Source organism: Holzapfeliella sp. JNUCC 80 (genome assembly GCF_053667655.1).
The window spans coordinates 576,714-1,038,086 of sequence record NZ_CM132205.1 but is presented as its reverse complement, the minus strand read 5'-3'; the positions used below and the strand labels follow the sequence as shown (position 1 = coordinate 1,038,086).

The following is a 461,373-nucleotide window of genomic DNA, read 5'->3' as shown; positions in this document are numbered from 1 at the left end:
CAGCATAGGTATCAATCACTTTACGCATATCGGTATCATAAGCTGAGGTGTAGTAGTTAATTGTTTCATTATCCAAGTGAGGTGCAGGGAAGTATAGTTTACCGTTTTTCTTCTCTGTACGTTCTTCAATCAGACGTGTGATTGGGTGAAGACTAGCGCTAGTATCGTTAATGTAAGAAATTGAACCAGTAGGTGCAATCGCTAAACGATAAGCATTGTAAAGACCGTCTTGTTGAACAGCTTCTTTTAAATCTTGCCAATCTTGTTGTGAGGGAATCATAATGCCATCAAATAATTGTTTAACACGGTCTGATTTTGGTGCAAAGCTTTGGGTAAGATATTTATCAAAGTATTCACCAGTTGCATAAGTTGATTTTTCAAAATCGTGGAAAGTTTGTTTTCTTTCGCGAGCAATTTGATTACTTTCAGCTAAAGTCCAGTAGTTTAGTAGCATGAAGTAAGTATCCACAAATTCTAACGCTTCTTTTGAACCATAGTGAATGTGCTCTTTAGCTAAGAATGAGTGTAGTCCCATTGCGCCAAGTCCAATAGAATGACTTAGTTTGTTACCTTTTGCGACTGTTGGAACAGCTTCAATATTTGAAGTATCTGAAATGAAAGTCAACGCACGTGTCATAGTCTTAACAGATTTACCAAAGTCAGGACTAGTCATTAAGTTACCAATGTTTGTTGAGCCCAGGTTACAGCTGATATCTGTTCCCATTTGTTCAAATTCTTGCTTGTCATTTAGAATAGCAGGTGTTTGAACTTGTTGGATTTCAGAACACAAGTTACTCATGATGATTTTACCATCAACAGGATTTTCACGGTTAGCAGTATCAACATTTAAGATGTACGGATAACCTGATTCTTGTTGAAGTTTTGAAATTTCATTTTCAAGTTCACGAGCTTTAATTTTATATTTGCGAATTTCATCATTTTGAACCATATTGTCATATTCTTTTGTAATGTCAACGTATGAGAAAGGTTCACCATAAATACGTTCAACATCGTAAGGACTGAATAAGTACATATCTTGGTTAGTGCGCACAAGTTCGTAATATTTGTCGGGTACGACAACACCTAGTGAAAGTGTTTTAACACGGATTTTTTCGTCAGCATTTTCTTTTTTAGCTGATAAAAATTGAATAATGTCTGGGTGGAAAACATTTAAGTAAACTGCACCAGCACCTTGACGTTGGCCTAATTGGTTTGAGTAAGAGAATGAATCTTCAAGTAACTTCATAACGGGAATAACACCACTAGAAGCGCCTTCGATTCCTTTGATTGGGGCACCAGATTCACGCAAGTTTGATAGTGCGATTCCAACCCCACCACCAATTCGTGATAGTTGAAGTGCTGAATTAATTCCACGGCCAATACTGTTCATGTCGTCAGTCATTTGGATTAAGAAACAAGAAACGAATTCACCACGACGTTTTTTACCAGCATTTAGAAAACTAGGTGTTGCAGGTTGGTAACGTTGGCTAACCATTTCATCAGCAAGTGCTTCAGCTAATTGTTCATCACCATTTGCATAATAAAGGGCATTAAAAAAGACCCTATCGATGAAGGTCTCAAGATAATAAGCACCATCGTTAGTTTTTAAAGCGTATTGGTTATAAAACTTGTAAGCTGCCATAAAAGATTTGAAACGGAAATGAGCATCTTCCATTCTTTTATGTAGTTTTTCTAGAAAATCTTGAGAATAGTTTTCTAGAAATTCAGCTTCAATGTAGTCATGTTTGATTAGAAAATCTAGTTTTTCTTTTAAGTTATTAAATTGTTTAACGTTAGGGATAACGTTTTCGTGGAAGAAAGCCTTAAGGGCTTCTTGATCTTTGTTAAGTGGGATTTGATTATCAACAGGACGGTTTACTTCGTTGTTCAAAACAAAATAAGAAATGTCACTGATGTTTAAATCTTTAAGACTCATATTCTTTCACAACTTTCTTGAATTCTTCAACATCTTTATTGGTGCCATTAAATTCAAAATCAAAAATAATTGGGACATCATAGTGTTCAGAGATTTTCTTAGCCGTATGTAAGTAAAGGTGGTTAAAGTTTTTGTTACCGCCACCCGCAACACCGACTAGATTTTCAGCATTTGAGCCGTAATCTAAAAACTCTAGAATACTTTCGACAAGTTCTAGTTCGTATGACGGCACAATTAAAATAAAAGGTTCATTCATTTCATGAAAAGGATCTTCATCGCTAATTTCGTAAGAAGGGAGATCTAGTTTTTTCATGAATCGTCTAGTTTGTCCAGTTAATGTATAAAAAACTAATTTCATGATAATACCAAATCCTTCACTTTGTCAGGTGCAAAACCAACAATAGGGTCTTGATCAGGTGAAAAGAAAACAGGTACGCTACGGTAACCTTGTGCTTTAAGTTCTTCTAAAGCTACTGCATCTTCGTCGACATTAATTTCTTTAAATTCGATACCTTTTTGAGCAAGCAAACGTTTCATCATTTTGCATTGCATGCAGTTGTTTTTTGTGTACATGATTGATTCTGTCATGATAAAAATCCCCCTAGAAATTATTAAATGCCCATTAAATGCGACAATAATGGCCATTTGAAAGTGTATTTTGAAAATTAAATACCCCACAATATATTGTGGGGAACAAGGTAACTCAATACCTCATGATGCAGATTGTGCGATGATTACCGTCTAAAGTCAAGCAATAATTTGAATAAAAAAAGGTTGACAGACATCAAAAGGTAATCCCAATATCTTTACAGAGTTTAGATAAAAATTTTAATTAATTGCATCTGTAAAATAATGACTTTTGTGCTGAGCCACAATAGTAAATTTAAGTAAAATTTTTGGTAAATGTCAACCTGTTTATACGGATATCAAAAGATACCATAAATAAATGAGACAAAAGTAGATAATAGCTAGACTTTAGTTTGTTATCTATTTTATAATTTTATGTGAGTGCTAAATTGAGGGAGTTTATAATATATGAAAAAGTTTTTAGTATCAGTTTTAAAGGCGACATCTTTACTAGTGATTGTATTAGTTGTGATGTTTGGTGCCTACAAAGGTTCTCGATTTGTGGCTGCTCATCAAAAGAAAAGTGTCGTTAGTGATATGTACACAAAAGCTAGAACTAATGACAGTTTGAAATCAGGAGAGAACTTAACCTATCATCTAACTAAATTAGGGCAAGAGTCATTGCAACCTGATTTATATTTTGATAAGACTAAAAATCACACAGATCAAATGGCCTATACCTCGCAAGAAGGTGGTATGCTATATCAACATAGTGCTGGACAGATACAAATCCCATCAGACATTTCTGCAGGACATATTTTAGAAATCAAAACACCATTTTATATTGATTCTTTTTCAGATGATGCAACATTAATATTTGAAGATTCAGAAGGACAAACGTTGACCTATAACGGGACAAATTTTAACAGCGATTGGAATTATCGTAATCAAGGGTTAGTACGCGTGCTAACAGGGACTAACTTTGACAAGGATCGTTTAATTAATGATTCTGAGTTCATGAAGAAAAATGCAGGAAAAACGATTAGTTACCGTTTTGATAACCCTCAATATATGATGGCTTCAAAAAAAGCGCTACAAGATAGTCAATTAACTAAACATAAAAATGTTGAATTAACTCGTTCTGAAATTTCAAAAGAAAAGCCGTTTACTTATCACTTTAATACATCTAGTGAAAATATCGAAGCTTTAGATTTTAAAGTTTACAATCAAGATAATGATGACATTACAAATAAATTTAAAGTTGCGATTGACTCTAAAAAGATAGAAAATCATACAGATTATAGTCAAACGCTAACTATCACACAAGTTGGCGATTTAGCAGAAAAAGACCAAAAAATTAAAGTTGTGATGCCCTTATATGGTCATTTCATTACGTCAGTCTTTTATGCAGGAGACAAGTTACCAATCATTCAATAAAATTCTTAGAGGTAAAAAAATGAATACAAAAAAAGTAACAATTCAGCAAGCTTTGCTGATTGGTTTAATGACTTTTGGTCTTTTTTTTGGAGCAGGGAATTTAATATTCCCTGTTTTTTTAGGTCAACAAGCACAGTCTAATTATCTGCCAGCCTTTTTAGGCTTTATTTTATCTGATTGTGGTTTTATTTTAATCGGAATTGCAAGCTTATGTTTAAGTCAAACATACCATTTCAAAAAATTAATGACCAAATTAGCGCCCATTCCTGGAAAATTATTTGGGACGCTACTTTATTTGGTGATTGGACCGCTGATTTTATTACCTAGGTTAGCTAGCGTATCGTTTGAAATGGGATTAGGTAGCTTTATACCTGAACAATATTATTTGCTCGTAATGGCAATATACACAGCAGGGTATTTTGTGATTGTGTATCGATTAAGTCAACAATCACGTAATATTGTCAACATTGTTGGAAAGATTTTCACACCATTATTATTGATAACATTAGCCATTGTTTTTGGATTAGTATTTATTCTTAAAATGGGTGATCCAATCCAGCCGCTTAACGTAACTTATCAGACTAACCCGATGCTTCAAGGATTTTTAGATGGATACAACACGATGGATGCATTGGTTTCGGTCATTTTTGGATTTATTATTGTTAAAGCTTATCAAAATCTTGGAATAAGTGATGCTAAACAGTTGGCCATAGAAAGTCTAAAAAGTAGTCTAGTAGCAGTAGTTTTGATTACATTTGTTTATTTTGGATTAGTTTATTTGGGTGCAACTAGCTTGGCTATTATGAATCCGATGACAAACGGTAGTCAAATTTTAGTTAAAGTTGTTCATCACTACTTAGGGGATGCAGGTGGACTATTGTTGATGGTTATTGTAATTTCTGCAACTTTAAAAACCGCGATTGGCTTGATGTCTTCCTTTGAACAGGGATTGAGCGAGATTTATCCTAGAATAAATTCGGGTTACTTCAATAAAGCGAGTGCAATCTCATCATTTGTGATTGCCATGTTTGGCTTGAATTTCATCTTGATGTATTCCAACTATTTATTGAACTTTGTTTATCCCATCGTTTTTATTTTGATTCTCATTATGTTTATTTCACCAAAATTTGGAAATCAAGCAGCCTGTTATCGATTTTCTGTTGCGTTTGCGATATTGCCAATTATTTGCAATGTGTTGGCATTATCAAATCCTGGTGGTCAATTTGATTTTATTAATCAATATATTCCACTTGGGTCAATGGGTTTTGGATGGTTATTGCCAGCAATTTTAGGTTACGTTATAGCCTTAATTAGGCTACAAAAATCGAAAAGTTAGCGATTGTTACATAATTGTAATTGTTTAAAGGGGGTTTTGTAACCTGTTTGTTACATTCGTTCGTTACAATGGATTCTGTTATTTAAAATAAAAAAACAAAAACATTATTTCGGAGGAATTTCCTTGAAAAATTTAAACAATAAGACAATTAAAACGATTTTTGCGAGTTTGATTGCGGTTTTAATGGTTATTATTGCAAAACCAACACAATCAAACAACGTACAAGCTGCCTCAAAAGGCGAAAATGTAGCAGTTAATTATGTACCTGGATATGGTATTGCCGTTTGGAACGGATACATTGAAGGGTCACTAACTGGACAATATTTAAGTCATGGAACAACATGGAAAGTGACGAATACAGCAACAGATACAAGTGGTAACTTGTGGTATGACCTGGGTGCTAACCAATGGATTAACAGTCGTTATACTCAAAATGCAGCGGCTGTTTCTCAAGCTGCTGAACAAACTTCAAATCAAGGAACATTTAAACTAAGTTTTTATGATCCAAAAGTTTTAGGCTCAAACATGGGTTACAGCGGTGTTGCTGCTAACTTGTCAGTATTTCCAAAAGGAACTAAATTAAAGATTACATTATCTGATGGTACTGTATGGTACCGTACGGTAAATGATACTGGTGGTTTTGCTTACGGTAATCCTCGTCAATTAGATGTTGCGATGCCAAACTATGCTATTCCATCAGCAGGAATCTTATACGCTAATGTTCAAGTTATCTATTAAAAAAAAGACTAGCCACTGGCTAGTCTTTTTTTATTTTAACTTGATGTTTTTAAGGTTTACGATAATTTTCTTGTTTAGTTCCATAACATTGTTGTCGTCTTCTTTATCGTTATCAGTAATTGTTAACATAACTGAATTTTCATAAATCTTTTCAATTGTGCCTGAAAATGGCTTTTTCATATCTTCTTCAACTTTTGCTTTAACATTTTGGCCAACGGCTAGTTTTTCTTTATCCATATTCATCCATCCTTTTTATGAATTTTAACACATACTATATAAGATAATAAACTTGAGTTGTAATTTCAATGATAATAATTGTAATACTATCGGATTATCTCTGTAACATAATTGAAACATTCTTTAGATATAATGAATTCATCAATTAAGAAATCAAACATTAAATTTAAAAACAATTATCGGAGGATTCACTTTTGAAGAACTTTACTAAACGACTATCAACAATTACATCAGCAGCATTTCTTGGAATTGCCGGAGTAGCAGCTGTAAATAGTATGGACAATGACGCTAACCAACAGGTACAAGCTGCTGAAGTTAACCAAACTGTTCAAATCAACTATGTTTCAGGTTACTCTGTAGCCGTTTGGAATGGTTACCAAGGTGGAAGTGTAACAGGCCAAACATTACCACATGGTTCACAATGGAAAGTAACAAACAAAACTTACGACTACCAAGGCAACTTATGGTACGATTTAGGAAACAACCAATGGGTTAAAGGTCAATACGTTGTGGATGCAGGTGCTGTTTCTCAAGCTGCATCAAGTCAAGTACAATCAGTTATTAACATGGCTCAAGCACAAGGTGGAATTCCTTATGTATGGGGTGGAAAAACTCCTGCTGGATTTGACTGTTCAGGTTTAATGCAATATGTATTTGCTCAAGCAACTGGTCGTCAAATTGGTGGTTACACAGTAGCTCAAGAATCAGCTGGACGCAAAGTATCAGTATCACAATTACAAGCTGGAGATTTAGTATTCTGGGGTAGCCAAGGAAACTCATACCACGTTGGTTTATACATTGGAAACGGTAAATACATCCATGCACCTCAACCAGGTGAAGGTGTTAAAACTTCAAGTATTTCATCATACTTCATGCCTTCATTCGGTGTACGTGTACTTTAATATCGCTAATAAATATATATAATTTAAATTTAATGTTGAAAAGTTTTAAAAAGACCGCTGTTGCGGTCTTTTTTTTATAGTCAATTCGAATAATTATGTAAAATTATGTAAACATTAGTATTTTATAGTATAATGATGTGAGTAACATGATAATTTAAGCCAATGTTAATTTGAGCTTTGGTAAGAGATAGAAAGGGATGTAACAAAATGTCATTGATTAGCTTCAAGAACGTTGGGAAATCATATGGAGAGTTTAAAGCATTGAAAAATATCAATTTAGATATTGATCAAGGACAAATTGTTTCTATTATAGGACCTTCTGGATCAGGGAAGAGTACACTACTTAGAACGATGAATGGACTCGAAGAAATTAACGAAGGTCAATTAATTGTTGATGGCCATGATTTATCCAACCCTAAAGTCGATATCAACAAATTAAGAAAAGATGTTGGGATGGTTTTCCAACACTTTAACTTATACGCTAATAAAACAATTTTAGAAAATATTACACTAGCCCCTCGAATCGTACTAAAAGAAGATGCAAAAAAAGCAGAACAAACAGCATTAAAACTACTAGAAATGGTTGGTTTAAAAGACCAAGCAAATAAATATCCTTCACAATTATCTGGTGGACAACAGCAAAGAATTGCTATTGCGCGTTCACTTGCAATGAAACCAAAGGCTATTTTGTTTGATGAACCGACAAGTGCACTGGATCCTGAAATGATTGGTGATGTTTTGAATGTTATGAAAGAAGTAGCAGGTCAAGATATGACAATGATTGTGGTTACGCATGAAATGGGATTTGCAAGAGAAGTTGGCGATCGAATCATTTTTATGGACAGTGGTCAGATTCTTGAAGATTCAAATGATCCAAAAGCCTTTTTCAAAAAACCAAAAGAACCGCGTGCACAGCAATTTTTAAGTAAAGTTATTGGTCATTAGGAGTGTGAAAAGTATGCCAAAAGTACTCAAAAAATTAGGCGCTTTAGGTGTTATTTTAGTCCTAGGATTATTAACGACCGCTTGTGGACAAAGTTTAGCACAGCAAAGCGTTGTTGAAAGAGTTGAAAGAACTAAAACGATAACCTGGGGTGTCAAAGGTGACCAAAAGTTATTTAGTTTAATTAATGTTGAAAATGGTCAGTATGAAGGATTTGAAGATGACTTAGCACAACTGTTATCCAAAAAAGCATTTGGTGATGATGTAAAAGTTGAATTTGCAACTGTAACTAGTTCAAGCCGAGTTCCAATGCTGAAAAATGGAAATGTTGATGCTTTGATTTCAACGATGACAATTACACCTGCTCGACAAAAACAACTCGATTTTACGCAACCTTATTTTAATGCCGGACAATCTCTTTTAGTGAAAAAGGGAAGCCCAGTAAAAAGTGTGAAAGATTTAGACAGTTCTAAGACAGTTTTAGGAATGCAAGGGTCGAACTCTGTTGTGAATGTTAAAAAAGCAGCTCCAGAGGCTAATATCTTAGAATTAAGTGATTTAGCTCAAGCCTTTACGGCACTTAAATCAGGTCAAGGGGATGCGTTGACTTCAGATAACGGTATTTTATATGGATTAGTTGCTAATAACCCTGATTACGAAGTAGTGGGTGGTGCCTTTACAACAGAACCATATGGAATTGCAGCTAACAAAGGCCAAGAAGACTTTGTGGATCGATTGAATAAAGCACTGACACAAGCCAAATCAGACGGTAGTTATGACCAATTGGTCAACAAATGGTTTGGATCAATTCCAGGATTTGAGGTGAGCCAAGTTAAATGATTACGATTATACAAGAACACTTACCACAGTTAATGACAGGACTATTCAATACGATTCTTTCTAGTTTAATTGCGTTAGTTGGTAGTTTGATTTTAGGAACAATATTTGCCCTTTTTGAAATCAGTCCTAATCGATTATTACGTTTTATTGGAAAAGCCTATGTTGAAATTTTCCGTAACATTCCATTATTAGTAATTGTTTTGATTTTTTATATTGTGATTCCAATGTATATTATCAAAATTGATGGATTCATGGCTGGAAGTATCGGGTTAACGATTTATACTTCAGCCTTCATCGCTGAAGTTGTTAAAGCTGGTATTTTGAGTATTGGCAAGGGACAGATGGAAGCCGCTCGCTCTAACGGTATGAGTTATTTGCAAGCGATGTGGTACATTGTATTACCTCAAGCGTTTAAAGTGGTGATTCCGCCTTTAGGTAACCAGTTTATTAACTTAGTTAAAAACTCTAGTATTTTAGCGTTTGTGGCAGGGGCAGACTTGATGTATCAAGCTAACAGTATTGCTTCTACAACGTTCCAAACTAATCAAACCTATTTAATTATTGGTGTACTATATCTTATTTTGACGATGCCATTGAGTTACTACATGCGTCATTTAGAAAAGAAAATAACTAACTAAGTGGAAGGAGTGAGTCAATGAACTGGTCAGGAGCTTATACTTGGATTAATTTAAATTACTTGCTACAAGGATTGTGGATTACAATTCAAGTTTCTGTAATTTCAATTATTTTAAGTTTTATATTTGGTGCAATACTTGGCATTATTCGTTATAGTCGAGTCCCTAAATTATCCGCATTTGTCGGATTCTTAGTTGATATCGTGCGTAATTTGCCATTACTATTAATTATATTTTTCAGTTACTTTGGATTACCACAAATCGGTATTCGATTTAGTACATTTTCAGCAGCAATTTTTGCATTTACAATTTTTGAGTCTGCTATGTTAGCTGAAATTTTTAGATCTGGACTGGAAGCTGTGGATAAAGGGCAGACTGAAGCCGCTCGTTCTAATGGGATGTCTTACTTACAAACGTTGAGATATATCGTTTTTCCACAAGGATTGAAAAAAATGATCTCACCAATTGTGAGTCAGTTTATCTCATTAGTTAAGGATACGTCACTTGCAACGATTATCTTATTGCCAGACCTGATGCAAAGAGCACAGGTGATTTATGGACAAGATACAAATTACATGATTCCAATTTTCATTTTAGTGGCGGTAACTTACTTCGTTGTGAACTATGTATTGTCACTATTTGCAGGATTCATTGATCGTCGGTTAAAAAATTAAAGATTTTTAAATATATTATTAATGTTCCAATCAAAAAACACGTTCTATGGTAAGATGAACGTGTTTTTAATATATCTATAGGAAAGAGAGTTACACAATTATGTTGGAGTTTAAAAATGTAACCAAAGCATTTGGTGACATTACAGCTGTCCAAGACCTATCTTTCAAAATTGAAGAGGGTCAAATTATGGGGTTAATTGGACAAAATGGGGCTGGAAAAACCACGACTTTCCGTTTGCTATTAAAGTTTCTAAAAGCAAGTGAAGGTCAAATTTTCTGGAACGGTCAAGAAATTAGTGCTGACGATTATAATATTATCGGATATTTACCTGAAGAAAGAGGATTATATTCCAAACTATCAATTCGTGATCAATTAATCTTTTTTGCCGAATTAAAAGGAAAAAAACGTAAAGAAATCGAACCTAAAATTGATTACTGGATGGAAAAATTTCAAGTCAAAGGAAATAAAAAAGACAAACTGAAAAAGTTATCTAAAGGAAATCAACAAAAGGTTCAATTGATTGCAACATTATTGCATGATCCAAAACTTGTTATCTTAGATGAACCTTTCAGTGGACTTGATCCTGTCAATGCAGGAATCTTGCAAGATGGTATTTTAGAACTGAAAAAACAAGGGGCATGCGTTATTTTCTCAAGTCATAATATGAATAACGTTGAACAGATTTGTGATCATTTAATTATGCTAAAGAGTGGTCAAACAGTTCTAAAAGGTAAGGTATCTGAAATCCGTCGTTCATTTGGACGTACGAGAATCTTTTTAGAATCTGATTTAACACCGCAGGATGTTTTAGACGTCGAAGGTGTAAAAAATGCATTCGTTCATGAAGATGGTGTGTTAGAAGTTGTTTTAACAGATGAAAAAGCAGGAAAAGCTATTTTTGATTTAGCAACAAAAAATGGTTATATTCCAATGTTTAATCAACAACCACCAACACTTGAAGAAATCTTTAGAATGAAAGCAGGTGCACCAAATGAATAAAACATGGATTATTGCACGTAATGTGTTTATGAAAAATGCCAAAACTATTTCGTTTTGGATTATGATTATTTTACCGATATTAGTATTTGTACTTTCAGCAAGTGTCGGATTTTTTACAGCGGGTTCGATGTCCCAATCAGATTCAAAGCCTAATGAATCCACAAAAATTGCTGTTGTTGCAACAAATGAACAAACAAAAGAAACATTAAAATCCTTTAATCAAGATTTTCAACCAGTTGGTTCGATTGATGAAGCTAAAACAGAATTAAAAGATAAAAAAATACAGGCTTATGTGGATTTTGACCAAGTCAACAATTTAACAATTATGACTGACAATGCTAATAATGAGATTCTACAAAAACTATCGGGAATTGTGACACAAGCTCAAAGTTATTTAACTGCTAAGCAAGCTGGCATTTCAGATCAACAATTAGCGACTTTGAGCCAGCCCGCAACGGTTCAGTTTAAGGATATCAATGATGCTGAAACGCTGGCACAAGCACTATCTAATCCTGAGATTAAGAAATCAGTTTATAATTTTGTTGCTATGGGCTCTGTAATTATCTTGTTTTTTATTGTGATAGCTTTTGCTAATATTGTTGTACAAGAAATTGCTTCGGAAAAAGGCACTCGAATCATGGAAGTACTTGTTTCAAGTGCACCTGCTAAGCAACACTTCTACGGCAAAATCATCGGAGTGATAATGATGGTTGCCGTTTATGTTGGTTTTTATGGCATTCTTGCAGCGATTGGCTTAACCTATTTTAAAGATAATGAAATTGGAAGTTTTATTATTAATGAAGTCATTGCAACACCTTTCTTTATGTCTGTTATCATATTTATGTTAGTGGCTATCATTTATACTATTGTTATCGCAGCTATTTTAGGATCTTTATCATCTAAAGCAGAAGATGGGCCTAAAATGGTAGCACCTCTAAGTTATATTATTTTAATATGTTATTTAGCAGCGATATACTCGATGAGTGGCAATAATATTATTACCCAGTTTTTATCCTATATACCACTAGTTTCATCATTTTTAGCTCCTGCTAAAATCGGAATGGGATTCATGAGTATGGGGCTGGGAATAGCGTCTCTTCTGATTTCAGTCGTATTTTTGATATTAATCACTTACTTCGGTGGAAAATTATATGCGTCAAATGTTCTGATGTATAGCGACCAATCAGTTTGGAAACGCTTAGCGAACTCAATTAAATTCATTAAACGTGAAAATCAAGTTAAATAAAAAACTCACCTTTTAAGGTGAGTTTTTTTATTTGAGATAATCTTTCAACCAAATTTTATCGTTTGGATTAATAACAGCTTTAATATAGAAATCAGCTTCTTTAATTTCTTGTGAAATAATTTCCGTTTTTCCTTGTAAATAAGATAAAGTCTTACCATCTGTAGCAGGAATAATTAAATCAACAGTTTCGTAATCTTTGAAAATTTGTTTTTGGATAAATTCTGAAAATTGCAAAATCGATGGCTTTTCGATTGCTGAGTAGATAATTTCATCGCTGTTAATCTGAGGATAAGGGGTATCTGTTTTATCAGCTTTATTGAAGGCTAAAATCATTGGAATTTTATCAGCGCCAATTTCTTTTAGCACTTCTGCGGTAGTAGCCATCATTTCTCGGTAGTTAGGATCTGAGTAATCGACAACTTGTACGATTAAATCAGCTTCTTTAGCTTCAAGTAGCGTTGCTTTGAACGCTTCAACCAGGTTGTGAGGTAAGCGGCTAACGAATCCAACAGTATCACTCAAAATAAATTCTCGATGATGTGGCAAACGAATATGACGAACACTCGTATCAAGTGTGGCAAACAACATGTCTTTTTCAAAAACAGCCTTATCCTCCTGATTCTTAGTGAATGCTTTAATCAAAGCGTTCATTGTTGAAGATTTGCCCGCGTTAGTATACCCAACTAAAGCAACTTTAGGTAAATCACTTTTTTGACGTTCCTTGCGTTGAGTAAGTGTTGTTTGTTCAATTTCTTCAAGTTGGCGCTTAATTCGGGTGATTTCTTTTTGGATTGTTCGACGGTTAATTTCAAGTTTAGTTTCACCAGCACCACGGTTAGCAAACCCTGAACCACCGCGTTGTTGATCAAGTGTGTTTTCTGAAGGGTGCAAACGAGGTAAAGCGTACTGTAAGCGAGCTAAGTTAACTTGCAAGGTTGCTTGTTTTGTTTTGGCACGTTGAGCAAAAATTTCTAGAATTAACTCAGTTCGGTCAATCACTTTTAGTTCGGTTATCTTTTCGATATTTCGAATTTGAGTGGGCGTTAATTCATCATTTAAAACGACAGTTTGGACATCTTTGTGTTCACATAATTGTTTTAATTCTTCTAGTTTACCTTTACCAAAGTAAGTCCCTGCAACAGGATTATCTAGTTTTTGTGTGATAGTTGAAACTACTGTCATGTTGTTGGCAAAAACCAGTTCTTTCAGTTCTGAAATTGCGTAATCAAAATTGAATTTTTGTGCATCAACACCAGCAACGACAACTTTAGTTTTTTCAATATTATTTGTGAGCATTAAGTCACCTCGTCTATTAATTTTAGTATTCTCATCATAACTAATCTAACGAAAAAAAGCGAATAAAACGCTAAAAAGTCACTATCTTACAATTTTGTAAGTTTTTTTGATTAATTTGTAAGGTAAATAAATGTATTCAAAGTAATGTGAATGGTATGATTATCATGTAAAAAAATTAGGAGGCTAATAAAATGTCAAACGACCAAATTGTAAAAGTACAAAATATAAATAAAATTTACGGCAAACGTAACGAAAAAAAATACCAAGCACTAAAAGATATTAACTTCTCAGTAGATAAAGGTGAATTCATCGGAATTATGGGGGCATCAGGTTCAGGTAAAACAACTTTACTAAACTTATTGTCAACATTAGACAAACCAACAAGTGGTCATATCTACATCAACAATCAAGATATTACGCAACTTCAAAAAAATGGGATGGCAGATTTTCGTGGACGTGAAATTGGATTTATCTTCCAAGACTTCAACTTACTTGAAAACTTATCTTGCCGCGAAAATATTGCATTACCATTATCATTACAAAATGTTTCATCAAGAAAGATTAGACCAAAAGTTGAAAAAATTGCTAAAAAATTAGGTATTTTCCAAATTTTAGATAAATATCCATCAGAAATTTCAGGTGGGCAAAAACAACGTGTGGCAGCTAGCCGTGCGTTAGTTCATGAACCTTCAATCCTATTTGGAGACGAACCAACAGGTGCACTTGATTCAAAAAGTGCAAAAGAACTATTGAATACAATGCAACAACTGAATGAACAAGATGCGGTATCAATTTTGATGGTGACTCACGATGCAGCAGCAGCTAGTTATGCACAGCGTATTTTATTTATTAAAGATGGTGAAATTCACCGTGAATTAAGACGTGGTCGAAACTCACGTTCAGATTTCTATCAAGAAATTATTCAAACACTAGGAACCTACGAACAGTAAGAAGGAGAGTTAAAATGTTATTCAAATTAGCATTATCAGGATTACGAAGTCGATTCAAAGACTATCTCGTCTTATTCTCTGGTCTAATTGTGACAAGTGCTATCTTCTACATGTTCTTGTCACTTTCGACAAATCCAGAGTTCTTGAATCAAAATCCAACAGTTAAAACAATCGGAAGCTTATTTATTATTGGTGATGTGTTGCTTGCCATTATTACCTTAGTCTATGTGATTTATGCCAATGGTTTCTTACTTAGCATGCGGCAACGAGATTATGGCTTATTCATGATGCTAGGGGCTAACAGTTCGAAAATCGGAAACTTGATTTTTGTGGAAACTTTATTTTTAGGTGTTTTAGCAACCGTTGTTGGCTCAATAATCGGTGTTTTTGCGACTCAAACAGTTGCTGGAATATTAGTTAGCAACTTAGGACTATCAATTAACGGCTTTATAGGGCTACACATTCCAGCCGTATTATGGACAATTTTATTCTTCTTTGTGCTCTTCTTCCTAGCAGCCTTATTCAATAGAATTAAATTATCAACTATTCCTATTTTGTCACTATTAAAAGGTGATCAAAAACCTGTCAGCTACCGTCGTAACAAAGCATTGCTATTACTACAAGCAATTATCGGGATTGGCGCATTAGCTGTTGCTTACTATATGATGTTCAATATTACTAAATATTCAACATTTGGTTTTTGGATTGCGTTAATTGGCGTTGTACTGGGGACATTTTTAGTATTCAAATCATTCTTTACAGTCTTAATCGATGCATTGAGACGATGGAAAAGTTTGAATCATCGTGGACTTAACAACTTTACAATTAATCAATTGAAATTTAGAATTACTGATTATACCCGAATTTTATCAGTTGTTTCCATTCTATTTGCGATGGCAGTTGGTGCAATTACAGTGTCATTATCAATGCGTAATATGGCGTTTGATAATACAGAAAACGCCGCCTTTTATGACACAGCAATCTATAGTGACGAAGCCAGCGTAAAAGAAGCAGTGTCAAAATTACCCATTCAAGAACAAAGTACTTTCCACTACAAAGTTGATGGTAAAAATGTTTATGCTTTAGCTAGCGAGTCAAGTAGCCAATCTGTTAAGATGAAAACTTTTGATAATGAAAAATCTATCAATAGTGGACGAGCCGCTTATCGATTAGTTACTCAACAAGGTGAAGAAGCTAAAAACGATATTAATAATTTTATTTCATCAGCTTACAATGTTATTCATCCAGATAATCAGATTTGGGCTGGTGGGTTTGAGATTCCAAGTGATGTTCAATACAATTATGTTGATCAAGCTACCTTTAACAGCATTCCAGCTGAGGAACATGCCGTACAGTTAATTAAAACAACAGGTGGTATGCGTCAAAACTGGCGGACACTAACTGATATTGATAATTTACAATCAAGTCATTTAACAGATGTTGAGTCACGCAGTGGTATGGCCAATAATCAAGTTGGTGGTCAAGGAATTAGTTATTACAAAAATGTGAATTCATTCTTATCAAGTTTCCAATTTATAGGTATTTTCTTGGGTGTTGCGTTCTTGACTATGCTTGCTTCAATTTTGATTTTCAAAATTTTAAGTGGTGCACATCAAGATAAACAACGTTACCAAATGCTTGATAAAATTGGTGCTCGTCGTTCAGTGATGACCAAATCAATTGCTAAGGAATTAGCAGTCTTATTCACACTTCCAGGTTTACTGGGATTAATCCATATGTTATTTGGACTCAAATTATTTGAAACATTAGTTCCTGGAATCTATGGTATGGCTTGGATGCCAATTATTATCTTCCTTGGATTATATTTCTTATACTACTTACTAACATTATCAATTTATCGCTCAATCGTCTTACGAAAAAGACAATAATAAAAAGCCAACGAAAAACGTTGGCTTTTTTATTTTGTGGATATCTTACAGTTTTGTAAGATTAGACCTCAAATTGTAAGGTAAATCGATGTGGCAACTTGTGCATAATTGTTAGCATAAACCTTGTAAAACAATTCAGGGGGGAACTAATATGGCAGAGCAAGTTGTAACTGTACATAACATTAACAAAATCTATGGAAAGCGTAATGAGAAAAAATATCAAGCACTTCAAAATATTGATTTCTCAGTCGAAGCAGGTGAATTTATCGGAATTATGGGGGCATCAGGATCAGGTAAAACAACCTTACTAAACCTGTTGTCTACATTAGACAAACCGACAAGTGGTCATATTGAAATTAATCATCAAGATATTACAAAGTTGAAGAAAAACCAGATGGCAGATTTTCGCGGACGAGAAATTGGTTTTATTTTTCAAGACTTTAACTTACTTGAAAATTTATCTTGTCGTGAAAATATTGCATTACCTTTATCACTACAAAATGTATCATCAAAAGAAATTCGACCAAAAGTTGAAAAGATAGCGGTTAAGTTGGGCATTTCAGAAATTTTAGATAAATATCCATCAGAAATTTCAGGTGGGCAAAAGCAACGTGTGGCAGCTAGTCGGGCGTTAGTTCATGAACCTTCAATCCTATTTGGAGATGAACCAACAGGTGCGCTAGATTCAAAAAGTGCAAAAGAATTACTGAATACAATGCAACAACTGAATGAACAAGATGCGGTATCAATTTTGATGGTGACTCATGATGCAGCAGCGGCTAGCTATGCACAGCGCATTCTATTTATTAAAGATGGTGAAATTCATCGTGAATTGAAGCGTGGACAACAATCACGTTCTGATTTTTATCAACAAATTATTCAAACACTTGGGACATATGAACAGTAGGAATGGGGGATGACAATGTTATTTAAGCTTTCACTATCAGGGATGCGAAATCGATTCAAAGATTATCTAGTCTTGTTTTCAGGGTTAATTGTCACGAGTGCCATCTTCTATATGTTCTTGTCATTATCGACTAACCCAGGATTTTTGGATGATAATCCAACTGTAAAAATCGTTAAGCAATTATTTTTAGTTGGGAATGTTTTGCTTGGAATCATAACATTGGTTTATGTTGTTTATGCTAATAGTTTCTTACTTAGCATGCGACAACGGGACTATGGATTATTCATGATGCTAGGTGCTAAAAGTTCAAAAATCGGAAACTTGATTTTTGTGGAAACTTTATTTTTGGGAACATTAGCTGCTTTAGTCGGATCATTTTTAGGGATTTTTGCGACACAGGGTGTCGGTAGTTTGCTGGTTTCCAATTTAGGATTATCAATAAAAGGATTTATTGGATTTCATTTACCAGCAGTATTATGGACAATCCTATTTTTCTTCGTCCTATTTTTACTAGCTGCTTTATTTAATCGCATTAAAATTTCAGCAACTTCAGTTTTAAGTTTGCTAAAGGGGAATGAAAAACCAGTTAAGTACCGTCGTAATGGCTGGTTAACAGCACTTCAAGCCGTTATTGGTGTTGCTGGATTAGCAATTGCATACTACCAAATGCTTAATATTAGGGAAGTTACTAATGTGATGAACGCTTTCTGGATAGCACTAATTGGTGTTATTCTAGGAACATATTTTGTCTTCAAATCATCATTTCCGGTTGCAATTAATTTGCTAAAAAAATGGTCATGGTTTAATAATCGCAAACTGAATAACTTCACGTTGAATCAATTGAAATTTAGAATCACAAGCTATACACGTATTTTGTCTGTTGTTTCAATTCTATTTGCAATGGCGGTTGGTGCAATCACAATTGCTTTAATGATGAGAGATACCGCCTTTGAACAGTCTGCGCAAGAGTATTACGATGTAGAAATTTATCAAGATACGCCAGAAATTAACAAGCAGGTTTCTGAGTTATCAATATCGGAGCAAGTAAACTATCATTACAAGATTGTTGATGGTGCTTTATATGGTGTTGATTCGGAATTGAATAATCAAAAATTTGTTATTAATGAAGTGCAAAACACAAGTATAAGGTCTGGAGAGAAATTGACTTATGCTTTGAAGTCATATAGTGGAGAACAAATTGAGGAATACATTAGGCAAGCAATGATTGCTGCTTATAATTCAGGTCAAAAAGATGATAGTCAGATGTTGAGTACAGGTATAGTAGCAGATACTCAAGAATTGGTAGTCAAAGCTAACTTTGTTCCGCAACAAACATTTGATCAGTTGCCTGTTTCTGCAGGTGAGATTAAGTTCATCAAGACAACTGGTTTGCGTCAAAATCTATTACCATTGCAAAAAATCAGCAATTTGCAAGGTGAAAGACCCAATCCAGTTAATGGATTTGGATTGCAACAAGGAATCGATGTCTATCAAGGTATTAATAGTGTCTTATCCATTTTCCAATTTATCGGTTTATTCTTAGGAATCTCATTCTTAACGATGTTAGCTTCAATTTTGATTTTCAAAATTCTAAGTAGTGCACATCAAGATAAAAATCGCTATGAAATGCTTGATAAAATTGGTGCAAAATCAAGTACTATGACGAAATCAATTGCACGAGAATTAGCAGTACTATTTATTTTGCCAGGCGCAATTGGCATCATGCATATGTTATTTGGGCTTAAATTATTTGAGGATATGGTCTCGAATATTTATAGTCGAGTACCATTCCCATTAGCTATTTTCTTAGTTCTATACTTCCTATATTATTTACTAACACTATTTATTTATCGCTCAATTGTGTTACGAAAAAGAAAATAACAAAAAGCCAACAGTTGTTGGCTTTTTGTTTTGGATTAATAAAAATTTTAGCTTCTTAACCAAATCTTACAAAATTGTAAGATTGATAGCCAAATTGTAAGTTAAATCGATGTAACAGGCTGTTGGTGATTGTTAGCATAGGGATTGTAAATAAATCAGGGGGGTATCATTATGACAGAGAAGGATATTGATTTGAGCACGATTATAAGGCTGGCGTTTAGCAATTTACGTCAAAGCTATAAAAAATACAGCATTTTATTTTTAGGGGTGTTAGTTTTAAGCACGCTAATTTATACGTTTTCAACACTAACCAAAACACTAAGTGCTAACCAAACACTTATTATGACTCAAGATGCGCCCGTTTTTATCGCGGGGGAAGCGGTATTAATTATCATTACCATGATATATATGGGTTATCTTAATCGATTCTTATTAAATCAGGCACAACAAAATAAACAACTAACTGATCAACTAGGTGACAAACAATCTAAGGTAACTGCGGTAACTTTAGTTCAACTATTAACAATCAGTATTTCAATGTCATGTTTAAGTATCATTGTGGGTATGGCTGTTTCGCAATTAGTTGCATTTTTGATAGCAAGTACACAAGGCGTGGCAGTTAAAGGGTTCTTTGGATTCCATGTACTTAGCTTAATTGACATTACGCTGGTTTTTGTGGGATTACCTATTGTAGGGATGATTGTCAATAAGATTCATGTTAGTGGCATTATGCCAAAGATTTATAAGGAAGAAAGTAGAAAATATCGTAATCCTTGGCTAGTAGTTATTCAATTAGGACTAGGTATTATTGGGTTGTTGGCAGCCTATTATGCAAGCCACGATATTTTAGATTATGGAAAGCAACTTTTAGCATTGACTGTAACCACAATGGGGATTACCTTAGGCGTTTATTTTTTCTTTAATGCGTTGTATCCAGTTGTTATTCAATTATTGTTGAAATGGTCTTGGTTCAGAAATCGAAAACTTCATGACATGAGTTTGACCCAGCTTAACCGAAAGCTTATTCATCATGTTAAAGGATTTAGTTTAGCAACCTTATTGTTTGCTGTAGCAGTAGGTGCTGTGGCAGTAGCTAGCTCTGTGAGAAATGTAAGCGCTGAAAGAACGAATGAAGCGGCTTTTTACGACACAGTTATCTATAATCATCAACCAGAGGTCACTAATGCAGTTAAGCAGTTACCTATTCAAGAAAAAACAACCTACCATTACAAAGTTGATGGAAAAAATGTGTACACTCTAAAGTCTGAAGTAGCTGACCAACAGTTCAAACTTAATGATTTAGACTTTAGTGCACCTCTCATCAACAACAATCGCTTAAGATACAAAACAACAAGTTATCAAGGCGACGATGCCAAAAAAGAATTGAAGCATATGATTGCATCATCTTATGAATTGATTCAACCTAATAATGATATTTGGCTGAACACATTTGAATTACCAGAAGATGTAACTTATCACGATGTTGATCAATCAGAATTTGACCAAGTACAAGCAACGTCAAATGAAATCCAACTTATTAAGACTAAAGGTGGCATTGCGCAAAACTGGCCAGCACTAATGGCTATCGAAAAATTACAGCTTGGAGACAAGATGGGTGACGATCGAGTTGGTGGTATGAGAAATAGTCAAGTTGGTGGTCAAGGTATTACTTACTTTAGAAATTTAAGTACTGAATTTTCTATTCTGAAAACTTTTGCAATTGGAATTAGCATCGCACTACTTGTGGCTATTGTTTCAATTCTAGTATTCAAACAATGGCAACAACTAAAACAAGAAAGATTGACCTACCAAGCCATGCAAGCAAAAGGCTTCCAGCAATCAGTTATCAAAAAGACAGTGTTTAAAGAAGTGCTATCACTATTTATCATGCCAATGATTCCTGGATTAATAACAACAGTTATTGGTCTTGAAGTCTTCAAGTATCTAACACTAGATATTTATCATTTGAGTATTCTACCAATTATAATTTGCGTAGTAGTGTACTTGATAATTGCAATCTTAGTAGCTTGCGTTTACCCAAAGAAAGTGTTGAAAATAGCTGATTAGCGTGGTTATGGGGAAATCAGATTTGTTTTAAAGTTAACAAAAATTTAACTTTTGCTCAATTTGCGGTATCATTATAGATGGAGGAGTCTAATGAAAGGACTAAATTATGCAAAGAAAAACATTAAAACAAAAAGTAACATCAAGATTTGATAACCGTGCTTTTGCGACGCCCTATTTTTCAATTAGAAAGTTAGTTTCCATAACATTTGGATTGATGATTCTGATTGGGCTTGCAACTAGTCTGTTAATTGCGGGAAAACAGATAGCTAAGACAACCGAATCAAATCTGGAAAACATTTATTATGATGGCGTGATTTATAGTTCAAGCCCGCAAGTTGATCAACAACTTAAAAATTTGAACTTGAAAGATTCATCTTATTACGCTTACAAAGTTAAAGACGGTAATTTATTTGTTTCTATTGATGAATTGAATAGTTTTCCGCCTAAATTGGCAGATGGTCAAACAATGCCACAACTAGACGTAGGTCAATTGCCCGCTTCAGTTAAAAATTACCTTGAACAATTATTTCATGGTGTTGTGCCATTTGACCAGATTCAAGCTGTAACGGGTTTGCGTTTTGACCAAATTTCAAGTGATGCTGAAGAACTTAGATTACTGAAGTCAGATAATTTTGCACAAGACTTTGACACCTATCAAGTGATTGATAATCTGCAAAAACAGCAATTAAACTTGCCACAAAATAAGATTATTTCATTTGTGAAGAGTCAAAAATACAATCAGGTTATGACGCAACATCGTCAATTAAAATGGTTGAGTTATAGCTTGAGCTTTACATTTATTATCGTATTGGCATTAGTAGTACTTTACCAAATTCTCAGCTATATCTATCAACGTGTTTACCTGGCTAGAAAAAATCACATTAAGACGCCCTCTATTCGACTTGAAATGTTCACAGGATTCTTACTTCCTGTTGCTTTAGGTGCAGGGTTTGCCTTCTTGAACTTTATCGCACTCGGTGGATCATCAGTTGATATACAATTGTTCTTCACCTCAGTCATAACAATATCGGCTTGTTATTTTGCACTACTTGGATTCAGCACTTTTGTTGCTAAAAAATGGGCTTGGATTTAAGTGAAAATACGTTATAATGTTAGGGAGAAAACGTTTTCATAAAGACAGATTAACGTGAATGATGTTGACGTGATAGCGTTTTCACGATAATCTAGTCGTTGTGATTATTTGAAATACCAGTTCTAATGACTAGAACAACATAATGTCGTAATTAAGTGTAAAAGTTTGACGGAGGGAAAGAGCATGACAGAATTATATGGCGCAATCGAAGCCGGAGGCACTAAATTTGCCGTGGCAGTCGGTCACAAAAACGGTGAAGTCCTAAAACGTGGCACAATCAAGACTACAACACCAGAAGAAACAATGGCACAGGTTTTTGATTTCTTTGATCAATATCAAGATGACATCATTTCTTTCGGTATTGGTTCATTCGGTCCAATTGGTGTAAACGAAAAGCTAGACAACTACGGTTATATTACAGATACACCGAAAGTTGCTTGGCAAAACTATAACTTTATTGGCGATATGAAAGCACACTATGATGTGCCAATGCTTTGGACAACTGATGTGAACGTGGCTGCTTATGGTGAACATATTTTAGGTGCTGGCCAAAACTTTGATAATGTATTCTACACAACTATCGGAACAGGTGTTGGTAGTGGTGTGATTACACGCGGTGAAGTTTATAATGGTCGTGCTCATCCTGAAACAGGTCACTTAATGATGAGAAGACATCCAGAAGATAATTTTGAAGGTATTTGTCCATTCCACAGTGACTGTTTAGAAGGACTAGCTTGTGGACCTGCTATTGAAGCACGTTGGGGCGAAAAAGCTTACAACTTAGATGAAAACCATAAAGCTTGGGAATTTGAAGCTTACTACTTAGCACAAGCTGCTTTAGACTTCACATTGACATTCTCACCAGATATTATGATTTTTGGTGGTGGTGTTTCTAAACAAGAGCACTTAATGGATATGATTCGTGATGAGTTCGCTAAAATGATGAACGGTTACATCACATTACCAGACTTAAAAGATTACATTGTTCCTGTTTCACTAGGTGATGATGCTGGTATTATCGGCTCATTACTATTAGCTGAAAAAGTTGCAAGATAAAGCTAAAAGCACATTGACTAGTTGTCAGTGTGCTTTTTTATTATACCCAATTATAGTAGTATAGTAGGTAAAAGACGTGGAGGATAAGGAGGCGACTTTTGATGGGTCAATACGAATCAGAAGCTCAACTTGAGAATCGATTCATTAAACAACTGGAAAATTTAGGTTACCAATATGTCACCATTAAAGATAATGATGATTTGTTGGCACATTTTCGAGCGCTGTTGAATCAACGAAATGAAACAAATTTGAAAGGTGAACCCTTAACGGATTCAGAATTTCAACGCGCTTATACAGCGATTATAGGGGCGAAGTCACATTACAAAATCAGCTATGACTTACGTGGATCAATTAATTCGCCAATTGGCAAAATTAGTATCAATCGAGATAATGGTGACCCGCTATTCTTGAATATTTTTGATGTCAAAAATGCAGCAGCCAATACATATGAAGTGACCAACCAAATTACGATGATGGGCCGTTATGAAAATCGTTATGATGTGACGGTTTTAATTAATGGGATGCCTTTGTTACAAATTGAGTTGAAACGTCGAGGGGTTGAGTTCAGCCAAGCATTCAATCAGATTATTCGTTATCGTAATGAAACCTTTAAGGATAGTTTGTTTAGAATGGTGCAACTTTTTGTGGTTTCAAATGGTGAAGATACCCGCTATTTTGCTAATGGTGATGGGAACTTGAATTCAAAATTTATGTTTCGTTGGACAGATAAACATAATAAGTGGCTCAATGAAATTACGGAATTTACGGAATCATTCTTCCCACCAGAACGTTTGCATTCTATTTTAGCCAAGTACGTGATTTTTGATGAGAGTCATAATCGCATGATGGTGATGAGACCTTACCAAATCTATGCGGTTGAAGGAATCATCAATCAAGTTGAAAACCATCCTGACAAAAACGGTTATATCTGGCATACAACAGGATCAGGGAAAACAATTACGTCATTCAAAGCAAGTCAGTTATTGAAGCAACGTGAAGATGTGGACAAAGTGATTTTCTTGATTGACCGTAATGACTTGGATGTTCAAACATCTAAGAACTTTAACTCTTATTTGGGTGCCAAGAATGGTGATTTAGCCATTGATCGTACGGATGATACGAAAACTTTGGTTAAACAGTTGCAACAAACAGATGAAAAACTGGTTATTACCACGATTCAAAAGATGAATAATGCCGTTTCAAAAGACTACTATAAGAATCTACTAGCACCTTACCGTGACAAAAAAGTGATTTTTATTGAAGATGAGGCACATCGTAGTCAATTCGGTGATATGCGTAAAAACGTGAATAACTGGTTCAAGAATGCGCAACATATTGGGTTTACAGGAACACCAATTTTTAAAGAAAATATCGGAGCAGATGGTCGTACAACACAAGACTTGTATGATCAAGAACTTCACCATTATTTGATTAAAGACGCAATTCGTGACCAAAATGTTCTGGGATTTAATGTGCAATACTTGCAAACCTTCGATGCAAAAGACGTTGAAGATAATGGTCAAGCAGATGCCAATTCTGTGGATAAACAAGAAGTAATGGAACATTCTGACCGTTTAGAGCAAATTGCTAAACATATTATTTTGAATCACCGCCAATACACCAAAAATGGTGAATTCAATGCAATTTTGACTGTGCCGAACACGCGTGTGGCATTGGCTTATTATGATATTTTCAAAAAGTTACAAGCGCAAAATTCAGAAGGCGAAAAACTCAATATTACCAGCGTGTTCACTTGGGCGGCCAATGAACAAGATAATGAAAAGTACCAAAATCAAGATGATGTGACGTCACGTCATGGGCTTGAACATATTGTGGATGATTACAATAAACTTTATGGTGAGAATTTCTCAGTTGATGACTTCAAAGATTACTTCAACGATATCTCGATGAGAATGAAGCAACATCATGTGAAGACACCTGAACAAAATATTGATGTCCTAATTGTTGTTAATATGTTCTTAACAGGGTTTGATTCACCTAAACTATCAACGTTATATGTGGATAAAAAACTAAAATATCATGGGTTAATTCAAGCCTATTCAAGAACGAACAGAATCGACAACTTGAACAAGCCATTTGGTAACATTATTAGCTATCGCAATCTTAAACCTGAAACGGACGATGCCATTCGCTTGTTCTCAGATGGTTCAAGAGAAGCTTTCCTTGCACCAAGTTATGAAGAAATGGCTGAAAACTTCAGACAAGCCATTGAAAAGTTACATGTAATTATTGATGAGCCAAAAGATGTGGACAACTTATACAATTTGGGTGAAGACCACATTAGTGACTTCATCAAAGCCTTCCGTGATGTGTTGCGTATCTACAATAAGATACGTGTTTATGATGAGTTTGCATGGGATGAATTTGCTTTAGAACTCACACCACAGCAATATGAATCTTTCCAAAGTAAATATCGTGAAGCAGTTGAATATTTAGAACGTGAAGCCAAAAATAATAAAAAAGTGTCGATTGTGGATGATTTAGATTTTGAGTTATCGTTAATTCAACAAGATGATATTGATGTGAGCTACATTATGGGACTAATTCAAAACATTGATTTTATGTCGACTGTGGATGATATTATTGACCATAGTGAAAAAATCAAACAGCAAATTGAACAAGCTGCCCAATCTCAACTTCACACCAAAAAAGAATTGTTGATTAAATTCTTAGAAGACGAAGTACCAGAATTTGCACAACAAGCTAATATTGATATGCTGACAGAATTTAACAAATTCGTTCAGGAGCAAAAAGAAAAAAGATTCAACGAAATGTCGCAAGAAGTTGATGTACCAGTTGAAAGCTTGAAGCATCAACTTAATGAATATAACTTCAGAGGCGAATGCGATTCTCGCAGTATTAATGAAGATTTAAAGGGTATACCGTTTAAAGAAAAACGCCAACGAAGAGAACAAATTATGGTTTTCATTAAAGAAATTGGCGATTACTATAAAGCACTAGATTAATAAGGGAGTAAACTTATGACAGAAGAACATCAAAATGTACAATCTCAGCAACAAGCCGAATTACAAAAACACTTGTGGGCTATTGCTAACGACCTGCGTGGAAATATGGATGCGAGTGAATTCAGAAATTATATTCTAGGACTTATTTTCTACCGCTTCTTATCAGACCGTGTTGAAGATGAAGTCACGATGTTACTTGATGGTGAAGATATCACTTATGAACAAGCCTACAATAATCCTGACTATGAAGGATTATCAGAAGATATTGTGCAAGACTTAGGGTTCACAATTAAGCCACGTTACTTGTTCAGCTCATTAATCAAAGACTGTCAAACTGGTGAATTTGATATTGAAAAATTACAAAATGCTATCAATTCAATTCAAAGTTCAACTATTGGTGAAGACTCACAAGAAGACTTCCAAGGATTGTTCGATGACATGGACTTACAATCACCAAGAATTGGGAACAATGTGGCTGAACGTGGTGAATTAATGCGTAAAGTCTTATTGAACTTGAACAATATTTCATTCCGTTCAAGTGAAATTGAAATTGATGTTCTAGGGGATGCTTATGAATACCTAATCGGTCAATTCGCCGCATCTGCTGGTAAAAAAGCTGGGGAATTCTACACTCCGCAACAAGTTTCAAAAATCATTTCAGGTGTGGTAACCGCAGGTAAAGATGAAATTAAATCAATCTATGACCCAACAATGGGTTCAGGATCATTACTGCTAACTGTTGGAGATAGAGCTCGAATTGGTCATTACTATGGTCAAGAATGGAACTCAACAACTTACAACTTGGCTCGTATGAACTTGTTAATGCACGGGATTAACTATAGTAACTTCAGTGTTAAACAAGGGGATACACTTGAAAACGACCGCTTCCCTGATGAAAAATTTGATGCTGTTGTTGCAAACCCACCATACTCAGCTAACTGGAATAATGCCGATAAGTTAACAGATGAACGTTTCCGTAAATATGGTAAAGTCGCACCAAAATCAAAAGCTGACTTAGCTTTTGTGACTCACATGCTTTACCACTTGAATGACAATGGGATAATGGCTGTTGTTCTACCTCACGGGGTGCTATTCCGAGGGGCAGCAGAGGGCGTTATCAGAAAGTACATGATTGAACAAGATAACGTGCTAGATGCGGTTATTGGTCTGCCTGCTAACTTATTCTTTGGAACTTCAATTCCAACAACTATTCTTGTGTTCAAAAAGAACCGTCCACAAACAGACATCTTCTTTATTGATGCTTCAAAAGAATTTGAAAAAGGTAAAAACCAAAATAGCTTGACCCAAGCTCATATTGATAAAATCTTACAAACGTATGAAGCGCGTGAAGATGTGGATAAATATGCCCATGTTGCTTCACTTGATGAAATTAAAGAAAATGACTTTAACTTAAATATCCCACGTTATGTGGATACCTTTGAACCTGAACCTGAAATCGATATCAACCAAGTAAAAGCTGATATTGAAGAAGTGAACCAACAAATCGCCAAAATTGAATCTGAACTTGCTGAAATGGAAGCCCAATTAGTGGAGACTGATGTTGATGAATAAAGAAAAATTAGTGCCACAACTGAGATTTAAGGGTTTTGAAGGTGAGTGGGAGAAGAAGAAATTTAGAGAATTAGCTGATATTAAAAGAGGAGCTTCACCAAGACCTATAAAAGATCCTAAGTGGTTTGATAAAAATTCTGATATTGGTTGGCTTAGAATATCAGATGTTACAAAACAAAATGGGAAAGTTTCCTATATAGAACAAAGGATATCAAATTTAGGGGCAGAAAAGACGAGAGTACTAACAACATCACACTTGATTTTAAGTATTGCAGCTACCATTGGAGAACCAGCAATTAATTATGTAAAAACAGGTGTTCATGATGGTTTCTTGATTTTTTATAACCCTAAATTTGAATTGATGTTTGGATTCCAATGGTTAAGATACTTTAAGTCTTTTTGGCAACAGTATGGTCAACCAGGAAGTCAGGTAAACTTGAATTCTGATATTGTCAATAATCAAGATGTTATTTTACCTTTAAGAGAAGAACAACAAAAAATTGGCTCTTTCTTTGAAAAAATGGATAAGTTGATTGAGTTGTATCGGAATCAACTTAAGTCAAAAAAACTGTATAAAAAAGGATTGTTACAAAAATCTTTTCCTATAGAGAATCAACTATTACCTCGAATAAGGTTTGAAAATTTCAAAAAAAATTGGAAGTATAGTAAAGTTTCAGAACTTGTTATTGAAAGAAATGATAAAGTAGCTGAATCTTCAAATTATCCACTAATGTCATTTGTTCAAAATATAGGAGTTGTTCCTAAATCAGATAGGTACAATAGAGAATTTTTAGTCAAAAGCAATAGTAAGAAGTATAAGAGAACTTTATTTGGCGACTTTATATACAGTTCTAATAATCTAGATACTGGTTCCATAGGCTTTAATAACTACGGTAATGCAGTTATTTCCCCTGTTTATAGTATTTTTTATTCTAATAATCATTTGGATAGTAAGTTTGTCGGTAGACTATTTCTACGTTCTGATTTTATTGCTAAAATGATACGGTATCGTCAAGGTGTTGTATATGGCCAATGGAGAATACACGAAAAAGATTTTTTAAATATAAAAGTTTCTATTCCTACTGACGATGAAAAAATAAAAATTATAGACTTATTTGATAAACTTGATCAAGAAATCAATCTTTATGAACAAAAAATTGAACAGCTCAAACAACTGAAAAAAGGCTATCTGCAAAAGCTATTCTGCTAGTTAGCCATTGCAAAGTCGTTATTATCGTGGAATAATAATAGTAAAGATATTGAGGGATACAGTATGACAAAGAATAGATGGATATTAGGTATCTGTACATTAGTTGGTTTAATTATTGGGATTTTACTCATGAACCAACACAAGAGTGCTGTACTTGTCTTTACGTTAATGGGAATGGCAGTCGGTTATGTGATTGTCTTTTGGATTCCACAACTGAAGAGACACTTTAAGAATAAACGGTGATGGTGTTCGCCATTAAATGCAAAGATTAGTATTGCTGATGACACCTGTTGAAGCTTATTTCAACAGGTGTCTTTTTTATGTTTATAGGGGGAAGTATTATGATTTTACAAGTTTTATTATTTATTTTTGGGGCGATAGGTGGTATCACGCGCTACTTTATCGGACAAGCATGGGTGATGAATGGGTTTCCAATTGCCACGCTAATTACTAACTTAATTGGGGCTTTTTTGTTACCTATTTGGAATGACCGCCAAAAAGAACGTCCATTATTAAAAGAAGTAATTGGTGCTGGGTTCTTCGGAGCATTCACCACTTTTTCAAGCGCCATGCTTGATATCTTGACGCTAATTATCAAAGGGCAGTTCATTGCGTTGATGATTTATGCAACAATCACCGTCTTAGGTGGGTTCTTATGTGCTTACTTAGGCACGCTATTAACAGGTCTATCAACTGAAGAAACAGATGAAGAAGTCATTGAGCAAGAAGAGGAGGATGATCAATAATGTGGTTTTTGATTGGGATTGCAAGTGGTGTTGGGACATTATGTCGTCGTAATTTGACAACTTTTTTGAATGCAAAGCGTTATTTCAAAAATTCTTTTGTGGCAACACTATTGATTAATGTGTCAGGTAGTTTTTTGCTGGGTCTTTTTGCTAAGAATTATGGGTCATGGTGGGCTTATCCACTTCTTGGAACAGGACTAATGGGTGGTTATACAACGTTTTCGACTTTTAACTCCGAACTCGTTAACTTGATTAAGCAAAAGAAACAAGGGCTATTCTTTGTTCATTTAGTTGTAACTTATACACTCGGATTGATTTTTGTCGCACTAGGGTACTGGTTATAACTAAGAAATGCCTTCTGTGGCCACAACACGGGAGGAGTACAAAATGGATTATCAATTATTAACACAAAAAATGCCAAGCCGAATCAAAAAGGCTTGGTTCATATCAGACATATTAGAGGCAATTGCGATTTTGGTTGTGGTAGGATTAGTGACACGTTTCTTTCCTATTCCATATAAAGAGTGGGTGACACCAATTGCAATGATTGCGGTTGCCGTGTTCTTCGTGGCGAGTTTGGCATTGATTCCTTATCGCTATAATTTCCATCGTTATCAGATTGATGGGGATGCTATTTCATTTCAGCGTGGTGTTTTCTTTAGAAAAACAGTTTATGTGCCATTGAACCGTGTGCAACACATCGAAATTCAACAAGGGCCAATCTTGAAAATTTTTGATTTAGAAGAATTAATCATCCATACAGCGGCAACAAAGCACAGTATTTCTGGACTTAATCCAAGTACGGCTGCGGATCTTCGTGAAGAAGTGACAAAACGAGTAAAGGTGGCTGATTTGAATGTATAATCATAAACGATTTCATCCAATGGCGCTAGTGCTCGAATTCTTTAAATCACTAACCACTGTATTTGGGGCCTTGATTGCGGCAATTATTGGTATTTTTAGCGGTCGTTTTTGGTTATTATTCTTCCCGATTGCTTACGTTGTACTGGAGGTAGTCAGTTATTTAACTACTTATTATACCGTTGATAGTCGACAAGTTAAGATTCAAAAAGGACTCATTAATAAATCAACAACGGTGATTCCTTATGACCGTATTCAGACCGTTCGTCAGAGTCAGTGGTTCTTTCTAGCGCCATTTGACCTAACAACAGTTAATATTGAGACTGCAGGTGGTAGTGACAGCAAGTCAGAAGCCGTGTTAAAGGTTGTCCCAATTGCAGTTTTTGATGCAATTGAAAACTACCGCAATCAAAGTGAATCCCAACAAGAAGTGGCAGACAAGGCAAAAGAATCTAGTGAAGTTGTTGATTCTGTAAAAAAACCAACGTTCAGAAGATTACCTGCTTCACATATTTTAATATTTGCGGTAACCAATCTTAATATTTTAGCTTCATCAGCTGTGATTGCGGGATTAGGTAGTCGAATTTTAAATAATGTAGGGAAAAGATTGAACGATGAAGTGACGCAAGTTGTATTTAGTAGTCTGGTTTATATTATTCTTGGTATCTTAGGTATTATCTTTTTAGGATTTGCCTATTCTCTAGTGCGGACATTATTGAATTATTATGATTTTAGAATTGCCAGAACAGGTAATACGCTAGTGATTAAAAGTGGTTTGCTAAAAGAAAAAACACAGCAAATACCCATTCACAAAATTCAAAACGTGCAAGTTAAGAAACATCCTATTCGTCGTTTATTTGGGTTTTCATCCATTCTAGTTTACGTTTATAGTGGGCAAGATAAGCAAAGCAAAGAAGATAACAGTGATAATCATACCTATTTGTTTCCAATTATTAAGACCGATGAGGTTTATCCCTTCTTAGCAACTTATTTACCTGAATGGCAATTGCATTCACCTCAGATTAAGTTACTAACACAAAATCGTTTGTGGTACTTTATTCGCTGGACGTTATTAACGATTGCCATTTTTATTGGACTTGAAGTTATTTTTTGGCAAGTAGTGCCGGTTTGGGTTGTTGCGTTAGTTATTTTATTCTTCTTGTTTGTGTTACTGGGTGATTACCTAGATGCTAATGGTCAAGGTTATGGCTTTAGCCAAAACCGATTCATCTGCGTCCAACGTTATCATTTCTTCACACAAGAAATTAACTTTTTGGATAAGAATAAAGTTCAAAACATTACGCAAAGAACAACGCCACTGCTTTATCATCGTCAAAAAATAGGTCATATTAAATTACCTGTTAAGATGAGTAGTGGATCTGGTGACCAGATTAAATTACGATTTATTCCAGTTAAAGTTATACAAGAGATTAAGCAATTCTATAAACAATAAAAAAGAGCAACAGCCTATTGAGGTTGTTGCTCTTTTTAAATGTTAACAAAATGTAAAGAATAGCTCGTTTTAATTCAATTGCATAAGCATTATCTTGTAGGAAATATAGTTGCTAGTGTAATATTGTTATGAGGCTATAGTTATACAATTAGTTTGAAACCGATATTAATTTGAACGCAGTAAATAAATTTACGCGCTTTCATTTCACATTGAAGCAAAGGAAGTGTGAATAAAGTGTTTTTAAAATATAGAAATAAGATTGGTAACAAGAGTATGCTTTTTTTGAGCATGCTATTTTTTGCCGCTATGATAGGGTACTATGACTTTAAAATAGTTAATGCCGCAACAACCACAATGTATGGATTCTCAGATGTTGATTATGAGAATGAAGTTGGTGGTAGAGAAAGAAGTGCAACAAATAAACGTAGATATCCTTTTTTGCCTTCTAATATTTCAATTTCAACCCCGCGATTAAGAAAGTTGGGCAATGGTCAATTTCAACTAGTGTATCAATACGGGTATCCCATCACAAAAGGTGGGGCGGAAAGGTATCTAGAATATCGAGTTAAGTTTTCTCAAGAATTAGAAGATTTAGTTTCGGGAATTAGTATTACACCCGTTGGAGCAAAGGCTGATCCTAAACCTTCTAAAGATAAACAAAAATATAATTTTGAAAATAGAATTAGACAAGATTCAGATGGACACAAGGTGTTTTCTTCAGGTGTTTATTTGGGTAGTGGTTATAATGGTGGGGATGCAAATATCTACATCACTTTAAAACGTTCATTTATACCACAAGAAGCTTTTATTGCCAGTTACATGGTCTCTAGTACGGAAGTTAGACGGCCAGTTTATCCTTCATTTGAAGCAGTTAGAATTTTACAATATGAAAATTTTGGCCAGCTATATAATGAAGAGTTACTCAAAACTGAAAAAGAAGAAGATATTACACGATTGAAGCGAGCATCTGAATCACTAATCAATAAAATAAATGGCTCTGGCTTGAGCCAAAATTTTAAAGCTACAGCTAACCATCAGATTGAAAGCATTGTTAATGATACTATTGAGCAAGTTAATAGCCAAACAGCGTTTGAAAATAGCACTTTAGAAGTTATCGAGAACTTAGTTGATACAGCCATCTTTAATATGACTAATTTATTTGATAATTTAAGTGAGGTTACGATTACTAGTTTGCCTCATTTAGACTTTGGGGTGCAGTTCATTCGATCACGAGAAAGTATTTATGAAACGATTGATGATCAAGTGATTGAGGGGTTATTAGTTTTGATGAATGCCAGTGCGACTTCAAGTTTGAGTATTAGTTTGTCAATCTCAGAATTCCAATCTGAAAACCATACATTAAAAACAATGTACATGATGGGAGAACAGGCTTATGCGCCTAATACGACTTTTACATTTGTTTCGGAAAGTCAAAAAAGAAGTGGCAAGTTTGCGATTATAAAAAAACCAAGTGAAGGTGTAAAATTAATTGTCTATCCAGATAGTCTTTATGCAAAGTCATACACAGCAACTGCAACGTGGTCAATTACCAATGGTCCTTAAAATAAAAAACTCCTCAAATATTTGAGGAGTTTTTTTAAAAGATACCATTATTATTAACTGATTCAACATCTTCAACATTGTGTTGTAAGATGTCCCAGTGTTCAGCTAGCTTGCCATCTTCTAGGCGATAAATGTCACAAACTTTGTTGATGTGACCGTTGCCCATTGTACATTTGAAGAAAACATAAACTAAGTCGCCATCTCCAGATAATTGAATGATATCAATTTTAGGGTTGAATGTTAGGAATTTTTCGATGAATTTTTTGAATCCATCGCGTCCATCTTCAACTGTAGGGTTGTGTTGAATATAGTCTTCTTTCATATAGTCATTTAACTTTGAAAGATCACCATTTGAAAATACATCATCATAAAATTGTTTAACTAATTCTTTATTGGTCATGTCACAACGACTCCTTTTTTCAATTTAGATTAGTATACACCTGAGGTTAAATTTTATGTAAGTAGAAAATTTTATTTTTTAATAATTTGGTTAAGGATAATGAATAGTCGTTGCTATTAATGAAAAAATTATGGTATCATATTTAGTAAATTTTTTAGGGAAAATATAGTAAGGTTGTGAGTTTATGACAAGTAACAATACGCAAAGTCGCAGGGATGAACAGACTCGTTTGGACCATGTGATAGGGGAAATTAACAAGCGTCAAAAAAAATTAAATCAGTCAATTAAACGTGCGAAAACAGAAGAAAAAAGTCTGAATGAGCATTTTTATGATGATGTAAAAATTAATTATGTCGGTGATTCAACAACGATTGAAACCGCTTTATCCATTCGTCAGCAGCAACAAATGTTGATGGAAAGAAACAATAGTTGGCAACACGCAAGTGGCCGCTTAGATGTGCTTGAAAAATTAGAAAATAATCCTTATTTTGCTCGTGTCGATTTTAAAGAAAAAGGGGAACCAGGACCTGAAACAATTTATATTGGGTTGAGTTCATTTACTAATGATAAAGATGAATTCCTGGTTTATGATTGGCGAGCACCGATTTCATCAATCTACTATGATGGTAAATTAGGGGATGTGACGTATAATTCGCCTGAAGGTAAGCAAGATGTTAATTTATCCTTGAAGCGTCAATTTATTATTAAAGATGGTCAAATTGAAAACATGTTTGATACACAGGAAACAATTGGCGATCAAATGTTGCTTGAAGTCTTGAATGAAAAGTCATCTTCACAAATGAAGACAATTGTCACAACAATCCAACAAGAACAAAATGCCATTATTCGTGATACTGATTCTGATTTATTATTCGTTCAAGGAGCTGCGGGTTCTGGTAAGACAAGTGCGGTATTGCAACGTATTGCGTATCTGCTTTATCGTTATCGTGGTAACTTGACAAGTGATCAAGTCATTATGTTTTCACCTAACCAACTATTCAATGATTACGTGCAGAATGTGTTGCCTGAATTAGGTGAACAAAATATGGTACAGATGACTTATTGGCAATTTGCATCCCGTCGTGTACCTAATTTTAAAGTTCAAAACCTATTCCAACAATTTGAACAAGCACAATCAGATGCAAGTGAAAAAATTACAAACTTAAAATCTAGTTATGCATTCTTCAACTTATTAACACGTTATGGTAATCGTCTAGCTCGTGGTGGTGTTCAATTCCGCAATATTAAATTCCGCGGTGAATCTTTCATTGATAAGGAAAAAATCAAAGAAATTTACTACGGGTTCAATGAAAACTATAAGTTAATGAACCGTATTGAAGCCACAAAAGAAGAATTAATCAAAATCTTAAACCGCCGTGTTTCTTCTGAAATGAAGAAGAAATGGGTTCAAGAAATGATTGAAGGGTTAAGTGAAGAACAACTACGTATGTTTTATCAACAACCTGATCAAGAATTTGAATCAGGTGATGATGAATACAAATTTATCGCCAAACGTATCGTGACTGAAAGTCTTGAATCAGTGGCAAAATATATTAATAATTTCCGTTTTATCAACTTCTCAGCACAATATAACCACTTTATGCAACAAGTACCACGTATCTTTGATTTAGAAGAGCACGAGGTAACAACTGAAGAATGGCAAGCAGAAGTTAAGCAAACACTAGCCAAAATGAAAGCAAAAGAACTGCCAATTGAAGATGTTTCTTGTTACTTATATCTTTATGATTTGTTAACAGGTAAAACTGGCGAACGTTCAATGAAATTTGTGTTTATTGATGAAATTCAAGATTACACACCTTTCCAAATTGCTTATTTGAAATTCAATTTCCCAAATGCTCGTTTTACTATGCTGGGTGATTTGAACCAAACAATTTTGGCAACAGAACCAAACCAACGTTTATTAGCTGATATTTCACACTTATTTGATCCAGAAAAAACAAGTGTGACACAGTTAACTACTTCTTATCGTTCAACCAAGCAAGTGACTGACTTTACACGTGGTATTTTGCGTAATGGTCAAAAAATCACAGCTTTTGAACGTATCGGGCCAAAACCTGTGATGGTTGCCTGTTCAGATGAAGCAGAAATGGTTGATGAATTAGCTGACCAACTAACTGCACAAGCCGATAAAGGGTTAACAACAGCCGTTATTACCAAGTCACTACAAGAAAGCAAAGACGTCTTTAATCAATTGAAACAAAAAGGTGTCAAAAGTACCTTAATTGGTTCTGAAAACCAACGTTTAGTTGAAGGGACGTTAATTGTGCCAGCTTATTTGGCTAAGGGACTTGAGTTTGATAGTGTTGTCATGTACAATGCTTCAGACGTGGTTTATCAAAAAGAAAGTGAACGCCAACTGGTCTATACAATCGCTTCTCGCGCAATGCATACTTTGGCTATTTTATACACCGGTCAAAAAAGCCGATTATTAGAAGATATAGATGAAAGTCTGTATGAAGTTAAAACAAAAGTAAAATAAAAAAAGACATTATAACTTTTAAAGTTATAATGTCTTTTTTATTTTGCCCTTTTTAGTTTAATCAATTATCTTTTTAATGAAGATACCTAGAGCGGTAGCTAGAGAAATAGCCCCCACTCCTAATATCATTAATAGATTGGATAATACATTTGATTCTCCTGTTTGAGGTAGTTTGGGTTTTTCAGAAGGCTGAGTAGGGTTTGAAGGCTCAGAAGGTTGAGTAGGGTTTGAAGGTGTTTGAGTATCCCATCTGTGGGACTCACCACCTGAAATATTTACTGAATCTGCAATAATATTACCATCTACATTCACGTTAGCATTTATAGTAGCATTCGGTGCTAATATACTTCCCATGAATCGACCGCTTGCTACGTTAATTATTTGGTTGCCGTTACCAAAGTTCCAAATAATATGATTAGGCTTGCTATGTGATTCACTATTAGCTATAGAAGAGCCATCATCATATCGAAGACTAGTTTGTGTTGAAATTGAAGCATAGCTGTTAGGTATATTTGTGACATTAATAATAATAGATGAAGCATTCAGCTTGCTAGGAATGCCTTTGATTGTTATTGGTTGAGGAGCTGAAAGGTAGTCGAATGGAATTGAAACAAATATATTATCATCTGATTGTAGTGATTTGGCATCGGATAAATCAATGCTACGATTATTCATATCTGAAAAATTTTTAACAACTCCCACTGTGTCTGATTGGTTACTATATGTTGTTGATTTATTTTTTAAATTACTGAAAGTATTGTCAAAATTAATATATGTCGAAGAGTCATTTTCTTTGAATGTATTCGTTGTATTAAGGTTGTTGACAGTTGTACCGGTAATTTTTAATTGTCCGTTTTCTGTTGAAGTCGGTACATCTTTTCCCAAAATAACATGATTATAAGTATTATTTCTAAAAGCATTACTCATTAGTGGTTGGTTAATATTTTGAATATAATAGATATCTCCTGCGATTTGGTTAAATGATTCACCGCGGGTTCCAAAGTCGTTGGATCTGATTAAATTACGTGTGGCAAAGTTTCCATTTGTATCGGTTGTTAAACTTATATTATTGGCAAAAATATGAAATAATGAAGCAACTCCTAAAGGATTATTAGCCTGGATGTTTTCGATATTTAGTCCTTTTTGTTTTAAAATACTATCATTTTCAATAGTGTTAGGAGCTAATGTTAAGTCCTGATTATTTTGTTGTGATGTTTGTTCAGCTGCATAGGTTAAATGATTAACCTGAGAAGTAGCGATTTGAGTTAAAATTGTAGCTGAAAATGTTGACAATAACACTAGTTTTAACAGTTTTTTTGATTTATGCATGATATATTCCTCCCTATTATTAGTAAGACATAACTCAAAAGTTATGTCTTTTTGGAAAAGATCATATTTTTTTCAAAAAGAGAGAAATTAAATGTCAAAATTAGAAAAAATAAAGAATAATATGATATACTTCACTTGCATAATATAAAAGGACACAACTGTTAAGTTGTGTCCTTTTTCGTTATCTTATAAAATGATTAAAACAGTTAAATTAGACAAGCTGAGAGAGGATGATCTTTTGAAGTATGGTTATGCTAGAGTCAGCACAGATTCGCAAACAGTAAAGAATCAGGTCAGTATGTTGAAAAATGCTGGAGCGGACAAAATTTATCAAGAAAAGTTCACAGGGACTACAATAAACAGACCGCAACTTGATCATTTGATGAACAACATACAAAAAGAAGATATTCTTATAGTGACTAAATTAGATAGATTAGCTAGAAATACAACCGAAGCATTGCGACTAGTGGAAAGCTTATTCAACAGGGGTGTTAAAATAAATGTCTTAAATATGGGAACCATAGATGACACACCTACAGGAAGACTGACGTTTACTATTTTTAGTGTGTTTGCTCAATTTGAACGTGACATGATAGTTTCTCGAACGCAAGAAGGTAAAGCTTATGCAAAAGAGAACAATCCTAATTTCAAAGAAGGTCGACCACAAAAATATACTGATAAACAAATAAGGATAGCTTACCAATTAAGAAAGCAAGGTTTAACGTATAAAGCTATTGAAGAACAGACAGGTATTGGTCTTAAGACACTTCAAAGACGATTTAGTAAACTAGTTTCTTAATAAAATGGGGTGTTTTACAAATTTAAAAACTGAAAGTTTTTTACATGTTATGCAATAGCATTAACTATAAAAATGTTTATTCAAAGTATGAAGTAATAAGATACAAAAAAGATACTGGATAGTTTTCAGCGAATGCTGTAGCTATTCAGTATCATATAATTGCTTTGATGATTTTATCTTTTAATTAAAAAAGTTAGTTAATTGAAGTAACATAAGTATCTTCAATCCATTGGTTATTATTACCTATACGATAATAAGTGTGTCCATAGAATGATTTTTTGGCAAATACTTTCCATGAAGTGTTAGGTTCAACAACATTAGAAGTTAAATTACCATTACTATCACGCAAGGAGATATTATAAGGCGCGTTACCTGCAGTAAGTGTTGTGTTGAGGACTATTTCAGGTATGTTTTTAGGATCTAAGAGGTATTGAGCTTGCATCAATATTGTCTGGTTTGTACCAGCCAATCTAAGATATTTGATATTATCCGCTACTGTAAAATCACCATAGTACTGAACATAAGTATTAGCAGGTTGGTAATTACTTAAAGGTACCACCCTATTATTCTCATCTAAAGTCCAAAGCTTAACTCCATAATCAGTAAAGTAATGAACTAATCCTGATTGTAAAGAGGTTGGATGAGTGTCATCTTGAGGAGTAGGAGTAGGAGTAGGAGTAGGAGTAGGAGTAGGAGTAGGAGTAGGAGTAGATCTTGTAGGAATATTAACTCTAATACTATTAGATCTTAGAGGATGAACAATAAAAGCATCACCGCTTGTTTCTGTCGTAGGTAAGCTATCATTTGGTAAGCTGAACGAACCGTTTTCATTAACTGTAAAAAGATCAGCGAATCCAGGCAATGAAACAGTTGTACCTGGTTTATAATTTCGACCTTCTGAGTTAATTGGTGTTACTAGATAATCATTATTGTTGTTTTTTTCAAAATTGATACTAGCTAAATCAGCACGATAAACAGAGACAATGAAGTCACTAGTAAATCTATTACCAGCAATGTCTTCATAAGAGTAAGTGATAGGATAATCTCCCTCTACATTTTTGTTAACAGATCCGGAAATAGAATTAATATCAAAAGGAACGGGGTTACCATAAGCGTCACGTATTTCAATTAGATTATCATTTGGATTCCAATTATTTCCAGCTTCTACTCTAGAATTCTTACTGGTTATTTTTGCTTTCGTGGGCAAAACATTAACAGTAACTGTTCCCAAAGGCGCTCCAATAGTATTGTTTTGATAGTCATATTCAGCGAAATAGATTGAATGTATACCGGGTATTCTAGTATCAATAGAAGTTAAATTTTCATCATTGTCTATTTCATAATAAGGCGGATTGAATGCTTTAACGATGTTATCGTTTATATTCCAAGTTGCTTTAGGTCCAGCAATTAAGGTTAAATTTTTAAATTCATAATCGGGATCATTTGCTGGGTTGTACTCTGAAATGGTAACAGCGACGTCTTTAGAAGAACGAATACCGTGGCTATTCGTATAACTATAGTTAAAGTTATATTGTCCAGGTTCTTTTGAATTAAAGTTTGTCACGATATTATTATTTCGAGTAATTGTAGGCAAAACTTTGTCGGTAATATCTCCATCATAGGTATCGGTAATTGTTGCTAATTTGGAAAAATCAAAATTACTGTAGGTATCTAATCTAACATTATTACCATAGTTCAATTGAATATTTGGTTTGAATTTACCATTATCTGGGTTGATAATCGTGTCGTAGATTTCTTTGTTTTTAAATAACGGATTGAAATGGTATAAAGCGTTCATAGATAAATGGTAAGTTTTACTTCTGCCATCAGCAGGTAAGTTATCTCTTGTTTTGGCAACAACCGCGATTTGCAAAGCACGTTCTTGAAGTTCACTTGAATTTAGTTCAATGTATCCCTCACGTTTATCATCACTAGTATAAACGACACGCGAGGTGGTATCCCGTGTGACTAGAATAGGTTTTTTACCATCCATTCTATTCCACATGTAAATTTTTGCTAAATCTAGATTATCATCTAATTTAAACCAAACGGCACCATTATCAGTTTTGGCGTTGCCTAAAATATTATAAATAGCGCTTCCACTAATATAAGGTCCTTCGTTTGTAAAAGTTGCATACTTATTAGTGTCGTCACTTGGATCTTGAGTTAAAAGTGAGTTAATTGTACCATCAGCGAAAACTAGATTATCATTTTGATAGCCTGATCCCACAATCCATGTTCCAGAAGGGCCGATATTCGTTGTATTTGTTATAACAGCAGAGTTTGAAAGGGTATAATCTGTATTTTGATGATTTAAAGTAATACTTACGGGATATTCTCTATCTTGATTTTGTGCGGTGACTTTAAATGTGATATACCAATCAATATTTTGAGTGGCTTGTGAAAGATCTAAATCTCTATTGAAGTTCAGAACAGCTTGATTACCATTTTGTACAATGGTTTCATTACCTGTTCCACCTAAAATGGTTGTTGAGTTTGGAACAACAATTACTGGAAGGTTGATGGTGATAGAGTCAGAAGTTTTTAGACTTTCAACTTGGCCTCTGGGGATAGAAATTTTGATATATTTTGTGTCGGTATTATTAGCCAATGTAGCTTGGTTAAAGTTGTTACTGATATTAAATGCAATTGGACTTTTATTTTGTGCAGCCAATATGGTCGGTCGTGAAATTGTTGATGATGCTAATAAAGTAATAAACAGTGAAATTATGATAAATTTATAATTATTATTTGAAAGTATTTTTTTCATGTCATATCTCCTAATTCTAAATACATTAATAGTAATGTATTTTCTTACATATCTAGTAAACAGTGAATTTAGGAAATCGACAAATTATTACTCTCCATTTTAGAAAAAATTAATAACTAAAAAAATAATTAAAAAATCTGTCATAACAAGTGCTATGACAGATTTTTAATATTTTTAAAATTCAGCATTACCTGGTGTTCTTGGGAATGGGATAACATCACGAATGTTTTCCATACCTGTGACGTACATTAGAAGACGTTCGAAACCAACACCGAATCCTGAGTGCATAGTTTCACCGTATTTTCTAAGTTCTAGGTACCATTCATATTCTTCTGAATCTAGACCAAACTCTTTGATTTTTTCTTCAAGAACGTCATAACGTTCTTCACGTTGACTACCACCGATTAGTTCACCAATACCAGGAACTAACATATCAACAGCAGCAACAGTTTTGCCATCTTCATTAGCGCGCATGTAGAAGGCTTTTAGGTCTTTTGGATAGTCAGTTACAAACACTGGACGGTTAAAGACTTTTTCTGATAAGTAACGTTCATGTTCTGTTTGAAGATCAATTCCCCAGCTTACTGGGTATTTGAAGTCAGCATCTGCTTGTTGAAGAAGGTCGATTGCAGCGGTGTAAGTAACACGAGCAAAAGGTTCTTCACTTGTTGTTTTTAGACGTTCAAGTAAAGTTTCATCAATGTTTTCGTTCAAGAATTCAAGTTCTTCTTTGGCATGGTCAAGTAAGTAGTTCACAACGTATTTCAACATTGCTTCAGCAACTTCGATATTAGCATCTAAGTCAGCAAATGCCATTTCGGGTTCAACCATCCAGAATTCTGAAGCATGACGAGCAGTATGTGAGTTTTCAGCACGGAAAGCGGGACCAAATGTGTAAATGTTTTGGAAAGCCAGTGCAAAAGCTTCACCGTTTAATTGACCACTAACAGTCAAGTTAGCCGGTTTTTTGAAGAAGTCTTCACTATCATCTACTTTTCCTTGATCATCTTTAGGTAAGTTGTTCATATTAAGTGTTGTCACTCTGAACATTTCACCAGCACCTTCAGTATCATTACTTGTGATGATTGGTGTGTTAACATAAACAAAGTTGTGTTCTTGGAAGAATTGGTGGATAGCAAATGAAGCTAGTGAACGAATTTTAAACACTGAGTAGAAAGTATTTGTACGGGGACGCAAGTGAGCAATTGAACGTAAGTATTCAAAAGAGTGGCTTTTCTTTTGAAGTGGGTAATCACTATCTGATTGTCCTTCAACAGTTACTGAAGTGGCTTTCACTTCAAAGGGTTGTTTAGCATCAGGTGTATCCACAACATGACCAGTTACTTTAACAGTTGTGTTAATTGGCATTTTTGTGATTTCGTCATAGTTTTCCAAGTTTTTTAGGGCAATAACTTGCACATTTTTCAAAAATGACCCATCATTAAGTTCTAAGAAACTAATTTTTTTAGATGAACGAAGTGTTTTTAACCAACCTGTTAGGCTGATTTCAACTTCTTGATCGTGTGTTTGACTTTGGTATAAAGATTTTACTGAAACGATTTCCATTGGATAACCTCCATTAAGTTATGAATATTAAGAGCTAAAAAGGCAAAAGAAAAAGCCTTCCATCCATCAAAGGGACGAAAGACTTCGCGGTACCACCCAAATTGTTACAAATAACCACTCTAAGAGTACAAAAATACTCCCTAATGATAACGTATTAGTCACGTCTAGTCCTACTACAATCAAGTGATTAGTTCAGCTAGAAACAAAGAAAGTGTTATTCGTGTTTAAAGAGCCTAGGTTGAGCTTTCACTATCCTCAATTCGCTTTATAGGGTTCAAACAGTACTCGTCTAACTTGTCGTTTTTAACTCTATTCTATAATAAGTTAAATATAACATAGTATTTTTTTTTGTAAAGGTAATTTACATGAACGCTTGACATAACTTTTAAGAAATTTTAAATGCCTTGGTCAAAGGGTTATGATTAAGCTATAATTTTAATGATTGAATTTTAAATTAAGAAAAGGGAGTCCGCATGGTTTTTTCAAAAATACTCGGAGCAACTCACAAAGTTCCAAAAACAATTGTCACAAATGATGACTTAGCGCAAATTATGGAGACGTCAGATGACTGGATTCAGTCTCATATTGGTATTAAAGAACGCCGAATGAGTCTTGAAGGTGAAAACACCAGTCAGCTTGCAACAGATGTTGCACTTGAACTGGTTAAACAAACAAATACTAACCCAGAAGAAATTGATTTAATTATTGTGGCGACTTTTACTCCCGATAGTTTAGCTCCAGCCACAGCGGCTATTATCCAAAAAGAATTGAAAGCAAAAAATGCATGGGCTTTTGATTTGAATACAGCTTGTTCAGGATTCATGTCAGCATTGAGTACAGCGGATAAGTTCATCCAATCAGGTCAATACAAAAAAGTATTAGTTATTGCCTCAGATGTGAACTCAAAAATGCTTGATTTCAAAGACCGAACAAGTAGTGTGTTCTTTGGAGATGGTGCAGGTGGTGTTTTGCTAGGAACTGGCGACCAACCTCAATTTCTTGATGAGAATTTATACACAGTGGATGATCAAGATTTGATTTATTCTGGTCGTGTGAATACAATTGAAGACCTATCTGTGGATAATTATCCTTCAATTGGTGCTTTCCACCAGCATGGGCGAGGTGTTTATCAACAAGTTGTTTCAACAATTCCAAGCTATATTGAAAGCTTCTTGGCTAAAAAAGAATTAACTGTGGATGATATTGATTATTATGTTACTCACCAAGCTAATTTACGTTTAATCGAGAAGTTAGCAGAATTAATCAACCAGCCCATTGATAAATTTGCACGTAATGTCGAATACTATGGGAATACTTCAGCTGCAGGTATGGCAATTGGATTAGCACAGTTAATGAATAGTGAAATTGACTTAACTGGCAAAAAAGTATTATTAGTTGGATTTGGTGCAGGATTTACATATGGCTGTGTGTTGTTACAATTTTAGTTGAATGACTTAAAGAAAGTAGGAAGATAGTGATGAGTAAATTAGATATGACAAAGTATCTGAAATCGGTATCTGTTTATTTTGTACTAACCTTGGTTGTTTTGAGTATCGCAACTTTTATACCGGGAGGTAATGCTTATACATACTTCCTAGTTGTGGGTGCGTGGTTCTTTGGAGTATTTATCTATGATATTAAAAGTTATCGAATGTTTCTAAAGGAGCAATGGCAGATATTCAAACAATCAAAATGGAAAAACATCGCGATTATTATCGCGTCTTATATTATCTTACAAGCAGTTGTGGCTTTGGTAAGTCCAGTATTTAAATCATTTATTTCTGAAACAGAAAACTTTCCAACCTTTTCATTCCCAATTGATAACTGGCTAGGATTATTAATGACATTGATTGTGGGATTCATCAACCTTGGAGTTGCTTTTGTGGAAGAAATTGCATTTAGATATGAAATGTTTTACCGTTTCAAGCACTTGAGTAAAGTGATTTTGATTGTGTTGATGATCCTATCAAGCTTTTTATTTGGCGCTTCACATTTTTATAACTTTAACGGTAGTATTTTAGGAACATTACCCTACGCAGCAGCGGGTATTGTTTTTTCACTTACTTATATAGTTTCAAAGAACGTATGGGTACCCATTATTACACATATGCTGTTTAATTCAATTTCAATATTATCAGCAATTCTGCTAATTGTATTTAAGCTATTTGCAGGTTAGAAATTGATTAACTAATAAAAAACACTTGAAATAAAATTTCAGGTGTTTTTTTAATGCTAATTATTTGAAAAAAAGTTGTATTAGAACTAGATTTGGGTTAGATACACGGTACAAGTAAAGATGAAGTAGAGGTGTTGATATGAGAATTAAAAAATATGACTTTGTAATTTTTATCATTGCAGCTTTTTTTTAGCTAATGCTTTTACATTTCAACATGCTTCAAATGTTGTCAGCGCCAATGAAGATGTAAGTGTAAGTAGCATTGTCAGAGATGATAATTTAAGAAATTATGTTATCAAAGCAACTGCAGATCAATTTGGTATTGAAGAAAATGAGGTCACGGCCGATCAAATCAGGCAGTTACGCACATTAAATGTAGACCCTGGGAATCAAGCAGTTGATATTAATGATTTTCAAGATGTTAAAAATCTAACTAGTTTAACTGAGTTGACTTTGGACAATGTTAATTTACCTGAAGGAGAAATTATAACGGATAGTTTACCTACATCATTATTAAGCATAACTATCAAAGATAGTAATTTAACCAGTAATCAAATTGATAATGGATTTAACTTGCCCAATCTAACCAGTTTGACGTTAGACAGTGGAAGCTTAGTAGATGTGAACTTTTTGAAAAATTCAAATTTAACATCTTTATATAGTTTGTCTGCAGACGTCAACGAAATCAGTGACATTACTGCATTTAAAAGTGCTAACTTACCTAATTTAAGAGAAATATCACTCTCATATAATAAAATTAGAGATTTTACGCCACTCCTCAACTATACATTTGAGAATATTAATAATGAGTATCCTAGTTTTAGTGCAGACGATCAACAAGTTACTATTAATGAAACTATGGTAAAACCAACCGAAGATAACACAAAGTATACAATCGATAATAGTTATGAAAATTCTGGTGCATTGAAAGTTAATAAGTATGACTTTGACCAAAAGAAAATGGTTCCAAATTTAAAAAATGAAGATTTATTTTTCTTAGTTGATGAAGACAGTCGTGATGATTACGGTTTTGTTCCCAGTGAAGTTTATGATGGTGTAGTTCAACAAAAAGATATTGATGAAGACAACGATATCGAGAAGGTACGACAATTTTCTTTTGAAGCTTCACCAGACGACTTGCCTGAAAGGTTATCTTATGCATTTTCTGATAAGTATAGTCAAGTACAAGGAAGGGTAATTTACAATATCAATTGGATTGATAGTCAAGAAAGTTTAACTGTACAAGATACTAGTGTTGATCAATATACTAGTTTTGTTCCAAAAAACCAATTTATTCAAATTACAGATAAATATGGTAAAAGTGTTGATGCAAGTCAAGTGACAGTGCAAGGAAATGTAGATACAACGAAGCCTGGGAAATACGAAGTAACTTATTCCTATGGAGAACAAAGCAAGAAAGCTTTTGTGACAGTTGAACCTGTTTCAGCTGTTGTACCTGAACACTTGGATAAGACTTTATACATTGACAAAATTAAACAGTTGAGTCAAAAAATTAGCGACCAAGTTGAAAGTAACAGTAAGTTGACTAATTTAGAAAAACAACAGGTTATAGCAAAAATTGATGAGATTGAGCAATCTAATTTGTCTAAAATCGATGAAGCAACGTCGACAGACCAACTTGATAGTATTTTAAACGAGACGCTACTTAAAGGGATAGTTAATCACTTAGAAGAATTTATTAACGGTATTTTGGGAACTAGTTCAACTATTTATTACATTCCAGGATACGGTGTACAAAACTGGTTATTTGACGATAATAATCAAGTTGAAGCCATCCCAAATAGCTTTACACCAAGTCAAAGTAGAGTACAAGTATTTGGTAGTAAGTGGTTTGATAATGTAAAATACTCGCGAATTAATGGATATAACAATAATTTTTGGATTCAAACTCAGTACTTATTGCAACCGGTTGAAACCGATTTAACAGCGATTGCGACAGTAGGTAATACGCCCACTGCTAACTACGCTGTTTATTTAAGGGATTCAACAGGTGATATAACAACCCAAACTGTTATGCCAGGAACTTCTTGGTTAGTCTTTGCTCAAAAGAAAATTGGCGGACAATCTTATTACCGAATTGGTAATGAAAATCAATGGATTCAGGCAGAATTTGCTAAATTAAGTTAAAATAAAAAACCAACAAGTTTAAACTTGTTGGTTTTTTATTTGGTTACGGTATTCTTACTGGCAGAATAGTGACGTTTTCTAAAAGTTTTGCGTTTCACTTTAGAAGCAATCAATGGAACTAATTTTTTCACTAGTAAACGGTTACCAGAATCAGAAAAATGGATACCATCTTTTTGAAGATAACGATTAACATGTGTGCTTTTTTGCATTTCTTCAGCTAAATCAAGATAAGGCAAATGATAAGTGTGAGCCACATGCTCTGCCACTAATTCAAATTGAAGAATGCGAGGCCATGATTGGTTTGAAGCGACGCGCCAGTTGGTGTATGGTGGTGAAACTAAGATGACTTTTTTTGGACCGATTTTTTCAATAATCCGATTTAAGTTAGTGTTGAATCGTCCGGGAGTCATCCCAAGCTTAACAGCCGCATCATTAGCACCAAAAGCAAGGACAACAACATGTGGTTTCGCGTTCAGAACGTTAAGAGATAAGTAATCTAAAGCGTCATCAGTTGTGGCACCAGAAATAGAAACGTTAATGACTGTGTCTTTTGGAAAAGCTTGTTGAATAGGTTTGGTGATGGCAGAAGTGTGGCGACCATTCTTGAAACCGCCCATAATGGAATCACCAAAAAGTAAGATTTTGGCCATGAGAACCCTCCTAACTTTTTGAGTTTAAAACTTTCTATCTATTTAATAGTAGATTACAATAGACCTAATGACAAATTTTTTTAAAGAGAGATTAAAAATGTTAATGAAAGAAACTTTGGTTCAATACCAATTTACCGTAGAAGAATCAGATTTGAATAGTGGTGGCATCTTGTTTGGCGGTCGCTTGATGGCGATTTTGGATAATACAATGGCAAGTGCTGCTCAAACTTTAACAACCGCTCGTATGGTGACAGGAAGTGTTGATACGATTCGATTCATGCGTCCAATTGATTTGGGTGAAACTATCACAATTCGTGCGCAAGTTCTCCAAACTAAAAAACGTGTAGCTGAAGTGCTTGCCGCTGTCTATAATAGTCGCAATAAGCTGACTAACTATGCCGTGTTTACTTTTGTGACAGTCGACAAAGATGTCATTTTACCCACAATTGAAGGTCAAACTGATATTGAAGAATTATTGCAAGAAAACTTTGAAAATCGTGTGAATACGCGTGAAAAAACGCATCAACGCGTATTCAAATTACTAAAAAAAGGTGACTTATAATGCCCATTAAAAATTACCATGCTTTCTCAAGAGCAGATTGGCAAGATTTAATTGAGTACCATTTTGAAGAAATTATTAGCGAAGATGAACTACAAGAACTAAAAGCATTAAATGATAGTATTTCATTGCAAGATGTGCGTGAAATTTATTATCCGTTGATTGAACTCTTACAGATTCACTGGAATAATCGCCGTGACTTACATCAAAAACAAAATCAGTTCCTACAAATTAATCAACACAAAAGCCCTTTTATTATTGGAATATCGGGAAGCGTGGCAGTTGGCAAAAGTACGACTGCAAGATTACTAAGAACATTGATTGATCGTTTGTTCCCAAAATTGAGTGTGCAATTGATGACCACGGATGGCTTTTTGTATTCTAATGAAGACTTAAAACGTCAAAACTTAACCGAACAAAAAGGATTCCCTGAAAGCTATGATATGCAGAAGTTCTATGAATTCTTGCTGCAGGTTAGACAAGGGCAATCAAATGTTAAATATCATGTCTACTCTCACAGTATTTATGATATTGTTAAAGATGAGTATGAGGTTGTAAATTGTCCCGATATTTTGATTATTGAGGGAATTAATATTTTACAGTTGCCACCTAACTCAGATATTTTTCTCACAGCATTCTTTGATTTTTCAATTTACCTAGATGCTGATGAAGACTTAATCGAATCTTGGTTCTTGAAGCGATTTAAGACATTATTTGATTATGCCAAAACAGATCCAACAAACTTTTATGCAAAGTTTGTTGAAATGGGTGAAGAAAAAGCCTATCAAGTGGCAAAAGATGTTTGGGAAAATATTAATTTAGTTAATTTACGTGAATATATCGCCCCAACCAAATCACGCGCAAATGTGATTTTGCACAAGAGTGAACATCACGTCATTGACCAGGTTTTACTTCGTAAGTATTAGAAAAAGTTTATTTGAAACGTGGTACAATATCACGTATAATTTTTATTAATTAGTATAAAGGAGTGGCCAATTTGTCAAAAGCAATCGACAGTGTGCAAGCAGATAAAATTATCGTGCTTGATTATGGAAGTCAATATAATCAATTGATTACGCGCAGAATTAGAGATTTAGGTGTTTACTCAGAGTTACTACCTAATACAACCTCTGCCGATGAAATCAGACGTATTAATCCTAAAGGGATTATTCTTTCTGGTGGACCAATGAGTGTCTATGATGAAGGTGCTTTCAGTATTGATCCTGAAATCTTCAATCTAGGTATTCCTATCTTGGGTATTTGTTACGGTCTTCAATTAATGTCTTACAAACTAGGCGGACGTGTTGAAGCTGCAGATAACCGTGAATATGGTCGCGCCCCAATTCAAGTAACAGATGAAACAAGCCGTTTGTTTGCTAATACACCAAAAGAGCAAACAGTATGGATGAGCCACGGTGACTTAGTGATTGAAGCACCTGCCGGCTTTGACATTGTGGCAACAAGTAAAAACGCACCAATTACAGCTATTGAAAACAAAAAATTAAACATGTACGGTATTCAATTCCATACTGAAGTTCGTCATACTGATTATGGTATGGATATCTTACGTAACTTTACATTTGAAATCGCTAAAGCTGAAGCTAACTGGACAATGGGTGACTTTATTGAACAACAAGTTGCTGAAATCCGTGAAAAAGTTGGTGACAAGAAAGTTCTTCTTGGACTTTCAGGTGGGGTTGATTCAAGTGTTGTTGGTGTATTATTGCACAAAGCAATTGGTGACCAACTAACAAGTATTTTCGTTGACCATGGTTTACTACGTAAAGGTGAAGCTGACCAAGTAATGGAAAGTTTAGAAGGAAAATTCGGACTTAACATTATCAAAGTCGATGCTAAAGAACGTTTCATGTCTAAACTTGAAGGTGTTAGCGATCCAGAGAAGAAACGTAAAATTATCGGTAACGAATTTATTCGTGTCTTCGATGATGAAGCAACTAAGCTAAATGGAATTGAATTCCTTGCTCAAGGAACACTTTACACAGATATCATCGAAAGTGGTACAGCTACAGCTGAAACAATCAAGAGTCACCATAACGTTGGTGGATTGCCAGAAGATATGCAATTTAGCTTGATTGAACCACTTAACACATTATTTAAAGATGAAGTTCGTCACCTTGGTGAAGAACTAGGGATGCCTTCAGACCTTGTTTGGAGACAACCATTCCCAGGACCAGGTCTTGGGATTCGTGTTATCGGTGAATTAACTGAAGAAAAATTAAAAGCTGTTCGTGATAGTGACTATATCTTGCGTGAAGAAATCAAAAACGCTGGTCTTGAACGTGAAGTATGGCAATACTTTACTGTATTACCTGGATTCCGTTCAGTTGGTGTTATGGGTGATGGTCGTACTTATGACTACACAATCGGTATTCGTGCCGTTTCTTCAATTGATGGAATGACGGCTGACTTTGCTAAAATTCCATGGGATGTGTTACAACACATTTCAGTTCGTATCGTAAATGAGGTTGAAAACATTAATCGCGTCGTCTACGATATTACATCTAAGCCACCTGCAACTATTGAGTGGGAATAATTAATCTTGTAAAAGCTTTGAGCCTTACGGTTCAAAGCTTTTTGTTTTGATAATATTAATATATAGTTTTGATTTTTCTGATGTAACGATGTAAAATGAGCCCCACAATCATAATTTCATCAGTTAATAATGAAAGTCATCTTCAAAAGGAGTAGTTTATGTACAATAAAAACAAAATACAAAAAACAAATGAAAAGAAAATAATGAAAAAAGTTAAGAAACAATGGGTAGTTGCTTCTTTAGTGACCTTTGCGTTACTTGGTGGCGGTGTTGTTACTTCGGTACAAAGCACGAGTCAGCAAGTTATGGCTGATGATGTAATTTCCGGTAATAACCAACCAGCTTCAAATGGGAATAGTGAGAATCAGCCGGTACAATCTGAAACTGGAACAGCTGATGAAGGACAGCAAGATGGTATTACCGCTGGTCAACAAAATTCTGATACAGCAACTGATGAAAATAACCAACGCAATAAGACTCAAGACTATAAAACAGCGTATAATAATGCTAGAAAAGGTTATCTAGATGGAAATACTTACAGTCAAGATACTGGAAATAATGATACTTACTATATTGCTGGATACAATAGTAACCCTGTAGTTAAAGGTACTAATGCTGGGTTAAGTGCGGCTAAACAAACCCCAATTGGTTCTGAAGTTTCAGATAATGACGAAAGTACATATAAACGAAGCTACGAAAATGCATTTAAGGGATTTGCAGCAGGAAAAAATAATGATACTGTGGCTAATTCTGATATTAATCAAGATAATATTTATCAAAAAGCTTTTCAGTTGGGCAAACAAGCTACCCAAACTGCTGAGGCAACAGATGAACAAAACGGGATTAATGCTGGTACACAAGCAGCACAATCAGATGCTTTAGATGGTGCAAAAAATTATAGTATAGATGACAGAGCACAGACTTCTAGAGTATTACCAACTAGCGGTAGTCCGGTTTACCAAGAAGCTTATCAAAAAGCTTATGACGCTGTTGTTCTTGGAACTAATAATGGATCACAGAATGGTATAGGTGATAAGTATAACGCTGCTTATTCCGTGGGACAAAATATTAGAGTTAATAATCAAACAGTATTAGTATCTAATGGTGCACAGTTAGATGCGGCTATTCAAGACAGAACTAAAACTGCAGATAACAAGGATAGTATAACGACTATTAAAGCTGTCAAAGATATTAGTATGTGGAGTACTAGAGGAAAATCCAATTCTACAACAGTTGCTACTTACAACAATGGTGGTGAAATTGCATTCAGTAAATCTATTACGATAGACGGTGGGGGGCATACTATCGACTTTGCTGGATCAAGGTATGCGCAAAGTACAGCCAGTGATATTACCATGAAAAATATGGTAATGTATGGGACTGAATATTACGGAACAGTTAGAACAAATGCTGCAAGTAATATAACTTATGATAATTTTAGATATTATGGTCCGCAACTAATTGAATCAGGTAGTGCTAAAATTACAGTTAAAAATAAAGTTGAAGCAAGTTCAACTAAGTTACAATATAAGCCATCAGATATTGTGCAAGATGCCGAAGATGAGAATCAACTAAATCCAAGATTGAATGTTTCTCTATCACCGACTGATGGTGGTGGAACTCAAGAAATGATTACAGCTTCAAATGTTACTTTTTCTGCCAATAGCACTTTTGATGGATATACCAATAATGGTCCAGTAATTTCATTGACGGGAACACCGTCTGTTACCGTTCAAACAGAATCCACAGTTAATCTTCATCCAAAAGGAACAAATAGCAACGCTTATGGATTATTTATGTCATCAGGGAATTTCAATGTTGCTAATAACGCTAATTTCAATATTATTCCGGAAAGAAATTCGAATGGAAATCTGGCAGGTGCGTTAGACATGAATGGAGGTACCTTAACCATTGATGGTGGTAAATTCAATGTGAAATTGAATGGTAATACTGGCTCTCAATTGCCTGTTGATGTTGGTGGGAATATTTTAGTTGAAAATGCAGGTCAGTTTATTCTTGAGAACAGACAGAATAATGCAACAGTATCAACCCCAACCTCTTTAATGAATGTTCGAGCAGGACTAACTGTTAAAGACAAGTCTGTTTTAGGAATGTATGCTAGTGGCGATGCAAACGTTACTTTGTTATCAGCAGCTGGGGGAGTAGACATTCAAAATCCAGGTAGTGAAACATATCAACTTGGTGGTAAAAATGCGGTAGGTGTTACTTTTGACCTAAATGACAATCACGGTGCTAAAAGTTCAGCTATAACAGGTTCCAGAATTAATATCAAAAATATCGTCTTAAACGATAAACCATATGCTAATGTTTTAATTCCATCTGATAATGCCACTGGTGGCAACTTGGTTGGTACGGGATTAGGAAGTACACAGTCAAATGATAAAACTGATTTAGGTTACTATGGAAGTACTAATGCAAATGACGATGATTCGAACAATAAAAAAACAAGATATTTAAACTTTCTAGCTGCACCTAATTTTAAATTAGATAATAATAGTTTGAAATTAGAACGAGATACAACAACAGGAAAGCTATTCTTAAAAGGGTCATATCAATTTATGGATTCTAACGATAGTTTTAATCCTAATAATAAAAACCTATATTTAGGTGCATACAAAGGTGACACAGCACTAAATGGCACAGTATCTAATGATGATTTTCCAACAGATACAAATAAATATAGTAGTAAAAATACTAAAAATGATTATCAAGATTTAACATCTGTGCCATTTGCTATTGAACTTCCAAATAATTTAAAACAAGCTGATCTTAAGGCGCTTTCTGTTAAAGGACAGTACATTGTAGGAAGCGATAGCCAAAAACTGCAAATTTCTGATTCTGATGCACAAGCTATTGCTAGTGATACTACAGCGGCAGATAATCAAAGTGGTGTAGAAGCGTTTCTTAATAATCGTAATAACGCTAATTATAATCCTAGAAGTGATAGTCGATATGGTAGCAACGATAATTATACAGCAGGGTATGATAAAGCCAAAGCAGGTTATAATGATGGTATAAGTGGACAAGATAATTCAGGATCAATATCTGAAGGAATTTCCAGAAATGCTTATCTTCAGGGGTATCATCAAGTCCAAACTGATGAAAATTCAGCAAGAACAGGATTATCAGATTATAACGCAGATAGTACAAAATCAATAAATGAAACAAAAGCTCAAGATGATTCATATAAAAATGGATTTAATGGTGCAAAAGATGGTCAACAAGATGGTGCAGCAGGAATTACTAAATCAGAATCTGAGTTGAAGGCAGACAATAAGAATAAAGCTTACAAAGATGCTTACAACGATAGCAACCAACAAGCTAAAGACGCACGTGATGGTGCAATTGATTCAATTAATGCTAAAGGTCAAGGAGCTGTAAGCACCAATAAATCGCCTGAATATCAAGCAGGATTTAATGGTGCAAAAGATGCTCAAACTGGCGATGGTAAAGCAAAAGCAACAGATGCAAATTACCAAACAGGGTATAACTTAGCTAAGGGAACAAAAGATGGCTTAGCTAAGAATCAAGACGCAACAGTGTATGCAAATGATAAAGGATACAAAGCAGGTTATGATGCCGTATCTGCAGGTGCACAAGCTTATCAAGCAGGGAAAGAATCAACTGCAGACAAAGATGATAAACAACAATCACTATATGATACAAATGCATCTTATAGAGTAGGATATGATGAAGCCAAGCAAGCAGCAGATGATTATGCAGGAGGTAAAGTAGCCGATAAGACATCAGGTATTTATAATGATGTTTATCAAGATGCCAAAAATGGTCATGATAAATATAATGAAAATCCAGATGTGTCAGCAGCCGATTTAGCAAAAGAATCAAAAGCTTATCAAGATGCCTACCATAAAACAAAAACTCAAGTCGCTGGATCATCAGACTATAGTGCAGATAGCACAAAATCAATGAATGAAACAAAAGCTCAAGATGATTCATATAAAAATGGATTTAATGGTGCAAAAGATGGTCAACAAGATGGTGCAGCAGGAATTACTAAATCAGAATCTGAGTTGAAGGCAGACAATAAGAATAAAGCTTACAAAGATGCTTACAACGATAGCAACCAACAAGCTAAAGACGCACGTGATGGTGCAATTGATTCAATTAATGCTAAAGGTCAAGGAGCTGTAAGCACCAATAAATCGCCTGAATATCAAGCAGGATTTAATGGTGCAAAAGATGCTCAAACTGGCGATGGTAAAGCAAAAGCAACAGATGCAAATTACCAAACAGGGTATAACTTAGCTAAGGGAACAAAAGATGGCTTAGCTAAGAATCAAGACGCAACAGTGTATGCAAATGATAAAGGATACAAAGCAGGTTATGATGCCGTATCTGCAGGTGCACAAGCTTATCAAGCAGGGAAAGAATCAACTGCAGACAAAGATGATAAACAACAATCACTATATGATACAAATGCATCTTATAGAGTAGGATATGATGAAGCCAAGCAAGCAGCAGATGATTATGCAGGAGGTAAAGTAGCCGATAAGACATCAGGTATTTATAATGATGTTTATCAAGATGCCAAAAATGGTCATGATAAATATAATGAAAATCCAGATGTGTCAGCAGCCGATTTAGCAAAAGAATCAAAAGCTTATCAAGATGCCTACCATAAAACAAAAACTCAAGTCGCTGGATCATCAGACTATAGTGCAGATAGCACAAAATCAATGAATGAAACAAAAGCTCAAGATGATTCATATAAAAATGGATTTAATGGTGCAAAAGATGGTCAACAAGATGGTGCAGCAGGAATTACTAAATCAGAATCTGAGTTGAAGGCAGACAATAAGAATAAAGCTTACAAAGATGCTTACAACGATAGCAACCAACAAGCTAAAGACGCACGTGATGGTGCACAAGATGCCATTAAAGGTGATTCAAGTAAATATAATCAATCGGGGACACCTGCTGCTTATAACAAAGGTTATGAAGGTGCCCAAAAAGGATTAGCAAAAGATACTACTGATGTTTCAAAAGATGCTAATACTCAAACAGGATATAATCTAGGACAAGCAACAACAGATGCTTTAGCAAAAGCTAAAGGACCTGAATATGACTCTGACAAAGGTTATCAATCAGCGTATGATGCCGTAACCGAAGGTGCAAAAGCCTATCAAGCAGGTAGAGCATCAACTGCAGACAAAGATGATAAACAACAATCACTATATGATACAAATGCATCTTATAGAGCAGGATATGATGAAGCCCAACAAGCAGCGAATGATTATTCAGCAGGTAAAGTAGCCGATAAGACATCAGGTATTTATAACGATGTTTATACTGATGCCAAAAACGGTCATGATGATGCTCAAAAATCAAATACAAACGAACAAGCGCCAACTGATGGTTCGAAATCTCAGCAATATCAAGATAGTTACAATGCTGCAATAGCTGCTGTTCAGGGTAAAAAAGACTACTTGAATGATGGTAATAAAACTAAAGAGAGTCAATATTCTGGACCCCAAAAAGAGGCTTACAACAAAGCTTATGAAGGGGCAAAAGATGGACAAGAAAAAGGATTAACCGGAGCAACAGCAATGGCTACCGGTAAACCAGTATCTTATCAAGATGGCTATAGATCAGGATATAGTAAAGGTTATGATACTTACCAAGATGGCTTAACTAGTGCAAACGTTAATGCCGTTCAAGCAATGGTTGAAACTGGCAATCCAATTAAAGATTACACAGGTCCTTATGCTTCTGTTTATAAACAAGCCTATGAGGTTTATCAAAATGGGCAACAAGAAGCTGCTAAAGACTTAGAAAATGGGATTAAACCAGATTTGACGAATAAATCTAAAGCTTATGTAAATGGGTATAACAACTTGATTTCCCACGCTGTTCAAGCAAAAGTGAACTACACACCAAATGCAAATGTCTTAGTTTGGAGTTTAAATCAAAATGGTAAACCTGTTCAAACTGAACAATATAAACAAGGTTATCAAAACATTGTTGTGACGGATGAAACAATGTTAGTTAATGGCGTATCCTATACTAAGTTAGCAACGGACAATAACGCATGGATTCAAACACAATATCTAGATGATTCGAATGCAACTCCTCAAAAAGTTAACTATATCGAAGGATACGGCGTTCTTATTTGGAACTCTGATGGTTCACGAATGGTGGGATCAAATATTACTGAATCAGCATTAGCTAATGTTAAGACATATGATCAAAAAGTAGTTGAAGGTGTGCCTTATACTAGAATTAATGCAAAAGACAGTGATCAATGGATTCAAACACAATATTTACAAAACACTATTCCAGAAACTAGCGGGGTGGTTAGTCTAGGCAATGTACCACAAAATTACGCAATTTACTTGCGTGATGGTAATGGTAAAATGACTAATCAAGCACTTTATGCAGGAACATCATGGAAAGTATTTGAAAGTAAGAAGATTAACGGACAGTTATTCTACCGCTTAGGAAGTGACAATCAATGGGTTGAAGCTAAATATGCTGATGAATTTAAAGTATAGATAGATAACTTCAATTCAACATAAGAACACATTCTCGACTTAGTCGAAAATGTGTTTTTTGTTTTTACTAAAAAGTTAAGTAAACCTAAAAAACATTGTAACAGTACTTAAAAAACGTTAAACTAGTGAGACGAGAAAATAAGAAAAGTGGAGGAACTTATGTTAGAAGTTAAGAACCTCACTGTTTCCTATCATGACACACCAGTATTAGCTGATGTTGCCGTTAGGTTCAACGCTAGTAAAATCACTGGGATTATAGGACCAAACGGTGCAGGAAAATCAACATTAATTAAATCAATTTTAGGCTTAGTCAAAGTACAAAACGGTCATATTTTATATAAAGATGAACCTATTAAGAAATTTCAAAAGAAGATAGCTTATGTCGAACAGAGAAAAGAACTGGATTTAACTTTTCCAATTAGTGTATTTGATCTAGTTTTGTCGGGGACGTATGGTAAATTAGGGTTATTTAAAAACCCAGGCAAAATAGAGCACCAAAAGGCGGCCAAAGCACTAGAACAAGTCGGGTTAAGCGAGTTTTCCTCACGTCAAATAGGGCAATTATCGGGTGGACAATTGCAAAGAGTTTTTATTGCTAGAGCTATTGTTCAAGAAGCAGAAGTAATTATTTTAGATGAGCCATTTGTTGGAATTGATTTGCAAAGTGAACGCAAAATTATGCAGATTCTAAAAACATGGCGAGACGAAGGTAAAGTTATCATCGTTGTTCATCACGATTTAAATAAAGCACCACAGTATTTTGATGATTTAGTTATTTTGAATCACGGAATCGTTGATTTTGGTCCGACAAAATCAGTTTATTCCTCAAAAAATATTCAAAAAGCCTTCAGTGCAGATTTATCACAAGCCTTATTTAGTAGTGGACAGGAGGACGTGTAAAATGGCATCAATCACAGATTTTATCCAAGCTTTAAGTCAATATGATTTCTTACAAAGTGCACTATTAACTGCAATCATGGTAGGGGTTATGTCTGGAATTATCGGTAGTTTTATTATTTTACGGGGGATGTCACTGATGGGAGATGCGATTTCACATGCAGTGCTTCCGGGAGTTGCTGTGGCTTATATGTTAGGCATAAATGTTTTAGTCGGTGCATCTATTTTTGGGATTATCGCAGCTATTTTGATTGGATTTGTTGCTTCAAATAGCAAAATCAAAATGGATACATCGATAGGAATTATATTCAGTGCATTCTATGCATTGGGATTTATTTTGATCTCAATGGCTGAAAGCGCTGCTAACTTACATCACATTTTATTCGGAAATATTTTAGCCGTGAGTGATGGTGATATGATGACCACAGTAGTTGTTTTAGGGATTGTTATTTTATTTGTATCAATCTTTTACAAGGAGTTATTAATTACTTCATTTGATGCTGTTTATGCCAAAACTTACGGCTTAAATGTTCAGTTTATTCATTATGGATTGATGTTAATTTTGACATTAGTTACGGTTTCAGCACTACAAACAGTCGGTATAATATTGGTTGTTGCTATGTTAATAACGCCTGCTGCAACAGCATTCTTATGGAGTGAACGACTTTCAAGTATGCTGGTTTTGTCCGCAACGATTGGCGCTATGTCAGCTGTGGTTGGACTATACTTTAGCTATACTTTTAACTGGGCATCAGGTCCGGCAATTGTCTTGGTCGGTGCAGGTATCTTCTTTTTATCATTTTTATTTTCGCCACGACAAGGTGTATTAATCAGACAACTAAAGGGGAGAGTGAAAAGATGAAACGAATTGTGATTAGTTTTATTTCGGTTTTTGTTATGATAGCTAGCGTTTTTTTATTTGTAGAAAAACGCAAATCTAATAATTCTCAATTGCAAAATCAAAGTGACAAATTGCACATAGTAACAACGAATTCAATTTTAGAAGATATGGTTCACAACATTGGTCAAGATAGAATTGAGTTGTATAGTATCGTTAAACGAGGAACCGATCCTCACGAATATGAACCACAACCAACTGATATTTCAAAAACAAGTAGTGCTAATTTGATTTTTTATAATGGACTGAATTTGGAAACAGGGGGTAATGGCTGGTTTACAAAGTTAATGGAAACATCTAAAAAAACTTTTAATCAAGATGTGTTTGCGACAAGCGAAAATGTAATTCCACAGCAATTATCAACAAATGAATCAGAAATAGATCCACATGCTTGGCTAGATATCTCTAATGGCATGATTTATGTACAAAATATTTTGAATCAAATGGTAGCCAAGGATTATAAAAATGCAGAATTTTATGAAGCCAATGCGACTAAATATTTAGAAAAATTACAAGAGTTACATCAAACAGCTCAGTCTAAATTTGTGAACATTCCTGAAAATCAAAGGCTGTTGGTGACTTCAGAAGGAGCATTTAAGTATTTTGCTAATGCTTATCAAGTAACACCAGCTTACATTTGGGAGATTAATACTGAATCACAAGGTACACCTGAACAAATGCAAACGATTTTAGCTAAAATTAAGCAATCATCAGTTAAAAGCTTGTTTGTGGAAAGTTCTGTTTCACCTAAAGCGATGACGCAAATTTCAAGAGAAACAGGATTACCGATTTATTCGAAATTGTTTACGGATTCATTGGCTAAATCAGGGATTGAAGGTGACACTTACTATAGTATGATGAAATGGAACTTAGATAAAATTTATGAAGGATTAAATTAAAAAGGAATACCTATTTGGTATTCCTTTTTGAATTATTTATTGTTTATTTTTTTAGAAACAGCTATATATAAGAGAACTATTACAATGAAAGAACCAATAATTGTTAATAACTGAGACTCAACTATTTTTTCTCCTGTTTGTGGAAGATTATTATTTTTGTTTTCGGGTTTAGAGTCTAAACCTGATGAAAATGAATGTGAACTAGATAAATAACTATTTGAGCTATTTATAGTGCTATTACTTTCGGCTTTAGGGGTGATATTTTCTGGACTAGGATTGTCATTATCAATAAAATTGTTTAAAATATCGAACCCAGTAATCCTCGTTGAATAATTAGGAATGTGGTCTTCAGATATTGTGTAGACTACCAAATTGTTGTTTTGATATTTTGGTAAATCGTTAAATGTATACTGCCAATTATTTTGTGCGGTTACAATTTTTGTTAAATAGGGTTTGTTATTAGCTAGAAGATTAACGGCAATATAATTAGGACGCAAATTATATTTGTTATTTTGGTCATTCCAAGTCTTATGTCCGCTTATTTTAGTTACTTGATCATAGTTATTAGGTTCAACTGGGCTCGATGGATATATGGGAGAAGAAGGTTGATTAGGTGAAGGTATGCTTTTAAGAGTATTCGTGATCGTAAAGTTATTTTGGTTACTGCTTGTGATGCTACTTGTATAATTGCTGATGTTTGTATTAGTTTCTTTAACTGAATAGTTAATTACACCATTGCTATCATATTGGGGCAAATTTTCCCAAGTGTTTGCCCACTCATTTGCAGAAGATAACCGTACCGTGTCACCATATAAACTGTTGTTAGCATATAGTTGAACTTCAACATATTCGGGACGAAGGCCAGAACGATTGTCATTATCGTTCCAGATTTTGTTTACTGAAACGGATGTTTTTAAAGAACTTGTATAGGTGTTGGTTATGTTGTAGTTTGCTATTGAACTATTGTAGTGTGGAATTTCTGGTTCGGAAATTGTATAGTCAATTTCTTTTCCATTTTGATTATATTTAGGTAAGTTATTGAAATTAAACGCCCAATTTTCATCAGCGTTTACTTGTTTTGAGGCGTAGATATTTTTATCAGCTAGTAAGTCAATTGTGATGAATGCTGGTCTGTCAGATGCTGTATCTCCAACCCAATTCTTTGACCCGGTAATGTTCTTGAATGAGCTAGAATCACCATTAGTACCAATATACGGAGAAAACGCATCTACACGCTGATTTTCAATATTATTTCCTGTTAAATTCCCCGTATTTTTATAATTAAACGAAGTACGTTTATCAGTTATTTTTGTAGTGTAATCAATGATAATGGTATCGGTTATCGATCCTAATTCAGCTGTAAAATAGTTAGAATTGCTTTCAATTATTTTAGGCTTGAAGTTGTGATCTTGGATAATTGTAAAATCAGTCCCCTCAGAATTATAGTTTACCTTGTAAGTATTAATACTATCAGAGACTAGTTCATTGTTAAGCCCAACTATATCTGTGTAAATAGCGTTATGGATAGTCTGTTTGCCATAGTTAAGGCGGGCACGCCAGTGTATGATATTAGGATTATAGACGTCATACCACCCCCCATTTTTGGAGGAGTTCAGCGCTGTCTGGAGAACTCGCTCTGTTAACTGTTATATTCGTGCTGTTTCCAAAAGTATCAGGTGATATTATTTTTGTTTCGGTCGGATTTAAATTCCAATTAGCAGATAATGAAATATTCGTAATAAAGTATTCATCGTTGGCAGGTACTGAGTTCATCGTCAGAGTAAGTGTATGGTTATCGATACTTGTGACGGCTCTGGCTATATTTTGATGTGTAGTGCTGTCAAATATTATGAAATTAGAATTTTCAGTCGGCCGAAAAATATCTGGAATTGAAAGAGTAATAGTGTCTCCTTGGTTAATTCCGGAAGGGATTTTCAAAGTCCACATAATTCTGATGCCATCATACATATTAAATGTACTTTGGTATTTATTGTTTTGGTCTCTAATGTCTTTTTGTGTAATAAAACTATCTGTATAATTTTGTCTTGAAGATTGATCCTGAGCGTTTAGCTCATTTTTATTAGCGCAAAATAGTGCAGTGACTATTAGAAAAATAAATACTAATAAAAAAGGAATAATATTTTGTTCTTTTTTGTTCATACAATAACCTCAACTTTTACTTTACTCAGTATTTCTATTAAACTATTAAATTGTGACCAACTTTTGTATTAATCATATTTTAATAATTATTTCATATGGTTATTATATGTCTCATATACTTATTTTTGAAATAATTAGTCTTATTATTCTATTTTATAAAGGCACCAAATCATTTGAGGGGTGAACGTTTTAGCAATTCGATAATTTAAACCCGACAACTCTTGATTGGTAAAGTTATGGCTAACGATTGCGTATTGGCAGTTCCCTTTGGCAAAATCATCAAAGGCGAGTGGTTTGCTAGTAACATAGTTAATTTTTAATGAATCTAAATTCGAAAAGGTGCTTTTCATTAATTCACTAGTTGCAGGATGAAGCGAGATTTTGTGATTTTGATTAGCTAGGTTTTCGAGCAAGACCATAGGCATTGTGGGAATATGGAAAGAAGTTAGCACAGTCAGACTTTGCCAGTAGCGATAATGATAGTCCGCGAAACTTTGGTGGTGTTGGTTATTTTGATAAGCAACAGGAACTAAAAACAAGTCGCCGTTTAGTGCATCCAATTGCTGATAAATCTCATCAAATGAGGAATGTAAGACGATCTGATCAATCGGATAACAATCAGTATTTTGACTGATAAAATAGGAAGCTGCTTTATAGCTATCAGTTGTTTTGGGACCAAGTGTATGTAAAATTGTCATAATAAAAAACCTTTCAAAAAAAGCTAGATGAAATAAATTCACCTAGCTTATGGCTATGAAAGTTGATTGAAAATTTAAAAAAGTCCCAGTCAAAATTGCTAGATGAATAATTATTTCGCATCTAGCAACAATATCTAAACAGACTTTAATCACTAAGATACGGGCATCAGATTAGTGCACCGTATCTTTTGAAAAACACGCGTGCACTAGCTAAAGTGACTAAAGTTAAAAAATCGTTTAGAAGCAATTGAGACTCTATTCATATTAAATTTCCTTCCTGATTAATTTTCTATATTAAAACATGTTTGATTAGTAAAGACAATGGTTTATTTAATATTAATTTAATTTAACAAATAATAAAAAAAGCTTACACGAAAAATAAGTTTTTGCTAGAATAATGCGTGATTATATAATGATTTAAAAAGACAAAGACATAAAAAAGAGACCTCGGAAAGGGTCTCTTTTTTATTATTCAGAAATGAGTTCTGCTAATGCTTGAGGTAAAGAAGTCAGAGGGTGACCTAGAACTGATTCAAAGTCACTTGACGAAAAGTTAAGAGCTTGGTCTTCAATATCATTTTGGATGGCTAAGAAGAAATTAGCTGCTTCTTTTGGCAAGCCTGTGTGTGTCAATTGTTTGATGAAATCAGTATCATTAACAACATGATTGTTAATAGTTTTTGATGTCCCAGTGGTTAATGCACTAATTAAATCTTGATAGCTATAAGCTTGACCAGAGAGTTCAACAACTTCAGGTGTGTTTTCTGTCAGCAAAATAGCTGCGGCAGCTTCAGCGTATTCGCGTTTTAATGCCCAAGCAACTTTTCCAGTTTTAGCTGTATAAATAAAGTCTCCAGTTTGAAGTGCATGCTGTATAAGTGGCAGTTCGTTTTCCAAATACCAGTTATTTCTTAAAAATGTATGGGCAATTCCAGATTCTTTAATGGCATTTTCCGTATAAAGATGATCAGGTGTCATCATACTAGTAGAGTTTTCTAAGTTGGCTAAACTAGTGTAGACAATTTTTGAAATTCCCATTGCTTTGGCAGCATCGACAACATTTTGGTGTTCAACTTTGCGATTTTCAGAATTACCAGATACAAAAAATAAAACATCAATGTCTGCAAAAGCTCTTTCAAGCGTTTGTGGTTGACTATAGTCTCCCAGACGAACTTGAAAGTTCTCTTTTTTTAGTTTGTCAGCTTTATCTTGGCTTCGAGCTAACGCAAAAAGATGATTGTGGTCAACCTTATCTTTTAAGTAGGTTAAAGTTTTGTAACCTAAATCACCGGTAGCACCTGTTATTAAGTAGTTCATATAAATCTCCAATCCCAAACCTGTATTTTTATAATTTACACCATCATCATAAAGAATGTGATAAGATAAGTCAAGAAATAAACACAGAGGTGTAGTCATGAAGTATTCAATTCAGTTCAGCGATGCTATCCACATTTTGCTTTATATTGAAATGTACCAAGATACCGATTATCTATCGAGTGCAAAAATTGCTGAAAGTATTCAAACCAATCCCGCAAATGTTAGAAAAATAATGGGGCAATTAAAAAAGAGTCAATTAATTGAAACAGAAGTTGGCAAAGCAAAGCCAAGGTTATCACGTAAAATAAATGAAATAACACTCTTAGACGTTTACCAAAGTATTGAAGGAAACACCAACCTAATTCAGGTTGATCAAAAAACAAACATGGCATGTGTGGTGGGTTCTAATATTCAAGAAGTTCTAGAAAAGCACTATAATGAATTGCAGCAGAAAATCGAACATGAAATGTCGAAAATCAAACTCAGTACTTTGGTTAAAGATATTGCATCGACTGAATATCAGAAACGAACACAAAATTATGATGTGATTGAGAAGTACTTAAATTAAAAAGGAGTCATATGCTATATCAAAAACAAATTATGGCCGATAAAGAAAATGCTAGTTTTACGCAACAAGGATTGAAACCGATTTATCAAATTAATTCAGAAGCTAAGATTTTAATTATTGGTCAGGCTCCGGGGAAAAAAGTTCAAGATACTGGTATTTTGTTTAATGATAAAAGTGGTGAACGATTGCGAAAGTGGTTGGGTGTTGACTCTGAAACGTTTTATGATGGGCATAATTTCGCAATTATACCAATGGATTTTTACTATCCTGGGAAAGCTAAAAGTGGCGATAAGCCACCTAGAAAAACTATTGCTGAGAAGTGGCATCCTAAGTTAATTGCACAGCTACAGCAACTGCAATTAATTATTCTGATTGGCAATTATGCTCAACATTTTTATTTGAATTTGAATCCGTCTGATAAATTAACGACAACAGTAAAGAATTACAAAACTTATTTACCAAAATATTTTCCAATTGTTCATCCGTCTCCTAGAAACAATATTTGGTTGAAAAATAATCCTTGGTTTGAAACTGAAATTATTCCAGATTTGCAAAAAAGGGTTCAAAAAATATTAAACAGATAAAAAAGCATTATGACTTAGTCATAATGCTTTTTGGTTTGCTTTAGATTAAAGTTAACAACTCGTCAACACTTTCCTCAGTTGTTGCCCAACAAGTTACAAAGCGAATAATCATATGATCTTCGTCGTATTTTTCCCAAGGGGCAAAGTCGACTTTTTCTTTAAGGTTTGCAATAGTTTCATGATCAACAATAAAGAATTGTTGGTTAGTATGTGAGTCCATGTAAGGACGATAACCTTTTTGCAAGAACCCGTCTTTAATTCGTTTTGCCATATCAATGGCGTGTTTACTAATTTTTAGATATAAGTCATCTGTGAAGAGTGTTAAAAATTGAATTCCTGTTAAGCGACCTTTAGCAAGAAGTGCACCATGTTGTTTAACTAGAGTGGTGAAATGTTTAGGTTCGTTGTTTTTAGTGAAGACAACTGCTTCACCACACAAAGCCCCAATTTTTGTTCCACCAATATAGAAGACGTCACATAATTCAGCAACATCTGCCATAGTCATATCACAGTGATCACTCATCAAGCCATAACCTAAGCGTGCGCCATCCATGAATAAGGTTAAATCATGTTTGTGGCAAGCTTTAGAAAGTGCTTTTAGTTCATCGTAAGAATAAAGTGTACCATATTCGGTTGGTTGTGAGATATAAACCATTCCCGGATGCACCATGTGTGGTTCGTTAGGGTCTTTGTAGAAGTCTTTAACATATTGGTCGACTTGTTCGCCAGATATTTTACCATCGACGTTTTCGATTGTTAAAACTTTGTGACCTGTGAATTCAATTGCACCCGCTTCGTGAGTGGCAATGTGACCAGTATCTGGTGCGATAACACCTTCGTATTTTTTAAGGACAGAATCGATAACCACTTTGTTAGTTTGCGTTCCACCAACTAAAAAAGTGATTTGAGCCTGTGGACAATTGATGGTTTCACGAATTTTATCTGCAGCTTGTTGGCTAAAGCTATCAGTCCCATAACCGGGTTCTTGAACCATATTGGTTTCAACTAGTTTTTTAAGTACTTTAGGGTGTGCACCTTCTAAATAATCGGTTGCAAAAGATAACATTTAATTTTCCTCCGTTTATGTTTGAGACAACTTAGTAATAAGAACCATAATCATGGTTTTAAAATTCATTATATTCCTCCACTTAAAGGATACAAAACTGGCTTCGAGACTGTCAATTAAGATTATTAAGATAAAGGGTTGCCTTAAAGTAAGCTTTAAGGGTTAAAGTGTTAACTATCAGCTGATCAAATAGATTTAATGGCAGAAAAGAGGATAAAATGAAAGTAAATAAAAAATGGTTATTGGCAATTATATTATTGAGTTATTTCATGATATTACTTGATAATTCAATTATTTTTACTGGAACAGTCAAAATAGCTGAAGAACTTAAACTTACTCCCACAATCTTATCTTGGGTTAGTAACGCTTATTCGTTAACCTTTGGTGGGTTATTATTAATTGGCGGTAGACTAGGAGATACTTACGGCAAAAAAAGAGTGTTTTTAGTAGGACTGATTTTATTTGGATTAGGTTCACTTTTAGTAGGTATTGGCAATACGGGTCTTTTTGTTATTTTAGCTCGAGGTTTTCAAGGCGTTGGATCAGCTATTTTAGCTCCAACGACATTATCATTATTGATGACTTACTTTAAAGGAGAAGCTAGAACTAAAGCAATTTCAGCATATGGTGCAATGGGTGGAATTGGTGCTAGTCTCGGATTAGTAATTGGTGGATTGTTTGCGAGTTTGCTGTCTTGGCGAGATGGATTTTTGATGAACGTCCCAATCGCAATCTTAATGATTATTATGACCACTATTGTGATACCAGAAACAAAAAAAGTAACCGATAACCGACTTGATTATATCGGTGCAATTTATTCGTTTGTGTTTATGGTGAGCTTAGTTTATGCCATTGTTGGAAATGTTGGCAGAGTAGTATCCGCTATGTTGGCAGTTATTTTTGTGGTGTTATTTATAAGACGTGAAGCGCGCGTTGTATCACCATTGACCCCATTGCGATTGTTTGCGAATAGTGAGCGATTAGGTGCTTACTTAACAAGATTTTTTTATTTAGGTGCAATGCTCAGTATGTGGTTTTTGACACCCCAAATCATGCAAACACAGTTAAATTTCACCCCACTTCAAGCAGGGCTTGGTTTTTTCCCGTTGACAATTGTTAACTTTGTTGTGGCATTAGGAGTAGCTAAACTAACTAAAAAATTCGGAAATACCCGATTATTAATAGTAGGGACGATGACTACGACGATTGGCATGCTAATGCTGACCTGGTTTACACCACAGTTAGGCTATGTTTTTGGGATTGCCGTTCCTATGCTTTTAATGGGTGCTGGACAGGGACTGACATTAAGTCCACTGACCGTGGCAGGAGTCGCTTATACAGACGATAGGGATTCTGGATCAGCTTCGGGTGTAATCAATGTTGCCCACCAATTGGGTGGTAGCGTGGGGGTATCATTAACCGCTGCAGTTATCCAACAAATAGATCAACCATTGATGGGCTATCATGTGGCAATGACAATCACGACAATATTTTTAGTATTATCAGTTTTTATTGTTGTTATTTTTATTGCTTTAAATCAAAGAAAGTAGGGATTCTAATGAGAAATATTTTAGTAGTTGGCGCAACTGGCAGTATTGGACGAAAAGTCTGTCAATTAATACGTCAAAATAGTAATGTTAGACTCACAACAATTGCAAGAAGAAATAGTCAGACTCATAATTATAACGAAACTAATTTATCACTAGATGCTAGTCATGATGATTTGAATCAAGTTGTTAAAAATCAAGACGCTGTTTTTATTTGTGTTAGTGGTGATGTTGCTGGAATTACGCAGTCAGTTGTAAAATCAATGCAAAAACAAGGCATAAAGCGTGTTGTCTTAGTGACTGCTATGGGGATTTATAATGAAATTCCTAAAGCAATAGGTTCTGGTAATTTGGAAAACAATGCTTTTATTCAAACCTATCGTGATGCGGCAGACTGTGTCGAAAATTCTGAACTTGATTATACGATTTTAAGACCAGGGTGGTTTGATGACGGAACACTGGCGTACGAGTTAACACCCAAAGGGACATTGTTTGGTGGACATGATATTTCACGTGATGCTTTGGCTCAATTTTGTTATGAATTATTAATTAATGGCAGTTATCTCAAACAAAATTTAGGGATTAATCGTCCAATAGAATAGAAAGGAACTAAAATGAATATTAAAGAAGCTAGTCAAAAAACAAATTTAGCGTCTTCAACTATCAGATATTATGAAAAAGAAGGTCTTATTCCTGAAATCACTCGAAATGATTCAGGCGTTCGTGAAATTGATGAACACATTATTAGGCGTATCAAGTTTATTAAACAAATGCGATTGGCAGGGATGAGTATTGAATCACTTAAAAGATATATTGACTTATTTGATGCTCAAGAAGACAATACTAAAAAGCAATTTGAACTTCTCCAACAGCAAAGAGAAATTATGATTGAAAAGCGTGATGACATTCAAGATGCTATCGATCATTTAACTTATAAAATAGATAATTACGATAATCATATGAAACAAACAGAAGAAAGACTGATACAGCTAGAAAAACAAAAGTAAGTCTTTATATTTTGGCTAAAAATGAAACCAGCGTATAATAAAGTTGTGAACAATTCAGTTTAAAAGTGGAGGTATTGATTATGCAATATTCACAAACAAAAGCAGTTTTGAATCAACTCGTTGCTGATTTAAGTCAAATGTCGATGGTGATTCATCAAACACATTGGTATATGAGAGGAACAAATTTCTTGAAATTGCATCCCTTAATGGATGATTATAAAGATGAAATTGACGCACAATTAGATGTAATTGCTGAAAGACTCATTATATTAGGCGGTGCACCTTACTCAACTTTACAAGAGCTTTCAGACCATACTCATATTGATGATGAAAAAGGTGATTTTTCGCGCACAATTCCTGAAAGGTTGAATGTATTAGCTGATGACTATCGTTATCTAGCAACGCTATATCAAGAAGGTATTGATGTCAGTGATAAAGAAAAAGACTTAGGTACTCAAGATATCTTTATCGGATTCAAAACCGCAATCGAAAAGAAAATTTGGATGCTTCAAGCTGAATTAAATGATTCTCCTCAAATTGATGATTAATAAAAAAAGCGCTTGCCTAGTTAGCAAGCGCTTTTTTATTTTGAAATCCAATTTATGATATGATACTTTTTACCATTAAAATTAGGAGGAACTGTATTTTTTGAGTAAAAGGATTAGTTTGGTATCGTATTTAGAAAATAAAATTAAACAATTTGAAAAAGATAAACAAGAAAAGTCACCTGGTTTAGTTTTTCTTATTCGTCATTTTAGACGCGCAACATTATTTTACTTAGGATTATTGATTATTGACTTTTTTTATGCAATGGCTATTCAAAATCAACAACAAGTAATCAACACAATAATGGGGTTTCATATCGAGATTATAAGTCGCTCTGCTTTTAAATATCACACATTGTGGACAACAAAGTTATTATTGACTTATGGCATAGTAATAGTTGTGTGGTTTACGATTGCTCTAGTCATTAGATTGAGCCGCCATAATCAATCAAAAAAATAAGAATACAAAAAACAACAGCTTATATGGGCTGTTGTTTTTTTTTAATCTTTTAAAATGGTGTTGATAGCATCAATTACAGCAAATCTAAAGTTGTTTTTCTCAAGTGCGACAACGCCTTTGATAGTATCACCACCAGGTGAAGTGACATCATCTTTTAAGATACCAGGATGTTGCTTACTTTCAGCAGCTAATGCGGCTGATCCTTTCATCATTTCGGCGATAATTTCATAAGATAAAGCACGGTCCAGACCGTTTGTGACAGCAGCATCACTTAAGGCTTCGATGAAAACATCAACAAAAGCAGGACTACATCCAGCAATTGTACCAGCAATCGCCAGTTTTTCTTCAGGGACTTCAACGGTGTGTCCTAGCTGGTTAAGGAGATCGACCGTGACACTTTTTTGACTTTGAGATAAATCTGAACTGGCGCAGTAGCTAATCATTCCTTGATTGATGGCAACTGGGGTGTTGGGGATGCATCTCAGAAGTGGCAGTTTAGGGTAGACCTGCTTCATTTCACTAAATGAAACACCTGCCGCAACTGAAATTAGAGGCATGTCTTGTGAAATTAGCTGGTTCAATTCACTAAGTGTTTGAATAATTAAAGATGCAGGTGTTGCCAAAATAATAACGTCAACATCCTTGATTGATGGTAAATTTTCAATCGCAGTAATACCTAATTCATCACTTAACTTCACAGCATTTTGGTAGTGTCCTGTTTTGACCCAAATATCTTTTGGGTTTTGACCATGATTAATGAAACCTTTAATCATGGCTGTTCCCATTTTTCCAGCACCAATTAGTCCGATTTTCATTTTAAAGTCTCCTATTTTTTGTGTTTTATAAGATGATTTTATCACATTCAGCCCACAACTTTAATTGAAATTAGCAAGGATAATAGTGCTATATAAAAATTATATTAAAAATTAATGTTAATAAAGCTATTGATTTTTTATTTTAGTCTCATGTATAATCAACAAATACTAATAAAAAATTAATTTTCGGAGGAAAGAAGATGAAAAAACGTTTTGCAGCTGCAACATTATTGATGTCAGCAGCCTTAGTGCTATCAGGATGTTCTACAGGTAGTGGCAGTAAAAGTTCAAGTGGAGAAACAAGCAATGTGAAATCTTTAAACTTTGTAGCTCAACAAGAATTACCTACTGCAGACTTATCACTTGCGACAGATACAGTTAGTTTTACAGTTTTAAATAATGTTTATGAAGGAATTTATCGTCAAGATAAAGATGACAAATTAGAACCAGCAGGTGCAAGCCAAAAGGCTGAAATTTCAGCAGATGGTCTGACTTACAAAGTTAAATTAAGAGAAGATGCTAAATGGTCAAATGGTGATCCTGTAACAGCTAAAGACTATGTTTACAGCTGGCAAAGAACTGTAAGCCCAGAAACTGCTTCACAATATGCTTACTTATTTGCACCTGTTCAAAATGCCGAAGATATCACAGCAGGTAAAAAGGATAAAAGTGAACTAGGAATTAAAGCAACGGGAGATTATGAATTAGAAATCACGCTTAACCAAGCAACCCCATACTTTGAAAGATTATTAGCATTTCCATCATTCTTCCCACAAAATCAAGCTGTGGCAGAAAAATTTGGTAAAGATTACACAACAAAGAGTGACAACTCTGTTTATAATGGTCCTTTCAAATTAGAAGGTTTTGATGGACCAGGAACAGATACAACTTGGACATATGCTAAAAATGACCAATACTGGGATAAAAATAACGTGAAGGTTGATAAGATTGACGTTAACGTTGTAAAAGAATCATCAACTTCCCTAAACTTATTTAACAGTAACCAAGCAGACGACATTGTTTTAACAGGTGAGTTAGCACAACAAAACAGAAATGATTCACAGTTTAAAGCAGTTGCAGACGCAAGAACATCATACTTGGAATATAACCAACGTGATGCTAATTCTAAATTTAAAAATGAAAACTTAAGAAAAGCGATTGGCTATTCAATTGATAGAACAGCGCTAACAAATTCAATTTTAGGTGATGGATCACAACCATCTACTGGTTTAGTACCAAAAGGAACAATGACAAGTCCCGATGGTAAAGACTTCTCAGATGCAGCAAGTGCAGGTGTTTCTTATGATGCAGCTAAAGCAAAAGAATACTGGGAAAAAGCCAAACAAGAATTAGGTATCACATCACTTGACTTTAGTATTTTAGCTTCAGATAGTGATTCATCTAAAAAAGTTCTTGAATACTTACAAAACACGATTCAATCTAATTTAGATGGTGTGAAAGTTTCGCTAAATCCGGTACCGTTTTCTGTTCGTTTAGATCGTTCTAAGTCGGGAAATTTTGATGTTGTGTTAACAGGATGGGGTGCTGATTACCTTGATGCATCAAGTTTCACTGACTTATTCGTAACAGGAAACTCATATAACCGTGGCCAATGGAGTAACGCTGAGTATGACAATTTAATTAACTCATCAAAAACAACTAATGTTAATGATGCAACTAAGCGTTTCGAAGACTTAGTTAATGCTGATAAATTGTTATCAAATACACAAGGTGTAACACCGCTTTACCAAGGTGTAGAAGCTCACATGGTTAATTCAAGAGTTAAAAATTATGTTTCTCACCCTGCTGGCGCTAAATTTGATTACAAATGGCTAGAAGTAGAATAATAATTAAAATAAAAAGACAAAAACTATGAAAGTAGATTTTGCCTTTTTATTTATAACTTTTTTAAACTAATTTTTAGTAAGTTATAAAGCGCCGATAATAGTTAATAAATTAAGGAGATTAATATGAAACTGAAACATATAGCAGTAGCTGCAATTGTAACTATATCCCTGGTGCTATCAGGATGTTCAACAACTGGCCAATCTAGTTCCCCGAGTGACGGTAATGTTAAAACTCTTAATTTTGTTGCCCAACAAGAATTACCCACAGCAGATTTATCGTTAGCAACAGATACTGTTAGCTATACAGCCTTGAATAATATTTATGAAGGACTCTACCGTCAGGATAAAGATAATAATTTAATACCTGCAGGTGCAAAAGAAAAAGGCAAGATATCTGAAGATGGATTAACATACAACTTTGATCTTAATGAAAATGCGAAGTGGTCAAATGGTGATCCTGTCACAGCACACGATTATGTTTACAGCTGGAGAAGAACGGTTAATCCACAAACTGCTTCACAATATGCTTATTTATTTGAGTCTATTGAAAATGCTAAAGAAATAAGAGATGGTAAAAAGCAAGTTGAAGATTTAGGAATTGAAGCAACTTCAGATTATCAATTAAAAATAAAACTGGGTTCTCCAGTTCCCTACTTTGAAAGATTATTAACGTTGCCATCATTTTTTCCGCAAAATCAATCAGCAGTTGAAAAATATGGCAAGGATTATGCTTTAAAGAGTGAAACATCGGTCTATAATGGTCCTTTCAAATTAGAAGGATTTGATGGACCTGGAACAGATACTGCATGGTCATATATCAAAAACGACAAATATTTTGATAAAGATAACGTTAAAATAGATAAGATTAATATGAATGTTGTAAAAGACTCTGCAACTGCTTTGAATCTTTTTCAAAATAATCAAGCGGATGATATTGTGTTGACAGGAGAATTAGCACAACAAAATCAGGCTAATCAAGCTTATCAACCATTTCTACAGGCGACTACACAATATTTAAACTTTAACCAGATTGAATCAACCTCGCCGTTTAGAAATGAAAATTTACGCAAAGCAATCTCAACAGCTATTGATCGACAAGCATTAACGGATTCAATCTTAGGTAATGGATCAATACCAGCTACAGGGTTAGTGCCCAAAAACTTAATGAAGTCGCCTACAGGTTTAGATTTTACGGAAGCAGTAGGATACACATACAATCAGTTTGATACCAAAAAAGCACAAGAGTATTTTGCAAAAGCACAAGAGGAGTTAGGAATAGACAAATTTGAATTTAGTATACTTTCTTCTGATACAGACTCGGCAAAGAAAGTTATCGAGTATCTTCAAAATGTTATTGAAAGTACATTGCCAGATGTTAAAGTCAATCTAACACCTGTACCGTTTTCGGTGAGGTTAGAACGCTCTAGAGCTGGTAACTTTGATGTTTCTATGGTTTCTTATGGTGCAGATTATCTTGATGCCTCTACTTTTACTGATTTGTTACAAAATAATAATTCAGGTCGCTGGACTAATGAGACTTATACCGAACTACTTAAATCCGCAGCAACAACCAATGTAACAAATCCGCAGAAACGTTTTGAAGACTTAGTTAATGCTGAAAAGTTAGAGTTAGAAACACAAGCTGTCGCACCTCTTTACCAGGTTGCAGAAGCGCATATGATTAATCCAAAAATCAAAAATTATGTTGCACACCCTGCTGGTGCCAAATTTGATTACAAATGGCTAGAATTAGAGTAGTAATTTAAAAAGATAATGCAAATGCATTATCTTTTTTGTTTTTCACTTACTAAATTATAGTTATATTATTGGCGTACTTACTAAAAAAATGTATAATCTAACAGTACTTATTTTTTAGAAGGAGTAATTAACATGCAAAAAAAATGGACAGTACTTGCCTCGTTATTAGCGGTGGGGACAATATTGTCAGGTTGTTCAACTGGCAATAGCAAACAAACTAATAATACAAATGCAAAATCACTTAACTTTGTTGTTCAGCAAGAAATGCCAACAGCAGATCTTTCTTTAGCTAGTGATACTGTTAGTTTTACAGCTTTAAATAATGTTTATGAAGGGTTATATCGTCAAGACAAAAATAACGATTTAGTTCTTGCAGGTGCAAGTGAAAAACCACAAGTATCATCTGATGGCTTAACTTATACATTTAAATTAAGACAAGACGCCAAGTGGTCAAATGGAGATTCGGTGAAAGCACAAGACTATGTTTACGGATGGCAACGAACGGTCAATCCAAAGACGGCTTCTCAATATGCTTATTTGTTTAGTGCTATCGAAAATGGAAAAGAAACAAATGCTGGTTCAAAAGATGTTTCTGAATTGGGAATCAAAGCAGTGGGTGACTATGAACTTGAAATCAAGCTTAGCCAAGCAATTCCTTATTTTGAGAGACTCTTAACATTGCCAACATTTTTCCCTCAAAATCAATCTGTAGTTGAAAAATACGGCAAAGACTACGCAATTAATAGCGATAACGCTGTTTACAATGGCCCATATGTTTTGCAAAACTTTTCTGGCCCAGGAACAGATGATACTTGGACATATGCCAAAAACAATCAATACTGGGATAAAAATGCTGTTAACCTAGATAGTATTAACGTTAGCGTTGTAAAAGATTCATCAACCGCATTAAACCTATTTAAGAATAATCAAGCAGATGATGTGGTTTTAACCGGTGAACTAGCCCAACAAAATCGTAATGATGAGGCTTACCAATCAATCTTACAAGCAACAACTCAATATTTAGAGTTTAATCAACGTGATGATAACTCCGTTTTCAAAAACGAAAACTTACGAAAAGCAATTTCATATTCAATTGATCGAAAAGCGTTAACAGACTCAATTTTAGGTAACGGTTCGATTCCTTCGAGTGGATTCGTACCTAAAAATATTATGAAATCACCTGATGGAAAAGATTTTACTGACGCTGTTGGAAACTACTTGAATGAAGACGCTAATCAAGCTAAAGAATACTGGAATAAAGCTAAGCAAGAGTTAGGGATTTCAACATTGAACTTTAGTATTTTGTCTTCAGATACTGATGCTTCGAAGAAAATTGTAGAATATCTACAAAACGCAATTCAAACTAACTTAGACGGTGTTAAAGTGAACTTAACACCCGTTCCTTTTTCTGTCAGACTGGATCGTGCTGCCGCCGGAAACTTTGACTTATTAATGGGATCATATGGTGCTGATTACTTAGATGCTTCAAGTTTTACTGACCTACTTAGATCAGGTATCTCCTATAATAGAGGTCAGTGGAGTAATCAACAATACGATGAACTTGTGAAAGCGGCTGCTACAACTGATGTAAAAGACGAGCAAAAGCGTTTTGACGATTTAGTGAATGCTGAAAAGATTGTGATGTCACAACAAGGTGTGGCACCACTATATCAAGCGGTAGAAGCTCACATGATTAATCCGAAAATCAAAAATTACGCAGCTCATCCAGCTGGCGCTAAATTTGATTACAAATGGTTATCGGTTGAATAAATAAATATAGCCTAATATTAAAGGTAGATTGAAAAATATTTTTTAATCTATCTTTTTATTTTGTGTAGGCTAAGACAACTGTTGTTTAGGTGGTTTACTATCTAGTAAGGTTTTATAATGGATTTATTATTAAAAATTGCTATTGATTTTTTAATTTAAAATCGGGTATAATTTTAAATATATTAATATTTTTTTAAGGAACGAAGGAGCGGTAATTATGAAAAAGAGATGGACAGCGGCTGCGTTTTTAATGGCAGCTAGTTTAGTATTGTCCGGATGTTCAACGGGAAAGGGAACTCAGACATCAGGCTCAGGTAGTACTAAAGACTTGAATGTTGTTGTGCAACAAGAAATGCCAACAGCTGACTTATCTTTAGCAACTGACAATATTAGTTTTACAGCACTAAATAATGTCTATGAAGGGTTATACCGTCAAGACAAAGATAACAACTTAGAACTTGCAGGTGCTGCTGAAAAGCCTCAAGTATCAGCGGATGGCTTAACTTATACATTTAAGTTAAGAGAAAATGCCAAATGGTCTAACGGTGAACCTGTTAAAGCCCAAGACTATGTTTACAGTTGGCAACGAACAGTAAGTCCTCAGACAGCTTCACAATATGCTTACTTGTTTGCACCAGTTGAAAACGCTGAAGACATTACATCAGGCAAAAAAGCTGCCAGTGAATTGGGAGTTAAGGCAGTTGGCGACTATGAATTACAAATTAAGTTAAATAAAGCAACACCTTACTTTGAAAGACTACTTGCCTTTCCAACATTCTTCCCACAAAGCCAATCAGTAGTTGAAAAATATGGTAAAGATTATGCTGCAACAAGTGAAAATGCAGTTTATAATGGACCATTTACACTAACTGGTTTTTCAGGAGCCGGGACAGATACTGAATGGGCATATAAAAAGAATGAAAATTACTGGGATAACAGCAATGTGAAAATCGAAAACATTAATGTTAGCGTTGTTAAAGAATCATCAACTTCATTAGGACTGTTCAATAGTGGACAAGCAGATGATGTGATTTTAACAGGTGAATTAGCACAACAAAACCGTAACAACCCAGCATTTACTGCGATACCACAAGCATCAACTAACTACTTAGAATTTAATCAACGTACAGAAAGTTCACCATTTAGAAACGAAAACTTGCGTAAAGCTATCTCATATTCAATCGATCGTGATGCTTTAACTAATTCTATTTTAGGTGATGGTTCAATTGCTTCAACAGGACTTGTACCTAAGACAACAATGGCTTCACCAGATGGTAAAGACTTCACAGCTTCTGCAGGTAAGCTTGTATCATACGATGCTCAAAAAGCTAAAGAATACTGGAATAAAGCTAAACAAGAACTAGGTATTTCAACATTGAACTTTAGTCTTTTATCTTCAGATACAGATTCATCTAAAAAAGTAATTGAATACTTACAAAATGCAATTCAAACAAACTTAGACGGTGTAAAAGTTAATTTAACACCAGTACCATTCTCAGTTCGTTTGGATCGTTCAACAGCTGGTAACTTTGATGTATTATTGAGTGGATGGGGAGCAGATTACCTAGACGCTTCAAGCTTTACTGACTTATTTGTATCAGGAAACTCATACAATAGAGGTCAATACAGTAATACTGAATATGATAACTATGTAAATGCAGCTTCTGGTCAAGATGCAACAGATGCTAACAAACGTTTTGAAGATTTAGTTAATGCAGATAAAGTATTAATGAATACTCAAGGTGTTGCACCACTTTACCAAAAAGCTGAAGCACACATGATTAACTCAAAAGTTAAAAACCTTGTGTCACATCCAGCAGGTGCCCAATTTGATTACAAATGGGTAGAAATTCAAAACTAATTTAAGTACTTTAAATAGTTGAATAAAAAACAGGCTGGGAATTGAATTCTCAGCCTGTTTTAAAAAAGTTAGAAAATCGTATCGATTACCAACAAAATGATACTGATTGCTAGCAAGATGATACCTGGTTGTAAGAAGAAAGCTTTATGCTCTTTTCCAATAGTGGATAGTTTCCATTCGGATTCATAATCGGTTTTTCGTTTCAGGTGAAGTGATTTTTGGAAAAAGTCAAATGATCCTGAAGAAAAAACCCATAAAAATCCTCCCACGATGAAGAAGAAAAGACTTATAATAAAAAGTGTGTCTGACAAATGTAGCCAGGATAAATTATTTCGCACAATTAATAAAATAAGCGAAAAAACGAGCGCGACAGAACTTATCCACAGAGATGATTTTTTAAGTTTCATAGATAATAAACCTTTCGTTTAGTTAATATGTAGTTAAATTTATCTAAATTCTGTGTATAAGTCAAAGTTTAGGAGGAAAATCATGAGTAGTTTTTGGAAGTATTTCTTTAAACGTTTGTTTTACATGGTTATTACCTTATTAATTATCATCACGATTACATTTTTCTTGATGAAGTTATTGCCGGGTAGTCCATATTCAAACATTGAAAAATTATCACCTGATCAAGTTGCACAATTAAACCGTCAAAACGGGTTAGATAAACCAGTCATTGTGCAATACTTTAACTATATTGTTAATATGTTCCATTTAGATTTTGGGACATCTTACCAATTTAAGAACCAATCTGTTTCTGGTCTTTTAATGGGTAGAATTGGACCTTCATTACAACTAGGTTTCCAAGCTCTTGTATTCGGAACAGTTATCGGAACTTTATTAGGTGCTGTTTCAGCTATGAAGCAAAATACATGGGTTGATACAGGTGCCACTTTAATTGCAATTTTGGGGCGTTCAATTCCTAACTTTGTGTTTGCGGTTTTACTTCAATTTGTGTTTGCATTACAGCTTCACGTTTTACCAATCGCAAAATGGGAAAGTTTCTCTTACACAATCTTACCAATGATTGCACTTGCGATGTCACCTCTTGCCGATTCAGCTCGTTTTATTAGAACTGAAATGGTTGAAGTGCTTCACAGTGATTACATCGAATTGGCCCGTGCAAAAGGGTTGAGTCGTTGGCAAATTGTTTACAAACACGCGTTGAGAAACAGTTTGATTCCATTACTAACCTTACTTGGACCTTTAGCAATTGCCTTGATGACAGGATCATTGGTTGTTGAAAATATCTTTGCTATTCCTGGTATTGGTGAACAATTTGTTAAGTCAATTACAACAAATGACTATCCAACAATTATGGCAATCACAATTTTATACTCAGCCTTATTGATTTTCATTATTTTAGTTGTCGATATTCTTTACGGAATTGTTGACCCTAGAATTCGTATTGCAGAAGGGAGCAAGGATTAATTATGAGTAAAGCAAAACTAAAACAAATCGAACAAATTCCTGCTTCTGAATTTCAACCTTTAACTAAAAATACAAAAGATGAACGTGAGCAGATTTCTGCACCTTCATTAACTTTCTTACAAGATTCATGGCGTCGTCTTAAAAAGAACAAAGCGGCGATGTTTAGTTTAAGCTTATTGGTGATTATTGTTTTAATTTCGCTAATCACAATTTTCTTTTCACCAAGCGATCCAACAGCACAGAATTTGAAGTATATTAACTTACCACCAAAATTACCAGGAATCGATATCAATGGTTTAAACGGTAAAGCAATGGTTGGTGGCCAATTAGTTGATAAATATGCACAAGCTGGTATTCCAGAAGGTGTGCATTATTGGCTAGGAACTGACAGTTTAGGACGAGATCTTTTAAGTCGTTTACTTGTTGGGACTAGAATTTCATTATTAATTGCGTTTGCTGCAGCTGCTTTAGATATTATCTTTGGTGTAACTTACGGATTAATTTCAGGGTTACTAGGTGGTCGCGTAGATAACATTATGCAACGTTTTCTTGAAATTATTTCAGGAATTCCTAACTTAGTTGTTATGATTTTGATGCTTGTTGTTTTAAAACCAGGTGTACTTTCAATTGTAGCAGCTATGGCGATTACTAACTGGGTGCCAATGGCACGTGTGGTTCGTGGACAAACCTTAAAACTAAAAGATCAAGAATTTGTTTTAGCTGCGACATCTTTAGGTGAAAGCCGTTCAAAAATCGCATTTAAGCATATCTTGCCAAACATCTCTAGTGTTATTATTGTTCAAATGATGTTCAGTATTCCATCAGCTATCTTCTTTGAAGCCTTCTTGAGTTTTATCGGATTAGGTATTCAACCACCAAGTGCTTCACTAGGTATGTTGTTAAGTGATGGTTACAAAACATGGCAATATTTGGGTTACCAAATGTGGATTCCAGCTATTGTGTTATCAGTTATCATGATTGGATTTAACCTATTAGCTGACGGATTACGTGATGCCTTAGATCCTAAGATGAAAGAGTGACAAGAATGAAAAAAATGTTAGAAGTTAAAAATTTAGAAATTTCTTTTGATACATTTGCCGGAAAAGTTCAAGCCATTCGTGATGTTAGTTTTGACCTTAAAAAAGGTGAAACACTCGCAATCGTAGGGGAATCCGGAAGTGGTAAATCAGTAACAACAAGAAGTTTAATGAAACTATTAGCAAGTAATGCTAATGTCGAAAACGGTCAAATTTTATTTGGTGGCGAAAACATCCTTGAAAAAAGTGAAAACGAAATGCGTAAGCTACGTGGTAACAAGATTTCAATGATTTTTCAAGACCCAATGACTTCTCTTGACCCAACAATGCCAATTGGTAAACAAGTAGCAGAGCCTTTGATGATTCATCATCAAGCTTCTAAAAAAGAAGCTTATGCCAAAGCTTTGGAATTGCTTGAAATGGTAGGATTACCAAACGCTAAAGATCGTTTCAAGAATTATCCTCATCAATTTTCTGGTGGACAAAGACAACGTATTGTTATTGCAATTGCCTTGATTTGTAACCCAGAAGTATTGATTGCCGATGAACCAACAACTGCTCTTGATGTGACAATTCAAGCACAAATTCTTGAATTATTGAAAGATTTGCAGAAAAAAGTGAAAACCTCGATTGTTTTCATTACCCATGACTTAGGAGTTGTGGCTAATATTGCCGATCGTGTGGCTGTTATGTATGCTGGTAAGATTGTCGAAATTGGAACTGCTGAAGAAATCTTCTACAACCCAAGACATCCTTATACATGGGGGTTACTAGGATCTATGCCTGCAATTGAAGATTCAACTTCTCGTTTGTATGCAATTCCAGGAACACCACCAGACTTATTGACACCACCAAAAGGTGATGCCTTTTATCCACGTAATGAATTTGCTTTAAAAATTGATGCTGAACAACAACCACCTTACTTTGAAGTATCAAAAACTCACAAAGCAGCAACATGGTTGTTGGCACCTCAAGCACCAGAAGTAACACCACCACAAGAAATTCAAAAGCGTTGGAAGAAGTTTGAAGAAATTAAACGCGCAAAAGAGGTGAAAGATAATGAATAATAAAGTTTTACTTGATGTTAAAAATTTAAAACAATATTTTAACGTAGGTCGTAAAGACGAAGTTAAAGCGGTTGATGACATTAGCTTTCACATTTATGAAGGGGAAACCTTTGGTTTAGTTGGTGAATCCGGAAGTGGTAAATCGACAACAGGACGTAGTATTATGCGTCTTGAACATCCAACAGCGGGTGATGTTACTTTTGATGGCCAAGATGTATTAGCATTAAAATCAAAAGAAGACATGCGTCGTTTCCGTCGTAATGTGCAAATGATTTTCCAAGATCCTTATGCTTCTTTGAACCCTAGAATGAAAGTTGAAGATATTATAGCTGAAGGGTTAGATATTAACCATTTAGTTAAAAACAAAGAACAACGTGCAAAACGTGTTAATGAGTTGCTTGAAATTGTTGGATTGAATCCAAACCATGCAACAAGATATCCTCACGAATTCTCTGGTGGACAAAGACAACGTATCGGGATTGCACGTGCGCTAGCCGTTGATCCTAAATTTATTGTGGCTGATGAACCAATTTCTGCCCTTGATGTGTCTATTCAAGCACAAGTTGTAAACCTGTTACAAGATTTACAAAAAGAACATAAGTTGACTTATCTATTCATCGCTCACGATTTATCAATGGTTAAACATATTAGTGATCGTATTGGTGTTATGCATCATGGTAAATTACTTGAAGTCGCTTCAAGTGATGAAATTTATTACAATGGTGTTCATCCTTATACAGAGAGCTTGCTTTCTGCTATTCCAATGCCAGACCCTGAATATGAACGCTCAAGAAAACGTGTGACTTATCAACCAGTTGAAGACGACAAAGAACGTCGTATGCAAGAAATCACACCAGGACATTTTATTTACTGTTCAGATGATGAAGTTGAAATGTATCAAGATAAATTAAACAAAAAAGTAATGGCTTCCCGTTAGGGAGCTGTTACTTTTTTTATTTTTGTTTTATGATAGAGATGAATAAAAAATTAAGGGTGATAAGAATGGAAAATTTGTTTAAACGACCTCGTAAAATCACTGAGGATATTGATGATCGCAGTGTGACTTGGCTAGAGTTATTTTATGACTTGATTTTTACAGTTGTGTTATTGGACTTGACGGAGGGGTTAGTTCATCATTTTACAATTGGTAATTTTGTGAATACGACTGTTTTATTTTTCTTATTTTTGTGGAGTTGGAATGAGACTTCAGTGTATTTTGATGATCACGGTAATTTAGGGTTAATTAATACAATTATTATGAATCTTCAAATTATTCTAACAGGAGTTGCAACGCTCTTTATTCCAGAAGCCGTTGAAGGTGATTTTAGTCATATTTTAATTGCATTTATGGCGATTGAGCTTTTAATGATTGTGATTTGGTCGACAGTAAGCTATTTTGACAAAATTCATCGTCAAGTTGCGTTATCTTGCGTCGCACTATACACAGTCGTATTGGTTGTTTTAATAATTGGTTACTTTGTTGCGCTGGACTCAGCTAAATGGTTGGTTATCATTGGATTACTAATGAACTACTTCGGGTTGCTACTTGTTTCACCTGTCATGAGAAGAGAGTACGAAGTCAATCAGATGGATTATGCGATAAAAGATTCCTTAATTGAACGCTACGGACTAATCATGATGATTACGTTAGGAGAGGTTATTGCAGGGTTTTATACGAGTCTTAAATATCCGCTTCATACCGACAAAATAGTAGGATTTATCTTAAGTGTTATTTTGATTGCGTCAGCTGCGGGGATTTTTTATCGTATTTTAGGTGATATTGAAATTAATGTAAAATCAGCTGCTAAAATGCTGGCAATGAGAATGTTATTTTTGTTAGATATTTACTTGATTATGACGAGTGGAATTGCGCTACACTTGATTCTTGAAGGCCATGACTCAATCGGGGTCAGATTATTATTTGTGTTGACTTTATTTGCTAGCATGACCATGATTTGGATTATTCGTGCAATTGCGATGTTACCTAAGAATAGACATAAGGCTTACATTTATTTAGCTATTGAAATTGTTGCGTATTTAATATTAATCATGATGCCAAAACTCCTATTGCTACTGGGTGTTGACGTTTTATTAGCCTTTCATTTAATGCATTATATTAAGACAAGAGAAGAGGCCTAATATAGGATAATAACTTTTTGATAGTTAGTTGTTGACATTTGTTTAAAACCTGTTAACATAAGGGATAATATTTCGCTACTAGCCTTTCGTACTTTTATATTTTTGAAGGGAGTACTAGTAATATGTTACAACACAAAATTCAACTTAATACATTAACACAGGTTTTCACAGTTAGTGACGCTAAAGGCAACCATGCCGATGGTGCTACAATTGAAGAAGCCGTAGAAAAGTTAAATCACACACTTAGTGCTTAAGAAGATGATCAACCAGAAGTTGGGGGGTCATCTTTTTTTATTTAAAAAATTATAAAGACTGTCGGCACTAGATTAAAAATAACGTAAAATAGAATTATCTTACTTCTGATAGGAGAATTATATGGATTGGTTTTTACGCGTAATTAAGGGGATGCTAATTGGTTCTGGTTTTATCCTGCCCGGGATTAGTGGCGGAACATTAGCTGTCGTATTTGGCGTTTATGAACGTGTTATTTCATTTTTAGCCAATATTAAGAAAGATTTTAAGCAAAACGTTTTGTTTTTTATCCCACTAGGAATTGGTGGTATTTTAGGGATAATCGTATTTTCACTGTTAATGAGTGTGGCACTAGCCAAATATGAATATCAAATGCTATGGGTATTCATAGGGGCTATTGTGGGCACATTACCGACTTTATTTCGACAATCAACAGAACAAACTGAACGTACAACAGCAGATACTATCATCTTAATCACAACTGCGATTATAATGACGGTGTTCTTAATTTTTGGACAGGGATTATTTGGTCACATCCCGCAAAATTTCTTCACTTGGATTTTGTCAGGCTTTTTGATTGGATTAGGTGTAATCATCCCAGGCCTAAGTCCGTCTAACTTTTTGATTTATATGGGGATGTATCAACCAATGACTGATGGATTGAAGACTTTTGATTTAGGAATTGTGATTCCTTTAGCCATTGGGGGTATTTTGAGCCTTGTGACATTATCTAAATTAGTTAATTTAATTCTTCAAAATTATCACTCAAAATTATTCAACTTTATAATTGGTGTCGTTATTGCGTCAACTGTTGTTATCATTCCACTTAATGTGACATATGATTTTGTAACAATTATCAGTTGTGCAGCTTTATTCCTAGTTGGAATTGGGATTGCTTATTTAATGACAAAATTAGACCAAAAAGAAAAAGCTTAGGTTAATAACCTAAGCTTTTTTTGATAAGGATTAAACAGTTGGTTTATCTTTATCTGTATAAACAAAGAAAGTGATAATAAAACTGAAGATGAAAGCAACAGCACAAGCTGCAATAGCCGCAAATAGTCCTGTTAAGTTACCATCACTTGGAATATAAGTTAAGAAGGTAAAGAATCCAAGCACACCAACAGTATAAACAAGTGTATTAAATAGTCCCATAATTAAACCACCAATACCGGCACCAATCATGCTGATAACAAACGGTTTCTTGGTTGGGATTGTAACCCCAAACATAGAAGGCTCTGAAATACCAAACACACCTGTAATAAAGGCTGATAAACTAAGTGCCTTGAATTTTTTGTCTTTTGTTTTAAGCATAACACCTAAAACAGCACCAATTTGTGCGTAAAGCGCAGCAAAAGTTAAAGCCATAATAGGATCTTGTCCGACTGTTGCAATGTTGATAAAGGCAATTGGAATAATTCCCCAGTGAAGTCCTAAAACAACCAGTGGTTGCCAAAGCACACCCAGTACTAAACCAGCAATAGCAGGATTTAATTGAACAAGTGTTTGAATAATCCAGCCCATTCCTTGAGAAAGCCAAGTAGTTAAGGGTCCAATGATTAAGAAGATAAGTGGAATTGTAATAATCAATGTGCAAAATGGCACAATGAAGTTTTGAATGATTTCTGGAATCCATTTTGTAAAGAATTTTTCAAGTTTTGAAGCTAATAACACGCCGACAATAACTGGGATAACCGAACTGGTGTAGTTAACCATGATTAATGGAATCCCAAAGAATGTATCAAAAACGTGTGTTTGAAGTGGGGTATTAGCAAACAGTGTAAATAAAGGCGTAGCGGATTCTGGGCTAGCCATTTGAACAATACTAGGATAGGTTAAAGTCGCACCAATGGTAATTCCCAGTAGTGGAGAAGTCTTAAATCGTTTTGAAGCACTGTACCCTAAAACAATAGGTAAGAAGTAGAAGAAGCCATCTGAAATGGCGTACAATACTTGGTAAGTACCACTATGACTGTCCATTAGTTTTAAAGCAGACAACGCCGACATCAACCCTTTTAGCATCCCTGTTGCAGCTAAGAATCCTAAGATAGGCATGAAGATACCTGATAAAGTATCAAGTAAGCGATTGAATAAGTTTTGCTTACCTTGTGTATCATCAGGTGTATCGAGTAATTCATAATACAGATTAGTTGCTTCTTTATCTGTCTTTAAAGAAACATGATTTTTTTCAATTACTACTGACGTCACATGGGGTAATTTTTCAAGTTTTTCAGCTTCAGGGACGCTTTCTAAATCGAAAAATAAAGAATCTTTTCGATGTCCTAAAGCCATTAACTTGTCCTTACCACCAATTAGCGCAAATAGTTCTTGGCTTAGTGTGTTCATTTGAGCACTCCTTTTTATAAAGTTTAAATTTTCCTTAAGTAAAGTTTAACGTATATCAGGGGTATTTTGCCAATAAAAAAAAGATGTGGTATAGTATTACTTACAAAAAAGAAGTAAAAGGAGAACACAAAATGAAAGTATTTGTAGCTGGCGCAAACGGCCGTGTAGGTCGTCATGTTGTTAATAAATTAATCCAAAAGGATGATGATGTTTTGGCGGGTGTCAGAGACCCTAAAACACAATCGATTTTGAGACATGATCACGTTGCTTATGTGCCGTTTAATCTACACCAAGATATCGATCAAATGGTGGATGCCTTTTCAAATTGTGACGCGATTATTTTTGCAGCGGGGTCAGCTGGTAAAGATTTAGCAAAAGTCGATTTAGATGGTGCAGTTAAGACCATGAAAGCGGCTAAAAAAGCTGGAATTAAGCGTTATATTATGGTCAGTGCGGTCAATGCAGACCATCCTGAAACTTGGCCAGGAAAATCACTACATGATTACTATGTTGCCAAGCATTATGCTGATGAATGGTTAAGAGGAACAGACTTGAACTATGTTATTGTTCAGCCTGTCACACTAAGTGATAAACCAGCAACTGGTGAAATCGAGTCAAATTATACCAAACTATCAGATGAAATTAGCCGTGAAGATGTAGCAGAGTTTTTAGCACAAGTGGTTAGAAAACCAGGTGTTAATCGTCTGACAGTTGATATTTCAAATGGTGATGAAGCCATTCATGAAGTTATTTCAGATTTATAGTTTTATAGGAGGTTTTTAATATGAAAATTTTTGTAGTAGGTGCAAATGGTCGTGTAGGTCGTCATGTTGTTCAAAAATTAGCTCAAAAGCAAGATGAAGTGATTGCAGGTGTTCGTGACCCTAAAACACAGTCATTAGTTGAAGCTGACAATGTCAATTATGTGGAATTTAACTTACATCAAGATGCTGCCCAAATGGCTGAAGCTTTCAAGGGAAGTGAAGCGATTATCTTTGCGGCAGGATCTGCAGGTAAAGATGTCTTGAAAGTCGACCTAGATGGCGCAGTGAAAACGATGACAGCTGCTAAAGAAGCTGGCATTAAGCGTTATATTATGGTGAGTGCGGTTAACGCAGACCGTCCTGAAACATTCCCTGGTCAAGCACTACACGATTACTATATTTCAAAACACTATGCTGATGAATGGTTGAGACAAACAGACTTAGACTATGTGATTGCGCAACCAACAGCCTTGACAGATACCCCTTCAGATGGTCTGATTAATGTAGGTCGCAAAGGGATGCAATCTGAAATTAGTCGTGAAAGTGTCGCAGAATTTTTAGCTGAAGTTGTTAGAAATAATGCGATTAACCACCAAACAATTGACTTGTCTGATGGTGAAACACCAATTTCACAAGCCATTGCTGACCTATAATTAACAAGATAAGAGGTTATTTTGCCGTGAGTAATATGCAAGCAATAGGTGTTAAAGAGTCATTACCCATCACAAATCCAGAAAGTTTAGTCGCTTTTGAAACTGAGGTTCCGCATCCAAGTGAAGATGAGCTATTAGTTCAAGTTAAAGCGTTCTCAGTTAATCCAATTGATACTAAAATTCGTATGGGGCTTCGACAAGCCATTAAGCGCCCACGTATTTTAGGCTTTGATGGTGTTGGAGAAGTTGTTGAGGTCGGTAAAGCCGTCAGTGATTATCAAGTCGGTGATCAAATTTATTACCTTAATTCAAAGATTAAGCCGGGTAGCAATGCTCAGTTCCAGGTAGTAGAGCCTAAAATGGCAGCTCATGTGCCACAATCTGTTTCACTTAGTGAAGCTGCTGCTTTGCCGTTGGTGAGCTTGACTGCTTATGAAGCGTTGTTTGAACGACTAGCAATTCCAATGAATTCAAAAACCAAGCAATCTATTTTGATTTTGAATGGTGCAGGTGGCGTTGGTTCAATGGCAATCCAATTAGCTAAAATCGCTGGGTTGAATGTTGTCGCAAGTGCTTCAAGAGACGAAACCAGACAATGGGTTGAATCAATGGGGGCTGATGCGGTTATTAATCATCACCACAATTTAGTAGATGAATGTGAACTACTAGGACCTGCAGCTTATGAGTTTGATTATGTTTTAGACCTACATGGTTTAGACAGTCACTTTAATGAAGTTATCGAGTTACTAGCGCCTAATGGTCGTCTTTGTACCGTAGGCGATGATCAGTTAACCGTTGATAGCGAAGATTTTAAAACAAAAAGTTTAAGTTTAAGTTTTGAATCTGTTTTTACAAAATCATTTTATAAAACTCAAGATTTAAATTCACAACATCAAGCACTGCAACAAATTGCACAATGGATAGACGACAAAAAATTAAAGTCACCACTAACCCAAACTTTAACTGGGTTAACGGTTGAAAACATTCAACAAGCACATGCTGTTTTGGAAACCCATCAAATGATTGGAAAATTAGTAATTGAAATTTAAAACACGTTTAAAACGTGTTTTTTTCATGTGTTCCACTAAAACTAACATGAAAAAAACATGAAAAAACTGCCTGGATTTAAAAAGTATAAACCTTGTTAAATCAATGATTTACTGAGTTGTTAAAAAGACTTTAGTAACAAAAAATCAAAAGTTGTTGACGATATTATGTTAATCACGTTATATTTTTAAAGTCAAAAAACTTTTAATGATTTTCAAGGAGGGAATTATGCTATCTATCAGACAAGCCACTATGGCAGATTTACCAACCGTTATGAATTTAATCAATTCTGCAATCAAGGTACTTGCCGAGAGGCAGATTCCTCAATGGCACGATGGGAAGTATCCACTAACTAGTGATTTTGAAAACGATATTAATCACGGTGAAGGTTATGTCCTAGTCGATGAGGACCTAGACTCAAAAATTATAGGATATGCAGCACTAAGCTCATGTCCAGATAAAGTTTACGAAGAAGGTTCAGAAGTTAACTTCAATAACCATGTCGAATCAAACTATATGATTGTGCATCGCGTTGTTGTTGATTCTTCTGTTAAAGGAAGACGAATTGGATTGAGATTTTTAGAAATGTTACAATCTCAAGCTAACGAATTAGAGTACCACGATTTAAGAATCGATACTCATCCCAAAAATATTGCAATGAGAAAGACAATCATGCGTGCGGGATATGAAGAAGTGGGCATGATTTACCTTCCAGAAGTTGCCGATAATGAACGTGTAGCTTACCAATTATTAACAAGAGTGAGAATATAATTAAAAAAAGGTTGACTTTATAGCTGAGACAAGATTTAATATAGACTATAGTTACAAATAATAAGTAAGTCAGTTATGAAGGGAGAAATATAGTTATGACAATGTGCTGTTGTTCAATGCCAATGTGTAAAATGCAAATCAAAGAACAAACTCAAACAACTTGTCGTGGCTAGAACTCCCTATCTTTAATTTTTTTATTATCTAGAAAAGGACAGGTGTAGCCTGTCCTTTTTATTTAGGGGTTTTTAGTTGCGCGCAACTTATTTTTTAAAGGAGAAACTATCATGAATAAAAGAAATAGTATTATCGGGATAATTATTGCAGCCGTCGTGGTCATTGCGGTTTTTGTGGGTGTCAATTCAGCAAAAGGTTCTGATCAAACCAATACGGCTAGCGATTCAAATCAAAAAGTGATCACAGTTGGAACTGAAGGGACTTATGCACCCTTTTCATATTTTAACGAAAAAAACGAATTAGTCGGGTTTGATGTTGATGTTGCTAAAGCAGTTTTTTCAAAATTGGGGTATCAAGTTAAATTTGAAGATGCACCTTGGGATTCAATGATTGCTTCTTTTAACGCTAAAAAAACAGATGTGGTCTTTAACCAAGTTGGAATCACACCAGAACGTCAAAAGAACTTTTTATTCACAACACCGTATTCCTATTCTAGAGCCGCATTAATTGTAGCTAAGGATAATAACGAGATTAAAGACTTTGATGATTTAAAGGGTAAGAAAAGTGCGCAGTCACTAACATCAAATTACGGTGCTAGAGCTGAAAGTTATGGTGCAACATTAGTTAGTACTGATGGGTTCAGTAAAGCCGCTGATTTAGTTTCCCAAGGACGTGCAGATGCGACCTTGAATAGTGATGTTTCATTTTATGATTACTTAAAACAAAATCCAAATGCTAATATCAAAATCGTTAACCAAGTTAAAGATGCGACACCGTCAGCTGCAATGTTCCAAAAAGGTAATGAAGATTTAGTTAAACAAGTTGATGAAGTTTTAGCTCAACTTAAACAAGATGGAACATTGAAGTCGATTTCGGAAAAATACTTTAACAAAGATATTACACAAGAGTAGAAGAGGGCTAGCATGGATTTAATGACAATTATTGATATGGTCAAACAAGCACTAGGGCCTATTTTTATAGCAGGACTGCAAGTGACGATTCCGCTAACTATTGTGTCATTTATCTTGGCATTAATTATTGCGGGGATTACAGCAATCGCAAGAATTTCAAATAGTCGTTTATTACGATTTGTTTTTGCAACGTATGTTTGGATTTTCAGGGGAACGCCACTAATTGTCCAATTATTCATTGCGTATTTTGGATTAGCTAGTCTAGGATTAACGCTTGATGCGTGGACAGCTGCAGTACTGACATTTGGTTTGAATAGCGGTGCTTATGCTTCTGAAGCAATTAGAGCTGCTATCTTATCAATCTCAAATGGTCAATGGGATGCCGCAAGATCACTAGGGATGTCACGTTTGAAAATTTTACAACGTGTGATTGCGCCTCAAGCTTTCAGAATCGCCTTGCCACCTTTATTTAATGAATTAATCAGCCTAGTTAAAGGCACATCACTAGCTGCAAGTATTACTTTGGTCGAAATGTTCTTGGTTTCTCAACGTGTCGCAGCTAGAACTTACCAACCACTTATTATGTATATTGTTGTTGCTTTCTTCTATTTAATGATTTCTACAATTTTAGTAGGTATTCAAAGCTACTTAGAAAAAAGAACATCAAAACATGTAGGAGGTAATACACATGCTTAGTTTAAAAAATATAAATGTTTCATTTGATCAGCAACCGGTTTTGAAAGATTTTTCAGTTGACTTCAATCAAAATCAAACAACGGTTATAGTTGGTCCATCTGGATCAGGAAAGTCAACGTTACTGCGAACAATTAATTTGCTGAACTATCCAGCAAGTGGCACGTTGAGTTTAAATGAAAATAGCTTTACATTTCCCAAGCAATACCCTGCAAAAGAAGTTAGTCGCTATCGTCAAAATTTTGGAATGGTTTTTCAAAACTTTGAATTATTTCCTCACCTATCAGCATTAGGCAATGTTATCGAGGGTCCAACACAAGTGTTGAAGCAGTCAAAAGATGTTGCCACAACAAAAGCTAAAGCACTACTTGAACAGGTTGGGTTAGCGCAAAAATCTGATGCATTTCCAAATGAGTTATCAGGGGGACAACAACAACGTGTGGCGATTGCCAGAGCATTAGCCATGGAACCAGAATTTATCTTATATGATGAACCAACGAGTGCGCTTGACCCAGAACTTGAAGGAGAAGTGCTAAAAGTTATTAAAGACTTAGCGCAAAAGCGTAATTCCCAAATCGTGGTGACGCATAACTTAGCTTTTGCAGAAGAAATTGCAGACCAGATCTTATTCCTTGAAGAAGGACAGGTAAATTACTTTGGTTCAGCTAAGGGATTCTTCAATAGCGAGAACGAACGAATTAAAAATTTCACTAAAAAAATGATGTCTTAATAAAAATTTTAAAAATTCACACGACAAAGTGTGTTTTTTTGTTGCATTTTTCAAAAAACTCTTATAAGCTATATAGGTCTGTTTAATTATTTTTTTTAGAGGAGTTTATACGTAAATGGAATATTCGCTTTGGACGCAAATTATTGCGGAAGTTATTGGAACAGCTTTCATGGTTGCCTTAGGTAACGGTGCTGTTGCTAACGTTGAATTAAAAGGTACAAATGGCCACAAAGGGTCATGGTTTTTAATTGCATGGGGATTTGGTATTGGTGTTATGATACCTGCCTTGATGTTTAAGTCTGTTTCTGGAGCTATCATTAATCCAGCTATGGTTCTTGGAGAACTTATAAATGGGATTACACCGTTTGATAAAGCAATGTACTTTATCATTGCTCAATTTATTGGTGCAATCATCGGACAACTTGTTGTTGTAGGTCTTTACTTACCATACTTGAGAAAAACAACTAACGCCGATGCTATTTATGGGATTTTCTCTACACGTGAAAAAACTGAAAGTAAACTAAGTGGTTTCATCAGTGAGTTCACAGGTAGTTTTGTGTTATTCTTCGCTGCTTTAGCAATGGCTAACCATGCAAAAATGACACAATCAAGTACAGCTTTTGTTGCGATTGGTTTAGGATTTTTAGTAGCTGCTTTAGTAACTTCACTTGGTGGAACAACGGGTCCTGGTTTAAACCCAGCTCGTGACCTTGGTCCACGTATTCTACACGCAATCCTACCTTTGAAAAATAAAGGAACATCTCGTTGGGATTACGCTTGGGTGCCAGTAGTTGCCCCAATCTTAGCTGCTGTTTTAGCAGTTTACCTATTCCATCTTATTTTTTAATTAATTAAAAATTAGTAATAAGTCCCCTTTGCTGAGTACTTATAAGATAACAACATGTTATCCTTATACTTAGTAAGGGGGATTTTTATGTCTGCAAAAACATCCAGAAGACTAATTAATATCGGGACAATTATCTCTATCATTATTTTTATAGGGCTAGGTTGGTACTGGTATTCCCTTGGGATTTTTAACTCTCAAGAAGCTATGCAAGCTTATTTATCGGACAAACAAGTTACGGGTCCGTTTATTTTTATCTTAATTCAAATTATTCAAGTTGTGTTTCCTGTTATCCCTGGGGGGATAACACTAGTTGTAGGTGTTGTATTCTTTGGCCCATTTTGGGGATTTTGGTATAACTATATTGGGATTGGAATTGGTTCTGTTATCAATTTCTTTTTAGCCCGTTATTATGGTAAAGAATTTATCTTGAAGATAGTTTCTGAAAAAACGTATAATAAATATATAGGAAAAGTTAAGAGTCAAAAGGCTTTTGATTGGTTCTTTGCTTTGGCTATTTTGTTCCCGGTGGCACCAGATGATTTGCTCTGTTTGATTGCTGGGTTAACTAAAATGTCATTCAAAAAGTTTTTGATGGTTATTATTTTCTTGAAGCCATGGACGATTTTGGTTTATAGTTTGGCACTAGACCAAGTAATCAAGTGGATTATGCAACTGTTTGGAGGCTAGAAATCGCGTGATTTTAGAAACAAAACAAACAATTTTAAGAGGATTTGAACTAGAAGACAGCGAAGTCTTGTATAAGTGGGGGCAAAACCCTATCTACAAAAAAAGAGCAGGATATCCGGAAGTTAAAACCAGACAAGATGCTGTTAACTTGTGTAAAACTTATAGGAAGAGTTCACTCACGTTTGCTATAGAATCCAAACAAACGCACGAAGTAATTGGCGTTTTTGAAGTGAATGAGCGAGGCGTTGAGGAAACATCTGGCTTAGATAGAACGAAAGAAGTCGGCTTTTTAGTTGATCAGCGCTATTGGGGTCAAGGTATCATGACTGAAGTTCTGTCTCGAATGCTTAACTACCTATTCAAAGAACTCAACCAACTCGAAGTATGGGCAGCTTGTTACATCGAAAATGAAGCTTGTCAGCATTTACTTGAGAAAGTCGGGTTTAATTATATGTATCAACTTGATTATGCACAGTTAAGCTCATTTATAAGTGATTTGTTTGAGTCGGTGGAGAATTACTATCGCTTAACACAATCAGAATTTTTGGGTTCAGTAGATAATAGTTGAATTTGATTTTCTTTTTTAATATAATAAAATTAACAAATGATTAAAACACGTCGAAATTTTTAGACCGAGTACAGAGAGTTTACAAGTTGCTGAAAGTAAATGGTGTCTTTTTCCGATTTCGTAAGGTGGATGGGTAATGCCATACGCAAGACAGCGTTATTGTCACTAATGAGTGTAGCTTTTAGCTAAATTTGGGTGGCACCGCGAATTGACCGATTCGTCCCTTTGATGGACGCGGTCTTTTTTTTATACAAAAAATTAGGAGTTGTTGAAGATGTTAGATATTAAAAGAATTCGTCAAAACCCTGAATGGGCTAAAGAACGTTTAGGTACACGTGGTATTAAGGCAGAACAAATTGATCACTTACTACAATTAGATGAAAACCGTCGTCAAATGATTGTAAAAAGTGAAGAATTGAAAAAACAAAGAAACCAAGTATCTGAACAAATTGCACAAAAGAAACGTCAAAAAGAAGATGCAACGCAAGAAATTGCTGATATGAAACAAGTTGGACAAGAAATCAAAGCATTGGATGAACAACTTAACCAATTATCAGAAGAAACAACCGATATCTTATTACGTTTGCCTAACTTCCCAGAAGAATCTGTTCCAGTTGGTGAAAGTGAAGATGATAATGTTGAACTACGTAAGTGGCACGAACCAACAGAATTCAACTATGAACCTAAAGCACATTATGAATTAGGTGAAGACTTAGGTATTTTAGATTTTGAACGTGGTGCAAAAGTTGCAGAAAGTCGTTTCCTATATTACAAAGGATTAGGTGCTAGACTTGAAAGAGCTATTTATAACTTCTTCTTAGATGAACATGCAAAAGAAGGTTATGAAGAAGTAATTCCACCATACTTGGCAAACAACGAAGCGATGACAGGGACAGGACAATTCCCTAAATTTACTGAAGATGTTTATACTATTATAGATGGGGAACGTCCACTAACATTAATTCCAACTGCAGAAGTGCCTCTAGTTAACTACTACTCACACGAAATTTTGAGTGATGACCAATTACCAACATACTTTACAGCCCTAACACCAGCATTTAGATCAGAAGCTGGAAGTGCTGGACGTGATACACGTGGTTTAATTCGTTTGCATCAATTTAATAAGGTAGAAATGGTTAAATTTGCTAAGCCTGAAGAGTCATGGAATGAACTTGAAAAGCTAACTAAAGATGCTGAAAGTCTATTACAAAAACTTGAATTACCTTATCATGTTGTTGCACTATCAACAGGGGATGCAAGTTTCACTTCAGCTAAGACTTACGACTTAGAAGTGTGGATGCCTGCACAAAACACTTATCGTGAAATTTCAAGTTGTTCAAATTGTACTGACTTCCAAGCACGTCGTGCACAAATTCGCTACCGTGATGAAGAAGGTAAGATTCAATATGTTCACACCTTGAATGGATCAGGGCTAGCTGTAGGTCGTACTGTTGCAGCTATTTTAGAAAACTATCAAAATGAAGATGGTAGTATTACCGTTCCTAAGGTGTTAGTTCCTTATATGAATGGTGTAGAAGTTATTAAATAATGTAAAAGAAGCCTACGGGCTTCTTTTTTTATGGAAATATAAGAAATGTGTTGACTTGGTATAACTGGCGTGCTAATATAGTTTTTGTCGTTAAATAACGGCGCAACACAAAATAAAGAAATCAAAAAGATTTCAAAAAAGTGTTGCAACAAAACTTAATAAATGCTATTATAGTCTTTGTCGTTGAAAAGCGACAGCTAAGCAGCTCAAACGAAATCAAAAAGATTTCAAAAAAGAGTTGCAAAGCAAAAGAGAACATGGTATATTAATTAAGTCGTCAAGTTGAACAAACAAATTATTCTTTTATAAGAAAAAAATAATTTAAAAAATTCTTGACACTGGTTATCAGCTTTGATATAATAGAGAAGTTGTTAAACAAAGTAGACCTTTGAAAACTGAACAAAGTTTCGCATAAATGTGTGGGGGTAATTAACCCCAAGCAATGAGCGAAGTCAATTCGCTAGTAAGTTTTAAAAAGAGCAAGTCAAACAATCTAAAATGAGAGTTTGATCCTGGCTCAGGACGAACGCTGGCGGCGTGCCTAATACATGCAAGTCGAACGAGTTTGCTCTTATGATGGTAGTGCTTGCACTACTTGACTAAGAATCCAAACGAGTGGCGGACGGGTGAGTAACACGTGGGTAACCTACCCTAAAGCGGGGGATAACATTTGGAAACAGATGCTAATACCGCATAACAATAAGAATCGAATGTTTCTTATTTAAAAGATGGTTTCGGCTATCACTTTAGGATGGACCTGCGGCGTATTAGCTAGTTGGTAAGGTAATGGCTTACCAAGGCGATGATACGTAGCCGACCTGAGAGGGTGATCGGCCACATTGGGACTGAGACACGGCCCAAACTCCTACGGGAGGCAGCAGTAGGGAATCTTCCACAATGGACGAAAGTCTGATGGAGCAACGCCGCGTGAGTGAAGAAGGGTTTCGGCTCGTAAAACTCTGTTGTTAGAGAAGAAAGATAGTAAGAGTAACTGTTTATTATTTGACGGTAACTAACCAGAAAGCCACGGCTAACTACGTGCCAGCAGCCGCGGTAATACGTAGGTGGCAAGCGTTGTCCGGATTTATTGGGCGTAAAGCGAGCGCAGGCGGCTAATTAAGTCTGATGTGAAAGCCTTCGGCTTAACCGGAGAAGTGCATTAGAAACTGATTAGCTTGAGTGCAGAAGAGGAGAGTGGAACTCCATGTGTAGCGGTGAAATGCGTAGATATATGGAAGAACACCAGTGGCGAAGGCGACTCTCTGGTCTGTAACTGACGCTGAGGCTCGAAAGCGTGGGTAGCAAACAGGATTAGATACCCTGGTAGTCCACGCCGTAAACGATGAGTGCTAAGTGTTGGAGGGTTTCCGCCCTTCAGTGCTGCAGCTAACGCATTAAGCACTCCGCCTGGGGAGTACGACCGCAAGGTTGAAACTCAAAGGAATTGACGGGGGCCCGCACAAGCGGTGGAGCATGTGGTTTAATTCGATGCAACGCGAAGAACCTTACCAGGTCTTGACATCTTTTGACCACCTAAGAGATTAGGTTTTCCCTTCGGGGACAAAATGACAGGTGGTGCATGGTTGTCGTCAGCTCGTGTCGTGAGATGTTGGGTTAAGTCCCGCAACGAGCGCAACCCTTATTACTAGTTGCCAGCATTAAGTTGGGCACTCTAGTGAGACTGCCGGTGACAAACCGGAGGAAGGTGGGGATGACGTCAAATCATCATGCCCCTTATGACCTGGGCTACACACGTGCTACAATGGATGGTACAACGAGCAGCGATACCGCGAGGTTTAGCTAATCTCCTAAAACCATCCTCAGTTCGGATTGCAGGCTGCAACTCGCCTGCATGAAGCTGGAATCGCTAGTAATCGCAGATCAGCATGCTGCGGTGAATACGTTCCCGGGCCTTGTACACACCGCCCGTCACACCATGAGAGTTTGTAACACCCGAAGCCGGTGAGGTAACCTTTTGGAGCCAACCGTCTAAGGTGGGACAAATGATTAGGGTGAAGTCGTAACAAGGTAGCCGTAGGAGAACCTGCGGCTGGATCACCTCCTTTCTAAGGATATACGGAAACACACATTTGAAACTTTGTTTAGTTTTGAGAGGTTCACTCTCAATCGTTGAACATTGAAAACTGAATATGATTTAAGAACCAAAAGCCGAGGTTATCGAAAAGATAATCAAACACCGCGTTTTTAAGAGTAAATTAAAGAGAAATCACAGGTTAAGTGATAAAGGGCGCATGGTGGATGCCTTGGCACTAGGAGCCGATGAAGGACGGGACAAACACCGAAATGCTTTGGGGAGTTGTAAGTAAGCTTTGATCCAGAGATATCCGAATGGGGGAACCCACTAAGAGTAATCTTAGTATCTGTATGTGAATACATAGCATGCAGGAGGAAGACGCGGGGAACTGAAACATCTCAGTACCTGCAGGAAGAGAAAGAAAAATCGATTTCCTGAGTAGCGGCGAGCGAAACGGAAAGAGCCCAAACCAAGAAGCTTGCTTCTTGGGGTTGTAGGACTACAATAACGGACTTAAATAAGATAGAAGAATGAGTTGGGAAGCTCAGCCAAAGAAGGTGACAGCCCTGTATTTGAAATCTTGTTTATACCAAAGTAGTATCCTGAGTACGGCTGGACACGAGAAATCCAGTCGGAATCCGGGAGGACCATCTCCCAAGGCTAAATACTCCCTAGTGACCGATAGCGAACCAGTACCGTGAGGGAAAGGTGAAAAGCACCCCGGGAGGGGAGTGAAATAGATCCTGAAACCATGTGCCTACAAGTAGTCAAAGCCCGTTAATGGGTGATGGCGTGCCTTTTGTAGAATGAACCGGCGAGTTACGTTATGATGCAAGGTTAAGTTGAAGAGACGGAGCCGAAGCGAAAGCGAGTCTGAATAGGGCGAATAAGTATCATGATGTAGACCCGAAACCAAGTGACCTATCCATGTCCAGGTTGAAGATGCAGTAAAATGCATTGGAGGACCGAACCCACGTACGTTGAAAAGTGCGGGGATGAGGTGTGGATAGCGGTGAAATTCCAAACGAACTTGGAGATAGCTGGTTCTCTCCGAAATAGCTTTAGGGCTAGCCTTGGAGTAAAGGATCGTGGAGGTAGAGCACTGTTTGGACTAGGGGCCCGTCAAGGGTTACTGAATTCAGATAAACTCCGAATGCCATTGATCTATATCCAGGAGTCAGACTATGAGTGATAAGATCCGTAGTCGAAAGGGAAACAGCCCAGATCACCAGTTAAGGTCCCAAAATTTATGCTAAGTGGAAAAGGATGTGGCATTGCGTAGACAACTAGGATGTTGGCTTAGAAGCAGCCATTCATTTAAAGAGTGCGTAATAGCTCACTAGTCGAGTGACGCTGCGCCGAAAATGTACCGGGGCTAAGCATAATACCGAAACTGTGGATGTGTTATTTATAACACGTGGTAGGAGAGCGTTCTAAGGGCGAAGAAGGTAGATCGTAAGGACTGCTGGAGCGCTTAGAAGTGAGAATGCCGGTATGAGTAGCGAAAGATAGGTGAGAATCCTATCCGCCGAAAGACTAAGGTTTCCTGGGGAAGGCTCGTCCTCCCAGGGTTAGTCGGGACCTAAGATGAGGCCGAAAGGCGTAATCGATGGAAAACAGGTTGATATTCCTGTACTATAATGCATTGTTTGAACAATGGAGGGACGCAGCAGGCTAAACGAATGTGCGAATGGAAGAGCACGTCCAAGCAACAAGTTTTATTATGAGTCAAATGCTTATAATTATACGGATGAGTTGTGATGGGGAGCGAAATTATAGTAGCGAAGTCGTTGATGTCACACTGCCGAGAAAAGCTTCTAGTTAGATGTATTGTGCCCGTACCGCAAACCGACACAGGTAGTCGAGGAGAGAATCCTAAGGTGAGCGAGCGAACTCTCGTTAAGGAACTCGGCAAAATGACCCCGTAACTTCGGGAGAAGGGGTGCTGATTTTAAATCAGCCGCAGTGAATAGGCCCAAACAACTGTTTATCAAAAACACAGGTCTCTGCTAAATCGAAAGATGACGTATAGGGGCTGACGCCTGCCCGGTGCTGGAAGGTTAAGAGGAGAGCTTAGCGTAAGCGAAGGTTTGAATTGAAGCCCCAGTAAACGGCGGCCGTAACTATAACGGTCCTAAGGTAGCGAAATTCCTTGTCGGGTAAGTTCCGACCCGCACGAAAGGCGCAATGATTTGGGCACTGTCTCAACGAGAGACTCGGTGAAATTATATTACCAGTGAAGATGCTGGTTACCCGCGACAGGACGGAAAGACCCCATGGAGCTTTACTGTAGCTTGATATTGAGTATTTGTGAAACATGTACAGGATAGGTAGGAGTCGATGAAGTGAGAACGCTAGTTTTCATGGAGACATTGTTGGGATACTACCCTTGTTTTATGAATCCTCTAACTTTTGCCAATTATCTTGGTAGAGGACAGTGTCAGGTGGGCAGTTTGACTGGGGCGGTCGCCTCCTAAAGTGTAACGGAGGCGCCCAAAGGTTCCCTCAGAATGGTTGGAAATCATTCGCAGAGTGTAAAGGTATAAGGGAGCTTGACTGCGAGACTTACAAGTCGAGCAGGGACGAAAGTCGGGCTTAGTGATCTGGTGGTACCGTATGGAAGGGCCATCACTCAACGGATAAAAGCTACCCTGGGGATAACAGGCTTATCTCCCCCAAGAGTTCACATCGACGGGGAGGTTTGGCACCTCGATGTCGGCTCGTCGCATCCTGGGGCTGTAGTCGGTCCCAAGGGTTGGGCTGTTCGCCCATTAAAGCGGCACGCGAGCTGGGTTCAGAACGTCGTGAGACAGTTCGGTCCCTATCCGTCGCGGGCGTTGGAAATTTGAGAGGAGCTGTCCTTAGTACGAGAGGACCGGGATGGACATACCGCTGGTGTACCAGTTGTTCTGCCAAGGGCATCGCTGGGTAGCTATGTATGGACGGGATAAGCGCTGAAAGCATCTAAGTGCGAAGCCCCCCTCAAGATGAGATTTCCCATTCCTTTAAGGAAGTAAGACACCTCAGAGATGATGAGGTCGATAGGCTAAGAGTGGAAGTATAGCGATATATGGAGCGGATTAGTACTAATCAGTCGAGGACTTAACCAAGTTAAGCGGTAGGCTTTTGGAAAATAAATCATATTCAGTTTTGAGTGTTCAGCACTCAAGGTAAATAAAAGTGTGGTGGCGATAGCAAGAAGGTTACACCTGTTCTCATGCCGAACACAGAAGTTAAGCTTCTTAACGCCGAAAGTAGTTGGTGGGTGACTACCTGCGAGGATAGGACGTTGCCACGCTTTTTTTTATTCCGGTTTAGCTCAGTTGGTAGAGCACTTGACTGTTAATCAAGCTGTCGTCAGTTCGAGTCTGACAACCGGAGCTAATTGAAACACGTGAGTATCATCCGTGGTGCTCATGTATTTTTTTGGCAAAATATTTTTAATAGATTTAGTGTGGTGGCGATAGCAAGAAGGCTACACCTGTTCTCATGCCGAACACAGAAGTTAAGCTTCTTAGCGCTAAAAGTAGTTGGTGGGTAACTACCTGCGAGGATAAGACGTTGCCACGCTAGTCATTTGGAGGATTAGCTCAGCTGGGAGAGCATCTGCCTTACAAGCAGGGGGTCACAGGTTCGATCCCTGTATCCTCCATAATTAAAGGTCATAAATATTTTGTTTATGACTTTTTTTATTGTATTTAGAATTATTTTTTGATAACATTAATTTGTTATGCCGGTTTAGCTCAGCTGGTAGAGCATCGGTATCGTAAACCGAGGGTCACAGGTTCAAATCCTGCAACCGGCATTGATAACTATTTTTCATGAATTTATCATTGATTTTTATTTATAGATTCGTTATCATAATAAATGTAGTGCTACGGAGGAGTAGCGAAGTGGCTAAACGCAGCGGACTGTAAATCCGCCCCATTATTGGTTCGGTGGTTCGAATCCACTCTCCTCCATTTACTGGGTTATAGCCAAGCGGTAAGGCAACGGACTTTGACTCCGTCATGCGCTGGTTCGAATCCAGCTAACCCAATACTAGAAAACGTCCGGATTGATTTCCGGGCGTTTTTTGTTTATCTAGGATTTGTGGAGTGAGCTGTTAAACTACTTAGGAGGATGAAGAAAATGCAAGATCCAATATACATTCAAATACATAATGATATTAAGCAAAAAATTGAAACGGGGCAGTGGCAGTTAGGCCAGCGTTTGCCATCTGAGCGAAAACTATCAGAAACGTTTGGTGTCAGCAGAATGACTTTACGGCAAGCAATTTCAACATTGGCTGAAGAAGGAATATTAGAGCGCCGTCCAGGATCTGGAACTTATGTCTCAAGTCAAAAAGTTCAAGAAAAAATGACGGGGATTACGTCTTTTACAGATATGATGAAAAAACAAGGCAAAAAGCCATCAAGTCAAACAGTTACTTACCGATTAACTAAACCTTCATTAAGTGAAAAAGAAAAGCTACAGCTCAATGTGAACCAAAACGTTCTTAGAATGGAACGAATTCGATTTGCAGACGGCATTCCAATTAGTTTTGAAGTCGCCTCTATTCCTGAAAACTTAATTGGAGACTTACATAAATCAGAAATTACAACATCCTTATACCATGCAGTTAAGCATAAAAACAAATTCGAATTAAATCATGTTGAGCAGACGATTGGGGCTACAATTGCTAATGAACAAATTGCAAAAATGTTAGACATTAAAAAGGGAGACCCTTTAGTATTACTGCGTCAAATCACACGATTAGAGGATTATCGACCTTTTGAATATGTCCGTTCGCAATATGTTGCAGAACGTTTCGAATTTTACTTTGAACGATGAAAAAAGCAGGCTATTTTTGGTATAATAAACGTTAGTATACTCGAATGAGGGATTATTTTGAAAAAAACATTAGTTAATATATTTTACAACGCCGTATATCAAGTATTTTTAGTTTTAATACCAATGATAACGGTGCCTTATTTATCACGGACACTAGGTCCAACACAAAATGGTGTATATAGTTCTGTTAACTTTACGATTCAATTTCTAATGGTGTTTTGTGCCATTGCAATGAGTCAAATTGGAACGCGTGCAGTAGCTAAAATAAGGGCCAAAAACGATCGACCAAAATTAACAGAAGCTTTTTGGGGATTGTGGTACGTCCAAGCACTATCTAGTATCGCGGTTATTATTTTAACACTGCTAGCAGTTACTATTTTTAAAGTAGAATATCAATTTTATTTCTATCTACAGATTCCATTTTTAATTTCCGCAATGTTTGACATTTCGTGGTTCTATCAAGGGCTAGAAGAGTTTGGGAAAGTAGTTTTACGAAATACAGCAGTTAAGTTATCCTCTGTTGTTTTGATTTTTCTTTTTGTGAAATCGCAGCAGGATTTATGGATTTATATGCTGATTATGTCGGTTACAACGATGTTAGGAAGCTTTGTTTTTTGGCTATCAATCAAGCGATATGTTGATCGACCTGTAAAACGATTTTATCAGTTTAGAAGTGTCATTATTGCTGTGCTTACTTTGATTATTCCACAAGCAGCAACACAAATTTATAATTCATTAGATAAACCAATTCTTAACTTTTTAAATGGTTCAGCTACCCAGGTTGGTTATTATGATTATTCTCAAAGAATTTCGACTATTTTGTTGGGAGTAATTACTTCTATCACGATTGTCATGATGCCCAAAATGGCAAGTGCCTCTAAAGAATCACAACGTGTCTTTTTGAAAAAGTCGCTTGAAATCACGACATTCTTAGCAATCATTTTTACGATTATCGTGATGATTAACACCAAAGAATTCGTGCCAGTCTTCTTTAGTGCTCAATTTGAACCAATGACGATGATATCGTATTTTGCAACGCTTCGAATTGTCTTTTTACCAATAGGGGAAGTCTTTTCAAATCAGTTTGCGTTAGCAAATAGACGTGATAAAGATTACGCTATTCCTGTCATCATAGGTGCTGTATTGAGTTTGGTGTTGAACCTGATTTTAGATAAACCCTATGGTGCAGTTGGTGCAATGATCAGCTTATTGACGGTTGAATTTGTTGTCTGTTTACTCAGAATTTACATTGTTCGTGATGCTTACGATGCTAAATACGTGTTCAAAGATTTTCCCAAATTTGCGATTTTAGCAGCTGTTACGTTCGTCGTCGGTAGTTTATTACCCAACTTTGTATCACAGCCTTATCTCAATATGACGATTAAGTCATTAATTGTATCGGCAGTGTACTTGGTCATCTTTATATTGATGAAATTTGAAATCGCTAATGATTTTAAGTTTCTTATTGAAAAAATTCTAAAAAGAAGAGAGTCATAACATGTCAAAAGTAGATGTATTAGGAGTTCAGTTTGATAACTATTCAGAAGAAGAATTCAAACAAAAGATTTTAGCTCAATTTTCCGAAAAAAAGTCAACCTTTATCGTGACTGCTAACCCAGAAATTGTGATGAAAGCCCGCGAAGATCAAAAATTGTTGCAGATGATTAATGAAGCTGATTTTGTAACGCCTGATGGAATTGGTATCATAAAAGCAGCTAACACATTGCAAACACCACTAAAAGAACGTGTGACAGGCTATGACTTGTTTGAGTTTTTTATGAAGCAAGCCAACCGTAAAGAGTATCGTGTCTACTTAGTAGGTGCAAAGCCAGAAGTGATTACAGCGGTTAACAAAAAAGTTCAACTGGAATATCCTCATATCAAAATAGTTGGATTGAAAGATGGTTACTTTGAAGAACCGATTGAAATCGTGGCTAAAGAAATTGATCAAGCAAAACCTGATTTTGTTTTTGCGGCTTTAGGATTTCCAAAACAAGAACAGCTATTAAACTTACTTAAAAAATTAGAACTTCCTGCTGTTATGATGGGAGTTGGTGGTAGTTTTGATGTGTTTTCAGGTCAAGTTAAACGCGCACCAAAATTATTCCAAACATTACATCTAGAATGGCTTTATCGTGCCGTTAAAAATCCAAGTCGATTCAAAAGATTATTTATTATTCCAAAATTCCTTAAAGCAGTTAAGAAGCAGGTAAAAAGTCATGAAAATACTTCACGTTAACGCGGGGCTTGAAAACGGCGGTGGACTTTACCACATTATTCAGCTTCTAAAAGAAGCTAAATCAAAAAATGCCCCTTTTACACTATTAACACTAGCTGAAGGTCCTGTAGCGCAAGCAGCTAGAGAAGCAGGTATTAAAACTGAAACGTTTTCAAAGTCATCAAGATATCAATTGAGCATCCTAAAAGACCTCAAGAATTACATTAATGAGGGTCAATATGATATTGTGCATACGCATGGTGCGCGTGCCAACTTGTTTTTGAGCATGATACATCGTCAAATTTCTGCAAAGTGGGTCGTGACTGTTCATAGTGATCCTTTAAAGGACTTTGAATCTCATGGTGCTATTGGTAAAGTGTTTACTAAGTTAAATTGTCGTTCACTAAAAAAGGCAGATGGCGTTTTAGCAGTAACCGATAGATTCAAAAATCAACTGATTAAAGACATTAAGTTAAATCCTCAAAAAGTATCGACCATTTATAACGGAATTGCATTTACTCAAAATCCACTACCTAAGGTGGCACATGACGGTTTTAATATTATCAATGTTGCGCGATTAGTGCCGATAAAAGGTCATAAACTATTGTTGCAAGCAATCAAAGATGCCAACATCCCCAATTTAAAATTACATTTAGTCGGTGATGGTCCATTAGAAGATGAGCTTAAACAATATGTCAATGAACATCAGCTATCTAATCAGGTCGAGTTCCATGGCTATTTGAAGCAATCACAAATTAATCAACTTTATCAAACAACAGATTTAGCAGTGTTAACTTCTTATTCAGAAAGTTTTCCGTTAGTGATATTAGAGGCTTCAGACGCTAATGTTGCGTTATTAATGACAAAAGTTGGCGATTATCAAGTGATGATACCAAACGAAGAACATGGGTTTGTAGCAGATGTTGGTAGCGTTGAAATGATTACAAGCAAACTCAAAAAAGTTTATCAAACATACTTGAATCAAACGTTGTCATCAATTGCTCAACGAGAACGCGATTATCTATCAACGAACTTTTCGATTGAAAATCAATTCAACTCAATTATGAAAATTTACCATCAGCAATTAGAAGGGTGTAAAAATGACTTATAAAAAGAACTGGCTTTTAGGTTTATTTATTGCTTTTTTATCCATTCAACCATTCTTGGATATTAAATACTTTTATCAACCGCCTTTGCTTAATGTATTGCCATTTGCAATACCAACAGTGATTAGAATTATCGGAATTGGTGTGCTATTTTTAGCAACGTTTATAATGTTAATGAAAAACAAAGAGCGTTTATTTTTAGTGGGATATGGATTGATTGTTTTAGTTTACACGGCAGCTCACCTGTATAATGCAACAAAATTCAGTTCTGTATCGCCAACAAGTTTTGGCTATTCTGTCACATCAGAAATTTTTTATTTGATTCGATTATTGCTGCCGATTTTAATGGTTGTTATTGCCTATAAAATCAAGCTATCTGATTATAAATTTGAAAAAATCATTGTCATACTGAACTTCTTGATTTCTGGATCAATAGTCTTTTCAAATTTATTTAAATTAGGAATTTCTTCTTATTCAGATGTTACCATCACGCACAGTATTTTTGATTGGTTTAATAATCCAAATATGGATTATTACTATGCAGCCACTCGTGGTTGGTTCAACTTTGCTAACGCGATATCAGGCGTTCTAGCTTTAATCGGGCCCATTGTTATTTATTTCCTACTAACCAAGCGAAATGCTAAAAATGGCTTGTCATTTGGATTATACTTCCTAGCATCAGTTATGATTGGAACTAAATCTGCTATTTACAGTTTGATTATCGTTTTAGCAGGGATGTTCGTTTTATACTTGTTTACAAGTTTAATCCAAAACAAAATGCAATTTAGCAAACTCAACTTTGCGTTTTTAAGCTTGTCATTAATTGCAGTTGTTGCGATTATGCCATTTTCGCCTTCTAGTTCGAGAGAATCAATGGATGGTCAACAAGTGATTAATCGTGAATCAATGCGCTCAATCAAAGATTTGAGTTTTGAAGCCTATGAACGAGCAATGAACGAGGCACAAACGCCTGAAGAAAAGCAAAAAATCAAATTAAACTTTATTAGTGAAAAATATCCCTTATATTCAATTATTCCACAATTGATTACACACTCATTACCTTATGATCAAGACCCTGATTTTTGGATTGGTGTCATGAATCATAATCGAACAGGTTATTATGATAATCGACAAATGGAACAATTAATGTTGCAACGTGTTAAATCAACTAATAACAAGAGTTTAGATAACTGGTTTGGGATTACTTATTCTCGTATGAGTAACATTTATGTGCTAGAACGTGATTTCTTAGCCCAATATTACACTATCGGAATTTTAGGATTACTTGTATTTGTCTTACCATTAGTTTTCTTAGTTATTTTTGGTGGTTTGCGAATTTTAAGACACTTTAACCGTCTGTTTAACTTGAAGAATGCGTCAATTACATTTGGATTAGGAATGATTTTCTTTATTTCGCTTTATAGTGGCAATATTTTAGATTTCTTAATTGATACATTAATTTTGGCATTTATTTTAGGTTACTGGTTGAAAGATTTAAGTCGTCAATTGAAAAAAGAAGAAGAACCACAAATTTCAATTATCGTGCCAACTTACAATCGTGCTGATATGATTGAAGGTATGCTTGAATCAATTGCTTCACAGGACTATCAAAATGTACAAGTAATTATTTCTGATGATGGATCAGTTGATAATACTCAAGAAGTTGTTGAACACTTTAGTGATTATCACCAAGGATTGAAGATTAAATATATCAAAAATGAAAACGGTGATCAGTTAAACGCTATCAATCGTGCGGTTCCGTTTATTACAGGGGATATCATTTATATTTTACATTCTGATGATCGATTTTATGATAATCGTGTTTTAACTCACGTTGTTTCTGAGCTCAATGAGACAGATTATGATGGCCTTTTTGCCAATATCGTTGAGGAAAATACGACAACTAATAAAATTAAAAAACATCGAACTAAGAGTTTTTATCCAGGATATTTAACTAGTGCCAAAACGGCACTTGGTTTGGGTCGAAACCCGTATGTTGATTTTATCTTCTTCAGAAGAGAAGCCTTTTTCAGGACAAGTTACGAGTCTTATATTGTTAATAATACTTGTGCTTGGCGTTCTTTAACGAACGAGCGTTTGAATCTAGGAAATGCTAACTACTATACATTGAAGTATCAAGTTCATGGTGACAATTATTTAGATAGCAGTGATGGACAAGAAAATGTGTTGAATGGTGAATTGCGTACACTAACCAACATTTTAGCCTTTAGCTCTATTCCGTTATTCAGTATTCAAAGACAACTATTTAGAATTGTTAATAAATTAGGACTAAATGCCTTGTACTATCCAATTGTTTTACGTTCTAAAACAAAAACTGAAAAAGTAGCACCTATTACAAGACAAGCGATTGCCTTGAGGTTAAAAGAACCGACAGAGTTATATCAAGCAATACAAGGATTCTTTGAAGCGGCCAATGACCGTTGTATTAAGTTACACATACCAGAAGATTTTAAAGTTTATGATGGTTCTGATATTCGAGAATTTAATAAGCAATTACACCAAAATGAATTGCATGACTTGTACTACCAATTGTTCGAAGAAATGAAAGCGGGCTTTGGTTGTGTTCAGATTAAGTCAACAGATTTATCGGATGTTCAACGTCTGTTAGAATTCTTGATGATTAAAGAATATGTTAGAATTGAGGTCATTTTATGATACCGAAAAAAATCCATTACGTTTGGGTCGGTGGAAACGAAAAACCAAAAGATATTCAAAAGTGTTTACAAACTTGGAAAAAACATTTGAGCGATTATGAAATTATCGAATGGAACGAAGATAATTTTGACATTAATCAAAATCGTTACTTAAAGCAAGCTTATGAAGCTAAAAAGTGGGCCTTTGTGAGTGACTATATTCGAGCAAGTGTTATCTACAAATACGGTGGGATTTACTTAGACACGGATGTTTTAGTTCTGGATGATTTAAATGATTTACGTCAAAACGCTGCTTTCGTTGGATTTGAAAATCCTGATTATCCATTTACAGCTGCTTTTGGTGCCGAAAAACATCATCCTTTAATTAAAGATATGCTAGATTATTATGACAACTTGGATTTTGATTTTGATTCCAGTGATCAAATGGCAGGTGTTAACACAGTGAGTGTTTCAGATATTTTGATTGATAAATATCATTGTCGTCCAAACAACCAAGAACAAATTCTTAAAGAAGGTATCCACGTTTATCCTGATTATGTTTTGTGTAATCCAAGCCGTGCTTCAAAAACAATTCATGTTTTCACAGGTACTTGGATGGAAGGACAAAAGAGTTGGAAACGCAAACTAGTTAAATGGATGAAATTACACGCCACAACAAAAAAACGTGCAGAATTCTACACACGTTTGTTTAAATAAGGAGAAGCAAGTATGGCTTTTGTAAGCAAAAACGATTCATTGACTTTACACACAGATTTATATCAAATTAATATGATGTACACTTACTTCAAAATGGGCTTACACGAAAAAAATGCGGTTTTCGAATGCTATTTCAGAAGTATGCCTTTTGATAGTGGATATGCGGTATTTGCAGGATTAGAACACATTGTTTCTTATCTTGAGCAGTTGACATTTGATGAATCTGATTTAGAATTTTTGAAACAAAACGAAAACTACGATGAAGATTTTATTGACTACTTGAGACATTTTCAGTTTAAGTGTTCCGTTAATTCAGTTGTCGAAGGTGAAATTGTGTTCAACAATGAACCGTTACTTCAAGTTGAAGGACCGCTTGCACACTGTCAGTTAATTGAAACTGCTATTTTGAATTTTGTGAATTTTCAAACGCTAGTTGCGACAAAAGCTTCCAGAATAAAATCTGCAGCTAAAGACGATATCGTACTTGAATTTGGGACACGTCGTGCACAGGAAGCAGATGCCGCAATTTGGGGAGCACGTGCTGCCTATATCGCAGGTTTTGACGCAACAAGTAATGTGCGCGCGGGCAAGTTATTTGATATTCCAGTTAGCGGGACACATGCGCACGCACTAGTACAAACTTATCAAAATGATTATGAAGCCTTTATGGCATATGCAAAAACACATCATAATTGTGTTTTTCTAGTTGATACTTATAACACATTGAGAAGTGGTGTACCAAGTGCGATTCGCGTGGCTAAAGAAATGGGAGACAAAATCAACTTCCAAGGTGTTCGAATTGATTCAGGGGACATGGCTTATATCTCTAAAAAAGTTCGCCAACAGTTAGACGAAGCTGGCTTTTACGACGCCAAGATATTTGCTTCAAATGACCTAGATGAAAAAACAATTTTAAACTTGAAAATGCAAGGTGCCAAAATCGATGCGTGGGGTGTTGGAACAAAATTGATTACGGCATTTGATCAACCAGCACTAGGCGCAGTTTATAAGATTGTATCAATTGAAGACGAAAACGGTAACATGCATGATACATTAAAATTATCAAGTAATGCTGAAAAAGTAAGCACACCTGGTAAAAAACAGGTATGGCGAATCACCAATAATCTTGAACATGAAAAGTCAGAAGGAGACTGGGTGAGCGTTTATGACGAAAATCCAAGAGACTTTGAATCACTTTACATGTTCCATCCAAAATATACTTACATCAATAAAGTTGTTGAAGATTTCAAAGCACGTCCTTTACTACAACCGATTTATGAACAAGGACAGTTAGTTTATAATCAGCCTAATATTGAGGCTATACGTGATTATGCCAAAAAATCATTGGATGCTTTGTGGGAAGAATACAAACGAGACTTGAATCCACAAGAGTATCCAGTTGACTTGTCTAAAAAATTGTATGATCATAAAATGAACTTGATTAATCAATTACGTGAAGAAAATAATTCAAAGGCGATGAAATAAAATGAGAGAAAAACAACGTGAGATTGTAGCATTTGAACAAGTTAAACCAACGATTAATGTGGAAGAAGAAGTTAGAAAATCGATTGACTTTTTGAAGGATTATCTCAAAGCACATCCTTTTTTAAAAACCTATGTATTAGGAATTTCAGGTGGCCAAGATTCAACGCTAACTGGAAAGTTAACCCAAATGGCAATTGATGAAATGCGTGAAGAAACGGGCGATGACGCCTATCAATTCATTGCAGTGAGATTACCTTATGGTACGCAAGCTGACGAACAAGATGCTATGGATGCTATTGAATTCATGAAAGCAGATCAAGTTTATCGTGTTGACATTAAAGAAAGTGTTGATGCATTGGTTAAGGCGGTTGAAGCTAACCAAACCGAAATCTCTGATTTTAATAAAGGTAACATTAAGGCGCGTGTTAGAATGACAACGCAATATGCCATTGCAGGTCAAAACCAAGGTGCAGTTGTTGGAACGGATCATTCTGCTGAAAATATCACGGGTTTTTACACCAAATACGGTGATGGTGCAGCTGATATCACACCAATTTTTAGATTAAACAAACGTCAAGGAAAAGCGCTTTTAACATTTTTAGGTGCACCAGAACACTTATACCTAAAAGAACCTACGGCAGATCTTGAAGAAGACCGCCCAGCACTTGCTGATGAAGTGGCTTTAGGCGTAACTTATGATGCCATTGATGATTATTTAGAAGGTAAGTCAGTTAGTGACCACGATGCCGAAATCATCGAAAATTGGTATGCCAAAACTGAACATAAGCGTCATATGCCAATTAGTATTTTTGATGACTTTTGGAAGTAGGACAATATTTTAATAGATAATGCTTGTCAGAACCTTTAAATTAACGCTATAATATTAATGACATAAGGGAGTAACTGGCAGAAGTATTCTGTGGTAAGTTCATCAACCTGAAACCATTGTTTCTGGACTTATCTTGAATGGTGAGACTTATGCGTGATTATTCGCGCATAAGTCTTTTCTTTTTCAGTTAGGGTTCCTAAGAGTAAAAAACGGAGGGTTATTATGGAAAATTCAAAACGAATTTACGCACTAAGCGCTTCTGAAGTTGAAAAGCAGCTTAACACCTCAAAAGAAGGGCTATCTAGTGCCGAAGCAAAAGCTCGTTTAGAAAAAGATGGGTTAAACACACTTCAATCTAAACAAAGCAAATCAATGCTTCAAAAGTTCTTTGATCAATTCAAGGACTTTATGATTGTTGTTTTACTTGTTGCAGCTGTTGTTTCAGGTTTGGTTGCACAAGAGTGGGCCGATGCTATTATCATCTTAGCTGTTGTGCTAATCAATGCCGTTCTAGGTGTATTCCAAGAATCAAAAGCTGAAGAAGCAATTGAAGCGTTGAAAGAAATGTCAACGCCGAATGCAAACGTTTATCGCGATGGAAAAATGGTTTCAGTTCCAAGTGATCAAGTGGTTGTAGGAGATATTGTTTCGGTTGAAGCCGGAGATGTTGTGCCAGCAGATATTCGTTGGCTATCAACAGCCTCACTTCAAATTGAAGAATCTGCCTTAACTGGTGAATCTGTTCCAGTTGATAAAAACGACAAGGAACTAGAAGACAAAGATGTGCCAATTGGTGATCGTATTAACTTAGGTTTTATGAATAGTAACGTAACTTCAGGTCGTGGACTTGGTGTTGTAACAGCTATTGGGATGCAAACAGAAGTTGGACGTATTGCCGGTATGTTGAATGATACTGACGAAACAACAACACCACTTCAAGAAAACCTAAACTCATTAGGTAAAGTGTTAACTTTCTTGATTTTAATTATTGCGGCTTTAATTTTTGTAATTGGTCTTTTCACTAACCATGAAGGATTACCACTACAAACAGTTGCAACTAACATGTTCTTAACAGCTATTTCACTTGCTGTTGCGGCTATTCCAGAAGGATTGCCAGCTATTGTAACCATTATCTTAGCTTTAGGAACTCAAAAGATGGCAAAACGTAATGCTTTAGTACGTAAATTGCCAGCTGTTGAAACATTAGGAAGTACTGACATTATTGCTTCAGATAAGACAGGTACTTTAACGATGAACCAAATGACTGTTGAAAAAGTTTATTACGATGGTCAAGTGCACAGCGCTGAAGACAAAATTGATGCTAATAACTCAATGTTACGTGTTATGAACATGGCTAACGATACTAAAATCGGTGGCGAATCAGAGTTAATTGGTGATCCAACTGAAACAGCTTTAGTTCAATTTGGATTAAATCATAAATTTAATATCAACTCTGTGTTAAAAGCTGAACCTCGTGTTGAAGAAGTACCTTTTGATTCTGACCGTAAATTGATGTCAACAATTCACAAAGTTGAAGGCAACCCTTACTTTGTGGCCGTTAAAGGTGCACCAGATGAATTATTAAAACGTGTAACTAAGATTCAATTAAACGGTAAAGTAACCGACATTACTGAAGAACAAAAACAAGAAATTCTAGCAACAAATACATCAATGGCTAAGCAAGCACTTCGTGTGTTGGCTATGGCTTATAAGACAGTTGACCAAATTCCAAATGACCCTTCAACTGAAACGGTTGAAAATGACTTAGTATTTGCTGGTCTAGTGGGTATGATTGACCCTGAAAGACCAGAAGCTAAACAAGCGATTGCAGAAGCTAAAGATGCTGGTATTACACCAATCATGATTACAGGTGATCACCAAGATACAGCTGAAGCGATTGCTGGTCGTCTAGGTATTATTACACCAGGTGATGATAGCCGTGTTATTACAGGTGCGCAACTAGATGAAATGACACCTGAAGAGTTTAAAGAACGTGTACCAGAATTCTCTGTTTATGCGCGTGTATCACCTGAACATAAAGTTCGTATCGTTAAAGCATGGCAAAGTCGTGGTAAAGTTGTTGCGATGACTGGTGACGGTGTTAATGATGCACCATCACTAAAAACGGCTGATATCGGTATTGGTATGGGTATCACAGGTACTGAAGTATCAAAAGGTGCTAGTGATATGGTTCTTGCTGATGATAACTTTGCAACGATCGTTCATGCTGTTCGTGAAGGACGTAAAGTTTTCTCAAATATTCAAAAATCAATTCAATACTTACTTTCAGCTAACTTAGGGGAAGTATTGACCTTATTCTTTATGACAATTTTAGGATGGGATATTCTAAAACCTGTTCAATTATTGTGGATTAACTTAGTAACCGACACATTCCCAGCGATTGCTTTGGGTGTTGAACCTAGTGAACCTGGTGTGATGAAACAAAAACCTCGTGGACGTAAATCTACTTTCTTCTCTGGTGGTGTTTCAACAGCTATCTTCTATCAAGGTATTCTAGAAGGTGCGTTAACATTAGGTGTTTACTTGATTGGTCTTCATATTGGCCCACACGTAAACGACTACGATATGTTACATGCAGATGCGTTAACAATGGCTTATGTGACACTTGGATTAATTCAGTTGTTCCACGCCTTTAACGTTAAATCTGTTCATCAATCACTTGCACAATCTAATCCATTTGCAAATAAAATGTTGAACTTAGGTATCTTAGTTTCATTTGTAATGTTAGCTATTACAATCTTTGTACCTGGATTTAACCAATTATTCCACGTAACACCACTAGACCTAGTTCAATGGGCTGTTGTGTTTGCTGCTGGATTTGCAATGATTATCATTGTGGAAGCTGTGAAATTTGTTCAACGTCGTATGGGACGTCAATAATAAATAATATTGCCTAAAAAAAAGTATTCTGATATACTTTTTTGGTAAGCGGGCGTGGCGGAATGGCAGACGCGCAAGATTAAGGATCTTGTGACCAATTATGGTCGTGGAAGTTCGAGTCTTCTCGCCCGCATCATGAAAAGCATCGCGATTGACTGGATTCGGTTGGTCGAGGTGCTTTTTAAATAATGAAAAGGATAGTTATACTTAAAAAATGAAGAAAAACGACGTACTAAGTTTAACCTTAATTGCTGTTTTTACAGCTTTGATTTTGATTCAATCTTATGTACCACAGTTTGGGTATATTACAGTTATTCCAGGGTTACCAGCTATTACAACAGTGGTCTTAACGGTTTCAATTGCAGGAGCTGTTTTAGGACCTAGAATGGGTGCCATTATTGGTCTGATTTGGGGAATTGTTGCCTTTATCATGGCTTACACACAACCTGGAAGTCCTGTTAGTTTATTACTTTTCCAAAATCCGTTCATTGCAATCGTGCCACGAGTTCTAGCTGGACTAGTTAGTGGTTATGCTGTTGTGTTATTTAATAAATTCAAAGCTAACCAATTTATCTCATACGGTGTGGCTGGATTACTAGGTGCTTTGATTAATACCTTAGGTGTAATCGCAATTGCAGCGCTTGTATTTATGAACAATCCTGAAGCCTTAACACAGTACTTAGGTAATACTCAAGGCAGCCAGTCGTTGTTCTTGATATTGATTGCGGTTCTTGGTGTGAATGCCTTAACAGAAGCCGGTGTATCAATGATTGTGACGTCAGTTGTGGGTCGCGCATTGAGTAAAGCTTTCGGCTCAATTAAGTAAAATCACCTTGTCTTATCGGGGTCATCATGTTAGTATAATAGGTGTAGTTTTTGAGTGGTAATTAGGTTCGATTGTTTTTAGTAAGACTTTCTTCTACCAGTACCAAGCATTAAATACATTATTACATTTCAGGAGGAAGTTCTTATTATGGAAAATGGAACAGTAAAATGGTTTAACCCAGAAAAAGGTTACGGTTTCGTAACTCGTGAAGATGGTAGTGACGTATTCGTTCACTTCTCAGCTATCCAAAGTGAAGGTTACAAAACTTTAGAAGATGGTCAATCAGTTTCTTTCGATATCGAAGAAAGTGACCGTGGACCACAAGCAGTTAACGTTAACAAACTTTAATAGCTAAGAAAAAGCCCTGACGGGGCTTTTTTTTTATCTCTTTTTCGTGGCGTTAATTAACTACAAGGAGAATATGTTATGAAAAAGTTTATCAGATTAATCGGACTTATTTTGTCATTAAGTATACTAACAGGATGTGCCTATCTAAATGATTATACAAATCATTCTGCACAGGTTAAGCAAGACTTTATTGACCGTATCGCAAAAGACGTCGTTGAAGTTAATCAAAATACTACAATTTTGAACAGTTTCGTTATTGCTCAAGCAGCATTAGAAAGTAACTATGGTAGAAGCGAATTGGCGCAGAACTATCACAATCTATTTGGTGTCAAAGCGGGTAGCCAATCTCAAAACAAAGTGACATTACCTACTCAAGAATATGTGAATGGTGAATATAAAACCTATAATTTAGATTTTCAGGTCTACAGTTCGGATAAAGAAGCCATCAAAGCTCACCAGAAATTACTGTTGTATGGGACAACCTGGAATAGTAAGCAGTACGATAGTGTTTTGAAATCAAAAAATTATAAAGAGGCGTCTTTGGCATTACAAAAGAGTGGCTACGCTACTGATCCAGAGTATGCAGATAAAATCGTGTCAGTTATTGAGGCCTATAGTTTGTATAATTACGATTGATTAGCTAAAAAATAGCAAAAATGTTCAGAACGTGTTAAGATTATTGTGAAAAATTTTTATTGAAGGTAGGACGAGAGTTTTGAAATTGCTTGAAGAAAGAATTAAAAAAGATGGCCAACTTTTAGGGGAAGAAGTACTAAAAGTTGATAGCTTTTTAAACCAACAAATAGATCCAGAACTAATGAAAGAAATGGGTAAAGAATTTTACCGTTTATTCAAAGATAACAACATCACCAAAATTTTGACAGTTGAATCATCAGGAATTGCACCTGCATTGATGGCTGGTTATGAATTTGGTGTGCCAGTGGTTTTCGCTAGAAAACATAAATCACTAACTCTAAAAGATCACTTATATTCAGCAACTGTTTACTCGTTTACAAAACAAACATCTAACGAAATTGCAATTTCACAAAAATTCTTAAGTGAAGATGACAATGTTTTACTAATCGATGACTTCTTGGCTAATGGTCAAGCTGTTAAAGGGATGCTTGAAATTTTAGAACAAGCTAATGCCTCACTTGGTGGTGTTGGGATTGTCATTGAAAAATCATTCCAAAAAGGTCGTCAAATGCTAGATGATGAAGGTATTCATGTTGAATCATTAGCACGTATTGCTGCATTTGAAAATGGCGAAGTTAAATTTGTAGAGGAGGATTAAGAGAATGGATTCTCACAAATTTAACAATAATTTAAAATCAGCACTTTTAGGGCTGCAGCATTTATTAGCGATGTACTCAGGATCAATTTTGGTACCACTATTAGTAGGTACAGCTCTAAACTTTAACTCAACACAAATGACTTATTTAGTGTCGATTGATATTTTGATGTGTGGGTTAGCAACGCTATTACAACTTCAAATGAATCGATTCTTTGGGATTGGGTTACCTGTTGTTTTAGGGTGTGCGATTCAAGCCGTTGAACCGCTAAAAATGATTGGTTCAGAATACGGTATTCAGTATATGTACGGGGCCATTATTTTAGCCGGAATTTTTGTATTCCTAATTGCAGGTGTCTTTTCAAAAATCAGAAGACTATTCCCGCCTATTGTTACCGGAACATTAATCACAATGATTGGATTATCATTGATGCCAGTTGCTTTCCAAAACATTGGTGGGGGCAATTCCTCTGCTGAAGATTTTGCTAATCCAACTCACTTATTACTTGGATTTTTAACAGTGGCTATTGTTTTAGCAATCAATGTTTGGGGTAAAGGATTCTTCAAATCAATCGCTGTTTTGATTGGTTTGGTAGTAGGAACTGTTCTTGCAGGTCTTATGGGTCAAGTTTCTTTACAACCAGTTGCTGAAGCAAGCTGGCTACACTTCCCTCAATTGTTCTACTTTGGTGCGCCAAAGTTTGAATGGTCTTCAACGATTACGATGATTTTAGTATTATTAACAACAATGGTTGAAACAACAGGGGTTTACTTTGCTTTAAGTGATGTGACTAAACAAAAACTATCTCAAGATGATTTGAAGCGCGGGTACCGTGCTGAAGGATTATCTGTTATTTTGGGTGGATTATTCAACACATTCCCTTACACAACTTTTTCACAAAACGTTGGCTTGTTGCAATTATCAGGAATTAGAACAAGACGTCCTATTTACTATGCTGCAGGATTCTTAATTCTGTTAGGATTCTTACCTAAATTTGGTGCGCTAGCAACGATTATTCCATCACCTGTTCTAGGTGGTGCAATGCTTGTGATGTTTGGTATGGTTGCCGTTCAAGGAATCAAAATGCTAAAACTAGTTGATTTCAACAACGAAAAGAACTTATTGATTGTTGCTGTTTCATTAGGACTAGGATTAGGTGTAACTTCTTATCCACACTTCTTCAATGCCTTACCTCAAACATTCAAAATGTTATTGAGTAATGGTATTGTAATTGCGATTTTATCTTCTGTTATTTTGAATTTATTATTCAACGGGAAAAAAGGCTTAGATCACGAAACAACTGAAGCCAAAAATCCACCAGTGGATGAAGTGTAATTACGACTTTAAATAAATATGATAACAAAATAAAGATAACGACTTTTATCTCATAATAAAGGGCCAACTGTTGACAGGTTGGCTTTTTTTTATTACATTTGAAAGTAATATAATTTTATGGAGGTTTTATTCAATGTCAAATTGGGACACAAAATTTAAAAAAGAAGGGCTTACCTTCGACGATGTTTTATTAATTCCTAGAGAAAGTCACGTATTACCAAATGATGCAGATTTATCTGTACAATTAGCGGATAATTTGAAACTGAATGTCCCAATTTTAAGTGCCAGCATGGACACAGTTACTGAATCAAAAATGGCTGTTGCTATGGCTCGCCAAGGTGGACTAGGTGTTATTCACAAAAATATGAGCATTGAAGCGCAAGCTGACAACGTTTTACAAGTTAAACGTTCTGAAAGTGGCGTAATCAGTGCACCATTTTTCCTAACAGCTGACCGTACAATCAACGAAGCTGAAGCATTGATGAGTCGTTACCGTATTAGTGGTGTTCCAATTGTTGATAATGATAAAAATCGTAAATTAACAGGTATTGTAACTAACCGTGATTTAAGATTTATTACCGACATGAACCAAAAAATCGATAATGTCATGACAAAAGAAGGCTTAGTAACTGCCCCAGTAGGGACATCTTTAACAGAAGCTGAAAAAATCTTACAAGATCACCGTATTGAAAAATTACCATTGATTGATACAGATGGTCGTTTAAGTGGTTTAATTACAATCAAAGATATCGAAAATGTTAAGCAATTTCCAAATGCTGCAAAAGATGCACAAGGTCGTTTATTAGTTGCTGCAGCTGTTGGTGTTACAAGTGATACATTCGAACGCGCACAAGCGTTACTTGATGCAGGTGCTGATGCAATTATCATTGATACTGCTCACGGACATTCTGCTGGTGTTCTACGTAAAATCGCTGAAATCAGAAAAGAATTCCCTAAAGCAACTTTAATTGCCGGAAATGTTGCAACAGCTGAAGGTACAGAAGCTTTATACCAAGCAGGTGTTGATGTTGTTAAAGTTGGTATTGGTCCAGGTTCAATTTGTACAACTCGTGTGGTTGCTGGTGTGGGTGTTCCTCAAATCACAGCTATCTACGATGTTGCAAATGTTGCTAAAAAATACAACAAGACAATTATTGCCGATGGTGGTATTAAATACTCAGGTGACATTATTAAAGCGCTAGCAGCAGGTGGAAATGCAGTTATGCTAGGTAGTATGTTAGCTGGTACTGAAGAATCACCTGGTGAATTTGAAATTTACCAAGGCCGTCGTTTCAAAACATACCGTGGTATGGGAAGTCTTGCTTCAATGACACATGGTTCATCAGATCGTTACTTCCAAGGTAGCGTAAACGAAGCTAACAAGCTAGTTCCTGAAGGAATCGAAGGTCGTGTTGCATACAAAGGACCTCTTGCAGATATCATCTACCAAATGGAAGGTGGAATCCGTTCAGGTATGGGTTATGTTGGTGCAGAAAACATTCAATCACTACATGACAACGCACAATTTGTTCGTATCACTGGTGCAGGTCTTAAAGAATCTCACCCTCACGATGTTCAAATCACAAAAGAAGCCCCTAACTACAGCTTATAAGCCGATTAAAGCCGATATAACATAAAAATAACGACCATTAAAACCGGTCGTGGTGTTATTATTCGTGTTGTGTTAGACTTAGTTTATAAGATAGATCTTCAAAAGGTAGGAAATAACATTGAAAATTTTAAAAGATAGATTACTTAAAGATGGAAAAGTTATCGGGGATGATGTTTTAGAAGTTGATTCATTCTTAAAACAACAATTAGACCCTGTTTTGATGAAGCAAATGGCTGATGAATTTTACGAACGCTTTAAAGAAAAGAAAGTGACAAAGATTCTGACAGTTGAAGCTTCAGGAATTGCACCAGCTATTATGGTTGGTTATAACTTCAACGTTCCTGTTGTTTTTGGTAGAAAACAAAAATCAGTAACATTGAACGATAACATGTACTCAGCAACAGTGTTCTCATACACACATCAAACATCAAATGAAATTGTTATTTCACGTGATTTCTTATCAGCTGATGACCATGTCCTAATTATCGACGACTTCTTGGCTAACGGACAAGCAGTTGAAGGTTTATTAGACATAGTTAACCAAGCAGAAGCAACAGTAGCAGGAATTGGAATTTCTGTTGAAAAGAGCTTCCAAAAAGGTCGCAAAATGTTAGATGAACAAGGTTACCAAGTGGAATCACTTGCACGTATTTCATCTTTTGAAGGTGGAAAAGTTCACTTTTTAGGCGAAGAATAAATTAAAAAAAGGTCACAAGCTTTTAGGCTGTGATCTTTTTTTGTGTGATAAAAACTACATTTAATAATTGATTTTTGCTATACTGGTATGTATTAGCAACGTTATAAATACAAGATGAGAGTAGGCAAAATTGTGAATCAAAATGATATTTTAACTGGACTAAATGACAAGCAAAAAGAAGCTGTCCAACATACAGAAGGTCCTTTGCTCGTAATGGCTGGAGCCGGTAGTGGTAAAACAAGTGTACTAACACGTCGGATTGCATATTTAGTTGATGAAAAAAATATCAATCCTTCTCATATCTTAGCTATCACCTTTACGAATAAGGCAGCTCGAGAAATGAAAGAACGTGTTTTGGACTTGTTGGGGTCAAAAGGCCAAAGCATCTGGATTTCAACATTCCATGCCTTATGTGTTCGTATTTTGAGAACAGAAGCACCTAAGATTAATTACACCACATCATTTACAATTTCAGATCCTGCAGAACAACAAACTTTAGTGAAGCAAATCCTAAAAGAACGCAACTATGATCCTAAATTGTATAATCCAAAAGCAATCTTAGGGACAATCAGTAACGCTAAAAATGACTTGTTAACACCTGAAAAATTTGCAGAAACGGTTAATAATAGTTTTGCAAAAGTGGTTTCAGAAGTATATGACCAATACCAAAAAACTTTATTTAATAATCAAGCAATGGACTTTGATGACTTGATTATGAAGACAATTGAATTGTTCAAAATTTCACCTGAAACATTACATTTTTATCAAGAAAAGTTCCAATATGTTCACGTTGATGAATACCAAGATACTAACGAAGCTCAGTACCAAATTGTTAAATTATTGAGTGCCAAATGTCAAAATATTTGTGTCGTTGGAGATTCTGACCAAAGTATTTACGGTTGGCGTGGTGCTAACATGGAAAATATTATGAATTTTGAGCAAGATTACGCAAATACTAAAACAATTTTACTTGAACAAAATTATCGTAGTACATCGCATATTCTAAATGCAGCTAACAGCGTGATTGAAAATAATAATAACCGTAAACCTAAGAACCTATGGACTGACCAAGGTGATGGTGAAAAAGTGAAGTATTATCGTGCACAAAACGATTTAGATGAATCATTATTTATTGTAGAAAATATTAATGAGGGCGTTGAATCTCAAAAACGTCATTATAGTGATTATGCGATTTTATACCGAACAAATGCACAATCAAGAACGATTGAAGAGGGATTTTTGAAATCATCAATTCCTTACAAAATTGTCGGTGGACATAAGTTCTATGATCGTAAAGAAATTAAAGATTTACTCGCTTATTTAAGATTAATTGATAATCCAAGCGACACAATGAGTTTGAACCGTATTATTAATACGCCAAAACGTGGAATCGGTCCGGGAACACTAGCTAAGTTGAATGACTTTGCGACAGAAAATAACTGGACCTTGCTTGAAGCAGCTAAAAATGTTGCACTATCATCTATCGGTAGTAAAGCACAAAAAGCAATGCAAGCTTTCTCAATCATGATGCAAGACTTCATAGATTATCATGACAATCATTCTATTACATCAATTGTTGAAAAAGTGCTACATCAAAGTGGTTATACACAAGACCTGAAGGAACAAAACACACTAGAATCACAAACCAGACTTGAAAATATCGATGAATTCTTGTCAGTAACTAATAAATTCGATGAAAGTTATGATGAAACTCAAACTGAACAATCTCGTTTAACTGACTTCTTAGCTGATGTTTCACTACTATCAGACCAAGATGAAGGCGAAGAAGATGAAGACGTTGTGACATTAATGACACTTCACGCTGCTAAAGGGTTAGAATTCCCCGTAGTCTTTTTAGTGGGAATGGAAGAAGGATTATTCCCATCTTCAAGAAGTCTTGGCGATGAAGATTCACTTGAGGAAGAACGTCGTTTGGCTTATGTTGGGGTGACACGTGCTAGAGAACAACTTTATTTAACTAATGCACATTCTCGTTTACTTTATGGTAGACGTCAATCTAATATGCCATCACGTTTTGTGCAAGAAATTTCATTCGACCATCTTGAAAAAATCGAACCAAAAGTGCAAGAACAACCTGATAATCCACTTAAGGACTATCACCGAAAAGCGTATTCACCAGTTTACCACAGCCACGTTGCACCAAAGAGTAAAGGGGCTGTTGGAGCTGAAAAACAACCTTGGCAAGTGGGCGATAAAGTTGCGCACAAAGCTTGGGGTGAAGGAACGGTTGTTAAAATTACAGGTAAAGGCGCTGACACCGAATTAGATATCGCATTTGAAAGCCAAGGTGTAAAACGTTTACTTGCTGAATTTGCACCAATTACGAAGAAATAAAAAAGGGATGACATAATGACAATTGAACATCCAGTATCTGAACTAACACGTCAACAAGCACAAGAAGAAGTTGTTCAGTTACGTGAAAAGCTCGATCAATGGGCACAAGAATATTATGACGAAGATAATCCATCTGTTGAAGATTATATCTATGATCAAAGTTATCACCGTCTACAAGATATTGAAAAGCGTTTTCCAGAACTCACCTCACAAGATTCGATTACGCAAAGAGTCGGTGCATCTGCTTCAACTAAACTTGAAAAGATTGAACACAATCCGCCAATGCTTTCGATGAGTGACGTTTTTTCTATGGATGAACTCGTTGAGTTCGATAAACGTGTCAAAAAGCAATTACAAATTGATGATGTCACTTATAATGTCGAACTAAAAATTGACGGGTTAGCGCTTTCCATTGTTTATGAAGAGGGTAAATTAGTTCAAGCTTCAACACGTGGAGATGGATTGATTGGTGAAAATGTTACTGACAATGTCAAAACTATTGCCGATGTTCCCAAAACATTACCTGAACCATTATCAATGGAATTTCGTGGTGAATGTTACATGCCTAAGAAAGCGTTTGCTGATTTGAACAAGAAGCGCGAACAAGAAGGGCAACAAATTTTTGCCAATCCAAGAAATGCAGCAGCAGGTTCACTACGACAACTTGATCCAGCTGTTACCAAAAGTCGTAATTTGAGCACGTTCTTATATCACTGGGTAGCCACTGATGAAGCAGTGACCACACAAGTAGACGCACTTAAAAAAATGACAGAACTTGGATTAAGTACTAATCCCGATTCGATTGAAGTACAGTCGATCAATGATGTCTTAAAGTTCGTTGAAGAATACGAACAAAAGCGTGATAGTTTACCTTATGGTATTGATGGTGTGGTTGTTAAAGTTAACCGTTTTGATTATCAACGACAACTTGGAAACACTGTTAAAGTGCCAAGATGGCAAATTGCTTATAAGTTTGCACCTGAAGAATCGAAAACGGTTGTGCGAGATATTCAATGGACAGTAGGAAGAACAGGTGTTGTGACTCCGACTGCCATTATGGATCCTGTGCAATTAGCAGGTACAACTGTTTCAAAAGCAACTTTGCATAATCCAACTTTACTCCACCAAAAAGATGTGAGAGTGTTAGATACCGTATTCATTCATAAAGCTGGCGATATTATTCCTGAAATTTCGCGAGTTGTGAAAGAAGACAGGGATGCAAATTCACAGCCTTATCAAGTACCAACGCATTGTCCATCTTGCGGTGCAGCTTTGGTTAACTTGAATGATGAAGTGGCTTTAAGGTGTGTTAATCCAATGTGTGAAGCGCAAATTACTGAAAAACTTACGCACTTTGCGTCACGTAACGCAATGGATATTACGGGACTTGGCCCTCGAATTATCAAACAATTATTTGAGAAAAAACTTATCAAAGATGTTGCAGGACTTTATCAGCTTAAAGAAGATGACTTACTAGTTCTAGATAAATTTGGTGAAAAATCAGCGCACAATTTAGTTGAATCAATCAACCAAAGTCGCAATAATTCTCTTGAGAAATTGCTCTTTGGATTAGGTATTCGCAATGTTGGTGCAAGGGTTGCTCAGATTATTTGTGAAAAATATGATAATATCGACAACTTGATGCAAGCTACTTCTGAAGACTTGCAACAAATTGATACGGTCGGTCAAGTGATTGCAGATGCGATTACATTGTATTTCAAACAAGATCAAGCACAAAAACTGATTGAAGAGCTAAAAGAGTCAGGTGTCAATATGACTTATCTTAAGCCAGAAGCACCGGCAAGTGATAATGAGTTCTTCAATCAAAAAACAATCGTGATAACAGGAACACTTTCTCACTATAAACGTAAAGAATTAGCAACGCTTTTGCAGTCTTATGGTGCTAATGTGACCTCTTCTGTTTCAAAAAACACTGATTTATTGATTTATGGTGAAAATGCCGGATCAAAATACACTAAAGCAATAGACTTGGGTGTTGAAGTGATGGATGAAGCAACCTTGATTGCTAATTTACAAGAGTAGGAGGCTGTATTTTGAAGAAAATCGCATATCTTATACAGCTCATAATTTTAATGATTGTTTTGACAGGTTGTGGCAATCTGCAAAATTCCAACTTGGCGAATAATAATTCTGCTCAAGTACAAAATACGTTCCAAATCACAGGAACGACCAATGATAACACGTATAATGTGTTGCTCCAAGATGGACGCTACAAATCTAGTCCTTCTCGTGGTGCAACAGCAACAATGCTCAATTCAGTTGATGTTACAGGAATGGAATCGGGATTGGTTCAAATTTCAAAACAAGCTTTCTCAACTGAAAAGTACGTCTTTCAAGAAGGCCAACAAATCACTCAAAGTGAAGCCTATAATTGGTTAGGTCGTTATGACGAAAAGGACAATCCAGATGGGTTAAATCCAACTGCAAATTCTGAAACAGATGCAGATAAGCGGACACCTGTTTACTTAGAGCAACTACTTGAACAAAACTATCTGACAGGTTCGGGTAATAATTATAGTGTTCAAGGCATTAGTCTAACGCTTGCGATGAATTCTGTTGACTACTATCAAAAAGAAAAAGATGGGGCAACTTATAGCACAAAAATTTCTCGTGAAGATCAAGAAAAACATGGGAAAGAAATGGCTCAAAAAATTATCGAACGCTTGCGACAAAAAGAAGATCTTAAGAACATTCCAATTGTAATTGCCTTGTATTCTCGTCCAAGTGTTGATAGTTTGACTGGTGGTTCATATTTTGCCACAACAACGGTTAATGGTGATAGTAGCTCAGTTAACAATTGGCAAACAATTGATAATCAAACACAAGTTTTTCCAATTGTTTCAAGCTCTGAAAAAGCCATTAACAGTTCAGATCTTGAAGCTTTCCAAAACTTCAAGTCTATTGTGCAAGGTTATTTCCCTAACTTAAGTGGGGTTATTGCCAAAAGTAACTATGAAAATGGTAAACTTAACTCAATGACTATAACTGTGAATACACAGTTTTATGGTTATCAGCAGATTAATAGTTTTACTAAGTTAATTTCTAATAGTGCTGAAAAATATTTACCTAAAAATGTGCCGATTGAAATTAAAGTGCAGGCTGTTGGTGAGGTTCAATCGGTAGTAATTCGAGACAGTAGCAATTATAATTTCTATAGTCATGTATTTAGTAATGAAAATTAGCGGAGGTATTCAATGATTTCTAAAGAAGAAATTGCGCACGTTGCGGCGCTTTCAAGATTAAAATTTAGCGAAGAAGAGCTAGAAATGTTCACACCCCAAATGGACGAAATTATCGCCATGGCTGGACAATTGCAAGAAGTGGATACAACAGATGTTGTGCCAACTAACTTAATTGTTGATGAAGAAAATGTCTTCAGAAATGATGAAGTTGAAAAAATGCAAACACGTGAAGAATTACTTAAAAACGTACCTGAAACAAAAGACGGCTTAATCAGAGTGCCTTCAATTATTGACAAGGAGGATGACAATCAATAATGAATTATTTAAACGAATCAATTGATCAATTACACCAAGACTTAGTTGATCAAAAATTGTCAGCTAAAGAACTTGCAACTAACACACTAGATAACATCAAAAAAACAGATGATAAATTCAATTCTTTTATTTCATTGAACGAAAATGCACCAAAAGAAGCTGAAGCTATCACAGAATTTGATACCCCTTTGGCAGGAATTCCAATCGCTGTTAAAGATAATATTGTAACAACAGAAATGAAAACAACAGCAGCTAGTCGTATGCTTGAAAACTTTGTATCGGTTTATGATGCAACAGTTGTTTCAAAACTAAAAGACCAAAAAGCTGTTATCATTGGTAAACCAAACTTGGATGAGTTTGCAATGGGTTCATCTACTGAAACATCATACTTTGGTGTTTCAAAGAATCCTTGGGACCAAACTAAAGTTCCTGGTGGTTCTTCAGGTGGTTCAGCAACAGCCGTAGCTAGTGGCCAAGTTATTGCTGCACTTGGTTCAGATACTGGTGGTTCAATTCGCCAACCTAGTGCTTTCACTGGTATTTTTGGAATTAAACCAACTTACGGCCGTGTGTCACGTTGGGGATTAATTGCCTTTTCTTCAAGTTTAGATCAAATCGGTGTAATGACAAAACGTGTTAAAGATGCTGCTTACGTTCTAAATGCAATTAGTGGCCATGATGAACGCGATTCAACAAGTTCAATGCGTGAAGTTCCTGATTTCACTAAAGCACTTAACAAAGATGTTAAAGGTCTAAAAATTGCTGTTCCTAAGGAATACTTTGAAATCGGTGTTTCTGACGAAGTTAAACGCGTGGTTAATGAAGCAATTAAAGTTTACGAAGAAAACGGTGCAATCGTTGAAGAAGTTAGCTTGCCACATACTAAATATGTGATTCCAACTTACTACTTGATTGCTTCTAGTGAAGCTTCATCAAACTTACAACGTTTTGATGGTATTCGTTATGGATTCCGTGCAAGTGATGTGAAGAGCTTAGCTGATGTTTATGTCAAAACACGTTCTGAAGGATTCGGAGACGAAGTTAAACGTCGTATTATGCTGGGTACATTCTCACTTTCAGCCGGAACATACGATGCTTACTTCAAAAAAGCTGCTCAATTGAGAACATTAATCAAACAAGACTTTGACCGTCTATTTGAAAAATATGACTTAGTAATGGGACCAACTGCACCAACAACTGCTTTTGGTATCGATGCTAAGAATGATGATCCAATGACAATGTATGCTAACGATATTCTAACAATCTCAGCAAACATGGCTGGAATTCCAGCCGCAAGTATCCCTGCAGGACTTGCTTCAGATAACATGCCTGTTGGTCTTCAAATCATGGCACAACGCTTTGATGAAGAAGCAATCTTTAATGCTGCAAGCTTCTACGAAGATTACAGTAAATTCTATGAAAAAGTTCCTAGTGAAATGGAGGACAAATAATGAATTTTGAAACAACTATTGGACTTGAGGTCCACGTTGAATTAAAAACAAACACTAAAATGTTCAGTCCAAGTCCAGTACAATACGGAGCAGAACCAAATACAAACACTAACGTAATTGATTTTGGTTATCCTGGTGTATTGCCAACTGTGAATAAAGAAGCTTACCGTCTAGGTATTATGGTTGCTTCAGCTATGCACGCTAATGTGTCACCTTACACACACTTTGACCGTAAGAACTACTTCTACCCAGATAATCCTAAAGCTTACCAAATCACACAATCAGAATTTCCATTAGCTACTGGTGGTTATATCGAAATTGAAGTGAATGGGTATACTAAAAAAATTCGCTTAGAAGAAATGCACGTTGAAGAAGATGCTGGTAAGAATACTCACGGTACAGATGGCTATTCATCTGTTGACTTGAACCGTCAGGGAACACCATTGATTGAAATTGTGTCAAAACCTGATATTGCAACACCAGATGAAGCACAAGCTTACCTTGAAAAACTACGTCAAATCGTTCAATTTACAGGCGCTTCAGACGTTAAGATGGAAGAAGGATCAATGCGTGTGGATACTAACATTTCACTACGTCCAATTGGTCAAGAAGAACTAGGTGAAAAAGCTGAGCTTAAAAACTTAAACTCATTTAACCACGTTCGTTTAGGTCTTGCTTATGAAGAAAAACGTCAAGCTGAAATTTTACTTGCAGGTGGCGAAATCAAACCTGAAACACGTCGTTTTGACGAAACAACAGGTCAAACTTACTTACTACGTGTGAAAGAAGGAAAAGACGATTACCGTTACTTCCCAGAACCTGATATTCCAGGATTCCATGTGGCTGATTCATGGGTTGAGGAAATTAGATCACAAATTCCAGAAATGCCAGATGTTCGTCGTAAACGTTATGTTTCTGAACTAGGTATTCCTGAATATGATGCTAATATTTTGACCCAAACTAAAGAAATGTCTGACTTCTTTAATGAAACAGTTGAAAATGGTGGGGATGCAAAACTAGCTTCTAACTGGTTAATGGGTGAAGTAAATGCTTACTTGAACACCAACAAAATTGACTTGTTAGAATCAAACCTAACACCTGAAAACTTAGCCACAATGATTAAATTAATCAAAGATGGGACAATTTCTTCAAAAATTGCGAAAAAAGTTTTCCAAGAAACAATTAAAAACGGAACAGAACCAAAGGCTTGGGTTGAAGAAAAAGGACTTGTTCAACAATCTGATCCAGCAGTTCTAGTGCCATTAATCAATGATATCTTGGATAACAATGAACAATCTATTGAAGACTACAAGAATGGTAAAGACCGTGCAATCGGATTCTTAGTGGGTCAAATTATGAAAGCAACTAGAGGTCAAGCGAACCCTAAAGTTGTGAATAAGATTTTGCTAGAAGAATTAGACAAGAAGTAAGGGTAGGCGATTTGAGTGCCAAAAGCCAGATTGATTTATAACCCGACTTCTGGACATTATCCTGTTACGAAAAGCGTTGTTGATATTTTAGATGTGCTTGAAAAAGCGGGATTTGAAGCGAGTTCGTTTCAAACAACGGCAGAAGTAGATTCGGCTAAAAACGAAGCAATTCGTGTCGCAAAAGCAGGATTTGATTTAATCGTTTCGGCTGGAGGAGACGGCACACTTGATCAAGTGATTAATGGGATTGCACCATTAGAAACGCGACCTAAAGTGGCCGTGATTCCAGCAGGAACAGCCAATGACTTTGCAAGAGCATTGCATATCCCAAGAAATAATTTCAAAGCAGCAGCTGAAGTTGTTTTGAAAGGACAAATACAAAAGTTAGATATTGGCCGTGCTTACTCAAGTAACCATAGCCAATACTTTGTGAATAACGCCGGCGGTGGGCATGTGACAGAAGTAACTTACGCACCGACTTGGCAACAAAAATCCGTTTTTGGATATAGTGCCTACTTGCTAAAAGCTATTAAACTATTAGCAGGTTTACAGTCTCGAAAAATGCGCCTGACCTATGACACAGGCGTTTATGAGGGGGACACCGTTTTATTCTTATTAGGATTGACCAATTCAATTGGTGGATTTGAAAAGGTATTACCTGTTCCTGAATTTTCAGATGGATACTTTGGCCTGCTAATTGTAAAGCCAACGCAATTGACACGATTGTTTCGATTGATTAAGTTGGCTGTCAAAAATCGGAAACATCTTGATGATGATGATGTTATTTTTGTCAAAACAAAGACGCTCGAAGTTGAACTACTTGATCAAAATAGTCATGGAAATGACGTTAATATTGATGGTGAAAAAGGAACAGCTTTTCCATTATCATTTGAGAATTTGACGCAACATATCGAGTTTTATGTTAATTTTTAAATGTACTAAAAAAACTGTACCTAAACTATTGGGTACAGTTTTTTAGAGCCTAGGAGATAATATGTTAAATAAGAACCAAGAAATACAATTGACCATCACTGATTTAAGTTACGAAGGGATGGGAGTTGCTCATACTGATGAAGGCATGACCTTGTTCGTGGATAATGCTTTGCCAGGTGAAGTTGTTACTGCCAAAATTTTAAAATTGAAGAAAGGTTTTGGTTTTGCAAAAACCGTATCAATTGAAACCAAAAGCCCAGACCGTGTTGAAATGTCTTCAAATAAGTGGGCACAGACAGGGATTGCACCTCTTGCACACTTAACTTATGACAAACAACTTGAATTCAAAACTAAACAAGTTAAAACATTAGTTGAAAAGAATAAATTAGATATCGATGTTTTGGATACTATTGCATCACCTAATGAATTAGGCTACCGTAATAAAGCGCAAGTTCCTGTTCGCCAAGTTAATGGTCAACTTGAAGTTGGATTTTTCAGAAAACGTTCTCATGATTTAGTCGTGATGGAAGACTTCTTAATTCAAGATCCAAAAATCGACAACACAATTAAAGGTGTTCGTGAAATTCTACGCCAATACGATGTTACAGGGTATGATGAACGCAATCATCGTGGTCAAGTGAAGAATATTATTGTTCGTCGTGGTTACTTTACTGGCGAAATCATGGTGATTTTAGTTTGCTTAGACAAAAAATTCAAACACCTACCTGAAATTGCAGATGCAATTGAACAGTTAGAAGAAGTGAAAAGTGTTTATTTGAATCATAACCCACAAAAAACAAACGTTATTATGGGTAAAAAGAACCGTTTATTAGCGGGGAATTCATACATTACAGATAAAATTGGTGATCAAACCTTTATGATTTCACCACAATCATTCTTCCAAATTAACTCAAGCCAAACGCCAACACTTTACCAAAAAGCGGTTGAAATGGCCCAATTAAATGAAGATGACGAAGTGCTAGATACTTATTCAGGTATTGGAACAATTGGTCTTTCTGTTGCCAAAGAAGTGAAGAGCGTGACAGGGGTTGAAGTGGTGAAATCTGCTGTTGATGATGCCAAGAACAACGCAACCTTAAACCACATTACTAACTCTGAATTCTTCTTAGGCAAGTCAGAAGAATATATGAATCATTGGGCAGAAGAAGGTAAAAAAGCAACAGTTGTGATTGCTGATCCACCAAGAAAAGGTGTGACAAGTGAATTCATTCAATCAACTGCAAAAATTGCACCTCGTAAAGTGATTTACATTTCATGTAATCCAGCTACTTTGATGCGTGATATTAAAGAATTCGAAGACTACGGTTATACAACTAAAACAATTCAACCTGTTGATATGTTCCCAATGACACAACATGTGGAATGTGTGACAGTGCTTGAGAAAAACTAAATTCAATTTAAAATACCTAGGCTATATTGCAATAGTCTGGGTGCTTTTTATTTAAAAATCAGTTAAATTAACTGTAATAGTGAAAGTAATAGTCACAATCATGATACGCTTAATGCTCAACTAGAAATCTCTTGGAGGAGAACAAATGAAGATATTAAAGAAATATCATGTTTTATTGCTACTGATTGCGATAGTTTACATGGCAATAGTGTTGACTTATACACTATTTCCACAATCTAGTCTTAATCAGTTTTTATCAACACAACTTGGACTTGCACAGTTTTATGCATTTTCCATCTTTTTTGGTGTTGTGATGGGGATTTTTTCATTACTTATGATGGGAATGACTAGTTACAAGAAAGGTTATCGTAGACCACCATTTTTTATTTGGGCAGTTATGATGGTGCTATCAGGTATTTTAGTGATAGGTGGAACTGGCGGACACTTGAGTCATGATCAGTCAGTTGATTCAAACCAGCCATCGTTCAAAATTGTAGAATACAATTCAGCTAATCAACTTAACTCCACTAATATTCAAACTATTTTTGGCGAGTATAACACCGATATAGCGGTTCTTCCTGAGTTTGATGAGCGACCTTCAGAAGTAGGGTCTAATGAGCGCATTAAGCAACTATTTAAGGCGGCTAATGTGAATTATGATCATTATGATGTGTTCATTTCTGACCATCCAACAGGAGTAGTGGGAGTGACGACAATCGTCAAAAAGTCATTTGCTCAATTTACGCAACAAAGAGAAGTGCCACAACCAACATTTAAAAGTGTTAATTTGAAATCTCAAACTGCAAATGTTCCAAGCATTATTGGACTTCATGCTGCACCACCTATCCCAGGATACTTGATGAATTACTGGCAAAAAGATTTGCACGTGATTAGCAATCAACTAGCCAACCAAAATCCTGACAGTATTCTAATTGGCGATTTCAATGCAAATATGAATCATGGATTATTGACGACGATTGCAACACATGAAGATGGGGTAAATGCACTCCCCGCATTTGAAAGAGGGACATGGCCAGCTTCTAAACTACCAGCATACTTTAGAACACCAATTGATCATGTCTTAATCCCTAAAAACCAATATAGTGTCAAAAATATTAAGCTCCAAGACTTAAAAACTTCAGACCATATGGCAATCTTTATGGAAGTGCAAAAAAATAAAGCCTAGGCAACTGCCTAAGCTTTATTTTTTTTGTGATAGTAATAATAAACAGGAAGACCTGTTAGAGTCACTAAGATACCAATAATTGATAATTGGAATTGTGTGATGAGGGTTGCAACCACGATGAAACCACCACCCAAGATTGAAATGATTGGAATGACTGGGTAGAACAGCACCTTGTAAGGACGCTCAAGTTCTGGTTCACGTTTTCGCAAGATTAAAACAGCAATCGAAATCAAAGTGGTAAAGGTCCACATGACGAAGACCAACATGTTGGTTAAGTTGTCAAAATTACCTAAGAATAGTAATAGGATAGAAATACCACAAATAAGTAGTCCTGAAATCATCGGAACACCAAAGCGGTTGAGTTTCTTGAAATACTGACTAAATGGGAGTTGATTGCTTTGAGCAAGTGTGTAAGGTAAACGCATCCCTGTCATCACAAACCCATTAATTGTGCCATAAACAGAAACTAAAATACCAATTGTCACTAAACGCCCGCCTAGATTACCAAACAGTACACGAGAGCTATCAAAAGCAGCGTTTGGATTACCTGCTAGTTGTTCGATAGGGAGACTTGATAAAAACGCGAAGTTGATAAGTAAATAAACAACTGTTACCAGACTTAATCCTAAGATAATGGCTTTAGGTAAATCCTTGCTAGGACGTTTCAATTCTCCAGCCATATTTCCCACATTAATCCAGCCTTCATAAGCATACATTGCTGAAAGCAAACCACCACTTAAAGCAACAAAGAATGGGACATCATGTCCAGAAGTGATAGGGAACAATTCAACAGGCATTTTTGGATCATGGAATAAGCCGACGATTACAATCAAAGCAACAGGAATTAATTTAACAATCAAAGAGACCACTTGTAGAATTCCTGAAGCTTTGTTCCCAATAAAGTTAATCAATGCAATAGAAGCTAAACAAAGAACCGCAAATGGAATAGTCCAGTGATTGTCGATACCTAGTAAAACGATTAATTGCTGTGAAAAAACGAGCATTAATGACGCAATCGATGCAGGAAAATAAATTAAGATTTGTGCCCATCCATACAAAAAGCTCAGTGGCTTACCATAGGTATATTCAATGTATTTAATGGGACCACCTGTAACAGGCAAAGCCGTTGCTAACTCTGCAACAGTTAATCCACTTGCAATTGACAAAATTCCAGCAAAAAACCAAACAAATAAAGTCATGCTAGTTGATTGTGTCAATTGTGTGATTGATGAAATTTTGAAGAAAATACCTGATCCAATAACAATTCCCATAACGGTGGATAGCGCTTGTGAGAATTTAAGATTCTTTTTCATTTCTTGTGACATAAACTAAAAACTCCTAAAAATAACCAATAAAAAAAGTCTTCTTAATTAAGAAGACTTTTCATTTTTTCTTTTTTGATAAAAATAAATGGGTAGTCCAATTAAAGTGATGAGTATCCCAATTAGTGATAACTCAAATTGTGTAATTAATGTTGAAACGACAATGAACAGTCCACCTAAGATTGAGATAATCGGAATAACTGGGTAGAATAGCACTTTATAAGGACGTTCAAGTTCTGGCTCACGTTTTCTAAGGATGATAACACCAATTGAGAGTAGTGTTGTAAAGCTCCAAATCACAAAAACAAGCATGTCTGTTAATAAGTTGAAGCTACCTAGGAAAATCATAAGAAATGTAATAGCTAAAGTGAATAGTCCTGAAACATAAGGTGCACCTGATTTATTTAATTTTTTGAAGGTATTACTAAATGGTAAACTACCATTTGAAGCCAATGTATAAGGAACACGAATACCAGTCATTGTATAACCGTTAATCGTACCGTACACTGAAACTAAAATACCTAATGTTACTAAACGACCACCAAATTCACCAAAGAATAAACGGGAACTGTCAAAAGCGGCATTACCATTACCAGCTAACTGATCGACTGGTAGTGCTGAAACAAATGCATAGTTAATCAATACGTAGATTAAGGTTACTAAACTTAGTCCCAAAATAATGGCTTTAGGCAGGTCTTTTTTAGGGTTCTTCATTTCACCAGCCATATTACCAACATTAATCCAACCATCATAAGCAAACATTGTGGCTAGTAATCCACCACTTAGTGCAGTAAAGAAGGGAGTTCCTTCGCCTGAAGTGATTGGGAATAATGAAGGATTAACAGGACTTGGCTTGAATAAACCAAAACCGATAATTAAAACAATAGGAATAAGTTTGGCAATCATTGTGATGCTTTGCAATTTACCGGAGACTTTATTCCCAACAAAGTTTAGTAGCATAATCGATGTTGAAACAATTAGTGCAATAGGCACGATCAGTGATTGACTAATGCCAAAAAGACTAGCAAATTGTTCACCAAAGATGATACTTAAAGCGGCAATATTGGCAGGGAAGTAAATGGCCATTTGTGACCATCCAAATAGAAATCCTGCAGGCTTACCGTAAGTATATTCAATATACTTTGTTGGCCCACCTGTAACAGGAAGGGCAGTTGCTAATTCTGAAACAGTTAATCCGCTGGCAATGGATAATAGCCCGGCTAAAACCCACACAAAAACAGTTAAACTAGCAGACTGCGTTGAACTGGCAACACTAGATATTTTGAAAAATACCCCGGCACCAATCACAATTCCCATAACAGTTGAGAGGGCTTGTGAGAAATTCATGGTCTTCTTTAAATTATTAGACATCTAACGATTCCACCTTCTTATTTAAATATTTTTTCAATTAATCATTATACAGAAAATTAAAATAGGAAGATAGATGATTAATCAATAAAAAATTGATAATATTTCATTGAACGTTTACCAAATCACAAAAAATATGAGAAAATATAATAACCGTCATTTTTAACAAAATTAATAGATTAGGATGATCAATTCTATGAACTATAGTGAAAATATACAAAACATTTTAAAAGAACAAAACATAACAGAAACAACAGAAATTCAAAGTAGAAGTTACCAGTCCATTATCGAAGGAGCTTCTGTTGTGGGGCTTTCACCTACAGGAACTGGGAAGACTTATGCTTATGGCTTGCCATTAATTGAGAAAACAAATCCCGGCGATTATCAAGCAATTATTATTTTAGAACCAACAAATGAATTAGCCGTGCAGGTGAGGGATGCCTTGCAACCTTTTGCTAAAGCACAGGGACTTAAAACAATGGCACTAGTTGGTAGTGGAAATCGTAAACGCCAAATTGAAAACTTGAAAAAGAAAAAGCCTGAAATTATTATTGCAACTTTAGGCCGTTTGTTTGATATGGTAACTGAAAATAAAGTCAAACCACAAAAGGCGAATGCGTTAGTACTAGATGAAGCCGATGACCTATTGGTGCTTGATTCAATTGATATGATTGGGTCATTTTCAGATGATATGCCAGAAGATTCCCAAATTTTATTATTTGGTGCGACAGATTCTGAAACAACACGTAATCCAGAAGAAGTGTTTGGTAATGCTTTCATTTTAGTAGATGTTAGACCAGACATTACAAAAAACAATATTCACCACCGCTTCTTGAAGGTAAGTAATGAAAACAGATTAGACGTTTTAACACGACTATCTTCTGTTGATGATTTTTCAGCAATTGTTTTCTTCAGTAGTGTGGCTTCACTTGAAAGAGTAGCCCAAACCATGTCACATCGTGCCTTGAAATTCGGTGTTTTAGCAAATAACGAAAACAAAATGCAAAGACAACGTGCTATTTCTGATTTGCAAAAAGGCAAAATTGATGCGATTTTTGCAACAGATATTGCATCAAGAGGGATGGATATCAAGAATCTAAAATATGTTATCAACTATGACTTACCTCAGTCACAAGAGTCTTATATTCACAGAGCGGGAAGAACAGGCCGTATGGATGCAGAAGGAACAGTTATTTCAATGGGGAATAACCATGATTTTCGTGACTTGAAGAAACTAGCTAATTTAGGCGATCAATTGCAAAAAATATATCTAGTTGGCCATCACCTAACGACAGATAAACCATTTGCACAGCCTAAAAAAGAACGAGAAGCACAAGCTAACGAACAAAAAGAAACACATATCAATCAAACACGTGAAGAATTGCAAAACAAAACAGATAAACCAGAAAAAGAATTCAAAAAAGCGATTCAATCTAATCCAAAACCAAAGAAAAAAGTGAAGAAGAATCGCAAACGTCGACAAAAAAATAAAGGCTACCATGGAAAGAAAGCCTAGCACTAATTCAACACAAAAAAAGCTAGACTTTATAACCAAATATAGTCTTAAAATGGTAGATAGCCTAAAGCACTTGAGATGGCTATTAGCCTTAAAACAAACACTAGATGTATTGATGATTGTGGCCTTGCTAGGGTCAATGACAATCTTGCTTCAGAATTTTTCAGATGTGTTTTTGAGCTATTTTCATCTGTCATTTTTGAAAGACTTCTTATTTTGGCTTGGGCCAATTAATCAGGCTATTTGGGTTTTAACGCTGCCAATATATAGCTTTTGGTTTATCTTAGTTTGGAGCTATTTTCTAGCCTTATTTTATGATAATGATGCTGTATTAGGATCAATAATAGGTGTGTCATCTTATTTGTTAGCTAGTGGTTTTTTGAATTTCAATTTTAAAGTCACTTGGCAAAACTTATCAACGCAAAATCTGTTTTTTGCGTTTTTCGTGAGCACGATTTTTGTGGTCATTTACAATTTTATGACTAAATTGCAATTTCAACTTAGCATTATGCCCGGAAGGTTTACGTGGTTTTATAAAAAGCTGAGTCATTTGACGTCATTTTTGGTGACATTTTCGCTAATGTTTATTTACTTTAGAGAAACACCCAAAGCACTACACATAGCTTTAAAAGAGATATTCGGTGGTGCACAAGCTAACTTAGCTATGATGAGTCAAAATTTCATTGTGGTATTAGTGCTATTGTTATTAATTCAGCTTTATTGTTATTTCAACTTTCAAGGAAATAACTTGATGATAACGATTGTCGAATTTATTTATCTGACTAGTCAAAACTTCAATATTGAAGCTGCCAATTATCATCAACTACCGCAGTATTTAATGACAAAATCAACACTTGATATTTATGTGTTCATTGGTGGTGTTGGGAGTACATTGGCCTTTGTTTTAGGGGTTTTATTTTTCTCGAAAATTCCTGAAAGACGGCGGGTAGCAAAATATTCACTGGCACCAGGTATATTCAATTTAAATAGTTCGACTTTATTTGGTATCCCGGTTATTTTAAATAAACGCTACTTTGTACCATTTATGATTACGCCGATAATTAGTTTGATGACTACTTATTGCGCCTTATCTTTAAGGTGGATTGACCCTGTTCAAATCGCATTGCCAAGTATAGTGCCACCTTTTCTAAATGGTTTTTTGGCGACTAATTTAGATTTGAATTCACTTGTCTTAATATTAACTAACTTTTTGATTTCATTGGTTATTTGGACAACTTATATTAAAAAAGAAAATGATGACTACAAAAGTGCGAACTGATACTTTTAACTTTTACTTAAAGTGTTATAATAAAAAAGTATTGGCCTCGTAGCTCAGCAGGATAGAGCAACTGCCTCCTAAGCAGTAGGTCATCAGTTCAATTCTGATCGGGGTCATCAAAAAAAGCCGTGCGGGGGAAACCGCGCGGCTTTTTTATTTGAGTAAAAAATAGATAGCAATAATTGCTAGAAGTGTAAAAACAATTGCTAGCGGAAATAAAATTTTGACATAATCAAAATGTTTTCGTGTAGCAAAGGCAAAGATATAGCAAAATGCAGCTAATGAAATCAAAAAACTGGCAATGAGAAGTAAAGGAAAAGACAACATTAGAAGGCCCATTCACCATTTTTGAAGATTTGGAAACGTGGGCCATCTGTTGAAATACCTTCAATGTTCATTTTATCAGATCCTACCATGAAATCAACGTGGGTTTGACTCACATTCAATCCGTTTTGACGTAATTCAATGGGGGACATTTTAGTACCATTTTCGATAGTAAATGGATAAGCAGCACCAATTGCGACGTGGTTTGATGCATTTTCGTCAAACAAGGTATTGAAAAAGATAATTTGAGATTGTGAAATTGGTGAAGAATAAGGTACTAAAGCAACTTCACCTAATGATTTAGCGCCATCATCTGTTTGAATAAGATGTTCTAACGTTTCTTGACCTTTATCGGCTGTGATTTCAGTAATTTGACCATCTTTAAAAGTGACTTTGATGCCTTCAATAAGTTGGCCACTGTAAGACAATGGTTTTGTGGAAGCAATCACACCATTAATTTTTCGAAAATCAGGGGAAGTAAAAACTTCTTCTGTAGGCATATTCGGCATGAATGCTTCACCATCAGCATTAACAGCACCTGCACTATGCCAAATATGGTTTTTTGGTAGCCCAATTTCGATATCTGTCACATCACTAGTGTAGTGAAGCGCAGTAAATTGTTTGTCATTTAAAATGGCAGATTTTTGGCGAAGTGTATTTTTGTGATCTTCCCATGCTTTAATTGGGTCATCAGCGTAAATACGGGTGGTTTTGAAAATTTCATGCCACAATTGGTCAACTGCTTCAGAAGCAGAAACGTCAGGGAACACGTGTTTTGCCCATCCTTCACTAGCAGCGCCTACAATTGTCCAGCTAATATCATTATTTTGCGTAGCACGACGAAGTGGAAGCATTCCCTTAGTTAGCGCACCTTGCATTTTAGCCAAACGTTGTTGGTCAACATCGCTTAAGGCATCTGGATTGTTTGAAATAACAGAGATACGTTTAACTTTTTTATCAAGCCATTCATTAATTTGTTCTTCTTGTGATTTTGAGAAGGTTTCTAAGCGACTTTCATCAGCATAAAGTAAATTAAGGCGATTTAAGGTTTCATCTTGCCACTTTACAATGACTTCAGCAGCACCTTTTTGATATGCTTTTTCAGTCAGTAAGTGTGCAAATTTAGTTTGGTCAGTTGCAATTTGCAAAACAATGGTATCACCAGATTTAACGGCTACCCCGGTTTCAATCGTCAGGTCAGCATATTTAGCAAGTAATGTATCAAAATTTGGTAGTGTCATCATTGAGCTCCTTATTTAAGTTTAGTAATAGTTATTTTATCATGTTTTTTGGCTATAAATGTAATTGTTTTTTGCTTATAATGAACTTAAAACTTATAATGATTAAAGTTGATAAATCATGGAGGTATTTCATTGGGAAATAAAGTAAAAGTAATGACCGTTTTTGGTACAAGACCAGAAGCAATTAAAATGGCGCCACTTGTTTTGGAATTAAAAAGTCGCCCAGAAGAATTTGAAGAAATTACAGTCGTCACAGCGCAACACCGTGAAATGTTAGATCAAGTTTTAGAAATTTTTGAAATCAAACCCGATTATGATTTTAATATTATGAAAGCTGGTCAAACATTAAGCCAAATTACCAGCCGTGTGATGTTAGATCTTGAAAAGGTAATCATAGAAGAACAACCTGATATTGTCCTAGTTCATGGTGATACAACAACATCATTTGCAGCAAGTCTATCAACTTTCTATCAACAAAAAGTCCTAGGACACGTTGAAGCTGGTCTTAGAACTTGGAATAAATACTCACCATTTCCAGAAGAAATGAATCGTCAATTAACTGACGTTTTAACTGATATCTACTTTGCGCCAACATTCAAAAGTAAAGCAAACTTACTACAGGAAAATCATCCAGAAGAAGATGTGTTTGTGACAGGGAACACAGCAATTGATGCATTGAAACAAACTGTTCAACGCGACTATCATCATAGTGTGTTAGATGAAATTGCTGAAGATAAACGTATGATTTTGGTTACTATGCACCGTCGTGAAAACCAAGGAGAACCGATGCGTCGCGTTTTCAAAGTAATGAAAGACGTTGTCGATCAACATGATGATGTTGAAATTGTTTACCCTGTTCACTTGAGTCCAGCTGTTCAAAAAGTTGCTCAAGAAGTGTTGGGTAATGATGACCGTATTCACTTGATTCAACCGCTTGATGTTGTTGATTTTCATAACTTAGCTAAAAGAAGCTACTTCATCATGACTGATTCTGGTGGTGTTCAAGAAGAAGCACCTTCACTTCAAAAACCAGTTTTAGTTTTACGTGATACAACAGAACGTCCAGAAGGTGTTGAAGCAGGTACGTTAAAACTTGTTGGAACAAACGAAGCAGAAGTTAAGTCTGCTATGATGACATTATTAAATGACAAAGAAATTTATCGAGCAATGGCTGAAGCGCAAAATCCATATGGTGATGGTACTGCATCAAAACGTATTGCTGATGCAATTTCTTACCATTTTAATCGTGACTCATTAGAACGTCCAGAGGACTTCAAAGCCTAACAAAAAAGCAATCAACTTAAGTTGATTGCTTTTTATTTGTGGTTAGCTTCGTAGAAGTTAACGACTTTTTCAGTAAATTGTTCAATATTTTCGATATCTTCTAAATCAGGTGCCAAATTAATTTTTAGGCTTTCAGCAGCTTGAGTACCACCGATTTTCAAAAAGGCTTTAGTGAAGTCATCAACGGTAATGCAGTAAGCATCTTCGTAGAAAACATCACCTGAACCTGCGACCGCAAAGATTTTATCAGTTAAATCAATCTCAAGTAAATCTTCGTAAAAGTCTAAAGCTTCATCAGGTAATTCACCTTCACCATAAGAATAAGGGACCATAAATGCAATATCATATTCAGAAAATTCATTTACATCACTAAACGTAATATCAGACATGTCAGTTTCAATACCCATGTCTTGAAGCTTTTCATCGATAATAGAAGCGACTTCTTCATTATTACCGGTCATGCTAGCGTAGACAATTTTAGCAGTTGTCAAAGTAAAATCCTCCTTATACATTCAAAATAACTGGGGATAGACGTCTTTTATTATAACAGAATATCGCTTGTATTGATTGATAATTGTCATAGGTTTTAGCAGGGGTATTTTTTTAATGAACAAAAAACGTTATAATAGATATGATATGATTCAAATAGTAAAGATTAAAATATAAAGGAGTTTTATTTTGATTACATTAAAATCACGTCGAGAATTAGAAGGAATGGCTAAATCTGGACAATTACTAGCACAAACACACTTAGGAATCAAAAAGTTAATTAAACCTGGTATTTCATTATATGAAATTGAAGAATTTGCGGATAATTTCATTACTGAAAATGGTGGTATTCCATCAGAAAAAGGATTTGAAGGTTACAAATACGCAACTTGTGTCAGCGTAAACGATGAAATTGCACATGCAACACCTAGAAAAGATGTCTTTTTACAAGAAGGGGACGTTGTCTCTGTTGATATGACAATCAATCTTGATGGTTATGAAAGTGATTCATGCTGGACATATGCAGTTGGCGAAATTTCAAAAGAAGATCAAGATTTAATGGATATCGCACACAAAGCACTTTACCTTGGAATTGACCAAGCACAAGTGGGTAACCGCATTGGCGATATTGGTTATGCCATCCAACAATTCACAGAAGTTGAAAACAACTATGGTGATGTTCGTGAACTAATCGGTCACGGTATTCAACCAACTATGCACGAAGAACCTGAAGTACCTCACTTTGGTAAAAAAGGTCGCGGTTTACGTCTAAAAGAAGGTATGACAATTACAATTGAACCCATGATTACACAAGGTTCATGGGAAATGGTGAGTCGTGTTGTTGATGATCCAGATGATGATTGGGTATACTATGTTACAGAAGATGGTTCAAAATGTGCACAATATGAACACACAATCGCAATTACAGCAGACGGTCCAAAAATTTTAACTTCACAAGATCCAGAATTTGATAAAAAGTATTTATTTAAATAATGAAAAAACCTTTTTATGGGTATCGAAAAGAACATCTGACGCATCAAAAGCCAAAAAAGCGCCACCCTGTTAAACGTGGAGTTAAAAAGCCAAAGCACTCTCGTCTGGGCTACTTGTTTAATACATTATCTGAAGTATTAGCTAGTGGTGAGATTAATCAAAATGCGATTGTAATTGCTTATTTTGCGTTGTTCTCATTGTTCCCATTATTGTTGTTAGCAGCTTATATGCTGAGTTTATTTAATATTAGTGCAACTGTTGAGCCGATTGTTGAATATATCAGTCTTATTCTGCCAAAAGAAGTTGCACCATACATAAGTCCTATTATCAAGCAAGTTGTTCAACCGCCAAGTGGTGGATTCCTATCATTTGGGGTTATCGTTGCATTATGGGCATTTAGTGGACTGATTAATTCGATTAAAGTGGCTTTGAATAAAGTCTATCGTGTTCAAGAAGTTGTTAAAGAGCAGTCCTTTTGGGTTTCTATTGTTAATCGAATTGTTTCATTTGCATTAACAGCGACTTTAATTTTAGGATTAGTTTTAATTTTATTTACTTTGATTTTTGGTCAGCAGATTTTAGAATTGCTAGCCCCAATTTTCAATTTTTCAATGGATCCGATTTATCAAATTAGCAGTTATCGTTGGCCCGTTATTATTGTTGTTTTAGGTGTTATTGTAGGGTATCTTTATTATTTTCTACCTAACATTTCACTCAAAAAACGTAGTATTTGGCCGGGTGTGTTTTTGACAATTATCGGATGGGGCGTTTTGTCTCAAGGATTTAGTTTTTACTTGGAGCATTTTAGCCGGAGTTTAACCAATTACGGTATTATCGGAACATTTATTATTTTCATGCTGTGGTTGAACTTTAGTGCACTTGTATTTTTGGTGGGGGCTGTATTGAACTCAACCATTGATCATACGTTACATGGCAATGTCGATTATAAATCGAGTCGTATAATTGAGTTATTTAAGAAGAAAAAAACAAAATAAGGCGGTATCTTATGAAAAAAGTAAGAAAAGCGGTTATTCCTGCTGCCGGTTTAGGAACAAGATTTCTACCAGCAACTAAAGCAATTGCCAAAGAAATGATGCCAATTGTGGATAAACCAACTATTCAGTTTATTGTTGAAGAAGCAAAAGCTTCAGGTATTGAAGATATTTTGATTGTGACAGGAAAAACAAAACGTCCAATTGAAGACCACTTTGATTCAGCTCCTGAATTAGAGTTGACACTTGAAAAAGATCACAAAACAGATCTTTTAAAAGTGGTGACTGATGTAACCACTTTAGGTGTGAATATTTACTTTACTAGACAGCCTCATCCAAAGGGATTAGGGGATGCAATCTATCGAGCTAAGTCATTCATCGCTGACGAACCATTTGTCGTTTTACTAGGTGATGACTTGATGAATGATAAGACACCGCTAACTAAACAGTTAATTGATTGCTACAACGAAACACATGCAGCAACAATTGCAGTTATGAAAGTTCCTCACGAAGAAGTGAGCAAGTATGGTGTGATTGAACCAGACGTTCAATCAAGACCAGGACTATTCAATGTTAAATCTTTTGTTGAAAAACCAAAAGTAGAAGAAGCACCATCAGATCTTGCAATTATTGGTCGTTACTTATTAACACCTGAGATTTTCAACATATTAGAAAGTCAAAAACCAGGACGTGGTAACGAAATCCAATTGACTGATGCTATTGACACAATGAACAAGACGCAACGCGTTTTTGCGCACGTTTTTGAAGGCCAACGTTTTGATGTTGGGAATAAATTTGGTTACCTTCAAACGTCAATTTCATATGGGTTGAAGCACCCTGAAACAAAAGATGAATTGCGTCAATATATTAAAGATTTAGCTAAGGAACTTGAAGCTGAAGAAAAGAAAAACTAGACTAGGATTAGTCGATTTTGGTCAATTCTCAGACCATAAATGACGTGTTCGTTTTGGTCTAAGTCACAAACTTTGATAAAAGCAGTTTTATCATCAAAACGAATAAGCAACTTTTCAATTTCGGATTTTTTCAGAGGTTGATGAGTTGCTTCTTTTGTATAAAAAATACAAACTTGTTGATTATAGTCGATGGCTGAAACGGGTAGAAGCGTTTCGTTATTTTTAAAGTACAAGTTAAAATAATCTGCTAAATCTTGTATGAATTGTAAAAAATCAATAATACGCATAAAATTATCTCCTTACTAAACCATAAAATATGGAGGGTTAATCATGACACCTTTTTATAAATTAAGTATACCAGACCGCCGAAAGTGGTTAGTAGACCATGACTTGATTTCACCAACTCAAAGTGAACAATATGCAAATGAATATGAGCTATCTCTAAGTCAATTGACTCATTTTAGTGAAAATGTCATCAGTCAGTTAGCTTTCCCACTAGGCGTGTTAAAAGAAATAAACGTAAATGACAACAACTTCACGGTACCAATGTCGACCGAAGAACCTTCAGTGGTGGCTGCAGCTAATCATGGTGCAAAGTTGATGCTAAAAAATGGGATTACTGCTAAAAGTTATCGAACGGGCATTTATGGTCAAGTTGTATTAACTGACGTTAATGATCAACACGTTGATTGGATTCGTGATGACTTGCATCAAGCTAAACAAGATTTACTAATACAGTTTCCAAGTTTAGTTAACTATGGTGGTGGTATTGAAGAAATAACCGTAATTACTGAAAATTATCCGTTTTTAGAGATTAGATTCAAAATTAATCCCGCACAAGCTATGGGTGCTAATAAAGTTAATGCTATTTTGGAAGCCTACGCTCAGCGATTAAAAACAAAGTTTGATGTAGATAGCGAGTTTGCGATTTTGAGCAATGCACCAGCGCAATTCGTGACAGCTAAAGCTGAAATTGACTTTGAAACCCTATCTAAAGCTGATATTTCAGGTGAACAAATTGCACATAAAATTGCCAGAATGAGTGAGTTTGCCAAAGTGAACGCTTATCGTGCTGTCACGCACAATAAAGGGATTATGAATGGTGTAGATGCAGTTCTACTAGCAACAGGAAATGACTTTAGAGCAGTTGAAGCAAGTGTTCATATGCACGCTTCTGCTACAGGACAATATACGGCTTTAAGTCAGTGGCAAGTTTGCGACCACAAACTTATCGGTGAGCTAACATTACCAATGCCAATTGGCGTTGTTGGGGGTTCAATTACAAGTCGCCAACTTATCAAAAACAATTATGATTTGATGAATCACCCATCAGCTGAACAACTCAGTGAAATAATTGCTAGTGTTGGGCTGGCTAATAACTTGGCTGCTTTATACGCATTAGTTACAGATGGTATTCAAAAAGGTCATATGAAATTGCAGTTGCAAAATATGTTGTTGAATTTAGGTGTCTTTGAATCTGAAATACCAGAATTAATTCAAAAAATGCAACGCGCAAAAAACTATCAGCAAGATTATGCTAAGCAATTATTGAAAGAAATGAGGAACTAAAATGACAACTGTTGGAATTGACCAAATCGGCGTTTATACGCCAGCACAATATATTGAAACAACCGAATTAGCCAAGAGACGTCAAGTTGATCCAGACAAATTTACAATTGGAATTGGACAAGACCAAATGGCTGTACCTAATCCAACAACTGATATCGTTTCAATGGGTGCTAATGCAGCACGCACATTTTTGTCAAAAGTGGATGTAAATCAAATTGGATTGTTAGTTGTCGGAACAGAAAGTGGGATTGACCAGTCAAAAGCTTCAGCGCTATTTATCAAATCAATTTTAAACTTGCCTAATCATATGCGCTCTTTTGAAGTTAAAGAAGCCTGTTTTGGTGCGACAGCTGGTATCATGATGGCACAAGACTATGTGAAATCTCATCCTGGAAAAACAGCACTAGTGATTGCATCAGATATTTCACGCTATGGACTAAATACTGGAGGAGAAGTCACACAAGGTGCAGGTGCAGTTGCGATATTGATTAGTGAACAACCACGAATTGTTGAATTTTTACCTCAATCTGCTTCATATAGCGATGATGTTAATGATTTTTGGCGTCCAAATTATAGCGCAACAGCTTTTGTGGATGGCAAATATTCAACAGAAAAATATTTGGAATTTTTCACCCACACTTTCAATGATTATCTCAAACAAACAGGTTTAAAAGTTGCAAACTTTGAAGCTCTAACTTATCACTTACCATTTACAAAAATGGGAATCAAAGCACAGCGTGTGGCATTAGAAGGACAAGATGAGGCTACTCAAGCCAGATTATCACGTCATTTTGAAGAAAGCGCCAAATATTGTCGTCAGATTGGGAACCTTTATACTGGTTCATTGTACTTAAGTTTGGTAAGCTTATTACATCAGGGTAACTTAAACTCGGGTGATTTAGTTGGATTTTATAGTTATGGTTCGGGTTCTGTAGCGGAGTTTTATGCAGGGCGCTTAGTAGAAGGCTATCAAAATGAATTGCAAGCTAATAAGATGGCGCAATTTTTAACCTCAAGACAATTATTATCAATTGATGAGTATGAAGCTATTTATACTGAATGTGGCAAAATCCGAACAGGTGACTATGAACTTACTCCCGAAGCAGTCGTTTCTGATGGTGAAGTTTATTTTGCAGGAGTCAAAGATCATTTAAGACAGTATAAAGTTAAAGGAGCTTAATTATGATGTTTATGTTTTACGGTATGCGCCCAGAAGAAAAAGAATATGTCACTTCTTGGAGCCAAAAGAATAATATTCAAGTTAAAACCACAACTGAAATTTTAACTGCCCAAACAGTTGAACAAGCTGAAGGTGCCGACGGCATTGTGGCATTACAAACACAGGCCTATCCAAAAGAAGTATTTGATAAAATGGGACAAATGGGAATCAAGAGTTTGTCACTAAGAAATGTTGGGACAGAAAATGTAGACAAAGAAGCTGCTAAAGCAAACAACGTCCGCATCTCAAATGTTCCTGCCTATTCACCAAATGCGATTGCAGAATTTGCTGTCTTAAGTATGATGCAATTGCTTAGACAAGCTAAAGAAGTTATCCAACACGTTGAAGATGGCAAGCTTAAAGAAGCTGTCGCATTAGTTGGTAAAGAATTATCAGCTCAAACAGTTGGTGTTGTTGGAACTGGTCGCATTGGAAAACGTGTTGTTGATATCCTTCAAGGTATGGGAGCAAAGGTAATCGCTTATGATCCTGCTTTCCATCAACCTGGTATTGATTACGTTGACGACTTAGATGATTTATTGAAACAAGTTGATGTTGTGACACTTCATTTACCAGGGATGCCAGCAACTGAACACTTAATCAATGAACGTAACATGAGCTTAATGAAGCCAACAGCTTACTTAGTGAATGCCGCTAGAGGAATGATTGTTGAAACACGTGCTTTAATTAACGCACTAAAAGAAGGCCGTTTAGCTGGTGCTGCACTGGATACATTTGAAAATGAAGATGAATTAGGTAAGGCAATGGCTGAAGGTCATGATAATCAAGACCCTCAATATCAAGCACTTAAAGCAATGGATAACGTTATTTTGACACCTCATATTGCTTATCATACTGATATTGCAGTCCAAAATATGGTTCATCAATCACTTGATAGTGCTTATGAATTTTCACAAGGTCAAAACCCAGAAAACGAAGTTAAATTTTAAGACAAAGAAAAAAGCTTTCAGTTAAGACTGAAAGCTTTTTATTATTTTTTGATTAATTTAACAACTGCTTCAACTTTAGGTGTTTGTGGGAACATATCAATTGATTGAATGAATTCCACTTTGTATTCACGAGTTAATGTGATTAAGTCTTTAGCTAGTGTTGAAGCGTTACATGAAATATAGACGAATTTTTGAGGTTTTACTTTAAGAATAGCTTGTAAAACATCTTGTGATAATCCACTACGAGGTGGGTCAACAATCAAGCTGTTAAAGAAGGTTCCACGTTTAACCATGTGTGGTAAAATGGCTTCAGCTTTACCAGTTTGATAACTAACGTTATCTAAATGATTTAACTCAACGTTGTAATTAGCATCTTTAACCGCATCTTTGATGATTTCCATACCATAAACGCGTTTAACTTTATCAGCAGCACTAATTCCCAATGTTCCAACACCACTATAAGCATCAACAAGTACATCATCTTCACTTAAATCTAGTGCTTTTAAGGCGTGGTCATATAGTACTTCAGTTTGTGGTGGGTTAAGTTGGAAAAAGGCTTGAGGAGATAAAATAAATTCCTTATCTTTAATCTTTTCAGTGATGGTACGTTTGCCTTTTAATAAAGTGGTCTCTTTACCCCAGACTAATGAAGTATCTTGATCATTGATGTTTTGCATAACTGAAACAACGTTAGGAAGTTGAGCAACTTTATCGGCTAATTTATCTAACCCTTTAATGTGAGCTTGTGAAGTGATGAAAGTGACTTGTACTTCTTTAGTTGCGTAAGAGTTTCTAACAGCTAACGTTTTGATTCCAGTTTTTTTATTACGAGGATTATAAATAAAAATAGAAAGTTCTTCAATTAGTTTAACTATTTTGCGAACAGTATCTTGTGATAATTCACTTTGAGTTGGCATTGCAGGGAGGTCAATCAAGTTGTGAGAGTTAGCCTGGTAAAGGCCAGCTAACACTTTGCCTTTTTCAAAACCAAGCTGGTATTGTGCTTTGGTACGGTAATGCCATTCTTGTTTTGAACCAATTGTGGGTCTAAGATCATAATTGGTATAACCTTGAGGACTGTATTTTTCAAGAGCTTGACGAAAAACATCGCGTTTGAAATCAAGTTGACTTGCGTAATTTAAATGAGCTAGTTCAAGACCACCAACGGCAGGGTTAACGCCTTTAGGGAAATCAACGCGGTTAGGGCTTTTTTCTTTCACACGGATTAGTTCACCACGTAGATAATTACGCTTTTCTTCTGTGATTTGGACAATGACAATTTCGTCAGTAATGGCTTGAGGGACGAAGATGATTTTCTTTTTGTAAAAACCAATTCCTTCACCATTGATTCCCATTCGTTTGATGGTAATCATTGCTTCTTTACCAACTAAAGTATTATTATTCTTAATAGTTTTCATAATTCACCTAAAACTTTCTTTTCTACAATAGACTATTTTTATATTGTCGGATTAAAGTTAACGAAAGGACAATTACTTATGCCAACCATTACCAAAATCTCAACACAAAAACGACCTGGATATTATAACATTTTTTTAGATGAAAAATATGCTTTTTCTGTAACTGAGCAAGTTTTAATTCAATTTGAATTAGCAAAAGATAAAGAATTAACCAAAGAACAAGTTGAAACGATTAAATCAGCACAAGTTTACTCAAAAGCAGAACAAGCAGCACTCAACTTTTTAAGTTACAAAATGCGAAGTGTTGCAGAAATTGAACAATACTTAGCAAAAAAAGAATACACAGAAGATATTAGTCAACAAGTTGTGACACGGTTACAAGAAATGGGCTATTTAGATGATGGAACGTATGCCAAAGCCTTCATCACGGAAAGTTTGCGTTTAAAAAAAGATGGACCCTACAAGATTACGCAAAAACTTAATCAAAAAGGTGTCAGCTCAGCTATATCTGATCAACAACTGGCAGAAGTAAGCTTTGAAGATTGGGAACAAGTTGCAATGCGAACTATTTCAAGTTTATTGCGTCAAACTGAAAAACAATCTGTTCGCCAAATTGAGACTAAGATTAGGCAAAAACTGATGGCACGAGGATTTACGGGTGACATTATTACACAGTTAATGCAGACAATAGTAGTTGAAAGTAGTGAAGATAATCAGTTAAACGCCTTGACCAGTCAAGGGATTAAAGCTTACAAAAAGTTCCGTCGCTATCCAGAGTTTGAACGTCACCAAAAGATCAAACGATTCCTAGTGACTAAAGGATTTACTTTTGAGCAAGTTGACCAATTCTTAGCGGGTGAAATCATTGATTTAGACGAACTTGCACAATATTAACTGTCGTCATTTGTGCTGTTATTTGATATACTTGAAGTGTTAAAATAACTTTGAAAGATGGGATGAACATGCAGCTTCCTAAGGAAGGTGACTATATTGCAATTCAAAGTTATAAACATGATGGGAGTTTTCACCGAACATGGCGTGATACAATGGTGCTTAAAACAAGTGAACACTCGATTATCGGGTGTAACGATCACACGTTGGTAACAGAATCTGATGGTCGTCGTTGGGTCACTCGCGAACCCGCACTGGTTTATTTTCACAAGTATTATTGGTTTAATATCGTGGCAATGATCCGTGATACAGGTGTTGCTTATTATTGTAATTTGGCTAGTCCATTTGTTTTAGATAAAGAAGCCCTAAAATATATAGATTATGACCTGGATATCAAGATTTTTCCAGATGGCGAAAAGCGTTTACTAGACGTTGATGAGTATGCAGCACATGCTGAAAAATGGAACTATCCTGAAGAGATAGATCGTATTTTACGTCATAGTACGCATGAGCTAATTGACTGGATTAATGAACAAAAAGGTCCTTTTTCAAAAGACTATGTGGATATTTGGTATAAGCGTTATCATGAACTAGTACCAAAGAACAATAAAAAGTCACGTAACTCAAAGAATAAGATATAGTCGCTAAGGGTACCCGGCCGGTGCCTTTTTTGCGTTAAAAATAAAAATAGATAAGGATGTTTTATGCCGTTATGAAAAATCAGCAAAAGGTATTAGTTACTGTAATTGTTGCTGCACTTATTATTTTCTTTGCTTTCTTTGGTACAAATAAGGACAAAAACCAAAATCAAACACAGCAAAGCCAGCAAAACTCAAGCTTACAATCTTCAAGTAAGCAAAGTAGTTCGAAGCAGTCGTCACAAAGCAGCAGTTCAGACTCACAAAATGCTAACAGTCAATATCAGACTCAACAATCTGCTTCAACTACACAAAAAGCACAAGAATTAGCGCAATTATCTTATAATGGGACACAAATTATTGCTGTTGATGATAATAAGCCAGGATTCACAGCAGAAGAGTTGGCTCAAAAACCATTTCAATACTATGCCCCATTAGATAACCTAAAACGTGCAACATATGCAACGGCCATGTTACATAAATCATTGATGCCAACTGAGCAAAGAGAACGATTAACAGTAAATCCGACAGGTTACATTAATAAGCGAATTACAATCAATGGTAAAGAAGGCTGGTTGTATAATCGTGCGCACTTGATTGGTTACCAATTCACAGGGCAAAATAATAATTTGAATAATTTAATGACAGGAACGCGTTCATTAAATGATCCTGGGATGACATTCTATGAAAACAAAATGGCTCAATATTTAAGATCAACGGGTCACCACATCTTGTACTACGTTCAACCCGTTTATCGTGGCGATGAAAAAGTAGCTCGTGGAATGTGGATGCGTGCTGAATCTGTTGAAGATAAAGAAATTCAATTCAATATTTATATTTTCAACGTTCAAGAAGGCTACACAATTGATTATCAAACAGGTGCTTTGAAGAACTAATTAAAAAGGAGTTTTAACAAATGGAAAAACAACAACAAAAACAACTAAAATTTATCGGTAAAGTTGCAATGCCTTCAATGCTTGAAGCAAATGGGAGCTTTTATAGCCAGTTTCAAGAGCTAGAAGATAGCCAAGTACTTAACCAATTAGATGAAACAAACCAATTACCTAAAAACCGTTCAAGTTTAATTGTATTTGGACCAGAAAACTATATGTACTGGCAAGGACTTGTTTATGAAGGTGAGTTAGCAGAATTGCCAAAAGGCTTAATGAGTTATGATTTACCTGAATCAACCGTTGCAACAATGAGCCAAGAAATTGCTGATTATCAATTCCATACACCATTAAGCTTTGAATTAACACAAGCTTTTGACAGCGCAAAAAAAGCAGGTATCGAAATACCTGCTAACCTTGGATTGAGTGAACATCCTTACTTCTTACAAAGTTATGTAGGGGATGCAACTCAAGGATTAACAAAATCAACCTCAGTTTACTTAGGTAACGTGATTGATAACGTTAATGACTAGGTGAATCAACTGATAAGTGGTCGTATTCAACATACGCACCTAAAGCTGTTGAAAAGAACATCATAATTAAAAAGAAACCTGCAAGCTGATTCATAATAATACTTTTATCAACTAATACGCGAATTAAGACAGTTGCAATTCCACTCATGACAATATCTAAAATTAAATTTGCAATTTTGAATTTAAAACGTCTTTGAATGCTAAAAAAGCGGACGAATTGTTTTAAAAATGGTTGTCTAATTTGATCGCCGATTAAGTCAAGTGGACGCTGGATGGTTGCTTTCATAGCGTATAAGATGAAGCCACCAGTTAGCGCACCAATTAGTGTTCTGAAAATATCATCAGCATGTAAAACCAAAGCATTATAAGCAGTTGCAATTAAAGCTAGACTGCAGATGTAAGGTATGAATAATAGAAATAAGAAGACAAAAAACACACGGTATTTTTTCATATGTCGACATCCTTTTAGCGTAATTTACTTTATCGTACCTTTTTTTAGTCAAAAGGTAAATGGAATTATTTAGCTCAAACCATTGTGTGTTTTAATGATGTGATATAATATAAATTAATATAAATTTTTTTATTTTGAAAGAGAGTGAAGTTTGAATATGAGTGGTGACCCGGGGAGTTTTAGTTCGTTATTAATCCAATTAGCCCTGATCGTTGTTTTAACTATAATTAATGCCTTTTTTGCGGCAGCAGAAATGGCAATTGTTTCAGTTAACCGTAACAAAATGGAAACTGAGGCAGAAGAAGGTAGCCGATCAGCTAAAAAAATATTGGCGGTAATGAATGAATCAACCGATTATCTTGCAACGATTCAGGTTGCAATTACTTTTGCTGGATTCTTCTCATCAGCGACAGCTGCTGATAGTTTAGTTCAGTATATCGAGCCGTTTTTTGGAGGCTTGAGTTGGGGAAACAATATTTCAGTTATTTTAATAACAATTATTATTTCTTACGTATCGTTAGTTTTTGGTGAATTATTCCCTAAACAAATTGCGATTGCAAAACCTGAAGCGGTATGTAAGGCAACAATTGGGTTCGTTAAAGTATTTGGATTTGTTTTAAAACCATTTGTGTGGTTGATTTCTGCATCAACAGGTTTACTAATGAAGATTGTACCTATCGACTTTACACAAAAAGATGAAAGAATGTCACGTGATGAAATGCAAACATTGATTGAAAATTCACGTAAAAATGGTGTTATTGGGTTAGATGAATACCACATGCTAGAAGGAATTATTTCTTTCAATGATAAGATGGCACGTGAAGTGATGGTTCCAAGAACTGACTCATTTATGATTGATATTGATGACGGTACAGAACATAATTTAGATGCTATTATGAAACAACCGTTTTCAAGAATTCCTGTTTATCGAGATGACAAAGATAAAATTATCGGAATTATCCATATCAAAACCATCTTAAAAATGGCTAAAGAAGTTGGATTTGAGAATCTAAAAATCGAAGATGCCATGACTGAACCAATGTTTGTACCAGAAACCATTACCATTGATGAATTATTGCTTGAAATGCAAAAGACACAAATGCAAATGGCAATTTTACTTGATGAATACGGTGGAGTTGTTGGGTTAGCCACAATTGAAGACTTACTTGAAGAAATTGTTGGTGACATTGATGATGAAACTGACCGTCAAGAAACATTGTTTACTAAGATGTCTGATACACAATATGTACTAGCAGGTAAAATGCCAATCTATGACTTCAATGAACAGTTTGATACTGATATTGAAGCAAATGATGTGGATACAATTGCCGGTTATGTGATTACAGAACTTGGGATGATTCCATCTAATGGTGAACATCATAAAGTTACTTTAGACAATGGGATGAAGCTAACAACTGGAAAAGTTAAAGGTTCTCGTTTAGAAAATCTAACATTGGATATTCCAAAAGAATTGTTAGAAAAAGACGAGTCAACTAATGAAGAAGATAATGATTAAAATTGACATCGACTTTGGTCGATGTCTTTGTGTGTAATAAAGAATATGATAAGGATGACAAATTTGGATAATTTAAAGCAACAAGTTAATAGAAGAAGAACCTTTGCCATTATTTCTCACCCCGATGCAGGGAAAACAACAATTACCGAACAACTTTTACTACAAGGGGGCGTTATTCGTAAAGCCGGAACAGTTAAGGCTAAAAAATCTGGCAGTTTCGCTACTAGTGACTGGATGGAAATCGAAAAGCAACGTGGGATTAGTGTAACGAGTTCGGTTTTACAATTCGATTATGAAGGTAAACACGTTAATATTTTGGATACCCCAGGGCATGAGGATTTCTCTGAAGATACTTACCGTACATTGATGGCTGTTGATGCTGCCGTGATGGTAATCGACTCTGCTAAAGGTATTGAACCGCAAACTAAAAAACTATTTAAAGTTGTTAAACAACGTGGTATTCCAATTTTCACCTTTATCAACAAGTTGGACCGTGATGGTCGTGAACCACTTGACTTAATTACAGAATTAGAAGAATTATTGAACATTGAAGGTTACCCAATGAACTGGCCTATCGGTATGGGTAAAGGATTACGTGGGCTTTATGATATTGGCGAACATCATATTGAACTCTATCGTCCAGAAGAGGGACAAGAGCGCTTCTTGAAGTTGGACAGTGAAGGTGAATTAGAAGGTGATCACCCACTAAAAGAAGAATCAATTTACCAACAAACAATGGAGGACGTCTCTTTATTACTTGAAGCAGGTAACCAATTCGATGAAGAAAAAGTACTAGCTGGGAAACAAACACCAGTGTTCTTTGGTTCAGCGTTGACTAACTTCGGTGTGGAAAGCTTCTTGAATCAATTCTTACAATATGCACCAGCTCCTGAAAGTTCAGAAGTGAATGATGGCGAAAAAACAATTGCAGCAAGTGATGAAACATTCTCAGGATTTGTTTTCAAAATACAAGCTAACATGAACCCAGCTCACCGTGACCGTATTGCGTTTGTGCGTATCAAATCAGGTGAATTCCACAAAGGAATGGATATCACATTGGCAAGAACTGGCCAAAAAATCCGCTTGAATAATGCAACTGAATTCATGTCAAGTGAACGTGAACAAGTTGAAACTTCTGTTGCAGGTGATATTGTTGGGTTATATGATACAGGTAACTTCCAAATTGGTGACAGTATTTATTCAGGTAAAGCTAAGATTGAATATCCAAAACTACCAGAATTTACGCCTGAATTATTTATGCAAGTTACTTCAAAAAATGTGATGAAACAAAAATCATTCCACAAGGGAATGAAGCAACTAGTTCAAGAAGGTGCGGTACAACTTTACCGTAACTATCAAACTAATGAATATATTTTGGGTGCAGTGGGTCAATTGCAATTTGAAGTGTTCTCATATCGTATGAAGAATGAATACAATTCTGAAGTTGTGATGACTCCAATTGGTTCAAGAACAGCTCGTTGGATTAAGCCAGAGCAGCTTGACCAAAGTATGTCATCTTCACGTAACTTATTAGTTAAAGACCGTTTTGATCAACCATTGTTCTTATTTGAAAATGATTTTGCAATGCGTTGGTTCCACGATAAATATCCTGATGTTGAACTTGAAGCAGGATTCAATGAAAAAGAGGTTTAAAAAAAAAGACATAATCTTATGATTATGTCTTTTTTATTAATATTTTATAATTAATTTTGAAGAAGCATAAATTTAGTTATTATTTGTTAGTAAACCGTGGTATACTTATTTAAATTATTTAATGTGCCTTAAGTTATTTCTAATTTGCTTAAGGCTTTTTTTATGCCATGAAAGGTTATTAATGACTATTAAAAAAAACAATTCAAAAAAATTATGGATAGCAGCTTCAGCTAGTTTAATGTTATTAGGGGGAACAGCCGTTAATGTTACTAGTGGTAATGTTGTAAGTGCTTCAGATGAAGTTAGTCAGTCTTCGACTTCTATGTTTGTTAACGGTACATTAGAACGAGGACAAGCGAAATATGATGCTGGAGGTCGTAGGCCAAATCAATCAATTGATTACCAAGCAAAAAATCTCTTGCTTTTAGATGGTAAGCAGTATTTTATTTTAGGGAAAACAAAGATAGAACTAACACCAAGAGGTACTAGCAATACCGTAAGTGTGCTTTTAAATGGTAATCCATATAAGTCAGGTGATTACGGGATAGGCACATATGATAAGCCTGAAGCAGGGCAAGTTCGAAAAGATACTACTTGGAGTTTTATGTTACCTCAAATTGATGGGGATGTAAGCGGGTGGACAGAGGGACCAAAAGTATCGTATGCACCAGATGATACAGTTTCTCACTCAGATCAAACTTATGCCCCAGTTGCTTCTTACTTATCTATTAATCAATCATTCTCCCTAGATTCGTTAATAGATTCATCGAAAACAGTCACAGGTAAAGCTAATGCTAATGAAAAAATTATCCTAAAAGATGCAAGTGGTACGAACTTAATAAAGGATAATGACTCTATTACATCTGATAATAGTGGTAACTACACTATCACATTAAATAGACCAGTTAAATACAATGAAGAAATCACAGCAGTTGCAATGAATGATAATACACCACGAACATTAGCAACAACAGTTGTAGGATACGATAGCAGTTACCATACACCTAAAGTAGGTACTATTACAGCAGGGACACAGAAGATTACGGGAGAAGTTATTCCTGAAGACGCAGTTACAGCTAAATTTAACGAAAGCCCAATTGATTCTTCGAAAATCACAGTAGATGCAGGTGGTAACTACACTATCAACTTTGACAAACCGTTAGAAACAACTGATAACTTAAGTATTACTTCACAACTAGATTCTGATAGTAGTAAAAACTCAACTTTAAGTAATCGAAAGCCTGCTTTTAGTTTAGATTATGCAAAACAAAAGGCAAATAAACAATTGGAAGCTACTGCCGGTAATGTTAAATCAGCTATTGGTCAGACTCAACTACCCCAAAAGTATCAAGATGCTCAAGTTGAATATGTTAATCAAGTATTATCGAGTGTTCAAACTGCTGTTGATAGTTTAGCTAGTGATAAAAATCAATCAGATGTGAATGAAGCAGTAAATTCAGGAAATACAACGTTGAATGCAATTACTAACACTTCATCTTCTATCTATCAGGGAATTCAAAAATACTTTGCAGATAAAAATTATACGTTTACAGGTACTGATAATGGAGATTTTCAAAAAGGATTTAATGGAGCAAAAGATGGATATGCTTCCGAATCAACTAATACAAAATCTAATGATAAGCAACAAACTATTGCTTATGACTATGCAAATGGAATTAAAGATGCACTTGCTAATCCAACATCGGCACAAAAAAATACTGATGATCAGCAAAGTACAAGCTACAAAGCAGGGTATAACGATACACTAGATAGCATTAATAAGGCGCTGAATAAAAATAGTACCATTGATAATAATAACCAAGCTCAAGCAAAAGGCTATAGTGAAGTCAATAATGGTGCAGCAGCTTCTCCAATAGACAACGAGTCAGATTTACAATCTCACACAGAAGCTTACAAGAAAGGTTATACAGAAGCACAGAAGGGTCACAATGATGCATTAGATAAGTCAAAAGAAGCTGTTGCATCAAATAGTAACTCGAAAATTTATCAAGATAGCTATAACCAAACTCGTGCACCATTCCAAGCACAAAAAGATTATTTAACAAATCGTTCAAGTAATAATCAGTATTCAGGTGGTAATCAAACAGCTTATAATGAATCTTATAGCGGTATGGGAGATGCTATTTCGGACTATAATGGTGGTACTACCAAGTCATTAGATACTTTAGGAACTAACAATAAGTCTCAACAATACAAAGATTCTTATCGTATGATGGCTGTAACGCAAGAAGCGATGGCCGATGTTGTCGCTCCTCGAGGTAGTCAAAAAGACTCATCAGATAGAAATTACTCTGATACAGAAAAGTCAGTTTATCAACAAGCGTTTGATGCGGCAACAAGTGCTAAAAATTCAAGTAATTACGATGAACAGAGCACAAATTCACTAAGTGCTGACTATGCTTATAACACAATGTTGGGTGCTAAAGCTTATGCTAATGGTCAACCTAATAGTGGATCTCAAAACTTTACTGAGGGTTATACTCAAGCTCAAAAAGGATATAACACTGAAAGCCAAGGTAGTCATAATCCAGCATACATTTACGGTCAAAATAGCAAATCACAAAGTACTACTGGAAGTTCCGATTACCAACGTAATCAAACCAAAAAACCTGGCCAAGATGTTTCATATGGTTATGGATATGATGGAGCAAAAGATGGTAATGAAGATGCTTTAGTAGGGAATCAATCTGCAGAGAATAATGGCACATGGTCATCAAAAGCACAATCATATCAAGACAGTTATAAAGCAGCTTATACAAAAGCTTCGACAGCTAGACAAGGTATGCAAGATGCGCTAACACCCAAAGAGGCTGTCTCAAAAAGAGATGCTGATTACATGTCAGGTTACAATGGAGCAAAAGATGGTTTAGTGAGCCAAAATGGTCAAAGTCAAGCAGATAAAAATGCCCAATATGAAACAGCATATAACTACGCCCAAGGTGTAAAATCTGCATTAGCAACTCCTAACGGTGTTCACGATGATTCTGCTACGAACAAAGCATATCAAGCAGGTTACAATGATACACAAGATGGTATTAAAGCTGCCACGGAATCAGAGACATTAACTAATGACAGTAAAAAAGCAACTGTTAAAGGATTTAATGAAATTAATAATGGTGCTAAGGCTTATCAATTAGGTCAAACTGATTTAACCGATAAGACAGAAGCTTACAAAAAAGGCTTTAATGAAGCTAAAGCTGGTCATGATGATGCGCAAAAATCAGATGCAACTGCCAAACCAACAAATGGTACAAGCAAGCAATATCAAGATAGTTATAATGCCACACGAGCAGCTATCCAAGCTCAAATCGACTACTTAACAAATCGTTTTGATACAAACAAAAATAGTTATTCAGGTGATAATCAAACAGCTTATAATGAATCTTATAGCGGTATGATAGATGATATTTCGGACTATAATGGTGGTACTGCCAAGTCATTAGATACTTTAGGAACTAACAATAAGTCTCAGCAATACAAAGATTCTTATCGTATGATGACTGTAACGCAAGAAGCGATGGCTGATGTTGTCGCTTCTCGAGGTAGTCAAAAAGACACACAAGATAGAAATTACTCTCAAACAGAAAAGACAATTTACCAAACAGCGTTTGATGCAGCAACAAGTGCTAAAAATTCAAGTAATTACAATGAACAGAGCACAAATTCACTAAGTGCTGACTATGCTTATAACACAATGTTGGGTGCTAAAGCTTATGCTAATGGTCAACCTAATAGTGGATCTCAAAACTTTACTGAGGGTTATACTCAAGCTCAAAAAGGATATAACACTGAAAGCCAAGATAGTCATAATCCAGCATATACCTACGGTCAAAAGAGCAAATCACAAAGCGATACTGGAAGTTCCGATTACCAAAGAAATCAAACCAAACAATCTGGCCAAGATGTTTCATATGGTTATGGATATGACGGATCAAAAGACGGTAACGAAGACGCTTTAGTAGGGAATCAATCTGCAGAGAATAATGACACATGGTCATCAAAATCCCAATCGTATCAAGATAGTTATAAAGCTGCCTATACAAAAGGTTCAACAGCTAGACAAGGTATGCAAGATGCTCTAACACCCAAAGAGGCTGTCTCAAAAAGAGATGCTGATTACATGTCAGGTTACAATGGAGCAAAAGATGGTTTAGTGAGCCAAAATGGTCAAAGTCAAGCAGATAAAAATGCCCAATATGAAACAGCATATAACTACGCCCAAGGTGTAAAATCTGCATTAGCAACTCCTAACGGTGTTCACGATGATTCTGCTACGAACAAAGCATATCAAGCAGGTTACAATGATACACAAGATGGTATTAAAGCTGCCACGGAATCAGAGACATTAACCAATGACAGTAAAAAAGCAACCGTTAAAGGATTTAACGAAATTAATAGTGGTGCTAAGGCTTACCAAGCAGGTCAAACTGATTTGACAAATAAGACGGAAGCTTACAAAAAAGGTTATACTGAATCTAAAACCGGTCATGATGATGCACAAAAATCAAAATCTGATGATGTAAATACAAGTAAGACAAGACAATATCAAGTAAGTTTTCAATTGACTAGAGCAGGATTATTAGGAAGTTCAGATTATCTTAATTCGGGCAAACAAACTAATTTAAATCGCTATGATAGTAAAGAAAATCAAAAGCAATCTTACCAAGATGGTTTTGAAGGTGCTAAATCCGGTCAAACTGTTGGGATGTCGGGAAGAATGTCTGATAATAACAACAATAGTCAATCTTATAAAGATGGCTACAAAACAGGTTATGATAAAGGTTATTCATCTTACTTATCTGACGTTCAAAATCAACAAGCAGCTTATATGATGGCTTATCGTCAAGGTGTTAATCAAGCAGCCCAAGATTTTGAAAGTGGTGTTGCAGAAGACTTTGCTAATAAATCACAGTTCTATATTGATGGTTATAAGTCATTAGCTAGCAATGCGGTTAAGTCAACAGTCGCTTATGAACCTGGATATGGTGTATTGGTTTGGCATATTGTCGACGGAAAACCTGTTCAAACTAAGGTTTATAAACAACATCACAATAAGATTTATGCCGCAAAAGAAACAAAGAATATTGATGGTGTTTCTTATACGAAATTAGCTGCAACAGATAACAACTGGATCCAAACGCAATACTTAACAGAAAATCCAAGTTCGCCACTTACAGGAACTGTTTCTGTTCGTAATGTACCAACTAACTATGCTGTTTATTTACGTGATTCAAAAGGTAAAATGACACAACAATCTGTTTACTTAGACAGTTCATGGCGCGTATTTGAACAAAAGCAAATTAATGGCCAACTTTATTATCGAATTGGTAATGATAATCAATGGATTGAAGCAAAATATGCAAATCTAGGATAATCAGATTATTAAACAATATAAAAAGACACTAGCAATTATGCTAGTGTCTTTTTTGTCTGTCTGTTTTATATTTTGTTGAGGTAATATTAATTTGCTTTTGTGACTTTGATTTCGTCATTTTCAACACGTGCTTCAAGTTGTTTGTCTTGAGGGTGTTCTAAGTAGTAGTCGGCTACTTTGTCTTCAATCATTTCTTGGATAACACGACGGAGTGGACGTGCACCCATAGCAGGGTTGTAACCCAAATCAACTAATTTTTCTTTAGCTGGCTCGGTCACGTGGATTGAAAGACCTTTATCTTTAATCATTTCATTAGTATCATCAATCATTAGACTAACAATCTTAATTAGACTTTCCTTAGGTAAACGTTTGAATTCTACGATATCATCAAATCTATTTAAGAATTCAGGTTGGAAGTAGTCTGAAAGACGGTTGATAACCGAATGATTTTCGTCATTCATGGTTGCGCTGAACCCAACACTAGCTTCTTGAACAGCTTGACCAGCATTAGAAGTCATAATAATGATTGTGTCTTTGAAGGAAACCGTACGTCCTTGTGAATCAGTTAGACGACCATCATCTAGAATTTGCAAGAACATATGCAAGACATCTGGATGAGCTTTTTCAATTTCATCTAGTAAAATCAAGCTATAAGGGTTTCGACGAACTTTTTCAGTTAATTGACCAGCTTCCTCGTAGCCAACGTAACCTGGAGCAGAACCGATAAGTTTTGAAACAGCTTGTTTTTCCATGTATTCAGACATGTCAAAACGAATCATTGAATCTTTTGTTCCAAACAATTGTTTAGCTAGTTGCTTAGCTAGTTCTGTCTTACCAACACCTGTTGGACCAACAAACATGAAGGAACCAATAGGGCGACCAGATTTGTTGAACCCAACACGGTTACGGCGGATAGCACGAGCAACTTCAGAAACCGCTTTGTCTTGGCCAATAACATGTTCTTTTAAGTCATCAGCCAGATGAATAAGTTGAGATTGTTCTTGTTCTTTTAAATCGCCAACAGGAATATTTGTTTTTTCTTCAATAATCTTTTCAATGATTTTTTCGGAAATAACAGGCATCTTGTCAGGGTCTTCAGAATTACTTTCATTCATTTTTTGATATTTTTCAATTTGATCACGATAATAAGCCGCTTTTTCGTAATCTTCTTGTTTTAGTGCATCTTGTTTTAACTTTTCAGCTTCATCAATACGTTTTTTGAGTGTATGAGTATCAACAGCTGGGATAGTTAAGTTCATACGAGAACCAGCTTCATCAAGTAGGTCAATCGCTTTATCTGGTAAGAAGCGGTCTTGGATGTAGCGGTTAGATAGGTTAGCTGCTGCTGTAATTGCTTTTTCATCATATTTAACGTGATGGTAATCTTCATATTTCTTTTGAAGACCATGCAAAATTTTCACAGTTTCATCAACGCTAGGTTCTTTAACTTGAATAGGTTGGAAACGACGAGCAAGAGCGGCATCTTTTTCGATTGTGCGGTACTCACTAAAAGTTGTCGCACCAACTAACTGAATTTCACCACGAGCAAGAGCAGGTTTTAAAACATTACCAGCATCCATACCGCCATCAGCATTACCCGCCCCAACGATTTCATGGATTTCATCAATAAATAAGATAATATCTGGATCTTGTTTTAACTCATCCATGAGTTGTTGCATACGTTGTTCAAATTGCCCACGCATGCTAGTGCCTTGAACAAGAGAAACCACGTCTAAACGAACAACTTTGCGATTTTGAAGTTTAGAAGGCACAGCACCATCTGCAATTTGTTGGGCAAGACCTTCAACAACTGCTGTTTTACCAACACCCGCTTCACCAATTAGAACTGGGTTATTCTTGGTTCTACGGTTTAGGACTTCGATAACACGAGCGACTTCTTTATCACGGCCAATAACAGGATCGATTTTGCCTTTTTAGCTAATTCAGTGAGGTTAACACCAAATTGTCCAAGCAAGGTGTTATCATCATTATTACCGCCATTATTTTTAGCGCGTTGTTTTTGGTTAGGGTTATCTTGGCTAAGTTGAGCGAATAAATCGTCAAAATTTGAAAAGCCAAAGATATTATCGTTATTATTATCTTGTTTTGAATTGAAGAATTCAGAGTTATTTTGTTGATTTTTAATTTGTTGATAACAGTTTTGGCAAAGGTTTAACTCCTTGCGGCTACCATTAACACTTGTATAAAGATGGATTGTAGCATCATTTTGATGACAGTTTTGACAAACCATATAAAGTCACACCTTTCTGCAAAAAATTTGAAAGTGAATTTGACTTTCAAAAGGAATATGTACATTATACTTTTAGCACTCTTATATTTCAAGTGCTAAAACCCAATTAACTTACAAAAAATAATTAAAAATGTGAAGACAAGCGTCTATAATGGGAATATACTTATTGTTATTTAATCTAAAAAATGATAATCTTTAATTGTAGGAGAAGACTTAATTCTTCAGTCCATTTTTATTTAAAAGGAGATAGATAGACATGGAAAAACGCGACTATCACATTACATCCGAAACCGGAATTCATGCACGTCCAGCTACATTACTAGTTCAGACAGCTAGTAAGTTCGATTCAAAATCTACATTAGAATACCAAGGCAAAACCGTTGATTTAAAATCAATCATGGGTGTGATGTCTTTAGGTGTTGGACAAGGATCTGACGTTATTGTAAGCGTTGATGGCGATGATGCTTCTGCAGCTTTAGATGCAATTGACGACACAATGAAAAAAGAAGGTCTTGTTTAAGACATAATTTTTAATAGCCAAGCGGTTATTTTAGTATCAATAGTTATATTGGTGCTTTTTTTTTTGCCTAAAATTAAATAAGTACTTACAAAAAGTTAGTTAAGTGATATACTACCAGTGAAGAGATAAAGTTTGAAAGGGGTAGTATTGATGAAAAATCAAAAACACGATAATCATCAACACCATATGAACCATTCACACATGGATCATATGGATCACTCAACTATGAATCACGATCAAATGTCACATATGGATCACAGCAAACATGTACATCATGACCATATGGAGATGGACCATTCAAATATGTCACATCACGATCATATGCATATGGATCATTCTCATATGGGACATGAAGGTATGGATCATAGTATGCACGGTCATGGCATGGGGCACATGGGCAATTTGAAACAAAAACTAATTATTTCGTTAATTCTTGCGATACCAGTAGTCTTCTTGTCACCAATGATGGATATGCCATTGTTTTTCCAATTTGAATTTCCAGGGTCGCAATGGCTGGTACTAATTTTATCCACTATATTATACTTTTATGGTGGGGCACCATTTTTATTAGGTGCAAAAGATGAGATTAAGCATAAATCTCCGGCAATGATGACGTTGATTGCAATGGGAATTAGTGTCGCTTATTTCTATAGCTTATACTCGTTTGTTGCAAATGAGTTCTTCCATCAACACACGATGAACTTTTTCTTTGAACTGGCAACATTAATTGTCATTATGATTGCAGGTCACTGGATTGAAATGAACGCTACAATGCAGGCTAATAATGCTTTGGATAATTTATCGAAGTTATTACCTGAAAAAGCACAATTAGTCGATGAAAATGGTCATGCACATGAAGTGCTGTTATCTGAAGTTAAAGAAAATCAAACGGTTATGATAAAAGCAGGAGAAACGATTCCAGCAGACGGTGTTATTACAAAAGGAACGACACAAGTTAACGAGTTCCTCGTAACTGGTGAATCTAAAGCAGTAGCGAAAGCTGCTGGGGAAACCGTAATTGGTGGGTCAACCAATGAAGATGGCACTATTTTGGTGCAAGTAACCGGTGTTGGTGACGGTGGTTACCTCTCAAAAATCAAACAATTAGTAATGGATGCGCAACAAAATAAATCTAAGGTTGAAACATTGGCTGATAAAGTTGCCGGTTGGTTATTTTATGCTGCTGTAACAGTTGGCTTAATTGCGTTTATTACTTGGCTATTCTTTGGAACAGTATCAAATGCCTTCTTGGTATTAGTGACAGTGCTAGTTATCGCTTGTCCACACGCTTTAGGGTTAGCAATTCCACTTGTAACTGCTCGCTTCACATCACTTTCAGCCGTTAATGGACTACTAATCAAAAATCGTGACGTAATTGAATTAACTTCTCAAATTGATTATATTGCACTCGACAAAACGGGGACTTTAACAGACGGTAAGTTTGAGGTTGCTCATTTTGAAAGTCTTAGTCAAAATGTCTCAAAAGAAGACGTACTTGCAATTGCAGCAGCGTTAGAATCACAATCTAGTCACCCAGTCGCTAAAAGTATTGTAAAATTTGCCGAAGATCAACACATTCACGCACCAGCACCAACTGAAGTTAGTGCAATAAAAGGTGTGGGCTTGTCAGGAACTGTCGCAGACAAAGCCTACAAGATTGTTTCAAAAGCTTATTTAGAACAACAAAACTTAGCGGTTGATGCTGATCAATATCAACAACTAGCTTCTCAAGGATTAACCGTTTCTTACTTAGTTGATGACCATCAAGTTTTAGCGGTAGTTGCTGCAGGGGATAAAATTAAACCTGAAGCACAGTCATTTATTGAGAATTTAAAAGCACAAAATATCGTACCTGTTATGTTAACGGGAGATAATGCGTTAACAGCTCAAAAAGTTGCTGATCAGCTTGGAATTAGTGAGGTTCATGCACAATTATTACCACAAGATAAGTTACACTATATTCATCAACTACACCAAAACAATCATCGTGTCATGATGATTGGGGATGGTATTAATGATGCACCAACGTTAGCAGCAGCTGACATTGGTGTCGCAATCGGTTCAGGAACGGACGTTGCAATTGATGCGGCGGATGTTGTGTTGACTAGTCAATCATTAGACAAAGTATTAGCTTTATTTGACTTAACGAAGTTAACGAAGCGTAAAATGGTTGAAAACTTATGGTGGGGTGCAGGTTATAACATCTTAGCATTACCATTAGCAGCAGGTGTATTAGCGCCATTTGGCTTCATGCTAAATCCAGCTGTAGGTGCTATCTTGATGTCGCTATCAACAGTGATTGTCGCAATTAATGCTATGACTCTAAAATTTAAAGCTTAAATAAAAAAGAACAGTAGATTAATCTACTGTTCTTTTTTTGTAGGATAAATTATTAACTTGGTTTTCGTCATTATAATAAGACAAGAAGGGGAACTTGATGGAGAAAGTAGTTCCTTTGCCAGGTGTTGAACTAACTGTTAAATCATGACCTAACTTTTGCGCCATCTTTTGGGCTAAGTAAAGACCAAGACCAGTGGATTTTTTGTCTTGTTTACGACCGTTTTCACCTGTGAATCCCTTGTCAAAAATTCGAGAAATATCTTGTTTTGGGATACCAACACCAGTATCAATGATTTGTAGGATTGTCACTTTTTTATCTTGGATGATTTTTGCCTTGATAGTTCCATGGTCAGCAGTATATTTGAGAGCATTTGAGAATAGCTGGGCTAGAATATAGGCTAACCATTTTTGATCAGTCAAGACAGGCGCATCATCACCTTCGATTTCAAATTGGATATGTTTTTCCAAAAAGGTTGTCATATTTTCTAAAGCCACCTGATTGATTATTTTTTTAAGACGGTAACGTTGAATCAGATAATCCTGTGTAAAATTATCTAAACGAGAGTAGTAAAGAACTTGGTCGACTAAATGGCTAATCTGACTAATTTCAGTCTTGATTTGACGATTTTTATTTTCATTGATTTGGGTTTGAATATTTTCCTGTAGCAACTGTAAAGCAGCTAATGGAATTTTGATTTCATGAACCCAAGAATCCACATATTCTGTTTGATCATTTTGGCGATTAATTAACTTTAGATTTTCAGATTTACCATATTCAACTAATGTGTTGTATGCTTCTTGATAAATTTTTTCAGTTTGACTAGTCGCATTGTTAAGGGTTTGATTGTAACTCTTATGCGGATATTTGGTCCGAAAAGTTAATTCAGCAAGAAACTTGCGTTTTTTGAAATAAAGAAGGCCAATAAAACCGCTTAAGACTAAAAAGCAAACAGCATCTAGATAAACGAGGTTGAACCAATGAATGCTTTGCGTAGGATCTAACCAAAGAACAAAGTTAATAATCGTCATAAGTACGATGAAAAGCAGCAAAAACGGAATATAATCCCTGAGAAATCTAAAAAACAGCATCCTAATCTCCTAACTATTCGATAATATAACCTTGGCCGACTTTTGTTTTGATAAAGTCTTTTCCACCTGCCACTTCGATTTTTTTACGAAGACGATTAATGTTAACCGTCAATGTATTATCATCTACAAAGCGTTCATCTTCCCAAAGGCTGCGCAATAAATGGTCTCTTGAAACAATTTGACCACTTTGATTCATTAACACTTGAAGAAGTTTATATTCATTTTTTGATAAATCAATGTCTTGGTCATTCACTTTAACAGTGGAGTTTGATAAATTTAAAGTAACATTATGCAATGAAATGATATCTTGGTGATCGTCTTTATAATTATAAGTGCGACGAAGTAGGGCGTTGATTTTAGCAACTAAAACGTCAGTTGAAAACGGTTTAGATACAAAATCATCAGCCCCCATATTCATTGCCATTACCATATCCATATTGGTATTGCGTGAAGAAATAAAGATAATCGGGATTTTAGAGTGCAACCTGATGCGCTGGTTCCAGTAAAAGCCATCGTATACAGGAAGGTTGATATCCATCAAAACTAAATGGGGTTGAGTTTGTAAAAAGAGTTCTTCTACGTCATTGAAGTCATCGACAATAATGGGTTCCATTTGCCACTTTTCAATTGCTTCAGCAATTAGTGTGTTAACAGTGCGATCATCTTCAACAATCATTATTTTGTACATGAGTTATTCACCTTGTCATTTAAATTAGTTACTATTAAGGATAACAAATTATAACGTTTTTCGGGATAAAAAAAATCAAAGGGAGTTTGGTATGAGTTATATAGAGGTTAAACAAGTTTCAAAAATGTATGGATATGGTGTGAATCAAGTCCAGGCCCTTGATAACTTGAGTTTTAAGGTCGAAAAAGGCGAGTTTTTAGGAATAATGGGGCCATCTGGTTCTGGTAAAAGTACAATCTTGAATTTATTGGCTCAAATCGATTATTTGTCATTCGGTAAAATTATGATGGACGGCATTGACTTGAGAAACTTTTCAGATAGTCAACGCGCTAAAAATCGTCAAAGAAAGATGGGGATTATTTTCCAAAATCCTAACTTGCTAAGCTCATTGACTGTTAAAGAAAACATTGAGTTGCCTTTGTTATCTTTAAGAGTTAAGCGAAAAAATATTGAAGAAAAAGTTTTTGATATTGCCAATCGACTCGATATTGAATCATTGCTAGATCAAAATGTTTTTGACTTATCACCAGGACAACAGCAAAAAGTTAGTGCAGCAAGAGCAATTGTCAAAGAACCCGAATTAATATTGGCTGATGAACCAACAGGAAGTTTAGATTCAAAATCCGCAACGTATCTTTTACAATTCTTAAGTCAATTGAATCGAGATTATCACACTTTAGTCATGGTCACTCATGATCCTTTTGCAGCAAGTTATTGTGATCGAATTATTTTTGTGAAGGATGGCCGCTTATTTTCACAAATTAATCGAGTAGATAGCCGACAAGCCTTCTTTGAATCAATTGTTGAAATGCAGGCGACGGTTGGTGGAGGTGAAGGGTATGATTTTTAAAGTAGCCTTAAAAGACCTGAAAAGTAATATTGGTCATTTTACTGTTTATGGATTAGCGCTGGCTTTAGCTATAGCCATTTACTTTTTCTTTGCTAATCTAACTTACAATCCCAGCTATCAAAATATTGATTATCATCTCTTGTCTGGATTTTCTATGATGAGTATTAGCATAATAGCTATGATAACTAAGATTTCAGAATTAGCCTTTATCATCCTTTTTTTAGTGATTGCCTCTATTTTACTTTTTAAAATTTCAAAAAAAAATCTAGCTAGTTTACTAATTGCAGGGTTTAATAAAGGTCAAGTTGTCGCATTTTTTGCATTGCAGCAGTTTGTTATCCATTTCATTTCCTTAATAGTAGGAATTGTAATGGGCATTATTATAACGCCACTTTTAAATCTATTGTTAATTCGCCTGTTAGGTTGGCAAAGTACGTGGAGTATGGTGTTTAAGATGCCAGTGCAAGATACCTTTTTTACTTTTTTACTGGTTTTTGGGCTACAATTTTTGATTTTTATCATAGTTACAAGGCTCATAAAAAATCCAACTTATTTCAATAAATATGCCAACCCTAAAAAATCAGAAATTAAAAGACGAAAATTAAGAAGAAGTCCTGGTATTTTGGCTACTATTTTTCAATTATTTCTTCTAATTGGAATTCTGATGTCTCTAGGTGTTTTCATGAAATTCCCATTTATATATGCTTTGCTTGCGTTATTATTTTTAATTACTTTTTTTAGATGGTGGATTTTTCGAGTATTAGAAAAAAGAAAGCATAAAAGAAAAGCGACAGACTTCAAAATTTTAGTTTATAGTCATTTGAAGCGTAGTTTATCTGATAGTACTTGGACAGCTATTGTGATTGCTGTGATTAATATGCTAGCAATAATTGCTTTGTTTATCTTTACATATGGTGATAATGGATTGGCTCAAAGTAATGTAAAAAATAACCCTACTGAATTTGTAACGACTAGTTTTACTCAAAATAAAGTCGAACAAGCGATGCGAGACAATGGTCTTGATGTTCAGTATCAGCAGGTGACACCTATCAAATTACTTTACTATACAAATTTTTTTAATCAAATGTTTGGGGTGATTTCACAGTCTGATTATAATCGTGGTGTCCAGCAGGGCTTTTTGAATAGACAATATTCAGCAACTAATCGTCCAAACGCTACAAATGATCAAGTCGGTGCTAAAGCATTATTCTTAAATTCAGGCCAGTTCAATGCAGCGCCATATCAGTTTTTAAGAAATGAAATTGGATTAACTTTAAAAAATGGGAAAACAAAAACTTTTGAGTTAACCAATCAATCCTCACTTTTTTCTGATAGGCTTATTCCATTTCCTCAAGGATCGGTACCTACTCATAATCTAATTGTTTCTGATGTGGATTTTGACCAGATTCAAGCAGATATTACTTATCAAGTTATATCGTATAACATTAAACCGCAACAACTTGAAAACTATAGACAGGTGTTAACAAATCTAGTCTCGTATAATATTTTACCTCAAGGTGTTGTAGCAGATGAAAACACAAGTAAGCTAACACTTGAAAAGGAATCAGAGGCAAGCCGTCAAAGAAGTGATTCTTATCACAGAACGCATGATACCTACTACTTTTCTTCTTATAACTCTTATTATAAAAGCCAGGTATCGTCTTCATATATGTTATCAAATATCCAATTTATATTAATTATTTTTAGCGGACTGTTAATTGTGGCCACACAAGTTATTTTATTACTAAAATTAAACACTGATTTCAGTCAGAACTTGGCTGATTATCAATATTTGGTTAAGTTAGGACATTTAAAAACAGACATCAAAAAACTAGTCTTTAAATATACAGCCTACTATTTCTTGATGCCGACGCTATTTGTTATGGTGTATATGATACTTCTATTGATTCCCTTTATAGTCGCTTTAAACTTTAAAGGTTATCTCAGCTTTTTCACTTTATGTGGACTGGTGATAGGGTTTACAATAGTGTCGTATTACGCAATTTATAAAAATTATTGGTATTTAGTTAAACAAAGAATTTAATTAAAAGGAGCACAATTATGAAATTAACAGTACTTGGTATTTATGGTGGTTATCCGTATGCTGGAGCAGCAAGTTCTTCCTATCTATTACAATCTGAAGATGGGTTTAACTTGTTGTTAGATGCAGGAAGTGGTTCGCTTTTGGCATTAGAAAAATATCTAGATCCATTCGAATTAGATGCAGTGTTACTCTCGCATTATCATCACGATCACGCCAGTGATATTGGGGTGTTACAATATTACTATCAATTACATCCTGGCGAAAAAAGACAAGCAGTTTTACCAATTTATGGCCATAATCAAGATTTTATTAGTTTTGCTAATTTGAGTATGGATGGCATCACCAAAGGTTATCCTTATTTTGATTATCAACCACTTGATTTAGGACCTTTTGAAATTAACTTTTTAAGAACACAACATCCAGTTCCTGCTTATGCAATGAGAATTAAAGAAAAGGCCACAGGTAAAGTCTTTGTATTTACAGCCGATACTGCTTATTTTGACGATTTAGTCGAATTCAGTCAGGGAGCAGACTTATTGTTAACAGATACTAACTTTGCTAAAGATAAGACAGGGCGTAAATGGCACATGACTTCTGAAGAATCAGCTAACCTGGCTCAAAAAGCTGGTGTAAAGTCATTACTTCTTAGTCACTTGCCCCAAACAATTAGTCATAGCCAGTTATTAAATGAAGCACGAGAAATTTTTGTTAATGCTGAAATAGCTGAAGTGGGTATGACTCAAAAAGTTTAAGCAAATTAGTAAAAAGCAAATTAATGAGAATTAAATTAAAGTTAAGAAAAACTTATAAAAATACTAAAATTAATTAATGACTATGCTGATGCGTTTTATAAGCTTGAGTCTAATTCAATATAATTTATTTTTAAAAATTAAGTAGTATTGTGCAAAATTTAGTTGTATACTACGAATTGTTAAAGAGATTATCTAAATTAGAATTCAAAGCAAAGGAGCGTGGTCAAAATGGTCAACTTATATACATCACCAAGTTGTACATCATGTCGTAAAGCAAAATCTTGGTTAGAAGAAAACGGTATTTCATATGTTGAAAGAAATATTTTTGCTAACCCATTATCAAGAGAAGAGATTAAAAAGATTTTAAGTATGACTGAAGAAGGTACAAAAAAACTAATTTCAAGACGCTCAAAACTTTTTCAAAACTTAGATGTCGAACTTGAAGACTTATCATTAGATAAGTTACTTAACTTATTAGTAGAAGAACCAGGATTATTGATTCGTCCTATCATCACGGATGAAAAACGTTTACAAATTGGATTTAATGAAGATGAAATCAGACGCTTTTTGCCTCGTAAGGTTAGACAACAAGAGTTAAGAGAAGTCGAAGAGATGGAAGGCTTCTAAATCAATTGAAATAGATGTAGAATCAGATAGTTTTGTCTGGTTCTTTTTTTATAAATCAGTTAAAATATAGTCAGTCCTTAATTAATGAAATAAACATAAAAAGAACTTCAGAATTACGAGAGGTGGTATTAATATGGAAATGCAACGTATTAACGACAACACAATTCGAGTGATTCTTGGTAGTGAAGATTTAGAAGAACGTGGCATCACCATGTTAGATCTTCTAGGAAATCAGGGACATATTGAACAATTCTTTAGAAATATCCTAGAAGAAGTAGATGAAAATCATACTTTTGCCCAAAACGATGCGGTTACATTTCAAATTATGCCAAGCAACGACGGGTTAGAGCTATTAATTAGTCGAACCAATATGAAAAAATCTGCCGTTTCTTCTGAGCAATCGGTGCAAGAGTCACAGAATAATGCCCAACAATTACAAGAATTATTACAATCATTAGACGATGGATCTATTTCACATGTAGATGCAAGTGAAGATAAGAAGAATACTTCTGATTATTATCGTATTTATGAATTTAACAGTATTGAAGATGCAATTGAATTGGCTAAAGAGTTGCCTCATATGAGCGGAGTAGATACGAAGCTTTATGCTGACTCTGGCAGTCAAACATACCTAATGTCATTTAGATTTGATCCTCATCAATCTTATGAGTTATCTATCAAAGATTTTTGGATTATGGTTAATGAATTTGGCGATTTGATTCAAGGTGAAACTAAATTATTGCTGTCAAACGCTAAGTGTGTATTGACTGATAATGCTGTTGAAAACTTAAAAACTTATTTCAATTAAAAAAAGACACCCAGCGTAATTAATACAAGGGGTGTCTTTTTTGTATGCAGCTTTAGTTAATAATAACCTTATTTATGCAGTAAACTATCAACCACAAAAAGTTGATAAAGTACAATGTCCAAAGTGTTTGGCAACTGTACAGTTTTTGAATCCAAATGGTAAAAAACCATATTTTAAGCACTTGGCAAGAGCAATATCCAATGATGAAACGGTTGAACATCAGCAATTAAAAGCACAAGTTTACAATAGTCTGATGCCGATTTATTCTGATGTTTCTTTAGAGAAAACCTTACCATCTGACAAAGTGCGGCCTGATATTTTAATTATAGAAGAGAAAACTCAAATTGCTATCGAGGTTCAATGTTCGCCATTAAGTGAATCTATCCATCAAGATCGTCATCATTACTATCGTAAACTTGGCATCGAAGACATTTGGTTAGTAGGAGAAAAGCTACATCTGCGACAAACACTAGCCAAAAAACAAATTCAATTCTTGAGATATCAAAAGAATTTGGGTTTTTATTTAATTGAGCTCCACTTAGTTAGTCACAAAATAAAACTAAAATATCATATTATGAGACATGATTTTTCAACTAGAGCTCACTATCAACTTCAAGAATTTGACCTAGACTCACAAGGATTTAAGCAACTTAGCTTGTTTATTAAGCAGCCACATCAATTATTTAATTACCAGAAAATACCTATTAAATGGCATAAAAAGCAAAAAGAACTTGAAACGATTAAACGTTTAGCCTATGCTAACGGGTACAACTTGAAAAAGTTATTAGCTGAGTGTTATACAAGTTATCGACAGCCGTACTATTTATCAAGTGAAACTACCGCAACAATTAAGACAAAACTAGGGTTGCCTAATGAAGTAACGGTTTATTTGCCAATTGCTTTAAGACATTTGGATGGGCATGTTATTGAGCAGAAAAAAAGCCGACAACTTAGTCAGCTTTTTAATTCTTAGTGCGGTGTTCAAATGCACGGGCGACTTTATTTTTTTGTGGTATGTCACTAGTTAAGTCGAATTTTTCTTTTAAAAATACCATTGCTTCTTGTGCATCTTTTAATCGATCAGTTTCAATTTCGAGTTCATAATCACGAGTGCCGTCAAGGTAGTCCGTTTGATCAAGTGTTAATTCGAGATTTTCTGGTCCATGTAAGAGGTAACGATGGGTGTGGGCTTGAGCTAGTCGATAGAAGTGTTCATCTTTAAAATTATCTTTAAGATAATCACCGACTTTTCCTGAAAAATTAACACGGTCTGTTGCCAGCATTTTTTCGATTTTTGTTAAAGATAATGGATCGGTTATTTCACGTAATGAATGTGTGGTATTATTTGGAAGAGGGACTTTAAGTGTTTGCTCACCTGAGTTTTTGAACTGTCGAATTCTTAAACCACAGTTAGCATTTTTTAAGCAAGCCTCTTTAGAATCAAAGTAATAATTGGTTTGACGAATCGCTTTTTTCAGCGTGTAAGCTGATAATAATTTGTTGAACTGTGCTTGTGTAAGCATGAGCTTTAATTCTGTTTCGATTATTTCTGACATCTTGTTTACCTCGCTTTAATTTTAATTATTACCTACATTCTAAAATAAAAAGTCCCATTGGAGGAAGAATAAACTATGATAAAAGACTGGAAAAAATTTTTATGGCCTTATCAACAAGCTGTAAATGAACTCAAAGTTAAATTCAGAGGCTTACGCGTGAGCTATTTAGATCAAACAAACCATTCTCCAATTGAGTTTGTGACAGGTCGTGTAAAGCCAGTTGAAAGTATAGAAGAAAAATTAAAAAGAAGATATGTTGCTGAAGAATTAATAGAGCAAGATTTACAAGATATTGCTGGAATTAGAATCATGTGTCCATTTATTGAAGATGTTTATCAAGTGATTGATGTTATTCACAGTCGTACAGATATGACGGTTGTTGAAGAGCGAGATTACATTCAAAATGATAAACCAAGCGGTTACCGCTCCTATCATATGGTTATTGAATATCCTGTTTATCAATATAATGAAGAAAAGAAAGTGGTTTTAGCTGAGATTCAATTGCGAACCTTGGCCATGAATTTCTGGGCAACACTAGAACATAGTTTGAATTATAAGTATCCTAATGACTATGCACCTGAAATTAAAGATAGGTTGAAAGATGTCGCACAAAAAGCTTATGAGCTTGATGTTGAAATGTCTGCTATTCGAGAAGAAATTGATGCCTCACATCAAAGACAGCAATTAACAAAAAATTTAAAACAGTAGGATTGGAGCTTTTTTGGTTGAAAGTCGCAATTGTAAGTAATTCAAAAGAAATATCTGTAAATGTTGTTAACGAACTAAAAAGTGAGTTGACCAAAAATAAGGTTGAATTGGATCAAGAAAACCCAGATTTAGTTATCACCGTTGGTGGAGATGGCACATTGATTGGTGGTTTTCATAAATATGCTCATATGGTTGACCGAATTCGTTTCATTGGTGTTCATACCGGACATCTAGGTTTTTATACAGATTGGCGCAATTATGAAATCAAAGAACTAGTGAAAGCTTTGGTAGAACAAGAGCCTACTTCTGTCAGTTATCCTTTGCTTGAAGTCCATATTGAAGAAGATGGTGCTTGTACGAGACATTATTTGTCTTTGAATGAGTCAACTATCAAACGTGTCTCGCAGACTTTGAAAACGGATATTTACATAAAGAATGAATTTTTTGAACGTTTTAGAGGAGATGGGGTTTGTATTTCAACGCCAACAGGCTCGACAGCCTATAGTAAATCTTTAGGTGGTGCAGTTATTCATCCTAGGCTAAAGACACTACAGTTAACAGAAATTGCGTCGATTAATAATCGGTTGTTTAGAACATTATCGTCACCCATTATTATTGCACCAGATGAGTGGATTACATTGTTACCAGAACATGTTGATGATTATGTTGTTACAATTGACTCTAAAGAAATCAAGCATCATTCTGTTCGTAAGATTATCTATAAGATATCAGATAAGCAGATTCATTTTGCAAAATATCGTCATACTCATTTCTGGTCAAGAGTGGAAGATTCATTTTTAGGACAAAAGAAAAACAATGATACGTTATTATAAATTTAGTGTTGAAGATAAAAAAACAACCGTTGGCAAATATCTTAGAAAACAAGGTATTTCAAAAAGAGCTCTGATTAATTGTCGTCATAATGGCGGTTTTATACTTGTTAATCAAAAAAGAAGAATGACATCTTACGCCGTTAAGGCTGGAGATGTCATTCATTTTGTTCCGGGGATAGAACCGAAGAATCAAAAAGTGGTAGCTGTTGATAAAGAATTAGATATTTTATATGAAGATGAGCTATTTTTGATTATTAATAAACCTGCTGGATTATTATCTACGCCATCTAAATCAGACTTAACTGACTCAGTTGTAAATCGGTTGTTAAGTTACTTTCAAGTTCAATCAATTACAACAAAACCACATGTTATTACAAGATTAGACAAAGACACCAGTGGGTGCTTATTAGTAGCTAAAGATGCCATTGGCCACGCATTTATTCAACAAAATAAGTTAGATAAGTACTATTTGGCTTTGATCAAGACTGAAACTGGTATAGAAAAGATTCCCAGTTTGATAGATCGTCCAATTGCACGAGTTGTAGGGGATGCAATCAAGAGAGAAGTTGCTAGCTCAGGAAAAGACTCTCAAACAGAATATAATCTAATTCAAGCAGGCCCTAATTATAGTCTTATCGGACTAAAGCTAAGAACAGGGCGAACACATCAAATTCGAGTTCACTTAGCTAGTTTTGGGCAGCCACTTTTAGGAGATAGTTTGTATGGTGGAGATGAGTCGATTTTAAGTCGCCAAGCGCTTCATGCAAGTCGTCTCAGTTTTAGCCATCCGTTAACTCATGAAACAATTACAGCAAAAGCACCATTGCCTGAAGATTTAACTGCTATTTGTCAAAGAGAGCAAATAAAAACACCGTAGATTTTTTCTACGGTGTTTTTATCTAGTTTTGAACAATGCCGTGATTTAAAATAACATAATCAACATCTTTTAAACTTGAAAGTTCATTACCACCAGCGTAAGAAACAGCTGATTGTAAATCTTGTTGCATTTCTTTAAGAGTGCGTTTGATGTCACCTCGGTAATCAATCAACATTTGTTTACCTTCAACGTTCTCGTATTTGCCTTTTTGAGTATCTGAGGCAGAACCCCAATATTGTTTGTATAGTTTGCCATCAATTGTAATGACTTGACCGGGTGATTGTTCGTGTCCAGCAAAAAGTGAACCGACCATAATCATTGTAGCGCCAAATTTGATTGACTTAGCCAAGTCCCCATTGTGACGAATGCCACCGTCAGCAATGATAGGCTTGGTTGCAGCTTCAGCACACCATTTGATGGCTGATAGTTGCCAGTAAGCTGTTCCAAAACCAGTTTTGAGTTTAGTGATACAAGCTTTACCAGGGCCAACCCCAACTTTAGTCGCATCAGCACCAGCAGCTTCAAGGTCACGGACACCTTCAGGAGTCGCAACATTACCTGCAATAACAAAACTTTCGGGTAGCTTTTCTTTGATATACTTAATCATTTTAATAACAGAGTCAGAATGACCATGTGCGATATCAATTGTAATATATTCAGGAATTAGATTTTGGTTAGCCAATTGATCGACCAATTCATATTCAGGTTCCTTAATCCCTAGACTAATTGAAGCAAATAAGCCTTTTTCTTGCACTTTTTGAACAAAAGCTAGTCGTGTTTCAGGTTCAAAACGGTGCATAACATAGAAATAATCACGCTCAGCTAAGAAAACGGCTAATTCTTCATCAATCACACTTTGCATGTTTGCAGGGACAACCGGTAATTTAAATGTACGCTTACCTAACTTAACAGTTGTGTCAACTTCAGAACGGCTGTTCACAATACATTTCTTAGGTAAAAGTTGGATATCATCGTAATCAAAAGGGTACAAAATAATTCCTCCACATTTTTAATGTTCGTTTAACGAATCTTTAAACGTTCGCCACCTAAATAATATAAGCAAAGAAAAACGAAAAGTCAATAGATTAAAATGTTAAAAAACGAATAAATATAGAATATATGACCAATAATATCTGTTAATCATTTGACTAAATCTTAACTTATTGCTAAACTTGTTTACGGTTTAAAAAGTTAAATGAGGTGGCCAAATGTCAGGAATAGTTTTAATTGGAAGTCAATGGGGTGACGAAGGAAAAGGTAAAATTACCGATTTCCTAAGTAAACAAGCCGATATGGTTGTTCGTTACCAAGGTGGAAATAATGCAGGACATACAATTGTTTTTGAGGATAAAACCTACAAGTTACATTTGATTCCTTCAGGTATTTTAGGAAAAGATCAATTAGCAGTTATTGGGAACGGCGTTGTCGTCAACCCTAAAGCATTGCTTAAAGAAATTCGTTACTTAAATGAAAATGCAATCACAACTGACAATTTGAGAATTTCTAATCGTGCCCACGTTATTTTGCCATACCATATCTTATTAGATGAATATCAAGAAGATAAAAGACAAGACCAAAAAATCGGAACAACCCGTAACGGTATTGGTCCTGCTTATATGGATAAAGCTAGTCGTGTCGGAATTAGAATGGCTGATTTGTTAGATAGAGATGTTTTCTACGAAAAACTTAAATTAAATCTAGCAGAAAAAAATGAACTATTTGAAAAGCTATACCAAAAATCTGGTCTTGATTTTGATGAGATTTTTGAAGCTTACTATGACTATGGTCAACAATTAAAAGATTATGTTGTCGATACATCGGTCTTAATTACTGAAGCTTTACACGATAATAAAAAGGTATTATTTGAAGGTGCACAAGGTGTGATGCTTGATGTTGATCACGGTACTTACCCTTATGTGACTTCTTCTAACCCAACAGCTGGTGGTGCAATTGTGGGTTCAGGTGTATCATCACAAGAAATTGACAATGTTGTTGCTGTAACAAAAGCCTACTCAACACGTGTTGGTGAAGGTCCTTTCCCAACAGAAATTGAAGGCGAAATTGGTGACCAGATTCGTGAAATTGGTCGCGAATACGGTACCGTTACAAAACGACCACGTCGTATTGGTTGGGCAGATACAGTTGCATTGAGACATGCCGTTCGTGTTTCAGGATTGAAACAATTAAGTGTTAACTTACTAGATGTTTTATCTGGCTTTGACACACTAAAAATTGCAACGGGTTACCGTCTAAATGGGGAAGAAATCGATTACTACCCAGCAAGTTTAGTTGAGCTTTCAAAAGTTGAACCAATTTATGAAACATTGCCAGGTTGGCATGAAGATATTACAAAAGTTGAGCGTTTTGAAGATTTACCAGAGAACGCTAAGAACTATGTGAAAAGGTTGTGTGAACTAACAGGACTTGAATTATTCACAGTTTCTGTTGGACCTGACCGTGATCAAACAATGGTGATGAAAGATATCTGGGAGGATTAATTAGTATGTTAGAACGTTACGCGCGTAAAGAAATGATGGACATTTGGTCATTAAAAGAACGTTACCAAGCATGGCTTGAAGTTGAAGTTGCAGCGACTAACGCTTGGGTAACTGTGGGCGAAGTACCGGCAGAAGATGCTAAAAAAATTGCAGAAAATGCTGATTTTTCAGTAGAACGTATTGCAGAAATCGAAGCGGTAACACGCCACGATATTGTTGCTTTCACTCGTAATGTTTCAGAATATTTAGGACCAGAGAAAAAATGGGTGCATTTTGGATTAACAAGTACTGATGTTGTTGATACAGCTAATGGGGTATTACTTAAAAAGGCAAACAAAATTTTGCTAGATGACTTAGATCGTTTTATCGAAATTCTAAGAAAACAAGCACTAAAATATAAAGATACTGTCATGATGGGACGTACTCATGGTGTACATGCTGAACCAACTACTTTTGGATTAAAAGTTGCTCGTTGGTACTCAGAAATGAAACGTCAACGCGCTCGTTTTGTTCGTGTGGCAGAAGAAGTTGCAGTGGGTAAAATTAGTGGTGCTGTTGGAACTTATGCCAACGTACCTCCACAAGTAGAAGAATCAATGATGAAAGAAATTGGCTTAAAACCAATGGATATTGCAAGTCAGGTATTACCACGTGACTTATATGCTGATTACATGTCAACACTTGCTTTAATTGCAACAAGTCTTGAAACTTTTGCAACTGAAGTACGTAGTTTACAACGTTCAGAAATCCATGAAGTTGAAGAGTTCTTCAACGAAGGACAAAAAGGATCTTCAGCAATGCCACATAAACGTAATCCAATTGGATCAGAAAACATTAGTGGATTAGCACGTGTTATCCGTGGTTACGTTCAGCCAGCACTAGAAGATATGCCATTATGGCACGAACGTGATATTTCACATTCATCTGTAGAACGTATTATCTTACCAGATGCCACAACATTACTTGATTACATGTTGAATCGTTTTTCAAACATTGTTGAAAACTTAACTGTTTTCCCTGAAACAATGAAAGAAAATATGTCAAAAACATATGGTTTAATTTACAGTCAACGTCTATTACTGAAGTTAGTTGAAAAGGGATTGTCACGTGAAGAAGCTTACGATCTCGTTCAACCACTGACAGCAATGTCATGGGATGAAAAGAAACAATTCAGACCATTAGTTGAAGCAACTGAAGCTATCACAAAACACTTGACTGCAGAAGATTTAGACGATGCATTTGACTACAATTATCATTTGCGCCATGTTGATGACATTTTCAAAAAGGTTGGCTTAGCTTAGTCTTAACTTTTAGCGCTCAACTGTTGCACTTTGGGTTAATCACCGCTAAAATTAATACTGTAGTGAAACAACTGTTAATTGAATATAAATAAAGAATAGGCCTAAAATGGGCCTATTCTTTTTTGGAAGGAACTGTTATGAATTCAAAAATATTAAAGACGCTGGAATTTGATAAAATTACAAGTCAATTAAGTGAATTAACGGTAACAGATAATGCTCAAAATAAAGCCCAAAATTTATTACCTCATAAAACTTATCAAGGTGTAAAAGATGAGCTAGCTAAAACATTAGATGCTGTTAACCTCCTTAGAATTAAGGGCCGCTTACCTATTGTTGCTTATCAAGATATTTCGCCAATTATTAAACGATTGAAGTTAGAAAATGCCACATTAAATGCAAAAGAACTTTCAACTATTAGTTTGTTGCTCTCCGTTATGCGAGATGTTTTAACCTTTTTAGACTTTGATCCAAAAGATTATGAATTAAGTCTAAATGCACTGATGGGACTAGTGGATGATGTTGACTTACCACTTGAGTTGACTAAACGATTAGAGAAAACGTTCGATAGTGAAGGTAATGTGTTAGACACTGCTAGTCAAACGCTGAAGTCAATTCGTCACCACTACCAAAAAACAGAAGATAATATCCGTCAGCAAATGGAAGCTTATTTAAAAGGTAGTACAGCTAATTATTTAAGTGAAGCAATTATTACAATTCGTGATAATCGTTTGGTTCTACCTGTTAAAGCCAACCATCGTGGTAAATTTGGTGGGATTGTCCATGACCAAAGTGCAACAGGTCAAACCCTATTTATTGAACCAGGTAAAATTGTTGATTTAAACAATAATCTACAAGAACTAACAGCTAGAGAAAAAATGGAAATTCGTCGTATCTTAGATGAGCTAACTAATTGGACTCGGGAAGAAATGACAAACATCCAAACGATTGATGAAAAAGTCGCTTCACTTGACTTTATTCAAGCGAAAGCCTTATTAGCCAACCAAATGAAGGCTGTTGAACCAGTTATTAATAATAGTCATGCAATTAAGCTGAATAAAGCCAGACATCCGCTAATTGACCCTGAAAAAGTAGTGGCTAATGACATTATTTTAGGTGAAGATTATGATTTTATGTTGATTACAGGTCCTAATACTGGTGGTAAGACAATTAGTTTGAAAACAGTTGGGTTGTTGCAACTAATGGCACAATCAGGACTATTTATCTCTGCAAAAGAATATAGTGAAGTTGGTGTATTTAGCGAAATTTTTGCGGATATTGGTGATGAACAATCTATTGAGCAAAACTTGAGTACATTCTCCTCACATATGGATAACATTATTAATATCATGTCAGAAGCTAATCAAGACAGCTTAATCTTGCTTGATGAGTTAGGTTCAGGAACAGATCCAGAAGAAGGATCAGACTTAGCTATTTCAATTCTAGATCACTTTAAGAAGTTGCAAGTGAAACTAATGGCAACGACTCACTACCCTGAGTTAAAACTATATGCGTATAATCGTGATAGAACGACAAATGCCAGCATGGAATTTGATGTTGAATCACTAAGCCCAACGTATCATTTGTTACTAGGTGTGCCAGGTTATAGTAATGCCTTTGAAATTGCTAAAAGATTAGGGATGCCAACAGATGTCATTGAACAAGCTAAAAGTTTACGTCAAGATCAAAGTAGTGATTTGAACGACATGATTAAAAAATTAGCTGATGAAACTAAAAAGGCGACAGAATTAAAAGAAGAGTTTGAGCAAAAAGTTCAAGAATCAAAAGAGACTTACGAAAAATTAAATCAAGGATTAGATTTCTATCACCGTAATGTTAACCGTGAAATTGAGCAAGCTAAAGAAAAGGCAGACGAAACACTCAAACAAGCACAAAAAGAAGCAGATGATATTATCAAGACACTGCAAGGCTACCAAAAACAAGCAAAATCAAAAGTGGGCGTTAAGGAAGACCAATTAATAGCTGCAAAAGGTCAACTTAATCATTTAAGAGATAACAATCTTAAACATAATAAAGTCTTAAGAAGAGAAAAGAAAAAACAAACGATTAAGCAAAATGACCAAGTCAAAGTTTTAGCCTATGGCCAAGTTGGAACGGTAGCTAAAGTTTTAGACGATAAACATTTTGAAGTGCAAATTGGTGCTTTAAAAGTAAAAGTGGCAGCCAAAGATTTAGAAAAATTATCTAATTCTAAATCATCACAATCATCACAACCTAAGCAACAAAAAATCAAAAAGACACGTTCAATTAACTTGCGCTCAACACGTGCATCCCTTGACCTACGTGGTCAACGTTATGATGAAGCAATGATGAATTTGGATCGTTACATTGATGAGGCCTTGCTTTCTAACTTTGATAGTGTAACAATTATCCATGGAATCGGAACTGGTGCTATTCGAAATGGTGTTAATCAATATCTTAAACGTAATTCACATGTAAAAAGCTTTGGTTATGCACCAGAAGGTAATGGCGGTTCCGGTGCTACGATTGTCGAATTTAAATAATAACTTTCACTTGCAAAAAGTAAGTGGATTGAGTAAACTATGTTTAACAACAAATTAGGAGGCAAAAAGATTATGGTTAAAGAAATAACAGATCAAAATTTTGCACAAGAAACAGATAACGGTGTGACATTGGTTGACTTTTGGGCAACTTGGTGTGGTCCATGTCGTATGCAATCTCCAGTTATTGAAGATTTAGCTGAAGAAATGGATAATGTTAACTTCACTAAAATGGATGTTGATGAAAATCCTAAAACACCACAATCATTTGGTATTATGGCAATTCCAACATTGATGATTAAAAAAGATGGTGAAGTTGTTGAAAAATTAACAGGTTACCAAGCTAAAGAACAATTACGTTCAAAATTAGAAGAATACACTGCTTAGTTTTCTAAACACAAAAAATCCCTTATAATGATTTTATAAGGGATTTTTTTGTATAATGAATGAGCAGGAGGATTTACGATGATAGACAAACAAAAATTTTATACGATTTTAAATCGAGTTACTAAACAGCGTCGATTACAAGATTCGCCTGATATTAATCTTTATCAAACTCATATTTTAGATGATTTAAAAACCGTTCAGCTCATTTACGCATTTAATAATCAATTGGGATTAGATATTTCAGCTAACGATTATGATGAGAAACTGTGGCAGACGCCTAGCAAAATTTTAAATCAATTAGAGATATTGTCACGAAAATAAATATAGAAATGGTGATTTTTTGGATAATCGACCCATTGGATTATTAGATTCAGGATTAGGTGGACTAAGTGTTTTGAAACAAGTTAAAAAGACTTTGCCTCACGAATCCACTATCTATATTGGCGATCAAGCTCATTTGCCATATGGAAACAAAAGTACAAGCGAAATCATTCAATTGACACAAAAATTAGTCGATTTTTTAATTGAACAAGATGTTAAAATGATTGTTTTTGCTTGTAATACTGCAACGGCAGTTGCTATGACGGCCATACAAGAAAAAGTAGATATTCCAATAATTGGCGTGATTTCAGCTGGAAGTACTATTGCTTCAACTCGAACTAAAACCAATCAAATTGCGGTGATTGCAACTCAAGCGACAATTAAGTCAGGTGCTTATGAAAACGCACTGAAACAAGCAGATGAAACATGTGAAGTGATCTCGTTAGCAACGCCACAATTAGTACCCGCAATTGAAAACAATGTACTTGATTTACAGCCCATTATTCACGATAGCTTGCAAGTGTTGAAAGGTCAGACTTTTGATACGCTGATTTTAGGATGTACACATTATCCTTTAATTCAAAATCAAATTGCCCAAGAATTTACTTCACAAAAAGTTGAAGTCGTTGATCCAGCAGAAGGTATTTGCCAACAAATCACGCAGTTACTTAAACAGCGTGACGCATTTGCCAGTCATAATACACATTTTAATTATGGTTATACAACGGGATCAAAGCAAGCTTTTGAACAAGCTGCAAAAAAATGGCTTGGCCAGACTTTTGATGAAATTAAACAAGTTAAGTTATGAGAGGATTCAAAATGACAAAACTACTAATTGCAACAACCAACCAAGGTAAAGTAAAAGAATTAAATCAGCTATTAAAAGATACAAATTATGAAATTGTATCTCTAGCAGATTTAGAAAACCCACCTCATGTACAAGAAACGGGACGAACATTTGAACAAAATGCAAAACTCAAAGCACATGCTTTAGCACAGTACAGCCAATTACCAACGATAGCTGATGATTCTGGCTTATGTGTTAAGGCATTACATAATGCACCCGGTGTTTTTTCAGCTCGTTATGCTGGTGAGCCCCAAAACCCAGCAAGGAATAATGCGAAACTATTGAGTGAACTAGGCGGAGTTCCAGATGAAAAACGCCAAGCAAGTTTTCACACGACAATTGTTGTTAGTTTTCCAAACCAGCCTGATAATGATTTGGTCGTTGAAGGCCAGTTGGCGGGTCGAATTACTGCTATTCCAAAAGGAGACGGCGGCTTTGGATACGATCCTTTATTCTTTGTGGAAGACAAACAAAAAACATTAGCACAAATGACACTTGATGAAAAAAATGAAATCAGTCATAGAGGACTGGCATTTAAGCAATTAGCTGAACAATTGCCACAATGGTTAAAGGATTGTCAAAATAATGACTAAAGTTTTAATTATGAGTGACACTCATGGTCAGACAACATTGATGCAAGAAGTAATTAAACGTCATCAAACTGAAGTTGATAAAATTATCCATGCAGGGGACGGACAATTTACTTCAAGTGATGACATTACCAATGTGATAGCCGTCCATGGGAATATGGCTGAAGAACTTAAACTACCAGATGAAGAAACCATTCAGATTGACGATACTGGGTTATTGTTATGCCACGGTCATTTAGAAGATAATATTGCTTATAATCCAATGCGATTACAGTTTAAAGGATTAGAACGACAAACTAACATTTTAGTTTTCGGTCATACGCATCAACCTTTTGTTTCTTACTTTGATGATTTGTTACTACTTAATCCTGGTTCACTTTCAAAATCACGTGATCTTAGATTAAAAGCTAGTGGAACATATGCGATTTTAACAATTACAACTGCGCAATATCAGATTAATTTTTATGATCAAGAAGGACGGTTGTTGCCATCTCTTTCAATTAAATATCAAAGGTAAATAAAAAAGACTGCTTTTAAACAGTCTTTTTTGTTTTGATTAAGATAATGTTACGCTGTTAGATTCTGGAATAACAATGCCATTAAGCGCAAATTCCTTAAGGTAACCAGATAAGAAGTCACGTTGAATTTGCCATTGTGTATCAGCTTTAGCATCGATTAATGTTCGATAAGTCACCATATTTCCTGATTGTTTAATGGCTCCCACAAATCTTGGTTCACCAATGATATCTTTGTAATTAGGAACCATTTCAGCATGAACATGCTCCACCATTTTCTTAACGTCATCAATATTAACGTCAGTAGGTAAGTCAAAGTTAACAATTCCACGCATAGTACCGCGGTTACTGTTAGAAACGATGGTAATGTTACGGTTTGGGATATAGTTTAAAGTACCATCAACGGATTGAACTTGTGTGGTTCTAATTCCAACAGAAGTAACAGTCCCTGAAACAGCACCGATTGTAACCCAGTCGCCAACATCGATTTGTTGTTCGGCTAAAATAAAGAAACCTGTCACAACATCATTAAAGAATCCTTGTGCACCTAAACCAATGGCCACACTTAAGATACCGGCACTGGCAAGTAGGGCATCAACAGGAAGCCCCATAATTTTAAGGACACCGTATATGTAACAAAAGATAATAAAGTATCTAAAAATATTTTCTAAAAGAGACTCAATCGTTTTTTGACGGCTCTTTTTCATTTTAGGTTTTCTTTGTTTGGCAAAGGCTAGCTTAATTAAGCGAATACCAACTTTCCAAATAATCCAGAAAACAACTGAGGTGATAACAACCTGAATTCCGATACTGATTAATGAATCTAAGATTTTGTTCCAGTCGAACAAACCAGATAAATTAGCTAAATGAAAATTCTGCATAATATATTCCTCCTAATGTTTATTTTAACATCTTTAAATTGCCGTTAACATAAATAAATGCTAAACTTTAGGAGTAAATATAAAAGTGAAATGTGGAGGTAATAGTAATGACATATGGTGAAATGGCCGGGTTAATTGCTGCTATTGCATTTTTACTTTTAGTTGTCTTTGCAGGAATCTTTTTAATGAGACTTTTGCGAACACTAAAAAAAGTAGACGAAACAATAGCACAAACAACAAAAACATTATCTAATGTAACAGATGATGTTGATTCAATTGCGATTCAAGCCGAAAACTTGATGGCAAAATCTAATGTTTTGTTACAAACAGTAAATAACAAAACACGTGAATTAGATCCAGTATTTAAAGCTGCTGCTGACTTAGGTACTAGTGTTTCAAAATTAAACGAAAGCACATCTAATGCTGCTTCACGTTTTTCAGGAATGACTAAAAACATGGGTAAAGCAACAGTTGCTGGTGGTTTGTTTAAACGTTTTAGAGGTAAAAAGAAAAAATAACAGTAAATTAATAGGGGGACAAAATAATGAGTACAGGTAAATTTATTTTTGGATTTTTAGTAGGTGCTGCAACAGGTTTTGCAGCTTCAGCTATGGTTTCAGAAGAAACAAAAAATGAATTAGCTAAAAAAGGTCAAGATTTAAAAGAAAAAGCTTCAGACTACGCAACACAAGCATCTGAACAATTCTCAGACTACGCTAGCCAAGCTAAAGATAAAGCTGAAGAATTAAAAGCAACTTCTCAAGATAAATTAGAAGATATTAAAGACAAATATGATCAATCTACTGATGCATTAAAAGATCAAATTAAACGTCATGCTAACCAAAACGATAACTCAGAAATCACAGATTTTGATGATATCGTTATTGATGGTAAACAAGCCTTTAACAAAGCTAAAGAATCTTCAAAACAAATGATTAACGATATTGATCGTGAAATCAAAAAATAAGTCATTATTTGACGGCAAGGGCATTAGCCTCTGCCGTTTTTTTTATTTGAAAGGAAATAAAAATGAAGCAGTTAACTTTTTTATCTGCAGATGAACAAACAGGTATTCATTTAGTTTATTGGCTGCCCAATCAAAAGCCACGAGCAACAATTCAGATTGTTCATGGGATGGCCGAACATGTTGAACGATATCAAGATTTTGCGCAGTATTTGACTCAGTTAGGTTATGCGGTAATTGGACATGATCACTTGGGACATGGCCAGTCTGTTGATGAAGTTAATCCTAACTACGGGTACTTTGCAGCACATCAATCTAGCCAAGTTGTGATTGAAGATATCAATCAAGTAACGGATTGGGTAGCTGATTATTTCGAAGATATTCCTCACATTATTTTTGGTCATAGTATGGGCTCTTTTGCTGTGCGTCAATATTTGCAAAATCAAGAAAATAACGCAGACATAGCGGGCGTTATTTTGATGGGGACAGGCAAACGTCCAGCAGCCTTGCCAATAGCTCGAGGATTATCATCAATTTTAAATCAACTCGCGCCTAAAAAAGTTAATCCGCTATTAAATCGGATTGTTTTTGGTAGTTATAGTCGTCATTTTGAGGAACCAGGCAACTTTAATTGGTTGAGTCAAAATCAAGCCAACGTTAATGCATACGAAAAAGATAAACTTATGGGATTTACGTTTACTAATAATGGTTTTTATACGCTATTTAAATTGATTGCTCAAGCAACAAAAGTTCATTGGGCTAACCATCTTAATCCCAAAGTGGCGTACTTAGTTATAAGTGGTAGTGATGATCCAGTGGGGGATTATGGAAAAGGTCCTAAAAAAGTTTATCAAGAATTGAAGTCAGCAGGATTACCCGACGTTCAACTTGAGTTGATACCTGGATTACGTCATGAACTGTTATTTGAAAACGAAAAAAAGACTATCTATGAGGTTATTGAATCATGGATACAAAAAAACATCTTACAAAAGTAAGATGTTTTTAATTTAATCTCTAACCATGATTTCTGTTAGGTCTTTAGGTGTATGTGTAAATGAATTGAATTTTTCATCATCTAAGTAACCACAATCTTCGATTCTAACACCAGCAACACCTGGAATATAAATACCTGGCTCGATTGAGAAGGCCATACCAGCTTTAAGTTCTAAGTTGTTGTGTTCCATTAATGAAGGATATTCGTGAGTTGAAGTGCCAATACCATGACCTAAGCGGTGAACGAAGTATTCGCCATAGCCAGCTTTTGTAATCACATCACGAGCAACTTTATCAAGCTCTGAAGCATAAACACCTGGTTTAGCAGTTTCTTGTGCAGCAAGTTGAGCTTCTAAAACAACTTGGTAAATTTCAAGTTCTTTTTCACTAGGCGTACCATAAGCAACAGTACGAGAGGCATCACTCATGTAACCTTGGTTAACTGTTCCTAAATCAAATAAGACTAACTGATTTGGTGAAATTTGAGTATCAGTTGGTGCACCATGAGGATTTGAGGCATTTTTACCCGCTTGAACGATTGTATCAAAACTAGTATGCATGACACCGCGTTTTTGAAGCGCATATTCAATTTCAGCAACTACTTGTTTTTCGCTGATACCGTTTCTTAAAGCGTTAAATCCAACTTGAAAAGCGTAATCAGCGTCTTGTCCAGCTTTAATCATTAAATCAAGCTCATCTTGTGATTTATATAATTGCATTTCTTGAATCAAACGAGTAAGTGAGTGTTTGAATTGTGCGTTAGGAAATTCTTCTTGCATGGCTTCAAGTTTTTCGACTGGAAGACTATCTTTTTCAGTTGCCCATGAAATATTTTCTTTTTGGCGGTCTTTGATATGATCAGCAATCAAAGCAAAAGGATCTTGATGGTCAAGATAACCAAAGACATCGTATTTAAAACCGGATGCTTTAGCAACTTCAACATCTAGTTGAGGTGTGAATAGGAAAGGATCAGCATTCTTAAGAACGAAAAGCCCCATAATTCGTTCTTCAGGGTGTGATTCAAATCCTGTAAAGTAGTGAACATTTTTTGGATTACTAATGTAAGCAACATCAATGTTGTTATCATGTAACCAATTTTTTAGTTGATTAATTTTTTCCATAGATGACGTACCTTCTTTTCTTTTAAGTTTGTTTTTTGATTATAGCATAAATTTTAATTTTTTTATAATAAAGTAAGCGTTTGCAAAACGGGTGTAAATTTGCTAATTTTAAACTAGGAAGTAGTGATGAATAGCGTGAGGATAAGTTTATGAAGAAAAGAACAATCACCATATACGATGTAGCGAAAAAAGCCGATGTGTCGATGGCGACTGTTTCAAGAGTGATCAATGGCACAGGAAAAGTAAAAGAAGCAACAAGACAAAAAGTTCAACAAATAATAGAAGACATGGGCTATCATCCTAATGCGGTTGCAAGAGGACTAGCTAGCCAAAAAACAACAACAATCGGGATTTTTTTACCTGATTTGAATAATGCTTATTTTAACGAGTTGGCACAAGGTATTGATGATGTGTCGAAATTGTACAACTACAATATCATTTTGATGAGTTCAAGCATTAGCCATCAAAACGAAAAAGAAGTTTTAAAAAGTCTATTTTCTCAGCAAGTTGATGGCATTGTTTACATGTCATATGATATTTCAAATGAAGTTTGTGACCTGCTATATGAAAAAGGGATTCCAACAGTATTAGCGGGGGTAGTCGACTACAAAAGACAACTACCTTCCGTCAATATTGACTACAAGCAAGCAACGTATGGCGTAATGGAAGACTTTGCGCAAAGGCATGATTCAATTGCATTAGTCGTGCAAGATAAAAGCACTAATGTTAATCAAGATTTTCGCTGTGAGGGAATGGCTTTAGCAGCAAAGAATCATCCAACTGTTCAGTTTGAAGTAATCGATGCAGGGTATGGCTATGAAAGTGGCTTAGCTATTTTTGATGAGTTAAGATCAAGAAACATTCAAGCTGTTCTCACAACTGATGATAGTGTGGCTATTGGTATTTTGAATGCAGCAAAAGATAAAAACGTCAAAATTCCAGAAGAACTGGAAGTGATGTCTGCTATGAATACCAAATTAGCACTAATGTCACGACCAGAACTATCTTCAATCAGTCAACCGCTTTACGATATGGGAGCGGTTGCAATGAGAATGTTGACAAAATTGATGCAAAAGCAAGAACTAAAAGGGCATCAAGTTATTTTGCCTTACCAAACGATTAATCGAAGTAGTACAAAAAATAACGCTGAGAGTTAAGTCTCAGCGTTATTTTATTTTGTGATGAAATCAAGTAGCTTGAACATGACTTCTTTATTTTCTTTTGGAACATCAAAATCTAAGATGTCTTCAGCAGATTGGCCTAAAACAGAATCTTTAATGTAAGGGAAATCATTTGTGACCATTTCTTTCACGTTCATATCTTCGGGTTCAAAGTGGAATTGTAGGCCAATGATATTATTATTTAGAATAAATCCTTGATTGGTTAAATAGTGACTTGAGAAAAGCAAATCTGCTTCATGTGGGATTTGGAAGGTTTCTTCATGCCAGTGAAGGGCCGTCAATTCTTTTGGAATATCTGGAATAATATTAGATTCGAGATAGACTTTATCCCAGCCGACTTCTTTAATTGGTGCTTTAGTCACAGTGTATCCTAATGCTTTTGTGATTTGCTGAGCACCATAACAAGCACCAAAGATTGGTTTTTGTTGCTTGATGAGTTCTCTGATTAAATCTCTTTCAGCCATAATCCAACTATCTGAATCATTGGGGCTCATTGGTCCACCTAAAATAATAAGTAAATCAGTTTGTTCGGCTGTTGGGAGAACACCATCATAAAAGTAAGGATGATAGATAAATAAATCGTGATGATTTTCTTTTGCCCAAGCACCAATAGAACCGACACCTTCATTAGGTGTGTGTTGTAAAACATTAATTCTCATCTGTTGCACCTCAATTGTTAATTATTTGAAGTTAAGTTTATATGAGATGGATGAATATGGCAAGTTAAGTTAAAAAGAAAGATTTAACGGATTGCGTATAGCGGATTGAGAACTTACAGAAAGTGTATTTATCAAAAAAGAGATGTCGTTTAGCAAAGTCGATTTGAGAAACATTTATTGGATTAACTAACGTGGTTCGACTAATTTGTAAAAATTGCGGATACTTGGCAAGTAATTCTTTTAATGTGCCATAAAAAGAATGAGAGCTGGTTCTTGTCTGCAGTATTAGTTGATGGTTTTTACTTGATTTGATGGATAAAATATCAGATAAATTCAAATTATAAATCATTGTGCCAACTTTGAATGAAAAAAGCTGTTGCTTGTTTTGGAGTTGCTGATAGATGCGATTCTCAGCTAACTCCATCAATTTAAAAAGTTCAGCTCTCAGTCCTGTTTGGCTTAATGATTTGTCGATAAAGCCAAGAAGTTCGATATGTTGATGAACTGATTGAGTAATAACTGAATCATAATTTGAAATAAAGATAATTTTACCTTCAGGATCATTTTGACGAATAATTTTAGCTAAATCTAATCCTGATAGTGGGTGGTTTAATTCTAAATCCAAAAAATACAAGTTGTTTTTTGAAGTCATTGAAGTGATAGCGGATTTGAATTTGTCTGGAGAGGTTGTTGCCAGAGTTAAGTTAAATCTTTCTTCGTGAAACAAAAGATAGTCTGTGATGATTGTTTCAATGAGCGATAACTGTGTGGGATTGTCTTCGCAAACATAAATTGAAATTGACATAGTTACTCCTTTTAGCGTTTGGTTAAGGTTAGTTGAGCTGTGAATGAGTTGTTTGAGGTACTGTAATCAATCAAAGCATTTTTATGATGTTTGCTGATACTATCAACTAAGGGTAGACCATAGCCTTTGTGGTTCGGCTTAGTTGTAAAGCGAGACTTTCGAATTTGTTGTAAGTTAATTGTCTGATTTTTAGGTATCTGATTTGTGATACTCAGTGTAAATAAATCATCTAGCTGGTCTATTTTAATCTCGATTTTTTGATGGTCAAGCTCTACCTGATTAGCATTGGATAACCAGTTGCCAATGATTCGCAAGAAATCAAACTCTTCCATTGGAATTTCTGTAATCTCATCAGGACAATGGATAGTGATGATTGTATGGGTTCCTTGACTTTGATTAATAGCTTTAATAAGAAGACTTCTAAGGTAGTGAACGTGAATATTTTTGATATCTTTATAGTGATCAAAAGCGGGTGTTTGGAGTTGCGTTTTGCTGTATTGGTCAAAACGGTTAAGGTAATCTTTCAGTTCATTGTTATCTTGCTTATCAGCAAGATGTGAAAGGGATGCCATCATATGTTTGTAATCGTGTTTGAATTGGCTAACGGTTTGATACTCGTCACTTAATTGTGTGGAATAAGCTTCAAGGGACTCAGAATTGTCATGTAAGATTTGAATCCATTCGAGAATACTTTTGCCAAATGAGTAGGCTAAGAACCCATTACCTAAGGCGCCTAATATGCAAATTGTTGCATGTATCCAGTTACTAGAATTGATTAGGCTGAGCCCTCCTATTATTGAAAGTGCAGTAAATACGATTAGCGATTGAATTAGTTGACGTAATTTTTTCATAAAAATCCTCCATGTAGTAGTTATAGCTACATTGTAACGGATAATAAGTGTATTTTAATAGAAATGCCCTGAGTGTTAAGATTTTTAGCTTAGGCGTTGAAAATTATTAAATTTTTAAAAATAATATTTCGAGATAAAACTCAGTTTGTTATACTACGTCACAACTTAAACTATTGGAGGAAACAAAATGAAAAAATCATATTTAGTATCAGGATTAGCGTTAGCAACAGCTGCTTTTGGATTGACATTATCTCAACCACAACAGGAAGCACAAGCTAAAGCAATTTACGATAAGACAGCAACATCAAACTATGTGGATGGTTTTGGTCCAGCAACTTGGAAGTCTGTTAATGGTCAATTTGAACCAAGTGGTCACTACTTAAATAATGGAACGAAGTGGCGCGTGACAGAAATGACCTCACCAGATAACTACTCACTTTGGTATGGTGTTGGTAATGGGGAATATGCTAACAGTCAATATTTTGACTTGGGTAATGAAATTTCATATCAAGAATTAGATGCAGTTGTTAAGGTAACAAAACAAGGACAAGCACCACTTATCTCCGCATCCCAACAAGTCGTTGGGGCTGTGCCAGCAGGTAGTGAATGGCGTACTTCAATGCGCTTTGTCAATAATGGTCAAGTCTTCTATTTAGTTGGTCCTGACCAATGGGTGAGTGCTAGTGATGCTGCAATTGTTTCTGAAAATTCAAGAGGCCAAAAAGCATTTACAGGATTTACACCGTTAACTTCAAATGAAGATGATACAATTGATTACAATTTTATCTCAACAATGTTAACGAGATTCAAAAATCAAATTGAGCCTTCACTACCAGATGTAACAACACAGACTTTAAGACAGCTTGAAAAAGATCCTGAAGGTACAATGAAGCAATTGTCTCAAGCCATTACAAAAGCATTTACTGCCCAAGACGGTAATTTAAATAAAGATAAAATTTATCAATTACTACACAAAGCTTCAATGCCTGAACAAATGGCTAAATTAGTCGTTGATAATATTAACTTATCTAAAGAGGACTTAGCTAATAATAGCTTGACTGACAACTTCAATAAGGTGATGACATCATTTTCAAAACAATTGTTAGATCAAAATGGTAACGTTGATCAAGCAAAAGTTTACAACTATGCTGTTCAAGCAGGGATGCCAGAACAAGAAGCTAAACAATTTACTGAACAAATGACACAATCTCAAGCTTCGATTCAAGCAAGTTCACAAAACTTTTTAGAACAAATCCAAAAGCAAGTGCAACAATCAATGAATCAAGTAACCAGCCAATTTCTAAATGAAGATGGCACAATCAATAAAGATAAAGCTTACAATTACTTGGTTCAATCAAACGTACCTGCTGATCAAGCCAATCAGTTAGTTAACCAAATGATTGAACAACAAAAACAATCACAAGTGAAATAATGATAAGAAGCTAATTGACATTAAACTGTCAATTAGCTTTTTTTATTTTTTCTAAAGTTCATTAACTTTTAATAAAGCTTGGCATTGGCGGGTTCTAAGCAACCAGTTTATCAGTTACTCTGGGGACTAGGATAAATAAGGAGGATATACATATGAAGAAAACAACGATTATTTCAGGATTGGCAGTAGCAACTGCTGCTATTGGGTTGAGTTTTGCTCAAACAGGTTCAGATACACAGGCTAGAGAGATTTTTGATAAAACAGCAACAGCTAATTATGTCAAAGGTTTCGGGGTTTCCACATGGCAATTAGATAGCAATCATCATTTTCAGCCTACGGGACATTACTTGCCAACGGATTCTGCTTTGAAAATTATTGATTTAGAGGCAGAAATGGTAGGGAATGCAGAAAAATTATGGTATAAAGTTGGGAACAATGAATATGTGGACAGTGACTACTTTGATTTAGGTAATGAAACAGCTAAACAGGAAATGGACGGAATTGTTCAAGTCAAAGCTGATGCAGTTGAAAGTGATAATTTCAAACGTGGAACAACTTGGAAAGTTTTTGGAAGACAAATTAGTGGCAATCAGTCTTATTATAATGTGGGTAATAATACCTGGATTGGAAGTTCAGCAGTTGAGTTGATTTCAGAAAATAGTAGAAAGCGAAAGAAAGAACAAGCGCTTGAACCATTACCTGAAAGTCGTACAGATGATGGCGTAGAGTATAGATACCTTCTAAAAAGAGTTAATGAAACGCCTGACTTTGTACAACAATCTAGACAATCTGTCATTGAGCAAAATAAGGGATATGAAAGTTTGATTGCAAGAGTCTTGGACGATAGCCAAATCGATTTTGCAAAAATTGCGCTAAGATCAGCAAAATCAATGCAACGTGCCCAAGCTCCTAAAAATGAAATTAAAGAAACTTTAGTTAATATGAAGTTTACGGATTCAGAAATTAATTATGCACTATCCCATTTAGATTAATAGTTGAGTGATAAATCGATTGGTTAGTTGCGAATAACTGGGAGGTAGTATGGGTGAGTTTAGACAAAATTTAAAAGTAAGATTGCAATCAAATTATTTTATAGGATCCCAAATCTTTGTGATCATTATTTTCTTAATTAATATTATTTCAGGCTGGAACCAAAGAATACCTGGAAAAAGTTATGCTTTATTTTTTGAAGGGTTGTATGGAGGTAGTGGTTCTTCTTTAGCCTATTTAGCCGTATTTGTGCCAACGATGGCCGTACTTCTGAGCTCAAAAGATGAAGCAAGACTGGCGTACACCAAACGTAGAGCTTCTTTCTTAACCGCCGGGGTAACAGGTGCTTTATCGTATTTGGTACCCGCTGCTGTGCTAGCGATTATCTCGATTATTGCAGATGGTAATAATGGTGTTCCGCAGACACTAATGGTTTTTAGACAAATAATTGAAGTTAGTCCGTTATTTTATTTAATAATTAACCTTATTAACCTTAGTGTTTTTGGATTTGTGTATGGTTGTTTAAGCTTTGCAACGACAAAGTTATTTAATAATGAAGCTGCCGGATTTTTAACAGCACTGGCAGTGTATGTTGGTGGTAGTTACTTTGTTATTTTTGTCATCGGTATTTGGGAGCTTATTCACTATATGCCCGTTGCTACCTTTGCAAGTACTAACATAGGAGCTAATTTAGCTGAATTTAGTATACTGCTTTTGGGCGCTTGTCTAATTAACTATATTGCTTTTAGAAGACAAACAGTCAAAGGTAGAGTTTAATTTAATATAAAAAATAACCTTGGTTTTTAATCAAGGTTATTTTTTTGGTTGTAGTCTTCTAATGCTGGTAAAAATGCCAAATATTCCCCAAATTAATGAATACATGCAATTGAGCGTTGAGGTGACTGTTGCAAAAGCATCATAATTTGGTAACTTCAAGTAATAAATAATTCCGATAAGGACAGTAATCATACTAAAAGAAAATCGTAACGGATGGTAAACATAAAAGTTGTTAAAAATTCGATAGTGCAATCGATCGTTTTGGTTAGACCAGTCACGTTCAAAACTGTCTAAAATAATAAATATCGATCCTAAGTATCCCCAAATGGACGTGATTTCAGACCAATTTGAAATAAAATTTAAACTGATACAAATGATGAAAAAAACAATTCCAATCATTAAAGAAATCTTGCTAGTTAGTTTATACTTATCAAAAATCCAATGAAAAAATCTTAAAAAAATTGTCTTCATAATGCAATCCCCCAAGTAGTGTATTGAAACTTTAGTATAACATGCTTTTGATGCAATATAAAAAAGCCCTGGATATCTCCAAGACTTTTGAAAATTATTATTTAGCTAATTCATAAATGGCTTCCATGTAGATAGCAACTGCATCGAATAACGCTTGTTTTAGCATGTATTCATTTGGTTGGTGCATAACATTTTCTTGTGTTTCTGGTTGAGCACCAAAAGCGACACCATTGTCAAAAATGTGAGCGTAAGTTCCACCACCGATGATTTGTTCATGACCTTTGTTTCCTGTTTGGTTTTCATAAACGCGTAATAGTGTTTGAACCAGTTCGCTGTCTTTTGAAACATAGTGAGGCTCTTGAGCATGACCATCAACGAAAACAGTTGCAACGTCGCCAATAGTTTGTTGTAAACCATCAGTGATTTTGTCGTCGCTAGTGCCTTGAGGGTAACGGACGTTGATTGCAATTGTTTGGTTGTCTTCATTGAAAGCAAAAATGTTAGGAGAAGAAGAAGCATCTCCCATTAGTTCATCGTGATGAGCAATTCCTGCTTTTTCACCTTTGAAGTCTTCATGCAATGTATTAGCTGCAAATTCTAGATAGTGTTTAGCTTGACCTGAAAAGTCGAAGTTAACTAGGAATTTTGCTAGGTAAGTGGCAGCATTACGACCAAGTTCAGGTTCTGAACCGTGAGCACCTTTACCAGTTAAAGTTAAGCTGATTTGACCGTTTTCTTCTTTTGCATCCCCAGTTAGTTGGTGATCTTTTAAAAATTCAGTAAATGCAGGCTGAACTTTTGCAAAATCAAGACCACTAAGTGTAGCATAGGCGGTGTGAGGAACCATGTTAGTACGTTGACCAGCTTCAAAAGAAACTAGTTTAACGTCACCGTTTTGTGAGTTGTCTTTAAAATCAACGATAAATGTTGCAATTCCTTTTTCACCATTGATGATAGGAAATTCAGCATCAGGAGAGAAGACAATATCAGGACGTCTTTCTGATTTAAGATAATGAGTTAATCCTTCCCAGTTACTTTCTTCATCAGTTCCGATGATAAAGTGAACAGGTTTTGATAATTTAACGCCTTCATCTTTTAGAATCTTCAAAGCGTAGTAAGCAGCAAGACCAGGACCTTTGTCATCAGCAGTTCCACGGCCGTAAAGTTTACCGTCTTTTTCAATCATAGTGAAGGGTTCAGTATCCCAACCATCGTCAGCAGGGACAACGTCAGCGTGAGCAATAATACCTAAAACATCGTCTTCAGTAGCGTCACCATATTCAACACGGCCAGCTAGATTATCGACGTTTTTGAACGTGAAGCCATCACGTTTGGCGTAGTCTAAGTATTGTTGAAGACCCTTAGCAGGACCAGGTCCTAGAGGGAATTCGTCAGTTTTGTGTTCAACATCTCTTGAACTATCAATAGCGACTAAGTTTTTTAAGTCTTCAAGTAAATCAGCTTCGTATTTTTTAGCTAATTCTTTGTAATTTAAAGTCATATCAGTTCCTCCTTTAAGGTGTTAATGATATTTTAACATAGATTTAATCCGGAGATTATAAAAATGATTAGCACACGTAATCCTAGTGTATTAAAAATAGATTATGATAAACTAGACATATATCAGATAGTTAAAACTCATAAAAGAAAGAGATTATTATGCAAGCATACCAGTATTTTGATTTGATTGAGCAAATTACTCGAAATGATGGTTCCAAATATTATGAAATTGCTAATATCATGATGAATGGTCGCGCTGAAAAAGCAGCCATTAAGAACTTGATTAAAGAAGTAAGAATTGTGCAACTCAATATTCCAAGATCACCTAGCTTGGTGACTTATGAACAATACATCAATGACAATTATACTTTTCCTGAACCTGAACTGACTGAGTTTGAAGAATGGAAAAAACCTGAAGGAAAAATCAAGGAGGCTTTTGAAACGGTATTAAGATCTAACAATATTAAGCAATGAAAGGTGTGACAAGTTTTGGAAAACATTAGAATATTACATACAAACGATTTACATTCTCATTTTGAGGAGTGGCCTAAATTATCAAGATACATTGCAAATGCTAGAAGTCAAAATCCAGATTTGCTATTGTTTGATATTGGTGACTTTATGGACAAGTGGCATCCCTTAACGGAAGCAACAGATGGTCAAATTAATATCGATTTGATGAATGAAGCAAACTATGATGCTGTGACAATTGGTAACAATGAAGGTATCGGTAATAGTCATGAGCAGTTGCAACATTTATTTGATGAAGCAAAATTTGACGTGGTCTTAGATAATTTATATCAAAAAAATGGTGAACGACCAAAATTTGCACAACCTTATAAGATTATGGAAACAAATGCCCACCACAAAATTGGTATTATTGGGATGACAGCCTGTTATCCTTTAACCTATGGTCCTAATGGCTGGTCAATTAAAGAAGTTGATGAAGTGCTACCTGGAGTTATTGCTGAACTAAAGGCGCAAAAAGTGTCTGCTATTATTTTGCTTAGTCATCTAGGTTTGCCAACAGATAGAAGGTTGGCTAAAGCTTATCCTGAGCTTGATTTAATTCTAGGTTCACATACGCATCACTTACTTCCTCAAGGAGAACAAGTTAATCAGACAATGCTTGCAGCAGCAGGTAAGTATGGGCAAAATATTGGGGATGTTCAGCTAACTTTTGCCGATGATGGCACTGTATCAAATATAACAGCTAAAACAATTCCAACTGAGAGTTTACCTGAAAATCCAAGCGATGACGCTCAAATACAAGGCTGGTTAACAAAAGGGCATGAACAGCTACAAAAAGAAAAAGTAGCAGAATTACCTCAAAAATTTGAAGATGCAGAACAAACTTACCAAGTTTTACTAAAAAGTGTGGCTAAACAAGCGGGAACTGATTTAGCCATCTTGAATTCAGGACTAGCAGTTACGCCTTTCAACCCAGGTGTGATAACTTATGATGATTTACATCAATCATTGCCACATCCAATGCACTTGATTCGTGTGAAGTTAAGCGGGTATAATTTATGGCGATTAATTCGTGAAATGGAAAAAATGCGTCTGTTCTTATCTCATTATCCAATGAGAGGAATGGGATTTAGAGGAAAAATATTTGGTGATATTAAATATCTAGGTATTGAATATGATGCTGCTACTAAACAGGTGTTTGTCAACGGACAGCCAATAGACTTGGGTAAGGTATACACATTAACCACAGTTGATCATTACTTCTTTATTCCATTTTTCCCAACAATTGAAATTACGGGTGATGTTGAATTTTTATTTCCTGAGTTCTTACGCGACAGCGTTAACCATTACTTGAAAGAAACCTATCCTATAAAAGAATAAGTGGTGATAATTTGAAAGACGAAAAAGAAAAAGAGAAAGTTAAACAGCGTTATCACAAATTAGCTAGAGTCGAACGTCAATCAGATGACAAATTGAAGATAGAAGACGCGATTTACGATATTACAATGAATTATAATGATGCGTTAGATGTTGAGCTATTGAAGGAACGCTTTGACCCTTTCTTGTTGAAATATGATTATATTGTCGGCGATATTGCAGATGATAAGTTACGTTTTAAAGGCTTCTTTGTTGGAAAGAAAAGACGTGCGCATCTTGATCAATATGCCAATACAATTGAAGACTATTTAATGGAGTATGTTAATCCAGGTGCAGCTTACTTTGTTTTGGAAAAAACAGGAATTGTTAAGCAAAAGCTAAAAGTTAAGCAATCCAAGTTCTACCGAACTAAGAATAAAAAGACGCAACCTCAAAAAAACTTTGTATTAAGAAAGAGAGAACGACTATGATCCAAACTTATAAAGGATATTTAATTGACTTAGATGGCACAATCTACCGTGGGAATGAAACGATTGAAGCAGGAAAAGAGTTTGTTGAACGCCTGCAAGAAAAAAATATTCCACATATCTTTTTGACTAACAATTCAACCCGTACACCACAAATGGTAGTCGATAAATTAGCTAAGCACGGTGTTAAGACAGATGTGACTCACATTTATACACCAAGTATGGCAACAGCTGAATACATTCATGACCAAGGTATTGAAAATCCACATGTTTATATTATTGGTGAAGTGGGACTTTACCGTTCATTGTTAGATTCGGGATGCATTTATGATCCAATCTCACCTGATTATGTTGTTGTTGGAATGGATCAAGATTTAACTTACAACAAAGTCAAAAAAGCGACATTATTAATCTCAAACGGTGCTAAATTTATTGGAACAAATGCCGATACTAATTTACCAAGTCATGAAGGGCTAATTCCTGGAGCAGGTACAATTTTGAAAATGGTAGAAACAGCTACGGGGCAAAAGCCAGTTGTAATGGGAAAACCAGAAAAAATTATTGTCGATTTAGCAATGAAGCAATTGCAATTGGATAAGTCAGATGTTGCCGTTGTCGGTGATAACTATAAGACTGATATCATGTCAGGAATTAATAGTCATCTGGATACTATCTTGGTTTACACAGGTGTATCAACACCTGAACAAATTGCAGCAGTTAAAGACAAACCAACACATATTGTTAATTCCTTGTCTGAATGGGAAGTTTAATATGGTGTCAGTAAAGAGTTGGCTAAAAAGCTTGTATGCTATTGTTTTTTCATTAGCATCTGCTGTGGTACTTGCTATTGTTGCAAGTTTTCCATTGTTGTATGTGTTTTTGAAGACAACAGACATTACCAAAATCACCAGTTTCAGTGCTGAAACAATTATGGGTAACTACACCCAATTGATGATTTATTTGCTTTGGCCGTTTCAAAACGTGCTGAAGATGTCTGATTTTCCGACTTCGGTTAATGGGGCACAACATTTTGCAGATGTGAAAGTTTTATTTTTACTGGCACTAGGCGTTTTCATTGTGCTAGGTATTTTTTATCGATGGATACTAAAAGATAAATTATTATCTAAAAGTGTGTTAATTTTGGGTATGATTGTTCCATTGATTGTGGTGCCTTTTGCGGTCCTTAACTTTGATAGCTTTTTTATCATTTTTCACGAGACATTGTTTAGCAATAAGGACTGGTTATTTGATCCAGCTACAGATCCGATAATCAATGTGTTGCCAGAAACATTCTTTGCGGCAACATTTGCAATTGGTCTGTTAATTTATGAAGTACAATTATGGTTTACCCTAAAGAAAAAAGCCCCACTCAGATGAGTTAGGCTTTTTTTGTTTTGTTTTTGAAATAGATAAAAACAATAGGTAGAATGGAAATAAGTACAATCGCAATAACAATAAGTGAAAAGTGGTCTTGAACTTGTGGAATATTTCCGAAGAAATAGCCCAGAATTGAGAATAATGAAATCCACAAAACACCACCTATGACATTGTAAAATATGAAGTGAGGATAAGACATTTTACTTGCTCCTGAAACGAAAGGAACGAACGTTCTGATAAAAGGAATAAAACGAGCTAGTAAAATGGTCTTGCCACCATGCTTTTCAAAAAAGTGTTCGGCAGCTAGTCGCTTATCTTTATTGATAAATCGATTTAAAAATTGACTCTTTTCACTTTTTTCACTCGACCAACGGCCAATTTCATAATTTAAGCTATCACCAAGTACGGCTGCAACAATGAAAATGAGGTAACAGATGAAAATGTTGAGTGAATATTTTGGGTTGGCACACATTGCGGCTGCGGCAAAAATCAATGAGTCTCCCGGTAAGAAAGGGAAGACGACCAATCCGGTTTCAATAAAAATAATTAAGAACAAAATGACATAACTATAGATGCCAAGACTGTTCACCACATTAACCAAATGATGGTCAATGTGTAAAATAAAATCAATCAGTTGCATAAAGGACTCCTTAAGATGTTAGTTTTCTTGTCTTAGTATACCAGTTTTTAATGAAGAGAGTTATTGCGGTTTGTTTAAGCTGGTTGAGTGAACAGCCATATTATTATCTGTAAATAAGTCTTTCATTAGTGTTGTGACGGCAACTTGTGCTTCGCCAAATCCAAGTGTGATTAATGGGAGGTGGCCAGGGCGGGTGATACTGTCACCAATGGCAAAGACGTGCGGTAGATTAGTTTGCATTGTTTCATCGACACAGATGAAGCCTCTTTCGGTATCAACGTCAATAGCTGAAAGCAGCTGGTTAGTGGTATTGAAACCATAGCTAACAATAGCGTTGTCACAGATAAGATGGTAAGGATCTGTTTGAGGCTTGAGTTGTTTCAAAGTGAAGTCGAGTTGACTGGTCGAGGTTAGTTCAACATCTTTTGGTAAAAACGGTGTAACAAACTCAACGTTTTCCTTTGCTTTTAGTTGGTCAACATTATAAGCCATCGCTCTAAAACTATCACGTCTGTGAACGACATAGACTTTTTTAGCAACCTCAGAAATCATATTAGCCCAGTCAATTGCAGAGTCGCCTCCACCAAAAACAGCAATGGTTTTATCAGTGAATTTTTCAATCTCAGAGACAGTATAATGAATTTTGTCTTCAATAGTAGTGTCTTTGATTTTGATAGGCAGTTTCTTGGGGTTGAAAGAGCCATTACCTGTAGCAATTATAATGGACTTAGCTTTTACGGATTCGCCTTGCTCACTTTTTAAGATGTAAGAGTCGGCTCTTTCTATAGTAGAAACTTTGAAATTAGTTTGAATAGCAACATCATAAGATTGCACTTGTTCTAGTAATTGTTGGGTGATTTTTTCGCCAGAAATCTTGCTGAAACCAGCGATGTCTGTGATATCTTTTTCGGGATAAATCATTTTTGGTTGCCCGCCAATTTCAGATAAACTTTCAAGTATAATGGGTTTAGCTCCATGTAGAGCTGAAAAAGAGGCAGCGAACATACCCACTGGTCCGCCACCAATGATTGCAACATCATAATTAGTCATCATATATACACACCTTATTTATAAATTAGTCTTCCAATATAAGATTACATCTGTCATGATATTAATGTAAAGAAAGGAATTGTACAAATGGATTTTAAAATAGGTCAAATTGTTGAAGGAAAAGTAAATGGGATTCAACCTTACGGGGTATTTGTTGATTTAGGTAATAACAAGCAAGGACTCATTCATATTTCAGAATGCAAACAGGGATTTGTAACAAACTTAGAGGATGCTTTTAAAGTAGGTAAAGTCATAAAAGCAGTGATTATTGACATTGATGAGTATTCTAGACAGATTAGTTTATCCGTTAGAGTATTGCAAGATGCTAATGAGGTAACACGTCGTAAGCGCAAGCACTACTGGACTGATTATCGCGTTGACTTAGGCTTTTCAACGATTGCAGAAGAGATTAATCCTTGGGTTTATCAAGCTTTGAAAAGATTTTCAAAATAACCCTTGTCAAACGAAGTGATAGCTGGTAAGATATTATTTGTCGTTGAAAAGCGACAGCTAAGCAACTCAAATGAAATCAAAAAGATTTCAAAAAAGAGTTGCAAAGCAAAAGAGAACATGGTATATTAATTAAGTCGTCAAGTTGAACAAACAAATTATTCTTTTATAAGAAAAAAATAATTTAAAAAATTCTTGACACTGGTTATCAGCTTTGATATAATAGAGAAGTTGTTAAACAAAGTAGACCTTTGAAAACTGAACAAAGTTTCGCATAAATGTGTGGGGGTAATTAACCCCAAGCAATGAGCGAAGTCAATTCGCTAGTAAGTTTTAAAAAGAGCAAGTCAAACAATCTAAAATGAGAGTTTGATCCTGGCTCAGGACGAACGCTGGCGGCGTGCCTAATACATGCAAGTCGAACGAGTTTGCTCTTATGATGGTAGTGCTTGCACTACTTGACTAAGAATCCAAACGAGTGGCGGACGGGTGAGTAACACGTGGGTAACCTACCCTAAAGCGGGGGATAACATTTGGAAACAGATGCTAATACCGCATAACAATAAGAATCGAATGTTTCTTATTTAAAAGATGGTTTCGGCTATCACTTTAGGATGGACCTGCGGCGTATTAGCTAGTTGGTAAGGTAATGGCTTACCAAGGCGATGATACGTAGCCGACCTGAGAGGGTGATCGGCCACATTGGGACTGAGACACGGCCCAAACTCCTACGGGAGGCAGCAGTAGGGAATCTTCCACAATGGACGAAAGTCTGATGGAGCAACGCCGCGTGAGTGAAGAAGGGTTTCGGCTCGTAAAACTCTGTTGTTAGAGAAGAAAGATAGTAAGAGTAACTGTTTATTATTTGACGGTAACTAACCAGAAAGCCACGGCTAACTACGTGCCAGCAGCCGCGGTAATACGTAGGTGGCAAGCGTTGTCCGGATTTATTGGGCGTAAAGCGAGCGCAGGCGGCTAATTAAGTCTGATGTGAAAGCCTTCGGCTTAACCGGAGAAGTGCATTAGAAACTGATTAGCTTGAGTGCAGAAGAGGAGAGTGGAACTCCATGTGTAGCGGTGAAATGCGTAGATATATGGAAGAACACCAGTGGCGAAGGCGACTCTCTGGTCTGTAACTGACGCTGAGGCTCGAAAGCGTGGGTAGCAAACAGGATTAGATACCCTGGTAGTCCACGCCGTAAACGATGAGTGCTAAGTGTTGGAGGGTTTCCGCCCTTCAGTGCTGCAGCTAACGCATTAAGCACTCCGCCTGGGGAGTACGACCGCAAGGTTGAAACTCAAAGGAATTGACGGGGGCCCGCACAAGCGGTGGAGCATGTGGTTTAATTCGATGCAACGCGAAGAACCTTACCAGGTCTTGACATCTTTTGACCACCTAAGAGATTAGGTTTTCCCTTCGGGGACAAAATGACAGGTGGTGCATGGTTGTCGTCAGCTCGTGTCGTGAGATGTTGGGTTAAGTCCCGCAACGAGCGCAACCCTTATTACTAGTTGCCAGCATTAAGTTGGGCACTCTAGTGAGACTGCCGGTGACAAACCGGAGGAAGGTGGGGATGACGTCAAATCATCATGCCCCTTATGACCTGGGCTACACACGTGCTACAATGGATGGTACAACGAGCAGCGATACCGCGAGGTTTAGCTAATCTCCTAAAACCATCCTCAGTTCGGATTGCAGGCTGCAACTCGCCTGCATGAAGCTGGAATCGCTAGTAATCGCAGATCAGCATGCTGCGGTGAATACGTTCCCGGGCCTTGTACACACCGCCCGTCACACCATGAGAGTTTGTAACACCCGAAGCCGGTGAGGTAACCTTTTGGAGCCAACCGTCTAAGGTGGGACAAATGATTAGGGTGAAGTCGTAACAAGGTAGCCGTAGGAGAACCTGCGGCTGGATCACCTCCTTTCTAAGGATATACGGAAACACACATTTGAAACTTTGTTTAGTTTTGAGAGGTTTACTCTCAAAATGGAGCATAATGGATTGGGCCTATAGCTCAGCTGGTTAGAGCGCACGCCTGATAAGCGTGAGGTCGATGGTTCAAGTCCATTTAGGCCCATTTAACTAAATAGTTAATAAACCTGGGGGTTTAGCTCAGCTGGGAGAGCGTCTGCCTTGCACGCAGAAGGTCATCGGTTCGATCCCGTTAACCTCCATAGACAACGAAAGTTGTCGGTTGAACATTGAAAACTGAATATGATTTAAGAACCAAAAGCCGAGGTTATCGAAAAGATAATCAAACACCGCGTTTTTAAGAGTAAATTAAAGAGAAATCACAGGTTAAGTGATAAAGGGCGCATGGTGGATGCCTTGGCACTAGGAGCCGATGAAGGACGGGACAAACACCGAAATGCTTTGGGGAGTTGTAAGTAAGCTTTGATCCAGAGATATCCGAATGGGGGAACCCACTAAGAGTAATCTTAGTATCTGTATGTGAATACATAGCATGCAGGAGGAAGACGCGGGGAACTGAAACATCTCAGTACCTGCAGGAAGAGAAAGAAAAATCGATTTCCTGAGTAGCGGCGAGCGAAACGGAAAGAGCCCAAACCAAGAAGCTTGCTTCTTGGGGTTGTAGGACTACAATAACGGACTTAAATAAGATAGAAGAATGAGTTGGGAAGCTCAGCCAAAGAAGGTGACAGCCCTGTATTTGAAATCTTGTTTATACCAAAGTAGTATCCTGAGTACGGCTGGACACGAGAAATCCAGTCGGAATCCGGGAGGACCATCTCCCAAGGCTAAATACTCCCTAGTGACCGATAGCGAACCAGTACCGTGAGGGAAAGGTGAAAAGCACCCCGGGAGGGGAGTGAAATAGATCCTGAAACCATGTGCCTACAAGTAGTCAAAGCCCGTTAATGGGTGATGGCGTGCCTTTTGTAGAATGAACCGGCGAGTTACGTTATGATGCAAGGTTAAGTTGAAGAGACGGAGCCGAAGCGAAAGCGAGTCTGAATAGGGCGAATAAGTATCATGATGTAGACCCGAAACCAAGTGACCTATCCATGTCCAGGTTGAAGATGCAGTAAAATGCATTGGAGGACCGAACCCACGTACGTTGAAAAGTGCGGGGATGAGGTGTGGATAGCGGTGAAATTCCAAACGAACTTGGAGATAGCTGGTTCTCTCCGAAATAGCTTTAGGGCTAGCCTTGGAGTAAAGGATCGTGGAGGTAGAGCACTGTTTGGACTAGGGGCCCGTCAAGGGTTACTGAATTCAGATAAACTCCGAATGCCATTGATCTATATCCAGGAGTCAGACTATGAGTGATAAGATCCGTAGTCGAAAGGGAAACAGCCCAGATCACCAGTTAAGGTCCCAAAATTTATGCTAAGTGGAAAAGGATGTGGCATTGCGTAGACAACTAGGATGTTGGCTTAGAAGCAGCCATTCATTTAAAGAGTGCGTAATAGCTCACTAGTCGAGTGACGCTGCGCCGAAAATGTACCGGGGCTAAGCATAATACCGAAACTGTGGATGTGTTATTTATAACACGTGGTAGGAGAGCGTTCTAAGGGCGAAGAAGGTAGATCGTAAGGACTGCTGGAGCGCTTAGAAGTGAGAATGCCGGTATGAGTAGCGAAAGATAGGTGAGAATCCTATCCGCCGAAAGACTAAGGTTTCCTGGGGAAGGCTCGTCCTCCCAGGGTTAGTCGGGACCTAAGATGAGGCCGAAAGGCGTAATCGATGGAAAACAGGTTGATATTCCTGTACTATAATGCATTGTTTGAACAATGGAGGGACGCAGCAGGCTAAACGAATGTGCGAATGGAAGAGCACGTCCAAGCAACAAGTTTTATTATGAGTCAAATGCTTATAATTATACGGATGAGTTGTGATGGGGAGCGAAATTATAGTAGCGAAGTCGTTGATGTCACACTGCCGAGAAAAGCTTCTAGTTAGATGTATTGTGCCCGTACCGCAAACCGACACAGGTAGTCGAGGAGAGAATCCTAAGGTGAGCGAGCGAACTCTCGTTAAGGAACTCGGCAAAATGACCCCGTAACTTCGGGAGAAGGGGTGCTGATTTTAAATCAGCCGCAGTGAATAGGCCCAAACAACTGTTTATCAAAAACACAGGTCTCTGCTAAATCGAAAGATGACGTATAGGGGCTGACGCCTGCCCGGTGCTGGAAGGTTAAGAGGAGAGCTTAGCGTAAGCGAAGGTTTGAATTGAAGCCCCAGTAAACGGCGGCCGTAACTATAACGGTCCTAAGGTAGCGAAATTCCTTGTCGGGTAAGTTCCGACCCGCACGAAAGGCGCAATGATTTGGGCACTGTCTCAACGAGAGACTCGGTGAAATTATATTACCAGTGAAGATGCTGGTTACCCGCGACAGGACGGAAAGACCCCATGGAGCTTTACTGTAGCTTGATATTGAGTATTTGTGAAACATGTACAGGATAGGTAGGAGTCGATGAAGTGAGAACGCTAGTTTTCATGGAGACATTGTTGGGATACTACCCTTGTTTTATGAATCCTCTAACTTTTGCCAATTATCTTGGTAGAGGACAGTGTCAGGTGGGCAGTTTGACTGGGGCGGTCGCCTCCTAAAGTGTAACGGAGGCGCCCAAAGGTTCCCTCAGAATGGTTGGAAATCATTCGCAGAGTGTAAAGGTATAAGGGAGCTTGACTGCGAGACTTACAAGTCGAGCAGGGACGAAAGTCGGGCTTAGTGATCTGGTGGTACCGTATGGAAGGGCCATCACTCAACGGATAAAAGCTACCCTGGGGATAACAGGCTTATCTCCCCCAAGAGTTCACATCGACGGGGAGGTTTGGCACCTCGATGTCGGCTCGTCGCATCCTGGGGCTGTAGTCGGTCCCAAGGGTTGGGCTGTTCGCCCATTAAAGCGGCACGCGAGCTGGGTTCAGAACGTCGTGAGACAGTTCGGTCCCTATCCGTCGCGGGCGTTGGAAATTTGAGAGGAGCTGTCCTTAGTACGAGAGGACCGGGATGGACATACCGCTGGTGTACCAGTTGTTCTGCCAAGGGCATCGCTGGGTAGCTATGTATGGACGGGATAAGCGCTGAAAGCATCTAAGTGCGAAGCCCCCCTCAAGATGAGATTTCCCATTCCTTTAAGGAAGTAAGACACCTCAGAGATGATGAGGTCGATAGGCTAAGAGTGGAAGTATAGCGATATATGGAGCGGATTAGTACTAATCAGTCGAGGACTTAACCAAGTTAAGCGGTAGGCTTTTGGAAAATAAATCATATTCAGTTTTGAGTGTTCAGCACTCAAGGTAAATAAAAGTGTGGTGGCGATAGCAAGAAGGTTACACCTGTTCTCATGCCGAACACAGAAGTTAAGCTTCTTAACGCCGAAAGTAGTTGGTGGGTGACTACCTGCGAGGATAGGACGTTGCCACGCTTTTTTTTATTCCGGTTTAGCTCAGTTGGTAGAGCACTTGACTGTTAATCAAGCTGTCGTCAGTTCGAGTCTGACAACCGGAGTTATTGTGGAGAGTTGTCCGAGCTGGCCGAAGGAGCATGATTGGAAATCATGTATACGGGTTTTCCTCGTATCAAGGGTTCGAATCCCTTACTCTCCGTAATTATATAATTTAATATGGCCCGTTGGTCAAGTGGTTAAGACACCGCCCTTTCACGGCGGTATCATGGGTTCAAATCCCGTACGGGTCACTTCGGAGGATTAGCTCAGCTGGGAGAGCATCTGCCTTACAAGCAGGGGGTCACAGGTTCGATCCCTGTATCCTCCATAACTTAGGTCCCATGGTGTAGGGGTTATCACGCCTGCCTGTCACGCAGGAGATCACCGGTTCAAATCCGGTTGGGACCGTAAAAAAGATCAGCTATAAGCTGGTCTTTTTTTATAACAAATTTTAATTACTGTTGATTCTTACTTGTGTTCCCGATAGGATCTAGTTAAGTACTAGATATGCCTTGTAACCGAATCGAAGGGGGAAATAAAAATGGAAAAATATTTATTTACGTCTGAGTCTGTTTCTGAAGGACATCCAGATAAAGTTGCTGATCAAATTTCAGATGCTATTTTGGATGCTTTACTAGAACAAGATGAAAATGCCAGAGTTGCTTGTGAAACAACTGTAACAACTGGTTTAGTTTTAGTAGTTGGTGAAATTAGTACGACCGCTTATGTTGATATTCAAAGTGTTGTACGTAACAAAATCAAAGAAATTGGATACAATGATCCAAGTCTAGGTTTTGATGGTGAAAACTGTGCAGTTTTAATCAATATTGATGAACAATCACCAGATATTGCTGGTGGTGTAAACGACTCTTTAGAAGTTCGTGAAAACAAAGCTGATAAAGACGAATTCGATCAAATTGGTGCTGGAGATCAAGGGCTAATGTTTGGATTTGCGGTTGACGAAACACCTGAATTGATGCCATTACCAATTTCATTAGCTCATCAACTGATGCGAAAAATTTCTCAAAAGAGAAAAACCAATGAGTTATCATTTTTAAGACCAGATGCTAAAGCTCAAGTAACTGTTGAGTATGATGCAAACAATAAACCTGTACGAGTAGACACAGTAGTTCTAAGTGTACAGCATAGTGAACAAGTCACAAATGAGGAAATAAAATCAGAAATGATGAAAGTTGTTTCTGAAGTTATTCCAGCAAATTATTTAGATGAAGAAACCAAATATATTATTAATCCTAGTGGTCGCTTTGTTTTGGGTGGACCTAAAGGAGATGCCGGATTAACGGGTAGGAAAATAATAGTGGATACTTATGGTGGATATGCTCGCCATGGTGGTGGTGCTTTTTCTGGTAAAGATGCTACAAAAGTTGACCGTTCAGCTAGTTATGCAGCGCGTTATATCGCTAAAAATATTGTTGCTTCAGGTTTAGCAACAAAATGTGAAGTGCAATTAGCTTACGCAATTGGTGTCGCACAACCTGTAAGTATCATGATTGATCCTTATGGAACTAGCGACTACTCAAATGAACAATTAGTCAAAGCTGTTCGTAAGGTGTTTGACTTGCGTCCAGCAGGTATTATCAAAATGTTAGATTTGAAAAAACCAATTTATCAAAAAACAGCTGCTTACGGACACTTCGGTCGTCCAGATCAAGATTTTCCTTGGGAAAGAACTGACAAAGTAGACGAACTAAAAGCTAATATTTAATAAAAAAGACTCTCTTAATTTTAAGAGAGTCTTTTTTTGCTCGTTAAACAAGTATAAAAAATGGAAAGACCAACAATTGCTAATAAAAATCCGCCGATTACATCTGAAGGGTAATGAACACCAACAACTACTCGGCTAAGTCCGATAAGTAAGGGAATTAAAAGACAAATAGTTTTGAAAATAAATTGTAATTTTTGTGGGATATAGGGTTTATAAATTAAATAAAAAACCCCAAAAAGAAATAAGCTATTCATTGCATGTCCACTAGGAAAAGAAAAACCACTAGCATTAACAAGATGCAAAGCAGAAGGTCTAGGGCGCGCAATCCATTCTTTTAGTAACAGATTACTTAATAAAATGCTGAAACCAGAACCGGCCATAAATAGGCCTAAATGGTATTTTCTTTGATAAAATAAAAAGCCAAAAGTTAGGGCACTAATTGTCATCATTGGCACTGGATTGCCTAGTAAGGTAATGGCAATGACTAAGTTTTGATAGTGGTAAGTAAATTGATTTTGCAATAGACGGGTAAACAATGTATCACTTTTTAAAATGAATCCAGTATGGTTTATGACGAGTATTAGCCAGATAATAAAAATAAAAAGACTAGCAATACCTAAATAGAACCATCTATTTTTGAAAGACTTTGAATTAAAAATCATAAATGACTCCTTGTTTTTTTTTTACGATGTGATAAAGTATAGTTATTATATCGCAAATTATTTCAGAGTAGTAATTATTTTAGTAACTGAGCAGAAAGTATGCGGGTGATGCGAGCATATAGTTACCGTAATGAACTTACTGATTGCTTTTGATTTGCACGTCTAGTCAGCGTTAAAGACATTGAGGTGTTGCACGATTAGTGTGCAAAACTTAGGTGGTACCGCGAAATTAACTCGTCCTATGATTATTAATCATAGGACTTTTTTTATTTAGGAGGAACAATAGATGACTTACGAACATTTGAATATCGAAAAAAAATGGCAAGATTATTGGCTAAAAAACAAAACATTCAAAACAACAACTGATTCATCAAAAGAAAATTTTTATGCGCTAGATATGTTTCCATATCCGTCAGCTAAGGGGCTTCACGTTGGACACCCTGAAGGATATACAGCGACTGATGTTGTGTCAAGAATGAAACGTGCACAAGGGTACAATGTCTTACACCCTATGGGATGGGACGCTTTTGGGTTACCAGCTGAACAATATGCATTAGACACTGGTCATGATCCAGCAGAATTTACTGATGAAAATATCGAACGTTTTAGAAAACAAATCAATTCACTAGGATTTTCTTATGACTGGGATAGAGAAATCAAAACAACAGATCCAAAATACTACAAATGGACACAATGGATTTTTGAACAACTTTACAAAAAAGGTCTAGCCTATGAAGATGAAGTTGCAGTTAACTGGAGTCCAGATTTAGGAACTGTTGTGGCTAACGAAGAGGTTATCGACGGAAAAACTGAACGTGGTGGATTCCCAGTTTATCGTAAACCAATGCGTCAATGGATGTTGAGAATCACAGCTTATGCTGAACGATTACTTGAAGACTTAGACTTAGTTGATTGGCCAGAAAATATTAAAGAAATGCAACGTAACTGGATTGGAAAATCAACTGGTGCTCAAGTTAAATTTGCAATTGATGAAACTGATAAAGATTTCAGTGTTTTCACAACTAGACCTGATACATTATTTGGTGCAAGTTACGTGGTGTTAGCACCTGAACATAAATTAGTTGAACAAATTACAAAGTCTGAACAAAAATCAGCTGTTGATGAATATATTAAACAAACAGCATTGAAGAGTAACTTAGATAGAACAGATTTAAATCCAGAAAAAACAGGGGTATTTACAGGTGCTTATGCCATTAACCCCGTAAATGGTGAAAAATTACCAATTTGGATTGCTGATTATGTACTAGTAAGCTACGGAACAGGTGCTGTTATGGCAGTTCCCGCTCACGACGAACGTGATTTTGAATTTGCTCAAAAATTTGATTTACCATTCAAAGAAGTTGTTGAAGGTGGCGACATTACAGAAGCTGCTTATACTGAAGATGGTAAGCATATTAATTCAGACTTCTTAAATGGTCTAGATAAAGCAGAAGCTATTGCAAAAATGATTGACTGGTTAGAAGAAAATAAAGCTGGTGAACGTAAAGTTAACTACAAATTACGTGACTGGACATTTTCACGTCAACGTTACTGGGGTGAACCCATTCCTGTTATTCACTGGGAAGATGGCGAAACAACTCTAGTCCCTGAAGAAGAATTACCATTGACACTTCCTAAAACATCAGATATTAAGCCATCTGGAACAGGAGAATCACCGCTTGCACGTATTGAAGATTGGTTGAATGTGGTGGATGAAAACGGTCGTAAAGGTCGTCGTGAAACCAATACAATGCCACAATGGGCGGGTAGTTCGTGGTACTACTTGAGATACATTGATCCACATAACGATGAAAAAATTGCTGATCCAGAAAAACTAAAACAATGGTTACCTGTTGATTTATATATTGGTGGGGCAGAACACGCCGTTCTTCACTTACTATATGCAAGATTCTGGCATAAATTCTTATACGATATCGGTGTTGTCCCAACTCCAGAACCATTCCAAAAATTATTTAACCAAGGATTGATTTTGGGCGCTAACCACGAAAAAATGTCTAAATCAAAAGGAAACGGTGTAAACCCTGATGATGTTGTACAAGAATATGGTGCAGATGCCTTAAGATTGTACGAAATGTTTATGGGTCCTTTGGATGCTTCAACAAGCTGGGCAGCTGATGGTCCAAACTCAACTCGTCGTTTCCTAGATCGTGTATGGCGTTTAATTGTTAATGAAGAAACACATGAATTATCCGATAAAGTTGTGGAAACACCAACAGAAGATTTGGATAAAATTTACAACCAAACTGTTAAAAAAGTGACAGAAGACTTTGAAGCACTTCACTTTAACACAGCTATTTCACAAATGATGGTATTTGTTAACGAAGCAAATAAAGCCAAAGCAATTAACCGCGAAATGACTGAAGGGTTCGTTAAATTACTGGCACCACTTGCACCACACATGATGGAAGAAATCTGGCAAGTACTTGGCCATAATGATAGTATTAGCTATGAACCATGGCCAACATTTGATGAATCTAAACTAGTAGAAGATACAGTTGAAATGATTATTCAAATTAATGGTAAACTAAAGAGCAAGATGCAAGTATCAGTTGAAGCTTCAAAAGAAGAAGTAGAAAAACAAGCACTTGCTGATGAAGCTATTCAAGCTCAAATTGGTTCAAAGGAAATTCGCAAAGTTATTGTGGTTCCACAAAAGATTGTGAATATTGTGATTTAAAATTTTATATAAATTACGCAAAAAGCACTTTTTATAAAGTGCTTTTTGATATTATAGAGATATATCAAAATATCTAAGTAAGGAATCAATATGCAAGAAAATAATCAAAATCAAACCACGTCAAAGAACACACTTTTAAAAGGGTCTGCTTGGATGACGATGGGCTCTATCTTTTCACGTATTTTAGGAGCACTTTATATTATTCCTTGGTTTGCCTGGATGGGTAGTCATGGCAATATCGCCAATGCACTGACGGCAAGAAGTTATAATATTTATAGCTTATTCATCATTATTTCAACTGCTGGAATACCAGGAGCTATTGCCAAACAAGTTGCTCATTATAATGCTTTAAATGAGTATGGTGTTGGGCGAAAGTTATTTCATCGAGGCATCATGTTGATGCTTGGGTTGGGAGTTATCTCAACTATTGCGATGTATTATTTTTCGCCATTATTAGCAGGAGATGATCCGCGTCAAATTCAGGTTATGCAAAGCTTATCTGCTGCGTTATTGCTAATCCCAGTTATGAGCTTAATCCGTGGGTATTTCCAAGGGTACAATGATATGGCGCCAGCGGCACTGTCTCAGTTTGTAGAGCAGCTATTCCGCGTGATTTATATGTTGGGTGCAACGTACATTATTATGAAATTACATAGTAGTGGCGATTATGTGTTAGCAGTTACGCATTCAACTTTTGCGGCAGCTGTAGGTGCCTTAGCAGGACTAGCATTGTTAATTTTCTACTACTACAAAAAGAAATCACAAATGGATTACCTTGTACTCAATAGTGATAATGCAATCAGTGTCTCTACTGGGAAGTTATTCAAAGAAATTGTTCGACAATCGATTCCCTTTATTATTATTGACTCAGGAATCACGTTATTCCAACTAATTGATCAATACACATTCAATCAATTTATGGGGACTTTTGTGAAAGTTTCAACTGATCAATTAGATAGTTGGTATGCCTTATTCGGGTTAAATGCCAACAAGCTAATTATGATTACAATTTCATTGGCTACTGCTATGGCTGTGACTGCGATTCCATTATTATCGGGTGCTCATGCTAGAAAAAACTTTCCAGAAATCACAGCACATATTGGTGACACGTTAGAATTATTTTTATTCGTTATGATTCCAAGTAGCTTTGGAATGGCTGCAGTAGCAACTTCTTTATATAGTGTCTTCTATAACTACGATGCTTTAGGTATTAGTGTGTTGTACCTGTCATCTTTTGTAGCTATTGCTTTAGGATTATTTACTATTTTAGCTGCAATTTTACAGGGACTTTCAAGAAATAGGTTAGCTATTTTGTATTTAATAGTTGGAATTGTAATTAAGTTAGTCTTACAGTATCCATTAATTGCATTATTCAAAATTTATGGCCCTTTAGTTGCAACGGGAATAGGAATGAGCATAACATCATGGTTAATGCTACATCACTTAAAAGTCAGATTTCGTTATAGTGGTGAAAGAACTAAGCGACGTTTTGCAGGGATTGTTCTGTTTTCAGTACTCATGTTTATTCCTACAAAACTTGTTGAGTCTGGGTTGATTTGGCTAATGCGTCCAGATGGCAAATTAGGCTACTTGTTGGTCTTTGCAGTCAGTGTTATTGTGGGGGCTGTTATTTACGGTTACTTAGTACTTAAAACAAGATTAGCTGACCGTATTATCGGTTCAAAAGTAGAAGGTATTAGGAGAAGATTGAAGATATCATGATACGTTTAGATCGATTTTTGGCCAATAGTGGTATTGGTACCAGAGCAGAAGTAAAAAAATTAATTAAGCAAAAGCAAGTTAAAGTTAACGATGAGGTGGTAAAGTCACCCAACCAAAAGTTAACAGAGACTGATCAAGTTAAAGTCGATAATCAAGTTGTCTCAGCTCTAGCAGACCGCTATTTTATGTTTAATAAGCCAGCGGGAGTGATTACGGCTACACAAGATGCTAAGCATCGAACTTTTTTACATTATTTTCAAGATGAAGTTCATGTTGAAAAGTTGGTAGCAGCAGGTCGATTGGATAAAGATACGACCGGATTGTTAGTTGTGACTGATGATGGGCAGTTCGTCCATGAAATTATTCATCCTAACAAAAAAGTACCTAAAATTTATCAAGCTAAGATTGATGGTCAACTAACTGAATCCGATAAGGAACTATTTGGTCAAGGGATGCGATTTAAAGACTTTACAGCACAACCTGCGAAAGTTAAAACAGTTGAATTGTTGCCACAAAGTCAATCTGTAATTGAAGTAACTATTCATGAAGGTAAATATCATCAAGTTAAACGAATGTTTGAACAAGTGAAAAAGCCAGTACTTCAGTTGCATCGGTTACAAATTGGGCAGCTTCAATTAGATGAGAATTTAAAACCGGGCGAGTATCGTGATTTAACTGATGAAGAACTCATAATGCTTAAAACAAAATAAAATAAAAAGGCGAGGATCTCAACGGGTCCTCGCCTTTTTGATTAGATAAAAAAATCGGTCATTGACAAAAAATGACCGATGGTCAATAATTGTGAAAGAGGTGATTAGATGACACAAAAAGTAACGCGAAAAAAAGAATTGAAAGCACAAGCTATCTCATCTGTGACACTAGAACTTTTTAAAACGAGAGACTTTGCTGATATTTCGATGAATGAAATTGCACAAAAAGCAGGTATTTCAAAAGGGAGTTTATTTAATTACTATAAAACTAAAGAAAATATATTTATGCACTTGCTTCTAGTAGGGTATCAAGATTTTTTTAATCAGTTAATCATCAAAATTAAACAGCAAAACCCAAAAAACAAAGATCAGTTGAAAGCGTTTTTGATTGAATCAACTCAAGATTTGATTGATAATCATTTAACTTTAATCAAATTAAACTCACTTAGAGGCCCCGTACTTGAGAATAAAGCTTCACGTGAACAAACAATTTTTGAACGTAAAAAACTATATGAGATTCATGAAGAACTAGCACAACTCGTTCAGCAAATAGTCCCTGATATTAGCTTAAATCAAGCTAATAAACTATTTATTATTCAAAGCAGTATTATTAGTGGGCTAATTAATTTGTCTGACTTAGATTATTTTCAAACAGAACCTCTAACCAAAAGTTTTGCAGATTTCAAAGTTAATATATATCATGATTCAATTGAAACCTTTGCAGCTTATTTAGACTCAGTTTTAAATTAGTTAGGAGTATAGAATTGGATAGAAAATATATTAGAAACTTTGCGATTATTGCACATATTGATCACGGTAAATCGACATTATCCGATCAAATTATGAAATTGACAGATACATTTGATTTTCGACATGACGAAGCACAGCTATTGGATGATATGGCAGTTGAAAAAGCTCACGGTGTGACAGTGAAATCAAAAACCGTACGTAATTTATACCATGCTAAGGATGGCCATGATTATCAACTAAATTTAATTGATACACCTGGACATGTCGACTTTACGTACGAAGTTTCGAAAAGTTTATCTGCAAGTGATGGTGTCATATTATTAGTTGATGCCACAGAAGGGGTTAAGGCGCAGACGATTGCTAACTACCAAATTGCCAAAAGTCAAAACCTGCCGGTAATACCTGTTATCAATAAAATTGATAGTGACAATGCCCAAATTGACCGGTGTGAAAATCAAATTTATGAATTGGATGACTCTTTACTTGAAAAAACAATCTTAAAAATTTCAGCTAAAAGTGGTTTGAATATTACCGACTTGCTTGAAGCTATTGTGACACAGCTACCTGCGCCTGTTAGTGAAGGAGATAATCAACCACTGAAGGCTTTAGTATTTGATTCTCAGTACGATATGTATCAGGGTATCATAGCTCATGTTCGCTTGTTTAATGGACAAGTATCTGCCCAAGAATCCTTAACTTTGATGGCGCAAAATACTGCTTTTCAAGCTAAAGAAGTAGGGACATTTGTTCCTGAATTAAAGAAGGTTAAGACTTTAAATGCTGGTGAAATAGGTTATATTGCGACCGGCATCAAAGACCCGCAAGGTTTACGTGTGGGAGATACAATAACGGCTACCAAACGCAAAACTCAAACGCCAATTCCAGGATATCAACCGATTACACCCGTTGTTTTTGCAGGGATTTATCCAAACAATTCTGATTACCAAGAACTAAAGCTTGCGATGGAAAAGATTATACTAACAGATTCATCACTGCAATATACAGAGATTGTATCTGAAGCTTTAGGTGCAGGATTTCACTGTGGTTTTTTAGGACTATTTCATTTGCAGATTATTAGAGAAAGGCTAGTTCAAGACTTTAATATTTCGGTTATTACAACAGCCCCTAATGTTAATTATGAAGTACAGCTGAAGGACGGCTCTATTCAAAATGTGACTAATCCAGCTAAATTTCCAGATTTTTCAGAGGTAAAGTCCGTTAAGGAACCATTTGAAAAAGCACAAATTACAATTCCACAAGTTTACATGAATAAGGTGATTGATTTAAGTAATCATTATCGAGGATTATTGGTTAGTTTAGATAATAGCCAGCAGTTGGTAACACTTCATTATGAATTTCCAATTGCTGAAATAGCCTTTAATTTTTTCGGCAAATTAAAAACAGTCACACAAGGTTATGCAACATTTGATACTGTGCTGGCAGATAAGCGTGAGTCCGATGTAGTCAAGTTGACGATTGATGTGAACTATACCAATGTTGACTCATTAACTTTTGTCACGCATCGGTCAAATAGCTATCAAATGGCGCAAGACATTGTCCATAAATTAAAATATACAATTCCGCGCCGACTTTATCCAATGCCTGTACAAGGCTACGTTGAGGGTAAAGTAGTGGCCAGAATTGACGTTCCGCCTTTGCGAAAAAATGCAGCAACAGGGCAGCAATCTAGTATTTCAAAAAAACAGTCTTTACTTAGACGTCAAAATCTTAATAAGCGAAAGGCTACACAAGATCATATAGAATTACCGCAAAAAGTATTTGACACAATTTTAGATATTGAGCAATAAAAAAGAGCTACTTTTAGTAGCTCTTTTTTATTTTTGACTGTAACGACTCATAAAATGTGGGATTTCATCAATAAGCTTTGAAGGTAGGACAACATAATTTGATTTGCTCAAATGATTCGCAATAAAGCTGTGCAGATAGACTGCCGCATAGATTGTATCGGCTGCTTCGCCAAATTGGCCAACAAATGCGGCAATAATGCCAGCTAACGTATCGCCCATACCACCAGTTGCCATAGCAGGGGTTCCAATATCGATGAAATGAGGCTCATGTTCACTTTCAAATACGGCTGTTTTTTCGGACTTTAAGACAACAGTAAGATTTTTAGCAATATATTGTAGGTAAGTTTGGTTAGCTTTTTCATCTTGAAACTCAACTTTGAGTCCTGTTAAGCGTTGCCATTCAACTTGATGAGGAGTCATGATGATTTTTTTAGCGTTTCTAGGAGTTAAGGCTGTGTTTTGGGCAATATTGTTTAGCGCATCAGCATCTAAAACAATAGTTTGATTGCTTGAAATTGTTTCTTTGACGAGCATCATTAGCTTTTTAGCGTAGTCATCTTGTCCTAGTCCTGGACCCAAAACAACAACATCAACTTGTCTAATCAGTTGTACTAACGTTTTTTGATCACGCCAATCAACAAACATTGCCTCTGGAACGTTAGCGTGTAGAGCAGGCAAATTGATAGAGTGTGTGGCTACACTAACAAGTCCAGCACCTGCATAAACAGCTGCCTTGGCAGCCATTGTAATAGCACCACCATAATTATAATTTCCCCCGATAAGTAGCAATCGTCCATAACTGCCTTTATGACTATGAGTTTCCCTTTTTTTGATTGTTTGAGTTAAACTATCAATTGTTATTTCTTCCATCAAAAGAACTCCTCTAACTTTGTAATTACTTCTATTCTACTAAAGATACACTTAAATTAAAAATCAGATTTAACCTGGTAGTTCTTAAGAGAGTCTTAAGATTGAATGCTAATAAAATCAAAGTCTGATACAATTAAAGACACAATAAATTAACATGGAGGGACTCTATATGGATCACATTATTACTCATGAACAAACAAAGCCAAACAACACGAGACAGTTACTTAATAAGACTTTTCAAAAAGTAGCATTAGCCGTTTTGATTACAGCGATTACAGCTTTTGTTGGTAATTACGCTTTTGCTGGTATTTTTGCTAAATTTTCACGTTCATTAACAGGTGCGATTATTGTAATGGTTTTGATGTTTGCGTTAATCTCGCAAGTTCAAAGATCAATCCAAAATCGTCAAGATAAGCGCGGTACAAAATTATTTTATGGATTAGCCGGATTAAATGGGCTATTTCTATCGTATATTTTTTCTTATTTTTCATTAGGAACAATAGGCGCATCATTCTTAGTTACAAGTGGCTTATTCTTAGCACTAGCTCGTTTTGGATTAACAACTGAAAAAGATTTAATTAGCTGGCAAAAAGGATTATTCATTACATTAATTGGTGTGATAGTGTTATCATTATTTAGCCTATTCATAGGCACAACAGTTGTGAGCTTGATGATTAACATCGCAATACTTGTTTTGTTCAGTCTTTATACTATTTTTGATACTAATCAACTAGTAAGACGCTATGAAAGAATTTCACACAGCGATATCGAAGGTGTGAGTTCGTTGTTTGCCCTAACGCTATATATGGACTTTATCAATATTTATCTATCCATTCTTCAACTCCTAGGAAATAATGATTAGATAATAAAAAACTTGAAAACCAAAAAAAATTCGTGTAAAATTTTGTAATTGGAATTACTAAAGAATACGGATTAAATTTTATTTATAAAGCGAGTTATGTTGGTGAGAGATAACAAATAATTGATCCTGTCGCACTTTAGAGCAAACTAAATCAAGTATGTAAAGTGGATGCTAAAGCATCAATTAGAGTGGTACCACGGGAATTTTCTCGTCTCTTTCACAACAGTCGTTGTGGAAGAGTTTTTTTATTTATAGGAGGAATATAAAAGTATGAATTTCAAAGAACGTGTTGTTAAAAGCTTGCAAACTGTTTTGCAAGACAAATTAGATGGTCAAACAATTGAAAAACTAATCGAAAGACCTAAGTATTCTCATTTAGGTGATTATGCTTTTCCAGCTTTCAGTTTAGCTAAAATTGAAAAAAGAGCCCCTCAACAAATTGCCTTAGACTTAGCAAAAGACTTACAAGGTGATGACTTTGCCAAGATTGAAGCTGTCGGCCCATATGTAAACTTCTTCATCAAACATGATGAACTAACATCTGCCGTTGTTTCTACAATTTTGGCAAAAGGCGACCAATATGCAAGTCAAAGTGAATCTAAAGGTAATGTCACAATTGATATGTCTTCACCTAATATTGCAAAACCAATGTCTATGGGACATTTGAGATCAACAGTTATTGGTAACTCAATTTCGTTGATTTTAGATAAAGTTGGTTTTGACCCAATCAAAATTAATCACTTAGGTGATTGGGGAACACAATTTGGTAAATTAATTGTGGCTTATAAAAAATGGGGTAATGAAGACGAAGTCAGACAAGACCCTATTAATAACTTGTTGAAATACTATGTTGAGTTCCACGAAGAAGCAGAAAAACATCCAGAATTAGATGATGAAGCACGTCTATGGTTCAAAAAGCTAGAAGATAATGACGAAGAAGCTTTAAAATTATGGCGCTGGTTTAGAGAAGAATCACTAAAAGAATTCCAACGTGTTTATGATATCTTAGGGGTAACTTTTGATTCTTACAATGGTGAAGCTTTCTATAATGACAAGATGGATGCTGTTGTAGAGGAATTAAAAGAAAAAGACCTACTTCAAGAATCTCAAGGTGCTCAAATTGTTGATCTTGACGATTTAGACTTATCACCAGCACTAATCCAAAAATCAGATGGTGCTACACTTTACATGACACGTGATTTAGCTGCGGCTATTTATCGTAAAAATACTTATGACTTTGCTGAATCACTTTATGTTGTTGGAAACGAACAAAGTGAACACTTTAGACAGTTGAAAGCAGTTTTAGGTAAAATGGGGTACGATTGGTCTGACGATATCCGCCATGTTCCATTTGGTTTAATCACATCAGGCGGTAAAAAACTGTCAACTCGTAAAGGTAACATTATTTTACTTGAAGAAGTTTTAGCCGATGCTGTAAGATTAGCTAAAGCACAAATCGATGAAAAGAATCCTAACCTGCCTAACAAAGAGCAAGTTGCTCACGAAGTTGGGGTAGGGGCAGTTATTTTCCACGATTTAAGAAATGATCGTTTAGATAACTTTGACTTTAATTTAGAAGAAGTCGTTCGTTTTGAAGGAGATACTGGTCCATATGTACAATATACAAATGCACGTGCACAAAGTATTTTAAGAAAAGCCAACCATACTGTTGACGCAACACCTTCTCAACTCGAATTAACTGACGATTATTCATTTGAAGTTGCCAAAGAATTATTGAAATTCAATGAAATTGTTCAACGTGCAGCTGAAAAATATGAACCATCAATTATTGCTAAATATGCGATTAATTTAGCACAATTGTTTAACAAATATTATGCCAACCAACGTATTTTAGATGAGGATGAGCACCTAAATGCAAGGCTAGCCTTAGTTGAAGCAACTAGTGTTGTTTTAACAGAATCGCTACGTTTACTAGGTGTCAACGCTCCAAAGGAAATGTAAAAAATGAAACAAAAGAAACGAAGACAAGATGAATTGCTGAAGATACTTAAAAGTCATCATATTCAAACGCAATCCGAACTAATGGATCACTTAAATGATAAAGGGATTACAATTACCCAAGCAACTTTATCACGTGATATGAAAGAATTAGGGATTATTAAACTAATTCAAGATGATAGTCAAATGTCTTATGTTGTCTCAGGAACGCAAGAAATTGATGACTTAACACAGTTGAAAGAAGTTTTTACTAATAACGTACAAGATGTTTTGCAGATTCAATTTACAGTTATTGTTAAATGTAATCCTAACTCTGCTAACGTTTTGAGTGCTTTGATTGATAATCATGGCTATCCAGAACTTGTGGCTAGTCTAGCTGGTTACGATACAATTGTTTGTTATTGTGCAGACGAAGAGGAAGCTAAAAAGTTAAAAGAAGGATTTCTGAAACTCAATTAAAAAGCAGCCCGTTAAGGGCTGCTTTTTTAATCCGATAAATTAACAGTTAGTTTTTCAAATGAAAATGGTTGAATCAATTCAATCTGAAAAGCTTCTAAAGCCATGACTTCAGTAGGATCGGCTAGTGAATCATAAAGCGGATCATTAATAATAGGCATGTCGTGGTGACTAAGGTGGACACGAATTTGATGAGTACGACCAGTTTCTAAATCTAGTTTAAGTTTTGCAAGTGAACTTGTTTGACTAATAACTGAAAAGTGGGTAACAGAAGGGAGTCCATCGGACCTAACTTTTCTTTTTCTCTTATCTGATTCATCTAGTCCAATCGGATCTGAAATAGTACCTTTATCTACAATAGAATGAGACTTTCTGACGGTTGCTAAATAAAAGCGCTTCATTATTTTTAAAGCCAACTGACGATTTAAGACAGGGACAACAACCGGATTCTTAGCTAGTAGCAAAAGGCCGCTTGTCCACATATCTAAACGATGAATCATATAAACATGCTCGTTAGTTTGATTAAGATAGTATTCAACATCATTCATTGCGGTGTTATTCTCATCAGGACGGTTAGGGTGAGTTTTTTGTCCAGCTGGTTTATTAATAATAATAATATCGGCATTCTCGTAAACAATATCAGGCAAATTTTGACTAGGCAGGTAAGTTTGAGCGCTTTCAACTTGTGTGAATTCTAAACTGATTGTATCACCATGAGATACGGTAGAATTAATAGGTTTGTAGCTACCGTTGACGGTGACCGCTTTTTCAATTCGTAAAAAATGTTGCCATTTTTTAGGAATATACAATTGCGTTAGAAGTTCTCGAATTGTGCAGGGTGTAAAGGATTGCGGTAAAATTAGTGTACGTTTATTTGGTAAAGACATCTTTAAATTTTTTATACCTTTCGTTAAAAAAACAAGAATTGTGGTAATTTTGTGCTAAAATATCGAGGAAAAGATAGGAGGATGTCATGGAAAGTTATGCCATCAGACTATTAGACTTGATTAAATCAGGTCTGAGTCGTTTAAAAAGAGCTAATCACCGTTTTCAATTCGTGCGGTGGTTTATCTTAGCAGGATTGACTATCACACTGATGATTTCTTTTTATTGTACAGCATTAGTTAAACTGACACCAGTTGGCCAATTGGGAGATTCTTTGAAGTCAGTGACAACAATCTATGATCAAAGTAATAATAAAATTGGCGAAATATCATACAATCGTGGTGATTATACTAAAATAGATAAAATTTCACCTTACTTAAAGGATGCTGTTATTTCAACAGAAGATAAGAACTTTTATAGTCATCGCGGATTTAGTTTAACTTCGATGGCAAGAGCTGGACTGAGCCTAGTCACTAAAGGTATGGTGACACAAGGTGGTTCGACTGTAACACAGCAATTAGCCAAGAATAGTTTTTTAACACAAGATCAAACTTTCTGGCGGAAAATAAAAGAGTTCTTTTATGCAGTCCAGCTAGAAAAGGATTACTCTAAAGATCAGATTCTAGAGATGTATTTGAACACCTCTTACTTTGGTAATGGTGTTTATGGCGTTCAAGATGCTTCCTTGAAATATTTTGGAAAAAACGCTAGTGACTTAACAGTTGCTGAAGCTGCGACAATTGCGGGGATGCTAAAAGGACCAAATTACTATAATCCCATTGATTCAAAAGAAAACGCGATTAATCGTCGTAACCTTGTTTTAGAATTAATGGCAAAAAATAACGTTATTTCAGCTGATCAGCTTCAAAACTTCCAAAATAAAGCAATGGTTGTAACAGACCGCTATCAAGCTTATCAAAGTGCTTTTTCAGATTATAACCAAGCAGTACTTCAAGAGCTTAAAACCCAAAATAATTGGGACTATAATGACATTGCAACACGCAATTTAAGTATTTATACGTATCTTGATTATAATGTTCAAAGTAACATGAAAAAAACTTATAAAAATGATAGTCTATTCCCCAATAATGCTGCTGACAATCAAAAAGTAGAAGGTGCAGGACTTGCGATGGATCCTAAGACCGGCGCTGTTTTAGGTGTTGTAGGAAGTCGTGGTAAGAGTGATTTTAACCGTGCAATCCAGATGAAGCGCCAGCCGGGTTCGACAATGAAGCCATTGGCAGTTTATACACCTGCTCTACAAAATGGCTATCAAATTGATTCTAAGCTACAAGATAAATTACAATCTTATGGTTCAGATAACTACACCCCTAAAAATGTTGATAACCAATATTCAGAAGAAGTGCCGCTATATCAAGCACTGGCGCAAAGTAAAAATGCACCAGCAGTGTGGTTGCTGAATCAAATTGGCTTAAACCAAGGGATTCAGTCTGTTAAAAATTTTGGGATTAATTTAGATACTGCAGATCAGAACTTAGCGTTGGCGCTAGGTGGATTGCAGTCAGGTGTCTCATTATTAGATATGGCGAGAGCTTACAGTGCTTTTGCAAATGAAGGTCAGCTACCTGATCAAGTTCATGCGGTCAAAAAAGTAGTTGGCAATGACGATAAAGTTTTAATTGATAATACGCAGCTAACAACTCATCAGATTATGACACCTGAGATTTCAAAACAAATGACGAGCCTATTATTGAACGTATTTGATAATGGAACAGGTAAGTCAGCTAAACCTTCTGGTTATCGCATGGCTGGAAAAACAGGGACAACAGAAGTTAAATTGAGTGATGGGACAACAAGAGCTAATGATCAATGGATTATTGGTTATACACCTGATATTGTTCTAGTGAGCTGGATTGGTTTTGATAGGCCTGACGATACGCATTATTTAAGTGGAACCAGTGAGACCCAGATATCTTATTTATTTAAACAACTATCTCAAAGTGTTTTACCATATACAGATAGAACCTCATTTAGTGAAAAAAACGCTCAACAATTGGTTTCTGAGCAAGATGTACAAGGCAATTCAACAAGTTGGGTCGATGATTTAACAAAAAGTGTCCAAAATGTTTTCGATGGTGTTGGTCAAACATTGGGTCAATGGTACAATGGTATCAGAGATAAGGTAATGCCTTAATTAATATTAGAAAATAGGAGACTTAATAGTGAACATTTACGACACAATTAATCAATTAGCAGCAGAGCTAAAAGAAACTTCAGAATACAAAGATTTACAAGCTTCATACGAAACATTATCACAAAATGAAGAAGCGTTTAAATTATTTAAAGATGTGAACAGCATCCAAAAAGATTTACAAGCTAAGCAAATGTCAGGTCAAGAATTGACACAAGAAGACATGGCTAAAGCAAACGAATTAGGTCAACAAATGGAAAAAACACCAGAAATCGTTGACTTAATGAGTAAAGAACAAAGCATGCAACAATTATTCCAAGATATTAACAGTGCTGTTTCAAAATCAATGGATGAACTTTACCACGATTTAAATAATTAGAAATATTGAAAAAACGGAATAATACGTTCCGTTTTTTTTTTATCCGAAAAAGGGGGGTAAAAATGAAATTTTTACATATTGCAGATGCGCACTTAGATAGTCCGTTTAAAGGCTTGTCCTATTTACCAAAAAAATTATGGCAATCAGTTTATGATTCAACTTACCTAGCTTTTGAAACAGCTATTGATCAAGCTATTGAGAACAAAGTAGACTTTGTTTTAGTAGTAGGCGATACATTTGACGGTCCGAGTCCGTCATTGCATGCACAAAAATTTGTGGCAGAGCAGTTTGAACGATTAAATCAAGTGGGTATCACTGTTTTCTTAACTTTTGGGAATCATGATTATTATCAAGCTGAAAACTATGCTTTTGATTATTCAGATAATGTTGTGGTGTTCAAATCAGGGATGCAAACAAAAAATATAACAACTAAAAGTGGCGTAGTTGTAGACGTTGTTGGATTCAGCTACGCACAAAACCATATTACGCAAAACATCGTACATGAGTTTCCAGAAGTGGTGCCTCGACATTATACAATCGGAATGATACATGGTGCATTAGCAACGTTTGATGCTAGTCAGGATAATTATGCGCCATTTGAAATGACAGATTTAATCCAGAAGAATTACCATTATTATGCTTTAGGTCACATTCATAAGAGAGAAATTTTGAGTCAAAATCCGTGGGTTGTTTATAGTGGGAACTTGCAAGGCCGTCACATTAATGAGCCTGGCCAAAAAGGTTGTTATTTAGTAACGGTGGATGACCAAAGTTTTGAAACTGAATTAACATTTATTGAAACTAGCCAGATTATTTTCAATAAATTAGTAGTGAATCTATCAGAAGAAGTTGGAATTCAAGCGCTACAAACAAAAATTGAACAAGCTATTGCAAAAATTGACGCACAGCAAATGAACATGGTTAAATTAGTTATTCAAAATAGTCAATTTCTGTCACTTAATGCCAAAGAAGTATTGAATCAAACTAGCTTTTTAGATGAGCTATCTCAAAAAACAGATTACGGTGTCGTATTGTATGATGTTGAACTTGAAGTTAATCACAAAATAAAAATGACGGCGATTGATGAGGCTTATTTTGAAGAAGCAACATCAAGTCTATTAAATCAAGCAGTGGTTTCGGACAAATTACGACCACTGCTAAAGAAATATTTACCAGTTGAACAGTTATTGAATCAACCAGATGATTTGGTTGAGCAATTACAACAATTGGTACAGCTTGAATTGAATGAAGCTGTGACAAGGGGTGAAGAACGTGAGAATTGAACAAATTAAGATCAAAAATTTCGGAAAATTTTCGGATAAGGTTTTTGATTTTACAACTAATCAAACGGTTTTTTATGGCGAAAATGAAGCCGGTAAAAGTACATTAGCAGCTTTTGTAGGTCAAATTATGTTTGGCTTTCCTAATAAGACCACTAAGAAAAAGCAATACCATCCCTCGCCCATGCCGAGTCTTTTTGGAGGAGAAATCACTTTTTCAGATGGAAAGAGCCAATATGTGCTGACGCGTTATCTTAATAAAAAAACAGAAGGTGATTTTTCTGTTTTTAAAGATGGTCAAGAAGTGCCAGCCCATACATTCTTTAGTCAGGTTAAAGACATCAACGAACTATTTTATCAGCAAAATTTTGTTTTTAATCAAGATACGCTGCAAAATATCTATGGTGTGAGTGAAGAAGAACTTATGCAGCAAATTTACTACTTGGGTGTGACTAACAGCAAACAGTGGTTGCAATTAAGTCGAGAAAAAGCTAAAGACGCAGCAGATATTTATCGACCAAGAGGGCGAAAGCAACCGCTTAATCAAGAAATGGCAAAGTATCATGAACTGACTGAGACATTACAAGAAAAAAACGCAGAATTCAAAACTTATCAGCTCTATCAAGGACAACTTGAAGAAAATCAAGCAAGATTAAATGAGCTACAGCAACAGTCTGATCAATTAGTTGATACGTTGTCTCACCAAAAACAAATCAAAGAGAAATTCTCATTGCTTGAAGATTATCATAAGCTGGAACAACGTGTTGATATTAGTCAAAAAGGCTTCAAAAATGCGGACTATCAAAAAGTTCAAGAGCTAAAATTAACATTGAATCAGTTAAATTCACAAATTAATCAAGCCAAGCAAGATTTAGAATTGACCAAGGCTGACGGTCATGATGATAGTCAAACTTATTTAAATCAATGGCCTGATATTCATTATCATTATCAAGAATTTAAACGATTAGAAGGATCTGTTAATCAAAAAGAAAATGATTTAGATTCAATCATTGATTACACGCCACAAATTAAAACAGTGGCTCAATTAGCAGATGATCAGGTGCAACAAGCACAGCAAAAACTTGCCGCTTTTGAAAATAAACCTGATATCAAGCAAACGAGTCAAACGAGCCTAATTATTGGGATTTTGGGTTACTTTGCTACGATTGTAGGATTGTTTATTAATCCTGGAGCAGCTTTTATTTTGGCAGTCATTGCGACTATTTTTATAATTGTTCATTTTAAAAATAACGGCCGTGGTGCTCAAGAGAAAAAAGTACAAGCTCAGCAAAAAGTATTTAATGATTACCTTAATGAGTACCAATTTAGCGACTCTTCAACAATTAATGGGCTAAAAGAGGCATTTGAAAAACGAACTTACTTTAAACGCCTAACCGCTCAAATTGAACAAGATAAGCAAGAAATGCTAACTCAAAGTCGTCAGATTACAGCGTTTATGACAGAACTTGGGTTAGAGCCTGATATTTTACAGTTTGAGTCACTTAGAGCAACTATTACGCAATTACAACAGCAACAATCTGATTTGAAACAACAAGAAAATGCTCGAGAATTAAAATTAAACAATCTGGAGTTATTACAAAATCAACATCAATCTGTTCAAGCAGAACTAAACCAAATTCTGGTACAAAACCAGTTTGAGTCTATTGAAGACTTTGAAAAAGCTTACCAAAGTCATATTCAAGCCCAAGAAGATAATGTTCGCTTGAATGCAATCAAAAAAGAAATTGGGCCGTTATGGGATGATGTTCAGCACTATAAAGAAAATAAACAGCGTCAAGATCAAACATTTGACTCAAAAGAGCAACACTACGAAGAACTTAAGCAACAACAAATTACAGTTCAAAAAACGATTGCGACCTTAACAGCCAAACAAGATTTATTAGCTAATGATCAGGGCATTTTTGATTTGAAACAGCAAATCGCGTTACAAAAAGAAAAGATTGATCAGTTAATTAAAGAGTGGCTCACACAGGATTTAACAGCAGAAGTTATTATGAAAATGCTCGATGTTGCAAGTGCTAATCGATTTCCTAATATGATTGAACGCAGTCAAAAGTATTTTGAAATTTTGACTGTTGGGCATTACCATCGTATAAAATTCACTAAAAATAGTATTCAGGTTATCACTAAAGATAATCAAAAATTTGCTGTAAGTGAATTATCTCGAGGAACAGCTGAACAGTTATATTTTGCATTGAAGTTTGCCTTTATTGAACAAATTAGTGATATGATTAGTTTACCTATCATCATTGATGATGCTTTTGTTAACTTTGATGATCAAAGAATCGAAATGATACAGCAGTTATTGAACGAGATAACGAAATACAACCAAGTATTTATTTTTACAGCAAGAAAAGAAATTAAAGCATTATTTGAGAATCAAACTATTATTGAACTTAATTAAAGGAGAAGAAGCGGTTGTTTACAAAAAAATTAATGGAATACCAAAATGGAGAAGAAATGGACACCATCGTACTGCTTAAGCAGGTAGATGTTCGTGTCGCAAAGAATGGCAAGCAATTTTTAGCCATCGTCTTTGAAGATAGTTCCGGTGAGATTAGTGGTAAATACTGGGATGCTTCAAATGAAGATGTGAATTTGTACCAGGCGGGTGAAATCGTCGAGGTGAATGGTAGACGTGAAACTTACCAAAACAACCCACAAATTAGAATTTACAGTTTGCGACCAGTCATGAAAGAAGAAGGGTATGAAGTTTCACAATTTGTTAAACAAGCACCTGTTTCTTCAGATAGCTTATTAGATAAAATGAGTTACTATCAAAATGAAATTACACATCCAGTATGGCATGCAATTGTTAATTATTTAGTCGATAAATATCACAAAGAATTCTTTGACTATCCTGCTGCTAAAACTAATCATCACGCATTTGCAGGAGGACTAGCTTTTCATACAGTGTCCATGCTTGATTTAGCGCATAATGTGTTAAGCATCTATGAAGGGATTAATAAAGAGTTGTTGTATTCAGGTATTATCTTGCATGACTTAGCTAAGACAATTGAGTTATCAGGTCCGGTTTCAACAGACTATACCTTGGAAGGTAATTTGATTGGTCATATTGCTTTAATTGATGAAGAAGTCGTAAAAGCAGCACAAACACTTGAAATTAATGAAGAAGCAGAGTCATTTTTATTGCTTAGACATTTAGTATTGTCACACCATGGATTGAAAGAATACGGTTCGCCGGTGAGACCTCAAATTATTGAAGCAGAAGTCTTGCATCGAATTGATGAATTTGATGCGTCAATGAATATGATGACTGAATCTTTAAAACAGATTAGTCCAGGTGAATTTACAGGTCGTATTTTTGCCTTAGAAAACAGAAAATTATATAAACCTTATTATCGCAAATAAAAAAACTCCGGAATTTCCGGAGTTTTTTATTTATCTGATTAAGATTGTGAAGAAACTTCACTACTTTGCGGTTGTTCTGTTGAAGATTCAGTAGCTTGGCTTTGTGAGCCTTCACTTGCAGAACTTGAAAGATCTGTAGATGAACTTGCTGATTGAATGTAAGCAGCTAATGCATCACTTAAATCTTTATCTTTAATACTTGGGTTAGCTTTTGTTAAGACTGTTGAAATAACGTTTTGCATAACTGAAGTATCTTTCATCCATGATTCATAGATTTGGTTATCGATATCTGATTTGTGATCTTTTAGTTCACCTTTACCAGGGTTATTAGCCATTTTGATAATGTGGTAACCGTATTGAGTCTTAACAGGCTCAGTTGTGTATTGGTTAGTTTGTAATTTGAATGCAGCTTCTTTGAATGTTGCATCTAAAGAAGTATCTGTATTATCAAATTCAGGCAATTTACCACCATTATCTTTAGTTGCTGTATCTGTTGAGTATTGTTTTGCTAACTCATCAAAGTTTTTACCACTGTTTAGGTCAGCAATAATTTGTTTAGCAGTATTTTCGTCACTTACTAAAATGTGTTGTACAGTCACTTTTGGTTGGTAACTTTCCCAAGCTTTTTGTTCATCTTCAGATGAAATTTGTTTAAGGTCTTTCATAGCAGCTTCAATTAACAAGTTAGTTCTTAAGCTCTTCTTGAATGTTGCTTCTGTATAACCATTAGATTGTAAAATTAATGAGAAGTTTGAGCCGTATTGGCTACCATATTTTGAATATTCATCGTTAACGTTTTGTTCAGATACTTTTGAACCATATTGGTTTTCTAAAGCACCTTGGATAATCATGTTAGCTAAAGTTGATTTACCACTTTGGCTAGTTTTTAGTTGGTTGTAAAAGTCATCTTGTGTGATTTTACCACCTGAATAGTTGGCTACGGTTTTGTCAGAAGATGAAGAACAAGCCACAAGTGTTAGTGACATTGCTGCAACTCCTGCTCCCGCTACAATTTTTTTCATATAACTTTTCATTATATCGTTACACATCCTTACTTAATTTGTTGCGCCAGTTAGAATATAGCATAATTTATACTGACATGATATCAAATTTAAAAAAATTCATAAATCTGTCAAACTTTATTTGATTATTTGTCATTTTCTAGTTTAGACTCTAGGTCTCGTACTTTTTGTTGAAGTCGGGCAATATGAGGTTCAGCGTAGTAATTAAATTCTTCAACTTCTTGGCTAAGATCATCGCCGAATTTTTCGATGGTTTTCATACCTTCAGTTTGAAGATAGTTTAGATTTTGTTGAATTTTTTCGCGTTCTTGATTGATATGATCAAAGTCTTGGCCAGTTTCTTTGACACCGTCAGCAAAATCTTCACCAAAAGTGTTACCCGTATTTTTGTTTTTCGTATTGGCTAGTAGAACACCGGCTGCTGCACCTAGTAGACCACCTAATAAAAAGTTTTTCATTATTTTTCTCCCTTAATAGACTGATTAAAATTGTTTTTTAATAGATTCAGCTAATTCTTCGTATTTTTCCGGTGTATAGTGGCTTTGGTTTTCAGAAAAATGAATGCTAAAATCATCTTGTTCACTGTAACGTGGAATCAAGTGAATGTGAGCGTGGAAGACGGATTGATAAGCAACTTCACCATTATTATTCAATAGGTTAATACCTTTGATGTCAGGGTTTGATGCTTTGATGGCACGCGCAATTTCTGGAATATATTGAAAGACATCTTTTGCATCTTCTTCATCAAAAGATAATAATGATTCGCGGTGTTTTTTAGGAATCACAAGTGTGTGTCCGGGTGTTGTTTGTGAAATATCTAAGAAAGCTTTGACGTCATCATTTTCAAAAATAGTGTAACTTGGGATCTCATTGTTTATGATTTTACAAAAAATGCAGTTGTTTTCCATATTATTTACCTCTAAATTCTACGTTGTTTTTATTTTCATGCTATCATAATATATAGATTTTTTCATTTAGATTAGGAGAATATTATGTCACTAAAATTAAATCAGGTCACCGGTGGTTATGCCCGCGTACCTGTTATCAAAGACGTTTCCTTTGAAATTAACCCAGGTGAAGTGGTTGGCCTAATTGGGTTAAACGGTGCTGGTAAATCAACAGCTATTAAACATATATTAGGTATTTTGAAACCAATTTCAGGAACTATTACATTAAATGAACAAACAATGGCGCAAGATACGAAGCAATTCAAAAAACAGATTGCGATAATGCCTGAAACACCAGTACTTTATTCAGAACTAACTTTAAAAGAGCATTTAGAAATGACTATCTTTTCTTACGACTTAGATTATGATGAAGCATTTGATAGGGCCGAAAAGTTACTAAAAATATTTAGACTAGATAATAAATTAGATTGGTTACCCGTTAATTTTTCAAAAGGGATGAAGCAAAAAGTAATGATTGTAACAGCTTTTATGACTAATGCATCACTCTTCATTATTGATGAGCCCTTTACGGGACTAGACCCATTAGCGGTTGAAGATTTATTAGCCTTGATTGCTGAAAAGAAAGCCGAAGGTAAGATGGTCCTATTAACCACTCATATCTTATCAACTGCGCGTGATGCAATTGATCGATTTATTGTTTTAAACGATGGTCAGGTAGTGTCAAATGGAACGTTATCCGATATTAAGGCACAGTATCAATTAAGCGATGGTCGTCTTGAAGACCTTTATTCTCAACTAGCGAAGAGAGGTTAGGTTATGAAGGCTTTATATCAAACACGATTAAAGAAAAATTTGGTTAAGCAGTTCCGCTACTTACAACTGGTTTTCAATGATCATTTCTTATTGGCGTTAATAATTGGAATGGGTGGACTACTATTTTGGTATGCTGACATTATGAAACGCTTGCCCAACAATCAATGGTTTTATGGCTTGATTATCAGTGTGATTCTATTCATTCCTTACCTTTTTGGAAAATTGGCAACGTTCTTAGATGAAGCTGACCAACAATTTTTATGGGCCAAAGATGATGAAATGATGGATTACTTTAAACCCGCTAAGCAATATAGTTTAGCTTTACCGCTATTTTTTATTTTGCTGGTTTCAGTTGTCTTGTTGCCGTTAGTTTATTTCAAAATGTCATTTTCATTGATAGGTTATATAGCAATTGTTTTAGGATTAATGGTCGCAAAGGTATTAAACATTGAGCTACAAGCTAAAAAACAATTTGCAATCTCTCAAAACTATTTGAAAATGATTACGTGGGTTCAACCAGTGATATTACTGGCACTAATTGGGTCATTTTATGTATTTTCACCTTTAGTGCTATTAGTCGCTGTTGTCGGTCTTGTGTTAAGTCGATTGAGCCTAGATACAACACACGCTAGTTTTGATTGGCGACAAGCTGTTTTGCTTGAATCACGTCGTCAGGAATTCATCTATGCTTTTTACAGCTTATTTACAGATGTTAAAGAACGAACTGCTAAAATTAAGCGTCGTAAATACTTAGATTTTACGTTGAACTGGTTTACCAAAAATCCAAAGAAACAAGCCCCTCAATTTTTCTTATTCAAACGAACATTAATCAGAAACCCCGAGTATTTAAACTTACTCGTTAGAATGACTGCATTTGCTTTGATTTTGATGGTGATTTTAGATAATGTTTGGTTCACTTTAGTTATGGGGATTTTTATCATATTTTTAACGGGTTATCAATTGTTACCATTGTATAATCAATATGATCGTCATTTGATGTACTTTGTCATGCCATTTGACCCTAGTCGTAAATTCCAAGACTTCAAAAAATTACTAACACAAGCGCTTTTAGTAGAATCAATTATTCTATCTATTGGTATCTTAATTAAGTATGGTGTCATGTTGAATGTCTGGATTGCGATTGTATCCGTAAATATTTTTGTTATAATATTTACTTATGGATATTTATCATTGAAATTAAAAGCTAAAAAATAGGAGAATATCATGAGATTAAGACGAAAACCATGGACACGTAATATGATTGAGCAAAATCCAAATTATATTTTAGATCGTCCAGAAGCTGGATTGATTGATTGGAGTAGCCGTTTTGAAAATCCTGATGCACCACTTTATATTGAAGTTGGTTCAGGAAAAGGGCAATTTATTATTAACCAAGCAAAAAAACATCCAGATGTTAATTTTGTCGCTATTGAAATACAAGAAGCAGCTATCGGCATGATTTTAAGAAAACAACTTGAAGAAAAATTACCTAACTTACAATTGCTATTAGGTAATGGTGAAGCTTTGACTGACTACTTCGCAGAAGATTCAGTTTCAAAAGTATTTTTAAACTTTTCAGATCCTTGGCCAAAAACAAAACATGAAAAGAGAAGATTAACTTACAAATCATTCTTAGATGTTTACAGAACAATCTTAAAACCTAATCATGGTATTGAATTCAAAACTGATAACCAATCACTTTACAATTATTCAGTTCAAAGTTTTAATAATTATGGGATGCATTTTGACTTTGTTTCAGTAAACTTACATGACAGTAAAATGGCTGAAGAGAATATTATGACTGAGTATGAAGAAAAATTCTCATCCAAAGGTCAACCAATTTATGCTTTATATGCACATTTTAGTGCTTAATTAATAAGGAAGAGGGACTATCAATCATGGAAAAAATGAGTGCGCTATCACGCGAAGAATTTGAAAAATTAACCTCACAAAAAAATACTGTTGTTTTAATGTTCAGTGCTGACTGGTGTGGTGATTGTCGTTTTCTAAAACCACAACTACCTGCTGTTGAAGCAGAATTCAGTAAAATGAGCTTTTACGAAGTTGATCGTGATCAATCAATGGATGTTGTTCAAGACCTAAACATTATGGGAATTCCAAGTTTTGTTGTATTTAGAGATGGACAAGAAATTGGTAGATTAGTTAACAAGAATCGTAAAACTAAAGAAGAAGTTATTAACTTCTTATCAAATTTAGGTTAATTAAGGAGAGCGTTGAGATATGTTGATTTCAAGTTTAAATGCACGTAGTTTTTTTGACACATTAATTGTGATTTTGGGACCAGATAAGGGTGCAACAAACAGTGAAAAAAATGGTGATGTTGTTCGCTTAACTAATGAAGATAACCAAGTTATTGGTTACAACTTCTTCAATGTTTCAAGCTATACTGATATTGATCCTAATCAAAATGGTCAAGTATTTTTAGCTAAAAAGAACATTGATGAATTAAACAAAAAATTAGCTGATAGTCATTTTGACGCTGATTTGACAGTTGATGATCAACCTAAAATTGTTTATGGATTCGTTGAGACATGTGAACCACATCCTGATTCAGACCATATGAACATCACAACTATTGATGCTGGTCAATTAGGTAAACACCAAATCGTATGTGGTGCCCCAAACATTGCCCAAGGACAAAAAGTTGTTGTGGCACTACCTGGTGCAATGATGCCAAACGGTCAATTAATTTGGCCTGGTAAACTTCGTGGTGTTGATAGTAGTGGTATGATTTGTTCCGCAAAAGAATTAGGATTAGAACATGCACCAACAGCTAGAGGAATTCTAGTGATGCCTGAAAAGACAGTTGCTGGGGATGCTTTCAAACCTAATGAAGTCGATGAACTACTTGCAAACGGTGTGATTTAATTCACATCGTTTTTTTGTAATCAAAGTTATCGCTTAAATAAATTTAATGCTATAATTATGGGTGAAAATAGACTGGAGTTATGCAAATGTTAAACAAAACAAATCATTATTACTTTATTGGAATTAAGGGCTCAGGAATGAGTGCACTAGCTTTGATTTTGAATGATTTAGGCTACCAAGTATCAGGATCTGATATCACAGAATATACATTCACACAAAAAGGGCTAGAAGACAGACAAATTGAAATGCTACCTTTTTCAGAAGATAATATTAAGCCAGGGCTTTCAATTATCGCAGGAAACGCCTTTTCAGACGATCATGTCGAAGTAAAAAAAGCACATGATTTAGGTCTGGAAGTAGTTAGATATCATGACTTTGTTGGTGAATTAATTAAGAACTTTACAAGTATTGCTATTGCAGGTGCTCATGGTAAAACAAGTACCACAGGTCTTATGGCACATGTTTTAGGGGGAATCGAACCGACAAGTTACCTAATCGGTGACGGTACAGGGAAAGCGGTTAAAGACTCTCGTTTCTTTGCTTTTGAAGCAGATGAATATCAACGACACTTTATTGCGTATTCACCTGATTACTGTGTAATGACCAATATCGAATTTGATCATCCTGATTACTTCAAAGATTTAGATGATGTTTATGATGCATTTCAACAAGAAGCTTCACAAGTCAAAAAAGCATTATTTGTTTATGGTGATTCTGAGTTATTGAAATCATTAAAAGTAACGATTCCTAAGTACACATATGGGTTTAACGAAGACGATGATTTTTGTGCGACAAATATTGAAAAGACTGCAGAAGGATCGTCATTTGATGTTATCCACCATGGTAAAAAATTAGGTCGCTTTATGATTAAACTTTATGGTGATCACAGTATTTTAAATAGTTTAGCCGTTATTGGTGTTAGTTACATGGAAGGTCTAAACATGGCAACTGTTGCCGAAGAATTATTGACCTTCAAGGGTGTTCAACGCCGACTTGCCGAATTAAAAATTGGTGATATGACGATTATTGATGACTATGCACATCATCCAACAGAAATTGCAGCAACACTTTCAGCTGTTCGTCAAAAATATCCTGAAAAAGAAGTAATTGCTGTCTTTCAACCACATACCTATACAAGAACGAAACAATTCTTAAATGAATTTGCACAAACATTACAAGAAGCTGATCACGTTTTTGTTACACCAATCTTTGGTTCTGCTAGAGAACAAAAAGGAACAGTCAAGAGTGAAGACTTAATTGAAAAAATTACAGGTTCAGCACATTTAATTACTGAAGACACTGTTGATCAATTGAATCAATTTTCTAATGCTGTTTTAGTATTCATGGGTGCTGGAGATGTCCAAAAATACGAACGTGCTTACCAAAAACAATATAAATAAAAGAAGCAACCAACTTGGTTGCTTTTTGTGCTTTTAATAAGGAGAAACACATGAGTAAACGAAAAAAATTATTATTAATTGATGGTAATTCTTTAGCTTACAGAGCTTTTTATGCCTTATATAATGTTGTTGATAAATTCGTTAACAATGAAGGCTTACATACTAGTGCGATTTATAACATGAAGAAAATGCTTGATAGTTTACTAGATAATCATCAGCCAGATAATGTTTTGGTTGCATTTGATGCGGGTAAAACGACATTTAGAACTGAAATGTTTGCTGACTACAAAGGAACGCGTGCCAAAACACCACCTGAGTTGTTAGAACAATTACCTTATATTCGTGAAATGCTTGATTACATGGGGCTTAAATGGCATGAACAAGAGAACTATGAAGCTGATGACATCATTGGTACTTTAGCTAAAAAAGCACAAAGCCAAGGTTTTGAAGTGATTGTTGTAACGGGAGATAAAGACTTAACCCAATTAGCAGATACGCATATTCAAGTTGATGTGACTGTAAAGGGTGTTAATGAGATTAAATCATATACGCCTGAGTACTTTGAAGAAACTTTAGGTATTAAACCACTGCAATTAATCGATATGAAAGCTTTGATGGGGGATAACTCTGATAATTATCCTGGTGTTGCCAAAATTGGTGAAAAGACAGCATTAAAGCTTATCCAAAAATATGGCTCTGTTAAAGAACTATACGAACAAGTTGCTGATATGAAGAAAAGTAAAATGAAGGAAAATCTTATTAATGAAAAAGACATTGCCTTTTTATGCTATGATTTAGCAACTATTAAGACAGATACACCAATCGATTTTGACTTGGCTGATACTGCTGTTCAAGAACAAAAAGCAGATCAGCTCGTTGGTTTTTATCAAAAAATGAACTTCAAGTCATTCTTGGATAAAGCGGTTTTAGACAGCCAGTTTGAACAAAACACACAAGAAGAAATTAGTTATACTGTTTTAAATACAGAGGAAGATGTCAAACAACTAGCTGATGTGACTGAAGGACCGGTCATTTTTCAATTAGAATTATTTGGTGAAAATTATCATGAAGCCGATTTCGTTGGGTTTTCATTAGGAATTAATGGTAACTATTTTGCAAGTTCAAATATTGAATTATTAACAACACCGACAATCAAACAATTGTTAGAATCGACACATATTAATAAACAAGTTTTTGATGTTAAGCGCACAATTGTTGGGCTAAAAAGATTAGGTATTACATTGAAGAACGTTGATTTTGATATGCTATTAGTTTCTTACTTGTTAAACCCAGATCATAATCAAAATGACTTAGGCGAGTTGGCGCAGTCTTATAACTGTTTTGATGCTAAAAGCGATGTGCAAGTTTATGGTAAAGGTGCTAAAAAATCGCTACCAGTTGAAGATGAAGAATTATTCAATCACTTAGCTCGTAAAGTTCGAACAATTGAATCAATGAAAGATGAACTAATGGCACAACTCGTGCAGCATAATCAAGATCAACTTTTTGATGAAATCGAGTTACCTTTAGCCTTTGTTCTAGCTGAAATGGAGATTGCGGGTATTAAGGTTCAGGCTTCCACGCTACAAGAGATGTCAGTGGTGTTAAGTCAGCAATTACAAGAAATAGAAGCCAAAATCTATGAACAAGCAGGTGAAGAGTTTAATATTAACTCACCTAAACAACTAAGTCAGATTCTATTTGAAAAGCTAGCCTTACCGCCGGTTAAGAAAACAAAAACAGGGTATTCAACATCGGTTGATGTTCTTGAAACCTTGAAAAAGAAAAGCCCTATTGTCAGTGATATCTTAGATTATCGTCAAGTAGCCAAAATTCAGTCGACGTATGTTAATGGCTTATTAAAAACAATCCATTCTGATCAAAGAATTCACACACGTTACTTACAGACGCTGACGGCAACAGGACGTCTATCTTCAGTTGATCCTAACTTGCAAAATATCCCAATTAGATTAGAAGAAGGTCGTAAAATCCGCCAAGCGTTCGTTCCTTCTGATGAAGATTCCGTTATTTTTTCTAGTGATTACTCACAAGTTGAGCTACGCGTGTTAGCTCACATGTCAGAAGATGAAAATATGCAAGAAGCTTTTAAGAGCGACTACGATATCCATTCTCATACAGCTATGAAGATTTTTAATTTATCTTCACCTGAAGAGGTTGATGGTAATATGCGTCGCCAAGCAAAAGCGGTTAACTTTGGAATCGTTTATGGGATTTCAGATTATGGGTTAGCTAAAAACTTAGATATTCCAAGAAAGCAAGCGCAAGCTTTTATCGATCAGTATTTTGCTCAGTATCCAAAAGTTAAACAATTTATGGATGACACCATTGAACAAGCAAAAGCTGATGGTTATGTTGAGACGTTGATGCATCGTCGTCGTTACTTACCTGATATTCATTCTCGTAATTTTCATCTAAGATCATTTGCGGAAAGAACAGCTATGAATTCGCCAATTCAAGGAACAGCTGCTGATATTATCAAAATTGCGATGATAAACATGCAAAAAGCTTTGCAAGACAAGCAGTTAAGAACTAAAATGTTACTACAAGTGCACGATGAGTTAATATTTGAAGTGCCAAAAGATGAATTAGCCATTATTGAAGAACTAGTACCACAAGTGATGACTTCTGCTATTCAACTAGATGTTCCTTTAGTTGTTGATAGTTCATATGGCCAATCATGGTACGAAGCTAAATAAAAGTGTAAGGAGAAAGTCAATGCCGGAATTACCTGAAGTTGAAACTGTACGAAAAACCTTAACGTCGCAAGTACAAGGCAAAACAATTGAGTCTGTTGATATTATTTATCCTAATATTGTTTCTGGGGATGCTAATCAGTTTAAAACCAAGTTGAAAGGCAAAACCATTGAAAGAATTGATAGAATAGGGAAATACTTGCTATTTAGACTTAGTCATGACTTAACAATTGTGTCACATTTGAGAATGGAAGGTAAATATCGCTTGGTTTTACCTGAAAGTCCTATTCAAAAGCACGAACACCTCAGTATTTTATTTACAGATGGTACACAGTTGCGTTATGATGATGTACGAAAGTTTGGCCGTTTACAGTTAGTAGAGACAGGTATGGAACGGATTGAAACAGGGATTCGACATTTAGGGTATGAGCCTAATCAAGCTGAATTCACAACACCATACTTTTATCAAGCACTTCAAAAAAAGAAGAAAAACATCAAAAATACATTGCTTGATCAATCTGTTGTTAGTGGATTGGGCAATATCTACGTTGATGAAGTTTTATGGTTGAGTCACATTCATCCATTAACTCGCGCGCAGGATCTAACCGAGTCTGAAGTGGCTGATTTGCGTCAGGAAATTAACGAAGAGATTAAGTTGGCCATTGAGCTAAACGGAACCACGATTAGAAGCTATCATGATTCTAATGGTAATGAAGGTAAGTTCCAATCTTTTCTACATGTTTACGGCAAACAAGGGATGCCTTGTGAAAGATGTCAAACGCTAATAGAAAAAATCAAAGTAAATGGGAGAGGAACATCATTTTGCCCAAGTTGTCAGGTGGTAAAAAATGACGGATAAAATAGGACTAACAGGATCAATTGCAACTGGCAAAAGTACAGTTGCTAATATTTTCAAATCATACAATATACCAGTTGTTGATGCAGATGAAGTTGCTAAATCGCTTATTGAACCACACAAAAAAGGTTGGCACAATATTGTTGATTTTTTTGGTGAGGACGTTTTAAATGAAGATCAAACCATTAATCGAAAGAAATTAGGCGCGATTGTTTTTTCTGACGCAATAAAGTTAAAGCAACTAAACCAAATTAATGGCAAGCTTATTCGACAAGAAATAATGCGTCAAGTTGAGCACTTTAACACGCCGGAAAATGAGCTAGTAATTGCGGATATTCCACTGTTATTTGAGTCAGATTATCGAACTGAGTTTGATAAAGTAATGTTGGTATATACAGATGAAACAACACAGTTAAATCGTTTGATGAAGCGCAATAAGATGTCTGAACAGTCAGCTCAAAAGCGGATTCGTGCGCAATGGTCTATTGAAAGAAAACGAACATTATCGGATATAATTATTAATAACTGTGGCACAAAAAAACAAACTGAAAAACAAATAGAGAAATATCTTAGTGACAATTATCCCCAGATAATGTTGCCTCAAGATAAACGTTAGGAGAATGATTGCATGCAATGTCCAATGTGTCATCAAAAAACATCTCGTGTTATCGATAGCCGTCCTAGTGATGAAGGGCGTGCAATTAGACGACGTCGAGAATGTGAGAACTGTCAATTTAGATTTACGACTTTTGAGCGAATCGAATTAACGCCGCTTTTAGTTGTAAAAAATGATGGAACAAGAGAAGCCTTTAACCGTGATAAAATAATGGCTGGTCTTATTCGTGCTGCCGAAAAAAGACCCATTAAAAGTGAAGCCCTTAATAAAATCGTCGATAGAATAGAAAACGGCATTAGAACCAGTGGTGAGATGGAAGTGCCTTCTAAAAAAATCGGTGAATTGGTTATGAGCGAATTGTCACAATTGGACGATGTTGCTTATATTCGCTTTGCGAGTGTTTATCGTCAATTCAAAGATGTTAGTGGATTCATGACTACTCTTGAAGAAATGATGAATAAAGAAGATCAAGAATAAGTCGCAAACTCATGACTGTATTTAATAATCCAAAGCAAAGATTTTATACGCTATTTCCGCAGCAGCTGACAGCACATGAAATCGAAGTCTTAACTTTACTCTATCAACCGTTAATCGGTGCAAAAGCAATCAGTTTATTTCTAACGTTGAATCAACTAGCTGATAAAATGCCAGTTAGGTCACAATATAAAACCTTAATACAGGTTCAAGAACAAACAGATTTATCACTTAATGATATTGATCAAGCAAGACGAAAATTAGAAGGCGTTTCGCTACTCAAAACTTATCAAGACTCAAATGAGGTTTTGGGTCTATTTTTTGTTTTCGAGCTTAAACCTATTTTGTCAGTTTCGGAATTTTTCCAAACATTTTTACTCTCCAGTTTACTTTTAGAAAAAATTGGTGAAGTGCGTTATCAAAAACTAAAAGAAAAATACGCTCAGCCAAAGCCTGTGATTTTTAATCAACCACAAGATATTTCAAGTAGCTTTTTTGATATTTTTCATGTTCGAGAAGAACAGGTGTTATCACCATCACCAGTAGTTAGAGAAATGGCTGATGAGACTAAAACACCCGCTAAAAGCACACAAAACCAGCTGGACGATAAGCAAGCTGCAACGATTGAATGGGACTTTTTGACGGACTTTTTAGCGGCTTATCACATTCCTGAACGAGAAGTGATGAAACATCAAAAACGCTTTTACGATATGATGCGGTTTTATGATATTTCAGAACAAGACTTGGGGAATATCATTGTGAAGACTTTGAATGTTGGGGATGCAACCTTGAACTTTAAACGTATTGAAAATATGTTGGCTGATACCTATCATTCAACAGCGCACGTGGCTAAACAAAACCCGCAAACTCAAGCAAGTCAAACACAAAGCAAAGAACCTTTCAGTATTGAAGAGAAGAAACTAATTGCAAGTGCTAAAAAAATAACGCCTTTACAGTATTTAGAGCGATACAAGAATCAAAAGGGTGGTTTCTCAACATTTAGTGAAAAACAAATTCTTTATCGTCTGAGCCAGAATGTGCATTTATCTGATGAAATAATTAATATGATGATTTGGATTGCACTGCGTTATGAGCCAACTCTGAAACAGAATTTAATGGATAATTTGGCAAATGATTGGCTGCAACAAGGAATTACAAATGCCGAACAGGTCGTTGAGTATCTGAAAAGGCGAGAAAATCAATCACCTAAAACACATAAAAAAACGAAATACCAACCAAAAATTGCTCATAAAGAAATTGCAACGGACTGGTCTAAAAAAGAAAACCAATCGCAAATGCCAGAACAAAAAGATTTGTCTCAGTTAGATGATTTATTGAAAGAAATTGACTATCCAGATTAAAGGAGGGGTTTTAATGCAAAATATCTCACGTGTAATCAATCAGATTCTTCAAAAGAGGAATGTTAACATTAGCCTAGACGAACTAATGTCGGATGCAATTAAAGATGAAGATGTGCAAGCGTTTATTGCAAATAACCGCGATAAATTAGATGAAGGTGCGATTGAAAAGAGTAGCGCCAACATTTATGAATATGTTACGCAAAAAAGAGCAACAACAGATGAGTCTCATAATCCATTATCGGGTTATGAACCGCATTTGATTGTAAATGATGGGTTAATTGAAGTCAGTTACGAGCCGACAAAAGAATCACTAGAAAAGTCTAGACAAAAGAAATTGGCTAAACAGTTAAATTACATCTCATTACCAGATAGCTTGAAATCCGCCTCTTTAAATGACTACAACGATGGTAGTGAAGGCAGGTTTGAAGGATTAGCTGGATGTGCTAGCTTTATCAGAGATTATCTTAACGGTGAAACACCTAAAGGATTCTTTTTGTGCGGAGACTTTGGGGTTGGTAAGACGTACTTGTTAGCTGCAACAGCCAATAAGCTAGCCGAAAAAGGTGTCGCAGTTTCAGTTGTTCATTTTCCAACATTTACTTCAACTATTCGATCACAAGTTCAAAATAATACGGCAATCATTGAGATTGAACGTTTGAAAAAGACACCGGTTTTAATGCTGGATGATATTGGTGCTGAAACATTGACAGCCTGGATTCGTGATGACGTTTTAGGCGTTATTTTGCAACATCGTATGGAACGTCGTTTGCCTACTTTCTTTAGTTCTAACTTTTCAATGACAGAACTAGAAAATCACCTAACTTATGTAAAGGGCGATGTTGAACCAGTTAAGGCAAAACGAATTATGGAACGTGTCAAAAGTTTATCTAAAGAAGTTACAATTAGTGGCCCTAATAAAAGAAATCTAGAATAAATGGTTTATGCTTGACTCTTTTATTAAATTAGTTATAATAAAGTTATCATATAAAAGACAAGCCGATACATTAATTCCAGAGAGAAAAGCCTTGGCTGAAAGCTTTTGACTGTATTTGGTACCACTTTTATAGCAATATGAATAACACTGATAGGTTGACGACCTTTATCAAGTCTTACGAGAAGGATTATTTATTGAAATAATCTAAATCTTGGGTGGAACCACGTTTATGACGTCCCGATGCAAATTTTGCATCGGGATTTTTTTATTTTTTTGGGAGGATACATATTATGAGTTTTGAACTAGTATTTCCAGATGGAAACCGCAAACAATACGATGACGCTGTTAGCGTTAAGGAAGTTGCAAAATCAATCAGTACAAGTTTAGCTAAAAAAGCTGTTGCTGGTGTTTTAAATGGGGAACTTCTTGATTTAAATGAAGAAATTTCACAAGATGGAAAAATTGAAATTGTTTTACAAAATGATGAATTAGGATTACGTGTGTTACGTGACACAGCAGCATTCTTATTCTCATATGTTGCAAAAAAAGCACATAGCGATATTAACTTTGGTGAAAGTAAAGCTATCGAAGATGGTTTTTATGTTGATACAGACAGAGAAAACCAAATTGCTGTAACAGAACTACCAGAATTACAAGAAGCAATGCAAAAAGTAATCAAATCAGGTCTTCCTATCGAAGTTGACATGATGGACAAAGCCGATTTAGAAAAACATTTTGAAAATGATGAATATAAATTGTCATTACTTAAAGCAATTGATGCTGTTCAAATTAAAGTTTACAAAATGGGCGATTTCATTGATTTTGGTTACAAAGCATTACTACCAAATGCAAGTGGTGTTAAAGAATTTGCGCTACTTTCAGTAGCTGGTGCCTACTGGCAAGGTAAATCAGACAACCCAATGCTACAAAGAATTTACGGTACAGCATTCTACAAAAAAGCTGACTTAGAAGCTGACTTACAACGCCGTGCAGATATTAAAGAACGTGATCACCGTACTTTAGGTCGTGATTTAGACTTATTCTTCGTAGATCCAAAAGTTGGTGCTGGTTTACCATACTGGATGCCAAATGGTGCAACTATTCGTCGAGTAATTGAACGTTACATTACAGATAAAGAATTGGCTGCTGATTATGAACACGTTTACACACCAATTTTATCTAACTTAGACTTATACAAAACATCAGGACACTGGGATCACTACCGTGAAGATATGTTCCCACCAATGGATATGGGTGATGGCGAAATGCTTGAACTACGTCCAATGAACTGTCCTTCACATATTCAAGTATTCAAACACCATGTTCGTTCATACCGTGACTTACCAATGCGTATTGCTGAACTTGGTATGATGCACCGTTACGAAAAATCAGGTGCCTTGACAGGACTACAACGTGTTCGTGAAATGACTCTAAACGATGGTCACACATTCGTAGAATTAGAACAAATCAAAGAAGAATTTGTTAAAATCCTACGTCTAATGATGGAAGTATATAAAGACTTTAACATCACAGACTACAGTTTCCGCTTGAGCTACCGTGACCCTCAAAATACAGAAAAATACTTCCAAGACGACGAAATCTGGGAAACAGCACAAACAATGCTTAAAGATGCGATGGACGATTTAGGATTAGATTACTATGAAGCCGAAGGTGAAGCTGCATTCTACGGTCCAAAACTAGACGTTCAAACAAAAACTGCTTTAGGAAATGAAGAAACACTTTCAACAATCCAATTAGACTTCATGTTACCTGAAAAATTTGAATTATCATACATTGGTAATGATGGGGAAGAACACCGTCCAGTGATGATTCACCGTGGAATTATCGGAACACTTGAAAGATTCATTGCCTACCTAACAGAATTATACAAAGGCGCATTCCCAACATGGATTGCACCTGTTCAAGCTCGTATTATTCCAGTTAACTTAGATCTACATTCAGACTACGCTAAAGACATCAAGAAACAAATGAAGAAACTTGGTTTACGTGTTGATGTTGACTTACGTAACGAAAAAATGAACTACAAGATTCGTGATGCTCAAACTAACAAAGTACCTTACACAATCATTGTGGGTGACCAAGAAACAGCTTCAACATCTGTTTCAATTCGTCGCTACGGTCAAAAAGATACGAATACATTTGCATTAGCTGAATTCTTAGATGCTATTGTGGCAGATGTTAATAACTACAGTCGCGAAGACTAAAAAAGGACTTGACTATTATCGAATAGTTAGATATAATTTTTAACGAATGAGAACAAGTAGAAGTTCCCGCTTCTCGCCTAAGTCATAATACCTCTAGGCTAATCGATAATAATCTGTTGATTAAAAAGTGGGCACTTCCGTGCCCACTTTTTACTTGTCCTCAAATTTTTTTGGAGGTGAACAACCATAGCTAAAGATTTATTAATAAACGAAAGAATCCGTGCTCGTGAATTACGAGTGATTGCTGAAGATGGTGAACAGCTAGGAATTCTAAGTCGTAATGAGGCGTTACAAAAAGCTGAAGAATTAAACCAAGATTTGGTTTTAATCTCACCTAAGGCTAAAACGCCAGTTGCTAAAATTATGGATTACGGAAAATACCGTTTCCAACAACAGAAAAAAGAAAAAGAAAACAAGAAAAAACAAAAAGTTTTCAGTCTTAAAGAAATTCGCTTGAGTCCAACAATTGAAACAAACGATTTCAATACAAAACTTAAGAAAATTCAAAAATTCATTTCTAAAGGCGATAAGGTCCGTGTATCAATTCGCTTTAAAGGAAGAGCTATTACTCATAAAGATATTGGACGTAAAGTTCTAGAGCAAATGGCAGAAGCTACTTCTGACATTGCTAATATCGAAGCAAGACCAAAAATGGATGGTCGCAGCATGTTCTTAATGCTTGCACCAAAAGCCGATAAAGATTAATTACACTTTACTTTTTAGGAGGAAATATCAATGCCAAAACAAAAAACACACCGTGGTTCAGCTAAACGTTTCAAAAAAACTGCTAATGGTGGACTAAAACGTCACCACGCCTTCACAGGTCACCGTTTCCACGGAAAAACTAAAAAACAACGTCGTCACTTAAGAAAATCAGCAATGGTATCTGCAAGTGATTTCAAACGTATCAAACAAATGCTTTCACAAGTTCGTTAATAAAAAAAGATTGTACCGTATTTTAGGAGGAAATTATTATGCCAAGAGTTAAAGGTGGAACTGTTACTCGTAAACGTCGTAAAAAAGTTTTAAAACTTGCCAAAGGTTATCGTGGTGCTAAGCACTTACTATTCAAATCAGCTAACTCACAAGTTATGAATTCATACCGTTACGCTTTCCGTGACCGTCGTCAAGTGAAACGTGAATTCAGAAAATTATGGATTGCTCGTATTAACGCTGCAGCAAGAATGAACGACATTAGCTACAGCAAATTAATGCACGGTTTGAAACTAGCTAACATCGATATCAACCGTAAAATGCTAGCTGACCTAGCTTACAACGATGAAAAAGCTTTTGCTGACTTAGTAGCTCAAGCAAAATCAGCTTTAAAATAAAACTGTTCCCCTGAATAAGAAGTTCAGGGGCTTTTTTATGGATAAATTTCAGGAGAAAAAATGAGTATTTTTAGACCGAAATATACGATTGATACTGTTTATAACTTAAATCCGACAACCCTAAAAAAAATGGGAATTAAGACGGTTTTTAGTGACTTAGATAATACATTAGTTGCTTGGAATCAAAAAGAAACTTTAAAGAAAATTAGCCAATTAAAAGAACGTCTAAATAAGCATGACATATCACTTGTTGTGATCTCAAATAATAAGCATGAACGTGTGAATAGAGTTTTAGAACCATTAGGTATTGAATTTATTGCAAGTGCTAAAAAGCCATTCAAGAGAAACTTGGTTAAAGCAATGGCACAAGATGGTGTAACACCAGCTGAGTCATTGATGATTGGTGACCAAATTTTGACGGATATTTTAGCTGGTAATTCAGCTGGTATGAAAACAGTATTAGTAAAACCACTAATTAAATCAGATGGTTGGCATACTTGGTTAAACAGATTAGTTGAAAAATTTATCTTAGGGTGTTTAAATTCAAAAGAAAAGATAACTTATCAGGAGGATCTTCATGAACAATGAAACCATTCAATGTATAGGTTGCGGTGCAACTTTACAAAATCAAGATAGTCAAAAATCTGGTTATTTACCAGCTTCAGCCTATGCAAAAATCGAAAAAGCAATTGAAAATGATGAAGAAGTCGAAGTGTACTGCCAACGTTGTTTCAAATTAAGACATTATAATGAAATTATGCCTGTACAAGAAAATGCAGATGATTTCTTGCGTTTACTAAACCACTTACTTGAAACAGATGCTTTGGTATTGAACGTTATTGATTTATTCGACTTTCAAGGTAGTATGATTTCATCATTACCACGTTTTGTAGGGGATACACCAATTATCATGATTGGAAATAAAATTGATTTATTCCCTAAGAATACCAATTTACGTAAAGTAAAAGATTGGGTTCGTCAACAAGCTAACAAATGGGGCATTTACCCTGAAGAAATTTTACTAACAAGTGGTAAAAAACAAAAAAATGTTGATGAGTTAATTGATTTAATTAAGAAAAAACAACAAAATCGTGATATCTACGTTGTTGGAAGCACTAACGTTGGGAAATCAACATTAATCAATAGTATTATCAAGACACTTTCAGGTGTAGAAGATTTGATCACAACTTCAAGGTTCCCAGGAACAACGCTTGATAAGATTGAGATTCCACTTGATGATGGGACTTCTTTAATTGATACACCAGGTATCATTCAAAAGGATCAGATTGCCCATATCCTATCACCAAAAGACTTGAAATTAGTGGCTCCTCAAAAGCCAATTAAGCCTAAGGTTTATCAACTAAACCCAGGTCAAACGCTTTTCTTAAGTGGATTGGGTCGTTTTGATTACGTTGATGGTCCAGGTAAACAAAGTTTCGTTGTTTATGCATCAGATGATTTATACATTCACCGAACAAAAACTGAAAATGCGGATGCTTTTTACGAAAAACATGTGGGTGAATTGCTAGCACCACCTCAAACCGAACAACTAGATCAACTTAAACCGCTCAAAGGACTTAGCTACCATACAAAAGAAAAAAGCGATGTTTTATTTGGTGGATTAGGTTGGATTACAGTTAATGATGATGTTCAAGTGAAGACATTTTCACCTGGTGCATTAGGTCTTGGGATTCGTCGCGCAATTATTTAGATTTATCAGTCACTTCTTTCATATGCTATAATATTTTTAACAATGAAATGAAGGAGCTTAAAAATGGCAAATCACGCATCTGCAAAAGCAATCCCTTTACATCAAGTTCAAAGTCAACGACTAAAAAATAAAAAAAAGCAAATTGGGCTGATTGGTGGTACCTTTAATCCCATTCATCAAGCACATTTGATTATGGCTGAACAAGTATTGTCAAGATTAGGTCTTGATGGTATTTGGTTTTTGCCTGATAACATCCCGCCTCATAAGCAAAAAAAGACAGCTATTGAAGCTAATTATCGAGTAGATATGCTGAAATTAGCTATTGAAGATAATGACTCATTTGATTTGAACCTTTCAGAAATTTATCGTGGTGGTGTGAGCTATACACTCAACACGATTCAGTCACTCAAAGAACAACATCAAGACATTGATTTTTACTTTATTTTGGGTGGAGATATGATCCAGGACTTACCTAACTGGTACCAGATTGATGAGTTATTGCCACTGGTGACGTTTGTAGGTGTTAGACGTCCTGGATATGAGGTAACAAGCCCTTATCCAGTTATTTGGGTTGACTCACCATTACTTGAAATCAGTTCAACTCAGATTAGAAAACGTTGTCAAAATCATGAGTCAATTCGTTATTTAGTTCCTAAAAAAGTAATGGATTATATTAACGAAAAGGGGTTATATCAAGATGAATCTTAAATTTACTGAAACTTATTCAAAGTTATCATCAGATGAAATTATTGAAAAAGCAAAAAACAAATTAAGCCAAGGCCGATTTGACCATTGTGTACGTGTTAGTCAGACTGCGCAACAGTTAGCTGAAAAATATGGCGTAGATCAAAATTTAGCGGCATTAGCCGGTTTTGTTCATGATTATGCTAAAGAAGTACCCGTTGAAGACTATATTAAGACAATCAAAACCCAAAATTTTGATCAAGATTTATTGAACTATAATCGTGGTATTTGGCATGGTATCGTGGGTGCTTATTATATTGAGCAAGAATTAAAAATTACAAATGCAGATATTTTGACAGCTGTTAAACGTCATACTACTGCAGATACTCAGATGACTGATTTAGATAAAATCGTTTTCATGGCTGATTACATTGAACCAGGTCGTCATTTTTCTGGGGTAGAAGAAGCCAGAAAATTAACCAATCAAAGTTTAGATTTAGGTGTAGCTTATCAGCTACAACAAACCTTACTTTACTTAATTAAAAACAATTTTAAAGTTTATCCCAAAACATTAGCGAGTTACAATGTTTGGAATGTAAAATAAAAGGAGTATTTTTTTGAAAGATAGTAAACAAATTTTAGATTTAGTAGTAGAAGCCATTGATAACAAACATGGTGAGCAAACAGTTGCATTAGATATGACAGATTCAAGTGTTATGGCTGATTACCTTGTGATTTCACAAGCTAACTCACACCGTCAATTGCAAGCAATTGTTGATGAAGTTGTTGAAGAATCAAAAAAACAATCAGTTGAAATTTTGCAAGTTGAAGGTGAAAAAGATTCAACTTGGTTCTTGATTGATTTATATGATGTTATTGTGAACGTCTTTTTACCAGAAGCACGTGAATTTTATGCTTTAGAAAAACTATTTGCTGACGCAAAACTAGTTAACTTGGATTAAAGCAATGACGTATCAATCCTTCGCCAAAGTATACGATGAATTAATGGATAAAAGCCTTTATCCTAAATGGCTTGATTATGTTAAACGTCACGTGCCAATTGGCAGCAAAATTTTAGAAATTGCAGCTGGTGCTGGAGATCTATCTGAGTTGCTGATTGACGCGGGTTATGAAGTTACGGTAACTGACTTATCAAAAGACATGCTTAAGCTAGCAAAAGATAAATTGCAGGGAAAAGCCAAGCAAATAAAAGTATTGGATATGCTAGAACTAAATGACGTTGACCAATATGACGCTATTTTATGTTTTGATGATTCTATTTGCTATATGTCTGATTTAGCTGATGTGACGCAAGTTTTCAATAACGCTTATCGTGCATTGAAACCTGGTGGACAGTTCTTATTTGATGCACATTCGCTTTATCAGATGGATGAGTTATTTGATAATTATATGTTCAATGTTGAGACTGAGGAATATTTATTTATTTGGCACAGTTATTTGACTGATGTTGAACATGCCGTTGTTCATGACTTGAAGATTTTGACGCCAGATGGCAAAAATCGTTATCAAGCAAAAGAAGAGCTGCACTATGAGCGTACTTACCCTTATCAAGACTATGTTAGAAGTTTAGATTGGGCTGGCTTTTCAGATATTGAGCTGACTTCTGATTTTAGTAATCGATTTGATGAAAAGAAAGCAAAACGTTGGTTTTTTAGAAGCAAGAAAGGGTAGACAATGAGTGTAACGGGAGTAATTGCTGAGTTTAATCCGTTCCATAGTGGACACGAATTTTTAATGAATCAAGCACGCCTTGTTGCGCAAGATGATCCGATTATTGTGGTGATGTCAGGGAACTATGTTCAGCGTGGCGATATTGCAATTAGTGATAAATGGACAAGGACTGAGGCAGCATTAGCAGCCGGTGCTGATTTGGTTGTTGAGCTGCCTTTTCACCACGCAGTACAGCCAGCAGATAGGTTTGCACAAGGTGCAATAGAAATATTAGCTGAATTAGGTGTTGAAACGCTAGTTTTCGGTGCAGAAAATGCCCGACTTAACTTTGAATCGTTAGGACAAAAAATCAGTGAAATTATGCAAAAAAGTGCGGATTTCTCTGATTATACGCAAACTTATGCTGCTCAGTATAATGATACAATTGCAAACGAATTAGGATATGAAGTTAATCGACCTAATACACTATTAGCAATTGCTTATTCAGTGGCTAACGTTACTCTAAAAAAGAAGTTAACAATGCAACCTGTTAAACGTTTGGGAGTGGATCATGATCAACCACTTGAAAAAAAACAACCTGTTGCTTCAGCTTCAGCGATAAGAAAAGCGCTTAATCAACAAGAAAATCTAACCGAAGAACTCAAAAACTGGCTACCAAAAAAAGAATTGGCGACAATCTTATCTCAACCTAATTTTCCTGATTGGGAAATGCTTTTTCCATTTTTGAAATATAAGATTGAATCTACTTCATCTTCTGAATTAGCCAAAATTTATCAAATGACTGAAGGTCTTGAGAACCGTATGAAGCAAGTGATTCATCAAACTGAAACTTTTGATGAATTCTTGATGGCACTCAAGTCAAAACGCTACACTTATGCCAGACTGAGACGTTTGGCGCTTTATTGTTTACTGAATGTTTCTGATGATCAAATCCAGCAATTTAATCAAAAGAAATATGCACGAATATTAGGTTACTCAAAACTAGGTAGACGTTATTTGAAACGCGCAAAAAAAGAAACAGAGCTAACGATTATTAGCCGTGTAAACAAAAAGAATGCTAATAAGGATGGCGACTTAGCATTAGAAGTGCAAGTTGACCGATTATATGAACAAATTGCCAAACAAAATAGTCAGAATTTTGGTCGTCGACCAATAGAAAGGAAATAAGATGTTAACACACAACTTTTCCGATTTGATTCGTTATGAGAATCAATTCACTTCTGTTGAGCAAGATATTGACTTAACGGAGGTTCTAAAAGAAAGAACTAAAAATATGATTGAGGAAGCCAAACATGTTCAAGTAACAGGGGAATTAATCAATGATTACCCATTTGTTATTTCACGCTTACATGTCAAAGTGGACTTGGTTGTATTATCAACTAGAAGTTTGACACCGATTAATTACCCATTGTCATTTTCTTTTGACGAGGCCTATACAGACACAAAACCTCGTGAAGAAGATTTTGATTTATATGGCACAATTATTGAAGTTGAAAATGATAAAGTTGAGTTGCAAAAGGCTGTTGAAGATAACATTATCTTGAACTTACCAACGCAAATTCTAACTGAAGAAGAACAACAAAATGATGAAATGCCTTCTGGAAGTACTTGGCAAGTGATGAGTGAAGACGACTACTTTGAACAAAAAGAAAAGACAAAAACTTCACCATTTGCAAAACTAGGTGATTTGTTAGAAGATAATGATGATAAAAAATAAAAACATGACTTTATAATCTAGCTATCATCTGATACGATTAATGAGAATAAAACGGAGGGATTTTGTTATGAGCAAACAACCACAAATTGGTGTAATTGGAATGGCCGTTATGGGTAAAAACTTAGCCCTAAACATTGAAAGCCGTGGTTACACTGTCGGTATCTATAACCGTACAGCCGCAAAAACTGAAGAAGTTATGGCTGATCACAAAGAAAAGAACCTAGTACCAAGTTATGACATTAAAGAATTTGTTGAAAGTCTAGAAAAACCTCGTCGTATTGTGATGATGGTTAAAGCTGGATTCGGGACAGATGCTGTTATTGATGAGCTATTGCCTTTACTAGATAAGGGTGATGTTTTAATTGATGGTGGTAATACGTTCTTTGAAGATACAGTTCGTCGTAACGAAAAATTAGACAAATCAGGTATCAACTTTATTGGAATGGGTGTATCTGGTGGAGAATTAGGTGCTTTACAAGGACCTTCTATGATGCCAGGTGGTCAAAAAGAAGCTTACGATTTAGTAGCCCCAATTCTAAAAGAAATGTCAGCTAAAGCTGAAGATGGCGAACCTTGTGTGACTTATATTGGACCTAACGGTGCAGGTCACTACGTTAAAATGGTGCATAATGGTATCGAATATGGTGACATGCAATTAATCGCTGAAAGTTACAATATTTTGCGTAATGTATTAGGCTTAAGTGTTGATGAAATTGCTGAAATCTTTGCTGAATGGAACAAAGGCGAATTATCAAGCTATCTAATGGAAATTACTGCTGATATCTTGACTCGTAAAGATGATTTAGGATCTGATAAACCAATCGTTGACTTGATTTTAGATGCAGCAGGAAACAAAGGAACAGGTAAATGGAGTTCACAAAATGCCTTAGAATTAGGTGTTTCACAATCTCTAATTACTGAAGCTGTTTATGCAAGATATATCTCTGCTTTCAAAGATGAACGTGTTGAAGCAAGTAAAGTCTTAAATGGCCCTAACTTTGACGGTTCATCATTGAACAAAGAAGAAGTTATCGAAAGTGTTCGTAAAGCATTATACTTCAGTAAAATCATGAGTTATGCTCAAGGTTTTGAACAAATGCGCATTGCTGCTGAACATTATGATTGGCCACTAAACTTTGGTGAAATTGCTAAAATTTGGCGTGAAGGTTGTATCATTCGTGCACAATTCTTACAAAAGATTACTGACGCATACAATGAAGATGAATCAATCAACAACCTATTGATGAACCATTACTTTGCTGATATTGCGAATGATTATCAAGATGCTGTTCGTGATGTGCTATCTATTGCGATTAAAGCAGGAGTTCCTGCACCAGCATTTTCTAGTGCAGTATCTTACTTTGATTCATATCGTTCAGAAGTAGTTCCAGCTAACCTTATTCAAGCTCAACGTGATTACTTTGGTGCACATACTTACCAAAGAACTGATCGCGAAGGAACTTACCACTACCCATGGTATGACGAACAATAAATGATAAGGAGCTGTTAATCAATTAGCAGCTCTTTTCTTTTGTCTACTATACAGACTTAAATTATGTTAAAATTAAAAGTGAATATTAAATGAAAGTATCGGTAAAACTATGAGTAAAATTTTAATCATTGAAGATGAAAAAAACTTAGCGAGATTCGTAGAACTAGAATTACAACATGAAAAATACGAAACACATGTTGAATACAATGGACGTAAGGGACTAGATGTTGCTTTAAACGAAGATTGGGATGCCATTCTTCTAGATTTAATGCTACCTGAACTTAATGGTCTAGAAATTGCAAGACGTGTGCGTCAATCAAAGAGCACACCAATCGTGATGATGACTGCGCGTGATTCAGTTATTGACCGTGTTTCTGGACTTGACCATGGTGCAGATGACTATATTGTTAAACCATTTGCTATTGAAGAACTATTAGCTCGTTTACGTGCTGTATTGCGTCGTGTTGAGATTGAAGACAGTCAAGGCACAAGTAACCTAGCTAAACAAAAAATCGTTAAATTTAACGATTTAGTGATTGAAACAAGCAATCGTACAGTGCACCAAGATAACAAAATTATTGATTTAACAAAACGTGAATACAACTTACTCATTACATTAATTGAAAATGCTAATAACGTTGTGTCTCGTGATCAATTACTTCACAAAATTTGGGGTCCTGATTCAAAAATTGAAACGAACGTTGTTGAAGTTTATATTCGTTACCTAAGAAACAAAATTGATGTTAAAGGACGCCCTTCATACATTAAGACAATACGTGGAACAGGTTATGTAATGAGAACGGATGATTCAGTTGCTAAGTCAGACCAAGCCGAAGAAAAAGAATAGAGAAAAACAAACCGAGAAAAAGCATTTTCATATTTCAGTCGCTTTCAAGTGGACAGCATTGATGGCAATGACTATTACGATTATGTTTGCCATTTTCTCATTGGTGATTACGCATTTAGTTAAAGAACAACTAATGGTACAAGAACGCCAAGCAGTAGAAGAAACAACCAAGAATTTCGAAGACCGGTTGTCGACGATTAAATCAGATTTGACGATTGCAACGGTAGTTCCAGCTTTATCAACAAAGAAGGAACAGCCAAACGACCAATATTCGGTTCAAGCGGCTCCTGACTTAGATCATAGCGGTCTGAGTGAAGCAATCTACAATAATCTTACTAATAAAGATATCAGTGTAACGGTTTATAATCTGAGTTTAGAGAAGCTCTTTCAAACTCGTGCTACTAATTATTTATTAAGTCGAGAAACGCTGAGCTTTGGTGAAAAGTTCGTTGAGAGTTCAAAAGGTCAAACAATGTATTTGATTAAAGCAATCAAATCAACAAATGGCCATAATATTACAGGGTATGTTGTTGTTGAAAATAAAATGACAAACTACAATAATATTTTAAACGGTCTACGTTTTTGGATGTTCATTTTATCTGCTGTTGGAATAATCCTGGGTATACTTGTGAGTTACTTGCTAATTTCAGGTTTATTACGACCAGTTAGACAAATTTCCAAGGTTGCTCGAGAAGTAGATGAGCATCCGGATGAAACAGTTCGTATCCCAGATTTACATCGTCATGATGAATTAGGTGATATGGCATCAGCCTTTAATCAGATGCTTGATCGAATGCAACGCTATATCGACCAACAAAAGCAATTCGTGGAAGATGTTTCACATGAATTGCGTACACCCGTGGCGGTTATTGAAGGTCATTTGAAGTTAATCGACCGATGGGGTAAAGATGATCCAGAGGTTTTAGCAGAGTCAATTGATGCTTCAATTCAAGAGATTTCACGAATGAAACACTTGATTCAAGAGATGCTTGACTTAACTCGTGCTGAACAGATTGAAGTGCTTTTCCCTAATGAAATTACTAAAGTTTCACAAGTGGTTCAACAAGTTGTCGATAACTTGCAAATGATTCATCCAGATTTCAAAATTGTTTTGGACAATGATGTTTCAGCAAAAACTGAAGTCAAAATTTATCGTAATCACTTTGAGCAGATTTTGATTATCTTGCTTGATAATGCGATTAAATATTCAAAAACTCGCCAAGAAGTACACTTATCAGCTTCGACAGACACACGAAACGTCAGTGTGATTGTGCAAGATTTTGGTGAGGGAATTACGCCCGAAGATAGAGAAAAAATCTTTAACCGTTTTTATCGTGTAGATAAAGCACGAACACGTGAAAAAGGTGGTAATGGGCTTGGATTGTCTATTGCTCAAAAACTTGTTGGTGAGTACGGTGGTCAAATTAGTGTTGAATCTGAACCAAATGTGGGTAGTCAATTTAGAGTTGATTTTCCAATTTATAGACCAGAAAAAACTAAAAGCCGTAACAATAAGCAAAATAAAAAAGACTAGAATTTCTAGTCTTTTTTATTTTGCTTGCCAGCATTACGTTGACGATTTTGTTCACGTGTGTGAGTTGGCTTTTCAGTAGTAGTACCAGGTTGAGTAGTAGATGATTTTTTGTTTAAAATATCATCAATAACTTCAGGTGTTACAACTTCGACGATTTCTGTATCTTGATTAGCTTGTTCACTTTGCTTTTTGATACGAGGTTGTAAAATGTATGACATTACTAATTGTTGGATTAATACAACGATACCACCAACTAAGAAGTAAAGTGAAATACCACCAGGAGTTGAAATACTGATGAAGAAAGTCACTAAAGGACTAATGAAAGCAGTTGTCTTCATCATTTGCTTTTGTTCAGGCTCAGCTTTGCTGTACATGATGAAACTTTGGATAACATAAAGTAGCGTCGCAATAATTGTAATAATAACAGATGGACTACCTAGTGAAATACCAAAGAAACTTGAATGAACAATATCTTGTGAGTACTGAATTGACTGGTAAATCCCCATCAAGAAAGGTAATTGAATAATTAGTGGTAAACAACCAATACCACCTGTGATTGACATATTGTTTTCACGGTAGACTTGCATTTGCAATTGGTTGATTTGCATTTTTTGTTCTTGAGTTGTAGCGGGATCTTTAACTGCTTTTTGGATTAAATCAGTTTGTGGTTTAACCAGTTTCATACGTTCTTGATGACGTAAACTTTTAGATTGTTGATTAATCATTAAAGGTAGTAAAATTAAGCGAAGAACACCTGTAATAATAATCAATCCCCAACCGATACCATTTGGTTGACCAAGTGTGTGCCCGATGTTTAGCATGATTTGTTGGATAGGTTTACCGATTAGAGAATAGATAAAGCCTTGAATACCTCCTGGTTCACCCGTTGCCGTGTGAGCAGCACATCCAGTCAAAACTAATGCCATCAAAGCGAGCAATAAAACAAGTTTTGTATTTTTTTTAGTCATATAATGTAAGAAATCCTTTCTAAGAGTCTCTAAACAATTATACTAGAATAGTCAGTGTAGTCAATTGAAGTCATTAGGATTCAATTCAGTTAATCACTTTTGTTTTTTAAGACAAAAGTGGTATAATTATTCATCGCAAAAGGAGAATATTATGCAACAAATTACATCTTTAACTAACAAAACAATTAAAGAACTTAAGAAGTTACAACAAAAGAAATACCGTCAAAAATATGGGCTCTATTTAGTCGAAGGATTTCATACAGTTGAGGAAGCACTAAAGTCTAATCAATCTTATCATTATTTGATTGGAACAGCAGATGCTTTAGATAAAGTGACAACTAATTATGATGTCAAAGACGACAAAGTGTTAGAAGTTACTGACGAGATTGCCAATGCGTTGAGTCAAACCAACACTTCTCAATCGATTTTTATGGTGTTAACAATTAATCAACCTAAGTCATTTAGTTTTTATCCTGGGAAATGGGTCTTGCTTGATAACTTAGCTGATCCAGGAAATGTCGGCACAATTATCAGAACAGCAGATGCTGCAGGATATGATGGCGTGATTTTGAACACTAAGAACGTTGACTTATATAACGATAAAGTTCAACGTGCGATGCAAGGTAGCCAATTTCATATTACAGTCTTACAACATGATTTAGATGACGCAATCGTCAACTTAAAAGATGCGGGTAACCGTGTATTTGCGAGTTGTTTAGATGATGAAGCGATTCATTCAGATGAAGTTGAATCAGGCAATGCCTTTGCTTTGATTGTTGGAAACGAGGCACACGGTGTGAGTTTTGAACATTTAGAGTTAGCAGATGCTAAGGTTTATATTCCAATTCTTGGACAAGCAGAATCTTTAAATGCAGCGGTTGCAGCTGGAATTATGATGTATCAATTTGTCTTATAAATCGCAAAAAAATATGTTACTATACATTTATAAGTACGGTTTTTTGAATCACGGAGGGATTTAATATGTGTAACAAAACTTTACAAACAACTGAAAATGAAATTCTATGTCATTGTTTTATCGAATCCTTTGAATTTTTAGGTAAAAAATGGAATGGATTGATTATTTGCGCACTATGCAAAAATGAAGCAATGCGCTTTAAAGATTTAGCTAATATCGTTCAAAAGTGTTCTGATAGAGTATTAACAGAACGTCTTAAAGAATTAGAATCTTTAAAAATTGTTGACCGTTCTGTCGATGAACAAACAGGTGTTATTCGTTACTCACTTACTCAAAAAGGTGATGAGTTAAAACCCGTTATGGACCAAATCCATGCTTGGGGTAAACGTTGGCACGAAGAAGAAAACTAGTTGCGATATTTTGATATTTAGTTTAGAATTTACACTATACAAAGATTGAAGCTAGTAGTAGTGTGGCCATGATAGCGAGAGTTGGACAGTGCAAGCAACTTATGAAGACACTATGAATTTCACTTCAGGAGTAGAATCTAACCCATTCCGGCTATCACCGTTATCTGATGTACTAAGTGTATGAGACTTTTATGTCTGATAAAGCAGGGTGGTACCGCGATGTCAAAAGCTTCGTCCCTTTTTGGGGATGAGGCTTTTTTTATTTGAAAGGAGAGCTATTATGTCTATTTTTGATCATATTCAAACATTAAAAGATCAAGGGTTAACACAAATTAAAGAAGCTAATGACTTGGATACTTTAAATGATATCCGAGTTAATTTAACAGGTAAAAAAGGTGAACTAACCAAAGTGTTACGTTCAATGAAGGACTTATCAAACGAGGAACGTCCTAAAGTTGGACAGGTTGTTAATGAGGTTCGTGATTTATTTGCAACTGAAATTGATAACAAAAAAGAACAATTACAACATGCTGAACTTGAAGCACAAATGCAAAAAGAAGCAATTGATGTCACACTTCCAGGTAAAGAAAGCTACCTAGGAAGCCACCATTTGATTAACATTGTGCGTCAAGACATTGAAGAGTTCTGCGTGAGTTTAGGTTACCAAGTGATTACAGGTCCTGAAGTAGAGTCTGATCATTACAACTTTGAAATGATGAACATTCCAAAGAATCACCCTGCTCGTGATATGCAAGACACATTCTACGTGGATGCTACACACGAACACTTAATGCGTAGCCAAACTTCACCTGTACAAGCACGTACACTTGAAAAACATGACTTTTCAAAGAGCCCACTAAAAATGATTTCACCCGGTAAAGTTTACCGTCGTGATGATGATGATGCGACCCACTCACACCAATTTAACCAATTAGAAGGTTTGGTTATTGATGAAAACATCACAATGGCTCACTTAAAAGGAACACTTCAAGCTATTGCCCAACATGTTTTTGGTGAAGATCGTGAAATTAGATTAAGACCAAGTTATTTCCCATTTACTGAACCATCAGTCGAAGTTGACGTGACTTGTTTTGCTTGTGGTGGTAAAGGTTGTTCAACATGTAAATCAACAGGTTGGATTGAAGTTTTAGGTGCTGGTATGGTGCATCCTAACGTCTTAGAAAACGCTGGCGTTGATAGTCAAAAATACGGTGGATTCGCCTTTGGTCTTGGATTAGATCGTTTTGCTATTTTGAAATATGGTGTAAGTGACATTCGTGACTTCTACCTTAATGATGTTAGATTCTTAGAACAATTTAGACAGGAGGCCAAATAATGTTAGTTTCATATAATTGGTTAAAAGATTACTTAGATGTGACAGTAGACCCTGCTGATTTAGCTGAAACAATTACACGTACAGGGATTGAAATTGAAACGCTGGAACATCCTCAAGAAGGTTTGAAAAAAATCGTGGTTGGTCATGTTCTTTCTCTTAAAAACCATGAAAATTCAGATCACCTAAGAGTTGCACAAGTTGATGTTGGGGAAGAAGAACCCTACCAAATTGTTTGTGGTGCGCCTAATATTGCAGAAGATCAATATGTTATTGTCGCATTACCTAACTCACGTATTGCTGGCAATGAAAAAATCAAAAAGGGCAAACTACGTGGCGCTGTTTCTCAAGGAATGATCTGTGGTTTACAAGAAATTGGATTCAGTGATTCAGTTGTGCCAGAAGAAGTTAAAGATGGTATTTATGTGTTTGAAAATGCGATTGCACCTGGTACAGAAGTTTATGAAGCATTAGGAATGGATGACTACATTCTTGATTTTGATATCACACCTAACCGTGCAGACACTTTATCAATGGAAGGTGCAGCTTATGAAGTTGGTGCTATTTTAAGTCAAAAACCTAACTTAAAAACACCAGAAGTTACTGAAGATGCCAAAAGTTTTGATTCACAAGTTGAAGTCTCACTTGATTTAGATGAATCTGCTGTTTCAAATTATCGTTTGAGATATTTAACAGATGTTAATAATGCTAAAAGTCCACTTTGGATGCAAACACGCTTGATGAATGCTGGTACACGTCCAGTGAATACAGTTGTTGATGCTTTGCAATATGCGATGATTGAAATGGGTCAGCCATTAGCTGCATTTGATGCTGATAAAATTCAAGGTGATTTACAAGTTCGTTTTGCTAAAGCTGGCGAAACTATTCAATTGAAAGATCAAGATTCAATTGAACTTGATACAGAAGATATCGTTATTGCAGATGACAACAAAATTCTAGCACTAGGTGGTGTGGCAACTGCAACCGCTGCTGAAGTGGATGAAAATACAACATCACTTGTTTTACAATCAGCTATCTATGATGGGGCGTTAGTTCGTAAATCAGCTCAAAGACACGGTGTAAGAACGGATTCTTCTGCTCGTTATGAAAAAGGCATTAACTGGGATAATACCCAAAAATCAATCGACTACTTAGCACAACTTATTGCTGAAAATGGTCAAGCAAAAGTATTAGCGGGTACAAAAGTGATTAGAGATATTCAAAAATCACCTGTTGTGATTGATATTACAACTGCTCGTATTAACCATGTCTTAGGAACTGAATTAAGTACAGCAGATATTATTGCTATTTTTGAACGTTTACAATTTGGCGTTGTGGCCGAAGGTGATACTTTAAGCGTGTCAGTTCCAGCAAGACGTTTTGATATTTCAATTGACGCTGATTTAGTTGAAGAAGTTGCCCGTCTTTACGGATACGATAACTTGCCAACTGTTTTACCAGTTGTTGAACAAACAATCGGTGGTTATGATAGACAACAACAAGCATTAAATAAAGCACGTGACTTGTTAGTTGGCTTTGGCTTAGATGAAACAATTAACTACTCTTTAACAACTCATGATAAAGCGATTAGCTTTGTCAAAGAAGCAAAAGATGTAATTGCTTTAGACTGGCCAATGACTAAAGAACACGAAGTGCTACGTCAAAACTTAGTATCTGGGTTATTAGATAGTGCTGTATACAATGCTGCTAGAAAACAAACTGATTTACGTTTATTTGAACAAGGTCGTGTCTTTAGCCAAGAAAATGGTCAAAACCAAGAAGTTGACCACATTGCTGGATTATATGCTGGACAAAACCGTCCAAATAACTGGCAACATGATGTCAAAAACTTCGACTTTTATGAAGTAAAAGGTCAAGTTGAAGCTTTCTTAAAAGCAATGGGCTTCACTAAAGCAACTAATTATGTGGCAGAACCAATCAAGGGGATGCATCCAACACGTACAGCAGCTATTTACTATGATGGTCAATACGTTGGTTTTGTTGGTCAAATTGATCCACGTGAATTACCAAAAACTAAGTTGAAAGAAGTTTACGCTTTTGAATTAGACATGGTAACATTGCTTTCAATTGATGTTGAACCAACAGTTTCAAAAGAAGCACCAAAATATCCAGAAATCAAACGTGATTTATCATTACTAGTTGATGAAGCGGTAACCAACTCACAAATCATCTCAGTTATTGATGAAAACGGTGGTAAGTATCTACGTGATATTCAAGTCTTTGATGTTTACTCAGGCGACAAATTAGAAGCCGGCAAACAATCAATTGCTTACCAACTTACTTTCCAAGATTTCACACAAACATTGAAAGATGATAGCGTTAATGAAGCAATTGAAGCTATCACACAAGCACTAACAACAGAACTTAATATTAGTGTTCGTTAGTTAATGGGGAGCTATTATTATGAGTAATCACAAACAAGCTAAACCTACAAAAAAATTAGTCAAATGGATTGTCTCTATTTTAATTATTTTGATTGCTGTAGTTAGCTTATCGACGGTTGTATACGTTAATCAATCCTTACAACCTTATAATGTTTCAGATCAATCCAAAAAAACGGTTAATATCCCAGAAGGAGCAACTAACCGTGATGCTGCGATTATTCTAGAAAAGAATGGGTTGATTAAAAATTCAACCATATTTACTTATTGGGCTAAATTCAATCACTACGATGGATTTAAAGCAGGAGACTATTCATTATCACCTTCAATGACTTTAACCGATATTGTGAATAGTTTACAAAATGGATTGAATAAAGCAACTGAGGGGCAAATTGTTATTAAAGAAGGAGACAATATCGATGATATTGCGACTTCAATCGAAAAAAATGGCAAGTTTAAAAAACAAGACTTTTTAGACCTAGTTAATAATAAAGACTTTGTCAAAAAGTTGGCTGAAAAATATCCAAACTTGCTAAATGGGCTAACTGATAGAACTAATTTACGTTACTTACTAGAAGGTTACCTATACCCAGCAAGTTATGACATTTTTTCATATTCAAAACTTGACGATATTGTTACAACAATGGTCGATAAAACAAACCAAGAACTGACACCATTTTATGATCAAATTAAATCACAAAATAAATCAGTGCACGACGTGTTAACTTTAGCTTCTCTAGTTGAAAAAGAAGGTGTGAGTGACAGCGACCGTGCCAAGATTGCAGGTGTTTTTGATAATCGTATCGATCAAGGTATGACATTGGGTACCGATATTTCAGTTTTATATGCACTCAATCAACATAAGACGATGCTTTCAATTGAAGATACTAAAGTAGATTCACCTTACAACCTTTACCAAAATAAAGGGATTGGACCAGGTCCATTTGCAATGCCAAGCGAATCTTCAATCAAAGCCGTTCTAAATCCTGCTGATCGTGATCAAGGTTATTTATACTTTGTGGCAGATTTGAAAACTGGAACCGTCTACTACAGTAAGACTTATGATGAACATATCGCAACGAATACAAGTTTAGGGCAACAAAATTAAACAGGTAGTTGACAAATTGGTTCATTCACTCTAATATTTATCAGGAATGAATATAGAAATATGGGGTGTTTATAAGGATGGTCGAAAGAGTATTTCCTATGACAGCTGACGGTAAAGTTAAGCTTGAGGAAGAATTAGAAACTTTAAAATTAGAAAAAAGACCAGAAGTTATCGAAAGAATTAAAATTGCACGTTCTTTTGGTGACTTATCTGAAAACTCAGAATACGAATCAGCAAAAGATGAACAAAGTGTGTTAGAAAGTCGCATTAAGCAAATTCAAGAAATGTTGAAATACGCACAAGTTGTTGATGCAACTCAAGCAGAAGCTGACGAAGTTGCCATCGGTAAAAAAGTGGTCTTCACAGAAGTTGGTGAAGATGATCCTGAAGAATACATTATTGTTGGTTCATCAGAATCAGATCCATTATCTGGTAAGATTTCAAATGATTCACCTATTGCCAAAGCTATTATTGGTAAAAAGACAGGAGATGTTGTTTCAATCTCAACTCCTGGTGGCGAATTTGATGTTGAAATTCTAGAAGTAACCTTAGCTGATTAAAATAAAAAACGTCGATTAGACAGTTAGTCTAATTGACGTTTTTTTATTTTGCGGTGTGTATATAAACCACCTAACGTTAAGATAAGTGTGATACCAGATAATACAAACGGATAAATAACGTAATCAGGTTGATAGTAATATTCAATATGATGAGAACCACTTGAAAGGGGAAGGCTCCAAAATGTATTTGCCCATTTTACCGGTGTTACGATTTTTCCATCTACTTTAAACTTCCAACCACTATCAGCAGGGATTGAAGTCATAAAGCGTTTGCTTTCCGACAACTCAACATCTGATGTGTAGTGTGTATTAGATAATTGTTTGGTATTTGTTGGTGTTGACTTAAGAGATTCAACGTCTGTCTTGAAAGAAGCATTATCAAATCGGTATAAAGATAATAAAGAGAAGGACAAGAAGTCTTTTTGTAATTCCAATTTGAAAGTGATTTTGACACCTTTTTGATTACTTGCAATATTCAAGACGCGATTTTCATTGCCACCAAGTGAACTACCACTAACAATAATATCGTTAATATAAAGTTTAACTTGTTTATTATCGAAGAAGTTTGGAACCAGTAAGTAGTAAGAGTCGTTGGTTTCGGGTGTGAAACTATACTCAACTGAAGCTGGCTTTCCTTGTTCCATGACATGATAAGAAGTTGTATCTAGTGATTTTTCAACACTAACATTTGAGAGTGAAACATCCATCTCAGGTTGCTTTTTGAAATATGAAGCTTGTTTGTTTAACAAGTTTGACATTAGTTCTTCTTGATTTAAGATTGGACGATTAGTTGCCAATGAAACTTCTGAAGGATTCTCAGGAGCAACGAATGAAATCGGCAATGCACTATCATTCTTATAAACATCAATCTGATAGTTCTTCATGATTTTTTGGTAAGTATCTAAGTCAGGTCTTGAAGATAAAGTCGCAAAGCGATTAGGTGTTTTGAACGGAAACGGATCTGAATTATCTGTGTAATTATAATAATATTTCACACCTAATAGTGAGTCAGTTAAAACTGTACCATTGGTATAGCTATAAGAACTACCACTACTTTTAAGACCTAAACGATTCAAGAAACTACTTTGATAGTAAGGCGTTAGCGAATTAAAGTGACTAATACCGTTAAATTGTCCACTGAAGGGATCATCATTTGAACGATAGTAAGTTTTTTCTGTTCGGTAAAAACTATCATCGGAAGCTTTAATTTTTTGACTGGTATCGGCGCTTTGATGTGAATAGTTAACATAAGCACTATTTGATTGATAAGAGATATTGTTCAAACTGGCCGCAAAGTTACTTGAAAGATCCAACGTAACTAGTGCCATTAATAGGATTGGGGCAATAGCACCCCATGCATTAAATCGCTTATATAGATAAATTCCCATGGCAAAAAATACAGCTGTAAAGGCAATATTTAGCCAATCTAAAAATGTAAATTGTGTGAGGTTAATTGAGACAAAAATGATAGCTGCGGCAATTAACACGAGTTGAACAATCCAAGTTTTCTTACTATCAAACTTGATATTTTTGAGGTAATCACTAGCCAGTATTAAGCATAAGAAGACTAAACAGAAAGTAAATCTTCCTGGGAACCAAACAGGGAATTGTCCCATATGCCACATTAAAACAAGCGGAATAAAAGACAATGAACCAATCATAAAGAAGAAAAGTCCAAAGAAGCTGATTCTGATTCGCTTAGCAATAGCTTTGTTCATGAAGAAACCGATAACAGCTAGTAACAAGATACTACTAAAATAAATATTTGGCATACCATAAGACATTTGATTGAAGTCAAATGAACCAATCATCAATTTTGCTAATGTATTTTGCGGTGGATATTGGAAGGCCAGTTCAAACTGTGAACCTTGTGATTGCCCTTTACCAGTTAACAGCTCAAGTACAGTAGGAATTAAAACAAAAGCGGTTAGTAGTGCAGACAATAGGTTAACACCAATGTACTTAGCAAATAACTTGCGCCAGTTTTTAGGATGGTGAATAATCCAAAGTGTTATATAGTAGAAAAAGCCAAATAATAGCGCCATATATCCTGAATAAAAGTTTGTGATTAGCAACGCACAAGTTACAAGTAATAATTTTTTGAATTGGGGTTTTGATACGAACCAGTCATCAATTGTTTGAATTAGAATAGGTAGCAAGATAACTGAATCAAGCCACATTAAATTGAAATTATTAGCAACAACGAAACCACACATAGCATAAGCAGTAGATAGGGCTAATGTTGTATAGCCATTAAGATGGTTACGACGGTTGAAATAGTGAAAACTACTTAAGCCAATAAAACCAATTTTAGTTAAAATAACAAAGAAAATTCCAGTTGGGAAAAAGGCAGTTGGCACTAGCAGTAGAATTAAGTTGAACGGACTTAGTAAATAGTAAGCCCAGGTTCCAGCCATTGCGCCACCCAATCCTTTGCTAAATGAATATAAAATATCACCAGGATTTTGAGTAACGGTATGCTTAAAGTAAGCTAAAAAGTCAATATATTGCTGACCTAGGTCAACTGTTAGAATAGAATTGTCACCAAAAGGATAAGCTCCTCGTAGTGCAAAATAAATTAAGAATAAAATAAAAGGTAATAAGAAACTGAGCCACTTAAAAGTCTTGATGTTATCAACTTTTATTAGGCGAGTTAGATATTTGTTTTGCATAATCTCCATCCATTATTTAAAAAATTTTCAATACGTTTGTACTGAATAGTAATTCACTCCGAATTTTGTTAAAATAATTCTATTACATTAAGGAATGAATTGTCGTGAAATATTTAAAGAAATTAAAAAATTCAACAAAAAAAAGCACCTCTTCAATCCCTACAAGAATGAACATTCTTTTGGGCGTTATTTTTATTTTATTTGCGTTACTCATCATCCAATCAGGACACTTACAATTGAACTATGGTAGTCGTTTTCGTGCCGAAGTCGATACGTCAGATCGTAACCTAGTTCAAGCTAATGTTCCTAGAGGAATCATGTATGATTCAAAGGGACGTGTTTTGGTTGGAAATGAATCAAAAAATGCCATCACTTATACCCGTGGGATGAATTTAACCACGAAGGGGATGAAAGAAATTAGTGACGACCTTAGTCAGTATATCTCTTTAGACGGTGACAGTGCAACTAATCAAGATTTAGCCACTTACTATTTAAGCGATACAAGAAATTATAGTGATTTGCTAGATAAGATGCCAAAAGACCAAACGGACTCAACAAAGTTATCAAGTACACAGATTTACGCTAATGCGGTGAAGTACTATATTAGTCAAGAGCCGCAGGTTTCTGATAAACAAAAGTCAGCAGCTATTATACTACGTAAAATCAGTGCTGCCTCAATGCTTTCAACAGTTTATGTAAAAAATAATAATTTAACTGATAAAGAAGTGGCACTAGTTGCTGAACATTTATCAGAATTGCCTGGAGTTAATATTGGAACGGACTGGACTCGTGTCTATCCAAATGGTGATTCAGTCCAAAGTATTATTGGGCGTGTTTCAAGTGAACAAGCGGGATTGCCTAGTGACCGCTTGCAATATTACTTAACTCAAGGCTATCTAAGAAATGACCGTGTAGGAACAAGTTACTTGGAGCGCCAGTATGAACCTATTCTTAGAGGGTCTAAAGCGCTCAACCAAGTGAATATTTCGTCTTCAGATAACACTATTGAAGAAATTAATACGGTTTATCCAGGTGTTAAAGGAAGTAGTTTGACCTTTACGTTAGACTTGCAGTATCAACAAATGATTTCTGATAGTTTAAATAAGTACTACCAAAAAGCACAAGCTGATGGTGTCACAAAATACTCAGCTGGGGCTTATGCTGTGGCAACTAATCCCAAAACAGGTGCTATTTTAGGTATTGCTGGAATAGGGCGCAATCCAAAAACTGGTGAGACTTACAGTGATGCACTAGGAACTATTAACCATGCCTTTACAATGGGGTCTGTTGTCAAAGGAGCCACAGTTTTAGGCGGGTTGATGAATGGGGCAATTACGCCACAGTCTAATACCTTACCTGAAGAAGCTATCTATCTAAGAGGAACACCAGTGATGAAATCTGTTTATCCACTGGGAACGTTCTCTTCATTAAATGCACAGACAGCGCTGGAAGTTTCTTCTAACATTTATATGATGCAATTAACTTTAAGATGGTTAAAAGCAGGATATGTTGCTAATAACTATATTACGATGCCACAAGATGCCTTTGTTCAAATGAGAAATATTTATTCTCAATTTGGATTGGGTGTTAAAACAGGTATTGATTTACCAAGTGAGGTCGCTGGCTATCCAGGGCGTTCTTTTGATAGTAAAGGAAACCTTCTTTCAGGATCAGCGCTAGCCTTATCATTTGGTAACTATGATGGATATACAGTGATGCAACTGGCACAATACATCTCCACAATTGCAAATGGAGGCTATCGTATGAAGCCTTATCTTGTTAAATCAATAGGACAAACGACTGATGATAACAAATCATTTATTACTCAACACACTACCTCACCTGAAGTCTTGAACCAAGTTGACTTCACACAAGAGCAGCTTCAAGTTGTTAAAGAGGGGATGTATCAAGTTGTTCACGGACATAATGCCTGGGGAACAGCCCATACATTAGCTGATATTGAACCGGCTGTTGCTGGTAAGACTGGTACCGCACAAACATTTTACTATGATCCAGATAATCCAGGAAATGCTAATGCACCGGAAACTTCAACATTTAGTTTTGTAGGTTATGCGCCCGCCGATGACCCACAAATTGCAATTTCTATCGTATTTCCAGACTTAGATGTTAACACCTCTGGACACTACAATTTGGACGTTGCACATGAAATGTTCACAAATTACTTTAAATTGAATCCACAAAAATAGTGGAAAAATTCAAAAAATAATGTTATTATATACGAGTTAAATGCATCATAGACAATTTAGGGGGTGTCATCAACATGAACGTAAATATTAACTTAGAGTGTACATCTTGTCACGAACGTCTTTACTTAACAAAGAAAAATAAACGTAACCACCCACAACGTTTAGAACTAAAGAAGTACTGCCCTCGTGAGAGACATGTCACACTTCATCGTGAAACAAAATAATGAAAACAGCAGGGCTGACCTGTTGTTTTTTTAATATACAAAGGGATTTTTATTATGGATAAAGCTGAACTCAGAAAGATGCAACTGAATAGATTGCAGGAATTTGCTAAGACCACTCAAAAGCAAAGAGAAGAAATTAATCTCTTTCATCAGTTTGTCTCACATCCTAGGGTTAAGGCTGCACAAAGTATTGGCTTGACTATCGGGGATGCTTTTGAATTAGATACGCTTCCATTAATTGAAGCACTGCTTGAAATGAAAAAGTCAGTCTATCTTGCTAAAGTTAGACCACATAGACAGATGGATTTTGTTGCGTATAATTTTGGTGATCAGTTGGTTAAATCTAAATTTGGTGTTTTAGAACCCGAATTAGATGCACCAGTTAAAAATCAATTGGATTTAGTTGTGACACCTGGCTTAGCAATTAGTAGAGATCATCATTATCGTGTTGGATTTGGTGGTGGTTACTTTGACCGTTTCTTGAATCAATACCAAACCAAAACTTTGACTTTAGCACTCACGCCTATGATTTTTGAGTCTGCAGAGTGGCCAATTTCTATGATGGATGTACCGATTGACGAGCTAATTATTCCTAGTGAATAGTAAAGGAGTCTAATAATTGCAAAAAATTAAACGATTTATCAATTCAAACCTTGTTGTCACTTATACTTTATTAGGTGTGATGGCACTCGTATTTCTATTTGAATGTTTTAGTAGTAAGCAATTGGCCTTGTTCAGTGGCGCAATAGACTCAGGGACATTGCTTAACTTTGGATCACTATTTAATCCGCTAGTTGTTATATTTAACCAGTGGTGGCGATTAATTACAGCGCAATTTGTTCATATCAACTTCTTGCACTTTGCTTCTAATGCCGTCATGATTTATTATGTCAGTCAGTTTTTAGAACCGGCTTTAGGTAAAGCCAAGTACCTCAGCATCTTTTTACTGTCAGGGATTGGCGGTAATCTGATGTCTTTAGCATTTGGATCAGATATGATAGTTTCTGCTGGTGCAAGCACTAGTTTATTTGGATTGCTTGGTGTGGTACTCGCCTTAGTATGGAATAATCAAAATCCAGCTATGACCGCTATCAAACAACAATTTTTAGCATTAGCTATTTTGAATTTAGTAATGGATTTATTTATTCCAAGTATTAATATCCAAGGTCATTTTGGAGGCTTATTATTTGGTGTATTATTTGGTATAATATTCGGTGGTCAAAAAAATCAAAAATTATATGCAACAAGATGGCGAATAGTTGCGATTTTTGCTACTATAATCTTGACATTAATTTTAATTGGAATAGGAATGCAGGTTTCGTATTAATGAAACAATTGTATGATGTTCAACAATTATTAAAGCGGTTCAATATTTATGTTTATGTTGGTAAACGTAAGTGGGATATTGAGTTGATGGCATTGGAGCTAGATAATATTTACCATTCTGGCCTCATTACCCAGAAAGAATTTATCTCCGCAAAAGTAGTTCTACAGCATGAATATGAAGTTGAAAAGAGAAAGGAAGAACAACGTGGATAAAAAATTAATTGGTGTTGACTTAGGAGGCACCACAATTAAGTTCGCTATTTTAACTAAAAATGGAGAGATTCAACAACGTTGGGCTGAAGATACAAATATTTTAGATGATGGTTCACACATCATTCCTGATATTATTAAATCTATCAACCATCACTTGAATCTTTACCACATGAAACCAGAACAATTTGCTGGAATTGGAATGGGTTCTCCTGGTAGTGTTAACCAAAAGGACGGTTCAGTTGTTGGCGCTTATAACCTAAACTGGCGCAAACCCGTTTTCCCTAAACGTGATATTGAAGAAGGTACAGGAATCCCAGTTTTCATCGATAACGATGCTAATGTAGCAGCGCTTGGTGAAAAATGGAAAGGTGCTGGTGACAACGCTTCTAACGTTGCATTCACAACTCTTGGAACCGGTGTTGGTGGTGGAATCATTGTTAACGATCAAATCGTTCATGGTGCTGCTGGTGCTGCTGGTGAAATTGGTCATATCATTGTTGAACGCCATGGTTACAAATGTACTTGTGGAAACAATGGTTGTTTAGAAACAGTTGCCAGTGCAACCGGTATTGTACGTGTAGCTAGAGACTTGGCAGAAGAATATGCAGGGAACTCATCATTAAAACGCTTACTTGATGCTGGTGAAGAAATTAGCGCTAAAATCGTATTTGATTTAGCTAAAAAAGATGATCCATTGGCTGTACGTGTAATCAACCGTATCTGTGACTACTTAGGATATGCATTAGCTAATATTTCTAATACATTAAACCCTGACTTTGTTGTTATCGGTGGTGGTGTTTCTGCTGCTGGAGACTTATTGTTGAACAAAACAACTGAAGCATTTGAAGAATCAGCATTTCCAAGTGTTAGAAACTCAACAAAACTACGTCTAGCTTCATTAGGAAATGAAGCAGGTGTTATTGGAGCCGCTTCACTAATCGTTCAATAAAAAAGTATAAGGGGATTTCGACATGTTAGTTTTATACGTTGTTTTAGCAATTATTGTATTGGCAATCTTGTTTAATTGGTTGTATATCCGCTTTTATAGCAAAAAATTAGCGGGTGCATTATCTAACGAAGATTTTCAAAACACTATGCGCAAAGCACAAATTATTGACTTACGTGGAACAGATGCGTTCGATCAATCTCATATTTTAGGGGCTCGTAGCATACCATATACACAACTTAAACTATCTTTTGCTGAAATGAGACCTGACTTGCCTGTTTATCTGTATGCAGATGGCCAAAGCATTTGTGTGCGTGCAGCAAGATATCTTGTTAACAAAAAAGGGTTTAAAAATGTTAAATGGTTAAAAAAAGGTTATCGAGACTGGGAAGGTAAAACAAAATCTTCTAAAAAAAGTTACTAATAAAAAAGCTTGGTTAAAATAACCAAGCTTTTTTATTTATTATTTATTTTGCACGACGATGTGCGGATAAACTTTTACGAATTGCACGACGGCGGTTTTCTTCAATACGTTCTGCTTCTTGTTCTTCTGGTTCTACTACTTTTTTCTTAAATGTAAATGCAGCACCAGCAAGAGATGCAACTGTAAGAGCAGTACCTGTTAAAACGCCACCTAAAAATTTTTTAGCCATCTGAAATTCCTCCTTTGAATTGTTAAATTGATTTTATCATAATTTCAGAAATATATTAATAAAGGACGTCTAAATTGAAAAAAATATTAATTGTAGCAGGGCCAACTGCTGTTGGAAAAACAGCATTTGGTATTGAACTGGCACAAAAATTTAATGGAGAGATTATTTCCGGAGACTCGATGCAAGTTTATCGTGAAGTCTCAATAGCAACAGCTAAACCAACAGTATCAGAACAAGCTCAAGCTGTGCATAATTTGATTGATACACAAAGTATTTACGATGAATTTTCTGTGAAAGATTTCGTTGAAGAGGCTGATCAACAAATTTCAGAAATAACATCCCGAGGTAAATTACCAATTATTGTAGGGGGAACAGGTTTTTATCTTAATACGCTAATACATGACTTTAAATTAGGAGCAGAAAAAGACGACAACTATTTAAAAGTTGAAAATGACTATCAAAAGATGCTTGAAGAAAAAGGCGAAGAGAATCTTTGGCAACTTTTATTAGAAAAAGACGCAGTTTCAGCAGAGAAAATTCCTAAAGAAAATCATAGACGAGTCATTAGAGCATTAACTGTGATTAAAGTAACAGGGCAGTTATTTTCAAAACAACAAGAAACGCTGCCGCTTAAGTATGATGCTTTATTGTTAGGACTAAACACTGAAAGGCAAGTCCTATACCAAAGAATTAACCAAAGGGTTGATCTCATGATGTCAGAAGGGTTACTCGATGAAGCAAAATTAGTTTATCAAAATCAAAATCGAATCTATCAAGCCAAACAGGCGATTGGCTATAAAGAGTTCTTTGATTATTTTGATAATAAAATTACTTATGAGCAAGCAGTTGAACAACTAAAGCAAAGCTCAAGACGTTATGCGAAAAGACAATTAACTTATTTTAGAAATAAATTACCAATAAATTGGATTGACCCAATCGAAAAAGATGCTTGCTATAACAGTGTTTTTGATAAAGTTAAAAATTGGTTAGAAAAATGATGTCAGAAAACCTGACATTAGAGGTTGTGTATCTTAAAAAGGGCTGTTATTCTATTGATGTGTTGATGAGGTATTAAAAATGGATGAGATAAAACAAAGAAAAGCGCAGCCATTATTAAAAATTTCGGTTGTGATGGAGTTGACTGGGCTAACAGCTCGTCAAATCCGCTATTATGAAGATCAAAAACTAATTGACGTTTATCGTACAAAAGGTAAACAGCGATTATATTCATTGAATCAAGTTGATATTTTGTTAATCATTAAACAACATTTGAGTGATGGCTTCAATATTGAAGACATTCGAGCATATTTTGATAGTCAAAAACGTCAAAAGAAAGCGGTTAATGATAAACAAGCTCGACGGTTATTATTTGATGAAATGATGAATAATAGTCCTTTTGGTTCATCCACTCAGCACTACTAAATTTTAAAAGTTAAAGGTTAGTTACGACGGAGGAAAAAGAATGTCAAAGGCATACACAAAACAAGAAATTAGAGAAATTGTTGAACAAGAAAACGTTAAATTTTTAAGATTAATGTTTACAGACATTAATGGTGCTATCAAAAATGTTGAAGTGCCAGTTAGTCAACTAGAAAAAGTTTTGAACAACGAAGCTGCTTTTGATGGCTCTTCAATTGATGGATTTGTTAGAATTGAAGAAAGTGACATGTTATTACACCCTGACTTATCAACTTGGTTGATTTTCCCATGGGAAGTAGAACACGGTAAAGTGGCTCGCTTAATCTGTGATGTATACATGCCAGATGGTACACCATTCAAAGGTGACCCTCGTTACAATCTTCGTCGCGTTTTAAAACAAATGCAAGATAAAGGTTACTCAGCATTTAATATTGGACCTGAACCAGAGTTCTTCTTATTTAGATTGAACGAAAACAACAAACCATCTCTTGACTTGAACGACCAAGGTGGCTACTTTGATTTAGCACCTGTTGATTTAGGTGAAAACACACGTCGTGATATTGTTTTAGAACTTGAAAAAATGAATTTTGAAATTGAAGCTAGTCACCATGAAGTTGCACCTGGACAACATGAAATTGACTTCAAATACACTGATGCTCTTGAAGCAGCAGATAAAATTCAAACTTTTAAATTAGTAGTTAAAACTGTTGCAAGAAAACACGGTTTACATGCAACATTTATGCCAAAACCTCTACAAGGAATCAATGGATCAGGAATGCATATTAATATGTCACTATTCAAAGATGGTGATAATGTATTCTTTGACGAAAATACAGATAACCAATTATCTAAAAAAGCAATGTACTTCTTATCAGGTATCTTGAACCATGCAAAAGCATTGACAGCTTTAAACAACCCAACGGTTAACTCATACAAACGTCTAGTACCAGGGTTTGAAGCACCTGTATACATTGCATGGTCAGGTACAAACCGTTCACCTCTTATCCGTGTTCCTCAATCACGTGGCCTTGGAACTCGTCTTGAATTAAGAAGTGTTGATCCAGCAGCTAACCCATACTTAGCTATTGCAGGAATCTTATCAGCTGGTCTTGAAGGACTTGAAACTAAAGAATTACCAGTAGAATCTGTTGATCGTAACATTTACCACATGACAGATGAAGAACGTCGTGAAAACAATATTACTGATCTTCCAGGAACATTGAATGAAGCGGTTGATGAATTCGCAAAAGATGTTGTCATCAAAGAATCATTAGGCGAACACTTAACACAAAGCTTTATTGATTCTAAGAAACTTGAATGGTCAGCATACCGTCAAACAGTTTCTGAATGGGAAAGAGACCAATACATGGAATTGTACTAAAATTAAAAGCTATCTAAATAATTCAGATAGCTTTTTTTATTTTGTCGATAAAGTTTGTGATTGAAGGATGGGTTTCAAATTTTTGATAAATGAGATAAAAGTGTCTAAAAAATGGAGCCCCTAGTTCTTGAAACATAATGGTGTTATCAATTGCATCTAGACTTACAATGGATTTACCAATCCCTTGTTTCAAAAAATCGACAATTAACTGATTATTTTTAACAATAATACTGTTTTTAGGTACAATATTATGATTGTTCAGATACTTTTTAGTGTAGTGATAAACGCCAGAACCTTCTTCTCTGAGCAACCATGTATCAGATTTAAGATTACCGGCCAATACTAATTGATCTGTTTTTATTTTTTCAGTAACAATCAAATTATGATGAACAGGTTTTTCGACGATACCAAAAGCCAAGCGATGATTTAACACATCGTCTAAAATTTCTTTAGAGTTGTGTACTTCAGCAGCTAAATTATACTCGTTATAAATAGCAGAAGGTAACTGAGATAATAACTGAGGAACAAAGGTATGCGCGCTAGTTTGCGAACACGCGAATAATAAATCATATTTTTTGGGATTATCACTAATATCGGTTTGAATAGTTTGCCATTCTTTCAAAATTTTTGTGGTGCTTTGATATAATCTGGTGGCATTAGGTGTTGGCTCTAGTTTAGCTTTACCATTTCTAATGAATAATTGCGTATTTAGTCTTTCTTCTAGCTGTTTAACGTGTAATGAGAGGCTAGGTTGAGAAGAAAAAAGTTGTTCAGCTGCTTTTGAAAATGACAAAGTTTCATACACAGCAACAAAGGTATGCAGTAACTTGAACATAAGAGTCCTTTCTTTTTGCTATTAAGGTTACTAATAGTATATATAGTTATTATCTATTAAACAAATATTAACATTAATGATGTGATATAGTTATGCCTGTATCGAAGGAGAGGAAAACATGAAAATCAAAAAATCTTTTTTACCAGGTATTGCAGTAACGTTACTTGTTTCTATTATTGCTAAATTTTTAGCCGTTTATTTACCTTTTATTGGAGCAGAATCTTTGGCCATGTTGATGGGGATTTTGTTAGGTAATACTATTTTGACACAACCTAAGTTAAATTCAGGTGTTAAATGGTCAGAAAAATACCCTATTGAAATCGGAATTGCACTGCTCGGGTTAACCGTAACACTTAAAACCATAGAATCATTGGGAATTAATGGGATTTTATTTATTGTGTTACAGATGGTGTTGACTATTATTGTAGCGATTGTGCTAGGGAAAAGAGTCTTTAAGGTATCGAAAAAATCGTCGCTTTTAATGGCTGCAGGTAATGCCGTATGTGGATCAAGTGCAATAGCGGCTGTGTCGCCAGAAATCAAAGCAAACGATGATGAAAGACGGACTGCAGTAGCAACAGTTAGTTTGGTCGGAATTGTCTTATTAATTGTTTTGCCAATCATTGGGCCTGTTGTGCTCGGTAAGCAAGACTTACTTTTAGGTGCATTAATTGGAGGAACTGTCCAATCTGTGGGACAAGTTGTGGGGACAGCTTCCTTAATTAATCAAGATGTTACGACATATGCGACATTGTTCAAAATGTTGCGAGTGATTTTGCTATCAGTAGTTGTCATTAGTTTTGCAAGAATGGCTCAGGGAGCAAGCCAAAAAGAGCCACAAGCCAAAAAGTCAGTTAAGCAATACATTAAAGTACCTTGGTTTATTTTAGTGTTTGTTATTTTTATTTTGATTAATAGTTATGTTAGTTTGCCAACGCAATTAACGCATACTGCAAAAGAATTGACCGGTTTCTTTGGTATTATTAACCTTGCAGGTATCGGGCTAAACTTGAAGTTAAAAACAATTAAAGATTCTGGTAGTCGTTTCTTGGGCTATGGGCTGTTGATTAGTTTAGTGCAAGTTGTCGGAGCAATTATCTTAATTAAGTTACTATTCTAATTACTTATTATTAGTAAAAAATTAAACAAAAATGAAATACAAGGTTGAATTACACAAAAAAATAACTTATAGTTAATTTAGTAGAAGAGGTCGCAGTTGACAATAGCTAGATAACTCGCTATCACAATAGCATTAGTTACTCTAGTGAGGGGATATTGCCGAAACGTCAAAGAGTTGTGACGATTTGATGTTGGGGTATGGTTGAACAAATCATAAACTGTCATAAGCATAAAACTTATGGAGCGCTATCGACAAATTGATATCTAAGACGGTTTAGATTCTTTTGTCTGCCCAGACAAAGGAATCTTTTTTTGTCTAATATTTTAAATAGCCACTCTTCTGAATAATAATTTACGGAAATAGGAGACTGTTATGCCAGATTTATCGTCAAAATTAAGTGAAACGTATAACGAAAAATTAGACTTAGTTAATCCATCAGGGATTAGAAGCTTTGATCAAAAAATCTCAGCTATCCAAGATATTGTAAAACTAACAATTGGAGAGCCTGATTTAGATACACCCGAACATATTAAAAATGCTGCAGTAGAAAGCATTCAAAATAATGATTCTCACTACTCAGCTCAAACAGGTAAATTAGAGCTTAGAAAAGCAGTTTCTGATTATTTAAAGCGTCAACAAGGTTTAAATTATAATCCAGAAGATGAAATAATCGTGACAATTGGTGCAACAGAAGCAATTTATGCCACTTTTGAAACGATGTTAAATCCAGGTGATAAAGTGATTGTGCCAACACCGACATTTGCACTTTATTTTCCTATTATCGAGTTGCTAGGTGCACATCCAATTATGGTTGACACCTCACAAACAGGCTTTCAATTAACACCTGAAAAATTGGAAGAAGTGATTAAAGAAGAAGGGCCTTCAGTTAAAGCAGTTTTACTTAATTATCCAAGTAATCCAACAGGGGTTGAATACGATAAAGAAACCGTTACGGCTCTAGCGCAAGTTATTGAACAGCATGATATTTTTGTTGTTACAGATGAGATTTACTGTGAATTAACTTATGACGTTGATCATTTTTCAATTGCTAAGTTATTGCCTCAACAATCCATTTACATTAATGGATTATCTAAATCTCACGCTATGACAGGATATCGAATTGGTTACGTTTGTGGACCGAGAGAATTCATGTCAAAAGTTGCTAAAGTGCATGCTTTCATGGTGACTTCACCATCTAATCCTGCCCAAGTTGCAGCAACAGAAGCGCTTAATCATGGTGATAATGATGCGATTGAAATGCGTAAAATCTATCAAAAGCGTCGTGACTTAATTGTTGATGAATTAACAAGTATGAACTTTGAGATGGCTAAGCCTCATGGTGCGTTTTATCTACTTGCTAAAATTCCAGCATCATGTACACAAGATTCTTACCAGTTCGCACTAGAATTAGCTGAACAAGCAAAAGTTGGTGTCATACCTGGAAGTGCATTTGGTAAAGGTGGACAAGGCTATATTCGTTTTTCATATGCAGCTTCTGAAGCTGATATTCAGCTAGCGATGGATCGTATTCGTGATTACCTTAAAACAGTCAGATAACTAGTAATTAAAATCAGGAGGACAATCAATTGACAGACAGAATGATACCAAACGTAATGGGAACTCAACATCCAGATAACGCTAACATTCCGTTCTTTAAAAAGCATCATAATCCATTTGTTTCAGCTTTTGAAGAAATCGATGAAGCTTATGCTAACTTTTCAACTTTAGATGCCGATGAATACATGTGGGACTGGGAAGGAAAGCATGCTGATTCTTCTGTTATTAGCCGTTTGTATACTAAACAATACGACTATTTCAAAAACCATGAACTTGGTGACGATAAATTTTTAACGTTTAGATTACCTAACATTTGGGAAGAAAAAGGTTATAGTTTAATGCAAGCTATGACAACTATGATGCTGGCAGAAGATTTTGCAGACGATTTAAAATTTAAAAAACGTCCGCTATTTGAAGCGGTTCTGCCAATGACGAAAAGTGCAGATCAACTGATTGCTATGGAAGATAAGTTTGCATCACTTGCACAATTCAAGAATAAAGAATTTGAAAATACACATCCTAATAGCGACCAACTCCAAATGATTCCACTATTTGAAAGTTTTGAAGCGCAGCTAGATGCTCCTGAAATTTTAAAAGAGTATATGGCGATGTACAAAAAACACTTTAACCGCCCAATTGAGTATTTACGTGTTTTCTTAGCAGGTTCTGATTCTGCGCTTTCAAATGGATTTTTAAACAGTATTATTGGAAACAAGCTAGCATTATCCAGACTAGGTGCATTTTCAAAAGAAAGTGGTGTACCAGTTTATCCAATTGCTGGGGTAGGAAGTACAATCTTTAGAGGGGGACTTTCTCCTCAATCTGTTGATCGTTACCTTGAGGAATTCCCAGGACTTAAAACAGCAACTGTTCAATCGGCCTTTCGTTATGATTATCCAATTGATGAAGTCAAGTCAGCAATCGACAAATTACGTAATGGGTTACGTCAAAGTGAGTTTAATATTGTGAATTCAGCTGACGAAGCAATTTTACTTGAAATCGCAGCAAAAACAGCCAAAGAGTACCACCATACACTAGATCCATTGATTAATGACTTGCAATCTGTTTTTGATGCCTTTCCAAAACGTCGTGACCGTCATCAACATGTGGGGATGATTGGCTATTCTCGTGATGTTGATGGTTACAAAATGCCTCGTGCGATTACGTTTACTGGTTCTTTATACTCGGTAGGGATTCCACCAGAAATTATCGGATCAGGACAAGCATTGAGTAAATTATCAAAAGATGAATGGGCAACTTTACAAAGCTACTATCCAAATATGAAACGTGACTTTGAACATGTATTAGGATTTTATAGTCCAGAAGCAATGGCAGTCTTAAAACAAATCAATCCAGAGTTTGGTAAGATTGAATCCGATGTCGCAGATTTAACGAAACGTTTTGGTATTGAGGCTGGTCCAAAAACAAAAGAACAAGCTCAGCATTCTCAACTAGCAACAGATTTAGTCAGCATTTCAGATAAAGAAGTTCAGACTTTATTGATTGAAAAAATGAGTAAACTAAGAAGATTCTTAGGCTAATAAAAAAGACATTTGCAAAAGCAAATGTCTTTTTTGTTGCGTTATTAAATTAAATAAATTGAATAATTGACATTAAAATTGGAACAACGATGATAAATAAAACGGTACTTGTTGTCACAATATTAGTTGCATATTTAACATCCCCATGAGCTTCATTAGCCAAGATAGGAAGAACAGCAAGCATAGGTGTTGCTGATTGAACAATTAATGTTTGAGAAGCAAGGGTTGGTAAATCAGCACCCATACCTCTAACAGCTGTTAATACTAAAATCATAACAATAGGTGAGACAATGAATCTACCTAGTAATGCGACAATGGTATCACGGTCAAAACTGATACTTTTTAGTCCAGCATCAGCTAAAACAATCCCAATGTAAATCAATGATAAAGGTGTTACTAAGTTACCAACATAAGTTAATGCAGAACTAACAAATGAAACTTTCATAATTGGAATGTTTAATATTAAAAAGACAAGAGCTACTAAGAAACCGATTAGAGGCATTGGTAGAACTTTTTTCCAATCAATTTGACGTTTGGCTTTTTCTTGAGGTTTAGTTGGGTCATCATTTGAAATCAAGAAGACACCAAATGCCCAAGTTGAAACGGTATTGACAATATAGTAGACCAAGAAGAAGGTCATACTTTTATCGCCAAATAGAGCAATGTTCAAAGGTAAACCGATAAATATTGTATTAGCATTAACGATTGCATTGATGAAAACGCCTCGACGTCCGGGACGAACTTTCATAATTTTAGCTAGTGCAAAAGCAATAATATAGCCAATGATTACACTAATAAAAGCGTAAACAAGATACAGAGAAAAACTTGATAATTGGTCGCGAGATAAGCGGCTCAATACTGAAACAAAGATTGAAGCTGGCAATGCAATGTTTTTGATGAATTTTGAAATGGTTCCAGCAAAATTATTGTCGAACCATCCTGATCGTCTAAGAATGTAACCGAGTACCATAATCAAAACGACGACGAGAACGCTTTGAATTGAATTCCATAAAACTGCCATTTTAAAACTACCCCTTAATGTTGAATTTAGTCATTATTAATATCTTGATATTCAGGTGTCCATTTCATATCAGCTACAGCTTTTTTGACATCTTGAATAGGTTCTTTATTTAGACCTTGGTCAACGATACTTTGAGCAACAACTTCTGCTAATTTTTGTGAGAATTCTGTAATTTTTGAAACAGGAGGTAAGACAGCTGCACCAGGTTTTGAAGTGTCAACAATTCCACCTAAAGCATGACAAGCGGCAGATAATGTTTCTTTATTAAGTAATTTAGCTGTTGAAGCAATCAAACCAAATCCTAAACCTGGGTACATCAAAGCATTATTACCTTGTCCAATTTGGTAAGAAACGCCGTTATAGTCCACATCTTCTGCTGGAATACCCGTTGCAACTAATGCACGACCATCTGTCCATTTAATTAGGTTTTCGGCAGTTGCTTCAGCTAATTTGGTTGGGTTTGATAATGGGAAAATAATAGGACGTTCAGTATGATCAGCCATTTCTTTGACAATAGTTTCGGTGAAAGCACCGGGTTGAGTAGAAGTTCCAATCATAATTGTAGGATGTACGGCTTTGACGATAGCTTCTAAGTTAGTTAATTCATCAGCATTGGTGAATTCGCTACGTTTTCTGGTGAATGGTTTTTGAGCTGGTGTTAAATCAGCTGTATCTTCAAATAATAAACCTTGTTTGTCAACGGCATAGAAGTGTTGTTTAGCTTCTTCTTCAGTTAAACCTTCTTGCATTAATTCGTCCATAATTTGGTTAGCAATTCCCATACCAGCAGTTCCAGCACCGAATGTTAAGATTTTTTGATCTTTAATGCTTTCTTTTGAAATATTTAATGCACCTAAAATACCAGCAAGTACAACCATACCAGTTCCTTGAATATCATCATTGAAGGTTGCAATCTTATCTTTGTATTTATCTAAAATAACTTGGGCATTTGAACGACCAAAGTCTTCCCAGTGTAATAGTGATTCAGGAAATAGCTTTTGTTCTGCTTGAACAAATTTGTCAATCGCTTCATAGTAACGGTCGCCTGTGATTCTTTCGTGGCGGTTACCTAAGTATAAGGGATCATCTAATAGTTTTTGGTTGTTAGTTCCTGCATCAATGCCGACAGGAAGAACTTGTGAAGGGTCGATACCTGCGGCAGCAGTATAAACCATCAATTTACCGATTGCGATGTCAACACCGTTAACACCCCAATCACCCATACCAAGAATTCCTTCACTATCTGTCACAACAACTAAGCGGATATCACGACCACCAGCTGCGTTTCTTAGTGTATCTTCGATATCTTCAGGCGCATCAACAGAAACGAAGGCAGCATTTTGAGGATTTAAAAATAGTTCATTATATTGTTCAATAGAATCTGCAACTACGGGATCATACACAATAGGCATAAACTCAACAAGATGGTCATCCATTAAACGATAGAATAGCGTTCTGTTTTCGTTGAATAGTGTCATCAAGAAAATACGTTTTTCAAGTGGTGTTGTTTTGCTTTGAAATTGAGCGTAGGCTTGTGTTGTTTGTTGTTCAAGCGTTTGAACTTGGCTAGGAAGTGTACCAGTTAAGCCTAATTTTTGGCGTTCTTCTTTTGTGAAAGCTGTTCCTTTATTTAAAAAAGGATTATTTAAAATAGATTGATTATGTAACATTTTGATGTTCCTTTCGACTATAAGTATTAAATTAAGTACGAGTCTTATCCTAGAACTGTCAAAATATTATAGTCAAACTTGTGATATACTATAAATTAATTTTATAGTATCTGTAAAAACACTGTCATAATGGGAGTTAATGATGAACCTTAAACACCTCGCTTATTTTCAAGAAATTATTATTCAAAAAAATTTTTCAAAAGTGGCTGAAAAATTTGAAGTGAGTCAGCCGACAATTACAACAGCTATTAAAAATCTTGAAAAAGAATTTGGTACAGCTTTGTTGGTACGTGACCGTATTCATAATACGGTTAATCCCACACCAAGTGGGTTACAATTGGCTGAACATGCAAAAGTGGTCTTACATGAAATCGAAGTAGCTCATCAAGAAATTAATAATCTGACACAAAATAAGATTGTGCTGGGATTGCCACCAATCATCGAAAACCACTATTTTCCTAAGATAGGAGCAAGGCTAGCTAAAGAAGGTCTACTTTCAAATGTTCATACGGTTGAAGGTGGATCAATAGCCTTGCGCAATGCGGTAAGAGATGGCAATGTTGACTTAACTTTACTAGGTTCAATTGAACCTTTGGCTTATCAAAATCTGATAGCTGAAGAGTTTGATCGACAGCCTTTTTGTATTTACGTTTCCAAGTCTCATCCCTTGGCCAATCGAAAAAGAATTTATTTCAACGAGCTACGGCACGATGATTTTGTGTTTTTTGATAGTAATTTTGTTCATAATACAGCTTTCAATAAGTTAAGTCGCCGCAATCACTTTAGGCCTAATATTGTATTTAAATCTAATGACACGCATATCTTGATGAAGTTAATTAGTGAGAATGTTGGTGTGGGCTTTTTCACCAAGATAGTTGATTATAGTGAAGATGAGGTAACTTGCTTAGAATTGTTGGATCATGAACAGCCTGAATTTATCACGAGTATTGTTTATCGAACAAACTATGTTTTGACACCCAGTCAGCAACAATTGTTGACTATTTTGCATAGTATTTTATAGAAAAAAGCCAGCATAGATGTGCTGGCTTTTTATGATTTATTTAATTGAATAGTCAAACGAGGATTGTGTTAAGTCAACAGTGTAAGTCGTTTTTTCTAAAGGTCGTTTAGTCATGCCAACATCAGTACTATAAATAATCAAGCCTAATTGACTATCTTTTGGTAAATGATAGTAAGTTGGTTGTAATTCAAAGCTTAAGTTATAAAACTCATCAGAGTTAACATCGACTGCTTGTTTACCTTGGTAATTTTGTAAATTAGCATGCCCTTTAGCAATAAGTTTAAAGTCAGTTTCTTGAGGTTGAAGTTTGAATTCTCTCAAAGTTTCATAAGCAAATTGATAACCTAAAGGTTGTGCATTTACTTCAATGATTTGAGGAACAACAGTTAAGCGACGGCGTTTATGATACTCGACTAGCATTACAGAAATTTGACCTTTATCCATTGAGGAAGAAACGGACAAGTTTATTTTTGGTCGTCCTACCAAGGTGTTGTCAGTCTTGTTTTGGGGAAGTCTGATTTTAAGTTGTTCAGCCGCTAACTCAGATAATTCACCTTTAATAAATTCATGTTCCCATTGTTTGTTAGTGAGGTTAAGTTGTTTAAAAGTTTGACCGTTGTCGGTGAAATCCTTAATTTTTTCAGAAGCTAACTCAGACAGTACTTGAGACTGAGAAGTACCAATGGAGTTATTCCAAGTTGTTTCAGCGTGCCATACATCTGCTTCAACATTGTCTTGGATTAACACATTAGGCCATTGCTCATCAGCGTTGTTTGGAACATCTAATAGTTCTTCGGATAACCATAAGTTCATCATATTAGTGAAGTCGATAGAGGCAAGGTTATTCATATAAACATGTTCACCTTGATGAAGGAATAGTTTATGTTTAATAGGAAGTTTTTCTAATTCTTGCCAAAGCTTGTAAACATTTTTAGGTTTAACATTCCAGTCATTAAGGCCATGAACGCCAATGTAAGAACAATTTAGATTTTCAAGTTGATGACGGTAGTTTCTGATTTCCCAAAATTCACTATATTGTCCAGTTGTGCGATCTTGTTGTTCTTGTAAGTAGGCCATTTGTTTATCGAATTGCTCTTGTAATTTGATGGCGTGTCCGCTGTCTTTTAAATTACTTTGACAAACAACAGCCAATGCATCGCAATCTTCACCCTGACAAGCATCAGGAGCAATGACTAATCCGTTTTCGCGGTAATAGTCATACCAACTTGAAATGGCTGCTTCAGAAATAATTGTCTTAAGCCCTTTGACTCCGGTACTGGCAACAGCTGTTGCTAGTGTTCCTAAATAAGACTTACCAGTCATAGCAATATTGTTGTTTGACCAAAATGCAGACGTTGTTTTGGTTCTTGAAGGGGAAGTATAAGCAATTCTATCTCCTGTAAGCCATTCAATGATTTCTTTAGCACAAGTTGTTTCGCTAGGATCACCGGTGTTTCGTAAGCCATCAGAGCCTCTTGTTCCAAAACCACCGGCATATATGTTAGCGAACCCGCGAGCAAAGAAATAATCATTTAGCCGATAGATACGCTGTCTGGTTGCTGTCTCTTCAGCGCGTTGAGCAGGGGATGCATCAGGAGTGATTTTTTCAAATATATTAATAGAAGCTTCTTTAAAATGAGGTTGATTATCAGCTGTTACTTTAGTTAGGTTTTCATCAACATTATGTAAATCATTCTTGTCATCATTTGTACCACCAAAATAGGGGTTAGCTGTATATAATGAAGGGACTTTTAGTCCAAAGTCAGTTTCTTTAGGTCTAAAAATCGTAACTTGAAGTAAATCTCTTTGACCATCTAAGTCAGTATCAAGGTCACTTTCAACATAAACGACTTCTCTAATCATGTTTTGGGCGTCAAAAACAGGTAATGATTTACCATTAAAGAATAAATGCTGATTAAAGTGAGGGTCTTCAATATATTTCAAGAAGAATCCTTTATCTGCAAGATTATCAATTAACTCATACCCGTTTTTAGCACGCGTATTCAATAGTAGATAAAGTGCTTCAATGAAATTAGTTTCATCTATTATATCTGCTTCAATAAACGGTAAGTGATTGTCCGTTAGTAACTTAAAAGGATTTGATAAATCAAAATCTTGCTTGGATTCATAATTAAGTAACTGAAGAGCTAAGACGTAAAATTCTGAACTAGTTAAAGTTGTTTGATCTTCGTCTAACCACTGCTTAAGTGTTTTGTGGTTATTGATTGCGAGTAGATTAAATTTGTAGTCAAGTGATTCACTTGAGTTAACTTCAGGGAAGAAGTTGCTAAAAGCAGTGTAGACGTTATTTGAAAACGAGAGCTTATCATAGTTTTTAGATATAAAATCAAGTTGTTCAAGTTCTTCTTGCTGCTGGTTAAGTGGCAGATGTAATCTGGCATATTGGTTATAGTTCATCTAAATCCTCCGTATTATTAAAAAATTAATGATTAACTAATAATAATTTTATCTTTTTTGGTGTTTGATTAAAAGGTTAAAGAATAAGATAAACAAAAAAGACCAACTCATGTTGAGTTGGTCTTTTATATGTAGATAATTGATGACACAGGTGAGATTCGAACTCACGACCTACGGTTTAGAAGACCGTTGCTCTATCCAGCTGAGCTACTGTGTCAAAACATTACTTAAACAGTATATCTAGAATCGGCGTATGTGTCAACAAAAAACACAAACTTTTTTCAAATAAATATTTTTGGAATATTTAACTGAATAAATTGACGTTTTATAACTTATTTGATACTATTAGGTAGTTGTATTTGTGTACCTCACATCTGCAACCGCACGCTCAAGGTTTTAAGCCGTTAGGCACCTTGTTTAGTGGCGAGTCTAAGAATACATTTTCAGGAGGTGTACAATATGTACGCAATTATTAATACAGGTGGTAAACAGTACAAAGTCGAAAAAGGCGAAGCTGTTTACGTAGAAAAATTAAACATTGAAGAAGGCCAAAACGTAACATTTGACCAAGTTGTTCTTGTAAACGACGGCAAATCTACAAAAGTTGGTACTCCTTTTGTTGAAGGTGCTAGTGTTGTGGCTAAAGTTGAAAAACAAGGTAAAGAAAAGAAAGTTGTTACTTTCAAATACAAACCTAAAAAACATAGCCATACTAAAAAAGGTCACCGTCAACCTTATACAAAAGTGGTTATCGAAGATATTAAAGCTTAATTTAATTTAATGACTTTGCGAGGTGAAAAAAATGCTAGATCTTAACAATATTAAACTATTTTCTAAACATAAAGGTGGAGGTTCAACTGCTAACGGTCGTGACTCTGCTGGTCGTCGTTTAGGTGCTAAACGTGCTGATGGTCAAACTGTAACAGCTGGCTCAATCTTATTCAGACAACGTGGAACAAAAATCCACCCAGGTCAAAACGTTGGACGTGGTAGTGACGATACTTTATTTGCAAAAATCGAAGGTGTTGCTAAATTCGAACGTCTAGGTAGAGATCGTAAACAAGTTTCAGTTTACCCATTAGAACAAGCTAAATAATAACTTTTAAAAGGCTGAAATTATTCAGCCTTTTTTTATTGGAGGAAATATGAATCTTTATCAGAAAAGAAGAGAACAAATCTACCAAAAACTAAATAAAGAACAAAAACAGGCAGTGCTGTTATTCAATGAAAAAAATATTCGTTATTTAACTGGTTTTACAGGCGATGAAGCCCAACTATTGCTCACTTTACAAGGAGAAGCAGTGTTAATGTCAGATTCAAGATTCATGGGTCAAATTGAAGCTGAAGTTGACAAAGGGGTTAAAGTTTATAATAAAACAAAAGCATTGCTTCAAGAACTAGATACCGTTATAACTAATCAACATATTAAGCAGTTAGTTATCGAAGGTGATGATATCAGTGCCTCTTTGTTTATGGACTTAACTGATGCATTACAGTCTGTCGATGTAAAGTTATGTTATCAATGGGTAGAAAAACTTCAAATGATAAAAGATGAAAAAGAAATTTCTTTAATAAAAAAAGCAATTGAAATTTCAGAAAAAAGTTTAAAAAAAGTAATACCTGAAATCAAACCGGGAATTTCAGAAAAAGAAATTGCTAATTTGTTAGATTTTCAATTAAAACAAGACGGACTATCTGATGTTAGTTTTGAAACAATTGTTGCTTCAGGTTATCGTAGTGCTTGGCCACATGGTGCTGCTAGTGATAAAGTGATTGAAAATAATGAATTAGTAACGATTGACTTTGGGGGTTACTATCAAGGATATACATCAGATATCACAAGAACTTTTGCGGTTGGTGAAGTACCTGATGAGCTTGAAAAGATTTACCACATTGTTTTAGAAGCTAATAGACGTGCTACAGATAAGGCGAGAGTTGGCTGTACAGGACTCGAAGTTGATCGTGCAGCACGTGAGTATATTAAGGAATGTGGCTATGGTGATTATTTTGGACATGGTATTGGACACGGTATTGGGTTAAATGTTCATGAATTAACTGATCCAAGACTATCGTTCAAAGATATCACATTACAAAAAGATATGATTATCACAATCGAACCTGGTATTTATGTACCAGGACTAGGCGGCGTTAGGATTGAAGATGATGTGTTGGTAACAGATGGTGAACCAGAAGTTCTAACAACATTACCTAAAGCCGAATTAATCAAATTATAATCTTGCACTATACATATTAAAATTGATATTATAAAGTACAAGTAAAAACGGAGGAAAAATACATGATTTCAGTAAATGATTTAAAAAATGGTTTAACAATTCAATTTGATGGACAATTATGGAAAGTAAACGAGTTCCAACACGTAAAACCTGGTAAAGGTGGCGCATTCGTGCGTACAAAATTACGTAACTTAAGAACAGGTGCTGTTCAAGAAAAAACTTTCCGTTCAAGTGAAAAGGTTGAACGTGCAACAATTGATAACAACGAAATGCAATATTTATACGCTGATGGTGACAAACACGTATTTATGGATACAAAAACATACGAACAAGTTGAATTACCAAACGATGAAATTGTAGAAGAATTAAAATTCATGAAAGAAAACATGGTTGTGAACGTGACAATGTTTGAAAATGAATTATTGGGTGTTGAACTACCTAAAGTAGTTGAATTAACTGTTGCTGAAACAGAACCTGGAATCCGTGGAGATACTTCTTCTGGTGGTTCAAAACCTGCTACAATGGAATCAGGAGCTGTTGTGCAAGTGCCATTCTTCGTTAACGAAGGTGATGTATTGAGTATTAACACAACAGATGGAACATATATTTCTCGCGCAAACTAGTAGATTAGTAAAGTAGAGGTGTCGATATGGCAGAAGATACAGCAATTTTGTTAGCAAAAGATGGATCAGATGATCAGATTAAAGTTAACCTTCACGTACTTGAAATTATTTTGGGAATTGCCGCAACAAAAATAGAAGGCGTTTACCAAATGCGTGGCACTTTTGGCAACAACCTTAATGAGTTATTTGGTCGTATTAATCGTGGTAAAGGTGTTACGATTGAAGTCAACGAACACAATCAGTTAAAAACAGATGTTTACGTTTATTTAAAATATGGTGTTAGCGTCCCACAAGTTGCTTTAACACTTCAAAAAGAGTTAACAGAGCAACTTAAACAAATGACTGATTTGAAACTAGATGAAATTAATATTCATGTTGTTGGTCTTGTTTCTCAAAAACCTGAAAAAATCGACCCCGATGCTTTATTTGACGAGGAAATGACTGATTAAGGGAGAGCCAAATATGAACCAACATGATATCCGTCGAGCAGCACTTCAAGCAAACTTCATTCAATTAAGTAGTGAATTAACAGCCGATCAAGCACTTGAAACGGTTAAAGACCATTACTTAAGTGAAGAAGAAACTTTACCTCAATTCTTAGAATTGTTGGTTAAAGGTGTTGCTTCAAAGAAAGATGAACTAAATCAAGTCATTGATGATCGTTTGAGTGACAAATGGCAATTTAACCGAATTGCTAAAATTAATATTGCAATCTTACAATTAGCATTGTACGAATTACAATACACTGAAACCCCAACGGCTGTTGCTATTAATGAAGCTTTGAATTTAGCTGATGAATTTAGTGACGAAAAATCCAAGAAGTTTATTAATGGATTATTATCAAATTTTAGTAAGCAATAATGAAGAAGCTGGTATATTTTTTGTATACCAGCTTTAAATATAATGGAGGAGAACTATGTTTAAACTGATAAGCGGAAAAGCAATTGCCCAAAAAAGACAAGAAGATTTACGTCTAGAAGTTGAAAGCCTTAAGCAAAAAGGTGTGACCCCCAGTCTACGAGTGATTTTGGTGGGGCATAGTGGTCCTAGTGAAATTTATGTGCGTAACAAAAAACGTCGAGCAGAAGAATTAGGTTTAGATTTTGAGTTAATCAGATTTGATGAAACGGTTACCGAAAAAGAATTAATTGCGTTTATTCAATCACTAAATGAAGACAAAGCAGTTGATGCGATGTTAGTTCAATTACCGCTTCCAAAACATATCGATGAAGAAAAAGTTGTTCAAACTGTTTCTCCTTATAAAGACGTAGATGGTTTTAGTCCAATTAACTTCGGTTATTTGTGGCAAAACAACCCCAATGTAATTCCATCAACAGCTGGTGGTATTATGACATTGCTTGAAGAAAGCAATATTTCAACTGCTTCTAAGCATGTTGTTATCGTTGGTCGCAGTAACATCGTTGGTCGTCCATTAGGGGCCTTAATGTTAAACGCTGATGCAACAGTTACCATGGCTCACTCCAAAACAAAAGATTTGAAATCAATTACTAGACAAGCCGATATTTTAATTAGTGCCGTTGGAAAAGCTCACTTTATTACCGCTGATATGGTTAAAAAAGGAGCAACAGTTATAGACGTCGGAATGAACCGTGATGAAAACGATAAGTTGGTAGGGGACGTTGAGTTTGATGAAGTTGCCGAGGTTGCAAGCGCAATGACACCTGTTCCTGGTGGTGTTGGTCCAATGACAATTTTGACATTAATGGAACAAACTATTGAGATAGCTAAAAAGCGTGTTTAATCATGACAGAACAAAATTATTTAAGTGTTTCACTTTTAACAACCTATCTTAAACGAAAATTCGATTTAGACCCTTACCTTAAAAAAGTTTACCTAACAGGTGAGATTTCAAACTTTCGAATGCGTCCAAATACCCATCAGTATTTTTCAATTAAAGATGATCAGTCTAAAATTAATGTAGTTATGTTTAAATCGGCATTTCAAAAGGTAAAATTCACACCTGAAGAAGGAATGAAAGTTCTCATAGAAGGGCATGTCAGTATTTATCCACCAACAGGTAGTTATCAATTCTATATTGATAAAATGCAACCTGATGGTATTGGTGCACTTTATGCGGCTTATGAACAATTAAAGAAAAAACTTTATAGTGAAGGATTATTCTCAGTTGATAAAAAAGCTATTCCTAAATTTCCTGACAAAATCGCGGTTATCACTAGTCCATCTGGGTCAGTTATTCAAGATATTATAACAACAGTAAAACGTCGTTATCCCAAATGTCAAATTGTCTTATTTCCGGCAATTGTACAAGGTGACAAAGCAAAAGATAGTTTAATTCGTGCGATTGAGCAGGTGAAAAACAGTCAGCTGAATTTTGATACGATGATAATTGGTCGCGGTGGCGGATCAATTGAAGATTTGTGGCCATTTAATGAGGAGCAAGTTATTCGTCAATTATTTGATTTGGATTTGCCTATCATTAGCTCAGTCGGTCACGAAACGGATACAACATTAAGTGATTTAGTTGCTGATGTACGTGCTGCTACGCCAACTGCTGCAGCTGAAATTGTAACACATAATCTACCTGATGTTTTAGACTATTTATCACAAGCTAGAAGCCGTCTTTATCAAACCGTATCTAAAGAGATTACCTATCGTAAACAAGCTCTAGCTAATTTGACAGATAATCCATTCTTAAAAAATCCAAGTCGAATTTATGAGCAACAATTACAATTGGTTGATCAATTATCAAATCGATTAAAGCAAACAACCAACCAAATTTTAAAAACTAAAAACTACCAATTAGAAATTATGAGTCATCAAATTGATGGGCGATTATTGAGGCAACGCATTGAACACTATCAAACATTAGTCAATAATCAAACCCGACAACTAACTTATAATTTTAAACAGTTACTAAGTCATCAAACAGCACGTGTTCAATATACAATGAATCAATTAGATGCTTTGAGCCCACTAAATACGATGAAACGTGGGTATACTTATACTGCAGATGACCAAGGACAAGTTATAAAATCTGTTGCACAACTTGCTGTAAATCAAACAGTGACTGTTCATTATTATGATGGTAGTGCGACAGTGAATGTACGTGATATAAAAAAGGAGAATAAAGATGGCTGAATCGACTAATTTTGAATCCCAGTTACAAGAGTTAGAAACAATTGTCAAAAACTTAGAAAATGCGCAAGTACCTTTAGAAGAAGCGCTTGATCAATTCAAAAAAGGTGTTGAATTAAGCCAATCTCTTCAAAAACAATTAGTCAATGCAGAAGATACTGTTAATAAGCTAATGAATGAAGATGGTCAATTACAAGATTTCAATACAGAAAAGGATTAGAGATACCGTGGAAAAAGTAAGAGAGCTGCAATCAGAGTATTTGTCAGATTTTAATCAGTTTTTGACATCTGAAATTGAGTCTCAAATAGTGGATTCTGATTTTGCAGAAATACTTAATTATTCAATTCAAGCAGGAGGTAAGCGAATACGTCCATTGTTTGTTTTTGCAGTATGTCGAATGTTGAATCGTAAAATCGATGAAACGGTCTTCAAAGCTGCGGCAGCAATTGAATGTTTGCATACTTATTCGCTTATTCATGATGATTTACCTGATATGGATAATGATGATTATCGTCGAGGTCAATTGACTAGCCACAAGAAATTTGGTGAAGCTAATGCTATTTTAGCAGGGGATGCACTATTGACTTTAGGATTACAGTGGTTAGCAGAACTGCCTAATTGTGCTGGCGATATTGTCGCTTATGTTAGTCGAGCAATTGGCGCTAATGGAATGGTTTATGGACAGTATTTGGATGTTCTTTCTGAAACAGATCAGTCAATTCAAGATGTTGCTAAAATTCATCATTTAAAGACGAGTCGCTTATTTCAAGCAAGTTTATATACAGGACTTAAGTTGTCTGATGCAACAGCAGAGGAAATTTCAAGTACGTTAGACTTTGGGGATGCTTTTGGATTAGCATTTCAAATTTTTGATGATTTAGATGATGCGAATCAAGCTGCTTTAGAGGGTCATGATGACGAAGATAAAACAACTTATGTTAGCATTTACGGCATCGATGGTGCACAATCACACTTGGCAGAAGAAATTAGCAAAGCAAAATCAGCTCTTGCTGCTATTCCTGGGCGTGATTACTTATTAGATTTTTTAGATTACTTTGACAGTGGGGAATAATAGTTGAAAAAAAGAGTAGATGTAATTTTAGCAGAACAAGGGTACTTTCCATCTAGACAGCGTGCCCAAAGTGCAATCATGGCGGGGAATGTTTTGGATCACAATCATCAGCGAATTGACAAAGCCGGCGATAAATTTGATGAATCTGAAACTTTTATTTTGAAAAATCATGAAGCTAAGTATGTATCACGAGGTGGCTTTAAGCTCGAAAAAGCACTAAAAGTTTTTAATATCTCATTACAAGATAAAATTTGTTTAGATATTGGTGCTTCAACAGGTGGTTTTACTGATGTGGCATTACAAAATGGTGCACAAAAAGTATACGCTTTAGATGTTGGGTATAATCAACTGGCTTGGTCTTTAAGAGAAGATCCTAGAGTAGTTGTTATGGAAAGACAAAACTTTCGTTATAGTACGCTAGCAGACTTTAATGAAGGACGTCCAACTTTTGCAATGACAGATGTGTCGTTTATTTCATTAAAACTAATCTTGCCACCAATGTATGAGATTTTAGAAGCTAACCATGATGCTGTCTGCTTAATTAAGCCACAGTTTGAAGCTGGTCGCGAAAAAGTTGGTAAAAAAGGAATTATCAAAGATCATAAAGTCCATGCCGAAGTGTTAGACACTATTATTGATTTTTCATTAAAAACTGGTTTTGATGTACTAGATTTAGACTTTTCACCGATTAAAGGTGGCCATGGAAATATTGAATTTTTGATTCATTTACGCAAAAACGAATCAGGATCTGGTCAAAACAAGTGGAATAAGTCTGTACCAGAATTAATGGCATTAGTTGATGAAGGAATTTAAAATAAGACAATGAAAAAAGTACTTAGACAAAACGCGATTTTAGATATTATTAAAAATAATACTGTGCAAAGTCAGCAGGAACTATTGGAGTATTTAAATGAGCGTGGTATTAAGACGACACAAGCCACAATCTCAAGAGATTTTGATGATTTATATATCGACAAAAACCGCCTAACAACCGAAGGCTTTGCCTACAGTCAAAATAAGAAAATGACGCAACTTAAAAAAGATAGACAGTTCTTATCTTTTCCAATAACAGATATTAAGCAAAAACGGGATATGGTTCAATTGCAGACCCATCCCGGGATGGCTGAAGCCTTGGGTGAAGAAATCAAGGCTAAAAATCTTGAAGGATTATTTTCTGTTATCGAAAATGATGCGTTAGTTTTAATTATTTTTTATTCAGTTAAAGATGCATCAGCCTTTATCAAATATTTGCATCAATTGTAAGAAATGAGGATGCTATGTTAAGTCAATTAGATATTAAAAATTTTGCGATTATTGAAGAAGTTCAAATGACCTTCAATGCGAATATGTCAACCTTAATTGGTGAAACAGGTGCGGGTAAATCTATCATTATTGATGCGCTATCACTATTAATGGGACAACGTGCCTCTTCTGAGATGGTCCGTAGCCAAGCTAGTGAAGCTGTCATTACAGGATTATTTGAGGTTACGCATAATCGAGATAAAATTCAACAATTACTAGATGGTTATAATATCGAATTAGATGATAATCAATTGGTTATTCAAAGACGCATTTCTCAAAAAGGTCGCAATATTATTCGAGTTAATGGCGAGCTCACAACGGTTAGTTTGTTGAAAGAGTTGAGCCCATTTTTAGTTAATATTCATGGGCAACATGACCAACAAATTTTGATGAATCAAATGTCACATTTATCATTATTAGACAGCTATGCAAAAGATAAGTTAGCGCAAGTCAAAGAGGCTTATGATACGGCCTTTACAACTTACCAAAAATTATCACGTCAATTAGATAAAATCACGGATAATGCTCAACAAATGGCTCAGCAAGCTGACATTTTAAACTTTCAAATTAACGAAATTGATGAGTTTGAAATTGATTTGGAAAGTGATCAGAATTTAGAAGAAGAACTTGAAAAGTTATCAAACTTTCAAACAATTAGCGACAAAATCTATCAACTATTAGCCTACCTTGAATCAGATGATCAGGGACTAATGACCATTATGAACGCTGTTAAATCTGAATCTGATAATTTAACGATCTATGGTACTGAGTTTAAAAATTTAGCACAAACGATTAATGATGCCTATTACTCAATAGATGATGCTAATCATCAGTTGCATACTATTTCAGATAATTTCGACTTTGATGAAGCACATTTTCAATATGTGTCTGAACGTGTCACACAATTATTAAATCTCCAAAAGAAATATGGTCCGACTTTAAATGATGTTTTAGCATTCCGTGAAAATGCACAGCAACAACTAGATGAGTTATTTTTCAGTCAAGATGATATTGAAGCTATTAAGCAACAAAAAGAGGCTGTTTTACAAGATGTTAAAAAATATGCCGCACAATTAACCGATATCAGAAGTAAACAAGCCAAGTTGTTAGAACAAGAAGTTAAGCAACAACTCAACGATTTATATATGGATAAAGCCCAGTTTGAGATTCGATTTATTTTGAATGCTGAATTCGATAAAAACGGACAAGACAGTGCCATTTTTTATATTTCGTCAAATACTGGCGAAAGTTTACAACCGCTACATAAGGTTGCTTCTGGTGGGGAACAATCACGTGTGATTTTAGCGTTGAAAACAATATTTTCACGAGCTGATCAAGTTTCAACTGTTATTTTTGATGAAATTGATACAGGTGTTTCTGGTAGAGTGGCGACTGCTATTGGACATAAGATGAAACAAATCGCTCAAAATCAACAAGTTTTAGTTATCACACACTCACCACAAATTGCAGCATTGTCGGATTATCGCTACTTAATTGAAAAACATGTCGTGAATGAGAGAACGAAGACAATGATTAGCAACTTGAATTTGGATGAGTCTATCACAGCTATTGCAAAAATGATAGCCGGTGATTCCGTGACGAATGCGGCCTTAGAAAATGCCAAAGCCTTATTAGGACTTGCTGAATAGTGGCAATTTCTGTCTTAAGGCTTGAAAAATGTTTGAAACTATTGCATTATTATAGTAATACTTTAAAAATGTTGGGAAGATAAAACGATGTCAAGTAAAGGTTTATTAATTGTCCTATCAGGCCCCTCTGGTGTGGGTAAAGGGACAGTCAGACAAGCGCTTGTTGAAAGCCATGCTTTTGACTTTAAATATTCAGTTTCAATGACCACCAGACAACCTCGTGAAGGTGAAGTTGACGGTGTAGATTACTACTTTAGTGATAAAGCATCTTTTGAAGAAGCAATCGAAAAAGGTGAAATGCTAGAGTACGCACAATATGTTGATAACTATTACGGTACACCACTAAAACCGGTTAATGATATGTTAGAACAAGGGCATGATGTTTTACTTGAAATCGAAGTAAAAGGTGCAATGCAAGTAAGAGACAAGATTCCTGAAGGAGCTTTCATCTTCTTGACACCACCTGATTTGTCTGAATTAAAAAACCGTATCGTCAAACGTGGCACTGACGATTTAGATGTTATTCAAAAGAGAATGACTAAGGCTAAAGAAGAAATTTTGATGATGGAAAGCTATGATTATGCGGTAGTTAATGATGAAGTTGACTTAGCCGTTCAAAAAATCAAATCCATTATTGATGCTGAACATGTTCGAGTTGATCGTGTAATCGATGATTACCGTCAAATGTTAGATAAATAAAAGGAGTAACAATCTATGATTTCATATCCATCAATTGATAAACTATTAACAAAAGTTGATTCACGTTATTCATTAGCAGTTTTAGCTGCAAAACGTGCACATGAACTAGAAGATGGCGCACCTCAAGCTATCGAAAGTTACAAATCAAGAAAAGTTGTTGGTCATGCACTTGAAGAAATTGCTGAAGGTGCCGTTGAAATTGACCCTAACCATAAAGCTAATGTATAATTAATCGGCTTGTATTTTGATGAACCTTCATCAACATCTTTGTATGTGGATGAAGGTTTTTTAATCGTAAAGAGAGGTTTTTGAATGTCTAAGTTTGCTGACGTAATTGTTGACGTGGCTACACAAGATACAAATAAAACATTTCAATATCAAATACCCAATCAATTGGTTGATCTTGTAGAAGAAGGTTCACGAGTAGAAGTGCCTTTTGGTCGTCGAAAAATCCAAGGATTTGTAGTCAATATAAAGTCTCAAAGTAGTTTTTTGGGCAAGACAAAGAATTTATTGTCTGTCATCGATGAGTTCCCGCCTTTGAATCAAGAGCTGTTAACGTTATCTGATCAATTAGCTAAACATTTATTTACTTATCGTATTTCAGTTATTCAAACGATGCTACCTAATGTCTTAAAGGCTAATTATCAGCGCTTTCTAAAACCCACAAAAACTATTTCAGAATCAAACTACCAGCAATTATTTGAAAACCAAACAAATAATCAGCTTTCTCTTAATCAAATCAAGGACTATGAGTTAATTAAATTGATTCAAAAAACATTAAAAAATAAAGAAACAAAAATTATTTATCAAGTCAAAAACAAAGCTAAAGACAAGGTGACAACTCAAATTGATTTAGGGCTAGGCATGCCGGTTTATCAAAAACTATTGGACTCAACAAAAGCTAATGCAAAAAATCAACAAAAGCTTTTAAAATTCATCATAGAAAATCCGCAAAAGTTTCCTATTATACAGACACAGTTGGTTAAAGAAGCAGCATTATCAACTAGTTTTCTGGTAGAAGCAGAAAAAAAAGGTTGGATTAAACGATCAAAAGTTCAAATTAATCGTAATCCACTTGCTGATTTAACGATACAAAATGAGGCTTCTGCTAAAGTGTTAACACAGGAGCAAGAAACAGCCGTTCAAGCAATTAATCAGGCATTAACCGAAAGACAAAAGCAAGTATTTTTACTAGAAGGAATTACAGGAAGTGGCAAAACAGAGGTTTATTTACAAACAATTGCCAAAGCATTAGCAAACAAAAAGCAAGCTTTGATGCTAGTTCCTGAAATTGCTTTGACACCGCAGATGGTCCGACAAGTCTTTGCACGATTTGGTTCGAAAGTAGCCGTTTTGCACAGTGGTCTTTCTGACGGTGAACGTTATGATGAATGGCGTCGAATCAACGGGCAAGAAGTCGATGTTGTTGTAGGTGCCAGAAGTGCTATTTTTGCACCCTTGAAAAATTTGGGACTTATCATTATTGACGAAGAGCATGAAAGTACCTATAAACAAGAAGAAAATCCGAAATACCATGCTCGTGAAGTAGCTAAATGGCGGGCAGATTATCATCAGTCTGTTGTGATTTTAGGAAGTGCAACGCCATCATTAGAATCAAGAGCTCGAGCACAAAAAAACCGATATCAATTATTGCTAATGACAAAGCGTCCAGAACAAATCGCATTACCCAAAGTAGACTTAATTGATATGACAAAAGCGCATTTTTCTAGTCAATTAGATTTATCTGATGAGTTAATTTCTGGTATAAAGCAAACAATCGCCAAAAAACAACAGGTTATTTTATTGCTGAATAGGCGTGGATATGCTAACTTCATGCTATGCCGTGATTGTGGCTATGTCTTGAAATGTCCGCATTGTGATATTTCACTGACCTTGCATAAAGATACGCAACAAATGAAATGTCATTATTGCGGCTATGAAACGGGAATACCTAAGCAGTGCCCAGAATGTCAGTCTACTCGTATTAAATTCTTCGGCAGTGGTACGCAGAAGATAGAAGAGTTGCTTCAACAATTGATACCGGAATCGACCATTTTAAGAATGGATGTCGATACTACTAGAAAAAAAGGCGGACATCAAAAAATTCTTGATGCTTTTGGAAATCATGAAGCGGATATTTTGCTAGGAACACAGATGATAGCCAAAGGACTTGATTTTGAAAATGTTACGCTAGTCGGTGTTATTAACGCAGATAGTGGGCTGTCTTTTCCAGATTTTCGTTCATCTGAAAAAACATTTGATTTATTGACTCAAGTTAGTGGTCGTGCAGGCCGTGCAAGTTTACCCGGTAAGGTCTTGATTCAAACTTATAATCCAGATCATTACGCTATTCAGCTAGCTAAGCATCATAACTATGAGGGATTTTATCAAAAAGAGATGGCCATTAGACGTCAGGGACAATACCCGCCTTATTTTTATTTGAATTTGATTACTGTAACGAGTAAATTAGAACAAAAGGCAGCAATGGCGGCTTTTAAAATCAAGAGTTTACTGAAAAAAGAATTGAGTCAACAAGCTTTAATATTGGGGCCGACACCTCAAGCGGTAACCAGGTTAAAAGACCATTACTACTACCAAATTTTAATCAAATATAAAGTTGAGCCCAAGTTGTATTCGGTTTTGAATACAATTAGGATGCAAGGCTTTGATTCAAAAAAAGACCAGGTCAATATCTATTTAGATGTTGATCCTTATCAATTTAATTAGAAGGTGACAATAATGAAAACAATTATTTTTATGGGAACACCTCAATTTAGTGTTCCAATTTTAAAAGGACTTAATGAATCTGATGAGTACGAAGTAAAAGCGGTTGTCACTCAACCAGATAAAAAGTTAGGCCGTAAAAGACAACTAACACCAACACCCGTAAAAGCTTATGCAACTGAAGCTGGGTTACCTGTTTTTCAACCAGAAAAACTAAGTCAAAGCGACGAGCTCGCTGAGCTTATTCAATTACAAGCAGATTTCATTGTGACAGCCGCTTATGGTCAATTTTTACCAACTAGTTTCTTGAACTCTGTCAATATTGCAGCAGTTAATGTGCATGGCTCATTATTGCCTAAATATCGTGGTGGCGCACCTATTCAATATGCCTTGAAAAATGGGGATGAAAAAACAGGTGTCACGATTATGGAAATGGTAAAAGAAATGGATGCCGGTGATATGTATAGCCAAGAAGCCATTACAATTGAAGACACGGACAACTCCGCTACAATTTTTGACAAGTTAAGTTATTTGGGTCGTGATTTGCTCCTTAAAACATTACCTAAAATTGTTAAAAATCCAACTAATAAAACACCTCAAAAAACCGAAGAAGTTACTTTTTCGCCAACAATTAGTAAAGAAGAAGCCCAAATTCCTCAATCATTGACAGCTACAGAAGCTCATAATTTGATTCGAGCATTGAATCCTAATCCAGGTGCTTTTCTTTATATTAACGGTGTGCGTACAAAGATTTGGCAATCACACGTACTAGATGAGAAAACCGATTATCAATCAGGTGTACTCGTTGATAATCATAAGCGTTTTTGCCTAAGTTTTTCTGATAATAGTGTTTTAGAAATTGATGAAATTCAACCAATGGGCAAACCGCGTATGAAAATCAGCGACTACCTGAATGGACATGGTCGAAATTTAAAAATTGGAGAAAAAGTAGTTAGTGATGAAGAATAAATCTGCTAGAAGAATAGCTTTAGAAACTCTCATTTCTGTTTTCAAAAATAAGAGTTATTCTAACATAGCTTTAAACCATGCTTTGAAGAAATCAGATCTTTCAAGTAATGACAAAAACTTAGTAACACAATTAGTCTATGGAACAATCCAACACCAAATTTATTTGGACTATCAAATTCGTGATATTTTCAAGGAAAATAAAAAGGCCCCTTGGATGAGACCATTATTATTGATGTCAATTTATCAATTATTCTTTTTGGATCGCGTTCCTAATCATGCCGTATTAGACGAAGCCAACTTATTATCTAAACAATACGCTAAAAACAATCTTTATAAAGTAGTTAATGGTGTTTTACGAAATGTCCTCCGTCAGGGACAACAAACACCAGACGAAGCAAACCTTGTGACATATCTTGCTACGGTTTACAGTATTCCAGAATGGCTAGTTGATTACTTAATTACTGACTTTGGTCAAAGTAAGACTAAAAGTATTTTACAGTCAATTAATCAGCCACCTCAAAATACAATTCGTATCAACCATAAAGTTACAACTAAAGACAAAGTGTGCCAATGGTTAGATAATCATGAAATTAGTTATACTGATTCAAAAATTTCACCAGATTCACTTCACTTATCCTATGGTCCAATTAATCAATTAGAACTTTTTGAACAAGGTGCCATTACAATTCAAGATGATTCAGCAACATTAGCAGCCCAAAGTTTGCAAGTAGAAGCAGGTGATACTGTTTTGGATGCTTGTGCAGCTCCAGGAGGCAAAACTATTCAAATCGCTGAAGAATTGGTAACAGGCAAGGTGACAGCCTTGGATATCCACAAAAACAAATTGAATTTGATTAAGGAAAATGCGACTCGAATGCAAGTTGCTGATTTAATTGAAACTAAGCAACTAGATGCTAGATTAGTGAGTCAAGAACTTGGGACAGCAATTTATGATAAAATCCTAGTAGATGCACCTTGTTCAGGATTGGGTTTGTTGAGAAGAAAACCGGAAGTTAAATATACAAAAGAACTTTCTGATGTTAAAAAGCTCAGCCGAATCCAACTTGAAATTTTAAATGGTGTTTGTGATAGTTTGAAACCAAACGGTCGTTTGGTTTATAGCACATGTACCATTACTAATGAAGAAAACGAACAGGTTGTTAACTCTTTTTTGAAGCAGCATCCTGATTTTTCATTAGAAAAGGTTTATCTAAAAGCTGATAACGAAGCAATCAGATCTGATGACTTTGTCCGTATTTTTCCAGACACCTATCAGACTGATGGGTTCTTTATCGCTTCTTTAGTCAAAAGTGAAGGAGATAAATAAGTGATACAGACTGCATGGCAAACAGATGTTGGGTTAGTTCGAAAAACAAATCAAGATTATGTCAAAGTGTTTAATAACCCAGAGAATTTAGTTCTCGCTATTGTAGCTGATGGTATGGGAGGGCATCGTGGAGGCGATGTCGCATCATCTATGGCCGTGAACCATATTGGTCATAGTTTTGAGCAGACTTCTATTCATAGCTATAACGAGGCAAAATCTTGGTTGGAAGCTGTTCTAGTTAAAGAAAATAAAGCAATATTAGAAGCAAGTAACCAATTTAAGGACTTACGTGGTATGGGGACAACTATCGTTTTAGTGATTGCTTTTAAAGATGCTTACTTATTCGCTCATTTAGGAGATTCTAGAGCTTACTTGTTAAAACAAGAAATTTTATATCAAGTAACTGAAGATCATTCCTTGGTGAATGAATTATTGAAGCAGGGTGAAATCACACCTTCACAAGCTAAAAATCATCCGCAAAAAAATATCATTACAGAGTCATTAGGCGTTTCTCAATCAATCAACCCAGAGTATGTCAAAATGATTCCTAATAAATTTGATATTGTTTTATTATGCAGCGATGGTTTAACCAATACGTTAACTCGTTCACAAATTCAAAAAGTCTTAAATCAAGACATGACTTTGCAAGAAAAATGTGATGTTTTAATCGCACTAGCTAATGAAGCTGGTGGCGAAGATAATATCACGGTGTGCTTGTTAACAAAGAATGAAGAGGTGTAATTTTATGTTAGAAAAAGGTTATTTGTTAGCCAAAAGATACAAAATTATTAAACTCATTGGCCGTGGTGGCATGGCGGATGTTTATCTAGCACAAGACATTATTTTGGAAAGACACGTTGCAATTAAAGTGATGCGTGGGGAATTTCAAAATAATTCACCATTAGTTAGACGCTTCCAAAGAGAAGCACTAGCTACTAGTGAGTTAAGTCATCCTAATATTGTCAGTATCTTAGATATTAGCGAGTCACAAGGGATGCAGTATCTGGTGATGGAATACATAGACGGTTCTAACCTGAAAGACTACATCAGAGAAAATTATCCAATTTCAATGAACAAAGTAATCAATATTATGGATCAAATTTTGTCAGCGATTAAACTGGCACATCAACATGAAGTGATTCACCGAGATTTGAAGTCACAAAATATTTTGATTAGTAAAACAGGTGTTGTTAAAGTTGCAGATTTTGGAATTGCGATTTCACTAGGTAAGAATGCAGTAACACAAACTAACAGTTTACTGGGATCAGTTCATTATATTTCACCAGAACAAGCCAAAGGGTCAATGGCTACCAAGCAATCTGATATTTACTCATTAGGGATTATCTTGTATGAATTGATAACAGGAAATGTACCTTTTGGTGGGGAAACTGCGGTTTCAATTGCCTTAAAACACTTCCAAGAAAACATTCCCTCAATCAGAAAAATGCATCCAGAAATCCCACAAGCACTTGAAAATGTGGTATTAAAAGCAACATCCAAAAATCCAGAAGATCGCTATAAAAGCGTTTCAGAAATGAAAGCCGATTTAGATTCATCGTTATCGGCTAATCGAGTTGATGAACCTAAGTATGAACCTGCACATGCTTTGAAAGCTGATGATACAAAAGTTATTCCAGACTTATCAGGTCACGTCGCTAATTTAACAGAAGAAGAGCGTGAAGAAACGGACCATGGTGTTGAATCTGAATCAACTAAAGAAGAATCGGCGCCTAAAAAACGTCATTTAATTTGGTTTATCGGAGCAGGTATTACAGTCTTCTTATTAATCATCTTCTTAGTCTTTAAGATATTTGCTTCTAACGGCACTATGATTACAGTACCTAATTTAGAAAATCTGACACAATCAGAAGCACAAAGTCAATTGACTGCACAAGGATTATCAGTGGGTGCGGTTGATGAACAGAACAATTCGACAGTTGAAAAAGATAAGGTAATTAGAAGTATGCCAAGTGCGAATACACAAGTGCGTTCTGGGACAAAGATTGGTCTGATTATTTCTTCAGGTCCAGGACTAACATCTGTTCCAAATGTTGTTAACCAAAACTATGATCAAGCTAAAGAAGTTCTCGAAAAAGCAGGATTTACAGTTCAAAGAAAAGATCAAGCTTCTGATTCAGTAGATAAAGACTTAATTATTTCTCAAAGTGAAACCGCTGGTAAGCAAGTGGATGCTTCTAAGACTACGATTACTTTGACTGTTAGTACAGGTGTCCAAAAAATCAAATTACGTGATTTGAGTGGTTATTCTGAAAAGAGTGCTCGTGACTATGCTAATGAAGTGGGTCTTAATTTAACTATTAAACAAGATTACTCTAATAATACGCCAGAAGGCCAAATTATTAGTCAAAATCCAAACCCTCAAGTTGAAGTTAAAAAAGGTGACAACGTAACAGTTACCGTTTCAAAAGGAAAAGAACCAACTTATGACTCTAGCTCTAGCTCAAGTTCGCAATCAAGTAGTAATAACAAATTAATTACACAATCCTTTGAAATTGAGTATGATAAAGACACAGCAGTCAATGGACAAAATCATATTCAAATTTATGTCGGCGATTCTTTGAATAATAGTCGTAATATTTATCGCGATGAACAAATTACGCAAGATAGAAATTATGCAATTACATTCAACTTAGCACCAAACACTAACGGATCAATTAGAATTGTCCGTGATGGCACAACCATTATTAATCAAACAGTAAAAAATTAGTGAGGTTTTATGATAAAAGGACAAATTATTAACTCAATTTCAGGCTTTTACGATGTTGTAACCGAAAATGGCAAATATCGAACAAGGGCTAGAGGTAATTTAAGAAATAAAGGACAAAAGCCGATTGTTGGTGATTACGTTGAAATTCAACCAGAAGAAGCAACTAAGACAGGTTACTTAATGTCTATTGATGAACGAAAGAATGCCTTAAAGCGTCCGTTACTAGCGAATATTTCTGATGTTTTATTACTAATTTCGGCCAGAGAACCAGAATTTTCTCCTAAGCTGTTAGACCGCTTTTTGACATTTATTGAAGAGCATCATGTTGATATTGCTATTTATATTTCGAAGATGGACTTACTTTCTGGTGATGAAGTGACGCATTTGAAAAATCAGTTAGCCTATTATGAAAGTATAGGCTATCCTATTTTCTACTCAGATCAACCTTTGTCCGTATTAGAAGATTATTTTAAAACTAAGCAATTAAGTGTTCTAGCAGGTCAGTCAGGTGTTGGTAAATCAACACTGTTAAACCAATTAAATCCAAATGCACAACAAGAAACAGCGGCAATTTCTCAAACGCTAAATAGAGGAAAACACACAACTCGACAAGTTCAATTATTTGAATTGGAATCGGGTTATCTAGCGGATACACCTGGGTTTTCATCTATTGATATTCAAATGATTCAAATTGATGAATTACGAGATTGCTTTGTTGAATTTAGAAGTCATGCGCATCTTTGCCAATTTAGATCATGCCAGCACTTAAATGAACCTAATTGTGAAATTAAAAGATTGGTAGAAACAGGTGAAATCTTACAGTCTCGATATGATATGTATTTAGAATTACGTGAAGAGATTGAAAGAAGTCGCACACCAGAGTATGTAAAGAAACAAAGAAAAAGGAGAAAATAAAATGAAAATCATGCCTTCTATTTTAGGCGCCAATAGCCTTGAATTGCATCAGGAAGTTGCCAGAGCAAAAGAAGCCGGAATTAGTGGGCTTCACATTGATGTGATGGATGGCCATTTTGTTCCTAATCTAGGTTTCACAGCTCAAAATGTTAAAGATATTAAGCAAAATTTTCCTGAAATGGAAGCAGAAGTTCATTTAATGGTGAGTCATCCAGAGCAGATGATTAATGATTTTATTGATGCGGGTGCGGATATGATTGAGTTTCATATTGAAAGTACCACAAATGCTTATTATTTAGTGCAGCAGATTAAAAAAGCTGGTGTGAAGGCAGGTATCGTACTGAGTCCCTCTACACCAGTATCGGTAATTATGCCTTTACTTGATATTGTTGATCAAGTTCTAGTAATGACAGTCAATCCAGGCTTTGGTGGTCAAACTTTTATCAAAGAAATGATGTCAAAAGTGGCTGAGTTGGCGAAACTTAAAACTACTTACGAGTCTAACTTCGAAATCGAAGTTGATGGTGGCGTGAACGACCAGACTTTTCCAGATGTGAAAGAAGCTGGCGCTACTGTAGCAGTATCAGGTTCTTACCTATTTAAAGGTGATAATTTCCATGAAAAACTAAGCAGGCTAGTATAATGTCAGGAACGATTAACGTTGTCTTGGGCGGACCTTCAAATTATTACCCTATTGATTTGAAAAAACGTTTGCAAGCGGGAGGGGCAATTATTGGTGTCGATTATGGAGCCCAATGGTTGTTAGATAATGAAATTATTCCTGATATTGCAATTGGTGATTTTGATTCAATCAGTGAAAGTCAAAAACAGCAATTAAAGAATAAGGTTAATGACTGTTTGATTTATCCCACGCATAAAGATTATACAGATGGTCAACTTGGACTGATGAAAGCAGTTGAACTGTTAAAACAGCAGAAAACTGATGATTTGATTATAATCTATGGAGCAACGGGCGGACGTCTGGATCATTTGCTTTCAAATTTGTTTATGGTATTAGCACCAGATGTTTTACCTTATGTTGAAAAAATCAGATTGATAGATGATTACAACGAAGTTGTTTATATTAGCGAAGGTAAACATCAGTTTTGCGCCCAAAAGGGACAAAGTTATTTTTCTGTTGCTCCATTAACTGGTGTTTCTCATTTAACAATTACAGGAGCAAAGTATCCTTTAACCGATTTTTCTTCTAAACAAATTCAGCCGTTTATTAGTAATGAATTTGAAGAAGGTCAACCTATACAAGTTCAACTAGATGAGGGCATTATAGCTATTATTTATAGCAAAGATTAATATATATAGACAAAATAAAAAAGCCATGTTCATTAAGAACATGGCTTTTAATTGTTGTTTGTATTAATTAAAAATTAAACACGGGTAACTTTACCGGATTTTAGAGCTCTTGCTGAAACCCAAACACGTTGTGGCTTTCCATCAACAAGGATGCGAGCTTTTTGAAGGTTTGGCTTCCACTTGCGACGTGAAGAGTTCAAAGCGTGTGAACGCGCGTTACCGAATGTTGTCTTACGACCTGTAATTACATCTTTTGCCATTTGCTAAACCTCCTTTTCCAGTAAAATAATTCAATTACTAATATAAGATATCATAACCGATAGAATAATTCAATTACTATATGAATTTTATCAAAAATAATTTAATAATTGTATGCGCTGTGATAAAATAGGAAAAGTAAATGATTTGGCTTCATTATCGGTAATGGAGGGAAGATATGACTGTAAAAATAAACACAAAATATGGACAAATCGACATTTCTAACAATGTCATTGCAACGGTTGTTGGTGGTGCTGCTACTGATATCTATGGTATCGTTGGAATGGCAAGCAAGAACCAACTTAAAGATGGTATGAACGAAATCTTAAACCGTGAGAACTACACAAAAGGTGTGGTAATCAAACAAAATAACGGTGAAATAATAGTAGACGTTTATATCATTGTTGGTTACGGCGTTAAAATGTCAGAAGTTAGTCGCAATGTGCAAAACAGCGTAAAGTATCACTTGAAACAATATTTAGGAACACAAGCAAAATCTGTCAATGTTATTGTACAGGGTGTCAAAATTCTTGAAGACTAGCTAAAAGCAAAGCTTTGCTAGTTTTATTTATTTTCAAATATCTGGAGGTTATATTATTGGTTGTCACTGAGATTAATTCAGCCAAGTTTCGCGATATGGTGCGTATTGCGACTTATCGCTTAAATAAAAATGCAGAATTTGTTGATTCATTGAACGTTTTTCCTGTACCTGATGGTGATACAGGAACAAATATGAATCTAACGGTTCAAAGCGGAGAAAAAGCTGTTAACGAAAGTAACGGTTCACAAGTGGGTGAACTAACTGCAGCTTTAGCTAAAGGAATGCTGATGGGAGCACGCGGAAACTCGGGTGTTATTTTGTCACAATTATTTAGAGGATTCTCCAAAAAGACTGAAGACAAAGAAGTTCTGGACTCACAAGCACTAGCTGACGCTTTTGTTGGTGGTGTTGAAACCGCTTATAAAGCAGTTATGAAACCTGTTGAGGGAACAATTTTAACTGTTGCTCGTCAAGCAGCTCGTGCTGGTCAAAAGAAAGCAACTGAAACAACTGATGTTAACGAAGTCATGCAAGCAGTTGTTGAAGGTGCACATAAATCACTTCAACAAACACCAGAATTATTACCTGTCTTAAAAGAAGTTGGCGTTGTGGACTCTGGTGGGCAAGGGCTTTTATTTGTTTATCAAGGATTCTTAGAAGCATTAACAGGTGAAAATGTTTCAGACTTGTATCAACCTGATAAATCTGAAATGGATGAAATGGTTAATGTTGCGCATCATCAAGGTGTTCAACCACAAATTTCAACACAAGATATCCACTTTGGATACTGTACAGAAATGATGATTGATTTAACTGCCGATTTTGAAGGTAAAAAAGAATTCAAATATGATGAATTTAGAGAATATCTAAACAAATTGGGCGATTCTTTACTAGTTGTTTCTGATGATGAAGTAGTTAAAGTCCACGTGCATACAGAAGTACCAGGACATATTTTCTCTCATGGTAAGAAATTTGGTAAATTAGATAAAATCAAAGTAGATAATATGCGTATTCAACACGAAAATGTTGTAGATGAATCTCATAAATCAGAGGTAGAACCTGTTGATTTTGCAGTTGTTGCTATCGCAGTTGGTGAAGGTTTACGTCAATTGTTTGAAAGTTTAGGTGTCAGCTATGTCTTGAGTGGTGGTCAAACAATGAACCCAAGTACACAAGATATCGTTGATGCTGTTGAAAAACTAAAAGCGAAAAAAGCAATTATTTTACCAAACAACGGTAATATTATGATGGCTGCTAAACAAGCTAAAGAAGTATTATCTATTCCTGTTGAAGTAGTCCCAGCAAAAACCGTTTCTCAAGGAATGTCAGCAATGCTTGGATTTGATCCAGAAGCTTCACTTGAAGACAATTCTGAAAGTATGACTGAATTAATTGAAGGTGTCACAAGTATTCAAGTTACTCGTGCAATTCGTGATACAGAAATTGATGGTGTTGAAATTCACAACAACGACTATATGGGACTTTTAGACGGTAAAATTGTTCATTCAACTTCTGATAAATTTGAAACAATTCTTGAAACTGTTAAAGATGGTTTAGATGAAGATAGTGAAATTGTAACTATTATTATTGGTGAAGATGGTTCAGAAGAAGAAGCACAACAACTAGAAGACCGTATTTTAGAAATTGATGAAGATTTAGAAGTTGAAATCCACCAAGGTGATCAACCCGTATACGATTACTTAATCTCAATAGAATAATAATGATGAAGAAAAAGCTTTTAACCCCCTTAAAAGAGATAAAAAATGTTGGACCTAAAACGCTCGATAAATTTAAACAATTAAACTTATCGACAGTTTATGATGTCCTTTATAGTTATCCAAGAAAATATGACGACTACAATACGTATGAATTATCTGCGATTGAAAATGGTCAAAAATCGACATTTATAGGTCGTGTTATTACACAACCTATTGTGCGTAAGGCAGGTTTTAAAAGAACAATTCTTTCTTTCAAACTAAAAATTGACCATGAAATTATCATGGTCAGTTTTTTTAATCAACCTTGGATGAAATCAAAAATTGAACAGGGTGAAGTCATTGCCGTTTACGGAACTTATCAAAAACCGGCTCCAAGGCTCAATGCTATACAACTAGTCCCTCAAAACTATTTAAATCGTTTGATGCCAAGCTACTCGTTGAGAAAAGTGTTCTCACTTGAAAGCTATCAAAAGTTTATTGTGAATTTATTGAAAGACCGTGAATTGATTATTGATGATGCAATACCACTTTATTTAAGACAGCGGTATCAATTGTTGAACGATAATCAATTAATTAGATTAATGCATTTTCCTAAAACAAAACAGCAACAGCAACTAGCTAGGCGAAGTGCTGCTTTTCGGGAATTCTTTTTGTTTCAGATGCAATTACAAGAGATTATTTATCAAGAGTCTTATCAAGAAGTTGGTGTTGTCAGGCAGTATCATCGCATACCTGTAGATAGTTTTATAGAAGCACTCCCTTTTGAATTATCAAACGCGCAAAGTCGAGTTGTTAATGAGATACTGGCTGATATGGCACAACCTAAAGTTATGCATCGCCTAATTCAAGGAGATGTTGGTTCTGGAAAGACGATTGTAGCCGCAATTAGTGCGTTCGGTGCGATAACAGCAGGGTATCAAGTTGCCTTGATGGCACCAACAGAGATATTAGCACAACAGCATTTTGCTAAATTAAAACAGTTGTTAAACCCATTTGGTGTTAGTGTCGCTTTGTTAACAGGTTCGTTGACTACCAGACAAAAACAAGACATTTATCATGATTTAGCAACGGGAAAAACTAACTTTGTTGTTGGAACACATGCGTTGATTCAAAAAACGGTCGCATTTAAAAAGCTAGGGTTAGTTATTGTTGATGAGCAGCATCGTTTTGGTGTTAATCAAAGGCAAAAGTTAATCGATAAAGGTGAGGCAGTTGATTTATTATCAATGACAGCAACACCTATTCCAAGAACACTGGCGATGACGGCTTATGGTAATCTGGATATTTCAACTATTGATGAATTACCTCAAGGACGACAAACAATTGTCAGTCAGTGGGTTAGCCCTAAGCAAGCTACGATAATTTATCAAAAAATGTTACAACAATTAAAAGAGAAGTTTCAAATTTATGTTGTTTCACCTTTAATAGAAGATTCTGAACAGCTTAATTTAGAAAATGTCGAAGCATTATATGACAAGATGTCACAGCAATTTCCTGATTATTCCGTGGGTCTTTTACATGGTAAAATGAGTGCGGATCAAAAACAACAGGTGATGACGGCATTTGAACAACACAAAATAGATATTTTGGTTTCAACTACAGTTATTGAGGTTGGTGTAGATGTCAAAAATGCGAATATGATGGTTATTTTTAATGCTGATTCTTTTGGATTATCGCAATTACATCAACTTAGAGGACGTGTCGGTCGAGGTCAAACACAAGCTTATTGTTTGTTTGTTTCGGAGCCAAAAAGTGAAACAGGTAAAAAGCGGATGGCTATCATTGAACAAACGACAGATGGCTTTGTTTTAGCTGAGGAAGACTTAAAGTTACGAGGACAAGGCGATTTGTTTGGTCATAAACAATCTGGTGTACCACAATTTCAAGTTGGCGATATTTTAAAAGACTATCAAATACTAGTAGAGGCTAAAAATTCCGCCCAAGAAGTCCTGACACATGATCCTTTATTGACTCGAACATCTGAAAACCAAAATTTAAAACAACTATTAAATTATTTAAAATCAAAAACGAAAGATTAAGGAGACAAATTAATGAAAAGAATTGCAGTAGATGTTATGGGTGGCGACCAAGGGCCAAAAGCTGTTATTGATGGTGTTTTAATGGCTAGAGAAGAACTATCAGATTTTACTTTTGTGCTTTATGGAAACCAAGATCAAATGAAAGCACATTTACCTGAAAATATGAAGCAAATTGAGATTGTGCACACTACAGAAGAAATTCTTGGTGAAGACGAACCTGTTAAATCAATTCGTCAAAAGAAGGATGCTTCGATGGTATTAGCGGCTAAATCAGTAAAAGCTGGCGAAAATGATGCATTATTATCACTAGGAAATACAGGGGCACTACTTGCATCAGGTATTTTTATTGTGGGTCGTATTAAAGGAATTGAAAGACCTGCATTGATGCCAGTACTTCCTGTTGAAAATTCGGATAAAGGTTTAACTTTACTGGATGCAGGTGCCAACGCATCATGCAAGTCTAAGCATATGGTTCAATGGGCAGAAATGGGAAGTTTTTATTCACACTCTATCCGTCACGTTGAAAATCCACGCGTTGCCTTGTTAAATAATGGTAGTGAGTTTGACAAAGGTGATGAATTACATCAAGAAGTGTACCAACTACTGAAAGATCAGCCTAATATTAATTTTGTTGGTAATATTGAAGGTAATGAAGTACTTCAAGGAAAGACAGACGTTATCGTTGCCGACGGTTTTTCTGGAAATGTTATGCTTAAAACGCTTGAAGGGACAGCCTCAACTATTATGGGTGTCTTAAAGGATAGCCTGCTTAATAATGGTTTGAAAGTTAAAATGGGAGCTGGATTAGCAAAACCCGCTTTTAAAGAGATTGGTAAACAGTTTGATATGGCGATTTATGGTGGTGCGGTATTAATGGGTGCTAAAGCACCAGTTATTAAGGTTCACGGTCGAGGAGACGGTCGCTCAATCTATTATGCGTTCCATCAAGTTGATGAAATGTTGAAGCAAGATTTAGTTCAACAAGTAAAAGAAGCATTTGATAAAAAATAGTTGATAATATAGTAGACATTTTGAACTGATTGAACTAGAATTGTTTGGTAATCATTTTATTGGAGGTACCTAATTTTGAGTAAAGAAGAGATTTTTAATAAAATTGCCGATTTAATTGCAGATCGCTTTGAAGTCGACAAAGACAAGATTGGTCCAGAATTAAATTTCAAGACAGATTTAGATGCAGATTCAATTGATTTTGTTGAATTTGTTCTTGAAATGGAAGACACATTTAGTTCAGAAATTCCAGATGAGGAAGCTGAAAAATTAACAACAGTTCAACAAGCCGTTGACTACGTTTACAACAATTTATAAAAAACAGTAGCTTAATAAAAAGCTGCTGTTTTTTTTTTACGTTGAAAAATTAATTTTTCATGATATAATTAAGCCAATAATTAAATATTTAATAAATCTCTAATAAATTAAGATTTTTTAAATTGAACTGGAGGAATTTCATTGGAAAAACCAAGCGATTTGCTTTTAGATATTCAACACTTGCATACAGGTTTTCGATTAAAAGGAAAATTTTATGATGCGGTTGATGATGTCTCTTTAACATTGAAGAAGAATGAAATTCTAGCAATTGTTGGAGAATCAGGATCAGGAAAGAGTACACTAGCTTCTAGTATTATTGGACTTTATGACCAAAAAAATACAAAGGTCAGAGGGGATATTTTATTCGATGAGTTAAATCTCGTTGGATTAAATGAATCACTATTTAACCGAATTCGTGGAAAAGAAATTGGTATGATTTTTCAGGATCCATTAGCTGCACTAAATCCACTAATGCGTATTGGTGCGCAAATTGAGGAAACCTTGTACTATCATACAAAATTAAATGAAAAAGAACGAAAAAAACGTGTTCTTGAATTATTAGATCAAGTTGGGATTCCAGATCCTGTAAGAATTAGTCGCCAATATCCACATGAACTTTCCGGTGGTATGCGTCAAAGAGTTATTATTGCGATTGCAATTGCTGATAAACCATCTATTTTGTTAGCTGATGAGCCAACTACAGCTTTAGATGTAACAATTCAAGCACAAATCTTAGATTTATTAAAAGATATCCAAGATGAAACAGGTGCTGGAATTATTTTGATTACACATGACTTAGGCGTTGTGTCAGAAACAGCGGATAGAGTTGCTGTTATGTATGCTGGACAGATTGTTGAAGTAGCGCCGGTTGACGAATTGTTTACTAATCCGCTACATCCATATACACGTTCCTTGTTGGAATCAATGCCACAAACTGATGTAGATGACGAAGAATTGCATGTTATTGAAGGAACTGTTCCTTCATTAGATAAAATGATGACAAAAGGATGCCGATTTGCTCCAAGGATTCCTTGGATTGATGCTAAATATCATGAAGAAGATCCAATTTTACACGAAGTTTCACCTGGACATGAAGTTCGTTGTACTTGTTATCAACATTTTTACTTTAAAAATTAAAATATGGCGAATGGAGGATAAAAAATGTCATTAATCGAAATCAAAGACTTAAAAATTCATTATCCAATTCGTTCAGGTTTCTTTAATCGAGTAACTGACCATGTTAGAGCGGTTGACGGGATAAACTTTGAAATTAAAGAAGGAGAAACTTATGGATTAATTGGTGAATCAGGAAGTGGAAAATCAACAACAGGAAAAGCGATTGTTGGTTTAGAGGAAGCTACATCGGGTCAAATTATTTATCAAGGTCACGATATTACGAAAGCTAGTGAACGACGCAAATTAAAATACAATCGTGATGTTCAAATGATTTTTCAAGATTCAATGTCTAGTTTGAATCCTAAGAAAAGAATTTTTGATATTATTGCTGAACCTATTAGAAACTTTGAAAGTCTTTCAAAAGAAGAAGAAAAGAAACGTGTTCAAGAGCTATTAGACATTGTTGGGATGCCAAGTGATGCCTTATACAAATACCCACATGAATTCTCGGGTGGTCAAAGACAAAGAATTGGTGTTGCACGTGCGGTGGCAACTAAACCTAAGTTAATCATTGCAGATGAACCTGTATCAGCACTTGATTTGTCCGTGCAAGCACAAGTTTTAAACTTCATGAAAAAAATTCAAAAAGAATATAACATTAGTTACTTGTTCATCTCTCATGACCTAGGTGTTGTTCGTCATATGTGTGAGAACTTAGCTATTATGCATAGAGGTCGCTTAGTTGAGGTTGGGACAAGAGAAGATATTTATCATAATCCTCAACATATTTATACTAAGAGATTGCTTGCTGCTATTCCTAAGATTGATCCAAAAAATCGTGAAGAACATAAAAAGCATCGTCAAGCTGTTGAAAAAGAGTTTTTAGAAAATCAAGATAAGTGGTATAAAGATGGCCGCGTTTATCCATTACAACAAATTGGAGACAATCATTTTGTTGCTTTACCACAAGATAAATTAGAAGGAGGTCAATAATATGTGGAAAACAATTTTAAGACGTGTTTTGGTAATGATTCCGCAAATTATTATCTTGTCAATTCTAATCTTCTTCTTAGCTAAGATGATGCCAGGTGATCCATTTACAGGACTAATTGATCCAAAGAGTGACCCAGCAACAATTGCCAGGTTAAGACAAGAATATGGATTAAATGATGCTCCTTGGGTTCAATATATAAATTGGGTAAAAAATCTTTTCCATGGTGATTTAGGGATGAGTTATACCCAACATATGAGTGTTACTTCACTAATCGGTGATCGCGCTCAAAATACATTTTGGTTATCATTATTAACTATCGTGTTATCTTACTTATTTGCTATTCCGATGGGAATTATTGCAGGCCGATACAAAGATAAATGGCCAGATCAAACGATTAGAGTTTTTAACTATATCACTTTTGCTATTCCTGGATTTGTTGCTTACGTTTTAGCATTATGGTTATTCGGATATTTATTAAATTGGTTCCCAACAACAGGTACAGTAAGTGTATCTGTCGCACCCGGTATCTTTAATTATATTTTAGATCGTGCACACCATATTATCTTGCCCGCATTGGTAGCTTCATTAATTAGTACCACGACAACAGTACAATATTTACGTACGGGGATTATTGATAACCAAGTGGAAGATTATGTTAGAACAGCTCGTTCAAAAGGTGTGCCAGAACGTGTAGTCTTTAATAAACACATTCTTAGAAACTCCTTATTACCGATTACAGCTTTTATCGGTAATGTTATTGGTGGCTTATTAGGTGGAGCTGTGATGATTGAAACTGTTTTTAGTTATCCAGGAATGGGAAAACTATTTATGGAATCAATCGGTCAACGTGATTACCCAGTTTTAACAGCATTGATTTTACTTTTTGGTATTTTGGCAATTGTGGGTAACCTAATTTCGGATATTGTTATGACAATTGTTGATCCTAGAATTCGAGTAAAATAGAAGGGCGGATTAATAGATATGTTATTTAATAAAAAAAATAAAGACGACCTGAAAACTGCTACGGGTGATACGGTAAGTATTCCGCCTACAGGATTTAAGTTGGTTTTGAAAGAGTTGTTCAAAGATAAATTTGCGATTGTTGCGATGATAATTATTTTAGCAATTGGTTTATTTACTTTTGGTGGGTCACTGTTTGTTTCAAAAGATAGTTTAGATACAAATATTTTAGATGGCTTATTACCTGCATTTAGCCCAGGTCATATTTTGGGAACTGATGAAGGTGGAAAAGATATTTTGTCTCTTCTAATTGTCGGTGGTAGAAATTCTATTATCATTGGTATTAGTGTAACTGCTATTGCGATTGTTGTTGGTTTAGTCATTGGTTTAGTTTCAGGATATTTTGGAGGAATTGTCGACGATATCTTTATGAGAATCATTGATTTCATCATGGTTCTGCCTAGATTTATGATTATTATTATTCTAACTACAATCATATCAGACTACAATTCATTTACTTTGATAGTCTTGATTTCACTATTTAGTTGGACTAGTTCTGCTAGATATTTTAGAAGTTTTGTTTTAGCTCAAAGAGAACGTGAATATGTTATGGCATCAAAAGCATCAGGTTCTTCTAATATTGCAATCATGTTCAGGGAAGTATTACCTAACATCAGTTCGATGATTATAATCGATGTTGTATTAGGTATTGCTGGAAACATTGGTATAGAAACAGGTCTATCATTTCTTGGATACGGATTACCACCTTCTACACCAAGTTTAGGTACACTAATCGGTTATGCTAATGATCCAGTTAATATTATGAGTCGCCCATGGGTATGGCTCCCTGCTGTTGTGATGTTGTTAATCATATCTTACATGGTTAACTATGTTGGAACTGTTTTCCAACGAGCAGCAGATGCACGACAAAGAAGATAATTAAATTTAAATTAGAAAGTTGATTGATTTTTTAATTTAAAGCTGCTAATATCTTAAATATAGATTAAAAACTGATGGAGGTTTAAAAGAATGGTAAATAAAAAGAAAAAATGGTTCATGCCAATTGCAACAGCTGCAATAGCAATGACATTAGCTGGATGTAGTAATAATAACGGTGGAGGAAGTAGCTCTTCAAAAGAAGCAGATACAACGAATAAACAATTCCCCATTTCTGTATCAAACAATAGCAAACCTGTTGAGGGCGGAACTTTAAGTTATGGATTGATTTCAGATACCCCATTTACAGGGATTTTTAATTCAACATTATCAACTTCTGGAATAGATAGTGAAGTTTCTCAATTTGGAGATGAATCTTTATTTAAAATCGATGATAACTATAAAATTGTCGATGGGGGTGCAGCTAATCTCAAGCTAAATGTTGATGCTAAGACAGCAACAATTGATATTAATTCAAAAGTAAAATGGTCGGACGGACAATCTCTAACGGCTAAAGATGTAGTTTATTCATATAAGATAATTGCAAATGCAGCCACCAAATCTGCTCGTTATACTGATAGCTTACAAAATATTGAAGGTATGGAAGAATATAACGAAGGTAAATCTGATCAAATTTCAGGTATCACAACACCAAATGGTGACGATGGTAATCAAGTTGTTATTAAATTTAAAGAGATGAAGCCAGGTATGACTCAATCAGGTAATGGCTATTTCTTAGAAAGTGCATCTCCTGAACATCAACTAAAAGATATTCCATTTGACAAATTGGTTTCTTCAGATCAAATTAGAAAGACACCTCTATATTATGGACCTTATAAGTTAACCAACCTGGTTGCAGGACAATCAGCAGAATGGACTCCAAATGAGTATTATTATGGTGAAAAGCCAAAACTAGCTAAAATCACACTGTCTGTCGTTAGTCCAAGTAATGCGACTCAAGCAGCCTTGAGTAACAAGTATGATGTTATTGGGGTTCAAAATAGTGCTTGGAAAGAAGTACAAAAAGCTCCAAATACAGAATTTGTAGCCAAAATTCCTTTATATTATTCTTACCTAGGATTCAAAGTAGGTAAATGGGATAGTCAAAAGGGTGAAAATGTAATGGACACTAGTTCTAAGATGAACGATCAAAAATTGCGTCAAGCTATCGCATATTCAATGAATATTGATCAAGCTTACGAAAAATATTCCAATGGTTTAACCTTCCACATTCCAACATTGATTCCTGAAGTTTTCAGTGACTTCTTTGATAAAAGTGTAAAAGGGTATGATTACAACCTTGATAAAGCAAATCAACTTCTTGATGAAGCGGGATACAAAAAAAATGGTGATTACAGAACAGATAAAAATGGCCAGCCTCTAGTTATTAAACTAGCTGCCATGTCAGGCAGTGCAGTTCAAGAACCAATTATCCAAAACTACATTCAACAATGGAAAAAAGTTGGATTAAATGTGCAATTAACCAGTGGGCGTTTAATGGAATTTAATAGTTTTTACGATAAAGTTAAAGGTGACGATTCTGAAGTTGATATGTTTATGGCAGCTTGGGGATTATCGTCTGAACCATCACCAAATGATATTTACAATAGAAAAACACCATTTAACTACTCTAGATTTACGTCTGACGAACAAGATAAGCTATTAGCAGATATTGACTCAAAAGATTCATTTGATCAACAACACCGTCAGCAAGCATTCTTCAAATGGCAAGAATGGATGAACGATCAAGCATATGTTGTTCCTATAGCAAATGCATATAGCATTAGTGCCATTAATAAACGTGTTGTAGGATACAGTAAACTACCTAGCTCTTCATGGGCATCAGTTGGTGTATCATCTAACTAATAGCTAATTTAGATATAAAAAACACTTTTCATTGAATTGAAAAGTGTTTTTTTGTGCATTTTTTCTTAAACGACAAACTGGTATAATACAAGTAGACATAAAAGGAGATTTTAAACATGGTTAGTTCGAAATTTACGAAAAAGTTACGAGATGATTTTCAAATAATATTTAAAGACATGGGTCTTTTGGATGAAGCATTTACACATTCATCTTATTCAAATGAGCACCGCAATCTAGAATTGAAAAACTATGAAAAACTAGAATTTTTAGGTGATGCGGTTTTAGAATTAGCTATTTCAGAATTTTTGTATCATCAATTTCCTGACCTTGACGAAGGTGAATTGACACGTTTTCGTTCAAATGTTGTTAGAACGGAAGGGTTTTCGAAATTTGCTAAAGAGGCGGGTTTTGATCAAGAAATTATGCTTGGTAAAGGTGAGGAAAATAATGGTGCAAGACTAAGAAAGACATTGTTAGAAGATGTTTTTGAAGCCTTTAATGGTGCGCTATTTTTGGATCAAGGGATGCCAGCAGTCTATCAATTTTTGAAAGCAACTGTTTTTCCAGACATTATCAAGGGAGATTTCTCGTATAATGCCGATTACAAAACGCAATTACAAGAACTATTGCAACAAAACGGATCAGTGAAGATTAGCTATGAAACACTCCAAGAAACAGGAAGCGATAATGACAAGACCTTCAGAGTGGCGGTGTTTGCTGAAGGGGAAAAATTAGCTGAAGGAACTGGCGATTCTAAGAAAAAAGCAGAGCAGCATGCAGCTAGTGAAGCTTTGAAAAAATTACAATAATGGAGTTGACGAAATGCCATTAAAGTCATTAACAATTAATGGATTTAAATCATTCCCAGATAAAGTGACCTTGGAATTTCCTAAGGGAATTACAGGGATTGTTGGTCCCAACGGAAGTGGTAAAAGTAATATTACTGAAGCTATGCGTTGGGTGATGGGAGAAACAAATGTTAGACATCTGCGTGGAGAAAACACGACAGATGTTATTTTTGGTGGAACAGCCATGAAAGCACCACTGAATCGTGCTGAAGTTACGGTGGTATTTGATAACCAAGCGAAGCAATTAAATAGTGATTTTAAGGAAATTGAAATTACACGAACCATTTTTCGTAATGGAGATACCCAATTCCAAATAAATCAACAAAATGTTAGGTTAAAGGATATTCATGATTTATTTATGGACTCGGGCTTATCTAAAGAATCTTTTTCAATTATTTCACAAGGCAGTGTTGAACAAATTTTCAATGCGAAACCTACCGATCGCCGATTTATTATTGAAGAGGCAGCGGGCGTATTAAAATTTAAGCAACAAAAAAGAACTGCAGAATTAAAGTTAAAACAAACACAAGATAATTTAGTTCGAATTAATGATTTTGTTAAGGAATTAGAGACTAGAATTGAACCTTTAAAACAGCAGAAAAGTTTGGCCGAGGAATATTGTACACAAAAAAATGGGTATGATTCCAAAAATAAAATCGTACTAACTTTAGAAACAAATGACCGTGTTAATAAGCAGGAGCAAACACGCAACCAAAATAACCAAACAAAACAAAAACTACAAAAATTAGATCGTGTCGTTGCTTCTACACAGCAACAACTAGAAGAATATCGAAAAGAGCGTCATAGTCTTAGAGATAGACAAGATCAATTGCAAGCGGACTATAACAAACTTGTGAATCAAAATTATGAAATTAAAACACAATTAGCTGTTTATGATCAAAGTACAGAATTTGACGAAACAAGTCGAAAAGAACTAAAAACCCGTCAAGATGAGTTGCAAAGCCGCCAACAGCAGCTCGAAAAAGAGTTGGCTGAAAAAGAAAAGCAATTAAATACGGTTACTCAACAATATAATCAGTTAAAGGACCAAGAACGCGAACTTAAGACTAAGGTATCTCAAGATCCAGGCAAGTTACAAAAAGATCTAGAATCTCTAAGAGATGATTACATCGATAACTTGCAAAATAAAACGACGTTATCTAATCAAATTATTTTTGCCGAGACGGCTATTAATCAACTTAAAGGTGAATTAACCTCCCCTGAAGTTAAAGAGTTAGAGTCAAGCTTAGTTAGTCTTGATGCCAAAATCGAAAAGGTTACGCAAGAAAAGCAGACACAAAAAAATTGGTTAGCTAAACTGGAAACGGAAGTTGCTGATAGCCTAACTGCTATTGAAAAAGCAACGGCTACAGTGGTGAAGAAGCAAAAAGAACGCAGTGAGTTAAAAGAGCTTGCTCAAGGAACAAAAGCCCAGCTACAAGCTCTTAAGCGATTACATGATAACCATGAAGGGTACTTTCAAGGTGTTAAAGCTGTTTTGAATCATAAATCTGAATTTCCTGGGATTTTAGGTGTCGTCAGCGAATTGATTGACTTTGATAGTCGTTATCAACTAGCTTTAGACACAGCTTTAGCAAGCAATGCCCAAAACTTAGTATCGAAAACTCAAGACAATGCTAAAAATGCAATCAAAACATTAAGAGATAAGAATTTAGGACGAGCAACCTTTTTACCATTAGACCAATTAAGACAACAGGTGTTATCAACAGAAGTTAAAAAGGTACTAAAAACGACTTCGGGGTATCTCGGAATAGCTTCTGATTTGGTTTCTTGTTCGGCTGAGGTTAAGCCAGCCGTTACTCATCTTTTAGGTCGAATTATTGTGATGGATAACCTAGATCATGCAACACAATTAAGCCGCTTACTAGAACAAAGACACCATATTGTAACTTTAGATGGTGATTATTTAAGCCCTGGCGGACAAATGTCAGGTGGTTCACACAATAAGAATAGTCAATCACCATTGCTAATCAAGAAGCAATTGGAAGATCTTACAGCCAAAAGCCAAGCGTTTGATAGTCAGATTGCTGAAGTTCAGTCACACTTACAACAAGAAATTACTGAAAAACAGCGCCTAGAAAAAATTCAAGCTGAAAATACCAATAAAGTAGCGGAAGTGAAATCTGAGTTAACGGATTTTGATAATCAAATTAACCGTATTCAAGACGAAAAACAATCGCTAACAAAACAGTTGAACTACTTAAAACACGGATTACAAACTAAAAAGGCCGAATTAGAAAAACAACAAGCACAATATGCGCAATTGAATACGCAAAAAGTTCAAGCAGAGCAAGACGTTGAAAAAATACAACAAAAAATAAAAGAAACACAAGCACAAATTCAAAACTTTGATCAAGTTTCTCAGCATGTTCAAGCGCAACTAAACGAGTTATTACCTGAAATTGCGGTTTTCAAAACTAAGCAAGAAAACTACCAATCTCAAATTGCTGAAAAACAAGCTGATATCAAACAATCTCAACAACAACAAGCACAACTACAAGAAAAACTAACACAGTTAAGTCAAGCAAAAGAGAAAAATTCACAGGACTTAAACAAACAGAAGCAAAAATTCGAACAAAACCAAGTCACAATTACAACTTTAGATCAGCAAATCAAAGAAACAGCACAAAAACTATCGGTTGTTGAAAATAAAATCACAGCACTTGAAGCGGATTACACTAAGCATTATGATTCAAGAAAAATAGTTGCTGATGCTCAAGAAAAAGAAAGCAATCGATTAGCTATTTTGAAATCAGAAATCAATACTCGCTTAGAAACTCTAAATCAGGATTATCATTTAACTTTTGAAAAAGCAATGTCTGATATTGAGAATCCAGAAGAGATTAACATCAATCAACTGCAACATGAAATTAAGTTGCATAAGTTATCGCTTGAAGATATTGGTCCCGTGAACTTGGGTGCTATTGAAGAGTATAAGGAAGTCAAGGAACGTTATGATTTTCTACATCAACAGCAAGAAGATTTATTATCAGCTAAATCAACGCTAGAAAATACGATGAATGAAATGGACAAAGAGGTTTCAACACGTTTTAAAGAAACGTTTGAGCAAGTTAGCGCAGCATTTGCGGATATTTTCCCTAAAATGTTTGGCGGAGGTCATGCAAAACTTGCCTTAACTGATGAAACTGATATTTTAAATACTGGAATTGATATTATCGCGCAACCACCAGGCAAAAAGCTACAAAGCTTAAGTCTACTATCCGGTGGGGAACGTGCATTGACAACAATTACATTGTTGTTTGCCATTTTGAAAGTGCGTCCAGTACCATTTTGTATTTTGGATGAAGTAGAAGCATCACTTGATGAAGCTAATGTTGATAGATTTGCTCAGTTCTTGAAGAACTATGATTTAACAACGCAATTCATTATGATTACACATAGAAAAGGCTCAATGGCACAAGCCGATCAACTATATGGGGTTATGATGCAAGAATCTGGCATTTCTAGTTTGCTGTCAGTCTCATTAAGCGAAATTGAACAACAATTGTAGGAGGTTATTATGGGATTATTTGATCGTATAAAAAAATCCATTTTTGGAGATAAAAAAGAACAAGAAGAAAAGAAAGAATCACCTGAATTAGAAGAAACACAAGAACCAGCGTCTGACGAAGAGCCAAAAGAGGCAGACTCTGCTCAAAATCCAGATGATGCTGAAGAAACAAATCAGGATAGTAAGGCAACTGATGAACCTGAAATAGAACCGACTAAAGAAGTGGATAAAGAAGAGTCGATTGTAAAAGAAACTAAAGAAAATGCTGATTCAAAAGAGGAAAGCTCTGAACAAGAGCCAACTAATGAGGACAACCAAGTACAACAAAGTAGTAGTGACGAGGTATCGACTCAAATAGTTGACGAAGTTGAAGAAGAAGTTGAAACAGAGTCAGAAGAACCAAATGCTGAAGAAGTTCAAGACGAAGAAGAAGCAGAAGATGACGAAGAGGAAAAGAAAGAGCATTTATACGAAAAAGGGCTAGAAAAGACTAACCGTTCTTTTGGAGATAAGTTAAATGCCTTCTTTGCCAACTTTAGACGTGTCGATGAAGATTTCTTCGATGATTTAGAAGATCTTTTAATTGAGTCAGATGTGGGATACCAAACCTCAATGGACTTAGTTGAAGCTTTAAGAGATGAAGCTAAACTAAAAAACGCAAAATCAAAACAAGCTTTAAAAGAAGTTATCGTTGAAAAATTAGTAGGTCTTTATGAAAATCCTGGTGAACAAGATGAAGGTCTAACTTACAATGATGCCAATAAACCAAATGTTTACTTATTCGTAGGTGTTAACGGTTCAGGTAAAACAACAACAGTTGGTAAATTAGCAGCCCAACTAAAATCACAAGGTAAATCAGTGATGTTAGTAGCAGCTGATACTTTTAGAGCAGGGGCTGTTCAACAACTTGTTCAATGGGGAGAACGTGTTGGTGTTAATGTTGTAACAGGACCAGAAAAAGCTGACCCGGCTTCTGTTGTTTTTGAGGGTGTTAAAAAAGCACGCGAGCAAGAAGTAGATTATTTACTGATTGATACTGCTGGACGTTTGCAAAACAAAGTGAACTTGATGAATGAGTTGGATAAAATCAAACGTACTATTCAAAAGACATTCCCAGATCAACCTGAAGAAACCCTACTAGTCTTAGATGGTTCTACTGGACAAAACGCAATGAGTCAGGCTAAAGAATTCAATCAAGTAACGCAAATATCAGGTATTGTCTTAACTAAATTAGATGGGTCTTCACGCGGGGGTATTGTTATTGCCATCCGTAACGAAATGAATATTCCAGTTAAATTAGTGGGACTAGGTGAACAAGTAGGTGACTTAGCACCATTTGACACTGAGAAATTTGCATTGGGATTATTCAAAGGATTAATTTAAGAAGATTGGCCAAATAAGGCCAATTTTTTTGTATAATAGAAGTAATTGACGAATTAAAAAAAGTCCTTTAACCTAATGCAAGGAGGTCGAAGCATGAGTTTAGAAAAAACACAATATTTAACCCAGCTGTTTTCATTTTATGGACCTCTACTAACTGCTATGCAACAACGCTATTTTGAAGATTATTACTTTAATGATTTATCGCTTGCGGAAATATCAGAAAATGCCGATGTTTCAAGACAAGCTGTTTATGATAATCTCAAAAGAACGACACGTTTACTAGAAGACTACGAGACCAAGTTGAATCTTAATCGTAATTTTTTAGCTATTGAGCAGTTGAGTCAACAAGCACTCACAACTATTGACAATCAAAATTATAATGAAGCAAAAAACGTAATACAAAAAATCAGAAAAATAATAGAGGAGAACTAAGTATGGCATTTGAAGGCTTAAGCGAACGTATCCAGAATGCGCTATCTGGCTTACGTAAAAAAGGTAAAGTTACGCAGACTGACATTAATCAAGCAACTAGAGAAATTCGTCTAGCGCTTTTAGAAGCTGATGTTAACTTTAAAGTTGTAAAAGAATTTATTGCAAAAATCAAAGAACGTGCCCTTGGATCAGAAGTGCTCGAAAGTTTAACACCGGGTCAACAAATCATTAAAATTGTTAATGAAGAGTTAACACAAATGATGGGTGAATCGTCAGTTGAATTGAACAAATCTGATAAAATCCCAACAGTTATCATGATGGTTGGTTTGCAAGGGACTGGTAAAACTACAACTGCAGGTAAATTAGCTAACCGGTTAATGGCAGAGCAAAAAGCACGTCCATTACTAATTGCTGCTGATATTTACCGTCCAGCTGCTGTTGACCAATTGAAAGTTATTGGGGACCAATTGGAAATCCCGGTTTATGAAGAAGGTGTCGAGAATTCTGCCGAAGATATTGTTAGACATGGGATGCAACAAGCAAAAGAAAATAAAAATGATTATGTGATTATTGATACTGCTGGACGTCTTGAAATTGACGAATCTTTAATGGATGAATTGAAAAATGTTAAAGAAATCGCTCAACCTGATAACATTGTTTTGGTTGCCGATGCAATGACAGGTCAAGCGGCTGCAACAGTTGCCGATGGCTTTAACCAAGCATTAGATATCACAGGTGTTATTCTAACTAAATTAGATGGGGATACTCGTGGTGGTGCCGCTTTATCAATTCGCTCAATCACTAACAAGCCAATTCTATATGTTGGGGAAGGGGAAAAATTATCTGATTTAGATATTTTCCATCCTGACAGAATGGCTAACCGCATTTTAGGTATGGGTGACATGATGAGCTTGATTGAAAAAGCTCAGCAAGATTATGACGAAAAAAATGCGCAAGAATTAGCTGAGAAAATGCGTGAAAACACATTTGACTTCAATGACTTTATTGCGCAAATGGATCAAATTCAAAGTATGGGACCTATTGATGAATTAATTAAGATGATTCCAGGTATGGCAAACAACCCCGCACTTCAAAATATTAATATTGGTGAAAAAGATATTGCACATCTAAAAGCTATTGTTTATTCTATGACACCTGAAGAACGTGAAAATCCAGATATTTTAACACCTTCTCGTCGTCGTCGTATTGCAGCCGGTTCTGGTCGTAATATTCAAGAAATTCACCGTATGATTAAGCAATTTAAACAATCAAAAGAAATGATGCAAAAAGTTTCAAAAGGAAATACTAGCGACCTTGAAGGCATGCTAGGTGGTGGAATGAAAGGTAAGATGGGTAAAATGGCCATGAATTCCATGATGAAACGTTCTCAAAAGAAAAAGAAAAAACGTCTTAAAAAAGCTAAAAGATTTAAATCATAATCTGTTAAGTAAAAACCCTTTACAACTTAAAATGTTCATGCTAAACTAATTAAGTTAATAAAAATAGGAGGTCATTAATATGGCAGTTAAAATTCGTATGCGTCGTATGGGTTCAAAACGTAAACCTTTCTACCGTCTAGTGGTAGCAGATTCAAGATCACCTCGTGATGGTCGTTTTATCGAAGAAGTTGGTTACTACAACCCACTTTCAAACCCAACACAATTAAAATTAGAAGAAGATTCAATTTTAGAATGGTTACAAAAAGGTGCACAACCTTCAGATACAGTTCGTAGCTTGCTATCTGGCGCTGGAATCATGAAAAAATTACACGAATCAAAATACTCTAAATAAATTTTTAAAAGCTTAAATGAGGTAACTTCATTTAAGCTTTTTTTCTGAAAGGAGTTAACCTTATGACAGCTAAATATGAAGTTGGAAAAATTGTTAATACTCACGGAATAAAAGGTGAGTTGAAAGTTTTTCCTTCAACAGACTTTATTGAAGAGCGCTTTTCACCTGGTATGTCTTTAATTATTGAACATCAAAAACAAGAAATTGAAGTAACGGTTAAAAGTACACGCTCTGTTAAGAACTTCTTACTAGTTCTCTTTGAGGGCTTAGAAGACATTAACTTAGTCGAAAAATATAAAAGCGATTTACTTTATGTTGCAGAAGATAACTTGCAAGAACTTGAAGATGGCGCTTATTACTACCATGAAATTATCGGAATCGAAGTAATTGATTTAGATAAAGATGAAGTGCTCGGCACAGTAACTGAAATTTTCCCAACAGGTGCAAACGATGTTTGGACAATTGAAAAACCTGGCCGAAAAGATGTTTTACTCCCATTCTTAAACCAAATCGTCAAAAAAATTGACTTGGATCAAAACAAAGCTTGGGTAGAAGTACCTGAGGGGTTAATTGATGAAAATTAATGTTTTAACGCTGTTTCCAGATATGTTTGAATCAATGAAGCATTCTGTTGTTGGAAAAGCCATTGAGAATGAAAAGCTCAACTTAAATGTGATTGACTTTCGTAAATTCACTAAAGATAAGCAAATGCATGTTGATGACGCGCCCTATGGCGGGGGACCAGGGATGGTTCTACAAGTTCAACCTATTGCTAGTGCTTTATCTGAAATTGAAAACAAGCAAAAAGTTGTTATTTTAGCACCAACGGGAAAACCATTTAATCAAGAAATGGCAACAGATTGGGCTAATAATTATGACAATATCACTTTTATCTGCGGTCATTATGAAGGATTTGATCAACGTGTGTATCAATATGCGACAGATGTCGTTTCTATCGGTGATTTTATTTTAACTGGTGGAGAAATTCCAACAATGGCAATGATTGATTCAACAGTAAGACTAATTCCAGGTGTTTTAGGTAATGAAGATTCAGCAAGTGATGAATCTTTTTCTGATGGGTTATTAGAATACCCACAATATACACGTCCAGCGGAATTTGAAGGACAAAAAGTGCCGGATGTTTTATTAAGTGGTCATCATGCTAATATCAAAGCTTGGCGTGAGAAACAATCACTTAAAAACACCTACTTATATCGTCCAGACTTACTAGAAAACAAAGTTTTGAGCCTTAAACAACATCAATTATTACAAGAAATCAAACAAGAATTGGCTAACGAATCTTAATATTAAGTAACGTTGACTTTTCAAAATAATACTGCTAAAATATCGTATTGTGATAGTAATCACTAATAAATCGGATATTCCGCTGGTCGAGTTTGATTAAGAGTGTCGACAAAGGAGAAAAAATCATGAATCAATTGATTAAAGATTTAACACAAGATCAACTAAAAACAGATCTTCCTGATTTCCGTGCCGGAGATACAGTTCGTGTTCACGCAAAAGTTGTTGAAGGTACTCGCGAACGTATCCAAATCTTCGAAGGTGTTGTTATCAAAAGAAGAGGAACTGGCGTAAGCGCAAGCTACACAGTTCGTAAAATCAGTAGTGGTGTTGGTGTAGAACGTACATTCCCACTACACACACCTCGTGTTGCTAAGATTGAAGTAACTCGTCAAGGTCGTGTACGTCGTGCTAAACTTTACTACCTACGTAACCTACGTGGTAAAGCAGCAAGAATCCCAGAAAAAAGAAGATAATTCTATTTTTCACAATAAAAAAGCTATTACTTTTAACAGTAATAGCTTTTTTTGTCCAAAGGATTAGTTGACAAGTCAATAAAATATGATAACATTGTATTTTAAATGATAATAATTACTATTTAAAACAAGAAAGAAGGTTCTACAATGAGACAAAATATTCTTTTAGAGTGTGCAGAAACTGGTGAAAGAATGTACTTAACTAATAAAAACAAACGTAATAACCCTGAGCGTTTAGAGTTCAAAAAATATTCACCTAAAAAACGTCAACGTATGGTATTTAAAGAAACAAAATAAGGAGATTGAATGGCTAAAAAATCAAAGATAGCAAAAGCAAGTAAACAAAGAGAACTAATCAGTCGTTACGCGACAATTAGAAAAGAGCTCAAAGCAAAAGGCGACTATGCAGCGCTTGCAAAATTACCTAAAGAGTCAAATCCTAATCGGTTACAAAATCGTGATTTACTAGATGGTAGACCAAGAGGTTATATACGAAAATTTAAGTTATCACGTTTAAACTTTAGACAATTAGCCCTAAAAGGACAAATTCCTGGTGTTAAAAAAGCCAGCTGGTAATCAATAAAAAAGCTTTCGTCAGTTAACGAAAGCTTTTTTATATGTTCTCAACCGCGTGGCGAAAACCTTTTTGATAAATATCACTAAGTAGATTGGCTAGCTCTTTAGCCGATAATTCTTTGTTTGGAGATGCCCAGTATTTATAAGTTTGAATAATCATATCAATTGAAAATTCTCTGAGTAATAGTAATTTATCGCTTGAAACATCAGCATACTTGGAATTTCTAAAAAACTTTTCCATCATAACATTTCGTAATCTGACTTCAAAGCTAGGATCACCATTTTGACTAAGTAGAATATTAATAGCAGGAGCAAAATCATTAATTGCGAGAAAAAGATGCATCATTGAATCTGGATCAGCAAGATCAATATCTGGATTTTTAGCCATCCAACTTTTCCGTTTTTCTCTAAGATGACACATGATTTGATATTCAATACTGCCAGCAAGTTGATATTTATCCTCATAATACCGATAAAAGCTACTACGGTGAATACCAGCTTTGTTAACGATGTCACCAATAGTCACGCTGTCAAATTTCTTTTCAGTTAAAATCTCTAAAAAAGCACGTTTTATCTTTTTTTGAGTCAGGTTGGTTTTGTTTTCATAAGCCATAGGTTTAACTCCCTTGAAAAATAGTGATAAGATAAAAATAAGACATAATGACTTATTTTGTTGTAGATAATCTACCAGAATAAGCGTATAGTTTCAAATGGAATTTTTAAAAATATAAGGAGGAAATAATGGAAACTACTCAAAATCATTTAGATATACACGGCAAACCCTATAATCGTATAACGGTTATGCTACTTATTTTATTTGCAACATTTGCTGGTATTTTGATGCAAACATCACTTGGAACTGCGCTTCCAACATTGATGAAAGAATTTGACATCAATTTAAGTACAGCACAACAAGCAACAACTTGGTTCTTGCTTGCCAACGGTGTTATGATTCCTTTGACGGCGTACTTAGCTACTCGTATTTCAACTCGAATCTTACACGTTGGGGCTTACGGACTATTAGCAATAGGAATCGGATTAACAGCATTAACACCAGCCAATCATTCAGCTTGGATTATCTTCTTAATTGGAAGAGTTCTAGCTGCAATTGCAGTTGGGGTTATGATGCCACTGATGCAAATTGTTATTTTAAACATGTTCAACTTAAAAGAAAGGGCAACAGCTCTTGGATTAGGTGGGCTTGTTATCGGGATGGGTCCTGCAATTGGGCCAACACTTTCAGGTTGGATTTTGGATCAAAACCACGTTGTTTTAGGATTAACAATTTCTAATTCATGGCGTACAATTTTTGTCCTACCGTTGATTGTTGTTTTAATTGCGTTTGTGCTAAGCCCATTCGTGATGAAAGATGTTATACCTAACAAATCAGTTAAGTTAGATGTTTTATCATTATTCTTATCTGTTATTGGATTTGGTTTATTCTTACTTGGATTTACAAACGTGGCAACAGCAGGTTGGACAGACTTTATGAATGTTATCTTGCCAATTGTTGCAGGTATTGCATTATTGGTGATTTTTGTATTACGTCAATTGAAACTAAAAGTGCCATTCTTAGATGTTAGGGTCTTCAAAGTCAAAGACTTCACCATTCCAACTTTAACCGTTATTATGGTTGCGATGGCAATGTACGGTGTTGAAATGATGTTGCCAACTTATCTACAAAATGTTCATGGCTTAACACCACTTAACTCTGGTTTAACATTACTAGGTGGGGCATTAATGATGGGGATTGTTTCACCAATTGCCGGCATTTTATATAATAAAGTTGGGGTAAAACGCCTTGCTTTAGTCGGATTATCGGTTGTAGCTATTGGGACATTACCATTTACATTCTTATCAGCAACAACACCAACTCACATTATTACAGTATTGTATGCTGTTCGAATGATGGGTGTTGCGCTAACGATGATGCCATTAACAACACGTGCGATGGCAGCACTACCTACAGAACTTTCAACTCACGCAACAGCTGCTAATAATACGATGAGACAAGTTTCAACTTCTATTGTTGTCGCACTATTAACTTCTGTTACACAAAATATTATGAATACCCATGCACCAGCTGAGGCTTTAAAAGCAGCTGATCCAATTAAATATGGGGCACAGACCTTAACAGCTTCTATGGATGGATTTAGAGTGGCCTTTACTATGGGACTAGCTTTTGCAGTAATTGGCTTTATTATGGCGTTATTTGTAACTAACCAACCACAAGATAAAAAAAATAAAACAAAATAGGAGGTGCTTTAATTTGATTATTATAATTGTTATTGTCTTGACGCTGTTAACGTTAGCATCATGGTTCTTAATTAAACCAGATGTTATAAGACGACTTGTTGGAACCTTTTGTTCTGCATTACTATTGCTTTCAACTATCGCAATTATTGCCAATACTTCTTATCATTTTGGAATGGCTCAAGAAGTTGAAACAAAAGAAACTAACATTTATACTGCAGGTCAATTAAATTCTCCTGTGAGTCTTTTAGTTGCTAATCAAATTGGGACTGATTCTGATAATTATGCAATGAGTTTTAGAGAATCAAAAGATCAAGATAAACCTGTTACTGCTTTTGTTCCAGATCAAACACACTTAACTGAATCAGTCAAAAAATCAGCTAATTATCAAGTTGTGGCGGGTAATGAACCAGCCAAGCTTAAAACAACGACCACAAAATGGCACTACACATCAGACCTATATAAATCATTATTTAAAGTAGATGATACTGAAACTGAATTGATTTCAGAAACAAACGAAGTTACGGTTCCTGAGTCTAATTGGCTAATTTTATCAGCTGATCAAGCTAAGCAATTGTCAGAAAGACAACAAGCAATGACAGATGAACAAAAACAAGCGCAACAAACTCAACTTAAACAAGAAGTAGCACGCCAAGTGCAAAGCTATCAAGTTCAAAATCCGTCAGCAACTCAAACACAACTTGCTGATTACACACAAAAGGTCACTACGGACTTAACTTTATCAATGATGAAAAGCTTACTTAATTAAAAAAACATCCCGCTAGGGATGCTTTTTTAGATTGAGGGCCGGTAAAGGCTCACAACTTTACCTAAAATATTAATATTATCAACTTCGATATCTGACATCGTGTCGTTTTCTGGGTGAAGATAGATGGTTTGATTATCTTTATAGAAACGCTTAAGTGTGGCTTCGTTATCTTCAGTTAGTGCAACAACAATGTCCCCATTTTGAGCATTAGTTTGAGACTTAACAAAGACATAATCACCAGGACAGATATGCGCATTAATCATACTGTTTCCTTTGACTTCTAAAATGAATAACTCGTTTTTGAGATGTTCAAGATGTGGGGGAATTGGGAAATAGTCACTTACTGTTTCATCAAAAGTATAAGCAGGTTCACCTGCAACAATTTCACCAATAACAGGAATCGCATCTTCTTTAATATCAAGTCGGTCTTTCCCTAAGTCTGTCACGCGAATAGCACGTGTTTTGTTACCTTCTTTAGTAATGTATCCATCTAGTTCTAATTTTTTCAAATGACTGTGTACGGTGGAAGTAGAAGCTAGGTTAACATGTTGTGCAATTTCGCGTACACTAGGGGCATATTGATTATCTAAAATGGTATAATAAAGATAATTTAAAATTTCTAATCGTTTATTTTCTTTGATGTTAGCCATTTAATTACTCCCTTAATATTGTTAAAATAAGGATAGCACACCAAATAATAAATAAACAATCATAAAAAAGAGGTTATTATTATGAGTCAAAACCAAGAAAGAATCGACCGTATTAACGAATTAGCTAAAAAACGTAAAGAAGCTGGATTAAGCGAAGCTGAAGAAATGGAACGTAAAAAACTTCATCGTGAATATTTAGCCGATTTCCGTGCTGGATTCAAACAACAAATTGAGAACATGAAAATTATCGATAAAGACGGTAAAGAAGTAACATCAGAAAAAGCAAAAGAAGCACAAAGAAGAAAAGGTTTGCGTGAAGATTAGTTGTCAAACTTCTAGACGTTTGTGTAAAATAGTATAATGTAACTAATAAACGGGGGTGCGTAATATGAATTTAGGACTTGCGATTTTATTAATTGTGATTGCCTTAATCGGTGGACTAGTTTTAGGTTTCTTCTTAGCTAGATCTTACATGAAGAAATATTTACAAGACAATCCGCCAATCAGTGAAGACATGATTCGTTCAATGATGGCACAAATGGGACAAAAACCATCATCTAAGAAATTGAATCAAGTGATGGCAAACATGCGTTCAAAAAACCGTAAATAAAAAAGTAGCTAGGTTATCTAGCTACTTTTTTTGTTTGGGGGTATATTGGAAATCTGGATTTGTTTCTTGGTCAATTGCATTCCAGTGGTTTTGAATATCTTGGTCCAATTGTTGATTGAATTCATCTGTTAGTTTTTGTTTCTTATCAATATAGATTGGTTCACCAAACGTGATGGACATCTTTTGACGTTTGAAAACGCCACTCATTTTTAGAGGACCTTGATAAACAGCGGGGACCAAAGGAACATTTGCCATTTTAGCAATTACACCAGCTCCAGCTTTTACGTCATTAGAATAACGCGATCCAGTTGGGAACATGATTAAGCTAAGCTCTGTGTTTCTTAAATTTTTAACGGGGATTTTAATGACAGAAGGACCGGGATTTTGACGGTCTACACTAAATCCATGAGAATGATTCAAGACAAATCTTAAAATTGGATTTTTGAATAATTCTTTTTTTGCCATAAACATAAATTCTTTTGGACTAGCTGCTAGGGCAAAGATAATGGGCTCCCACCAAGTTCTATGAGGAGCAATTAAGATATAATTGCCCTCAGGTAATCTTTCTTTATGCAGAACTAGTGGTCGACCATTTATAATGAAGAATATTGCGCGTGCAACAACACGAATAAATCGATAAAACATATTATCACCTTTCTTTTAACCATGTTATTATAACAAAAAAACAGTTTAACTGATATTTGAAAAGGAAATGACACTTATGACGCTTTACGAAAATGAAGAAATTAACCATCTATTCAATGAAAAGATTAAAATCATTCAAAATAAAACAGTCTTTTCTTTTTCTTTAGATACAATCTTATTAGCTTATTTTACACAGATAAAAAAGAATAGCAAAGTAGCTGATTTATGTTCAGGTAATGGGGCGGCTAGTTTATTTTTGACACATTACTATGAAACAGCTCAGATTGATGCTGTCGAAATTCAATCAGATATTGCTGAAATGGCAAAAAGATCTGTAGAGTTAAATGGACTAATTGAACAAATCACCGTTCACAATCGGGATGCAAAACAAGCCACAAGTTTTTTGAAGAAAGATAATTATGATGCTGTGATTTGTAATCCCCCCTATTTTGAGCTTGATTCTGGACACAAAGTTAATCCAAACGAACAACTAGCTATTGCTAGACATGAAATTATGATTAACCTGGAAGATATTATCAAAGAGTCAGCAGGCTTACTAAAAACAAAAGGTAAGTTATTTATGGTTCATCGTCCAGAACGGCTAACCGAAATTATAACAGTAATGGCAAAATATGATTTGATGCCAAGAAAGATTCAATCCATCATTCCAAAAGCTGGACGAGAAGCTAATATTGTTTTAGTGGAGGCAATGGCAAAAGGGGCGATGTCTGGCGTTAAATTGTTGCCAGAGATTGTGGTTCACGAGGCAGACAACAACTATACTGAAGCTATTCAAAGAATTTTGGCAGGTGAAAGGGATTAAGTATTATTTTTATGTTCTAAGGTGTTGTGATCAGACTTACTATGGCGGGTTTACGACCAACTTAACCAAAAGACTTGCTACACATAATGCCAAAAAAGGGGCTAAGTATACACGAGCCAGAGTCCCCGTTCACGTTATTTATTACGAAACCTACGAGACCAAATCACAAGCTTTAAAACGAGAAGCATGGTTTAAAAAGAAGACTAGAAAGCAAAAACAACGTTTTTTAAAAGAACATCATGGATTAGCTCCTTATTTTAATAAAAACAGTTGAACCAATTAAAAATATAGGGTATAATTTGATAGTTGCAAAAAGCAGCAAACCACATCAGTAGTAAATTTTTGATAAGGTGCTTTTAATTAAAGTTTTATCAAAGAGATATAAAACTGCTGAGAGGATCTAAAAAAACCAAATGGAGGAATTTATTTATGTCAGTAATTAGCATGAAACAATTACTTGAATCAGGTGTACATTTTGGTCACCAAACAAGACGTTGGAATCCAAAAATGAAACCTTATATCTTTACAGAAAGAAACGGAATCTACATCATCGACCTACAAAAAACAGTTCGTATGGTTGAAGATGCTTACAACTACGTTAAAGCAGTTGCAGCAGATGACGGTGTATTTCTTTTTGTTGGTACTAAAAAACAAGCTCAAGATGCAATCGCAGAAGAAGCAACACGTGCAGGTCAATTCTACATCAACCACCGTTGGTTAGGTGGAACATTGACTAACTGGGATACAATTCAAGGTCGTATCAAACGTCTTAAAGAAATCAAAGCTATGGCTGAAGATGGTACATTCGACGTACTTCCTAAAAAAGAAGTTGCATTGTTAAACAAACAACGCGAAAGACTTGAAAGATTCCTTGGTGGTATCGAAGATATGCCAAGAATCCCAGATGTATTATTCATCGTTGACCCTCGCAAAGAAAGAATTGCAGTTAAAGAAGCTCAAAAACTTAACATTCCTATCGTTGCTATGGTTGATACAAACAGTGACCCAGATGAAATTGATGTAATCATTCCATCTAACGATGACGCTATTCGTGCCGTACGTTTAATTACAAGCAGCATGGCTGACGCCATCATCGAAGGTAAACAAGGTGAAGACCAAGCAATCGATGAAGCTTCATTCGAAAAAGAAGAAGCAAAATCAGAAGAAAAATAATTTTAATTAATTAACTTGAAAATTTAATAGGGGGTATTTGACATGGCTGGTATTACAGCGGCTCAAGTAAAAGAACTTCGTGAAAAAACCGGTGCTGGTATGATGGACGCTAAAAAAGCGCTTGTTGCTACAGACGGTGACATGGACCTAGCAATCGATGAACTTCGTAAAAAAGGTGCTTTGAAAGCAGCTAAGAAGAGTGATCGTGTTGCAGCTGAAGGTTTAGCTGATGTTGAATTCAGCGGAAACGTTGCAGCAATGGTTGAAGTTAACTCAGAAACAGACTTCGTTTCATCAAACGATCGTTTCGTATCTTTCGTTAAAGATGTAGCTGGTAAAATTGCTGAAGCACAACCTGAATCAGTTGAAGCAGCAATGGCTCTACCATACAACGAAAATGGTACAGTTCAAGATGAAATCACAAACTTAACATCTGTTATCGGTGAAAAAATTAGCTTCCGTCGTTTCAACCTAGTGAAAAAAGAAGATAACCAAGTATTTGGTGCTTACTTACACAACGGTGGAACAATCCTAGCACTTGTAACATTAGAAGGTGCTGACGAACAAACAGCTAAAGATGTTGCAATGCACGTTGCAGCTATCAATCCTAAATACGTTTCACGTGAAGACGTTCCTTCAGAAGTCTTAGACCACGAAAAAGAAGTATTCACAGAAGAAACTAAAAACGAAGGAAAACCTGAAAAGATTATTCCAAAAATCGTTGAAGGTCGCATGAACAAATTCTTATCAGAAATTAGTTTAGTAGACCAAGAATTCGTTAAAGATCCTGACCAAACAGTTCAACAATTCGTTGAATCTAAAGGCGGAAAAGTTGTTAACTTTGTTCGTTACGAAGTCGGTGAGGGAATCGAAAAGAAAGCTGATAACTTTGTTGAAGAAGTTATGAGTCAAGTTAGAAAATAACAAAAATTTAACACCGTTAAGGTGTTATTTTTTTGGAAAAAATACGATTTAATACTTTAAATATGATAAAATGTTATCAGTATAGTAGGAGGATTCCATGAGTTCAATTAATTATAAACGAGTTGTTTTAAAGGTTAGTGGCGAAGCCTTAGCCGGTAAAGATGGTTTTGGTATTAATCCTGAAATCATCAAAAGTCTAGCTGAAGAAATTAAATCAGTTCATGCGTTAGGCGTTGAAATTTCAATTGTTGTTGGTGGCGGTAATATCTGGCGTGGTGAAACAGGTGCCAAACTAGGTATGGAACGTTCTCAAGCCGACTACATGGGAATGCTAGCAACTGTAATGAACAGTTTGGCATTACAAGATGGTTTGGAATCTGTTGGTGTCCCAACACGCGTTCAAACTGCAATTGAAATGCGTCAAATCGCAGAACCTTATATTCGTCGTCGTGCGATTCGTCATCTTGAAAAACATCGTGTGGTTATCTTTGCTGCTGGAACTGGTAATCCTTACTTTTCAACTGATACTGTTGCAGCACTTAGAGCTGCTGAAATGGATGCAGAAGTTATTTTGATGGCTAAAAATAATGTTGACGGTGTTTACTCAGCAGATCCAAAACAAGATCCAGATGCTGTTAAATTTGATGAATTATCACAATCAGACATGATTAACAAAGATCTTCGTGTAATGGATATGACAGCAAGTTTCCTATCAATGGACAATGATATTCCTTTAATTGTCTTTAACATCAATGAGCCTGGAAATATTGAACGTGTTGTACTCGGAGAAGATATTGGAACAAAAATTCGCGGAGGAAAATCATAATGCAAAACCAAGCAACTACAAACGCTAAAGAATCAATGAAAAAAAGTGTACAAGTTTACCAACAAGAAATTGGAAACGTTCGTGCAGGTAAAGCTAACGCAAGTATTTTAAACCCTGTTAAGGTTAACTACTACGGCGCACCAACACCGCTAAATCAAATGGCTTCAGTTACAATTCCTGAAGCACGTGTATTGATGATTTCACCATATGACAAGTCTTCACTAGGTGATATCGAAAAAGCAATCTTAGCTTCTGACTTAGGTCTTAACCCAGCTAATGATGGTGATGTTATTCGTCTAGTTATTCCTCAACTAACAGGTGAACGTCGTCAAGAGTTAGCTAAAGAAGTTGGTAAAATTGCTGAACAAGGAAAAGTTGCAATCCGTAACATTCGTCGTGATGCAATGGAAGATGTTAAAAAACAACAAAAAAATGGTGACATCACTGAAGATGAACTACGTCTATTAGAAAAAGACATTCAAAAATTAACTGACGATGCAATCAAAGAAATTGAAGATTCATCTGATGCAAAAAGTGCTGAAATTACCGAAGGTTAAAACTTCGGTTTTTTGATAGGAATACAAATGAAATCACAATCAAGTAATCTTAACCATTTAGCAATTATTATGGACGGTAATGGGCGTTGGGCAAAGAAACGCTTCTTGCCACGTGTTGCCGGCCATAAGCAAGGGATGGACAATGTTAAGTCAATTACAAAAGCAGCTAGTCGCTTAGGTATAAAAGTCTTAACTTTATATGCTTTTTCAACTGAAAATTGGGGACGTCCAACAGAAGAAGTGGGTTATTTAATGAAATTACCCGCTTTATTTTTTGACAAATTCATGCCAGAATTGATGGCAGAAAACGTTCGTGTGAATGTTATGGGATTTTTAGATGAGTTACCACAATCAACTTATGATGTCGTAATGAAAGCGGTTGACCAAACCAAAAATAATACGGGATTAGTTTTGAATTTTGCCTTGAATTACGGTTCAAGACGTGAATTAACCCAAGCAATGAAAGAAATTGGTCAACAAATCCAAGCAGGTGAATTAAGTCCATCTGATGTGACAGAAGATGCTATCGAAAAGCATTTATTGACTAGTCAATTTGAAGATCCCGATTTATTAATCAGAACAAGTGGTGAGCAAAGACTGTCAAACTTTTTGCTTTGGCAATCAGCTTATACAGAGTTTGCCTTTACGGATAAAAGTTGGCCAGACTTCTCTCCAGAAGATTTGACTGATATTATCGAGGACTTTTCTAAGCGTCATCGACGTTTTGGTAAGCTATAATAGTCCAAAAAGAAAGAAGAGACGTGCTAATGAAAATACGTGTATTGACGGCACTAGTTGCTTTGGCAATCGCGCTCCCTTTAGTTTATGTTGGAGGGATTTATTTAACGATTATTATGGCGGTTTTAAGTATTATTGCCATGGCTGAAATTTACATGATGAAAAAACGAGTGCTGGTTTCAGTAGACTTTGTATTAGCTGCCTTAGCTGCAGTTTCTTTGACCGTTTTTGATCAGAATTTGCCGATGGATCGTTACCGAGTATTCTTACTTTTAATGGTCTTATTACTAGGGTTAACAATTATTGACTCTAATCGGTTCAACTTTGAAGATGTTGGGGTTATTGCCATTACATCATTATATGTTGGACAAGGGTTCCACTACTTTTTACAAGCTAGAGCATCTGAAAAAGGACTGGCATTTGTTGGGTTACTATTGGTCATTATTTGGATTACAGATAGTGGCGCTTATCTAGTTGGTAGAACCATTGGGAAGCACCCATTGTATAAGCCAATTAGTCCCAATAAAACAATTGAAGGTTCTGTAGGTGGCGTTGTTGTCGCAATTTTGGCGTCACTACTATATACTAGCCTTGTGCCATTAAATATGTCATGGGTACAAGTTATTATTATAAGTGGGTTATTATCCATAGTCGGCCAAATTGGTGACTTAGTAGAATCAGCTTACAAGCGTTTTTACCAAGTTAAAGACAGTGGGACGATTCTACCAGGTCATGGTGGAATTTTAGACCGCTTTGATAGTTTACTATTTGTATTGCCCGTTGCTTATTTAATCGGATTATTTTAAAAAGAACAGGAGCCAAAGAGCAAATGCAGATGCTTGGAATTCTTATATTTCTTATTATTTTTGGAATTTTAGTGGTTGTCCATGAATTCGGACACTTTATTGTGGCTAAAAAGTCAGGAATTCTTGTCCGTGAATTTTCTGTTGGAATGGGACCAAAAATATTCCAAAAATTACACAAGAATACAACTTATACCGTTAGATGGCTACCGTTAGGTGGTTATGTTAGATTAGCTGGTCCAGATGACACAGCAAAAATTGATCCAGGATCAATGGTGTTACTTCAATTAAATGAAGAAGGGCAAGTTATCCGGATTAATACGACGCCAGATGATATTTCTTTTGACGGTATTCCCGTTCAGGTAAAAAAAGCTGATTTAGAAGATACACTTTATATTGAAGGCTTTGAAAATGGTGATGAAGAAAAGTTAAGACGATTTGACGTTATTCATGACGCCACAATTATTGAAGAAAATGGAACAGAACTTCAAATTGCACCAAGAGATGTGCAAATGCAGTCCGTTTCAGTTTGGAAAAAAATTGCAACTAACTTTGCAGGTCCTTTCAATAATGCATTATTAACCTTAGTTGTCTTTATGATTTACGCTTTTGTTTCGGCTGGTGCCCCAACAACAGTGGTTAATAACTTCTCACAAAATTCACCTGCACAAACAGCTGGAATTGAAAAAGGGGATAAGATTGTCAAAGTTGATCAACAAAATATTGCTTCAACAACTGACATTCAACAATATCTTAGCACTACAAAAAATGAACAGGTAACAGTCGAAATTGAACGTAACGGACAAACTGTTCAAAAGACTGTTAAACCTCAAACCATTACTGAAAACGACACGAATTATCGCTTGCTAGGATTAACATTTGACGTTGATGGCTCATTTTCTGCTCGTGTTAGTCAAGGTTGGAATTTAACAACCAATACAGCAACTCTAATTTTTAAAGGTGTCAAAAGTCTAGTTACTGGCTTTAGCTTAAACAAGTTATCTGGTCCTGTTGGTATCTACAAACAGGCTTCAGATTTATCTAATCAAGGATTTTTAAGTATTTTGTACTTCTTAGGTGCAATATCCATTAACCTAGGAATTATGAACCTATTACCAATTCCAGGATTAGATGGTGGTAAATTACTACTTAACTTGTATGAATTACTTCGTGGAAAACCAGTTTCACAAGAAAAAGAAGTGATTATTAATATCGTAGGTGTGGTTATTTTATTCGCATTAATCATTGCTGTAACCGGAAACGATATTTATCGCTATTTTATTAAATAAGTAACTTAGTTGGAGGAACTATGAAACAATCTAAATTTTTTATGCCAACCTTAAAAGAAACACCTTCTGATGCTGAAGCTGTCAGCCATCAGTTAATGTTACGTGGTGGTTATGTACGCCAAGTCACTGCCGGTGTTTATTCTTATTTACCATTGGCAAATCGTGTATTATCAAAAGTATCACAAATCATCCGTGAAGAAATGGAAGCAATTGACTCAAGCGAAATGATGATGCCAGAATTATTACCTGCTTCATTATGGCAAAAATCAGGTCGTTATGATTCTTATGGTCCTAACTTATTTAAACTAAAAGATCGTCACGAACGTGACTTTATTTTAGGACCTACACATGAAGAAACATTTACTGAAATTGTGGCTCAAGAAATCAAAAGTTACAAACGTTTACCGTTTTCATTATTCCAAATTCAAACTAAGTTCCGTGATGAAAATCGTCCAAGATTTGGACTACTTCGTGGTCGTGAATTTATTATGAAAGATGGTTACAGCTTTGCAAGTAACTACGAACAACTTGATCAACAATACGAAGATATGAAGAATGCTTATCTTAAAATCTTCGCTAGAACTGGCGTAGAAGTTAAGCCAATCATTGGTGATGCTGGTGCAATGGGTGGATCTGATTCACTAGAATTTGGTGCTCCTGCAGCTATTGGTGAAGATACAATTGTTTATACTGATTCAGGCTATGCTGCTAACATTGAAATGGCTTCAAGTTATTTCGTCAAAGAAGAAAACAACGCCCCATTACAAGACGTTGAAAAAGTAGCCACACCTAATATCAAGACTATTGCTGACTTAGCAGACTTCTTAAACATTAGCGAAAAAGACATTGTCAAAAGTGTTGTTTATATTGCAGATGAAACACCTGTTCTTGTTTTAATTAGAGGTGATCAAGAAGTTAACGAAGTGAAGTTGAAGAACTTATTACAAGTTGAAGACTTACGCTTAGCAACTAATGATGAACAATTTGAATTAACACAAGTAAAAGCTGGTAGTATTGGACCTGTTGAACAAAGTTTTGCTAAAGAAGTTATTGCTGACCGTAATGTTCAAAACATGGCAAACTTCATTGTAGGAGCTAATGAAACAGGCTTCCAACTTAAAAATGTTAACTTAAACCGTGATTTTACACCTGATAACTTTGCAGATATTGCTGTTGTTAAAGAAGGTGAATTAGATCCATCAGGAAAAGATGAATTAAAATTCACTCGTGGTATTGAAATTGGTCACATCTTTAAACTAGGAACACGTTACTCAGAAGCAATGAATGCTAAGTTCTTAGATGAAAATGGTAAAGCCCAGCCTGTTATTATGGGTTCATATGGAATTGGTGTTTCAAGACTACTTTCTGCAATCATTGAACAACACCATGATGACCGTGGTATCCTATGGCCTAAAGAAGTCGCACCTTTTGAAGTCCACCTTATTCAAATGAAAATGAATGATGACGAACAAACACAAATTTCTGAAAAGATGTATCAAGACTTACAAAGTCAATTTGAAGTTTTATATGATGATCGTGCAGAACGTCCAGGTGTGAAATTTGCAGATGCTGATTTACTAGGTGCACCTTTCCGTGTCATTATTGGTAAAAAAGCTGCTGAAGGAATTGTAGAAGTGAAAAACAACCAAACTAAAGAAGCAGTTGAACTTCAAATTTCTGAAGTTGCAGATTATTTAAAAAATGAAATAGGGTAGAACATGTCTAAAGAAAATCAACTATTTTTAAATTTATTGAATCAAGTTAAGTTTGATCAATTAGTTGCTGATGGATTTTCTGAAAATGATAGTTTTTACCAAGGTCAAATAAAAAAAGTGGATGTCTACCAACAAGAGAGAAAGTGGATTTTCCACCTTTTTTTTCCTAAAAAAATATCTTTTTCAGCTTATCGACTGTTGAAACAAGCAGTGACACAAGAACTTACTAACTTTGTGGAACCAGAATTGGTTGTTGCCTTCGGTGAAAAGTCAGATGCTATTGATCAAGACTATTATCAAGATATTGTCGAACATCATCTCACAAGTTCATCTATGATTAAGCGTATTTTATTGAATGCAAAATCTGATTATCAAAATCAAGTTTTAACTTTGAAACTAGAGAATGCAGTTAGTCAAGCTATGATTACAGATGATGTGCTAACTGAACTAAAAGAGTTGCTGCAACAATATGGTTTTTTAGTTGATCAAATTAAAACAACTGTGATTGATGAAGCGCAATCTTTAAAAAACTTGGACAGTCTGTACCAACAGCAACAACAATTTGAACAATCGCTTGAACAAGAAGCTCATAAACAGCAAGCTGCACCGAAAAAGCAGGCCGTTACAAGTTCACAAACATCATTAGGTAATCCCATTTCACCTAAGTCACAATTTCAACAGTTGAAAGATGTTCAAGAAGAACAGCAAGATGTTGCTATTGAAGGACATCTATTTGATGTGGAAGTTCGCAGTTTGCGTAATGATAATAAGATGTTAATTGCCAAGCTAACAGATTATAGTGACTCAATTACAATTAAAAAGTTTCCTCGAAACCAGCAGGAAACAGCTGTTTTTGAAAACATCAAACCTGGGATGTGGGTCCGTGTTAAAGGACAAACCCAAAATGACAAATACAGTCAAGAATTGACTATCATGATTAAAGACCTTGAAGTTTTTGAAAAGCCTGAACGTCAAGATACTTATGAGGGTGACAAAAGAGCCGAGCTACATCTTCATACAACGATGAGTCAAATGGACGCTACAAATTCGATTAAGGAATACGTTCAAGCTGCCGCTAGATTTGGTCATAAGGCAATTGCTGTAACAGATCATGCTGGTGCGCAAGCTTTCCCTGAAGCGCATGCAGCAGGTAAAGCAAATGATGTTAAAATTTTGTACGGACAAGAAGCTAATTTCGTTGATGATAGCAAAAATCTGCTCGTTCAAAATCCAGTTAATTTAGATGCCCAATCTGCTGACTATGTTATTTTTGATGTTGAAACAACTGGACTTTCAGCTGTTTACGATCAAATCATTGAAATCGGTGCCGTTCGAATGAAAAACGGTGAAATTATTGAACGATTCGATGAATTTATTAATCCTCATGAGGCACTGTCGACAACAACAATTAATTTAACCAGCATTACGGATGATATGGTGGAACAAGCTGATGATGAAAAAGAGGTTTTAACGCGTTTTGTTAAGTTCATGTCAGGTGCCCAAGCAATAGCTGGGCATAACGTCTCATTCGATATTGGTTTCTTAAATGCGGCACTTGTAAGATCAAGCTTTGAGAAGGTATCAATTCCGATTATTGATACCTTAGAATTATCTCGACTTCTTCATCCTGAACAGGGACGTCATACACTAGATACGTTGTCTAGAAAATATCAAATCACTTTAGAACACCATCACAGAGCTGATAGTGATGCTGAAGCAACCGGGTACTTATTGTATAAATTGATGACGGTTTTTGAAGACCAATTCGGTGAAACTAATTTAGACAATTATAATCAACACAAAAATCCATATTTAACCTATAAGAGGGCGCGTCCAAGCCATATGACTATCTTGGCAAAGACACAAGCAGGATTGAAAAACTTATTTAAGCTAATCTCAATGGCTAATGTCAAGTATTACTATCGAACACCTCGATTACCTAAGTTCTTGCTTGATGATTATCGAGAAGGCTTATTAATCGGAAGCGGTTGTACAGATGGCGAAGTATTCACTGCAATGATGCAAAAAGGTTATGAAGAAGCTAAGCAATTGGCTCAGTATTATGACTATTTAGAGATTCAACCACCAAGTGCTTACAGTTCTTTAATTGAACGTGAATTAATTCGTAATCAAGAAGATTTACAAGATATTTTAAAAAATATGATTAAACTTGGAGAAGAACTAGATAAGCCTGTCGTTGTAACAGGTGACGTGCATTATCTGAACCCAGAAGATCATATCTATCGTGAAATTTTAATTTCATCCATTAAAAGTAGTCCTTTACGTCATCAAAATCTTCCCGATTTACATTTCCGGACAACACAGGAAATGTTTGATGAATTTGACTTTTTAGACGAGCAGACAGCGTATCAGGTTATTGTTGCTAATCCTAATCAAATTGCTGAATCAACTGACGAAATTGTGCCGGTTAAAGACAAACTTTATACACCAATTATGGAACATTCTGAAGAAGAAATTCGGGAATTATCTTACAATAAAGCTTACGAGTTATACGGCGATCCGCTACCTAAAATTGTTGAAGACCGAATTGAACATGAACTAAAAAGTATTATTGGGAATGGATTTAGTGTTATTTATCTGATTTCTCAAAAACTGGTATATAAATCAAACAAAGATGGCTATTTAGTTGGATCACGTGGATCTGTTGGGTCGAGTTTTGCGGCTACAATGACGGGAATCACAGAGGTTAATCCATTACCACCACATTATCGTTGTGCTAGTTGTAAGTATTCTGAATTTTATACCAAAGGTGAGTATGGTTCAGGATATGACTTACCTAACAAAAAGTGTCCTAATTGTGGTGAAGAGCTGGTAAAAGATGGTCATGATATTCCATTTGAAACTTTCTTAGGTTTTAACGGAGATAAAGTTCCAGATATTGACTTGAACTTCTCTGGAGATTATCAGCCTGTTGCACATAATTACACTAAAGTGTTGTTTGGTGAAGACAGTGTGTTTAGAGCAGGAACTATTGGAACCGTTGCTGATAAGACGGCTTTTGGTTATGTTAAACACTACGAAGAAGAAAAAGAATTAGACCTTCGAACAGCTGAAGTTGAACGACTAGCCAAGGGGTCAACCGGAGTTAAGCGTACAACTGGTCAGCATCCGGCTGGAATTATTGTTGTACCTGATTATATGGACATTTATGACTTTACGCCAATTCAATATCCAGCAGATGATCAAAGTTCAACATGGAAAACAACTCACTTTGATTTCCATTCAATTCATGATAATATCTTAAAACTTGATATTCTAGGGCATGATGATCCAACGATGATTAGAATGCTACAAGATTTGAGTGGGATTGATCCCTTAACCATTCCAACAAATGATCCGGGTGTGATGGCGTTGTTTTCTGGAACAGAGTCCATTGGTGTTACGCCTGAACAGATTAATTCAAAAACGGGAACACTGGGTGTACCTGAATTCGGGACAAAATTTGTTAGAGGGATGCTTGAAGATACTAAACCAACGACATTTGCTGAGCTATTGCAAATTTCAGGGCTATCGCACGGAACTGACGTGTGGCTGGGTAATGCATCTGATTTAGTTGATAGTGGGCAAGTTACTTTGAAAGAAGTTATCGGATGTCGTGACAATATTATGCTTGATTTAATTCACTGGGGAATGGAATCTCAAACGGCTTTCCAAATTATGGAACGTGTGCGTAAAGGAAAAGGTATTCCTGATGAGTGGCAAAAGCTAATGCGTGACAATCCTAATATTCCGAGCTGGTACATTGACTCTTGTTTAAAAATCAAGTACATGTTCCCGAAAGCTCACGCGACAGCTTATGTTATGATGGCTTTGCGAATTGCTTACTTCAAAGTGCATTATCCAACGATTTATTATGCTGCATACTTTAGCGTGAGAGCGAGTGATTTTGATTTAGTTGCTATGTCAAATGGTAAAAACTCAGTTAAAGAAGCTATGCAAGAAATTAGTGCAAAAGGTAACGATGCAACAGCTAAAGATAAAAGTTTGATGACCGTTCTTGAGTTAGCTAATGAATGTCTAGAACGAGGTATTAAAATTAAAATGGTTGATGTTGAAAAATCTGCAGCTCAAGATTTTACTATCTTGGATGATTATACGTTACTCGCACCGTTTAACGCTGTTCCTGGTTTAGGGGACAATGTAGCAAAACAAATTGTTGCAGCACGAGCTGATAAGAAGTTTTTATCACAAGAAGACTTAGCAACAAGAGGAAAAGTTTCCAAGACAATCATGAGCTATTTTGAAGAAAATGGTGTTTTGGAAGGACTACCCGAACAGAACCAACTATCACTTTTTTAAATTGATTTGAAGGCCTGAATATGCTAAAATATAGTCATTGGATGGTTCTTAGTTCGAGTGAGCAGAAATGCTCACTCTTTTTATTGCAATAGGAGGATTATGTGGCTGAGATTACAGAAATTGTTGAATCTTTAGTTGCACCAATCGTTGACGAGAAAGGTTATGAACTTGTTGACGTTGAGTATATTAAAGAAAAATCAACACGTTATTTAAGAATTTATGTCGATAAAACTGGTGGAATTGATATTGAAGAAGTCGCACAGGTTAGTGAACAATTAAGCGAAAAGCTTGATGAACTCAATCCTGATCCTTTTCCAGAACCTTATATGTTAGAAGTTTCTTCTCCAGGTGTTGAAAGACCTCTAAAGAAAGAAAAAGACTGGGAAAGCGCGATTGGTGAATACATCAATGTTAGTTTATATCGTGCTTTCGAAGGCGAAAAAGTATACGAAGGTTTTTTAATTAGTAAAGACGAGTCATTTGTAACTTTAGAAATCAAAATTAAAACACAACGTAAACAACTCTCAATTCCAACGGATATTGTGGCTAAAGCAAGATTCGCAATTGAGTTTTAGAAGGGGACGTAGTTCATGTCAAAAGAAATGTTAAGCGCCTTTGAGGCACTTGAAAAAGAAAAAGGAATCAAAAAAGAAGTCATCATTGATGCCTTAGAAGCAGCGTTGGTTTCTGCATATAAAAGAAATTACAACAAAGCTCAAAACGTTGAAGTAACCTTTGACGAAAAGAAAAGCGATATCAAAGTATATGCTTTGAAAGAAGTTGTTGAAGAAGTTTTTGATGACAGACTAGAAATTAGTTTTCCGGATGCATTAAAAATCAACAAAGCTTATGAATTAGGCGATGTTTTAAAATTTGAAGTGACACCTAAAGACTTCGGTCGTATTGCTGCACAAACAGCTAAACAAGTTATTATGCAACGTGTTCGTGAAGCTGAAAGAACCAACATCTTTAACGAATATTCACAATACCAAGATGAAGTTGTACAAGGTGAAGTTCAAAGACAAGACAACAAATTCGTTTATGTTAATATTGGTCGTGTTGAAGCATTGATGTCACGTGCTGACCAAATGCCAAATGAAACTTATAAACCACATGACCGTATTAAAGTGTTAGTATCTAAAGTGGATAACACAACAAAAGGTCCACAAGTTTTTGTTTCACGTACACACGCTGATTTAGTTAAACGTTTATTCGAACGTGAAGTTCCTGAAATCTACGATGGTACAGTAGAAATTGTATCTATCGCTAGAGAAGCTGGTGACCGTACTAAGATGGCTGTTCGTTCAGATAACAAGAATATTGATGCAGTCGGAACTTGTGTTGGTCAAAAAGGTGCCCGTGTTCAAACAATTGTTGATGAACTAGGTGGCGAAAATATGGACATCATTAACTATGAAGAAGATCCATCAGACTACATTGCCAACGCACTAAACCCAGCAGAAGTTATTGCTGTTCAGTTCGACGAAGCACAAAACAGTTGTTTAGTGATTGTGCCAGATTACCAATTGTCACTTGCAATCGGTAAACGTGGCCAAAACGTTCGTTTAGCAGCTAGACTTACAGGATACAAAATCGATATTAAAGCAGAATCAGAAGTCGAATTTGTCGAAGATACTGAAGAAGCTAATACAAGCGAGGAAGTATCAACTGATAATCCTTCAGAAAATACTGAAGAATAATCTTTGAGTAGGTGGTAACTATGAAAAAACGTAAGGTTCCAATGCGTCGAGATTTACTGACTAATGAAATGGTACCCAAAAAAGAATTAGTACGCATTGTGTTAGACAAAGAAGGTAATTTGAGCATTGACCCAACTGGTAAAAAGCCAGGTCGTGGGGCCTATGTGTCATTGAAACCAGACAATATTCAAGTAGCTAAAGATAAACAAGTATTGAACCAATCTTTAAAAATTAAAGTGGATGATTCTTTTTACGATGAGCTGTTTGAATATGTTGAACATCAAAAAGCCAGACAAGAATTATTTGGAGATAACAAGTGATTGATAAACGTCAAAAAGTGTTAAACATGCTAGGATTAGCACAAAAATCTCAAAATTTGATCTCTGGAGCACCTCAAGTAATTGAAGGGATTCGAAACTCTTCGGTGCATTTGGTATTCTTAGCAACAGATACTGCTAAAAACAACCAAAAAGATATTACAAATAAAGCCAGTTACTATAAAGTACCAGTTATTACAGATTTTACGAGCCAAGACTTTGAACAAGCTATTGGCCGAAATCGTAAAATACTAGCGATTTGTGATAAGGGCTTTAGTAAAGCAATACAAAAATACTATAGTGAAGAAGTGTGATGCTGATGACAAAAACATAATCGGCATCGTGCTTGCTTTGCGGAAATAAGAAAGGAATGACCATTCTTTGACCTCAAATCAAAATAATAATCATTCAACAAACCAACAAAACGAGCATAAACCAACAAAAATTAAAATGAGTGCAGTTAGAAAACGCAATACCAACAGCAATAACAACCAAAACCAAGGTAACTCAAACAATTCTAACAATAACAAAAATGGTTACTCAAAAAACCGTAACAACAATAATCAAAGCCAAGATCGTCGCAATAACAGATCTAATTCAAACCAAAAGACTAATAATTCACCAAGACCTAAAGCAGGTTTAAAACACTTGGAAGAATTAAAAGAAAAACAACGCCAAGATACAAACAAAAAACCACGTAACAACAATCGTGGTGGACAAAATGGTCGTCCAAATAACAAGTCAAACGACCGCAACAATAGCAACGGTAATCGTCCTTCAAATAATGGTGGTCGTCCAAATTCAAACAATAACCGTCCTCAAAACAATAACGGTGGCGGAAATTATAAGAAAAATAACGATCGTAACCAAAAACCAGCACGTCGTAATACGTTACCAAATATTCCAGCAGCACCTGAACCAGTGCAAAACGAGTCTGAAAACCGTAACCGTAAACGTGTTGACCACAAGAAGAACGTTAACTCAAAGAATAACTGGCGCAACAACAAGAAAAAGAACAATAGACATCAAGAACAAAATGTTCACATTAAGAAGAAAAAACCAATGCCACAAAGAAAAGAAAAGCCATTGCCAGAAGTATTGGTTTTTGAAGACGGCATGAATGCACAAGACTTAGGTAAATTATTACACCGTGAACCAGCTGAAGTTGTTAAAAAGCTATTCATGTTAGGTGTTATGGTTAACCAAAATCAATCACTTGATAAAGATACAATCGAATTGATTGCAACTGATTACGGTATTGATTCAAAAGAAAAAGAACATGAAGATATCTCAGATATTGACAAAATCTTTGAAGCTGAAAATAGCAATACTGAAAATCAAACACCTAGACCACCCGTTATTACAATCATGGGACACGTTGACCATGGTAAGACAACCTTACTTGACCACTTGCGTAACACTCACGTTACAGATGGTGAAGAGGGTGGAATTACCCAACATATTGGTGCTTACCAAGTTGATAATGACGGTCGCTTAATCACTTTCTTGGATACACCAGGGCATGCTGCGTTTACAAATATGCGTGCTAGAGGTGCTGATATTACTGATATTATCATCTTAGTAGTGGCAGCTGATGACGGTGTTATGCCTCAAACTAAAGAAGCGATTAACCATGCCAAAGCTGCTGGTGTACCAATTATTGTGGCAGTTAACAAGATTGATAAACCTGATGCAAACCCTAATCACGTGATGGAACAATTGATGGGATATGAATTGATTCCTGAAGATTGGGGTGGATCAACAATCTTTGTTCCAATTTCTGCTAAAACTGGTGAAAACGTTGATGACTTACTAGAAATGATTCTATTACAAGCTGACGTGATGGAATTACACGCTAACCCAGAACAAAAAGCAGTTGGTACAGTTATCGAAGCACGTCTTGATAAAGGTAAAGGTTCAGTAGCTTCATTATTAGTTCAACAAGGAACACTTCGTGTAGGTGACCCAATTGTTGTGGGTAATACATTTGGTCGTGTTCGTGTTATGACTAACGACCGCGGTCGTCGTGTTAAAGAAGCACATCCATCAGAACCAGTTGAAATTACAGGTCTTAATGGTGTGCCAAATTCAGCCGATCGTTTCGCAGTATTTGAAGATGAAAAAACTGCTCGTGCAGCTGGTGAAGAACGTGCAAAACGTGCATTAGTTGAAGAACGTAACAACAATAGCCGTGTTACACTAGATAACTTGTTCGATACGATGAAAGAAGGCGAATTGAAACAAGTTGATGTTATTATCAAAGCCGATGTACAAGGTTCTGCTGAAGCTTTAGCTGGATCACTTCAAAAGATTGAAGTTGAAGGCGTTAAAGTTAATATCGTTTACTCTGGTGTAGGGGCTATTAATGAAAGTGATGTAACATTAGCTACTGCAAGTAATGCTATCGTTATCGGATTTAATGTTCGTCCAACACAACAAGTAAGAAAACAAGCTGAAACTGAAAACGTTGATATTCGTCTATATGGTGTTATCTATAAAGCTATTGATGAAATTGAATCAGCTATGAAGGGTATGCTAGATCCTGAATTCCAAGAAAAAGTTACAGGTAACTTAATTGTTCGTGAAACATTCCACGTTTCAAAACTTGGAACTATCGCTGGTGCATTCGTAACTAACGGTTCAATTCAACGTGATAGTGGTGTAAGATTAATCCGTAATGGTATTGTTATCTACGAAGGAAAATTATCTTCACTAAAACGCTTTAAAGATGATGCTAAAGAAGTAAATCAAGGCTTTGACTGTGGTTTGATGATTGAAAACTACAATGACATCAAAGTTGATGATGAAATTGAAGCTTATGTCATGGAAGAAGTTCCTGTTAAATAAAAGGGGGAATTCCAATGAAACACCGTATTGAACGTGTGCAACAAGAAATTTTACGTGAAGTCACAACAGTATTACGAAAAAACGTTAAAGACCCTAGAGTTAAAGACGTTACGGTTACTGATGTTGAACTAACGGGTGATTTATCTCAAGCTACTATTTACTATAGTATTTTGTCTGATAAGGCATCTGACAATCAAAAAGTTGAAGAAGGACTTAAAAAATCAACAGGTTTAATTCGTCACGAAGTAGGGCGTAATTTGACAACGTTTAAAGTTCCTGAATTAATCTTTAAAAAAGATGATTCTGTTGCTTATGGTGCCAAAATTGATGCTTTGATTCGTCAATTAAATCAAAAAGACTAAAAAACGCCATTTTATGGCGTTTTTTTTATAATAAAGGATGGTTAAGTAAGATATGTTAAGTGGTGTAATTGTTTTATATAAAACTAAGGGGATGACGAGTACCGACTGCGTTCGTGATATGCGTCGCGTTCTTCAAATGAAAAAAGTGGGTCATGGTGGTACTTTAGATCCATCAGTAGAAGGAATCTTGCCAATTGCGATTGGACAAGCAACTAAAATCATCGATTTGATGCAGACCCATGATAAAGCGTATATTGGTGAAGCCATTTTAGGCTTTGAAACTGATACGGAAGACTTAGATGGTGAAGTGACGAAATCACAAGATGTTGAGACCCCCTATTCAGAAGAAGAAATTGTAGCAGCGATGGCACAACTAACAGGGGATGTTGAACAACTACCGCCAATGTATTCATCCGTTAAAATTAAAGGGCGTCGATTATATGATTATGCGCGAAACAACATTCCTGTTGAACGCCCAATTCGCCATATTAAAGTATCTAAATATGCCAAAATAGGACAATCTACTTACGATGAACAAAACAAGCAGCAACGATTTAAATTTGAAATTACTTGTTCAAAGGGAACTTATGTGAGAACACTAATTAAACAATTAGGCGATATTCTTGGCGTTCCTGCTGTTATGAGCTCATTGACCCGTGCTAAAAGTGCTGGATTCGGGTTGAAAGATGCTGTTTTATTAGAGACTTTAAAAGAACAACCTGAAAAAGCACCTGATTATGTGGTACCTCTTGAACGTTTCTTTGAAGATCAACCGGCTTACCATTTAAGCGATAAAGAGTTTGAAATGGTACAAAATGGTGCCAAACTTAAATTTCCAATTGACGTAGAACGTCTATGTTTGTATCATAATCGAAAAATAAAAGCGATTTACAAGAAAGACGTTAAACATCCGCCACTTTATCGTCCGGAAATGATGTTGCTTCAAAATAGTTAACCGATAAGGGAGGATAAGTATGCGTAGTTACGAACTAGATTATCCAGTTAATAATCAAATTGTCGAACCTCAAGGAATTGTATTGGTTCTTGGATTTTTTGATGGTGTTCATCTAGGTCATCGTCAATTAATTGAAAAAGGTCAAAAAGTTGCTCAAGAGCAAAACTTGAAATTAGCTGTTATGACAATGAATACGCACCCTAGCAAAATATATGGTCCAGCTGATGTTACTGTGCCGTTAATTACTACAACAAGTGAAAAACAACAATTGATGAATGAAGCAGGGGTCGATATCTTCTATATTGGCAATTTCAATGGCCCGCTAGCTAAGGTTCAACCTGATGAATTTATCAACAATGTTCTGGTTAAATTAAATGTTAAAGCAGTTGTTGCAGGATTTGATTATACTTTTGGAAAAAAAGAAGTAGCTAATATGTCATTGCTAAAACAGTTAGCTCAAAATAAATTTGATGTTTATGAAGTCGACAGTTACAACAAAGGTAATGAAAAAGTTAGTTCAACTCGAATTCGTCGATTAATCGAAAAAGGTGACGTCGATCAGGCTAATGAATTACTGGATTCAATTTATCAGACATCTGGACAAGTCGTTCATGGGTTCAAACGCGGCCGAAAATTGGGGTTTCCAACGGCTAATATTGCTTCTAGTGAAGATAAGGTCGGTCTAGCCTCAGGTGCCTATACTGTTGAATTGAAGGTTCATAACCAATGGTATCAAGGGATGGCAAGTGTTGGTTATAACATTACATTTGATGATGTGAAAGATTTATCCGTTGAAGTCAATATTTTTGATTTTGATGAAGATATTTATGATGAAATTGTTGATGTGAGATGGTATCACTATCTTCGACCAGAAGAAAAGTACCCCTCAGTCGTTGCTTTAATTGAACAATTGAACCAAGACGAAGCCAATAGCAAAGCCTATTTCAAAACCTTAAAAAAATAGCTTGATAATTTTAGCTGTCATCTTGACATTCTGCTATTTAGTTGTTATATTCTAATAGTTAGCACTCGTAATTTAATAGTGCTAATTCGAAGAGGTGACGCTATGTTATCAAAACGACAAGAACTAATATTAAAGATGATTATCAATGTCTTTAACAAGACACAACAGCCTGTTGGGTCAAAGACATTGATGGATGAACTAACGATTCAAGTTTCTTCAGCCACTATCAGAAATGAAATGGCTAAGCTTGAGGAATTAGGATTAATCGAAAAAACACATTCATCTTCTGGTCGTGTCCCATCAAATAAGGGATATCGCTATTATCTAGATTATTTATTACAGCCAACAGATATGCCAGAAAACTTGCATGAAAAACTGCAAATAGATTTCAATCATCAATTTCAAAAAATTGACGATATTGTATCTCGTTCGGCAAAAATATTATCTGATCTGACTAGTTATACAGCTTTTGTAGCTAGTCCAGAAATTCAGTTTTGTAGAATTACTGAATTTCGCATCGTGCCACTTTCTAATCATCAAATGATGGCAATTTTGGTTACCAGCGATGGCGACGTCAAAAATCAGCTTTATCGCTTACCTGAGGATGTATCGGGTAAAGAACTAGAATCATTAGTTGAGAAAATCAATACGGCAGTTAAGGGCAAAACTTTACATGAAGTATCGAGTTATTCTTCTGAGAAGTTCATGTCAATTCTCGGTATTGAAGAGGACACAGCTAGTTTGATTCTTCTTCAATTATTGAAGGATGTTTTCAAACCAACTGAAACTGATCAACTATTCGTTAATGGTGAGTTGAATCTCCTTAACAATTATTCTAGTTTTGATGACTTGGATAATTTGAAGTCACTTTATCAGTTGCTTAGTCATCCAGAGATATTTTCAGATTTAATTCATGAAAATAGTCTAAACAATCCAGCATTTTCAGTTCATGTCCGTTTAGGAGACGAGCTACCGCTTGATTTATTGAAAGACTACAGTCTATTGACGGCTACATATGAAGTCGGTGACTTTGGAAATGGAATTGTCGCTTTACTAGGGCCAACAAACATGCCCTATTCACAGATGATTAGTTTAATGAACTACTTCAAAGAAGAACTTGCAGATCAATTACTAGATTATTATAGCAAGTTTAGATAAGGAGGATGACAGTGTCTAACGAAGAAAAAGATATTAAACAAGAAAATACAACCGAAGAACCTGTTGAAGAAACAACGGAAGAAGTTGTTGAAGCAGAAGAACCTTCAGAAGTTGAAAAACTTCAACAAGAGCTTGAAGAAGCGCAAGATAAATACTTGCGTTCACAAGCTGAAATCCAAAATATTCAAACACGTCAACAAAAAGAACTCGCTCAATTCAGTAAATATGAAGGTCAAAGCCTTGCAAAAGAAATTTTGCCAGCTTTAGACAATTTACAAAGAGCTTTACAAGTTCAAGCTGACGATGAGGCTTCAAGCCAATTGAAAAAAGGGATTGAATTAACTTATAACGCATTAATGAAAGCTTTAAATGATAAAGGCATTACAGAAGTTGAAGCAGAAGGTGCACATTTTGATCCAAATTATCACCAAGCTGTCCAAACAGTTGAAGCAACTGAAGACCATCCAAAAGATACAGTTGTTGAAGTTTATCAACCTGGATACTTATTTAAAGATCGTATTTTAAGACCTGCAATGGTTAGCGTTGCAAACTAAGAAATTCGAAAGGAAGTTATTGATTTATGTCAAAAGTTATTGGTATTGATTTAGGAACAACTAACTCAGCAGTTGCTGTTTTAGAAGGTAAAGAACCAAAAATTATTGCAAACCCAGAAGGTAACCGTACAACTCCTTCTGTTGTTGCTTTTAAAGATGGTGAAATTCAAGTTGGGGAAGTTGCTAAAAGACAAGCAATTACAAACCCAGACACAATTTCTTCTATCAAACGTCACATTGGTGAAGCTGGTTACAAAGTAACTGTTGGTGACAAGTCATATACACCACAAGAAATTTCAGCAATGATTTTACAACACATCAAAAAATTCAGTGAAGATTACTTAGGTGAAGAAGTAACAGAAGCTGTTATTACAGTGCCTGCTTACTTCAATGATTCACAAAGACAAGCAACAAAAGATGCTGGTAAGATTGCTGGTTTAGATGTTAAACGTATTGTTAACGAACCAACTGCTAGTGCTTTAGCTTATGGTTTAGACAAAGCCGAAGAAGACGAAAAAATCCTTGTTTATGACTTGGGTGGTGGTACATTTGACGTTTCTATCCTTGAATTAGGTGACGGTGTATTCCAAGTACTTTCAACAAATGGTGATACTCACTTAGGTGGGGATGACTTTGATGAAGCAATCATGGATTGGTTGATTGCACAATTTAAAGACGAAAATGGTATTGACTTATCTAAAGATAAAATGGCATTACAACGTCTAAAAGATGCAGCTGAAAAAGCTAAAAAAGATTTATCAGGTGTAACAACAACTCAAATTAGCTTGCCATTTATCTCAGCAGGTGAAGCAGGTCCATTACACTTGGAAACAACCTTAACTCGCGCTAAATTCGATGAAATCACAGCTGAATTAGTTGAAAGAACAAGAATCCCAGTTGAAAATGCACTAAAAGATGCTGGACTTTCAAAAGATGAAGTTGACAAAGTTATCTTAAACGGTGGTTCAACACGTATTCTTTCAGTTCAAAAAGCTGTTGAAGACTGGACAGGTAAAAAACCTGATCACTCAATCAACCCTGATGAAGCTGTTGCCTTAGGTGCTGCTGTTCAAGGTGGTGTGATTTCAGGTGACGTTAAAGATGTTGTTCTTCTTGACGTAACACCATTATCATTAGGTATCGAAACAATGGGTGGCGTTTCAACTAAATTAATTGAACGTAACACAACAATTCCTACAAGTAAGTCACAAGTCTTCTCAACAGCTGCTGACAATCAACCAGCTGTAGACATTCACGTTCTTCAAGGTGAACGTCCAATGGCTGCTGATAACAAGACGCTAGGTCGTTTCCAATTAACAGATATTCCACCAGCACCACGTGGTGTTCCTCAAATCGAAGTTAAATTTGACATTGATAAAAATGGTATTGTAAATGTATCTGCTAAAGACTTAGGTACTCAAAAAGAACAAAAAATTACAATCCAAAGTTCATCAGGTCTATCAGATGAAGAAATTGAACGTATGACAAAAGATGCTGAAGAAAACGCTGAAGCAGATAAAAAACGTAAAGAAGAAGTAGACTTACGTAATGAAGTTGATCAATTAATCTTCACAACTGATAAGACATTGAAAGAATTAGATGGCAAAGTTTCTGAAGAAGAAGTTTCAAAAGCTAAAGAAGCTCTAGAAGCTTTAGAAAAAGCACAATCTGACAATGACTTAGAAGCGATGAAAGCTAAAAAAGATGAATTGAACCAAATCGTTCAAGATCTTACAACAAAACTATACCAACAAGCACAAGAAGCCCAAGGTGGCGAACAATCAGGTCAAGCAAACAACGATGACACCGTAGATGGTGACTTCCGTGAAGTAGACCCTGATAAAGATAAATAACAATTACGATGAAAAAGTCAAATTGTCAATTTGACTTTTTTCATTTATAGAAATGAAAGAGGAATTTTATGGCACAACAACGAGATTACTATGAAGTCCTGGGTCTTTCTAAAAATGCATCGGAAGCCGAAATAAAAAAAGCTTATCGTAAACTATCTAAAAAATACCACCCTGATTTGAATGATTCTGAGGATGCTGAAGAAAAGTTCAAAGAAGTTAGTGAAGCTTATGAAGTCTTGAGCGACTCCCAAAAACGCGCTGCTTATGATAATTATGGTCATGCAGGTGTTAATGGTGGTGCCCAAGGTGGAGCTGGTGGTTTTGGTGGCGGTGCCCAAGGCTTTGGCGGTTTTGAAGACATCTTTAACCAATTCTTTGGTGGTGGAGCTGCCGGCGGTGGCCGTGCACAAGATCCAACTGCACCAAGAAAAGGGCATGATTTAGATTACACCATGACACTTGAGTTTGAAGAAGCAATTTTCGGTAAGAAAACAAATGTCACATATGATCGTGATGAAACATGTAAGACTTGTGATGGTAAGGGTGCAAAACCAGGTACTTCAACCAAAACTTGTCAAAAATGTCATGGTTCAGGTCATATGACCGTAGATCGTCAAACAATGCTTGGTATGGTTCGTCAACAAGTTGCCTGTGATGAATGTCACGGTCAAGGTGTGATTATTGAAACACCTTGTGAAGACTGTCATGGTAAAGGAACAACTGAACAAAGACACACTGTTGAAGTTAATATTCCAGCAGGTGTTGACCAAGGCCAACAAATTCATTTAACTGGTCAAGGTGAAGCTGGTGCTAATGGCGGGCCTTACGGTGATTTATACATTGTTTTACGTGTGCGTCCAAGTAAGACATTTGAACGTTCAGGAACAACAATTTACTACACTGTTCCAATTAGCTTTGCTCAAGCTGCACTTGGTGATGAAATTGACGTTGATACTGTTCATGGTAAAGTGAAATTGCGTATTCCAGCTGGAACACAAACAGGAACAACCTTTAGGTTAAACGGTAAAGGTGTTCCGCAATTGAACGGACATGGAACAGGTAACCAAGAAACAACAGTTAAAATTGTGACACCTAAGAAAATGAATGAGGATCAAAAGAAAGCCTTAGTCGACTTTGTTAAAGCTGGCGGGGAAGACATTCAACCTCAAGACAAAAACTTTTTTGAAAAAGTAAAAGATAAATTTATGTGAATTCTAAAAAAGAGAAGATCTTAATCTTCTCTTTTTGTTTGTGACCATTTCGGATACTTGCTATAATAAAGAACAGAAGTAATAGAGGAGAACACATGAATTTAGAAGAATTAAAAGATTATCAATCAAGAATAAGAAATTTTTCTATTGTTGCCCATATTGATCATGGGAAATCAACAATAGCTGACCGTATCTTAGAACTGACAGATACAGTGTCAAAGCGTGAAATGCACGCTCAAATTCTAGATAGTATGGAACTAGAACGTGAACGTGGTATTACAATTAAGTTGAACTCAGTTGAGTTAAAGTATCGTGCCAAAGATGGTAAAGACTATATTTTTCATTTAATCGACACACCAGGTCACGTGGACTTTTCATATGAAGTTTCACGTTCACTTGCAGCTTGTGAAGGAGCTGTTTTGGTCGTTGATGCAGCTCAAGGTGTTGAAGCACAAACACTAGCTAATGTGTACTTAGCCTTAGATAACGACCTTGAAATTGTACCTGTTATTAACAAAATTGATCTACCTGCAGCAGATCCAGACCGTGTTAAAGATGAAATTGAAGACACAATCGGTTTAGATGCACAAGATGCTGTGCTTGCTTCAGCTAAGAGTGGGTTAGGAATTGAAGAATTACTAGAACGTATCGTAACTGACATTCCTGCACCTCAAGGTGATTTTGAAGCACCATTGAAGGCGATGATTTTTGACTCTGTATATGATTCGTATCGTGGGGTTGTTTTATCAGTGCGAGTTGAAGATGGAATCGTTAAACCCGGTGACATGATTGAAGTTATGAGTAATGGTAAGCAATACGAAGTAACAGAAGTAGGTGTATTGTCACCTAAAGCTGTTAGTCGTGATCGTTTAGTTGCAGGTGATGTTGGTTATCTAACAGCTAACATCAAAACTGTTCGTGATACACACGTGGGTGATACGTTGACACTAGCTAACAACCCAACGACTAAGCCAACACCTGGTTACCGTCCTGCTAAGCCAATGGTTTATTCAGGGATGTATCCAGTTGAAAATGCTAAATACGATGATTTAAGAGAAGCTTTAGAACGTTTACAGTTAAATGATGCAGCGCTTGAGTTTGAACCTGAAACTTCTCAAGCCTTAGGGTTTGGTTTTAGATGTGGATTCTTAGGATTACTTCATATGGATGTTATTCAAGAACGTCTAGAACGTGAATTTGGCTTAGAGTTAATTATGACAGCACCATCTGTGGATTATCATACGAAGCTTCAAAATGGTGAAGGAAAAACTGTTGCTAACCCTGCAGATATGCCTGATCCTAGTGATATTCGTGAAATTCAAGAGCCTTACGTTAAAGCAGAAATTATGGTGCCAAATGATTATGTTGGGCCTGTCATGGAGCTAGCTCAAAGAAAACGTGGTAACTTCATTACTATGGACTACTTAGATGCTAACCGTGTTAACGTTATTTATGAAATTCCATTGTCTGAAATTGTGTTTGATTTCTTTGATGAACTAAAATCAAATACACGTGGATATGCCTCTCTTGATTATGAGTTATGTGGATACCGTCCAAGTGACCTAGTTAAGATTGATATTTTACTTGCGGGTGAAGTAGTCGATGCCTTGAGTTTCATTGTTCACCGTGACTTTGCTCAAGCTCGTGGTCGAGCCATTACAGAGAAACTAAAATCTGTTATTCCACGTCAACAATTTGAAGTGCCTGTTCAAGCTTCAATTGGGAATAAAGTTATCGCACGTTCTACTATCAAAGCTTACCGTAAAGATGTTACAGCTAAACTATATGGTGGGGATGTTACCCGTCGTATGAAACTGCTTGAAAAACAAAAAGCTGGTAAGAAACGTATGAAGGCCGTTGGAAAACTAGATGTGCCTCAAGAAGCCTTTATGAGTGTGCTAAAAATGAGTGACGACGAAAAATAAAAGCTTTAATCCTCTTTAGATTGCCTAAAGAGGATTTTTTATTTTAAAAGACTAATGATATAATACCTAGGTTGAAAACTGATACTAATGGAGTTGCTAATGAAAAAATTTAAAAGAGTTTTGTTGTACTTATTTGCAACAGTGTTATTAATTGTCGGCATTGCTTTGATTTTTAATGAGCCCATTCAAAACAGCATTGTTTCTCATAATACTGAAGTGGCTAGAACTTCTGTGACTAAGGAACAAATTCAAAAAAACATGCAAACTAAAAGTGAAGATTATGATTTTTCTAAAGTTAAAAGTTTAGATATTAATCAGGTAGGACAGTCATTAACTCATAATCAGACACAAGTTATTGGATTAATGGCTATACCTAGTGTCAATATGAACTTACCGGTTTCAAAAGGTCTGAGTGATGCCGCACTATCTTCTGGTGGCGGAACAATGCGTGAGGATCAGCAAATGGGTATTGGTAATTATCCCATTGCTGGACATTATATGACAGATAAAGGGCTTTTATTTTCGCCATTAGAATCAGTTAAACTAGGTGAATTGATTTATTTAACCGATTTAGATAAAGTATACACTTACAAGATTTATCAAAAAGAAGTCGTCGATCCATATGCGGTATGGCTTGTTGATAATACAGATAATGCCATTGTGACACTAATAACTTGCGCAGATGGCGGGGTTAATCGTTGGGCGATTCGCGGTGAGTTGATTGAGACAAAAGACGCTACGCAATCTGAATTAGCCACATTTAATTTAAAATAAGCAAAAGGGGTTAAACTAGCTTGGATTTCAAACAAAAAGAACCGTTGACTAAGATTTCTTCTGAGACTCGGTCAGAACTAGGACTATCAGACATTGCCGTGACACTTTTAGAAAATAGAGGACTTACTTCAAAAGAAGCAATTGAAGATTGGCTTAATCCATCAGAAGAGTCGATTCATGATCCGTTTTTATTTACAGATATGCAAAAAGCCGTTGATCGTATTCATCAAGCAATAGATGCTCAAGAGCAAATTACAGTATATGGTGATTATGACGCAGACGGTATCACAAGTACGACAATTTTGGTAGAAACGCTTGAAATTATGGGTGCCAATGTAAATTATCATCTTCCTAATCGTTTCAATGAAGGATACGGTCCTAATCAAGCCAGTTATCAAAAGCTGATTAATGAAGGAACACAGCTTTTTATTACCGTTGATAACGGGGTAAGTGGAAAAGAGGCTGTTGAATTCTTGAATGAGCAAGGTATTGATATCATTATTACTGATCATCATAATTTACCTCAAGTCCTATCCGATGCGTTAGCGATTATTCATCCAAGATTAGCTAATCAAGCTTATCCTTTCGATGATTTAGCTGGAGTGGGTGTTAGCTTTAAGTTATGCTGTGCCTTGTTGGGCGAGACTGCTTATGAACTGCTTGATTTAGTAGCTATTGGAACGATAGCTGATATGGTTGCGGTAACAGGAGAAAACCATACGCTATTGAAGTTTGGTGTTGAAGCTTTACAAAACACGCAAAGATTGGGATTAAGACAGCTGTTAGTTGAATCAGGGGCTAATTTAGATGACTTAGATGAAACTAGTATTGGGTTTGTCATCTCACCACGATTGAATTCACTAGGACGATTAGAAAATGCAGGGAAAGCAGTCGAATTGTTGCTGAATGATAATCCTGAAACCTGCGAATCACTAGCTAAAGAAATCGAAACAATTAATATTAAGCGAAAAGAACTAGTTGTGACAACAACCAAAGAAGCGCTTGAACTGGCAAAAAGCGCGCAGTACCAAAATCAAAACACATTGATTATTTATCAAGAAAATTGGCATGAAGGTATCTTGGGAATTGTGGCCAATAAAGTAGTTGAAGAAACACAAAAACCTGCTATCTTATTGACTAAAGCTGAAAACGGTGTTTTAAAAGGGTCTGGTCGTAGTATACAAGGCTTTGACTTGTTTACAGCACTTACACCAATCAAATCAGAACTGGTCTCATTTGGTGGTCACGACATGGCATGTGGCTTGTCTGTTGAGGAAGATAAGCTAGATAACTTAATTCAAAAATTTGAAGCTAGTTTTTCACTTAATAGTCAAGATAGTGAACAATTATTTGATTGCTCACTCACGCCTGATGATTTAACCTTAGAGCAACTCGAAGAAATCTCAGCTCTTGGACCTTTCGGGACCAACTTTGAAATGCCACTATTCAAAATCAATTCCCCACACATTTCTTTTGCTAGAAAGATTGGACAGACACAAGATCATTTGAAATTTACGATGCTTAATTCAAAAGGGATGCAAATTTCGGGAATTGGGTTTAATTATCCAAATGTTGACCTCAATACGTTCAAGGAAAAAGGCATTTTATATGGTGAATTATCCAAGAATGAATGGAAGGGTAAAGTAACCCCTCAACTTATGCTCAAGCATCTTGAATTTGAAAAAGAACAGGTCATTGACTGTCGCCATTATCAATTTAATCAAATTATGGCTGTGCAAGGTACTTTTGGCTTTTTCAATGAAGAAAAACTAACTGCATTTAAGGAAAAACTGAATATAGATGATGACCAGGCTGTTTTGTTACGTCCTAGCAACCCAAAATCACAGACAATTATTATAATGGATCAGCCATTAAATAATCAGCAATTAGAAGCGGTTCTTTCATCATCAGCTATTGAACAAGTTTATTTTTACGGTCAAATCAAAAATTTACATCTCACACAGATGCCATCTCAAGACAAGTTTCGCGAAGTGTTGAAGTATTTCTATCAACATCATGATTTGAAAACAACGGACTTAAAACAATTAACAGCATACTTCAACTTATCAATTTACGAATTAAATTTGATTTTAAGGGTGTTTTTAGAGCTAAATTTTGTTAAAATAGATAGGGTTCTAATTAAACCAGTTGAAAATGTTCAGTCAAAAGCACTGACATCTTCAAATTTATTACAACAAACACAAAAACAATTACAATTTGTTAATCAGCTAAATGTGATGTCTTCATCTGATTTGAAGCGTCATATTTTACAATATTTAGGTTAGCAAAGATAGGAGTCCTAAACTTGACAATGAATTTTAAAGATTACGTAGCAGATGTTCCTAATTTCCCAAGTGAAGGTGTTACTTTCCGTGATATTTCACCTTTAATGGCTGATGGTGAAGCTTACCACGCTGCAACAATGGAAATTGTTAAATATGCTAAAGACCTAGGCGTAGATATGGTATGTTGCCCTGAGGCTCGTGGATTTTTAGTAGGTTGTCCTGTCGCAGATGAGCTAGGTGTTGGTTTTGCACCAGCTCGTAAAGCAGGTAAATTACCTCGTGAAACAGTTTCTGTTTCTTACGATTTAGAGTATGGTCAAGACACACTTTACATGCACAAAGATGCTATCAAACCTGGTCAAAAAGTTCTAGTTGCTGATGATTTAATGGCAACAGGTGGAACTGTTCGTGCAACTATCGACTTAGTTGAAAAACTAGGTGGAATCGTTGTTGGAACAGCTTTCTTGATTGAACTAAAAGACTTAAACGGTCGTGACAAAATCAAAGATTACGATATGTTCACATTAATGGACTACTAATATATATCAAGGCTAGTCCTTGATTATGGAGCGTTGGCAGAGTGGTAATGCACCGGACTCGAAATCCGGCGAACCGGTTAATACCGGCGCGCAGGTTCAAATCCTGTACGCTCCTTAATAAAAAATCCCTTAAGGCTTAATAGCTTTAAGGGATTTTTAATTCATCTTCAAACAATAAAGTTTGGTGGTCATCAGCATCATAGGCAATGACTGTAAGTGGTTGATTAACTAAAAAAGGTTTCTTCAAATCGAAATCAACTTCTAAATCGGTTCCAGGTTGCACAAATTTTAATTTTTGTGTTTGATTATTTAAAAACAATGTAAAGGTTAATAAGTTTTCTAAAGGAACCAGACCAACTAATTGATCATCGATTGTTTCCCAAATCAAATGGACCACTTCTTCTGGTAATTGCTGCATGACTTTGACTGAAGCAAAACGTTCTTGTAGGGGGTTAAAAGGCATTATTTCTCCTCTGCAATATCGCCGAATTGACCAGCAGTAATATCAATTAAGTCTGAAACTTTAATTTGAACACTACGACCGACTTTTCCGGCTGAAACAATAATTTCATCTTCAAGATCTGCTTGTTGGTCATAGAAGATAGGGACTTTTAGTTTTTCATAGATACCAATAGGTGTATTGGCACCATGAACATAGCCAGTTGTTTTTTCTAAATCTTTTAAGGGTAGTAAGTGAACTTTCTTATCACCAGAAATTTGACTCAACTTTTTGTAGCTGAGGTGTTTATCTAGTGGCACAACGCCGACTAAAACAGGGTTTTCAGTTCCTTTTAGAACAAGTGTTTTGTAGACTGTTACGTCGTGTTTTGGAAAGTTTTCAGTATCTAAAGCATCAACGTCACCATCTTTAACGGTTGGTGCCACGATTGATTGATAATTAATTTTTTGCTGATCCAGCATTTTTTCAACCAATGTTTTTGAAACTTTAGCTTTTTTCTTAGACATCTAAAGACTCCTTTTTATTTGTAATAAATATAATCTTAGCAATGTGATTTTTAAGTGTCAAAAGAAATCCAAGTCAAAATAAGTTATAATGAAACCATAATTTTAATTTAAGTGAGGGAATATTTTGAATTTAATCGAACTATCAATTCAAACAGCAACGGATTCAGTTGAAGCATTGTCAGCTTTCTTAATGGCGAATGGTGCACTGGGTATTCAAACGAGAGATCGTCAAGATTTTGAAGATAAAAACACACCTGGTTATGGTGAACTAATTATGACGGACGATATCAAAGATTTACCAGAAGCAGCAGAAGTTAGTGGGTATTTTGATGAGTCAACCTTTGACCAAACCCTTCCTGCTCAAACTAAAGAGAAGCTAACTGAATTAAAGGGTTACCAACTTAATATTGGGTCAGGTGTTATTGCTTTGAATCGTATTGTGGACCAAGATTGGGAAAACAATTGGAAAGAGTATTACCATCCAGTTCGTTTGTCACATTGGTTTACAGTTGTTCCTGAATGGGAAAACTACCAAACAAAATCACACCATGAACAAATTATTCGTCTGGATCCAGGTATGTCATTTGGAACAGGTACTCACATTACAACACAATTAGCTTTACAGTATTTAGAAAAGACGATGGTTAAAGATGATGCGCGTGTATTAGATCTTGGGACAGGCTCAGGAATACTTGCGATTGCTGCACACAAAATGGGTGCGCAACAAGTTGTTGGAACCGATATTGACGCACATGCTTTAATTTTTGCTGAAGAAAACATCAAATTAAATGAATTAGAAAATCAGATTACTTTGCAAGAAAGTGACTTACTGAAACAAGTTTCAGGTGAGTATGATATTATCATTGCTAATATTTTGGCTGAAATTTTGATGGAATTAGTACCTAATTTAGCTGAACATCTAGCTGATAACGGTGTTGTGATTTTATCAGGTATCGATCAAGCACAACGCGATAAATTGGTCGCAAAATTAGCAGAATTTAATTTTGAAGTTATTAGTGAAATGCGTCAAAAGACATGGGTTAGTTTGCTAGTGAAGAAACAAGAGGTGTAAACATGCAACATTACTTTTTAGATGAGACTTTATCAATTAATCAAACTGTGTCACTTCCTAAAGATATTGCTCACCGTGTTTCTCGAGTAAGACGTAGTAAAGTGGATGATGAGATTGAGGTTGTTGACAGTCTTCACCAAGTATTTATTGCAAAGATTACGAGTTTAGAAAATAAAGCTGTTGAAGTTGAGATTGTGCAAGAACAAGATCGCCAAGTAGAATTGCAACAAGACGTTACTTTATTAGTGGGGATGCCTAAAAAAGAAAAAGCGGAATGGATTATTCAAAAGGGGACAGAACTAGGTGCTAATGCATTTGTGTTCTTTAATTCAAGATATGCTGTGGCTAAGTTGAAAGCTGATAGATTAGCTAAAAAATTGGACCGTTTAAATACAATTGCTAAACAAGCTGCTGAACAATCAAGACGCTCAATTGTTCCTGAAGTCAAAGTGCTAGACAAATTAAGTGACTTAGATCTATCAGAATTTGATCATACTGTAGTCGCTTATGAAGAAGCTGCCAAACAGTCTGAAAAATCTAATTTGGTCAAAGTATTTGAACAGGTTGAACCTAATCAAAAAGTACTAGGTGTATTTGGACCTGAAGGTGGATTAGCAGAAGAAGAAGTGACGACTTTAGTTAATCAAGGTGCGACAGTCGCTGCGCTAGGACCACGTATTTTGAGAGTAGAAACAGCCCCCTTATACTTTTTGAGTGCATTATCTTATCAAACAGAGTTAAATCATTGATTTAAAATTGGTATTTTAAATTTAAGGTTGTTATAATTCAACTATAATAACTAGAGGAAAGCTAGGGGTTGAGACTATGTCTAAACATAAGGATTTAACAGTTACAGAGGTATTTGACCTTTGCGCTGAATATATGAATCAAGAACACTTAGACTTTGTGAAAAAAGCCTATGAATTTGCAGCTTATCTGCATAAAGATCAAAAGCGTCAATCAGGACAGCCCTACATTATTCACCCTATTCAAGTAGCCGGTAGTTTAGCCGAACTTAGAATGGACCCTGAAACAATCGTGAGTGGTTTTTTACATGATGTTGTTGAAGATACAGAAGTAACACTTGGAGATGTTGAGGAACTATTTGGTAAAGATGTCGCAACAATTGTTGATGGTGTTACTAAACTGGGCAAAATCAAGTATATGTCACATGAAGAACAACTTGCTGAAAACCATCGTAAGATGCTAATTGCAATGGCTCAAGACTTACGCGTTATCATGGTTAAATTAGCAGATCGATTGCATAATATGCGCACATTAGACCATTTAAGACCAGATAAACAGCGCCGCATTTCAACTGAAACAATTGAAATTTACGCACCATTGGCAGATCGTTTAGGGATTAGCAAAATTAAATGGGAACTAGAAGATATCTCATTACATTACCTAAACCCACAACAATACTACCGTATTGTGAGTTTGATGAAGACTAAACGTAGTGAACGTGAAGGCTTTATTGCGGATGCAATTAATACAATGGAAACGACTTTAGATGATTTGAACATCAAATATACAATTTACGGTCGTCCAAAGCATATCTACTCAATCTACAAAAAGATGAAAGAGAAGCATAAACAGTTTGATGAATTGTATGATTTATCGGCTGTTCGCATTCTAGTTAAAAGCGTTCGTGATTGTTATGCTGTATTAGGTGCAGTTCATACTAAATGGAAACCTGTTCCACGTCGTTTTAAAGACTATATTGCTGTTCCTAAAGCTAACGGTTACCAATCACTTCACACAACGATTATTGGTCCTGGTGGCAAACCGCTAGAAATCCAAATCAGAACAGAAGAAATGCACGAAATTGCTGAATTTGGTATTGCAGCTCACTGGGCTTATAAAGAAGGGGTTAGCTCACCAGTTAGAATTGACGAAGCTGGTCAAAAAATTGATATTTTCCGTGAGATTTTAGAGCTAAGAGAAGATTCAACTAATGCTCGTGACTTCATGGAAAGTGTTAAAGGAGACTTGTTCTCTGACCGCGTATATGTCTTTACACCAAAAGGTGATGTTTATGAGTTGCCTAAAGGGTCTATTCCACTAGACTTTGCATATTTAGTTCACACAGAAGTTGGGAACCATGCAGTGGGTGCACGTGTTAATGCTAAGATGGTTCCACTTGATTACAAAATGAAAAACGGAGATATTATTGAAATTAATACTTCTCCAAATGCTAATCCAAGTCGTGACTGGACTAATATTGTTAAAACATCCCGCGCACGTAACAAAATCAGACGCTACTTCAAAAACCAAACTAAAGATGAAAATATCGAAAAAGGCCGTAATGATATTGAAAACCAACTAACTGAAATGGGCTATTCACCAAAAGAATTCATGGATAAAGCTCATATTCAAGAATTGGTTAACCGATTCAACTTTGGCTCTAAAGAAGAACTGTTTAGTTCAATTGGTTATGGTGAAATCACACCGCTAGTGGCGGCTAACCGTTTAACAGAAAAAGCACGCCGTGAAAGCGAAGCACAAAAGCGTAAAGAGCTAGAGGCTTCGATTTTATCAGCTGCTGATAACAAAACACATAATCAAATTGATCGTTCTAAACAAAATGAGCCAACTAAAATGCAGATTCAGCATGAAAATGGTGTTATTATCCAAGGTCTAAATAACTTGTTGATTAGATTAGCTAAGTGTTGTAATCCTGTACCTGGGGATGCAATTGTTGGCTATGTAACAAGAGGTCGAGGCGTTACAATTCACCGTACTGATTGTTCAAACATCAGTGAATCAGACCGTATAGAAGGTCGAGTAATGGATGTTGAATGGATGGACGTTTCTTCCAAAGACCAAACTTATTTTGCAAATCTAAGTATTTATGGATTTAATCGTAGCGGTTTGTTAAATGATATTCTCCAAAAACTTAATGCGGTTTCAAAGAAACTATCCAATATCAGTGGTCGTATTGATCATAATGATATGGCGCATGTTCGTTTAACCGTTTCTGTTAAAAATTCACAACACCTTAACGAAATTTTGACGCAAATAAAAAATATTCCAGATGTTTATGAAGCAAAGAGAGCAGATCAATAATGAAAATTGTTATTCAACGTGTACAAGAAGCAAGTGTTACAATCGATAATCAATTACACTCAAAAATTGGTAATGGGTTGTTGCTACTTATGGGCGTTCATCAAGATGATACGCCAGACATGCTGCAAAAAGCAGCACAAAAAATTGCTAAAATGAGAATCTTTAGTGATGATGAGCAAAAAATGAATCTAAGCGTTAAAGACGTAGCAGGTGAAATTCTGTCAGTGAGTCAATTCACGTTACTTGCCAATACCAAAAAGGGAAACCGTCCTCACTTTCAAGAAGCAATGGCACCTAAACAAGCTGAAGCGTTTTATGATCAGTTTAATGCATTATTAAGAGAAGAAAACTTAACAGTTAAAGAGGGACAATTTGGAGCAGATATGGCTGTTGCATCAGTTAATGATGGTCCTGTTACAATTGTTTACGAACTGTAGTCTAAATTGACATAGAGCGTCTTTTTCTAGTATTCTATATTAATGCGAAATAAGACAAAAAACTGGATAGAGAAGGGTCTTGTGTATGAAGTTACAAAAACCTAAAGGAACAGTTGATATTTTGCCTGGTGAATCCAATCGCTGGCAATATGTCGAAACTGAAGTTAGAAATTTTATGGACTTGTATGATTTCAATGAAATCAGAACGCCTATTTTTGAACAATATGAACTATTTGCCCGTTCAAGTGGTGAATCTTCAGATGTTGTATCAAAAGAAATGTATGATTTCTTCGATAAAGGAGAACGTCATATTGCATTGAGACCAGAAGGGACAGCTGGAACCGTTCGTTCATACGTTGAAAACAAACTGTATGCACCTGAACACGAAAAACCAGTCAAACTATTCTATATTGGCCCAATGTTTCGTTATGAACGCCCACAGGCTGGACGTCAAAGACAATTTCACCAAATCGGTGTGGAAGCTTTTGGTGCAACACATCCGATGCAAGATGTTGAAATTATTTTATTAGCTCATGACTTATTAAAAAAACTAAACGTTCAAAACTTTGAATTACACCTTAATTCATTAGGAAACGCAGAAGTTAGAAAAAATTACCATGAAGCACTAGTTAATTATTTTGAACCATTTAAAGATGAATTATCAGATGATTCTAAACAACGTTTGCAAGTAAATCCACTTAGAATTTTAGATTCAAAAGATAAACGAGATCAAGAATTAGTGGCAGATGCACCTAAGTTACGTGATTATTTAGATGATGAAACTAACCAACATTTTGGCTTTGTTTTGAACATGCTTGATGAGTTAGGTATTAATTATCAAATCGACGATAACTTGGTTCGTGGTTTAGATTACTACACGGGCACAATCTTTGAATTTATGATTGAAGATAAGAACTTGTGGCAAAGCAAAAGTACGGTGCTAGCGGGTGGTCGTTATGATAAATTAGTAGAAGAGTTCTCAGGTCCTGAAACACCTGCCATTGGTTTTGGTATTGGATTTGAAAGACTAATGCTAGTTTTACAACAACAAAACCCTGAAATGTTTGCAACAGAGGGGCCAGAGGTTTATATTGCTAATGTAGGTGATGATTCTGTCGCAACCGTTTTGAAACTAGCTCGTTCTTTGAGAAATCAAGGGCTTAAAGTGGTCTTTGATGTTTCACAACGCAAATTAAAAAATCAATTCAAATCAGCTGACCGCCATCAAGCGAAGTACATTTTGACTATTGGGGATCAAGAGGTCGAAAAACAAGCTGCAACACTTAAAAATCTTGAGGATGGTTCACAGACTGTTGTTGATTTTGAATCTTTAAACAAAAATGCATCAGAATTATTAAAAGAAATTAACTAGGGGATAGTAAAAATGGAAAAACGTACAGCTTATAACGGTCAAGTGACCGAAGAATTAGTCGGAGAACACGTGACGCTTCACGGATGGGTTCAAAAACGTCGTAGTTTAGGAAGTTTAATTTTCGTAGACTTAAGAGACCGTTCAGGATTCGTTCAACTTGTTTTCAATACAACTTTTAGTGCAGATGCATTAGCTGTTGCTGAAACATTGCGTGCTGAAGATGTTATTTCAGTTCATGGAAAAGTCGTTAAGCGTTCAGAAGAAACACAAAACCTAAACAATCCAACAGGTAAAATTGAAGTTGAAGTAGACGGAATTGAACTGCTTAATAAAGCTAAAACACCACCATTTGATATTAGTGATGATGTTCAAGCCTCAGAAGAAACTAAACTAAAATACCGTTACTTAGACCTACGTCGTCCTGAAATGCAACGTGGTATCATGATGCGTTCAAAAATGATGCACTCAATTCACGCTTTCTTCGATGAACAAGGATTTGTTGATATCGAAACACCTTATTTAGGTAAATCAACACCTGAAGGTGCTCGTGACTACTTAGTTCCTTCTCGTGTTTATCCAGGTAGTTTCTACGCTTTACCTCAATCTCCTCAATTATTTAAACAATTATTGATGGGTGCTGGATTTGACCGTTACTACCAAATCTCACGTTGTTTCCGTGATGAAGATTTACGTGGAGATCGTCAACCTGAATTTACTCAAATTGATATGGAAACAACCTTCTTAGATGAAGAACAAATCCAAGATATCACTGAAGGTTTAATCAAAAAAGTAATGAAAGACGTAAAAGGCCTTGATGTCAAAACACCATTCCCAAGAATGTCATGGCACGATGCGATGGCAAATTATGGTTCTGATAAACCTGATACTCGTTTTGACATGAAACTTCAAGACTTATCAGATTTATTCAAAGATAGTGACTTCAAAGTGTTCTCTGGTGCAGTAGCTAATGGTGGACAAGTGAAAGCGATTGTTGTCAAAAACGGTGCTAATGAATACTCACGTAAACAAATCGACCAAAAACAAGAATACATCAAGCGTTTTGGTGCAAAAGGATTAGCTTGGATGAAATTTGTTGATGGTGAATTCAACGGACCTGTTGCAAAATTTGTAACGGATCAACATGACGAATTAAAAGACAAGTTAAACCTTGTGGGTGATGAATTAGTATTATTTGTTGCTGACCGTTCTAAAGTTGTTGCTGATGCTTTAGGTTACTTACGTGTTGAAATTGCCAAAGAACAAAACTTGATTAACAAAGAAGAATTCAACTTCTTATGGGTTGTAGACTGGCCATTATTTGAATACGATGAAGGTGACGAAAAATGGGCCGCAGCTCACCATCCATTTACTATGCCTGATGATGAAGGCATTAAGTTACTAGATACAGAACCACATAAAGCACATGCTCGTAGCTATGATATTGTTCTAAATGGTTATGAACTTGGTGGTGGATCAATCCGTATCCATAATCGCGAAATTCAAGAAAAAATGCTAAAAGTTTTAGGATTTACAGAAGAAAGCGCTAAAGAACAATTTGGATTCTTATTAGATGCCCTTGACTTTGGATTCCCACCACATGGTGGACTTGCAATTGGATTAGACCGTTTTGCAATGTTACTTGCAGGACGTGATAACATTCGTGACGTTATTGCATTCCCTAAAAACTCAAAAGCAAGTGAACCAATGATGAACGCGCCCGCAGAAGTTTCTGATGCGCAACTAGCAGAACTAGGTATTGAAACAAGAGATTAATTTGTAAAAAACGATAAATATTAAATTATTTATCGTTTTTTTATTTTGTTTTAAGGTTGTAAACAACTATTTTTTTGATATACTAACCTTAAACTTACTAAAGAGAAGTTTGAGAGGGGATTTATAATGTCTAAAGACTTACGAAAAAAATTAACTAAAGAACAATATGAAGTGACACAAAATGCTGCAACAGAAGCACCATTTACTGGTGAATATGATGATTTCTGGCAAGACGGTATTTTTGTTGATGTTGTGAGCGGAGAACCTTTATTTTCTTCGACAGATAAATATGATGCAGGCTGTGGTTGGCCATCTTTTACCAAACCAATCGACAAAGTAGTCGAAAAAAGAGACTCTTCTCATGGCATGGAACGAATCGAGGTCAAGAGTAAAGACGCTGATTCACATTTGGGACACGTATTCAATGATGGGCCCCTTGAAAAAGGTGGCATGAGATACTGTATTAATTCAGCTGCATTACGCTTTATTCCGGTAAATCAACTGGAAGAAAAAGGATATGGCAAATACTTAATTTTATTTGAAAAGTAAAATTCAGGAGGTTAGTTGAAGATGAAAAAAGAGTATGCAATTTTTGCAGGAGGTTGTTTTTGGTGTATGGTCAAGCCTTTTGATGAACAACCAGGAATTATTAAAGTAACTTCTGGTTACACAGGAGGTCATGTTGCAAACCCAACATATGAACAAGTTTGCATAGGCAAAACGGGTCATACTGAAGCAGTTAAAATTGACTATGATGCAGATGTGATAACTTATCCAGAACTTGTTGAAATCTATTGGCGTCAAACAGATCCAACGGACGCAATGGGACAATTTCAAGATCGTGGTGATTCATATCGTCCAGTTATTTTTTATCATGATGACAGTCAACGAGTGGTCGCTGAAAAATCAAGAGATGAACTTGAAAAAAGCGGTCGATTTGATAAACCAATTGTTACCAAAATCGAAGAGGAGTCGCCTTTTTATGAAGCAGAAGATTATCATCAAGACTTCTATAAAAAAGATCCCGCAAGATTTGAAATGGAAGAATTAGGTGGTCGTGAACAGTTCAAAAAAGATGTTTGGAAATAATAGATAATTGCTTTAAAAAAATAGTTTTTTTGTTAAACTTAGGATAAGTTTAAATAAAAGGAAGTAAAAAGCTATGGATCAACTGTCTCAAATCAGCCGGCAGCATACTAACTTTTCTAAGGTTAGTGCGGCTGTTATCTATGCACTATGTGTATCGATTGCGTTGAACTTCTTTTGGGAACCCGGTCATATTTATGCAAGTGGTGTTACGGGGTTTGCCCAAATCATTCAAAGTTTGTCGCACAATTTATTACCAACTAATGTGATGTATTTTGCATTGAACATTCCTTTAGTCATCCTGGGGTGGTTAAAGATTGGTCACAAGTTTACACTTTATACTATTTTAGCCGTTGTTTTTTCATCAATCATGATGAAAGTAATGCCACCAATCAGTACACAGTTTGATCCCATTATCTGTGCTTTATTTGGTGGTGTGGTCAACGGAGTTGGAACGGGTTTTGCTTTGAAAAGCGGTATTTCAACTGGTGGATTAGACATTATTGGAATTATTGTCCGTAAGAAAACGGGTCACAGCTTCGGAACAATTAATATATTCTTTAACTTGATTATTGTATCAGTGGCCGGCTTTATTTTTGGTTGGGCATTTGCTTTTTATACAGCTATTGGGATTTTTGTGAATGGCCGCGTTATTGATATGATTTATACTCAAAATCAAAAAATGCAAGTAATGATTGTGACAGAGCATCCTAGAGACCTGATTGATGATATTCAGCAAAAAATGCGTCGCGGAATTACAATTGTTCACGACGTTGAAGGTGCTTTTGGTCACACTGAAAAAACGATTCTGTTCACAATTATTTCGAGATATGAAATGTATGAATTAGTACATGTTATTCAAAATAAAGATCCATATGCTTTTGTCAGCATCACGAAGGCTGAAAAAGTTATTGGTAGATTTAAGGAGCCTAAAGTTGAGTAAAGAGTCATTAATTATTGGAAGTCACGTAAAACTATCAGGCAAGAAAATGCTGTTATTATCGACAGAAGAGACACTTGCTAATCAAGCTAACACGATGATGGTATTTACCGGTGCTCCTCAAAACACGAGAAGACGTCCGTTGTCTGACTTTAATATTGAAGAAGCAACACCTATTATCGAAGAACATAATATCAACCCAATCGTGGTTCACGCACCTTATATCATTAATCTTGGCAATGTTAAAAAGCCCGAAAATTTTCCCTTTGCAGTTAACTTTCTAGCTGATGAAATGAAGCGTGCCGAAGCAATTGGCGCTAAATATATCAGTTTTCATCCAGGATCTCATGTCGGCTCTGGTGAAGAAGCAGCTATTGCTCAGATAATCAAAGGTTTAGATGAGGCCATTGAGAAAAGTGAAACAACGACCGTTAGCATTGCATTAGAAACAATGGCTGGTAAAGGGACCGAAATAGGTAAAACTTTTGAAGAGCTTGCACAAATTATCGAAGGTGCTAAACATTCTGATCGTTTGTCAATCACTTTTGATACTTGTCATGTTTATGACGCGGGTTATGATATCAAGAATGACTTTGAAGGTGTTATGGCTGAATTTGATCGTGTTATCGGTATTAATCGTATTACAGTTATTCATTTGAATGATTCAAAGTTTGGACTAAAGTCACATAAAGATCGTCACGAAAACCTTGGATTTGGCGAGCTTGGATTTGAAACCTTACAAGATATTGCTTATTATGAGCCATTCAAATCGTTGCCAAAGATACTAGAAACCCCCTTTGTACCTGATGAAGTAGATAGTAAAAAGAAATACTCACCTTATAAACGTGAGATTGAAATGTTACGTCAGCAAAGCTTCGACAGTGACTTAAAACAAGCAATATTGAAGGATAATCAGTAATTAAGAATTAAATTAAAAAACATAGTGATATTTTGTTGACCTGGTTATCTTTGTTCGATATAATTAATCTTGTAATTAGTTGACCTATAGGGTCATAGAAATGGAAGGAGGGATATCATATGGCAAAGACAGTCGTTCATGACAACGAATCTCTTGATGATGCTCTTCGTCGCTTCAAACGTTCCGTTTCTAAAAGTGGTACACTCCAAGAGTACCGTAAACGCGAATTTTACGAAAAACCAAGTGTAAAAAGAAAATTAAAATCTGAAGCAGCTCGTAAACGTAAGAGATAACGTCTCGTAAAACCCTTATTTTTGGTTATATTTCCAGAAATAAGGGTTTTTTTTCGCCCCAAAAAGCTTTATCATTAAAGCGTATATAAAATTACTTTCGGAGGCGTATTATTGACAGACACAACGATACAAAACAACTATTTTCAAACTGCAAATGCAGATGATTTAATCAGTTTAGTCGGCGTTAATGACCAACACCTAAAGTTAATACAAGATTATTTTGATGTTGAGTTGACTAACCAGGGTGATAGTATTCGCCTCAAAGGGTCAGAATCAGATGTTTTACTAGTTGACCAACTATTAAAGTCACTTTCAAATTTGATTAACCAACGTGTTAAGATTAACGGATCTGACGTGATGAGTGCCATTAAGATGGCGCAAAAGGGTACATTGGACTACTTTGAAGATCTTTACCAAAAAATATTGATTAGAGATGCCAAAGGAAAACCAATCCGTATCAAAAATTTAAGTCAAGCGCATTATGTTGAAGCAATTAAGCATCATGATGTCGTATTTGGGATTGGTCCAGCGGGTACTGGTAAAACTTATTTGGCTGTTATCATGGCTATTTCTGCTTTTAAAAGAGGAGAAGTTGAACGCATTATCTTAACTCGACCAGCTGTTGAAGCTGGTGAGAACCTAGGGTTTTTACCTGGGGACTTGAAGGATAAAATTGATCCCTATCTTCGTCCTATTTATGACGCGCTATATGCTATTTTTGGGACAGAGGCTACTAACCGATTGATGGAAAGAGAAATCATTGAAATTGCACCCTTAGCTTATATGAGGGGACGTACACTTGATTCAGCCTTTGTAATACTAGATGAGGCACAAAACACAACCCGTTCACAAATGAAGATGTTTTTAACACGTCTAGGTTTTGATTCCAAAATGATTGTTAACGGTGATATCACTCAAATCGATTTACCGTATAATGCTAAAAGCGGTCTAGTTGAAGCAAAACAACGTTTACAAGGAATCAGTGCAATCAAGTTTATTAACTTTTCTGCTAGTGATGTTGTTAGAAATCCAGTTGTTACAAAAATTATTGAAGCCTACGAAAAGAATGAGGAACCAAAATGAGTCAATTAGATATTAATGTTATAAACGAAGAAAATTTATTAAGTTCAGATCAAGTTGACTGGGCGTTAGATTTGTTGAACTACACAAAAGATAAAATTGCACCTGAACAAGCCATTGAAATGTCAATCAGTTTTGTGAGCGAAGGTGAAATCAAGAAGATTAACGAAACCTATCGTGGAAAAGATAATCCAACAGATGTGATTAGTTTTGCGATTGAAGACGGTGAAGACCAAGAAGAAATTGAAATGCTTCAACAGACTTTTGGGATTGCTAGAAATATTGGAGACTTGGTTATTTGTCCAGCGATTGTTGCAGAACATGGCGAAGAATATGGTCATGGATTTGACCGTGAATTCGGATATACGTTGGTACATGGTTTCCTTCACTTGAGTGGATATGACCACATTGATCCAGAAGAAGAAAAGGAAATGATTGGGTTGCAAAACCAAATCTTAGACGAGTATGGCCTTAAAAGATAAAAAACAAATACAAAAAAACCGTCACTTTTTTCAGTCATTAAAGCATGCTATTGATGGTATCTTACATGTTTTAAAAGTGGAGCGAAATTTTAAGATTGATATTATCGTCAGTATCATCGTGATTTTGATTAGTTTTTACTACAAAATATCGAGTTCGGAATGGCTTTGGGTTATTTTCTCGATTTTTTCAGTGATTATTGCTGAAGTAGCCAATACTTCAATTGAAACTGTCGTCGACCTGGCAGCTGATTTTAAGTATCATGATTATGCCAAATATGCTAAGGACACGGCAGCTGGATTTGTTGTTTTGACAGCACTAATGGCAGTTATTATTGGCGCTATTATCTTTATTCCTAAATTTATTAACTAGTGAGGAACTATAACAATATGAAAGTAAAGCAGTTAGTTGAAATTGCTAAAAATCACTTAAAAAGAGCTTACGTTCCGTATTCGCATTTTCCAGTTGCGGCAGTTGCTTTAGACAGCAAGGGTAATCTTTATAAAGGGGTAAATGTTGAAAATGCTTCTTATGGATTAACAATGTGTGCAGAACGTGTGTGTTTGTTTGAAAGCATTAATCAAAATGATGAACGCCCAATTATTACAGACTTTGTCATTATTGGAAATACACCTCAAGCTATTTCACCCTGTGGTGCTTGTCGTCAAGTGATGAGTGAGTTATTAACTCAAGATACACGCATCTTTTTAGCCTCAGCTAAAACAGATGACCTTAAACAATTTAGTTTAGATGAAATTTTACCGTACTACTTTACAAGCAAGGAGCTTAACAATGGAAAATAACGAATTTAGATCAGGTTTTGTGGGGATTATTGGTCGTCCAAACGTTGGTAAATCAACATTAATGAACCGTATTATTGGTGAAAAAATTGCCATTATGTCAGACAAAGCACAAACAACACGTAACAATATCAATGGTATTTATACATCAGATAAAGCCCAAATGGTCTTTTTAGATACACCAGGTGTTCACAAGCCTAAAAATCAATTAGATGATTATATGTCAAAATCTTCACTAGGAATGTTAAATCAAGTTGATGTGGTTTTATTCATGGTATCTGCTGAAGATAAAATGGGACCTGGAGACCGTTTTATTTTGAACTTATTACAAGATGTAAAGAAACCTGTCTACTTAATTATCAACAAAATCGATTTAGTTCACCCAGATGATTTGCTGGCATTCATCGAACAATATCGCCATGAACTAGACTTCAAAGAAGTATATCCAATTTCTGCTACACAAGGAAATAATGTTGATGAATTATTAGACCAATTAAGTGATGAATTACCTGTTGGTCCACAATTTTATGATGAAGATCAATTAACAGATAGACCTGAATATTTTGTTGTTGCTGAATTGATCCGTGAAAAAATTCTTGAATTCACACGAGATGAAATCCCTCACTCAGTGGCTGTTTTAGTAAACCAAATGAGCCAACGTGTTGAAGGTAAACTTCAAATTGACGCAACTATCTTCGTGGAACGTAAAAGTCAAAAAGCAATTGTTATCGGACAAGGTGCTAGCTTACTAAAACGAATCGGTATTAAATCACGTCAAGAAATCGAAAACTTATTAGGTGAAAAAATCAACCTGAAACTTTGGGTTAAAGTGCAAAAAAATTGGCGTAAAGATCCGTTATTCTTAGCTCAGTCAGGTTACAATCCTAAAGACTTGAACTAATGAATAAGCAATGGGTTGAAGGTATTGTTTTTAAAAGACAGTCCTATCAAGAAACCGATGTCTTAGTTCGGATTTTTACGCAAGAATACGGCTTGTTCACAATGATTGTTAAAGGGGCAAAGCGACCTAAGTCAAAGTTGAACAGTAGCGTTTTGAACTTTTCCTATGGCCATTATTTAGTCGATATTAAGCCGAACCGGATTAGTAGACTCAATACCACTACAAAAGTCAAACAGTTTGAAGCTATTATTACAGATATTGAAAAAAGTGCCTATGCAACGTTTTTATGTGATTTAGCAAATCGTGCTTTTGTTGATTATCAAGCAGAAGGCGAGTATTATGATTTACTCAAACAAGCTTTACTTCGAATTGATGAAGGTAAGAATCCAGAAATTGTGATGCAAATTTTTCAATTAAAAATGCTAAAAGCTTATGGAGTTGCTCCTGAGTTTAGGCATTGTGTAATTTGTCAAAATGCTGTAGGTGAATTTGCCTATTCACTTGAAAAAGGTGGTATTCTTTGTCGGAAACACTTGCCAGAGTTTAGTGATTTGAAACTATTAGACTTATCAAGCCAAGAAGTAAGCTTACTGAGAACACTAGCTTTTGTGCCACTTGATAAGTTGAATCAAGTGACTGTTAAACGCCAAACACAGACAAGATTATCAAAATCCATTGACCGAATTTATCGTGAAACACTTGAAATGACGTTGAAATCAAAACAATATCTGAACCAAATGACGGATTGGTTAATTGATTAACATAATTGATTAACATAATTGATTAACATAATTGATTAACATAATTGTTAAAATTTCTTATAATTATATTGAAACTATACGATATAAAGTGTATTCTAATAAATGTATATCAAAGCTGCAATGATGTAGATTAGTAGTTTATTGAGGCTAATTTTAAGCGACTGTGGGTTAGTGAAAGCCATGGAGTTAGCAATAAGCGAAGGGCACTACGGAGTAGTTTTACAATTAAGTAGCCGAATTTTTCGGAATTAGGGTGGAACCGCGATTAATCGTCCCTATGCATGTTTATGCATAGGTTTTTTTATTGCAAAAAAAGGAGTAAATAAAGATGAATATTCAGCAAATGATTTCAACTTTAGAAGATTTTTGGTCTTCTAAAGGTGCTATGATTATGAACGCATACGATACAGAAAAAGGTGCGGGAACAATGAGTCCTTACACTTTCTTAAGAGCTGTTGGACCAGAACCATGGAATGCATGTTACGTTGAGCCTTCAAGAAGACCTGCAGATGGTCGTTACGGACAAAACCCTAACAGACTTTTCCAACACCACCAATTTCAATTAGTAATGAAACCTTCTCCAGAAAACATTCAAGAATACTATTTAGATAGTTTACGTGCTTTAGGTATTGATCCACTAGAACACGATATTCGTTTCGTTGAAGATAACTGGGAAAACCCATCAATGGGTGCTGCCGGTGTTGGTTGGGAAGTTTGGCTAGATGGAATGGAAATCACACAATTCACTTACTTCCAAGTTGTTGGGGGAATTGAAGTTAAACCCGTTACAAGTGAAATCACATATGGTGTAGAACGTTTAGCTTCTTACATTCAAGATGTTGACTCAGTATTTGACCTAGAATGGGCAGATGGCGTGTTATATGGTGATATCTTCAAAGAACCTGAATATGAACACTCAAAATATGCTTTTGAAGACAGTAATCAAGAAGAATTACTAACCTTATTCAACATGTATGAAAAAGAAGCACTACGCCTAATCGAATTAGGATTAGTTCACCCAGCATATGATTACATTTTGAAATCATCACACACATTTAACTTACTAGATGCTCGCGGAGCAGTTTCAGTTACAGAACGTGCTGGTTACTTATCACGTATTAGAAATATGGCACACCGTGTTGCTTCTGCCTTCGTTGAAGAAAGACGTAAGTTAGGATTCCCATTATTGAAAAATAAAGCTCAAAAAGCAGGTGAAGAAAATGACTAAAAACTATTTATTAGAAGTTGGTCTTGAAGAAATGCCCGCACACGTGGTCACACCAACAATCAAACAATTACTAAGTAAAACTGAAAAATTCTTAAAAGAAAACAAACTAGACTATAAAGAAATCAAAACTTTCTCAACACCTCGTCGTCTAGCTTTACTTGTTGAAGACTTAAGCGAAAAGCAAGCTGATATTGATGAAGTTCAAAAAGGACCTGCTAAAAAAATCGCACTAGATGATGAAGGCAACTGGACAAAAGCTGCTCAAGGTTTTGCTCGTGGACAAAATATGAGTACGGATGACATTTATTTTGAAGACTTAAAGGGAACAGAATATGCTTTTCTTCACAAAAAAGAAGAAGGAAAACAAGCAAAAGATATTCTAGGTCAATTAAGTGAAGTTGTGATGTCATTGACATTCCCAACCCGTATGCATTGGGCAAACTATGATTTTGAATTTATTCGTCCAATTCATTGGATTGTTTCATTGTTTGACGATGAAGTGATTCCAATGCAAATTTTAGATGTTGAAGCACGTCGTAAAACTCGCGGACACCGCTTCCTGGGCGATCCAATTAGTCTAGCAAAAGCTGATGATTACGAAGAATCTCTAAAAAGCGAGTTTGTTATTGCTGATGCAGAAGATAGAAAAGCAATTATCCGTTCTCAAATTGAAGAAATGGCTAAAGAAAACAACTGGATTGTCAAACTTGATGAAGGTTTATTAGAAGAAGTTAATAACCTTGTTGAATATCCAACTGCTTTTGCAGGTCGTTTTGATAAGAAATATCTTGAAATCCCTGAAGAAGTTTTAATTACTTCAATGAAAGACCACCAACGTTACTTTGCTGTTCGTGAAGCAGATGGTAGCTTGAGTGCACACTTCATTTCAGTTCGTAATGGGAACAAAGACCACATTGAAAACGTAGCTTTAGGTAATGAAAAAGTGCTAACAGCTCGTTTAGAAGATGCTGATTTCTTCTACAAAGAAGACCAAAAATTACCTATTTCACACTTTGTAGATAAATTGAAAAACGTGACATTTCATGATAAAATTGGGTCTTTAACTGAAAAAATGTTACGTGTTAAAGCAATTGCTGGTGACTTAGCTAAAAGATTCAACTTATCTGACCAAGAAACAACAGATGTTGTCCGTGCAAGTGAAATCTACAAATTTGACTTAGTAACTCAAATGGTTGGTGAATTCGATGAATTGCAAGGAATTATGGGACAAAGATATGCTAAATTAGCAGGCGAAAATGATGAAGTTAGTTTAGCTATTGCAGAACAATATCTACCAACTTCAGCTGAAGGTAAACTACCAAGCTCAAAAGTTGGTGCATTGCTTTCAATTAGTGAAAAACTTGATACTATCTTAACTTTCTTTAGTGCAGATATGATTCCAACAAGTTCAAATGATCCTTATGCGTTGAGACGTTCAGCATACGGTATCGTGCGTATCTTAGTTAACCAAAAATGGTCTGTCTCATTCAACCAATTGCTACCTGAATTGATTCAAACATTGGATGGATTAACTCCAGCTCGTCTAACTACATCAGAAGATACTATCAAACAAATTTCTGACTTTATCTTAGACCGTGTTAAACAATACTTAACAGTTCAAAACTACAAATATGATGTTATTGATACTGTTATGCACTCTGTCCAAAATGATCCACTACAAGTGATTGAAGCAGCTAAAGTATTGAATGAACATCATCAAGATCCTGAATTCAAATCAGTTGTTGAATCCTTAACACGTATCAGCAATATTTTACAAAAAGCACAATTTAATGGTAATGAAGCAGTAGATGAAGCCTTGCTTCAAACAGACTCAGAAAAACAATTGTTAGTCGCAACTAACGATATTTTGAGCCAAAATGTTAACTTGCCAGAATTATACAAACAATTAGTTACAATCGAACCATTGATTGAAGCTTACTTTGAAGAAAACATGATTATGGATAAAGATGAAGCTATCAAGAAAAACCGTTTAGCACAATTGAACAAGCTAAACAAATTAGCACACCGTCTAGGAGATGTTCAACGATTAGTCATTAAATAACTTCAATTGTAAGTTAGCAGTTGGGGGAGTTAAAATGGCACAATTTATTCCTGAAACATTTATTGATGAGGTTAGAACGAACACTGACATTTTAGATGTTGCAAGTCAATATATTCAGTTTCAAAAAAAAGGTAAAAACTATTTTGGACTTTGCCCATTTCATGAAGAACGAACACCGTCATTTTCAATTTCTGAAGAAAAACAAATTTTTCATTGTTTCAGTTGTGGACGTGGAGGAAATGTCTTTAAACTCTTGATGGATATTGAGAATCTTTCATTTCCGGAAGCTGTTTTAAAGGTAGCACAAGATAATAACATTCCTATTCCCTCAGACGTTCAAAGTACTACGACTAATAAGCAAGAACAGTTACGAAGTCATCCGCTTAGACAAGCTTATCGAGAAGTAAGCGAGTTATATCATCATATTTTGATGGTCACGGATTATGGTAAAGAAGCTTTAAACTACTTAATGAATCGTGGAATGACTGAGGCAACAATTAAAGAATTCCAGCTTGGATTTGCACCACCCAGAGACATTGTTTATGATTTCTTACTTAATAAGGGGCATCAGCCAGAAGATTTAGCTAATTCAGGACTGTTTATCAATAGTAATTCTGATGAAAAACTACGTGACCGATTCAAAAATCGAATCATGTACCCCATTTCAGACAACTATGGCAATGTTATTGCATTTTCAGGACGAACGCTAAGAGACGATTCTGACGAGCCTAAGTACTTAAATAGTCCAGAAACTGACATTTTTAATAAAAGTAAGACATTGTTTAATTATCAAAAAGCCAAAAAGAACCTTAGACAAAGACAGTCGATGGTTCTTTTTGAAGGTTTTATGGATGTTATTAGTGCGTATGAAGCAGGTGTAAAGACAGGGATTGCTTCAATGGGAACAAGCCTTACTGATCAGCAGATTTATCTGATTAAGCAAGCCACTTCTGATTTGGTTATTTGCTATGATGGTGATAATCCTGGGATTAAAGCGACCAATCGAGCTATTAAATTACTCGACAAGAAGCAGCAATTCAATCTTTCGGTGGTTTTACTACCAGACGGGCATGATCCAGATGATTTTATTCGTAGTTATGGCAGTGAAGCTTTTGTTAATCAAGTTAATGGTGCAATGACAACCATTGATTTTGGGTTACAGCTATTACAAAGACACTATAACTTAGATAATAATCGTGAAAAAATAGAATTTGTGAACTCAGCAGTGAGCTTGATTGCGCGCAGTCATACTGAAATCACGCAAGATTTGTACAGTCAAAAACTAGCAGAGTTAACACAGTTACCTATTGAAACAATTAAGAATGCTGTTCTTTCTGAAAGTCAAAAACAACGACGACAAGTTTCAAGAAAGCCTTATCAAGAACAACAACCAGAACCAAAAAAACAAGATTTCTCAAAGAAATTATCAGCACTTGAAATTGCAGAAGTTAGATTAATTTATTTGGTTTTGAGATATGAAGAAGTGAATGATTTTGTCATTCAGCATCAATATGAGTTCAATAACTCAGAATTAGGCGCTATTTTTAAAGAATGGCAAACGTATAAACAGTCGACAGGTAATCCCACAATTTCAGGGTTTATCGATTTTATTTCTGATGACTTAAAGCGTATAATAGTAGCTATAGAGATGATGCAAATGCCTGACTATTATTCGTCAAAAGAGCTTGAAGATTATTTAAGTCGATCGATTAAAGAAAAGCAAGCGCAACAGTTGCAGAAATTGCGAGCTCAGTTGAATGAAGCAAAACGTCAACATGACGAACAACAAGAGCTCGCATTGACGCAGCAGATTATCGAATTAAGGCGTTTATTGAATTAATGTAGGAGGTATTTCTATGTCAGAAAACAAACAAACAAAAGTTACAGATCAAACCTCTAAAAGTGCTACTAAAGGTAACACTGAACTTGAAAAAGCGGTTAACCAGCTAGTTAAAGAGTCTAAAAAAACAAAAGAGTTAAAAGAAGTTGATTTTGCTGATAAGCTAGTTCACCCATTTAAACTAACAAAAACAGCAATCACTGAATTAGTTCGTCAATTTGAAGATAATGGGATTGGAATCGTTGACGAAAAAGGAAATCCTTCACAATTAGCTTTGAGTAAAGAAGAAGCTATTAAACAAGAAGAAATTCAAGATTTATCAGCACCTTCAAGTATCAAAATTAATGATCCTGTTAGAATGTACTTGAAAGAAATTGGACGAGTACCTCTTTTGAATGCTGACCAAGAAGTGAGCTTAGCTCATCGTATTGAAGATGGTGATTTGGAAGCTAAGCAAGAATTAGCTGAATCAAACTTACGTTTGGTAGTTTCCATCGCTAAACGTTATGTTGGTCGTGGTATGCAATTCTTGGATCTTATTCAAGAAGGGAACATGGGGCTAATGAAAGCGGTTGATAAATTTGATTACCGTTTAGGTTTCAAATTCTCAACTTATGCCACATGGTGGATTAGACAAGCTATTACGCGTGCGATTGCTGACCAAGCACGTACAATTCGTATCCCTGTTCACATGGTTGAAACGATTAACAAGTTAATCAGAATTCAACGTCAATTACTTCAAGATTTAGGTCGTGAACCAACACCTGAAGAAATTGGTGCAGAAATGGATATGGCACGTGATAAAGTTCGTGAAATTCTAAAAATTTCACAAGAACCTGTATCACTTGAAACACCAATTGGTGAAGAAGATGACTCTCATTTAGGAGACTTCATCGAAGACCAAGAAGCCACAAGTCCTGAAGACTATGCTTCTTATGAATTACTAAAAGAACAGTTAGAAAATGTATTGGATACATTGACTGATCGTGAAGAAAATGTACTTCGTTTACGTTTTGGACTAGATGATGGTCGTACACGTACTTTAGAAGAGGTTGGAACAGTCTTCAAAGTAACACGCGAACGTATTCGTCAAATTGAAGCAAAAGCTTTACGTAAATTGCGCCATCCTTCACGTTCAAATCAATTGAAGGACTTTTTAGACTAATTGTCAGAAAAGAACTTGATAACATTGTTACCAAGTTCTTTTTTTGTGTTAAAATCATGGATAGATATGGGGAGATATGATGCATTCAAAACGTTTAGAAGCTATTGCAGACTTAGTTAATAATAATCAAAAATTAGCAGATATTGGAACAGATCACGCTTATTTACCAATCGACTTAGTTGAAAAAGGCGTTATTTCAATTGCTGTTGCAGCGGACATTGCAGAAGGACCGTTGAATAATGCGATTGAAAATATTCAACACCATCAATTAGATAATCAAATATCAACGCGACTTGGTAACGGACTAGTGCCGTTTTCAAAAGAAGATGATATTGAACAAGTGGTAATCGCTGGAATGGGCGGTAAGCTAATTGTTGATATTTTAGAAGAAGCCAGCCAAAGACAGCTTTACTTTGATACCTTGATTTTAGAGCCCAATATTGGTGAAGAAGAAGTCAGACAGTGGTTAGCCGCTCATCAATACAAAATCATAGAAGAATCGATTGTTAAAGAAGGGCGCCACATTTATGAAATTATTAAAGCCGAAAAATCAGAAAATGTGGTCACTTATTCTGAAGCTGAATTGTTATTTGGTCCAGTTTTGTTACAAAAAAAACCAGAACTTTTTGTGCAAAAATGGCAACATAAAGCTGAAACTTTAACTAATATTTTAGGACAGTTGAAACAACATGCTGAAAATAACCAAGCTAAAATTACTGAGTTTGAAAAAACAGTTAAATTGATTAAACAGGAGGTTTTATAATGGTTCAAGCTAAACAAATTATTGATCGCATTGAACAATTTGCACCACAAAACCTAGCGTTGGATAAAGATCCATTAGGATTACAAATTGGTAATCCTAATCAAGAAATCACAAAAATCATGACGACTCTGGATGTTCGTCCAGAGGTTATAGAAGAAGCAATCAAAAATGATGTTGATATGATTTTTAGTCATCATCCATTAATGTTTCGTCCAGCCAAGAACCTTGACTTTTCTAATCCGCAAAACGCGATGTATGCGCAAATTATTAAACACGATATCGTCGTTTACTCAGCTCATACTAATATTGATATGGCTCCTGAAGGAATGAATGATTGGCTAAGTCAATGTTTAAAACTATCTGACGTTCAACCGTTTGCTTTTGAGTTAACACGTGGTAATACACCTATGGGAATTGGTCGAAAGGGGCAATTGCCACAAAAATTAACTTTGACTGAGCTTTCACAAGAACTAAAACATGTGTTTGGATTACAAGGATTACGCTTAGTTGCTGCAAATCCAGAACAAAAAGTCAAAACTGTTGGTATAATAGGTGGAGATGGCGGAAAATTCTTTTTGGATGCTGTGAAAAATGAAATTGATGTGTTAATTACAGGGGATGTCTATTACCATACAGGACACGATATGCTCAGTTACAACTTACCAGTTATTGATCCTGGTCATCACATCGAAGCTATCTTTAAAGTGAAAATGGCAGAAAAATTGGTTGATTGGAATAAAGAAAATGACTGGAACATTAGTGTGATTCAGTCACAAATTTCAACGGATCCCTATCAATTTATTTAAACTAAGGAGAATATTATGAAGTACAATGATTTAACTTCACGTTTTTTAAAATATGTGAAGCAAAACACACGTTCAGATGAAAACTCATCAACGGTTCCTTCTACTCAAAGACAAGTAGACTTTTTGAATAATTTGAGAGCAGAACTTGAAGAAATTGGTTTAAGTGACATCTTTTATAATGAAAAAAATGGCTACTTGACTGCTACAATCGAATCAACTACTGATAAAGACGTGCCAACTATTGGTTTTATTTCACACGTTGATACAGCAGACTTTAACTCTGAAAATATCCAACCACAGTTAATTGAAAACTATGATGGTGTCTCAGCCATCAAGCTAGGTGAGAGTGGCTTTTACTTAGATCCTAAAGAATTTAACAGTCTAAATAAATATGAAGGTCATACACTTATTACAACTGATGGAACAACCTTATTAGGTGCTGACGATAAATCAGGTGTTGCCGAAATTGTGACATTTGCTGATTACTTGATTAAGCATCCAGAAATTGAGCACGGTAAAATTCGTATTGCGTTTGGTCCAGATGAAGAAATTGGAACAGGTGCCAACTTATTTGACGTTGATTTATTTGATGCTGACTTTGCTTATACTGTAGACGGTGGACCAGAAGGTGAACTAGAATATGAAACTTTCAATGCAGCTAGTCTGAAAGTTGAAATTCAAGGAAAAAATGTTCACCCAAGTACAGCTTACGGTGTTATGGTCAACGCTAGTTTATTAGCGATTGAATTTAATGATCGATTGCCTAAAAATGAAGTCCCAGAAAAGACAAAAGATCGTGAAGGCTTCTTCTTATTAACAGACATGTCAGGGAACGTTGATCAAGCTTCACTTTCTTATATTATTCGTGATTTTGAAAAAGATGGGTTAACTCGTCGTAAAGAACTTGCACAGCAAATTGCTAAGGAAATCAACGACTCATTAGACACTGACCGAGTATCCGTAACAATTCAAGATCAATACGCTAATATGTACGAAGTTATGAAAGACCATATGTATGTGGTTGACTTAGCACGTGAAGCTATGCATAATTTAGATATTGAAACAGATGAAAAAGCAGTTCGTGGAGGGACAGATGGCTCAAAGATTTCATTCATGGGACTACCAACACCTAACTTATTTGCAGGTGGGGAAAACATGCATGGTCGCTATGAATACGTTAGTGTTCAAGTGATGGAAAAAGCTGTCGATGTCTTACTAGAAATTGCAACTTTAAATACTAAAGGAGAAAAATAATGCCTATTGTACACATTGACTTAATCGAAGGACGTTCACCTGAACAATTAAAGGGTTTGGTGAAAGATGTAACTGAAGCTATTGCCAAAAATACTGGTGCACCACAAGAAAACGTTCATATCGTTTTAAATGAAATGAGAAAAGACAACTACTCAGTTGGTGGAACATTGAAAAGCGACCAATAATAAAAAAGCTACTGGACAAAACGTCCAATAGCTTTTTTTAATTTAATTTAAAATAGTCTTCCAAGTAACGAGCGACACCATCTTCATCATTAGTGAATTCAGTAACATCTTTGGCAATTTCTTTTAGATGACTAGAAGCATTAGCCATTGCAACACCCAAACCAACGGATTGGAGCATTTCGTAGTCATTTTCTTCGTCACCAAAGGCGATAATATCGTCATTTGAAATGTTGAATTGATCGGCTACATAAAAGACGCCATCTGCTTTGTGAACCTTCTTAGACAAGATTTCAATACCTTTAATATGTCCTTTCCAAACATGCATGGAAAGGTTAGGATAGGCTGTTTTGATTTCTTTTGCTAAATCATCAGGATCTTCACTGAATAACATGACTGAAATAATTTCTTGAGGATAAGATTTTGGAAGTAGGTCTTCTTCAGTAACTGTTCTTGGAAAGAAATCAATGTCAGGATTAGCAACTTTATTAACCCAAAAGTAGTCTTTAGATTCAACGGTTAATAAACTAACTTCTGGACGATTTTCAGAACGTTTGATGATATCATCAACAACATCTAAATCAAGACCGACAACGCGTTCTTTGTCCCATTCTTCGTAAGGTAAGTGAACCAGCCCACTGTTGAAATTAACCATAGGGGTATTCAGACCTAATTCTTTGTAGATATGCTTACTGATTTGAAAAGAACGACCAGTTGCTAAAATTACACAGTGTCCTAGTTGAGTCACTTTAGATAAAGTCTCTTTTGTTCTTTGTGAGACTTTTCCTTGACGGTTTAAAGTTGTGCCATCAAGATCTAGTGCAATTAATTTTTGTTTCATTATTTTTTACCTCTTTTCATTGAATTAAACTAATAAAAAACTTGCTGTTTAATTAGCAAGTTTTAGAATGTTCGCATTGTATTTAATGGCCAAAAGCGCCATAGAACTTTAGCTTCAATTTGGCTTTTTGAAACTGGACCAATGATTCGGCTATCTTTTGATACGCTACGGTTATCTCCCATAACAAAGTAGCTATCGGCAGGTACAGTTGTTTCAAAGTCGTTTGTAAAGAGTGAATCAGGGTTGGTGGCCTTAAATTTTGCTTTTCCACCATCTAAGTAAGATTCATCTAATTGTTGACCATTGATAAACATTTGATCGTTTTTGGATTCGATTTTTTCTCCAGGAAGCCCCACAATACGTTTTATGTATAATTCTGTTTTGCCGTCGCTTGTTGGCACTTTTACGATGACAACATCTCCACGACCAACACCAGGATTTCGTAAAGCAATTAAGTTATCTCCAGACTCAAATGTTGTCTGCATAGAGGTTCCAGACACTGTTTCCTTTTCTAAAACAAAAGTAAATAATGCACTGAATAAACCAAAAATCACAATAAATGTAATCACAAATTGAAAAAAGACCTTAAGCCAAGAATCTTCAGTTTGTTCTTTACGCTCGGCACGCTTTGGCATATTTTCGTTATCTGACAAGTTTTTCAACTCCTAATTTTATAGATTTCAATTCACATTATACGCATTTTTTTGCGTAAATGTCAGAAATTCCGCAAAATTATAGGAATGATAATTAAATAGTATGAAAAGTTATTTAAGTTAGTTAAAATTTACCAGTTAATGTTAACATGGCAGTAGTTAATTAATGAAAGATGGGGGATATTTATGAATAAACAATTTAATTTGTCTACACCTACGAATGGTAAATTATCCATTTATGCATGCCTATTTAAAAAGCCGGTAAATGTTAAAGCCGATGTTAATATAGAAACAGGAAAAGTCGAACTCTTCATTGATCCTGAAGATTTAGAGAAGCTAAAAGACTAGCAGAAATCTGCTAGCTTTTTTTGTGTGTTTGTGAAGTTAGACGTGATAACATTAAGAGAATGCCAAATAAGGAGGAGTTAATAATTAAGAAGGTAAGGCAATTTATTTCCATATTTATGGTTAATTTAATCCTAGTAATGTCATTGTCTGGTATTTTACTCAAAAGTCAAGTTAACGCAAACGACAGTGCACAATTACCAAAATCAACGCATTTTTTGATAACTAATTCAAATGAATCTTATAGAAAGCTAAATGCAGAAATTGAGAGGCTGAAAGGTCAATCATTATCCAAAACAGCTTATGATGGACAACTTCAAACCTTATTCAATAAGTATGAAGGTGCAGAGGCAACTTATACTAAGACTGATTCACTTACGTCAAAATTAGCATTAGCTGTTTTGTCTCAGCGTTCAGATGTTAAAGAGATTATCTATAATGGGGGAATCAACTCATTTGCGACAACAACTGAGGGACTTCGTTACTTTTCCAAATATTACAGTACGGTAGCTTTAGTTGGTGGTGGTGCAGGACTTGCTTTAACTGGAGCATCAGCAGGCGCAGCGTTAGGACCTGTAAGTTCATTAGTTGGTATAGTTGGTGGCATAGTTGCAACAATTATTTTACATTCTAGATATAGTGAGGCTCAAAAATTGTATAAAAAAATGATTGGTAAAGGCTTTCAATCTGGCGGTGTTAGAATGACGTTAACTGAAACCTTTGCCATCTCAACACTATATACTGATAAAACATGGTTTATTTAATTTATATCGATAGTTAATGAAAGGATAAATATGCCAACTTTAATAATTATATTAGTACTTTTGATAGCTGCCATCGTTTTAAATACGATTGGATTGAAAAGGAAAAAAGTAGATCCGAGCTTGTTGATGGTTGTCAGTGTGATTACGTTTTTGGCAATTATACTAGCGGTTGTTTATTATATACATCTAGGTTCGTTGCCGCTTAGTTAAATTTTTGATTGTGTTAGCAATGCTGGACTTTTGAGTCTATCTGGGTGTGCTGTTTAAGTGAACAACTGACACGGCAAGGAACTTTAACATCTGTTTTAGAAGTTCCCGCTGAGAATGAAACTACCTTGAGGATACACGGCTAACTCCAAAAACGTAAAGGTAGTGTTCTCCAAATTTAGAATTGATTAATATTATGCATTAAATTAAAGAAGCATCTATCCAACTTGGTAGATGCTTCTTTTTTTGTCAAACTTGACGAAACAGATTTATTAAAATATAGTTAATATTAAATTAAAATAATCTAATTTAATACTGAGGAGGGGTTTCAATAAAAAAATTATTAACCGAAAACTGGGTACAGACTTTAATTGTTAGCTTAACTGCCAGTCTTTATGCACTAGCTAGTATCGCGAGTGCAACATATTATGGATACATTGTTGAACATGCTGATAATAAAAATCAGACGCTCTTTTTAATGATGATTGTTATGGGAGTTAGCATTGTGCTTTTTAGATGGCTGTTTGACATGATAAATCAGTTAATTATGGTGAAATTTGTGGGCAATATAATTTATACTATTCGTCAAAAAATGCTACAGTCTTTAACAAGTAAACAGGTTTTTGACTTTAAAAAGAAAAAAGTAAGTACCTATACATCAAATTTATTAAATGATGTTGAATTAGTAGATAGAGATGCTATTGAGCCTTATTTCGATTTTGTTTCACAGTTGGTTATTGTCGTAATTTCCTCATTGGCTGTTCTTTATTATCAGCCTATCGTTTTTGTTGTGATTTTGCTCGGAACCATTGGTGTTTTTTTAATTCCAATGTTGATGAGTCAAAAGCTACAGCAGAAACAATCACTGTTTTCCGATGAATCAGCACATTTAACAGAATCAGCCTCAGATATTTTAAACGGGTTTGAAACGGTTAAATCAACACAATCAGTTAACAAATTTCTATCAAGCTTTGCCCAAGTTAATCAGCGATACACCAAGGCTAAAATTTCATCTGGGAAATGGATTATGGCTAATCATGTTACTTCGGGGATGCTTGGAATTCTGGTTCAGTATGCAGCAGTCTTAGCTTCAATCTGGTTTATTATGAATGGCATGATGACGGTCGGCATAATGCTGACAATGGTGCAAACAATGAATACACTAGTTTTTCCATTAATTGATATTTTTAGATTGATTCCGCAAATCAAAAGTTCAAAACCGATTATGGATAAGATAGATGCTTTATCCGATGTTAAAGAGTCGAAGTTAACAGCACCAAATTCTTCTTTAGATTTCAAAAAACAAATTCAATTGAAAAATATTACGATTACATTAGATAATCAAAAGATATTAGCAGATATTTCATTAAACTTCGAACACAGCAAGAAGTATTTACTCGTAGGGGAAAGTGGCTCTGGAAAGTCTACGTTAGCACAACTAATTTCAGGTTTTATTACTGACTATGAGGGGGAATTTTTGATTGATGATCAACGGTTAGATAATAGTGAGCACTTATTTAATTGTGTTTCTTATGTCAGTCAAACACCTTATTTATTTAATCAAACAATTAAACAAAATATTGTGATGAGTCAACTAGTTTCTGATTCAAAACTAACTAAAGTTTTGAGACAAAGTGGCGTTATTGATTTTATTCAAAATAACCAACAATTAGATAACCAACTTTTGCAAAATGGTCAAAATTATTCGGGAGGACAAAGACAACGTATTGCGATTGCAAGAGGGCTTTATCAGGAAAAACCATTAATGGTTTTAGATGAAAGCCTGTCTGGATTAAACTCAAAACTTGCTCATCGTATTGAGTCACAATTACTGTCTTTATCGGATACAACATTAGTTTATATTACACATCAGTTTGATATGAATTTAATTAATCAATACGACAGTATTATTTGGATTCAAAATGGTCAGATTAAAGCTAATCAAAAGCCGGAAAAGTTATTGTCTAATGGCGAATTTCAATCATTTTTGAATACAAGTCAAAACAAAAAACATAAGGAGGAGTATCAATGAAAAACCTTATTTTAGAAAGAGTAGTTGTATTATTATTTAAGCAGGGATGCGGCTATGGATAATGTGCTGAAGCGGAATATGCGTATTTATTTTGTGAGTTATCTCTTGGATATAGCCTCTATATCTTTAATACATTCGATATTAACTATCTTACTTTTGAATAAAGGATTGTCGCTTTCAAATATCGTAACCATTCAAACAGGATATAGTATTGCTGTTTTATTATTTGAATTTCCAAGCGGTGTATTAGGAGATGTTTTTTCCAGGAAAAAAGTTAATCTAATTTCTAAATTCTTTTTACTTTTAATGTTTGTCCTAGTAATTTTTTCCAACTCTTTTATGCTCATGATGTTAGCGTGGTTTTTTTATGGCACATATGCTGCACTAAACAGTGGTACACTTGAAAACGATATTATTAATCATATCAAAACAAAAAAGCCCAAGACCGATATTCCAACGTTTATTAGATACCAGAATATTGTAAGATTGATTACAATGATTTCTGCTAGTTTTATTGGTGCATTTATTTACTACCAAATAGGAATCAATATTTATTTAATTAGTATAGGATTACTGCTTACCTCTTTTATTTGTTCTTGCTTTTTCTACTCTGAACAAGATAAAGAATCTGATAAATCGACGTTTGAATTCAAAAATATAATAGAACATGTCAAAGGTAGTTTTAGAGAGGTTAAGGAAAAAAGATATTTAAAATTGCTGTTGATAGTGTCGTTTAGTTCTCAAATTTTCTTTCAAACACATTTTCAACTATGGCAGGGACTATTTTTGGAAAAAAGTATAAATGAGAGATTTTTTCCTTTTATTTATATTATTTTTCAAATTATCAGTATTATTGCCTATAGCTATCCAATTAAGAAACATAGATTCACTCGTAATTTCGTCTTTAGGATAGCACCGATAATTTTGGCATTACCTATGATGTTGCTATTGAGAAATAATTTATTGTTTTTAATACTGTATTATATTCTTATTCTTATTTTAACGTTAGTCGAATATGTTTCGGATTATTTATTTTCAGAGATGGTATCAATGAAGGCAATATCCTCACTAACTTCATTAAAATCGGTTATATCCAGGATTAGTTCAATATTGATTTTATTAATATCAGGAATGTTGATAAACTTTTTTGATGTTTTGTCGGTTGTAATTTTTAACTTTATTTTGTCTATATTCTTAATTTTGACGCTTTTCACGCAAGTCAAAAAAGATCAATAGAATCGACTGTAGCGGAAGAAAATGCTGTTTTTAATAGTTAGTGTATTATTACAACGGCTGTTTATATCCGTTTTAAATAAAAAAGAGAGCTTATCTGAGTAAGCTCTCTTTTTTATTATCGTAATGCCAATTTTATTCTCTTCTTTAAACGGCCTTTATTTTTTAGTTGAGTTAAGTCAAACTCACCAATCTCATTGATTTTCGCAACATGTGTACCACCACAGGCTTGTTCATCTAATCCTTCGATTTTTACCAGTCTAACGTGGCGAACACTTTCTGGAATCAAATTAGTATAAGTTCTGATCAAGTCTTCGTGACTTAATTCTTCTCGATCAACTTCTTCACTAGAAATAACTAAGTCTTGCTCAATTAGTTGTTCAATTGTTTCTTTGAAACTTTCCTTATCAAGATTATCCGGAACACGATCTTCAGGAAATTGTATTTCTAAACGAGTATGGTCCTCTTCGATAGCACTACTTTTAGCTAGTGCACCATAATGATTATACAAATAACCAGAAACCAAATGTAAAAGGGTATGATAACGCATATTACGGAATCTGAAATCCCAATCAGTATGTTCAGTTACATGCTGTGTGTCAAGAGGTAGGGCTTTGTCGAGGTGATAGATTGTATGGCCGTTGTCATTACGGCTAAAGCCAACAACAGTATATTGTTCACTGTCGACTTCTAGACAGGCCTTATCGCTAGGTTGACCACCACCGCCAGGGTAGATAATTGAACTGTCGAGAGTGACGGCTGTACCGTTATCATGAAGTGATGTGATAGTAGCATCATGAGTGTCTTGATAGCTATTAATTAAAAATTGTTCCATGTCTAAAATCTCCTTATTTATGATGAGTCTTTTTTAAAATATTTTCGATAGTTGCCATACTTTGCTCAAGTTCATTAATTTCTGAACTTGAAAGTTCTTTCAAACTATCAGCAACCCGATTGTCTGATTGTTCTTCAATATGATTATTTAACTTATCACCTTTATCTGTCAGATAAAGGTGATAAAAGCGTAGATCTTGTTCATCTTGTCTTCTTTCAATCAATTCGTCTTGCTTTAATTTTCTTAAAATTCGACTTAAGTAGGTTTTATCAATACTTAGAATAGGCAGCAAATCATTTGAAATGATACCTTGATTTCTACCGATTTCACCTAAAACGCGCATTTCCAATAGGGAATATTTCAAATCAAAAACATGATTATTAAAAACCCCCAATATCTGCGTGTAGAAGCGGTTAAAGTGACGAATATTTTGAATAGTCATAGCATTACCTCCAGCTCTTTGGATAAACAATACTTTACAAAACTAGTTGCATTTTGTCAACTAGTTTTGTGTTAAAAAAGAAGGTTAATAATCTAACCTTCTTTTTTGGTTTGTCTTTTAACTATTCGATATAATTTTGCAGTTCCAAGAATAGTTAAGCCATAATCTGCTTTAATTTTATCTAGTGCCTCTCTCGGAGATAGTGTTAAGTAAGCAGTTTCGATATTTTTGAATTCTTTTTTTGAAGCGAGAATTTGACGTGCTTTAGCATTAGCTTTTTTATGATCAACCAGCTGGCGTACGATACTGAATAGGGCAGCTATAAGCAGTAAAATTCCAATAATGAGGTAAATATTCAACGTCTGGCTCCTTATTGTTTTATTTAGTGAAAATCATGGTGTAATTGCTGACGATAATTCTCAAGTTCTAAGTGATAATATTTTTTGATTGTTGAAAATTGAGTGGGACTTTCAACACCGTAAACGGCACATAATTGGGTAAGATGGGTGATAAAGGTCTGAAGAAAGTGTCTAGCTTCTTCATAACCGTGACGTTCGAGTTGGTGAAGCAAAATACCGCTAATTCCAACAGCTTTTGCCCCCAGGCTAAGACATTTCAAAGCATCTAGTGGAGTCTTGATACCACCAGATGCTAAATAAGTCAGACTAGTTTCGTTAGCATTGATTAGTGATTCAAGAGTTGATAAGCCAATATGACTCAAATAGCTATAATCATGTTCAGGACGTCTGAAGTTTTCAATTTTAGCAAAATTAGTTCCGCCTGAACCACTCAAATCAACGGTTTTGAAGCCTTCTTTTTCTAGTAAAGCCAAAGTATCCAAATCAAACCCAAATCCAACTTCCTTGATAATCAAAGGGACCGTTAGGTTAGCTTGCAATTGCTTTAAATTCTCTAGCCAAACAAAGTCACGATCACCTTCGGGCATAACAATTTCTTGAACAACATTAACGTGAACTTGAACCGCATCAGCTTGCATAACTGAGACAATATGATTAGCATCTTCAACTGAGACAAATGGGTTAATATTTGCCATAACCAATCCATTTGGGTTTTCTTGACGAATAATAGAGAAACTGCTTTCTTGTTCGGGCTCTTTTACTAGAATAGAAGCAGAGCCACTGGCAATCCCAATATTGAATTCATACGCAAGTTGTGCGAGTTGTTGATTGATTTTAGCTGAACGATTAGATCCACCAGACATCGCGTTAATATACAAAGGGACACTAAGTGTTCGATTAAATAGGTTAGTTTCAAGATTAACATTATTGACTTGGGTTTCAGGTAGGGTAGGGCGAATCAAACTTAATGATTTAAAATTGTCTTGCTCTTGTGTTTCTTTATAAAAAATTTCAGCGAGAGACAGATGCTCATCTTTTCGATGTGAGCGAATACTTTGCTTGTGTTCAGGTTTCATAAGTCTATCCTTCTTAAAGAGAGTGTACTTTAAAATCTAGCGGTGTAATGTCTTCATCCAGCCACTGTGACTTCATTTGGTCAACAGTTGTGTGAGAGTCCGCAATGACAATAGCGCAATCACCATTTCCGGCACCTGAGGTTTTAGCGGCACCATGGTTGAGTTCAGCAATTTCAATTAATTTAGTTAGCTTTGGAATTTCAATCTGTACGTGACTCATGTCTGCAAGTGATTGAAGTAATAAACGATTGTAGCGAATTTCATTTTGAATTTTTGAAGTGTCGCCTGTTTCAAATCCTTCAATCATACGCAAGATACAGTTACGCGTTTCGTTTACGAAGTTTTGATACTTTTCAGGGTATTTAGTTTTAGCTTGATCAGTTTTGTCAACTAATTGAGAAGTATAGGCGGGGATACCGCTCCAACCAATAATCAGCTCTAAGTCTTTGGGTGGTGTTAATAATTTGATTTTTAGCTGTGGCCAGGCAAGATTTAAAACGTCAGTTAAAGGTCTATTTTCAAGCTCGGCTAAAACAGATTTTTTGTCAAAAGATTGATAAGCAATCCAACCACCATACACACTAGCTGCAATATCACCTAGTGAGCCATTTCCTTGAACTTTAAGATGGGCAATAGCTGCTAATTTGAAGATTAAGCTTTTGTCTAGCTTCACGCCATAAAAACTCAAGACAGCCTTAACAGTTGCAACAGTTACTGCGGCAGAAGATCCTAGACCGTATTTACGGCCATCTTTAGCATCAAGTTCACTATTGATATTCAAATCAAAAATATCCAGTTCACCTTGGTTTTCTAATACATATTGTTCGGCGTAGTAAATCCCTGACAAGATGAAGTGGAAGGGGTTGTCGCGGTTATCTAAAACCATCTTGTTTTCTTCACGTGTCCAATGAACAGCATCTTGGGAGTATTGTTTAGAATGAATTGTTCCCACATGTTTTTTACTTTTGTTGATGCTAACACTTACGAACTCGTCTAAAGCAACCAAGATAGCAGGACTTGTTTCTTCAAGAACGGCATATTCACCTGCTATATAGAGTTTTCCTAACGCATATTCTGTAATCAAATTAATTCCTCTTTTTTATTTTTATTTATGATAAATACTGAATTCCAGGTCCAAAAGTAGCTTGTATAATTGTTGCTTTTGGTAATTTTTTAGTGAAATAAGCTTTAATCGCGTCAATATTTTTTGACTGTGTTAAGATTTTTAAATTTGGACCCGCATCTAAAGTATAATAACAAGAAACACCGTTATCACGCAACTCTTGGACGGTTTGCACGGCAACCAGTGTATCAGGTTCAAAGTATGTGAAGCTTGGAACAGCAGCTAAGTTAGTAGCATGCATTGCCATGGCATTATTTTCAGCTACTTTTCCTAATAATTCAAAGTCGTTTTGCTTAATCGCATAAGTCATTAGGTCTAAATCATTTTTGGCTTTTTCAACCCAAGCATCATAATAAGCAGACGTTTCAACCGTGTTTTGCATCCCCGAACGTGACGGAATCTTCTTACGTGCACCATTTGTCTCAATCGCTAATAAATGCAAGTCCATCTCAGGATGCTCATCAATTGCTGATCCAACTGAAGTCAAATCGTTTCCAGTAGACCACATTGCAAAGCCACCAAATAAAGAACGTGTAGCAGAACCAGAGCCCAGGCGTGCTAGACGAGATAGCTCTGACTTAGACAGGTCAATCCCCATTGCTTTAACGGTTGCAGCAGTTAAAGCAGCAAAACCAGAAGAAGAACTAGCAAGCCCTGCAGCAGTCGGGACATGGTTAGTAGAAGTTACCGTGAAGTGGGGCATATCAGATTGGTTAAGCAGAGTTTTGATTTTATGAATATGATTAAACACACGTTCTGCCATCTCATCCTTAACAAGTTCACCATTTAAGTAGAATTGATTAGTCGTAAAGTCAGAACTAAATTCAACTGTGGTATCTGTATAAAACGCATCAAGCGTCATTGAAAGGCTTGAGTTATAAGGTAAGATAAAGTGTTGATTTTTTTTGCCCCAGTATTTAATTAGGGCAATATTTGTATGTGCGCGGGCAGTTGCTTTCATTTAAATCTCCTCAATCCAAGTATTTTTTGCGCCAGCTAATTGAAGCGCGTGACTAATTTTTTCAGCGGTTTGACTATTTTCAGCAAGACTAATTACGATACCACCCAAACCACCACCACTTAGTTTAGAGCCCAGGCTACCGTGTGTGTTGGCTGTGTGAATGAGTTGATCAATAACAGGGTGTGAAACGTGTAGCTGTGATAGCGCAGCTTGTGCTTTGTTGAAAACAGCTCCCAGTTTTTTGATATCTTGTTTTTGCCAGAGTAATTTTGTTTGGCCAACTAATTGTGTTAAATCATCAATATAAGTTTTGCCAATACCTGATTGATATTGCTGTTTAACTAGCGAAACTGCTTTTTCAGTATTTCCTAAAATACCACTGTCAGCAATAACGAGATGTGCACCCAGAGTTTGATTGATAAAATCACACTGACCATGATCAAAATAAACCAATCTATCACGGCAAACAGTCGCAATATCAAGTCCACTAGCAGAACCATGGTTCAATTCTTCAGCGTGATTAGCATAAGCAAGTCGCTCATCAAAAGATAGCGCTAATCCTAAAAAGTCATTCAATGCATCAATCGTAGCTAAAGAAGTCGCAGCAGAAGAACCAAGTCCCCGTTCCGTTGGAATATTACTGATATAAGTGGCTTCAAAAGCTTGATGAGAGTCGAAATGAGTTAATAAATAAAAAAGTCCTGGATGCTCAGATTCAATAGTACTGATTGGTGCATCTAGGTCGATGTTTGCACTTTTAATATAGGAAGTGTTGCCATTAATAGGTGTCAGTTTAACGGTGACGTTAAGATTTTGAATGGGAAGTGCAAGTGCTGTTTTATCGTAGACAACACTATGCTCACCTATTAAAATAGCCTTTCCATGTGCGGTAGCTGTGGCAGATTTCAACAATAATCCCCTCCGGTAAATAATTTAAATTTGGAAAAATATGATAAGATTTAACTACTAATAGCAAGGAGTGAGTAGAAAAATGTTAGATTTTCGATTAGGTGATCAAACCGATAATGTTCATCAGGAATTATTGGATGAAGCCGTCAGTCATTATTATCATAATAAAAGTGACTTGACGTTCATCATTGTTCCTAATCATATCAAGTTCGATACTGAGGTTAGTGCTATGCAAAAACTATCACTTCTTGAACAGAAGAAACTAGTGAGCACTAAAAATTTACAAATATTATCTTTTTCACGTTTAAGCTGGTTCTTTTTGAAAGATAGTCAAAAAGGGCTACTTCCCATTTTAACAGATACAGCAGCTAAGATGATTTTAAAACAGATTTTAAACGATAATCAAGAAACGTTAAACTTATTTAAAACTTCAAGGCTCACAATGGGATTAATTGATAGCTTCTATAAACAAGTTTTAGAACTTGAAGAGGCTTATATTGATCCTGATGATTTGCAGTCAATTAGTGAGCAATTGAATTTAAGTTACGAAACAGCCGATAAGGTCCATGATTTACAGATTGTTTATCGCGCTTTTCACCAAAAAATCAAAGGTCATTACTTAACACAAAACCAACAACAACAGTTCATGAATCAATGGCTAGCTGAACAAACAGAGTTGCTAAAAAATGCAGCATTTTACGTCAGTGACTTTTCTCATTTTTCAGTGCAAGAAAAAGTCCTGATTAAAGTGTTAATGACCTACGCTAAGCAAATGACACTAGGGTTTAAGTTAGGGATGCATCATGAGCAATTTAGCTTGGATTCTGCTGATTATGATTATCATGTACAAAGAATGATAAAAGAGTTGCGTGATTTTGCTGAAGATAATCAGTTAGATTATCGAACGACTTGGGCACAAACACCGCTTTTGAGTGAGTCAATGTGTGCTTTAAATCAATTTTTTGTCAAAAATGCACAAAACGAACCTGTTAACGCACCTGAAAAAGATTTAAGTCGGCAATTATCTTTTATTGAAGCAGACTCAACATTTGCTGAAACTTATTTTGTTGCCCGAACAATTTATCGCGAAGTCGCCCTTAATAATAGGCGCTATCGTGACTTTATTGTGATTGCACCGTCACTTGAAAAATATGAAACACAAATTCGGCCTATTTTTGACCAACTGGGTATTCCATTCTTCAACGATTTACAAGTTCAAATGAAGTATCATCCCTTGGTCTTGTTAGTTGAACAGTTAAGTTTATTGGTTGAAAAAGGATTAACAACAGATAGTTTGTTATCTTTCATCAAAACGCGTTTAATTATACCAGAAAACTACGATGATGATGCGCAATTTACGCAAGATATCGCTAGTTTAGAAAATTATTTACTTGAAAAGGGAATTAATTATAATCGCTTAATGCAACCGTTTGAAGTTAATGAAGATGATGAGTTAATGGGGAGACTTGAGCAATTAAGACGCTATTATAGTGAGCTAATCACGCTTATCACCCAGAAATTAACTCAACCACAATCCGTTAAACAAGCAATCACGCATTTTTATGACTTCTTGGAAAATTATGGTGTCTTAAAACAACTTGAAAAATGGCGTGATCAAGCTAACAGCCAAAATCAACTACAGCTATCACTTCAACCAGAACAAACCTTGCAGACGCTAGTTGAAATGCTAGAAGACTATTATCGTATTAATGAAGAGAGTGAATTTGATTATGTTGATTTCTTCGAAGTCCTTTTAACAGGATTTTCTTCAGCAACTTTTTCACAAATCCCATCGACACTAGATGCTGTAACCGTTTCTGAGTTAGGGATGGTTCAAGCACCTAAATATCAAGTCGCTTTCATTATTGGTGCAGATGATACGGCCATCCCGCAAATTTCATCAGATGATGCCTTTTTGGCGGGAGACAATATCAATGAAATTAAGTCACAGTTTGATAAAAGTGAGCTGACACTAACCTTATCTGAGAATTACTTTGAACAAGAGCTAACACTAGAAGACAAAAAAGCTTATCAACTAAGCACACAGCCTTACTTGTTTGGGTTAGCGATGACTGCAGCCACTGATAAATTGTATTTCTCACATGCAATTATTGACCGCCAAAATAAAGCTAAACAATGGTCAAGCTATGTAAAAGATATTAAAAATCATTTTGGCATTGCTTCAATCCGTCAAAAAGATTTACCAACAGGAGAAACAGATGATTTACTTAGCTTTATTACAACACCTGAGTTTTCAGCAGGCTATTTAGGCTACTTAAACCAAAATCCAGATAAAATCGCAGATAGATCTGACTTTAATCAAATCACGGATAAGACGTTAGCTAGTGCGACAGATACCCAAAAAGTACAAACAACTTATCAAGCTAAAGACTATCGCAACTTGCCTGTTCAAGTTGACGCTGAATTATCAAAACAATTATTTGGCCAGCGATTAAAAACGTCTATTTCACAACTTGAAAGCTATTATGCTAATCCATTTGAATTCTTCTTGAAATATGGGCTAAGATTGCGTAATCCACGTGAATTTGAGTTTGGGGTTCTTGAAATTGGGAATTACTTCCATGGTATTTTTGATCAATTTGTTAAACTAATGAAACAGCAGCAACTAACAACTCAAATGTTATTCGAAGATAAAGACAAGTTTGATCAAGTCTTCGACCAAGCAACGACTATCATTAATCAACTACCTGAATTTAAACCCTTTAGTCAAAATCAGTACTATCAGTTCTTACAACACCATTTGGTTGAAACGGCCAAGGTTGTCTTACAAGATTACTTAGAACTTAATCAGCAAACAAAATTTGAACCGTTTGCTTCAGAGGTTGAATTTAACTTAAAACCAGATACTGATAACTTCAAACCGATTAAAATTAAGCAAGAAGGCCTTGATATTCAAGTCAATGGAAAGATTGACCGTATTGACCAAACTGATGATGCAATGCATCCCTATGTTCAAGTCATTGATTATAAGTCAAGTGTTCACGACTTTAATTTGGCACAGTTTTATCATGGTATCTCACTACAATTAGTGACTTATTTAGAAGTTGTTTTAGCTAATCAAGATCGATTTGGCGGGGGAGAAGTGAAACCATTTGGTGCGTTTTATCAACACATTTCAAAAGGATTGCTGAACGAAAAAGATAACCTCAAGAGTAATTATCAATTAGGAGACAGCCACCAGAAATACTTAGCTAATAAAAAATATAAAGGGTTAATGGTGCAATATGGATATTCTGATATTGCGACTGATATTGAACCTAATTTGATGGGGACTTCTGCCATGTATAGTAATATGCGTGTCAAAAAAGACCAAAGTATGAGCTTTTCAAAAGAAAAAAGTATTAAAGAATCAGATTTAGAGAGTTTATTGAGTTACAACAAGCAATTAATTGCAAAAGCTGGTCAGCAAATCTTAAATGGTCAATTTCCACTAAGTCCGGTTAAACATAATAATCAAAAAACAGCACTTTCTTATTCTGATTACCGTGACATTTTCTTCTTTGATGCGATGTTGCCAGATAACCGCTATCGACTAATTGATAGCCTTGATACCAAAACTTTACTAGAAAATATAAAAGAAGGAGTGCTCCCACAAGATGACTAGTCAATTTACCCCTGAACAAACCAAAGCTATTTATAACCATAATCATGACATTTTAGTCTCTGCTTCGGCGGGTTCTGGAAAGACGACGGTTCTGATTAAACGCGTTATTGAAATGATCTTAGCGGATACATCGGTTAAAGAATTACTGATTGTGACGTTTACTGAAGCAGCGGCTAATGAAATGAAACAACGATTGATTGCAGCGATTAAAGATGAGCTCAAAGTTAACTCAACTCCTGAGTTAAAAGAACAGTTATTACTTTGTGAGGATGCGAACATTTCAACACTGCATGCCTTTTGTTTGCAGGTCATCAAACGCTTTCATTATGTGATTGATCAAGACCGGTCGTTTAGTCTCTTAACCGATGATGTCCAACAACAACTGCTTAAAGAACAAACGTTCGATTCTGTGAAAAACCACTACTTTAAGACTAATGACACTGTTTTTCGTCAGATGTATCAGAATTTTATGGGTGACAAAAATGATGATGCCGTTGTGTCATTGTTTTTGAGTTTATATGAAACAGTCGTATCAAGACCTGATGGACAAGCCTTTTTGGATGAGTTACCTAAAGCTTATGACCTTGAAAATAGTCAAACGCTAGCCAAGGTTTATGCAGAACTCACTTTACAGTTACAAACTATTCACCAAAGACTAACCCGCATTTTAGAAAATGAAGTTTCAAGGGATGCATCCCTTGATAAAGTCGAACAAACGCTAACGCAGTATTTAGAAAATAGTCAGCAAGTATTAGACTTACTGGATCAAGAAACAAAAGACTATAATCAGATTCGAACAGCTTTTCAAAATCTAACATTTAAAGCACTCCGTAAACCAAAAGACCTGGAAGACCTTCAAGCTTTTGAGACAATTAAATTGGTCGTTGCGGGTACAAAAAAACAACTCAAACAACTGTTCGAGCGTTATTTATTGCTACCTTATGAAGAACAGGAAACGCTAATGCAAACTAGTCAGCACTATGTTGAAAAAGCAGTTGAAGTTGAGAGGCGTTTTATTAAGACCTACAAACAGCTTAAAGAAGAAAAAAATGTCTTAGACTTCAATGACCTAGAGCAACTGACTTATCAGATTTTGACCCAAGATACTGAGTTATCAAAAATGGCACGGTCATTTTATCAAAATCAGTTCAAAGAAGTTCTAATTGATGAATATCAAGATATTAATGCCTTGCAAGAGGCTATTTTGGCAGCAGTAGCTAAGACAGATGAAGGCAATCGGTTTATGGTGGGGGATATTAAACAGTCGATTTATGGGTTTAGACAAGCTGATCCTAGTTTGTTTTTGAATAAATACTTAACCTTCACAGAGAATCCATCACTTGCCAATCCCAGTGAACGCATTGTTTTAGCGGATAACTTTCGTTCTAATAAGCCCATTATTCAGTTTATTAATTCGTCATTTGAAAAGATGATGAAGCAGTCTTTTGGTGGGGTGGATTATGATAAACAAGCTCACATGAAGTTTGGCGCAAAAAACTATCCCGAAACGGTTGATTCAACACCTGAATTTTTATTTATGGACAGCGAGACGAATAAAGATAGTGACGTGTCAGAAGAAAAAATGGTAATGCATCGTATTCAACAATTATTTGAGACAGATTATCAAGTGTTTGATGCAAAACTAAATCAAACGCGTCCGATTACTTATCAAGATATTGCAATTTTGACACCGACCCGTGCTAATAACTTATCAATTCTACAAACATTTACAGAACATGGGATGCCATTATATGTTAACGATGCCAAGAATTACTTCCAGACAATGGAACTGACCGTCATGCTGTCTTATTTGACGATTATAGATAATTGCCACCATGATATAGAGCTTGTTAGTGTCTTGCGTTCACCGCTTTATCAATTCGATGAAAATGATTTAGCTAAAATTAGAATTCAAAGTCGTGATTGTGATTTTTACGATGCTTTACTAGCCTATCAAGTTGGCGAAGACGAAGAGCTAGCTCAAAAGGTGACCCAGTTCTTACAAGATTTACATTACTATCAAGATTATGTGACACAGCATCGGTTATCTGAGTTGATTTGGGAAATTTATCAACGTTCTGGATTTCTAGGATTTGTTAGTGGGATGCAAAATGGTCCTCAACGTCGTGCTAACCTACAAGCCTTGTATGAACGTGCGGCTTCTTATGAAAGTGCAGGGTTTAAGAACCTCTACCAATTTCTGAAATTAATGACTAAGGTGAAATCATATGACAAAGACCTGGCACAGCCGATTTTAGCTGAACAAGCACAAGACGCGATTCAGCTGATGACTATTCATGGGAGTAAAGGGCTAGAATTCCCTGTTGTCTTTGTTATGGGAATGGGTAAGACTTTTTCATTACAAGACTTAAAACAAGCTAATGTTTTAAACAAGGATGTCGGGTTAGGCATTGCGTTAAAAGGCGTTCTACAAGATCATCACAGCCAAGTTGATACGTTAGTCAAGGGACTAGCATTAGATGCTGAACAAACAGAACTGTTAAGCGAATACTTACGTGTTCTTTATGTTGCATTAAGTCGAGCTAAACAAAAATTAATTATGACCGCTAACGTTAAAAAGTTAGAACAAAAAATAGAGCTTTGGGATACCTATTATGATGAAGTCTCACAGCAAGTGGAGGTAACTTATCTAAGAGAAGGGCAAAGCTTCATGCATTTCTTAGGGCCAACGCTTTCACTGAGTCACAAAATATTGAATGCACCCCAGTTCCAATCTCAACCAACATCTAGTCGATATGAGGCTTACTTCTATCAGGATGATATAACAGATAGCTTGAAGACTTTAGAAGAGACACAATCGACACAAGAAGAAAAAATCCCTAGTCAATTATTAGCCCAAACACTAGATAAGCTTTATAACCGTGACTATCCGTTTGCTTCTTCTGTTAAGACAACCGCCTATCAAGCTGTGTCAGAAATTAAAGATCGGTTTAGTGACCCCAATCTAAAAGAACTCGGTGCAACTTCTCATTATCAAGAGTTAAATGCTTCTAATCGCTATTTACAACCAATTACAGCACGTCCTGACTTTTTAACATCGTCTTCTTATTCTGCTGCACAGATTGGAAGTGCCACTCACTTGGTGATGCAACAAATTGATTTTAATCGCATAGATGAAGTCGATTATCCCAAGACGTTATTACAGGAACTGGTTGATAATGATTTGCTTGAAGCAGACCTAGCTAAGCAAGTTAATCTAGCTCATATTGAAGACTTCCTAACCACAACTTTTGCGCATGATATTGCGCATCATCAAGACTCTCTTGAACGAGAAGTGTCATTTTCATCTCTTATTTCAGCTAAAACGTTATTTGATGATTTTGCGGATAGGGATGCACAAATCCTCGTTCACGGAACAATTGATGGGTATATTCAAACGTCAGAAGGCATTATTTTATTTGATTACAAAACAGATTATATTAACGCTGGTCAAAAGGCCCAAGATATTGCTAAAATAGTAAGTAAGTATCGCGGACAATTACACCTTTATACGCAAGCAATTGAATCGTTTGCTGAACAAAAGGTGACAAAACGATTATTAATCTTACTTTCTATCAATGAAATTGTGGAAGTATAAAAGGGGATGCAATTATGCCAAAGAAGGCCACAACTTATGCTGTTGTTGACTTAGAGACAACAGGAACGCATCGGGAAGCTCAAGATAGAGTGATCCAGTTTGGTTGTGCGATTATCCAAAAACAAAAAATTGTGAAGACTTATTCTTTTTTGATTAATCCTGGTCGTGAGATTCCAGAACGAATTACAAGGCTAACAGGTATTACGGATGATGATGTGAAAGATGCACCAAAATTTGAAGATCTTGCTTTGCAGTTATATAAGATTTTAAAGGGGACTATCTTTGTTGCGCACAATGTTAACTTTGATTTACCTTTTTTGAATTATGAATTAGAAAAGGCGGGAATAGCGCCTTTGACTAATAAGGCAATTGATACCGTTGAATTAGCACAGATTCTGCTACCGACATCTGAAAGTTTTAAGTTGAACGACTTATCAAAACGATTGAACATTAAGCATACTAATCCCCATCAAGCTGATTCTGATGCAATTGTGACGGCAAAATTATTGATGAAGTTGCAACGCAAAGCTCGTCAGTTACCAGTTGAAACATTAAAGATGCTAACTGAACTTGGCGAAGGATTGACTCGAGAAACGGGCGGTTTCTTCAGAGCTATTTATAACTACAAAAAGAAAAGACCTCAAACTTTAGATAAGCAATATTTTAAAGTTAAAGAGTTGATACTTAAAAAACAATTGCATGCAACTCCTGAAAGTAGCGACTTAACAGATTATCCGATGGATGATAGCCGTAAGAAATCTCTTTTCAAAGGTAAGATTAGATTTAGACGGTCTCAAGTCAATATGATGAACCGTATTCATGACTTCTTGCAGATAAAAAATAGACATAAGCCCTTGTTTGTTGAGGCACCTAATGGCAGTGGAAAGACTTTTGCATACTTGTTTAGTTATGCGCATAAATTGTCACCAATGCAAAAACTTGTTATTGCAACACCAACGACTATTTTGCAAAATCAAATTGTTCAAACAGAGGTACCACAACTTAATCGTGTGTTAAAAACGCAGTTTAATGCCGAAATTGTTAAAAGTTCACGCTATTATTTAGATTTAGATGCTTTTTATCAAACACTATCAAAAAATAATCAGACCAACTATACCTTGACTTTACAACTTAGAATTCTTGTATGGTTGCTTCAAACTGATACGGGTGATTTAAGTGAGCTTCAGCTAACAAATTATCAAGATTTATTATTCAATGTCATTCGCCATCCAGGTGATGCTCGTAATGCCACGCGATTTAGTGACTATGACTTCTTTAATTTGGCTCGTGAACGCCAAGAACAAGCTGATGTATTAGTCACAAACCATGCTTATCTGGTGAACCATTCTGATGACATGGTCTGGGGTCAAGATCCGCTACTGGTTGTTGATGAAGCTCATCGATTTGCCGAAAACACCACACAATCATTGTCTGACGGGTTCCAATTTGAAAGCTTCTGGGGATTTTTAGCACATATCCAGTCGCTTTTAACTAACAAGCAAATTGGGTTAATTAACGGATTCAAACAAGATTTGTTCATGTCTAAAGAAATTAAACAAACACATGCCACTTTAGATAAGTTAATTAAAGTTATTAACGACTTTCAACGTTTCTTATTTGAAGGAATTAAGGCAGCGGGTGTTCCAGTTTATCGAAGTTTAAAACAAACTGATTTTGCAATTAATGGCAATGATTTGTTTCCAGATAAAGCTATTGCCCAAGGCTACTTGGCAAGATTGCAAGGACAGCTGGAATCTTCCAGAAAGCAATTACTTGGATTAGTAACACAACTTAATCATCAACGCCGACGCTTGCTTAAAAATGAGTGGGAGACGATCGAGGAGCTAGATAATCAACTAGTGACTATCGAGACTTACTTACAAAAATGCTACAGCCTAAGTGAAGAAATTAATAAAGAAGACAACTTAAATGATTTGGGATTTGTGTTACAAAGTTCTAAAGTAGATGATCCACTAGCTGTTAATTTGCGATGGTTACTTATTGATCCAGTTGACCCAATCCAAAACATTTTAAAACATTTCAATCGACCTTTATTTATCAGTGCTACTTTAAAACAGCAAGATGACTTCACATATACCTTGAATTCACTAGGTTATAATGAAAAAGATGTTCAGACTTATGTTGCTAAAATAACCGGACGTTATCGAGACAATGTTAAAGTAGTTGGCACGAGTGATTTAGATGGGATTAAAAATCCAAATGATGAACACTACTTAGAAAACATTAGTGAACTTATCCCAGATATTATTTCATCTAGTGATAGTCAGCATGTATTACTCTTGTTCACAAACTTAGAAAACATTAAAGAAGTGTATTACCATATACTAGGTGATGAGCGATTGAGTGATTATGAAGTGCTGGCTCAAGGAGTCACAGGCTCTAATGAAAAAATATCTAAACGTTACACAATTGCAACTAATTCTATCTTGCTAGGTGCTAATAGTTACTGGGAAGGGGTCGACTTTAAGGATGTTCAACACGATATGGTTATCGTCACACAGTTGCCTTTTGAGTCACCTGATCGTGCCGATGTTAAATTACGTCAGAATAATTTGACCAATCCATTTAAGGAAGACACTTTGCCACGGGCTTTAATTAGATTCCAACAAGGTTTTGGACGTTTAGTGAGAAAAGAAAATAGCAAGGGAACATTTGTGGTATTAGATCCTCGTTTTCACGAGTCACCTTATGCCACACTATTTCAAAAAAGTTTGCCTAAACTACCTATTAAGTTTTTCAACAAGGGTGAACTAATAAACTATTTAAATCAAGTAAGTAATAGAGGGAACCAATGAAAAAGATAATCGCAATTTGCATCGGCTTTTTCGTTTTTATAACATTGGGCGTATCATTAATTTATATTTCAGCGACGCATGTTAACCGCGTTGAACAGTCACAAGTAGCTGATATTGTTTACGAAAAAACACCCATTAAAACAATTGACGAGTATTATCAGCTATCCAGAGATGTTAAGTCTTTAGCTGTTAGTGGTAAAGACGACAAACAAGTAGGTTATTATATGATTTACTTACCTGATGAAAAAGCTGCACACTTGTACAAAAGTGATGAAGGAAAATCAAAGGAAGATATCATTAATACCTTTAAAGCTAATCACCCCAATCGGACTATTGAAAAGGTTAACTTAGGTTGGTATCATAATGAACCTGTATGGGAAATTACCTTTAAAAATAGCGACAATTTATGGGGCTATATTTTATATTCTTTCGATGATGGCGGAGAAGTCAGTTATATCGATAACATTTAAAAACTGAATCCTGATGGATTCGGTTTTTTAGTTGAGTAGGAGAGAAGTTATGGAGAATAAAAGTTTGCTGCTATATCAGCAAGGATTTAGTTCAATTAGTCAAGCGCTTTTGAACTATTACAGCAAAATCAATGTCACTGATTTAGAACTAATAGTGCTATTACAGCTTGAAAAATATCGCCAAAATGGCAATTTTTTCCCAAGCAATAACGACATTCAACAACATACCAATTTAAGCGCGCATGATGTTGGGCAGGTACTTCAGAGTTTAATTAGTAAAGATTTAATCGAAATTATTCAAACTACTGATTCAGTTAATAAAATTGAAACACAATATCGGTTGGATAAATTATATGAAAATCTTGTCGATTACATCGATAATTATGTTTGTGAAAGTGAGTCTGAAACAGAAGAAGTCTTAATGGAATCAGATAATCAAGATGGTTTGTCTTATGTTATGCGCCAATTTGAAATTGAGTTTGGTCGCTTACTATCGCCAATTGAACGTGAAATGATTCAGTCTTGGTTACTGGAAGACGGGTACAACCAAGAGGTCGTTATTTTAGCGTTGAGAGAGTCTGTTCTAGCACAGGTATATAATTTCAAGTACATTGATAAAATCTTGTTAAACTGGCAAAAAATGAATTTAAAGACCCCTCAGCAAGTTAAACACTACCAAGAAAAATTTTAGAAGAGTTAAGATACCAAAAAACCGTCGTTTTATGTTTTAATAATTAGTAAAATAGTTTTGTAAACTGTTTATTATATTTAGAGGAGATAAAATGAGGCGTTCACTATGAAGAATAAACAATGGTTCCATCAGCAACTGCATTACTTGAAAGAAGGCTCTAAAACGGTTTTTTCTTTCAAAGATAACTTAAAAGAGTTAGGGGCTTTGACAACTAAAGAATATGGGTTATTAGTTTTGATGCTTTTAGCTACGATCATATCTTCTGTTTTAAGTGGTGGATTAGGAACAACGATGGGGATTATCACATTGATTTGTTCAATTGCAACAGCACTTAACTTAATCTTGATTGATAGAGGGTTCATCACCAACTACCTTTGGGGAATTTTGGCAGCATTAGTTTGGTTAATTATTGCCTTTGAGAACCGATTATTCGGTGATATTGCAAGTCAGTTATATTACTTTGTGATGCAATTTATCGGCATTATTGAGTGGCAAAAGTCAAAAACTCAACGTCAAAGCGACTTCGTCGAATCAAAATCCATTAATAAAACGATGGCAGCTATTATGATTGTTGTGACGATTGCAGTTTACTTATTTATTGTTTACACATCCTACCAACTAGGTGGTAATCAAGTTTGGTTAGATGCTGCATTGTTGCCACTAGCGCTTGTTGCACAATTATTAATGACTTATGGCTACAAATCCCAATGGATTGTTTGGATCATCATTAATGCATTGAATGTGATTATCTGGTCAATTCAATTGGCACAAACGGATTCATCTTCAACTGTCAGCATGTTAGTTCTACAAGTTGTGATGCTTGTTAATTCATTATATGGTGCTTATGTTTGGTATAAACAAGCACAGTAATTCAGGGGAAGGAAGTCGTTGAGTTTTGTCTTATTTAAGTCAAAAAGAGGCAAAGGTTGTTTTAAGTAAAATACTAGCTAAGTATCCTATTCAAAAAGCAACTCTTGATTATCACAGTCCTTTTGAATTTTTAATTGCAGTCATGTTGAGTGCACAAACTACTGACAATGCGGTTAACAAAATCGCACCCGATTTGTTTTCAATATTGAAGGAGCCTGCAGATGTTAAGAAATTGACGGTAGCTAATATTGAAAATAAGATAAAGAAGCTAGGCTTGTATCGTAATAAAGCTAAAAATATTTATAATTTGTCATACATGCTACTAGAACAATTTGATGGTCAGGTTCCTAAGACTAAAAAAGAATTGCTGAAGTTACCAGGAATAGGAATTAAGACTGCAAATGTGTTTTTAGCTGAAATTTATCAAGTACCGGCAATTGCCGTAGATACGCATGTAGAAAGAATTGCTAAACAATTCAAAATGGTGCCAAAAAAAGCAACACCTCTGCAGGTGGAAGCTTATCTGGAAAAGGTAGTTCCTCAAAAAGACTGGATAGCAATGCACTTAGCTTTAATCACATTTGGTCGAAACGATTTACCCGCAAAATACAAAGATTTAGATCCGTATCAATTTTTAGATAAGAAAAAGCCATAGAGAATAAATTCTCTATGGCTTTTTTATTATTGTCCCGTATTGTTTTGATTATCATTACGGTTATTGGTATCAGTTTTTTCTTCCTCGCGTGATTGAGGAGATGTCACATCATTATTATCTTGGTTAGTATTGTTATTGTCGTTATTACGACTACTGCTTGAAGATGAATGACTAGCTGAACTTTCAGAAGATTCTGAAGAGTCGCTATGTTGTGACGATGATTGTCTGGTTGAGTAGCTGGTAGAAGGCGTTTCTGTCACTTGCGGAGCATAGCCTTTGACATAAAGTCCAGAGCCAACACGTTCTACAGAACTAGGTTGTTTCCAGTCTGAGTTAGAAACATCCTGACTCAGATATTGCATCATGTAACGGTATAATAGTTGAGCAGAATTACTTTCGGTTCCTCTAATTGTACCATCACCAATATTGTCATATCCTGTCCAAACACTCATTACATAGTTCTTGCTGTATCCAGAGAACCATGAATCTTTGGGGGTTGAAGCGTAACTTGGATATTTAGCTAACTCTTCTTGAGAATATTGAACCGTACCAGTTTTACCTGCTTGAGGTAATCCTGAAATATAAGCGCTTGATCCGAACTGTCCGGGTTGAATAACACCTTTTAGCATATCTGTAATCATGTAGGCTGTTGAGTCTTTCATGACACGGGTACCGGTGCTACCAAACGTTTCCATGTTTCCGTCAGCTGTTTCGATTTTTTGGATATAAGTTGGTTGGTAATAAGTACCACCATTAGCTAAAGTTGCGTAACCAGCAGCAAGTTGAAGAGATGAGATATCTGCTCCGATACCAACAGAAAGACCTGAACTTTTATCAATATCTATTCCCATTGCCTTAACGAACTCACTAGCTTTTGAAAGCCCAACTTCTTGAAGTGTTTTAACAGCAGGTACATTACGTGATTGAACTAGAGCAGTACGCATGCTGATTAGTCCCATATATTGCAAGTCCCAGTCATATAATTGAACATTAGTCCCAGGGTAAACATATTTGCTATCGTCTAAATACTTAGCTGTTGACCAGTTAAGGTATTCGATTGCAGGTGCATAATCAAGTAGGGGTTTAATTGTAGAACCTGTACTACGTGTTTGTTGAACAGCACGGTTGTAACCAAACTGAACGTTATCTTGATTACGTCCACCAATCATTGCGACGATACCACCCGTATTAGGATCAATAACCGTTGCACCAACTTGTAGAAGACCTTTGCTTGAACCAGAATTATTAAATGAAACAGTCCCATTATTAGCTAGATTATAAAGTCTCTTTTGAGCGTCATAATCCATATTTAAAGTGATTTTTAAATTATCTTGATAGGGATTATAATTCAATTTTTGAGCTTCTGTTAAAGCTTCTTTAATATAAGCATCTGTAATAGCGTTATTTGAATCCTGGGTTTTATGACTGTTTTGGTCAACTAAACCGTCAGTAATCGGGGTATCAACTGCTTGCTGATATTGATCTTGTGTAATCTTTTGGTTTTCAAGCATTTCGCTTAATACCAAGTTACGACGTCTTAATGCATTATCAGGATAAACATATGGGTCATAAGAAGTAGGGGCATTAGGCATAGCTGCCATTAAAGCAATCTGAGGTAAACTTAACTGATTCAATTCTTTACCATAGTAATACTTGGCACCAGTTCCAACACCGTAGTTACCGTAGTTCATGTAAACTTTATTGAGGTAGAACTCTAAGATTTGATCTTTAGAATACTCGCGTTCTACTTGCATTGCTAACCAAGCTTCTTGAGCTTTACGACTCAATGTTCTTTGATCTGAACTAGTAGAAAAAACAGTCAGTTTTACTAATTGTTGGGTAATTGTACTACCACCCGATGTTGTACTACCGCTTTTGATATTACCTAAAGCACTCGTTACAATACGAATAGGGTCAATACCTAAAGACTGTTGATAGAATCTTCTATCCTCAATTGAAACAATTGCGTCTTTCATAGTTTGAGGAATATTATCGTTGGTAACGTAATCACGTTCTTGTGTTCCAATACTTCTAACAAAAGTCCCGTTTCTATCGTAAATCTGTGTTGATCCACCAGCTTGTAGTTTATCTTGTGTGATAGTAGGGGCGTCTTTTGCGTAAAAAGCAAATAGTCCAATACCACAAACAAAGAAAAACGTTACAATCATTAAGAACCATTTGACGATTCTAACCCATAGACGAGATTTTTTCTTCGCTTTTTTAGGCTTTTGTTGAGGTGCGCGTTTACGTTTCAATTCTTTATTATTTGTCATATTCAATCCTCTGTATTAAATTATTAATAGTTTCCAAATAAGGCAATGTTGGCCGAAATCCAGGATAAAACTCAATACCATAATCTACAACTTCATCTAATTTAATAGATTTACGACTTGCTTCTTGATTATACCAGTGTTTGATTAATCTTGAAGCAGGGTAGGAAAAGTATCGGTTTAAACTGGCAAACTTAATAATCACAAAACAAATACCTTTTTGAGATAAACAATTCTCAAAGTGTGTGATTTGATGTTGATGAAAATTTTTGAGGGGAAAAGAGGTCTTATTGCGAGTCTCTTTAGCCTCAAAGTCAACATAGTACCCGTTATAGACACCATTGTAATCAGTAGTAGAAGCCTGTCTAAAGTAAGCTTCTTTAATAACTGCTCGACTACGTTTAGGATAGTCAACATTGACTATCTGGATGGGGGTAGGTTTTTTGTGAATGACAGCAATACCTTTGTGAAGGTAGTAATCATTGCTGTCATTAATCTCTTGCTCTAAAGACATTCCACGTTTTGAAAACGAGAAAGCATTTGTGCCATTATCTTTAGAAATCGAAGAGGGGCCACCGCCACCATTGGGGTAGTTGATCATGTTTCTATCACGCTCCTTATTGCATTATATCAATAAACAAACAAATTTAAAAATTACAAATAGTGGAGGACAAAATGAGAATTTGGCTAACAGGATATCGAGGTTTTGAACTCAACCTCTTTAAAGAAGATGATCCTAAAGCTAAGATTATCAAAGATGTTATCAAACAACGTCTCATTAATCTAGCAGAAAATCATGAACTAGTATGGGTAATCACAGGCGGGCAACTTGGAATCGAACAATTAGCGTTATCAGTAGCCATAGCCCTAGGGGAAGACTATAATATCAAAACGGCCATGCTTTTGCCATATCAAGATTTTGGATCAAAATGGAACGAAAAAAAACAAGAAGGACTTTCAAATTTAAAAAATAGGGTTGATTTTTGTAAAGCAACAACCAATAATAAGTATCAAGGGCCTTATCAACTGAAAGCTTATCAAAAGTTTATTTTGGAACATACTGATAAGGCGTTGTTAGTCTATGACCCTGAGTATCCGGGAAAACCAAGCTATGATTATGAAGCTATCAAAAGTTATCAAAATCAACATGATTACGAACTAGAATTAATTGATTTTTATGATTTACAAGATGCGGCTGATCAAGCTTAATTTATAGGAGGTTAGACTGTGGAAGATAAAAATAAAGCACGTTATGAAGGTATTCAATTCTCAGTATATGACATTTTAGAAAAGCAATTTAGTCAAGCTAGAAAAGGTTATGATAGTGATGAAGTTAATGATTTCTTAGATAAAATTATTGAAGACTATCAAGTTTATAACCAAAAAATTGATGCTTTAACACAAAAAATCGAACAGCTTCAAACACAAAAATCAGAATTAGAAGCCAAAAACCGTGAAAACAGTTATAGCGATGGACTTGAAACACCAGCTTCAACTAACTTTGATATTTTGAAACGTTTAAGTAAATTGGAAAGTCAAGTTTACCAATTACAACAGCAACAAAGTCAAGAAAATCACAGTTTTTCTGACAATTCATACTAAATTATGGTATGATATAAGATGTAGGTTTTGAGCAATCGCGGTAATCTTTATGATTGCTGAGGAAAGTCCACGCCCGCACAGGCTGAGATGCTTGTAGTGTTCGTGCTTGGCCCAAGAAGCCCTGGGACTTCTTTTGAAGTTACGGCAGTTAAAGTGCTAAGGTCTTTGACTATGCATGACTAGCTTGAAAGTGCCACAGTGACGTAGCAATATTGGAAACTTTATTGGTGGAACGAGGTAAACCCCGCGAGCGAGCAACCCAAACATTGGTAGGGGCGCTTCATTTAAGGAAATGAACTAAAAATGAAGGTAGAAATACAGATAGATGATTGCTGAAGGTATTTTTCCTAGAGATACTGGAACAGAACGTGGCTTATAGAAATTTACATAGGATAATAAGTTGGGCTTAGTGCTCAACTTTTTTTTTGAAAAAGTAAGGATGTTAAGAAATGAGTTACAAGTTATTTGCAACTATGGCTAGTGGTTTTGAATCATTAGTTAAACAAGAATTACAAGACTTAGGTTATGAAGTCGAAACAGAAAACGGTCGTGTCTTCTTCGAAGGTGATCAAGAAGATATCGTAAAAACCAACTTATGGTTACGTGTGGCTGACCGTGTCAAAATTTTAATTAAAGAATTTAAAGTAACGTCTTTTGAGACACTATATGATGAAGTTAATGCAATTGATTGGGCGGAACTAATTCCAGTTGATGGCGCATTTCCTGTACAAGGTAAGAGTGTGCGTTCAAAGTTACACCACGAACCTAGTATTCAATCTATTACCAAAAAAGCCATCGTTAACAAAATGGCAGAACAATATCACAGACGTGGTGTCTTGCTAGAAAACGGGGCAACATACCCGCTTGATATTACAATTACAAAAGATGTTGCTAGAGTATCTTTAGATACAACAGGGGCTAGTTTATTCAAGCGTGGCTACCGTACTGAGCATGGGGAAGCACCATTGAAAGAAAACTTTGTAGCAGGGCTACTGGGTCTAACAAAGTACGATGGTTCTCAATTGTTAGTTGATCCTATGACTGGTTCTGGAACAATTCCAATTGAAGCAGCGATGAAAGCACGTAATATTGCACCAGGTATGAAACGTGAGTTTGCTTATGAACAGTTTGACTGGTTCGATAATACTTTACTTGAAAAAGCGCTTGTTGAAGCTGAGGAAGCAATTGATCGAGATATTAAACTTCAGATTGAAGCCTTCGATATTAATCAAGAAATGATTGAAATTGCAAAGCTTAATGCCTACGATGCAGGTGTATTACATGATATTGTATTCAAACAACGTGCTGTTAAAGACTTCAAGACAGATGTTGAAGAAGGAATCATTATTGCTAACCCACCATATGGTGTGCGTATGAAAGAAATTGAAAGTGTTCGTAAGCTTTACAAAGAAATGGGACAAGTCTTTAATCCATTAACTCACTGGAGCAAATACATTTTGACAAGTGACTTAAGTTTTGAGAAGTTCTATGATCAAAAAGCAACCAAACGCCGTAAGCTATATAACGGCCGTTTAAGAACCGATTTATTCCAATTTTGGGCTAAAAGATAACAAAAAAGCAGCAGTCTACTCAGATGAGTGGGCTGCTGTTTTTTTGTTTAAATATGATACTCTATAATATATAGATTTTTGGAGGAGAGAAAAATGATGGAAAAAGATAAATCAAAACTAATTCCTTTAGTACCTGTTGATGATGCAGATAACATTGAAAACTATAAACATCATTTAAATAGAGCTCTTAAAGATGGAAGTGTTTATAACATTGCTTTGTCTGGTAACTATGGAAGTGGGAAAAGCTCAATAATATCAACTTATTTCAAGCATAATAAGCAGAATGATGTTTTAAAAATATCATTAGCTAATTTTAGTAGTGACAATACAGAAGAGATTACTAAAAATATTGAAAAAAATATAATTAATCAAATTTTATATCAAATTCCTACAAAAAGGATTCCATTGACTAGTTTTAAGGTTAAAAGAGAAATCAATAGGCTACAAAGAAGCTTATTTGCTATTGAGATTTTATGTCTTTTAACTTATTTAGTTAATGTGCCAGATTTCTGGCTTAAATTACTAAGGTATGTAGCTACTGCTGGATTTTTATTTTGGAATGTAACTTCAGTTTTAAAGTATCTACCCATTAAAAAGTTGAATTTGAAGTTTCAAAACGTTGAAACGGAGATAATGAAACAACCCGATGAGTTATTTGAAAAATATGCAGATGAAATTATTTACCTATTGGAAAAATCAGGTAAGCATATTTTAGTTATTGAAGATTTGGATCGGTTTGAACAAATTAATATATTTGAAAAATTGAGAGAGTTAAATATTAAAATTAATAATAAACTTTCTCAAAATTCTAAAATAAATAAAAACCAATCAAACTTTGTTTTTTTGTATCCTATTAAAGATGACTTGTTTCAAAAGAATATTGATAGAACAAAATTTTTTGATTTGATTATACCTGTCATTCCACATGTAAATGCTTATAATTCATATGAACAAATGAAGAAACTACTTAAGGGTTATAAAATTGACAAAAAATTACTACGAGAGTTAGGTTATTATATTCAGGACAACAGACTTTTGACAAATATTTATAATGAATTTGTTATCTATAAAGAGGAATTGAATTCGGAAGATAAAGAAAAACTACTGCCACTTATAGTTTATAAAAATCTATTTCCGGATGATTTTGAAAAAGCAAAAAAAAGGCAGGGACTATTATATACAGTATTTGATTTGAAGCTTCAAGGTATAACAGATTTGAAAAGTTTACTTGATGAGAAAGAAAAAGAATTGAAAGATGTTAATAAGGAAAAAAACATTAAATTTTTTCAACAATGGCTATCAGATTATGGCGTTTATTCTTATTATGAAGCTGAGGATTTGATTCGAAATCCTAACAACACATTTATATACCGTAGTTCTGATTACGGTTCACAAACACTTGATTATACCGATATTCTGCAAGGGAAAGACGATACTGAAGAATTAAAAATATTACAGAAAAGTTTTGATAAGGAAACTGATAAATCTAATCTTCTAAAAGATGAAATTGATAAGCTAAAAAATGATATAAAGTCAAATGTTATGAAAAATATCATTACCTCATCATTAATAAATTCGAAAATAGAAGAAGAGGGTTTACAAGAATCAGAAGATGAAAAAGCAATGTGGTTTTTGTACAGAATGATTAAGTCAGGACGAATTGATGAACACTATGAAATGTTTATTAATTATGACTATGGATCTACTCAAGATACCCAGTTTATGATTGATGTACGCAAGTATCCTAATAAAGCTCGTTCTATGAACATTAAACTAACTGATTTCGTTAAAATTAAATCAGATTTAATTGAGGATGACTATACAAATACAAGTATTTTGAATTACAGTTTTTTAGAGCATTGTTTAAATAATGATAAAGATAAAGCTATAACTATTCTTAGAACAGCGAAAAATTCAAATACAGAATTTATAGAGCAATATATTAATGAAAGTTCATCGAATGGTGTCGATATAATCGGGTATTTGAAAGATTTAGAATATAAGCTTAATCTAAAAAGTATAAATTACATAGAAGATGAATTTATAGAACATGAAGTTTATATTGAAAATGATGATAATTTTGCTGAAATTTTAAAGAATAATTGGAAAGAAGCATTAACTAACCAGAATTTAGTAGAGAAATTATTATCAGAAAATGGGAATGTTAAACTCAAGAAATATCTGATTAAGCATTTATCAACAAAAGTAAACTTAATTAGTGGGGCAGAAACATTTTTTGATGATTTGATTCTTCACAATAAGGTTTATTTAACAGTTAATAATGTTTCTAAATATATTGAACATCAGAAAGATACTAACCAAACTATAATAGATTTTATTAATTCTGATTCATATTTTACAAGTAGTAAAGAAACCTATGAAGACTCCAGCATTGCTCAAATTATCATAAAAGATAAACGTATTAACATATCGCATCCAGAAAAGTTAGCACTATCTAAAGATATTGATAAAAGTATACGTAAACAAATATTTTTAAGTCGAATTAATGACGTAAATATCGATTATCTTGGTGACCTTTTAAGAGAATTTGATTTTGCTGAAGCAAGTAAGTTTGAAAAAATAAAAAATCAAACTAAAAACTATTTTAATAATACGATTGAAATAAGTAGTGAAAATGAGATTGTTTTAAACAAGTTAAGAGATTGTAAGAAGATTAGAGGTTTCATGGAAAGTGAAAAATATGCAGGACGCTATAAGGTGATAGGTATAAAGCAAGAATAGTTTGTCCATATCTATTAAGGTCTGACAATTTCTTTTCATTTGATATCACCTGCATACTTAGATACACTTAGAGTAATACTTACTTGGAGGATTTTATGAATAATAATTATGTAAAAACAATTGGCTACTATGTAGGCTGGCTTATTTTATTTGCTTTCACACCTGGATTGATTAGCTATAACTTTGGAGTGGCTGGCTTATTTAATCAAAGTGATGAAGTTAGTGTATGGATTAATAGTGCAGTTATGCTCTTAGTATTTCTATCTTTTATATTTTTTGACTGGAAAAATTCAAGATCTTACTTTTTAAATAATCTTTCTAAAAGAAATGCAATAATAGTAGTAGCTATTACACTAATCAGTTTAGCTACTTTGCCTTTTCATTATAAGATGATTTTTCATGTTGTGACGTATGCTTTTTGGATGTTTAGTTCAGTCTTGTGGCAGAATTATGTTAGTTTTGGCTGGCTATATGGCAAGTTGAATGGCATATTCTCTAAAAATCTTACTCAATTACTTACAACATTAGCATTTGCATCAGGGCACGTTATCTATATATGGCAAAAATTTGGCTTTACGCAACCTGTTAGCTTGATATTTATATTATTAGTTGCCTTATTGTTATCTTCTTTACGAAGATTTACTGGAAATATAAGTTGGCAAATTGCTATTCATCTAGCTTTTTACTATTTATTAAGTTAAAAAATACCATCTGTTATCCCAAAGGATACAGATGGTATTTTTATAAGTTGGTTTTGGGAGATATTAATTTATTATATGTATTCATTATTCTTTTTCCACGATTTTCAATTCTTTGATTAACTGTGATTAGAAATGAATCTATTTGACTAGTGTTTTTGGGTAGTAAATTGCCCGATTTCAAATGCTTCTCCCATAATGGCTGAACACTACCACATGAATTACATACATACTCTTCAAGAAAATTATCTTTAATGATTTTTTTCCACCCAGAGGTCGTTGGATACCAAGATTTTTTTAGATAACATAGTCCATAATCCCAGTAGTCATAGTTACCTCGGTTCGAGTTGAATCCTTTAGGAACAATCACTATGTTTCCAATGGTGTGAGTGAGTTTTGCAAAATCTTTCAGGTATTTATTTTCATGAACTTTATTGAATTTTTCAAAATTTTTACGTAAAAAATCTACCCATAAAATTTTGGGATATTGTTCCTCTTTTATTTCTTTTTGAAAAGGTGAGAGAAGAGACTGAAAGTACTGATTATAATATTCAATATATTTTTGATTAAGGTACTGACTTTTACCTCCTGTAGTATGAGGTGGATATCCGATATAAGTTTTTGATAATTGACTTGATTTGGGTTTTGTTAAAGGTAATTTGTTATTTAGATTTCCTCCAGGTTTGAAAATAGCAGGGTATTCTAGTTGTAGATAAAATTTATAAGTGTACCAAAAAGAGTTCATAATATCTTTGTGAAGCAATATTTTTTCATCGATATTGAAAACTTTTTTTAAAATGGTATCAACCTCTGAATAGTTTTCAATATGTCCTTTAGCTTGCTTATGTTTTACATAGTCACTGTACTTATCTCTATAGTTTTCTTTATCTTTTGCAAGTAGTATATTCTTGATGGAATTGTTAGATATCTTTTTACCTAGTAACTTTTCTTTATAGTCATAATCCCATTCCAAATATTTTTTATCCATACTAAAATCCTCCAATGTCTTTTATAGGTATCTTAACATAACGAATATTAAGATTTTTATTATTGTTTAATCCTATGTATAATGTTAGACACATCTCACAATCTATTTGCAGAAGGAGTAACAATGGCACAACCACTATTTTTTACAATTTTTATCGGGATAATCGCACTTGAATACTATGTTTTAACTAATACGAAATACTTTTGGCTTGGTGGGATTTTACCAGCTTTAGTCACTGTTTTTTGTATATTTTTAATGGTTAAAACCAACAGCTATGCAGTAAAAGACTTTTTAATGATCGGTACAATCGCAATCGGATCACTTTGCTTTTGGGGAGCAGGAGACGAACGTCATAAAAGAAAGATCAAGCAAAAACAAGCAAAATCAGAACAAAAGAATAGCGGGGGTTAGGATATGAATATTGAAGAATTGAATGTCAAACTCAAAGTAGGGGCGAATTCAAAAAGAGAGCCTTTAACTAATTTGAAGGGTATTAAAAAGCTATTTTATAAATTTGCAACGAGTTCAACGGAAGGTTATGAATACGCGGGCGGTTTTTTAACGATAGCGGAAGAGGGATTGTTTTTTAAACCTCATTTCTTAAATTTTCATAGAGATGTGCAGTTCATCAAGTCATCAGATATAGTGACTGTCACAGAAGACCCTAAAATCTCTAAAATGATAACGGTAACTACTGACAATAATTCATATACTTTTATTGTGTTTAAACGAAAAGAAGTAAAGTCGTTGATTGACGAGATGATTAATCAGAAGTAGTTACTATTCGATGATTTTAATCGAGAAAAGGGGAATTTTGATATGTATAAAAAATATTATTTTGCTGCTATAAACCTTTTAGCTGGATTTGCACTTATCAACCATTTGAATCCCAGTACTGGTACATTTTTATCTATATTACTTTGGTGTGCGGTATTTGTATCGTGCTTTGGCGTGTTGAAACATGGGACAATTAGACCTATATTTCGAAAATTTTTTCAACGTGTTCACGATAAATATTTATATTTATCAATATTTTTGATAATGATAATTTTTAATCTGCTACTATTTCAAAAGGGATATGTTAGTTCTTTGAATAGTTGGTTTTATATTTTCGAGTCTCTTACAGTGGTATTATCAGTGTGTGGGTTAATAATAGAAGTTAATAACAATAGACAACCCCGATAGTGACTGCGGTTATAGAAGAATTGAGATGAATGCTTAAGAGTTAGAAAAGCCACGATCAACGTAATTGTTCATATTAAAAATAGAACGATGAGTCCATCTACAAATTTACTAAATGATAATTGTTGTAGGTATTCATAAAAGATTAAAAATAGACTTTATTCAAATAACAACAAAAAAAGTGCAAGATATGTTATTTTGGTTTTATATCACTTATAATTAGCTTGAGATAGAAGGGAAAGTTCCTTCCCAAGCTTAAATGATAATGGAGGAGCAAGATTCATGATATTATCTGGGAAAAAAGTTGCTAAATTTGTCATAATTATTGGCCTGATTTTTTCAATATTTATGATTTTTAATGCTGTGATTACTAGTACTCAAATTAATCCTTTATATATTATTAACACAGGTTTTTTAACGATATTGTTGAAAATGTGTTTTACTGAAAAATCATGAAAGTTTGTTTTTTATATTAAATAAGTCACTTATAAGAAATGGATACAGCATAAAAAAGAGTCTAACTAAAGTTAGACTCTTTTTTATCTTTTTGAGATAAAGACGTACAAATAGCTAGTGTTATAGCCATCAAAGACATTTGAATTGGAAGTGATATGTCAGACCACTGTTTTAAAGTTTCATACGAAAACATAGTGAATTTATTCTGATCACTTAACCCCATTAAAACTGTCATACTAATAGAAAAAATAAGAACCAACACTTGTAGAATTGCTGAACAAGCAGCTAACACCTTTAACTTCTTTTTCATTCTAACTCCACCTTTCTGCTAACAGACTAGCAAGATGCTCAAATATTGGCAACTTGGCAAAGTATGCAAGAGGCTATAAAAACGATTTGCTATGCTAATACTTGAATAGTTGCAAAAACTAACAACACTAAGAAAGATATGATTGTTGCCAAGGTAGACACAGCTATTCTGACATTTAGATTTTTAAATCTATAATTATTTTTAGCAAACAGGAGTTTTATAATATAAGTAATTAAAGCAACAAGTGATGCTATGAAAAATAAAGAAACAAAATACACTAATTGAGTATGTGGTGTTTTAGTGTCAGTAGAAGCTGTAACTCCTATCAATGAAAATAAAAGACCTGAGCCCCATAAGTTAATTTCTAAATTTGTACTCATTCTTTTATGTACTTTTGCATCATTTTTGTAAATTTGTACAATCACTCCAAAAAGCTGTAAAAATACTGAGTATGAAAAGCGCTCCAAATATAAATTGCATGCGTATTTTCCTTTCAATCTTTGTAAATAAAACTAGTTAGCCTAAGAGAACAAAAAGACTTGTACTATTGCAGATAGAGACTAATGACACTAATCCAAGCACTAGCATCTATCACAATAAATAGTAGTATATTCCTTATTTGTGTTGATCTTAGTTTCTTTTTCTCGTCACTTCGTGCATATTTTAGAAGCAAAGGGTACGTTTTGTTATAACCAAAAGAAAAAATAGCTATTATTATGAACAGTACAGCAATTAAAATAGAGATAACATTAAACATAATTGGCACAAAAGGTGTAATGACAGCCATCAACACACAAAGTACAATTACGCATAATACAATCTGTTTTCCAAAATGAGTAGATTTTTGTCGGAAATCGGTAAATATTTCCTGGTCTTTAGGGGACATTCTTTTAACAATGTTATGACGTAAATTCTTTATTTGTTGCGTGTCTTTCGGTAATAAAATAACAACCAATAGAATAGTTATAATAAGTTGTACTAAGTTCATGTAATGATTTCTCCAAAGAGATTGATTTACTGCAAATGATAGAACTTATTGTTTTGCTTGTAAATTTTTACGTTCTAAAGGGTATGCGAATGGTATGACGTATTCAAAGTGAAAATGCTTTGTTCAGAGACCTTGGTCTGATTTGTCAATGATGATTCTTTCCGGTTCATTTAAATTAATATATAATGTTTTGTGAGAGATAAATATTATGTAGGGGGTATTTATTGTCGAATTTAGTCAAAAAATAAAATATATACGAAAGCATCATACACTAACACAAGAACAGCTGGCTAAGAAGTTAAATGTTTCTCGTAAAACAATATCAGCTTGGGAAAACAATCGCGGCATTCCAGACTATCAGTTAGTAAAGCATATTGAAGAGATATTTTGTATTTCAACCGATTGTTTATTAGATGATAGTCAACCATTATTTATGGATTCTAGAGAACTTAAAAATAAATTTAAAGATAAAATTAAATGGGCTTTATATATCGAAATTATCTTTATATTCTTTGGCTATTTAACTTTATTTAAAATCTATAATAATACGATTAACACCATCATCTTGATAATGACTACAGTTTATTTAAATAAAAATATTCGAACTTACTATCCAAAAAGTAAGTCTTATCACGTAATAATGAAAAGTGTCGTGTTTTTAGCTCATCTTTTAGTAGGTATTCAAGCGCTATCTAATTATATTACGCAATATGCCTTAGATGAGAGTATTCATTATGTATGTGGATTAGGTATAGCCTTAGTAATAGTTAGTTACGTCGTAACATACGCACTTCTGACAACATTAAGATTAATAACTATAATTAACAAAGATAAATAACTTTTTAGTCGTAAATTGTACAGCGCAGTTTTAGTAAGTAAATAAAAAGAGCCTAAATTTAATTAGGCTCTTTTTTGTATTATGGCAATTTTGAAAGACGTCTATATTCAAAAAATACAGCAACAATTCCAAATAATCTTAGAGCCATTGAAATACATTGTAAAAATAAGAGTTCCATTCCAATGATTAAAGAATCTAGGTCACCTGTATGGACTTGCAAGGAATCATGAATATCATGAAAAATAGCTATACAGTTAACAACGGTTGCTAAAATCATCAAGATTGAACTAGTTTTTTTGATATAAGGATCTTTAAATGCTTTTACCAGAATAAAAACTGATATAAAAACAGTTACAACATCAAGCAATCCTAGTGGATTAAAGATATTTGCAAAAAACGGGGTAGGTATACAAAACAAAATACCAATTGCTGCATTTGCTATTAACAATTTGTTGATAATCATGTAAGTTCTCAAAAAATCCCTCCTAAAAATAGATGTTATAAAAGGCATACTAACATATTGATATTAATTTTTTATTAACAAAAAATAAAATAATCGTTGATTTGATATGTTGTTTCAGTAATACATTTTGAATAGAAAGACTTATAATAACACGACACAATACAATTAATAGGCTACTTTCAATTTTTAACAATAAAAAACAAAAAACTATAGCATTGGTCTATTTTTCGTGTTATACTACGTATGTAATTGATTTTGAAACGTGAACTGTGATGTTATACATATCTATAATTTTTACTTTTGCTTATCAAATATTCATTGCAACAAATCGCATATTTAAATATGCAACAGGAGGAAATTATATATGGTTAACGGAACAGTTAAATGGTTTAACGCAGACAAAGGTTTTGGTTTTATCACTCAAGAAAATGGTGAAGATGTGTTCGCTCACTTCTCAGCTATTCAATCAGATGGATTCAAAACTTTAGACGAAGGACAAAAAGTTACTTTCGATATCGAACAAAGTGACCGCGGTCCTCAAGCAGTTAACATCCAAAAATAATTAAAAAAGAGCCTTACAGGCTCTTTTTTTGTATCCTGATTATTCATTTTAAAGCAAGCTAATAAGCTTGCTTTTTTTGATTCTATTTAAAATTTGACATTAATTGGGGTCAAAACTAGAATGCTTACTGGGTTTGTGCTACGGTATACACAAAAGTTGGATTATTCACATAGGGGGATTTTAATAATGAATTTGAAAAAAGTAGCTGTACTCACAACAGGTTTCCTTGCATTAGGTGGGATTGGATTATCGGTAATAAACCAATCATCAGTACAAGCTGATACCACAGAAACAAATCACTTAATTGAACATAATATTGGAAACACAAACTTCATAGCAACAAAACCTTTAATTATTACGCAAATTAATGACAAATTTAACAATCTATCTAAGTCAGTAATGACTTTAGATAAACAAAACTTGTCAGATAGCACGTACCAAAATTATATGAAACAATTACTAGCTCAATATAATGGTGCAACAATCTCTTTAAATGTACCGCAAACTAACCTAGAAAACGCAGGCATTGGGTTCAGTAATACACGAAGTGATATTACAATTAGGGTTGTTAATTATAGTGTTGTTGTAGACGGGCACAACATTGAAACGCTAAATATTTTAAGAACAGCCTTTCATGATTTGGGAACTTATGATTATTTTTTTGATACTCTTAATGGTGCTGATTCATATGGTTCACTTTCACTAACTTCAAGATCACTAGCTGCTTATCTAACACCGACTTTAAAAGTAGCTGGTATATCAGGAGATAAGATAATGGCAGCAGGCGATAATTTTCAAAATATGATTGGAGCAGGTCATATACAAGGTAGTGTCACATTAAGATAAAAATAGCTAGAGCAAAGCAGGACTTAAAAAGTCCTGCTTTTTTAATTAGGTAGTCTCTTAAAATTATTAAATAAATATGATAGACTATCTAATTAGTAATAAGGAGGAGAAATCAATGAATAAAAAAGTTGTAACAGTTTTGTCAGCGGTGGCATTGGGACTTAGTGTATCTGCAGTTAATCATCCATCTCAATCAACTTCAGCTGCAGTGATTGATCATAACAAGGTTGTGGGATTCAAAGAGACTAATCCATCGAACCTAACAGAACAAATTGAAAAGAAATATAAACCTGTCCTAAAAGTTTATAGTGGTGCAGTCCCTTTCCCAGCAGTTGATGCTGCAGGAAATACTAGCGGGGGGTTACAAGCTTCTGGTACCCCTAGTGGTAACGCAAGTAAAAGCACAGGGCAAGTCTATGCTCGTTCAGGATGGTATCAAGGTAAATGGGCAATCATGTACTCTTGGTACTTCCCTAAAGATGAACCCGATTCACGTATCGGTGGACATCGCCATGATTGGGAAAACATCGTTGTCTGGTTAGACAATCCAGCTAACAAGAGTCCTAAAGTATTGAAAGTATCATATTCAGCACATGGTGGTTATACTAGCTATGGTTATAGTGGCAAGACTTTCAATGGAACAACGCCATTAGTTGGTTATGACAATATGAAACCAGTTCCTAAATTTGTTGACCATTCACTGTCACCATCTAATGGTCAAATTGGCGGGAGTCAGCCCTTGATTGGATGGGATGACCTAACCCCAGCCGCTCGTAATGCTTTAAACAATACTGATTTTGGTAAAGCTAACGTGCCATTCAAAGATGCTAACTATCAAAACAATTTAAAAAAAGCACTAGCAAGTTGGTAAAATTTTGAAAAAACCTCTAACAGTTTTGTTAGAGGTTTTTTGATTAATAAAATTAATATTTACTTAATCTTTTTTTAATGTTAATATCTAGTTATCTTTAGTAATCAAGGAGGAAATGATTGAGGATAAACACAAACAATTTAGTAATTGGTTATGGTCAAAAAGAAGTGGTCAACCGATTGAATTTTAGCTTGGTAGAAGGCGACTTTGTTGCGTTAGTTGGGTCTAATGGCGCTGGTAAATCTACCTTGCTTAATTCACTAATTGGTATTTTGCCGGTTATTTCTGGTGAATTGAACTGGGAGGGTGAGTTACAAGCAAAAGCGAATCCTATGAACCATATTGGATTTAGTCCTCAAAGTCAGCTAATGGATTGGTATACAACGGCTTATGACAACGTCATGTTGGGGCCTTTACTCGCGGGATTCACAAGAGCAGAGGCAACTAAAAAATCAGAGGAGGCACTGAAGCTACTTGATATTTATCAACTAAGAAAAGAACCTGTAGATCATTTATCTGGTGGACAGCAACAGCGGGTTCAAATTGCTCGAGAAATTGCTCGAGATCCAGATATTTATCTATTGGATGAACCCACAACGGGGCTAGATGTTGAAACAGCAGAAAGTTTATTCACATTTTTGAGTCAAAAGGCAAAAGAGGGGCGAACAATACTGACTTCCTCACATGATTTGACATTGCTAGATAAGTATAGCGATAAAATCTTGTTCATTGATAGTGGACAACAACGATTTTTTTGGGACTATCTCAGCATTTCTTGCCGATTCAAATTTGAACTTAAGAGAGAAATATCTAAAGGAGCGTGAAGTGAAATAAATCCAATGAATTTTAGGCATCACTCATTAGGCATTAGATCAATCTGGATTGTTGCGAGTAACGAATGGAAGGCTTTTCGAACAAACAAAGGCCTTCTATTATCTATGTTTATGCAACCTTTAATGCTGTATGGGTTATTAGTCTCAGCATTAGGCTTAAGCATTAATTCGGTATCTTACCAAAACGTGACTGTTTCATATGCACAGTATGCACTTATTGGGATATTATCGTTTTTTATGACAACACAAATGTCACAGGCCATGTATCGCGCATCAGTTGATAAACAGTTTGGCTTATTAGCTATTAAATTTATGAATGGGGTTCAACCTTGGCACTATTTGACTGGTATGAACTTTTTCCCGTCACTAGGATTTATTTTTCAATGTGGAATATTATTAATCTTAGGGCTGATTACTGGTGGTATTTATAATACGATGTTGTTTTTATTAGCTGTACTATTTGCTATCTTCTTGTGATGTTTTGGTCAGCACTAGGAATTTTATTAAGCACCAAAATATCAAATTATCAAAAGCGTGATTTGGTGATGACATTAATTTTCACACCCATTTCTTATGCCGCACCGACATTATATGTTCTATCAGATAATTCACCAATTTTAATCAAATTTATTTCAGCAATTAACCCTGTAACTTATCAATTAGGGGCATTGAGAAGTATTGCATTTGGAATTTTTGATATCAAAGCAATAGTGATTTCTATTACACTATCATTAATCATGGTTTTATTGGCTCAACACATTTTAAAGCACATGAAATTGACACTAGCAGAACGTTAAAAAGGAGACTAAATGAAATACAATGTGACATTAAAAAATATTACAAAAGAAGATCTTATCCCATTGTGGGAAGTTAGTTTTGGTTCAAAAGCAGATTTAGAATGGATGAAATGGAATGGGCCGTATTTTAATGATCCTATCCAAACTTTTGAGGAATTCTCAATGGGCTTTGGAAAGTCTTTAGTAGATAGTCCAATGGCCATGCTTATTAAAGTCGATGGTAGAGTTAGTGGCTTGGTTATGTCTTATTGGGTTGATAGTCATTTAAAACAATGGCTAGAAGTCGGTATTTCAATCTATGATTCAACATTATGGGGACAGGGCATTGGAAAACTGGCTTTGCTAAATTGGATAAGAATCCAATTTAATCATTTTGACTATTTGCCTCATATTGGATTCACCACATGGTCAGGAAATAAGGGTATGCAAAAGCTGGGCGAAAAATGTGGGATGACAAAAGAGGCAGTTATTCGAAAAGTAAGATACTTAAATGGTTGTTATTATGATTCGGTTAAATATGGTATTTTACGCGAAGAATTAAAATAGTCTTAACTTTTAACAGCCTAATTGCCTTCACTATTACAGGAATGCTATACTCCAAAAAAAATTGGGGGGGAGTTTAATAGTGAAAAAGAAACAGCTTAAGGTAGTTATTCCAATAATAGTAGCTCTTGTAGTCATCTTAACTTTCTATGTAACAGTTTTTCAAAAAAATGCAGAGGCGAGTAGAGGAGATCATGATTTCACAGTTTATCAGAGTGGACCAATAAAAGTTAAAGAAGCAGTTGCTAATACTGACAACAACTATATTAAAGAGTCTGCTAGGGTGAAACCTGAATATCTTAATCTGGCTCAAAGTATCTCAGACGATATGAGTAAGAGATATCCTGGCTATGATTATGAAATATCAATTATTACAGGTAGTTCTGAGAAAATTACTAAATCTCAGTTCCCAACCCAGCAGTTTATTTATATTGATACTAAAAATGCATTAAGTAAACTATTAAAGAATGACGGAAATAACGAACGCTATCTTGAATTTAGACAATTTGTTCGAGAAAAATCGACACATTTACGTCAAATTCCAGCACTAACAAACGTTCAAAACAGTGCTGATTTAATTATTGCAGGTAATAATTTGGAATTAGCAGGTATGTTACCGTTTCCAAGTGATAAAGATACTGACTTATATTTACAATATGCGAATAATTTAGATGTTCAATTATATATTGCAAATCAACCACAAAAATAAAACCTAGTCTCTGATGAGATTAGGTTTTATTTTTTTAAAGAATTAGTAGTATTATTAAGAAAATAATCGATAAAATAATGGTTATGAACCTTGCGACACGAGAAGCATTTTGCCATTTAAGTATTAATAATGGCAACATCATCCATAATAAGACTATTCTTACTTTTTTTATAACTTTGTCAACGTAATGTATCAGCAGCCGTTAATTTCGGTATAACTTGCTTCAGTAACTTTAATTTTCGATAAACAAACGGCAATGAAATGACTATTAAAATGTAGTCTATTACCAAATAAGGTGCCAATATTATCATTCTATAAAATAGTACATTAAGTAAGTTATCAATTAACATACTATCACCGAACTTTCAATTTAATAAACTCAGAATACAATTAATTCTGGTCTCCGTAAAATGAAAGCTCTTCAAAATTTTTGGTTAGCGCTTTTTGTGTTTTTTCCTTTTGCCACAAATGCCAATTATAAAGATGAAAATTATTGTAATAATTTGAATAGGCGTCCACTCTAAAAAGAAGTCAAGTACACCTTTCAACCCTTTTTCTTGTAATGTTTCTTTTTCTTTCTTCATATTTCCTCCTAGAAAGTCTTTAGTAGGGGCAGTATAACATGAAGGTATCAAAAAAGCCTACACGAATGTAGACTTGTAAGTGTTTTTTAAAAGAAGTGATGTTTTTTCATTTGCCACCACATGAAACTAATAATACCAACCATAATTAAAACAACAAACACCCATGAAAAAGGCGAATCTGCTAATGGAAGATCAACGTTCATTCCATAAAATCCAGTCACAATTGTTGGAATTGTGAGTACTATGGAATAAATAGTTAAAAATCGCATTACGTTATTAGTTGTATTACCAATTAGATTGTTATAGGTATCAGCAACTTTATTAGTAATATCTGAAGTTAGCTGAGCCATTTGTTGTGCTTGGCGTGCTTCAATTAGCACATCATCTAAACGTTCGTATTCTAGTTGACTTAAATCTAAAATACCTAATCGTCTATTATAAAGTTTGAAACTTTCAATGGCCATTGTATTAGAGTTTGCACTGGTCAACATATAAACCATTGCCTTAGTTAGGTCAGCCAGTTCAAAAATATGGTCATTGTTAGGGCTATTTCTGATTTCAGTTTCAAGTTCTTGACGTTGAGCATTTAACTCTTCAATCTGGTCAAAGAAATCAGTTGTGATGCGGTAAAGCGCATTAAATACCATTTCCCAAATTGTCTGGTGTGTTAGGGGAATATGTAATTTAGTATTATCTACTTTTGAAAAGTAGTTTTGAATGTACTGCGTTTCGGTACGAGTAAAAACAAAGACGTTTTTATCACGAATAACAATAGCAATCGGACTAACAGGTCTTGAAAAATTCTCAGCAACTGCATTATAAATCATAATCCAGGATTGAGTAGGTTGGTCGTATTCCACACGAGCTCTTTCACGAAGGTCTTTCGCATAAATTAACATTTCAGTCGTCAATTGATATTTTTCTCTCAAATATTCTTGATCTTCTTTCGACATATTGTTAATTAAGATGGTGCGTGAGTCTCGACTTTGGACTATTTCTTTTGAGATCACATGCTCACTTCCTTTTATATTATAGGCAATACTATAATTAAATCATTAATTAGGGGTTGTGTTAACCCTTAAATGTTTTTAATTGAAATAACCGATCATTTGCCAACTTATGTGCTCGAAAGTTCTGTTTATCAGGAATAAGTTTGATATAATAATCATAGAACCGGTCTAACTGGTTTAAAATATCTTGCGTTAGATTTTGATAATTCTTAGCATATCTTTTATTGATTGAATCAGACAAAATTTTTGAGTCTGTTTCGATACTCAATACTTGATTAGTCTGCTCTGTAGTTATCAAGTAATCTAGAGCATGTTTTAAAGCTATGAACTCCGCTTCATGATTATCTTTAGCGAAAATTTTTTCAGCTTGTTGTTTAACTAAGGTGGACTTGGGGAATGTTTCAATGATATAGCCGATGGTTGCCTGGTTCGTTTTGATATCAAAGGCACCATCTGTATGGATTTTTAACATAAACTAGGTCACACTTTCTATTGAATTATTTCAGGAGGATTTTTTTGGTGAGAACAGATATCGAGATTGCACAAGACTTTCAGAATACTAAGGCTAAGCCCATTAATGAAGTGGCCCAAGCTTTAGGACTAGAATCAAATGAGTTAGAGTTATATGGTAATTATAAAGCTAAACTAAGCCATGAAGCACTAACAAAATATACCGAAAATAAAAAACTTGGTAAATTAATTTTAACAACCTCGATTAATCCTACTCCCGCCGGAGAAGGTAAGTCAACAATGGCTATTGCATTGGCTGACGCTTTGTCTACTCAAACACATAAGAAAAGTATGTTAGCACTAAGAGAGCCTTCACTTGGTCCTGTTATGGGATTAAAGGGTGGTGCAACTGGTGGTGGACAATGTCAAGTTGTCCCAATGGAAGATATTAACTTACATTTCACAGGTGACTTGCATGCGTTAACGAGTGCAATTAATACATTAGCCGCTTTAATTGATAATCATGTACAACAGGGTAACGATTTGAACTTAGACCCTAGACAAATTATGTTCAAACGTAGTTTAGACGTTAATGATCGTGTTATGCGTCATATTTTAGTAGGTATGGGAGGCAGAACCAGTGGTGTCCCTCGTGAAGAAAGTTTTCAAATCACAGCTGCTAATGAGTTAATGGCTATTCTATGTTTAGCCACAGGAATTGATGACCTAAAGAGCCGCATCAGTCAAATTCTAGTAGGTTATACTTATGACCAAAAACCCGTTTATGTAAAAGATTTGAATGTACAAGGTGCGATTACTGTCTTGCTGAAAGATGCGATCAAACCTAACCTTGTTCAAACGCTTGAATATACACCTGCGTTAATTCATGGTGGACCATTTGCTAATATTGCACACGGAACAAACTCAGTAATTGCCACAACCACTGCCTTGAATATGGCTGATTACGTTGTGACAGAGGCTGGATTCGGTGCCGATTTAGGTGGTGAGAAGTACAACGATTTTGTAAGTCAATTACTACCTAAATCACCTGATGCTAGTGTGATTGTAGCAACTGTTCGTGCTTTAAAATACCATGGTGGTCAAGCACTTTCAGAACTAAAAAATGAAGATGTTTCAGCACTTGAAACAGGATTTGCTAACTTGAAACAACATATTGAAAACATGCAAAAATTCAATGTGCCGGTTGTGGTTGCTATCAATGCTTTTGCTAGCGATACAGATGAAGAACTAGAAACATTAAAACAACTGATTGCTAGTTTAGGTGTAAAAGTTTGTCTAGTAGATGCTCACCAAAAAGGGTCAGTAGGTGCTAAAGACTTAGCTGAAACAATCATCAAAGTGACGGATAACCAACCTGTAACAGACTTCAAGCGTATCTATGATAATAATGAATCAATCGAAGAAAAAGTTAAACATGTTGCTCAAGAAATCTATCGTGCTAAAGATGTATCGTTTTCAAAACAAGCTTTAAATTCAATTAAAAATATTAAACAAAATAATAAAGAAAACTTACCAATCATTATCGCCAAAACACAATCATCATTTTCAGATGATCCAAAACAACTTAACGTTGTTTCTGACTTCACACTTCAAGTTCGTGATGTTGATTTGAAATCAGGAGCTGGATTTATCGTGATTTATGCTGGTAGTGTTCTAACAATGCCAGGATTATCTAAACACCCAGCAGCTTTGGATATTGATATTGATTCAAATGGTAAAATTTCCGGTTTATTTTAAAGGAGATTTCACTAATATATGATACTTTTTTGGTTAATTGGTCTAGTAATGCTTATCTTAGACCAGACACTGAAGCTATTTATCACCGCTAATTTTCAATTAGGGCAGGTACAAGAAGTTGTACCACACATTTTATCGTTCACTTATGTTCAAAATACAGGTGGTGCTAGCAATATATTTAGCGGAAATATGTTATTTTTCTACATTATTTCACTTATTGCCGTCCCAGTCTTGTTATACTTAATCCATCGCACAAAAAAACGCCACTTTACATGTCCATTGGGTCTTATCTTGATTTTGTCTGGAACAATTGGAAACTTAATTGATCGAATTCGTTTACAATATGTCATTGATATGTTCCAATTAGACTTTATGCGATTTAATATTTTTAATATTGCAGATATTGCCGTGACTTGTGGTGTTGCGTTAATTATTATTTACTTATTATTTTTAGATGGGAAAGATCATGAACACAATTAATTTAACAATTTCAACTGAGACTGGGCGTTTAGATGCCGTCCTTGCAGTAGCTTATCCTGAGTTAAGCCGTGCCAAATGCAAAACGATGATTCAAAATGGGGATATTAAGGTGAACGGTGAAGCTAAAAAAGCGAAGTATCAAGTCAAGCCTGAAGACCATATTACAGGAGCCGTTCCTGAAGAAAAACCATTAGATTTGGTGGCCCAAGATATTCCACTTGATATTGCCTATGAAGACGATGATGTTATCGTCATCAATAAGCCTCAAGGTATGGTTGTTCACCCCAGTGCTGGTCATCCAGACCAAACACTTGTTAATGCCTTTCTTTATCACACAAAGCTTTCGGGAACTAGCGAAGGGGAAGCTTTTAGACCTGGTATTGTTCATAGAATCGATAAAGATACTTCAGGACTACTTATGGTAGCCAAAAATGATCAAGCCAAATTGAGCTTACAAGCTCAGTTAAAAGATAAAATCAATAAAAGACAGTATTTAGCTATTGTTCATGGTAACTTTAATGAAGAAAGTGGCACTATCAATGCACCAATTGGTCGTGATTACAAAGACCGTAAAAAACAAGCGGTTATTCAAGATGGTCGTGATGCTGTAACGCATTTTAAAGTGTTGGAACAATTTAGTGGTTATAGTCTGGTTCAATGTGAATTAGAAACAGGGCGTACACACCAAATTCGTGTTCATATGAAATACATTAATCATCCTGTTGCAGGAGATCCGCTGTACGGTCCACGTCGTTCTCTAAGTAGTCATGGTCAATTACTACATGCTAAAACTTTAGGATTTTATCATCCAGTCAGTCATGAATGGTTAGAGTTTAACGTTAACCCACCTCAACTATTTCATAATATTTTAACTCAGTTACAAAAAGATTCAATTGACAATTCAACTAATTAAAGTTAACCTAATAGGTAAAATATTTATAATTAATTCCTTTAATTAAGTTCTGTGAGACTTCAAGGGGTTACTTAATTGTTTATTATTCATTTTTAAAGACTGATAAATAACCAAAGGACTCCGTATGTTTTGCGGGGTCCTTTTTTGTAAGGAAAAGAGAGGAAATAAACGATGACTAAAGAGATTATGGACCAAAATCAAATCAAACGTTCTCTAACACGTATTAGCTATGAAATTATTGAAAAACTACAAAACCCTGATGAACTAACCTTATTGGGAATTAAAAGTAGAGGAGAGTCTCTAGCCAAAACAGTGGCGCAACTACTTGAACAAAATAATCCTGAAACAAAAATTAATCTTTATGATTTAGATGTTAGAAAGCATCGTGATGATGATAGACAAGAAGATGTGACAAACGATATTCCAAAAGAAGCCATTGAAGATAAGACAGTTATTCTAATTGATGATGTGTTATTTTCAGGTCGTACCATTCGTGCAGCTTTAGATAGCGTATCTGAAATCGGCCGTGCTAAACGAATTTGTCTAGCCGTTTTAGTTGATAGAGGCCACCGTGAATTACCAATTAGACCTGACTTTATTGGTAAAAACATCCCAACATCAATTAATGAGCATGTTCAATTACAATTAGGGGACACACAAGCGGTAATTTTGAACTAATAATCTTTTAGGAGGATTACAATGAAAAACGAAAAACCGGTATTAGATATATTTGACAAACCGTCTTTCTTCAAAGGTATTTTCTTATCCATGCAGCATTTATTTGCTATGTTTGGCGCAACTGTTTTAGTACCTATTTTAGTAGGACTGAATCCAGGTATTGCGTTATTTGCTTCAGGTGTTGGCACTTTACTTCACTTATTAATTACAAAAGGGCAAGTACCGCTTTATATGGGTTCTAGTTTTGCCTTTATTACTGTTATGGCATCCCTAATGAAAACAGCCGGATACGGCGGTGTTTCCCAAGGAATTATTGCCGTTGGTGTGGTTTACTTAGTTATTGCATTAGTTATTCACTTCATTGGATATGATTGGGTGGATAAAGCACTTCCAGCTATTGTAGTTGGACCGATTGTTATTGCCATTGGACTTTCATTAGCGTCAAGCGCTGCTAAACAAGCAACAATGGTTAATAATAACTATGACTTAAAATCGTTTGCAGTCGCTATTGTGACATTGCTACTAACAATTAGTTTTACAATTTTTGGTAAAGGCTTTATTAGCCAAATCGCCGTACTATTAGGGATTGTATGTGGTTATATCTTATCTCTACTTGTTGGATTAGTGGATTTCACACCAGTATTGAATGCTAACTGGTTCCAAGTTCCTAATTTTGAAGTCTTGTTTATTAATAGCCATCCAGCTATTAACTGGGGAGCAATCTTAGGTATGGCACCCATTGCATTTGTAACAATGACGGAACATATGGGGCACATCATGGTATTAAATGACTTAACAGGCCGTAATTTCTTCAAAAAGCCTGGATTAGATCGTACACTTGTTGGTGATGGGGCAGCTTCTATTGTTTCTGGACTAGTTGGAGGTCCTGCAATTACCAGTTATGGTGAAAACATCGGAGTTATGGCAATTACCAAAATTCATTCGGTTTATGTTTTGATTGGTGCGGCAGTATTTGCAATCCTATTCAGTTTCGTAGGTAAGTTATCGGCTCTTATTCAAAGTATTCCCGGAAGTGTTCTAGGTGGGGTAAGTTTTCTACTATTTGGGGTAATTGCTTCTAGTGGTCTTCGTATCCTAGTTGAAAACAAAACAGATTTCAATAATCGTCGCAACTTGATGATTGCTTCTTCTATCTTGGTTATCGGGGTAGGAGATGCTATGTTACAATTGAACCCACAATTAAGTTTTTCCGGTCTAACAGTTGCAACTGTTATCGGTATTGGATTAAACTTAGTATTACCGAAAGATATCGAATCTAAAAAGTAAAGTAGGCTCAAAAATGGATAAACGTTATTTGATTTTAGAAGATGGTACTTATTATTCTGGAATCAGATTTGGTTCAGCAGTGACGACAACTGGTGAACTTACTTTTCAAACCAGCAATTATGGCTATCAAGAAGCGATCACTGACCCAACAAACAGTGGTCGTATTTTGGTTTTTACAACACCTATTTTAGGAAATGCTGGGATTTCAGCAATTGATTATGAGTCCATTGACCCAACTGTAAAAGGCGTTGTAATTAACCAATTAGATTATAATCAAGGAATTCACAACGATTTATTTAATCTGGATGCATTCTTAAAAGAAAAGAACATTCCAGGGCTATATAATGTTGATACACGTAGCTTAGTTCGTAAAATCACACGTCAAAATGTGAAAAAGGCAAGTTTTATGGATGCTAATGACCAGCACGCTTTTGATCAAATTAAAGCATTGGTTTTACCTAAAAATCTGGCATCAATGGTATCAACTAAACAGGCATATGCCGCACCTAACGTCGGGAAAACGGTTATTGTTTTAGACTTAGGAATTAAGCACTCATTATTGCGTGAACTTTCGCTTAGAAAAATTAATACGTTAGTTTTACCATTTAATACAAAGCTTGAAGAAATTATGAGCTTAAATCCCGATGGTGTGATTATTTCTAATGGTCCCGGGCACCTAAAAGATGTTTCTGCAATTAAGCCTGTAGTAGAAGCTTTAATGGGTAAAGTTCCCGTGATGGCGATTGGACTAGGATTTTTGGTAGCCTCTGAATTATTAGGGTTGTCTTTAACTGACAAAACACGAATTGGCTTTTATGGCACAAACTTCCCAATTATTGATCAAAACAAACAAGAAAAGCTTAAGCAGACTTCGATGAACGTTCAACAATTGGTTCAAGCTGATAAACGACTAGACGATTACGACTTTAAAGAGGTTTATTATGAATTACATCATCAATACGTTGCAGGATATGAACTGAGTGAAATTCCTTTGCTTGCTGTTGCTTTTAATCCAGAAGCTGCTCCGGGAACAAAAGAAGCGGTCGTTATCTTAGATGACTTTTTGAGATTAATGGAGGAACAAAAGAATGTTTAGTAATAGTATCAAAAAAATATTAATCTTGGGTTCTGGTCCTAGTATTGTCGGAGAAATCGCTGAATTTGACTTAATTACTAAACAGGCCATTAAATCCTTTCAAGAAGAAGATAAGCAAGTCGTTATTATTAATCCTAACCCAGCAACTGTTGCCACTGATCATGATGACAATGTTACTGTTTATTTAGAACCAATGACTAAAGAGTTCTTAAAGCGAATTATTCGTATGGAAGAACCTGATGCCATTGTTTCTATTTTTGGTAGTAAAGTCGGCATGAAAATGGCTTACGAACTTCATGAAGATGGGATTTTAGAAGAGTTATCAATTAAGTTACTCTCTTTGCCACTACAAACATTGAAATTCACTCAGAATAAATATGACTTTAATACTGCCTTACATGAAGCAGGTATTTTTGTTACGCAAAAGCAACGTTTATACCCAGCAGATAACGACCTAGATGAACGTATAGAAGAAATTAACTTTCCTATTGTACTTAAGCCTGAAAAATACGATGCCCATTTAGGATTTAGACATTTGAATAATTCAGACGAATTGCGAACAATTATCAAAGAAGAAAGACGAAAAGAATTGAGCTTACAAAACTCATTTGAAGTTCAAGAAGATTTGTCTGACTATACCGAATATACAATTGATGCACTTCGTGACAATAAAGGCCAAATGATTGTTTTGAATTATGCTGAAAACATTAATCCAGCTGGGATTAACGCTGGAGATGCTATTAGCGTTTCACCAATTCAGACATTAAATGACCACAAGGTTCAGGTTCTAAGGCGTTATACCAAAAAAATCATCGATTCACTTGAGATTGTGGGGGTTGTCAGTGTTCGCTTTGCGGTGAAGCCTTTAACTGATAAGCTACGTTTCAGGGTAATTGGTATCTATCCAAGAGTAACAAGAAGTAACCTACTGGCTTACCGAACAACTGGTTATAACATTGGCTATATTTTAGCCAAGCTGGTTTTAGGCTATACATTAGATGAAATCACAAATCCTGCAACCAATCTTAGCGCAGCTATTGAGCCAGTACTAGATGCTGTTAGTGTCAAGATTCCAATGTGGTCTTTTGCTGATTTGGGTGAAAATCACTACCTATTGAATAATAAGATGCACTCCAGCGGTGAAAGTGTTGGAATTGGCCGAAACTTCGATGCTGCCTTGATGCAAGCAATTTTAGCAACTAATCAAGTTTCCAAAGTGCTGAACTTTAAATTCTTTGCTAACTTATCTGAAAAAGAATTGATTAAACAATTATCTCATCCGAATGAAAACTTGATTTTTGTTATTTTGGCCGCATTTAATAAAGGATTCTCGTTGCAAGATGTACACAACTACACTAGAATCCATCCAACTTATCTAGAAAAGTTTGCTAGATTGACTGATTTATTGCAAGAAATCTTAGAGCATCCCTTTGATGCTGAGGTTCTAGATAGGGCAAAGCATCGAGGAATTGCAGATGTCATTATTGCTAAATTATGGCGTTGTTCAGAACAAAAAATCCATCAATTTAGACACCAAAATCAAATTATTCCGAGTGGACTTTATGTTGAATCAACGGCTGGTTTTTATCCAACATATAATAATGCCGTCTTTCATGCTTATCAAGCTAGAAATGAAATTGTCCCATTTGATCAAGCTAAACCAACTATTTTGATTATTGGGTTAAGCCCATTCCAAATCTCACAAAATTCTGAGTTTGATTATATGCTTTATAACGCTATTCAAGAAATCAAGGCAAAAGGGTACCGAACAGTACTATTAACCAATAACTCAGAATCAATCAGTGCAGACTATCAGTTAGTTGATCGTCTTTATTTTGAAGCTGTAACACTTGAAAATATTATGGAAATTGCAAATATTGAGTCGCCTAAATACGTCTTAACACAATTTAGTGGTAAAATAGCAACCCAATTATTACCGGTCCTACATCAAAATAATCTAGAAGTTTTAGGTGGTAGTGAAGAAATCAATGACCTTGTTGGTCAAAAACAAAACTTTAGTCAATTGCTTAATGAGCTGGGTTTTCCTGGTGTATCAGGATTAACAACTAGTCATAATTCGGTTGCTATCAATTTTGCTGAAGAGGTTGGCTATCCGCTACTGATTGGTGGTAAAAGGGCGCATAAAGTTAGAAAATCTGCTGTGGTTTTTGAAAAAGATGCTCTAGAACAGTACCTTAAAGAATCTGATGTATCTGATATTTCAATCAGTAAGTTTATTGAAGGGCATAAGTACGAAGTAACAGCTATTAGTGATGGTGAGCAAGTAACAATTCCAGGGATAATCGAGCATTTGGAACAGTCGGGTAGTCATGCAAGTGACTCTATTGCTGTTTTTAATCCTCAAAACTTGTCCTCAACTCATCAAAGACAAATTAGAGATATGACAATTGCGCTTGCTAAGAAATTGAAGGCTAGAGGATTTCTAAATATTCACTTCTTGATTCAACAAGATACGGTTTATGTTTTGCAAGTTAAAAACTATGCCGGACACAACGTTGCCTTTTTATCTAAGTCACTTAAAAGAAAATTATCTCAAATCGCGATGAAAGTTTTATTAGGTGAAAAGATTAAGGACTTAGGATTTTTAGAAGATATTTGGTCAAATAACCAATTGATCCATGTTAAAATGCCCGTTTTCTCAAGACTAGGTTTCACGGGAGAAGATATTTTTGACTCAGTAATGAAGGCAAGTGGCTTTGTGATGGGACGTGACACAGAATTACCGAAAGCGCTTTATAAGGGATATGAAGGAGCAGGGCTTAAAATCCCAAGTTATGGAACTGTCTTTGTTTCTGTTAATGATGAAGATAAAGACAAAGCAATAAACTTAGCTCAACGGTTTAGAAGATTAGGATTCAAGCTTATTGCAACAGAGGGAACAGCTGATTACTTAGCAGAACAAGGTATTACCGTTCGAGTTGTTGCAAAACTTCAAGGAGGCAATCCTTCCTTAATTAACAAAATCATTGCAAATCATGTCAATATGGTTATCAATACGACTAACTTTTCTGAACCCGTTAACCGTGCCGCTATTAAGATTCGAGATGCAGCATTAACGCATCATGTTCCGGTATTTTCACGCTTACAATCAGCAGAATATATCTTAGAAGTATTAGAATCTCAAGCTTTAACAACTCAACCTATGTAAAAAACCTTACGGCTTTTAATTAAGCTGTAAGGTTTTTTTAGATTTGCTTTTTTTGACTAAATAAATACAAGTGGTACTAATAAGCGTTAGTAAGAAGAGTACTTGTCCTACCCAATCATACCAAGCAGGAACATATTGTATGCGTATCTCAATTGATTTATCAGTTGGATTTTTGATGTAGGGAACATGTTCATGACTAATATCAAAATCAACTTCTTGATTATTAACAGTTACTCGATAATTGTGATTATAAGCGATAATCGGAATAAATAAGTAGTCACCTTGACGGTTATCTTCAACATTAAAAACTAGTTCATTAGGTTCAAGTGTTAACTTTGTACTGTATTCTGTATGACTAGCCTGAGATAAATGTGTTGTGTTTGTGCTCATTACTATATGTTTTTTTAGATCATTAATAACTGTTTTGGTTCTTTTGGGTAGATAATCTAAGACATAGGGTTGAACAGCAAGTTCTTGTGCAAGATTTTGATTATCTAATTTTTTGCGCATAGAAGTGGGTTTATTTAATGTATCCGCATAGTTAACTGAAACGCTGTACCAATGATTAACTACGTTAATACTTGTGAACACGAATAATAGGGCAGTCGCTGCATAGTAAAAACTAGGTTTTTTTATCCAGGTAAATTGTTGGTAAAAGTCATTTTTTGGTAAGTAAACAAAGATAAACCAGCAAGTTAACCAAACAATCATAACGAAGTAAAGTTCATTAAATCGCCAAGAGAATTGTAATTTTTTGGATAAAATAGGAATAATTTTATCAATTGGTAGGATGGTTGTTTGAACTAGCACCATCATAATGGTAAAAACACTAAAGCTTTTTGTCCAAAAAAGTGCTTTTTTACTAAACAAAAGAATAACCGGTATAACTATCAGTAACAATAATAACCAGCCATTATAGAAATAACTACCGTCTAAGTTTCGTTGAATAAAGCTGATAATATCTAGACTTCTATAAACTTCTCCTTGGTCAAAAGACATCGTTAAAGTATCGTGTAGTACTAGCATATGTGAAATTAGCGGTAACCAAGTCACACTTGTTAATAATAATAAAAGAACTGTATTTTTAGCAATAGTTAAAACAAAATGACGTAATCTTGATTCTTTAATACGACCAATTTGATACTGATAAATCAGATGACAAAATTGAGCTAATAAAAGAACAAAAAGCGTGATTACAACTAAAATAATGCTCAACAAATGGCTCAAAGCAACACCTGTAAAGCCGAAAACAAGTAACCAATTGATTTTTCGGCTTTCATTTTGATTAGTTAAAAATAGTACTAATCCACCTATAACAGCAGGCAAGAATGCTTGTGCTAATAGTTCTCCCAAATCAAATCTAATGTAGATATTATTCATTCGATAATTGGCAAAGTAGTATAAAATGGAAAAACTAACTGCTCCCAACTGATGCCGTTTATGATTTGAAAACGCCCGACGAAAACTGTAATCAGCGATTATTAACGTCATAAAATTAATAATAAACAAAAAGGTATAGGTGCTAAAAACAAAATTATGCGTTAGCCACAATAATAAGGCTAAAGGATATAATAAAAAGCTAGGATAAAAAGCAGTTATCATATTACCTAAAGAACCAAAGGTGTAAGTGTTAATGTAGGGAAGCTGAAGATTATTTTGCGACAATTCATAAGCTCTGGAGAGATGAAATCTCAAATCATCCCCATACATCAGCGAGTTGTGACTCATACTGTAAATAAAAAACGTTGTCAAAATAGCAATAAGTAAATAAATGACGAACATTACTTTTGCGGAAAAAATTTTCTTCATAAAATCTGCCTATTCTTATTTTTTATATCTTAAATATAAAAGAATGCTTTGAGTTTTAGGCTCAAAAGCATTCTTCTATATTTAGTAATTAAAGTTTCATTTGATCAATTTTAGATGCCTCTGGTGTAACTTCAATCGAATTTTGTCCGGTATAAATCACAAAACCAGGTTTGGCGCCGTTTGGTTTTTTCACACGTTTAACTTCAACATAATCAACCTGAACGTGAGCTGAACTTTGTGCTTTTGAATAATAGGCTGCAATTTCTGCAGCTTCTTGAATTTCAGCATCTGTCGGTTCAGTTGTTTGTAAGATAACATGTGATCCAGGAATGTCTTTAACGTGGAACCAGTATTGTTTTTTCTGAGCTTTTTTGAAAGTTAGCCATTCATTTTGGAAGTTGTTTTTACCAACTAAAATAGGATTGCCTTCAGAACTTTGATATTTAGTAATATCTTGCTCGGATAATTTTTTATGGTTACGTGTTTTTTGCTGTTTACGGTTTTTCTTAAGATAACCTTGTTCACGCAGTTCTTGTACAATCTGTTCGATATCATTAGGCGTTGCAATTCGCAAGTTTTCTTCAATTCCTTGGAAATAGTTCAACTCAGCACGCGCAATATCTAACTGTTCTTGTACATATTTAATTGAATTACGCAATTTTTGATATTTAGAGAAATACCACTGTGAATTTTTAGAAGGGGTTAGTTCAGGCTTAAGATTAATTTTAATCAAATGATTTTCGTCATAATAGTTAGGTAACTCAATTTGAGTCATCCCGGGTTTGACTTCATGCAGATAAGTCGTTAACAATTCACCCTTGATACGATAATCTTCAGAATTTTCAGCTTGATCTTGTTGTTTAATCAATGCTTTAATTTTCTTTTTCAATTTCTTAATCTGATTTTTAGTTAATGTATCAACATGAGATGACCTTTGTTTAACCCATTCACTATTTGCTTTTCTTTGATAGAAGTTAGCTAGCAAGTCACTTAAAGAATCATAACTAATGATTTCATCATAGCAATCAGCATCAATAGGCAAAATAGGGGCAAAGGAAGGTTTTCCTTTGACAATCATTTCAGTTGCTTTAGGGGAATTAAACTGAGCAAAAAATGCCGTAAATTCTTGGTAAGATTTTCCTTTTTTGTCGAACCATAAATTAAGTTCATTTTTTGTTTGACCACTAAGACCACTTAAAGTAGATAAATCATCATTATCTTTAACTGATTCATTAAACTCTCCTAAAGAAAGATCAAAAGGATTTTTTTGATCAGTCAAAGGAGGGAGTTCGTAATCTGCTTTAGGAAGTAGCAAACGTGCACGGTTTTTGTCCGGTGCAATTCGTTTAATTAAGTCAATGATTTTATTAGTACGTTTGCTGTACAAAATAATATTACTGTGACGTCCCATGAATTCCGCAGACAACACCAGTTCTTCTTCATCACCGTATTCATTACGAGTTAAAAAGTAGAAGTTGACAATTCTATCATTACCAACTTGTTCAATTTTAAATAAGAAGCTTCCTTCAAGATGCTTTCTCAAAACCATTGCAAATGTAGGAGGAACAGTTGGGTTAGTGAATTTTTCATCAGTTAAATTCATACGATTATATTGTGGGTTACAAGAAATCAACAATTTTTTGTTTTGTCGATTAATTCTAAAAACGAACACCAGTTCGTGTTCAAAAGGTTGATACACTTTTGAAACTTTACTATTTACTAGTTCGGGTTTTATTTCAGTCAAAAGACTATGGATAAATGTTCCATCAAAACTCATATAAAAAACCTCCAATCACTTAATTTTACTATTTTTAGCAAGGTAGATAAAGGGTAATTAACCTTTATTAGTAGATTATCACTATAAATATGATATAATTGGAATAAATTCTAAAAAAGATATAGGTGAGGATTACACAGTGAAAATAGCACTTGTTACAGATAGTACGAGTTATCTAACTAAAAAAGAAATTGAAGATAACGAGATTGTAGTTATTCCTTTACCCGTTTTTATTGATAACAAGGAATACTTAGAGAATGAAACAATCACTGCAGATGAACTTTTTGAAATGCAACGTCAAGGTGCTAGTTATCCAAAAACAAGTCAACCTTCAATTGGACAATTAGTTGAACTTTACCAAAGATTGCACGACGAGGGATTTGAAGCCATTATCTCAATTCACTTAGCAAGCACTATCTCCGGTACTGTTCAAACACTTGAAACCATCAAAGAAACTCATCCAGAATTGAATTTATATCCATATGATTCACGTATCACAATTCGTTTAATGGGGAATTTAGTTTTAGCTGCTGCTAAAATGATAAAAAACGGATTTACACCTGATCAAATTATTGAACGTTTAGATCAGATTAGAGATACAACTGATGAGCTGTTTGCTTTAGACGATTTAAAAAACCTAGTTCGTGGTGGCCGTTTAAGTAATGCTTCAGCATTTGTTGGAACAATGCTTAAAATCAAGCCACTATTAACATTTGATGATGAAACTTATAAAATCGTTTCATTTGATAAAGTTCGTTCAACTAAAAAAGCAGTTAAGCAAATTTTTAACTTGATGAATGACAAACTAGAATCATTATCTTATCCAGTTAAAATCATGGTTTATCATAGTAGCAACCAAAAATTAGCTGAAACACTATTTGCTGATGTCAAAGAACAATATCCTAATGCATCAGTTGAAATTTGTGAGTTTGGTCCAATTATCGGTGCTCACTTAGGGGACAAAACAATAGCGTTGACATGGATGGTTGATATTGATAAAATCAACTTAGTTGATGGTAAGAAACCGCTATATTAATATAATAGTGAGTAGGGGGAAAAGCATTGAAAAATGCTTTTTTCTTATATATTTAGGTTAACATAATATATATTATCGGAAGTAATGTTTTTGTAGTTGAAAATCATGGTGATAATTAAAATTATTTTTTGATACCAATTAATACTAAATTATTTTGTTTAATTAGATTGAGTATTCAAACTAAATATAAAAACACTATAATGTTAACTATTAAACACTTAATCTGTTTCGATGGATTGTTAGATAAAAAAACGAACTCGTGCTTAGAATGTTTCTCTCAGCACGAGTTCGTTTTTAATTATTTATATTTTTATTCAGATAATACTAAATAATCATTTTGTATAACAAATATTGCTTGTTTTTGCTTTGTATTAAATTGATTAAATGTACTTGTCATTGAATTTGATGAGCTACTTGAAAGTTTAACTGTATAGTTATCTTTCAAGTCAATAACTTTAGATTCGTTAATAACATTATTATTACCAACAACTTGATCAAGCACTTGATTACCGTTTTCATCTAAAACTTCAATTGTAGATGTTGTTCTTGGTTTGTTAGCAGTAATATCTAATTGCATTTTATTTTGGTTTTGGTTAGTTGTTAATTGAATAACAGATTTTTTGTTGCGTCCATTTATTGTAATTGTATCATCTGTAATATTAGTCTGATTTAAATCGAATTGATTCATATAATTACTTTTATCCGTATTAGATAAATCGGATTGTGCAATTTTTCTAGCCAATTGTTTTTTTGCACTTAATTGCTTAGATTTTGACAGCTTTGCACTAGTTGCAGTTTTTCCTGCACTGATGATTTCATCTGTTGCAGATTTTGTTGTTTGGCTAACTAATTGATTGTCTTGGACATAATAAATTTGAGCACCTTGAACTTTTTGAGATGAGTTTTCAATATTTGATGAATAATTATCGGGTTGTGTTAGTTTGATTTGGTAACCTGATTTTAAATCTAGCTCATCTGTTATCGCTTTTGATTGACTGGAAATAAGATTTTGATAAATAGATTTACCATTTTCATCTAAAATTTCAATATAGGCATTTAATTTAGAATTAGATAAGTCATTTAACTGAAGCGCTAAGTCACCGTTTGTTATATTTGTTTTGATTGTTGCAAAATCAGTTCCTAGATTGTCAGTTAATTTGATACCTGATGTATATTCTTTAGCCGGTGCTTTAATAGTTAAAAGTTCTGCATTATTTCTAAGTATTTCATTTTTTTCATCTTGTGTTAATAAGTTTAACCCTAAAATAATATTCTTTTTCAACGTTGACGTATTTAACTGTTTAAGTTGATTATCATTTCTTAAATCTTGAATTGCTTGATTGATTGTTTCGCGGATACCGTTGTTATGTGTTTCGACATTCTCCAAGTAACCTTTTTTTACAACAAATTTATTAGTATTATTCTTAGTAGGGTTAACAAGTGATAAAATGTTAGATTTTAACCTTGTTTGAGTTTCAGTGTGGTAAATTTCAATCTGATACCCCTCTTTAATCGGTACATTAACTGATTCAGCTGCATTATTTACTTTACCGTTAAACTCTTTATCAAATATAACGTTTCCTTTGTCATCCATCACTTTTACTTCTGCATAACGATTGAAGTATGGATGTAATTGATTAATTTTTAGTGTATTAATAGTTAAGCTGTTAGCATCAAAATCGGGTGTGACATAGGCAAAGTCTCCGTCACTTATCCCTCTCAAAATAATTGGTTGATTGAATAGTGTTCCATAATTATTGTCAGAAATAGAAATGTTAGCTTGATTTTGACTTTCTTTAACAAAAACATAGTTAGTATCTAATTTAATGTTAATTGGTGCGTCAATAATTTCGATCGAGTAAGAGCCATTATCAACTTTGCCAAAATCAATAATGTTACTGTTAATTTTAGCTTTTTTAATAATATTTGAACCGTCTTTTAAGACAACTGTCTTCCCTTTTAAATTATTAAGTTGATCAGAATTAGCACTTAAATTAAGTATCAGCGTTCCACCATTTAATCCTAATTGCTTCAATTGTTGATTAGTTACTAAATTAAAAATAGAATCTGTTATTTGTCCAGTTAAAACCGATGATGCTTGATTAAGTTGATTTTTAGGAACAACACTAGAAAGCGGTGAAACAATTTCTCTTGCTTCTCGGTTAATTTCTGATTGATTGATTTGAGTTAAACTAATGCCGAATTGGCTAAATACGGGTGTATAATCATGCCCCGTTGCCTGACTATAGTACATATTTAATAAATCTGGTAGCGGTAACTGTGTAATCGGATTGTTTTCATTAATTGATTTACGATACCAATCATTGAAGTCTGTCCAAACACTGATATCAGCACTTTGAATAATATTTGTCAAAATAACCAAGCGTTCTCTTTGGGTTATTGGTAGTTGTGAATAAGATTGCTTTTGCTCAACTATACGTTGATATACTGCTTCTTGTGTTTTATCTTTTTGACCATTATCGTATAGCCAAGCGCTATCAACTTTTTCTTTCCCAAAGTGTGTTAACAAATACATGTTACCTAGTAAGTTATTCGATACCTCACCTGTATACATTGAGGATTTATTGTTAGAGTTGCTGTAGTTAGGTTGATAACCATGACCGAGCTCGTGTAGCGTTTTCCAGTTTGCTTTTTTCATCCAGCTGTCTACAACTGATTTACCACCATTGGCAGTGTAGTTAGTATCATAATAGGCACCAACACCAACACCTGCACTAGTATCGGCTTTTAGGAAAAAGCGGTTTTGGGGCATTTTGTTGTAACTTGTACTAGTTTCACTTAACCCCATTATATGATCATAATATGTGATTAGTTCATCTTGATAATTAATATAGTCATCAATGTTAGCAAAATCGTTTAGATTTTTCAGCTTATCTTGTTCACTGATATTAATCATTAATTGAAACTTGTTGCCTTGTATAATGGCAAAACTTGCTTGTGATTTTTCCCATTTAGCTAAAAAGGCAGATTGATCATCACCTTTTTTATAAACAGGTAGCTCTGTTGTTTGTCCTTGTACATCGTATTCTATTTCCAAATTGCTTTGACCATAAGGTGTATTAATAAATGGAACAGATGTATTGTCAACTGTTATTGTTTGCCAATCCGTTGTTAGAGTATATGATTTTTCTGTTTTGTTATTATCATTTAACAGCCATAATGTGGCATTATTATAACCATCATTAGTTGATGCTTTTCGAATCTTTATTTGAGACCCTTTATTCATTACAAACCCTAAATCTTGTCTATCATGGTTCATACCACGAGTCATTCCAGTATCGAGTACCCAAGAAGGTTTTTCTAAGCTAGTAACATCTTTAGTTGCAGCATCCACCTTATTATTGAATAATAATAAACTTGTTAGCGCAAGACCTGCACTTAGTATTACTTTTTTGTTCAAGTTGTATTCCTCTTTCTTCATGTGAAAATAATTGTATTAGAGAATAATAACATATAAAACGAACTTTAATCAAATTAAATATAAAAAACGTTTGGTTTTTACACATTAGTGGTAATGAAAACCCAGTAAAAATTAATTTTACTGGGTTTTTTATTACTATTGAACAAGATGTTGATTTTAGTTATTTTTTTCGCCTTTTTTCGTCTTTTTATCTTCTTTTGTGCTTTCTTTAAATACCTTAGCTAGTCCTGGGATTTGACCATAAGTTTGAGCATTGTCACTTGGAACTACAACCATATTTGATTTTGACTTAGCTAAATCTGAGTAAGCATTAATTGATTGGTTTTGGAAGTAACGATCATCAGCATTAGCAAGTCCTTCTTGAATGGTATCGATACGATATTTTTCAGCGTTTGCCCGGATTTTAGTAGAATCAGCTTCAGCTTTTGAGGTTGCAATCATCGCTTCGTTTTTAGCTTTTGTAGTTAATTCAATTGATTTTGCTTCCCCTTCAGCTTTAGCAATTGAAGCAACTCTTTCACGGTCAGCTGTCAATTGCTTATCCATAGCTGTTTGAATTGCTTTTGATGGTGTTAGCTCATCAATATTAATTCTATCAACATTGATACCATATGTATTAGTCAAATCTCCAATAGCAACCGCTAGTTCTTGATTAATTTTAGCGGTTGATCCTAGGGCTTCGTTCAAGTCCATACGTCCGATGATATCACGTAAATGACCACGAACTAGCTGTGCCATAGACTCTACTGAGTCAGTATTTTCGTATTGATATTTAACCGCACTAGTAATATGGTAGTTCAATGTCACACTGGCTGAAACGTCAGCGTTGTCTTTAGTGATGATTGAATAGTTAGGTAATGATAATGGTGCCATTGCTAAGCTCACATTACGAATACGTTGAATAAAAGGAATGTAAAAATGTAATCCAGATTCAACACTGTGACTATATTTTCCTAGCGTTTCTACTAGTCCTTGTGAGTTTTGTGGTACGATTTTAATTCCAAATGCCATAATATATTGTCCTCCAAATAAATTTAATTATGTAATTGTTTTAGGTAAAGCTGATTACCATCGTTATTAGTAATCTGATAATCATATTGCTTTAGTTCACCTTGATAAGGGCTTTCTAAATGATAACGGTAATAAATCCCTGATACCTCTACTAGATTATTGACTTCATCCAGTTTTGAACCCTGGATAATACGTCCAATAATTTGACGCGATTCAAAACTTGGATTAGGTAAATTTTCGACAACTAATCTGCGAACATATTCGCTTACTGATAAATTCTTAGAATTTGCAATTTGAACAGCTTGTTCGTATGTTTTCTCGTCTAACTGAATAGTAAATTCCTTTGTCATCACACTTTCCTCCTTTGATAGCCCCTATTATAAAAGTTCTTATCATTAATGCAACTAAAAGATTCGAAATATAGTTTATTGCTTAACCTTCATGCTTATTTTGTCATTATCTGTCATTTGCCAGTCCTTTTGACCATTGAAATAATAATTTCTATCAAAATAAACAGTATTAGTTTTAGTTGATCTTAATCTTAGTGTGATTGGTTTACTGTCATCTTCTACAATAGCGGTCACTCCGGTATAATTTCCTACAGAATTTTGGCTTGAATTAACAAAATGTGTATTTGGTACTTCCACACCAACCTCTGGACTACCGTCATTAAACTTGGTGAAAAATCTAACAACTGTTTGCCCTTTTTTATTTTTAGTAAATCCTTGATTGATGACCTCTATTTGTCAAGTGTCTGGGATATCAACTATCTCAAAAACATTTGAGTAAAGAGATAGTTGACATCCCCATTACTATTAATAAAATAACTCCTACAAGCAGAAAAAACGTCAAAATTAATAATCCGAATGTTATTAACCTTTTCATTTTTACCCTTCTTTTACTTTCTTAATAGCACTCCAAATGATAAATTAATTTACCTAAATGAAAACAAACATGTAACTCATTCAGGATTCAGTCCTAAATTCAATTTAGGGTTAATAACAGGGTAGTAATAGTTATCCGTATAAATAGTATTATCTTGATAATTTTCTGTTTTTAATCTAGATGGTACATTCTCGTTTTTATCATAGATCTGATAATAAACATCGTAACCATCTTCTCCATTCGGTGCGGTAACGGTATAACTTTTGCCTTCTTGTTTATCAAAACTAGTTAACAATCCTTGAAGCTCATTACTTGTTTTGACTAACAGCTTTAAAACTACTTTATCATTATGTTCTTTATCTGAAGTACCTTGATTGATGATTGTTATTTCACCCTTATTTGGTATTTCAATTTTTTCTTTACTCAGATAATGTTGAGGCAACTGTGCTTGATTATTGATTGAACAACCAGTTAGCGCTATTACGACTAATAAAAGGCCCCCTACAATTGATTTCTTCTTCACTTTAATTCTCCCATAAAAAGTATGTACTTATTCAAATGCTCCTGAATACAAGTTAGGATAATAATTTTTTTGAAAAACAACTTTATTATCAACCTTAATAGTATAGGTAATTGGTACATTTTCATCTTCTACAGGAACTTCATCTAATTCAAGGGTATCCCCTCGAACATAAGTAACACTAGCAGGAACAACTTTACCATTTTGAGTAAAATCAGATGATTTATTTTTAGATTCGGAATAAAAATTATTTAAATCTATTTTAAATCTCATTACCAGTTTATTATTTTGATTGGATGTTTTTCCTTTATTAATAATAGTAGTTTGTCCTTTGCTAGGAACTTCTATAGTTTCTTTTTCAAAATAATTTTGTTCATTAGTTGAACATCCTACAAGCAAAAATCCCATTAAAATTAATAACCCCATTGTCGCTAATCTTTTCATTTTTACCCCTTTCTTACACTCCAGAGCAACCAGTTTGTCTAACACTACCAAGATTCATGGGTAAAATCAAACTTATAACTTAATCACTAAACCATTCAGGATCCAATCCCAGATTCAATTTAGGATTAATAACAGGATAGTAATATCTATCAACGTAAACCGTCCCATCTTTAAAGTTCTTCATTTGAAATCTAGCTGGTTCGGTTTCTCCCTTTTCGTAGACTGTATAATAACTATAGTATCCGCTTGCTTCAGTTGATAAGGTAACCGATGGATAGTTTTTGCCCTCTTTTATATCAGAACTTGCCAAGAATGGCTGAAGCTCACTACTTGCCTTAACTAATAGATTCAAAACAATCTTGTTGTTATATTCTTTATTTGAAGCGCCTTGATTAATGATTGTTATTTCACCTTTATTGGGTATTTCAATAGTTTCTTTACTCAGATAATCTTTGATTTCAGTCTCGGTTTTAGTAGAAGTACAACCTGTCAGCAAAATTGTTGCTAATCCACAAATACTTAAAATCGATAGTTTTTTCAAGTTAACTTCTCCTATCTATACTTAATTTGTAGCAATTAAAATGTCAGATTTTTAGATGAGCCAGGATAATAAGCTCTTTCATAGATTGTTCTTTTTTGTCCATCTGAATCAAGATAAGCAGATAATGTTATTGGATTTTCATTATTTTGGAGAGGAATACGATATCTTTGAGTACCTTCCTCATCAATAACAGCTGCTGATATCACTTGCCCATTTTGTTTATATTCTGTAGTAATATTTGGCTTTTTATTTCCCAAATATTCGGTCTTAATATCAAATATCATAGATGGTTCATTTTTAGAAACACTTTTGTATGTGATTTCTATTTTAGACTGGTTGACTAATTCAGTATTTGCTTTGTCGATATAATCAGTAGTCTGTTCATGATTATTTTCGGTTTGATTGTTGCTATTAGCTGAACATCCAACTAAACTAACACCCATTAAGCAAATTAATCCCACACTCACTATGGCTTTATTCATATAAATCCTCCAAGTTAAAAATTAGGTATCA

General features: G+C 35.3%; 422 protein-coding genes, 16 tRNA genes, 7 rRNA genes, 1 other RNA gene, 2 pseudogenes, 3 riboswitches and 2 other annotated features (2 of these 453 running past the window's edge). Of the genes and pseudogenes, 359 read left to right on the top strand and 89 right to left on the bottom strand.

Annotation, left to right across the window (positions count from 1 at the left end):
- The 3 genes in view from nrdE to nrdH are tightly spaced (each overlapping or abutting the next) and all read right to left on the bottom strand, a layout consistent with a single transcriptional unit that may run on beyond the window.
- A protein-coding gene (gene nrdE, locus JNUCC80_RS05155) for a class 1b ribonucleoside-diphosphate reductase subunit alpha (RefSeq protein ID WP_454152810.1) crosses the window boundary here: on the bottom strand, nt 1-1,936 show its 5' portion. The gene continues 230 nt to the left of window position 1, outside the view; the window shows 1,936 of its 2,166 coding nt (coding positions 1-1,936); the start codon lies at nt 1,934-1,936; its stop codon lies beyond the left edge, outside the window.
- Nucleotides 1,926-2,294 carry a class Ib ribonucleoside-diphosphate reductase assembly flavoprotein NrdI gene (gene nrdI / locus JNUCC80_RS05150; RefSeq protein ID WP_454152809.1) on the bottom strand — a complete coding sequence of 123 codons (369 nt, stop codon included), beginning with the start codon at nt 2,292-2,294 and terminating at the stop codon, nt 1,926-1,928. Before nrdI ends, nrdE begins: the two co-directional genes overlap by 11 nt.
- Nucleotides 2,291-2,524 (bottom strand): glutaredoxin-like protein NrdH, encoded by a 234-nt coding sequence (nrdH, locus tag JNUCC80_RS05145; RefSeq protein WP_454152808.1) that lies wholly within the window; start codon nt 2,522-2,524, stop codon nt 2,291-2,293. Before nrdH ends, nrdI begins: the two co-directional genes overlap by 4 nt.
- Nucleotides 2,525-2,971: 447 nt before the next feature.
- On the opposite strand from nrdH, the gene JNUCC80_RS05140 reads away from it, so the two are divergent.
- The 3 genes from JNUCC80_RS05140 to JNUCC80_RS05130 all read left to right on the top strand — a co-directional run bounded on the left by JNUCC80_RS05140 (nt 2,972) and on the right by JNUCC80_RS05130 (nt 6,014).
- Nucleotides 2,972-3,940, top strand: coding sequence for a hypothetical protein (locus tag JNUCC80_RS05140; protein WP_454152807.1), 969 nt, complete (start codon nt 2,972-2,974; stop codon nt 3,938-3,940).
- A gap of 19 nt (nt 3,941-3,959) precedes the next feature.
- Complete coding sequence (brnQ, locus tag JNUCC80_RS05135) at nt 3,960-5,276, top strand: branched-chain amino acid transport system II carrier protein (RefSeq protein WP_454152806.1); 1,317 nt, start codon at nt 3,960-3,962, stop codon at nt 5,274-5,276.
- A 123-nt stretch (nt 5,277-5,399) separates the two neighbouring features.
- Nucleotides 5,400-6,014, top strand: a complete 615-nt coding sequence (locus tag JNUCC80_RS05130; RefSeq protein WP_454152805.1) for a hypothetical protein — start codon at nt 5,400-5,402, stop codon at nt 6,012-6,014.
- Nucleotides 6,015-6,044: 30 nt separating this feature from the next.
- Here JNUCC80_RS05130 and JNUCC80_RS05125 read toward each other — a convergent pair whose 3' ends face one another.
- A complete protein-coding gene (locus JNUCC80_RS05125) occupies nt 6,045-6,251 on the bottom strand; it encodes a DUF2187 domain-containing protein (protein ID WP_454143942.1) in 207 nt (68 codons plus the stop codon).
- Nucleotides 6,252-6,445: 194 nt separating this feature from the next.
- Here JNUCC80_RS05125 and JNUCC80_RS05120 point away from each other — a divergent pair, with 194 nt between their 5' ends.
- From JNUCC80_RS05120 to JNUCC80_RS05090, 7 genes are all read left to right on the top strand, one after another.
- On the top strand, nt 6,446-7,153 hold the full coding sequence (locus JNUCC80_RS05120; RefSeq protein WP_454152804.1) for a C40 family peptidase: 708 nt from the start codon (nt 6,446-6,448) through the stop codon (nt 7,151-7,153).
- Between the two features lie 207 nt (nt 7,154-7,360).
- Entirely contained in the window at nt 7,361-8,098 is a 738-nt protein-coding gene (locus tag JNUCC80_RS05115) for an amino acid ABC transporter ATP-binding protein (RefSeq protein ID WP_454152803.1), read from the top strand.
- A gap of 13 nt (nt 8,099-8,111) precedes the next feature.
- Nucleotides 8,112-8,936, top strand: a complete 825-nt coding sequence (locus tag JNUCC80_RS05110) for a transporter substrate-binding domain-containing protein (protein WP_454152802.1) — start codon at nt 8,112-8,114, stop codon at nt 8,934-8,936.
- Complete coding sequence (locus JNUCC80_RS05105) at nt 8,933-9,574, top strand: amino acid ABC transporter permease (RefSeq protein WP_454152801.1); 642 nt, start codon at nt 8,933-8,935, stop codon at nt 9,572-9,574. The genes JNUCC80_RS05110 and JNUCC80_RS05105 overlap by 4 nt, the downstream gene beginning before the upstream one ends.
- A 17-nt stretch (nt 9,575-9,591) precedes the next feature.
- Nucleotides 9,592-10,245 carry an amino acid ABC transporter permease gene (locus tag JNUCC80_RS05100; protein ID WP_454143952.1) on the top strand — a complete coding sequence of 218 codons (654 nt, stop codon included), beginning with the start codon at nt 9,592-9,594 and terminating at the stop codon, nt 10,243-10,245.
- A gap of 100 nt (nt 10,246-10,345) precedes the next feature.
- Complete coding sequence (locus tag JNUCC80_RS05095) at nt 10,346-11,245, top strand: ABC transporter ATP-binding protein (RefSeq protein WP_454152800.1); 900 nt, start codon at nt 10,346-10,348, stop codon at nt 11,243-11,245.
- Nucleotides 11,238-12,491 carry an ABC transporter permease gene (locus tag JNUCC80_RS05090; RefSeq protein ID WP_454152798.1) on the top strand — a complete coding sequence of 418 codons (1,254 nt, stop codon included), beginning with the start codon at nt 11,238-11,240 and terminating at the stop codon, nt 12,489-12,491. The genes JNUCC80_RS05095 and JNUCC80_RS05090 overlap by 8 nt, the downstream gene beginning before the upstream one ends.
- A gap of 27 nt (nt 12,492-12,518) precedes the next feature.
- Here JNUCC80_RS05090 and hflX read toward each other — a convergent pair whose 3' ends face one another.
- The gene (gene hflX / locus JNUCC80_RS05085) at nt 12,519-13,787 is read right to left on the bottom strand and encodes a GTPase HflX (protein ID WP_454152797.1); all 1,269 of its coding nucleotides are present in this window, start codon (nt 13,785-13,787) and stop codon (nt 12,519-12,521) included.
- 191 nt (nt 13,788-13,978) lie between these two features.
- On the opposite strand from hflX, the gene JNUCC80_RS05080 reads away from it, so the two are divergent.
- The 16 genes from JNUCC80_RS05080 to JNUCC80_RS05005 all read left to right on the top strand — a co-directional run bounded on the left by JNUCC80_RS05080 (nt 13,979) and on the right by JNUCC80_RS05005 (nt 34,022).
- A complete protein-coding gene (locus tag JNUCC80_RS05080; protein WP_454152795.1) occupies nt 13,979-14,737 on the top strand; it encodes an ABC transporter ATP-binding protein in 759 nt (252 codons plus the stop codon).
- A 14-nt stretch (nt 14,738-14,751) separates the two neighbouring features.
- A complete protein-coding gene (locus JNUCC80_RS05075) occupies nt 14,752-16,626 on the top strand; it encodes an FtsX-like permease family protein (protein WP_454152794.1) in 1,875 nt (624 codons plus the stop codon).
- A gap of 151 nt (nt 16,627-16,777) precedes the next feature.
- A complete protein-coding gene (locus tag JNUCC80_RS05070; RefSeq protein WP_454143964.1) occupies nt 16,778-17,533 on the top strand; it encodes an ABC transporter ATP-binding protein in 756 nt (251 codons plus the stop codon).
- A gap of 15 nt (nt 17,534-17,548) precedes the next feature.
- Nucleotides 17,549-19,414, top strand: coding sequence for an FtsX-like permease family protein (locus tag JNUCC80_RS05065; protein WP_454152793.1), 1,866 nt, complete (start codon nt 17,549-17,551; stop codon nt 19,412-19,414).
- Nucleotides 19,415-19,585: 171 nt separating this feature from the next.
- Nucleotides 19,586-21,481 carry a hypothetical protein gene (locus JNUCC80_RS05060; RefSeq protein WP_454152792.1) on the top strand — a complete coding sequence of 632 codons (1,896 nt, stop codon included), beginning with the start codon at nt 19,586-19,588 and terminating at the stop codon, nt 21,479-21,481.
- Between the two features lie 106 nt (nt 21,482-21,587).
- Nucleotides 21,588-22,574 carry a hypothetical protein gene (locus JNUCC80_RS05055; protein ID WP_454152791.1) on the top strand — a complete coding sequence of 329 codons (987 nt, stop codon included), beginning with the start codon at nt 21,588-21,590 and terminating at the stop codon, nt 22,572-22,574.
- Nucleotides 22,575-22,757: 183 nt separating this feature from the next.
- On the top strand, nt 22,758-23,630 hold the full coding sequence (locus tag JNUCC80_RS05050) for an ROK family protein (RefSeq protein ID WP_454143972.1): 873 nt from the start codon (nt 22,758-22,760) through the stop codon (nt 23,628-23,630).
- A 101-nt stretch (nt 23,631-23,731) separates the two neighbouring features.
- Entirely contained in the window at nt 23,732-26,617 is a 2,886-nt protein-coding gene (locus JNUCC80_RS05045) for a type I restriction endonuclease subunit R (RefSeq protein WP_454152790.1), read from the top strand.
- A 15-nt stretch (nt 26,618-26,632) separates the two neighbouring features.
- Complete coding sequence (locus JNUCC80_RS05040) at nt 26,633-28,189, top strand: type I restriction-modification system subunit M (RefSeq protein ID WP_454152789.1); 1,557 nt, start codon at nt 26,633-26,635, stop codon at nt 28,187-28,189.
- Entirely contained in the window at nt 28,182-29,399 is a 1,218-nt protein-coding gene (locus JNUCC80_RS05035) for a restriction endonuclease subunit S (RefSeq protein WP_454152788.1), read from the top strand. The genes JNUCC80_RS05040 and JNUCC80_RS05035 overlap by 8 nt, the downstream gene beginning before the upstream one ends.
- A gap of 63 nt (nt 29,400-29,462) precedes the next feature.
- Nucleotides 29,463-29,642, top strand: coding sequence for a hypothetical protein (locus JNUCC80_RS05030; protein ID WP_454152787.1), 180 nt, complete (start codon nt 29,463-29,465; stop codon nt 29,640-29,642).
- Nucleotides 29,629-29,696, top strand: a riboswitch (Fluoride riboswitch). Its footprint overlaps the gene before it by 14 nt.
- 44 nt (nt 29,697-29,740) lie before the next feature.
- The gene (locus tag JNUCC80_RS05025; RefSeq protein ID WP_454152786.1) at nt 29,741-30,145 is read left to right on the top strand and encodes a fluoride efflux transporter FluC; all 405 of its coding nucleotides are present in this window, start codon (nt 29,741-29,743) and stop codon (nt 30,143-30,145) included.
- A complete protein-coding gene (locus JNUCC80_RS05020) occupies nt 30,145-30,489 on the top strand; it encodes a fluoride efflux transporter FluC (RefSeq protein ID WP_454152785.1) in 345 nt (114 codons plus the stop codon). Before JNUCC80_RS05025 ends, JNUCC80_RS05020 begins: the two co-directional genes overlap by 1 nt.
- A 43-nt stretch (nt 30,490-30,532) precedes the next feature.
- A complete protein-coding gene (locus tag JNUCC80_RS05015) occupies nt 30,533-31,009 on the top strand; it encodes a PH domain-containing protein (RefSeq protein ID WP_454152784.1) in 477 nt (158 codons plus the stop codon).
- Entirely contained in the window at nt 31,002-32,459 is a 1,458-nt protein-coding gene (locus JNUCC80_RS05010) for a PH domain-containing protein (protein ID WP_454152783.1), read from the top strand. The genes JNUCC80_RS05015 and JNUCC80_RS05010 overlap by 8 nt, the downstream gene beginning before the upstream one ends.
- Before the next feature lie 282 nt (nt 32,460-32,741).
- Nucleotides 32,742-34,022: a hypothetical protein gene (locus JNUCC80_RS05005; protein WP_454152782.1), complete on the top strand. Its 1,281-nt coding sequence runs from the start codon at nt 32,742-32,744 to the stop codon at nt 34,020-34,022.
- Nucleotides 34,023-34,056: 34 nt separating this feature from the next.
- Here JNUCC80_RS05005 and JNUCC80_RS05000 read toward each other — a convergent pair whose 3' ends face one another.
- Nucleotides 34,057-34,422, bottom strand: coding sequence for a nuclear transport factor 2 family protein (locus JNUCC80_RS05000; protein WP_454152781.1), 366 nt, complete (start codon nt 34,420-34,422; stop codon nt 34,057-34,059).
- A gap of 184 nt (nt 34,423-34,606) precedes the next feature.
- Here JNUCC80_RS05000 and helD point away from each other — a divergent pair, with 184 nt between their 5' ends.
- Nucleotides 34,607-36,922, top strand: a complete 2,316-nt coding sequence (gene helD / locus JNUCC80_RS04995; protein ID WP_454152780.1) for an RNA polymerase recycling motor HelD — start codon at nt 34,607-34,609, stop codon at nt 36,920-36,922.
- A gap of 57 nt (nt 36,923-36,979) precedes the next feature.
- Here the strand turns inward: helD and JNUCC80_RS04990 are convergent, their stop codons facing one another.
- On the bottom strand, nt 36,980-38,251 hold the full coding sequence (locus JNUCC80_RS04990; RefSeq protein ID WP_454152779.1) for a collagen-binding domain-containing protein: 1,272 nt from the start codon (nt 38,249-38,251) through the stop codon (nt 36,980-36,982).
- A 238-nt stretch (nt 38,252-38,489) separates the two neighbouring features.
- Here JNUCC80_RS04990 and JNUCC80_RS04985 point away from each other — a divergent pair, with 238 nt between their 5' ends.
- Nucleotides 38,490-39,050, top strand: a complete 561-nt coding sequence (locus JNUCC80_RS04985) for a recombinase family protein (protein WP_454152778.1) — start codon at nt 38,490-38,492, stop codon at nt 39,048-39,050.
- Nucleotides 39,051-39,243: 193 nt separating this feature from the next.
- On the opposite strand, the gene JNUCC80_RS04980 is transcribed toward JNUCC80_RS04985, so the two are convergent.
- Nucleotides 39,244-41,820, bottom strand: coding sequence for a bacterial Ig-like domain-containing protein (locus JNUCC80_RS04980; RefSeq protein WP_454152776.1), 2,577 nt, complete (start codon nt 41,818-41,820; stop codon nt 39,244-39,246).
- Between the two features lie 174 nt (nt 41,821-41,994).
- Entirely contained in the window at nt 41,995-43,386 is a 1,392-nt protein-coding gene (gene asnS, locus JNUCC80_RS04975) for an asparagine--tRNA ligase (RefSeq protein WP_454152775.1), read from the bottom strand.
- Nucleotides 43,387-43,859: 473 nt separating this feature from the next.
- Between asnS and JNUCC80_RS04970 the strand changes: the two genes are divergently transcribed.
- The 3 genes from JNUCC80_RS04970 to JNUCC80_RS04960 all read left to right on the top strand — a co-directional run bounded on the left by JNUCC80_RS04970 (nt 43,860) and on the right by JNUCC80_RS04960 (nt 47,710).
- On the top strand, nt 43,860-44,831 hold the full coding sequence (locus JNUCC80_RS04970) for a beta-ketoacyl-ACP synthase III (RefSeq protein WP_454152774.1): 972 nt from the start codon (nt 43,860-43,862) through the stop codon (nt 44,829-44,831).
- Nucleotides 44,832-44,863: 32 nt separating this feature from the next.
- Nucleotides 44,864-45,562: a CPBP family intramembrane glutamic endopeptidase gene (locus JNUCC80_RS04965; RefSeq protein WP_454152773.1), complete on the top strand. Its 699-nt coding sequence runs from the start codon at nt 44,864-44,866 to the stop codon at nt 45,560-45,562.
- 453 nt (nt 45,563-46,015) lie between these two features.
- Nucleotides 46,016-47,710: a bacterial Ig-like domain-containing protein gene (locus tag JNUCC80_RS04960; protein WP_454152772.1), complete on the top strand. Its 1,695-nt coding sequence runs from the start codon at nt 46,016-46,018 to the stop codon at nt 47,708-47,710.
- 35 nt (nt 47,711-47,745) lie between these two features.
- On the opposite strand, the gene JNUCC80_RS04955 is transcribed toward JNUCC80_RS04960, so the two are convergent.
- Nucleotides 47,746-48,360, bottom strand: coding sequence for an SGNH/GDSL hydrolase family protein (locus JNUCC80_RS04955; protein WP_454152771.1), 615 nt, complete (start codon nt 48,358-48,360; stop codon nt 47,746-47,748).
- Between the two features lie 97 nt (nt 48,361-48,457).
- Between JNUCC80_RS04955 and JNUCC80_RS04950 the strand changes: the two genes are divergently transcribed.
- From JNUCC80_RS04950 to JNUCC80_RS04920, 7 genes are all read left to right on the top strand, one after another.
- A complete protein-coding gene (locus JNUCC80_RS04950) occupies nt 48,458-48,922 on the top strand; it encodes an acyl-CoA thioesterase (protein ID WP_454152770.1) in 465 nt (154 codons plus the stop codon).
- A complete protein-coding gene (gene coaA / locus JNUCC80_RS04945; RefSeq protein WP_454152769.1) occupies nt 48,922-49,845 on the top strand; it encodes a type I pantothenate kinase in 924 nt (307 codons plus the stop codon). Before JNUCC80_RS04950 ends, coaA begins: the two co-directional genes overlap by 1 nt.
- Nucleotides 49,846-49,916: 71 nt before the next feature.
- Nucleotides 49,917-51,473, top strand: coding sequence for a glutamine-hydrolyzing GMP synthase (guaA, locus tag JNUCC80_RS04940; RefSeq protein WP_454152768.1), 1,557 nt, complete (start codon nt 49,917-49,919; stop codon nt 51,471-51,473).
- 158 nt (nt 51,474-51,631) lie between these two features.
- The gene (locus tag JNUCC80_RS04935) at nt 51,632-58,006 is read left to right on the top strand and encodes a pectate lyase-like adhesive domain-containing protein (RefSeq protein ID WP_454152767.1); all 6,375 of its coding nucleotides are present in this window, start codon (nt 51,632-51,634) and stop codon (nt 58,004-58,006) included.
- Nucleotides 58,007-58,165: 159 nt separating this feature from the next.
- The gene (locus tag JNUCC80_RS04930) at nt 58,166-58,906 is read left to right on the top strand and encodes a metal ABC transporter ATP-binding protein (RefSeq protein ID WP_454152766.1); all 741 of its coding nucleotides are present in this window, start codon (nt 58,166-58,168) and stop codon (nt 58,904-58,906) included.
- A gap of 1 nt (nt 58,907) precedes the next feature.
- A complete protein-coding gene (locus JNUCC80_RS04925) occupies nt 58,908-59,765 on the top strand; it encodes a metal ABC transporter permease (RefSeq protein ID WP_454152765.1) in 858 nt (285 codons plus the stop codon).
- Nucleotides 59,762-60,700, top strand: coding sequence for a metal ABC transporter solute-binding protein, Zn/Mn family (locus tag JNUCC80_RS04920; protein WP_454152764.1), 939 nt, complete (start codon nt 59,762-59,764; stop codon nt 60,698-60,700). The genes JNUCC80_RS04925 and JNUCC80_RS04920 overlap by 4 nt, the downstream gene beginning before the upstream one ends.
- Nucleotides 60,701-60,732: 32 nt before the next feature.
- Here JNUCC80_RS04920 and JNUCC80_RS04915 read toward each other — a convergent pair whose 3' ends face one another.
- The 4 genes from JNUCC80_RS04915 to JNUCC80_RS04900 form a co-directional block, all read right to left on the bottom strand.
- Entirely contained in the window at nt 60,733-62,265 is a 1,533-nt protein-coding gene (locus tag JNUCC80_RS04915; RefSeq protein WP_454153360.1) for a Cna B-type domain-containing protein, read from the bottom strand.
- A 19-nt stretch (nt 62,266-62,284) separates the two neighbouring features.
- Nucleotides 62,285-62,860, bottom strand: a complete 576-nt coding sequence (locus JNUCC80_RS04910) for an Ig-like domain-containing protein (RefSeq protein ID WP_454152763.1) — start codon at nt 62,858-62,860, stop codon at nt 62,285-62,287.
- A gap of 143 nt (nt 62,861-63,003) precedes the next feature.
- Nucleotides 63,004-63,558: a hypothetical protein gene (locus tag JNUCC80_RS04905; protein ID WP_454152762.1), complete on the bottom strand. Its 555-nt coding sequence runs from the start codon at nt 63,556-63,558 to the stop codon at nt 63,004-63,006.
- Nucleotides 63,559-64,026: 468 nt separating this feature from the next.
- Nucleotides 64,027-64,875: an SDR family oxidoreductase gene (locus tag JNUCC80_RS04900; protein ID WP_454152761.1), complete on the bottom strand. Its 849-nt coding sequence runs from the start codon at nt 64,873-64,875 to the stop codon at nt 64,027-64,029.
- A 97-nt stretch (nt 64,876-64,972) separates the two neighbouring features.
- Here JNUCC80_RS04900 and JNUCC80_RS04895 point away from each other — a divergent pair, with 97 nt between their 5' ends.
- Nucleotides 64,973-65,443 (top strand): Rrf2 family transcriptional regulator, encoded by a 471-nt coding sequence (locus JNUCC80_RS04895; protein ID WP_454152760.1) that lies wholly within the window; start codon nt 64,973-64,975, stop codon nt 65,441-65,443.
- A gap of 11 nt (nt 65,444-65,454) precedes the next feature.
- Nucleotides 65,455-66,027 (top strand): uracil-DNA glycosylase family protein, encoded by a 573-nt coding sequence (locus JNUCC80_RS04890; protein ID WP_454152759.1) that lies wholly within the window; start codon nt 65,455-65,457, stop codon nt 66,025-66,027.
- A gap of 40 nt (nt 66,028-66,067) precedes the next feature.
- Here the strand turns inward: JNUCC80_RS04890 and JNUCC80_RS04885 are convergent, their stop codons facing one another.
- Nucleotides 66,068-67,093, bottom strand: coding sequence for a threonine aldolase family protein (locus JNUCC80_RS04885; protein WP_454152758.1), 1,026 nt, complete (start codon nt 67,091-67,093; stop codon nt 66,068-66,070).
- Between the two features lie 218 nt (nt 67,094-67,311).
- Here JNUCC80_RS04885 and JNUCC80_RS04880 point away from each other — a divergent pair, with 218 nt between their 5' ends.
- The 5 genes from JNUCC80_RS04880 to JNUCC80_RS04860 all read left to right on the top strand — a co-directional run bounded on the left by JNUCC80_RS04880 (nt 67,312) and on the right by JNUCC80_RS04860 (nt 70,652).
- Nucleotides 67,312-68,643, top strand: coding sequence for an MFS transporter (locus JNUCC80_RS04880; protein ID WP_454152757.1), 1,332 nt, complete (start codon nt 67,312-67,314; stop codon nt 68,641-68,643).
- A gap of 8 nt (nt 68,644-68,651) precedes the next feature.
- Nucleotides 68,652-69,242, top strand: coding sequence for an NAD(P)H-binding protein (locus JNUCC80_RS04875; protein ID WP_454152756.1), 591 nt, complete (start codon nt 68,652-68,654; stop codon nt 69,240-69,242).
- Nucleotides 69,243-69,254: 12 nt separating this feature from the next.
- Nucleotides 69,255-69,647, top strand: coding sequence for a MerR family transcriptional regulator (locus JNUCC80_RS04870; RefSeq protein ID WP_454152755.1), 393 nt, complete (start codon nt 69,255-69,257; stop codon nt 69,645-69,647).
- Nucleotides 69,648-69,727: 80 nt separating this feature from the next.
- Nucleotides 69,728-70,195, top strand: coding sequence for a Dps family protein (locus JNUCC80_RS04865; protein WP_454152754.1), 468 nt, complete (start codon nt 69,728-69,730; stop codon nt 70,193-70,195).
- 100 nt (nt 70,196-70,295) lie between these two features.
- A complete protein-coding gene (locus tag JNUCC80_RS04860) occupies nt 70,296-70,652 on the top strand; it encodes a hypothetical protein (protein ID WP_454152753.1) in 357 nt (118 codons plus the stop codon).
- Between the two features lie 41 nt (nt 70,653-70,693).
- On the opposite strand, the gene proC is transcribed toward JNUCC80_RS04860, so the two are convergent.
- Nucleotides 70,694-71,467: a pyrroline-5-carboxylate reductase gene (proC, locus tag JNUCC80_RS04855; RefSeq protein WP_454152752.1), complete on the bottom strand. Its 774-nt coding sequence runs from the start codon at nt 71,465-71,467 to the stop codon at nt 70,694-70,696.
- 200 nt (nt 71,468-71,667) lie between these two features.
- Here proC and JNUCC80_RS04850 point away from each other — a divergent pair, with 200 nt between their 5' ends.
- The 4 genes from JNUCC80_RS04850 (at nt 71,668) to JNUCC80_RS04835 (ending at nt 78,703) form a co-directional block, all read left to right on the top strand.
- On the top strand, nt 71,668-73,314 hold the full coding sequence (locus JNUCC80_RS04850; RefSeq protein WP_454152751.1) for a peptide ABC transporter substrate-binding protein: 1,647 nt from the start codon (nt 71,668-71,670) through the stop codon (nt 73,312-73,314).
- A 123-nt stretch (nt 73,315-73,437) separates the two neighbouring features.
- Nucleotides 73,438-75,072 carry a peptide ABC transporter substrate-binding protein gene (locus JNUCC80_RS04845; protein ID WP_454152750.1) on the top strand — a complete coding sequence of 545 codons (1,635 nt, stop codon included), beginning with the start codon at nt 73,438-73,440 and terminating at the stop codon, nt 75,070-75,072.
- A gap of 132 nt (nt 75,073-75,204) precedes the next feature.
- Nucleotides 75,205-76,842: a peptide ABC transporter substrate-binding protein gene (locus JNUCC80_RS04840; protein ID WP_454152749.1), complete on the top strand. Its 1,638-nt coding sequence runs from the start codon at nt 75,205-75,207 to the stop codon at nt 76,840-76,842.
- A 217-nt stretch (nt 76,843-77,059) separates the two neighbouring features.
- Complete coding sequence (locus JNUCC80_RS04835; protein WP_454152748.1) at nt 77,060-78,703, top strand: peptide ABC transporter substrate-binding protein; 1,644 nt, start codon at nt 77,060-77,062, stop codon at nt 78,701-78,703.
- A gap of 68 nt (nt 78,704-78,771) precedes the next feature.
- On the opposite strand, the gene JNUCC80_RS04830 is transcribed toward JNUCC80_RS04835, so the two are convergent.
- Nucleotides 78,772-79,110 carry a DUF3899 domain-containing protein gene (locus JNUCC80_RS04830; RefSeq protein ID WP_454144038.1) on the bottom strand — a complete coding sequence of 113 codons (339 nt, stop codon included), beginning with the start codon at nt 79,108-79,110 and terminating at the stop codon, nt 78,772-78,774.
- 82 nt (nt 79,111-79,192) lie between these two features.
- On the opposite strand from JNUCC80_RS04830, the gene opp3b reads away from it, so the two are divergent.
- The 7 genes from opp3b (at nt 79,193) to JNUCC80_RS04795 (ending at nt 85,565) form a co-directional block, all read left to right on the top strand.
- Entirely contained in the window at nt 79,193-80,134 is a 942-nt protein-coding gene (gene opp3b / locus JNUCC80_RS04825; protein ID WP_454144040.1) for an oligopeptide ABC transporter permease, read from the top strand.
- Between the two features lie 2 nt (nt 80,135-80,136).
- Nucleotides 80,137-81,174, top strand: a complete 1,038-nt coding sequence (locus JNUCC80_RS04820) for an ABC transporter permease (protein ID WP_454144042.1) — start codon at nt 80,137-80,139, stop codon at nt 81,172-81,174.
- A gap of 5 nt (nt 81,175-81,179) precedes the next feature.
- The gene (locus tag JNUCC80_RS04815; protein ID WP_454152747.1) at nt 81,180-82,238 is read left to right on the top strand and encodes an ABC transporter ATP-binding protein; all 1,059 of its coding nucleotides are present in this window, start codon (nt 81,180-81,182) and stop codon (nt 82,236-82,238) included.
- A complete protein-coding gene (locus tag JNUCC80_RS04810; RefSeq protein ID WP_454152746.1) occupies nt 82,231-83,175 on the top strand; it encodes an ABC transporter ATP-binding protein in 945 nt (314 codons plus the stop codon). Before JNUCC80_RS04815 ends, JNUCC80_RS04810 begins: the two co-directional genes overlap by 8 nt.
- A 65-nt stretch (nt 83,176-83,240) precedes the next feature.
- Nucleotides 83,241-84,377: a low temperature requirement protein A gene (locus JNUCC80_RS04805; protein WP_454152745.1), complete on the top strand. Its 1,137-nt coding sequence runs from the start codon at nt 83,241-83,243 to the stop codon at nt 84,375-84,377.
- A 122-nt stretch (nt 84,378-84,499) separates the two neighbouring features.
- Nucleotides 84,500-84,631 carry a hypothetical protein gene (locus JNUCC80_RS04800; protein ID WP_454144050.1) on the top strand — a complete coding sequence of 44 codons (132 nt, stop codon included), beginning with the start codon at nt 84,500-84,502 and terminating at the stop codon, nt 84,629-84,631.
- Nucleotides 84,632-84,752: 121 nt separating this feature from the next.
- Nucleotides 84,753-85,565, top strand: a complete 813-nt coding sequence (locus JNUCC80_RS04795; protein ID WP_454152744.1) for a DUF368 domain-containing protein — start codon at nt 84,753-84,755, stop codon at nt 85,563-85,565.
- A gap of 30 nt (nt 85,566-85,595) precedes the next feature.
- Here JNUCC80_RS04795 and JNUCC80_RS04790 read toward each other — a convergent pair whose 3' ends face one another.
- A complete protein-coding gene (locus JNUCC80_RS04790) occupies nt 85,596-86,975 on the bottom strand; it encodes a PTS transporter subunit EIIC (protein WP_454144054.1) in 1,380 nt (459 codons plus the stop codon).
- Between the two features lie 131 nt (nt 86,976-87,106).
- On the opposite strand from JNUCC80_RS04790, the gene JNUCC80_RS04785 reads away from it, so the two are divergent.
- The 46 genes from JNUCC80_RS04785 to JNUCC80_RS04560 all read left to right on the top strand — a co-directional run bounded on the left by JNUCC80_RS04785 (nt 87,107) and on the right by JNUCC80_RS04560 (nt 133,541).
- The gene (locus tag JNUCC80_RS04785) at nt 87,107-87,739 is read left to right on the top strand and encodes an SDR family oxidoreductase (RefSeq protein WP_454152742.1); all 633 of its coding nucleotides are present in this window, start codon (nt 87,107-87,109) and stop codon (nt 87,737-87,739) included.
- A 20-nt stretch (nt 87,740-87,759) separates the two neighbouring features.
- A complete protein-coding gene (locus JNUCC80_RS04780; RefSeq protein WP_454144058.1) occupies nt 87,760-88,392 on the top strand; it encodes an SDR family oxidoreductase in 633 nt (210 codons plus the stop codon).
- Between the two features lie 35 nt (nt 88,393-88,427).
- Nucleotides 88,428-89,441, top strand: coding sequence for a zinc-binding alcohol dehydrogenase family protein (locus JNUCC80_RS04775; protein WP_454153358.1), 1,014 nt, complete (start codon nt 88,428-88,430; stop codon nt 89,439-89,441).
- 226 nt (nt 89,442-89,667) lie between these two features.
- The gene (locus tag JNUCC80_RS04770; RefSeq protein WP_454144060.1) at nt 89,668-90,210 is read left to right on the top strand and encodes a GNAT family N-acetyltransferase; all 543 of its coding nucleotides are present in this window, start codon (nt 89,668-89,670) and stop codon (nt 90,208-90,210) included.
- A 284-nt stretch (nt 90,211-90,494) separates the two neighbouring features.
- The gene (locus JNUCC80_RS04765) at nt 90,495-91,295 is read left to right on the top strand and encodes an amino acid ABC transporter substrate-binding protein (RefSeq protein WP_454152741.1); all 801 of its coding nucleotides are present in this window, start codon (nt 90,495-90,497) and stop codon (nt 91,293-91,295) included.
- 21 nt (nt 91,296-91,316) lie between these two features.
- Nucleotides 91,317-91,991, top strand: coding sequence for an amino acid ABC transporter permease (locus JNUCC80_RS04760; protein ID WP_454144676.1), 675 nt, complete (start codon nt 91,317-91,319; stop codon nt 91,989-91,991).
- The gene (locus tag JNUCC80_RS04755; RefSeq protein WP_454152740.1) at nt 91,984-92,718 is read left to right on the top strand and encodes an amino acid ABC transporter ATP-binding protein; all 735 of its coding nucleotides are present in this window, start codon (nt 91,984-91,986) and stop codon (nt 92,716-92,718) included. Before JNUCC80_RS04760 ends, JNUCC80_RS04755 begins: the two co-directional genes overlap by 8 nt.
- Nucleotides 92,719-92,833: 115 nt before the next feature.
- Nucleotides 92,834-93,565: an MIP/aquaporin family protein gene (locus tag JNUCC80_RS04750; RefSeq protein ID WP_454152739.1), complete on the top strand. Its 732-nt coding sequence runs from the start codon at nt 92,834-92,836 to the stop codon at nt 93,563-93,565.
- An 87-nt stretch (nt 93,566-93,652) separates the two neighbouring features.
- A complete protein-coding gene (locus JNUCC80_RS04745; RefSeq protein ID WP_454152738.1) occupies nt 93,653-94,252 on the top strand; it encodes a TVP38/TMEM64 family protein in 600 nt (199 codons plus the stop codon).
- Between the two features lie 7 nt (nt 94,253-94,259).
- A complete protein-coding gene (locus tag JNUCC80_RS04740; protein WP_454152737.1) occupies nt 94,260-94,820 on the top strand; it encodes a GNAT family N-acetyltransferase in 561 nt (186 codons plus the stop codon).
- A 274-nt stretch (nt 94,821-95,094) separates the two neighbouring features.
- Entirely contained in the window at nt 95,095-96,369 is a 1,275-nt protein-coding gene (serS, locus tag JNUCC80_RS04735; RefSeq protein WP_454144072.1) for a serine--tRNA ligase, read from the top strand.
- 494 nt (nt 96,370-96,863) lie between these two features.
- A 16S ribosomal RNA gene (locus JNUCC80_RS04730) occupies nt 96,864-98,435 on the top strand.
- A 166-nt stretch (nt 98,436-98,601) separates the two neighbouring features.
- Nucleotides 98,602-101,514: ribosomal RNA gene (locus JNUCC80_RS04725) — 23S ribosomal RNA — on the top strand.
- Nucleotides 101,515-101,585: 71 nt separating this feature from the next.
- Nucleotides 101,586-101,702: ribosomal RNA gene (rrf, locus tag JNUCC80_RS04720) — 5S ribosomal RNA — on the top strand.
- 10 nt (nt 101,703-101,712) lie between these two features.
- Nucleotides 101,713-101,785: transfer RNA gene (locus tag JNUCC80_RS04715), tRNA-Asn, on the top strand.
- Nucleotides 101,786-101,857: 72 nt separating this feature from the next.
- A 5S ribosomal RNA gene (rrf, locus tag JNUCC80_RS04710) occupies nt 101,858-101,974 on the top strand.
- Together the 16S, 23S and 5S rRNA genes with 5 tRNA genes alongside form the textbook arrangement of a ribosomal RNA operon.
- Before the next feature lie 9 nt (nt 101,975-101,983).
- Nucleotides 101,984-102,056, top strand: a tRNA-Val gene (locus JNUCC80_RS04705).
- A gap of 80 nt (nt 102,057-102,136) precedes the next feature.
- Nucleotides 102,137-102,209 (top strand) — tRNA-Thr (locus JNUCC80_RS04700).
- A gap of 74 nt (nt 102,210-102,283) precedes the next feature.
- A tRNA-Tyr gene (locus tag JNUCC80_RS04695) sits at nt 102,284-102,366 on the top strand.
- 5 nt (nt 102,367-102,371) lie between these two features.
- Nucleotides 102,372-102,443 (top strand) — tRNA-Gln (locus tag JNUCC80_RS04690).
- 92 nt (nt 102,444-102,535) lie between these two features.
- Nucleotides 102,536-103,237 (top strand): GntR family transcriptional regulator, encoded by a 702-nt coding sequence (locus JNUCC80_RS04685; RefSeq protein WP_454144074.1) that lies wholly within the window; start codon nt 102,536-102,538, stop codon nt 103,235-103,237.
- Nucleotides 103,238-103,294: 57 nt separating this feature from the next.
- Nucleotides 103,295-104,734 (top strand): oligosaccharide flippase family protein, encoded by a 1,440-nt coding sequence (locus JNUCC80_RS04680; RefSeq protein ID WP_454152736.1) that lies wholly within the window; start codon nt 103,295-103,297, stop codon nt 104,732-104,734.
- A gap of 1 nt (nt 104,735) precedes the next feature.
- Nucleotides 104,736-105,476, top strand: coding sequence for a WecB/TagA/CpsF family glycosyltransferase (locus JNUCC80_RS04675; protein ID WP_454152735.1), 741 nt, complete (start codon nt 104,736-104,738; stop codon nt 105,474-105,476).
- Nucleotides 105,457-106,566 carry a glycosyltransferase family 4 protein gene (locus tag JNUCC80_RS04670; RefSeq protein WP_454152734.1) on the top strand — a complete coding sequence of 370 codons (1,110 nt, stop codon included), beginning with the start codon at nt 105,457-105,459 and terminating at the stop codon, nt 106,564-106,566. Before JNUCC80_RS04675 ends, JNUCC80_RS04670 begins: the two co-directional genes overlap by 20 nt.
- Nucleotides 106,556-109,237 (top strand): O-antigen ligase family protein, encoded by a 2,682-nt coding sequence (locus JNUCC80_RS04665; RefSeq protein WP_454152733.1) that lies wholly within the window; start codon nt 106,556-106,558, stop codon nt 109,235-109,237. Before JNUCC80_RS04670 ends, JNUCC80_RS04665 begins: the two co-directional genes overlap by 11 nt.
- Nucleotides 109,234-109,932, top strand: a complete 699-nt coding sequence (locus JNUCC80_RS04660; protein WP_454152732.1) for a glycosyltransferase family 32 protein — start codon at nt 109,234-109,236, stop codon at nt 109,930-109,932. The genes JNUCC80_RS04665 and JNUCC80_RS04660 overlap by 4 nt, the downstream gene beginning before the upstream one ends.
- Before the next feature lie 12 nt (nt 109,933-109,944).
- Nucleotides 109,945-111,417 carry a nicotinate phosphoribosyltransferase gene (locus JNUCC80_RS04655; RefSeq protein WP_454152731.1) on the top strand — a complete coding sequence of 491 codons (1,473 nt, stop codon included), beginning with the start codon at nt 109,945-109,947 and terminating at the stop codon, nt 111,415-111,417.
- A 1-nt stretch (nt 111,418) separates the two neighbouring features.
- On the top strand, nt 111,419-112,246 hold the full coding sequence (nadE, locus tag JNUCC80_RS04650; RefSeq protein WP_454152730.1) for an ammonia-dependent NAD(+) synthetase: 828 nt from the start codon (nt 111,419-111,421) through the stop codon (nt 112,244-112,246).
- Between the two features lie 222 nt (nt 112,247-112,468).
- Nucleotides 112,469-115,147 (top strand): calcium-translocating P-type ATPase, PMCA-type, encoded by a 2,679-nt coding sequence (locus JNUCC80_RS04645; RefSeq protein ID WP_454144090.1) that lies wholly within the window; start codon nt 112,469-112,471, stop codon nt 115,145-115,147.
- A gap of 48 nt (nt 115,148-115,195) precedes the next feature.
- Nucleotides 115,196-115,280: transfer RNA gene (locus JNUCC80_RS04640), tRNA-Leu, on the top strand.
- 81 nt (nt 115,281-115,361) lie between these two features.
- Nucleotides 115,362-115,973, top strand: a complete 612-nt coding sequence (locus JNUCC80_RS04635; protein WP_454152729.1) for an ECF transporter S component — start codon at nt 115,362-115,364, stop codon at nt 115,971-115,973.
- 147 nt (nt 115,974-116,120) lie between these two features.
- Nucleotides 116,121-116,321, top strand: coding sequence for a cold-shock protein (locus JNUCC80_RS04630; RefSeq protein ID WP_056974321.1), 201 nt, complete (start codon nt 116,121-116,123; stop codon nt 116,319-116,321).
- A gap of 78 nt (nt 116,322-116,399) precedes the next feature.
- Nucleotides 116,400-116,957 (top strand): glycoside hydrolase family 73 protein, encoded by a 558-nt coding sequence (locus JNUCC80_RS04625; RefSeq protein WP_454152727.1) that lies wholly within the window; start codon nt 116,400-116,402, stop codon nt 116,955-116,957.
- A gap of 79 nt (nt 116,958-117,036) precedes the next feature.
- Entirely contained in the window at nt 117,037-117,615 is a 579-nt protein-coding gene (locus JNUCC80_RS04620; protein WP_454144097.1) for a xanthine phosphoribosyltransferase, read from the top strand.
- A gap of 4 nt (nt 117,616-117,619) precedes the next feature.
- Nucleotides 117,620-118,948 (top strand): nucleobase:cation symporter-2 family protein, encoded by a 1,329-nt coding sequence (locus tag JNUCC80_RS04615; RefSeq protein WP_454144099.1) that lies wholly within the window; start codon nt 117,620-117,622, stop codon nt 118,946-118,948.
- A gap of 133 nt (nt 118,949-119,081) precedes the next feature.
- The gene (gene guaB, locus JNUCC80_RS04610; RefSeq protein WP_454152726.1) at nt 119,082-120,560 is read left to right on the top strand and encodes an IMP dehydrogenase; all 1,479 of its coding nucleotides are present in this window, start codon (nt 119,082-119,084) and stop codon (nt 120,558-120,560) included.
- 118 nt (nt 120,561-120,678) lie between these two features.
- Nucleotides 120,679-121,257, top strand: coding sequence for a xanthine phosphoribosyltransferase (locus JNUCC80_RS04605; RefSeq protein WP_454144103.1), 579 nt, complete (start codon nt 120,679-120,681; stop codon nt 121,255-121,257).
- 132 nt (nt 121,258-121,389) lie between these two features.
- Nucleotides 121,390-123,612 carry a DNA helicase PcrA gene (gene pcrA / locus JNUCC80_RS04600; protein WP_454152725.1) on the top strand — a complete coding sequence of 741 codons (2,223 nt, stop codon included), beginning with the start codon at nt 121,390-121,392 and terminating at the stop codon, nt 123,610-123,612.
- A 15-nt stretch (nt 123,613-123,627) separates the two neighbouring features.
- On the top strand, nt 123,628-125,655 hold the full coding sequence (gene ligA, locus JNUCC80_RS04595) for an NAD-dependent DNA ligase LigA (protein WP_454152724.1): 2,028 nt from the start codon (nt 123,628-123,630) through the stop codon (nt 125,653-125,655).
- 11 nt (nt 125,656-125,666) lie between these two features.
- Nucleotides 125,667-126,815, top strand: coding sequence for a CamS family sex pheromone protein (locus JNUCC80_RS04590; RefSeq protein WP_454152723.1), 1,149 nt, complete (start codon nt 125,667-125,669; stop codon nt 126,813-126,815).
- 12 nt (nt 126,816-126,827) lie between these two features.
- A complete protein-coding gene (gene gatC, locus JNUCC80_RS04585) occupies nt 126,828-127,130 on the top strand; it encodes an Asp-tRNA(Asn)/Glu-tRNA(Gln) amidotransferase subunit GatC (protein WP_339970207.1) in 303 nt (100 codons plus the stop codon).
- Nucleotides 127,130-128,581, top strand: coding sequence for an Asp-tRNA(Asn)/Glu-tRNA(Gln) amidotransferase subunit GatA (gene gatA / locus JNUCC80_RS04580; RefSeq protein WP_454144111.1), 1,452 nt, complete (start codon nt 127,130-127,132; stop codon nt 128,579-128,581). Before gatC ends, gatA begins: the two co-directional genes overlap by 1 nt.
- Nucleotides 128,581-130,011, top strand: coding sequence for an Asp-tRNA(Asn)/Glu-tRNA(Gln) amidotransferase subunit GatB (gene gatB, locus JNUCC80_RS04575; protein WP_454152722.1), 1,431 nt, complete (start codon nt 128,581-128,583; stop codon nt 130,009-130,011). The genes gatA and gatB overlap by 1 nt, the downstream gene beginning before the upstream one ends.
- Before the next feature lie 15 nt (nt 130,012-130,026).
- Entirely contained in the window at nt 130,027-130,944 is a 918-nt protein-coding gene (locus JNUCC80_RS04570) for a diacylglycerol kinase (RefSeq protein WP_454152721.1), read from the top strand.
- A 61-nt stretch (nt 130,945-131,005) separates the two neighbouring features.
- The gene (rlmD, locus tag JNUCC80_RS04565; protein WP_454152720.1) at nt 131,006-132,355 is read left to right on the top strand and encodes a 23S rRNA (uracil(1939)-C(5))-methyltransferase RlmD; all 1,350 of its coding nucleotides are present in this window, start codon (nt 131,006-131,008) and stop codon (nt 132,353-132,355) included.
- A 145-nt stretch (nt 132,356-132,500) separates the two neighbouring features.
- Nucleotides 132,501-133,541, top strand: a complete 1,041-nt coding sequence (locus tag JNUCC80_RS04560) for an endonuclease/exonuclease/phosphatase family protein (RefSeq protein WP_454152719.1) — start codon at nt 132,501-132,503, stop codon at nt 133,539-133,541.
- A gap of 8 nt (nt 133,542-133,549) precedes the next feature.
- Here the strand turns inward: JNUCC80_RS04560 and JNUCC80_RS04555 are convergent, their stop codons facing one another.
- Entirely contained in the window at nt 133,550-134,866 is a 1,317-nt protein-coding gene (locus tag JNUCC80_RS04555) for an APC family permease (RefSeq protein WP_454152718.1), read from the bottom strand.
- A gap of 45 nt (nt 134,867-134,911) precedes the next feature.
- Nucleotides 134,912-136,234, bottom strand: coding sequence for an APC family permease (locus tag JNUCC80_RS04550; protein WP_454152717.1), 1,323 nt, complete (start codon nt 136,232-136,234; stop codon nt 134,912-134,914).
- 193 nt (nt 136,235-136,427) lie between these two features.
- On the opposite strand from JNUCC80_RS04550, the gene JNUCC80_RS04545 reads away from it, so the two are divergent.
- The 3 genes from JNUCC80_RS04545 (at nt 136,428) to JNUCC80_RS04535 (ending at nt 139,142) form a co-directional block, all read left to right on the top strand.
- On the top strand, nt 136,428-137,747 hold the full coding sequence (locus JNUCC80_RS04545) for a DEAD/DEAH box helicase (protein ID WP_454152716.1): 1,320 nt from the start codon (nt 136,428-136,430) through the stop codon (nt 137,745-137,747).
- Nucleotides 137,731-139,026, top strand: coding sequence for a PTS transporter subunit EIIC (locus tag JNUCC80_RS04540; RefSeq protein ID WP_454152715.1), 1,296 nt, complete (start codon nt 137,731-137,733; stop codon nt 139,024-139,026). The genes JNUCC80_RS04545 and JNUCC80_RS04540 overlap by 17 nt, the downstream gene beginning before the upstream one ends.
- Nucleotides 139,027-139,068: 42 nt before the next feature.
- Nucleotides 139,069-139,142, top strand: a tRNA-Arg gene (locus JNUCC80_RS04535).
- A gap of 210 nt (nt 139,143-139,352) precedes the next feature.
- On the opposite strand, the gene JNUCC80_RS04530 is transcribed toward JNUCC80_RS04535, so the two are convergent.
- Complete coding sequence (locus tag JNUCC80_RS04530; protein WP_454152714.1) at nt 139,353-140,591, bottom strand: aminopeptidase; 1,239 nt, start codon at nt 140,589-140,591, stop codon at nt 139,353-139,355.
- 153 nt (nt 140,592-140,744) lie between these two features.
- Between JNUCC80_RS04530 and wecB the strand changes: the two genes are divergently transcribed.
- The gene (gene wecB, locus JNUCC80_RS04525; RefSeq protein ID WP_454153356.1) at nt 140,745-141,875 is read left to right on the top strand and encodes a non-hydrolyzing UDP-N-acetylglucosamine 2-epimerase; all 1,131 of its coding nucleotides are present in this window, start codon (nt 140,745-140,747) and stop codon (nt 141,873-141,875) included.
- A 32-nt stretch (nt 141,876-141,907) separates the two neighbouring features.
- Here the strand turns inward: wecB and JNUCC80_RS04520 are convergent, their stop codons facing one another.
- The gene (locus JNUCC80_RS04520) at nt 141,908-142,366 is read right to left on the bottom strand and encodes a flavodoxin (protein ID WP_454152713.1); all 459 of its coding nucleotides are present in this window, start codon (nt 142,364-142,366) and stop codon (nt 141,908-141,910) included.
- A 187-nt stretch (nt 142,367-142,553) separates the two neighbouring features.
- Between JNUCC80_RS04520 and map the strand changes: the two genes are divergently transcribed.
- From map to galU, 3 genes are read left to right on the top strand one after another with little or no spacing between them, the layout of a single operon-like run.
- Entirely contained in the window at nt 142,554-143,357 is an 804-nt protein-coding gene (gene map, locus JNUCC80_RS04515) for a type I methionyl aminopeptidase (RefSeq protein ID WP_454144131.1), read from the top strand.
- Entirely contained in the window at nt 143,357-144,352 is a 996-nt protein-coding gene (locus JNUCC80_RS04510; RefSeq protein WP_454144133.1) for a YihY/virulence factor BrkB family protein, read from the top strand. Before map ends, JNUCC80_RS04510 begins: the two co-directional genes overlap by 1 nt.
- Before the next feature lie 11 nt (nt 144,353-144,363).
- On the top strand, nt 144,364-145,263 hold the full coding sequence (gene galU, locus JNUCC80_RS04505; RefSeq protein WP_454152712.1) for a UTP--glucose-1-phosphate uridylyltransferase GalU: 900 nt from the start codon (nt 144,364-144,366) through the stop codon (nt 145,261-145,263).
- Here the strand turns inward: galU and JNUCC80_RS04500 are convergent.
- Nucleotides 145,260-145,550: a hypothetical protein gene (locus JNUCC80_RS04500; RefSeq protein WP_454152711.1), complete on the bottom strand. Its 291-nt coding sequence runs from the start codon at nt 145,548-145,550 to the stop codon at nt 145,260-145,262. The two genes, galU and JNUCC80_RS04500, sit on opposite strands and share 4 nt — an antisense overlap.
- Before the next feature lie 43 nt (nt 145,551-145,593).
- Here JNUCC80_RS04500 and JNUCC80_RS04495 point away from each other — a divergent pair, with 43 nt between their 5' ends.
- The 3 genes from JNUCC80_RS04495 to JNUCC80_RS04485 are packed head-to-tail and all read left to right on the top strand — an operon-like array spanning nt 145,594 to nt 149,001.
- The gene (locus JNUCC80_RS04495) at nt 145,594-146,832 is read left to right on the top strand and encodes a hydroxymethylglutaryl-CoA reductase, degradative (protein WP_454152710.1); all 1,239 of its coding nucleotides are present in this window, start codon (nt 145,594-145,596) and stop codon (nt 146,830-146,832) included.
- Nucleotide 146,833: 1 nt separating this feature from the next.
- Nucleotides 146,834-148,012 carry a hydroxymethylglutaryl-CoA synthase gene (locus JNUCC80_RS04490; protein WP_454152709.1) on the top strand — a complete coding sequence of 393 codons (1,179 nt, stop codon included), beginning with the start codon at nt 146,834-146,836 and terminating at the stop codon, nt 148,010-148,012.
- Nucleotides 148,013-148,014: 2 nt separating this feature from the next.
- Nucleotides 148,015-149,001, top strand: a complete 987-nt coding sequence (locus JNUCC80_RS04485) for an NAD(P)-dependent oxidoreductase (RefSeq protein WP_454152708.1) — start codon at nt 148,015-148,017, stop codon at nt 148,999-149,001.
- Nucleotides 149,002-149,042: 41 nt separating this feature from the next.
- On the opposite strand, the gene rlmD (JNUCC80_RS04480) is transcribed toward JNUCC80_RS04485, so the two are convergent.
- Complete coding sequence (gene rlmD, locus JNUCC80_RS04480) at nt 149,043-150,419, bottom strand: 23S rRNA (uracil(1939)-C(5))-methyltransferase RlmD (RefSeq protein ID WP_454152707.1); 1,377 nt, start codon at nt 150,417-150,419, stop codon at nt 149,043-149,045.
- Between the two features lie 78 nt (nt 150,420-150,497).
- On the opposite strand from rlmD (JNUCC80_RS04480), the gene recX reads away from it, so the two are divergent.
- The 4 genes from recX to JNUCC80_RS04460 all read left to right on the top strand — a co-directional run bounded on the left by recX (nt 150,498) and on the right by JNUCC80_RS04460 (nt 153,371).
- The gene (gene recX / locus JNUCC80_RS04475; RefSeq protein WP_454152706.1) at nt 150,498-151,313 is read left to right on the top strand and encodes a recombination regulator RecX; all 816 of its coding nucleotides are present in this window, start codon (nt 150,498-150,500) and stop codon (nt 151,311-151,313) included.
- A gap of 68 nt (nt 151,314-151,381) precedes the next feature.
- Complete coding sequence (gene ntdP / locus JNUCC80_RS04470) at nt 151,382-151,951, top strand: nucleoside tri-diphosphate phosphatase (protein ID WP_454152705.1); 570 nt, start codon at nt 151,382-151,384, stop codon at nt 151,949-151,951.
- 71 nt (nt 151,952-152,022) lie between these two features.
- Nucleotides 152,023-152,844 carry a DNA/RNA non-specific endonuclease gene (locus JNUCC80_RS04465; protein WP_454152703.1) on the top strand — a complete coding sequence of 274 codons (822 nt, stop codon included), beginning with the start codon at nt 152,023-152,025 and terminating at the stop codon, nt 152,842-152,844.
- 20 nt (nt 152,845-152,864) lie between these two features.
- Entirely contained in the window at nt 152,865-153,371 is a 507-nt protein-coding gene (locus tag JNUCC80_RS04460; protein ID WP_454152702.1) for a hypothetical protein, read from the top strand.
- On the opposite strand, the gene JNUCC80_RS04455 is transcribed toward JNUCC80_RS04460, so the two are convergent.
- Entirely contained in the window at nt 153,361-153,822 is a 462-nt protein-coding gene (locus JNUCC80_RS04455) for a hypothetical protein (protein WP_454152701.1), read from the bottom strand. The two genes, JNUCC80_RS04460 and JNUCC80_RS04455, sit on opposite strands and share 11 nt — an antisense overlap.
- A gap of 157 nt (nt 153,823-153,979) precedes the next feature.
- Here JNUCC80_RS04455 and JNUCC80_RS04450 point away from each other — a divergent pair, with 157 nt between their 5' ends.
- The 3 genes from JNUCC80_RS04450 to JNUCC80_RS04440 all read left to right on the top strand — a co-directional run bounded on the left by JNUCC80_RS04450 (nt 153,980) and on the right by JNUCC80_RS04440 (nt 162,386).
- Nucleotides 153,980-155,338, top strand: a complete 1,359-nt coding sequence (locus JNUCC80_RS04450; RefSeq protein WP_454153354.1) for a hemolysin family protein — start codon at nt 153,980-153,982, stop codon at nt 155,336-155,338.
- 63 nt (nt 155,339-155,401) lie between these two features.
- A complete protein-coding gene (locus JNUCC80_RS04445; protein ID WP_454152700.1) occupies nt 155,402-156,991 on the top strand; it encodes a peptide chain release factor 3 in 1,590 nt (529 codons plus the stop codon).
- A gap of 181 nt (nt 156,992-157,172) precedes the next feature.
- Entirely contained in the window at nt 157,173-162,386 is a 5,214-nt protein-coding gene (locus JNUCC80_RS04440) for a hypothetical protein (RefSeq protein WP_454152699.1), read from the top strand.
- Between the two features lie 86 nt (nt 162,387-162,472).
- Here JNUCC80_RS04440 and JNUCC80_RS04435 read toward each other — a convergent pair.
- Nucleotides 162,473-164,637: pseudogene (locus tag JNUCC80_RS04435) on the bottom strand (AAA family ATPase).
- Between the two features lie 256 nt (nt 164,638-164,893).
- Here JNUCC80_RS04435 and JNUCC80_RS04430 point away from each other — a divergent pair.
- Nucleotides 164,894-165,157: a phosphocarrier protein HPr gene (locus tag JNUCC80_RS04430; RefSeq protein ID WP_454144159.1), complete on the top strand. Its 264-nt coding sequence runs from the start codon at nt 164,894-164,896 to the stop codon at nt 165,155-165,157.
- A 150-nt stretch (nt 165,158-165,307) separates the two neighbouring features.
- Nucleotides 165,308-167,497, top strand: coding sequence for a copper-translocating P-type ATPase (locus JNUCC80_RS04425; RefSeq protein ID WP_454152698.1), 2,190 nt, complete (start codon nt 165,308-165,310; stop codon nt 167,495-167,497).
- A gap of 18 nt (nt 167,498-167,515) precedes the next feature.
- Here JNUCC80_RS04425 and JNUCC80_RS04420 read toward each other — a convergent pair whose 3' ends face one another.
- Nucleotides 167,516-168,586 carry a sensor histidine kinase gene (locus tag JNUCC80_RS04420; RefSeq protein WP_454152697.1) on the bottom strand — a complete coding sequence of 357 codons (1,071 nt, stop codon included), beginning with the start codon at nt 168,584-168,586 and terminating at the stop codon, nt 167,516-167,518.
- Nucleotides 168,587-168,599: 13 nt separating this feature from the next.
- Nucleotides 168,600-169,274 carry a response regulator transcription factor gene (locus tag JNUCC80_RS04415; RefSeq protein WP_454144167.1) on the bottom strand — a complete coding sequence of 225 codons (675 nt, stop codon included), beginning with the start codon at nt 169,272-169,274 and terminating at the stop codon, nt 168,600-168,602.
- A gap of 91 nt (nt 169,275-169,365) precedes the next feature.
- On the opposite strand from JNUCC80_RS04415, the gene JNUCC80_RS04410 reads away from it, so the two are divergent.
- The 6 genes from JNUCC80_RS04410 (at nt 169,366) to JNUCC80_RS04385 (ending at nt 175,328) form a co-directional block, all read left to right on the top strand.
- Entirely contained in the window at nt 169,366-170,124 is a 759-nt protein-coding gene (locus JNUCC80_RS04410) for an ABC transporter ATP-binding protein (protein WP_454144169.1), read from the top strand.
- Nucleotides 170,114-172,168, top strand: a complete 2,055-nt coding sequence (locus tag JNUCC80_RS04405) for a hypothetical protein (RefSeq protein WP_454152696.1) — start codon at nt 170,114-170,116, stop codon at nt 172,166-172,168. The genes JNUCC80_RS04410 and JNUCC80_RS04405 overlap by 11 nt, the downstream gene beginning before the upstream one ends.
- A gap of 17 nt (nt 172,169-172,185) precedes the next feature.
- Nucleotides 172,186-172,920 (top strand): MBL fold metallo-hydrolase, encoded by a 735-nt coding sequence (locus JNUCC80_RS04400; RefSeq protein ID WP_454152695.1) that lies wholly within the window; start codon nt 172,186-172,188, stop codon nt 172,918-172,920.
- Nucleotides 172,921-173,148: 228 nt separating this feature from the next.
- Nucleotides 173,149-173,547 (top strand): transcriptional regulator SpxA, encoded by a 399-nt coding sequence (spxA, locus tag JNUCC80_RS04395; protein ID WP_454144175.1) that lies wholly within the window; start codon nt 173,149-173,151, stop codon nt 173,545-173,547.
- Nucleotides 173,548-173,680: 133 nt separating this feature from the next.
- Nucleotides 173,681-174,355, top strand: coding sequence for an adaptor protein MecA (locus tag JNUCC80_RS04390; protein ID WP_454144177.1), 675 nt, complete (start codon nt 173,681-173,683; stop codon nt 174,353-174,355).
- Nucleotides 174,356-174,395: 40 nt separating this feature from the next.
- Nucleotides 174,396-175,328, top strand: a complete 933-nt coding sequence (locus JNUCC80_RS04385) for a competence protein CoiA (RefSeq protein ID WP_454152694.1) — start codon at nt 174,396-174,398, stop codon at nt 175,326-175,328.
- On the opposite strand, the gene JNUCC80_RS04380 is transcribed toward JNUCC80_RS04385, so the two are convergent.
- The gene (locus JNUCC80_RS04380) at nt 175,318-175,911 is read right to left on the bottom strand and encodes a CYTH domain-containing protein (RefSeq protein ID WP_454152693.1); all 594 of its coding nucleotides are present in this window, start codon (nt 175,909-175,911) and stop codon (nt 175,318-175,320) included. The two genes, JNUCC80_RS04385 and JNUCC80_RS04380, sit on opposite strands and share 11 nt — an antisense overlap.
- Before the next feature lie 75 nt (nt 175,912-175,986).
- On the opposite strand from JNUCC80_RS04380, the gene JNUCC80_RS04375 reads away from it, so the two are divergent.
- The 3 genes from JNUCC80_RS04375 to JNUCC80_RS04365 are packed head-to-tail and all read left to right on the top strand — an operon-like array spanning nt 175,987 to nt 178,329.
- Complete coding sequence (locus JNUCC80_RS04375; RefSeq protein WP_454144183.1) at nt 175,987-176,619, top strand: GTP pyrophosphokinase; 633 nt, start codon at nt 175,987-175,989, stop codon at nt 176,617-176,619.
- 17 nt (nt 176,620-176,636) lie between these two features.
- A complete protein-coding gene (locus JNUCC80_RS04370; RefSeq protein ID WP_454152692.1) occupies nt 176,637-177,452 on the top strand; it encodes an NAD kinase in 816 nt (271 codons plus the stop codon).
- Complete coding sequence (locus JNUCC80_RS04365; protein WP_454152691.1) at nt 177,436-178,329, top strand: RluA family pseudouridine synthase; 894 nt, start codon at nt 177,436-177,438, stop codon at nt 178,327-178,329. The genes JNUCC80_RS04370 and JNUCC80_RS04365 overlap by 17 nt, the downstream gene beginning before the upstream one ends.
- A 22-nt stretch (nt 178,330-178,351) precedes the next feature.
- Here the strand turns inward: JNUCC80_RS04365 and JNUCC80_RS04360 are convergent, their stop codons facing one another.
- Nucleotides 178,352-179,320: a GMP reductase gene (locus tag JNUCC80_RS04360; RefSeq protein WP_454152689.1), complete on the bottom strand. Its 969-nt coding sequence runs from the start codon at nt 179,318-179,320 to the stop codon at nt 178,352-178,354.
- Nucleotides 179,321-179,537: 217 nt separating this feature from the next.
- On the opposite strand from JNUCC80_RS04360, the gene JNUCC80_RS04355 reads away from it, so the two are divergent.
- From JNUCC80_RS04355 to JNUCC80_RS04320, 8 genes are all read left to right on the top strand, one after another.
- Complete coding sequence (locus JNUCC80_RS04355; protein ID WP_454152688.1) at nt 179,538-180,827, top strand: adenylosuccinate synthase; 1,290 nt, start codon at nt 179,538-179,540, stop codon at nt 180,825-180,827.
- A gap of 5 nt (nt 180,828-180,832) precedes the next feature.
- A complete protein-coding gene (gene purB / locus JNUCC80_RS04350; RefSeq protein WP_454144193.1) occupies nt 180,833-182,128 on the top strand; it encodes an adenylosuccinate lyase in 1,296 nt (431 codons plus the stop codon).
- 137 nt (nt 182,129-182,265) lie between these two features.
- On the top strand, nt 182,266-184,650 hold the full coding sequence (locus JNUCC80_RS04345; protein WP_454152687.1) for an endonuclease MutS2: 2,385 nt from the start codon (nt 182,266-182,268) through the stop codon (nt 184,648-184,650).
- A gap of 72 nt (nt 184,651-184,722) precedes the next feature.
- The gene (gene trxA, locus JNUCC80_RS04340) at nt 184,723-185,034 is read left to right on the top strand and encodes a thioredoxin (RefSeq protein ID WP_454152686.1); all 312 of its coding nucleotides are present in this window, start codon (nt 184,723-184,725) and stop codon (nt 185,032-185,034) included.
- A 78-nt stretch (nt 185,035-185,112) separates the two neighbouring features.
- Entirely contained in the window at nt 185,113-185,355 is a 243-nt protein-coding gene (gene dltC, locus JNUCC80_RS04335) for a D-alanine--poly(phosphoribitol) ligase subunit 2 (protein ID WP_454152685.1), read from the top strand.
- A gap of 19 nt (nt 185,356-185,374) precedes the next feature.
- Nucleotides 185,375-186,163 carry a glutamate racemase gene (murI, locus tag JNUCC80_RS04330; protein WP_454152684.1) on the top strand — a complete coding sequence of 263 codons (789 nt, stop codon included), beginning with the start codon at nt 185,375-185,377 and terminating at the stop codon, nt 186,161-186,163.
- A gap of 11 nt (nt 186,164-186,174) precedes the next feature.
- Nucleotides 186,175-186,795 (top strand): XTP/dITP diphosphatase, encoded by a 621-nt coding sequence (locus JNUCC80_RS04325; protein ID WP_454152683.1) that lies wholly within the window; start codon nt 186,175-186,177, stop codon nt 186,793-186,795.
- On the top strand, nt 186,788-187,309 hold the full coding sequence (locus JNUCC80_RS04320; RefSeq protein WP_454152682.1) for a YfcE family phosphodiesterase: 522 nt from the start codon (nt 186,788-186,790) through the stop codon (nt 187,307-187,309). Before JNUCC80_RS04325 ends, JNUCC80_RS04320 begins: the two co-directional genes overlap by 8 nt.
- 39 nt (nt 187,310-187,348) lie before the next feature.
- On the opposite strand, the gene JNUCC80_RS04315 is transcribed toward JNUCC80_RS04320, so the two are convergent.
- A complete protein-coding gene (locus tag JNUCC80_RS04315) occupies nt 187,349-188,188 on the bottom strand; it encodes a mechanosensitive ion channel family protein (protein WP_454152681.1) in 840 nt (279 codons plus the stop codon).
- A gap of 107 nt (nt 188,189-188,295) precedes the next feature.
- Here JNUCC80_RS04315 and JNUCC80_RS04310 point away from each other — a divergent pair, with 107 nt between their 5' ends.
- The 3 genes from JNUCC80_RS04310 (at nt 188,296) to JNUCC80_RS04300 (ending at nt 190,147) form a co-directional block, all read left to right on the top strand.
- Nucleotides 188,296-188,706, top strand: coding sequence for a DUF948 domain-containing protein (locus JNUCC80_RS04310; protein ID WP_454144207.1), 411 nt, complete (start codon nt 188,296-188,298; stop codon nt 188,704-188,706).
- 26 nt (nt 188,707-188,732) lie between these two features.
- On the top strand, nt 188,733-189,155 hold the full coding sequence (locus tag JNUCC80_RS04305; RefSeq protein WP_454144209.1) for a YtxH domain-containing protein: 423 nt from the start codon (nt 188,733-188,735) through the stop codon (nt 189,153-189,155).
- Between the two features lie 62 nt (nt 189,156-189,217).
- Nucleotides 189,218-190,147: an alpha/beta fold hydrolase gene (locus JNUCC80_RS04300; RefSeq protein ID WP_454152680.1), complete on the top strand. Its 930-nt coding sequence runs from the start codon at nt 189,218-189,220 to the stop codon at nt 190,145-190,147.
- 12 nt (nt 190,148-190,159) lie between these two features.
- On the opposite strand, the gene JNUCC80_RS04295 is transcribed toward JNUCC80_RS04300, so the two are convergent.
- The gene (locus JNUCC80_RS04295; protein ID WP_454152678.1) at nt 190,160-191,266 is read right to left on the bottom strand and encodes a M24 family metallopeptidase; all 1,107 of its coding nucleotides are present in this window, start codon (nt 191,264-191,266) and stop codon (nt 190,160-190,162) included.
- A 149-nt stretch (nt 191,267-191,415) separates the two neighbouring features.
- Between JNUCC80_RS04295 and JNUCC80_RS04290 the strand changes: the two genes are divergently transcribed.
- The gene (locus JNUCC80_RS04290; RefSeq protein WP_454152677.1) at nt 191,416-192,423 is read left to right on the top strand and encodes a substrate-binding domain-containing protein; all 1,008 of its coding nucleotides are present in this window, start codon (nt 191,416-191,418) and stop codon (nt 192,421-192,423) included.
- A gap of 14 nt (nt 192,424-192,437) precedes the next feature.
- Here JNUCC80_RS04290 and JNUCC80_RS04285 read toward each other — a convergent pair whose 3' ends face one another.
- The 3 genes from JNUCC80_RS04285 to JNUCC80_RS04275 form a co-directional block, all read right to left on the bottom strand.
- A complete protein-coding gene (locus JNUCC80_RS04285; RefSeq protein WP_454152676.1) occupies nt 192,438-193,106 on the bottom strand; it encodes a type 1 glutamine amidotransferase in 669 nt (222 codons plus the stop codon).
- 64 nt (nt 193,107-193,170) lie between these two features.
- Nucleotides 193,171-193,911: a LytR/AlgR family response regulator transcription factor gene (locus tag JNUCC80_RS04280; protein WP_454152675.1), complete on the bottom strand. Its 741-nt coding sequence runs from the start codon at nt 193,909-193,911 to the stop codon at nt 193,171-193,173.
- Between the two features lie 11 nt (nt 193,912-193,922).
- Complete coding sequence (locus JNUCC80_RS04275; protein WP_454144221.1) at nt 193,923-194,762, bottom strand: GHKL domain-containing protein; 840 nt, start codon at nt 194,760-194,762, stop codon at nt 193,923-193,925.
- 187 nt (nt 194,763-194,949) lie between these two features.
- Between JNUCC80_RS04275 and JNUCC80_RS04270 the strand changes: the two genes are divergently transcribed.
- The 3 genes from JNUCC80_RS04270 (at nt 194,950) to JNUCC80_RS04260 (ending at nt 197,961) form a co-directional block, all read left to right on the top strand.
- Complete coding sequence (locus tag JNUCC80_RS04270) at nt 194,950-196,194, top strand: hypothetical protein (RefSeq protein ID WP_454152674.1); 1,245 nt, start codon at nt 194,950-194,952, stop codon at nt 196,192-196,194.
- 152 nt (nt 196,195-196,346) lie between these two features.
- Entirely contained in the window at nt 196,347-197,186 is an 840-nt protein-coding gene (locus JNUCC80_RS04265) for an SLAP domain-containing protein (protein WP_454152673.1), read from the top strand.
- A 49-nt stretch (nt 197,187-197,235) separates the two neighbouring features.
- The gene (locus tag JNUCC80_RS04260; RefSeq protein ID WP_454152672.1) at nt 197,236-197,961 is read left to right on the top strand and encodes a hypothetical protein; all 726 of its coding nucleotides are present in this window, start codon (nt 197,236-197,238) and stop codon (nt 197,959-197,961) included.
- Between the two features lie 36 nt (nt 197,962-197,997).
- On the opposite strand, the gene JNUCC80_RS04255 is transcribed toward JNUCC80_RS04260, so the two are convergent.
- On the bottom strand, nt 197,998-198,432 hold the full coding sequence (locus tag JNUCC80_RS04255) for a hypothetical protein (protein ID WP_454152671.1): 435 nt from the start codon (nt 198,430-198,432) through the stop codon (nt 197,998-198,000).
- A gap of 97 nt (nt 198,433-198,529) precedes the next feature.
- Nucleotides 198,530-199,933 (bottom strand): dipeptidase PepV, encoded by a 1,404-nt coding sequence (pepV, locus tag JNUCC80_RS04250; protein ID WP_454152670.1) that lies wholly within the window; start codon nt 199,931-199,933, stop codon nt 198,530-198,532.
- A gap of 155 nt (nt 199,934-200,088) precedes the next feature.
- Here pepV and JNUCC80_RS04245 point away from each other — a divergent pair, with 155 nt between their 5' ends.
- Genes JNUCC80_RS04245 through JNUCC80_RS04225 form a run of 5 tightly spaced genes read left to right on the top strand, consistent with a single transcriptional unit; the run spans nt 200,089 to nt 203,624 of the window.
- The gene (locus tag JNUCC80_RS04245) at nt 200,089-200,406 is read left to right on the top strand and encodes a hypothetical protein (RefSeq protein ID WP_454153352.1); all 318 of its coding nucleotides are present in this window, start codon (nt 200,089-200,091) and stop codon (nt 200,404-200,406) included.
- A gap of 15 nt (nt 200,407-200,421) precedes the next feature.
- The gene (locus tag JNUCC80_RS04240; protein ID WP_454152669.1) at nt 200,422-201,783 is read left to right on the top strand and encodes a bifunctional metallophosphatase/5'-nucleotidase; all 1,362 of its coding nucleotides are present in this window, start codon (nt 200,422-200,424) and stop codon (nt 201,781-201,783) included.
- 11 nt (nt 201,784-201,794) lie between these two features.
- Nucleotides 201,795-202,250 (top strand): YutD family protein, encoded by a 456-nt coding sequence (locus JNUCC80_RS04235; RefSeq protein ID WP_454152668.1) that lies wholly within the window; start codon nt 201,795-201,797, stop codon nt 202,248-202,250.
- Nucleotides 202,247-203,017 carry a TIGR01457 family HAD-type hydrolase gene (locus tag JNUCC80_RS04230; protein ID WP_454152667.1) on the top strand — a complete coding sequence of 257 codons (771 nt, stop codon included), beginning with the start codon at nt 202,247-202,249 and terminating at the stop codon, nt 203,015-203,017. Before JNUCC80_RS04235 ends, JNUCC80_RS04230 begins: the two co-directional genes overlap by 4 nt.
- A gap of 1 nt (nt 203,018) precedes the next feature.
- The gene (locus JNUCC80_RS04225; protein ID WP_454152666.1) at nt 203,019-203,624 is read left to right on the top strand and encodes a TIGR01906 family membrane protein; all 606 of its coding nucleotides are present in this window, start codon (nt 203,019-203,021) and stop codon (nt 203,622-203,624) included.
- Nucleotide 203,625: 1 nt separating this feature from the next.
- Here JNUCC80_RS04225 and JNUCC80_RS04220 read toward each other — a convergent pair whose 3' ends face one another.
- On the bottom strand, nt 203,626-204,264 hold the full coding sequence (locus tag JNUCC80_RS04220; RefSeq protein WP_056974401.1) for a VTT domain-containing protein: 639 nt from the start codon (nt 204,262-204,264) through the stop codon (nt 203,626-203,628).
- A 60-nt stretch (nt 204,265-204,324) separates the two neighbouring features.
- Nucleotides 204,325-205,314 (bottom strand): NAD(P)/FAD-dependent oxidoreductase, encoded by a 990-nt coding sequence (locus JNUCC80_RS04215; RefSeq protein WP_454152665.1) that lies wholly within the window; start codon nt 205,312-205,314, stop codon nt 204,325-204,327.
- An 87-nt stretch (nt 205,315-205,401) separates the two neighbouring features.
- Here JNUCC80_RS04215 and JNUCC80_RS04210 point away from each other — a divergent pair, with 87 nt between their 5' ends.
- From JNUCC80_RS04210 to metK, 12 genes are all read left to right on the top strand, one after another.
- Complete coding sequence (locus JNUCC80_RS04210) at nt 205,402-205,767, top strand: CvfD/Ygs/GSP13 family RNA-binding post-transcriptional regulator (protein WP_454152664.1); 366 nt, start codon at nt 205,402-205,404, stop codon at nt 205,765-205,767.
- Between the two features lie 354 nt (nt 205,768-206,121).
- A 16S ribosomal RNA gene (locus JNUCC80_RS04205) occupies nt 206,122-207,693 on the top strand.
- A 79-nt stretch (nt 207,694-207,772) separates the two neighbouring features.
- Nucleotides 207,773-207,846, top strand: a tRNA-Ile gene (locus JNUCC80_RS04200).
- 24 nt (nt 207,847-207,870) lie between these two features.
- Nucleotides 207,871-207,943: transfer RNA gene (locus JNUCC80_RS04195), tRNA-Ala, on the top strand.
- Nucleotides 207,944-208,065: 122 nt separating this feature from the next.
- Nucleotides 208,066-210,978 (top strand): 23S ribosomal RNA (locus JNUCC80_RS04190).
- A gap of 71 nt (nt 210,979-211,049) precedes the next feature.
- A 5S ribosomal RNA gene (gene rrf, locus JNUCC80_RS04185) occupies nt 211,050-211,166 on the top strand.
- A gap of 10 nt (nt 211,167-211,176) precedes the next feature.
- Nucleotides 211,177-211,249, top strand: a tRNA-Asn gene (locus JNUCC80_RS04180).
- 7 nt (nt 211,250-211,256) lie between these two features.
- Nucleotides 211,257-211,347 (top strand) — tRNA-Ser (locus JNUCC80_RS04175).
- 19 nt (nt 211,348-211,366) lie between these two features.
- A tRNA-Glu gene (locus JNUCC80_RS04170) sits at nt 211,367-211,438 on the top strand.
- 4 nt (nt 211,439-211,442) lie between these two features.
- Nucleotides 211,443-211,515: transfer RNA gene (locus JNUCC80_RS04165), tRNA-Val, on the top strand.
- Between the two features lie 7 nt (nt 211,516-211,522).
- Nucleotides 211,523-211,595 (top strand) — tRNA-Asp (locus tag JNUCC80_RS04160).
- 55 nt (nt 211,596-211,650) lie between these two features.
- A riboswitch (SMK box riboswitch) is annotated at nt 211,651-211,731 on the top strand.
- Complete coding sequence (gene metK / locus JNUCC80_RS04155; protein WP_454152663.1) at nt 211,729-212,913, top strand: methionine adenosyltransferase; 1,185 nt, start codon at nt 211,729-211,731, stop codon at nt 212,911-212,913. (Overlaps the previous riboswitch by 3 nt.)
- A 20-nt stretch (nt 212,914-212,933) precedes the next feature.
- On the opposite strand, the gene JNUCC80_RS04150 is transcribed toward metK, so the two are convergent.
- Nucleotides 212,934-213,575: a phosphatase PAP2 family protein gene (locus tag JNUCC80_RS04150; protein ID WP_454152662.1), complete on the bottom strand. Its 642-nt coding sequence runs from the start codon at nt 213,573-213,575 to the stop codon at nt 212,934-212,936.
- A gap of 286 nt (nt 213,576-213,861) precedes the next feature.
- Between JNUCC80_RS04150 and leuS the strand changes: the two genes are divergently transcribed.
- From leuS to lepA (JNUCC80_RS04125), 5 genes are all read left to right on the top strand, one after another.
- Nucleotides 213,862-216,273, top strand: coding sequence for a leucine--tRNA ligase (leuS, locus tag JNUCC80_RS04145; RefSeq protein WP_454152661.1), 2,412 nt, complete (start codon nt 213,862-213,864; stop codon nt 216,271-216,273).
- Nucleotides 216,274-216,363: 90 nt separating this feature from the next.
- Nucleotides 216,364-217,995 carry a putative polysaccharide biosynthesis protein gene (locus JNUCC80_RS04140; protein WP_454152660.1) on the top strand — a complete coding sequence of 544 codons (1,632 nt, stop codon included), beginning with the start codon at nt 216,364-216,366 and terminating at the stop codon, nt 217,993-217,995.
- A complete protein-coding gene (locus JNUCC80_RS04135; RefSeq protein ID WP_454152659.1) occupies nt 217,992-218,705 on the top strand; it encodes a pseudouridine synthase in 714 nt (237 codons plus the stop codon). Before JNUCC80_RS04140 ends, JNUCC80_RS04135 begins: the two co-directional genes overlap by 4 nt.
- A 108-nt stretch (nt 218,706-218,813) precedes the next feature.
- Entirely contained in the window at nt 218,814-219,455 is a 642-nt protein-coding gene (locus JNUCC80_RS04130) for a TetR/AcrR family transcriptional regulator (RefSeq protein WP_454152658.1), read from the top strand.
- 14 nt (nt 219,456-219,469) lie between these two features.
- Nucleotides 219,470-221,263, top strand: coding sequence for a translation elongation factor 4 (gene lepA / locus JNUCC80_RS04125; RefSeq protein WP_454152657.1), 1,794 nt, complete (start codon nt 219,470-219,472; stop codon nt 221,261-221,263).
- 27 nt (nt 221,264-221,290) lie between these two features.
- Here lepA (JNUCC80_RS04125) and JNUCC80_RS04120 read toward each other — a convergent pair whose 3' ends face one another.
- On the bottom strand, nt 221,291-222,133 hold the full coding sequence (locus tag JNUCC80_RS04120; RefSeq protein WP_454152656.1) for an NAD(P)H-hydrate dehydratase: 843 nt from the start codon (nt 222,131-222,133) through the stop codon (nt 221,291-221,293).
- Between the two features lie 169 nt (nt 222,134-222,302).
- Here JNUCC80_RS04120 and JNUCC80_RS04115 point away from each other — a divergent pair, with 169 nt between their 5' ends.
- The 3 genes from JNUCC80_RS04115 to JNUCC80_RS04105 all read left to right on the top strand — a co-directional run bounded on the left by JNUCC80_RS04115 (nt 222,303) and on the right by JNUCC80_RS04105 (nt 225,413).
- The gene (locus JNUCC80_RS04115) at nt 222,303-222,995 is read left to right on the top strand and encodes a Bax inhibitor-1/YccA family protein (RefSeq protein ID WP_454152655.1); all 693 of its coding nucleotides are present in this window, start codon (nt 222,303-222,305) and stop codon (nt 222,993-222,995) included.
- Nucleotides 222,996-223,265: 270 nt separating this feature from the next.
- The gene (gene argS, locus JNUCC80_RS04110) at nt 223,266-224,957 is read left to right on the top strand and encodes an arginine--tRNA ligase (RefSeq protein ID WP_454152654.1); all 1,692 of its coding nucleotides are present in this window, start codon (nt 223,266-223,268) and stop codon (nt 224,955-224,957) included.
- Between the two features lie 3 nt (nt 224,958-224,960).
- On the top strand, nt 224,961-225,413 hold the full coding sequence (locus JNUCC80_RS04105; RefSeq protein WP_454152653.1) for an arginine repressor: 453 nt from the start codon (nt 224,961-224,963) through the stop codon (nt 225,411-225,413).
- 26 nt (nt 225,414-225,439) lie between these two features.
- On the opposite strand, the gene JNUCC80_RS04100 is transcribed toward JNUCC80_RS04105, so the two are convergent.
- Nucleotides 225,440-226,297 (bottom strand): RluA family pseudouridine synthase, encoded by an 858-nt coding sequence (locus JNUCC80_RS04100; RefSeq protein ID WP_454152652.1) that lies wholly within the window; start codon nt 226,295-226,297, stop codon nt 225,440-225,442.
- An 86-nt stretch (nt 226,298-226,383) separates the two neighbouring features.
- Between JNUCC80_RS04100 and JNUCC80_RS04095 the strand changes: the two genes are divergently transcribed.
- The 5 genes from JNUCC80_RS04095 (at nt 226,384) to JNUCC80_RS04075 (ending at nt 233,499) form a co-directional block, all read left to right on the top strand.
- The gene (locus tag JNUCC80_RS04095; RefSeq protein ID WP_454152651.1) at nt 226,384-228,450 is read left to right on the top strand and encodes a transglycosylase domain-containing protein; all 2,067 of its coding nucleotides are present in this window, start codon (nt 226,384-226,386) and stop codon (nt 228,448-228,450) included.
- Nucleotides 228,451-228,478: 28 nt separating this feature from the next.
- Complete coding sequence (locus tag JNUCC80_RS04090; RefSeq protein WP_454144278.1) at nt 228,479-228,826, top strand: YlbF family regulator; 348 nt, start codon at nt 228,479-228,481, stop codon at nt 228,824-228,826.
- Between the two features lie 62 nt (nt 228,827-228,888).
- Nucleotides 228,889-230,109 (top strand): metallophosphoesterase family protein, encoded by a 1,221-nt coding sequence (locus tag JNUCC80_RS04085; RefSeq protein ID WP_454152650.1) that lies wholly within the window; start codon nt 228,889-228,891, stop codon nt 230,107-230,109.
- Nucleotides 230,099-232,531: an AAA family ATPase gene (locus tag JNUCC80_RS04080; protein ID WP_454152649.1), complete on the top strand. Its 2,433-nt coding sequence runs from the start codon at nt 230,099-230,101 to the stop codon at nt 232,529-232,531. The genes JNUCC80_RS04085 and JNUCC80_RS04080 overlap by 11 nt, the downstream gene beginning before the upstream one ends.
- 32 nt (nt 232,532-232,563) lie before the next feature.
- Nucleotides 232,564-233,499 carry a 3'-5' exoribonuclease YhaM family protein gene (locus JNUCC80_RS04075; RefSeq protein WP_454144684.1) on the top strand — a complete coding sequence of 312 codons (936 nt, stop codon included), beginning with the start codon at nt 232,564-232,566 and terminating at the stop codon, nt 233,497-233,499.
- A 38-nt stretch (nt 233,500-233,537) separates the two neighbouring features.
- On the opposite strand, the gene JNUCC80_RS04070 is transcribed toward JNUCC80_RS04075, so the two are convergent.
- The 3 genes from JNUCC80_RS04070 to JNUCC80_RS04060 form a co-directional block, all read right to left on the bottom strand.
- Nucleotides 233,538-234,533 (bottom strand): peptidylprolyl isomerase PrsA, encoded by a 996-nt coding sequence (locus JNUCC80_RS04070; RefSeq protein ID WP_454152648.1) that lies wholly within the window; start codon nt 234,531-234,533, stop codon nt 233,538-233,540.
- A 113-nt stretch (nt 234,534-234,646) separates the two neighbouring features.
- Nucleotides 234,647-234,979, bottom strand: a complete 333-nt coding sequence (locus JNUCC80_RS04065) for a hypothetical protein (RefSeq protein ID WP_454144286.1) — start codon at nt 234,977-234,979, stop codon at nt 234,647-234,649.
- Nucleotides 234,980-235,003: 24 nt separating this feature from the next.
- Nucleotides 235,004-235,429: an HIT family protein gene (locus tag JNUCC80_RS04060; protein ID WP_454144288.1), complete on the bottom strand. Its 426-nt coding sequence runs from the start codon at nt 235,427-235,429 to the stop codon at nt 235,004-235,006.
- Nucleotides 235,430-235,513: 84 nt separating this feature from the next.
- Here JNUCC80_RS04060 and JNUCC80_RS04055 point away from each other — a divergent pair, with 84 nt between their 5' ends.
- The 27 genes from JNUCC80_RS04055 (at nt 235,514) to JNUCC80_RS03925 (ending at nt 260,719) form a co-directional block, all read left to right on the top strand.
- Complete coding sequence (locus tag JNUCC80_RS04055) at nt 235,514-236,242, top strand: ABC transporter ATP-binding protein (protein WP_454144290.1); 729 nt, start codon at nt 235,514-235,516, stop codon at nt 236,240-236,242.
- 3 nt (nt 236,243-236,245) lie between these two features.
- Nucleotides 236,246-237,457 (top strand): ABC transporter permease, encoded by a 1,212-nt coding sequence (locus JNUCC80_RS04050; RefSeq protein WP_454152647.1) that lies wholly within the window; start codon nt 236,246-236,248, stop codon nt 237,455-237,457.
- Between the two features lie 9 nt (nt 237,458-237,466).
- Nucleotides 237,467-238,114 carry a tRNA (guanosine(46)-N7)-methyltransferase TrmB gene (gene trmB / locus JNUCC80_RS04045; protein WP_454144294.1) on the top strand — a complete coding sequence of 216 codons (648 nt, stop codon included), beginning with the start codon at nt 237,467-237,469 and terminating at the stop codon, nt 238,112-238,114.
- A gap of 26 nt (nt 238,115-238,140) precedes the next feature.
- Entirely contained in the window at nt 238,141-238,464 is a 324-nt protein-coding gene (locus JNUCC80_RS04040) for a thioredoxin family protein (RefSeq protein WP_454144296.1), read from the top strand.
- Between the two features lie 22 nt (nt 238,465-238,486).
- Nucleotides 238,487-239,131 (top strand): YtpR family tRNA-binding protein, encoded by a 645-nt coding sequence (ytpR, locus tag JNUCC80_RS04035; RefSeq protein WP_454153350.1) that lies wholly within the window; start codon nt 238,487-238,489, stop codon nt 239,129-239,131.
- Between the two features lie 86 nt (nt 239,132-239,217).
- Nucleotides 239,218-240,531 (top strand): UDP-N-acetylmuramate--L-alanine ligase, encoded by a 1,314-nt coding sequence (murC, locus tag JNUCC80_RS04030; protein WP_454152646.1) that lies wholly within the window; start codon nt 239,218-239,220, stop codon nt 240,529-240,531.
- A 50-nt stretch (nt 240,532-240,581) separates the two neighbouring features.
- Nucleotides 240,582-243,248 carry a DNA polymerase I gene (gene polA / locus JNUCC80_RS04025; RefSeq protein ID WP_454152645.1) on the top strand — a complete coding sequence of 889 codons (2,667 nt, stop codon included), beginning with the start codon at nt 240,582-240,584 and terminating at the stop codon, nt 243,246-243,248.
- 19 nt (nt 243,249-243,267) lie between these two features.
- Nucleotides 243,268-244,104, top strand: a complete 837-nt coding sequence (mutM, locus tag JNUCC80_RS04020; protein ID WP_454152644.1) for a DNA-formamidopyrimidine glycosylase — start codon at nt 243,268-243,270, stop codon at nt 244,102-244,104.
- Nucleotides 244,094-244,717 carry a dephospho-CoA kinase gene (gene coaE / locus JNUCC80_RS04015; protein WP_454152643.1) on the top strand — a complete coding sequence of 208 codons (624 nt, stop codon included), beginning with the start codon at nt 244,094-244,096 and terminating at the stop codon, nt 244,715-244,717. Before mutM ends, coaE begins: the two co-directional genes overlap by 11 nt.
- A gap of 12 nt (nt 244,718-244,729) precedes the next feature.
- Nucleotides 244,730-245,194 (top strand): transcriptional regulator NrdR, encoded by a 465-nt coding sequence (gene nrdR / locus JNUCC80_RS04010; protein ID WP_454144306.1) that lies wholly within the window; start codon nt 244,730-244,732, stop codon nt 245,192-245,194.
- An 11-nt stretch (nt 245,195-245,205) separates the two neighbouring features.
- Nucleotides 245,206-246,552 (top strand): DnaD domain protein, encoded by a 1,347-nt coding sequence (locus tag JNUCC80_RS04005; protein ID WP_454152642.1) that lies wholly within the window; start codon nt 245,206-245,208, stop codon nt 246,550-246,552.
- 13 nt (nt 246,553-246,565) lie between these two features.
- Nucleotides 246,566-247,486, top strand: coding sequence for a primosomal protein DnaI (gene dnaI / locus JNUCC80_RS04000; RefSeq protein WP_454152641.1), 921 nt, complete (start codon nt 246,566-246,568; stop codon nt 247,484-247,486).
- Nucleotides 247,487-247,776: 290 nt separating this feature from the next.
- The gene (gene thrS / locus JNUCC80_RS03995) at nt 247,777-249,711 is read left to right on the top strand and encodes a threonine--tRNA ligase (protein ID WP_454152640.1); all 1,935 of its coding nucleotides are present in this window, start codon (nt 247,777-247,779) and stop codon (nt 249,709-249,711) included.
- 48 nt (nt 249,712-249,759) lie between these two features.
- Nucleotides 249,760-249,872, top strand: a sequence feature (ribosomal protein L20 leader region).
- A 25-nt stretch (nt 249,873-249,897) separates the two neighbouring features.
- Nucleotides 249,898-250,416: a translation initiation factor IF-3 gene (infC, locus tag JNUCC80_RS03990; protein ID WP_454144688.1), complete on the top strand. Its 519-nt coding sequence runs from the start codon at nt 249,898-249,900 to the stop codon at nt 250,414-250,416.
- Between the two features lie 30 nt (nt 250,417-250,446).
- Nucleotides 250,447-250,647, top strand: coding sequence for a 50S ribosomal protein L35 (gene rpmI, locus JNUCC80_RS03985; RefSeq protein WP_056975208.1), 201 nt, complete (start codon nt 250,447-250,449; stop codon nt 250,645-250,647).
- 38 nt (nt 250,648-250,685) lie between these two features.
- Nucleotides 250,686-251,042 carry a 50S ribosomal protein L20 gene (rplT, locus tag JNUCC80_RS03980; protein WP_339969997.1) on the top strand — a complete coding sequence of 119 codons (357 nt, stop codon included), beginning with the start codon at nt 250,686-250,688 and terminating at the stop codon, nt 251,040-251,042.
- Nucleotides 251,043-251,102: 60 nt separating this feature from the next.
- Nucleotides 251,103-251,630: a YqeG family HAD IIIA-type phosphatase gene (locus JNUCC80_RS03975; protein WP_454144315.1), complete on the top strand. Its 528-nt coding sequence runs from the start codon at nt 251,103-251,105 to the stop codon at nt 251,628-251,630.
- Nucleotides 251,620-252,753, top strand: coding sequence for a ribosome biogenesis GTPase YqeH (yqeH, locus tag JNUCC80_RS03970; RefSeq protein WP_454152639.1), 1,134 nt, complete (start codon nt 251,620-251,622; stop codon nt 252,751-252,753). The genes JNUCC80_RS03975 and yqeH overlap by 11 nt, the downstream gene beginning before the upstream one ends.
- A 63-nt stretch (nt 252,754-252,816) precedes the next feature.
- The gene (locus JNUCC80_RS03965) at nt 252,817-253,461 is read left to right on the top strand and encodes a nicotinate-nucleotide adenylyltransferase (RefSeq protein WP_454144319.1); all 645 of its coding nucleotides are present in this window, start codon (nt 252,817-252,819) and stop codon (nt 253,459-253,461) included.
- A complete protein-coding gene (gene yqeK / locus JNUCC80_RS03960) occupies nt 253,451-254,041 on the top strand; it encodes a bis(5'-nucleosyl)-tetraphosphatase (symmetrical) YqeK (protein ID WP_454152638.1) in 591 nt (196 codons plus the stop codon). The genes JNUCC80_RS03965 and yqeK overlap by 11 nt, the downstream gene beginning before the upstream one ends.
- A 13-nt stretch (nt 254,042-254,054) precedes the next feature.
- On the top strand, nt 254,055-254,399 hold the full coding sequence (gene rsfS, locus JNUCC80_RS03955; RefSeq protein ID WP_454144323.1) for a ribosome silencing factor: 345 nt from the start codon (nt 254,055-254,057) through the stop codon (nt 254,397-254,399).
- A 4-nt stretch (nt 254,400-254,403) separates the two neighbouring features.
- Nucleotides 254,404-255,129 (top strand): class I SAM-dependent DNA methyltransferase, encoded by a 726-nt coding sequence (locus JNUCC80_RS03950; protein ID WP_454152637.1) that lies wholly within the window; start codon nt 254,404-254,406, stop codon nt 255,127-255,129.
- Nucleotides 255,130-255,132: 3 nt separating this feature from the next.
- A complete protein-coding gene (locus JNUCC80_RS03945) occupies nt 255,133-256,296 on the top strand; it encodes a nucleotidyltransferase (protein ID WP_454152636.1) in 1,164 nt (387 codons plus the stop codon).
- A 1-nt stretch (nt 256,297) separates the two neighbouring features.
- A complete protein-coding gene (locus tag JNUCC80_RS03940; protein ID WP_454144329.1) occupies nt 256,298-256,846 on the top strand; it encodes a DUF177 domain-containing protein in 549 nt (182 codons plus the stop codon).
- 67 nt (nt 256,847-256,913) lie between these two features.
- Entirely contained in the window at nt 256,914-258,338 is a 1,425-nt protein-coding gene (gndA, locus tag JNUCC80_RS03935) for an NADP-dependent phosphogluconate dehydrogenase (RefSeq protein ID WP_454144331.1), read from the top strand.
- A gap of 109 nt (nt 258,339-258,447) precedes the next feature.
- The gene (locus JNUCC80_RS03930; RefSeq protein WP_454144333.1) at nt 258,448-259,185 is read left to right on the top strand and encodes a response regulator transcription factor; all 738 of its coding nucleotides are present in this window, start codon (nt 258,448-258,450) and stop codon (nt 259,183-259,185) included.
- Nucleotides 259,142-260,719, top strand: a complete 1,578-nt coding sequence (locus JNUCC80_RS03925; RefSeq protein WP_454144335.1) for a HAMP domain-containing sensor histidine kinase — start codon at nt 259,142-259,144, stop codon at nt 260,717-260,719. Before JNUCC80_RS03930 ends, JNUCC80_RS03925 begins: the two co-directional genes overlap by 44 nt.
- Nucleotides 260,720-260,724: 5 nt before the next feature.
- Here JNUCC80_RS03925 and yidC read toward each other — a convergent pair whose 3' ends face one another.
- The gene (gene yidC / locus JNUCC80_RS03920; protein ID WP_454152635.1) at nt 260,725-261,687 is read right to left on the bottom strand and encodes a membrane protein insertase YidC; all 963 of its coding nucleotides are present in this window, start codon (nt 261,685-261,687) and stop codon (nt 260,725-260,727) included.
- Between the two features lie 151 nt (nt 261,688-261,838).
- On the opposite strand from yidC, the gene JNUCC80_RS03915 reads away from it, so the two are divergent.
- The 6 genes from JNUCC80_RS03915 (at nt 261,839) to greA (ending at nt 268,416) form a co-directional block, all read left to right on the top strand.
- Nucleotides 261,839-262,603 carry a TrmH family RNA methyltransferase gene (locus JNUCC80_RS03915; RefSeq protein WP_454152634.1) on the top strand — a complete coding sequence of 255 codons (765 nt, stop codon included), beginning with the start codon at nt 261,839-261,841 and terminating at the stop codon, nt 262,601-262,603.
- 65 nt (nt 262,604-262,668) lie between these two features.
- Entirely contained in the window at nt 262,669-263,013 is a 345-nt protein-coding gene (locus tag JNUCC80_RS03910) for a winged helix-turn-helix transcriptional regulator (RefSeq protein WP_454144341.1), read from the top strand.
- A gap of 280 nt (nt 263,014-263,293) precedes the next feature.
- The gene (pheS, locus tag JNUCC80_RS03905; RefSeq protein ID WP_454144343.1) at nt 263,294-264,349 is read left to right on the top strand and encodes a phenylalanine--tRNA ligase subunit alpha; all 1,056 of its coding nucleotides are present in this window, start codon (nt 263,294-263,296) and stop codon (nt 264,347-264,349) included.
- On the top strand, nt 264,349-266,751 hold the full coding sequence (gene pheT / locus JNUCC80_RS03900) for a phenylalanine--tRNA ligase subunit beta (protein ID WP_454152633.1): 2,403 nt from the start codon (nt 264,349-264,351) through the stop codon (nt 266,749-266,751). Before pheS ends, pheT begins: the two co-directional genes overlap by 1 nt.
- 19 nt (nt 266,752-266,770) lie before the next feature.
- Nucleotides 266,771-267,856 (top strand): endolytic transglycosylase MltG, encoded by a 1,086-nt coding sequence (mltG, locus tag JNUCC80_RS03895; protein WP_454152632.1) that lies wholly within the window; start codon nt 266,771-266,773, stop codon nt 267,854-267,856.
- Between the two features lie 77 nt (nt 267,857-267,933).
- Nucleotides 267,934-268,416 (top strand): transcription elongation factor GreA, encoded by a 483-nt coding sequence (greA, locus tag JNUCC80_RS03890; protein ID WP_454144349.1) that lies wholly within the window; start codon nt 267,934-267,936, stop codon nt 268,414-268,416.
- Nucleotides 268,417-268,439: 23 nt separating this feature from the next.
- Here greA and JNUCC80_RS03885 read toward each other — a convergent pair whose 3' ends face one another.
- A complete protein-coding gene (locus JNUCC80_RS03885; protein WP_454152631.1) occupies nt 268,440-271,088 on the bottom strand; it encodes a YfhO family protein in 2,649 nt (882 codons plus the stop codon).
- 104 nt (nt 271,089-271,192) lie between these two features.
- Here JNUCC80_RS03885 and JNUCC80_RS03880 point away from each other — a divergent pair, with 104 nt between their 5' ends.
- From JNUCC80_RS03880 to JNUCC80_RS03850, 7 genes are all read left to right on the top strand, one after another.
- A complete protein-coding gene (locus JNUCC80_RS03880) occupies nt 271,193-273,295 on the top strand; it encodes a peptidoglycan D,D-transpeptidase FtsI family protein (RefSeq protein ID WP_454152630.1) in 2,103 nt (700 codons plus the stop codon).
- Between the two features lie 74 nt (nt 273,296-273,369).
- Nucleotides 273,370-273,519 carry a 50S ribosomal protein L33 gene (rpmG, locus tag JNUCC80_RS03875; protein WP_082618877.1) on the top strand — a complete coding sequence of 50 codons (150 nt, stop codon included), beginning with the start codon at nt 273,370-273,372 and terminating at the stop codon, nt 273,517-273,519.
- A gap of 54 nt (nt 273,520-273,573) precedes the next feature.
- A complete protein-coding gene (locus tag JNUCC80_RS03870) occupies nt 273,574-274,122 on the top strand; it encodes a 5-formyltetrahydrofolate cyclo-ligase (RefSeq protein WP_454152629.1) in 549 nt (182 codons plus the stop codon).
- A gap of 16 nt (nt 274,123-274,138) precedes the next feature.
- Entirely contained in the window at nt 274,139-274,846 is a 708-nt protein-coding gene (locus JNUCC80_RS03865) for a rhomboid family intramembrane serine protease (protein ID WP_454152628.1), read from the top strand.
- Entirely contained in the window at nt 274,846-275,058 is a 213-nt protein-coding gene (locus tag JNUCC80_RS03860; protein WP_339969946.1) for a YqgQ family protein, read from the top strand. The genes JNUCC80_RS03865 and JNUCC80_RS03860 overlap by 1 nt, the downstream gene beginning before the upstream one ends.
- The gene (locus JNUCC80_RS03855; RefSeq protein ID WP_454144359.1) at nt 275,051-276,007 is read left to right on the top strand and encodes an ROK family glucokinase; all 957 of its coding nucleotides are present in this window, start codon (nt 275,051-275,053) and stop codon (nt 276,005-276,007) included. The genes JNUCC80_RS03860 and JNUCC80_RS03855 overlap by 8 nt, the downstream gene beginning before the upstream one ends.
- A 22-nt stretch (nt 276,008-276,029) precedes the next feature.
- Entirely contained in the window at nt 276,030-276,428 is a 399-nt protein-coding gene (locus tag JNUCC80_RS03850; RefSeq protein WP_454144361.1) for a rhodanese-like domain-containing protein, read from the top strand.
- Between the two features lie 43 nt (nt 276,429-276,471).
- Here the strand turns inward: JNUCC80_RS03850 and JNUCC80_RS03845 are convergent, their stop codons facing one another.
- The gene (locus JNUCC80_RS03845; RefSeq protein WP_454144363.1) at nt 276,472-276,657 is read right to left on the bottom strand and encodes a DUF3042 family protein; all 186 of its coding nucleotides are present in this window, start codon (nt 276,655-276,657) and stop codon (nt 276,472-276,474) included.
- A gap of 74 nt (nt 276,658-276,731) precedes the next feature.
- Between JNUCC80_RS03845 and miaA the strand changes: the two genes are divergently transcribed.
- The 3 genes from miaA to glnA all read left to right on the top strand — a co-directional run bounded on the left by miaA (nt 276,732) and on the right by glnA (nt 279,457).
- Nucleotides 276,732-277,655, top strand: coding sequence for a tRNA (adenosine(37)-N6)-dimethylallyltransferase MiaA (miaA, locus tag JNUCC80_RS03840; protein ID WP_454152627.1), 924 nt, complete (start codon nt 276,732-276,734; stop codon nt 277,653-277,655).
- Between the two features lie 79 nt (nt 277,656-277,734).
- Nucleotides 277,735-278,079, top strand: coding sequence for a MerR family transcriptional regulator (locus JNUCC80_RS03835; RefSeq protein WP_454144367.1), 345 nt, complete (start codon nt 277,735-277,737; stop codon nt 278,077-278,079).
- A gap of 40 nt (nt 278,080-278,119) precedes the next feature.
- Nucleotides 278,120-279,457, top strand: coding sequence for a type I glutamate--ammonia ligase (gene glnA, locus JNUCC80_RS03830; protein ID WP_454152626.1), 1,338 nt, complete (start codon nt 278,120-278,122; stop codon nt 279,455-279,457).
- A gap of 22 nt (nt 279,458-279,479) precedes the next feature.
- Here glnA and JNUCC80_RS03825 read toward each other — a convergent pair whose 3' ends face one another.
- Nucleotides 279,480-280,292 carry a LysR family transcriptional regulator gene (locus JNUCC80_RS03825; RefSeq protein WP_454152625.1) on the bottom strand — a complete coding sequence of 271 codons (813 nt, stop codon included), beginning with the start codon at nt 280,290-280,292 and terminating at the stop codon, nt 279,480-279,482.
- Between the two features lie 118 nt (nt 280,293-280,410).
- On the opposite strand from JNUCC80_RS03825, the gene JNUCC80_RS03820 reads away from it, so the two are divergent.
- The 3 genes from JNUCC80_RS03820 to ppcA all read left to right on the top strand — a co-directional run bounded on the left by JNUCC80_RS03820 (nt 280,411) and on the right by ppcA (nt 284,510).
- Nucleotides 280,411-281,412: a YeiH family protein gene (locus JNUCC80_RS03820; protein WP_454152624.1), complete on the top strand. Its 1,002-nt coding sequence runs from the start codon at nt 280,411-280,413 to the stop codon at nt 281,410-281,412.
- Nucleotides 281,413-281,488: 76 nt separating this feature from the next.
- A riboswitch (Lysine riboswitch) is annotated at nt 281,489-281,668 on the top strand.
- Nucleotides 281,669-281,784: 116 nt separating this feature from the next.
- Complete coding sequence (locus JNUCC80_RS03815; protein WP_454152623.1) at nt 281,785-282,969, top strand: aminotransferase class I/II-fold pyridoxal phosphate-dependent enzyme; 1,185 nt, start codon at nt 281,785-281,787, stop codon at nt 282,967-282,969.
- A 56-nt stretch (nt 282,970-283,025) separates the two neighbouring features.
- Nucleotides 283,026-284,510 carry a phosphoenolpyruvate carboxylase gene (ppcA, locus tag JNUCC80_RS03810; RefSeq protein WP_454153348.1) on the top strand — a complete coding sequence of 495 codons (1,485 nt, stop codon included), beginning with the start codon at nt 283,026-283,028 and terminating at the stop codon, nt 284,508-284,510.
- A gap of 49 nt (nt 284,511-284,559) precedes the next feature.
- On the opposite strand, the gene JNUCC80_RS03805 is transcribed toward ppcA, so the two are convergent.
- Nucleotides 284,560-285,531, bottom strand: coding sequence for an AEC family transporter (locus JNUCC80_RS03805; RefSeq protein WP_454152622.1), 972 nt, complete (start codon nt 285,529-285,531; stop codon nt 284,560-284,562).
- Between the two features lie 26 nt (nt 285,532-285,557).
- Nucleotides 285,558-287,201: a malolactic enzyme gene (locus tag JNUCC80_RS03800; protein WP_454152621.1), complete on the bottom strand. Its 1,644-nt coding sequence runs from the start codon at nt 287,199-287,201 to the stop codon at nt 285,558-285,560.
- 142 nt (nt 287,202-287,343) lie between these two features.
- Here JNUCC80_RS03800 and JNUCC80_RS03795 point away from each other — a divergent pair, with 142 nt between their 5' ends.
- Nucleotides 287,344-288,222, top strand: a complete 879-nt coding sequence (locus JNUCC80_RS03795) for a LysR family transcriptional regulator (RefSeq protein WP_454152620.1) — start codon at nt 287,344-287,346, stop codon at nt 288,220-288,222.
- A gap of 36 nt (nt 288,223-288,258) precedes the next feature.
- On the opposite strand, the gene JNUCC80_RS03790 is transcribed toward JNUCC80_RS03795, so the two are convergent.
- Together JNUCC80_RS03790 and JNUCC80_RS03785 are read right to left on the bottom strand one after the other, a co-directional pair.
- Nucleotides 288,259-290,640: a Xaa-Pro dipeptidyl-peptidase gene (locus tag JNUCC80_RS03790; RefSeq protein ID WP_454152619.1), complete on the bottom strand. Its 2,382-nt coding sequence runs from the start codon at nt 290,638-290,640 to the stop codon at nt 288,259-288,261.
- A gap of 143 nt (nt 290,641-290,783) precedes the next feature.
- A tRNA-Arg gene (locus JNUCC80_RS03785) sits at nt 290,784-290,857 on the bottom strand.
- 151 nt (nt 290,858-291,008) lie between these two features.
- Nucleotides 291,009-291,081: a sequence feature (ribosomal protein L21 leader region), on the top strand.
- An 18-nt stretch (nt 291,082-291,099) separates the two neighbouring features.
- Here JNUCC80_RS03785 and rplU point away from each other — a divergent pair.
- The 23 genes from rplU to JNUCC80_RS03670 all read left to right on the top strand — a co-directional run bounded on the left by rplU (nt 291,100) and on the right by JNUCC80_RS03670 (nt 311,314).
- Nucleotides 291,100-291,411 (top strand): 50S ribosomal protein L21, encoded by a 312-nt coding sequence (rplU, locus tag JNUCC80_RS03780; protein ID WP_056975169.1) that lies wholly within the window; start codon nt 291,100-291,102, stop codon nt 291,409-291,411.
- Between the two features lie 31 nt (nt 291,412-291,442).
- A complete protein-coding gene (gene rpmA, locus JNUCC80_RS03775; RefSeq protein ID WP_454144385.1) occupies nt 291,443-291,736 on the top strand; it encodes a 50S ribosomal protein L27 in 294 nt (97 codons plus the stop codon).
- Between the two features lie 49 nt (nt 291,737-291,785).
- Entirely contained in the window at nt 291,786-292,874 is a 1,089-nt protein-coding gene (locus JNUCC80_RS03770; protein WP_454152618.1) for a M24 family metallopeptidase, read from the top strand.
- Nucleotides 292,875-292,936: 62 nt separating this feature from the next.
- Nucleotides 292,937-293,497, top strand: a complete 561-nt coding sequence (gene efp, locus JNUCC80_RS03765) for an elongation factor P (RefSeq protein WP_454144389.1) — start codon at nt 292,937-292,939, stop codon at nt 293,495-293,497.
- Nucleotides 293,498-293,523: 26 nt separating this feature from the next.
- Complete coding sequence (locus tag JNUCC80_RS03760; protein ID WP_339969907.1) at nt 293,524-293,946, top strand: Asp23/Gls24 family envelope stress response protein; 423 nt, start codon at nt 293,524-293,526, stop codon at nt 293,944-293,946.
- 13 nt (nt 293,947-293,959) lie between these two features.
- On the top strand, nt 293,960-294,358 hold the full coding sequence (nusB, locus tag JNUCC80_RS03755; RefSeq protein WP_454152617.1) for a transcription antitermination factor NusB: 399 nt from the start codon (nt 293,960-293,962) through the stop codon (nt 294,356-294,358).
- A gap of 55 nt (nt 294,359-294,413) precedes the next feature.
- The gene (locus JNUCC80_RS03750; protein ID WP_454152616.1) at nt 294,414-295,259 is read left to right on the top strand and encodes a bifunctional 5,10-methylenetetrahydrofolate dehydrogenase/5,10-methenyltetrahydrofolate cyclohydrolase; all 846 of its coding nucleotides are present in this window, start codon (nt 294,414-294,416) and stop codon (nt 295,257-295,259) included.
- A 2-nt stretch (nt 295,260-295,261) separates the two neighbouring features.
- Entirely contained in the window at nt 295,262-296,617 is a 1,356-nt protein-coding gene (gene xseA / locus JNUCC80_RS03745; protein WP_454152615.1) for an exodeoxyribonuclease VII large subunit, read from the top strand.
- Entirely contained in the window at nt 296,610-296,834 is a 225-nt protein-coding gene (locus JNUCC80_RS03740) for an exodeoxyribonuclease VII small subunit (protein ID WP_454152614.1), read from the top strand. The genes xseA and JNUCC80_RS03740 overlap by 8 nt, the downstream gene beginning before the upstream one ends.
- 7 nt (nt 296,835-296,841) lie before the next feature.
- Nucleotides 296,842-297,687, top strand: coding sequence for a polyprenyl synthetase family protein (locus JNUCC80_RS03735; protein ID WP_454152613.1), 846 nt, complete (start codon nt 296,842-296,844; stop codon nt 297,685-297,687).
- A 3-nt stretch (nt 297,688-297,690) separates the two neighbouring features.
- Complete coding sequence (locus JNUCC80_RS03730; protein WP_454144401.1) at nt 297,691-298,500, top strand: TlyA family RNA methyltransferase; 810 nt, start codon at nt 297,691-297,693, stop codon at nt 298,498-298,500.
- Between the two features lie 9 nt (nt 298,501-298,509).
- A complete protein-coding gene (locus JNUCC80_RS03725; protein ID WP_454144403.1) occupies nt 298,510-298,950 on the top strand; it encodes a hypothetical protein in 441 nt (146 codons plus the stop codon).
- A 14-nt stretch (nt 298,951-298,964) separates the two neighbouring features.
- Nucleotides 298,965-300,638: a DNA repair protein RecN gene (gene recN, locus JNUCC80_RS03720; RefSeq protein ID WP_454152612.1), complete on the top strand. Its 1,674-nt coding sequence runs from the start codon at nt 298,965-298,967 to the stop codon at nt 300,636-300,638.
- Nucleotides 300,639-300,725: 87 nt separating this feature from the next.
- Complete coding sequence (gmk, locus tag JNUCC80_RS03715; protein WP_454144407.1) at nt 300,726-301,337, top strand: guanylate kinase; 612 nt, start codon at nt 300,726-300,728, stop codon at nt 301,335-301,337.
- A gap of 15 nt (nt 301,338-301,352) precedes the next feature.
- A complete protein-coding gene (gene rpoZ / locus JNUCC80_RS03710; RefSeq protein WP_454144409.1) occupies nt 301,353-301,565 on the top strand; it encodes a DNA-directed RNA polymerase subunit omega in 213 nt (70 codons plus the stop codon).
- An 84-nt stretch (nt 301,566-301,649) separates the two neighbouring features.
- The gene (gene priA, locus JNUCC80_RS03705) at nt 301,650-304,067 is read left to right on the top strand and encodes a primosomal protein N' (protein ID WP_454152611.1); all 2,418 of its coding nucleotides are present in this window, start codon (nt 301,650-301,652) and stop codon (nt 304,065-304,067) included.
- Between the two features lie 12 nt (nt 304,068-304,079).
- Nucleotides 304,080-305,033 carry a methionyl-tRNA formyltransferase gene (fmt, locus tag JNUCC80_RS03700; protein WP_454152610.1) on the top strand — a complete coding sequence of 318 codons (954 nt, stop codon included), beginning with the start codon at nt 304,080-304,082 and terminating at the stop codon, nt 305,031-305,033.
- A complete protein-coding gene (rsmB, locus tag JNUCC80_RS03695) occupies nt 305,023-306,360 on the top strand; it encodes a 16S rRNA (cytosine(967)-C(5))-methyltransferase RsmB (protein WP_454152609.1) in 1,338 nt (445 codons plus the stop codon). The genes fmt and rsmB overlap by 11 nt, the downstream gene beginning before the upstream one ends.
- Nucleotides 306,361-307,101, top strand: coding sequence for a Stp1/IreP family PP2C-type Ser/Thr phosphatase (locus JNUCC80_RS03690; protein WP_454144417.1), 741 nt, complete (start codon nt 306,361-306,363; stop codon nt 307,099-307,101).
- 4 nt (nt 307,102-307,105) lie between these two features.
- Nucleotides 307,106-309,088 (top strand): Stk1 family PASTA domain-containing Ser/Thr kinase, encoded by a 1,983-nt coding sequence (pknB, locus tag JNUCC80_RS03685; protein ID WP_454152608.1) that lies wholly within the window; start codon nt 307,106-307,108, stop codon nt 309,086-309,088.
- A 9-nt stretch (nt 309,089-309,097) separates the two neighbouring features.
- Nucleotides 309,098-310,003, top strand: coding sequence for a ribosome small subunit-dependent GTPase A (gene rsgA / locus JNUCC80_RS03680; RefSeq protein WP_454144421.1), 906 nt, complete (start codon nt 309,098-309,100; stop codon nt 310,001-310,003).
- A 1-nt stretch (nt 310,004) separates the two neighbouring features.
- Nucleotides 310,005-310,646, top strand: coding sequence for a ribulose-phosphate 3-epimerase (gene rpe, locus JNUCC80_RS03675; protein ID WP_454152606.1), 642 nt, complete (start codon nt 310,005-310,007; stop codon nt 310,644-310,646).
- Nucleotides 310,646-311,314, top strand: a complete 669-nt coding sequence (locus JNUCC80_RS03670; protein ID WP_454152605.1) for a thiamine diphosphokinase — start codon at nt 310,646-310,648, stop codon at nt 311,312-311,314. The genes rpe and JNUCC80_RS03670 overlap by 1 nt, the downstream gene beginning before the upstream one ends.
- Nucleotides 311,315-311,388: 74 nt before the next feature.
- Here the strand turns inward: JNUCC80_RS03670 and rpmB are convergent, their stop codons facing one another.
- The gene (gene rpmB / locus JNUCC80_RS03665) at nt 311,389-311,574 is read right to left on the bottom strand and encodes a 50S ribosomal protein L28 (RefSeq protein ID WP_056975148.1); all 186 of its coding nucleotides are present in this window, start codon (nt 311,572-311,574) and stop codon (nt 311,389-311,391) included.
- A gap of 176 nt (nt 311,575-311,750) precedes the next feature.
- Here rpmB and JNUCC80_RS03660 point away from each other — a divergent pair, with 176 nt between their 5' ends.
- The 21 genes from JNUCC80_RS03660 to rpsN all read left to right on the top strand — a co-directional run bounded on the left by JNUCC80_RS03660 (nt 311,751) and on the right by rpsN (nt 333,408).
- Nucleotides 311,751-312,113 carry an Asp23/Gls24 family envelope stress response protein gene (locus JNUCC80_RS03660; protein WP_454152604.1) on the top strand — a complete coding sequence of 121 codons (363 nt, stop codon included), beginning with the start codon at nt 311,751-311,753 and terminating at the stop codon, nt 312,111-312,113.
- 56 nt (nt 312,114-312,169) lie between these two features.
- Nucleotides 312,170-313,831: a DAK2 domain-containing protein gene (locus JNUCC80_RS03655; RefSeq protein ID WP_454152603.1), complete on the top strand. Its 1,662-nt coding sequence runs from the start codon at nt 312,170-312,172 to the stop codon at nt 313,829-313,831.
- 5 nt (nt 313,832-313,836) lie between these two features.
- Complete coding sequence (gene recG / locus JNUCC80_RS03650) at nt 313,837-315,870, top strand: ATP-dependent DNA helicase RecG (RefSeq protein ID WP_454152602.1); 2,034 nt, start codon at nt 313,837-313,839, stop codon at nt 315,868-315,870.
- Between the two features lie 12 nt (nt 315,871-315,882).
- Nucleotides 315,883-316,881, top strand: a complete 999-nt coding sequence (gene plsX, locus JNUCC80_RS03645) for a phosphate acyltransferase PlsX (protein WP_454152601.1) — start codon at nt 315,883-315,885, stop codon at nt 316,879-316,881.
- 75 nt (nt 316,882-316,956) lie between these two features.
- Nucleotides 316,957-317,196, top strand: coding sequence for an acyl carrier protein (gene acpP, locus JNUCC80_RS03640; protein WP_454144434.1), 240 nt, complete (start codon nt 316,957-316,959; stop codon nt 317,194-317,196).
- Between the two features lie 141 nt (nt 317,197-317,337).
- Nucleotides 317,338-318,333 (top strand): ABC transporter ATP-binding protein, encoded by a 996-nt coding sequence (locus JNUCC80_RS03635; RefSeq protein ID WP_454152600.1) that lies wholly within the window; start codon nt 317,338-317,340, stop codon nt 318,331-318,333.
- 24 nt (nt 318,334-318,357) lie between these two features.
- Nucleotides 318,358-319,305: an ABC transporter ATP-binding protein gene (locus JNUCC80_RS03630; RefSeq protein ID WP_454152599.1), complete on the top strand. Its 948-nt coding sequence runs from the start codon at nt 318,358-318,360 to the stop codon at nt 319,303-319,305.
- A 1-nt stretch (nt 319,306) separates the two neighbouring features.
- Entirely contained in the window at nt 319,307-320,269 is a 963-nt protein-coding gene (opp4B, locus tag JNUCC80_RS03625; RefSeq protein ID WP_454152598.1) for an oligopeptide ABC transporter permease, read from the top strand.
- Nucleotides 320,270-320,287: 18 nt separating this feature from the next.
- A complete protein-coding gene (locus JNUCC80_RS03620) occupies nt 320,288-321,205 on the top strand; it encodes an ABC transporter permease (RefSeq protein ID WP_454152597.1) in 918 nt (305 codons plus the stop codon).
- 90 nt (nt 321,206-321,295) lie between these two features.
- Entirely contained in the window at nt 321,296-323,068 is a 1,773-nt protein-coding gene (locus JNUCC80_RS03615) for an oligopeptide ABC transporter substrate-binding protein (protein ID WP_454152595.1), read from the top strand.
- A gap of 116 nt (nt 323,069-323,184) precedes the next feature.
- Entirely contained in the window at nt 323,185-323,877 is a 693-nt protein-coding gene (gene rnc / locus JNUCC80_RS03610; RefSeq protein ID WP_454144446.1) for a ribonuclease III, read from the top strand.
- Nucleotides 323,878-323,890: 13 nt separating this feature from the next.
- Complete coding sequence (gene smc / locus JNUCC80_RS03605; protein WP_454152594.1) at nt 323,891-327,448, top strand: chromosome segregation protein SMC; 3,558 nt, start codon at nt 323,891-323,893, stop codon at nt 327,446-327,448.
- Between the two features lie 9 nt (nt 327,449-327,457).
- Nucleotides 327,458-328,831 (top strand): signal recognition particle-docking protein FtsY, encoded by a 1,374-nt coding sequence (gene ftsY, locus JNUCC80_RS03600; protein WP_454152593.1) that lies wholly within the window; start codon nt 327,458-327,460, stop codon nt 328,829-328,831.
- A gap of 93 nt (nt 328,832-328,924) precedes the next feature.
- The gene (ylxM, locus tag JNUCC80_RS03595; RefSeq protein WP_454152592.1) at nt 328,925-329,263 is read left to right on the top strand and encodes a YlxM family DNA-binding protein; all 339 of its coding nucleotides are present in this window, start codon (nt 328,925-328,927) and stop codon (nt 329,261-329,263) included.
- Nucleotides 329,264-329,265: 2 nt separating this feature from the next.
- Nucleotides 329,266-330,702 (top strand): signal recognition particle protein, encoded by a 1,437-nt coding sequence (ffh, locus tag JNUCC80_RS03590; protein ID WP_454152591.1) that lies wholly within the window; start codon nt 329,266-329,268, stop codon nt 330,700-330,702.
- 79 nt (nt 330,703-330,781) lie between these two features.
- On the top strand, nt 330,782-331,054 hold the full coding sequence (gene rpsP, locus JNUCC80_RS03585) for a 30S ribosomal protein S16 (RefSeq protein ID WP_454152590.1): 273 nt from the start codon (nt 330,782-330,784) through the stop codon (nt 331,052-331,054).
- A gap of 62 nt (nt 331,055-331,116) precedes the next feature.
- Nucleotides 331,117-331,638 (top strand): ribosome maturation factor RimM, encoded by a 522-nt coding sequence (gene rimM, locus JNUCC80_RS03580; RefSeq protein WP_454144456.1) that lies wholly within the window; start codon nt 331,117-331,119, stop codon nt 331,636-331,638.
- Nucleotides 331,628-332,359 (top strand): tRNA (guanosine(37)-N1)-methyltransferase TrmD, encoded by a 732-nt coding sequence (trmD, locus tag JNUCC80_RS03575; RefSeq protein ID WP_454152589.1) that lies wholly within the window; start codon nt 331,628-331,630, stop codon nt 332,357-332,359. The genes rimM and trmD overlap by 11 nt, the downstream gene beginning before the upstream one ends.
- Nucleotides 332,360-332,484: 125 nt before the next feature.
- Nucleotides 332,485-332,832 (top strand): 50S ribosomal protein L19, encoded by a 348-nt coding sequence (gene rplS, locus JNUCC80_RS03570; RefSeq protein WP_339969829.1) that lies wholly within the window; start codon nt 332,485-332,487, stop codon nt 332,830-332,832.
- Nucleotides 332,833-332,979: 147 nt separating this feature from the next.
- The gene (gene rpmG / locus JNUCC80_RS03565; RefSeq protein ID WP_454152588.1) at nt 332,980-333,129 is read left to right on the top strand and encodes a 50S ribosomal protein L33; all 150 of its coding nucleotides are present in this window, start codon (nt 332,980-332,982) and stop codon (nt 333,127-333,129) included.
- Between the two features lie 9 nt (nt 333,130-333,138).
- Nucleotides 333,139-333,408 (top strand): 30S ribosomal protein S14, encoded by a 270-nt coding sequence (gene rpsN, locus JNUCC80_RS03560; RefSeq protein ID WP_454152587.1) that lies wholly within the window; start codon nt 333,139-333,141, stop codon nt 333,406-333,408.
- Between the two features lie 37 nt (nt 333,409-333,445).
- On the opposite strand, the gene JNUCC80_RS03555 is transcribed toward rpsN, so the two are convergent.
- Nucleotides 333,446-334,021, bottom strand: coding sequence for a TetR/AcrR family transcriptional regulator (locus JNUCC80_RS03555; protein WP_454152586.1), 576 nt, complete (start codon nt 334,019-334,021; stop codon nt 333,446-333,448).
- A 128-nt stretch (nt 334,022-334,149) separates the two neighbouring features.
- Here JNUCC80_RS03555 and JNUCC80_RS03550 point away from each other — a divergent pair, with 128 nt between their 5' ends.
- Both JNUCC80_RS03550 and JNUCC80_RS03545 read left to right on the top strand, forming a co-directional pair.
- Nucleotides 334,150-335,664 carry an MDR family MFS transporter gene (locus JNUCC80_RS03550; RefSeq protein ID WP_454152585.1) on the top strand — a complete coding sequence of 505 codons (1,515 nt, stop codon included), beginning with the start codon at nt 334,150-334,152 and terminating at the stop codon, nt 335,662-335,664.
- 13 nt (nt 335,665-335,677) lie between these two features.
- The gene (locus tag JNUCC80_RS03545) at nt 335,678-336,430 is read left to right on the top strand and encodes a DUF4811 domain-containing protein (RefSeq protein WP_454152584.1); all 753 of its coding nucleotides are present in this window, start codon (nt 335,678-335,680) and stop codon (nt 336,428-336,430) included.
- Between the two features lie 26 nt (nt 336,431-336,456).
- On the opposite strand, the gene lexA is transcribed toward JNUCC80_RS03545, so the two are convergent.
- The gene (lexA, locus tag JNUCC80_RS03540) at nt 336,457-337,080 is read right to left on the bottom strand and encodes a transcriptional repressor LexA (RefSeq protein ID WP_454152583.1); all 624 of its coding nucleotides are present in this window, start codon (nt 337,078-337,080) and stop codon (nt 336,457-336,459) included.
- Between the two features lie 81 nt (nt 337,081-337,161).
- Between lexA and JNUCC80_RS03535 the strand changes: the two genes are divergently transcribed.
- Nucleotides 337,162-337,404 (top strand): DUF896 domain-containing protein, encoded by a 243-nt coding sequence (locus JNUCC80_RS03535; RefSeq protein WP_454152582.1) that lies wholly within the window; start codon nt 337,162-337,164, stop codon nt 337,402-337,404.
- Between the two features lie 64 nt (nt 337,405-337,468).
- A complete protein-coding gene (locus JNUCC80_RS03530; protein ID WP_339969811.1) occupies nt 337,469-337,690 on the top strand; it encodes a YneF family protein in 222 nt (73 codons plus the stop codon).
- A 21-nt stretch (nt 337,691-337,711) separates the two neighbouring features.
- Here JNUCC80_RS03530 and JNUCC80_RS03525 read toward each other — a convergent pair whose 3' ends face one another.
- Nucleotides 337,712-338,335 (bottom strand): lysophospholipid acyltransferase family protein, encoded by a 624-nt coding sequence (locus tag JNUCC80_RS03525; RefSeq protein WP_454152581.1) that lies wholly within the window; start codon nt 338,333-338,335, stop codon nt 337,712-337,714.
- Between the two features lie 76 nt (nt 338,336-338,411).
- Between JNUCC80_RS03525 and JNUCC80_RS03520 the strand changes: the two genes are divergently transcribed.
- The 28 genes and pseudogenes from JNUCC80_RS03520 to JNUCC80_RS03385 all read left to right on the top strand — a co-directional run bounded on the left by JNUCC80_RS03520 (nt 338,412) and on the right by JNUCC80_RS03385 (nt 369,062).
- On the top strand, nt 338,412-339,158 hold the full coding sequence (locus JNUCC80_RS03520) for a tRNA1(Val) (adenine(37)-N6)-methyltransferase (RefSeq protein ID WP_454152580.1): 747 nt from the start codon (nt 338,412-338,414) through the stop codon (nt 339,156-339,158).
- Nucleotides 339,145-339,432, top strand: coding sequence for a GIY-YIG nuclease family protein (locus JNUCC80_RS03515; protein ID WP_454152579.1), 288 nt, complete (start codon nt 339,145-339,147; stop codon nt 339,430-339,432). The genes JNUCC80_RS03520 and JNUCC80_RS03515 overlap by 14 nt, the downstream gene beginning before the upstream one ends.
- A gap of 155 nt (nt 339,433-339,587) precedes the next feature.
- A complete protein-coding gene (gene rpsB / locus JNUCC80_RS03510; RefSeq protein WP_454144476.1) occupies nt 339,588-340,331 on the top strand; it encodes a 30S ribosomal protein S2 in 744 nt (247 codons plus the stop codon).
- A 42-nt stretch (nt 340,332-340,373) separates the two neighbouring features.
- The gene (gene tsf / locus JNUCC80_RS03505) at nt 340,374-341,255 is read left to right on the top strand and encodes a translation elongation factor Ts (protein ID WP_454144478.1); all 882 of its coding nucleotides are present in this window, start codon (nt 340,374-340,376) and stop codon (nt 341,253-341,255) included.
- A 97-nt stretch (nt 341,256-341,352) separates the two neighbouring features.
- Entirely contained in the window at nt 341,353-342,081 is a 729-nt protein-coding gene (gene pyrH / locus JNUCC80_RS03500; protein WP_339969799.1) for a UMP kinase, read from the top strand.
- A complete protein-coding gene (gene frr / locus JNUCC80_RS03495) occupies nt 342,081-342,638 on the top strand; it encodes a ribosome recycling factor (protein ID WP_454144480.1) in 558 nt (185 codons plus the stop codon). The genes pyrH and frr overlap by 1 nt, the downstream gene beginning before the upstream one ends.
- A gap of 27 nt (nt 342,639-342,665) precedes the next feature.
- Nucleotides 342,666-343,376, top strand: coding sequence for an isoprenyl transferase (locus JNUCC80_RS03490; RefSeq protein WP_454152578.1), 711 nt, complete (start codon nt 342,666-342,668; stop codon nt 343,374-343,376).
- Nucleotides 343,377-343,405: 29 nt separating this feature from the next.
- The gene (locus tag JNUCC80_RS03485; RefSeq protein ID WP_454152577.1) at nt 343,406-344,182 is read left to right on the top strand and encodes a phosphatidate cytidylyltransferase; all 777 of its coding nucleotides are present in this window, start codon (nt 343,406-343,408) and stop codon (nt 344,180-344,182) included.
- Between the two features lie 29 nt (nt 344,183-344,211).
- Nucleotides 344,212-345,468, top strand: coding sequence for an RIP metalloprotease RseP (gene rseP / locus JNUCC80_RS03480; protein WP_454153346.1), 1,257 nt, complete (start codon nt 344,212-344,214; stop codon nt 345,466-345,468).
- Nucleotides 345,469-345,488: 20 nt separating this feature from the next.
- Entirely contained in the window at nt 345,489-347,183 is a 1,695-nt protein-coding gene (locus tag JNUCC80_RS03475; RefSeq protein WP_454152576.1) for a proline--tRNA ligase, read from the top strand.
- A gap of 3 nt (nt 347,184-347,186) precedes the next feature.
- A complete protein-coding gene (locus tag JNUCC80_RS03470) occupies nt 347,187-351,503 on the top strand; it encodes a PolC-type DNA polymerase III (protein ID WP_454152575.1) in 4,317 nt (1,438 codons plus the stop codon).
- Between the two features lie 101 nt (nt 351,504-351,604).
- Entirely contained in the window at nt 351,605-352,078 is a 474-nt protein-coding gene (rimP, locus tag JNUCC80_RS03465; RefSeq protein ID WP_454144490.1) for a ribosome maturation factor RimP, read from the top strand.
- A gap of 15 nt (nt 352,079-352,093) precedes the next feature.
- Entirely contained in the window at nt 352,094-353,203 is a 1,110-nt protein-coding gene (gene nusA / locus JNUCC80_RS03460; protein ID WP_454144492.1) for a transcription termination factor NusA, read from the top strand.
- A gap of 20 nt (nt 353,204-353,223) precedes the next feature.
- Nucleotides 353,224-353,523: an RNase P modulator RnpM gene (gene rnpM / locus JNUCC80_RS03455; protein ID WP_454144494.1), complete on the top strand. Its 300-nt coding sequence runs from the start codon at nt 353,224-353,226 to the stop codon at nt 353,521-353,523.
- Nucleotides 353,520-353,834, top strand: a complete 315-nt coding sequence (locus JNUCC80_RS03450; protein WP_454144496.1) for a ribosomal L7Ae/L30e/S12e/Gadd45 family protein — start codon at nt 353,520-353,522, stop codon at nt 353,832-353,834. The genes rnpM and JNUCC80_RS03450 overlap by 4 nt, the downstream gene beginning before the upstream one ends.
- A gap of 691 nt (nt 353,835-354,525) precedes the next feature.
- Nucleotides 354,526-356,367 (top strand): annotated as a pseudogene (gene infB, locus JNUCC80_RS03445) (translation initiation factor IF-2); the annotation flags it as partial.
- Between the two features lie 14 nt (nt 356,368-356,381).
- Nucleotides 356,382-356,729 carry a 30S ribosome-binding factor RbfA gene (rbfA, locus tag JNUCC80_RS03440; protein ID WP_454144498.1) on the top strand — a complete coding sequence of 116 codons (348 nt, stop codon included), beginning with the start codon at nt 356,382-356,384 and terminating at the stop codon, nt 356,727-356,729.
- A 52-nt stretch (nt 356,730-356,781) separates the two neighbouring features.
- The gene (gene truB, locus JNUCC80_RS03435) at nt 356,782-357,684 is read left to right on the top strand and encodes a tRNA pseudouridine(55) synthase TruB (protein WP_454152574.1); all 903 of its coding nucleotides are present in this window, start codon (nt 356,782-356,784) and stop codon (nt 357,682-357,684) included.
- A 19-nt stretch (nt 357,685-357,703) separates the two neighbouring features.
- Nucleotides 357,704-358,648, top strand: a complete 945-nt coding sequence (gene ribF / locus JNUCC80_RS03430; protein WP_454152573.1) for a riboflavin biosynthesis protein RibF — start codon at nt 357,704-357,706, stop codon at nt 358,646-358,648.
- Between the two features lie 102 nt (nt 358,649-358,750).
- Nucleotides 358,751-359,806 carry a heat-inducible transcriptional repressor HrcA gene (gene hrcA / locus JNUCC80_RS03425; RefSeq protein ID WP_454152572.1) on the top strand — a complete coding sequence of 352 codons (1,056 nt, stop codon included), beginning with the start codon at nt 358,751-358,753 and terminating at the stop codon, nt 359,804-359,806.
- Nucleotides 359,807-359,817: 11 nt separating this feature from the next.
- Nucleotides 359,818-360,360 carry a nucleotide exchange factor GrpE gene (gene grpE / locus JNUCC80_RS03420; RefSeq protein WP_454152571.1) on the top strand — a complete coding sequence of 181 codons (543 nt, stop codon included), beginning with the start codon at nt 359,818-359,820 and terminating at the stop codon, nt 360,358-360,360.
- A gap of 26 nt (nt 360,361-360,386) precedes the next feature.
- Entirely contained in the window at nt 360,387-362,213 is a 1,827-nt protein-coding gene (dnaK, locus tag JNUCC80_RS03415) for a molecular chaperone DnaK (RefSeq protein ID WP_454152570.1), read from the top strand.
- A gap of 68 nt (nt 362,214-362,281) precedes the next feature.
- Nucleotides 362,282-363,424 (top strand): molecular chaperone DnaJ, encoded by a 1,143-nt coding sequence (dnaJ, locus tag JNUCC80_RS03410; protein WP_454152569.1) that lies wholly within the window; start codon nt 362,282-362,284, stop codon nt 363,422-363,424.
- 95 nt (nt 363,425-363,519) lie between these two features.
- Nucleotides 363,520-365,349 carry a translation elongation factor 4 gene (lepA, locus tag JNUCC80_RS03405; protein WP_454152568.1) on the top strand — a complete coding sequence of 610 codons (1,830 nt, stop codon included), beginning with the start codon at nt 363,520-363,522 and terminating at the stop codon, nt 365,347-365,349.
- A 99-nt stretch (nt 365,350-365,448) separates the two neighbouring features.
- Complete coding sequence (locus JNUCC80_RS03400; protein ID WP_454152567.1) at nt 365,449-366,123, top strand: class A sortase; 675 nt, start codon at nt 365,449-365,451, stop codon at nt 366,121-366,123.
- Between the two features lie 20 nt (nt 366,124-366,143).
- Complete coding sequence (recJ, locus tag JNUCC80_RS03395) at nt 366,144-368,408, top strand: single-stranded-DNA-specific exonuclease RecJ (RefSeq protein WP_454152566.1); 2,265 nt, start codon at nt 366,144-366,146, stop codon at nt 368,406-368,408.
- A 20-nt stretch (nt 368,409-368,428) separates the two neighbouring features.
- Nucleotides 368,429-368,947: an adenine phosphoribosyltransferase gene (locus tag JNUCC80_RS03390; protein ID WP_454144518.1), complete on the top strand. Its 519-nt coding sequence runs from the start codon at nt 368,429-368,431 to the stop codon at nt 368,945-368,947.
- A 27-nt stretch (nt 368,948-368,974) separates the two neighbouring features.
- Nucleotides 368,975-369,062, top strand: a tRNA-Ser gene (locus tag JNUCC80_RS03385).
- 30 nt (nt 369,063-369,092) lie between these two features.
- Here JNUCC80_RS03385 and JNUCC80_RS03380 read toward each other — a convergent pair.
- Both JNUCC80_RS03380 and JNUCC80_RS03375 read right to left on the bottom strand, forming a co-directional pair.
- Nucleotides 369,093-369,410 (bottom strand): DUF960 family protein, encoded by a 318-nt coding sequence (locus JNUCC80_RS03380; protein ID WP_454144520.1) that lies wholly within the window; start codon nt 369,408-369,410, stop codon nt 369,093-369,095.
- Entirely contained in the window at nt 369,410-369,913 is a 504-nt protein-coding gene (locus tag JNUCC80_RS03375) for a YbaK/EbsC family protein (RefSeq protein WP_454144522.1), read from the bottom strand. Before JNUCC80_RS03375 ends, JNUCC80_RS03380 begins: the two co-directional genes overlap by 1 nt.
- Nucleotides 369,914-370,037: 124 nt before the next feature.
- Here JNUCC80_RS03375 and prmA point away from each other — a divergent pair, with 124 nt between their 5' ends.
- From prmA to JNUCC80_RS03250, 25 genes are all read left to right on the top strand, one after another.
- Nucleotides 370,038-370,985 (top strand): 50S ribosomal protein L11 methyltransferase, encoded by a 948-nt coding sequence (gene prmA, locus JNUCC80_RS03370; protein ID WP_454152565.1) that lies wholly within the window; start codon nt 370,038-370,040, stop codon nt 370,983-370,985.
- A 2-nt stretch (nt 370,986-370,987) separates the two neighbouring features.
- Nucleotides 370,988-371,734, top strand: coding sequence for a 16S rRNA (uracil(1498)-N(3))-methyltransferase (locus JNUCC80_RS03365; protein WP_454152564.1), 747 nt, complete (start codon nt 370,988-370,990; stop codon nt 371,732-371,734).
- 76 nt (nt 371,735-371,810) lie between these two features.
- A complete protein-coding gene (locus tag JNUCC80_RS03360; RefSeq protein WP_454144528.1) occupies nt 371,811-374,054 on the top strand; it encodes a RelA/SpoT family protein in 2,244 nt (747 codons plus the stop codon).
- Nucleotides 374,054-374,491, top strand: a complete 438-nt coding sequence (gene dtd, locus JNUCC80_RS03355) for a D-aminoacyl-tRNA deacylase (RefSeq protein ID WP_454152563.1) — start codon at nt 374,054-374,056, stop codon at nt 374,489-374,491. Before JNUCC80_RS03360 ends, dtd begins: the two co-directional genes overlap by 1 nt.
- Nucleotides 374,492-374,576: 85 nt before the next feature.
- The gene (gene hisS / locus JNUCC80_RS03350; RefSeq protein WP_454152562.1) at nt 374,577-375,863 is read left to right on the top strand and encodes a histidine--tRNA ligase; all 1,287 of its coding nucleotides are present in this window, start codon (nt 374,577-374,579) and stop codon (nt 375,861-375,863) included.
- A 12-nt stretch (nt 375,864-375,875) separates the two neighbouring features.
- The gene (aspS, locus tag JNUCC80_RS03345; RefSeq protein WP_454152561.1) at nt 375,876-377,636 is read left to right on the top strand and encodes an aspartate--tRNA ligase; all 1,761 of its coding nucleotides are present in this window, start codon (nt 375,876-375,878) and stop codon (nt 377,634-377,636) included.
- A 126-nt stretch (nt 377,637-377,762) separates the two neighbouring features.
- Nucleotides 377,763-378,185: a peptide-methionine (R)-S-oxide reductase MsrB gene (gene msrB, locus JNUCC80_RS03340; protein WP_454152560.1), complete on the top strand. Its 423-nt coding sequence runs from the start codon at nt 377,763-377,765 to the stop codon at nt 378,183-378,185.
- Between the two features lie 21 nt (nt 378,186-378,206).
- On the top strand, nt 378,207-378,725 hold the full coding sequence (msrA, locus tag JNUCC80_RS03335) for a peptide-methionine (S)-S-oxide reductase MsrA (RefSeq protein ID WP_454152559.1): 519 nt from the start codon (nt 378,207-378,209) through the stop codon (nt 378,723-378,725).
- A gap of 73 nt (nt 378,726-378,798) precedes the next feature.
- Nucleotides 378,799-379,665, top strand: a complete 867-nt coding sequence (locus JNUCC80_RS03330; protein WP_454144540.1) for a YitT family protein — start codon at nt 378,799-378,801, stop codon at nt 379,663-379,665.
- A gap of 46 nt (nt 379,666-379,711) precedes the next feature.
- Complete coding sequence (locus tag JNUCC80_RS03325; RefSeq protein WP_454153344.1) at nt 379,712-380,581, top strand: deoxyribonuclease IV; 870 nt, start codon at nt 379,712-379,714, stop codon at nt 380,579-380,581.
- Nucleotides 380,582-380,700: 119 nt separating this feature from the next.
- Nucleotides 380,701-380,874, top strand: coding sequence for a 30S ribosomal protein S21 (rpsU, locus tag JNUCC80_RS03320; RefSeq protein ID WP_056975084.1), 174 nt, complete (start codon nt 380,701-380,703; stop codon nt 380,872-380,874).
- A gap of 111 nt (nt 380,875-380,985) precedes the next feature.
- Complete coding sequence (locus JNUCC80_RS03315) at nt 380,986-381,957, top strand: PhoH family protein (protein ID WP_454152558.1); 972 nt, start codon at nt 380,986-380,988, stop codon at nt 381,955-381,957.
- Nucleotides 381,954-382,436 (top strand): rRNA maturation RNase YbeY, encoded by a 483-nt coding sequence (gene ybeY, locus JNUCC80_RS03310; protein ID WP_454144544.1) that lies wholly within the window; start codon nt 381,954-381,956, stop codon nt 382,434-382,436. The genes JNUCC80_RS03315 and ybeY overlap by 4 nt, the downstream gene beginning before the upstream one ends.
- A complete protein-coding gene (locus tag JNUCC80_RS03305) occupies nt 382,420-382,806 on the top strand; it encodes a diacylglycerol kinase family protein (protein ID WP_454152557.1) in 387 nt (128 codons plus the stop codon). The genes ybeY and JNUCC80_RS03305 overlap by 17 nt, the downstream gene beginning before the upstream one ends.
- Nucleotides 382,807-382,823: 17 nt before the next feature.
- Nucleotides 382,824-383,237 (top strand): cytidine deaminase, encoded by a 414-nt coding sequence (gene cdd / locus JNUCC80_RS03300; RefSeq protein WP_454152556.1) that lies wholly within the window; start codon nt 382,824-382,826, stop codon nt 383,235-383,237.
- Nucleotides 383,227-384,135, top strand: a complete 909-nt coding sequence (gene era / locus JNUCC80_RS03295) for a GTPase Era (protein ID WP_454144550.1) — start codon at nt 383,227-383,229, stop codon at nt 384,133-384,135. The genes cdd and era overlap by 11 nt, the downstream gene beginning before the upstream one ends.
- Nucleotides 384,135-384,896: a DNA repair protein RecO gene (gene recO, locus JNUCC80_RS03290; RefSeq protein WP_454152555.1), complete on the top strand. Its 762-nt coding sequence runs from the start codon at nt 384,135-384,137 to the stop codon at nt 384,894-384,896. Before era ends, recO begins: the two co-directional genes overlap by 1 nt.
- Nucleotides 384,897-385,224: 328 nt before the next feature.
- On the top strand, nt 385,225-386,124 hold the full coding sequence (gene glyQ, locus JNUCC80_RS03285) for a glycine--tRNA ligase subunit alpha (RefSeq protein ID WP_454152554.1): 900 nt from the start codon (nt 385,225-385,227) through the stop codon (nt 386,122-386,124).
- Nucleotides 386,117-388,186 (top strand): glycine--tRNA ligase subunit beta, encoded by a 2,070-nt coding sequence (gene glyS / locus JNUCC80_RS03280; protein ID WP_454152553.1) that lies wholly within the window; start codon nt 386,117-386,119, stop codon nt 388,184-388,186. The genes glyQ and glyS overlap by 8 nt, the downstream gene beginning before the upstream one ends.
- A gap of 34 nt (nt 388,187-388,220) precedes the next feature.
- Nucleotides 388,221-390,026, top strand: coding sequence for a DNA primase (gene dnaG / locus JNUCC80_RS03275; protein WP_454152552.1), 1,806 nt, complete (start codon nt 388,221-388,223; stop codon nt 390,024-390,026).
- 16 nt (nt 390,027-390,042) lie between these two features.
- A complete protein-coding gene (gene rpoD, locus JNUCC80_RS03270; RefSeq protein ID WP_454144561.1) occupies nt 390,043-391,191 on the top strand; it encodes an RNA polymerase sigma factor RpoD in 1,149 nt (382 codons plus the stop codon).
- Nucleotides 391,192-391,270: 79 nt separating this feature from the next.
- Complete coding sequence (locus tag JNUCC80_RS03265; RefSeq protein ID WP_454152551.1) at nt 391,271-391,954, top strand: tRNA (adenine(22)-N(1))-methyltransferase; 684 nt, start codon at nt 391,271-391,273, stop codon at nt 391,952-391,954.
- Nucleotides 391,954-392,760 carry a Nif3-like dinuclear metal center hexameric protein gene (locus JNUCC80_RS03260; RefSeq protein WP_454152550.1) on the top strand — a complete coding sequence of 269 codons (807 nt, stop codon included), beginning with the start codon at nt 391,954-391,956 and terminating at the stop codon, nt 392,758-392,760. Before JNUCC80_RS03265 ends, JNUCC80_RS03260 begins: the two co-directional genes overlap by 1 nt.
- 15 nt (nt 392,761-392,775) lie before the next feature.
- Entirely contained in the window at nt 392,776-394,014 is a 1,239-nt protein-coding gene (pepT, locus tag JNUCC80_RS03255; protein ID WP_454152549.1) for a peptidase T, read from the top strand.
- Complete coding sequence (locus JNUCC80_RS03250) at nt 394,014-394,199, top strand: 2-hydroxymuconate tautomerase (RefSeq protein ID WP_056975071.1); 186 nt, start codon at nt 394,014-394,016, stop codon at nt 394,197-394,199. Before pepT ends, JNUCC80_RS03250 begins: the two co-directional genes overlap by 1 nt.
- Nucleotides 394,200-394,236: 37 nt before the next feature.
- On the opposite strand, the gene JNUCC80_RS03245 is transcribed toward JNUCC80_RS03250, so the two are convergent.
- Complete coding sequence (locus JNUCC80_RS03245; protein WP_454152548.1) at nt 394,237-395,037, bottom strand: Cof-type HAD-IIB family hydrolase; 801 nt, start codon at nt 395,035-395,037, stop codon at nt 394,237-394,239.
- 62 nt (nt 395,038-395,099) lie between these two features.
- Complete coding sequence (gene lepB / locus JNUCC80_RS03240; RefSeq protein WP_056975069.1) at nt 395,100-395,690, bottom strand: signal peptidase I; 591 nt, start codon at nt 395,688-395,690, stop codon at nt 395,100-395,102.
- A gap of 186 nt (nt 395,691-395,876) precedes the next feature.
- Between lepB and JNUCC80_RS03235 the strand changes: the two genes are divergently transcribed.
- From JNUCC80_RS03235 to JNUCC80_RS03220, 4 genes are all read left to right on the top strand, one after another.
- A complete protein-coding gene (locus tag JNUCC80_RS03235; RefSeq protein ID WP_454152547.1) occupies nt 395,877-396,038 on the top strand; it encodes a hypothetical protein in 162 nt (53 codons plus the stop codon).
- 116 nt (nt 396,039-396,154) lie between these two features.
- Nucleotides 396,155-396,799, top strand: a complete 645-nt coding sequence (locus JNUCC80_RS03230; protein ID WP_454152546.1) for a hypothetical protein — start codon at nt 396,155-396,157, stop codon at nt 396,797-396,799.
- 538 nt (nt 396,800-397,337) lie between these two features.
- On the top strand, nt 397,338-399,038 hold the full coding sequence (locus tag JNUCC80_RS03225) for an ATP-binding cassette domain-containing protein (protein ID WP_454153341.1): 1,701 nt from the start codon (nt 397,338-397,340) through the stop codon (nt 399,036-399,038).
- A gap of 54 nt (nt 399,039-399,092) precedes the next feature.
- On the top strand, nt 399,093-400,274 hold the full coding sequence (locus tag JNUCC80_RS03220; protein ID WP_454152545.1) for an MFS transporter: 1,182 nt from the start codon (nt 399,093-399,095) through the stop codon (nt 400,272-400,274).
- Between the two features lie 115 nt (nt 400,275-400,389).
- Here the strand turns inward: JNUCC80_RS03220 and JNUCC80_RS03215 are convergent, their stop codons facing one another.
- From JNUCC80_RS03215 to mvk, 7 genes are all read right to left on the bottom strand, one after another.
- Nucleotides 400,390-401,106 carry an alanyl-tRNA editing protein gene (locus JNUCC80_RS03215; RefSeq protein ID WP_454152544.1) on the bottom strand — a complete coding sequence of 239 codons (717 nt, stop codon included), beginning with the start codon at nt 401,104-401,106 and terminating at the stop codon, nt 400,390-400,392.
- 13 nt (nt 401,107-401,119) lie between these two features.
- Nucleotides 401,120-401,548, bottom strand: a complete 429-nt coding sequence (locus JNUCC80_RS03210; protein ID WP_454152543.1) for a MarR family winged helix-turn-helix transcriptional regulator — start codon at nt 401,546-401,548, stop codon at nt 401,120-401,122.
- A gap of 92 nt (nt 401,549-401,640) precedes the next feature.
- Nucleotides 401,641-401,907 (bottom strand): hypothetical protein, encoded by a 267-nt coding sequence (locus JNUCC80_RS03205; RefSeq protein ID WP_454152542.1) that lies wholly within the window; start codon nt 401,905-401,907, stop codon nt 401,641-401,643.
- 23 nt (nt 401,908-401,930) lie between these two features.
- Nucleotides 401,931-402,983: a type 2 isopentenyl-diphosphate Delta-isomerase gene (gene fni / locus JNUCC80_RS03200; RefSeq protein WP_454152541.1), complete on the bottom strand. Its 1,053-nt coding sequence runs from the start codon at nt 402,981-402,983 to the stop codon at nt 401,931-401,933.
- A gap of 13 nt (nt 402,984-402,996) precedes the next feature.
- A complete protein-coding gene (locus JNUCC80_RS03195; RefSeq protein WP_454152540.1) occupies nt 402,997-404,067 on the bottom strand; it encodes a phosphomevalonate kinase in 1,071 nt (356 codons plus the stop codon).
- Nucleotides 404,068-404,092: 25 nt separating this feature from the next.
- Nucleotides 404,093-405,067 (bottom strand): diphosphomevalonate decarboxylase, encoded by a 975-nt coding sequence (gene mvaD / locus JNUCC80_RS03190; RefSeq protein WP_454152539.1) that lies wholly within the window; start codon nt 405,065-405,067, stop codon nt 404,093-404,095.
- Nucleotides 405,068-405,976 (bottom strand): mevalonate kinase, encoded by a 909-nt coding sequence (gene mvk, locus JNUCC80_RS03185; RefSeq protein ID WP_454152538.1) that lies wholly within the window; start codon nt 405,974-405,976, stop codon nt 405,068-405,070.
- Between the two features lie 82 nt (nt 405,977-406,058).
- On the opposite strand from mvk, the gene JNUCC80_RS03180 reads away from it, so the two are divergent.
- The 7 genes from JNUCC80_RS03180 to JNUCC80_RS03150 all read left to right on the top strand — a co-directional run bounded on the left by JNUCC80_RS03180 (nt 406,059) and on the right by JNUCC80_RS03150 (nt 418,701).
- The gene (locus tag JNUCC80_RS03180; RefSeq protein WP_454152537.1) at nt 406,059-409,601 is read left to right on the top strand and encodes a PD-(D/E)XK nuclease family protein; all 3,543 of its coding nucleotides are present in this window, start codon (nt 406,059-406,061) and stop codon (nt 409,599-409,601) included.
- Complete coding sequence (gene addA, locus JNUCC80_RS03175; protein WP_454152536.1) at nt 409,594-413,199, top strand: helicase-exonuclease AddAB subunit AddA; 3,606 nt, start codon at nt 409,594-409,596, stop codon at nt 413,197-413,199. The genes JNUCC80_RS03180 and addA overlap by 8 nt, the downstream gene beginning before the upstream one ends.
- A 14-nt stretch (nt 413,200-413,213) precedes the next feature.
- Nucleotides 413,214-416,015, top strand: coding sequence for an exonuclease domain-containing protein (locus JNUCC80_RS03170; protein ID WP_454152535.1), 2,802 nt, complete (start codon nt 413,214-413,216; stop codon nt 416,013-416,015).
- A complete protein-coding gene (locus JNUCC80_RS03165; RefSeq protein WP_454144596.1) occupies nt 416,012-416,485 on the top strand; it encodes a hypothetical protein in 474 nt (157 codons plus the stop codon). The genes JNUCC80_RS03170 and JNUCC80_RS03165 overlap by 4 nt, the downstream gene beginning before the upstream one ends.
- A gap of 49 nt (nt 416,486-416,534) precedes the next feature.
- Nucleotides 416,535-417,176, top strand: coding sequence for a DnaD domain-containing protein (locus JNUCC80_RS03160; RefSeq protein ID WP_454152534.1), 642 nt, complete (start codon nt 416,535-416,537; stop codon nt 417,174-417,176).
- 105 nt (nt 417,177-417,281) lie between these two features.
- Nucleotides 417,282-418,046 (top strand): nicotinamide riboside transporter PnuC, encoded by a 765-nt coding sequence (gene pnuC / locus JNUCC80_RS03155; RefSeq protein ID WP_454152533.1) that lies wholly within the window; start codon nt 417,282-417,284, stop codon nt 418,044-418,046.
- 25 nt (nt 418,047-418,071) lie between these two features.
- A complete protein-coding gene (locus JNUCC80_RS03150) occupies nt 418,072-418,701 on the top strand; it encodes an endonuclease III domain-containing protein (RefSeq protein ID WP_454152532.1) in 630 nt (209 codons plus the stop codon).
- A 26-nt stretch (nt 418,702-418,727) separates the two neighbouring features.
- Here JNUCC80_RS03150 and JNUCC80_RS03145 read toward each other — a convergent pair whose 3' ends face one another.
- Nucleotides 418,728-420,974: a transglycosylase domain-containing protein gene (locus JNUCC80_RS03145; protein WP_454152531.1), complete on the bottom strand. Its 2,247-nt coding sequence runs from the start codon at nt 420,972-420,974 to the stop codon at nt 418,728-418,730.
- Nucleotides 420,964-421,572 carry a Holliday junction resolvase RecU gene (gene recU / locus JNUCC80_RS03140; RefSeq protein ID WP_454152530.1) on the bottom strand — a complete coding sequence of 203 codons (609 nt, stop codon included), beginning with the start codon at nt 421,570-421,572 and terminating at the stop codon, nt 420,964-420,966. The genes JNUCC80_RS03145 and recU overlap by 11 nt, the downstream gene beginning before the upstream one ends.
- A gap of 74 nt (nt 421,573-421,646) precedes the next feature.
- Here recU and JNUCC80_RS03135 point away from each other — a divergent pair, with 74 nt between their 5' ends.
- The 6 genes from JNUCC80_RS03135 to JNUCC80_RS03110 all read left to right on the top strand — a co-directional run bounded on the left by JNUCC80_RS03135 (nt 421,647) and on the right by JNUCC80_RS03110 (nt 427,587).
- The gene (locus JNUCC80_RS03135; protein ID WP_454152529.1) at nt 421,647-422,180 is read left to right on the top strand and encodes a DUF1273 domain-containing protein; all 534 of its coding nucleotides are present in this window, start codon (nt 421,647-421,649) and stop codon (nt 422,178-422,180) included.
- An 18-nt stretch (nt 422,181-422,198) separates the two neighbouring features.
- Complete coding sequence (gene gpsB, locus JNUCC80_RS03130; protein ID WP_454152528.1) at nt 422,199-422,573, top strand: cell division regulator GpsB; 375 nt, start codon at nt 422,199-422,201, stop codon at nt 422,571-422,573.
- 23 nt (nt 422,574-422,596) lie between these two features.
- Nucleotides 422,597-422,954: RNase P RNA component class B (gene rnpB, locus JNUCC80_RS03125), an RNA gene on the top strand.
- A 68-nt stretch (nt 422,955-423,022) separates the two neighbouring features.
- On the top strand, nt 423,023-424,144 hold the full coding sequence (locus JNUCC80_RS03120; RefSeq protein ID WP_454144612.1) for a THUMP domain-containing class I SAM-dependent RNA methyltransferase: 1,122 nt from the start codon (nt 423,023-423,025) through the stop codon (nt 424,142-424,144).
- A gap of 93 nt (nt 424,145-424,237) precedes the next feature.
- Entirely contained in the window at nt 424,238-426,886 is a 2,649-nt protein-coding gene (locus JNUCC80_RS03115) for a YobI family P-loop NTPase (protein WP_454152526.1), read from the top strand.
- Between the two features lie 95 nt (nt 426,887-426,981).
- Nucleotides 426,982-427,587, top strand: coding sequence for a hypothetical protein (locus tag JNUCC80_RS03110; protein ID WP_454152525.1), 606 nt, complete (start codon nt 426,982-426,984; stop codon nt 427,585-427,587).
- 40 nt (nt 427,588-427,627) lie between these two features.
- Here the strand turns inward: JNUCC80_RS03110 and JNUCC80_RS03105 are convergent, their stop codons facing one another.
- Complete coding sequence (locus JNUCC80_RS03105; protein WP_454152524.1) at nt 427,628-428,572, bottom strand: hypothetical protein; 945 nt, start codon at nt 428,570-428,572, stop codon at nt 427,628-427,630.
- A gap of 123 nt (nt 428,573-428,695) precedes the next feature.
- Here JNUCC80_RS03105 and JNUCC80_RS03100 point away from each other — a divergent pair, with 123 nt between their 5' ends.
- Both JNUCC80_RS03100 and JNUCC80_RS03095 read left to right on the top strand, forming a co-directional pair.
- Nucleotides 428,696-428,983, top strand: coding sequence for a hypothetical protein (locus JNUCC80_RS03100; protein WP_454152523.1), 288 nt, complete (start codon nt 428,696-428,698; stop codon nt 428,981-428,983).
- 3 nt (nt 428,984-428,986) lie between these two features.
- Nucleotides 428,987-429,349, top strand: coding sequence for a hypothetical protein (locus tag JNUCC80_RS03095; protein ID WP_454152522.1), 363 nt, complete (start codon nt 428,987-428,989; stop codon nt 429,347-429,349).
- A 922-nt stretch (nt 429,350-430,271) separates the two neighbouring features.
- Here the strand turns inward: JNUCC80_RS03095 and JNUCC80_RS03090 are convergent.
- The 3 genes from JNUCC80_RS03090 to JNUCC80_RS03080 all read right to left on the bottom strand — a co-directional run bounded on the left by JNUCC80_RS03090 (nt 430,272) and on the right by JNUCC80_RS03080 (nt 431,508).
- Nucleotides 430,272-430,520: a hypothetical protein gene (locus JNUCC80_RS03090; protein WP_454152521.1), complete on the bottom strand. Its 249-nt coding sequence runs from the start codon at nt 430,518-430,520 to the stop codon at nt 430,272-430,274.
- 89 nt (nt 430,521-430,609) lie between these two features.
- Entirely contained in the window at nt 430,610-430,900 is a 291-nt protein-coding gene (locus JNUCC80_RS03085) for a hypothetical protein (protein ID WP_454152520.1), read from the bottom strand.
- Between the two features lie 164 nt (nt 430,901-431,064).
- Nucleotides 431,065-431,508: a hypothetical protein gene (locus JNUCC80_RS03080; protein ID WP_454152519.1), complete on the bottom strand. Its 444-nt coding sequence runs from the start codon at nt 431,506-431,508 to the stop codon at nt 431,065-431,067.
- A 223-nt stretch (nt 431,509-431,731) separates the two neighbouring features.
- On the opposite strand from JNUCC80_RS03080, the gene JNUCC80_RS03075 reads away from it, so the two are divergent.
- On the top strand, nt 431,732-432,346 hold the full coding sequence (locus JNUCC80_RS03075; RefSeq protein ID WP_454153339.1) for a helix-turn-helix domain-containing protein: 615 nt from the start codon (nt 431,732-431,734) through the stop codon (nt 432,344-432,346).
- 79 nt (nt 432,347-432,425) lie between these two features.
- Here JNUCC80_RS03075 and JNUCC80_RS03070 read toward each other — a convergent pair whose 3' ends face one another.
- A complete protein-coding gene (locus JNUCC80_RS03070) occupies nt 432,426-432,821 on the bottom strand; it encodes a hypothetical protein (protein ID WP_454152518.1) in 396 nt (131 codons plus the stop codon).
- A gap of 352 nt (nt 432,822-433,173) precedes the next feature.
- Between JNUCC80_RS03070 and JNUCC80_RS03065 the strand changes: the two genes are divergently transcribed.
- The 8 genes from JNUCC80_RS03065 (at nt 433,174) to JNUCC80_RS03030 (ending at nt 437,970) form a co-directional block, all read left to right on the top strand.
- On the top strand, nt 433,174-433,371 hold the full coding sequence (locus tag JNUCC80_RS03065; RefSeq protein WP_056975039.1) for a cold-shock protein: 198 nt from the start codon (nt 433,174-433,176) through the stop codon (nt 433,369-433,371).
- 186 nt (nt 433,372-433,557) lie between these two features.
- On the top strand, nt 433,558-434,217 hold the full coding sequence (locus JNUCC80_RS03060; RefSeq protein WP_454152517.1) for a hypothetical protein: 660 nt from the start codon (nt 433,558-433,560) through the stop codon (nt 434,215-434,217).
- Between the two features lie 115 nt (nt 434,218-434,332).
- The gene (locus tag JNUCC80_RS03055) at nt 434,333-435,088 is read left to right on the top strand and encodes an NPP1 family protein (protein WP_454152516.1); all 756 of its coding nucleotides are present in this window, start codon (nt 434,333-434,335) and stop codon (nt 435,086-435,088) included.
- 119 nt (nt 435,089-435,207) lie between these two features.
- Complete coding sequence (locus JNUCC80_RS03050) at nt 435,208-435,912, top strand: metal ABC transporter ATP-binding protein (protein WP_454152515.1); 705 nt, start codon at nt 435,208-435,210, stop codon at nt 435,910-435,912.
- Nucleotides 435,913-435,927: 15 nt separating this feature from the next.
- Nucleotides 435,928-436,398, top strand: a complete 471-nt coding sequence (locus tag JNUCC80_RS03045; protein WP_454152514.1) for a hypothetical protein — start codon at nt 435,928-435,930, stop codon at nt 436,396-436,398.
- Nucleotides 436,398-436,718 carry an ABC transporter permease gene (locus JNUCC80_RS03040; RefSeq protein ID WP_454152513.1) on the top strand — a complete coding sequence of 107 codons (321 nt, stop codon included), beginning with the start codon at nt 436,398-436,400 and terminating at the stop codon, nt 436,716-436,718. The genes JNUCC80_RS03045 and JNUCC80_RS03040 overlap by 1 nt, the downstream gene beginning before the upstream one ends.
- A gap of 12 nt (nt 436,719-436,730) precedes the next feature.
- Entirely contained in the window at nt 436,731-437,264 is a 534-nt protein-coding gene (locus JNUCC80_RS03035) for a GNAT family N-acetyltransferase (RefSeq protein ID WP_454152512.1), read from the top strand.
- Nucleotides 437,265-437,343: 79 nt separating this feature from the next.
- Nucleotides 437,344-437,970: a hypothetical protein gene (locus JNUCC80_RS03030; protein ID WP_454152511.1), complete on the top strand. Its 627-nt coding sequence runs from the start codon at nt 437,344-437,346 to the stop codon at nt 437,968-437,970.
- A gap of 434 nt (nt 437,971-438,404) precedes the next feature.
- On the opposite strand, the gene JNUCC80_RS03025 is transcribed toward JNUCC80_RS03030, so the two are convergent.
- The 3 genes from JNUCC80_RS03025 to JNUCC80_RS03015 form a co-directional block, all read right to left on the bottom strand.
- Complete coding sequence (locus JNUCC80_RS03025) at nt 438,405-438,554, bottom strand: hypothetical protein (protein ID WP_454152510.1); 150 nt, start codon at nt 438,552-438,554, stop codon at nt 438,405-438,407.
- Between the two features lie 86 nt (nt 438,555-438,640).
- On the bottom strand, nt 438,641-439,564 hold the full coding sequence (locus tag JNUCC80_RS03020) for a magnesium transporter CorA family protein (RefSeq protein WP_454144642.1): 924 nt from the start codon (nt 439,562-439,564) through the stop codon (nt 438,641-438,643).
- A 61-nt stretch (nt 439,565-439,625) separates the two neighbouring features.
- Entirely contained in the window at nt 439,626-440,036 is a 411-nt protein-coding gene (locus tag JNUCC80_RS03015) for a reverse transcriptase-like protein (protein ID WP_454152509.1), read from the bottom strand.
- Nucleotides 440,037-440,083: 47 nt separating this feature from the next.
- On the opposite strand from JNUCC80_RS03015, the gene JNUCC80_RS03010 reads away from it, so the two are divergent.
- The 7 genes from JNUCC80_RS03010 (at nt 440,084) to JNUCC80_RS02980 (ending at nt 449,395) form a co-directional block, all read left to right on the top strand.
- A complete protein-coding gene (locus JNUCC80_RS03010; protein WP_454153337.1) occupies nt 440,084-441,772 on the top strand; it encodes a formate--tetrahydrofolate ligase in 1,689 nt (562 codons plus the stop codon).
- Between the two features lie 18 nt (nt 441,773-441,790).
- On the top strand, nt 441,791-442,252 hold the full coding sequence (lspA, locus tag JNUCC80_RS03005; RefSeq protein WP_454152508.1) for a signal peptidase II: 462 nt from the start codon (nt 441,791-441,793) through the stop codon (nt 442,250-442,252).
- Nucleotides 442,239-443,165 (top strand): RluA family pseudouridine synthase, encoded by a 927-nt coding sequence (locus JNUCC80_RS03000; RefSeq protein WP_454152507.1) that lies wholly within the window; start codon nt 442,239-442,241, stop codon nt 443,163-443,165. Before lspA ends, JNUCC80_RS03000 begins: the two co-directional genes overlap by 14 nt.
- A gap of 171 nt (nt 443,166-443,336) precedes the next feature.
- Nucleotides 443,337-443,843 (top strand): bifunctional pyr operon transcriptional regulator/uracil phosphoribosyltransferase PyrR, encoded by a 507-nt coding sequence (gene pyrR / locus JNUCC80_RS02995; RefSeq protein ID WP_454144652.1) that lies wholly within the window; start codon nt 443,337-443,339, stop codon nt 443,841-443,843.
- Nucleotides 443,844-443,864: 21 nt separating this feature from the next.
- Nucleotides 443,865-445,130, top strand: a complete 1,266-nt coding sequence (locus JNUCC80_RS02990) for a uracil-xanthine permease family protein (protein ID WP_454152506.1) — start codon at nt 443,865-443,867, stop codon at nt 445,128-445,130.
- A 13-nt stretch (nt 445,131-445,143) separates the two neighbouring features.
- Entirely contained in the window at nt 445,144-446,226 is a 1,083-nt protein-coding gene (locus tag JNUCC80_RS02985; RefSeq protein ID WP_454144656.1) for a carbamoyl phosphate synthase small subunit, read from the top strand.
- Complete coding sequence (locus JNUCC80_RS02980) at nt 446,219-449,395, top strand: carbamoyl phosphate synthase large subunit (protein ID WP_454152505.1); 3,177 nt, start codon at nt 446,219-446,221, stop codon at nt 449,393-449,395. Before JNUCC80_RS02985 ends, JNUCC80_RS02980 begins: the two co-directional genes overlap by 8 nt.
- 15 nt (nt 449,396-449,410) lie before the next feature.
- On the opposite strand, the gene JNUCC80_RS02975 is transcribed toward JNUCC80_RS02980, so the two are convergent.
- Nucleotides 449,411-451,204: a hypothetical protein gene (locus JNUCC80_RS02975; RefSeq protein ID WP_454152504.1), complete on the bottom strand. Its 1,794-nt coding sequence runs from the start codon at nt 451,202-451,204 to the stop codon at nt 449,411-449,413.
- Nucleotides 451,205-451,292: 88 nt separating this feature from the next.
- Nucleotides 451,293-452,981, bottom strand: coding sequence for an Rqc2 family fibronectin-binding protein (locus JNUCC80_RS02970; RefSeq protein WP_454153313.1), 1,689 nt, complete (start codon nt 452,979-452,981; stop codon nt 451,293-451,295).
- 139 nt (nt 452,982-453,120) lie between these two features.
- On the opposite strand from JNUCC80_RS02970, the gene JNUCC80_RS02965 reads away from it, so the two are divergent.
- A complete protein-coding gene (locus JNUCC80_RS02965) occupies nt 453,121-454,017 on the top strand; it encodes a DegV family protein (RefSeq protein ID WP_454153311.1) in 897 nt (298 codons plus the stop codon).
- A 310-nt stretch (nt 454,018-454,327) separates the two neighbouring features.
- Here JNUCC80_RS02965 and JNUCC80_RS02960 read toward each other — a convergent pair whose 3' ends face one another.
- The 9 genes from JNUCC80_RS02960 to JNUCC80_RS02920 form a co-directional block, all read right to left on the bottom strand.
- A complete protein-coding gene (locus JNUCC80_RS02960) occupies nt 454,328-457,438 on the bottom strand; it encodes a putative mucin/carbohydrate-binding domain-containing protein (RefSeq protein WP_454153309.1) in 3,111 nt (1,036 codons plus the stop codon).
- 177 nt (nt 457,439-457,615) lie between these two features.
- A complete protein-coding gene (locus JNUCC80_RS02955; RefSeq protein ID WP_454153307.1) occupies nt 457,616-458,470 on the bottom strand; it encodes an SPFH domain-containing protein in 855 nt (284 codons plus the stop codon).
- 23 nt (nt 458,471-458,493) lie between these two features.
- Nucleotides 458,494-458,820, bottom strand: coding sequence for a toxin-antitoxin system HicB family antitoxin (locus JNUCC80_RS02950; RefSeq protein WP_454153305.1), 327 nt, complete (start codon nt 458,818-458,820; stop codon nt 458,494-458,496).
- Between the two features lie 75 nt (nt 458,821-458,895).
- Nucleotides 458,896-459,117: a hypothetical protein gene (locus JNUCC80_RS02945; protein ID WP_454153303.1), complete on the bottom strand. Its 222-nt coding sequence runs from the start codon at nt 459,115-459,117 to the stop codon at nt 458,896-458,898.
- 314 nt (nt 459,118-459,431) lie between these two features.
- A complete protein-coding gene (locus tag JNUCC80_RS02940) occupies nt 459,432-459,878 on the bottom strand; it encodes a hypothetical protein (RefSeq protein WP_454153301.1) in 447 nt (148 codons plus the stop codon).
- 27 nt (nt 459,879-459,905) lie between these two features.
- A complete protein-coding gene (locus JNUCC80_RS02935; RefSeq protein ID WP_454153299.1) occupies nt 459,906-460,319 on the bottom strand; it encodes a hypothetical protein in 414 nt (137 codons plus the stop codon).
- 79 nt (nt 460,320-460,398) lie between these two features.
- Entirely contained in the window at nt 460,399-460,860 is a 462-nt protein-coding gene (locus tag JNUCC80_RS02930; protein ID WP_454153297.1) for a hypothetical protein, read from the bottom strand.
- Nucleotides 460,861-460,895: 35 nt separating this feature from the next.
- The gene (locus JNUCC80_RS02925) at nt 460,896-461,342 is read right to left on the bottom strand and encodes a hypothetical protein (protein ID WP_454153295.1); all 447 of its coding nucleotides are present in this window, start codon (nt 461,340-461,342) and stop codon (nt 460,896-460,898) included.
- A gap of 21 nt (nt 461,343-461,363) precedes the next feature.
- Nucleotides 461,364-461,373, bottom strand: the end of a protein-coding gene (locus JNUCC80_RS02920) for a hypothetical protein (protein ID WP_454153293.1). The gene runs 428 nt beyond the window's last position; only the last 10 of its 438 coding nucleotides appear in the window; its start codon lies beyond the right edge, outside the window; its stop codon occupies nt 461,364-461,366.

Bases quoted from the DNA above. Each gene is read 5' to 3' on its own strand.
- nrdI (WP_454152809.1), bottom strand. From the start codon at position 2,294: ATGAAATTAGTTTTTTATACATTAACTGGACAAACTAGACGATTCATG.
- nrdH (WP_454152808.1), bottom strand. From the start codon at position 2,524: ATGACAGAATCAATCATGTACACAAAAAACAACTGCATGCAATGCAAA.
- JNUCC80_RS05140 (WP_454152807.1), top strand. From the start codon at position 2,972: ATGAAAAAGTTTTTAGTATCAGTTTTAAAGGCGACATCTTTACTAGTG.
- brnQ (WP_454152806.1), top strand. From the start codon at position 3,960: ATGAATACAAAAAAAGTAACAATTCAGCAAGCTTTGCTGATTGGTTTA.
- JNUCC80_RS05125 (WP_454143942.1), bottom strand. From the start codon at position 6,251: ATGGATAAAGAAAAACTAGCCGTTGGCCAAAATGTTAAAGCAAAAGTT.
- JNUCC80_RS05115 (WP_454152803.1), top strand. From the start codon at position 7,361: ATGTCATTGATTAGCTTCAAGAACGTTGGGAAATCATATGGAGAGTTT.
- JNUCC80_RS05110 (WP_454152802.1), top strand. From the start codon at position 8,112: ATGCCAAAAGTACTCAAAAAATTAGGCGCTTTAGGTGTTATTTTAGTC.
- JNUCC80_RS05105 (WP_454152801.1), top strand. From the start codon at position 8,933: ATGATTACGATTATACAAGAACACTTACCACAGTTAATGACAGGACTA.
- JNUCC80_RS05100 (WP_454143952.1), top strand. From the start codon at position 9,592: ATGAACTGGTCAGGAGCTTATACTTGGATTAATTTAAATTACTTGCTA.
- JNUCC80_RS05095 (WP_454152800.1), top strand. From the start codon at position 10,346: ATGTTGGAGTTTAAAAATGTAACCAAAGCATTTGGTGACATTACAGCT.
- JNUCC80_RS05090 (WP_454152798.1), top strand. From the start codon at position 11,238: ATGAATAAAACATGGATTATTGCACGTAATGTGTTTATGAAAAATGCC.
- hflX (WP_454152797.1), bottom strand. From the start codon at position 13,787: ATGCTCACAAATAATATTGAAAAAACTAAAGTTGTCGTTGCTGGTGTT.
- JNUCC80_RS05080 (WP_454152795.1), top strand. From the start codon at position 13,979: ATGTCAAACGACCAAATTGTAAAAGTACAAAATATAAATAAAATTTAC.
- JNUCC80_RS05075 (WP_454152794.1), top strand. From the start codon at position 14,752: ATGTTATTCAAATTAGCATTATCAGGATTACGAAGTCGATTCAAAGAC.
- JNUCC80_RS05070 (WP_454143964.1), top strand. From the start codon at position 16,778: ATGGCAGAGCAAGTTGTAACTGTACATAACATTAACAAAATCTATGGA.
- JNUCC80_RS05065 (WP_454152793.1), top strand. From the start codon at position 17,549: ATGTTATTTAAGCTTTCACTATCAGGGATGCGAAATCGATTCAAAGAT.
- JNUCC80_RS05060 (WP_454152792.1), top strand. From the start codon at position 19,586: ATGACAGAGAAGGATATTGATTTGAGCACGATTATAAGGCTGGCGTTT.
- JNUCC80_RS05055 (WP_454152791.1), top strand. From the start codon at position 21,588: ATGCAAAGAAAAACATTAAAACAAAAAGTAACATCAAGATTTGATAAC.
- JNUCC80_RS05050 (WP_454143972.1), top strand. From the start codon at position 22,758: ATGACAGAATTATATGGCGCAATCGAAGCCGGAGGCACTAAATTTGCC.
- JNUCC80_RS05045 (WP_454152790.1), top strand. From the start codon at position 23,732: ATGGGTCAATACGAATCAGAAGCTCAACTTGAGAATCGATTCATTAAA.
- JNUCC80_RS05040 (WP_454152789.1), top strand. From the start codon at position 26,633: ATGACAGAAGAACATCAAAATGTACAATCTCAGCAACAAGCCGAATTA.
- JNUCC80_RS05035 (WP_454152788.1), top strand. From the start codon at position 28,182: ATGAATAAAGAAAAATTAGTGCCACAACTGAGATTTAAGGGTTTTGAA.
- JNUCC80_RS05030 (WP_454152787.1), top strand. From the start codon at position 29,463: ATGACAAAGAATAGATGGATATTAGGTATCTGTACATTAGTTGGTTTA.
- JNUCC80_RS05025 (WP_454152786.1), top strand. From the start codon at position 29,741: ATGATTTTACAAGTTTTATTATTTATTTTTGGGGCGATAGGTGGTATC.
- JNUCC80_RS05020 (WP_454152785.1), top strand. From the start codon at position 30,145: ATGTGGTTTTTGATTGGGATTGCAAGTGGTGTTGGGACATTATGTCGT.
- JNUCC80_RS05015 (WP_454152784.1), top strand. From the start codon at position 30,533: ATGGATTATCAATTATTAACACAAAAAATGCCAAGCCGAATCAAAAAG.
- JNUCC80_RS05010 (WP_454152783.1), top strand. From the start codon at position 31,002: ATGTATAATCATAAACGATTTCATCCAATGGCGCTAGTGCTCGAATTC.
- JNUCC80_RS05000 (WP_454152781.1), bottom strand. From the start codon at position 34,422: ATGACCAATAAAGAATTAGTTAAACAATTTTATGATGATGTATTTTCA.
- helD (WP_454152780.1), top strand. From the start codon at position 34,607: ATGACAAGTAACAATACGCAAAGTCGCAGGGATGAACAGACTCGTTTG.
- JNUCC80_RS04990 (WP_454152779.1), bottom strand. From the start codon at position 38,251: ATGCATAAATCAAAAAAACTGTTAAAACTAGTGTTATTGTCAACATTT.
- JNUCC80_RS04980 (WP_454152776.1), bottom strand. From the start codon at position 41,820: ATGAAAAAAATACTTTCAAATAATAATTATAAATTTATCATAATTTCA.
- asnS (WP_454152775.1), bottom strand. From the start codon at position 43,386: ATGGAAATCGTTTCAGTAAAATCTTTATACCAAAGTCAAACACACGAT.
- JNUCC80_RS04970 (WP_454152774.1), top strand. From the start codon at position 43,860: ATGGTTTTTTCAAAAATACTCGGAGCAACTCACAAAGTTCCAAAAACA.
- JNUCC80_RS04965 (WP_454152773.1), top strand. From the start codon at position 44,864: ATGAGTAAATTAGATATGACAAAGTATCTGAAATCGGTATCTGTTTAT.
- JNUCC80_RS04955 (WP_454152771.1), bottom strand. From the start codon at position 48,360: ATGGCCAAAATCTTACTTTTTGGTGATTCCATTATGGGCGGTTTCAAG.
- JNUCC80_RS04950 (WP_454152770.1), top strand. From the start codon at position 48,458: ATGTTAATGAAAGAAACTTTGGTTCAATACCAATTTACCGTAGAAGAA.
- coaA (WP_454152769.1), top strand. From the start codon at position 48,922: ATGCCCATTAAAAATTACCATGCTTTCTCAAGAGCAGATTGGCAAGAT.
- JNUCC80_RS04935 (WP_454152767.1), top strand. From the start codon at position 51,632: ATGTACAATAAAAACAAAATACAAAAAACAAATGAAAAGAAAATAATG.
- JNUCC80_RS04930 (WP_454152766.1), top strand. From the start codon at position 58,166: ATGTTAGAAGTTAAGAACCTCACTGTTTCCTATCATGACACACCAGTA.
- JNUCC80_RS04925 (WP_454152765.1), top strand. From the start codon at position 58,908: ATGGCATCAATCACAGATTTTATCCAAGCTTTAAGTCAATATGATTTC.
- JNUCC80_RS04920 (WP_454152764.1), top strand. From the start codon at position 59,762: ATGAAACGAATTGTGATTAGTTTTATTTCGGTTTTTGTTATGATAGCT.
- JNUCC80_RS04910 (WP_454152763.1), bottom strand. From the start codon at position 62,860: ATGAACAAAAAAGAACAAAATATTATTCCTTTTTTATTAGTATTTATT.
- JNUCC80_RS04905 (WP_454152762.1), bottom strand. From the start codon at position 63,558: ATGACAATTTTACATACACTTGGTCCCAAAACAACTGATAGCTATAAA.
- JNUCC80_RS04900 (WP_454152761.1), bottom strand. From the start codon at position 64,875: ATGAACTACTTAATAACAGGTGCTACCGGTGATTTAGGTTACAAAACT.
- JNUCC80_RS04895 (WP_454152760.1), top strand. From the start codon at position 64,973: ATGAAGTATTCAATTCAGTTCAGCGATGCTATCCACATTTTGCTTTAT.
- JNUCC80_RS04890 (WP_454152759.1), top strand. From the start codon at position 65,455: ATGCTATATCAAAAACAAATTATGGCCGATAAAGAAAATGCTAGTTTT.
- JNUCC80_RS04885 (WP_454152758.1), bottom strand. From the start codon at position 67,093: ATGTTATCTTTTGCAACCGATTATTTAGAAGGTGCACACCCTAAAGTA.
- JNUCC80_RS04880 (WP_454152757.1), top strand. From the start codon at position 67,312: ATGAAAGTAAATAAAAAATGGTTATTGGCAATTATATTATTGAGTTAT.
- JNUCC80_RS04875 (WP_454152756.1), top strand. From the start codon at position 68,652: ATGAGAAATATTTTAGTAGTTGGCGCAACTGGCAGTATTGGACGAAAA.
- JNUCC80_RS04870 (WP_454152755.1), top strand. From the start codon at position 69,255: ATGAATATTAAAGAAGCTAGTCAAAAAACAAATTTAGCGTCTTCAACT.
- JNUCC80_RS04865 (WP_454152754.1), top strand. From the start codon at position 69,728: ATGCAATATTCACAAACAAAAGCAGTTTTGAATCAACTCGTTGCTGAT.
- proC (WP_454152752.1), bottom strand. From the start codon at position 71,467: ATGAAAATCGGACTAATTGGTGCTGGAAAAATGGGAACAGCCATGATT.
- JNUCC80_RS04850 (WP_454152751.1), top strand. From the start codon at position 71,668: ATGAAAAAACGTTTTGCAGCTGCAACATTATTGATGTCAGCAGCCTTA.
- JNUCC80_RS04845 (WP_454152750.1), top strand. From the start codon at position 73,438: ATGAAACTGAAACATATAGCAGTAGCTGCAATTGTAACTATATCCCTG.
- JNUCC80_RS04840 (WP_454152749.1), top strand. From the start codon at position 75,205: ATGCAAAAAAAATGGACAGTACTTGCCTCGTTATTAGCGGTGGGGACA.
- JNUCC80_RS04835 (WP_454152748.1), top strand. From the start codon at position 77,060: ATGAAAAAGAGATGGACAGCGGCTGCGTTTTTAATGGCAGCTAGTTTA.
- JNUCC80_RS04830 (WP_454144038.1), bottom strand. From the start codon at position 79,110: ATGAAACTTAAAAAATCATCTCTGTGGATAAGTTCTGTCGCGCTCGTT.
- opp3b (WP_454144040.1), top strand. From the start codon at position 79,193: ATGAGTAGTTTTTGGAAGTATTTCTTTAAACGTTTGTTTTACATGGTT.
- JNUCC80_RS04820 (WP_454144042.1), top strand. From the start codon at position 80,137: ATGAGTAAAGCAAAACTAAAACAAATCGAACAAATTCCTGCTTCTGAA.
- JNUCC80_RS04815 (WP_454152747.1), top strand. From the start codon at position 81,180: ATGAAAAAAATGTTAGAAGTTAAAAATTTAGAAATTTCTTTTGATACA.
- JNUCC80_RS04810 (WP_454152746.1), top strand. From the start codon at position 82,231: ATGAATAATAAAGTTTTACTTGATGTTAAAAATTTAAAACAATATTTT.
- JNUCC80_RS04805 (WP_454152745.1), top strand. From the start codon at position 83,241: ATGGAAAATTTGTTTAAACGACCTCGTAAAATCACTGAGGATATTGAT.
- JNUCC80_RS04800 (WP_454144050.1), top strand. From the start codon at position 84,500: ATGTTACAACACAAAATTCAACTTAATACATTAACACAGGTTTTCACA.
- JNUCC80_RS04795 (WP_454152744.1), top strand. From the start codon at position 84,753: ATGGATTGGTTTTTACGCGTAATTAAGGGGATGCTAATTGGTTCTGGT.
- JNUCC80_RS04790 (WP_454144054.1), bottom strand. From the start codon at position 86,975: ATGAACACACTAAGCCAAGAACTATTTGCGCTAATTGGTGGTAAGGAC.
- JNUCC80_RS04785 (WP_454152742.1), top strand. From the start codon at position 87,107: ATGAAAGTATTTGTAGCTGGCGCAAACGGCCGTGTAGGTCGTCATGTT.
- JNUCC80_RS04780 (WP_454144058.1), top strand. From the start codon at position 87,760: ATGAAAATTTTTGTAGTAGGTGCAAATGGTCGTGTAGGTCGTCATGTT.
- JNUCC80_RS04775 (WP_454153358.1), top strand. From the start codon at position 88,428: ATGCAAGCAATAGGTGTTAAAGAGTCATTACCCATCACAAATCCAGAA.
- JNUCC80_RS04770 (WP_454144060.1), top strand. From the start codon at position 89,668: ATGCTATCTATCAGACAAGCCACTATGGCAGATTTACCAACCGTTATG.
- JNUCC80_RS04765 (WP_454152741.1), top strand. From the start codon at position 90,495: ATGAATAAAAGAAATAGTATTATCGGGATAATTATTGCAGCCGTCGTG.
- JNUCC80_RS04760 (WP_454144676.1), top strand. From the start codon at position 91,317: ATGACAATTATTGATATGGTCAAACAAGCACTAGGGCCTATTTTTATA.
- JNUCC80_RS04755 (WP_454152740.1), top strand. From the start codon at position 91,984: ATGCTTAGTTTAAAAAATATAAATGTTTCATTTGATCAGCAACCGGTT.
- JNUCC80_RS04750 (WP_454152739.1), top strand. From the start codon at position 92,834: ATGGAATATTCGCTTTGGACGCAAATTATTGCGGAAGTTATTGGAACA.
- JNUCC80_RS04745 (WP_454152738.1), top strand. From the start codon at position 93,653: ATGTCTGCAAAAACATCCAGAAGACTAATTAATATCGGGACAATTATC.
- serS (WP_454144072.1), top strand. From the start codon at position 95,095: ATGTTAGATATTAAAAGAATTCGTCAAAACCCTGAATGGGCTAAAGAA.
- JNUCC80_RS04685 (WP_454144074.1), top strand. From the start codon at position 102,536: ATGCAAGATCCAATATACATTCAAATACATAATGATATTAAGCAAAAA.
- JNUCC80_RS04675 (WP_454152735.1), top strand. From the start codon at position 104,736: ATGTCAAAAGTAGATGTATTAGGAGTTCAGTTTGATAACTATTCAGAA.
- JNUCC80_RS04670 (WP_454152734.1), top strand. From the start codon at position 105,457: ATGAAAATACTTCACGTTAACGCGGGGCTTGAAAACGGCGGTGGACTT.
- JNUCC80_RS04665 (WP_454152733.1), top strand. From the start codon at position 106,556: ATGACTTATAAAAAGAACTGGCTTTTAGGTTTATTTATTGCTTTTTTA.
- JNUCC80_RS04660 (WP_454152732.1), top strand. From the start codon at position 109,234: ATGATACCGAAAAAAATCCATTACGTTTGGGTCGGTGGAAACGAAAAA.
- JNUCC80_RS04655 (WP_454152731.1), top strand. From the start codon at position 109,945: ATGGCTTTTGTAAGCAAAAACGATTCATTGACTTTACACACAGATTTA.
- nadE (WP_454152730.1), top strand. From the start codon at position 111,419: ATGAGAGAAAAACAACGTGAGATTGTAGCATTTGAACAAGTTAAACCA.
- JNUCC80_RS04645 (WP_454144090.1), top strand. From the start codon at position 112,469: ATGGAAAATTCAAAACGAATTTACGCACTAAGCGCTTCTGAAGTTGAA.
- JNUCC80_RS04635 (WP_454152729.1), top strand. From the start codon at position 115,362: ATGAAGAAAAACGACGTACTAAGTTTAACCTTAATTGCTGTTTTTACA.
- JNUCC80_RS04630 (WP_056974321.1), top strand. From the start codon at position 116,121: ATGGAAAATGGAACAGTAAAATGGTTTAACCCAGAAAAAGGTTACGGT.
- JNUCC80_RS04625 (WP_454152727.1), top strand. From the start codon at position 116,400: ATGAAAAAGTTTATCAGATTAATCGGACTTATTTTGTCATTAAGTATA.
- JNUCC80_RS04615 (WP_454144099.1), top strand. From the start codon at position 117,620: ATGGATTCTCACAAATTTAACAATAATTTAAAATCAGCACTTTTAGGG.
- guaB (WP_454152726.1), top strand. From the start codon at position 119,082: ATGTCAAATTGGGACACAAAATTTAAAAAAGAAGGGCTTACCTTCGAC.
- ligA (WP_454152724.1), top strand. From the start codon at position 123,628: ATGACAATTGAACATCCAGTATCTGAACTAACACGTCAACAAGCACAA.
- gatC (WP_339970207.1), top strand. From the start codon at position 126,828: ATGATTTCTAAAGAAGAAATTGCGCACGTTGCGGCGCTTTCAAGATTA.
- gatA (WP_454144111.1), top strand. From the start codon at position 127,130: ATGAATTATTTAAACGAATCAATTGATCAATTACACCAAGACTTAGTT.
- gatB (WP_454152722.1), top strand. From the start codon at position 128,581: ATGAATTTTGAAACAACTATTGGACTTGAGGTCCACGTTGAATTAAAA.
- rlmD (WP_454152720.1), top strand. From the start codon at position 131,006: ATGTTAAATAAGAACCAAGAAATACAATTGACCATCACTGATTTAAGT.
- JNUCC80_RS04560 (WP_454152719.1), top strand. From the start codon at position 132,501: ATGAAGATATTAAAGAAATATCATGTTTTATTGCTACTGATTGCGATA.
- JNUCC80_RS04555 (WP_454152718.1), bottom strand. From the start codon at position 134,866: ATGTCACAAGAAATGAAAAAGAATCTTAAATTCTCACAAGCGCTATCC.
- JNUCC80_RS04550 (WP_454152717.1), bottom strand. From the start codon at position 136,234: ATGTCTAATAATTTAAAGAAGACCATGAATTTCTCACAAGCCCTCTCA.
- JNUCC80_RS04545 (WP_454152716.1), top strand. From the start codon at position 136,428: ATGAACTATAGTGAAAATATACAAAACATTTTAAAAGAACAAAACATA.
- JNUCC80_RS04540 (WP_454152715.1), top strand. From the start codon at position 137,731: ATGGAAAGAAAGCCTAGCACTAATTCAACACAAAAAAAGCTAGACTTT.
- JNUCC80_RS04530 (WP_454152714.1), bottom strand. From the start codon at position 140,591: ATGACACTACCAAATTTTGATACATTACTTGCTAAATATGCTGACCTG.
- wecB (WP_454153356.1), top strand. From the start codon at position 140,745: ATGACCGTTTTTGGTACAAGACCAGAAGCAATTAAAATGGCGCCACTT.
- JNUCC80_RS04510 (WP_454144133.1), top strand. From the start codon at position 143,357: ATGAAAAAACCTTTTTATGGGTATCGAAAAGAACATCTGACGCATCAA.
- galU (WP_454152712.1), top strand. From the start codon at position 144,364: ATGAAAAAAGTAAGAAAAGCGGTTATTCCTGCTGCCGGTTTAGGAACA.
- JNUCC80_RS04500 (WP_454152711.1), bottom strand. From the start codon at position 145,550: ATGCGTATTATTGATTTTTTACAATTCATACAAGATTTAGCAGATTAT.
- JNUCC80_RS04495 (WP_454152710.1), top strand. From the start codon at position 145,594: ATGACACCTTTTTATAAATTAAGTATACCAGACCGCCGAAAGTGGTTA.
- JNUCC80_RS04490 (WP_454152709.1), top strand. From the start codon at position 146,834: ATGACAACTGTTGGAATTGACCAAATCGGCGTTTATACGCCAGCACAA.
- JNUCC80_RS04485 (WP_454152708.1), top strand. From the start codon at position 148,015: ATGATGTTTATGTTTTACGGTATGCGCCCAGAAGAAAAAGAATATGTC.
- rlmD (WP_454152707.1), bottom strand. From the start codon at position 150,419: ATGAAAACTATTAAGAATAATAATACTTTAGTTGGTAAAGAAGCAATG.
- recX (WP_454152706.1), top strand. From the start codon at position 150,498: ATGCCAACCATTACCAAAATCTCAACACAAAAACGACCTGGATATTAT.
- ntdP (WP_454152705.1), top strand. From the start codon at position 151,382: ATGCAGCTTCCTAAGGAAGGTGACTATATTGCAATTCAAAGTTATAAA.
- JNUCC80_RS04465 (WP_454152703.1), top strand. From the start codon at position 152,023: ATGAAAAATCAGCAAAAGGTATTAGTTACTGTAATTGTTGCTGCACTT.
- JNUCC80_RS04460 (WP_454152702.1), top strand. From the start codon at position 152,865: ATGGAAAAACAACAACAAAAACAACTAAAATTTATCGGTAAAGTTGCA.
- JNUCC80_RS04455 (WP_454152701.1), bottom strand. From the start codon at position 153,822: ATGAAAAAATACCGTGTGTTTTTTGTCTTCTTATTTCTATTATTCATA.
- JNUCC80_RS04450 (WP_454153354.1), top strand. From the start codon at position 153,980: ATGAGTGGTGACCCGGGGAGTTTTAGTTCGTTATTAATCCAATTAGCC.
- JNUCC80_RS04440 (WP_454152699.1), top strand. From the start codon at position 157,173: ATGACTATTAAAAAAAACAATTCAAAAAAATTATGGATAGCAGCTTCA.
- JNUCC80_RS04430 (WP_454144159.1), top strand. From the start codon at position 164,894: ATGGAAAAACGCGACTATCACATTACATCCGAAACCGGAATTCATGCA.
- JNUCC80_RS04425 (WP_454152698.1), top strand. From the start codon at position 165,308: ATGAAAAATCAAAAACACGATAATCATCAACACCATATGAACCATTCA.
- JNUCC80_RS04420 (WP_454152697.1), bottom strand. From the start codon at position 168,586: ATGCTGTTTTTTAGATTTCTCAGGGATTATATTCCGTTTTTGCTGCTT.
- JNUCC80_RS04415 (WP_454144167.1), bottom strand. From the start codon at position 169,274: ATGTACAAAATAATGATTGTTGAAGATGATCGCACTGTTAACACACTA.
- JNUCC80_RS04410 (WP_454144169.1), top strand. From the start codon at position 169,366: ATGAGTTATATAGAGGTTAAACAAGTTTCAAAAATGTATGGATATGGT.
- JNUCC80_RS04405 (WP_454152696.1), top strand. From the start codon at position 170,114: ATGATTTTTAAAGTAGCCTTAAAAGACCTGAAAAGTAATATTGGTCAT.
- JNUCC80_RS04400 (WP_454152695.1), top strand. From the start codon at position 172,186: ATGAAATTAACAGTACTTGGTATTTATGGTGGTTATCCGTATGCTGGA.
- spxA (WP_454144175.1), top strand. From the start codon at position 173,149: ATGGTCAACTTATATACATCACCAAGTTGTACATCATGTCGTAAAGCA.
- JNUCC80_RS04390 (WP_454144177.1), top strand. From the start codon at position 173,681: ATGGAAATGCAACGTATTAACGACAACACAATTCGAGTGATTCTTGGT.
- JNUCC80_RS04380 (WP_454152693.1), bottom strand. From the start codon at position 175,911: ATGTCAGAAATAATCGAAACAGAATTAAAGCTCATGCTTACACAAGCA.
- JNUCC80_RS04375 (WP_454144183.1), top strand. From the start codon at position 175,987: ATGATAAAAGACTGGAAAAAATTTTTATGGCCTTATCAACAAGCTGTA.
- JNUCC80_RS04365 (WP_454152691.1), top strand. From the start codon at position 177,436: ATGATACGTTATTATAAATTTAGTGTTGAAGATAAAAAAACAACCGTT.
- JNUCC80_RS04355 (WP_454152688.1), top strand. From the start codon at position 179,538: ATGTCAGGAATAGTTTTAATTGGAAGTCAATGGGGTGACGAAGGAAAA.
- purB (WP_454144193.1), top strand. From the start codon at position 180,833: ATGTTAGAACGTTACGCGCGTAAAGAAATGATGGACATTTGGTCATTA.
- JNUCC80_RS04345 (WP_454152687.1), top strand. From the start codon at position 182,266: ATGAATTCAAAAATATTAAAGACGCTGGAATTTGATAAAATTACAAGT.
- trxA (WP_454152686.1), top strand. From the start codon at position 184,723: ATGGTTAAAGAAATAACAGATCAAAATTTTGCACAAGAAACAGATAAC.
- dltC (WP_454152685.1), top strand. From the start codon at position 185,113: ATGATAGACAAACAAAAATTTTATACGATTTTAAATCGAGTTACTAAA.
- JNUCC80_RS04325 (WP_454152683.1), top strand. From the start codon at position 186,175: ATGACAAAACTACTAATTGCAACAACCAACCAAGGTAAAGTAAAAGAA.
- JNUCC80_RS04320 (WP_454152682.1), top strand. From the start codon at position 186,788: ATGACTAAAGTTTTAATTATGAGTGACACTCATGGTCAGACAACATTG.
- JNUCC80_RS04315 (WP_454152681.1), bottom strand. From the start codon at position 188,188: ATGCAGAATTTTCATTTAGCTAATTTATCTGGTTTGTTCGACTGGAAC.
- JNUCC80_RS04310 (WP_454144207.1), top strand. From the start codon at position 188,296: ATGACATATGGTGAAATGGCCGGGTTAATTGCTGCTATTGCATTTTTA.
- JNUCC80_RS04305 (WP_454144209.1), top strand. From the start codon at position 188,733: ATGAGTACAGGTAAATTTATTTTTGGATTTTTAGTAGGTGCTGCAACA.
- JNUCC80_RS04300 (WP_454152680.1), top strand. From the start codon at position 189,218: ATGAAGCAGTTAACTTTTTTATCTGCAGATGAACAAACAGGTATTCAT.
- JNUCC80_RS04295 (WP_454152678.1), bottom strand. From the start codon at position 191,266: ATGGAAAAAATTAATCAACTAAAAAATTGGTTACATGATAACAACATT.
- JNUCC80_RS04290 (WP_454152677.1), top strand. From the start codon at position 191,416: ATGAAGAAAAGAACAATCACCATATACGATGTAGCGAAAAAAGCCGAT.
- JNUCC80_RS04285 (WP_454152676.1), bottom strand. From the start codon at position 193,106: ATGAGAATTAATGTTTTACAACACACACCTAATGAAGGTGTCGGTTCT.
- JNUCC80_RS04280 (WP_454152675.1), bottom strand. From the start codon at position 193,911: ATGTCAATTTCAATTTATGTTTGCGAAGACAATCCCACACAGTTATCG.
- JNUCC80_RS04275 (WP_454144221.1), bottom strand. From the start codon at position 194,762: ATGAAAAAATTACGTCAACTAATTCAATCGCTAATCGTATTTACTGCA.
- JNUCC80_RS04270 (WP_454152674.1), top strand. From the start codon at position 194,950: ATGAAAAAATCATATTTAGTATCAGGATTAGCGTTAGCAACAGCTGCT.
- JNUCC80_RS04265 (WP_454152673.1), top strand. From the start codon at position 196,347: ATGAAGAAAACAACGATTATTTCAGGATTGGCAGTAGCAACTGCTGCT.
- JNUCC80_RS04260 (WP_454152672.1), top strand. From the start codon at position 197,236: ATGGGTGAGTTTAGACAAAATTTAAAAGTAAGATTGCAATCAAATTAT.
- JNUCC80_RS04255 (WP_454152671.1), bottom strand. From the start codon at position 198,432: ATGAAGACAATTTTTTTAAGATTTTTTCATTGGATTTTTGATAAGTAT.
- pepV (WP_454152670.1), bottom strand. From the start codon at position 199,933: ATGACTTTAAATTACAAAGAATTAGCTAAAAAATACGAAGCTGATTTA.
- JNUCC80_RS04230 (WP_454152667.1), top strand. From the start codon at position 202,247: ATGATCCAAACTTATAAAGGATATTTAATTGACTTAGATGGCACAATC.
- JNUCC80_RS04225 (WP_454152666.1), top strand. From the start codon at position 203,019: ATGGTGTCAGTAAAGAGTTGGCTAAAAAGCTTGTATGCTATTGTTTTT.
- JNUCC80_RS04220 (WP_056974401.1), bottom strand. From the start codon at position 204,264: ATGCAACTGATTGATTTTATTTTACACATTGACCATCATTTGGTTAAT.
- JNUCC80_RS04215 (WP_454152665.1), bottom strand. From the start codon at position 205,314: ATGACTAATTATGATGTTGCAATCATTGGTGGCGGACCAGTGGGTATG.
- JNUCC80_RS04210 (WP_454152664.1), top strand. From the start codon at position 205,402: ATGGATTTTAAAATAGGTCAAATTGTTGAAGGAAAAGTAAATGGGATT.
- metK (WP_454152663.1), top strand. From the start codon at position 211,729: ATGGAAAAATATTTATTTACGTCTGAGTCTGTTTCTGAAGGACATCCA.
- JNUCC80_RS04150 (WP_454152662.1), bottom strand. From the start codon at position 213,575: ATGATTTTTAATTCAAAGTCTTTCAAAAATAGATGGTTCTATTTAGGT.
- leuS (WP_454152661.1), top strand. From the start codon at position 213,862: ATGACTTACGAACATTTGAATATCGAAAAAAAATGGCAAGATTATTGG.
- JNUCC80_RS04140 (WP_454152660.1), top strand. From the start codon at position 216,364: ATGCAAGAAAATAATCAAAATCAAACCACGTCAAAGAACACACTTTTA.
- JNUCC80_RS04135 (WP_454152659.1), top strand. From the start codon at position 217,992: ATGATACGTTTAGATCGATTTTTGGCCAATAGTGGTATTGGTACCAGA.
- JNUCC80_RS04130 (WP_454152658.1), top strand. From the start codon at position 218,814: ATGACACAAAAAGTAACGCGAAAAAAAGAATTGAAAGCACAAGCTATC.
- JNUCC80_RS04120 (WP_454152656.1), bottom strand. From the start codon at position 222,133: ATGGAAGAAATAACAATTGATAGTTTAACTCAAACAATCAAAAAAAGG.
- JNUCC80_RS04115 (WP_454152655.1), top strand. From the start codon at position 222,303: ATGGATCACATTATTACTCATGAACAAACAAAGCCAAACAACACGAGA.
- argS (WP_454152654.1), top strand. From the start codon at position 223,266: ATGAATTTCAAAGAACGTGTTGTTAAAAGCTTGCAAACTGTTTTGCAA.
- JNUCC80_RS04105 (WP_454152653.1), top strand. From the start codon at position 224,961: ATGAAACAAAAGAAACGAAGACAAGATGAATTGCTGAAGATACTTAAA.
- JNUCC80_RS04100 (WP_454152652.1), bottom strand. From the start codon at position 226,297: ATGTCTTTACCAAATAAACGTACACTAATTTTACCGCAATCCTTTACA.
- JNUCC80_RS04095 (WP_454152651.1), top strand. From the start codon at position 226,384: ATGGAAAGTTATGCCATCAGACTATTAGACTTGATTAAATCAGGTCTG.
- JNUCC80_RS04085 (WP_454152650.1), top strand. From the start codon at position 228,889: ATGAAATTTTTACATATTGCAGATGCGCACTTAGATAGTCCGTTTAAA.
- JNUCC80_RS04075 (WP_454144684.1), top strand. From the start codon at position 232,564: ATGGAATACCAAAATGGAGAAGAAATGGACACCATCGTACTGCTTAAG.
- JNUCC80_RS04070 (WP_454152648.1), bottom strand. From the start codon at position 234,533: ATGAAAAGTTATATGAAAAAAATTGTAGCGGGAGCAGGAGTTGCAGCA.
- JNUCC80_RS04065 (WP_454144286.1), bottom strand. From the start codon at position 234,979: ATGAAAAACTTTTTATTAGGTGGTCTACTAGGTGCAGCAGCCGGTGTT.
- JNUCC80_RS04060 (WP_454144288.1), bottom strand. From the start codon at position 235,429: ATGGAAAACAACTGCATTTTTTGTAAAATCATAAACAATGAGATCCCA.
- JNUCC80_RS04055 (WP_454144290.1), top strand. From the start codon at position 235,514: ATGTCACTAAAATTAAATCAGGTCACCGGTGGTTATGCCCGCGTACCT.
- JNUCC80_RS04050 (WP_454152647.1), top strand. From the start codon at position 236,246: ATGAAGGCTTTATATCAAACACGATTAAAGAAAAATTTGGTTAAGCAG.
- trmB (WP_454144294.1), top strand. From the start codon at position 237,467: ATGAGATTAAGACGAAAACCATGGACACGTAATATGATTGAGCAAAAT.
- JNUCC80_RS04040 (WP_454144296.1), top strand. From the start codon at position 238,141: ATGGAAAAAATGAGTGCGCTATCACGCGAAGAATTTGAAAAATTAACC.
- murC (WP_454152646.1), top strand. From the start codon at position 239,218: ATGTTAAACAAAACAAATCATTATTACTTTATTGGAATTAAGGGCTCA.
- polA (WP_454152645.1), top strand. From the start codon at position 240,582: ATGAGTAAACGAAAAAAATTATTATTAATTGATGGTAATTCTTTAGCT.
- mutM (WP_454152644.1), top strand. From the start codon at position 243,268: ATGCCGGAATTACCTGAAGTTGAAACTGTACGAAAAACCTTAACGTCG.
- coaE (WP_454152643.1), top strand. From the start codon at position 244,094: ATGACGGATAAAATAGGACTAACAGGATCAATTGCAACTGGCAAAAGT.
- nrdR (WP_454144306.1), top strand. From the start codon at position 244,730: ATGCAATGTCCAATGTGTCATCAAAAAACATCTCGTGTTATCGATAGC.
- JNUCC80_RS04005 (WP_454152642.1), top strand. From the start codon at position 245,206: ATGACTGTATTTAATAATCCAAAGCAAAGATTTTATACGCTATTTCCG.
- dnaI (WP_454152641.1), top strand. From the start codon at position 246,566: ATGCAAAATATCTCACGTGTAATCAATCAGATTCTTCAAAAGAGGAAT.
- thrS (WP_454152640.1), top strand. From the start codon at position 247,777: ATGAGTTTTGAACTAGTATTTCCAGATGGAAACCGCAAACAATACGAT.
- rpmI (WP_056975208.1), top strand. From the start codon at position 250,447: ATGCCAAAACAAAAAACACACCGTGGTTCAGCTAAACGTTTCAAAAAA.
- rplT (WP_339969997.1), top strand. From the start codon at position 250,686: ATGCCAAGAGTTAAAGGTGGAACTGTTACTCGTAAACGTCGTAAAAAA.
- JNUCC80_RS03975 (WP_454144315.1), top strand. From the start codon at position 251,103: ATGAGTATTTTTAGACCGAAATATACGATTGATACTGTTTATAACTTA.
- yqeH (WP_454152639.1), top strand. From the start codon at position 251,620: ATGAACAATGAAACCATTCAATGTATAGGTTGCGGTGCAACTTTACAA.
- JNUCC80_RS03965 (WP_454144319.1), top strand. From the start codon at position 252,817: ATGGCAAATCACGCATCTGCAAAAGCAATCCCTTTACATCAAGTTCAA.
- yqeK (WP_454152638.1), top strand. From the start codon at position 253,451: ATGAATCTTAAATTTACTGAAACTTATTCAAAGTTATCATCAGATGAA.
- JNUCC80_RS03950 (WP_454152637.1), top strand. From the start codon at position 254,404: ATGACGTATCAATCCTTCGCCAAAGTATACGATGAATTAATGGATAAA.
- JNUCC80_RS03945 (WP_454152636.1), top strand. From the start codon at position 255,133: ATGAGTGTAACGGGAGTAATTGCTGAGTTTAATCCGTTCCATAGTGGA.
- JNUCC80_RS03940 (WP_454144329.1), top strand. From the start codon at position 256,298: ATGTTAACACACAACTTTTCCGATTTGATTCGTTATGAGAATCAATTC.
- gndA (WP_454144331.1), top strand. From the start codon at position 256,914: ATGAGCAAACAACCACAAATTGGTGTAATTGGAATGGCCGTTATGGGT.
- JNUCC80_RS03930 (WP_454144333.1), top strand. From the start codon at position 258,448: ATGAGTAAAATTTTAATCATTGAAGATGAAAAAAACTTAGCGAGATTC.
- JNUCC80_RS03925 (WP_454144335.1), top strand. From the start codon at position 259,142: ATGATTCAGTTGCTAAGTCAGACCAAGCCGAAGAAAAAGAATAGAGAA.
- yidC (WP_454152635.1), bottom strand. From the start codon at position 261,687: ATGACTAAAAAAAATACAAAACTTGTTTTATTGCTCGCTTTGATGGCA.
- JNUCC80_RS03915 (WP_454152634.1), top strand. From the start codon at position 261,839: ATGCAACAAATTACATCTTTAACTAACAAAACAATTAAAGAACTTAAG.
- JNUCC80_RS03910 (WP_454144341.1), top strand. From the start codon at position 262,669: ATGTGTAACAAAACTTTACAAACAACTGAAAATGAAATTCTATGTCAT.
- pheS (WP_454144343.1), top strand. From the start codon at position 263,294: ATGTCTATTTTTGATCATATTCAAACATTAAAAGATCAAGGGTTAACA.
- pheT (WP_454152633.1), top strand. From the start codon at position 264,349: ATGTTAGTTTCATATAATTGGTTAAAAGATTACTTAGATGTGACAGTA.
- mltG (WP_454152632.1), top strand. From the start codon at position 266,771: ATGAGTAATCACAAACAAGCTAAACCTACAAAAAAATTAGTCAAATGG.
- greA (WP_454144349.1), top strand. From the start codon at position 267,934: ATGGTCGAAAGAGTATTTCCTATGACAGCTGACGGTAAAGTTAAGCTT.
- JNUCC80_RS03885 (WP_454152631.1), bottom strand. From the start codon at position 271,088: ATGCAAAACAAATATCTAACTCGCCTAATAAAAGTTGATAACATCAAG.
- rpmG (WP_082618877.1), top strand. From the start codon at position 273,370: ATGAACGTAAATATTAACTTAGAGTGTACATCTTGTCACGAACGTCTT.
- JNUCC80_RS03870 (WP_454152629.1), top strand. From the start codon at position 273,574: ATGGATAAAGCTGAACTCAGAAAGATGCAACTGAATAGATTGCAGGAA.
- JNUCC80_RS03860 (WP_339969946.1), top strand. From the start codon at position 274,846: ATGAAACAATTGTATGATGTTCAACAATTATTAAAGCGGTTCAATATT.
- JNUCC80_RS03850 (WP_454144361.1), top strand. From the start codon at position 276,030: ATGTTAGTTTTATACGTTGTTTTAGCAATTATTGTATTGGCAATCTTG.
- JNUCC80_RS03845 (WP_454144363.1), bottom strand. From the start codon at position 276,657: ATGGCTAAAAAATTTTTAGGTGGCGTTTTAACAGGTACTGCTCTTACA.
- JNUCC80_RS03835 (WP_454144367.1), top strand. From the start codon at position 277,735: ATGGATGAGATAAAACAAAGAAAAGCGCAGCCATTATTAAAAATTTCG.
- glnA (WP_454152626.1), top strand. From the start codon at position 278,120: ATGTCAAAGGCATACACAAAACAAGAAATTAGAGAAATTGTTGAACAA.
- JNUCC80_RS03825 (WP_454152625.1), bottom strand. From the start codon at position 280,292: ATGTTCAAGTTACTGCATACCTTTGTTGCTGTGTATGAAACTTTGTCA.
- JNUCC80_RS03820 (WP_454152624.1), top strand. From the start codon at position 280,411: ATGAAAATCAAAAAATCTTTTTTACCAGGTATTGCAGTAACGTTACTT.
- JNUCC80_RS03815 (WP_454152623.1), top strand. From the start codon at position 281,785: ATGCCAGATTTATCGTCAAAATTAAGTGAAACGTATAACGAAAAATTA.
- ppcA (WP_454153348.1), top strand. From the start codon at position 283,026: ATGGGAACTCAACATCCAGATAACGCTAACATTCCGTTCTTTAAAAAG.
- JNUCC80_RS03805 (WP_454152622.1), bottom strand. From the start codon at position 285,531: ATGGCAGTTTTATGGAATTCAATTCAAAGCGTTCTCGTCGTCGTTTTG.
- JNUCC80_RS03800 (WP_454152621.1), bottom strand. From the start codon at position 287,201: ATGTTACATAATCAATCTATTTTAAATAATCCTTTTTTAAATAAAGGA.
- JNUCC80_RS03795 (WP_454152620.1), top strand. From the start codon at position 287,344: ATGAACCTTAAACACCTCGCTTATTTTCAAGAAATTATTATTCAAAAA.
- JNUCC80_RS03790 (WP_454152619.1), bottom strand. From the start codon at position 290,640: ATGAACTATAACCAATATGCCAGATTACATCTGCCACTTAACCAGCAG.
- rplU (WP_056975169.1), top strand. From the start codon at position 291,100: ATGTACGCAATTATTAATACAGGTGGTAAACAGTACAAAGTCGAAAAA.
- rpmA (WP_454144385.1), top strand. From the start codon at position 291,443: ATGCTAGATCTTAACAATATTAAACTATTTTCTAAACATAAAGGTGGA.
- JNUCC80_RS03770 (WP_454152618.1), top strand. From the start codon at position 291,786: ATGAATCTTTATCAGAAAAGAAGAGAACAAATCTACCAAAAACTAAAT.
- efp (WP_454144389.1), top strand. From the start codon at position 292,937: ATGATTTCAGTAAATGATTTAAAAAATGGTTTAACAATTCAATTTGAT.
- JNUCC80_RS03760 (WP_339969907.1), top strand. From the start codon at position 293,524: ATGGCAGAAGATACAGCAATTTTGTTAGCAAAAGATGGATCAGATGAT.
- nusB (WP_454152617.1), top strand. From the start codon at position 293,960: ATGAACCAACATGATATCCGTCGAGCAGCACTTCAAGCAAACTTCATT.
- JNUCC80_RS03750 (WP_454152616.1), top strand. From the start codon at position 294,414: ATGTTTAAACTGATAAGCGGAAAAGCAATTGCCCAAAAAAGACAAGAA.
- xseA (WP_454152615.1), top strand. From the start codon at position 295,262: ATGACAGAACAAAATTATTTAAGTGTTTCACTTTTAACAACCTATCTT.
- JNUCC80_RS03740 (WP_454152614.1), top strand. From the start codon at position 296,610: ATGGCTGAATCGACTAATTTTGAATCCCAGTTACAAGAGTTAGAAACA.
- JNUCC80_RS03725 (WP_454144403.1), top strand. From the start codon at position 298,510: ATGAAAAAAGTACTTAGACAAAACGCGATTTTAGATATTATTAAAAAT.
- recN (WP_454152612.1), top strand. From the start codon at position 298,965: ATGTTAAGTCAATTAGATATTAAAAATTTTGCGATTATTGAAGAAGTT.
- gmk (WP_454144407.1), top strand. From the start codon at position 300,726: ATGTCAAGTAAAGGTTTATTAATTGTCCTATCAGGCCCCTCTGGTGTG.
- rpoZ (WP_454144409.1), top strand. From the start codon at position 301,353: ATGATTTCATATCCATCAATTGATAAACTATTAACAAAAGTTGATTCA.
- priA (WP_454152611.1), top strand. From the start codon at position 301,650: ATGTCTAAGTTTGCTGACGTAATTGTTGACGTGGCTACACAAGATACA.
- fmt (WP_454152610.1), top strand. From the start codon at position 304,080: ATGAAAACAATTATTTTTATGGGAACACCTCAATTTAGTGTTCCAATT.
- rsmB (WP_454152609.1), top strand. From the start codon at position 305,023: ATGAAGAATAAATCTGCTAGAAGAATAGCTTTAGAAACTCTCATTTCT.
- pknB (WP_454152608.1), top strand. From the start codon at position 307,106: ATGTTAGAAAAAGGTTATTTGTTAGCCAAAAGATACAAAATTATTAAA.
- rsgA (WP_454144421.1), top strand. From the start codon at position 309,098: ATGATAAAAGGACAAATTATTAACTCAATTTCAGGCTTTTACGATGTT.
- rpe (WP_454152606.1), top strand. From the start codon at position 310,005: ATGAAAATCATGCCTTCTATTTTAGGCGCCAATAGCCTTGAATTGCAT.
- JNUCC80_RS03670 (WP_454152605.1), top strand. From the start codon at position 310,646: ATGTCAGGAACGATTAACGTTGTCTTGGGCGGACCTTCAAATTATTAC.
- rpmB (WP_056975148.1), bottom strand. From the start codon at position 311,574: ATGGCAAAAGATGTAATTACAGGTCGTAAGACAACATTCGGTAACGCG.
- JNUCC80_RS03660 (WP_454152604.1), top strand. From the start codon at position 311,751: ATGACTGTAAAAATAAACACAAAATATGGACAAATCGACATTTCTAAC.
- recG (WP_454152602.1), top strand. From the start codon at position 313,837: ATGAAGAAAAAGCTTTTAACCCCCTTAAAAGAGATAAAAAATGTTGGA.
- plsX (WP_454152601.1), top strand. From the start codon at position 315,883: ATGAAAAGAATTGCAGTAGATGTTATGGGTGGCGACCAAGGGCCAAAA.
- JNUCC80_RS03630 (WP_454152599.1), top strand. From the start codon at position 318,358: ATGTCATTAATCGAAATCAAAGACTTAAAAATTCATTATCCAATTCGT.
- opp4B (WP_454152598.1), top strand. From the start codon at position 319,307: ATGTGGAAAACAATTTTAAGACGTGTTTTGGTAATGATTCCGCAAATT.
- JNUCC80_RS03620 (WP_454152597.1), top strand. From the start codon at position 320,288: ATGTTATTTAATAAAAAAAATAAAGACGACCTGAAAACTGCTACGGGT.
- JNUCC80_RS03615 (WP_454152595.1), top strand. From the start codon at position 321,296: ATGGTAAATAAAAAGAAAAAATGGTTCATGCCAATTGCAACAGCTGCA.
- rnc (WP_454144446.1), top strand. From the start codon at position 323,185: ATGGTTAGTTCGAAATTTACGAAAAAGTTACGAGATGATTTTCAAATA.
- smc (WP_454152594.1), top strand. From the start codon at position 323,891: ATGCCATTAAAGTCATTAACAATTAATGGATTTAAATCATTCCCAGAT.
- ftsY (WP_454152593.1), top strand. From the start codon at position 327,458: ATGGGATTATTTGATCGTATAAAAAAATCCATTTTTGGAGATAAAAAA.
- ylxM (WP_454152592.1), top strand. From the start codon at position 328,925: ATGAGTTTAGAAAAAACACAATATTTAACCCAGCTGTTTTCATTTTAT.
- ffh (WP_454152591.1), top strand. From the start codon at position 329,266: ATGGCATTTGAAGGCTTAAGCGAACGTATCCAGAATGCGCTATCTGGC.
- rpsP (WP_454152590.1), top strand. From the start codon at position 330,782: ATGGCAGTTAAAATTCGTATGCGTCGTATGGGTTCAAAACGTAAACCT.
- rimM (WP_454144456.1), top strand. From the start codon at position 331,117: ATGACAGCTAAATATGAAGTTGGAAAAATTGTTAATACTCACGGAATA.
- trmD (WP_454152589.1), top strand. From the start codon at position 331,628: ATGAAAATTAATGTTTTAACGCTGTTTCCAGATATGTTTGAATCAATG.
- rplS (WP_339969829.1), top strand. From the start codon at position 332,485: ATGAATCAATTGATTAAAGATTTAACACAAGATCAACTAAAAACAGAT.
- rpmG (WP_454152588.1), top strand. From the start codon at position 332,980: ATGAGACAAAATATTCTTTTAGAGTGTGCAGAAACTGGTGAAAGAATG.
- rpsN (WP_454152587.1), top strand. From the start codon at position 333,139: ATGGCTAAAAAATCAAAGATAGCAAAAGCAAGTAAACAAAGAGAACTA.
- JNUCC80_RS03555 (WP_454152586.1), bottom strand. From the start codon at position 334,021: ATGGCTTATGAAAACAAAACCAACCTGACTCAAAAAAAGATAAAACGT.
- JNUCC80_RS03550 (WP_454152585.1), top strand. From the start codon at position 334,150: ATGGAAACTACTCAAAATCATTTAGATATACACGGCAAACCCTATAAT.
- lexA (WP_454152583.1), bottom strand. From the start codon at position 337,080: ATGGCTAACATCAAAGAAAATAAACGATTAGAAATTTTAAATTATCTT.
- JNUCC80_RS03535 (WP_454152582.1), top strand. From the start codon at position 337,162: ATGAGTCAAAACCAAGAAAGAATCGACCGTATTAACGAATTAGCTAAA.
- JNUCC80_RS03530 (WP_339969811.1), top strand. From the start codon at position 337,469: ATGAATTTAGGACTTGCGATTTTATTAATTGTGATTGCCTTAATCGGT.
- JNUCC80_RS03525 (WP_454152581.1), bottom strand. From the start codon at position 338,335: ATGTTTTATCGATTTATTCGTGTTGTTGCACGCGCAATATTCTTCATT.
- JNUCC80_RS03520 (WP_454152580.1), top strand. From the start codon at position 338,412: ATGACGCTTTACGAAAATGAAGAAATTAACCATCTATTCAATGAAAAG.
- rpsB (WP_454144476.1), top strand. From the start codon at position 339,588: ATGTCAGTAATTAGCATGAAACAATTACTTGAATCAGGTGTACATTTT.
- tsf (WP_454144478.1), top strand. From the start codon at position 340,374: ATGGCTGGTATTACAGCGGCTCAAGTAAAAGAACTTCGTGAAAAAACC.
- pyrH (WP_339969799.1), top strand. From the start codon at position 341,353: ATGAGTTCAATTAATTATAAACGAGTTGTTTTAAAGGTTAGTGGCGAA.
- frr (WP_454144480.1), top strand. From the start codon at position 342,081: ATGCAAAACCAAGCAACTACAAACGCTAAAGAATCAATGAAAAAAAGT.
- JNUCC80_RS03490 (WP_454152578.1), top strand. From the start codon at position 342,666: ATGAAATCACAATCAAGTAATCTTAACCATTTAGCAATTATTATGGAC.
- JNUCC80_RS03485 (WP_454152577.1), top strand. From the start codon at position 343,406: ATGAAAATACGTGTATTGACGGCACTAGTTGCTTTGGCAATCGCGCTC.
- rseP (WP_454153346.1), top strand. From the start codon at position 344,212: ATGCTTGGAATTCTTATATTTCTTATTATTTTTGGAATTTTAGTGGTT.
- JNUCC80_RS03475 (WP_454152576.1), top strand. From the start codon at position 345,489: ATGAAACAATCTAAATTTTTTATGCCAACCTTAAAAGAAACACCTTCT.
- JNUCC80_RS03470 (WP_454152575.1), top strand. From the start codon at position 347,187: ATGTCTAAAGAAAATCAACTATTTTTAAATTTATTGAATCAAGTTAAG.
- nusA (WP_454144492.1), top strand. From the start codon at position 352,094: ATGTCAAAAGAAATGTTAAGCGCCTTTGAGGCACTTGAAAAAGAAAAA.
- rnpM (WP_454144494.1), top strand. From the start codon at position 353,224: ATGAAAAAACGTAAGGTTCCAATGCGTCGAGATTTACTGACTAATGAA.
- rbfA (WP_454144498.1), top strand. From the start codon at position 356,382: ATGAAACACCGTATTGAACGTGTGCAACAAGAAATTTTACGTGAAGTC.
- truB (WP_454152574.1), top strand. From the start codon at position 356,782: ATGTTAAGTGGTGTAATTGTTTTATATAAAACTAAGGGGATGACGAGT.
- ribF (WP_454152573.1), top strand. From the start codon at position 357,704: ATGCGTAGTTACGAACTAGATTATCCAGTTAATAATCAAATTGTCGAA.
- hrcA (WP_454152572.1), top strand. From the start codon at position 358,751: ATGTTATCAAAACGACAAGAACTAATATTAAAGATGATTATCAATGTC.
- dnaK (WP_454152570.1), top strand. From the start codon at position 360,387: ATGTCAAAAGTTATTGGTATTGATTTAGGAACAACTAACTCAGCAGTT.
- dnaJ (WP_454152569.1), top strand. From the start codon at position 362,282: ATGGCACAACAACGAGATTACTATGAAGTCCTGGGTCTTTCTAAAAAT.
- lepA (WP_454152568.1), top strand. From the start codon at position 363,520: ATGAATTTAGAAGAATTAAAAGATTATCAATCAAGAATAAGAAATTTT.
- JNUCC80_RS03400 (WP_454152567.1), top strand. From the start codon at position 365,449: ATGAAAAAATTTAAAAGAGTTTTGTTGTACTTATTTGCAACAGTGTTA.
- JNUCC80_RS03380 (WP_454144520.1), bottom strand. From the start codon at position 369,410: ATGCCTTTTAACCCCCTACAAGAACGTTTTGCTTCAGTCAAAGTCATG.
- JNUCC80_RS03375 (WP_454144522.1), bottom strand. From the start codon at position 369,913: ATGTCTAAGAAAAAAGCTAAAGTTTCAAAAACATTGGTTGAAAAAATG.
- JNUCC80_RS03365 (WP_454152564.1), top strand. From the start codon at position 370,988: ATGCAACATTACTTTTTAGATGAGACTTTATCAATTAATCAAACTGTG.
- JNUCC80_RS03360 (WP_454144528.1), top strand. From the start codon at position 371,811: ATGTCTAAACATAAGGATTTAACAGTTACAGAGGTATTTGACCTTTGC.
- dtd (WP_454152563.1), top strand. From the start codon at position 374,054: ATGAAAATTGTTATTCAACGTGTACAAGAAGCAAGTGTTACAATCGAT.
- hisS (WP_454152562.1), top strand. From the start codon at position 374,577: ATGAAGTTACAAAAACCTAAAGGAACAGTTGATATTTTGCCTGGTGAA.
- aspS (WP_454152561.1), top strand. From the start codon at position 375,876: ATGGAAAAACGTACAGCTTATAACGGTCAAGTGACCGAAGAATTAGTC.
- msrB (WP_454152560.1), top strand. From the start codon at position 377,763: ATGTCTAAAGACTTACGAAAAAAATTAACTAAAGAACAATATGAAGTG.
- msrA (WP_454152559.1), top strand. From the start codon at position 378,207: ATGAAAAAAGAGTATGCAATTTTTGCAGGAGGTTGTTTTTGGTGTATG.
- JNUCC80_RS03330 (WP_454144540.1), top strand. From the start codon at position 378,799: ATGGATCAACTGTCTCAAATCAGCCGGCAGCATACTAACTTTTCTAAG.
- JNUCC80_RS03325 (WP_454153344.1), top strand. From the start codon at position 379,712: ATGCTGTTATTATCGACAGAAGAGACACTTGCTAATCAAGCTAACACG.
- rpsU (WP_056975084.1), top strand. From the start codon at position 380,701: ATGGCAAAGACAGTCGTTCATGACAACGAATCTCTTGATGATGCTCTT.
- ybeY (WP_454144544.1), top strand. From the start codon at position 381,954: ATGAGTCAATTAGATATTAATGTTATAAACGAAGAAAATTTATTAAGT.
- JNUCC80_RS03305 (WP_454152557.1), top strand. From the start codon at position 382,420: ATGGCCTTAAAAGATAAAAAACAAATACAAAAAAACCGTCACTTTTTT.
- cdd (WP_454152556.1), top strand. From the start codon at position 382,824: ATGAAAGTAAAGCAGTTAGTTGAAATTGCTAAAAATCACTTAAAAAGA.
- era (WP_454144550.1), top strand. From the start codon at position 383,227: ATGGAAAATAACGAATTTAGATCAGGTTTTGTGGGGATTATTGGTCGT.
- recO (WP_454152555.1), top strand. From the start codon at position 384,135: ATGAATAAGCAATGGGTTGAAGGTATTGTTTTTAAAAGACAGTCCTAT.
- glyQ (WP_454152554.1), top strand. From the start codon at position 385,225: ATGAATATTCAGCAAATGATTTCAACTTTAGAAGATTTTTGGTCTTCT.
- glyS (WP_454152553.1), top strand. From the start codon at position 386,117: ATGACTAAAAACTATTTATTAGAAGTTGGTCTTGAAGAAATGCCCGCA.
- dnaG (WP_454152552.1), top strand. From the start codon at position 388,221: ATGGCACAATTTATTCCTGAAACATTTATTGATGAGGTTAGAACGAAC.
- rpoD (WP_454144561.1), top strand. From the start codon at position 390,043: ATGTCAGAAAACAAACAAACAAAAGTTACAGATCAAACCTCTAAAAGT.
- JNUCC80_RS03265 (WP_454152551.1), top strand. From the start codon at position 391,271: ATGCATTCAAAACGTTTAGAAGCTATTGCAGACTTAGTTAATAATAAT.
- JNUCC80_RS03260 (WP_454152550.1), top strand. From the start codon at position 391,954: ATGGTTCAAGCTAAACAAATTATTGATCGCATTGAACAATTTGCACCA.
- pepT (WP_454152549.1), top strand. From the start codon at position 392,776: ATGAAGTACAATGATTTAACTTCACGTTTTTTAAAATATGTGAAGCAA.
- JNUCC80_RS03250 (WP_056975071.1), top strand. From the start codon at position 394,014: ATGCCTATTGTACACATTGACTTAATCGAAGGACGTTCACCTGAACAA.
- JNUCC80_RS03245 (WP_454152548.1), bottom strand. From the start codon at position 395,037: ATGAAACAAAAATTAATTGCACTAGATCTTGATGGCACAACTTTAAAC.
- JNUCC80_RS03235 (WP_454152547.1), top strand. From the start codon at position 395,877: ATGAATAAACAATTTAATTTGTCTACACCTACGAATGGTAAATTATCC.
- JNUCC80_RS03230 (WP_454152546.1), top strand. From the start codon at position 396,155: ATGGTTAATTTAATCCTAGTAATGTCATTGTCTGGTATTTTACTCAAA.
- JNUCC80_RS03220 (WP_454152545.1), top strand. From the start codon at position 399,093: ATGGATAATGTGCTGAAGCGGAATATGCGTATTTATTTTGTGAGTTAT.
- JNUCC80_RS03215 (WP_454152544.1), bottom strand. From the start codon at position 401,106: ATGGAACAATTTTTAATTAATAGCTATCAAGACACTCATGATGCTACT.
- JNUCC80_RS03210 (WP_454152543.1), bottom strand. From the start codon at position 401,548: ATGACTATTCAAAATATTCGTCACTTTAACCGCTTCTACACGCAGATA.
- fni (WP_454152541.1), bottom strand. From the start codon at position 402,983: ATGAAACCTGAACACAAGCAAAGTATTCGCTCACATCGAAAAGATGAG.
- mvaD (WP_454152539.1), bottom strand. From the start codon at position 405,067: ATGAAAGCAACTGCCCGCGCACATACAAATATTGCCCTAATTAAATAC.
- JNUCC80_RS03180 (WP_454152537.1), top strand. From the start codon at position 406,059: ATGTTAGATTTTCGATTAGGTGATCAAACCGATAATGTTCATCAGGAA.
- addA (WP_454152536.1), top strand. From the start codon at position 409,594: ATGACTAGTCAATTTACCCCTGAACAAACCAAAGCTATTTATAACCAT.
- JNUCC80_RS03170 (WP_454152535.1), top strand. From the start codon at position 413,214: ATGCCAAAGAAGGCCACAACTTATGCTGTTGTTGACTTAGAGACAACA.
- JNUCC80_RS03165 (WP_454144596.1), top strand. From the start codon at position 416,012: ATGAAAAAGATAATCGCAATTTGCATCGGCTTTTTCGTTTTTATAACA.
- JNUCC80_RS03160 (WP_454152534.1), top strand. From the start codon at position 416,535: ATGGAGAATAAAAGTTTGCTGCTATATCAGCAAGGATTTAGTTCAATT.
- pnuC (WP_454152533.1), top strand. From the start codon at position 417,282: ATGAAGAATAAACAATGGTTCCATCAGCAACTGCATTACTTGAAAGAA.
- JNUCC80_RS03145 (WP_454152531.1), bottom strand. From the start codon at position 420,974: ATGACAAATAATAAAGAATTGAAACGTAAACGCGCACCTCAACAAAAG.
- recU (WP_454152530.1), bottom strand. From the start codon at position 421,572: ATGATCAACTACCCCAATGGTGGCGGTGGCCCCTCTTCGATTTCTAAA.
- JNUCC80_RS03135 (WP_454152529.1), top strand. From the start codon at position 421,647: ATGAGAATTTGGCTAACAGGATATCGAGGTTTTGAACTCAACCTCTTT.
- JNUCC80_RS03120 (WP_454144612.1), top strand. From the start codon at position 423,023: ATGAGTTACAAGTTATTTGCAACTATGGCTAGTGGTTTTGAATCATTA.
- JNUCC80_RS03115 (WP_454152526.1), top strand. From the start codon at position 424,238: ATGATGGAAAAAGATAAATCAAAACTAATTCCTTTAGTACCTGTTGAT.
- JNUCC80_RS03110 (WP_454152525.1), top strand. From the start codon at position 426,982: ATGAATAATAATTATGTAAAAACAATTGGCTACTATGTAGGCTGGCTT.
- JNUCC80_RS03105 (WP_454152524.1), bottom strand. From the start codon at position 428,572: ATGGATAAAAAATATTTGGAATGGGATTATGACTATAAAGAAAAGTTA.
- JNUCC80_RS03100 (WP_454152523.1), top strand. From the start codon at position 428,696: ATGGCACAACCACTATTTTTTACAATTTTTATCGGGATAATCGCACTT.
- JNUCC80_RS03095 (WP_454152522.1), top strand. From the start codon at position 428,987: ATGAATATTGAAGAATTGAATGTCAAACTCAAAGTAGGGGCGAATTCA.
- JNUCC80_RS03090 (WP_454152521.1), bottom strand. From the start codon at position 430,520: ATGAAAAAGAAGTTAAAGGTGTTAGCTGCTTGTTCAGCAATTCTACAA.
- JNUCC80_RS03085 (WP_454152520.1), bottom strand. From the start codon at position 430,900: ATGAGTACAAATTTAGAAATTAACTTATGGGGCTCAGGTCTTTTATTT.
- JNUCC80_RS03080 (WP_454152519.1), bottom strand. From the start codon at position 431,508: ATGAACTTAGTACAACTTATTATAACTATTCTATTGGTTGTTATTTTA.
- JNUCC80_RS03065 (WP_056975039.1), top strand. From the start codon at position 433,174: ATGGTTAACGGAACAGTTAAATGGTTTAACGCAGACAAAGGTTTTGGT.
- JNUCC80_RS03060 (WP_454152517.1), top strand. From the start codon at position 433,558: ATGAATTTGAAAAAAGTAGCTGTACTCACAACAGGTTTCCTTGCATTA.
- JNUCC80_RS03055 (WP_454152516.1), top strand. From the start codon at position 434,333: ATGAATAAAAAAGTTGTAACAGTTTTGTCAGCGGTGGCATTGGGACTT.
- JNUCC80_RS03045 (WP_454152514.1), top strand. From the start codon at position 435,928: ATGAATTTTAGGCATCACTCATTAGGCATTAGATCAATCTGGATTGTT.
- JNUCC80_RS03040 (WP_454152513.1), top strand. From the start codon at position 436,398: ATGTTTTGGTCAGCACTAGGAATTTTATTAAGCACCAAAATATCAAAT.
- JNUCC80_RS03035 (WP_454152512.1), top strand. From the start codon at position 436,731: ATGAAATACAATGTGACATTAAAAAATATTACAAAAGAAGATCTTATC.
- JNUCC80_RS03025 (WP_454152510.1), bottom strand. From the start codon at position 438,554: ATGAAGAAAGAAAAAGAAACATTACAAGAAAAAGGGTTGAAAGGTGTA.
- JNUCC80_RS03015 (WP_454152509.1), bottom strand. From the start codon at position 440,036: ATGTTAAAAATCCATACAGATGGTGCCTTTGATATCAAAACGAACCAG.
- lspA (WP_454152508.1), top strand. From the start codon at position 441,791: ATGATACTTTTTTGGTTAATTGGTCTAGTAATGCTTATCTTAGACCAG.
- JNUCC80_RS03000 (WP_454152507.1), top strand. From the start codon at position 442,239: ATGAACACAATTAATTTAACAATTTCAACTGAGACTGGGCGTTTAGAT.
- pyrR (WP_454144652.1), top strand. From the start codon at position 443,337: ATGACTAAAGAGATTATGGACCAAAATCAAATCAAACGTTCTCTAACA.
- JNUCC80_RS02990 (WP_454152506.1), top strand. From the start codon at position 443,865: ATGAAAAACGAAAAACCGGTATTAGATATATTTGACAAACCGTCTTTC.
- JNUCC80_RS02985 (WP_454144656.1), top strand. From the start codon at position 445,144: ATGGATAAACGTTATTTGATTTTAGAAGATGGTACTTATTATTCTGGA.
- JNUCC80_RS02980 (WP_454152505.1), top strand. From the start codon at position 446,219: ATGTTTAGTAATAGTATCAAAAAAATATTAATCTTGGGTTCTGGTCCT.
- JNUCC80_RS02975 (WP_454152504.1), bottom strand. From the start codon at position 451,204: ATGAAGAAAATTTTTTCCGCAAAAGTAATGTTCGTCATTTATTTACTT.
- JNUCC80_RS02970 (WP_454153313.1), bottom strand. From the start codon at position 452,981: ATGAGTTTTGATGGAACATTTATCCATAGTCTTTTGACTGAAATAAAA.
- JNUCC80_RS02955 (WP_454153307.1), bottom strand. From the start codon at position 458,470: ATGGCATTTGGAATTAAAATCGTACCACAAAACTCACAAGGACTAGTA.
- JNUCC80_RS02950 (WP_454153305.1), bottom strand. From the start codon at position 458,820: ATGACAAAGGAATTTACTATTCAGTTAGACGAGAAAACATACGAACAA.
- JNUCC80_RS02935 (WP_454153299.1), bottom strand. From the start codon at position 460,319: ATGAAAAGATTAGCGACAATGGGGTTATTAATTTTAATGGGATTTTTG.
- JNUCC80_RS02925 (WP_454153295.1), bottom strand. From the start codon at position 461,342: ATGAATAAAGCCATAGTGAGTGTGGGATTAATTTGCTTAATGGGTGTT.